Consider the following 461,373-nt stretch of genomic DNA (forward strand, 5'->3'; position numbering starts at 1 on the left):
TAAAAAAGGTGAAGTCAGCAAGCCTGTTCGCACAAAATTCGGATGGCACATCATCAAAATCGATGACATTCGCAAAGAAGGTCAGAAAGATTTAGATCAGGTCAAAGAAGAGATCAGATCTGCTATAGCTGAAGAAAAAGCATCTGATTCTATTACTGATAAGCTTGATCATGCAATCGACCTTATTGCATCTGGAATGAAGTTTGATAAAGTTTCTGATGAAATCGGTATTGCTATCAAGAACAGTGAGAAAGCAACTTTACAAAACCTGACCCGTGCATTCGGCATGACTGAAAGTGCAGCTAAAACAATTATTGATCTACCAGCAGGCAGCGTAAGCAACATGCCTATAGGAATTGACAACGGATATCTTATTGCTGAAAAAGTTAAAGATATCCCTGCTTCAGTCAGCCCACTGAAAGATGTAAAGGAAGACATTAAAAACTTTCTTTCTCAGCAGCAGGCTATGAAGATTGCTCAAGCCAAAGCAACGGTAATTATGGCGCAACTCATTGATGCCAAAACATCTGCAAGCGCACTTAAGAATATCAAAAAAGAGCTTAGAACATCCGAACCTTTTGGTCGCAACGGATTTGTTCCTAACCTTGGTATGAATCCAAAACTGGCCGAAGCAGCATTTGCTGCCAAAAAAGACCAGTGGCTCTCACAGGTTTTTGAACTGCCCGGCGGATTTATTGTTGCTCGTTTAGATGAACGGGTACCTCCTAAAGAAGAAGCATGGGAAGCTCAGAAGGACATGATCATGAATGCACTGCAGCAGCAGCGCGCAAATGAAGTGTTTAACGCTTTCCTCACAGAATTGCGAACTAAAGCAAAAGTCGAAATTGTTCGCCCCGACATCCTGAATCAGTAGACTTTATAAAGTTGAAAAATTAAGGGTCTGTTCTTTAGGGGACAGACCCTTTTTTATTAGTTAAAACGATGCGTTTAAAACAATTCTTTCTCTTGCACTGTCAACATCAAGAGAGTAACAAAATAAAAAAATCTGCGGCCTGCAGGCCATAGCATTAAAATATGAGGATCTTAAAATGCTTAAAACTCCTAAAGGATATAAATTTGCCAGTATCGATGCTGGGTTTAAATATAGTGGCCGTAATGATTTAGCCTTAATCTTGAGTGATGTTCCAGCTGTTGCAGCTGCAGTTTTTACAAAAAACAAATTTCAGGCCGCACCTGTCACTGTAGGTAAAGATATTCTTGCAGATTCAAAGATTGTGCGTGGAGCCATTATTAATGCAGGACTTGCAAATGCCTGTACCGGAGAGGAAGGCATTGCTGACTGTAAAGAAAGCCTTGAACTTGCTGCAAAGCATCTTGGCCTAACACCTCGTGATTTATTGCCATCTTCAACCGGAGTGATAGGACCACGGTTTGATATGGAAAAGTGGAAAGCTGTCGCTCCTAGATTGGCAGAACAGGTAGGCAAAGATGATGCTGTAAATACTGCTAAAGCCATTATGACTACTGATAAATTTCCCAAACTGGCCTGGGGGGAGATCACATGCGAAGGTAAGCAGATAACAATGCTTGGCATGTGCAAAGGAGCAGGCATGATATCTCCGAACATGGCGACAATGCTAGGATTTATTATTTGTGATGCCGATGTAGACGAGAACTGGTGGCAGGAAACTCTGAATAAATGTATCAATAAATCTTTTAACTGCGTGACTGTTGACGGTGACACCAGCACTAATGATACTGTTCAAGCTTTTGCTAATGGGGCTTCCGGAATAAAAGCAGATACAGATGTGAAACGTTCTGCTCTTGAAGCACTCCTATTAGATATCTGCCAGCAGCTTTCATATATGATAGTTCAAGATGCTGAAGGCGGAACTAAAGTCATGACTATAGATGTATCAGGTGCTGCAACAGACCAAGATGCTGAACTTATGGTCCGTGCAGTAGGCAACTCACCACTCGTTAAAACAGCCCTTTTCGGCGAGGATCCCAACTGGGGTAGAATCGTTGCTGCAGCTGGAAGAAGCGGTGCGGAGTTTGATCCTAACAAATTGACTCTTAGCTTTGGTAAGATTGTTGTTTTTGAAAAAGGAAAACCTGTGCAGGGTGATCTGGATGCCTTGCTGGCACCGCTCATGAGAAAACAAGATATAGACATATTCATTACGTTGGGTGACGGTGAAGGACATTCAATTCTTAAGGCATCTGACCTTACACGTGAATATATCAATATTAATGCTGACTACAGATCATAACATTTTAATATAAGACTACAAATTCGCTATGAATATGATGAAGAATCTTAAAAGCCGAGATAAAATGACCAGACTTGCTGACTTTCTTTTCGAAGTTGGCATGCTGCGTAAAACGCCAAGGACCGGTTACCAGTTTTTAGGAACCGGTTCAGAATCTGTAGCAGATCACTCGTATCGTGTCGCTGTGCTGGGTTATGTTCTAGCTGATATGGCTGGAGCTGATATGGCGCGTACTGTTTTCATGTGCCTCTTCCATGATTTACATGAAGCTCGCACTGGTGATTTTAACTACGTAAATAGCATCTATAATCAAAGCGAAAGAAATAAAGCACTGCAGCATACTCTTGACGGAACAGGTCTTGAAAATAAAATATATCCTTATTGGGAAGAACTTGAAGCAAGCGAAAGCATTGAGTCTAAGCTTGCCCATGATGCGGATCAACTCGATTTTATTTTGAACCTTAAAGAAGAGCAGGACATGGGCAACCCATATGCTGCAAAATGGCTTGAATCTGCAATTAAAAGACTTCGCACTGATGAAGGCCAGAAATTAGCCGATAAGATTTCTGAAACAGACCACAAAGACTGGTGGTATTTAGGTCCACCACCAAGCTGGTGGGAAAATAAACATGGACTTGATGACGAAGAATAAATATATAATATAATCTTGAATTAAAAATTAACGATCAAGACCGTTAAACCAAGCAATACCAAGTGTTGTCGCTTTTATTTCTTAACTCATTATGTTAGAGATGCAGCTCAAACTTAAGTAAAGTAATGAGATAGGCACCTCTTGATTTATTAATCCAATAAACACAGATTGTTATGATGAACCAGACTAGAACTGAAAATAAATTTCTGCTCCCTTTTACTCTTCTAGGTAAAATAAGTACGAACATACTTGGAGAAGCAGGGGCCATGTGCATCTTTCTTTTTCAAGGAATCATGCATATTTTCAGTTCATTTGGTATATTCTCCAAAACAGTTAAAGAACTTTACTTCATTGGAGTAAAATCAATAACTGTAATTTCTCTGATCGGCCTATTCACCGGAATGGTGATCGGTCTGCAGACATATTATGCATTAGCTAAATTCGGTTCTGAAGGATTTCTCGGAGCTGCTGTCTCTCTTTCCCTTGTCCGCGAACTTGGCCCAGTACTGACTGCAATAATGCTGACAGGTCGTGCAGGCTCGTCAATGACTGCAGAAATCGGTGTAATGCGTATTTCCGAGCAGATCGATGCACTTGAACTCATGGATATCAACCCTCTGAGTTTTCTGGTCAGCCCTAAAATTCTGGCTTCACTTATTTCATTCCCGATTTTAACTGCACTTTTCGATCTTATAGGTATCATAGGTGGTTATTTGACAGGGGTGGCGCTGCTTGGCGGCAATTCAGGTGTTTATTTTTACCGTGTTCACTCCTCTCTTTCTTGGACTGATATATCTGCGGGATTCAATAAATCTATTGTTTTCGCTGTAATAGTATGCACGGTATGCTGCTTTCAGGGTTACTTTACCCACTTCCGTAAAGACGGCAAAGGTCCAGAGGGAGTCAGCCAGGCAACAACAACGGCCGTTGTCATGTCATGTGTAATGGTCCTTATTTCTGATTACATTTTGACTTCTTTATTTTTTTAGGATTCCCCAATGAACAGATCAGCACCTGATATTAAAATTGAAAACCTGACCATCGGCTATGATACGACCGTAGTGGTAAATGATATCAATGCGACTCTTCCCGGTGGTGGTATTTCTGTTATCCTTGGGCGGTCAGGTTGTGGCAAGTCTACTTTACTAAAAAATATCCTTAAGCTGAACACTCCAATGAGTGGAGCTGTTTATCTGGGTAAACACAATATTTTTGAGCTTAAGCCTAAGGCTTTCAGATGCCTGAAGCAACGCATTGGCGTTCTTTTTCAAGATGGAGCACTACTCGGAGCATTGACGCTTTTTGATAATGTATCCCTTCCACTAAAAGAACATACAAAGCTTAAACAACCTGAAATTTATGAAGTTGTAAAATCTAAGCTCAGCCTTGTCGGGCTTGAAAATTTTATGGACTATTATCCAAATGAACTTTCAGGTGGAATGCGCAAACGTGCCGGCCTTGCGCGGGCAATGGTAATGGATCCTGACATCCTTTTTTGCGATGAACCTACATCAGGTCTTGATCCAATCAACTCAGCAGAACTGGACGGACTACTGCTTGAACTCAAAGAACGATTTGATATGACAATCGTAGTAGTCAGCCATGACCTGGCAAGCATGAAAACCATTGCCGACTATATTGTTGTATTAGGAGAAGGGAAAACACTTTTCCGAGGCCATAAAGATGAACTTATGGCTACAACAGACCCTTATTTAAGACAATTTTTAGATCGTGAAGGAGAAAAACGATTTACTCCAAGAGTAACAACCTCTCCCCTTGATCCTTCGGTAATGAAGATGGACTGCACCAAGTACATTGGTGACTATGGAAATAATTAATTTTAAATGGATTTAGGCATGAAAAAGTATCCCAAGGAAACAGTGGTCGGTTTTTTTGTATTTCTCGGACTGATCGCCATTATTTATATGAGTGTAAAGCTCGGTGACGTGCAGATGTTTTCTGACGATCATTATCATGTTAAAGCCAGTTTTAATGATATTACCGGTTTACGAGTCAAATCACCGGTAGAAATGATGGGGGTTCCCATCGGCTACGTTACAGACATAAATCTTGACCTGAAAAATCAGAAAGCTGTTCTCACTCTTAGCATTGAAAAAAGAATTGAACTCCTAGATGATGCCATAGCATCAGTCAAAACTAGCGGTTTAATTGGTGATAAATATGTAAAAATAACCCCCGGTGGAGTTGGTGACCCCATTGAAGAGGGGGGAATGATTATTGAAACAGAATCAGCCATTGATATTGAAGACTTGATAAGTAAGTATGTTTTTGGCAAGGTTTAATATATTAACTTTAAAATAACCGGTTCCACAAATGAAACGAATTCTATCCATATTTACTATAGTCATAATTCTTTGTGCTACATATGGGGTCTGCTATGCTGACTCTGAAAACTCTCCTATGGTGCGTTTACGCGCAGGCATTCAGGGTGTCATTGAAATTTTGAATAACCCTGAGTACAAAGGACATCCTGAAAAAAATGCTGAAAAGGCTGATAAAGTTCGAGAAACTATTAAAAACTTTTTTAATTTTGAAGAACTTTCCAAACGTGCTGTTGGTCGGCCATGGCTCAAGTTTACTCCTGAAGAGCGGACTCACTTCGTAGACCTTTTCACCCAATTGCTTGAACAAACATACCTAGGCCGTATTGAAGATTATTCAGGAGAAAAGGTCGCATTTGACAAAGAGACCATAGTTAAGGGAAAATACGCACAGGTTGATACACGTCTACTAACAGGCGATAAAGATATTCCCGTTTTCTACCGCTTAAAACTTGTGGATGGAGAGTGGGATGTTTATGATGTCAAAATTGAAGGTATCAGCCTTGTAAGAAATTATAAGACACAATTTGCGGGAATTATTGATACAAGTACTGACGCCGCTTTTGCTGCAAGTAAAAAAGAACTCTTTGCACGACTCGATAGAAAGTGCAAAGAACTCGATAAAACTAATAATGCTACTGCCTCACAGCAAAAGCAATAAATAACGGAAAAGCCCATGACACGGACATATTCTACATCCCTTCTAGCATTCATAGTACTCACTTTTATACTGCTGACATTTCCATCGCAGGTAAGATCAGAAGAAACGACAGAGCCAATTCTTGTTGCACAAGTCGGATCTGGAATCATCGGTGCAGTAAAGAATAACCCCGAAGAATATGCTGGAGACGAATTCAGCGAAGACTTATGGGGCGACTCTGAGCACAATGAGCAAGCTGAATCTTCTGATCCCTGGCAGGGATATAACCGTGCCATGTTTGATTTCAACGACTTTATGTACTTTAATGTCATGAAGCCTGCGACAAAAGGATATATGTGGGCAGTTCCTTTACGCCCTAGAACATGGGCTAATAACTTTTTCCAGAATATGCTTTACCCCGTAAGACTCACAGGTTGTCTGCTACAGGGTAAATTTTTTACAGCGGGTGCTGAAACATCCAAATTTATCGCCAATTCTTTTTTCGGTTTAGGCGGTCTAGGTAATGTTGCAGGTGAAGCACAATCAACAATGCCGCTTTATATTGGTGACGAAGATATGGGGCAGACATTCGGCGTTTGGGGTATTCCCAATGGACCGTATGTAGTTCTGCCACTTCTGGGACCTTCCACTGTTCGTGATGCAGTTGGATTTGGAATTGATACCTTTGCTCTAAACCCTTTCTGGTGGTTCGGCATCCCTTGGTATTATTCACTTTCAGCAGGTGCATACAACCAGATCAACAAACTTTCCTTCCATATCGGAGAATATGAATCGCTTAAGGAAGGTGCTATTGATCCTTACCTTGGTTTAAGAGATGTCTACCTGAATTATCGGGCTAAACAGGTTCGTGATTCTAGAAACAATCCGGACAGGCCTAAACCCCAAATGACAACGAACCCTGATGCAACACCACAAAAAAAATAACCTAAAGTGAAAATTGCAGTTATCTCAGACACACACCTCCGTGAGCCGAATAAAAGGCTTACGGAGGTTTTTAATACCCACCTTGCGGATACAGACCTACTGCTTCATTGTGGTGACTTAGTCTCTTTTTCCGTCTGGCAGTTTTTTTGCCAGCATCCAAACTTTCATGCCGCCTTGGGGAATTGTGATGAATGGCAACTTTCAGATTATTTGCAGGCCCTACAGTCTGTATCTTTTCATGGACTAAAAATCGGCATTGCTCACGGCTGGGGCAGCCGTTCACAGGTATCACTAAACGTGGTTCAATCCTTCGGGACGGGTTATGATCTTGTTTGCTATGGACACACTCATATACGAGACTGGTCTATTGTAAGGGGTGTGCAAATGCTTAACCCCGGCAGCCTGACATCGCCCAGAGATGACCTTCCTCCTTCCGTTGCAATTGTCAGTGTAGACGATGAGGAAAATATGGAATGTACGTTTATTCCTGTTGATTGATCTGTGCAGGTATTATTTTTTTCATTAACTGTCCGTTGCGGGACAATTAAAATTTATATTCTTATCCGATTATTTTTTAAAATATTTTCAATAACCACATTTATATATGAATTCTTTTATTTCAGAGAATTTAAAAACAAAGGCCGTTGTAGAATTTTCTACAACGGCCTTTGTTTTTAAAAATTGTTTATACTATGCAAATGGATCACTAAGCAATCTATATTCACTTATTTTCTCTTCTAATATCCCTTTTCCGACCATTTCAGCAAGGAGAGAGGGTAACCTGTCAGTTTCCCCTTTAGCGAGAACCTTATCCCCTTCAAACTTCAAATAAGAGATAGGTATATATTCTGTTTTACCTCTTTTAAAGAGAGCAACAAGAAAACGGTCTGTCAGTTTCTTACCATCTGCCATTTTAAAATCCTCCTTTGCAAAATACTAATCCAGCATGAAGTTGCGTAAACCAGTGAAAAATATTTGAGCAGCAATTGATGCAACAAGAAGTCCTGTTAATCGACTCATAATTCCGAGCCCTCTTTTACCAAGAAGACGCTTAAGACCTGAAGAGACAAATAACAGAAATCCCAAAGTTAATACAGCAGCAACAAGTGCAGAACAGGCAAAAGCCATATCCTTATATCCATGAACTGCTGACCCCATAACAAGGAGAGCACCTATAGTTCCGGGACCGACAATAATAGGCATAGCAAGCGGTACAACTGCAATATCATCATCTTCCCCTCCAGCTTCAAATTTCTTTGTGCCGCCGCCGACCATGTTCAGTGCGGAAAGAAATAGGACTGCTCCAGCGCCGATGCGGAAAGCATCCAGGGTAATGCCGAAAAGCTCAAAAAGATATCGGCCATAAAGATATATTATCAATGAGATTATAATTACTGCAAACGTGACTTTAACAGCAATTTTCCTACGTTCAGCTGGGCTCATCTCCTGCGTAAGAGAAAGAAAAGCCGATATAGCAAAAAAAGGTGTTAAAATAAAAAACAGCTTTAAATATGTCTGAAAAAAAATTGGTAACATATAAAACTCTACTAAATTTAAAATTAATTTTTAAAAATAGACACTTATTAATTATCTATTTGCAACGAGAACTTACTCACAAAGTTAAAATCCTCAGACAAAGCTTGCCTGAGGATTTTTTAGATCTGATCTATATATTTTCTCCCGGAATATTTCCGAGATATTTTCTACTTACCGCAACACTTCTTATACTTTTTACCACTACCGCACGGACAGCTTTCATTACGCCCGATTTTTGGTTCAGAACGACGTTTCGGTTTTTTCTTAGCTTCAGATTCACCTGAATCTGAGTATTCTAAATCATTCTGCTGCTCTTTGTGCTGAAACTCCTCTTCACGAACTTCAGTTTCAATACGCAAATGGCAAAGAGCACGAATAGTATTTTCCTTTATACGCCCGAGCATGTCCCGAAACATCTCAAAGCCTTCTCTTTTGTACTCATGCTTAGGATCTTTCTGTCCGTATCCGCGCAGACCGATACCCTCGCGGAGGTGATCCATGTTGAGCAAGTGTTCTTTCCAGTTTCTGTCCAAAGATTCAAGTAAAAAATAACGTTGAATCTCATGAAAATGATCTCCAGAACTTTCACTTAAGGTATTCAACAACTTACCGACCCAAGCTTCAAGTTTCTCTCTGGAAGGTAACTCTTCTTTAAATTCTTCATTACGACTGATGCCGAAAAGTTCATCCAAGCCAACTCGAACCATATCTTCTGTTTCTTGATCTAAAGGCCTACCTTTAGCTTCCTCAACAGGGTAGAAACAATCGTCAAAAATTTCTTCAACAAACTCGGCAGTCATATCAGACATATCAGTTGAATACATGACTTCACGGCGCAATGTGTAGATTACTTCGCGCTGCTGATTCATTACGTCATCATAATCAAGAAGCTGCTTACGAATTTCAAAGTTATGACCTTCAACTTTCTTCTGTGAGTTCTCAATGGCTTTTGTAACCATACCGTTTTCGATAGGCTCGCCTTCCTGCATACCCAGCTTATCCATAATTCCGGCAATACGCTCGGAACCGAACAGACGCATCAAGTCATCATCCAGAGCAAGATAAAAGCGTGTTGAACCAGGGTCACCCTGACGACCGGAACGTCCACGAAGCTGATTGTCGATACGGCGTGACTCATGGCGCTCAGTACCAATAATATGCAGCCCCCCAAGGTCTTTGACTCCTTCGCCCAGCACAATATCAGTACCACGGCCAGCCATATTGGTAGCGATGGTTACGTGCTTTTGATGACCTGCTTCAGCTACAATTTCAGCTTCCTGCTCGTGATGCTTAGCGTTAAGTACATTATGGGGAACTTTTCTTTTCTTAAGCAGTTCAGAAATAAGTTCTGATTTTTCAATTGAAACAGTACCTACAAGAACAGGCTGCCCCTGCTTATACTTTTCTTCAATATCCTTAGCGATGGCATTATATTTTTCACTCTGAGTCTTGTATATTGAATCCGGATGGTCAATACGGACCATCTTGCTATTAGTGGGGATAACAATAACTTCAAGATCATAAATCTGAGCAAACTCTACTGACTCAGTATCCGCAGTACCGGTCATACCGGACAATTTGTCATACATACGGAAATAATTCTGAAAAGTGATTGATGCCAGAGTCTGATTTTCAGACTCGACCTTAACGCCTTCTTTTGCTTCAAGAGCCTGATGCAGTCCATCTGAAAAACGTCTTCCCGGCATAAGACGACCGGTGAATTCATCAACGATGACAACCTGACCGTCTTTTACGATGTAATCAACATCACGTGAAAACAAATGATGAGCTTTGATACCCTGCATGATGTGGTGCTGAAAAGAGATGTGCTGAGAATCATATAAGTTATCGATGCCCAGAATCTTTTCACATTTGATAACACCATCATCGGTCATGGTGATAGAACGCCCTTTTTCATCAACTTCAAAATCTTCATCCTTTTTAAGTAAAGGAATCATTGAATTGACGCGTCCATACATTGAAGTAGCTTCATCAGAAGAACCGGAAATAATCAGCGGAGTACGGGCCTCATCAATAAGAATGGAGTCAACTTCATCGACTATGGCAAAATTAAGTTCACGCTGAACAAGCTGCTCTTTGTAGAACTTCATATTATCACGCAGATAATCAAAACCGAACTCATTGTTTGTACCGTAAGTGATGTCACAAGCATAAGCTTCCTGACGCTCTTCATCGGTCTGCCCATGAACAACTACGCCTACGCTGAGTCCTAGAAAATTATATAACTGCCCCATCCATTCAGCATCACGCTTGGCAAGATAGTCGTTAACGGTAATAAGGTGTACCCCTTTACCTGATAGAGCATTCAGGACAGCCGGAAGAGTTGCGACAAGGGTCTTACCTTCCCCGGTCTTCATTTCAGCAATACGACCGCTGTGCAGAACCATACCACCGACCATCTGTACATCGTAGTGACGCATCTTGAGGGAGCGCTTACCAGCTTCACGCACAAGAGCAAAAACTTCAGGCAGAAGGTCATCAAGGGATTTTCCAGCAGCTACTTCTTCTTTGAATTCCATGATCTTTTGAGGAATCTGCTCATCAGTGAGCTTTTCCATTTCAGGCTCATAGGAGCTGATCAAATCAATTTGCGGCTTAAGTTTTTTAATAAACCTGTCATTTCGTGAACCGAAAATTTTGGAAACAATCAAATTAAACATGTAGTAATAATCCTTTGTCATAGGCGGTAATAGCCGCAATTGTATTCATCTAAATAAAACGGATTCTATCTAATAAGTCTTCATTTCAAAATATCAAGCCAATGAGAGGCTAAATATTCATCTTTTGTCAGTGTGGCAAGCTGAATCACACAAGCGGAGCATCCAGTAAGAATATGTGCACCTGAATCAAGCCCGACAGTCAGTCTCTCCAGACAATGTTCGCCCACTTCTTTAGAAAGGTCAGGTGCAGCTAGTTGCATAATGCCGCCAAATCCACAACACAGATCATTTAGAACCGGACGTAGCCTGTCTCCGGCAATTTTTTCAAGAAGCAGTTGATCTGTATCCAACACAGGAGCATGGCAAGGTTTATGGTATACAATCTGTTTGGGACTGTTTTCAAGAAGCAGTACGTCAGCATCAAGCAACAATGAGGAAAGTAGTGTGAGCGATTGCTGCCACTTCTTGTACAGCTCATTATCACCGGAAAAATCGTCAAGAGAATATTCCTTTAACCCTTTAAGACAAGTAGTGCAAAAAATCAGAAGCAACGGAGACCCGGCATCTTTCCAAGCTCGAATATTTATTTTCCGGGATTCATTCTGACGCTCCAAAAGGCCTGCACTACCATAGGAGGAACCACAACAAACAAATTCAGGCTCTTCAGCCCTAAGCAGGCCCATACTGTTCATCAACCGATCAGCCTTTTTAATCCAATCATGGCGGGCATATTTCCCTACACATCCATTAAAAAGGACTACTCTCCTTTCTTCAAATTTTACTTGAGGAAAAATTTCTACCCAAGGCTCCAGCCCTGTAGCAAAAAGAGATTTCATACGTTTTTTAGCTGATCGGAAAGGCTCAGGCAGAACTTTCAAAGAAAACCTTGATAGCGCTGCTGCCATCGGCCATAGAATTCCAGGATTTGCGAGCCACAAATCCCAACAATTTTGCACAAACCCATTTGAACTTGACCGTAAAGCAGAAACAAACTCAGGCCCGGACATATGTTGCGGACAATTCTTGGCACATCGTCCACAGGAAAGGCATAACGACGCAAGTGATTTAAAATCCTTATCACTCAGTCCTTCGGAGGAATCAAGATTTTCCAAAAAGAACTTTGCTCTCGGCGTTAAATCTTCTCTTCCAGTAGCTTTAAAAAGAGGACAAACTTCAAGGCATTTCCCGCACTGAACACAGGCTCTTGGGGTGGCCATTAAACAACCTTCCCGGGATTCATTATATTATACGGATCAAACACTTTCTTAATGCCGGACATAAGCTTTAATTCTGTCTTTCCGAGCTGCATACCTATGAACTTGGCCTTTGTCAGTCCGATACCATGTTCTCCGGATAATGTTCCGCCAAGCTTCAAAGTATACTCAAAAATTTCTTTCTTGGCTTTAAGAGCTGCATCAGCCTGAACGGGAACCGATTTGTCGTGCATAACACTGACATGAATATTCCCATCACCAAGATGCCCGAAACAAAGAATAATCACCCCCAGCTTCCGGCCTATAGCGTGATAGCCTTCAATAGCCTTACCAACAGAACCACGGGGAACAGCAACATCTTCCCCCTGCTTATCCGGAGCAAGATTAAAAGCTGCGGGACTGATGACCCTGCGCAACTCCCAAAGCCGTTCCTGATCTCCTCCTGTTCCTTTCTCCATAAAAGTTACCGGAACATCTTTCAAGGCATCTTCAATTCTATTAATATCATTGGCTACAGCTTCTTTAGATCCGTCAATTTTAAGCAGTAATGCTCCGCATGTCCCTTTAGACCATGGAACATCTGAATGTATCTCAAGAGCATTTAAAGTATTGTGATCCATAAGCTCCATTGCCGTCGGCAGGATACCGCAACCAAACACAGCCTCAGCTCCCTGCAAACAACCTGATAAGTCCTTAAATCCAATCAACACTGAAGCAGAGGTTTCAGGAAGTGGAAGTAGCTTTAAAGTTGCCTGTGTAATCAGCCCCAAAGTTCCTGCGGAACCGACCATCAATCTTGTCAGATCGAGCCCGACAACATTTTTATGAGTCCGTCCCCCTGTATGAATGATTTCCCCTCCGGGAAGCACTGCTTCAAGCCCCAGCACGTAGTCACGGGTAACACCATATTTTACAGCGCGCATCCCCCCCGCACATGTGGATATATTGCCTCCGATAGTCGAGATTTTGATGCTGGCCGGATCAGGTGGATAAAACAAACCTTTATATTCTACAGCCTTCTGCAAATCAGAAGTAACCACTCCCGGTTCAACTACAGCAACAAAGTCTCTGGGATCAATATCCAAAATTCTGTTCATATCAAGTGTAGAAACGACCACACCATGCCTGACAGGCACACAGCCGCCGACTTTATTAGTTGCCCGCGCTCTCGGATAAACCGGAACTTGCTCCAGCTGCGCCCATTTAAGCAATTCCGAAATCTGCTCAACAGTCTTAGGGCGCACTAATGCTAGCGGCTTTGCATGTTTCCGACTCGCATCAACACCGCAGGCCAGCAATGCACCATCATCAAAACTGGACTGTTTTTCAGGAAATAAATCCTTCAGGAATTTTTTATGTAATCTGGATAATTTTTCAGGATATAGCTTCATTTGATCCACTTAGTGCCGAGAGGCTCCGCAGACGGACTTTCTGAGATGTTATTAAGACACTCTTCAAACTTATTATTAATATTCAACCTCTTGCAGGCTATTTTTCATTCCAGACTTTTTCAACGCATTCCAGCAATGATAAAACTATCGGATCTGATTTCTTTTTCTTATTAAATCCAAAATATAATCCCACTTCAATATGCCCACCCGGCCATATATACAAAGAGCTATTCTTTACGCCATCATCAGCTTCATCGTGACGCATTACGGTAAGACCGTTTTCAGACCGCACTAATGCATTGTGCGTATCCTCACTATCGGCAATCATAACCTTTGTTGCTTCAAGTCCTCTTGAAGAAAAAGCCTCTTCCAGCTTTACGTTGAATGAACATTCATCGGGTGTCCAAATCCACGGCAGCTTAGCTAACTCTTCCCAACTGGCATTTTCCATACGATCCTGCCACGATGCGGGTCCGACAACATTTAAAATTGTATTCTCCAGCAGAATTCCATCTACCTCTTCAGGCGCACAATTAGCATAAAAAAAACCACCATCCAGTTTCCGGGCAGCAATATCACTTCTAATAGTCCAAGTCGGTATCTGTACAAGATGCACACTCAAAGCAGAAAATTTTTCTTTGATACACTTAATGAGCTGTGGAGTCTTGAGATATATTGGAGATGTTTGCAGTCCAAGGCGGGCGACACCTGAAATTTCACCCTTGAAGCGTCGAGCCTCGTTCTCAAAAGTATCTACACTCTCTAAAACAACGCAAGCCTTTTCAAGCAGCACCTTACCCTCAGCTGTAGTTTGCATCCCCTTGGGCGTACGCAAAAAAAGGCGAACATCAAACTCTTCTTCAAGTGACTTGATATGCAGACTGATTGTTGACTGGCTGGCATGAAGACGCTTGGCAGCACGGGTCATATTCCCTTCTTCTGCCACGGCCACAAAAGTCTTTATTTGATATAATTCCATATTTTTAAATACCTTCACAGCAAAACTAGCATTTACTAAAGGTGGTATCGAAATTTTCAAAGAAGGGGTTCGATTATTCCCATTGGATTCAAAGCAGGAAAAGGTGCATATTTTTTTCAGTGACTACATGATTTATAAATTTTTTGTCACCAACAGGAGCAGTAAATATGAGTAGTATCAGCGCATTCGTAACAGAAATCTTCACCCCGGAAGACAGCGTAAATGGTCACAAGCATCTCGGTCCTGTAACAGGAACAGTAAAAACAATTTTCTGGATCGGTGCAGCAATGGTTTCAACCATTCTCATTTCCTGTCTCCAGTAAAAAAATAATGACTGTTTAATATGGCAGGTACTGCCTTATTAGCTGTCATAGTCCGCTCCTTGACGGACTAAAGTTATTATACTCTTATCATGCTTTCTCCACCAACCGGCAAGTGGTGGAAAAAAGATTTTACGGCTCGTCTACAGGCTAATAATTAGCCAGTTGGCGAGCCGTATCTTTTGCAATATCACGCCGCTTAAGTTCTTCCTTTCGGCTATGCACATTCTTACCTTTAGCCAGTGCAATCTGTAGCTTAATTTTTCCTCTCGCAAAATAAAGCTTAACTGGAATAACCGTAAGCCCTTTTTGCTCAGATTTGGCTTGCAATTTCATTATTTCATCAACATGGAGCAAAAGTTTACGTGCACGATCCGGATCATGTTGAGAATACCCTGCATGATCATAGGGAGCAATATGAATTCCAACCAGCCATGCTTCCCCATCCTTGAAATTGATATATCCATCATTGAAGCTGATCTGGCCTTTACGCAAAGATTTAACCTCTGTGCCAGTAAGGACCATGCCTGCTTCTATCGATTCAGTGAATTCGTAATTACGTCGAGCCTGCTTATTGACTGCAATAGCAGAAGGACTTTTCTTTTTTTTCTTAGCCATTTTTTAAATTAACCTGCGATATCGTCATTATCAAGAAGTGAAGCGAAAAAGGTCAACTCTTCAGGATATTTTTTATAAATATTTTCTGTTACAAGTCTATTGATTCTGGCCACGGTACGACAGCTGAGAACTTCCTTTAAAAGCTGCTTGCACTCCTGCATATTTAACTGGCGCAAAATTCTTTTAATTCCAGGAATAGCCTGAGGAGTAAGACTTAAGCTATCAACCTGCATTCCCATAAGAATAGGCACACAATATGGATCTGATGCAACTTCACCGCACAAGCTGACTCCGATACCTGCTCGATGACCGGCATCAACAACATATTTGATAGACCGCACAACTGCTGGATGCAGAGGCTGATATAGATAGGAAACATGCGGATTGGTTCGGTCAATTCCAATACTGTACTGAATAAGGTCGTTGGTACCAATACTGAAAAAATCTACTTCCTGCGCCAGAATTTCCGCAATCATAACAGCTGCAGGAAGTTCAATCATAACTCCGATAGGCATATTCTCATCAAAAGGGATACCTTCTTCACGGAGTTCCTGCTGTGCTCTTGTAATTGCAGACTTTGCCTGTAAAACTTCTTTCAGACCGCTGATCATAGGAAACATTATTGACACGTTTCCATGCACACTGGCCCGTAAAATAGCACGAAGCTGGATTCGGAACATATCCTGATGCTTCAGGCAAAAACGCATAGCACGCAATCCAAGGGCAGGATTAGCTTCGTCAAGAGACCCGAAATGAGACATAAATTTATCAGCACCGAGATCAAGGGTACGCAAAATAACTTTGCGCGGTGACATTATTGCTGCAAGCTCTGAATACTTTTCAGCAAGTTCTTCTTCGTCCGGCAAATCAGTACGGTTAAGATAGGCATACTCAGTACGGAACAGCCCAATACCTTCACCCCCATTATCAATAACAGCGGCAACTTCCTCGAACAATTCTATATTTGCATGAACATGAACTCGATATCCATCTTCTGTTTCAGCAGGCAGCTGACACCCTCGCATAATAGTCCGCTGATAATCATCAAACTGATTTTGCAGCGTATAATAATGTTCGAGTTCCTCATCAGAAGGATCTACAATCACTTTTCCGGCAAGACCGTCAATAATAACCAGATCACCGTCTACAACCGTATTTTCCAATTCCTCAGCTCCAACAAGAGCAGGGATATTTAAAGTACGGGCCAGAATGCCGGTGTGCGATGTCTTACCGCCAAGGGTGGTAACGAAAGCCATCAGTTTATTAACTTCAAGCTCAATCGTATCAGCTGGAGTAAGGTCATGAGCCATGAGTACAACGCGGCCTCTAACCGGACGCAGATTTGCCTCACCACCTATAAGCTTAGCCTGCACACGCAGAGCGACCTGCCTGACATCCTGCATACGCTCACGGATATATTTATCTTCAAGAGCCCCGAAAGCCTTTTCAAAATCATTTACAGCCTTATCCAAAGCCCATTCAGCATTAATGTTTAGATCATCCACATATTTGATTGCAGATTTCTGAAACTTAGGGTCCTTCAGCATCATCAAATGGGAATCAATAATCAACTGATGCTCTCTGAGCTCTTCAGGAACTTTTGCCCGAATAGCATCAAGTTCAGTAACAGCGTCAGCAAAGCCCTTGACCAACCGCTTTCTTTCGTCTTCAGCCATATGGCTTGGCACAGTCTGGCGAGGCAGTCTCGAAGAAAGACTACGATTCAAAAAAAAGGCTTTGCCTATGGCGATTCCTGTTGAGACGGAAATTCCGTTGACGACCGCTCTGGCCACTTATTTTTCCTCGCCGAATCTTGTTTTAAAAAGTTCTTCCAGACAATCAAGAGCCGCAACAGCATCTGAACCGTCAGCACGGAGTTCAAGGGTGCTTCCCTGTGCTGCTGCAAGAGTCAGAATATCGAGGATGCTTTTAGCATCCACTTCCTGCTCATCACAAACAACGGTAATTTCGGCCTCAAAACTCTGGGCTTCCTGTGCCAGACGAGCCGCCGGACGTGCATGAAGACCAAGCTGATTGGCTACAACTACTATCCGGGCCGCAATATCTCCAGATTCAGGAGAACCTTTACGCAGCGCACTATTTTCAATCATTTGTCCATAATCCTTTATATCTTAAATTCTTCAAAAGAGAAACTTATACAAATTTAATCAGCAGCAGCCCCAACACCACAACAGTTACTGCTACAATTTCCCTAGCAATTTTTCCGGTAGTGATAACCCATCCGAAAACACCCAAAATTGCAGCACCGCCATACCATTCGAAAGCATTCAGCGGTCTGGGCCAAAGCTGAAACCAGATCAGCAGTACTAAGAGACTATTGGCAAATTTAAGTCGCTCACCCCAGTTAATGAGATTCCAGCGCTTAAGTTCATCAAGAAATCCCAACCCTTTATGTAAACCTGACCAGAAAGTAAAAACTTTAAAAAGCTGCAAAAGCATAAAGGTACTTAAACCGAGTAGCATAGCCTGCGTATGAAGACCAGCCAGCAACAAGTTCACCGTTGCCAGTGCCCAAAAAATAAGTCCGCTACCGGCAAAAACTGAATCGCCAATGGCAGAAAGAGTATAACTTGTTGTATTCTTAAGCTTATCCAGCAATTGAACAGGAAACCGACCATCCCGGATCTGCACTTCTACAGAAAGAAAAATCGCCACCAGAAGCGGAGCCCAGAATGGATGGGAATTGTAATGCTTCACATATCTCTTTCGTGCAACAGCCAGCATAGCTGGGTCAGTATAAATGGCCTCAAGGCCCGGCTGCATGGCATAAGAAAAACCAATATTCTGCAATCCGCGAGTATTGAACCCCGCACCTACAAAATAAGTACGCAGGAAGCACCTGACAAAGGCCAGACCTAAAGACTTCTTCTCTGCTGTTGTTTTTTCCACGCTTTCCTGATCCTGCACGATCATTTAAGTCTTTCGGATACTATAATCTTCCCGAAAGCGTAAATGGACATAATGACCTTTACATTCCCTGATCGGAGCAATTTTAGTAAAATTAATATCAAATAGAAACTCTAACTTTCGCTAAGTCCCTTTTTTCTTTCGCTCACCTTTTCATAGACCGCTTTTGCTGTCCAGCCTTCTACCTTTTCAGCAATTCTTCTTGCGATGACTTTAGTTTTTTCACCTGACATCATTTCTGTATCAATCATTCGCAAAATACATTCTTCAGTTGCAGGTCCATTATTTACAGGGGGGCCCACAACCACTGTTATTTCACCCCGCAACTCTTCAGATATATCTTCCCACTCAGCAAGGTTACCGTAAATGAACTCTTCATAATCCTTTGTAAGTTCCCGGCAAATAGCAAATTCTCTATTCCCAAGAACTTCATAGGCCTGATGCATTGTTTCTCTTAGGCGTGATTTGCGCTCGAAAAAAACAATTGTTGCTCCAGTTTGGCCATAAACATCAAAAAGTTTACGCATCTGCCCTTCTTTTCTCGGCAGAAAGCCCAGAAAAGAGAACGGATAAGGAGGCAATCCACATCCGGACAGCGCTGTTACGGGAGCACTTGGACCGGGAACAGGCACAACCAGCACTCCATGTTCACGACATGCACGCACGACTCTGTAACCCGGATCACTCATAAGAGGAGTTCCAGCATCAGAGACCATTGCTGCATCTTTGCCTTCATCAAAATGGGCCAGCACCAGATCAAGACGTTTTTCTTCGTTATGCTCATGCAGACTGACAAATCTTTTCCCGCTAATACCAAGAGACTGAAAAAGTTTTCCGGTTCTGCGAGTATCTTCTGCAAAAATCAGGTCTGCGGAGGCTAAAACATCTTTGGCTCGCTGACTTATATCACCAAGGTTGCCAAGAGGAGTTGCCACCACCCATAAGGTCGGTGAGGTCGAATGCATTTTCTATATGTTCCGCTCTAAAGCCGTTTCCATCATCATTCACAATTACCAGATCAAACCTGCATGGTCTGTCCCATAAATCCATTGCCGAAAGATAGCGGGTCGCTGCCTTCACAAGTTTTTTCTGTTTAGCAACAGTCACCGCCTGAACCCCGGATTGAACATCGCTCCCAGCCCGGGTCTTCACTTCAACGAAAATTAATTCATCTGCATTTTCGCAGATTATATCCAGCTCCCACTGTTTCCAGCGCCAGTTACGCTGCCGGAGAGAATATCCCCTATTCTTTAGATAGCTGGCGGCGTAGTCTTCACCAGCATTGCCAAAATCTATATGCCTGGGAGACACATGCTTTCCTGTTTTTTTACTTTTTTATCAGGAAGAACGCCTTTGAACGTCACTCTGTGAATCAGACAAGGACCAAGTTCCCTGATAGCACCCAGATGAACCTTTGTCCCGTAACCTTTATGAACAGCGAAGCCATAGCCCGGATATCTTTTATCAAGTTGCACCATCAAGGAATCGCGAAAAGTTTTGGCTAAAATAGATGCTGCCGAGATTGCCGGAACCTTTAAATCACCTTTCACAACTGCTTCCTGCCTATAACCACTTTCTCTATTTAAATACTGGCTAGGAATAGTCTTATTTCCGTCTATCATCAACATCTGAGGCTTAGTCTTCAAATGCAAAACAGATCTGCCCATAGCCCTGAAAGTGGCCTGTAGGATATTTATTCTGTCCACTAACTGAGCACGGCTAACTCCTAAAGCCCAGCAGACAGCCTGCTCTTTGATAGCATCTGCCAACCGATCACGGGTCGCTTCATCTATTTTCTTTGAATCTGTCAGCCCCGGCAAATCATAATCCGCAGGTAAAATAACAGCACCAGCAACCACAGGCCCGGCCAGACATCCACGCCCCGCTTCATCGATGCCTGCCATGACTAAATCATCACAGGTCATTCCGGGCAGCATATTTCCATCCAATTTGGACCTCCGGCATTATGAATTGCTTAAAATTAAATATGTTAATTGTGAAGAGTATGATATCTTCACTTCCCGCAACTTATGTACTGTGATCAGCCACTTTCAAAAACTTCCCACCTAAAAAAAGTAAAAAAACCGTCTGACCCGAGCTATGTAAGTCCGGGAGAGACGGTTTTTAATACTATATTTGCGAACCATTGCCGGACATTTTGTCCAGCAGGGCGCAGCGCGAAGCTCAACGCTTCGGGGGCTACCAAGCCTGTTTGGACTTGATGCGTGCTGCTTTACCTTTAAGGCCACGCAGGTAGTAAATACGGCTACGACGTACTTTACCTTCAGAGACAACCTCTACACGTTCAATGTAGGGTGAATGTACGGAAAAAATACGTTCTACACCGATACCGTCAGACATCTTACGGACGGTGAAAGTGGAATCAGTGGTACCTTTACGGACACGCAGAACAGCACCCTGGAAAACCTGAATACGTTCTTTTTCACCTTCGATAATACGCAGGTGTACCTTTACAGTGTCACCTGCTTTGAAAGCAGGCATATCAAGACGCATGTGTTCGCGTTCGATCTTTGAAATTACGTTCATATCGCTACTCCTTATATAAATTCAATTTGCGGCATCCGAAGGCGGACTCTACCAGGCGTCTCCCAATAGCCTGTCAACCGTGATCGCCACCGCACTTCTTACTGATAAATGGTTGTATCCATCCATGAAGCGGATAGGTCTAATACTTCCCGCTGCCATTTCAAGAATTTCGGGAGCCAACCCGTGACCGGTACCAAAAACCAGCAACACCGGGTTATCGTTAAGTAACTCGCGGACTTTACCAATAGTAGTATCGCCTGCACCCCGTGCACTGGTTGTAACCAGTATCGGTTTTTTACCCGTTCCCGTCTCAATATGCTCCACCGCATCGAGCAGGGAATCTTTCACACTGGCCTTGGATAGAGCGGCGGCTCTGTCCGGGTTGAACTTGCTACCCGGTCCCGAGGTCCAGTGGGAAATAATTCTTTCAGCCAGTTTCTTCTGGTCCTCGATGGGAGTCACCGCGTAAAATCCACCGATTGAGTAAGAGCGGGAAACGCGGGACATATCGTGAATATCGAGGTTTGTCAAAGAAACAGCGGCTTTTTCGCCAAATTTATTTAGCACCGGATAATGCACTAAAGCCATATAAAGATTTTTTCCCAAACGTTTTCGGGGTATTGTGCGCAAATAATGCACATCATCTTTTTTTAGGCCATCAGCTTCCGCTAAAATTTCAGGACGCGATTCCAAGGTCGCATCCAAAGACTCTTTGCGTCGCCATTCTTCAATCCGAGCATGATTTCCAGATGAGAGAACTTCCGGCACATCCCGGCCTCCGTATTGCACAGGACGAGTGTAATGCGGATACTCAAGAAGACCGGCTGAAAAACTTTCCTCTGTACCTGATTCGGCATGCCCCATAAAGCCGGGCAGAAGACGAGCTACAGCTTCAACAAGACACATAGCCCCGGCTTCTCCACCGTTAAGCACAAAATCTCCTACAGAGACGAGCTCAACGGGAAAAATATCTTCAAAGCGTGCATCGATCCCTTCATACCTTCCGCAGACGAGGGTCAATTCCTCTTCTCTGGAAAGCTCCACTGCCATTTTCTGATTCAAAGGTCTACCCTTGGGAGAAAGCATTATCAGCCTTTTACCCTTGGCACATCCACCTTCTTTTGCAGGTTTGATCCCCACAGAATCCAGAGCCCTGGCAATTGGATCAATAAACATGACCATTCCCGGGCCACCGCCGTAAGGCCGATCATCAACGCTTTTATGTTTGTCCGTGGCGAACTCACGTGGATCCACTTTTTCGAAAGAAACAATCTCTTTCTCAATAGCCTTACTCATAAGGCCGTGGGATAACGGAGAGTCAAAGAACTCAGGAAAAAGTGTAACCAGATTAAATTTCACTAATGCACCGGATAGTTATAGAAATAGAATTAAATCCTATTTCTTTTTTTCTTTAAGATAGAGGTCAAGCAAACCTTCCGGCGGATCAATCACAACCTTTTCCGCATCTAAGTCCACAGACAACACAAATTCCTCAACAGCTGGAAAAAGGATTTCCTTTCCATCTGAAGCTGTAATCACCCAAGTCTCTTGACCGGGTGCGAGAATAAAGTTCGAAATGGTTCCAATCACAGTGGAATCATCAAGCTCCACACTCATACCTTCAAGCTCGTGCATGTAAACTTCATCATCCTCAACCTGAGGAAGATCAGCTTCACGAACCATTACTTCCATGCCACGCAGTGCATCTGCCTGATCACGTCCATCAATACCCTTGAAGGTTACGAGTATGCGCCCCTTGTGCCTCCGAGAAGACTGCACAACAAAACGACGGGGTTTCTGCCCTTTCTTAGCCAGATAAAGGCAGGGTACCTCGTCGAAAAGTAAAGGGGAGTCCGCATGGGAATCGATGCAAACTTCCCCCCTGAGACCATGTGATTTGACCACCTCGGCAACTAAGAGCATATCCACAGCAGCCTACCGGTTTGGTCTGGTTCGTTTAAAAGCCTATTCCAGAATTTCCAGAACAGAGCGTTTTCTCACCTTGGTTGAGGCTGCACCAAGAAGGGTTCTCATCGCACGAGCTGTGCGTCCCTGCTTGCCGATAACCTTACCTAAGTCTTCTTTTGCGACTTTAAGCTCGATCACGGAAGTCTGCTCCCCTTCTATCTCGGTGACAACAACTTCATCCGGACTGTCAACAAGCGATTTCGCAATGTATTCTACTAAATCCTTCAACATGCCAACAACCTCCGCTTCTGATTTCGTGTGTGTACCGTGAGTAGTGAAGAAGAATTCGAACCGTAGTGAGAACGAACCCTAAGAATTTGCTTTAAGAAGAGATTTCACAGTATTACTAGGTTCTGCGCCTCTCTCAAGCCACTTCTCTACTTTTTCCTTGTCAATGTTAAGCTCAATAGGCTCAACCATCGGATTGTAATAACCGCAGAAATCCAAAGGACGACCGTCACGTCTGGTTTCGCTGTTAATTGCTACAATACGGTAAAAAGGGCGCTTCTTGGAGCCCATACGGGTCAATCTGAGTTTAATAGCCATTGTCTAATTTCCCCCATATAATCTTAAATTAAGTGGTTCGTTAATAAATTGCAAGCACATGCTCACGAAAAGTTACTTCTTCTTCTTTTTGCGAGCCTGCTTTTTGAGCTTATTCTTCTTGCGGGCCTGAAGGGTTTTCTTGCTTTTAGCCTTAGCGGGCTGAGCCATTGCGCCCATTCCGTCAAGACCTTCCATGCCTTCCATCCCTGGTATACCGGGCATTCCCGGCATTCCAGCACCGCCACCTAGTCCGGGCATTCCGGGCATATTCGGCATCTGAGGCATTTTGCCTTTTCCGCCTTTTCCGCCCATCATTTTTTTCATCATCTTGCTCATCTGATCAAAATTTTTGAGCATCTGATTGACTTCCTGAATATCTACACCAGACCCCTTTGCAACCCTTTGCCTGCGGCTGGGATTGATTATCTTGGGATTCTTGCGTTCTTCCATAGTCATGGACGAGATGATGGCTTCTATCCTGTTCAGTTCCTTGTCCGGGATCTCCATATCGCCAAGCTGCTTGGTCAACTTGCCGAGTCCGGGAATCATTTTCATGATTGATCCCATGGAACCTATCTTCTTCATTCTGCGCATCTGGGTGCGAAAGTCCTCAAGGTCAAATTGAGCCTTGCGAAACTTCTCAGTCAGCTTTTCAGCTTCTCCCTCTTCCATCACAGACTGGGCTTTCTCAATCAGGGACAGTACATCCCCCATACCGAGAATTCTTGATGCTGCCCGATCCGGATAAAAGAGTTCCAATTCGGAGAGTTTTTCACCCATACCGACGAATTTAACTGATTTACCGGTAACTGACTTAATGGAGAGAGCCGCACCGCCTCGGGCATCACCATCCATTTTTGTAAGAACTACACCGGTTACACCAAGTTTATCGTCGAAGGTGGAAGCAACATTGACAGCGTCCTGACCTGTCATTGCGTCAGCCACAAAAAGTATTTCATCGGGAGTGCATTCGCTTTTGATAGATGCAAGTTCATCCATCAAAAGTTCATCAATATGCAGCCGCCCGGCAGTATCGAAAAGCAGAACATCACATCCTGCGTCTTCCGCTTTGCTTATTGCATCACGACAGATATCCACTGGATTCATTCCGGTAGTGGATGGATAAACTGGCATATCCAGCTGTTTTCCCAGCACATTCAGCTGTTCAATAGCAGCAGGACGATAAACGTCAGCAGGAACAAGGTAAGGCTTGAACTTTTTACGGCGCAGATACAAGGCAATCTTCGCAGAAGAAGTTGTTTTACCAGCCCCCTGAAGGCCGACCATCATAATTTTGGAAATCTTACCTTTGGTAAGGTTAAGACCTTCCTGCTCGCCACCGAGCAGTTCCGTAAGCTCGTCATTAACAATTTTAATGACCTGCTGTCCCGGAGAAAGGCTTTTCTGGACCTCCTGACCGAGAGCACGCTCCTTTACCGTCTCTACAAAATCTTTGACGACTTTATAGTTTACGTCTGCTTCGAGAAGAGCAAGGCGCACTTCACGCATGCCGGCCTGAATGTTTTTCTCATCCAGTCGGCCCTGCCCCTTGAAATTCTTAAAGGCTTCGGAAAGTCTATCTGATAGGCTGTCGAACAATTGTCTTACTCCGCCGGTTCTACATTTCAAAGCAAAATGATCTTGAAAACTCCACCCTTTCTCGATCAATAGTAATTGCGTAAAGAAAGGGGTTGTCTGTTAAGGCTTTTAACACTTCAAGTCAAGTGAAGACTAATATCAACTTTTCAGAAAATGACAAACATTTATCTTGCAGCACAAAAAATTATCACCTTATTTCTTGCCTTTCATTGCAATAAACCTCTAGAGTTCAATAATATAAAACACTGTCAGCACGGCCTTTAAGGAGGAATGAAATGCCAAATATAGTAAAAGCTGAAGAATTTCACCTGGTAGACCCTATGGGCAGGGTCAGATCTAAGATATATATTTCCAATGAAGGAAAAGTAGTTGCTGATATATTCGATTCATCAGGACAACTGTCTAACCGTGTGGATTTGCAAAAAACTCAAATTTCAGGTCCTACACATCAGCAAAGTATAAAATCAGATCAAAAAGAAACATTATCGGAATGGCACTCCAGAGTTGCGAACGAAGTGCAACTTTCTCAATCCAAACTTCATGTAGGCTCATACAAAATTTATATTGATTTTGTTGAAAACAATACCAATGCAAACGCCAAGTACCTTAATGAGGTTATTGAAATTTCCGGTGAAATAGTTGATGTTTCGACTAAAGACTATGGAAATCTGCGCATCGGCCTTAAAGGCATTTCCAACTTCACAGCTGAAGTAATCTGTCACTTTACAGAACAACAGACAACGGTAGTGAGTAATCTGAAGCCAGGCTTAAAAGTCCGGGTCAAAGGTAAATGTACAGAATACGTTAATAAACGAGTCAAAATATGGGGCTGTCAGATAATCTAGTGTCAGATTCTGTTCGCAAAAAAATTGTGCCCCGCAATTACTAAGGGAAACAAAATGACTGCAGCTGACACATCCAGAAAATTGATACAGTACACCGCTGAGACATGCGTTGACTGCGGATTATGCGTCGCCCAATGCGCCTTCCTAAAAAGCACAGGCTCTCCCCTGCATATTGCACAGGAAATCCTTACTTCATCCAATACACATAGCAACGCTGCAACATGTGCATATGACTGTTCCATGTGCAAACTTTGCTCCGCGGTATGTCCTGTTGATGCAAGGCCGGCTGAAATGCTCACAGAACTGCGTAACTACGTTCAGTCCTGCAATCTTTTTGATCTCAAAAAATACTCCCCGCTTCTCAGCTATGAGAAATCAGGCCGTAGATTTCCATTCAAGGACAGCATCATACCGAAAGGATGTGATACAGCTTTTTTCCCAGGCTGCACTCTCCCAGCACTTTTCCCAACTGCAACAATAGCTGCATACTCATCTCTCAAATATAAAGATAAAAAATTAGGCCTGATTTTAGACTGCTGTTCAAAGCCGTCAAAAATGCTTGGCCTGAAAGAGTTACACGGCATAGCTATAACTGAACTGTCTGACAGGATCACAAAACACGGGATAAAGAGAATATTAACCGGTTGCCCCAACTGCCACATGACCTTAAAAGAATTCAGCCCAGCATTCGAAGTCATTTCTATTTATGAAGAACTGTACAACCTTAATATTACTACAGTCACCCCTTATATATCCGAAATTACCATTCATGACCCGTGTGTCACCCGCTATGAAGACAATATTCACAATTGTATTAGAAACCTCCTTACTCGTGCTGGCATTAGAATCACCGAGATGAAGCATAGTAAACGCAAAACAGTTTGCTGTGGCGAAGGAGGAGCGCTGTCTTTTCATAATCCAGATTATGCTGACAACTGGTCTGAAAAAAGAATTACTGAAGCGCAAAAAACAAATCTACCCATGGGTACCTACTGCGCAGGGTGTGTAAACTTTCTTTCTCCCAACTACCCAACAACACACATTCTTGACCTCCTTATGGTTAAGCGGAAAGAGATACCTAAACCAGTTCAATTTCCATTTAATTATGCCAATAGACTACTGCTTAGATGCTCAGCACGACTGAAATAATTTTTTTTACTTTCAACTCTTCTAATCCTTTAAGGTTCGATGTAACACACAAGTCAATGAATTCAGACAATACAACCATTACAGCTTCCGAATTTCCTATTGCGCTACTCAGTCTAGGATTGCCACTGATGATTGCAGCCTTCAACCTGAGCGGAACAGTTGCGCCATTTAATTTAGCCGATATTTTAGTAACAGGACTGGCAGTATTTGGACTTCTTGCAGAACCATTTAAAAACAAAAGAAAACAGATTACTCCCGTCTGGTTCAATATAGGAATACCATCCCTGCTTATTGTCTGGATATCATATAGTTTCTTTACAAAACTGACCCATCCACTGACCGAAACAATTCCTTTTCTTATGGAAGCCCGCCCTCTGCTATACTTAATTGTAGCGGCTCTTTGGGTATCCATTTTCACCCCCCCCCAACCAAGACAGATCGCTTTCTGGTCCGGTTGGCTGGCGCTATTTATTTGTGCAGAATTCCTCTATCATCAATTTGGGGAGAACATTTCCATACAGCCACATTTCTTAGGCAATTATACACTGACAGGACCGATACTGCTCATGGGGTTATGCGCAACTCTACACAACACCAGCGAAAACAGATTTACCCGCATTCTTATCCTTGCAGGGATATTTTGCAGCCTTGAAAGGGACATATCTTTTGCAGCAGTGACAGTTATGCTCCTATTTGGGCCTAAAGGAATTTTAAAGAAATTGATTCTTGTGCTGCTGCTACTCGTCTTCAATTATATTTCATTAATTCCGCAAGACATGTCTCTTCTAAGCCGCACAGATCTTCCAAACTATTGGATCTGGTTTTCATCTCTGGGACTTTTAGCAAACAATCCTTCACTTCTGCTAACAGGGTTCCCTCTCTCTGTCCCTTTGCCGCTCAACATTCCGGCATCTCTTTGGAATATTTGGAATGAGCAACATTTTGTATGGAGCGGCTTAGGAATATATCTTTTTCATTTAACTCCGTTTTGGCTCCACATCCTGACAACTTGGGGACTAGGCGGAATTTGTGCAATTGCCGCTACTGCAACAATTTTAATACGACGCTACCCCTCTGACATGCTTGCTTCACTTATCAGTATCGTCATTATTACGGGCTTTTTTTCACCAATCATTTATGCCCCTGCAACAGGTGTTGTTTTTTTCATGGTTATTATCAGTGCCACACAGCCAGAAATTCAGTCTTTTAAATTTGAATAGGATAATTCTAATTCTTATCAAATAGTCTACTGAGATCAAATTGCCCCTAGCTCACCGTCTTATACATATGCATAGTAATCTTTATGCATGCCCGCTTATCGTTTTAAGTTCAGAAGAACAACTTCCCTTAAGCCTCATATACGAATCAATTTAAACCTTTTTATACGTAGTACCGCAACGGTATCCCTTTTTTGAATCGGCTTTTTCCATATTCATGTCGTGTATTTTTTATCATGACATGAATACAAAATCACTTTGATATCTTTTTGTATTACTTAAGTAATACATTTTAAGTACAAATAGAAATCTTTTTAATAATATTAAATACCTATTTTATAGTTTAATCATAATCTTTATGTATAAATATTAATTTCAATTTGTATTACAAATGTATTGACAAAAAATTTTTTTCTGGCAAAACTCTTATCAAATGAAGCACACAGAGCAGGTAAATGAGCAGAAAAGTTAAATCAGTAAGAGTTCCTTCAGAGCTGGGAAGTCTTAATCTTTCAAAGCTAATCAGGGAATTTGAGAACTACCTCAGAGACCTTGAATCTGCTTCATTACTTAATCAGGAAGGAAATCCTGACGCGGCTAAAGCCTTGATCAAAACTCGACAGGTGGATCTAGGAAAAAGAATTGCGAAAATGATATGGGAAGCTAAGACTGAATATGTTAAAATGAAGTAGACATGGTTTTTGTATTACATCTTGAAAATAAATTGTAATACAGACATATTATAGTTGTAAAAAATCAGAGTTAAGAAATGAAGCCCAAGAAAGTCAGTGAAAGTAGAACGCTTATGACCTACAGAGTGCTTCCGCAAGACACAAACCCGGCAGGAAATCTGCACGGAGGGGTCCTGCTCAAGCAACTGGATCTGGTGGCAGCTACCTGCGCAATGCGCCATGCACGTAAGCCTGTTGTTACGGCATCAATTGATCGTATGAATTTTCTTCGTCCAGCATATGTGGGAGAACTCATTAACCTGCATGCCAATGTAAATATGGTTGGCAGGACATCCATGGAAATTGGAGTACGGGTTGAAGCGGAAAATTTACTAACAGGAGAGTTGAGACACACCAACTCAGCATACCTGACCTTTGTGGCCATGGGCGAAAACGGTCGCCCGACAACCGTCCCTCCAATTATTCTGGAAAGCGGTGTGGACCACAGACGTAATCGCGAGGCCTTGGAGCGCAGGGCAGTGCGCAAGGCCGAGCGACAGCGTGAAAGTGCATCCGAACAAGCGGAGCAAGAACAGTTAAGACCTTAAAACACAGCTCGAAAATGCGGACATCGTCCAAAGTCATCCGAACTCCGCATTTTGCATCTGTAAAAGATTGCAAGCTACTCCGAGTCTGGTTTCTCGCCGGGAGCTCCACCCTCCCGGCAAAATTTCGGCAGCCTGCTCCTAAAGCATCCGGCCAAGATTAACCCGGTCTTCGCCGGATACAACGCCTTTTTCAACACCATAAAGGCCGGTAAGCCCCCGTTTTCGATAAATCGAAACGGGGGCTTTCCACTTTTATTGTGTTCTCTAACTTTCAGTAATTCTTAAATACTGCGTATTAGTTGGACAGCTCCCCCGTTCCTACCTCTCAATCAAAACACGCCCACTCGTTGACACATTTTTTAATTATGTATACCTCAGATGCATATACATTTAAAATTAATTCACCAAACACATAACTCTCCAGAATTGAGGATATCATGAACAAATTTTCTTTCTCGGTATTGTTTATTCTAATTTCATTATGCATGTCCTTCCCGGCTTTTGGTGCTTCACGAATTATAATAGATATGGCTGGGAGGACTGTAATTGTACCTGATAAAGTTGAAAGAGTTATCTGTTCAGGTCCAGGATGTTTGCGCTACCTGACCTATTTACAGGGACAAAGTCTGGTTGTAGGAGTTGATTCAATTGAAAAAAAATTGAGCAGGTTTGATGCCCGCCCATACGCCATTGCCAATCCTCAATTCAAAAGTATGCCCCTGATCGGTGAATTCAGAGGGCACGACAACCCCGAACTGATTCTCGGCCTTGAACCCCAACCGCAAGTAATTTTCAAGACATATAAAGAAATGGGATATGACCCGGACGAATTACAGGCCAAGACAGGTATTCCTGTAGTCTGCCTGTCATATGCCAGTCTAGCAGGCAACCGTGATACTATATACAAATCACTGCAATTGATGGGCGCCATAATAGATAAGACTAAACGGGCGCAGGATATAAATAATTTCATGGAAAGACAGATTGCCGATCTGCAAAAGCGAACTTCAGATATCCCTGAAAAAAACCGTAAGACTTGCTATGTGGGTGGTATTGCCAAAAAAGGGCCTCATGGACTGCAATCAACTGAACCAGCGTATCCTCCATTTAAGTTTGTCAGCGCAAAAAATGTTGCCTGCCCGCCCAAAGGAGAGGGAAAACCTTTGCAACATGCAAATGTTGCCAAAGAGCAAATTGTAAGCTGGGACCCGGAGATTCTTTTCATTGATATTTCCACGGCACAGCTTGGTGATAATGCAGGGGCAATACACGAAATCAAGACTGATCCAGCATACAAAAGCCTTAGTGCTGTGAAAAACGCAAAGGTATATTCAGTACTTCCTTACAACTGGTATTCACGGAACTACGGCTCAATTATTGCCGACGCCTACTACATAGGAAAGGTCCTCTACCCTGATCATTTCAAGGATATTAATCCAAAAGAAAAAGCTGACGAAATATATAATTTTATGGTTGGAGCCCCTGTTTTTAATACTCTGGACACAGCTTTCAAAGAACCGGCATTCAGCAATCTGGATTTGAGGTAAGCATGCACTTTGACGACGGCCAAATACCGGCTGAGTATTCAAAACATATCCGCAGAAAACTTATTTTCATCTCTGGAGGTTTGATCCTGACAGCGGCAGTGCTGATAGCTTCTATCGGAATGGGTCCTGTTTCAATCTCAGCTCGACAGGCTTTATATACTCTGCTGGGTCAAACTCTCTCAAAACGGTTTGACCTGATCATATGGGACATCCGGCTGCCACAGGCTCTTACAGCGATTATAGCTGGAGCAGGTTTATCAGTATCCGGTGCGGTCATGCAGGCAATTCTGCGCAACCCTCTAGGATCTCCTTTTACCCTAGGAATTTCTCATGCAGCCGCTTTTGGAGCAGCGGTATCTGTCATGCTTCTTGATTTAGGGAGCATGACCAGTTCCAACGTTGGAGCTGTAACAATTAATTCACCTTATCTGACAACCGCTGTTGCCTTCGGGTTCAGCCTGCTTGCAACCTTTACGATCATTGCCATCTCACGCACACGCAAAACCACCCCTGAAGTTATGGTGCTCACAGGCGTAGCCTTAGGAGCTCTTTTCACTGCAGGTACCATGTTTCTGCAATATTTTGCAGACGATGTTCAACTTGCCGCAATGGTTTTCTGGACTTTCGGAGACGTTGCACGGGCTACATGGACAGAGCTTGGTATCATAAGCGCCTGTACTCTTGCTGCGTACATCTGGTTTACTTTAAATAGCTGGAATTTAAATGCAATCGAAGCTGGAGACGAAACAGCCAAAGGACTCGGAGTCAAAGTACAACAGGTCCGGTTGATAGGTATGCTGCTCGCATCACTTGTAACGGCTGTAATTGTTTCATTCCTTGGTATAATAGGTTTTGTAGGATTGGTTTGTCCGCACATGGTCCGTAGAATTATCGGTGACGACTACAGATTCCTTCTCCCTGCATCATGTATTTTAGGAGGAGTTTTATTGCTTGCTGCTGACACTGCAGCCAGACTGATGCTCGCTCCGAATGTGCTCCCGGTATCAGTACTGACGGCTTTTCTCGGAGCACCGGTTTTCATCTGGCTTATCATCAGGGGGAGTAAATGAATCTCATCGTTAATAATATTAATTTCAACTATAGCGGTACTGCCATACTTGAAGAGATTGATTTTTGTGTGGACAAAAGTGAACTGCTGGTAATTCTCGGCCCGAATGGAGCGGGGAAAACCACTCTTCTCAAATGCATGAACGCTATTCATAAACCCAAGTCAGGAAGTGTGCTTGTCCAGAGCAAGGACGTTTTTAATTTAAATTCAGATGATATCGCCAAGTTGATCAGCTACGTTCCGCAAAGAGTTGAACCAGCGAGACTAACCGTCTTTGATGCTGTTCTAATGGGTCGTAAGCCTCACTTAAAATGGAAGGTTCGCGATCACGACATTTGTATTGTTGACGCAGCGTTGAAACGACTTTCCCTTAGCCATTTATCTTTACGCTATATAGATCGTTTAAGTGGAGGAGAGCTGCAAAAAGTCAGCATTGCAAGAGCACTGGTACAGGAACCTGAAATACTTTTACTTGATGAACCTACGAGTTCTCTTGACCTCAAAAATCAACTTGAAATCCTTCGCACCGTAAGAGCCGTTGTTAAAGGCCATCATGTATCAGCAGTCATGACCATGCATGATATCAATACAGCTCTCAGATATGCAGACAAGTTCCTTTTCTTGAAAGAAGGGACCATATTCGGGTGCGGGGATAAAGAATGTATAACCGCTGAAATGATTGAGGCTGTCTATGGAGTTGAAGTTGAGATTGTAACGCATAAAGGCTGTCCGGTAATTCATCCGGTCGAAGATATGGATCAGGCTGATTTTGATCATGATCACCACAAAAAATCACATGATGTGAGACAAAACCAATAAGGACTAAAAATGGGAACCTCTTTTTCCACTGAACAAATTCAAAATGTAATTAATTTCCACGGACATCAATGCCCCGGCCTTGCCATTGGTATCAGAGTCTCTGATCTATGCCTGAATGAACTTGGACATAATAACGATTCCCCGCTAGTAGCTATCTGCGAGACAGATATGTGCGGAGTTGATGCCATTCAATTTTTTACAGGATGCTCAGTAGGTAAAGGCAATCTTCTATTTAAAGATTATGGTAAAATGGCATTTACCTTTTATCGTCGTAATGATGAAAAAGGATTTAGAGCCTTGCTTAATCCACAATTTATGAAAAAGCAGCGTGATGAGATGTCTAGACTCATGAAACTTGTTGCCAAGAATGAAGCAACCGCAGAAGAAAAGACGAAATGCAACGATATCCGTTCTGAATGCGAAAAAGCATATCTGAATGCAGACCTTGATGAGCTATTTTTTATTACTGAGCCTCAGCTACCTATGCCCCGCCCTGCACAAATTCTTCAATCTCTTGTCTGTGACAACTGCAATGAACTGCATATGGAATCCAGATCAAGAAAATTTATGGGCCAAACATTATGTACCCCCTGCTTTGAAAAAGTAGAGCAAAAAATATAGTTAAATTCAAAACAATTAGTTGTCGGGTGTGGTTTAACTAAACTCACCCGCAACTTCCCTTATTGTATTAAATGTGAAAATTGTCTGACAATCCATAATCAAATTATACACTACTCCCACCTAGTTACTCATGGTTATATTCACACCTTAAGATACTCCAGATTACTGAAAAAGAATGTTGTTTACATCCGGGGCAGATTTCTCCTTATCTATCCTGATATTCACTACTTCAACTCTACGGTTAAGAGCCCGTCCCATTGATGTATTGTTGGGGGCAATGGGACTTTCCTCTCCCATACCCTTCAGGCTGATCCTGGATGGATCAATCTGATAATGTGCACATAAATAGTCTTTAACGGCTTTTGCACGGTTCAGGCTTAGTTTACGGTTATACTTTCTGTTACCGACGGAATCTGTATGACCGATTAGTTTGACATACATATCAGCAGCATCAGCACTTGTTAATGCGGTCCCCAAAGCTTTAGCCACCGGAATAGCCTTTTTGCTGATTCTGGATGAATTCACCTCAAATTCTATTTTCAAAAAAACTCTTCCATTATCATTAGTCAGCATATTCACAATTTCATCTGGATTATTTGCAAATCCATTTTCCTGAGCATCTACAAAAGTAGAGAACAGACAAACTATCACAAGTGCTATCATTACTTTCTTCATGGAAACCTCCTGAAATAGTATTTTCATAGTATTAAGAATAACCCGTCAGATGACTATCTGCAATAATTTCCGAACTTTCTATTTTTCAGGCTATTTCTCAACTGTAAAAAGGATTCCACTGTTTTATATATGAAAGATTCTAAGACTTACCTACTGCCAACATACAAAATAAATGGGAGACGCCAGCTATAATTACCCGGCATCTCCCATTTATATTTCTCTATAATAATCTGAACTTAAGTTCAATTTTATTCAAACAATCTGTCTTAATCACCTATAACAATATGATAAAGATCAGTGATCCAATATCCCTATTAGGCTTTAGCTTCATCCCTGGCACGTATTTCAGCCCGCTTGATTTTTCCGCTGATTGTTTTTGGCAATTCAGCAACATAATCTATAATTCTAGGATACTTGTAAGGCGCAGTAACCTTCTTAACATGATTCTGTAATTCCTTGGTCAGCTCTTCACTGGCTTCGTAACCGGAAGCAAGTACAACGGTAGCTTTTACAGCCTGACCGCGAACGTCACAGGGAACACCCGTCACAGCAGCTTCTACAATGGCATCGTGAGTAATAAGAGCAGATTCAACTTCAAAAGGCCCGATACGGTAACCCGAGCTTTTAATGAGATCATCGGTACGTCCAAGAAACCAGAAATAACCGTCTTCATCCATCCATGCTTTGTCACCGGTCTGGTAGTACCCGTCAACAATCACGCTGGCTGTTTTCTGAGGCTCATCAAGATACCCGGTAAACAGACCTACAGGACGAGGATCAAGCTTAACGCATATCTGCCCTTCTTCACCGGGCGCACAACGATTGCCCTCAGTATCAATAAGAGCAATATCCCAGCCGGGGCAAGGCTTTCCAATTGACCCTGGTTTAGGTTTCATAGTTGGAAAAGTCGCGATCTGAAGCACAGACTCTGTCTGACCGTACCCCTCATAAAGCGGTAATCCTGTTGCATCCTGCCACGCATCAAAAACAGAAGCATTAAGCAGCTCACCTGCTGTGGTGCAGTGCTTTAATGCAGAGAGATCGAACTTAGACAGATCCTCACGGATCATAAAACGGTATACTGTCGGTGGCGCACAAAAAGATGTCACTCCATGATCGGACAGCACTGAAAGCAGTTCAGATGGTTCGAATTTTCCACGGAAATCCCATACAAAAACAACAGCGCCAGCCATCCACTGTCCATAATACTTACCCCAAACAGCCTTTCCCCAACCTGTGTCAGCAAGGGTGAGATGAATATCACCTAGGTTTAAATCATGCCAGTATGCACCTGTTACATAGTGTCCCAAGGGGTAATTATGGGTATGCTCTACCATTTTAGGATGTCCGGTGGTACCGGATGAAAAGAAAATCAGCAGAGCATCATCTCCGCAAGCTGCGTCAGCCGGACGCGGAAATAAGTCTGATGATTCAGCACAAATTGTTTCAAAATCGAGCCAGCCCGTATGAACATCACTTTCACCAGCCTGAACAAGCACTTCAAGGGATGGGCAATTTTCACGGGCTCTTTGAACTCGATCAGCAACGGAATCTTCAGCAATGATTGATTTAATCTTTGCGAAATTCACACGAAATTCAATATCTTTTTCAGTAAGCAAATTAGGCGAAGGCACTGGAACAGCCCCGACCTTATGACAGGCAAGCATCGCCACCCACCAGTCAATACGGCGGTAAAGTATGATCATTACACGATCGCCTTTCCCTATACCTGCTTTCACCAGAGCATTGGCGAGACGGGATGACTTCTTAGAAAAGAAACCGAAATCTTTTTCTCTGCGAGTTCCATCTGGGCCGATATGGATCATTGCCAGTCGGCTTGCATCTTGCGCAGCGATATTATCAACTACGTCAAAAGCAAAGTTAAAATCTGCTGGAACCTCAGTTTTATAATTGGCACAAAAGTCTTCATATGTGCTGAAACTTTCTTTTTGCATTTGCTTTATCCCCGCGGATGGAGGCTTTCCATCCTGAAAATTGCTGTTATTTACGTTTAATTCCTTAGTGTAAAAATCGTGTTTTTACCGCAGGTCGCTGAAATAATGCCAAAAAAGTTTGGAAATATTTATTTATGGCGACCTGCTAAAGAATGACGTCCAGCATACGTGCGGATTTACCATCGAGCCCTCTGAGGGCGTGTGGAGTATTGGAATCAAAGTACAGGGAGTCACCCTCTTCAAGTTCGAGAACACTGTCACTAAGCCGTAATTCAAGGCGCCCTTCAAGTACGTAAATAAATTCCTGCCCCCGGTGGGTAGTGAAATTCATATCGGATACTTCCTTGGTAGGAACTTCGACCATAAAAGGTTCCATGCGCCGACCGACAAAAGTTGAAGCAAGATTCTTGTAATCATAATCTTTGCGGCGATCGACGTTAAGACCTTTGCCGTTACGGACAAGTGCATAGTTTGTCAGGTGTGCTTCATTACCTGAAATCAGAACGGTTAGACTTACTCCGCAAAGATGGGCTACATCCATTAAGTAACTGACTGGAATTTCGACAGTACCGGATTCGTACTTTCCTGCCAGTTCGGAAGTAACCCCTGTTTTCTCCGCCAGTTCTTCGATGCTCATGTCCATTGCATCGCGCAGACCTTGCAGTCTGGGCGCAATTTCCTTGTATGCCTGATTGTTGCTCATACCGCCTCCATGATGCGGTTAGATGTAACGGAAAAACGGGAGCCAGATTAAAGGCTCCCGCCATATAAATTTATGCATCTGGATAAAGTTCAGCAGCCATATCCCGCAATTTAAACTTTTGAATCTTACCGCTTGCAGTCATCGGGTAAGCGTCAATGAAGGTGATAAATTTAGGTATCTTGTAACGGGCAATCTTACCGCGGCAATAGTCGATAACATCTTGCTTATCTATCTCAACATCATCTTTGAGAATGATAAAAGCCCCTACCTGCTCACCAAATTTTTTACTTGGGACACCGGCCACCTGAACATCGAGAATGCCTTCCATGCCATAGAGGAATTCCTCTATTTCACGTGGATAGATATTTTCACCACCACGAATGATCATATCTTTAAGTCGTCCTGTAACAACTACGTAGCCTTCTTCATCCATGGTTCCCAGATCACCGGAATGAAGCCAACCATCAATATCAATAGCTGTGCTCGTTGCTTCAGGGTTGTTGTAGTACCCCTCCATGACGTTATAGCCACGACAGCATATTTCACCCGTTTCACCGTAAGAACATTCTTTTCCTGTTTCCGGATTGAAGATTGCAACTTCAATTTCCGGCATGGCCCGCCCAACAGATTCAGTACGACGTTTAATATCATCTTCCATACGAGTTTGCGTCATAACTGGAGAAGCCTCAGTAAGACCGTAACATATGGTGATATCTTTCATACTCATCTTATCAATTACTTTCTTCATTACATTAACCGGACAGGGAGACCCTGCCATAATTCCGGTACGTAGCGATGAATAATCAAATTTTTCGAAAAGCTTATGATCAAGAATAGCGATAAACATAGTCGGTACGCCATATAGAGCGGTGCACTTTTCCTGATCAATAGATGCCATGACCAGCAAAGGGTCAAAACCTTCAAGAATAACTAACGTTGTTCCATGATTTACTGCAGCCAGCACACCCAGAACACAACCGAAACAGTGAAAAAGCGGCACAGGCAGGCAAAGCCTGTCACCGGGCTGAAACGCCTGATTCTCGCCGATCCAGAAACCGTTGTTACCGATGTTATAGTGGGTCAGCTGTACACCTTTTGGGAATCCAGTAGTACCGGAAGTATACTGCATGTTTACAACATCATACGGATTAAGAGTAGTCTGACGTTCCTCGTATTCCTCATCAGAGACAACGGCCGAAAGGTTGATAACCTCGGCCATGGAATACATTCCACGATGTTTTTCCTGCCCCAGAAAGAATACCCTTTTCAAATCAGGAAATTTCTCGCTTTTAAGATAGCCTCGTTCCTGAGTTCGTAACTCTGGAATCAAATCATAAGTTGTCTGCAGGTAGTCAATTTCCCTGAAGCCATCAATTATAACAAGGTTCTCACACTCAGACTGCTTGAGTAGATATTCAAGTTCGGTGGTACGGTAAAAAGTATTGACAGTAAGTAAAATCGCCCCGATTTTGGCTGTAGCGAATTGCAAAGCTACCCAGTAAGGCACGTTGGTAGCCCAGATTGCCACTTTCTCACCTTTTTTAACGCCAAGAGCCATAAGCCCCATAGCTAGATCATCCACCAGGTTACCAAACTCACGGTAAGTCAGCCGGAAATCTCTATCAACATAGACAATAGCTTCCTGTTCAGGCCACTTCTCAACAGCCTCATCAAGTAAGCCTCCAAGGGTTATTTCCCTGAGATGTGATTTTCCCATAAAATTCCTCTCTTATTCCGGGAAATAAAGAACTGCATATATATCGCACCGTTCACCACCCTCAGCAGCGACGCAATGCGGAACAACAGAATTAAAGTATACACTGTCACCCGGTTCCAGAACGCTCTCTTCTTTTCCGTAAATAACTTTTAATTTACCGGACACGACTATAATAAACTCTTCACCTTCGTGCGAAGTCATTTTGAGTTCACCTTCCTCCGGCTGCATTTCAACAAAGAAAGGTTCCATATGTCTGTCACTTTTACCCTTTGCGAGTGAAAAGTAACTCATGGAAGGAGTCTTTTCCTGATCAGAATGCATAGTGAATTCTTCTTTGCGTTCCCCCAGTTTGACTATAAGAGGATCTTTGCTGACCTGATCATCAAGGAATGTTCCAAGTCTTACGCCAAGTGCTCTTGCAATTTTAAGTAGTGGACCGAGCGAGGGATATTTTTCTTTTTCTTCAACAGCTTCTAGAAAATCCATTCCGAGACCTGTTCTATTGGAGAATTCATCAAGACTTATGCCCTGTTTTTCCCTGAAAGATTTAATACGTTGTCCTACTTTTGCTTGGCTCATTTGTCCCTCTACTGGTCAAAACTGTTTATCACGGATTTAATTACAAAAAACGTTAGAAATGAGTGCTTACAATAATAACGCTTTTTTGTCATCTTACAGTGAGTTATAGAGATTAAATCCAAATTCATTCTTAAGCGCCCGTAAAGATAAATCTTCATCTTAAAAAAATGAAGAACTAAATTATTATAAGAAAAATTCACTGCCGTTAGTCAAGTATGAACATTTCTATTTGCAGTTATAAATTTGCTATTGGCTTTTCATGCAAAATTTATCTATAGTTCACGAATATTAAGTATAAATGTAAGGATAGACAATGGCCGCTGCAGAGCAAGTAACTGACAGAAAGAAAATTCAAGGCGTTTTTTCCAGCCAGAATGTACAGAAGATCGGCACAGGAACAACTGTTAGGCGTACGATCAGTAAGATGTATTGGATGGCAAAGGAAGCTGATGACGGGACTGTGGAAGTACAGGCTTTAAACACAAGCTATATCCCTTCCGGCCCTAAGTCATTTGTTCCTATGGATGAATTTTTGTCCAAGTATTCACCTGAACCGGAATTTTACGTATCTACCGTCTATCCAAAGATGAAGGAGCTCGATACCACTATTGAACGTGGTGAAAAAGCAAGGCAAGCCGGGGCATCCTACAGTGCTGAATTTGAATTCCAAAATGCGCTTGGAGTTGATGAAGAAAATGTTAAAGCCAATTTCGGGCTGGGCCTAACATACATGGAACGCGGTGAATCAAATAAAGCTAATGATATTTTTGAAAGACTGGTTAAACTTGATGCAGCTTTTCAGACCGAACATAAACACCTGTTTAATGAGTTCGGCATAAATCTGCGCAAAACAGGTATGCAGGATCAGGCTCTTGACTATTATGAAAGAGCGCTTGAAATGACTTCAAACGATGAAAACCTGCATTACAACATTGCTAGGGTATATTTTGAAAAAGGTATGCTTGAAAAGTGTTCAGACCATCTGACAAAGGCTCTCTCGCTTAACAAAGAGCATGCTGAGGCAGGAAAATTTTTAGAGTTCGTAAAAAAAGAGCAGCAAGCCAACAAGACATAAATAATATTTCTCTTTTAATTCAAAAGGGCCGTTTCTGTGAAGATACAGAAACGGCCCTTTCTTGACTTTGGACTCAACTTTTTTCAAGCAGAGCGGAATAGAAAAATTCTCTAAGTTCTGATTGCGGTGGTGTAGTCCACTCTTTTACCAGCTTGGCATCAGAATTCTTCCTTAAAAATTTTGCAATCTGCCCTTCATTCTCAGCAGGGTTTAATGTGCAGGTAATATAAGCCATTCGTCCATTTTGACGAACAGTCTTCCAACTGTTCTCCAAAATCCGTGATTGCAGTTGAATCAGAGAAGCTACATCTTCCGGCGAACGCTTAAACTTAGTATCCGGTCTTCTTGACAGCACCCCCAATCCTGAACAGGGAACATCCAGCAATGCTGTACCGACAGACTCCTTCGCCAGCGGAGGATTAATTGCTGAGGCTCTGAAGGATGAAATTTCCGGCACTTGTCTTTTCAAAGCGGAAAGACGTCTGAGATGAGGATCACTAGCAAATATAGGAGCAATTCCTTTAGTGCTTAAAAACCTTGATTTACCACCACGCCCGGCGCAACCATCCCAGACGGGAGTCGGCCAGTTCATAGGTTCAAGAACACTAAGCGCTTCACGCGCAGCATAACTCTGCCGGGTCAGCACATCACTGTTCAAATCTTTGAATGCCTGCGGACGATATCCGGAATAAAATGCGAAAGCCTGCCCATCAGATTCGATAAAATCACCTTCATCCATAAGAGTCATGGCGGCATCCTTAGCTTTTTTATCTTTTGTATCCAAGACAAAACCAGCAGCTGGCGGGCAGATTTGAGCATCAAGATACATTTCAGCCCGCTCACGCCCGTAACTTTTCATCCAAAGCTCAACAATCCACTCAGGACATGAATAGTAAGCTGACAGGTATTCAGTCTCACTGAATGTGTGGCGCTGAAAAAATTCTTCGTCTGCACCATCTTCAGCAAGCCGGGCAACTTTACGCAACACGGCATTAGCTAAACCGCCAAGCTTACCGTTGGATAATTTCTTGGCAGAATCAACACCCCAGTCAACGGAAGCATAAGCAGGCACGTCCATATGCAGAATTTCATATGAAGCCATACCAAGAACCCGCAAAATAGGCTGTGGCAGACCATCAGGTCGCGAAAGAAAACAATTTAAAACTGTCTGCAAGCGGATACGCATACGCAGGTATCCATATAAAATTTCTGTAATAAATCCACGGTCACGCTGATCAAGACCAGCTGATGAAAGGATTTCGTCCAGAACAGCCTGAGCGTCAGCACCTCCATCAAGTGAACGGGTGACACATTCATAAGCAAGCCCTCTGGGACCGGGCAGGATATTTTTTTTCATCAGCTTGATTCCGTATTCTTAAAGACCTGTAATAGGTGTCATACCGACATTCTTATCGGCATCTTCAGGAAGTTTATCTTCCTTGATAAAGCGGCGCAGAGCTTCTTCGACTGCAATAAGTGAAACCTGTGTATCAAGGCACGGACCGTTGGGGCGCTCGTTAAGAACACCATACACAGGCAAAGGATATGTATCCTGAATTCCGCTGGCAAGATCTCGCTCACAGGCAATCGCAATGATAAGTCTCGGACGTTTCTGCACAACCAGTCGGCGGGCAATAGTTCCCCCGGTAGCAACAGCAAAGTGAGCTCCATACTTATCACGCAAGTCCAGAAGACCCTTGATAGTACACAAACCACAACGTTTACAATTGTTCACGTCATAAGTCAGGCGCATATCACAACGGCTGTTTTGTAAACAGTGCGGAGTAAGCATCATAATCTTTTCAGGATCATATTTACCAGCCTCAGATAAGACCAGCTCATTATTCACCTTGATAAAAGAACCGCGAATCTTGCGTTTGGATAATCCGCAAACACGCCCCAGAATTGTCATAAGGGGCAGAAAGAGCTTAACGGTCAAACCTCGCGCTTTATGAGAAAAAGGAAAAGTGCGCTTTAAAACGACATTTGCAAGCAGTCCTGCATAAGCCCAACACACAAGAACTATGAGCAAAAAGACAAGCATTCCCCACAGCCACGATGCCCATGTCCCGAAAGAATCAAGCCCAACATAAGGCACGTACCAAAGCAGAGCCAGAAATAGACACAGCAGAGCACTCGTCCCTGTAATCAGACCTATAAAAAGTCGTTTTTTAGAATCTTTTACACTATTCACTATTATAACCTGAAGGGTTTGTGTTGCCTCCGTGGAGACTATTTTCTATGAACATTTACCCAAATATCCGCACAGAAAGGACTTACCATCCATTTCTTTTTTTCCAGCGGGTTTTACCTTAGAGGCCAGATAAATTTTGTCTGCACAGGCAATACCGAGCATTCCTTCGAACTCTCCCACAATGGTTCCAGAAGCGTAATCTCCGGAAAGTTCATCACCTGGTTTACCGGGGCTTATAACAAGACGGATAGGATCTTTGCCCTCTTCGCCCTGCCAGAAAAAATATGCTCCGGGCCACGGGTGCATACCCCTAATCTGATCGTGTACTTCCTGAGCACTGTTGTCCCAATTAATGAGTCCATCTTCCTTAGTAAGCTTGGCTGCATAGGTTGCAATAGAGTCATCCTGAGGCAGAATGCACAGGTCTTTATTTTTATAACGAAGTAAAGTTTCCATGACCAGCGGTCCACCCATTTCAGCCAGTTCATCGTGAACTTTCCCTGCATAGTCATCCCATGCAATACCAAGAGCCTGCTGTACCAGAATAGGACCGGTATCAAGTCCGGCTTCCATTTTCATAATGGTTATTCCGGTAGCATGATCTCCGTTTGCAACAGCTCGCTGAATAGGTGCAGCTCCACGATATTTGGGCAGCAGAGAGGCGTGCACATTGATAGGCATGACTTTAGGCACGTCAAGTACAGCCTGAGGCAGAATAAGTCCATAAGCAGCAACTACCAGAAAATCAGGCTCAAGAGCTCTAAGTTCTTCAATGTTCGCTTCATCTTTGAAATTAATAGGCTGATACACAGGAATATCATGTTTCAGCGCAACTTCTTTGACTGCTGACTGCCGAACTTTATGCCCGCGACCACAGGGTCGATCAGGCTGGGTATAAGCCGCAATAACATTGCATCCGTCCCATTCCTGCAGATATTCAAGAATAGTGGACGCAAAGTCCGGCGTCCCCATAAAAACTAATTTCCAGCGCTTTTCTGCCATTTTTTGATCTTCTTGTCGTACATTGCACGTTTGAGGCGGCCGACTCTATCTACGATAAGAGTTCCGTCAAGGTGATCGATCTCATGCTGGAGCACAATGGCCAAAAAGTCATCTGCTTCAATCCTGAGATCATTTCCATCAACATCAGTGCCGGTTACAGTCACTTTCTCACTGCGTTTGATAATACAGCGGAAAGTAGGACAAGACAGACAACTCTCTTCAGAATCCACCTTACCTTCACTGGCAATGATCTCCGGATTGATGATAACCTGAAGATCTGTTCGTTCTTTGGGTCCTGAAGGATCAATTACGATCAGGCGCTTCTGCAACCCTACCTGTGGTGCAGCAAGCCCCACACCATCATCTTCGTACATGGTTTCAATCATGTTCTCGATGGTTTCCTTAAGTTCAGGAGTAATTTCCTCTACCCGTGTGCAAACTTCCTTCAAAGAAGTCTCTGGATATTTTACTATTTCAAGCTTCATAAAATTTTTCCTTGAAAGCTAAAAATCGTTTTAATGCTCTATAAACATTAAGACAAATTCCGCCTCCGGCGGCCAAAGAGGTAGTCCTCTCTGGAATCCCTGAGGGATTTTATATTGGATAGTCAGTCAGGATCGCTGACACGATCCTGACTGACATTACTTACTACTATTGTTCTTTCTTTTCACGAAGTCTGATACCCAGATCACGCAACTGTGTGCTGGCAACAGAAGATGGAGCTTCTGTCATCAGGCAGGTAGCCTTCTGAGTTTTAGGAAAGGCAATGACGTCCCTGATAGATTTTGCTCCGCATAAAATCATAATAAGTCTGTCCAGACCGAATGCAATACCACCATGCGGCGGCGCACCGAATTTCAAAGCATCCATAAGGAAACCAAATTTAGCGCGGGCTTCTTCTTCATCAATACCAAGAGCTGCAAACATTTTTTCCTGCATTTCCGGAGTATGGATACGGATAGAACCGCCACCGACTTCATAACCGTTAATTACGAGGTCATATGCGCGGGCGAGAGCTTCGGCTGGTTTTTCAGCCAGCTCTTCAATCTGTCCAACCTGAGGAGAGGTGAAAGGATGATGTCTTGCAACATAGCGCTTTTCATCAGGATTGTACTCAAGCAGTGGAAAGTCGGTAATCCACAGAGGAGCAAATTTAGTTTCGTCAATAAGTTCAAAACGTTCACCAAGTTTAATGCGCAACGCTGCAAGAGCAGCATTGACAATATCAGCAGCCCCGGCCTGGAAGAAAAGAATGTCACCGGGCTGGCAACCTGTCAGTTCTTTCAGCTTAGAACATTCATCTTCACTAAAGAATTTTACAATTGGTGACTGCCAGCTTTCGTCTTCTTTAACTTTAATCCATGCAAGGCCTTTGGAACCGTAAATTTCTACAAACTTGGTATATTCATCAATCTCTTTACGAGAAAGTTCAGCTCCATTAGGGACACGCAGAACTTTAACAAGTTCGGCTTTTCCGAACACTTTAAAATCAGAACCGCGGAATATATCAGATGCTTCCTGAAGCTTGAGTTCAAAACGGACATCAGGTTTGTCACAACCGTAATCACGCATAGCATCTGCATAAGTCATGCGGGGGAATGCAGTAGGCAGTTTAACTTCAATAGTTTCATTAAAAACAGTGCGGACCATTTCTTCAGCCATACCCATGATCTGCTCTTCATCAATAAAACTCATTTCAATATCGATCTGAGTAAATTCAGGCTGACGGTCGGCACGCAGGTCTTCATCACGGAAACATTTAACAATCTGGAAATAACGATCCAGGCCTGAAACCATGAGCATCTGCTTGAAAAGCTGTGGAGACTGAGGGAGAGCATAAAACTCACCGTTGTTCATACGGCTGGGAACCAAAAAGTCACGAGCTCCTTCAGGTGTTGATTTGGTCAGCACAGGAGTTTCAACTTCGAGAAAACCAAGACCGTCAAGATAACGGCGAACTGACTGCGCAGCCTTGTTGCGAAGAATAAAATTCTTAGCAAGTACGGGGCGACGAAGATCCAGAAAACGATATTTAAGGCGCAGCTGCTCAGCTGCGTCTGTACGATCTTCAATAGCAAAAGGAGGAGTTTCAGAGGTGTTAAGGAGCTTCCACTCATCAACAACAATTTCGATCTCTCCGGTAGTCAGGTTGGAGTTCACCATGCCATCAGGACGTTCACGAACCTGACCTTTAATGGCTACCACGTACTCAGAGCGGATAGCATGCGCGCGTTCATGAGCATTAGTGCTGTGCTCAGGACTGAAAACAACCTGAGTTAAACCTTCACGGTCACGCAGATCAATAAAAATCAGACCACCGTGATCACGGCGGAACTGTACCCAACCCATGATCAAAACTTCCTCACCAAGATTCTTAGAAGTAATTTCATTGCAATTGTGGGTTCTTTTCCAGTCCCCTAGAGGTTCAATAACCCTATATTCATCATAATCGCGTTCTTCAATTTGTTCTGACATATTAGGTCTCCCGAATTATTTGAAATATTCATCACGCGGCGTGGTAATCTGCTCGCCGCTTTCGGTCATATCTTTGACTGTGACCGTTGCATTTTCGAATTCATCAGCACCGAAAATAAAACATTTTCCCGCGCCTATTTTATTAGCATGCCTCAACTGAGCCTTCATGCTCTTCGCAGCAAAACCAACTTCACCTTTAAGCCCGCTATTACGGAGCTTTTCAGCGAATATCAAGGCATCTCCGGCAGCCCTTTCGTCTACAAGGGCAACATAAAAATCCATCTCTTCAGTAAAGGTCCCTTCAAGCAGCATAGCAAGGCGCTCCATACCACAGGCAAAACCTATACCGGGAACCTTCTTAGCTCCCCCTAGACTTTCAACCAGCCCGTCATAACGTCCACCACCAGCAACAGCGGTCTGAGAACCAATATCCCCGGAGGTAACTTCAAAAGCAGTTCTCTGGTAATAATCAAGTCCACGTACAAGACGGGGATTCAATGTATATTCAAGTCCGGCTTCATCAATGAGAGCTATGACAACATCAAAGTGATCACGACACTCAGTACAAAGATTGTCAGGTATGGAAGGAGCATCAACAGTCAGTTCCCTGCACTTCTTGTTTTTACAATCAAGAACCCTGAGCGGATTGGTGCTTACACGGCGCTGGCAATCATCGCAGAGCTGTTCCTTATCAATACCATTAAAAAATTCATCAAGAGCTTTACGGAAAAGAGGCCTGCATTCAGGGCAGCCAAGTGAGTTAAGCTCGAAAGAAAGCTTTTCCAGTCCGATTTTGCTAAGAAAAGTGGAGAGCATAAGTAGAACTTCTGCATCAACCTGAGGTTCGCTGGCACCGAAGATTTCTGCATCAATCTGGTGAAACTGGCGCATACGTCCGGCCTGAGGTCTTTCATAGCGAAACATTGGACCGTAAGTGTAGAGCTTTGTAACCTTGCCCGGCTGGTAAATTTTATTTTCTACGTAAGCGCGGACAACTCCTGCTGTAGCTTCAGGACGCATGGTCAGGGAACGTCCTTTGCGGTCAGGGAATGTATACATTTCTTTTTGCACGACATCGGTTTCTTCCCCGATGGAGCGACAGAAAAGTTCTGTTTTTTCCAGAATGGGTATTCTAAGTTCGCCGTAACCATAGGCCGAGAACACTTCTCTGGCAGTTTTTTCCATGAATGCATAACGAGCGCTATCTTCAGGAAATAAATCTGCAACACCTTTTATTTTTTGTATTTTTGACATTTCACTTCTCTTTGCTGATTTCCAGGATTACATTAAATTACAGGTCCGATCCCGGCACGGAGCGTGGAACCAAATTTCGTTAGTCCATTTAGTCATGAATGTCAAAATAGCTAACACCTCACTCAAAGCCTGTTAACATGAAAGTTGCCAATTCTTAAAAGCTGCGGCATTAACAAAAGGCTAAAACAAATTTGATCTTAAAATTTTCTATGCAGCTACTATAAGTTATATATGGAGAGATATAAATGCAGATGATTACGTCTGAAGATTACACAGAATTTATAGGTCCTAATGCTGGGACCTATCTTTTTAATTTTGCTAAATTTCAAACTTTGCGGGATGGTTTTACCGTTACTTGGCACTGGCCTGCTTTTTTCTTTGGATTCTGGTGGTTTCTATACCGCAAAATGTACTTCTGGGCCTTTATCACTTTCCTAGTAGGTTTCTTACCCTTCGGCAACTTTATCGCTCAGTTAGGTTATGGCCTGAGTGCCTACTATTTTTACTACCGAGACTGTACAGGTAAGATTGGAGCAATCAAAGCGACAGCCCCCGTAGGTGGAGCATCCGCCATGCTGCGCGATACAGGAGGAGTACATGGGTGGGTCAAAATTGTAGGTGTAGTCTGCTTTTTCCTGCAACCGGCCTGGATTATGCTCATGTCCATGCTTTTCGGCAGTGCTTTTTTCTTCTCTTTTCATCAGGTTATGCTATAAAGAAATCAGGAATCAAATTTTCATTTGAATTTTGAAGGGGGAGGACGATGAAAACACTACAAAAAACTCAATTTTACAGTTTTTTACTGTTTGCCTTATTTTCTGCTTTATTACTTACTGCAACTGAAAGTGCAGCACAAAGCAAACTTGCTTTGCTTATTGGCAATTCTGCATATAAAAACGGCCCGCTGCGTAATCCTGTAAATGATGTTTCAGCCATGAATACTTCTCTCAAGAAAGCAGGATTTGATATCATCATGATCAAAAATGCAGACCGTAACCAAATGGGGCGGGCAATAGATGAATTTGGCAGCAAACTAAAAAATTATGATGTAGGTCTATTCTATTTTTCAGGACATGGATTACAGGTTAACGGACGGAACTACCTGGTCCCTCTCTTTATGAAAATTCAAGGTCAGGCAGATGTTGAATATGAAGCTATTGATGCCGGAAAAGTTCTGGCTAAAATGGAAGATGCCGGAAACCGCATGAATATAGTCATTCTTGATGCATGCCGTAACAATCCGTTTAAACGCAGTTTCCGCTCTGCCAGAAACGGCCTGGCTCAAATGGATGCTCCCACGGGGTCATTTATAGCCTTTGCAACAGCTCCCGGAGATGTCGCCCTTGATGGGAAAGGCCATAACAGCCCATACGTAGCCAACATGCTGAGAAATATGTTCGTAAAAAACATCACCATTGAGCAGTTTTTCAAACGTGTGCGCCGTGGTGTCATGAAGGATACCAACAAAAAACAAGTCCCATGGGAATCATCTTCTCTGGTAGGCGATTTTTATTTTGGTGGGAAGAGTCCATCAGGTACATCGGCTGCGGCATCTTCTCAGCAGAACAACAATCAACAGCAAGCTGTACCAATACCTGAATCTAAACCGAAGAAGAGTAAAAGTGATCAGGCTATGGAATATCTGCTGAATTAGTAAATGGAGAAAGAAACTATACATTAAAGACCAGAAGCAAAGGATTGGCAGACGGCAATTGCTGGCGAAATTTTTAATGTCCCAACCAATTCAAAATTCAAATTAGTCGTTGAGTCTCTTGTTGACTACTGTTGCTCCTACCTTGACTAGCGAATACTGAGAATTTTCTTCCCTAACCGAAGACACCTTCGTTATGTCTTAAAAAAGCCGGATATCCATAGGATATCCGGCTTTCATTTTTCAAATAAATGGTTTGCAACTAAAGCAAAAATTTATTCAGATTTTTCTTCGTCAGCTGCTTCTTCAGTTTTTGCGGCTGCTTCCTGCTCTGCTTTAAGAGCTTCGGGAGGAGTATCTTTCATGTCTTTTCTATCTACATGATACTTCTCTGCCGGAGGTTTTCCACGATTATCTCTTTTCTTCTTAGGTACTTCCAGAGTCATTTCACATCCTTCAGTACTACGTGCAAAAACGAGAAAACCGGTGTGCCCGACCATACGGTCTTCAGGGCGCAGTCTTTCTGAAACAGGCTTATAACGGCGTATAAGAATTTCAACAACTTCAAGATCTGAGAAAGATGCTTTCTCAAGCCCTGCAAGCAGATCACTGACCTGATTGGTCGTTGGCAGCAAGAATCCGCACATAGCGCCCGGTATTACCGCTTTAGGGATATGATGCAGGTAATCCCATGGATTCGGCACATCGAGAAACAATGCGTCACAGTCTGAAGCCTGAAAACCATCTTCAATATTAAGGTTGAACTGTTCTACACGGTGATCAAGGCCAGCCCATTCAAGATTTTTCTTAACCAGATCATAAAATTCCGGACGTTTCTCGTGAGTATAAACTTTACCGGTATCACCTACGTAATAGGCCAGCGCAGTAGTCAGTCCACCTGAACCTGAACCAGACTCAACAATCCTTGCTCCGGGACCGACACCGAGTTTCAGCAGGAGGTATCCGATTTCTTTAGGATACATAATCTGGGTCTGACGCTTAACGCCTTTGATAAGGTCATGCACAGTGGGTTTCAAAATTTGATAATCACGGCCAAGATGGGTTTTAACTATTTTACCGTAACCCGCAGCAGCAATGTCATCCATGAGGATCTTTCCGTCATGGGTATGTATTTCATCCCCTTCTTTGATAACACGCAGGTAGCGTTTACCTTTGGGGTTGACTAACAGTATTACTTGTCCAGCTTCAAGCATCAGACTTTCCTCCTGATTGAATATTACGCCGGATTACGGATGAAATGGTCTAAAGTCAATGTAAAAAGCGTTTAAAAAAACGAATACAGCTGCAGACTTAAAATGCCTGAACCTCAGCATTATACACTTTATAAATACCTGATAAGAAATAATTTTGCCTTAAATCTCATACAATTCTAATAAATTATATCCTACTAAAGTTGATGATTATAATCCTGAAAACATATTTCGATATTTTTTAACTAGACGGACAGTTAAGAATTATAGCTTGAGTTTTTTGCTCTTTCAGAATAAATGCTTACATTCCTGCGAGTGGTGACTAACTCTCAAATATTATACGGTTTGAGTTCATATCCCTCACGGTTACAACACCTGTTATCCATGAGTTTTTTATACCGTTGTAAGTTTAGTCATTTACTGCTTGTGAATATTTCCTGTTTATATATGTAAACAAAAATTGTTGAGAGATTCTAAAAAAGACTTAATTCCTTTTTGCTGCCACAGTTAAGAACTGCTTTTCAAAATCGCATGTTACATTCAATTGGCACCAGAGTGAAATATCCTGTGCATTTTTGAATTCTTTTAGGTAAACAGGTAATGTAGGTTGAATAATTTCATTTAATTTGAATTTTTGCTTCTTGATGAGGCCGATATGGGTTATAAGTATGTCTTCGGGCCGGTTTTTTCCGGCAGACTTGGCCGTTCATTAGGACTTGATCTTCTTGGTGAAAGAATTTGCTCAATGGACTGCGTATACTGCGAAGTGGGTAAGACCGACAATCTTACCGGTGAACGGAAACCATACGTAACCGCGGCAGAACTTTTGCAGGAACTGACAAAGTGGAAGGGCGAGAAACATCAGAAGCCCGATATCATTACTCTGGGAGGGTTGGGTGAACCCACCCTTAACTCTGAAATGCCCGATATTATTCGGGGTGTTAAGAAACTTTTCCCGTCAATGAACATTGCGGTACTGACAAACGCAACTACAATGACGGACCCTGAAGTTCGCAGAGAACTTTTGGAAGCTGACGTAGTGCTTCCATCAATGGATTCTTTGATTACTTCTGAATTTAGAGCCATAAACAGGCCGTGCAAGGGAACTGACCCTGAAGCTATAGCCAAGGCTCTGATAGAATTCCGTAAGGAGTTCAAAGGTAAGATTTTTCTGGAAGTGCTCCTTTCACGGGGATATAATGATTCAGATGAAAACCTTTCAAAAATGAAAGAGTTCTGTATCGATCTTTCTCCGGACCGCATTGATGTGGTCACACTTTCACGTCCCGGTACTCTGGATAAGGCCGGCCCGGTTGATTCCGGTTCCTTAGGCCGCTGGAAAGAGGTTCTTGATGCCGCGCCCTCCAAAAACAGGGATTGCGAACCAGATACAGACGTGAAATCAGGGAGCAGCACGGATACATCCGCCCTTGTGCAGGCTGGAGACTCCGATGCATTTGACCGGATTCAGGCTTCTCTCATGCGACGGCCGCAAACAGCGCAGCAGCTTTCAAAAGCACTTGAAGTGTCACTTTCTAAAGTGGATGAAGTGCTCAAAGAACTGAGAAACAGCGGCAGACTAAGCGTCAGGCAAACTGGTGATGAAATTTATTACGATTGCAGGCTTGACGTAGATTCATGATTTTAGCACCTGAGTCCGGGGAAATTCAAACTTTTCCTTGGATTAGGATAATGACAGTTAACGACAATAAAAAGAAAAAAGAAAAAATGTTTATCAGCGTACTCCCCGAAGAACAGGTGGAAGTAGCGCTGACTCAGGAAGGTCAGGTTATCGAGTATTACGTTGAAATGCTCCATCAGGCCAAAACCAAAGGTAATATTTACAAAGGATACATCCACAATATTGATGCGGCTCTCCAGGCTGCTTTCATTAATTACGGGGCTGAAAGAAACGGATTCCTGCAGGTGGATGAGGTCCATCCTGAATACTATCAGGGTACCTATAAATTAAAAAAAGGGCACAGATTCCCTTTGCTGCAAAAAGTTCTTAAGCCTGGACAGGAAATCTTTGTTCAGGTGGTAAAAGAGCCTACCGGTAAAAAAGGGGCTTTCCTTTCATCATATCTATCCTTGCCGGGCCGTTATTTTGTTCTGACTCCAGGTCGAGAACAGATTGGTATTTCCCGCAAAATAGAAGATGAGAAAGAGCGCAGCAGGCTTAAAGAAGTCATAGACGAAGTCAATCCCGGTGCAGGCGTCGGAGTTATCGTGCGTACGGCCAGCACAGGACAGAGTAAGTCCGCTCTTAGACGTGATTTCAAATTCCTTACCAGACTCTGGAACGATGTTCGCGAGAAAGGACAGGACGCTAAACCACCATCTCTCGTTTATGAAGAGATGGGGCTGGCATCTCGCGCAGTACGTGATTATTTGTCCTCTGATGTTGCTGAAATATGGGTTGATGATAAGGAGACTGCCGAACAGGTTAAGAAACTTGCTTCGCTATCTTTTCCGCGTCGCAACAATCTGGTCAAACTTCATAGCGATACAGATAAGTCCCTTTGGGAACGCTTTAATCTGGTTAAACAAATTGAACAGATTTATGGACGAGAAGTAAATCTACCCTCCGGCGGGAGATTAGTATTTGACCAGACTGAAGCTTTAACTGCTATTGATATCAACTCCGGTAAAATCGGAGGCGAACGCAATTTTAAAGAAATGGCTCTGAAGACCAATAAAGAAAGTGCTGAAATGATTGCCCGCCAGCTTAAACTGAGAGATCTGGGCGGTCAGGTTGTAATCGACTTTATTGAAATGAAAGATCCTAAGCATTGTCGTGAAGTAGAAAAAACAATGCGCTCGGCACTCAAAAACGATCGGGCCAGAACGGATGTTGGGCGTATCTCACGATTCGGTCTTATGGAGCTTGTACGTCAGCGTTTAGGATCATCAGCCATTGCTGTGTCCACTGAGCCATGTCCAAGCTGTGAAGGGACAGGAATCCGCCGCAATATGGAATGGCAGTCCATGCAGGCCCTTAAAGACATATACAGAATGCTCAGAAAACCAGGATGCCCTTCGCCTTTGCTTTTCGAGGCAGAAGAAGAGCTGGCCTTGTACCTGCTCAATCATAAACGTGATCCAATCATTCAATATGAAAAGATGTTCGATACCAAAATTAATATCGAAGTCATCTGGGCGGATTAAGATTTTATAAATAGCTTAGAGGCAGCTCCTGAAGGTGCTGCCTCTTTTTTTATGGAGAGTAAGCCATGCCTTCCAAACGAATTTTGCTTCACGCTTGTTGTGGACCATGCTCAATTACCACCATTGATATCTTGCATGCGCAAGGTTTTGAAGTCTGCGCTTTTTTTTACAATCCTAATATTCACCCTTTACAAGAATACATTCGTCGGCGGGAAGGATTCCTTGAAGTTGCTAATAAAATGAGCGTTAAAGTTATCGGTAAGCTTGATGAATATGATTCAAAAAGATGGTTTCGCTCTATTGCATATCGTGAAGAAAACCGTTGTTTCCATTGTTATGCAGATCGACTGGAACGTACTTTATCATTGGCGAAAAGAGGTGGTTTTGACTTTTTCACCACTACCCTGCTCTACAGTAAATTTCAGCAGCATATGCGTATAGCAGATTTGGGAAGAGACATGGCAGGGACAAGTAAATGTAAATTTTATTACTATGATTTTCGTGAAGGCTGGAAAGAAGGTATTGAACGATCCAAAAAAATGGAAATATATCGCCAGCAATATTGCGGTTGTCTTTTCAGCGAAAACGAACGCTATGCGAAAGAGTTAAATAATTCTTAGCTTGTTTTAATATTTATATCCCGTTAATATATTACTAAGTTAGAGCTTTATCAAAAATATATACTACCTTTCGACATTGAAATCCGTGACAGGAATGGTGAGCATGGAAAAGCATTTAATGGTCTGCATACGCGCTGATGATGCGTCTTCATATGCAATCAGATTCATAAAAGATTTCTTCAATTCTCCTTGTGATGTCCGAATTACCTTAGTGAACATTGTTCCGCCTAAAGGATCATGGGACAAGAATAATGCTCTTAAGAACGGTAAACTGTTGCTGGAAGAAAAAAGAGACTGGTTTATCAACAACAGTTTCTGTGAAAAGAGCAGTATTGATTTCAAGACCATCCAGTCCAGAGGCAATACTGCCCGTGAGATAGTTCAGGAAGGCCACAAAGGCATGTATGATGCGATAGTATTAGGCCGCCAGACCTCAAGTATGCTGGAAGAATTTTTTGACTACAGCGTGGGCAGCAGAGTTATATGGGAAGAAATTAATTTTCCGCTCTGGTTCTGTAAATGCCCCCATGACATACCGAAGAAAGATATTCTTTTATGTGTTGACGAAGATGAACCTTCGCAACGAATTGCTGACCATGTCGGATTTATTCTCAATGATAACCATAACCACAAAATTACTATGCTTCACGTCCGAGACGCTAAAAGCAAAAAATCAGTTAACATTAAAGACGTTTTTGCTTTAACACGTGAACATTTGATCGGAAACGGTGTCAATCAAGAGCGCATTAAAGAACTTGTAATTGAAAGTAATAACGTTACAAAAGCAATACTGACAGAAGCGGCAAAGGGCGATTACGCTGCTGTTGCTGCTGGCAGAGGGGTTCACGATCGATCTGCGACTGAAAAACTTTTTCCTAAATCTGTTTGTGTCAACTTATTACAAGGACTTAAAGGAACTGCTCTGTGGATCAGCCGCTAATCTCATCTTCTAAGGAATATTGCTAATGGGTCTTGCTCCGGCATTTTTTAATGCACCTCTTCTGCAGGGTGATGGTAAAGAAGCCAGAAACCTTCTACTTTACATTCACGTCCCCTTTTGCCGTAGTAAATGTCATTACTGTGCATTTCATTCTCAGGTATTCAATCAAGTTACTTTTGCCTGGTACCTGAAAACTCTGCTGGCTGAAATTGAACTATGGGGGAAAAGGCTCAAGAGTCCATCTATTGGAACAATTTTCTTCGGAGGAGGCACTCCCAGTCTGATTCCGCCTTTTCAACTTGAAATGATTATGGATGCTTTGCGGAAGAACTTTACTTTTACAAAAGGGATGGAGATTACTCTTGAGGCTAATCCTGATTCCGCTAATGACCTGTCATATTTTCAAGCACTGAATTCAATGGGAATAAACCGACTAAGTCTCGGTTTTCAATCTCTTGATGACCGTAATCTTGTTGAACTTGGACGCCCCCACTCTGCAAGACAGGCTGCCGAAGCATACTTTTTTGCACGAAAGGCCGGATTCAATAATATAAGTATTGATCTAATCTGGGGATTACCAAATCAGAAAGTCAAAGATTGGAACAATGAACTGAGGGCTGTTGTTAAGCTCAAGCCTGAGCATATTTCATGCTACGGCCTTTCAATTGAGCCGGATACTGTTTTTGGTAAGCGTGAACAGGCTATGGACCTAGTACTTCCACCTGATGGAGAACAAGCGCGAATGTTTATATATGGCGCAGAATTTCTTGAGTCCATGGGTTATATTCAGTACGAAATTTCCAATTTTGCACGAATGGGTTTCATTTCACGCCATAATCAGGGCTATTGGGACCGGCTGGACTATCTTGGACTCGGTCCATCTGCAGTTTCAACAATCGGTGCTCGCAGATTTACTAATCCATTATACATGGACGAATATGACGCCGCAGTACGTGGTGGATATGCTGGTGAAGATTATGAAGAACTTACCGATGAAATCAAAGTTCAAGAGCTTGTCATGCTTAGCCTCAGAACATCTAAAGGCTTGAAACTTTCCGATTACAAAGAACTGACTGGAACTGATTTGACCAAAGAAAAAAAATCCATAATCAATGCCCTCTACAAAAACGGACTATGCCGTATGAGTGGAGGCTTTCTACGACTGACCAAAAACGGGATGCTGGTATCTAATTCTATATTGCAATCATTGGCATTTGATTAGCAAATGCTGTTTTCGTAAATATATAATATTAAATTTTGTTGAAATTTTAAAAGGCAGGAATCCTCCTTTAATGAGGATTCCTGCCTTTTATTTTATACTTGCAATGACGGAATTTTGAGATCTTCCGTAAGCATTACATGGACGTTTAGATTCGCATTATACGCTCTTACTTCATGTATTGCAGAAAAGGATTATCCGAAGAAAGGATAACCTTTGTATTTTTTTTGAAACTCTTTTCATAAGCTTCAAGTGACTTTTTAAAAGAGTAAAAGCGCTGATCTTTACCAAAACTATCAGCATAGATTTTGGTAGCTATTCCGTCACCTTCACCGCGCAATATTTCTGCCTTGAGATTCGCATCTGCCAGGGTAATTGCTCTTTCTTTATCTGCTTGAGCAGTGATACGCGCTGCCGCCTCGTTACCCTGAGAACGATATTGTTTGGCCATACGTTCACGCTCTGCCCTCATACGACCGTAAATTGCACGGGCATTTTCAGGAGGCAGATCAGTACGTTTAATCCGCACATCTTTCACTTCAATCCCGTAAGGGGAAAGCAATTCATTTGAAGTTTTAGTCACTTCTTCCATAATAGAAGTTCGGTCACTTGAGATAATTTCAATCAGTGTGTAGCGACCTAGAGCAACACGAAGTTCTGCATAGATAATATCGTCCAGCCGGGCTTGCGCACGAGGAATGGACCGAACGGTGCGGTAAAACTGCAAGGGATCGCTGATGCGCCACTTGGAATAGTTATCCACAACCATATTCTTTTTATCTTTAGTCAGAATTTCAGCCGGACGTGCATCGTATTCCAGAAGCCGTGAATCGAAATAGATTACGTTCTGGACAAACGGAAGCTTAAAATGGAGCCCTGGCCCCATCGGTCCGGATTTAGGTTTACCAAGCTGCAAGACAACTGCTCTTTCAGTCTGCTTTACAATATATGCACTTTGAGCAATCCCCAATACGGCAACTATAATCAGTATTGCCAGGGGAGCGGAACCTTTTTTGAGTAAACTCATATCCTTATCCCCTATTTTTTACCGGTTTGCACGGGAAAAACGCCCCCATCCAAAGACAGAAAAGGCAATGCTTTTTTCGCTGCATCATCTGACAGAATAACCTTTTTAACGTCAGGACTGGAGAAAATGTTTTCCATTGTTTCCAGATAGAGTCGTTTGACAGTAATGTCCTTGGCCTTCTGATACTCTTTGTAGACTGCCATAAAACGTTTAGCTTTACCTTCTGCTTCACGCACTTTCATTTCTTTGTACGCTTCAGCCTTGTTGATAATAACTGCCGCCTGACCTCTGGCCTTAGGCAGGATATCGTTTCGGTAAGCTTCTGCTTCGTTGATATAACGACTCTTGTCCTCACGAGCACTTGCAACGTCTTTAAAAGCGTCTACAACCTCATTCGGTGGATGCACGTTCTGCAGCTGTACTGCCAGTACGTTCACTCCGAGTTCATATCTATCCACAATTTCCTGTAATAACCTTCTGGTCTCAGTCTGAATCTGAAGTTTACCGGTAGTCAGTGCAAGTTCAATCTTGGTCTTACCGATAATCTCACGCATAGCTGCTTCAGCCGCATCCTGAATTGTCTTAGGCTGATTGCTTACCTTGAAGAGGTAATCTACCGGATCTTTAATCTGGTATTGCACGATGAATTGAACATCAACGATGTTCTCGTCACCTGTCAGCATAAGAGATTCTTCAGGCACATTGCGTGACTGCCCCTGAGTGAAGGAGCGCGAAGAGCCATAGGAACGAAAGCCGACTTCCACACGTCTGATCTGTGTGACCTTCGGTCTCATAACCGATTCAATTGGAACCGGAAGATGGTAATGCGGTCCAGGTCCGGTAGTAGTAATATACTTACCGAATCTCGTTACCACACCGACTTCATCGGGCTCAACAATATAGATTCCTGATAGGAACCAGAGCGCAATGATGCCGATTATGATATATTTTCCGCCCGGCAAGCCGGTACCGCGGAGTTTCTTAATGGTGGAGTTAATATCATCCACATTCGGCGGTTTCGGACCACCGCTGTTCCTCTGCCGTTGTTCGGATAATTTGTCCCAGTCCCAGTTCATATTAAATTTATAGGCGAGACGAGCCCACATATCAAGGAAAATCGAAGATATGCTATAATGTTAATAAAAAAATAATTTATTCAATAATAAAAACATACATTGTCCTTAGCTCTATTTTCTGAAATTAGAAATAATTACAGGATAACACTTATATTTATTTTGTTTTTCAATTCGTTAAAGAACCAAGAGAAAGCAAAAACGCCACATGACTGCACCTAACCGGCGTAGATTGAACTCTGTTTATATTCTGACTATTGACGTGGCTTTAAGTTAAAACTTAATTTCTATCCGACTTCACGCTATAAACATTAAAAGAATCTAACGATCAATATAATTAATCTCTTTTTCTTTGATATGTTATTTGATTTTAAAACCGTTCACTGCAATTTTCACTTCAGGAGCTCAACAGAATGATAAAAATGAATAAGGAAATATTCAGAGCATATGATATCAGAGGTGTCGTAGATTATGATTTTGATGAAGAATGGGTAGAAAAGCTAGGTCAAGCATGTGGTACATGGTTTCGAAGTAAAGGACAGAAGAGAGCTGTTGTCGGTCATGATTGCAGGCACAGTTCCCCAGTTTATCAGGCTGCAATCGTAAGAGGTCTTAATGCTTCAGGAATAGATGTTCTCATTTTAAATCTTGTTCCAAGTCCAGTTTTTTACTTTGCTGCTAAAAAATTACATTATGATGCAGGCATTATGATAACAGCCAGCCACAACCCTCCGGAATTCAACGGATTCAAAATCTGGAGCGATGGCACAACAATACATACTGATGACATTCAACAAATTTACAACATAATGAAATCACAAGATTTCGTTAATGGGAAAGGGATGGCATCTTGCCATGATATTGTTCCCTCATACGTCGAAGATCTACTTGAAAATATTAAGATAAAACGTCCTGTAAAAGTCGTGCTGGACGGCGGTAATGGAGCTGGCGGGCATATTGCCCTTGAACTGTTGCGTAAGGCAGGGGCTGAGGTCATACCGCTCTATTGTGATCCAGATGGAGATTTCCCGAACCACCACCCTGACCCTGTAGTTGAAAAATATATGGGAGACCTTTTTAAGGCTGTCGTCGATCATAATGCAGAAGCAGGAATAGGTCTGGATGGCGATGCTGACCGTATCGGAGCTGTAGATGAAAAGGGTAAACTTATTCCAGGTGACCGGCTTATGGCCATTTACTCGCGTGAGCTGCTCAGCCGTAAGCCTGATGAAACCATAATTGCAGATGTCAAATGCAGCCATCTTCTTTTTGAAGATATCAAGAATCATGGAGGCAGACCAATCATGGCTCGCACTGGTCATTCCATAATGAAAGCTAAAATGGCTGAGACCGGAGCAGGACTCGGCGGTGAGATGAGCGGACATATATTTTTTTCAGATCGTTATTACGGATTTGATGATGGTCTTTATTCAGCTCTTCGGCTTATCGAAATCCTTTCACATGAAAATGAGCCATTATCAAAAAGTCTTGAGGACTGGCCTGAAACTTTTTTTACTCCTGAACTTCGTATAGACTATCCGGAAGAAATTAAATTTAAACTTGTCGAAAATGCTGCTAGAGAACTATCCAAAGATAACAAGGTCATAGATATTGACGGAGTTAGGGTCATATATGATGATGGATGGGCTCTTGTTCGGGCATCAAATACTCAAGCGGCATTAACAATGCGCTTTGAAGCAGAATCACCTGAAAGACTTGCTGAGATTAGAAATACTATCGAATCTCTTTTAGATAAGTTAAGCGCAGAACTGACTAAATAACTATTTTTGATGCGCGAATTATTTTATATCATATGGTTACGCAAATATGATTTCATATTGTCTTTTTAATTATTAGCACAAAAGGATTACCTCTATGGCTATATTTTTAAAACCTCACGGAAATTCAGCCAGTGAAAAATTTTTAAGAATCATTGGTATGGTGGTAGTTTTAGGTATTGTAGCCTGGGCGTTCTGGACTAACAACCAGAGTACTCTTGAAAAAATTCAGGCACGCAACTCTCTTTGGGATCAGACAAAGGTACTGAGTAAATCTGAACGTAATTTTGTTCAGGGATTTATCAGAAGTATGCGTAATGAATTTGGTGTTCAAGTTAAAATCCATATTTTAACAGATCATATTGCTCCTAAGCAAGCTGAACCAAAAGAATTATACATCAAACTTTCTCCAGCATTCGAAGAAGTTGATATGCAATTTCCAGGTTTAGTACGTCACGCTTTAGGATCAAAATTTATATCAGAGCTTAAAAAAAACTATTTTACTGAAAATTTCAGTGACGATAAATGGCCAACAGCTTTGATGACAAGTTTATCCATGATTTGGGAAAGACTTGCAAAAGTAGAATCAGACCAAAGCGTGATCCCTGTGTACAGTGAGAGTGACAGTGGAAATGAGGATAAAAACATGACCGATCCAGAATCAGCTGGGTTTAAAGAATAAAGCAGGAATTAATGTCTAACAAAAAAATAACGATCTATACCGACGGCTCTTGTCTCGGAAACCCTGGACGTGGCGGTTATGGAGCCGTTCTTCTATTTGGCGAACATAAAAAAGAACTGTCGCAAGGCTATAAGAGAACAACTAATAATCGTATGGAAATGCGGGCAGTAATAGCTGCTCTCACTGAACTTAAAGAGACTTGTGATGTTACCCTTTATACTGACTCACAATATGTTAAGAATGCATTCACAAAGAAATGGATAGACAACTGGCAGAAAAACGGTTGGAAAACGGCTGCCAAAAAGCCTGTTAAAAACAAGGATCTATGGCTCCAGTTCATCCCATTACTGAAAAAACATACTGTCCAATTCAGATGGGTAAAGGGACATTCTGGAGACCCTATGAATGAACTTTGTGACGATCTTGCCCGCACAGCAGCATCATCCGGCAATCTGATTGAGGATGAAGAAACTTTATAGTAATACTCTCAGCCTATTTTAATTATGACAAAAAAAGTCCCCAGTTTCTTAAGAAACTGGGGACTTTTTTTAATGTTCGTTGAACTTACCTGACTAGTCAGGAGTAGTCAGTTCTCCGAGTTCGCGCTTAACGTCTGTTGCGATCTTGTAGAGCACAGTCAGAGTCAGTGCGCCAAGTGCGTAAACCATCATGGAAACCATAAGCTCTCTACCGGTAGGCCAGTAAACAGTGATTTCATTGAATGGATTCGGTGTGAAACCACCAATCAGCAAACCAAGACCTTTATCAATCCAAGTTGCAATAACAAGGATAGCAAGGCTCCAAGGCAGCAATTTCTGGTTGTAACGCAGTTTTGGAGGAATCAGCAACGCAAGGCTAAGAATAGCAAAGATTGCTGCTGTCCACATCCAGGGGACCAGTTCGTGGTGGCCGTGGCTACCGGCGAAAAGGTATGCCAGCGGATGTATATGTCCAGGCATATTGGAATAGAATGCGGTGAAAACTTCAAGCAGGAAAAAGAAGACGTTCACGCACATTGCGTAAGTAATAATAGTTGTGAGTGTTCCGATTGCACCTTTGCCTGGCTCGTATTTGGTAATCTTGCGAACAAGGAAAACCACGAGCAGCAGGATTGCAGGTCCAGAACAGAACGCAGATGCCAGAAAACGAGCAGCCAGAATAGCAGTAAGCCAGTAATGACGGCCTGGAAGACCAGCATACAGGAATGCTGTAACGGTGTGGATAGAAAATGCCCATACAATGGAGGTATAAGCCAGAGGCTTAATCCATTTAGGAGTTTCCACACGCTGACGTTCACATTCAAGGCATGTCCAACCGATGACAACGTTCAGAATCAGATAACCGTTCAGAACAATCATATCCCAGAAAAGGATAGAGTTTGGAGTCGGATGGAAGATAATGTTCAGCATGCGCTGAGGCTGCCCGATGTCAACGATAATAAAACCGAGACACATGACAACAGCAGCAATAGCCATGAATTCACCCATGATAACCATGCCTTTGAACTTCTTGTAATGATGGAAGTAGTAAGGCAGTACGATCATAACACCGGATGCGGCAAGACCGACAAGATAGGTGAACTGTGCAATATAGAAGCCCCAGGAAACATCACGGCTCAAGCCGGTGATGGTCATCCCTTCCTTGAGCTGTCCGAGGTATACGCAGAAGCCGGAAGCAATAACGAGCAGCAGGAAACCAATCCAGGCCCAGTACTTCGGTCCGCCTTTTAGAGCTTTTTCGAGCATATCAAGCTTCCCCCCTAGATAATGTAGTAAACGCCGGGCTCGGTGCCTGCGGTTGGTTTCCTACGGATGGTGAAGTTCTCCCTGAGAGCCTTTCTGACATTAGAATCAGGGTCCTGCAGGTCCCCGAAAACAATCGAGCCACCGGATTTCTCCGCACATGCAGGCAATTCTCCCACAGCAAGACGCTCTACGCAGAAGTTGCATTTTTCAACAACACCACGCATGCGTGTGGGGAACTTCGTATTGATCTTGTCCATATCCAGGTGAGTTCTGGGGTCCATGAAGTTAAAGCTACGAGAACCGTAAGGACATGCCGCCATACAATAACGGCAACCTATGCAGCGATGGTAGTCCATCGCAACAATTCCGTCAGCACGTTTGAATGTCGCTTTTGTAGGACATACGCGTACACAGGAAGGGAACTCACAATGGTTACAGAGTAAGGGGAATTTGTGTTTTTCCTGATCTTCTGAAGGAAAGTTGTTTTCCTGTTCAGGAAAAACTTCTCCGTAAGAACCGGTCCACATCCACTTGATATTCTGGTCAGATTCAATAGTCGGCACATTATGTATGTGGTGACATGTTTCAGCCAGAGCTTCAATTGCTTCTTCGGTATTAAGTTTGCGCGTATCAATTACCATTGCCCAACGCTTCGCGTGCAGGGAGTTGGAATTGACAACTGCGTGCCCTTCTTTGCTTGTTCCTCCACCGGATGCCATAGCGGCAGTGGCTGGAGCGAGGCAAAGTCCTGCTGCAGAGAGACCTGCAAACTTAAGGAAGTTTCTTCTACTCTGTTTCATTATTTTGCCTCCTTTGGAGGAACGTGGCAATCCCAACAGTAGGGAGTTACGCTGGCGGCATTATGACATTTATCGCAGAATTGTTCCTTGCTGGCATGACATTTCATACAGGTATTCTGAAGACTGATAGTGTATTTGTCGCCTTTGGCACTGATGTAGGTTCTTTTGCCCTCGCGAAGAGCCATATCTCTCCACTCGTTAAGAAGCTTCATGTGATTTCTACGCATGTTTTCAGTAGGCGCAACACATATTTTAGCATCTTTTGGCAATTCCAGTTTAGGCTCTTGAAAGCTTCCACCGATATTGAACCAGAATGGCATGGACACCAGGCCGAGGAATATAACCAGGCCAGTTATGATTTTTCCACCGTAATGCATGAGTTACCCCTCCTTCCCGGGCAGAGGATTCATACGAAGGTCGGTTTCCCTTTCTTTTTCGCCATCAAGAATGAGTGCGTTACCTACCAGTTCATGAACACCGCAGACGTCAACGCCTGGAGCCCAATAATTAGCAAGCGGGAGAAGGGTAGCACGGTCAATTGCACAGATGCAGGAGAGCATGTTTACACCGTTCTCATCCTGTACAGTTTTAAGTGCGTTACCGCGAGGCAGACCACCGCGCATACGAATTTCCATAATTTCATCTGTGTTCAGACCGGAACCGCCAGCACAACAGAATGTTTGCTCACGGATAGTCTGTTCAGGCATTTCGTGGAAGTTCTTAACAACGTTCTTAATCACGTAACGCGGCTCGTCCATAAGACCCATGGCACGAGCTGGGTTACAGGAATCGTGAAATGTTGTGATGATATGATCATTTCTGCTTGGATCAAGTTTCAGCTTATTATGCTTCATAAGATCTGCAGTAAACTCTGTGATGTGAACCATTTTGGTCTGACGGGCATTTTCAAACACAGTACCGGTAATAGGGCTCTTTGGAACTTCAAGGAAATTCGCAGGACCGTTCATGGTATCCATGTATTGGTTAATAACACGCCACATATGACCACACTCACCACCGAGAATCCATTTTACGCCGAGACGCTCAGCCTCTGCGTACATCTTTGCGTTCAGTTTCTTCATCATATCTGCTGATGTGAACAGACCGAAGTTACCGCCTTCAGATGCGTAAGTGGACAGAGTGTAATCAAGACCGATGTGATCAAACAGCATCAGATAACCCATGAAGGTATAAATACCTGGATCCGCAAAAACGTCACCGGAGGGAGTGATGAAGATAACTTCATGGCCCTTCTCGTTGATGGGAACGTTAATACGTTTACCGGTAATTTCCTCAATGTCGTCAACCATAAAATCAACGATATCTTTGAATGCGTGAGGCTGGATACCAAGATGGTTACCAGTACGGTTACAGTTGGAAACCGGCTCAAGAATCCAGTTGATGTTCACACCGCAAAGATGCAGCAGTTCACGTGCCATCATGGTTACTTCCGCTGTATCAATGCCGTATGGGCAGAACAGAGAACAACGACGACACTCGGTGCACTGATAGAAGTAGATAAACCATTCTTTAAGAACATCTTCGGTCATGACTCTGGAACCGGTGAGGGTACTCAGAATCTTACCTGCCATGGTAAAGTCCTTACGGTATACGGAACGCATAAGCTCCGCACGCAGAACAGGCATGTTCTTAGGATCACCGGAACCGATGAAAAAGTGACACTTGTCAGCGCAAGCACCACAACGAACACAGATGTCCATGAATACTTTAAGTGAACGATATTTACCGAGTCTTTCCTTGAAACCTTCGTGGACAATGTCCTGCCAGTTTTCAGGAAGTTTCCAGTCAACGTCAGCGGGATTCCACTCACGAGGATTTGGAAAACCAAGATACTCGAGTTTTTCCGCCTTGGCGGGGTAACACCAATTTCCCGGAGATGTATCTACCGGGGTATCCATCCATCCTGTGGACGGCGGCGTATAATTAATGCTTTTAAAAAGCTCATTAGCTTTTGGGAGGTCAGCCATGTCAACTCCTCATCAAAAGGTATTTTAAGGTCTAAGAAACATTAAGTCTATAAAGACTCTATGACTCTTTTTCCACCGGGAGACCCGCTTCAATCATTGGTTCCCTGAAGTCATCTTCGTAATCCGCATAGCTGTGAGGCTTGATGCTAGGATCATTCCAGGGGTTCTCATGATGCTTAATGCGCGTATCGTTGGGCATATTCCTTGTTGGTGAAAGGAAAACGCCACCAGCATGCATAAGCTTGCTGAATGGGAAGTATACCAGCAGTGTACAGACCAGGAAGAGGTGAACAAAGAAAACCACACTCACGCCTTCTGGAATTACAGGGCTTAAGGTTACCAGACCCATGGTCAGCTTCTTGAGGGCAATAATATCTACATGAGCGAAGTAGCGCATATAGATCCCTGAAAGGGCAATGCCTATGATGAGAAGCAGGGGAAAGTAGTCGGTTACCAAAGAGATGTAACGAAGTTTGGGGTCCCTGAGTCTGCGTCCGAGCAAAAAGCCCAGGCCGACAAGAATCAGAAGATCAGACATGTACAATCTGGGAACACCGATCTGCATAATGCCATCGATCATTTCTACAAACCCGATACAAACAGGTACAGGCTCGAAGAAAAGTCTCATATGCCTGATCACGATGAGCAGGAATGAGTAATGAAAGAGCAATGAAAAGCCCCACAACCATTTGGCTGAGGAGTATGTCACTCTTCCGTCCTTAAGAGCTACGGATGTGTTTCTGAACAAAGAACGGAAACAGCAGATCTCAAGAACCATACGGATAAAAGTTTGACCCGGAGTCACGGGGTTGTCAAAGCGGTCATGCTTGATAAAGTCCAAAGACTTCTGCTGTCCGCCCGTGGTCGGGATACTGAAAGGAACCGGGCTTTTAGCCCAGCCTATAATTCTGGAGGCGAAGCCTACCAGAAATACGGCAATTGCTACATACGGTAGCAACGTACCGAACAGTCCTGTCATATGTGCTGCACCAGCTCCGAAAAGAGCGATAAGCACCAGAGCAAAGACTAAAACGAGTGAGTACAAAGCGTTCATCTACCTTCACCTCGCTTATAACGTTTGGCTTCCAGAGGAAGCCGGCCACTACACCTGTCCGGCCCCTTTGGCCGAAGCGTCCTCGATTTTGTTGACCCGCCGAAGGAGCATATGATGAGATCTTTTAACCTCTTCAATTCTCATTTGCGCAATCAAGTCCCTATTCTTGGTATAGATGTCAAACGCGATAAGCCCCAGATTATCAATCCGGGCCTCAAACGCGAGCAACTCATCAAGTTTACCTTCACTTTTCAGTTCCTCCATGAACTCGTCTCTCAGGAGTTTCTTAAAAAGAAAGACAAAACTTAAAGCTTTAGATGGTGCAAAATCCTGAACTGTTCTTATTTTGATCAATTCATCAAGGGAATTTGCAAGATCGTCGGCACTTTTCCATTCAAGGATTAAATCCACCAATTCTCTGGTAATTTTCTTGATGGTAACACCGACAGGATTTGTAAAACGGTCATGATTGGATCTCCAGACTTCCTGAGTTTCCTTAGGATAAGAACCAAGAACCAGATCATACCATTTTTCTGCCAGCTCTTCTTTTTTTTCCGACAATTTTTGTACAAGACTCATTTTTAATTCCTGTATTAAACAATAGTAAATTTCAGACCATCACAATTATTTTTTGCGAAGATCAGAAATTAAAAAAGGCTCAAATAGAAGCCAATAGGAAAAGTTTGTCACACTGTGACTAACAGGACGATATTCCAGATACCCAGTGGTTCGTCAAGGGTTTTAACCCTTACTGAGATTATCAAAGGTATAAAAATCATTACCACTTAAGGGTTTCAATCATCGATCAAAGAGGATATTCAATGTTTTCATGAAATATTACGATTTTAATTACACATAAAAATCATCAATTGTACATTGAAAAACATCTATGAACTCTCAATAATCCCCGTCCCTGTGATGCTTAAATCACATACATCAAGGAAAGTAAAATGTCAGAACCGTTAATTTTGTATCCTAAAGGATGCCGCAAAGCTATTTTTATCCGAAGATATAAAAGATTTACTGTTGAAGCACGCCTTGACGGCCGGATAATCGGGGTTCACACCAATAATACGGGATCTATGCTCGGTCTTCTCCGAGAAGGACAGGAAATATTCATTTCTCCAGCCCAGAATCCTGATAGAAAACTTAAATGGACATTGGAAGCAGTAATGCCGGATGGTGAGATGATCGGCGTTAACACGGCTGTCCCCAATAAAATTCTTCAACTGGCTTTCGAAACTGGTAATCTCCCGGAACTGAAAGGCTACACTGACCTTAAGCGTGAAGCCAAAACAGGTAAAAGCCGTCTTGATGGTCTATTCACAGACGCAAGTAATAAACTGCCCAACCTGTGGGTTGAATGCAAAAATGTTACTCTCGTCGAAGATGAAGTTGCCTGTTTTCCAGACGCTCAGACCGAGCGTGGGCGTAAACATATTGTTGAATTAATGGATTTGGCTGATGGAGGTGACCGGGTCGCGCTTTTCTTTTTTATCCAGAGGACTGATGGAAAATGTTTCGGTCCGGCTGATGTAGTTGACCCTGAATACGCAGAACTTTTTTACAAGGCTATTGAGAAAAAAGTCGAATGCTGGGCATACGAAGCTGTCATAAACGAACAAGGAATCTCTGTCGGCAAGAAACTACCGCTAACAAACTGTAAGTAATGTTGTCGTAATTTATTTTCCCCCACTCTCTCCGATAAAATATTTTCTTTATGATATTTCACTTTGTAATAAAAAAAATCCCCCTTGAAGAAATTCTTCAAGGGGGATTAAAGATGCAAAGAAAGGCTTAATTATGCAACCGGCGGGGTAAAAACCCGTGCGCCAAGTTCTTTGTCCATGATGAACATACCGTTGCCTTTTCCCTCAATCAATCTCACCTTACTCAGAACGTCATTCACGTTATCTTCCTCTTCTACCTGCTCAGTTACAAACCACTGCAGGAAGATATTGGTCGCGTGATCTCTTTCCTCAATCGCAAGATCAACAAGATGGTTAATCAGAGCAGTTACTTTCTGCTCATGCTCAAGAACAGCTTCAATGCACGCAAGAGGGTTTTCCCACTTAATTTCAGGAGCATCAATAGCTGTAAGCTTTACACATCCGCCACGTTCATTGATGTAATCATAGAACTTCATAGCGTGGAATTGTTCTTCCTGAGCCTGAACTCTCATCCAGTTTGCAAACCCGCTCAGTCCAATGTTGCTGAAATAAGCTGACATGGAGAGATAAAGGTAAGCAGAGTAAAGCTCGGCATTAAGGTGTTCGTTAAGTGCTTTTTCAAGAACTTTGTTGGACATTTTAAGCATTCTCCGTAAATGGGTAATATTTTAATAACCCAGATCTTCATCAGTAATTTTGGTTGCAAAGACCTTATGCATCCAAAACTGGTAAGCGATGACGATTGGTACCATGATCAGTGCAACTGTCAGCATAATCTTAAGAGTCAGCTGACTTGAAGCCGCATTATGAATAGTAATTGAGTATGCCGGATTAATGCTAGAAGGAAGCAAAGCCGGGAACAATCCAATCACACCGAACATGGTAGTTGAGACAATAAGAGCTGAAGAACAAATCCATGCCTTCCACCATTTGCGTTCAGTTATCAGTACACGAACTTTAACTATTGCAAAGACCGGAATCACAAGTATCAGCAATAAAGCCGGGTAGGCCAGATAATTGCCGAGTAACTGTGTATATACACCTGTGAGAGCCAAAAAGGCAACATAAACAGCGACAAGTACCGGCCACAACACAGTCGCAAGATTTCCTGCGCGTTCATTTAGTTCACCGGTTGTGCGTACTGCCAGCCAGAGACAGCCATGCTGAGCAAAAAGCAATACAAAAAGAATACCGCCGCCAAGACCGTAAGGATTCAACAAGGTGAAAATATTGCCTTGGAATACGCCGTTTTCATCAAGAGGAAGCCCCATGAAAATGTTTGCAAAGGCGACACCTAGCAGCAAAGCAGGAAGAAAACTTCCTACTACGGTAGCCTTATCCCAGAATTTGCGAGACCAGTCACTTTCAACAAGGCCTCTGAATTCAAAAGCAACGCCTCTTATGATGAGTGCGATGAGAAGCAACATAAGAGCAGTGTAAAGACCACTGAACATAACTGCATATGCCTTAGGAAATGCAGCAAAAGTTACACCACCGGCTGTGATCAACCAAACTTCATTACCGTCCCAGAAGGGGCCCATTGATTTATAGATTGTCTGTCTGTCTTTCTCACTTTTTGCAAGAAAAGGCATCATTGCTCCAAGCCCCAGATCATATCCATCAAGCATAAAGTAAATGGCCCAGAGCAAGCCCCATAACAAGAACCATATGGATTCTAACATAATAATCTCCTTGTCTTACAGCTTCTTAAGCCTTCTCAGGTTCAGGTCCTTTACGGGCAAATTTTGCCAGCAGGAACAACTCTGCAGCACCCAGCAGGGTGTATAGAGAAGTCAGAGCAATAAATGAAAAGGCCACCTGACTTGTTACGATAGGCGAGACAGCATCGCTTGTCTTCATGATACCATAAACAATCCACGGCTGGCGTCCTACTTCAGCAACAGCCCAGCCTGCCCAGGTCGCAATATAAGGCAATGGAATAGCAAGAAGCATTACCTTCAGGTATAGCTTGTTCTCAGTAAGATTTTTCCTCTTCAGCCAGCCCCAGATGCACAGAAGCGGGAAGAGAGTACCAAGTCCGACCATTAGGCGGAAAGCAAGAAAGGTAATGGTGACTGGAGGACGGTCTTCTTTAGGCCACTCTTTGAGTCCTTTAACAGGAGCATCAAAGCTGTTGAAAGCAAGAAAACTAAGCCCACCGGGGATACCCAGAAATTCAACAGAATTAGTTTCATTTTTCTCGTCAGGCATCTGAAGGAGATACATTGGAGCCCCATTCTCAGCTGTATCCCAGAGAGCTTCCATAGCAGCAAGCTTCTCAGGCTGCTTAACAGCAACAGTCTGAGCGTGAGAATGACCTTGAGCTGCAACAGCAATAGAAAAAATAAAAGCTGTAACAAGTCCCATTTTAAATGACTTAGTGAAAAACTCCACTTCGTTTTTACGCAGCAGATGGTAAGCACTGATGCCCATAACAAAAAAACTGGCAACCATAAAAGCGGCAAAACCGTTATGGAAAAACTGTCCCCATGCAAAGGAATTGGAGATTACGGCAGTAAAATCATCTAACTCAGCTCGACCGTTTCTGATAACATAACCAACGGGATTCTGCATCCATCCATTGGCTAGAATAATCCAGACAGCTGATATATTAGATGAAATTGCTACAATCCAAATAAACATTGCATGAACTTTCGGTGAAAACTTTTTCCAGCCGAAAATCCATGCGGCAAGAAAAGTCGACTCCATAAAAAAGGCCACTGTAGCTTCAATAGCCAAAAGTGATCCAAAAATATCCCCTACATACTCAGAATAACGGGACCAGTTCGTTCCGAACTGAAATTCAAGCGTGATACCTGTAACGATACCAAGAACAAAGTTAATGACGAATAACTTTCCCCAAAATTTGGTCATGCGCAGGTAAATTTCTTTACCTGTGCTTGCGTACATAGTTTCCATTACGGCAACCATTACGGAAAGTCCCAGTGTGAGTGGTACGAAAATGAAGTGGAACATTGTTGCCATGGCGAATTGTAGCCTTGACAGCATCAGAACATCCATCATTCCTCTCCTTGTTCAATATGTTTTCAACAAAATGTTGAATCATCGTTCACAAATTACAATAACAACCACTCTAGGAAACTACGCAACACAGCTGCATAGCTGGGTGATACAATTGCAACCTGTTAACCTCTGGAAATTTTATCCAGAGCCTCCTGTGCCAACCTTCCCACTGATACTGATTGCAGTAAACAGTCTTTGTAAATATCAATAACAGTATCATTATCCTGCAAAGCTTCAAGTGCTTTGACAGATTTTAATGATTTTAAAGCACCAAGCCCCCAACATGCAGTACCTGCAATGACCGGATCAGAGTTTTGCAGAAAGCCTATAAGATCATTCCCTGCTGGAATAACCATTTCAGGTCTGTCCTGCGCAAGTCTTGCTACACCCCATACTGCTCCCCTGAGCAGAGTTGTGAATTCAAGATAGTTCTCTGGTTTTCCCTCTTCTGCGTGGCAATAACTCAAAAGAATTCGTCCATACTCTTCGGCCATGAGATTATTTACAGCTGTAATCTCTCCCATTGCTTCAGGTACGCCCCAGGCACATCCACCTGATTCCTCATTGAGCATCCACATTATCCGGCGCATTACTATTCGTGCTCGCGGAGCATCTTCAGTTGCTAGCTTTGAAACAACTTTACCAAAACATGTAACACCATGCCAGCGAACGATTACAGCAGGAGCACAAAGCGATGAAAAAAGTGGAGCAATGAGAGTTTGCATTGAATGCTGATCCATGAGTTTTGAAAACTCTAAATCCCAATCATCACAAGCTAAAGCAGTCACTACTGCTTTTTTTATTTTCCGTCCTACAGCCATAACACGCCTCCCTTCAGCACAAGTAGTGAATATTAGTTTTGAGGCAAAAGTTATTCATAAAAAGAACTGTTAGCGTTTTTGTAGCAACAAGTCTCTATTATTTAGAATTTAATCTAAATTTTAAATAAATTAAACCTAAAAAAATTGTCTACATACCAGTGGTATATACTGCGAGCCAGCATTCAAGCCAGCCCGCAGGGTTAAATTCTATTTACCGGTTTTTGCTTTCACTGCTTTAGCAATGTCCACACCCATCTGAAAACAATCCTTAAGACTGTCATGACTTGGGCGATTTTTAGCTTTAATACCGGGCTCAATAATTTCCATTTTCATGGTCTCCAGCCATTCCGTGAGGATATTCACACACTCACCACTCCAGCCGAAAGATCCAAAACAAGCACCAATCTTACCCTGAGGACGCAGACCTTTCACATATGTGAGTGCATCAGCCATACCGGGCAGAATACCGTTGTTGTGTGTTGGAGAACCGATCACAACAGCTGCAGAATCAAAAACTTCACTCATAATATCACTATGGTGATTTGCTTTAACAGCCATGACCTTTACGGACACACCTTCAGAAGCAATACCGGAGGCAATAGAGTTAGCCATGCGCTCAGTGGATTTCCACATTGTATCGTAAAAAATTACTGCTTTATTTTTAGGAGTCTGGTTTGCATACTCAGTATACTTCTCCAGAACATAAGCGACATCATCGCCTCTAAAAATAAGACCGTGGTCAGGGCAAACGGTGTCCAAATCAAGGTTAAGACCAGCAAATGTTTCAAGGGTTTTCATAACCTTTGGAGCATAAGGGGTAATGATGTTAGCAAAATACTGCTGTAACTGTTCAGAAACCAACTCTTTGCTAACTTCATCAACAAAACGTTCGCTGGAAGCAATGTTCTGACCGAATGCATCACTGGTAAAGAGCATTTTCTCTTCCGGGATGTAGGTAAACATATTATCCGGCCAATGCAGCATTCTGGTTTCGTAAAAACGCAAAGTGCGTTTACCTATAGAAACTTCTTCACCGGGCTTGATGATATGAATAGGCCAGTCTTCGCAGTCAAAAAAAGTATTAAGAGCTTTGCCCCCCATTGGAGAAACAAAGATTTTTTCAGGCTTGCAGACTTCAACCATACGGGCCAGACAACCTGCATGATCAGGTTCAAGATGGTTGACAACAATGTAATCAATTTCTTCAAGTTTAGTCAGATGGGACAAAGAACAAAGAAACTGGCTTTCAAATGATTTTGAAACAGTATCAACCAGCACCTTTTTCTCATCTTCAATGTAGAAAGCATTGTAGGTTGTGCCTTTAGATGAGTGGGCATAGCCATGAAAGTTACGACAATTCCAGTCGACTACACCAATCCAATGCACACCTTCTTTAATTTCAACAGGTCTCACTTTAACTTCCTAGTATTATTTCAGTTAAGTAAATAAAAGCCGGGAATTTTACCCGGCTTTTATTAAATTTATTCTTACAGCGCTTCCGAGTGATTAATCTTCAGGCTCGAAATCGTCTTTTCCTGCTCCACAGACAGGACATTCCCAATCATCAGGAATATCTTCAAATTTAGTACCGGGATCAATTCCACCATCGGGGTCACCCACAGCTGGGTCATAAACCCATCCACAAAGAGAGCATACATATTTCATTTTGAATCTCCGTAAGTAATTTTAAAATCAGCCAAGAGGTTTAAATGATTTTTTACTAGCTCCGCAGACCGGACATTTCCAGTCCTCAGGAAGATCAGTAAAAGCAACACCTTTAGCTATCTTACCTTTTCGATCACCCTTATCAGGATTGTAGATAAAACCACAATTAGACACCTGACACTGATACATATCTTTAGGTTCAGCCATGGTCAACTCTTAAGAGGAAGCTTTCCACAAGCCATGAAGATTACAGTATTCACGGGCAACTACCGGTCCGTCAAATTTACCGTAGAATTCAGCTTCGGGAGCCATACCAGGAGCAAGCTGTTTAAAATAACGAGTGTCACCACAAGCCAGCTCAATCCACTCGATCCAATGTTTTTCTTCCATAGGGTGGGAGACTTCACCAACTTTAACTTTATATCCACCGTCAATTTTTTCAATGACAGGAACATGCTTTTCTTTAGCAGCATCAACTGTATTTTCAGTCATAAGTTTCATCGGGCTTCCACAGCAAACCAGTTCTCCGGCACCGCCATGAATAACCATAGTAATGTTACCACAAGCATCACATTTATAAACTTCATACAATTCAGCCATGTTACCCTCCGCAGAAAATTAAGTTTTTACCAGTTTTCACAGACCAACTGAAAATGAGCCTCTGGATGTGCACAGGCAGGACACTGTTTTGGAGCTGTATCCCCAGTATGGATATAACTGCAATTCTGACATTGCCATACTACAGGACCATCTTTTTTGAAAACCTTACCATCATCAATATTCTTTGCAAGGGCAAGATAGCGTTTTTCATGAAATTCTTCTGCAACAGCGATGGCTTTAAAAATTGCTGCGACAGTATTAAAACCTTCTTCTTCCGCAATTTTAGCGAACTCAGGATACATATGCTCCCACTCTTCTCTTTCACCACCGGCTGCAGCCTTAAGATTTTCAACAGTGGTTCCTACTACGCCTGCGGGAAAGGAAGCTGAAACTTCAATTTCGCCACCTTCAAGAAGTTTAAACAAACGTTTTGCATGTTCTTTTTCCTGATTTGCAGTTTCTTCAAAAATTTTAGAAATCTGTACAAAGCCTTCTTTTTTGGCTTGAGAAGCAAAGTAAGTGTAACGGTTGCGTGCCTGTGATTCACCAGCAAACGCAGTCAAAATGTTCTTTTCAGTACGTGAACCTTTAAGTCCGGACATTTTCTTTCTCCTTCATAATTTTATAAATAATAGATTAAGAGTTAGTAATAAAACAAATGTAACAAGTATCAAGATTGATGTCAGTTTTTTTATACAAAAATATCCCTTCAGACAGTTATAAACTACCCTACCTGACTAAAATGTTGAATTATATTTTAGTTAGAATCTTTTCTGCACTCTGGACATAAGCCAAAATACTCAACAGAACACCCTTTTACAAGATATCCACGAGATTGAGAAATATCCAGCTTAGGAGTATCTACCTCATGCTTCACATCATCAACCTTCCCACACTCCATGCATCTTATGTGCGGATGTGGTGTAGCCATGCCGTCAAACCGGTTTTTTCCACCGGTTTCAATCTTAAGGATAACTCCATTTGCAGCAAGCAGCTCAAGATTTCTATAAACAGTACCAAGACTGATATTAGAAATCCTTTTCCGAACCAACTCATACAGCTCGTCTGCCGTGGGATGGCAAGTAAGTCCCTTGAGCTCTTCAAGAATGAGTTCCCTTTGCTTTGATCTTCTTTGTCCTATTTTCATAATGACCTCTTGATACACTAGTAGTAATAGTTCTCATTTTAGTCAAGTTGTTTGTCAAGCTGTACATATTTTTTACGCACAACTTAATAAAAATACTTAGCTAATAATTTTAAGTAAAAATACAAACACTATAGCCTTGCGATAGACTGCATTTAAAGCTATCTCAATAATAATTCGCAAATTTGCAATCTCGGAGAAATTTTGCCTAGTCTTAAAGCTCTCATACTGCATCCGGACGCAAGTGTCCGATCTGAAATCCGCAAATATTTAAGTGGATCAAAAATAGTGCGTGTTCTGGGCGAAACTATTTCTGCAGATGAAGCTCTGGAACTCCATAAGGCCGTCGGATATGGAATAATATTCCTCAGCCTTGAATTTAATGAAGGTATCAGTGGAATTGAATTGGCTCAAGCATTAGGTGCAAGCAAGCATAAGCCTGGGCTCATATTTATTGCTGAAGATGAAACTAAAGCGTATCTGGCCTTCGAACTGGGAGCTATTGATTACCTCATTTGGCCCCCAAATAAAGAACGCATTAATAAAAGCATAGAGCGAATTTCACGATTTAAAAGTCATTTCAGAGAAATCCCTGAACCTTCAGACTGGAAAGAACCCGGTTCCGGGGTTGAAACAGGAGAAGAAACGCTGCAACTATCACTTGGCGAAGATGAACAGGATAAATTCCTCTCCGCTCTTAAAAGTGCATGGGATTTTTCACAGACCCGTCAGCCGGAAATTGAAAAACTTCCGGTCAATCAGGATGGGAGAATGATTCTTATACCCTATACTCAGATTATCTTTGTTGAAGCATATGAAGACTATTCATATGTGCATACTGCTAATCAAAAATTCCTTACATCTCATAGATTAAAATATCTTGAAGAGCGTCTCGGCCCGCATCGTTTCTTCAGAGTGCACCGCAAATATTTGGTTAACCTTGAAATGGTAACTGAAATAGCTTCACTTCCAGGCAGTAACTTTATGCTGAGAACAGCAGGACGAACTAGAATTGAATTACCCATCAGCAGGCGAAGAATCGGTAAACTGAAACAAATTCTCGGAATGTAATTATGCCACTTACCGAAGTCCTTGCACCGTTTGTCGAGTATGAAATGCACTGCCTCAAGGAGGTGTGCTCTTATGGAGTTGATAAATCTGTTATAAAAGCATTCTGCTTGCTGGATAAAAAACAAATTTTTATTGAGGTAGCGTTGGTAGAAGTAAAAAATGGAGGGCTCCGTGGATCATAAAGAAACACTGGACAGCCTGTTGCACGAAGAAAGGGTCTTCAGACCTCTGCCGCAGATGATTATCGAAGCTGGCGTTAATCCACAGGATTTACGAGCAGCTCGTGAACTTGCGGATAACGACCTTTGCGCATACTGGGAAGAGGCAGCAGAAAAACTCGACTGGTTTACTAAATGGGAAAAGGTACTAGATGACTCTAATGCTCCTGATTACCGATGGTTTGCAGGAGCTCGATGTAATATTGTCTACAATGCCCTTGACCGCCATATCGAGACTGTAAATAAAAACCGCCTTGCTCTTATCTGGGAAGGCGAGCCCGGAGACTCCCGTCAGTACACCTATTACGAACTATACAGAGCCGTTAACCGGTTTGCCAATGGTTTAAAGAGACTTGGCGTTGGAAAAGGTGACCATGTAGTTCTTTATATGCCTCAGCTCCCTGAAACAGTTATATCAATGTTGGCCTGCGCCCGTATCGGGGCTGTACACTGTCTTGTTTTTTCCGGTTTTTCAGCTCGCCTGCTCCGCGAACGTGTCCGTGAACTTAACCCCAAAGTGGTAGTTACAGTAGATGGCTTTTATCGTAACGGTCAGGTTATCAGACTTAAAGAAGAAGTTGACCGTGCCCTTCTCGATACCCCTCAGGATGTACCCGAATCAGTTGTTGTAGTTCATCGGGCTAATGTTGAAGTGGACATGGATTCTGCACGAGACTGCTGGTATGAAGATCTTGTACGCCATGAACGGTCTCATGCCCCTGCAGAAATTATGGCTGCCGATGACCCGCTATTCATATTGCATACATCGGGTACAACCGGTTCACCCAAAGGTATGATTCACTCTCACGGCGGCTATATGGTAGGGGTTCACCGAACCTTCAAGTGGGTTTTTGATTTACGCCCTACAGATATTTTCTGGTGCTCTGCTGATCCGGGCTGGATCACCGGACACAGTTATCTGGTATACGGTCCCCTTCTAGCCGGGACCACTACCGTTATGTATGAGGGACACTCTCTTTACCCACAGGCAGACCGCATGTGGAACATTATTTCCAAGTACGGAGTCTCAATTTTTTACACTTCCCCGACTCAGATAAGAACATTAATGCGCTTCGGACATAAGTATCCGGAACAACATGATCTTTCTACGCTACGCATTCTTGGTGCGGTGGGAGAACCGTTCAACCCTGAAGCATGGATATGGCTCTACGAAAATATCGGTAAGGGGCAGTGTCCGGTTCTCGACACATGGTGGCAGACTGAAACAGGTATGATTATGATCAGTCCTATGCCTGTATCCGTACTCAAACCAGGATCAGTAACCAGGCCTTTACCCGGTATATATGCTGATGTAGTAGACAGAGAGGGAAATCCCGTACCGGCAGGCAAGGGAGGTTTTCTGGTTATCAAAAAACCTTGGCCTTCCATGTTCAGCGGCGTGCTTGGTGACAATGAAGCAGTTCGCAACCATTACTGGGGTCACATTCCCGGAATGTTCTATGCTGGAGATGTCGCCCGCAAAGACGAAGATGGATATTTCTGGATTCAGGGCCGGGCCGATGATGTTCTCAATATTTCAGGACATAGAATTGGAACGGCAGAAGTTGAAAGTGCATTGACCAGCCACCCTCACGTGGCGGAGGCAGCTGTGATCGGTGTTGCTGATAAGATCAAGGGGCAGGTTGCCAAAGCACATGTAACTTTAAATCACGGTATAACTGAATCTGATGATCTGCATAGGGAACTGAAAGAGCACATCCGCCGTGAGCTTGGTCCTATTGTGATAGTTCGCAGCATTGAATTCTGCGATGAACTACCTAAAACATCCAGCGGCAAGATTAAAAGATCCGCTTTAAAATAAACCGACCTCTGCAAACGTCAAGACTTGTCTTATATTACAGGCTCGGCTAACAGAGTCCCCGCAAGGAGGTCACGTAAGTGTCATCATTATCAATTTCTTTTAAAAATAAGCCCGAAGTATGGGCTGTTTGTATAATACTGTTTACAACTTTCGCACGTATATGGTTCCTGAGTACAGGACAGCTTAATCTTGTGCAGGATGAGGCCCAGTACTGGGACTGGACCCGGCATATGCAGCTTACCTACTACTCCAAAGGTCCGCTGATCGCCTGGATAATCTCTACTTTTACATCTATTTTCGGAAATACCGAATTTGGAGTAAGGTTTGGCTCTGTTGTGGGGTCACTACTCACCCAAAGTGTACTTTTTTGGGGTATATCAAAAATATTGAAGCGCCCCGGAGCAGCTATCTGGACTCTGATCATTTACAATTCCATGCCGGTATTTCTGGCTCTTGGAATTTTGATGACTACAGACAATCCATTTATTTTCAGTTGGACCTGTGCATTATTCGCGCTTTACGCTGCATCTATCCCTCATCCTCCGGGTATTGACCGCGATTCAAATGAATCACGGACTAAACCATTCTTTTTGATTGCTTTTTTTCTGGCACTGGGAATTCTTGCCAAATACACAATGCTTGGTTTTGTTGGCCTATCAATTATGTATGGTCTCCTGCTCATGCGTAAAGAAAAACTTCCCTACGGTTTCTGGCGTAAGCTCTTTTTATCATTAGCAGGGGGGGTACTTGTAGGCTTCCTCCCAACATTGATCTGGAATATTCAAAACGGCTTTGTTGGGTATAAGCATGTTCTATATCTTATTGGAGCTTCCGGAGCCAGAGCCTCTCATATAATCAGGTTTGACCGTTTTCTTCCATATCTTGGTGAACAGATAGGCATGGCAACCCCTTGGTGGCTTGTTTTCATGTTTATCAGCAGCGGTGGCGCTTTAATATTTGCTTTTAATAAAAAAAACTCAAATAAACTGGGCCTCAACAATAAAGAATCAGCCCTGCTTTCAATATTCTTCCTGCCAGTCTGGTTGTTTTTTTTCATATGGAGCTTTCACGCCAAAGTGCTTGGTAACTGGGCCGTAATTTCTTATGTCAGCGGTGTCATAATTGCCGGAATTGCTTTTGAAAAATTTTGGGCCAGACGTGGACACTTCCGCTTATTGTGGATTTTTTTGAGTCTTTTCATTTTCATGGTGCTGCACTTTCAAAATCTTGTTCCTCTACCAGATAATTTGAACCCAACTCATCGTTTGAAGGGCTGGACAGATCTTGGACAGCAGGTCGCTGAACTGGAAAAAAGCCAGTTTAAAAATCCTGATAAAGTATTTGTCATGAGTGAACTCTATGACATGACTGCCGCCTTGGCCTTCTATGTACCGGGGCAGCCTCGCACATATTGCGCATGGATTGACAGACGCATGAACCAATACGATCTTTGGCCTGGCCCTCAGGATAAGATAGGCTGGGACTGCGTATATGTTCTCAAGAAATATAAAGAGGGGCCGGATAAAGAACTTGTTAAAATGTTCAAACGGATCAGTCCGCCTATCCACATCCAGACTACTTTCCGTGGTAAACCAGCACGCAAATTTACTATCTATTTGTGTTATGATTACAACGGATACTGGCCTAAAGATGAAAGATTACGATTTTAACACAGTTAAAACCTAGCTTATCTTAAATAAAGTTTAAACAAAATCCCCTCCTGTTTTTAAAACAGGAGGGGATTTTTTTTTGAAAACCTAAAAATATATTTCGATAAAAAATCTAAAATTATTTTTTACGAACTTGTGGTTCATCGCCAGCTTATTCACTTTCATATATTATTTCCTGTGTAATTCCAGACTATTTGATACCTGTTGGAGTATTGTGGCAGATAAAGGTACATTTTCATGACAATCTTTGACATTTTTTGACAAATAATGTCATAAGGATTACATCGTAGTGTAAATTTGAAAAATCAGGACAAGTCTTTGACTCCCTCGCCTACGCTATACACGGTGCGTGAGATAGCTGACACGCTAAGAATCCATCCACGGACAGCTTACAGGTTGATTCAGGAGGGTAAGATTCGCGGTATTAAAGTTGGCAGCCAGTGGCGTGTTCCGGAAAGTTCTCTGCTGGAATACATTGAAACCGGTTTGCAGGCTCCTTGCAAAAAGAGCAAAGACGATGACAAGAGTTCTGAACAACTGAAACTGCCCATTTGACAAACATCGGTGGACAAATCATGAAAAAAACGGGTGCCCAGAAACGGGTTAATCTGGAAAATGATTTCGGCGGTCAAATTTCCTTTACCGGGAAAATTGAAAATGAATCCCTTAACTACAATGAAAATAGCGGAGAGCTGGTATCTGAAAAAATTTACAGTACCGAGCAGGGGCGTACGGGGTACAGCGTAGTTAACGGAGACGGATTAAAACGTGAAAGACGGGCTTATCTGCTGGAAGATCAAGGTGAAACCTGCATAGTTTCAAATGGATCAATCCTGCTTGGTCTGGATACAGAAAATTTGCTGACCTTTTTTGCCAAAGGCTTAGCTGCTGAGGCAGAGCAATACTCTACAGATGAAATAGAGTATGTAAAAAAGCAGCTTGAGGCTGTAAACGAATAAAGCAGAGCTTCTGTCTGCTTAAAAATTGTTTAATATTTACTAACAGGCAAAAAATCCCCGGTACATATGTACCGGGTTTTTTTTAGTTCTTCTTAAGTTCCTTGATGAACGAGTCTGCCTCATCAATAGACTTCTGCATTTCCTTAATAAGTACCCCAACATCAGATTCGAGGGAATCAAGCTCTGTTTTAAGAGATGAAATAGCCTGAGCATTAAGGTTGTGCTTCAAATAAAGAACCTGATCCTGAAAAACACCTAAGACCGGACCAATCTTCTTCTCAGCCTTACGCATCGCAGCCACAAGCCTCTTAAATTTACTTTTAGTCTTGGAAAGTTTAATTCGACTTTCATTTCTAAGTTTTTTGCTGGTGTACTGAGCAAGTTCAGAATTCCATTCATCAAAAAGATCGTTTCCAACTTCTTCAACTGCATCAATCCGTTTAGTTACATCATCAGCTGCAGCGCGACTTGCTTCAAATTCATCGTTAAGACGTTCATAGATTTCTTGCAGATCTCCACCATGAAAGCCTGTCAGAACACTGAACTTTTCAAGAGCGCTTTTGAACTGCTCACTGGCTTCTTCCTGTGATTCGCGAGCCTTCTCAACATCGCTAACCAAAATATCACGCTTATGGTAGCCGAAGGTCTCCATTGTTTTATAATAAGCTGGCTGACACCCGACCATTCCGACAACCAATAAAAGCATAAATGAACAGGCAAACTTACAATTCAGTTGCATGAATTTCCTCCGAATAACTTGGACATATTAAAATCAGAAATGCCTACATAGAAACTAGCCGTGCAGATGTCAAAACTACCTAAGCTATTTTTATAAAATAAATTTCCAACTCTTTACAGGATATGATGAATGAAAAATTCTACTGAATCCAGAATTCAACATCCTCCGACCACCATGAGGCATCAGGCAAAGTTGACAAATCTTCAATAAAATCAGTTAAATTCGTTGAATCTAGCCAATATTCACCATCTCTGAATTTGAATGATCTGGTTAAATCCATTTCGACCGTACTTTCAACTCCGATAATTTTAAAAACCATTCGCCCTCTCGGTTCCTGAACATCATATGCTCTAACTCCATGAGATACGAATGAAGGGAAGAAGCGGGTGCGCTGAGCTAAAAAGTCATAAGGTTCCATATCAGGGATGGGATAAAGTAGTATAGCTTCACCATGCTCAGCGGCTGGATCATAATTGAATACATATAGTCTGGATGTAATAGGAGGCTTAATAGAAAAGCCCATTTTATCTCCGATTTTATAAACAGGAAGTTCCCCGCGCTTAAAGTTAATTCTTTTTCCGTCCACCAATTTAAATAACTTTACCCGTGAACCACCTGTAGTTTCCATACTCCCCTTACTTCCGATGAGTATGGACTTAATATCATCAGCAACTTTTGCAAAATTAGTTGCGGGCTTGCGGGTGCGGGCAAGTTGGCTGGTTTCATCATCTAAATACTGATTGACTGAGGCTGAAGCCAGAGTACTACCACTCTCAGGATTCACGACCTTTGCTGTGATATGAAGTTTTTCCTTTGACAGAACATAACTACCAAGCACCAGCAAATCAGCTTTCAAACTTTTTCGCATCCACGTATTATAATCAAAGGAAGTGTCTTTATGCTCGCTTAGTTCATTTTGCATGCGTGCAAGATCAAAGCGCTCTACAACTGTCCATGTACGTTTTTTAATTACGGCAAGCCTGGTAGCAATATGCACTGCAATACGTTTATCGAGCATCGAAGGGCCGTTTTCCCCAATCGATTCAAATTCGAGAACAGCAATTCGTTTCCCGTCCAACACCCCGTATTCGCTAAGTATCTTAGCTAATTCTGCGCCAGATTCCTCGAGACTGTCAGGACTGCCGAATAACGATCTTGCATGCACAAGAGAACTAGTAACCACCGTTAATAAAATGCACATAAAAATGGAAAAAAGAATACTTCTTGATCCAACTTGGTCAAACAGCATACTTATTTCCTTTTCTCAAAATAAATTTCTTAGAGATATAATATAATTTCATCATGCCCCTCCCCCAAATTAAACAGATAACTCAACGTAAACTATCTTCTATCTAATTAAAAGGCATGAATATTTTCAGGCAGTTCTACACCTTAAGGAGATCGTCACATAATTCAAGAGCTGCCAGTACCGCCTTATCCATGTCATAATATTTATATTGACCAAGCCTTCCGGTAAAACAAACATTATCAACCTTTGCTGCTTCACGATTATACAGCTCAAGTTTGTCGCGGTCTTCCTGCGTATTAACGGGATAGTACGGCTCTTCCCCATATGTCCATTTCATTGAATATTCACGAGAAACCACCGTTTTACCTCTCAGATTGGACCTTTCAGGATGCAAATGCTGATATTCGTGGACTCTTGTATAAGGAACATCAACATCTGCATAATTCATAACTGAAGTTCCCTGATAGTCCGGTACATCTTTAACTTCGTACTCAAAACGGAGGGATCGCCAACTAAGCTCGCCGTGGCAGTAATTGAAATATTTATCTATCGGCCCAGTATAATATACCTTACAGCTCTGCGGTAATTGATCCTGTATTTTAAAAAAATCATGGTTTAAACGAATATCAATCAGTTCATGATCCAGCATATTTTCAAAAAGAACCTGATAACCGTTCCACGGCAGTCCCTGATAACGACAGGTAAAGTAATCGCATTCATAATTATGCCTAAAAGGCAGCCTTGTAATAATCTCTGCTGGCAGCTCACAAGGATCACATTCCCATTGCTTTAAAGTATATCCTTTTACAAAAGCTTCATAAAGTTCCCGCCCGATCAGGCTGATTGCCTTTTCCTCCAGATTTTGCGGATCAATAATGTTTTCTTTTGCACTCTGCTCTTTAATAAAATTTTCAACCTCATGTGGACGCAGATTAAGTCCGAAAAAAGAATTAATAGTCTGGAGGTTAACGGGCATATGATAAGTTCTGCCCTTATAGGTTGTAATAACTTTATGGCGATAACTATTGAAGTCAGTAAACCTGTTTAGAAAATCCCATACTCTTCGCTCGTCTGTATGAAAAATATGAGTACCGTAAGTATGGACTTCAACACCTGTTTCAGCATTTATGTGACTGTGGCAATTCCCCCCGATATGATCCCGGCATTCAATGACGAGAACGGGCTCGCCAAGGTCCTCGGCAATACGTCTTGCTATGGTACAACCAGTTATACCTGCTCCCACAATCAGATGTTTATAATCCCGTTCGGCCACTCATACCTCCGTGAATAACGAGGAAATTAATTGCATATGCTGCTATTTAATATCTTAGAAAAAATAGACTCAACTTACACCCAGTGCAGCCCAAAGTTTTTCAGCTGCAGTTTTCAAAGAAAATCTAGATACAACTTTTTTGCGAGCTGCTTCACGCATTTTTGCTCTCAAATCGGGATCAGATTTAAGCAATTGCACCCGTTCCAGCCATTGCTGCGGTGATGAAATTAGAAACCCATCTTTACCATCTTCAATAATCTCTTTGTTGAATCCCACTGCTGAAGCAACTGGCACCGCTCCGCAAGCCATATATTGCAACAACTTAAATCCACACTTCCCTCTGGTATACTCATCATCGGTAAGGGGCATAAGCCCTATATCCATTGATTGAAGCTGCTCCACCTCCCGTTCAGAACTCCAGTCTTCGTATGATACCAGATCAGAAGCATTGCCCGTATAAATTTTATTGGAAACCACAAAAGCAGGATCTGCAACAAGCACAGGGTTAAGGCTTTGCAGGACTTCATCTATGAAAAACATATTACTTGAAGTACCCATCCAGCCCACACGAGAACGATCCGGATGAAAAGAACCCGGAATATATTTATCAGTATCAAGCGGAGTGGGAATAATCTTAATATTTGATGAACCTTCCGCACCACGCGCAGCAAGGTATGAATTACCGGCAATAACAGTATCCACCTGACGACACTGCCTTAAAAATCGTTTCGTATCCTTGGCTGATCTTGCATCACGTCTGGCACTTGGTGGAACACTTGGATGAAAAGTCCAAAGGGCATCATCAAAATCATAAACAAGATTGCTGCACCTGCTTTTGAGAAGCATTGGTTCAAGCGGCGAAAAAAGTTTTTTCTGGATAACAATTGCGTCATATCTGCCAAGCCCAGTAAAAAAACTCAATCTTTTAAAAAAAGATTTCGGAATACGCTTTTTACGGATATCCCAGCCCAAAGTTTTTCCAAGCTCAACATATGGAAGAACTCTGAAGCGTACACTGGGCAGATCATCACCGGACTGAGCAAGAAAAAGAATTTTTGGAATTTTTGTCATTATATAATTTAATTACTACAGATTTAATTAATGCCTATTTGTGTTTTTATTACAATACTTTCGATATTTCAGCAAATTTGACGCCTTAAAAATAGGTTTTAATTACAAAGACTTAGTTAGTCTAGAGTCGTATTGTAAATACACATTTACTACTAAATTATCTGTAAGTTCTGCCGATATAAACCATAGAAGATAAATCAAGTTACTGACTCCGGGAGGAGAGATGAGTTTCGAAAAAACAAATAAAAACAGCTCTTGGAAGTCCTGCACTCCATCATCTGAAAACAGTATATTAGAATTTGATGATGAAAATGCTGAACGCCGGCAAAAGCTTAATGAACTTCGTGAACAGATTCGCACTGGAAGCTATCGCCCGTCAATCGGTGAAATAGCCATTAATCTGGTCAGGGGAACCATGCCCTCAAACAGCTTTCAATAATTTTATGCCAGCATGAACAATTATCCCCGATCTCACTATCCGGCCTGAACTCTCTCAACAATTATCTCTGATATATTTTCCATACAACAGACTTTACCTTCGGCGCACATAGATTTAGACTGCCTGGTCTGAAACCGGAGGTATAATGTTAATTGTAATAAATGTGGATGATCTGGGACTGCACCCAGCAGTGCGCAGAGCCGTGGATGAACTTGCCGAAATTGGGGTTGTAACCTCATCGACAATGCTTGCCAACGGTCCTGATTTATCTGAGTCTGTCCTGCTTCAAGATAAGCACGAAGCTCTCGGTATTGGTGCGCACTTAAACCTGCTGCGGGGAAAACCCATATCCAATCCAGACCATATACCCAGCCTTGTGGATGACGACGGACTTCTGTTCGGCAATTATTCGTCCCTGCTGCTACGATACATAACAGGCCGTATCAGACTGACTGAAGTTGAAAAGGAATGGTCAGCACAGATAGAATACCTTCTGGACCACAATGTTAGATTGACCCATTTTGACAGCGAAAAACATATCCATGCATGGCCTGGGCTATACAATTTAGCAGGCAGACTGGCTTGTAAATATGGAATTAAATGGATGCGCAGACCATTTGAACATTCATCGTTTTTACCTTTTAATAAAGATATACTGCGCGTTAATTTTTTAAAGTTCTGCCTTGCAGGATCATTTCCGGAAAAACTACCCCGCACAGCATCCTGTGTATGGGGCATAGGCAACCAGAAAGAAAACTTAACCCCTGAACTTTTTGAAAAATACATTGAAACATACCGACCTGAAATTATCGAAATAGTCTGCCATCCCGGTAATCCTGCGCATGGAGACGGACCGCTCCCTTCCGACTTCGGGCCCATGCGGGTTGAAAAACAATGGAAGGAAGAATATCTTTCCCTGTCAATAAAAAGATGGCTTGAAATTTTTGAAAAAATCGGGGCCACACCTGTCAATTACGGACAAATAGATCCCCGGACCGGAGAAATTAAATAATGCAAGAATATATGGAACATGATCAGGATATAGAGGTCAGTATTGTCACGCCAATGCATAACGAAGAAGGCTGTGTACGCGAATTCCACCGCCGTATCGGTGAAGCACTTCAAAACATGAACACAACGTATGAAATCCTACTTGTTAATGACGGCTCTACTGACTGCACTGAAGATATAATCCGAGAACTTTCTGTAAATGATCCTAACCTCAAAGGGATTATGCTGGCTCGTAACCGTGGTCAGTGCACCGCTATTTATGCTGGAATTCAGGAAAGTAAAGGCCGCTATGTAGTTATCATGGACGGCGACCTGCAACACAAGCCGGAAGAAGTACCTTCTCTTATCGAAGAGATACGCAAGGGCTATGATCTTGTTTCCGGCTGCCGCACTAATCGCGGTGAATCCATGATCAAACGCAAACTTCCCAGCAAAATTGCAAACTATCTAATGCGGGCTACCAGCGGATGTCAGGTCAAGGATATGGGGGGGCTATCTGTACTTAAAGGTAAACTGGCCCGTTCCATGACCCTGCGTGAAGGACAGCATCGCCTTATTCCGGCTCTAGTTTACAGCATGGGAGGATCTGTTTCCGAAGTTCCAATTTCCGCCCCTGCCAGATTTGCAGGTCAAAGCCATTATGGACTGGCCCGCTCTATTGATGTCCTTTTCGATATTATAATGCTGTGGTTCCAGTCCTCATTCAAACAGCGCCCTATCTATCTTTTCGGCCGCATCAGCCTGTTGCTATTCATGATTGCATCGCTGATCATGCTGTGGCTGCTTTATGGAAAAGTATTTTTCGGCATACATATGGGCACCCGTCCTCCTTTCATGGGCTGTATTCTGCTTTATCTCAGCTCGCTTGGATTTATGTCCACAGGATTCATACTCGAATCACTTGCCAATACCTATGACGCTGTCATGGGCAACAAAACATACCAGATAAGGGAAACTGTCACTCAGGGAATTGCCAGGGCAGGGAATTGCCAGGGCAGGTAAAAAATAATTTTTTATTCTATGATTAAACACTTTGGAGAAGAGAAGGTCTAAGCCTATCTGTACTCTCGAATTAGATAAAAAAATGTAGATGCTTACGGTTCAGTAAGCATCTACATTTTTTTATCGGATATAAACAAATTTAATATACTACAGTGAGAACCTTAAAGACCAAGCTTTTTAATTCTGTCTTCAGGTTTAATAATTTCAGTAATCCTGAAACCGAAATTTTCATTAATAACTACGAGTTCACCGCGCGCAACAAGCCTTCCTTCTACATACATATCAAGAGGCTCGCCTGCTAATTTATGCAGTTCAATAACAGTACCCTGACCGAACTGGATAATTTCATTGACCAACAACTTGGTCCTGCCCATCTCAACCTTTACTTCAAGAGGGATGTCCAGAATACGTTTCAGACTTGGTTCAGATGCCATTTAAATACTCCGCATAATTTCTTAATTAACTGTCATCATAACTTAACTGAAAAAGCCCCAAACAACCAGCAAAACCGGAACAGACTTATTTTCAGCTATCATATGAAAATTATTTTACAGGTTCTATACTCGGCCCGCCTTCTTTCTGTGGTTTAAGGGCCAAAATGGAATCTGCACTTTCTGAAAAAAGATCCAGCGGATGATGGCTGATGACTAGAACCTGAAATCCCAGTCTCTGGGCAATAGTGCCTATTAATTCCATAAAACGGGGAACCAGATCTGGACGCAACCAGCAATCCTGCTCATCAAGCACCAGAAAAGGACGATGTGATTCAGGATTAAGTCGTGAAAGAGCAATAAGCCGCAACCCTACGGACAAGATATTACAGACTGATCCGCCCTGTCCGACCATTATATCTTCCTCACCGCCGTTATTGAGAATCTGGAAATCAACCTGAAGCTTTTTATCCCGGATAGAAGCGACAGCTTTTACCTCACGATTCTGCCCGAGAATTTCTCTGATTGCGTGGGTAAGATTGGTTTCAAGCTCATTGAGGAGTTCACCGAATAAGGCAGTGGAAAGCTCTTCCAGCCTAGAAGCTGCCGCAGGAGCAAGTTCCAGAAATTCTTCGATCTTACGAGCTTCTTCCTGCAAAGCAATCCAATCATCTACTCGAGATGAAGCCCTGGCACCTAATCGGTCAGCCCTGCGTTCAAGAGATTCAAGTGATGGTAATTCACCGGACTGCACTTTTACTTTCCACCCTGCTCAAGCTTCTGTAGCCCTTCCATAATGGAAGTGATATGAGCGCGGTAATCTGCGACAAGTTTCGCATTTTCAGTACGCTTTTCTTCAAGAAGCTGGTTCAACTCCTGAGGATCAGAAGTTCCATACTGCTGCATGGCCTGAGCTTCCAGATCAGCAAGCTGACGGCCGATGTTATCCAAATTCTGTTCAGTGCGGACTTTATCTTCACGCAAACGTTCATACTGCCGTTTAAGCTGTGCCAGTTCCTGTTCAAGACCGTTTCCGGGCTGATTCATATTGCCGTTATTCATTCCCTGCCCCATTGCCATCGGTAACCTCCGTATATAATTCCCATATAAGCTTGCTTTCAGGCTCATGGGGATCAATATTTTCTTCCAAAAACTGTTTCAATCCCGCCCCTTCATGAGTGCGTTTCCAAGCCAGCCGTTCCAAACCCTGCAAAAATTTTGATTCTGCTGCTTCAGCATCTTCCAGTTCCAGAGGAAATTCCTGATCAGGAAAAACTTCATAAAAATCACGATGCGGAATTTCCCATAAATCTAAATCCTCACCGTCCGGTGTCCATATTCCGGCCTGCGGCTTACGCTCAAGGCCAAATTGTGAAAAAATAAGCCTGGAAATATTGCCAGGATTAGCCCAGGTGGTCATCCCTTCAATAATCGATTCTCGCGGGCCATGGATATGCCCGTTGATTATCCAGTCTATACCTGACTTTTCTTTTATGGTGTGCTGTAGTTTTTTACAGTCTGGAAATGAAATATTATGATGTGTCACCCAGACAACTTTTGTATATCTGCCGTCTTTCCTATCATAACCTTTAGGTATCTTAGTCCCGTCCGGTGACCCTCCGACCAGAACAAGGCCCTGCGGAGTTTCAAGCTCAAAGGCTGGACCGTCATCACTGATGAGCCGGATTACACCTGCTGCGTCAAGAACAGCCATGGATACATCAGGTGTAAATCGGGCCTGATATTTATCATGATTCCCAACCAGCACAAAAGGCTTATACGGTCTGAACACCCTGATCATATCTACCAACAGACTGTTCCCGTTATCACGGGGCCAATGAAAAAGATCTCCAAGAATAAGCGGGACCATATCAAGCGCAGCAGCCTGTTTAAAACAGGCCTCAAGCTTATTCAATACATCCAAAGCAAAATCGCCCAGACGCTGGCCCGGAGGCGTGGATGCTATATGCGGATCTCCGATAAGAAAAAGCCCTTTGCCCTGCACAATATCAAGACTCATAAGAACTCTCCCCAATCAACTTCTCAGCTTCAAGATCCCCTCCGCATAGGGGGCAACTACCGATCTCAGTCAAACGCTTTTCAATACGCGTTTTTAAATCTCTTCCGGACTGTTCAAGATCATCCATTCTTTTTTGCATATCTTTCTTAGACTGCTTTAGGGACGAAATATTATTAAGAGTTTGAATAAGATGTGAACTGTCAAAAAGCTCAGGAGGACCGGCAAGAGGGCTTAAAAGCTTTGATCTTCCAGCTATGCCTGACCTGTAATTAAGATTGCGGACGATATTGCTGATGATTGTGGAAAGAAATGAAACATCTTCGAGCTCGGGAGGAGAGCACAAATTTTTCAATACATGACTTCGCATATTCTGACTTGCTTCTGCTCTGGTAAGCTGCACTTGCCTTGCACTTTCAGCTTCCAGCCGCTGAACAGGAAACAGCTCCGGCGGTGGCGTAATTCCATCAAGTGAAAGAGAGCGCTTTTTCAAATTATAACCATGAGAGTGCAGTTGTTCTATACGGGAAGTAACAGACTCAAGCGGAAAAATAGGGAAAAGTTCAGGCCCGGCCTGCAAATCAGCCAACCCTTTTCTTCTCTCAATCAAATTTGCCTGAATTTCTTCTAATTCAGACTTATGTTGCATCAGATTTTCAATTACAGGAATCTCATCGGCAATTTTATCGCTTTGTACTTTTAAATCACGGGCCGCATCAAGTTCCAGATTAACCCGTGGCAGATCCTGCAAGCTGTCCAGCTCTTCAGCAATCAAAACCATCTTACTCTGCTGAAATTTTTTCTCTCTTTTGGCTGTTCTAACTCTATTTTTAAGTTCAGTCTGCATTGCCAAAAGATGTGATGCTTCTGATGAAGAAGCAAAGAACTGGGCCGCGACACTTGAAGGTTGATCAAGCAGAAATATAGGGTTTCGCTGATTTCCAATATGCACATCAAGAGAGTTTCCGCCTTCAAGCGGAACTTGATTAAGACGTAACAACTTTAAAACATCTTCAGGTGGCCTGCGACCGAACTTGGCATAAACCTCCGGCTCTTCTGAGCCGGGCATTGTCACTTCATACCAGGCAGTTGCTTTCTTGCGAATCCATGCGACACGAACACCATCATCCATTTCAAGCTCAACACGAGCAACCTTGGCCCCGTGCCTGATAAAGTGTTTTGGTAACGGGTTGGTGGCAATGCAGCGCAGGGCCTCAACAACAGAAGATTTTCCGCTGTTGTTGGGACCGGTAAGAACGGTCATACCTGCCCCTAACTCTATTACAGTATCTGCATGGGCAAGGAAATTTTTTAAAATAATTCTTTTAATCATACATGCCTTCGGAAACCATAAAATGAAAAAATAAATTAATGGAAAAATTAAGGATCATTTAGCAATAAACGAACAGTATTCAACGGCACTAAGTGTTACCGATCCATCATCTGCATATAAAATGACCGGAGGCTCGACGATTAAACCTGGCTTACCGTTCTTCACAGCCTCAATCATAACCACCTTGGAGGGGGTATTTAAACGTCCGTGTACAAACTTAATACGCTTGGGCTCGAGCCTATGACGGGTAAAAGAATTTATCAACTCTGTCAGACGTTCAGCCAGAAAGACAAAACAGACTCGCCCACGATTACGAACCATACGGGCTGCTGCGTTGCTGAATACATCTAAATCAGCTTCAATCTCAAAACGGGCAGCATTCTTAAATACATCAGGGCAGGACCGGCCCCTCCCTTCAATCCTGTATGGGGGGTTGGACACAACAACATCAAAGCTTTCAGCAGGTGCAAAATAAGGTTTACAAACATTACCATTTATAATTTCAATCCGGTCAGCAAAACCTAATGTACCTATATTGTTACGTGCCGCATCAATCATCTCAGGGTTAACTTCCAATCCGGTAACATGGAGATCACTATTCAGGTTATGCAATAATATTCCAAGCGGGATAACTCCGCAGCCAGTCCCAAGATCAAGAACCCTCCCTATAGCAGGTACAGAGGCAAATGAACTAAGAAGTAAGGAGTCCGTAGAAAAACGAAAACCAGTTGCAGGCTGTTCAAGACCGCGGGGAAAATATGCACGCCCTTCTTCACACATAAAAATCTCTTTTTATACAGCAGTGCAAACAATACAGAAATCCCAAAATATAAACCCGATCGCACATAAATTTATCCCTTCCTGCGCCTGAGAGCACTAATCAGCATGCTGGCATCATCAGACCGAAGCAATAACGATCCGGCAGCATAAACTGCTATCCAGACCGGAATCAGTGCAAACCATAAGATATTATATCTGGAGCTGTACCATGCCCCGATACCTACTAAACCACTTAAAAATGCACTTTTTAATACACTCAGCCCCGGTAGAGGTAAGTGTCCGGTCCTGCGGGCCATGACTGCAGCAAGTAACAGACAGTTCAGCATTGATGACAGAGAAACGGCCAGAGCCAACCCTACATGTGCCATATACTGCATAAGCAGATAACCGGCGCCGACATTCACCAGCAAGCACAAGACAGCTATCTTAACCGGAGTTTTAGTATCTTCCTGCGCATAAAAAGCAGATACGAGAGGACGGGACATAGCAATAAAAGGCAACCCCACTCCATAAGCCATCAAAGCCTGAGCAGTTGATGCGACCGCGACAGCGTCAAAAGCGCCCCGCTCAAAGAGTAGTCCTATAAGCGGTTTCGCCAACGAAACAAGTCCGGCCATTGCCGGAAGAGAAATAAAAAGAGTCAGCCCTACTGTCTGTTTCAAGGTCTCAGCAAATTCATGCTCTTTACCATCCACACAAAGAGCAGCTAGACTGGGTAGTGCAGCGGTTCCGACAGCTATCCCGAAAACGCCAAGAGGAAATTGCACCAGCCTGTCAGCATAATAAAGATACGAGACACTGCCGACAGGCAAAAATGAAGCCAGCAAAGTACCGAGTGCAACATTAATCTGGTAAACAGCCGCCCCCAGTACGGTCGGAAGCATGAGTTTCCCCATACTCTTAACACCCGGATCAGCCAGACTACGCTTTCCGCGCCAGCTAAGACCAATCCGTTTAAGATACGGCTGTTGCAGCAGCCATTGCAATACACCGCCGATAAGTACGCCCCAAGCCATAAACAAGGCGACACTGTTTCCAGTGAAATACCCGATAAGGGCAGAACCGATCAACGCTATGTTGAGTGCGCATGGAGCCAGTGCTGGAGCCAGAAAATGCCCCATACTATTCAAAATACCCATACAGAGTGCAACACCGCAAATAAAAATAACATAAGGGAAACAGACTCTTACTAAATCAACAGTAAGAGACATCAACTCCGGATTGCGGTCAAAACCCGGCGCAATAACCAGCACCAGAGGTTTGGCAAAAACAATTGCAAGCAGGGTAAGACAGCCAAGAATTATCAACAGCCAGGTCAAGGTTGACCTAGCCATCTCAAAAGCAGCCTCCTCACCCTGTTCACGTCTGACACGGCTGAAAACAGGGACAAAAGCCATGGTCAGAGATCCTTCACCGAATAACCTTCTAAGCAGATTAGGAATACGGAACGCCACAAAAAATGCATCTGCAGGCAGGCCTGCCCCGAGTGCAAATGCAACAATAAGGTCCCTGACAAAGCCAAGGACCCGAGATAGCAACGTCGCCCCGGCAACAACCGAAGCATTGCGAACAATTTTACTTGATTCAGATGTCATATAAAATAAAATCCATACAGATTAATCTTTCATTTTCTGGCAGTTGCTGCAAAAAGTGGAGCTACGCCCAGCAACGGTTCCACTTTCAAAAATTTTGCCGCAAGCTGGGCATGCTTCACCTTTTTTGCCATAGACCTTAAAAGAATTCTGGAATCCTCCTGCATCACCTCCGGCATCAACATAATCGCGGATAGAGCTGCCGTTTTCGCTGATTGCCTGCTTTAATACAGCCTGCAAGTTATTAAAAAGGTTTTTGAGAGTTTCTTTTGATAGATCAGATGCTTTAGCTTTTGGATGAATACCGGAACGAAATAAAGATTCGTCGGCATATATGTTACCAACCCCGGCAACAATAGACTGATTAAGCAGTAAACCTTTGATCTGAGCTTTGCGTCCTTCAACACACTTAACCAGTTCATCAGCAGAAGTTTCAAGAGGCTCCGGACCAAGGTTGCGATAAAAATTCCAATCCTGAAGTTCTTCATTATTAAGAGCACGAACTTCGCCGAATTTACGGGTATCATGAAATTCTATTGAACCACCGTCAGTGAGACCGAAAACGATACGGGTATGTGTTTCGGGAATTGTTTCACCATCATGAGCTAGAACCCGTCCAGTCATTTTAAGATGAAACGTCACATGCAAATCTTCTCCGAGATCCATTATGAGCAACTTGGCACGGCGATGAACGCTGGTAATCTCCTTTCCTGCAACACGGGAAGAAAATACATGCCATGGCATCTTTACACTGCTGTGATTAAGAATTTTAACGGACTCTATGGTCTTGCCGACAAGAGACTTGGCAAGACCACGGGAAATAACTTCAACTTCTGGCAATTCTGGCATTTTATCTTTCCTGGAATATATAATAATTATTTATCTTTCTTCAATCGTGTGAGCTGTCCCATATCAAGATCAAAAACATGTCCCTGCCTGTCTATGGTAAAAATAAGCGGCTTATTTTCTTTATGAGCCATGGCTCCGGCCATATGCATTGCTGAAAGCCTAGATACGGGAATTCCTTGCGCTTTGGCAATGACATCGCCTGGTCTAATTCCCTTTTTATAGGCTTTTTGATCTCTTTTGACTGCGGTAATAACCGCCTGTCCCTGACGCATCTCAATAGTCATCCCCATTCTGCTTTCATATGATGGTGGACAATAAAAAAATGAATCTGCTGCCTTGGGATAAAATTCATCTCCACGCCACGGCATTATGGACATAATTCTGGCTTTTGGATCAAGAATCCTTAACCGGCGCGCAATACCCCAGCTATGCTCAACATGTCCACCTCCGGCAAGAACAATTACCGGATGCCCTGAACGTTTACGAAGACTGACGGACTTTTCAGCCATAGCCGTATCCCACAGAGACTGTACAAGAAAAAAACGCTTAATTTGTACAGGATCAGTTGCATTGCGATGTGCATGCATTGCAAGCACCTTCTTAAGCCCTTCCTCCTGTTCAGGAGCCGGAGGGATTACGACATCAGGCAGCATGGAGCGCTCAGCAGGAGCTAATCCTTCAAGACCTTTTTTATGTATTTCTCTGGTCAGGCTGAAAGGAAAATTGAGTCCGGCAACTGTAAGCTGACGCTTTGCTGCCAGTTCAAAAATTGGCCGGTACATATTAAAGTCATAGCGCCATCCGTTTTCCCAATCCAGTTCTACAGGTAAATCATCAACACCTATCTGTCCCAGATTAAACCGGTTGAGAACATCCTGCTTCCGGGCTGTTACCATTTCAAGACCGATTGCATACTTAGCCTTGCTGCGAGTCAGCCCTTCAATAATTTTATACTGAACCTTATGGTCACAAACACTGTTATGTCCTTCTCCGATAAGAACATAATCAGCATTACCGGCCTTCAGAATAAGTTTATTAAATGGTAGTTTATCGCCGGTTTGATTGAGAAAGTCTCCCGAACATGGCAAAAACGAAACAGCCATGTCAGGCGGTACAACTTTTTTCACACACCCGGCTCCAGCCATAAGAAAAAAAAGTGCGCAAAGAGCCAAAAAGCTCTTTGCGCATTTATTACTGTATTTTTGAACCATGCAGAAACCAGGTTAATCCCAGATTCTTTTATCTTCAATGGGTCTGATCTGCGGAGGCAGAGAGCCTGGAGTCAGCACCTTAAGCATCGGACGAAGTTTGATTTTCTCACGGAACATGTGCAGCAGCTCTTCTTCACGCTTAAAGTTGGAAACCTCGATATTGAGGATCATTTCATCAATACCACCGGGGTTGGTGACTTCAATCTGCCAGCGTTTGACTTCTTCAAAGTGGGCCATAACCTGCTCCACCTGATGAGGATAAACAAACATACCTTTAATACGAGCAGTAGTGTCTACGCGGCCGACAATGTTGCCGAGGCGTGGAGTAGAACGTCCGCAAGCACATGGTGTGCGGTCGATATAGCTCAGATCACCTGTGGCAAGTCTGATAAGGGGATATGTTTTGTTGAATGCAGTGATGACGATTTCGCCAACTTCGCCGTCCTTAAGAGGAATACCTGTATCAGGATGACAGATTTCAACAAATGCCCGGTTAGTAATATGCAGGCCATTTTTATGATAACATTCGTAACCGATACAGCCGACATCAGCTGTTCCGTAGCCCTGACGCATAATCAGGTCGAATTTCTTTTCCAACGAGGAACGGACTTTTTCAGAGAATTTTTCTCCGGTAACAAAAGCAACCTCAAGGTAAAGATCTTTACGCAGGTTGAGACCGGCTTCTTCAGCTTTCTGTGCAAGATGCATAAGATAGCTTGGAGTACCAACATATCCGGTAACTCTCAGCTTCTGCATAATTTCAAGCTGGCTGTTGGTAGAACCAGGACCAGCAGGAATTACTGCACAGTTCAAGTTGCGAAGCGGTTCTTCAAACATAAGACCGGCTGGAGCCAGATGATAGTTGAAGGTTATCTGAGCTACGTCACCGGAACGAAAACCGGCAGCGTAAAAACCTTCAGTCCATCCCCAGTAATCATCAGCACGATCTTCAGGATCGAAAATCGGTCCGGGAGAGAGAAAAACTCGACGCAATTCGCCAAGGTCTTTAGTAAGCAACCCACCAAGACGCGGTCCCATGGACTGCAAAAAGATAAGCTCTTTCTTTTTTAATATGGGTATATGTTTGAGATCGGAAAGGTCTTTAAATTTATCAACCTGGAACTGAGCTCTATCGAAGCGTTTTTTTACATCTTCTGAATAACGGTAGGCATATGTCAGAAGTTCTTTGAGCTGTAACGCACAGTATTGGCGTCTTTCGCCCTCATCAAGAACTTCACGACGACTGAAAATGCCCTCGGTACGATCTTTACGAGTCATTTATAGGTTTCCTCCAAAATTTATTGCCAAGTTAAAAGCGGACTCTTCTCTTAGCTTAAGTAATATATGAAAACAAAACTTATTTGTCAATAATTTTATATTTTATCCAATTATTTCGAGATAATATAACAACAAACAAGGCATAGTTCAATTTTTCAAACTATAATTACACTCATGAATTCTAATATTAAAAACAAAAAAAACAATCTTTTTCATTTTTTTTGTTGACACACATGACCAGTCCAGCTAAACACAACTTCGTTCACACGGGAGGGGCGTTAACTCAGTCGGTAGAGTATCTGCCTTTTAAGCAGAGAGTCGCTGGTTCGAGCCCAGCACGCCCTACCACCGTAGAACACAAAAATTTACCCTTAAGCAGGGTTAATTTTTACAATTGGCGGTCATCAAGTTTTTAAAAAAAGGATTGACTTGTTCTAACAACTCAGTTATACTTGGTAGATCAGCTTTTAAATATATGGGGCGTTAACTCAGTCGGTAGAGTATCTGCCTTTTAAGCAGAGAGTCGCTGGTTCGAGCCCAGCACGCCCTACCATTTAGAAAGAAAGGCATTCAATCGTAAGATTGAGTGCCTTTTCTTGGTTTAGACGCCTTTAAAAAATAAAATAGCCCCCATTGGGTGGACTAGGTAAGATAGCCCCTTCAGGCTCCAACCTTTCACCTGATGGGGAGAGGCATACCATAAGGTTCCTTATGGGGGCTATTTTATAATATAAAATCCAGTTTAAAAACGATCAAAACCATCCTCATCGTTTTCACACTGAGATCGTCCTGAAGACAGCATTCTCTGCTGCATATTTTCCGTTCTAAAAAAACTCATCGCCTGCTGCAACAACTGCCCTTGACGAGAAAGCTCTTCTGATGTTGATGCCATCTCTTCTGAAGCAGAAGCATTCTGCTGAATAACACTATCAAGCTGCTGAATGGCCTTATTAATTTGCATTACACCAGTATTCTGCTCGTTACTTGCTGCCGCAATCTCCTGAACAAGCTCTGTTGTCCTGCGAATACTTGGTACCAACTCCTCAAGCATTCCTCCGGCCTTTTCTGCTACAGCAACAGAAGAAGAGGATAAATCACTTATTTCAGCAGCGGCCACCCCGCTTCGTTCTGCCAATTTACGAACCTCAGCAGCAACTACAGCGAAACCTTTACCATGTTCGCCTGCACGAGCAGCTTCAATCGCAGCGTTAAGAGCAAGCAGGTTTGTTTGCCGGGCAATATCCTCAATAATCATAATTTTCTCAGCAATACTCTTCATCGCCAGTACTGCTTCACCAACAGCCTGAGCACTCTGCCCAGCCTGTTCCTGAGATTTTTCTGCAACACCTTCGGTCTGTATGGCGTTGTCAGCATTCTGCCTGATATTAGAAGCCATTTCTTCCATTGAAGATGAAACTTCCTCAATAGATGCAGCCTGTTCGGTTGCCCCCTGTGACAAGCTTTCAGCAGATGCGGAAAGCTCTTCACTACCGCTGGCAACACTATCAGAAGCATTATTAACATCTGTCACAACACTACGCAGATTACTGACCATATTCCGCATTCCGTCAGCAAGCCTACCAAGCTCATCTTTACGTCTTAGATCAACGTCTGCGCACAGATTACCACCACTAACCTGCGCCACAAATTCAAGCCCCTTCTTAAGAGGGCCAAGAATACCGCCAGCTATAACCCATGCCATAATTATTCCAGCCAGAACAGCTACAAGACTAACAATGATTATGACTTTTCTGGTACTATCAGCTTCATGTAACATCTCTTCATCTTTCATAATATTATCCGCAACAGTAGTGCGGACTTGTGTAAGAATAGACTGAATTTTTTTCAAAGCTGGTAAAGTGACAGAGGCATATATATCAGATGCAGTTGCAAGTTTTTCTAATTTTTCTTTATGCCAGTTAATCAACCCGTCAATTCTGCTTAGTGTTTCCAATGCATTCTTTTCAACGTGCTCAGAAAAATATTTCTGAGCCCCTGCATGATCTCCATTAGCGAGATATTTATCAAGAACTGCAACGGCTTCATGCAGTTTCATGTGCGGCTCAAAAACTTTCTCTAATAAACCTTTAAATTCAGAATTTTCTCGTGCGATATCCTGAACTTCAGAAGAATAAAGCCACTTGCCAAGTCCGCATTTATGAGGATTGCCCTGCACAGTCAGTTTATTAGTTTGAGGATCCATCAGCTGCTTCAAGACCGCTATCATCCAGTTAAGGTGATCCAATTTCTTTTCACGCAGAAAATTACCAAGCTCAGGATCTACCGGCTCATATTTTTCCGCAATTTCAATTGCTGACTTATGAAGTTTAATATGAGGCTCTTCAATCTGTGCCAGAAGAGGTTTTATTTCAGGAACCAGTTTTTCAGCTTCCTTACGTGCATCACTATAATACCATTTACCAAACCCACATTTATGAGCGTCTGTCTGAACATCGAGCGTATTGACATCCTTATCAGTCAAAAGTGTATTGACTTTATTAACCCAATTCAGGTGATCTACAATTTTTTGTACAAAATCAGCACGAAGTCTATTACCTTCAATCACCTCTTCGGCATTTCCTACAATTTGCCCAATCCCCAAGATAGACCACCCCCCCAACAGCATCAGTAATACCAACACAGAACCAAATCCGATTACAAACTTATTAGCCAATCTTATATCTTTCCAGTTCATCTCGCCCCCTTAAATTCCAAAAATAAATATTTACCACAACTAATAATAGATTATTACCTAATTTTTTATTTTATAAAACAAAAAATAATAATAATTTAACACAACATAATATTATCTGCAATATAATATCACCACACATTAAAATAACCTTCTTGACTAGATCTACTAACAGTTATACTGGTAGGACCAGTAGACATTTGGTTTAAGTGTTAAAAAGAAAAAATATCTGCAAAAAAACAGCTAGAAAGATTATGTTTAAGCCTATTAAAAAAGTACGGGTCTCTGAAACAGCAGCAAAGCAACTTGAAGAGCTGATTCAGAACAAAACCTTTACAGAAGGAGAACCCCTCCCTTCCGAACGACATCTCATGAAAGAGCTGCAGGTCGGGCGTGGTTCTATCCGAGAGGCTTTACGTATACTTGAGATCAAAGGCTTCATTGAAACACAGCCGGGAATCGGAGCTTTTGTAAAAAGCTACGAGGGAGATATTTTCAGCCCGCTTTCTACATGGCTGAAAGATAACAATGAGGCTTTGAGCCATTTTTTTGAAGTGCGAGCACTGCTTGAACCCAGTACAGCCCGCATGGCTGCGGAGCGTATTTCAGCAGAAGATTTTGAAGCTCTTCAACGAAACACTGATGAGTTTGCAGCAAGAATTGAAGAAGATGATCTGCCAAGAGCAATTTTAGTGGACGCAGAATTTCACCGTCTACTGGGAAAGGCAACAGGAAACAAAGTCCTTTCATCTATTATGGAAGCTTTATACAAAACTATGATTGAAGGATGGAAGGCTCCACTTAAAATACCGGGACAACCACGTAAAAGCCTGCGTGAGCATATTGAAATACTGGCTGCGATCAAAGATAAAGACGGCGAAAAGGCAGCAAATCTTATGAACGCCCACCTTCAGGAAGCTCTAGAGGGACTGGGTAATGCCGGTCTTAAGGGAAGTAAGCATGTTGATGACTAAAGAACAGGAACATCTCAAACAAATTTTTGCACAAGCCCTTGAAAGTGTTGATCCATACAAAATCATCACCAACAGGATGTCACTTGTAAATGAAGTTCTGACGGTTGTCATGGATGGTGATAATATTGTTGTCGACCTTAAAGAGTTTGAACGCATTGTTGTCATAGGAGCAGGCAAAGCCACTGCCAAAATGGCACTTGCTGTAGAACATATTTTAGGTGATCGAATTGAATCAGGACTTATCTCTGTCAAATATGGACATACAGAAAATCTTCTGCACATAAAGACTATTGAAGCAGCCCATCCTGTTCCTGATAAAAACGGAGTCAAAGCAGCTAGAAAAATAGAAGAACTGGCATGCTCTGCTACAGACAAAACTCTTGTAATCAACTTGATTTCGGGAGGAGGCTCGGCTCTGCTACCATGCCCCATGCATGCTGAAGTTGACGGCGAAAAGATTGAAGTCACACTTGAAGACAAGCAAAATATGACAAAAGCTCTATTGGCTTGCGGTGCAGATATCAGCGAAATAAATTGTATCCGTAAACATCTTTCCAATCTGAAAGGTGGAAGACTGCTGCGCTGTTTACGGCCGGCTCGCAGTCTGAACCTGATTCTTTCAGATGTTGTTGGCGACAACCTTGATACCATCGCATCAGGCATGACCAGCTTTGACCGCAGCACATATTGTGACGCAGTTTCAATCATAGACCATTACGAAATAAGAAATAAAGTTCCGGCCCATGTTATTAAAGCTCTTGAACTTGGCAATAAAGGCAAGTTGATGGAGACCCTCAAGATTGATGAATTCAAAGAAATCCGGGCAGATAATATTTTGATAGGAACAAACAGAGTTGCACTGCTTGGAGCCCGTAATAAAGCAGAAGAACTCGGATACAATGTCCAAATACTTACTTCCCGTTTGCAAGGTGAAGCTTCTAATGCCGCCGATATGCTATGGGCAATTGCTCAGGATGAAAGAGAATGGGAACTGCTGGAGAAAAAGCCTGCCTGCATTATTGTCGGAGGCGAAACAGTTGTAACGCTCAAAGGCAATGGTAAAGGTGGCCGCAATCAGGAAATGGCTCTTAATTTTTTAATGAGGCTCAGTCAGGATACATTGGATGGAAAAGGCATACACTTACTGGCAGCATCAACTGACGGGAATGATGGTCCAACTGACGCCGCCGGAGGATTTTCGGACGCAGCTGTCTTAAAAAAAACCCGTGAAATGGGACTTTCTATAACTGACTACTTAAAAGACAACGACTCCTACCACTTCCTTCAAAAGGTAGGAGCCTTGCATAAAACAGGCCCCACAAACACTAATGTCTGCGACATCCAATTGCTGATAATTAAATAGTGTCAGTGGGTTTTCGCTGAAAAAGAGACCACTGCAGGTCTTCCACTTCCCCAAGTAGTGGTCTCCTTTTCAACTTTGGAGCAAGTCTTCCACTTATATCTGTTAACTCCCAAGTGCAACCTATTCTATCAATTATAATCAGCGCTCACTTCTTGTAATAAATTGCTATGAAGTTTTCAAATTACTTATTAAAAAAACAGGGATGCAATTCTAAATACTGCATCCCTGTTTTCGTATAATTATATTCGACTTCAGTTACTTAAGCATCAAATATAAACAGTCCATCGTTATTAACTACAATAGACTGCGAAGATTTTTACATAACCAATAAATCCATAAATACTTTTATATACTTCCCTGTGAGGCGATTAAATTTTTATCGCTACCTTTAAAACAGTAGTTTCATAACAACTGCTAAATATCTTTAAAGCATTACGAGCATCATTTTATTGTTCCGGTTCATAGAAACATTCAGGCTTTAACGATTTACTTCTCTGCGTTGAAACGGCTGATGGAATATGCTTCCACGCATGCAATGGATTCAAAGGGACACGATTACGAAAATCTACTCTGCAGCCTGTAAACGCGCCAAAATAAGGAGGATAAATCAAACCGTTAGCCTGCTTCCATGGTGTAACTCTTTTCCAGCTCCACATAGGCCCCGGGAGAACTGATCTTGTCATTACAGGACTGTATCCTGAAGCTTTTTTGACCTGTCTACGCATTTCAGAAGGTGAAAACCAGGTAGCATTACGCAAGGTACTTGGAGAGGCCCATGGCCACATTCTGCCATGTGTAAAAAAATATATGGAATGCCTGTTAAGAAAACCTATCAACACTCCTCCTGCAGAAACTCTTGCTGCTTCACTTAACATTGCCGCTGGGTCTGAGCAAAACTCAAGCACGGTCCAAAGTACTGTAAAATCGAACTCATTATCATCAAAAGGAAGAACTTCGCCGTTACATAAATATAGTGAGGCTTTTTTTTCAAGTCGCTTATGTGCAGCATCAAGCATTACCGGAGAATGATCCACTCCAGTCACATCAAATCCACATCCATAAAGATGCTCGAGAAACAGACCTGTTCCACACCCCACTTCAAGTAACTTCCGTTTTCGGCGCGGCCAACCCGAAATAAGATGATCCATAAGCTTTACTTCCTGCTCCAAAGCAAAGCTTCCAGCAGGAGTCTTAAACCATCCTTCAAATTTCTCAGCATCGAATCCGTCCCAGACCATATCTATCACCTTCAGCGCATTAAGCGCAGCTAAGTTACATCTCCATATGGTACAAAGTAATCAGCCTTAAGCAAACGGTCAAACCTTATTGTCTTACTACACAAAGCAATTTTTCAACGAAGAATTTAGGTTAAAAACCCTCCCATTGCTGAAAAAATTATAGAACTCAAACCTTTTCATATATTCTAACCTGAATTATGAGAAATCAATAAAGTATACAAAATAATACAGCAGACATTGAAATCTTATTTCAATGTCTGCTGTATTTAATCTTTCTGACAATAATTAAGGCCGGTTAGTAAAAGAAATAAAATTTCTTAGCGGATCGTTCTGCTAAATCTGGTCAGCTTTCAATTGCCCGCAAGCAGCCTTAATATCCTGCCCCATAGACCTTCGGATAGTGGCAGTAATCTTTTTATCCCAAAGATATTTTTCAAAAGCCAAAACCTGATCTCTTGAAGGAGCTTTATAAAGCGGCTTATCGCCCGGGTTATAAGCTATAAGATTTACCTTACACTTACGATGGCCAAGAAGTTTTACAAGTTGCTTAGCATGCTCAATCGAATCGTTCACACCACCAAGAAGTAAATATTCATAAGTAACCCGTTCGCGCGGCTTGAGCGGAAATTTATCCATGGCTGCGAGTAGATCATTTATATGTGTCTTAGCTGCTTTGGGCATTATCATTTCACGCAACTCCTGAGTGGGAGCATGTAAAGAAATCGCCGGTAAGGTTAAACCTGATTCACCTAGAATTTCAAGCTGCTTAACAAATCCTACAGAGGAAACTGTAATACGGCGTGGAACAAAACTTAGCCCGTCAGGATTATTAAGAGTCTTAAGTGATTTTATCAGGTTATCCAGATTGAGGAGAGGCTCACCCATACCCATGAAAACCAGATTCTTGAGAGGGTTTAAATTTTGCTCTTCCAAATAGTTACGACCAGCAAGCACCTGACCTAAGATTTCGGACATACTCATGTTCCGTTCAAAACCCATAAGACCGGTATTGCAAAATGTGCATGCCATGGCACAACCGACCTGAGTGGACAGACACTGTGTATACCGCCCTTCCATTGGAATCAGCACTGTTTCTACCAGAGCTCCGTCTGCAAGGCGCAGCAAAAGTTTAATTGTCCCATCTTCACTTGTCTGGACAACATCTACCTGAGGATGATTCAGGACAGCCTTTTTTTTAAGATCTTCACGCAGGTTTTTAGCAAGGTTGGTCATGGAATCAAAATCACCTGCCCCCTTCTGCCAGAGCCATTGCCAGATCTGGTCAGTCCTGAACCGTGGGGCTTTAAGCTCCTGAGTAACAAAACTTTCAAGCTCACTATAATCCAGATTCAATATATCAATCATTTATTTCATTCTCATAGTTTTTATATGCACAAAGTAAATACGGTGACTTACCCATTTAACCGTCAAAACATCCATTTCTTCTACTTCAACCATATTCCTCAGCTCAGGAGGCAGATTCGTAATAAACTGTCTGAATTCGCCATAATCATCCGATGATAATAAAAGAATTGCGCTCTTGAAATCAGTATTTTTAAAGTAATTGTAAGGTGGAAATTTTTCCGCATCGGGATGTTCTTTTTTAAAAAGATCAGCTGCAATCTGCGGCGTTGCCAGAGTCTGAAAAATTTCTCTCACACTAACGCTGGAACCGAGCGAGTACATGCACTTCTCACCACTATCAAGCTTTTTAAGGTAATAAACAACATCTGGAAAAGTCTTTATGAAGCGAGGCCTATGCAGGACTAGAGTATCTCCATCAGTCATTTCCATAATTTTATCTGTTACAGCCTGTCCCATAACCGGAAGAGGCCTGTTTTCTTCAAGCGACTTATATGAAGGTAATGCGTTATAATAAAATGGCATTACGGCAACCATAGCAAGAGCCCCACCAATTATGTGAAGAGCCGGGCGCTCTGCCTGCTTGATACTGACAAAAAGCAACACAAGAAAAAATACTGCCAATGCAATAAAAACCGGCAAAACAAATTCCATATATGAATTTAAAACAATGCCGTCTGCCAGATTGGCTGAAATCGAACCAGACCGAAAAGATCGATAACCAAGCAAAGCTGCCATGGAACAAAGCCAGACAAAACCCATCTCAAAAAAAGTACTGTAAGCTTTATCCCGCTTAGCATTAAGAAGCCAATCACAAACTAAAATTGATAGGAGTGGCAAAACAGGCAGCATATAACGATTTGATTTCAGTTTAAAGAGCAAGGTGAAAACCAGCAGATAAACCAAAAACACACACGACATGAATACATATTTCTCATTAAATTTTTCTTTAACAGAACGCCATACACCATAGACCATACCAAAGACATACCCGCCCCACGGAAAGAATAAAACCGTAAGAGTATCAAAGTAAGGATCAAGTCTGGTCAGTTTATCAATGGCTTTTGTACTGCTTGTCGAAGTATTATGGAAGAACTGTCCTATAAGACCTTGAGAATAATCAAATCCACTGCTTGTCCATGCGGCATAAAGCCACAGAAAAAAAGGTATACAGCCAGAAAGAAACCAAAGAAAAAAAACATTCCGGTCAGCCCAGTTTGGAGCAACCAAACCTCTAACATTAAAAGCTGAAACAAAAGTAGCAGATTCATCTGACTCGTGCTTCCTATTAACGTTGTACCTGATCCCGATTGCAAGAGCATATCCTGCCATTGGCAGAAAAGCGAAAGGTCCTTTTGCTAGAACCCCAAGCGCAGTGAGAACAGCTCCGCCCAATAGAGTTCTGCGGGATTTATCTCCAAGATAATGCAGCAGATAGAAATATGTTGCCCAGGTAACGCAACAGGCAAATACGATGTCCACCTTAATCATCACAGCCATAAACTTAAAAAGAATAGAACTTTGCAAAATCATGCCGGCAAGCAGACCTGTTGCAGGACCAAAAAGTTTTCTACCAGTCAGAGCCGTTCCTAACACTATAAGCATGGAACATATTATCGTAGGCATGCGGAGCAAAAGTAAACTGTTACCGCTGAAATCACCTAGAGAAGCCAGCCAGCCAAATGGATACATAACCCAATAAGCCAGAGGAGGCTTTTCCATTCGCGGTAATCCGTCAAACATGGGGGCAAAAAAGTGCCCGCCCTTCAGCATTTCATACACTGCACGGGCATACTTAGGCTCGTCGATATCATAAAAATAATTAAGCCATGTACCATAAAACGAAACTACTGCGGCAAAAAGGAGCAGCAAGCCAAGCAGTACGGGCCATTTTTTTTTGCAAAATAAATCTATATTGGAATCATTATTTTCAAACATTATACTACGTTCCTGATAAGTTAATTAAAAACCCCTCCCATAAAGCAATCCACTACTATCAAAGTTTTTTCGGCAAGTCGAAAGGTGTAGGGCTGGATTAAATCCCAATGATAGGTTACCCGTATAGGTAGAACATATCTCATATATTAAGAGGCTAATATGCGTTTTCATTTTTCAATAAAACTACTTTTCCTATTCACCATTTGTTTAACACTTCCCAGCATTGCATCAGCCTCTGAAACCATTTTAATAAATGATTTTAAGGACCAATCCGGGCACTCCTCCCCTGAATTTAAATTATATTTAGAAAAAACACTTTGCAAAGAAGGATTGAAGTGCGTGAAAAGTACGGATTCTAATATAGACTACCGCTATTCAATTTCTGGACTGATTGAAAAAAGCAAAACAAACACTTCGTTTTCAGCGCTGCTTACCGATAACTTTCATCTGGAACCGGAAGTATTTATAAAGGGAAAACAGATTGGAGGTAAAACATTTGAACCTGCTGCGAAGCAGCTTGCAAAATCAGTAATCAACCTCCTATCCAATCAAGTCATCATGGCTGTTGAAGTTACTGGCGATAACAGACTGACCCCTAATGCCATTATGGCTTTAGCACAAATAGTACCCGGAGAAATAGCTACACCTGAAAAAATAATTGCCGCAAGGGTTATTCTCGAAAATTGCGGTCTTTTTGATCAGGCTCAACTATACCTTACTCCGAGCCGTGCAGGACGTAAGCTGAAAATTTCTGTCAAAGAGAAAGAAATGATCGTCGCTGCCGGGATGCCTGGCCCGGGAAAAAAACTTCTGGATAATATTCTAGGACCGCCAACAATTGATCTTCCTGAATTCCCCGTAAGATCTGGAAATGATAAAAAAGTATACTTAACAGCAAACAGTACTGGCTATCTGGCATTTGAAGCTGACAAAATACTAGCAGAATTCTCATATCCTACAGAAGAATTAAACCCTGAAAGAATAGAAAATCTTGTCACCGTCGCCGGTGCCATAAGGAATAAAATTTATTCTTATGAAAAGGCTAACCTTGATCTAAGTATCATCTTAATGAAAATGTGTTCTTTTTTGGATTCAGAATCCGTCAGAATCATTACCGAAAAGCTACAAAAAGATATGGAGAATGGAAGTACAGACTCCAATATTCTTGAAGATACACTAAATAGAATTGAATTTATTTCTCAAGCATACAATGCAGCACAGGAAACCCAGTTAATACTTGCCTCCAGACTTATTGCCAAACAAATTCATTCACCTATAACACCATGGGTTCTCTACTCCCTTGGTAACCAAGCCATGATAGCTGAAGAAGTAACAAAAGCAGCTCCTCTTCTATCTGGGTCCATTTCTGTATCCTCACTTCCTGTTGCCCCTGAAATGCTGCTGACAACAGCAAAAGCACAATACAGTAATTTGGACAAAACCTTGGGTGATGCCGCATTTGAATTGCTCAGACCATTACTTGCAAAGCCGGACTTAAATGCAAATATACGTATGCAGATTAAAGAACTTGCTCAGAGTGCAGCGCTATGCAAAACCGCTACATCAATATCAGATACAGACCCTCTCGATTTGCAACTTGTAAAAGGAGATGCACTGATACTGCTCGATAGAGCAGATCTTGCAGAACCTCTTTTCCATAAATTACATAGCTCTCATCCTAGCGATGCCAGACCGCTCACAGGATTTGCACGTCTTGCCTTCCAGCGTACAGGCAACCTGCTTTCAGCCCGTCCATATATTGAAAGAGCTGAGCATATGATGCATAAGGACCGGTTTTTCTACGAAACAGCATTAGCTTATCAAATGGAAAGAATTATTGGCGAAGCTCTTCCGACTATACAGATTGATGGACGCAACTCAGAAGAAGCTTCGGCAACACGTTTTATGCTACCAAAAACACTTGAGTATACCGAAGGATATAAAGAATTTAATAAACCACAGGCAATGCTGCTTGAAGCAGGAATTGAAGTGCTCGATAACTGGCTGGCATATCCTGATTTAGAAGATAGACAAGCACTTGGAGCAATATTTAAAAGGACGTCTTTTCTCAAAGAAAAAATGCCACAAGTTCCCTTAATAATATCTGCGAACTATTATTTTTCTGCATACTCGCCTGACAGGGAAGCTGCAAAAATTGCTTTGTGTCCCCCCTTAGAAGGAACAATTGGACTTCAACCAAGACTACTACAGCTTAATATGCTCATAAGAGAAATGGTTACAGCTCCCTCTCCAGAAATAGCTTCTGCTCTTGAATATGCAGCGAGTTCAACTTTTTCAGACGCACGTAGCAGAAGTAAAGTAGTATCTATGCAAGCTGATGCCTATGCAACACTTGGAATCTTCCACAACTCAGCCAAAGAACTGGAAAAAGCAAACTCTTTGTATGAATTGGCCATAGGATTAAGTAATGCAGGGAGCACTGCTCGACTACTAAATAATCAGGGCTGCATTGCTCTTCTTCTCGGTAAAAAAGTTGATGCGGATGATTTATATGATGAAGCCCTGGATAGTAGACCGGCATATCCAGATGTAGTGAATCTCGGAAAGATAATGTCCTCGTTAACTGGAGAAGATCTAGAAAAAGAACTGGTTAATCTTGCTACAAGGACAAAAATAGATAAAGTTCGGTTAGCAGCAACTTCAAAAAAGACAATAAAAAAATCAGCCAAGAACAGCGCTGAACATATTTCACTCATGAAAACAAATATTACCGGAAAAGAAAATGGCCCTGCCCCCATGATGGACGTTCTTCTAAAAGAACATACACTCATGAAAATAGATTATAACAACTACAATGGCCTGCAATTCATTTTCGAATATGAGAGCAACCCATGGTTGCTTACAGCCCCTACAAACACAATTTTACAGGATTAATCTGATGATTCAACTGTAAAATCTAGTTCTTCTGCCATAAGCTTTAATGGTTCTACCCCACCTGTAAGCTTCATAATTTCTACAAGAGTCTCAGCTCCGAGCTTGGCTTTTTTATCTTCCGGATTAACTTCCCGAATCAACGTTTTAGGGCTTTTACCAAGTTTCCTTGCAAGTTCCTCTACCGGGATAGGTCCGTTGATGACAAGTTCCTGAATAGCTTTTTCAATTTTTTCTGACATCTTGATCAGCCTTTATTTTTTTGATTGCCGAAACAATTTTTGCTCTTGTTAACTTAAAACAAATAAACTCTCAACATAGTATATAGTATGTAATCGCTTAGACAGTTCATTTTCATTGGGAAGCCACCTAGTTCATTTCAATTTTTCTGGCATATTTAAGTAAAAAGTTAAATGTCACCAGATTGTAACAAACTCTTAAAAACAACTTATTGCAAAATATTACATTAATCCTTTATTTTTCAACAACTTACATCATAGCATTCTTATTGTAACAAAACTTGACCTAATGTATTTTACATGCTTGTTACTCCTTTGTTACAAAACTGGAGTGTTTTAAGATCTCGGTCAGCAACAAACAGGGGAAGATTTTTGTCCAGCAAATCATTACATATGAAAATCCTTCTTTGGGGTTGGGCAGTTATGCTCTGTTCCCTGATGCTGACTTTTTGGTTTTACTACGAAACAGTTTCTGATGAGCTCATCAGTTCAAGTAGACAGAACACTACCCGATTAATGAAATATGTAAGCTGGAAAGTAAGTCACAGCCCTGAAATTCCCGGAAGCTCTTTTTTTCAAAAAGAAGTTACAACACTGGGCTCACAACTTGGGATCCGTATTACATATATTAAAAACGGTAAGGTTCTTGCCGACTCCGATGTCAAAGAATCCAGACTTCCAGAACTTGACGATCATTCTAATCGTCCAGAAATAATTGCTGCAGAAGCAAGTGGGACAGGCAAAAACATCCGTTACAGCAAAACATTGCAAACCCGCATGCTTTATGTCGCTCAAACTATGGGTAATGACGGAGAACTAATACGTCTTGCTATGCCCTACTCTGTCATCGGTGAAAGGCTGGAACGGGTTAAAATTCACTTTTCAATCCTAATATTTCTAATTGCAGCGGGAACAGCAATCACTCTTAAATTCATCGGCAACCGCACTACAGCAGCGGTTAAAGAAGTTTCCGATACAGCAAGAGCCATTGGAGAGGGAGACTACGACAAACGCATCAGAGTTATTCCCGGCGGAGAATATCAGATGATGGCTGATTCTATCAACACCATGGCCCATAAAATTCAGGACCACATTCACATCATAGAAGATCAACGAAATCAGCTTGATGCAATGTTTGAAAACATGAAAGAAGGCATCATGGTTCTGAATCCGGAGGGAAAAATAGAGTCGGTTAACAACTCTATGATGGAAATAGCGCCTCAGTCCCAAAGCTACAAAGGCAGAATGCCTCTTGAAGTTCTTACTCGGCACGAAATTCAGGACACCGTTGACAATATCCTTAAGCATAAAAATAAAAAGACTTCTGCCTCGCTAATTCTTGATTTGCAGGACGGACGCTCAATGAATGTTACAGTCTGTCCTTATGAAGATCATAAAAACCGACGCAAACTTATTCTTGTTTTTCACGACATCAGTGAAGTTCGCCGCGTTGAAAAAGTCCTTCGTGACTTTGTTTCTAATGCATCACATCAGTTACGAACTCCACTGACGAGTATCAAAGGCTATTCGGAAACTCTTATTGACAATCCTCCTGAAAATAAAAAAATACTGAAACAGTTCCTTGGAACCATTCTAGATAATGCAAACCATATGTCCAAGGTAATAACAGGCATGTTTGCGCTGGCCCGCAGTGAATACTCAGGCAAGAAATTGCGGACTAAGCCAACTGATCTGCAAAAATGCATTACACTTAGTGTCAGCAACTTAAGCGCACAAGCTGCAAAGAAAAAAATTACAATTACAAAAGGTTCTGTCCCTGAAGTCAGGGTCACCGGTACCAGCGAAGGTTTGACCCAGATATTTGACAATCTAATTGAGAACGGCATCAAATATGCCCCGGAAAACAGCAAGATTATGGTTCAGGCAAAACTTGAAGACGGCTTTGTTGTCACCAGCATCTCTGATGAAGGACCGGGTATTGCCGAAACAGATAAAGAAAGAATTTTTGAAAGATTTTTTAAACTGGATGAAAATGCTGTGGAGAATGGAAGTTCTGGTCTTGGATTGGCCCTTTGCCGCAGCCTTGTACGTAACTTTAACGGCGACATCTGGGTTAAAAGCCCTATTGACGCAGACACTGAGACCGGTTCATCATTCTGTGTGAAGCTACCGGTAACAGACGGCTCTTAAAAGCTGTAAATCATTACCAGGTTCTCAACAAGGGGATTATCTCTTATGGATATTTATGATTTGTTTTTTTACCTGTCCCTGTTTGCAGGGTTCATGATGGCTTTTAACCTCGGCGCGAATGATGTGGCTAACTCTATGGCCTCTGCCGTCGGAGCTAAAGCTATAAGTATCAGGCAAGCAGTGCTAATTGCCGGCACACTTAACTTTGTGGGAGCAGTTTTCCTTGGTTCCCATGTGACAGCAACTGTCAGTAAAGGAATTATCAATCCGGCTGCAATAGCAGATCCGAAGATAATGATGATCGGCATGTTTTCAGCATTGCTGGCTGCTGGATTATGGGTTTTGATATCGACTCTGACCGCCCTGCCGGTTTCCTCTACTCACTCGATTGTAGGAAGTATTCTTGGATTCGGTCTTGTAGCAGGGGGGCCTGACGTCGTTAACTGGTTGAAAATGGTTGGAATCGTTATGTCATGGATTATTTCACCATTCTTTGCTGCGATCATTGCCTTTTTAATCTTCACTCACATTAGAAAAACAATTCTCTTCAAAAAAGATTTCATCCATCAGGCACAGAAATGGGCTCCTATATGGATGGGTCTTACAGTTCTTCTAATAGCGCTTTCCTTCCTCTACAAAACCCCGGTCGGAAAAGGACTTCACCTTTCTTTTCTGGGCTCACTCTGCCTGGCTTTTGCTATCGCAGGTGTTGTTTGGTTTTCAGGAAGACTTGCAGTCAACAAACTTGTTGGCAACACAGAGCAAGGCGCTGAAGCAGTTGAAGAAACATTTCGTAAACTTCAAGTTGGAACATCATGTTATGTTGCCCTTTCGCAGGGTGCCAACGATGTGGCCAATGCTATTGGACCAGTTGCAGCTATTTATCTTATTACTAAAGAGCATGTGCTTCTCGCTAAAGCCGATATCCCAATCGGTCTGCTTGTTATGGGCGGACTCGGTATTGCTATAGGTATTTCATTGCTGGGACACAAAGTTATGGCTACAGTTGGTGAAAAGATTACTGTACTGACTAATACAAGAGGCTTTGCTGTTGACTTCGGAGCTGCTACAACGGTATTAGCCGCCTCAAATATGGGCCTACCGGTATCATCTACACACGCCGCAGTAGGTGCTGTTGTCGGTGTTGGTCTTGCAAGAGGTTTTTCCGCAGTTAACTTTAAAATTCTTGGAAAAATTGTTTTGTACTGGGTATTAACTGTTCCCATTGCAGCATTTACGAGTATTACCATTTTCAGCCTGCTTAAATGGGCTTTCATCTGATAAAACAAGGAGAACATTATGCACTTTCGTCTTCCTTTTCTCGGCCTTATTGCGAACAAAGATCCCATGGAAGGGCTGGTTCAACATTATAACAAGATTGCCGAATGCATTCATATTATCAACGATTCTGTAGAATGCTATGTTGCCGGAAACGACACATGCAGAGAGTTCAAAGAACTCATTGAACAGATCGACAAGGTAGAAAGTCAGGCAGATAAAATCAAAAGGTCTATTCGCAATCATCTACCGCACTCTCTTTTCATGGCTGTGGATAAAACACTTTTTTTCAACTATACACGCAGTCAGGACAACGTCCTCGATAATGCTCAGGAAGCGCTGCACTGGCTTGCTATGCGCAAGGTAGCGATACCGGTCGAATATCAGAAAGATCTTATACTGCTCCTTTCTGAGGTCAACGACACGACAACAAGCCTCGGTCCTGCGCTCAAAGCCACAATAGCACTGAATGACGGCAAATCTATTGACCGTGAAGGCACAAAAAATAAATTCAGAAAAGTACGTAAACACTACGCAAAAGCTGTAGAACTTAGAAAAGAACTGACCAACAGAATCTATAATTCAGATATGGATTTTAAAGATATTTATCAGCTTATGCATTTCGTAGATTGCCTTAATGAGATGGCTCATCAGGCTGAAGGATGCGCTGATATTCTGCGGGCAATGATATCAAGATAATATATAAATTTGAGTTCTGTTTAGTCCTCTTATGTTTGTGAATACATATTTTCACAAACTCATGCTTTACCGCATAATACGCTGGTAGCAGTTGATTAAAATTTCAATTGCTACCAGTTTTTTTTTAATTATCCCACGGCATCGAGTATTGAATAATTCAAAAACAAGAAAGCCCGGAATCGGTCGAATGATTCCGGGCTTTCTGCTGATGTTCATGAGACGAGGGTGTAATGGTAAAGCATTAAGGTGTAGACTGTAATTATTTAATGCTTTTTAGAGGAACTAATTAATCATTAAGCTGTTCGTAAACCTTACCGACAAGTTTTTCGCTGGGAGTAAGCGTCTTTTCACCGGGAGTCCACTTTGCAGGGCATGCCTCGGCTGGATGGTCTTTAAGATAAACATTTGCTTCAATTTTACGAACCAGTTCTTGTGCGTTACGGCCAACATTGTAAAAATTAACTTCAGATGAAACCAGAACGCCATCAGGGTTAATAATAAATGTACCGCGAAGAGCCAGTCCTGTATCGTGATCATATACACCGAAGAAATCTGAGACTTCACCGGTTGGATCTGCAGCCATTTTAAACTTTACGTTCTGGAGCAGTCTTTCGTCAGTCTTCCATGCAAGGTGAACAAATTTGGTATCAGTCGAGACTGAAACAACTTCGCACCCGAGTTTTTCCAGCTCTGCATGTTTATCTGCCAGATCAGCTAGTTCTGTCGGGCAGACGAATGTGAAATCTGCTGGGTAAAAGAATAAGACCAGCCACTTACCGGCTTTTTTAACTTCTTCAAATTTCACTTCGCAAAAACCGCAATCGCATGGATCGTATGCTTCCATAACAAACTCAGGAACGGTTTCCCCGATTGCTGCAATAGAAAGAACCTCTTCATAATCTCCGTGATGACAACTCATTTTTTATCTCCTGTGCTTATATAGTTAAAATCAGTATTATCTTTAACATCTTTTTGCCTTGTGTTGAAAGAAGATTAGATAAATCTTTATTTCATGTCAACGATAATCGTAATCTTTATCGATATTTTTTTATTATCTCAATTTTATTAATAAAATTTGTTAACAATCGATGCTAAGAGTAATTGATTTAAGATGTCGTTTTAGGTATTTTCAAAATTCATAACCAATATGGAGAATAATAAATGACCAAACTACATGGATTTATAGAAATATCACGTGAATATCTGACTGAACTTAATGGTGAGGCTGTAATTTACAAACATGCGAAAACAGGTGGACGACTTCTATCTATAATTAACAATGATGAAAATAAAACTTTCGGAATCAGTTTTCGCACCCCTCCTGAAAACAGTACCGGTTTACCCCATATACTTGAGCACTCCGTATTGTGCGGGTCCAGAAAATACCCTGTTAAAGAACCGTTTGTTGAACTTCTTAAATGCTCATTGCAAACATTCCTCAACGCAATGACTTATCCGGATAAAACCGTATACCCTGTTGCAAGTCCCAATGAGCAGGATTTCCGCAACCTCGTCGGAGTATATCTTGACGCTGTTTTCTTTCCTAACCTTACACCGAATACTCTTATGCAGGAAGGCTGGCATTACGTTCCTGAAGATGATGGAAGTCTCAGCTATAAAGGTGTTGTTTTTAACGAAATGAAAGGGGCATATTCATCACCGGACAGCCTGCTATATGAACACACTCAGCATTCACTGTTTCCAGATACTACGTACGGCCTTGACTCAGGTGGAAATCCGGAAGTAATCCCGGACCTTACTTTTGAAGAATTCATGGAATTCCACAGCAAATACTATCATCCATCAAATGCTTATGCATTCTTTTATGGAGACGATGATCCTGAACATCGTCTTGCAATGCTGGATGAGTATTTCTGCCAGTTTGATAAAATTGATCCGCAATCTGAAATAGCCATGCAACCCCCCTTTGATAAGCCTATAGCGCTTGAAAAAAGATACGCTGCTTCTGATGAAGGTGGTCAAAAGGCTATGGTTACAGTAAACTTCGGAATAGAGCAGGATCGAGATGCGATGTCTGATCTTGAACTTAACGTACTGGAAGAGATACTTATCGGTCTGCCATCCTCTCCGCTACGTAAAGCATTGAATGATTCGGGTATGGGTGAAGATCTTGCAGGTGTAGGACTTGAAAATGAACTCCGCCAGCTATACTTCTCCACGGGTCTCAAAGGCATAGATAAGGAAGATGCACAAAAAGTTGAAGAACTTATCTTTGCAACTTTAAAAGAGCTTGCTGCCCAAGGTGTCGCGCAAGAAGATATTGATGCAGCAGTTAATACCATTGAATTTCATCTGCGTGAAAACAATACCGGATCATACCCCCGTGGTCTTTCTGTTATGATCAGTGCAATGACCTCATGGCTCTATGATGGACACCCTCTTGAGTACATTCGCTATGAAAAACCGCTGGAAGATATCAAAGCTAAAATTGAAAAAGGTGAGAAAATTTTTGAATCCCTGATTGAAAAAATCTTCTTAAATAATAATTATCGTACAAGTGTACTGATGGTCCCAGATAGTGAAGTAGGTCCAGCCAGTGAGGCTCGCGAAAAGGATAAACTGGAAAAAGCTCGTAGCGCAATGGATGATCAGGAATATGCTGCAGCAGTCAGCAAGGCCAGAGAACTTCAGGAAGAACAGGAAGCGCCGGACTCACCTGAAGATTTGGATACAATCCCGCGCCTGCAAATTTCAGATCTCGATAAACATGGAAAAGAAATAGTTTGCGAAGAAAAAGAACAATTACTTTTCCATGATATAGACACCAACGGAATCACATATCTAGACCTCGCATTTGATTTTGCAGGTCTTGAGGATAGATTGATCCCATACCTGCCCATATTTGGACGGGCATTGACCCAGACAGGAACCCAATCTACAGACTTTGTCACCATGACCAGACGCATGGCTGCCAAAACAGGTGGAATATCACCTACCACAATTGTTTCAGCCCATCATGCCTCTGAAGAAACCTGCACCCGCTTTGTACTGCGAGGCAAAGCAACAGCTGAACGGACAACTGATCTGCTGGATATCATCAGTGAACTTCTACTTGAGGCTTCACTTGATAATAAAGATCGTATCCGCCAGATTGTACTCGAAGCCAAAGCACGCAAAGAACAATCACTCATCCCTTCCGGTCATATCATCGCGGCAACACGCATGAAAGCACGCTTCAACGAAGCTGGATTCATCAATGAACTTATGAACGGTATCACAGGACTTGAATTCCTGCGCAACCTTGCAGAGCGTGTTGACAATGATTTTGAATCTGTAGTTGCTGACCTTGAAACAATAAGATCGGTAATACTTAATCAGGCAAACCTGCTTTCTAATGTCACTCTTGATGGAAAATCATTTGGGAATATTGAAACAGCTATCGCTGATATGGTGGGCAACCTTCCTGCTGGAACCCACAGCAAAGCGACACGTAACATGCATTCCTTTTCAAAAGCAGAAGGACTCTGCATCCCGGCTCAGGTCAACTATGTTGCCAAGGGTGCAAATGTCTTTGAGCACGGCTACCAATATTCAGGAGCTGCTCATGTTATCAGTCGTTATCTGCGTACCGGATACCTGTGGGATAAAGTACGCGTGCAAGGCGGAGCCTATGGATCATTTTCAATGTTCGACCGTACTTCCGGCAGCCTGAGCTTTGTTTCATATCGTGACCCGAATCTGAACCGTACTATCCAGACTTATGATGGTGTCGGCGAATACCTGAACAGTATCGAAGTAAACAATGATGAGCTGGAAAAAGCTGTTCTGGGTGGAATAGGCGAAATTGACGACTACATGCTTCCAGATGCCAAAGGTTATACCTCAATGGTACGCTATCTCTGCGGAGAAGATGCTAAATTCAGACAGTCCATCCGTGAGCAGGTACTCAGCTGCAGTGAGCATGATTTCCGTAACTTTGCAGAGGCAGCCAAAACTGTTGCAAAACATGGCGATATTGTAGTCCTCGGCAGTAAAAAAGCTATGCAGGAATCAGGACGAGAATTTGATCTGGTTGATGTTCTGTAATGAGAAACTAGTTAAAATTAAAAACCCCGGGCATACAAATGTCCGGGGTTTTAGCATAAGCTTCCTTACGCAAAGGGATTGGTGTAATTAAAACTACACGTAATCCCCCCTGTTAAATTTAATCTGTTCGGTCACTGCCATGACTTCTAATTCACTGACAATTGAACCCAGTTCGGGATTCTCGCTTGCTACGCCGGGCCAGTCTTTCTTGAGTGAATCAACACCACCTTGAATACCTTCAAGAGTACTGTATGCCTGCTTCAGACCGCCTTCAGAAGCGGTACCTACCTGCTGTGCGTAATTCTCAAAATCTCCGAAAAGTTTTTCAACTTTGCCTACAAATTCACCTTCACTGACCTGCGCACTTTGCACTGGAGCAGTCTGCTGCACCTGCAGCATGGGGTTCATGGCATGAAGACCAGGCACTGGAGGTGCTGCAACAGACTTATTTTTTTCGCCCTGCTGCACTTCCTGATTAAGAAATTCTCCAAATGCCGCCCCGTCAACCTTCTTTGCCTTATTACTTTGCTGCTGTTGCTGCTGTTGTAAGGCTTCAATCTGTTCAGGACTTATCTTCATATTTTACTCCTCAGCCTTTGGTTTCACGGCATATCATGCAATGACCTTGCCAAAGTCTAGACTTTAAAGCAATAGACTGAAATAATTGTCATTATACTAAAAACAAGGTCGGAAAAAAATTCCTTAATTAACCATAAAGAAAAATAAAATAGAATTTTTTTCCACCTGTACAATAAATCATAAGAAAATGCTTGTCCATGCTATCTAGTTTGGGATAATATTTGATATAAGAGTAGTTAAATACGCTTTTTCAATACACAACTTTGAAATAAGGAGGATAATATGGTTGATATAAAAAAGATTTTGTGTGCAGTTGACTTTTCCGAGCACAGCCCTGTTGTTGCTGACTATGCAAGTACACTTGCAAAGAAGATGGGGGCCGAGATCATGTGCCTGTATGTTGCTCCTTCGTTGGACCAGTATGTAGGGTTTCATGTACCACCCAGCTCAATCGAAAACTTTGTAGGTGAAATAGTTACAGGTGCCGACTCATCGATGGAAAGCTTCATTGATGACAATTTCAAAGATGTAAGTGTAAGCGGTAAGGTTGTTACTGGATATGCTGCTGAAGAAATACTCAGCATTGCAAAAAACGAAAACACAGATCTGATTGTAATGGGAACTCATGGCCGTGCAGGTATTGATCGCATTCTATTCGGTTCTGTCGCTGAAAAGGTAGTCAAGGCTGCCAACTGCCCTGTTCTGACCGTGAGACCTACCTAAAAAAGACTCAGGCTTGCCCCCTGGCTTAAAGAGTCCTCCACTTCAATATGAAGTGGAGGACTTACTTTTGCATATTAGTATTTAAGTCAAACCAGTTATAAATCACCTATTCTTATAAGAGCTTTTTGACAAATCCCATATTCCCAACTACTAAATTTGCTGCAACCCCGATAAATTCAGAATGAAACTATTCAAATGCCCCTCGGGGAAATTCACCACCATAAGAGGATCACAGCATGTCCGCCATCAAAGTCCGTCCTGATGTGATGGAAACTAAGCCCTATGTTCCGGGACTTACCATCGAGGAAATAAAAGAAAAATACGGTCTGGATACCGTTATTAAACTTGCCAGCAACGAAAACCCCCTTGGTGCATCTCCAATTGCTCAAAAAGCCATTATTAGCCATGCACCATATATTTTCCGCTATCCTCAGAACGGCAATCCCCGCTTGAATAAAGCAATTGCAAAGCGCATTGGAGTTGATGAAAAATGTATCATCAGCGGTAACGGATCGGACGAGGTTATTGACCTTCTCCTGCGCGTCAAAGCTCAGCCGGGGCAGGATGAAGTGCTGACTTACGAATCATGCTTCAGCATGTACAGACTTATGTCCAGACTATGTGGTATCAGTTTCAGACAGGTCCCCCGCGATGCCGGTCATAAGCAGCCGCTCAAAGCTCTTGCTGCTGCGGTAACAGATAAAACAGCAATTGTTTTTATAACTACACCGGATAATCCTACAGGTCTGGCTGTTCCAGCCCGTGAACTGCGTGAAATCGCATCATTAATTCCTGCACAGACCATTTTGGCAATTGATGAAGCATACATTGATTTTGCTACTCCGGCGAAAGAATATGACATGCTTTCAATGCTGAATGAATTTCCCAATATCGTATTACTGCGCACATTTTCCAAAGCATACGGTCTGGCTGGAATGCGCATAGGTTACGGTATCATGAGCCCAGAACTTGCTGATTATATCAGCCGATCCCGCGCTCCATTCACCGTAAGCATTCTTGCTGAAGAAGCTGCTGTTGCTGTGCTTAGTGACGAAGCATTCTATCAGAAAACACTTGATGTAGTGCAGCGCGGAAGGAAATTATTCACAGACGAGCTTAGAGCAATAGGCTGTGAAGTCCTTGATTCTCAAGCTAATTTCATTATGTTCAAACCAACACGTAATGCAGCTGAAGTCTTTGATGAACTTCTCAAACGAGGAATTATCGTACGCCCTCTAAAAAGTTTCGGTCTTGCCGACTACATCAGAGTTAATATGGGCACTGACTATGAAAATAAAATTTTTCTAAAAACACTTAAGGAGCTGCTTTAATGTCTGCGCCTTTTATTATTACTCTCGACGGTCCAGCAGGTGTGGGCAAATCAACTCTTGCCAGGCGTCTAGCTGATCATTTTGAAATTGCCTACCTTGATACCGGAGCCATGTTCAGAGCTACAGCATGGAAACTTGGCAAAGGAGCATGGGACTGGAAAAATGAAACTATTGAAGCCGCTTTGCAAAATCTTGAATTCACCCTTTCCGGCAGCGGAAGCAATTCGACTTTAAGTCTCAACGGAATCGCACTTACAAATGAAATCCGTACAGAGAATGTCGGCATGTGGGCTTCAAATATGGCCAAAATCACTGCGGTAAGAAATTTTCAGAAAACAGCACAGCGAAATATCGGAACAACTACATCATTGGTTGCTGAAGGCCGGGACATGGGTACAGTCATTTTCACGCAAGCTCCCTGTAAATTCTTTCTTGATGCTGACCTTAAAGAACGTGCCCGCAGACGTTTCAACCAGCTCGAAGAAATGGGAAAACCTGCCGAACTGGATGAACTTATTGAACAGATTAAAGCCAGAGATGATCAGGACCGCAATCGCAAAGTTGCACCGTTAAAACCTGCCGAAGACGCAATAATTGTCGATACAACCAAGCTTGATATCAACGGGGTTTTTGAACGTCTTGTTTCAGAAACAGAAAAAAAGCATTTATAAAAATATTTTTAATACTCAATGTATCTGGCCGCTTGGAAGAATAACCCAGCGGCCATGTTTTTTGTAACCCGATGTTCACTTGACATTAAACCACCTGCAACTACCTACTTAAATCATGAACTATCAAATAGCCAAAGCGGAGCATTCCGTTAAATTGTCTTCTGTTTTAAAAGAAATCTTTCCAGAACCGATGGCACCAATTGCAACGGTTTTCAACGATGAACTGGCTGCTTCTTTCTACAATGCAGACTCAACCAGACTGGCTCACATGCGTCAGGCCTGCCGTACAGCCAAAAGAATAGTCTCACAAATGAACTATGACAAAGAGCTTTCTGACAAGATCATCATTGCAGCACTTTTTCATGACATAGGCTACTCAGAAAAGCTCGCGAAAACAGGTTTTCATCCACTTGATGGGGCAGCATATCTGGCCCACTGCGGTGCTCCTGAAGATGTAATAGAAGCAGTGTTGTGGCATTCCAGCACCCCCCTTGAGATTCAAAATCTACCTGAAATTAAAGTGTACTACGATAAATTCCCTGTGCCGGACTTAGAAAATATTCTTATACGCACGGTATGTTATTGTGACTTCAGGACATCTCCGCTGGGCGAATCATTTTCTTTCGGTCAGCGTATTGTTGAACTTAAAAATAGATTCGGCACTGGAAGTATTGCTCCGGCAATCGCCAAAAAAACTCTCCCAGCCGCAAGAAAGGATCAGGATTATTTGGCCAGAAATATCACCCAGAATCGTAATGCCCCGTTGCCATGGATTTTCTGCGATATTGATGGAACCCTTATTGAGCCGGGCAATATAATTGATGAGATTTCAGCTAATGCTATTGAGAGATTCAGAAGTGCCGGTGGAAAATTTTCTCTGGTTACAGGAAAGCACCTGATCAGCATACCTGAACTGATAGAAATTGTGGGCAGTGAAAATGCTCACGCCGGAGTCAACGGCTCGTTGATTAACCGTAGCGGAGATCTTTCTCTCCACGGAACAACCATCGCACAATGCAAGTCAATTGAAGAAACATTGCTTGAAGCTGGAATCCATTATGCAACCTATGTCACAGACGGAATTTGGACCAGGTCAGACCTTCTTAAAGCTGAGTTAGATGCTTTTACACTTGTGGGTGAGACACTTCCCCAAAAAGGCCTTACACCTGAAAAAAAAGGTGTAATCAAAGTATTAACCTTCTCACACCGCAATAAAATTGAACAATGTAAATTTGTACGTAAGCTTGCAGAGAAGCATGGCCTTAGCTGCGTACGAACAGCAGAAGAATTTCTTGAAATAGGGCCGGCAAAACATGGTAAACACTCTGCTGCAATGCAGATTATGAAAGAAATAGGCTGGCCGGATCTCAATAGCATTGCAATTGGAGACAGCGAAAATGATCTGACTATGTTCGGTCATGCAGGACTGAGTGCCGCTGTGGCCAATGCAGCTCCCGAAGTTCTCCCTGCTGCGGACTTACATATCCCTTCATGTCAGGACCATGGGGTTGCAAAACTGCTGGATGAACTTGTCGAATCATCTAAAGACGGTTACTGGTCTATCCCCCGAAAATGGCTGGTGCAGCATTAAATCTTTTACTTAATTTAGTTATGCATTTGGCATACCTGAAAAAGATTCTTTTATCAAAAAAAAGCCCCGAAATATCAATTTCGGGGCTTTAACTTATTCTTAAAAACAGAATTTAGGAAGTCAATCCGTGAATGGAATCACGTACCCAGAATTGCATATCAAAATTTTTGGTAATATCTTCTTTAATTTTGTTTAGTGCAGCTTTTTCCATATCGTGAATACGAATAAAAACTTGCCGCATATTATCCTGTTCCGGCTCATAAGAGGTCAGAATGGACATGACACGGGCGTTGCTTGCTTTCAGGTATTCCAGAACTTCATTCAGTGAACCGGGATCGTTTGAAAGGGTAAGCCCTATCTGTATGCCACCATCCATGACGCCGGTGATCTGAATGAGCACCTTGAAAACATCAGTATCGGTGATGATACCAACGCATTTGTTATCAGCATCTACAACCGGTATGCCGCCAATATTTTTACTTTCCATCAAAACGGCAGCTTTCTCAACAGTATCTTCAACAGTCACAGTAATGACCTTGCGGGACATTATATCTTTTACCTTAATTTCAGAGAGCAGGTAATACAGCTCATGCATATCAAGTGTAGTAGCTTTTGAAGGTGAGGCTTCTTTAATATCACGATCAGAGATAATACCAACCAGTACGCCTTCATCATCAACAATAGGCAACCGGTGTATATCATTATCCTTCATAAGCTTGGCAGCTTTCATCATGGAACGATCATGAGTAAGAGTAATGACTTTTTCTGTCATCCAGTTCTTGACGAGCATATGGAACCTCCTGAAATTAGGCTGCCTGTGATGGCCTTGCCTTTAGTGTTTATATTAACAGACCTGTTTAAATAATCTAATTTATGTTCGTTTGGTGTTCAAACTCTTTATTTTCCTACTTATAGGATTATATAATCTAATCTCTATGGTCAATCTTCGCGAGAATAAAAATCACTCGGATAACATAATATGGTCAGAATATTATTCTATCTGTTAAAATACTACATTTTTGAAGGTTATAGTTTACGATTTACGTATAAAAAGACCTCTCGCAAGATCTGGGTTTTCAGACCGAAGCACAGCCTGTGTACCGGAATGAACAGTGTCTCGATATTCTCCGTTTGGAGCTTCGAAGCTGTAAGCTCCATGCTCCAAAACAGGACGCTTAAGACCGGGAAGGATTATTTCAACGTTAGAGTCGTCCTCCCAACGTGATTTCACTGAAACCAGCCAGCTATCTATTCCTTTGCGTTCAAGTATTCTGGCAACAACAGGTTTGCGCTCTTCTGCAGATGGGGGCTGTGCAATAACACTCGGCCCTGACCCCTTAAAAAAGGCAGTGGTTAACGGACGTGTAGCGGTATTGGTAAGTTCTGCCATAGCTGTTTCTGGAAGAGACCTGCCCTGCTTGGCGGTATCAATAACTGTGCGATATACATCAGCTACCTGTGCAATATAGGAAGAACTTTTAGTCCGCCCTTCAATTTTAAGAGAAGAAATACCAAGCTTCGTCAGCATACGCACATAATGAACAAGGCAGAGATCTTCAGCGGCAAAAAATTCAGTATGTCCATCATGCTCTACAGCTTCCCATACATCCTGCCCGGGACGAGTCTTTTCTTCTACCCGCATCCCTGTAGCCTTATATTCAAACCGGCATGGATGGGTGCAACGCCCCATGTTGGCAGAACGATCATTAAGCCAAGCACTTAGCATACAGCGTCCCGAAATAGCCATGCACATGGCTCCATGAACAAACATCTCAAGTTCCATATCCGGACATTTGGAAGCAATATCAGCAACATCAGCAGCAGAAAGTTCTCTGGCCAGATTAACTCTTACCGCTCCGAAATTTTTCCAGAACTTCGCTGCTTCACTATTCCCGGTGTTAGCCTGAGTACTGATATGCACTGGAACTTCAGGGAGATATTCAGAAGCAAGCATCAGAACTCCCGGATCGGCAATAATTAATCCGTCCGGAGGACAAGCAGCCAGTTTCTCAAGATCAGCGCGAACCATATCGAGACTCTTTTCTTTAGGATAGGCGTTGATACAAAAGTAAGCCTGAACATTATTGTTCCGAGTGAGTTCAAAAGCAGTAGAAAGCTCTTCCCACTGAAAGCCGGCTCCACCAGAACGAAGATTTAAACCACCGGCGCCAAGATAAACAGCATCAGCACCATATATTACAGCGGTTTCTAGTTTTTCCATGTTCCCGGCAGGACAAAGCAATTCCGGCATTTCGCGCAAAATAGGTCTGGAATATTCGGGATTGTCAGATTTATTTTCAGTAATAGTTTTATTCATAATTATGTTGGGCAAAAAATTAAATTTTGAGTCCCTTGGACTGCCTGAAGGATTTAAGATCGTCAAGCACGCTATGGTGGACAAAAAGTTTTCCCATACCTTTTCCAAGGCTTATATCAGGCTTCACGTAACCGTGAAAATCAGATCCGCCACTTGCGAGCAGATCATATTTTCGAGCCAGTTTCTTGCAAAACCCGACCATCTCAATAGAATGAGAGCTGTAGTACACCTCTATTCCTTCAAGGCCAAGCTGTTTAAGCCTTCCTACCTCACTGTCCAGCACCACTTCATCAGAGCTGATCAGATAAGGGTGGGCCAATATAGGGGTTGCATCGGTTGAACGTAACAGCTCAAAAGCCTGACTAGCTGAGATGTTATCCTTTGGAATATAAGCCTTACCATTTTTTCCCAGATATTTTTTGAAAGCTTCTTCAAAATTATCAACAAGACCCTTGGCAACCATTATTCGAGCCATATGCGGCCTGCCGATCGTTCCGGTTGCCTGCTCCTGAACATCTTCCATAGAAATATCCAGACCAAGTTTCTGCAAATTTGAAATCATGCCCTCATTGCGGGCGATGCGTCTGTTTCGAACTTCTTTAAAGGCTTTCTTCAAAACTTCAGAGTACGGATTAACCCAAAGTCCCACGATATGAAGGACTCCGACATCTGTCGCCACACTGAGTTCGCAACCCGGAATAACCTCAACCCCGCATTTAACTCCGGCTTCCATGGCCGCGGGAAGCCCTGCCATCGTGTCATGGTCAGTAATAGCAATGGCTGCAAGCCCGGATTCTTTCGCGGCTTTAACAAGCTCAACAGGATTAAGAGTTCCATCAGATGCAGTGGAATGTGTATGAAGATCAATTGCGGGCATATCATTCTCCAGAAAAAAGATGTTCTTGTATATATAATCATCTTTCCCAAAGTGGAAACTACGGGGTTGAGGAATTTGTTTTCTATAGTTATAGGATAGTGATCAGTCGATGTGCAAGGAGTACCTTCTATGACTCTCAATAAAGAATTAGTTGAAATTCTGGTCTGCCCTAAATGTAAGGGTGAACTTGATCTTCTAAGTGGTGAAACCGGACTTAAATGCGCTGCGTGTAACGTTATATATCCGGTGAAAGATGAGATTCCCATTATGCTCGTGGATGAGGCAATCCCGGCAGATAAATGGGAAAAAAATTAGACTTTATAATATTATTAAACAAAGCGGATTTTAAACCATAAAGGTTTGCCGCGCACACAAGGAGTTTCCATGTCCCAAGCCAAAGACGGTGACAAAATCCGAGTTCACTACGCCGGTTCACTCGAAGACGGTACAGAATTTGATTCCTCTTATAAAAGGGGAGAACCTCTTGAGATTGTTCTCGGTCAGGGAATGTTGATTAAGGGTTTTGAAAATGCTGTCGTAGGTCTCGCAGTAGGAGAAAAAGTAAAGGCTACAATCAGCCCTGAAGAAGGATACGGTCCTTACCACGAAGAGCACACCTTTGAAGTTGACCGCAACCAGATTCCACCCGAGATCAATCCAGAAGTGGGCATGATGCTTCAGGTTAATACCGACCAGGGTGTTACCAACGTTACTATCAAATCTGTAACCGATGAGCAGGTTGTTCTCGACGGAAACCACCCTCTCGCCGGTCAGACCATGATTTTTGAGATTGAACTGGTTGAAATTCTTTAGTTCATGATTCCAAGAAAGACTCACCTCTTTCTTGAAAAGAAAAATCATCTACTCCCCTGCAAGATTATCTTGCAGGGGAGTTTTTTATTGTAAAACAGAAAATTAACTAAAAAATGACTTAAATTTCATCAAAAGAATATTTACGAATTATTGACAACTCAAATTGAATATATATTTTTTAACAAACAAAATAATGCAGGAGGTTTTATATGGTCATCGATTTTGGTTCTTTCTATAATTTCCCATATGAATTTGATAAAATATTTCATGATGTCTTTAATCCTCATCATTATAGAAGGGGAAAAGCTTCATATCCACCTCTCAACATAGGTGAAGATGAAAACAAAATTTTTATCAGGGCAGAGGTTCCAGGAATTAGCATTGATGATGTTGAAATAACAATTACTGCTAAGGATCTTGTAATAAAAGGTGAACGTAAATTACCTGAAGGACGCTATTTCAGACAGGAAAGGCCTTCAGGAATCTTTCAAAGAATTGTTTCCATCAATACACCAGTAGACGCAAACAACGTAACGGCCTCAATTAAAGATGGGATTTTAACTATCGTTCTACCTAAATCAGAGGCTTCAAGACCTAAAAAAGTCGATATTGCAATTGGATAAGGGAGGTTTAGTATGAGTATTGAATATCAGAATGATGAGACAAAACTTGAAAAATTCAGCCCGTCAACCGACATCGTAGAAAGTGAACATGGTTTTTTCATGTACATGGACTTACCCGGAGTTTGCCGTGAGGCACTTACAATTGATCTCGATGAAAACACTCTGATAATATCCGCAAAATCAGCAACAACACTGGCTGATGATGAAAAATATATTGACCAAGAGTTTTCTGATGGTGAGTACAGTCGCAGATTTACTATTGCAGACGTTGTTGATCGTGAAAATATTAAAGCAAATTTGAAAGACGGAGTTCTGGAACTTTTTCTGCCTAAGAAGCAGGAAGTCAAACCCCGCAAAATTGAAATTACAAGCGGTTAATTTTATTAACGTCGCTTTTAAATCAGGAAAGTCCCTGAATTCAGGGTCTTTCCTGATTTCCAATCATAAAAAACTCAGTGCTACTTAACACCTTTTTCATTTAAGAACTCTCCCAACTTTTTATCAGTTTTCAGGATATGTTCACGCAGCCAGTCTGCAAGATATTTAAAAATTTTGACAGGCTCTACTCCACTGGCGCTGCTATCCAGAATATTATTAGAAGAAGCAGCCTTGATCATAAAATCATTATGCTGAAGCTTGTGCTCATTTGAAAAAGGGTAATCATATTGGAGCATCATTTTTTCTTCAGTTGCAAAGTGGATCATTGCATATCTGCGCATCTCATCCACCAGCTCAATCATAACCTTTTCTTCTTCCATATTTTCAACAGAATCATAAGCCCTGTTAATCATAGCAAGAAGTTGCTTATGCTCATCATCAATACTCCTGACCCCTACAGAATATCCGTCTTTCCATGATAAAATAGGCATAATCACTCCTTAAATTTGATACAGCGTATATATTCCAGTCCACCAATTCAAGAAAATTAAATGAAAGAAATACCGACATGCTGCGATACAATGAACTCTACAGCAACTAGTAATATTTTTAACGGGATTATATTTGCCCGCTAATAGCGTTTCTGGTAAACGGCATTAAACCCAATGAAGGAGGAATATCAGTAATGAAAAATATTAAAATATTTATGGTTGCAGCTCTTTTTTGTGCTGCTTTTTTTGCCGGAACATTTGCTAATGCAGAAAATTCCAAAGTTTTTGTTAAACTTCAGACAAATAAGGGGAACATAGTACTTGAACTTGATAAAGCAAAAGCCCCTATAACCGTTGCCAACTTTTTACAATATGTAAATGAAGGCCATTATGATGGAACAATTTTTCATCGTGTTATTGATGGCTTTATGATTCAAGGTGGTAACTTTGATATAAATATGCAGAAACGCCCCACTCACCCAGAGATTGAAAATGAAGCCCGCAACGGACTATATAACGATAAATATACTATTGCCATGGCCCGCACTGACGATCCTCATTCTGCGTCAGATCAATTCTTTATAAATACTAAGGATAACAACTTCCTTAATTTCAAAGCTCCAAGAGGAGCTGAATGGGGATATGCTGTCTTCGGGAAAGTCATCGGCGGTAAAAAAGTTGTTGATAAAATCGGAAAATCAGTAACTTTCAATAAAGGCGGCTATAGCGACGTACCGGTTAAGCCTATAATCATAATCAAAGCAGAAGAAGTTAAACAATAATCTTTATTTTTAACTCTTTAATTCCAAAAAGATAAAACCCCGTTTCAGAAAATTCCGAAACGGGGTTTATTTTATTCAGACTTAAAGAATGATGCGTTATGCACAGCACTTTTTATATTTTTTGCCACTGCCGCATGGACAGGGGTCATTGCGTCCTACTTTTTTATCTTTTTTAATTGGCATCGGGGGTACAATATCGCCGTCCACGTACAGCCAATTTCCATCTCTTTTTTCAAAGCGACTTGCTTCATGATGGGTGTGGATTGCACCCTGCTGCCTGAATTTGGCGATGAACTCCACATCACCGGTTTCGTCTTCGGGCTGGCCTTTGGAAGTTGAAACAATAGTCAGACCGAGCCATGTGGATGTTTCAGCCCAAGTTTTAACCTGTGCTTCATCATAATCATGCTTGCTTTCAGGAGCTAAGGTATCTCCAAGATATGCAACCTGCTGAACTGCAAACGCAGTGTAGCGGGAACGCATGAGTGCTTCAGCAGTAGGTGCAGGCTCTTTTCCAGTGATGTAAGGCTCACAGCAATTTTCATATGTATTGCCGCTGCCGCAGGGACATTCATTCATGTTTCTAGACTCCAAATAAGTTTTATCGTGCCCTTAACGCTTTAAAAGCTACGGCCTAGTGATTGCCGCAGGACTCGTGATCATCGCATACAACGGCTGAGTCGGAAAGTGTTCCGGCTGCCCACTGTGCAACTGTTTCTTTCAATTCACCACCGCATCCGCGGATAACCTGAATACCGCTGTTCTGCAAGAGATTCACAGCGCCCTGTCCCATGTTACCGGCCAGCATCACGCTGACACCTTTTTCTGCAAGAACTGGAACAATATTGGATTTACATCCGCAACCGGGGGGAGGGGTGAGTTTTTCTTCATCAATAATATTCTTAGATTCATCCAATGTGTAAATAGTGAACGCTTCACAATGTCCGAAGTGTCCGTCAACCTGCCCGTCTCTTGAGGGAAGTGCAATTTTCATTTAATAACTCCTTAAAAAATATAAGAACGATGCAGACCCATTGCACCGGACCTAAGACTAACGTACGCCATATACGCGATTAAAAAACAGAACAATCCAACCGAAAGCTATGATAAGTATCACATCCACATTGTCCATACCCGAAAATGAAATAAGTTTCATCACCAGCCGCAGCTCAGGCCCCGGTGGTCAACATGTAAACAAGACATCATCTAAAGTGACTCTTGTATTTAATATTCAGGATTCACAGAATCTTACTGAATTTCAAAAAAAAAGAATTACAGGTCGCTTGAAAAATAGAATCAATTCCAGAGGCGAGTTACAACTTTCCTGTGAAGAGCACCGCAGCCAGTTCCGAAATAAAGAAACGGTTCTGGAACGGTTCGCAAATGTTCTTGCAGAGGCTCTTAAACCGGTCAGGCAGAGACATAAAACCAGAGTGCCACTTTCATCTAAAAGAAAAAGAGTCAATGGAAAGAAAAAACGATCAGATGTAAAAAAGAATCGATCAAAACCCGAATATTAAAGTTTCATAAAAAAGGTAGATACCGGAGAAAATAACCGGTATCTACCCTCTCTAAAAACATTTCATAAAACAAGTAATCCTGCCCGGATAAACTACTTGGTTTGCAAAAGCCTTTCTCCAGCCTCAACAGAACTGGTCACCCATACATTACCGCCGATTATAGAGCCTTCACCGATAGTAACCCGTCCAAGAATAGTTGCTCCAGAATAGACAATCACATTATCTTCCACAATTGGATGGCGTGCAATGCCCTTGATCAGGTTGCCTGAATCATCCTGCGGAAAGCTTTTCGCCCCAAGAGTTACCCCCTGATACAGGCGGACATTTTTGCCTATAATACAGGTTTCACCAATTACGGTTCCAGTACCATGATCGATGAAAAAATGTTCTCCTATCTGCGCACCGGGGTGAATATCAATTCCAGTTTTGGAGTGAGCCATTTCTCCGATAATACGCGGAATCAGATCAACCTTTAACTTATAAAGCTCGTGAGCTATACGGTGATGTGTAAGAGCGGTGATGCTAGGGTAGCAGAAAATTGTTTCTCCCGGACTTTTGGATGCAGGATCACCAATATACGCGGCTTGAACATCCGTTGCCAGCAGACGACGCATTTCAGGCAGTGAAGCCATAAATTCGGAAGCGACAAGCTTGGCATTATCTTCACAGTCAGTGCAGGTAAGTTCATCTGATTTACAGAAAAAACAATGACCACGCAAAATCTGTTCTACAAGTATACGGTAGGCAACATCAAGATTGCCACCGATATGATAGCGCATAGTCTCCGGACGAATCTCTGAGTTGCCAAAATAACCGGGAAAAAGGACTGCCTGCAAACGTTCAACCAACTCACCAAGAGACTCAAGTGAAGGCATTGGTCTGTCATGTTCAGGCATATGGTATACTGATTGATATGACTCTTTCTCACAAAGGGCTTCCACTACTTCCGCCAACAAAGGACTGCCTATCTTGCTAACCATTATACTTATCCTTAATCCTTGAAAAGTGCAGTACTCAAATAACGCTCCCCTGTATCGGGAACAATAAATACCACCAGCTTATCTTTATTTTCTTCACGTTTTGCAACTTCAATTGCCGCACAGGCTGCTGCTCCGGCAGATATTCCGCACAAAATACCCTCTTCCTGAATAAGTCTGCGCGCCATTGCCAGAGATTCTTCATCCGCAACTTTATAAACTTCATCAATAATCTCTGTTTCAAGGACATCAGGCACAAAACCTGCGCCAATTCCTTGAATACCATGCGGGCCGGCACTTCCACCGGAAAGAACAGGAGACTTTGCAGGTTCAACTGCAATCACCTTTATTTCAGAATTACGTTTCTTCAGCTCCTCACCTACACCGGTAATTGTTCCACCGGTGCCGACACCTGCAATAAAAATGTCTATCTTACCGTCTGTGTCTTCCCATATTTCATTAACGGTGTAGTTACGATGTGCGAGCGGATTATCAGTATTAGCAAACTGCATAGGTAAAAAAACGGAGTGATCATTTTCCGCTATCTCTTTCGCTTTATTAACTGCACCGGTCATACCCTTCGCGGCAGGAGTAAGCACCAATTCAGCCCCAAAACCTTTGAGTAGATCCTTGCGTTCCTGGCTCATTGATTCAGGCATGGTTAAAATGAGTTTATACCCTTTGACCGCACAGACAAAAGCCAACCCGATTCCGGTATTACCGCTTGTAGGTTCTACAATGGTAGCACCGGCCTGAATAGCTCCCCTCTTCTCGGCCTCCTCAATCATAGAAACACCGATACGGTCTTTTACAGAAGAACAAGGATTAAAAAATTCAAGCTTGGCAACGACCTGAGCCTTACAGCCTTCGCTGACCTTATTCAACCTGACCAGTGGGGTCCCCCCCACCAAAGAAATCATAGAATTATGAATTTTCATTTATTTACCTCCGGCAGATCTGTGAAGACCAAAGTATAAGGAAAACAATCCTGAAATGCTTTAGTCAGAAAGGGAATATTCCAGCGAAAGACAATCTACAAAGAATTGGTCTACGCTTTTACCCCCACTTAATAAAGTGAGTCTGAATTGCTAATTCCCAATAAAAAATAAGGACGGGAATTTATTATTAATAATATCCCGTCCATTAAAAGCAACTAGTTGCCGATAATCTTAATTAATAAGATCTAATGGGCGTGACTGTCAGCCCAGTCCAAACCTTCATCACCACGACGAAACGGAGACATCTGACGCAACCTGCTGATGACAGGGGGGAGTTCCTTAAGCACGATGTCTATATCCGCATCAGTGTTGTATACAGATAATGAAAAACGTAATGAGCCGTGGGCATAAGTAAACGGTACTCCCATGGCTCTCAAAACATGTGAAGGTTCAAGGGATCCGGAAGTACAGGCAGATCCGGAACTGGCACAGATACCGAACTGGTCAAGCATGAGCAGCATGGCCTCGCCTTCAATAAACTTGAAAGCAATAGAGAGGGTATTGGGAAGCCTCTGTTCCGTGTCTCCGTTGATAATGGAATCCGGAATAGCGGACATAAGCCCTTTTCCAAGGCGATCACGCAGAGCCCGTACACGGGTGTTCTCCTCCTCAATATGCTTTACAGCAAGCTCCATTGCAGTTCCAAGGCCTACAATACCTGAAAGATTCTCAGTACCTCCCCTGCGACCGCTTTCCTGATGTCCTCCGAGCATAAATGGACGAAAAGGAGTATTGCGGCGCAAAAACATTACACCTACTCCCTTGGGGGCATGAATCTTGTGTCCGGATAGAGCAAGATAATCAACGGGCAGTTTCTTGAGATCAATGGGTATTTTACCTACAGCTTGTACTGCATCGGTATGAAAAAGAACATTATGCTCCTTGGCTATGTCCACCATCTCTTCAATGGGAGAAATTACTCCTGACTCATTATTTGCATACATTACAGACACAAGAGCGGTATCGGGCCTGATCGCTGCCCGGTACTGCTCAAGATCAAAATGTCCCTTGGAATCAACACCGAGGTAAGTAACTGCGTAGCCCTTGCGTTCATAGTGCTTGGCAACATTAAGTACTGCTGGATGTTCTACACGGGTGGTAATAATATGCCTCTTCTCAGGCTGAGATTCGAGAGCTGAGAAAATAGAAGTATTATCACTCTCGGTTCCGCAAGAGGTAAAAATAATTTCATCAGGATCACACCCGAGTCCGGCGGCAACCTTTTCACGGGCCTGAGACAGGTACAATCCTGAACGGCCTCCAAGTCCATGCATAGAAGAAGGATTACCATACTCTTCGCCCAGTAAAGGCAACATAGCTTCTCGCACCTCAGGTGCTACCATAGTTGTGGCATTGTTATCGAGGTAAACAGAATTCATGCTAGGCCTCCCGCACAGTTATAGCTTCTTCAACAGTTTCCTTAAGTCTGCGTTCAACAAACCCCTTAAGAGTATGCCCGCTGGAAGGACAACCGACACACGATCCGCGCAAAGAAACAATAACCTCAGTACCTTCAATGTCGATAAGTTCGATATCCCCGCCGTCCTTGTGGAGAGATGGACGAATTTCTTCTTCAATAGTCTTGGTTACAAGCTGAAACCGCTTGAGATTTGTCAGCTTAGCAGGCTTTTCCTGAACAGAAGCAGGTTCAGCAATCTTTCCAGTGCGAACTTCAGTAATAATCTCCTGAATACGGCCATGACACTCTTCACAACCTCCTCCAGCCTTGGTGAAGTTGGTAACTTCATCAAGAGTAGTCAGATTATTTTCAAGAACGGCACGCTTAATCTGTAGATCAGTTACGCCAAAACACTTACAGACTATTTCCCCCTCAGGCGCAGGGGCAGCATCAAGGCCACGATACTTACGGATAGCATCCTCAAGAGCTTCCTGTCCCATGACGGAACAGTGCATCTTTTCCTTCGGCAAACCACCAAGGGCCTCAGCAATCTCCTTATTAGAAACGTTTTCAGCTTCCTCTATTGTCATGCCTTTGATCATTTCAGTTAGGATGGAACTCGATGCGATCGCGCTTGCACATCCAAAAGTTTGAAACTTCGCATCTTCAATACGTCCATCCTCATCAATCTTGAGGAACAAACGCAAGGCATCCCCGCAGGATAAGGACCCTACTTCGCCCACAGCATCAGCGTTTTCGATAGTTCCTGCATTCTTAGGGTCCAAAAAATGTTCTCTTACCTTATCTGTATATTCCCACATAATATCCTCCGCATCCCCGTGGAGGGGGTGAACTTGATTTTAATTACGGCCCAATATCAAGACCATGTTTATTATTAAAATATACGCACTTCTCATATATTGTGAAGAAAAATTACTTTTTAATATGGTCAGCACTTAATTTTCATACCTTTTTAGTATGATTTATTTTACGCTCAAAGCCATTCTTCTGCAAGAATTATATACCTGCACAGTATTATTTAGGTCCTATAAGCAAATTTTCAAGGGGTATGGCATTAAAAAGATTCTTTTTAATGCCATACCCAACAAAAATCCTGTTCTTCTATACAGCGGCATATGTCTGTGCCTGAAGCTTACCGGTAAGCACATCCTGGCCACCCCGCCCCATGACTTCCATCTCTTCAAGACCTGTAACAACGTGAACTGGAGCAATAAACCCAACAAGATCATCAACAGCACGAACTAACATATTACTTCTTGCAAGCCCCCCGGTAAGGATGATTGCACCAATTGGACTTTTGGATTTATCCCCTTTCATAAGAGCTGGAATGAAAGAGCATATATACTTGCTGATATTGTAGGTAAGTGCATCAAAAACAAATTTAGCTTCCTTATCACCATTCTTTATACGGGATTCAACCTCCCGCAAATCATTTGTCCCAAGCAAAGCGAGCAAACCGCAACCGGAAGTTATGGTCTTACGCATTTCCGCAAATGAATATGTGCCAGCTTCAATCAGATCAAGGACAGGAAGAATAGGCAAGGTACCTGATCTCTCTGGACTGAACGGCCCCTCCCCATCAAGAGCATTTGTAACATCAATGATTTTCCCATTACGATGTGCACCTATGGACATGCCCCCCCCCATGTGAGTGACAATAAATTTACTCTTATCGTAATCTACGCCGAGTTTTTCAGCCACACTCCGAGCAACACCTCGCTGGCTCAAGGCATGAAAAGCAGTGCGTCTTTTGATTTCAGGCAGCCCCGTCACCTTTGCAACAGGGTCCATCTCATCCGTAACAACGGGGTCCATAATCATGGATGGAACGCCCCATTTTCCCGCAAGTTCACTGGCAATGATCGCACCTAGATTGCAGGCATGCGCTCCGTATCTTGAACTGCCAAGATCGGATATCATATCACTGTTTATAGAATACGGACCTCCTGGAATAGGTCTCAGCAAGCCACCACGCCCGACAATCATGTCCGGCAACTTCTGCTTAATCTCACCTTTAATCAGATCCAATACAGCAGCAATGCGGAAATCCTTCTGATCCATTACAGTTGAATATGCATCTATACTTTCCCGCGAATGACTCAGTTCAGCGTCAAAACATATTTTATCATTACTGAAAATTGCAACCTTAGTGGAAGTAGCCCCGGGATTAATTATTAAAATTCTGAAAGCCATTAACTATCTCCATAAAAACTGTTCAAAACTTCCCCGACATTATGTGCTAAAAAGCAAAAAAACTAAAGTCTGCTATACTCTCTGTACCTGCTGCTGAAACTGGCATATAATTTACCGTGTCTGTTTGATGGAAAAGAGCTTAAAACTCTACATTTAAAATCTATTATAATGCTTTCTTTACACGTTGCTATAAACCAAATAACAAACAGTATTGCAAATCGATAAACAACAGAACAGGCGGTTCTTTATGACATTAAAAGTTGTTCCTATAAATACTCTCACAGCTACCCGCAGAAAAATACTTCACGCTGCTTACAAGTGTGCAGCAAAATATGGATTCAACAAACTGAATATAGACGAAATTGCATTGAAAGCAGGCGTTTCACGTAAAATACTTTACAGTTACTTCAACGGGCTTGAAAATATGATGGCAGAACTGGGAGGATCAGGTATTTACTGGCCTACCACAGAAGAGTTGCTTGCAAATGCCCCTTCAGAATTTCCAGATATAGAACCTGAAAAACAGGTCGGGGCTTTTTTTATCGCCCTTCGTCGAACTCTTGAAACAAGACCGGATACTCTGCGTCTGCTGACATGGGAAATGCTGGAACGGGGTCCAGTTTCAGATGAACTGGAGGACGTTAGAGTCAGAACGGCTCTGGAGTTCTTCGAACACATGAACCAGGATGTTCCCGATGATGTAGACCTTGCCGCAGCCGTTGCTCTGCTTGGAGGAGGTATTTCCTATCTTGCCATCCGATCACTTAATACTAAAACATTTGGCGGAGTAAGCTTGCAAGATGAAGTCGGTTGGAACCGTATGGAAAAAGCGATGCATCAAATGCTGCGCGGCCTTCTCTACCATGACGGTGAATAGCTCTAGCGACGCAGCCTGAAAAACATTACCAGAGGCGATGATACAACCATAATCAGCATAGCAGGCTCAGATGGTAAAACCTGCTGCACTCCTATGCATACACCAAGCACAATAAGAAACCATGGCAACCAGCCCTCAACATACACCTGTCCAATGGGTCCAAAAACAAGACAGAGAAGACAACCAACCCAAAGTTCTCCTGGTTTTGTTCTGCGCAACCTTAGTCCAAGCCAGATAGGAAAAACAGTAGCCCCCACCACTAAAATCAAAGCAATGATTTCATTAAAACCCAAATTAGTCACAAGACTCCCCCAAAATACGTTTTTGTTGCCAAATCCAGCAGATCAATATCAACGCAGGTTTTCTACAAATGACAGGATCAAGATTAATATAATATTATCTCCAACTATATACAACATAAAGAAACTCTCCCACGCTTCACATCAAAGAAACAGCATTTGACCCATTGATCAAAGAATATTAAAACATCTGCCAAGCGGGCAACTATAAAACCTAAACTGTGCCAGCGAGGGGACATGAAAGGTAAAAACAAAAAAGACGCAATCTTATATGCTGCGCAAGAGACATTTGGTCGATATGGCTATGCAGGTACCACTGTAAAAATGATCTCTGAACGCGCAGGAGTGGCTTTCGGACTGGTTTCACATTACTTCGGCAGCAAAGAAGAACTGTTTGTCACAGCCGGAGTTGCTCTGGTTGATGATCTTATGGAATACTTGAACGAAGAAATGCGAAGAGCAAAATCGGGAATTGAAGGGATACAACTTTTCATGAAAAGTTATCTCAGCTACACCTTGCAACATCGTAATACCTTCCCAGTTCTGTTACGTTGCTCTCCATTTTCCGATGTGCAAATAGACATGGACCGCACTAAAATATCAATAAAGTTCCAACAACTACTGAATATAATCAGAGAATGTGTAGAACGAGGAATTGAAGACGGTTCTATCAGAGATATATCGATTGATGATACTACTACAATTGTCTATTCAAATATTGTCGGTACAGTCAGAACTCGTTTCCTCTCTCCATATGATTTACCGAACCTATACGAAGAAACAACAGAATTCGTAGTCCGTAGCATTAAATCAAGAGATTAAAAATCTTTTTTATTCAAAACCGTCCGAATCACTCTGAACGGTTTTGAATATAAATAACTGCACTTAACACTTTTTACATCTTCCATCCTGTCTATATGAAAGTAAAAATCAAGCATCTGGTGTTTAAATCTGGAATAACTTTATTGATCCTGCTTACTATGGTCTCAGTACTGTCTGTTTCCCAAAAAGCACAAGCCCATCCACATGTATTTGTTGACTGCTCACTTACCTTTGAATTTGATGCAGATGGATTAAAAGGGATACGCCAGAAATGGTGGTTTGATGAAATGTTTGCAACTATGATTCTTGGTGACTTTGACCAGAATCACGACAATATACTCACCCCGCAGGAAGCGAAAGAATTGGAACAAGGTGCTTTTATCAATCTGAAGAACTTTGACTATTTCACACACATATACGTAGATGGATTGCCTATCAAATCCGTCGATGCCACTGAGTTTAAACCTACAATTGAAGACTCAACCCTTGTTTACAATTTTTTTGTTCCCCTTAAAATTTCCAAAGATAAACGCAAGCATGTCGCAATGGTCGCCATCTATGATGAAAGCTTTTACACTTCTTTTCAGATGGATCCCAAAAATAAACTTGCGAACCAGCCAGCCGGTTATACTACCACCCTCAATCTGGAACCTGTACCTGATATGGCCTACTTTCATAGCCAAATTATCCCGGAAGCAGTTATATTCACCATGCTCCCCCAATAAGAAACATGAGAAACATCACCATCGACATACTGCTGTTAATGACCTTTGCATTGGCTAGCTTAACTTTCGTGGCTAAAGCCCAATGTGCCACCAATCCTTTTTTAACAAAACAAAATCAGGATCATAGCCAAACCCAATCCTCCATAGAAAAATCATCCCGTTTTGCTGTAAAAACTCGGAGCAGCAAAAATTCTGCAGGACTTTATGAAGAAGTTCTGACCAGAATAACGCTAATACAAAAGGAAATCAGAACAAAGCTGACTGGTTTTGCAAAAAATATTAAGATAAATCCCTTTGGAAAATCTCTCTGGCTGTTTATGTCATTTGCCTTTGCCTACGGGATAGTACACGCCGTAGGCCCTGGTCACGGAAAGTCGGTTGTTTGCGCATATTTTATTTCTCGCGGCGGTTCTATGCTGGCTGCCTCACTTATGTCATGGGTAATAACCCTTGTACATGTCGGATCAGCAGCCTTTGCTGTCTCTCTTGCCTATCTTTTTTTCAGCAGTGGCATGTCTGGATTTGAAAGTTTCAACTATCACCTTCAGACTGGCAGTTACGCATTAGTAGCCTTAATTGGAGTATGGCTTGTTATCGGGGCTATGCGCTCTTTCGCTCGTAACGGCACACAGCGGTGTTGTCAGCCTCACCAACAGGATTCTTTTAAAGAAATTATAACTGTTGCTTTTTTTACGGGGATTGTACCCTGCCCCGGAGCTGCAATTATACTTGTCTACACACTGTCAACAGGAATACTCTGGGCTGGACTTATTGCTATGTTTTTTCTTGCCACAGGAATGGCAGTAACCACTTCACTGTTCGCATTTACAGCTGCCAAAACCCGCTGTATTTTGGACAAGACTGCATCCAATAAACTTACACGTCTTTATTCAATTTTTGCTCTTACAGGTGCTCTGGTTATTATGTTTTTCGGGGCCATTATGCTCGCAGCCCATCTTAGCTAAAAACATCTTCTCTCCATAATTAAAACTCTTTTCATGACAGAATGACTCTTTAATGCTATAAAATATATAAGTCTTAATTTTATAACCAGTAGGCTATGACTTATACACTTATTCCTAAAAATAGCATCATTATTTCAATCAGTTGAAATAACTTATGGATATTAATGCCTGGAGAGTTGTGAACAATGATAAATCTTGCTGGCTATGAAGATATAATCTCCATATATGAAAGTTCTGAGATAATTTTATATAGAGCTGTACGTGAATACGATAATTTACCAGTCCTTATAAAATACCCTAAATCGGAATTTCCTTCTCTTCGAACTCTTGCTGGATTAAAAAATGAATTTTCTGTTTCACAAGAAATGGCCAATACAGGAGTAATTAAAGCCATAGCTCTTCACCACACTGACAATTCACTCGCTTTGATACTTGAAGATAAAGGCTACCAACCCCTTAAGCATTTCGTTGATAATGATCTGCCGGACATGCGTCATAAAATTAGAATTGCAATTAACATAATTAAATCATTAAAAAAAATACATTCATCCGATTATATTCACCGAAATATTCGTCCTGACAGCGTTTTGGTTTCACCTGACTTTCAAGAAGTAGCTCTAACAAATCTTCAACACACCAGCATAATCTCCGACGTAAATTCTTTTTCTCCTACAATGCATATTGCAGATCACAATATAGCATATATTTCGCCTGAACAAAGTGGACGGGTCAGCGGTGACCTTGATCGCCGATCTGACTATTATTCCCTTGGAGTAACTCTATACGAAATGTTTACCGGAAGATTGCCGTTCATTGCAGATGATGCTTTGGAACTTATCCACAATCATCTTGCAGTTGAACCGATGCCTCCACACATGCTTAATCCTGATGTTCCACAATATATTTCAAAAGTTATTTTAAAGCTGATGAATAAGAATCCGGGGGACAGATACCAGTCTGGATATGGTATTATTCAAGATCTGAAAACATGTTTAAAACTTTTTAAAAGTAATGATCCACAAGACAGTTTCTCCGTAGGAAAGCAGGATATTTCTGACTCATTTACACTTTCAAGCAGATTGTTTGGAAGAAAAACAGAAAAAGATATCCTCCTTGATTCGTATAAAAAAACATCACTTGGAAACGGTGAAATTGTTATGGTCTGCGGAGAGCCTGGCTGCGGAAAAACATCCCTTGTACGCTCAATTAGTAAACATGTGTTCCAAGATCGTGGTGAATTTATTTCAGGTAAGTTCGATCAGTTCCAACGTAACCGCCCCTACAGCGCAATTATTCAAGCATTTCAAGAATTACTAAAAAAAAGATTAAGCAGCCCAGCACCGGTTATTGATGCTTGGAAAAAACGTATCACTGACGTTCTTAGACAAAACACAGGCCTAATAACAGAAATGATACCTGAAATTGAACAACTCATAGGTAAACAGATTCAGCCTCCTGAGCTGGGATCGGCAAAAGCACGAAACAGGTTTAATCTGACTTTCAAAAATTTTGTAAAAGTTTTTCCAAGCATGGACAAACCTCTTGTTCTGTTCCTTGATGATCTCCAATGGGCTGATCATTCATCAATAGAGCTTATAAAGCGCCTTTTTGAAGACCAAGACTCCCCATATCTCATGCTTATCTGTGCATATCGCACTGGTCAATCCCTTGATGCTGACTTGCGCAGACTGCTTACTGAAATTGAAAAAATGCCTAACAGCAAAACCATAACTCTGGACAAACTAAAGCTTGGACAAGTTCATGGGTTTATAAGCAGAACTTTGCGCACAGAAAGAAAGCGGACTGCTGATCTTGCTGGTCTCGTATATACCAGGACTGGTGGTAACCCTTTATTTGTTCGTGAATACTTACGCAATCTATACCGAAGTGGATTCATAAAATTTAATTATTTAAAATCCATATGGGAGTGGGATTTAAAAAAGATCAAAGAGATATCTGTGGATGGAAATATTGTTGAGCTCATGGCAGATAAGATCATGACACAACCTTTTGAAGTCCAGGAAATCATGAAGACAGCATCATGTATCGGCAGTAAATTTGACCTCCGCCTGCTTATTGAAGTGACAGATATGCCTGAAGAGATTGTCATCCATTTCATAGACATTGCTGTACAGGAAGGGTTGATTGTATCTGAAAATGCTGTTCATTTAACCATATCCGACTCAACTCCACCCAACATACCTCAATATCTGTCTTTTATGCATGACAGGCTACAGCATGCCTCTTATTCCATGTTAACAACAGAAGAGAAAAAAGACCTGCACCTCAAAATAGGGAGGGCAATGCTTGGCATATACAATGATATAGAGATCAAAGATATGATCTTTGAAATTTCAGCACAATACAGTTTCAACATCAAAGCAATCGCCCAAGCTGAAGAGCAGGAATTAGTTTTAAATATTTTTATTCAAACAGCAAAAAAAGCGAAGAACAGTGCTGCATTTGAGATGGCAGGACAATACCTGGAATTAGCTTCACAGCTAATTGGCAAAAACAGCTGGATAAACCATTACCAAAGAACCTTAGACCTATACCTGGACTGGTTTGAATGTGATTTCCATCTTGGAAATACTACGCACTCAGCCGAAATATTTCAAAATATCATTAAACATGCTGCGAATAGAAGTGATATTGTACGAGCTAACACTATAAAAATGCTACTTTATTTTGATCAAGGAAGATATCACGAGTCTGTTAAAATAGGACTCGAGATGCTTAGCATGTATAAAATAAATATACCGACCTCACCAAGTAAATCATCAATATACATAAGCCTGATTAAAACCAGAATTCTACTTGGCAACAAAAAAGCTGAAGAACTGTTAAAGGTTCCAGATATGGACAGTAAAGAGAATCAAGAGATTATGAATCTTTTAATGTACACCATTGCACCAGCGTATATGTTCAATAAAAAACTTGTTTTTTTGATGACTTTAAAAATTATACGCCTCTCTCTTAAATACGGAAATGCTCCATCTTCAGCATTCGGCTATATGTTTTATGCAATGTTCCTGGCTGCAAAATATTTCTCATTTGATAAGTCAAAAGAATTCTCTAAACTTGCTGTGGAACTTAACAAATATTTTAACAACCCCGAACTTGAAACCAAAATTAATTTACTGCGTGGAAGTATGCATGACCATTGGCATGTACCACTAGCCAGGAGCATCAACGTTCTTGAAATGGCTTTTCAAAGCGGGATGCTGTACGGAGACAACTCCTATGCGAGATATTCTGCATATTTTACAGTATACTACAAGTTTCTACAGGGATATTCCATAGCGGAAGTCTATCGTTCAGCAGGTAAATTTTCTAATTTCATTAATAAAAGTAATAATAATCTTAGTTCCGGCAACCTCAGTCTTGCTCTGCAAATGTGTAAAAGCCTTGAAGGAAAAACATTCACTCCCGGGCATCTCGATGATGACAATTTTCAAGAGGTACGGATGCTCGGTATGGCCAGAGAGACTGGTTCTGAGGTAGTTGAAGCGTGGACTAAAATATCAAAAATAATAACTCTTTCATACTTTTCATATCACACAAAGGCGTTAGAATATATTGATCAAATTTATGAGAGTATAGAGCAGACTCTATTCGGAATGTATATCATTCCTGTTTTTCATTTTTTCAGTATTATAAATATGTCTGCCGTATATTCTGACACGCCAGCTCAAATTCAAAAAAAATATTTTAGCCGTATAAAAAAGTCCCTCATGAAACTTGAGAAATGGGAACGTAATTGTCCGGAAAATTTTAAACATTTGTATATTCTTTCAAAAGCTGAGTTTTCACGATTGACCGGAAATTTAAACGGAGCAATTTTTCTTTATGAAGAAGCTATACGCAGCAGCGAAAAGATTGGTTCGCACAGCTATTCCGGACTGGCCTGCGAACTTGCTTCCAAATTCCACTTTTCAATTGGAGGCAAAAGATCCGGGCTAGCGTTGCTTAGTGAAGCCTGTCAGTATTATCGTCAGTGGGGAGCAACTGCAAAAGTTAAAAGACTTATTGATGATCACCGCCTTTTACAAACTGATACTGCAGCACCATTTGCTCTAACTGAACGAAATCAAGCTATTAATTCATCCAAAAGCAACTATTCACTTGATATATCTACTGTAGTAAAAGCCTCTCAGGCTATCTCTGGTGAAATTGTTCTAAACAGGCTTTTAGATAAGCTCATGCGTATCGTTATTGAAAATGCAGGAGCTCAGAAGGCAACACTTCTACTCACCAACAAAAATAGCCTTGAACTTACAGCTCATGCATTTGTTTCCAAGCACGGTGTAACAACACGTGTTAACCCTACGGACAATCGAGATCTATATTGTATAAGTATTGTAAATTATGTTCTTCGCTCAAAAGACAATATAGTCTTGCGGGATGCAGGATCGCAAGGTCCCTTCACTATAGACAGCTACATTATCAGAACCAAACCTAAATCAATTCTGGCTATGCCTGTTGTTAATCAGCAGCTTATGCGCGGAGTCCTTTATCTTGAAAACAACCTCAGCCCCGGAGTTTTTACAGAAGACCGTCTTGAAGTTTTGAACCTTCTTTGCTCACAGGCTGCAATTTCTATTCAGAATGCACGGCTCTATTCCGAGTTAAGAGATTCTGAAACCCAACACAGAACTTTGCTTGAAAGCATCAATGTAGGTGTATTTCGTGCAGGCGCAGATATTGACGGTGAACTGCAAAAAGGAAATCGGGCTCTTGCAGAAATGTTCGGCTACAATAATTGGAATGAATTCAAATCAACGCCCATGCGCTCTCTCTATGTAGACCACAAAATACATCAGGCAATTCTTAACGAATTGGTGGCAGGAAAAGTCATACGTGACATGGAAATAAACATGCGCCAACGCGATGGCACACCAATATGGATTAGCATGACAGCCACCATGCATGAAGACAATAACGAAAGAGAAAACTGCATTGAAGGCGTACTTGAAAATATTACCGAAAAAAGAAAAACCCGTGAGCTGGAGCGGGCAAAAGTTGCAGCAGATGCGGCCAATAAAGCAAAAAGTGATTTTCTGGCAAGTATGAGCCATGAAATTCGTACCCCCATGAACGCAATTCTCGGTATGGCAGAGATGCTTTGGGAATCAAAGCTTAGCAAAGTACAACGGAACTATGTTAAACTTTTTAAGAATGCCGGAGAAAATCTTCTCTTACTTATTAATGACATTCTGGACCTCTCTAAAATTGAAGCAGGTCAAATTGACATTGAGAAAATAGACTTCAAACTGGAAGATCTTTTCGAAGAAATCGGATCAATCTTTGCTTTAAGAGCTCAAAGCAAAAAGATAGCGTTCTGCTGGTATATTGATCCAGATATTCCTCAAATAGTAACCGGAGATCCGACCCGACTCAGACAGGTAATAGTAAACCTTGTCGGGAATGCCCTTAAGTTTACTGATGCAGGAACAATTACTTTCGATGCGCAGCTGACTGACACAGGATTTCTTCGTGTTCTTATCAAAGACTCCGGTGTAGGTATCCCTACCCAAAAAATGAATACTATCTTTGATACATTTTCTCAGGCAGATTCATCAACCACACGTAATTTCGGAGGAACAGGGCTGGGCCTTTCCATCTGTAACAGCATGGTTAAGAGTATGGGGGGAGGAATATACGTAAGCAGTGAAAAAGGAAAAGGGTCAACTTTCGCATTTACTGTCAAAACTGATTTTCCAGTACAACCTAAAATTCAACAAATATTAAAAGGATCAACCATTTTAATGGTAGACCAAAAAACTATTTGTCGTGAATTTCTTTGTCAAAGTCTGACCGATGTAGGTGCAAAAATTTATTCAGCTGAAAATATTACGCAGGCATCAACTTATGCTGCTGAAATATCTCTTGCACAATCAGATAATAAAATTCTCTTAATCGGTAGCCCTTCAGGTGATGATGATTGTTTTGAAATGCTTAAAAAACTTAAAAAAAATTTATGTTCAGACTGGAAAATTATTCTGATAATGGATTCCAGGCCACAGCCTAGAGCAACAACCAGAGCAAAACAGCTTGGAGCATCATTTGTTCACAGGCCCGTGCATCCAATCGCGATTGTTGAGGAAATTAAGTATTCAAGAATAGATTTCAGCAACCTGAAAGGAGCCGACAACGAAGATGACAGTAACGACGCTCATGTTGAAAAAAATATACCAAAAACAAAGGATAAGAAACACGTCCTTCTTGTGGAAGACTCAGAAGACAATAGAATAGTTATTAATCTTTTCCTTAAAAAGACTCCTTATCAACTCTCGTACGCAGAGAATGGCAAAGAAGGTTTGGAGAAATACATTGCCGGAAATTATGACATCATTCTGATGGATATTCAGATGCCTGTCATGGACGGATACGAAGCAACCAAAGCAATCAGGGAATATGAAAAAGAAAACAATAAAATTGAAACCCCTATACTGGCTCTTACAGCAAATGCTTTTCAGGAAGATGCTCAGCGCTGTATTGAATGCGGGTGTACAGCACATATGGCTAAACCCGTAAAAAAGAAAAAGCTACTACATGCTTTAGAAAAAAATCTGCCCCCTATTTCTGATGACGAGCAATCACCAGCGACGGGTTAAAACAGACTTCCATGCTCCTGAAATGTTCTCACTATAACCAGAACCTACAGCCTCTAGAGGCGTCATTGTGCCCAAAAGTCTTATTGCAAATGGTTTCATAAGTCGTAACGGATAATTTTCATCTTCAAGCTGAAAAGAATTATCCCTATTAAGTTCTGTCAACATTTCCGTTGAGCTGCGCCCGACCAGTACTGCTTCAGGAAAAAAACCAGCCTTTGACGTCTGCTCAGCAAGCCCGTCAAATAATGTCTTGCAAATAAATATAAAGTCTTCTTTCCAAAGACTGCGTCCAACGCTGGGTAGAGTTTCATTGCTGACAAAATGTAATTCCTTACTCTCCAAAAAACCGTAACTTTCAACCTTCTTTGCATCTGCAACAATTACATTTCCCAACCCCATTTTTCCCAGCACTGTATTCGTGCGCTCTGCAACAATCTGATTTCTTTCTATTCCAACCAGTGAAACAGCATTAAAACCATTTCGACGCGCCTGCACGCTCATAGCAAGCATCAAAATACCTGTGCCGGAACCAATATCAAGTCCGGTGAAAACCTCTCCCCCCAAATGGGGTCTAGACTCAGCAATCGCTTTAAAAATATGAGCACTTTTAGGTAAATCAGCCAGCATGCATAAAGCAAATCCGTATGAAAGCAACTCTTGACGCAAGGCAAGGCAATTTTCCAAAACATCACTGCCAAGGCGCCTATGAACAAACTGATCAAAAAGCAGTGAAATATCTCGCAAATCAAGCACTGACTCATGAGACCCTGGATAAACATAAGTATGAAAAAATTTAACCAAAATATTCATTAAAATAGGCCCGTCTAAATCCAAATCAGGATTACCGGCCTGCTCAAGATCAGAAATAAGTGAAGTTTTACGGTATAATTCAACAGGAATAACCGACTCAGACATGGGAGGACGTTGCAACAATTTCAGGCTGGCTTTCTGTATCATTTTTCTTATCCTACTCTGCATTTTGGACAAAATGTAAACACATATACTATATAACCTGTTTTACAATCTAATGCCACTGGGCAAAAAAATATCGATAGAATATAAGCAGGCATTCTCAAGAATAAAATTACATTTTCAGGAGACTCCGTTTAAATGAATCCAAATAAAAATGCAAAATTTATTCTTTTATGATGCTCTGCCATTAAACTTGCACTTGACCTTTGCGCCAATCCTGATACGCACTTTCCAGCACTTGCTGTAAACGGACCTCTTTTTTACTACTTAGATTGAGCAATATGCTTCAACGTCTTTTACAGCATCAATTAAACTAAAAATTAATCCCGCTATTACAGGAAATATATCAATGTCTGAAAATATCGATATCAATATCAAGAAAGAAGTTGAACGCAGAAGAACTTTCGGCATCATCAGTCACCCAGATGCAGGTAAAACAACACTTACTGAAAAACTTCTTCTTTATGGCGGAGCTATTCAGATGGCCGGAACAGTTAAATCCCGTAAAGCAAACCGCCATGCAACATCTGACTGGATGGCAATGGAACAGGAGCGCGGAATTTCCGTAACAACTTCTGTTATGAAGTTTAATTACCATAATTATGAAATTAACCTTCTTGATACTCCCGGTCACCAGGACTTCTCCGAAGATACATATCGAGTACTTACCGCAGTAGACTCCGCTCTTATGGTAATTGACTGTGCCAAGGGCGTTGAGACCCAAACCAAAAAGCTCATGGAAGTCTGCCGGATGCGTGATACTCCCATCATCACCTTCATCAATAAGATGGACCGTGAGGGAATCGATCCATTTGATTTGCTGCAAGACATTGAAGACACATTGCAAATAGAATGTGCGCCCTTAAGCTGGCCCATCGGTATGGGGTCTGATTTTAAAGGGACATACAATATTTACAAAGGAGAGCTGCATCTCTTTTCTGCCATTCACGGCGGGGCCATCCAGAAAGGAGAGGTTATTAAAGATCTGAGCAGCTCCAGACTTGACGAACTGCTTGGTGATCAGGCTGAGCAACTCCGTGAAGAATTGGAATTACTTGAAGGAGCAGGCTACCCCTTTGATAAAGAACGGTATCTTGCAGGTAAACAGACTCCGGTCTTTTTCGGTAGTGCCATTAATAACTTTGGTGTGCAGGAAATGCTGGATTCTTTTGTTGAGCTGGCCCCGTATCCACGTCCAAGAGCAACTACAACTCGTGAAGTTTCGCCTTTTGAAAAAGACTTTTCAGCGGTGGCATTTAAGATTCAAGCAAATATGGATCCAGCTCACCGTGACCGCATTGCATTCATGCGCATTTGCTCCGGTAAATTTACCCGCGGAATGAAAGTGCAGCACCATCGCATTGGTAAAGAAGTACAGATTGCCAATGCCACAATATTTATGGCTCAGGACCGTACAGGGGTCGAAGTGGCGTTTCCAGGAGATATTATAGGTGTACACAACCACGGAACCATAAAAATCGGCGACACTTTTACCTCCACCAAAGAAGAATTGAAATTTACAGGCATCCCTAACTTTGCACCGGAGCATTTCCGAAGGGTGATTCTTAAAGATCCGCTTAAAAGCAAGCAGCTCAATAAAGGATTACATCAGCTTGCCGAAGAAGGCGCTGTGCAGCTTTTTAAACCACTTGGTAACAATGACAATATCCTTGGTGCAGTCGGAATGCTGCAGTTTGATGTTATCATCTCACGCCTTAAAGATGAGTACAGTGTCAGTGCATTGTATGAACCGGTTGAATATCATACAGCCCGCTGGCTGCACTCCGATGACATCAGAGAACTTGATGGCATCAAAAAACGCTATCCTCGCTTTGTAGCTCTTGACGGTGATGAAAACTTAACTTTTCTTGCACCAAGTCAATGGCGCTTACAGCAGGCTGAAGAAGAATGGCCAAAAATTGAATTTCGTAAAACAAGGGAACATCAATAATCTATCAAAACACGAATGTGCTTAATTTGTAACATAGGGTTGACGAACCCTTCATAGACTAATATCCAAGAGCAGATCAATTAAAGCTTCTGGTCGGAGCGGCGCTGAGCATGGAGGTCTTAAGTCCTTAAGCATTTATCGCAAAAACTGACCGGGCTATAATTAGTTGTGAATAAACGACAAATTAATATCCTGCCCGCCCGTGATTTTTCAGGCCTATTTTCCTGAAGCATCACGGGCCGGTAGGAACTATCTGTTACTAATTGTAACAGTATATTTTCAACAATTACCGGAACTTTTTCATATTTATGCAATTACCTGAAAAGTATAAAAGAAAATTTACAAAAGCAGAAATAAATGAACTTCCCCTGCGCCAGTACGATGGCCCTATCAAACTAATTGATACTGAAGAGGATGTTCCTGCAGCAATTGGGGAAATAAGCAAGTGCAATCTGCTGGGATTTGATACAGAAACCCGACCTGTTTTTCGTAAGGGTGTCTCATACCCACCATCACTTATCCAACTCGCAACTGAAGATTGCGTATATCTGCTTCACCTTAATCATATTTCCCTGTCAGAAAGAATTAAAGAACTTCTCTCCTCGGCTGATATAATTAAAACAGGCGTAGCTGTGATCAATGATGTAAAGGAACTACGTCAAGTTTCTCAATTTGAAGACAATGGTTTTGTGGACCTCGGTGATCTTGCCAGATCCCTTGAAATGCAAACAAATGGACTTCGCAACCTTGCTGCCAATTTACTTGATTTTCGGATTTCAAAAGGCGTCCAATGCTCAAACTGGGGACGCAAGGAACTTACTCCACAACAAATAATCTATGCTGCAACAGATGCATGGGTAAGTCGTGAAATCTACCTCAAGTTTCATGAGCTGGGTATTTTATAAATATCACTAGACTAAAAGCATTAACAAATAATCCGTTCATCTGGATAAACCGGACAAGGTGAAATATAATGAATACCAGAACTATTTTAAGCACTATCCTTATTCTTATCTTTACAGCCATGCCCGTAATGGCTCAAGAGGACTGCTCCTCCATATTTAAGACAGAACTTGAAAGTGTTCCAGGTATCAAAGCGGTTGTTCAAGATCAAAATGGCTTCTTGACCATATTAAATTCTGATAACAAAACAGATGTCATTAAGGCTGTCTCAGCAATTAAAAACCTGCGTAAATCCAATCAGGTAAAGCAATGCGACTTTTCAGGAGTTGCAGTTGTAATAATGGACAGTAATTTTGAACTTACCAAAAGTGCAACTTCAACCCTTAATAAAACCAAAATCAGCAAGCTGCTCTATAAGTATATTTACGCCCTAAGCCCTGTCGAAGTAGAAGAAAACCTTCATGGCTATGAAAAACTTTCTGAACTTTCTCCACAAAACAGATACTATGCTGAGCGTATTAAGCATTATACAAAACGAATTAATCTGATTAAGAGCAGAAATAATTTTATCACCAAATGCCTTAGCGAAATTCGCAAAAATAAAAATATTGCTGACCTTAAAATAAAAAAAGATTTCTATCTGTTCATAACGGAAACAGAAACACCGCTTGCCAGTGCTGAAAAATTCCTTAACAAAATGGCGAAATCAACACCTAAGCCGGATAAAGACCTCTGCATTATTTCCTACAGTAAAAATCTCGAAAAAAAGGAAACCAGTTGTCCAGCAGAGTACGAGAACGACCTTGCAAATAATGAGGAAGAACTCCTTATGCATCATGTTCAGTCCATTCCAAGCTATAAAATTCAAGAGAACATCAACGGCTATGCTGCGTTGAAAAAGCTGAATCCTAGCTCTACACTATACACTGGAAAGTATGAGGCATATAAAGCTAAACAAAAAATATTTGACAAATTTGTGCACATTAAAACAGCCGCAGGTAACAATATATTTACCAAGACCAATCCCAAAGGCTCAATCCTTTTTGCCACAATAAATAACAACGCTGTTAATGGAAAATCAAAATCTACTAATAAAAGACTGTTTGAGACCTTGGCATCATACTATCAGCGAGCAGGCAGTCCCTATCCAAAGTGTGTACTTAAAAATACTTCCGGTGAGACTCTTGGGATTATCAGCTGTAATAAAAATGGATGTAATTTCAAACAATAAGACCCATCATACTGAACTAACTAATTTATACAATTCACTATAGAATAAGGGCAAAATTGATTAATCAATTTTGCCCTTATTTATTTTTACATTGATACCCTGTTTATAATTCTCAAGTTGTCACAAGAAAATATATAACTCCTACCAAAACCAGACTTACAGCCCGTAAACCCTGATTATATAAAATAAGCTTAAAAGCCATCTTACTTCTGAATATCCCGGCATAATAAGGTAGTTGGTGGCGGATGGCCCGCATAGGGGTTGAAAGAATATTACCTACCATCAAAGCAAGAACAATATCGCGAGGTTCAAGCGTACCGGCTCCAAGTAATGAACCTGCCGCGGCAAGACCTGCCGTAAACTCAGCTACTAGACTAAAAGCAATTACGCCAAATATTTTAGGATTTAACCATGAAAGAAAAGTCAGGTGTTCACTTAGATAAGTCTGAAAAGAAGCAAAAAAACCATAATGTCGCAAAAAGAAAAAAGCTACATATATAGGTATAGTAATATAAATGACTCTAGGTAACCTTCTCTTCAGACGCTTTAATGCTTTAGCCAATATATCGCTAAAAGAAGCGGACTCATTCTCTTTAAGTTTACTTAATACATTGCCACAGCAGGTATCTTCAGGGAGTGAAAACCGTCCCCAGAGAACAATTGCCCCGGTCCTTACGAAAGCAGCAAGTAAAGTAAGGCCAACATAAATAAATGCCACACTGCCTATAAACGGAGCAGCGATAAAAAATACCGTGGGCATATGCAGAAAATAGGTTGGCAGACTGTTAAAAAGGTTTGAAATTACCAGCTCCCGATCAGAGATTTCACCTTTTTCATAAGCCTCAGAAAGCATAGAGTTTGCGGCCACGCCTGAAAAAAAGGCCAAAGCAAAACTCGCCCCGCTTATATCTTTAAGCCTACCGGCCCTGATAAGCGGGGTTGCAACTCTCCCCATAGCCCTAGTCCACCTCAGCCCCTCTACAATATTTCCTACCAAGAGTCCTAGACTGATAAATAAAATTAGCCTGATTAATGGCCAGCCCAGTTCGCTCCAAAGAACTTCAGGAGAAAAAGACAATTAAACCTACTTTGTTTTCCATGTATCTGTTTTGGTAATACTTAAATCAGAATCACGATTTTTAACAACTCCGGCAGCCACTAACTCTTCAAGCGCACTATTAAAATCAACCTCTTCTCCACTCCACTTTTCAATGCAGCTATGGACAGTAATTCCTTCAGTGCTTGCTTTACAATTTTTTTCAGCATCAATTTTGCTTCCAGCCATTCCCTCAATAAGCAAAAAGAGTGACACTGCTTCAACAGACAATCCAAGATCAAAAATAGATTTTGCCATAAGATTCCTCCAGATTTAAAAATATGCTTTCAAGAAAGTATACTTGAACAGTTACAAGTGCCAGTGAAAAAACATACAACTTTCCCCGAAATATTTTTAATCAAATAGGCATAAAACGGGTAAACACTTTGAAAAAAAGTATCTACCCGTCATTCTGAATCTTATTTAATGGACTTTCTTTAGTACGAAGAAACTCTAAAAACTAAGTTCTTTCTTTTAGCATAGTCCTGAACAATTTGAGCTCACTTTCAGCCATATTGCTGAAATTAGCTGGTGCCGGAAATTCACATTTCTCAACCTCGTCAACGTACTTCTTGATTGCAGCAATGCTTTCACCTCGAAGCTGTGCATACTTTTTAACAAACATAGGAACAAAGCGATCAAAAAGCCCCAGAATATCGTGATAAACCAGTACCTGCCCATCTGTATGCAGTCCTGCCCCGATTCCAATCACGGGGATTGACAGGCGTTCAGCTATTTCCTGCGCAACTTCGCTAGGTACAGCTTCAAGAACAATTGAAAAACACCCTGCATTTTCTAACGCAAGAGCTTCATCAACAAGAGCGCAAGCTGATCTTGCATTTTTTCCCTGCGCTTTAAAGCCTCCGAACCGTGCCACATGTTGCGGTGTCAAACCGATATGGCCCTGCACAGGGATACCGGAATCAACTATAGCCCTGACATGCTCCAGAAAAGGAAAACCACCTTCGAGCTTAACTGCCCGTGCTCCTGTTCTACTTAAAAACCTGCCCGCATTCTCAACTGCCATTGAGACCGATGACTGATAAGACATAAAAGGCATATCACCTACGATAAGTGCCCTGCTTACACCACGCGAAACAGCTGCTGTGTGGTGCAGCATATCATCCATAGTTACAGCTAAAGTATCATCATATCCGAGAACAACCATACCGAGTGAATCTCCCACAAGAATCATGTCGACTCCGGCTTCATCAGCAATCTGCCCTGAAGGATAATCATAGGCGGTCACCATAGAAATTTTGCGCTGCCCTTTAAGGGCCAGGATATCTGGTGCTGTTACTTTTTTCATTTTATTTCCTTATAAGTTAAGTCTGCTAAACATGTCAGCTTTTAAGCCGGAGAGTGCATAAGAAGTGCGATATGAGCAGTTGAGATGGGAATCGTCAACCCTAGTGAAAAATTTGTCATTGTACACGGCTTAATCAAAAAAGACTGGTATTAAATATAACACCATGAAGATTACAATTTCACCTATCAATTTATTCAGGATATATCCCTTTACCTTTTAAAAAATCTCAAAAAAAGATAGGATAAAGTATTCATCATATAACCACATACCGGTAAAAATTTAAAAGTAAATATACCCTTATAAAAACACTTACACTCCACAATAATGAAAAGATATCTCCCCCTATACATCAACATACTGAGTATGTTTATTTTCCTTGCAAGTATGATTGTATTTAGTGTTGTTTCATACGGATATATAAGAAACTCAGACATTGCCCTCTTATCTGCAAAACAACTGATACGGCAGACAGGTTCATCAATCGGAGAAAAAACGCAACGTATATTTGATACTGCTTTTATGACAGCCAATACCTATGTTTCGTTCCCCGAAATTGGGGAGAAAGCATCACTTCACTCACACCCGATGAGCAATGTTTTTTTTAAATTTTTACAAGAAAATCCTGATTTTACTTCTGTCTACATGGGTTTCTCTGACGGTGACTTTTTTCTTATCTCATCTCTACGGGGGCGGGAAGCTATGAAAAAACAAAAACATATTCCTGATTATGCGCTCTGGTATACTCAGACAATAGGTCACCTTCCTGACGGGACCAGATATGAACTGACCAAATACCTTGATAAAGGGCTTTGTATTATAGGATCTCAATCCAGTATAAATGTAAAATATGACCCGAGAAATAGATCTTGGTTTAAAAATGCAGAAACTACAGATGTAGCAGTTTTAAGTGATGTATACGTCTTTGCACTCGCGGAAGAGCCGGGACTGACAGTATCAAAGCGCTTTGACAGTGAAGTGTCAGGAGTGCTTGGAGTAGATTTATCCTTGGCAAATATATCAAACTTCATGAAGAAAGAACAAGTCGGCAAGGAATGTGAAATAATAATTTTTGAAAATTCTGGAGAATTATACGGCTATCAAGATCTTGAGAAGCTTACTTCCAGTATATACTGGAATAGTGACAAAACAATAAAAACAGTTACTGTATCAGGCCTTAAAAAGAATGTTCTCAACTCACTGGTAAGAAGTACAAAAGAAAATAATATAAATGATTTTCAAACTCAGCATCTTGTAGTAGACGATGTTTCCTATATATCTCTGATCGACCCCCTTCCTACAGAATACGGTAAAAAGCTGTTTCTTGCCATCGCCGTTCCTGAAAGATTCTTTACTGGCCCTATTGCAATAATAGGAAAACAAACTCTTCTTGTTTCCCTTGGTATATTAATTATATTTCTCCCTATTATCTTTATTGCAGCCAAAAGACTTAGTCTTCCCCTAAAAATATTAACTGAAGAAGTTAAGAAAATTCAAGACTTTAAGCTTGAGACACCGATAATGATCAAATCAAATATAATTGAAATACGAGATCTTTCCAATGCAACAGAAACAATGCGGGAGACCCTCAATGCATTCGGAAGTTATATCCCCAGACCGCTGGTTGAATCTATGATAGTAAACAAAATCACTCCTAAACTTGGGGGAAGAAGGCAACGACTTACCATCATGTTCACCGACATACAGGATTTTACATCCATCTCTGAAAATATGTCTCCGGAAAAACTTATGCGGAGCATCACCAGCTACCTGAAAACAATGGGGCAAGCTGTTTTAAATAACGATGGAACAATTGATAAGTATATAGGTGACTCCATCATGGCCTTCTGGAATGCTCCGGTAGCAAATACTTTACACGCTCAATTGAGCTGCCTGGCAGCATTACAATGCCGTGACCTACTGAAAAAATTTAATTCTGAATGCAAAAACAATAATGAACCTGTGTTATTAACAAGATTTGGGATTCATACAGGGGATGCAATTGTCGGAAATATTGGGTCATCTGACAGAATGGATTATACAGCCATCGGAGCATCCGTAAATATTGCCTCCCGTTTGGAAGGCCTGAATAAATTCTTCGGGACTGAAATTCTGGTAAGTGAAACCACCATGAAAGAAACAGGAGATATCTTCCAATTTCGTTTTGCGGGGAAGGTCGTTCCTAAAGGGACATCTGTAGCGCTCGGAGTATATGAACTACTTGGTACGCGGTGCGATTCTTCAAAAGAGTTTGAACCATACGCAGTTGCTCCTTTAGTGGTAACACAAGTGAATGAATGGGAATTTGCCTTTGCAGCATTACTACGTGGCGAGTTTTATAAATCAGCCTCAGCCCTGTCCTCATACATTGAAAAGTATGGTCCGGATTCACTGGTTAACTACTACCTGACTCTAGCACAAAAATATGTATCCAATCCGCCAGATGAGTCCTGGTTGGGGGAGATAGTTTTCGATGCAAAATAAAAAAAGATTCTTTAGAACATTTTATGCAATACGAATGGTTACAATATGTATTTTACTTACATGCAGTCTTGCCAAGACCTCATATGCCTCAACATCAATCGTTTTCTGGACAACAGAAATTGAACCATCAAGACAGGCTGTTATCAAATATCTGGCCCAGGCTTTCATGATCTTTAATCCAGATATTAGTATCAGCATCAGAGGAGTTGAAGAAAACAATATCGCAAAGGTCTTGAAGCAGGCTATAAAGTCACACGAAAGCCCTGATGTAATCAGCTGTGCATCTGACCTGATCATATCTTTTTGCTATAATGGATGGATGAATTGTCCCGGAACAAAACTTGTTATTAATAATATAGGTAAAAATATTTTTTTTCCCGGAGCTTTAAACAAGCTTCAACTTTCTAACAAAGAGTACTGTGGCATTCCTTTCAATGGCTGGGTGCAAGGAATTTGGTACCGCAGAGACTGGTTTAAAAAAAATGGTTTAGACCCCCCAGATAGCTGGGAAAATATTTTAAAGGCAGCAAAGACACTACATAAGCCGGAAATAGGACAATACGGAATACTAATCGGCACCCGAAGTGATGCATATGCAGAACAAATTTTTACCCACCTTGCACTTTCAGCTGGAGTGAAAGAATTTTCTAAAAATGGAGAAGTGACCTTTGACTCACCGGAAACAGTCAAAACTTTAAAATTTTACAAAGAATTATCAAGTTACTCACCCCCAGGGCCACAATGGTGGAGAGGAAGGGATTATTATCTTCAGGGCAAACTTGCCATGATGTTCTACTCTACTTTCATCATGGATGACCTTGCAATTCCTTCAATCGCAGCCAACTCACTTACGGGAGATAATTTCAATGAATTGACCGGAGCAGAATATGATTACAGTTTACTAAAAAATACAGGGATGATCTCAAGCATAAAAGGGACACGTAAAGCCGGATTCGGAGTTGTTCATGCCTTGGGACTCCTAAAAAGCGGTAATAGAAATAAAGAAGCGGCAGCGGCAAGATTCGTGAATTTCCTTTTCAGAAAGGATGCATACATAACATGGCTGCACATGGTCCCAGGAGGAATGCTGCCTGTATTGAAAGGTATTACAGAAGATGATGCATTTTACAGAGATGCTCAGGGTGTTTTCCATAAATATTCGCGGCAGCGGGCTAAAGCAATAGTTTCCGGTTTTGACTCGCTGAAAAGCTTCAGTTTTACTGATGGAGTGCTTATTCCCAAGGCTGCCCACTCATCAGCAGAATGCATAATAATGAATATGGTCGACGAAGCCTTGAATAAAAATATACCAATTAAGCAAGCCGTATCAAATGCTGCTCTAAAAATGAAAAAGATATCTGCCGCACGGTAACCACTTTGCAATAAGAAAAGCCCGGATGAAGCCGGGCTTAAAAAGATGTATCATAAATAAAAATCTATACGTCCTGCATTACCCAGATCACCCGTCCTACGACATATTTTTCCTGATCTTCAACAGCAATATACTGCTCAGGATGTTTATCGTCTTCAGGGCGCAGAATAAAACGTGAATTTTCAGGATCAAAGAAAACTCTACGAATAACTACACCCTGATGAGGAACATGTACTGCGTAAATATCTCCAGCCATGAGTCTTCTTTGCGTATCATCAATTCCAGCAAAAGCATCTCTCCTGATAGCAGGCTCCATGGAAGAACCTTCAACCTTAAGTACGATCAGAGATGTTCTGTAAAAAGTTTCCGGTATATTCAGTTCAGAAATCTGCTGTGGCTTCCATGTATCAGCACTGACATCTTCTCCGGCCATTGAAGAAACCGGTACAATCCTGCCTCTGGACTGGATTTGACCATACTGCGCGGTTGTCTCGCTTAAAATAGTATCAGCAGCTATTTTTCCTTTATCCGGTTTAAGATAAACAGGCTCAATCCCGTCAGACAACCACTCAGGATTTAGGCCGTGAGTTCTGTAAAGTTTGACATACCATTCAGCGGGAATAGAGCTCCGCCTTTTTGCATCAGAGATGCTGGACTGACGTATATTGAGAATTTCGGCAAGCTGAACTTGAGTCCTGGTGCCGGTAGCCTTTTTAATTCTTTCCAAGCTTTCATCAAACCATTTTGACACGCCCTAACCTCCTGAGAAAATTCTGTGCAAATAAATCAAGATAAAGTAATTATGCTAAAAATTAGCTGAGAGAAAATGCACCCATCATTTCCCGTTGAACAACTCTTGAATAGAAATACCCTGTAGCGCTTTTAGCATGAAATCCTATAGCAGCAAAGGACTTATACAATGCATCTTAATACAGTAGAAAACACCTGTATTGCAACTTATGTAAATTATTTTACCAACAAGGCCTAATCACATAACCATATAATGCATATACACTATATTAAATACATACTACACGTATTATTTATAACAATATTACAAATAGCAATATAGCTTAATAAATATAAAGTTCAAAATTAATAACCTTGCTTCAACACTCAACAGCGAAAAAACGAACATGACTTAAACAGTGCCCTATGTAAGCTTTTCTTACCAACGAAAGCAAGAACACATATAGTATACAAAGATTCCACTCATCTTCGATAACTGCCAATTATAAACTATAAAATTAATGATCACCAAAAGGAAGAATGAAGTAAAAATTGTTGCCTCCATCATGAGGCTCATAACCGACTTCACCACCATGCAACTCTACAACCTGACGGACAAAGAAGAGTCCATGACCTGAGCCATACTCATTGCCCACATTTGCACTTCGAAATCCGGCCTGAAATAGTTTTTCTCGATCACATTCAGGCAGGTGGGTACCGGTAGTAAAGACATTAAGTTTAAGGCCATCCCAACCATTTTTAAAATAATCAGGGATTATATCCCACCCATAAGCTGTAAATTTATCTTCCCTGCCGTCCCCTATTGTCGCTTTCCGAGTATACTTGACCGCATTGGAAAAGAGGTTGGCATAAACCTGAGAAATAAGGCCGATATCAGCAATAATCCGAACTTCTTGATCTGGAACTCCGCCCATACTGACATCAAGCCTTATCCCGCGATCTTCAAAACGTGAACGATAGCGCTCTAATTGAGGCTCAATAATCTGCTTCAAAAGATTACACGGCCGCTTTTCAACTATATATCGTCCTTCCTCAAAATGTTGGCGCCGTAGCAATGTTTCCAGAAAAAGGCTGGTTTGCTCGTAATGGCTGTGTATTTCATTAAACTGAGAAACGAGCCCTAAATACATTAGTTCAAGACTAGAACGAATCTGCTCCGGAGTCATTTTATCTATCTCCAGTTCAAGCAATCGTATATTTTCAATTCTATCCCGCAACCTGTTATAAAATAACTTAAAATACATATTTGGAACTATAACATTATGCCCGACATCTTTAACCAGATTTCGAACAAAACCAAGATGCTCCTGTCCTTTGCGACGCATCAGCTTACTGTGCAGTTGAAACCCTACTCGATTGACATATTTTTCAAAAAATAAAGACTGATGAGGATAAAGATTTTTAATCTCATACAATTCAAAACAACCGATAACCTCTCCGGCGGGTTTGAATGGAAGCTGATCAACCAACTCAATATTACCGCGAATGGGAACAAAAAGATGTCCCGATTTATACGTTTTTTCCAAAGGTATTGAAGTGCATACAGGCCCTTTTGTTTCAGTACGCCCCACAGGAACAAACTCGTCCGGACCTATAGCAAGATAAAGTCTGCATTCATAATCAAATAAAAATTTTGGAACAGCAGTACAGACAGCAAAAAAATCTTCAAGTGTGTCAAATTCTTGAGCTAGATCAAAAAAAATCATTAAAGCTCGCTTCTCTGTAGCTGAAAAGCTGTAATCCTTATAGTCATCCAATTTTTCATGGATACGCCTCTTAATGGACAGCAATCTTTCCGGACTGATATCGGCCGACAGATGTACTCCTTCCCCAAGCATATCAGCAAGTTTATCAGAATATACGTCTGCGCTCTTTTTTATGTTTTCCATGATGTTTCCTTGAATATTCTACAAGAGTTACTGATTACACCATACGGACCGTAGCAAAAAGGAGCAAGCTGAAAGCATATTTTTTCACCCCGGACAATGTTTACTGCGCACTAATTTTATGAGAGAGTCCGCCATCATCTCTACCACGGAAGAAACATGCCCGAAATTATACTTATCCAAATATCCGGCGAGGACAAAGCCGGCCTGACTTCTGCTCTTACAGAAGTACTGGCTGGCTATGGTATTGATATCCTTGATATCGGCCAAAGTGTCATACACAATCAGCTTATCCTGGGTATACTCATACATATCCCACAGGAATCCGAATCAGCACCAGTACTTAAAGATATCATGTTCAAGGGTTATGAACTAGGCGTTAATGTAAAATTTAAACCTATTGAAAGTGATAAATATATGGACTGGGTGAATGCGCAGGGAAAACCCAGACATATTATCACCCTAGTCGCGCGTAAAGCAAGCGGCACAGCAATTTCAAAGGTAGCGAATATAGTAGCTGAGAACGGCCTGAACATTGATATGATACATCGTCTTTCAGGACGAATACCTATGAACGGTGAACTTATCCCCAGACAGGCATGTGTTGAATTTTCAGTACGCGGCACGCCCCAAAATCTGGATCTCATGCGCTCCAGCTTTCTGACTATGGCTACAGAAGAACAGGTAGATATTGCATTACAGGAAGACAATGTATTCCGACGCAATAGACGGCTTGTTGCCTTTGACATGGACTCTACCCTTATACAGGCCGAAGTCATTGATGAACTCGCTAAGGCAGCCGGTTCCGGAGATCTGGTCAGCAGCATCACGGAGTCTGCTATGCGGGGGGAAATAGATTTTCAGGAAAGCTTACGCCAGAGGCTTGCCACTTTAAAAGGACTTGATGAATCTGTTATGGTCGAAATAGCTCAGAATCTTCCTATCACTGAAGGAGCAGAACGACTTATCTCCAACCTTAAGAAATTTGGGTACAAAACAGCTATTATTTCAGGTGGATTCACTTATTTTGGAGAGAAACTGCAAGAACGCCTTGGTGTTGATTATGTGTATGCCAACAGACTTGAAATTAAAGACGGCAAACTTACTGGAGGAGTCATAGGTGATATCGTGGACGGCCCTAAGAAAGCTGAATTACTCCGCAAAATAGCTGAAAAAGAACAGATCAGTCTACAACAGGCTATTGCTGTCGGTGACGGGGCAAATGACCTGCCAATGCTATCTATTGCCGGTCTAGGAATTGCTTTTCATGCCAAGCCCAAAGTCAAAAAAGATGCCCGGCAATCCATATCCCACTTCGGACTGGACTCTATCCTTTATCTCATCGGATTGCGTGACAGAGAAATGGACTAACATCACCTGTAATTATAAAAACCAAAAGGTAGCCACAGACAAAAATGTCAGTGGCTACCTTTTTTATTATCACATTTATTTAAAAAAATAATAATTCGGAAGCAATCTATTTATTGGCAGGAGCTGATTTAGGTGGAAATACGAGCAAGGTAACCCGCCGATTACGTTTTTGATTTTCAGGAATACTCTTACCATTTTCATCTGTATTAGGATACATCGGCGCTGTATCAGCCATCCCGAGAACCTTAATTCTTTTTTTGCTGAAACCATTCTTAAGAAGATAACGGGCAACAGCACTAGCTCTGGCCGAAGATAGTTCCCAGTTAGACGGGAATTGCTTGGAGTGCATAGGGATATTATCTGAATGCCCTTCAACAACAATATCGTAGGGAGACTTTGCCAGCGTGGGAACAATCTGGTTAAGCACCTTGATAGCCGGTGGAGTCAAGTCGGCTTTTCCGCTTTTGAAAAAGAACTCTCCTTTAAGAATAATGGCAACAGAATCAGGGCGCATTTTAATTTTAAGAGCATCTGTCTCTCTCCCCACAAGGCGTGACATCTCAATCTGCATCTCAAAGATATTACGCTGATCTTTGCTGACAGACATTCTTGCAATAGGAGCTCCGTCAGGGGTTCTACCTTTAACCTCAACCCCCATTGCCTCAGCAAGTGATTCAGAAACATCTTTATATTTATTCTGATCAACGTCTGCGATAGTAAGAAGCAATACAAAAAAACAAAGCAAAAGAGTCATCATATCGGCCAGAGTAAGGGCCCAGCCCCCTTCTTCTCCACCCTGTGCAGGCTTTTTCAACTGAAAATTGTCTGCCATAGTCCCTCCAGTTACTTCTTGGCCTTAACAGTGGCCCACTTACGGGGAGGCAGATAGCCTTTAAGCTTATCCATCACAATTGCTGAAGGGGTCTTATCTTTGATGAAAAGAATACCATCGCGAATTACCTGCATAAGCAATGTGATTTCGTCGATACGCTTTTCAACTTTGATGGCAATAGGCATGAACAGCATATTTGAAAAAAGAGCTCCGTAAAGAGTCGTTGTCAGTGCCGTAGCCATAGCCGGTCCGATAGCCGCAATATCAGCCCCCATACCCTGCATCATAGCAATAAGACCTATAAGAGTTCCGATGATACCAAAAGCCGGAGACAGGGTGGACATAGTACGATAAATACCCGCTGCACTGTACTCCTGTTCATGATACTGCTGAATACGGTTATCAAGGATCTCCTTAATTTCCTCTTTGGAATATCCATCCACAAGCATCTGCAACCCTTCACGTAAAAATTCATTTTCAATCTTTTTAAGGTTGCCTTCCAGGTGCTCTTCACCTTTTGCTGCGACCTGTTTGGACAGACCGACAATAACATTGATATAATTTTCAAGCGGAAGTTCATCTGCGCCCATGGCCATCATGAAAACTTTAAGTACACGCATGACTTCACGCAACGGATAACAGATAAAAGTAGAAGCAATCGTTCCACCACCTACGATGGCAATACCGGGTAGATTAATAAATACATCTACTGAATCAGTTGAGGTATATGTTGCCACCATAAGGATAGCTATACCAAAAAAAATACCTATTATAGTTGCTATGTTCACTTAGTTTCTCCCCCTTTAATCTCCCTGACCATTTGAAACAATTCGTTTACAGCATCTTCGGCATCAGATTCATCTACGTGCTCCCTGACTTCATCCTGAACAACTTTGGCTATTTTCTTTGCAAGATTTGATAAAATTTTCTTCCGGGCATCTTCCTCGGCAACACTCATCAACAGACCAAGCTTATGATAACCTAAGCGAGTAAATACTTCCTTTAAGGTAGCGTTGTCCACATATACAATATCTTCAATATCTTCCAATTCAGAAATTTCTTTCTTCTTTTTAGTAACCTTACTAAAATAGTCGGGCTCTTTTTCAGAAGCCCAAGCACTGACCTTGTTCCTATCAAACATAAACATAGTTTCAGGAAAATCTTCCTGTCCTATTTTCTTATAAAGCACCTTTGGGTCACTACCAAGCATATCTGCAATCTCATAGATATCTACTATTTGCAGTTCAGAAACAGAAGAATAGGCTGTCTGTTGCAGTTCTTTGAAGAGGTTTGTAGTTACTTCAACAAAATTTACAGGATCTGCAATCTGAATAAACCGGTCCGGAAATGCTTTTCCGGTACGCAGGTCACTGACTTCAATAATTTTCAAACTCTTAAGTTTATTTATAACAATATCTATTTCAGACTGAGAAACAAGAATAATACCTCGAACAGTCTTACAAAATTTGCTGTACTCCAGACCAAGATCATGATTGCGCTCTTTTCTGGCCAGATCCTTGGGCATACATGTATGAGTCTGATAGGCAAGATCTAAAATCCTACAAATACTAGTAAAATTATTCATATGCCCCTTAGGAGAGATCATCTCTCCCGTACGGGCCAAACGCTTAACCAATAAGCGGGTCATATATTGAATTGTTCTCGGGCATTGATCCAAAAGTTTCAAAATAATCTGGTCAGTCAGTACAACAAGGTCACAATATTCAGCGGCCTCGGCATTGGCAGAACGGTCTCCTTTAGCAATAATCCCCATTTCACCAAAAATTTCCCCCTCACCCAACTTTGCAAGGATTATCTTCTCATTATTCTGGATCTTGAAAATATTCACCGCGCCCTTTTTAATCATATAGGCAACGGAACTCTCTTGTCCTTCTTTGAAAATTTCCTGTCCCCGGTAAAAGGACTTAACATTAGGACTGCTGGCCCCCATTTAAAAACTCCTCAGTACTGCCCTGTTCCGCTAAATGAATATAAAAAATCCGCCATAGTGCTTGCTCGAGCTTCAGACATCACTATTCGACAAATCAACTGGTTACGCTTCTACAAATCTCATATTTCTAAGTCTTAATATATCTTAGTTCATAATAAAGGACAATACTCCATAAAATAACCTTTATAAATAGCGAAATAATTTTAAAAAAAAGAATCACTTCGCCGTATATTCCAATGATTGTATCACCTGAAACAACAGCAGAACAGCTTTTATAATAAAGTAAATGAAAGAACTTATCGACTTGCTTCCAAAAAACTTTAACCTTACTCCATATTAACCTGTTCCGAAGAAATACAAATATTGATATGTTAGTATAACTTCATAAGAACTCCAGCTAATTAAAAGACCCTTTTAACTTTGGAAAATATAATGAGCACTGAATTAAATCTCTTACTTGGGCATTTGGCTGTTGTCGGCGGCTTTTCGCTGGCTGCAATACTGGTCTTATCCATTTTGCGAAAACAAAAAACTTCATCGGCAGCCTTTGCATGGATTATGGCTATCTTCTTCGCCCCGTATATCGGAGTCCCCTTTTATTTAATTTTCGGTGGACGTAAGCTCAAACGAGATGCCCACACCAAAAAAGATATACATCTTGAAGTGCAGGAAACAGTTCCCAGAGAAGAGGCCGATCCCATTGACAGTCTGCTTCGCGAGTATGGCATCCCCGGAGCTACGGTAGGAAATGATGTTCGCTTGTGTCCGACTGGAATTGATATATATAATGAATTGGTCAGCTTAATTGAAAATGCTGAGCATCAAATACTAATTACCACTTTCATATTATCGCGCGATGATGTTGGAAAAGATATTGTCCAACGCCTTGCACGAAAAGTTGCCGCAGGAGTAACAGTACGGTTACTTCTTGATGATATCGGATCAATGTTTACTACGCGTCGTTTTTTAAAAAAACTTATCGACAACGGTGGAAAGGTTGCCTACTTCATGCCCCTGTTCAGAGCTCCTTTTCATGGAAAGACCAACCTGCGCAACCATCGCAAAATAGCTATTGCCGATCAGAAAATAGTACTTGCCGGCGGAACCAATATTGCAAATGAATATATAGGCCCCAAAGAATGTGAAGAGCGCTGGACAGATCTTTCATTTGTACTTCAAGGACCTGCTGTACGCCATTATCTTGAAGTTTTTCAGTCTGACTGGCTTTTTGCAGCCGGTGAGAAAGTAAACATCATCCCACCATGCACGTCTGAAACTCCTGTTAAAGGTGATGGTATCGTGCAGATTGTTCCATCTGGACCGGACGTGCCGCGAGACCCCGTTCATGACGCTCTGCTTACTGCGGCCTATACTGCAGAAAAAAGACTATGGTTTGTCACACCATATTATGTACCCGATGAGGCATTGGCACAGGCTCTCAGGCTGGCAGCTCAGCGCGGTGTTGATGTTCAAGTTGTCATCCCGGCTAAATCTAACCATAAGCTTGCTGACTTAGCCCGCGGAACTCATTTGCGAGAACTGAATGAACGCGGTGGAAAAATTATTAAATACCCGCATATGGTTCACGCCAAAGTAGTTGTCGTTGACGACAGACTTTCCGTTGTAGGTTCAGCAAATATGGATATGCGCAGCCTGTTTCTCAACTATGAAATAGTCATGTTCTCATATTCAAAACCAGAAATAGAGCAAGTTCATAATTGGGTTAAAAATTTGATGATGGAAAGCACGAAAGGAGTTCAACCGGTTGGATTCGTCCGTGATACCGTTGAAGGGATAGCCCGCCTGATGGCCCCACTCTTATAAGCAGGATCAACAAACAATCCGGATTGACCCTACATAACCAGAGCTCTACATATGATAACAGATTAAATGTTTGGCTCAGGCCTGTTTATACAATAATTAGCATGTGGTGCATTTTATTATATGAAAAAAATACTATTGATTATGACATTCACGCTTATTGCGACTTTAGGATTTGCTGCAAGTTGCTTTGCATGGGGCCCCGGCGTTCATATGGCTATAGGAAATGCACTGCTGGCGAATCCCGATGTTCTTCCTGCCGCAGTGGCACGCCTTCTTTTAACCAACTCAGCCATTTTTCTATATGGATGTTTAAGTGCCGATATTTTTATAGGCAAAGGAAGTAAGGCGAAACGTAAACACAGCCATAACTGGAAAACAGGGTTTGCTCTGCTTAATGAAGCAACTGAACCACATCTTGAAGCTTATTCCCTTGGCTATCTGTCACATCTTGCTGCCGATATCATCGCTCATAACTACTATGTACCCAACCTCATGCATCAAGCTCCTGCTGGAGGCAGATTAAGCCATGTTTATATAGAAATGCTGGCTGATGATCAGGCCAATTGGTCTGCGCAGCAGGCTACAAAAATTTTCAGGCAGGCCAATGGAGAGGCGGACCTAAACTTACGTAAACACATGGATGCAAAAAAACTAAGTTTTTTCCTGAAAAAAAGCGTTTTTCATCAAACCATCGGTTTACTGGAATATAAGACTGTCACCCGTTCACTAAACTTTTCAAAAAAAGTCATTCCGGCATATCAGAATGACTATCTGCACTCTGCCCTGGACTATTCGTACCGGGTTGTTGTTGATATGCTGCAAGACCCAAATAACGCTGTCGCACTTAATTTCGACCCTATAGGCAGTAAGAATATCGGCATAGCCACATATGAAAATAGCTGGCGCAACGCACTAAAACGTCCCACTCCTTTTTCACTTAGCTTTAAAATAGATCCGCAGATAATAGAACTGCCACAAAAAAACGGTGTATCCCTTTTATTCAAGACTCCCCAGAAGAGATCATCTTATGCTTCATCCTTGTGAGAGGACAATTAAAATTTTCCCACAACTGATTTAAATAACCTTAAGTCTCGGCTTATTTTTTTGTTTTTTTACAATTCGAAAAAATTATCAGCCCCTAATCAGAATTAAATTCTAAACACAGCTGCAGAACAGAGCTAAAATTGCCATTTTTTTTAACACCTGCGAACTTATTTCTGATAAAAGTCACTTAAACATCAATTATGCATATTCATAGTACCTTTCATATTGTACGACTGTAACTTTTGAAAAATTAATCTTATAAGTACGAATACTGCATTAATACTGCACAAATACAACATAGAAATATATTTTTTTATCTAAAAGTAACAAAGTAGATCCATTAATTTTTAATTTCTAGCTCATGTTAACGCATGCATTAAAATTTACAAAATTGGTAAACTTTTATATCTAAAAATATTTAATTCTTTATTTTCAATTATATACATATTCAATTTATGTTTCAATATTGTAAATGTGTCTACTCACGGACACACTTGAGAAAAATTTCACCAACGTATTGATCATGAAATCAACGGTGTCTGAATTCTGACACATATAACTTATGGACTTTATCACTATATCACAAATGATTGATTTATATAGTATAATTTACAAACAACTGTACTGAACATTATTTGCTATGCATTTCCATTTTTTACATTACTTACTGTTGACTTGCATCTAACTCGGGCATAGTTGGGAATCAAGAACAACGCAAATCAAACCAATTTTTTTGGAGGAATATAATATGTACGCAATCGGAACCATCAAGGCTTGGGCCGCTACCCGCGCAGCACGTAACGACAGCGAAATGCACCACAGCTTCCATGCCGTGCTGACTATTGCAACTCTCGGTCTCTGGCTTCCAGTCTGGACCGTTGCAGCTATCCGCTCAGGTAAGCGCAGTCGTGCAGCAATGAGAAGCTCTCTTGTAGACCTGCGTCACATAGAGCGCCTTGAAATATCCCCTGAATATCGTCGTCAGCTTGCACGTATGTCCTAATTAAGGCTTAAGGCATTGGGATTTTTAACAACTCCCACTGCCATCAAACTATACTTCTTCCAAGCCCTGTGCTCGATAATATCGGGTACAGGGCTTTTCTGTTTCCATGTAGCATTAACATCCTTTGCCATAGTACTTTCATTCTGATATTTTCTCCCAAACAATGGAGCGTACCCATGAAAAAACTATTCATATTCATATTACTGTCTGTCCTGTTATGTGGTTGCCAGCCTAAAATGAATCTTTTCCCTGACGGAACAGATCCACTACTAGAACAAACTCTTCAAGGGGAAGGCCCTGATAAAGTTCTTGTTATCACAGTAGCCGGAACTATTTCAGATGAAGGTAAACGTGGACTTTTCGGAACAGAGCCAAGTATTGTTCAAGAGGTATCTTCCAGACTGAAACTTGCTGAAAAAGATGTGTCTATTAAGGCCCTTGTTATCAAAATAAACTCCCCAGGCGGAACTGTTACAGCAAGCGATATTCTGTATAATGAGATTATGCTTTTCAAAGAAAAGACCGGAGCGAAGGTTGTTGTATCCATGATGGATATCGCTGCTTCAGGAGGTTATTATATAAGCCTGCCTGCAGACACAATAATGGCACACCCGACGACCCTGACAGGATCAATCGGGGTAATTTTCATTCGCCCCAAAATTGACGGATTGATGGATAAAATTGGTATTTCGGTTGAAGTATCCAAGTCCGGTCGCAATAAAGATATGGGCTTTCCTTTTAAACCGGACACAGTTGAACAAAAACAGATCATCGACGAAATCATCAAAAATTATGCAAATCGTTTTCAAGCACTTGTAAAGAAACATCGTTCTATATCTGATAAAAAGCTCCAAAAAATATTTACAGCACAAGTATTTAGTGCTGAAGGAGCAAAAAAAGCCGGGCTTATAGACAATCTGGGTTATCTGACGGACGCAGTTGAAAAAGCATGTGAACTTGCAGGAATACCTAAGAATTCAAAAGTAATCGCCTATAAACGTAAATCCTATCCTAATGACACATTATATAACTCAGCGTCATCAAAGGTTTTTAATCCTGCTCTCATAAATATTGATACAGGTAATCTATTACCACCAAGCGCAGGTTTTCATTATCTCTGGATGCCTGCAGTACATTAATCATAACCTGACAGCTTTGCTTTCCTAAAAAAAAAATGTATGAACTGCACGTTTGCCCATCCGGCAACAAAAATTAACCGGAGGACGATTTGAAAAGAACCTGCCTGCTTTTAAGCCTTACCATGCTTATTTCATTTGCTTTTCTTGCCGGTTGTACTCAGGAAACTCAAAACCGCATAGGCCGTTCTATTCAAAACTGGACCGGCGTCTCCGGAGTTCTTGAAGTCTATTCCGGTGGCAAGCTTGTTAAGCGTTTCATCAAAATAGATAAGCTTTCAACTGCATCAGGTACCAAAGAAAGAATACAGCGTCCTTACAGATTTGGGTACGGCGTCCTTGACGCCAACCAGAATGGCAAAGCAGATCCTAATGAAAAGAAGGTCTACTTTGAATTCAGTGACTACTCAACAAACTATGTCTTTTTTGAAGACCCTGACATAAAAGAATAATTATTTAAGCCGGACCAAATGGTCCGGCATTTTTTTGCCTATGAAAAAATGCATCAAAGCGGCTAGAGCCGTTACAATGACAGATTGTGAAGATCTGATTAAAGATTTTGCCCTGATCCATGACGGGGACCGGATTCTGAAAACAGGAGTTTGGTCTGACCTCAAAAAGGACTTTTCCGGTAAAGTTACAGATATGGGAGATGTAACAATTGTCCCTGGTCTGATTAATTCTCATATTCACCTCGAACTGTCCCATCTCAAAGATAAGACAGTAGAGGGACAAGGATTTACCAGCTGGGTTAAATCACTTCTGTCTAATCCGCTCTATGAGCTGGAAGAGAAAGCGATATGCTGTGCGCTGCAATTTATGCTTGAAAACGGAACTGTTTTCTGCGCAGATATTTCAACCCGTAATTGTGCTCAGATAGCTTCAATTATGGATAATTCTGGAATCGGTTTTTATGCCTTTTGCGAAGCTATTGGCCTGCATACCCCATCTGCAAAATCTAAATTTTTCCCTAATAAAAAATTCCGCAATGGACATACTGCCGGAGCCGGACATTCACTATACTCGACCTCTCCTGAACTTTTGCAGGCAGTAAAAAATGCTGACAATGACGCAGGAATGCCTTTCTCCATTCATCTTGCTGAGAATGTTGAGGAAGACGAAATTATCGCACATGGAACTGGAGAATTTGCCGCTATGCTCAAAAGGGCCGGGATGCTTGCCGACTGCGGTAACAAAGGGCTGACACCGGTAGAATATGCCGACTCAATCACTCTGCTTGATGAAACGACCCTTGCCATCCATTGTGTAAAAATTTCAGAAAAAGACATTCAAATACTTGCTGACCGCAAGGTGAATGTCTGCCTATGTCCACGCTCCAATAAATATATTGGAGAAGGACGGGCACCATGGGAAAAAATTATATCATCAGGTATTAATACCTGTCTGGGGACAGACAGTATTGCTTCAAACTACGATCTTAATATGTGGAACGAGCTGGAGTACCTGCTGAAAAACATTGAAAAGCCCATAAGCGGTCATAAAGCCTTATCACTGGTTACGAGCAATAGTGCCAAGGCACTTAAGATAGATGAATTATACGGATCTCTTGAAGAGGGTAAAAAGGCGGTATTTGCTACCGTTCCCGCCCATCTTGAAGATCTTTTGTTCTAATAACTTTTTTCAGCCTTACTCCATGAAGGCTGCACAAAGAGGTTTTTATGGAATGGCAGCATAAAGATTTGCTGGATATTACACAGCTCAGTAAAATGGAAGTACAGCATGTTTTTGAAACAGCTACATATTTTCAGGAAATTAACTCCCGTCCGGTTAAAAAAGTACCAACATTGAAAGGCCATAGCGTGGTCCTTTTTTTTGCTGAACCGAGCACAAGAACTAAAGTTTCATTTGATATGGCCGGAAAAAGACTTTCCTGCGATACCTTCTCACTTGCAAAAAGCTCAAGCAGTCTGACTAAGGGGGAAACCTTAAAAGACACTGCACTGACTTTACAAGCAATGAATCCGGACGGTATTGTTCTGCGCCACTGGGCCAGCGGAGCAGCCTCTTTTCTTGCTGAACGCCTTGATTGCAGCGTAATCAACGCTGGGGACGGTCGTCATGCCCACCCCACTCAGGCTCTACTTGATGGATTTACCCTTTATCAGGAATGGGGCTCCCTTGAGGGAAAAACGGTCCTCATCCTCGGAGATATTGCTCACAGCCGAGTGGCCAGATCCAACGTGATCATGCTGACCATGATGGGTGCAAATGTACGTTTATGCGGACCACGCACTCTACTGCCTAATTATCTTAAGAACTGGCCTGTAAAAGTATACTCAGATATTAATGAAGCGTCTAAAGGAGTTGATGCCATTATGTGTCTGCGTTTACAGCTTGAACGCCAGCAGGCAGGCCTTCTGCCGGACACCCGTGAATATTCAAAATACTTCGGGCTGGGCTATGGGCAAATAGAACTTGCAGCCCCTGACGTTAAAATAATGCACCCCGGCCCTGTCAATCGCGGGGTTGAAATTTCATCTGAACTAGCTGACAGCCCGGCAAGTCTCATACTTGATCAGGTTGCAAGCGGTGTCGCGACCCGCATGGCCCTGCTTTACCTTTATCTAACCCGTAAGAATAACTAAGGAGGATTCACCATGACAAATCCAGAGCTGGTAATCCGCAAAGCGGTATGGAAAGGTGAAGAAGTCGATCTTCTCGTTTTGAAAGGTAAAATTTTAGATGTGATCCCATCCAGCGATGCTATGTATGAGGGCGCTGAAGTAGTTGCAGCCCGTGGTCTGCTGCTAATGCCTAGCCTGACTGATGTTCATGCTCACCTGCGTGAACCCGGATTTGAATATAAAGAAGATATTGCCTCAGGCCTGAAAGCAGCTGTTCACGGTGGTTTCTCAAACATCATGTGCATGGCTAACACTGATCCAGTCAATGATAACAGCGTGATCACAGATGAAATGATCGCCAAAGCCCGAAAGGCATTCCCTGAAGGCGGCCCAAGGCTGTTCCCAATCGGAGCTTTGACCAAGCATCTTGAAGGGTCTGAACTGGCTCCTATGCATGAACTTGCCGAAGCAGGATGTGTTGCATTTTCCAATGATGGTGTCCCTGTAAAAAACAGTGAAATATTCCGACGTGCAATGGAGTATGCCTCAGATACAGGGAAACCGGTTATTGATCACTGTGAAGACCCCTACCTTGAACCGGCTGCAGGAGTTAATGAAGGTATGACTTCAAGTCTGCTGGGACTTGCCGGACAGCCTGATGTGGCGGAAGCTTCGCAGGTTGCCCGTGATGTATTACTGGCGGAATATCTTGATATGCATATCCATCTGGCCCATATCTCGTGCCGTAAATCAGTTGACCTCATTGCCTGGGCAAAAAAACGCGGAGTAAAGGTAACTGCTGAAACCTGTCCTCATTACCTCCTGCTGACTGAAGAAGCGCTCCAGGGATACGGAACAGACACTAAAGTCAACCCGCCTCTTCGCACTGATGATGATGTAAATGCTTTATTTTCCGGTATCAAAGACGGTACAATTGATATGTTTGCAACTGATCATGCCCCGCATGCTGCTCATGAAAAAGAAGTTGAGTTTATGATTGCCCCCTGTGGAATATCAGGTCTTGATACTGCCCTGCCACTCACATGGTCATTGGTTGCGGACGGTAAAATCAGTTTTGACGATTTTATTAGAATGTGGACAACATCCCCTTGTGAAATATTTGATCTGCCACTGAATAATTTCAAGAAGGGAGACCCAGCTGATTTCTTCCTCTTTGATCCTACTGAAGAATGGACACTCAGCCCTGAAAATATGCATTCTAAAGGAAAAAACACTCCTTTCATGGGACAAACCCTGAAAGGACGTGTCATAAGCCATTTCCTTAGCGGAAAAAAAATAGTATGACCTCTTTAACAGGTAGCGTATAAGACTGTTAAATACGGTAAAGATTAATAAATTTACATAGTTGATCTATATCTGCTTTATTTTAAGCAGACTGTTTATTTTTGATAAGGAGATTTTAATGAGCGAACCTTTCAAGGACGCGGTGGGTATCTGCAAAACCATCATGCGTAACGGCTATGATGCTTACATCATCAATGAAAGACTTCAAAAGTTAACCATTGAGGATAAGGGAAAAGAGATTGAACTGGACATTTCCACCGAGCTTGATTTCAAAGGCTTGTCCAAACTCTTTCCAAACATCCAGCCCTCTGAAAAGAGCGGAGTTGCGGCTGTACTGAATGAAGGTGGCAGCGTCTTCCTTTTTTACACATCCGAAGCCAGCAACTCTTCACACCCTGAGGAATGCATTTCCCGCATGACTCCAAGGCTTCTCAAGGTATTGGAAAAACAACATAAAATACCTTTATCTGCAGCATGTCCATACATTCCAAAAGCTAAAGATAACTATGAAGGATTTGCAGAGCTTTCAAGTGGTGAAGTCTGCCTTCTCGGTATTCCAGACCAGACTCTGAAAAAAGATTATCTCATGGGAATCAGGGCGTTGCGCTTTGCTGCCAACTATAACCTGCCCATCGAAACAAACACGAAAATAGCTATCATCAGATCTTGCAAGCGTATACTTGATTACGTTCCGGTTCGTGAGATTATGGATGAATGGCGAAAAGTTGAAGCTGAAAACATGTATGTTTTCGTTGCCTTACTTTTTGAAACCATGATCCTGCACGGCCTTATCCCTGAAGTAGCGGCACTTTCCCGCCTGACTCAGGTGAAGAACAGTAAGACAGGTGAAACAGAGGATGTATTCCACCACACTCTGGATGTAATGCGTCTATACCCTGAGGAACTTCCCTATGACTGGTTCGGCGTCGTTGCGTGCCTTTTCCATGATGTTGGTAAGTTATATACAGCTGAAGAAGTAGAAGGAAGCTGGCAGTTCCTTCAGCATCATCGCGTCGGAGCCAATGCAACAAGAAAGATTCTGACCCGTCTTAACTTCCCTCAGGAAGATGTAGACCTCATCTGTGATCTTGTCCGCAATCATATGCGTTTCCACTTCATGCTCACTGACAAAGGTATCAGAAAATTCAAAGCAATTGATGAATACCCTCGTCTTATCGAAATGGTCCGCGCTGACATTAAAGCCCGCGATACCACCTACAAGGAATTCAACCACAACCTCAAAATGCTTGAGCGTGCAGATATTCCTGAAGAAGCACTTGATCCGTTCCTTAACGGTAATGAGATCATGCAGCATACCGGTCTAAAACCAGGACCTGTAGTAGGTATTATCCGTGAAACCCTGCTGAAAGCTCAGATTGCAGGTGATGTAAGCACCATGGATGAAGCCATTGAATTCGTTATTGATCAGGCCAAAAAATCCTAATCTACCGAATTAACAATATCAAAAAAATCCCCAGTATGTTTTCATGCCGGGGATTTTTTTTACAACCAATCTAAAATAACAATTTATAATTAAAAATTACTTACCAAAATATTTCCCATAAATATCAGATTACTACATTTCACAAAGACCTTCTTCCATGTCGTTACGAAGATGTCCCTGTCCGGTGGATTCGAGTACTGCACGCCAATAATCAGAGCGAATATTAAGTTTCTTACGTTTGGTCGTCACAAGCTCAAGTGGCAAGTGAACGTATCTGGCCTGAAGCCTACTTACGACCATCCCTGTTTTCCCAGCCATAGCGGCATGAACCGCATGCTGGCCTAAGAATCCACAATAAACACAATCATTTGCATTAGCTGGAACCGAGCGAATAATGTAGCTGGGGTCAATAAATTTTAAGGTAAACTCTTTACCAACATCACGAAAATGATCCTTGATTCTACGAATGATCAAAGTGCAGATATCGCATAGAACAGGGTTACCTGATGCATCTTTTTCACCGGTATATTCACATTGCTCCTGCCCGGCCCCTTCAGCACACACAATCACAGCATGCTGGCGTTCATCAAGTCTTTTCTCCAGTGAACGGAGAAGCCCGAATTCACCGTCAAACTCAAACGGGTGTTCCGGAACGAGAACAAAGTTAACATCTTTTAATGCAAGGGTTGCCTGTGCGGCGATAAAACCGGACTCACGCCCCATAAGCTTGACAAGACCAATGCCGTTGACAACCCCCAGAGACTCTACGTGTGCAGACTGAATTGCCTCGGTAGCCTTATCTACCGCAGTATCGAACCCAAAAGATTTGGTCACAAAATTAATATCATTATCAATAGTTTTTGGCACACCGATAATAGAAATTTTAATTTTACGTTTTGTGATCTCGGTAACAATTCTTTTGGCTGCTCGCATGGTACCGTCACCACCGATCATAAACAAGACTGAGATATTCATCCTCTCTAAAGCATCAACAATCTCTTCTGCATCCTGAGGACCTCTGGAGGAACCAAGAATGGTACCGCCAAACTGGTGTATGTTGGCAACTTTTTCGGCCGTCAATTCAACTACATCATGCCCGTACTTGGGAATAAAACCCTGTAATCCGAACTTAATGCCGAGTACAGACGGGACCTTATAAAGATAGTGTGCTTCAAGGACAATTGAACGGATCACATCATTCAAACCGGGACAAAGCCCCCCGCATGTGACAATTGCACATTTAGTCTTTGAAGGGTCAAAATATGTAAAAGCGCGCGGACCTGCCTTTTCAAATTCCTGATAAACTGAATTACCGACAGATGAATCCATTTCCTCTTCTGCCAGGTTAACAAGTGTCCTTTCCTGATCATCAAGAAAAACACATCTTTTAAGCGGCGAAGGAATTTTGGCTTTTCCAAGTACTGGAATCTCAATCTCGGTAATAATAGCGTCTTTATTTTTTGTAGTCTTTCTCGGCACGTTAAACCTCCTGTGGAAAAATTCTTCCACCAGTCAAAATATAAAAAATCTATCTAATCTTCCCCTCAACGAGTGGAACCCATTGAGCCGGTTTATCAGCCAAAATAGTTTCTCTGATAGGCAGTTCCATGGGATGAGGATTCTTTTTTGCATAATTGCCAGCTAACTCCCACCATAAATAGAACCCCTTCCCTTCTATATACCGGCTATAGAGCATCTGCGATCCTTTTTGGCATACGGGATCATATAAACGAAAAGAACTCCTTCCTACCGTGTAGACACCCTTTTTCGGTGATATCATTTTCCAGTCATCAGTATCAATTTCAATATTTTTTTTGCCATCCAAGGTACTATAGTATCTGGTTTCTCCATCAAGGTCACGAACTCTAAGCAACTTTTCTTTTACAGATTGGGAAACAATAAACATAGGCCGTCCAAGATGTTCAGTGATTTTCCAGCGGTCTACGCCTGTGGAATATACCAAAACACCATTCTGCTCATAGATCCAAGAGGGTTCCTGCTTTAATGCTTCTGTCTTTTTTACTATTGAACGCTTACTTAAATCCCAATATATTTCTTTGCCATCCTCGATAGACAGACATACTACGTACCCTGACATTCTGACAGAAACAAAAGGTCCACCGGGGACTAGATCTGCGGACAATGGTGAATGATTCTTCATACCCCATTTAATTATTTTACCCGAGGCTTCAATAGCTACCAAGACCCCCTGTCCAGGTGTAAAACCAAGATAAAGAGGGGTCCCCTCCATAATAGATATTTCTTTTAACGGTCCGGTAACCGGTCCGCACAACAGTCCATTAAAACTGTCTATGAGCGCCATCCAGTCACCCGTACGGGAAACAGACATCATCTTCACAGGACCGTGTTCAACCGGTATATCACCGGGAATTCTAGTACACTTTTCAAGGTCGTATACGTATAGCTTTTCACCCAGTTTAGAGGTAGCAGCCAGAGTAGGACTACCGGGACCATAACCGACACTCTCTGCACCGCCTCCTCCCGGTAACTTCAATTTGCTGCACTTATATTTGCTCCAGACACGTATACTTCCATCATTAAGAGCTGCTGCAAGTCCCTCCTCGTTTCCTGCATATGATGAAACTCCTCCTGCAATAATAGGCACAGCCTTTTCACGCTTAACTGAAATATACAGTTTGTCTTCAAGTCCTTCTAAAGGGGGATCATAAAGTTTCGCAGCGCTGACATATTCACTGCCCATGAGCTTTGAGACATAATCTTTAAGTGACCTGGTTGTTCCTTTATTTAGCTGTCTAGGAACATCAATATAGAATTCTCCGACTCTTTCACGAGACGCAGCCTTAAGTTCCATGGGTTGTGCTGCAATAACAGCAATAGTAAGTATCATGGCTGAAATATTCAAATATCTTAAAATCATCCTTTTATCCCTTGGATTTATTACTATGTAAGGTTATGCGTTCGACGATGCTTTTATAATAAGTATCTTCCTCGTCAATGGAAATTTTCATACCCCGAGAATTCTTTACCCTTTCAAGAAGAAGATTAACCTTCTGGATTTGTTTATAACGCTCTTTTTCATCTTCCATATGTTCAAGCAAATCAAGGGCAGAATGGATATCTTTTCTGAGTTGCATTTCAGGAGGCAGATATCCAGCATTTTTTAAGGCCTTATATGCCATACGTAAATCAGGAGGAATCATGGAATCATCTTCGTATTCGATAGGTCTTCCAGAGCAGGAAAGATTCTCAAAATCACCTTTGTGCTCTGCTTCTTTAATTTTGGCTTCTGCTATTGCATGTATAAAATACATATCTCATTCTATTTTTGGGATAACTGAGCGTGATCAAGCCCGTCTATCCAGATTATGGTTTTGTTCATGAGTGACTCCACAGCAGAATTTGCGGCGGCAGCAAGACTATTACCGTCAATTGATTTTACAGGAGCAGATGCATCTATCAATTTCCGGGATAACAAAATTTTACCGCTGCTATCCCATAGAGAATACCTCACTGCTACAGTAAACTCATCCTTTGTGCCTTGTTGTAATTCAAAAGAGGTTATCACGCCGGAGAGGACAAGCGACCGTTCAATTCCCGGCCGGTATGGTGTAACAACTTCATAATTATCCAAACAATTTAATGCCGGCCCCGCTATCACATCGAATATTTCTGCCGGAGTTCCTTCCCAGCTCCATCTATAATTTGGATTTAGAACGGAGCCTACAGCAAAAATTACAGTTTCACGATCAAGCGAAGGCAAGCTTGTATACCGCTTGATAATCATCTTCGGTGCATGTGATTTAACTTTTTCACAATTAGAACCGCTTTTAATTCCATCTCCTATACGCAGATAGGATGGCTCAATTGATTTTCCACCAAAACATCCACCTGCAAACACAACAAATATTATTAAAATTAAAATGTTCTTATTCATCTGAAGCCCCTTTAGGCGGGTTGAACACCTGCCACGGACGTTCACGAAGAGATCTTGCCAGTCGATTCATTTCACGCGAAAGCCTGTTTATATTAACAAGGATCATTTCCAACTCTTCCTGATCATATTCCATGTTTCTGCTAAGGTCTTTTGTCAGTACTTCTATACCGTCTACAGCCCGAACGACCTGCCCATCAACATTAAGCAAAGTCTTACTCAGATTTCCTTCAAGAGCTAAGAGAACATCTTCTATCTTTTGCAATGTGTCTGCAACCTCAGCCGTTAACAGTGTGATACTTTTTGAACCGGTATGCATCGCTGACGCCCCGGTTCTGGAAAGATTTTTCCATTCTTTACCAAATGAAACTAACGTTGCATTTGTTTGTGACAAAAGCGCAGGAGCCATTTCAAGACTTTTTTCGATGTTAGACATGTTTTTATCAGAAAAGAGCTTCTCAAAGCCTCTTACAGCCTTTTCGAGTTGTGGAACCAGTTTGGCTATGGATTTCCCCATTTCAGCAGCCACATCATTCATGCTCATAAAAATTGCAGCAGGAATCTGCGCTCCAATCGGTAATTTTTGGCCGGCCTCTCCATTAAGCTGCAATAAAATATAGTTATCACCAACCAGCCCTTTCTGGGTAACTGTGGCCACTGTCCCTTCGTAGAGAGGAAAGTCTTCATCAATATTAATTATTACAGATATTTTACCGGGATTAGACGGTTCAACTTCTATTGACTTAACCTTCCCGATACTCAGTCCTGCGTATTTAACAGGACGTCCTGACGTAAGGTCCTTCACATTATGAAATAAAATTTTATATTGAGAATAGTTTGAAAAAAAATCATGTCCTCCAAGGAAGATAATAAAAAGACCAAGCACAATCATTCCCGCAACAGCGGCCAAAGCGGCTTTGATAATATCTTTTGCAGAACTGCGGGGATTTAGTACCATAAACTTCTCCCAAGCTTAAACTCTACTTCGAAACATTACTGCCCGTTCCATATTATCATCAAGCTTAGTAGGCCTGCGTTCCAGAAAATTGATAATATATGGATCATCAGAATTACGCAGTCCTTCAAGATCACCTTGATAAAGACACATATTTTTATGCAATACTACAACGAAGTCGGCAATATTAAAAAGGCTGTCCAGATCATGAGTAACAACTATAGTTGTTACATTAAAAGTTTCTTTGAGCTTTAAGATCAACTGATCAAGATCAGCGGCTGTTATCGGGTCCAGACCGGAAGAAGGTTCATCACAAAGCAATGTGGTAGGGTCCATAACCATTGCTCGTGCAAGCCCTGCTCTTTTGCGCATGCCTCCTGAGAGCTGGCTCGGAAAATAGTGAATGAAATCTCCAAGTCCCACCATGCGTAACTTCATCATCACAACTTCTTCAATTATTGAATCAGGCAGCTCAGTATGCTCCTGTAATGGAAGAGCAACATTTTCGCCTAAAGTAAGTGACCCCAGCATTGCGCCATCCTGAAACAACACTCCCATACGAGTCCTGATTTTAGTATAAGCCTGCTCATCACTTAAATCTGTAAGATTTGTTTTTCCTAAAAATATTTCTCCAGATACAGGAGTATTAAGCCCAAGTATATGACGCAGAAGAGTTGATTTACCACAACCTGAACCACCTAAAATAACACTTATTTTACCTGCTGGAAGAACTGCACTCAAGTTTTCCATCAAAACTTTACCCGGATAACCGAGGCTTAATTCTTTGAGGATTATGTCCTGAGCAAGTCTTGATGATTTCATGATTGATCACCTGAATATAAAATTAAGAGCTGTAAAAAATAGATCCAATAAAATTATCATAAAAATTGATATTACCACAGAATTCGTTGTTTTACGACCAACATCAGCTGCTCCTTCACGCGCCAGAAATCCTTGCCAACACCCAATAACGGTAATTGCAACAGCAAAACCGACACTTTTAACTAATCCAGCCAATACGTCATGCAGTTGCAAAAACTCTACTGAATTATTGAAATATGTAGTTTCGTTGATACCAAGAGCAACGGCAGAAAATACTCCACCAGAAAAAATTCCAATGAAATCAGACCAGATAGTCAGACAGGGAACCATAATCAGCATAGCAATCAATTTGGGAACAACAAGAAAACGGACGGGTTCGATACCCATAACTTCAAGGGCATCAATTTCTTCTGAAATCTGCATGGTCGCAATTTCAGCAGTAAAGGCGGCACCGGAACGTCCAGTGACAATAATAGCTGTAAGTAAGGGCCCAAGCTCGCGGATAATGGTCACCCCGACGAGATTGGCTACGTAGCTTATAGCTCCTACTTTTTCCAGCTGCTGTGCAGATTGCAGAGCCAGAATGATTCCCGTACAGGCAGAAATAACACTTACAATGGGAATTGAATCTGCCCCGACTTGAGCCAAATCACGGAAAAGACGTTTTCGATAAAAAGATTTTTTTTTACCCGATCTTAGACGCAAGCATGCCATTAATCTTGAGATCATCCATGCGAGCACCTGCAATCCGTTCATATAACCGTACTCCCAGTCTATTTATGAAGCACTATTTCATCCCGAATAAAGATTTAACTTGAGTGAGATTGAGCAACCTATCCACTTGATCAGTTACGGCTATTATTTTTACACTTCTGCCGTCTTTATCAAGTATTTTTCTGAGCTCAATTAAAGAGGCCAGCCCTGAACTATCAAGATATTCCAATTCAGAAAGATCAACCTGAACAAGGCCGGATGTTTTACTTACAAAATTATGCATTTCATCTCTGAGTTCAGGTGTTCCTGTAAAATCAACCTCACCCGTTATCTTGATCAGCACTTCCTCAATAGAGGATTCAAATTTCCAGCCTACCCCCATATGCGCTCCTTACTAAAATTTTAAACCAGTCATGATCGAAAAATCTCAACAACTGTTGTATCATCATTGGGAGGAGTTTCTCCACGCCACCCAGAAACTGCTTTCAGCAATTCTTCACCAAGTGGAGGGTCGCCGGCTCCTTGTAAGGTATTAACAAGCCGCTCTTCTCCAAAAAATTCACCATCAGCTCTTCGTGCTTCATCAACACCATCAGTAACAATGATCATAGACTGACCTTTTTCAAGCACAAACTCAGTAGTTCCAAAATCCCCGTCATCCAGAATTCCAACGGGTAAACCAAAAGGTCTTTCAACTTCTGTAACTACGCCATTATCTACAAGTAAAGGGGCAGGATGTCCTGCAACTGCATACTCACACCTTCCACTTTCAGGGTGGTAGCGAAAAAGAACCATAGTAGCAAAAACTTCACCATTCATGAACTCCCATGCTCCTGCATTTACCGACTTAAGCATATCACCGGGAGTTTTCTCATTTAACGCTTCAGCTCTGATACGGGTCCACAGTGCAGACATGATCAAAGCTGCAGGCAACCCTTTACCAGCTACATCTGCAACATAAATATACCAGCTTCCGTCAGAGTTCGGTATAAAATCATAAAGATCTCCTCCTACAAACTGAGCAGGAACCGAACTCCCCCAGATATAATTACCATTGTCAAGCTCAGGCTGTTTAGGATTAAACTGCTTTTGAATTCGAGAGGCCGCTTCTAGCTGCGTTTCAAACTTCAGCTGATTCAGTCTCTGAACCAAAAGTTCAGATCTAACCAAAGCAACACCTGCAAGATGACCGAAGCTTTCTAATAATTCCTGATCTTCAACAACAAAACACTCTTTATCAATCGAATTTAAAACCTGAACAACACCGAGCAATTTTTCTTTATGAATAATTGGTACACATAGTATACACCTAGTTTTAAAGCCTGTCTTCTCATCTGCAACTTTTGAAAAACGATTATCATTCTGCGCATCAGTAACATTAACTGACTTTTTATTCTCAGCAACCCACCCGGCAATGCCCTGTCCCAGAGGTAGTTCAAATCCGGTCTTGAGCTCCTTCATTTTTTCTTCGCCCAGTACATCATTCATAGCCAAGGCGAAACGCAGTACATTCTTTTCCTCCTCATACAACATGATAGACGAAGCTTCAGCACCAGTTACATCCTGAGCCAACCTCAGTAACTGCGGAAGCAAATCTGTTAGAGAATCAATGCTCGCCAGAACCTCATTCGCCCGAATCAGCTGTTTTAGTCTACCCGCCTGACTGCTCAATTTCCACTCCCGCTCTTGTACCCAATTAACAATATGTTATTTTAACTCATGCCTGAATAGGATAATGTTATTAAATACAAATTAAATACTAGGATGATTCACTCCAGTTATTAACCTCTGGCTTAGGCCAGTCACGAACAGCTTCTGCCAACTCTTCAACAGTTACTGTTGCAGCTCCAACCTGACCGACCACAATCCCCGCAGCATAATTTGCAAGTATAGCTGAAGTAAGTGGATCAAGACCTGATGCCAGTCCTAGTCCAAGCGTTGCGATCACAGTATCACCAGCACCTGTCACATCAAAGACCTTACGGGCAAAAGTAGGGACATGCTTAACCACATTACTGGACTCAAAAAAAGCCATACCATCCCCACCCAGCGTGATAAGCAGATGAGTAGGGCTGAGACGGTCGAATAATCTGCGTCCAGCTTCAAGCACATCCGCCTTATTATTTACAGCCATTGATGCGCCCTCCCCAGCTTCTTTTGAGTTAGGAGTGAGCATTGTGACAGATTTGTAGCGATCATAATTAACCGTCTTGGGATCAACAAGAACATGAGGCTTATGCTGTTTCTTTTCAAGTAGCTCCCAAAAACGGGCAAAAAACTTTTCAGAAAGAGCCCCTTTCCCATAATCAGAAAGAATCACAACTTTAAAATCACAAATTTCTTTTTCAAGAAAAAGAAACAATTCATCCAATAAGGCATCAGAAAAATCAGAGTTTTTCTCACGGTCCACTCTGACCATTTGCTGATTATGAGCCATAACGCGTGTTTTCTTAGTAGTCGGCCTGTCATCAGCATTTTGCAAATAACACTTTATTCCAGATTCAGAGCAAAGACGATTAAAAAGCCGCCCCTCCTCATCTGCCCCCACAAATCCAATGAGATGAGGTTCACCACCAAGCGAAACAATATTACAAGCAACATTCCCTGCTCCGCCAAGGAGGTATTTTTCCTCTGTAACCTGCACAACTGGAACGGGAGCTTCAGGAGAAATCCTATCAACGGAACCTATCACATAATGATCAAGCATGACATCACCAATGATCAAAACTTTCTGCCCCTGAAGACTTGGGAGCACACTCAATATTTTTTTATCCATTTTTTAATTGTTCCTGTTACACCTATTCTATGAACGCAGCTCAAGAATGGCCACAAGCCGTTCAAGCTCTTCTTCAGATGAAAAATTAATTGTCATTTTACCCTTGTTGTGAGATCCGCTAAAAACAATTTTCGTCTCAAGAGCAGATTCAAGCCGCCCTTTAATTCTTTCTAAATTTTCATCTTTAGATTTGGGTTCTTTCTTTTTGGGCTTAGCTTTTACTTCGTCACCAGAGAGTGGCATTTTCGGAAGTTTGCCATTTTCCTTAAAATACGAAGCAGCTCCTTCAGCCTGACGCACAGACAAACCTTCTGACATGATAAGCTGAAACAACTCTTCACGGACTGCGTCATCTGCCACAGCCATTAATGCCCGGCCATGACCTGCAGATATTTTGCTCTCCCCGATAGCCCCCTGAATAGATTCTGAGAGAGTCAGTAAGCGCATTGAATTGGACAGAGCTGAGCGGCTTTTCCCAACCTGTCTTGCTAATTGTTCCTGGCTGAGTCCAAATTTTGAAATCAACTCCTGATATCCAGAAGCTTCTTCTATGGGGTTTAAATCTTCGCGCTGCAGGTTCTCGATTAAGGCAATGGCCATGCTTTCAAGATCTGTCATGTCACGAATTACCGCAGGAATTTCATCCAGCCCTGCAAGCTTTGAAGCTCGAAGGCGGCGTTCACCGGCAACCAGCTCAAAACGATCTTTACGTCCAGCAACCGGCCTGACCAAAACAGGCTGTAAAACACCTTTTGCTCGAATTGATTCCGATAAATCTTTTAAAGCCTCGGCAGAAAATTCTTTACGCGGCTGATTTGGATTAGCCACAATCATGTCAATTTTAATTTGACGGGCATCAATAGCATTTTCATTATGATTTATACCAGAAACACCTGTACTGGATTGTGCGCCGCCAAGAAGGGCATCCAAGCCTCTTCCTAAACCGCCTGTTACACCTGCCATATTTATCTCCTTATATTTAACCTCCGCATGGGGAGGAACATAAATTTCCTTTGACTTGCCAGCAACCGTGATTAATGTATGCCTACACCATTTACAAATATAACGTCGGAGGCAACATGTCTAAAAACGATGATAGTCTTACAGAACTTTTCGACAAAGAAGGAAACCAGATAGGGGTCCTTATCAGTGCTGACTTATGGGCCCAAATAAAACCCCATATTAAGCAGTTCATTCCCTCTGAAGCACCTAAAGAACGTCCTGAACCTATCAAGGACTGGGAAATACTTAAAGAGTATTGGGATTTCCCCTACCCTGTTGATACTGATGTGCACTGTGAGCATTGCGGTACACGTACAGAGAACTGGGAGACAGACACTCCCCGCAAATTTAAACTTGCTTCCTGCAATCTGGGAGGATTGGTCTCTTTTAAATGCCAGCAATGTAATGCACGTATCGTCAAAAAACATTTCAAAAATGAAATTACGGTTGAATGCACCCCTTACATTGATGAAAAAAGCAAAAATATGGAAGCACGCTACTAGACCTGAAATAAATGAATCAATAAGGCCGACTTTGTAAAAAGTCGGCCTTTTCTTTTACTGCTGATCAAGCTCCGCATGTTTCTTCACAACTTCTTGTGCAAGATTCAAGTATGCAAGAGCACCATTTGATTTTGCATCATAAGATATCGCTGGTTTACCAAAACTAGGAGCCTCTGAGAGACGAACATTTCTTGGAATAATCGTCTCAAAAAGTCTATCAGGAAAAGCCTTTCGAACTTCATTTTTAACCTGACGAGCTAAACGGTTGCGGCGATCATACATAGTAAGTACCACGCCAAGGACCGACAAATCAGGATTCAATCTTTTCTTCACAAGCTCAAAGGTCATTAAAAGCTGAGCCATTCCTTCAAGGGCATAGTATTCTGTCTGCAATGGAACTAAAAGTTCTTTCGCTGCGCATAGTGCATTTACAGTTAGAAGCCCCAAAGAAGGAGGACAATCGAATATGATGTAATCATAATCTTCATCGACTTTCTCAATTAAATCTCTCAAATAGTACTCTCGACCGATCTTATCAATCAATTCAATCTCAGCACCTACCAAGTTCTGACTGGCAGGCATAAGAGAAAGAAACGGAATATCTGTTTGGTATATTGCGTCATTGACTCTGTCCGGTTCGAAAAGCACGGAATAAACATTTTCTCTTGAGTCACCTGGATAAAAACCCAGTCCGCTAGAACCGTTACCCTGAGGGTCACAATCCACGAGTAGGACTTTTTTCTCCATCACAGCCAAAGAGGCTGATAAATTGATGGACGTAGTTGTCTTACCTACTCCACCTTTCTGATTGGCTACTACTATTCTTTTTGCCACTTGAAACCACCTTGTTCATGAGATTTCAATTTTTTCATGTTTCACGTGAAACATTTATATTGATTTGACACAAAAACATCTTTGCCAAAGCTAGACTGAAAAAAAGTTTAAATCAAGGACACAGTGCAAGTTTACGGCCCCAATATAAAAATAATCATGCGAAGATCACATAAACAATAACAAATATAAGACTCTAAAATAATTTATAATTATATAATAAATCGAGCTTTGACAGCAAAAAAAAGGGCCGCAAAAAATGCGGCCCTTGAATTGGAAAAGATAAAATTAAACTTTATAATAATCTCTGTACCATTTCACGAATTTCTCAATTCCTTCTTCAACAGTGGTACAAGGCTTAAATCCAATGTCACTCATAAGGTTCTCAACGTTTGCATATGTTGAAGGGACATCTCCAGCCTGAAGAGGCATCATATTCTTTTCAGCTTTCTTTCCGATACAATCTTCAAGGACCTCAATATAACGCATAAGCTCAGTAGGCTGATTATTTCCTATGTTATAAATACGAAATGGAGCAGGACTTGTGCCGGGATCAGGAGCATCACCAGACCAATCTAGATTAGGTGTGGCTGGCTTCTTTAATACTCGGACGACCCCTTCAACAATATCATCAATATATGTGAAATCACGAAGCATTTTACCATGGTTGAACACATTAATCGGCTCATCCGCAAAAATAGCTTTAGTAAAAAGGAATAAAGCCATATCTGGCCTTCCCCATGGACCGTATACAGTAAAAAATCTAAGCCCGGTTGTAGGGATATTAAAAAGATGACTGTATGAATGAGCCATCAATTCGTTAGATTTTTTAGTAGCTGCGTACATACTGATAGGGTGATCGACATTATCATGAACGCTGAATGGCATTGAAGTATTAAGCCCGTAAACGGAACTTGAAGATGCGTACACAAGATGCTCCACACCGTTATGACGACACCCTTCAAGAATATTCATATAGCCGACTACGTTGGAATCCACATAAGCCTGAGGATTTTCCAAAGAATAGCGGACGCCTGCCTGCGCAGCTAAGTTAACAACATGAGTAAACTTCTCTTCTTGAAAAAGTTTCTCCATAGCAGAGCGGTCTGCCATATCCATGTAAGCGAAAGTAAATTTATCATTACCTTCAATTTGCTTAAGACGATTTTTCTTAACATTTACATCATAGTAATCATTAAGGATATCGAGGCCAACTACTTCATGACCTTCAGAAAGAAGACGCTTTGAAAGGTGAAAGCCGATAAATCCGGCTGCCCCTGTTACTAAAACTTTCATTCTTTATTGCTCTCTTGGACGTTTTTTTCTATTACCTCCCCCCCGCCGGCAATCGGTGCCAATGCTTTTATTAAATCAAGGGGAAGCGGAATTATAGTGGAAGATTTACCTTCAGCAGACATCTCACGAAGTGTCTGCAAATATCTTAATTGCAAAGCTTCTGGGTGAGCTGAAATAATTGCTGCGGCTTGTGAAAGTTTTTCTGAAGCTTGGAATTCACCTAAAGCATTAATAACCTTAGCACGACGCTCACGCTCTGCTTCGGCCTGCTTAGCCATAGCCCTCTGCATTTCTTGTGGCAAATCAATATATTTAAGCTCAACAGTGCTAACCTTTATGCCCCATGGATCAGTATGAGTATCAAGAATTTCTTGGATTTCATTGTTTACTTTTTCACGCTGGGAAAGGATCTCGTCAAGCTCGACGCCTCCACATACGCTACGCAAGGTAGTTTGTGCAAGCTGAGAAGTGGCAAACATAAAATCTTCAACTTCTAAAATAGCCTTGATCGGGTCTGTTACACGAAAATATACAACAGCATTAACCTTGATACTAACGTTATCTCTAGTGATAACATCCTGATTAGGTACATCTAAGGTCATAATTCTCAGAGTAACTCTGGTCAGCTTATCAATCACGGGAATCAAGATTATCAGACCGGGACCTTTAGCTTTTATTACCCTTCCAAGCCTGAAAATCACACCTCGCTCATACTCGTTCAAGACTTTCAGAGAAGTGATCACAAAAAATATAGCAAAGAAAAGAATCGGTAATAGATAAGTCATATTGCCTCCATATTTAAAGGTTATGATCATGATATTCAATGACCTTTAAGGTCAGCCCTGTTATCTGAGTAACCCTTACTTTGGAACCACGCTCAAATATAACATTTTCATCTGAAACGGCATTCCATATTTCACCCCGAACACGCACCTTAAGACGGCCATTTTTAAAGCTTAGAACCTCGGCCTCTAATCCAATAAGGGATTCTATTCCAGAATGGAGTCTACCTCGTTGAGATTTTGTAACTAAATATATCAGCAACCCTGCAAGAAAAGAAAATGAAACAACTGTACCTATAATAATTTCAACTGGTATGCCCTGCATCTCAGCTCCTCTAAAAAGTATTAGAGAACCAACAAAAAGGCTGACAATTGCTGAAATACTCAACAGACCATAACTGATTATAAAGATCTCAAGTATAAACAGGACTCCGGACAGGAGAATTAAAAGTAAACCTGCGGCATTAGTAGGCAAAATAGACAAAGCATAAAGTGAAGTCAAAAAACAAAAACCTCCAACAACACCTGGAAAGATTGCTCCAGGATGAGACAATTCAAAAAATAATCCTAAAATACCGCCAATCAGCAGATAGTATGCAACTTGAGGGTCAAGCAGCCATGATAATACAGAATACCTCAATCCGGGTTTATAAGTTTCAACATGCAAATTTTTTTTAGAAAATCTAATCTTTTGTTCGTGAATTAAAACACCTTTTGCTCCTAGCTGCTCAAGAAAATCATCCTGCGATGTTGCCAAAAAATTTATCACATTTAAAGCTGCAGCCTCCTGAGCGTTCAAACTGACTCCATCCTCAACTGCCGAGGCATACCAATCATAATTACGGTCTCTCTTGCGCGCAATCCCCTTGATCAGACTGACCAGATCACTCTTGACCTTCTTGTTCATGGTCTTCGGAAGATCATCACCAGAAGCGGTCACAGGAGAAGCTGCCCCCAAAGTTGTCCCGGGAGACATCGCTGCCACCTGAGATGCCGCCACAAGAAATGCTCCAGCAGATGCAGCATGAGCACCATCAGGACCGACCCAAATGCAAACAGGTATTTCACTATTCATGATCAGTTTAACCATATCGCGCATGGACGAACTAAGTCCACCGGGAGTATCAAGCCTGATCAAAATCAAATCATGATCACCATCACCTGCCTGCTCAACAATATTTTCAAGAAGACTTACCTGAGCAGGGCTAATACTCCCAACAACTTCGGTTGATAATACTCTGAATTTTTCATTGGCAAAAGAGTGCAACGAACTCAATAAAATAGTTATTGAAATAAAAAAGAGAAACCGGAAAATTCGATATGTACAAGTCATGATATTCTCCGCGAAGTAAAATTTTCTATATAATGACACTTCACGGAGAATAAATAAACAATAGATAAATTTATTGATACTAGAAAAGAGGAAGGCGGAGCAAAGAGATACAAAGAAGCTGTTGTTCTTCAGCTGGAAGAGTTTTCAAAAAATCAGGATCTTGCAACATAACAATCTGCACATCATTAACATGGGCTGAAGCAGCATTAGCAGGAGCTTCATTCGCGATAATAGACCGGGTCTGATCACCGAAGCATGCTACAAACTTTACATCATAATCTTTTACCCCTTTCCAAAAAATATCTGCCCTGTTCTCAAAGGTATTGCCATCCCACGTAGTACAGGGCCAAAAAGAAATTGCTCCTTTAGGCAGCCCCATGTACCCGATAAGAGACTGAAATAATTTACGGCGTTCAGCATCAGCCTGACCGGATAAATCCTGCCCAAGTTGAGAATAAGTCCAGAATATTTGAAGCCGCGAAGTAACGCGGGAAGCAATAGTACTCCATGGAGCAGGCCAGGAAGAAGCATCTGGTATACATCTTTCTTGATTCTGTGAAGGTTTACTCCGAGGAGGAATACGAGACGGTTTGGCTGCAGGTGTAGGCTGATGAAAACTACTTTTGGGTTCTACTGAAACAGACGGTTGTCCAGTACGGCCCTGTTGCTGGCTGCTGCCCCCCACATCACGAGTACGAGATGTGGCAGTAGGAAGATTCCTTTTTTGCAAAGAACCTGCGTTTTCTAACTGAGTTATTTCAGGAAGAGCTTCTTTAAAAATAAATTGCAACCCGTTTTGATACCACGGCCTTGCACTTTCAAGGACATTTAATTCTGCAGAAGGAGATCCCATATACGCCACGCTATTTCTGTTTTTGGAAGATTAGGCCATTCTTCATTGCGCCCTGCCCTGTCCAGCACATAGACTGAATTTGTAGAAGACTCAAATCCAGCCCCGGGCAGATTAATGGGGTTGGCAATGATAAGATCCAAATTCTTCTTCTCAAGTTTACTCTTGGCAGATTCGCGGATATTTGAAGTTTCTGCAGCAAAGCCGACTAACTCCTGATCATCACGTTTCATACTCCCAATAGTTTTTAGAATATCAGGATTAGTATCAAATTCTACAGAAAGATTTTCTCGACCGGACTTTTTAAACTTACCTTCACCATGAGGAATAGGCTTAAAATCGGCTACAGCAGCAGTTAAGCACCCGGTTGTACATTCAGGCCAGAGAGCAGTTGCAGCATCAAACATTTCCCGAGCAGTATCAACTTTAATCACGTTCATATCTTCAGGGAACCACCAATTAACAGGGCCTGATATAACGGTAACCTTTGCCCCTCGCAGCCATGCCGCCATGGCAATACTTGCCCCCATAAGTCCAGATGATGGATTTGACCAGAAGCGCACAGCATCCCACTTCTCACGGGTCGGCCCAAGAGTTATAAGTACATGCTTACCGCACATATCATCAGGAGATACAGCCCGTAATCCATGGACATAAATAGACTCAAGGGAAGCAAGACGACCTTTACCGTGATCTCCACATGCAACATCACCACAGTCGGGCCCGATAAATTCCACCCCTCTCTCAGCAAGGACTGCACAATTATGCTTTGTGGCAGGAGCATTCCACATATTGGGGTTCATTGCGGGAGCAACCAGCTTAGGACCGTTAAACGCTAAGGCCTGACACGAAAGCATATCATCAGCAAGCCCGTGGGTCATACGGGCGAGGATTGAGGCTGTTGCCGGACAAATTACCATAGCATCAGCAGCCTGCCCGGGCTCAAGGTGACCAAAAGTGTCATCCACAGTAGGAAACATTTTTTGCCAGACTTTAAAAGCACCAAGGGCCTCAAAACTGAGGCCCTTGATAAATTCCTGCGCTCCGTCGGTCAGGGTTACACTGACTTCTATTCCGGCCTTGCGGTACATACGCAGCAAGTCCAAAGACTTATATGCTGCAATAGATCCACAAACGCCAAGATGGATACGTTTTCCTAAAAAGCAGTCAAAATTTATATGTTCATTCATTATTTAATCGTCTGTTCGAGTACGCCACCCGCCTCAGGGACAGCACCGGATTTCATTTCAACAGCATAAATTTCTACTTCAGTGTTGTAAGAGCCATCAAAAATTCTAATTGTACAGCTCTTGTATGGCTTCTCAAAAGTGAGAGCAGATACAGTAGAAGTAAATGCACTGACCAGCGACCAGTTATCTTTACCCATCTGATTTTTGAAAAAATCAATTACGCTCTGATTCTCTACATGTCCTTTAAGAACAATTTTTCCATATTTGAAAAGCTGTCCATCTGCAACATAAGACTGATCAGGAACCCTGCTTAATTCGTTCGGAACAGCAATATCGTCAAATTCAGTGTACGGAACGAATTCTTCATAACTCTCAGAAGCACTGGAAGATGCAACCACAGGTGTATCAGAACTTGTATTAGTGGTAGTAATACAACCTGTCAAAGCAACGAAAAGAGCGGACACCAAAATAATTTTAATGTAAGTTTTCATATTTAATCCTCCGATTTTAATGCCAATGCATATTAAATTTTAGCCGGCCAATACCGGACGTTAGATATATTCTTTGTCACGGGTAGAATCTATATAGAGGATAATCTCTATATCTTCTAGACTTTTTCTACAGTCATGGTCACAAAAATCAAATGTACTGCCCTAACCATTAAGGCGCTTAATTTTATCTAAGAAATATTTTTCCATATCACGACGGTCCTTGCGCAAACGCATAAGTTCAGCTTCCATCACTTCCAGTTTATTACGCAATCCACTATTTTCTTGGGATAATTCAGATGTAGCAACTTCAAGTTCAATATCTTTCTGTTCAAGAGCATTTGTCCGTTCGTCATATTCTTCGGTAAGCGAGCGGATATCAAGCTGAGGAAGAGCCTTGATTTTTTTCTGACTGCGGGCAAGAAGAACAAAAGCTTTTTTGAGCTTATAAATATCTTCGCGCTGCTCTTCTATGATTGACTTCTGATCAGCAATAACTTCAAGTGACTTGCTCATCTTATCCATCATTTCAGTAAAAGCTCCGCTGAGCTCGGCCTGAATATTCATGGCAGGCTGAGCTGGAACAGCTCTTTCAGAAGGGCTTATTTCGATAGTGCGCGGATATTCAGAACGAAGCTGCTCTTCTATTTCTGTGGTGACCATGCCATCATTATAAAGAGTTACGATTCGCTTAAATATTTCTACGGCTGATTCAGGGTACTTGGTAACCCGACCCATTTTTTTACTGGAAAGAAAATCTTTAAACAGAGACGCATAACGTCTGGCTGTTGGAGCGGGAATCATTGTGATTTTGGATATTTCTGCGACTGATAACCATTTCATAGTTGTAACCCGAATTTCTTGATCAACGTGACAATCAAGCCTTCTGCTTGACCTTGCAATCAAAGCTTAACACTTTAATTGTAAACCTTAAGCTAGTTTGTTGAAAGATTCTTACCAGATTATCACCAATAATGAAAACTGAAAATATGAAGATAAAAAACGAAGACTATTTTTTGCAGAGTTATAACTTTGAGCTACCGGAAAAACAAATTGCTCAATGTCCAGCTGTAATGCGCCATGGATCAAAACTCATGGTGCTAGATCAAAAGACCGGTGAAACGGAGATTAAATCTTTTATAGATATAGTTGATCTGTTACCGGATGGAGCACTGCTGGTGGCAAACAATTCAAAAGTTATCCCGGCACGCATCTTTGGTAAAAAGCCTACCGGAGGACGGGTAGAATTTTTATTGCTTACCCCCCTGCCGCTTATAGAACCATCTGAATCAGAAGGAATAAAAAAAGCTATAGCAAAAGGTTTGTTGCGAGCATCTAAAAGCCCGAAAACAGGTGATACAGTAGTCTTTGAATGCGGTATGAAAATTACCGTTCTAGGCAAAGGTAAGTTCGGCTTATCCGAAGTAGAACTTGAATGGAAAGGTGATCTTAAGACAATTTTCGAAACATGCGGAAATATCCCTCTTCCACCATACATACACCGCGCTGCGGATGAAACAGATAACGAAAGATACCAGACCCTTTACGCATGTGATGAAAAAGCCGGCTCTGTTGCAGCCCCCACGGCTGGACTTCATTTCTCTGAAGAAATCAACAGCAGGCTGAAAGCCAAAGGAATTGAACGTGTCGAAGTCACTTTATATGTCGGATACGGTACATTCAGCCCGGTACGGGCCGAAGATATCCGTGATCACGAAATGCACGCAGAGTACATTGAACTGCCGGAGGAGACAGCTAAAGCCGTCATTAAGGCTAAAAAAGAGGGACGACCAGTAATAGCGGTAGGAACGACCTCGGCACGAACCTTAGAAGGAGCTTTCCAGCAGACAGGTAAGATTTGCGAATTTAAAGGAGAAACGAGTATATTCATCTATCCCGGCTTTGAATTTAAAGTTGTTGATCGTATGATTACAAATTTCCATTTGCCAGAATCATCACTTGTCATTATGATTTCAGCTCTCGCAGGTAGAGAAAATGTGTTAGCTGCCTACAAAAGAGCCGTGGATAATCAATTCAGATTCTTCTCTTACGGTGATTCCATGTATATCAAATAAATTAATAACAACTTATCACCGTCATTATTAATGAAAAATTTGCACCTAAGAGCAAATAATTATACATTGTCTCCCAGTTGCTACATTTTTATCATATGCTATTCACAAAATAAAGACGCACATGGTCCCAGCCCGTTGATATAACGGGCTTTTCTGTCACAGTAACAGGAGTTTAGGATGTCACGAGTAGAATTTTTGGATGAACGGTGTAAGGGCTGCCTGCTCTGTACCACCGTATGTCCAAAGCAAATCATAAGGCAATCCGACCGGTTCAACCAGCATGGATATAAAGTTGCTGAAGTTGCGGCAGAGGATATGGAAAAGTGTACCGGATGTACATCCTGTGCACTGATTTGTCCGGACATTGCTATCCGGGTTTTCAAAACTAAAAAAGCCAAAGGAGCACAGGATGGCTAAGAACGGCGAAAAGCTTTTTATTAAAGGCAACGAAGCCATATCTCGCGGAGCCATTGCAGCCGGTCTCAAGTGCTACTTCGGTTATCCGATCACTCCGCAGAATGATATTCCTGAATATATGTCCGCAGCTCTTCCCGCAGCAGGCGGAGAATTTGTGCAGGCCGAAAGTGAAGTTGCCGCAGCCAATATGCTCATAGGCTCAGCCTCATGCGGTGTAAGGTGTATGACTTCATCCTCTAGCCCCGGTGTTTCTTTGAAACAGGAAGCGATCTCCTATCTGGCAGGAAGCCAGCTGCCGGCAGTTATTGTTAATATGTCTCGAGGTGGACCGGGCCTTGGTGATATCGGCCCCAGTCAGGGCGATTATTTTCAGTCCACGAAAGGCGGCGGTCACGGTGACTATAGAACTCTTGTTCTGGCCCCGGGAACCTGTCAGGAAGCATATGATCTGATCATTGAAGCTTTTGACCTTGCATTCAAATACCGCAACCCGGTCATGATTCTTGGTGATGCCATTATCGGTCAGATGAAAGAACCCGTTATTACTTGGACTCCAGAAGAAAAAGCCCACGATGAAGGCCTTAACTGGCGCATTGAAGGAGCTGAAGGTCGTGATCATCGCATCATCAAATCACTGTTTTTAAGTGAAGGTTCTTTAGCAGAACATAACAAAACACTGCAGGACAAATATGATGATATGGCAAAGCACACCAAGCAGGAACTTTTCGAAACAGAAGATGCTGAACTTATCGTAGTTGCCTACGGTTCCATCGGACGTATTGTTAAGAGCACAATTAGAAAAATGCGTGCTCAGGGTCATAAAGTCGGTCTTTTCCGTCCTATCACCCTTTACCCCTTTCCTTCCCAGGAACTTAAGAGTCTTGCGGAACAGGGTAAAAAATTCCTGACTATTGAACATAACCTCGGTCAGATGGTTGAAGACGTACGTCTTTCCATTCGTACCATTAGAGACAGTGATTTCTTCGGCTTCATGCCCGGAAACCTGCCTACCCCCGACGACTTCGAGGAGCCAATCCTCAAAAGCCTTGGAGGGAAATAGATATGAGCGAACAAGAAATTCTGGCCTTTGACAAGGCTGACGCTATTGTTGATGTTCCAACTCACTACTGCCCAGGCTGCCAGCACGGAGTTGCCCAGAGATTGGCAGGTGAACTGCTCTCTGAAATGGGACTGACTGAAAACACACTTCTGGTGACATCTATCGGTTGTTCTGTGTTTCTTTACAATTACCTAAAAGTTGATAGCGTTGAAGCACCGCATGGCCGTGCTCCAGCAGTTGCAACAGGCGTTAAGAGAGCCCGTGGAGACAAATTTGTTCTCTCCTATCAGGGAGACGGTGACCTTGCTTCCATCGGCATGGCTGAAATTATGCACTGTGCCAACCGTGGTGAGAAAGTTTCCATCATTTTCGTAAACAACACAGTTTACGGAATGACCGGTGGTCAGATGGCTCCCACTACACTCGAAGGACAGAAGACAACAACATCCCCAGCCGGACGTAATCCAGCTAAAGAAGGTCTTCCTATCCGCATGGCTGAAATTATCGGCCAGCTGGGCGGAACTGCATACTCAGCCCGCGTGGCTCTTAACAATGTGAAAAACATTCGTAAGGCCAAAAAGGCTATGAAAAAAGCTTTTGAAGTTCAGCAGGCCGGTCTTGGATTCGGTTTTGTTGAGCTGCTGGCTACCTGCCCGACGAACTGGAGAATGACCCCGATACAGGCGAATGAAAGGATCGAAAATGAGATGATCCCTTACTTCCCTCTGGGTGTATATAAAGACGTAACGGCGGAGGACTAAGATGAGCAAATACCTCGACAGCATCATTGCAGGATTCGGTGGACAGGGCGTCATGCTCATCGGTAATCTGCTGGCATATGCCGGTATGAATGCCGGACTGAATGTAACTTACATTCCGGTTTACGGCCCCGAAATGCGTGGCGGAACCGCCAACTGTACAGTTGTACTCTCTGATGAAGAAATAGGTTCTCCGATCATTCGCAGTCCACATAGCCTTATTATTATGAACAGACCATCTCTGGATAAGTTTCAGCCTATGTTGATAGATAACGGCGTCCAGATCGTTAACTCATCCCTCATTGATAATGAACTGGTTGAAACTGACCGTATCAAATCATATTTAGTACCATGCAATGACATTGCAGATAAACTCGGTAATACACGTATGGCTAACATGGTTGCTCTGGGAGCATTTATCAAAGCTACCGGAATCATGGATCTGAAAGCTGTAATTGATTCTCTGGAAAACGTAATCTCAGCACACTACAGCCACCTGATACCCAAAAATGCTGAAGCTCTGCAGGCTGGAGCTGACGCCATCTAGCCTTATACCTCCAGCTTCAAACTGGAATTGAATAAGACTATTAAGGCCCGTACAGTATCTGTACGGGCTTTTTGATGACTCTTTACTAAAATAATTTTAACAATACTTTCCCCACATACGCAGCAAGACTCATAGACTTATGAAGAACAGTAGATTTAAGTTAAATTAACTTTAATTTTAAGCAATTAATTTTAAAAAAATGACATACACTCTACAATGGACCACAAATCGAATGTAGGAGGCAAATATGAGCGTTTTCATACCTGAGAGGTTATTCGGAATAATTGGACACCCACTTGGACATACCATGAGCCCCCGACTTCACAATTGGGCATTTGAACAATACAAGATTCCAGCCGTATACATGACTTGGCCAACCGCTCCTGAGAAAGTAAAAAATTTCATGCAAAGTTTTCGCAATCTGCCAATATCAGGTGCAAGCGTTACAATTCCTCACAAATTATCTGTAATAAACTACATTGATCAACTAACACCACGTGCGAAAGCAGTAGGAGCAGTAAATACACTATACTGGCGAAATGATCATATCGTAGGAGACAATACAGATACAGCAGGAGTATCCGAGCCTCTTAGACCACACTGTTCTCAAGTAAAAAAAGCTCTCTTGATCGGTGCCGGTGGAGCAGCCCGCGCCGCTATTTACGGACTTAAAAGTTTAAATATAAAGGAAATATTTATTACAAACCGTACTAAATCAAAAGCTGATGATCTCGCTAAAGAATTTAAAATATCAGTAATTGATTGGGATAATCGCGGAGATCAGCACTTTGATCTTATTGTAAACTCTACCGCACTGGGAATGTCCGGAAAATTTGAGAAGATCAACCCAATGATCATGGCTGAGCAGGACTCAAATACTATCATCTATGACTTAGTCTATAACCCTCTTGAAACAGCTTTAATTAAGGAAGCGACAGAAAAGGGATGCACAATAATTCACGGCATTGAAATGTTCCTGCACCAGGGTATTGAACAATTTAAAATCTGGACCGGCAAAAACATAGAGCCGCAAGCAGCCCGTCATTTATTGATGAAGCATTTATAATAAATTATAGATTTAAAAAAACTCGTCTGTTTAATGCTTAAAAAGGGTAGAAAGTGAAAATTAAATTTCACCATCTACCCTTTTTTAATATCTAAAAAACTTTATATTTAAACTTATTTGATCACAGGCAACACAACGAGAACTCTAACCAATAAAAATAGATTTAACATTAACAAACTCACGGATACCGTAAGTAGAGAGTTCACGTCCGTAACCGGAATTTTTAATACCGCCAAAAGGTAAAGGAGGACGGCTGCTGACGCGACCATTGACATAAACAAGACCAGCCTCAATCTGCCGCGCAAGTTTAAGACCTCTTTCCACGTCTTGTGTCCAGACAGACCCACCCAGCCCAAAAGAACTATCATTGGCCATTTGCATTGCCTGCTCATCATTTTCAGCACGAAATATCATAGCTACAGGACCAAAAAATTCTTCCCTGCTGACCTCAGAATCAAAGGGGATGTCACGTATAATTGTAGGAGGATAAAAAGCCCCAGCTCCATCAGGGATAACACCTCCCAATTCGAGCTTACCCCCAGCAGCAACAGCACGATCAACCTGATTTTGCAGGTCACTTCTGAACTCGATGGAAGCCATAGGTCCCATAACAGTCTCGTCATCAAATGGATCAGATGGCTTTACAGACTCCATATTAACTTTAAGCTTCTGAACAAATGACTCGTATACGTCCTTATGAACAATAAAGCGTTTAGCTGCAATGCACGCCTGTCCGGCATTTGAACAGCGTGAAGTAGCCCCTGTCAATGCAGCTTCATCGAGATCCGCATCTGCCAAAACTACAAATGCATCACTCCCCCCAAGCTCCATAACACTTCTTTTGAGTCGCGAGCCTGCTACAGCGGCTACTTTCCGCCCGGCGCTCTCACTGCCTGTAAGACAGACACCTATGACAGAATCATGATTAAGTACACTTTCAACCTGTCCAGTACCTATTAGAAGAGTTCTGAACACATTGTCAGGGAACAAACTTTTCTTAAATACTTCCTCTATAGCCAATGCACACTGAGGGACGTTTGAAGCATGCTTGAGAACCATTGTATTGCCTGCCATGAGTGTTGGAATAGCAATACGCAAAACCTGCCAGACAGGATAATTCCACGGCATTACAGCAAGAACAGTTCCTAAGGGAGCGTAATCGACATAAGCCTGCATTCCATCGACAAAATAGGGTTCACTTGTAAGCATGGACTCACCATGTTCAGCATAGTATTCGCAGACAGTTGCAGACTTTAACACTTCTGCTCTGCCAGAGCTTAAAGGCTTACCCATTTCCGTAGCCATCAGAAATGCAAATTCATCAGCACTGCTGCGCAAGACTTCAGCCATACTTTTTAAACAATCAGATCGATAAGAAAAAGTTGAATTTCTCCAGTCAGTAAAAGCTGAATGCACTGCTGAAACAACTTCAATTGTCCGTACAGGAGTCCACTCATCAAATTCTTTTTCAACCTTTCCAGTTGCAGGGTTGGTACTTTGAATAGCCATTATAAAACCATAACCTTGTTAAATTAATTGTGAGACTTTCAAAACATAGGTCTGTCTTAATAATCATTGTGAAAAAGACTTCTTTGCTAGAAAAAACAGCAAAAGTAAAAAAGAAAAAAGGCGGCTATTTAATAAATAACCGCCTGAAGTGATCAAATTAAGCCACTAAATTTATCTGACGTAAACCTTGAGCTTATCTCCTGGGCGAAGAATGCTCTTGGAATTCAAGCTGTTCCACCTCATTAGAGATGAGACTTTTACTCCGAACCTACGTGCAATCTTCCAAAGATTATCACCACGTCGTACGCTATAATTTACAAGCTCCTGCTTAACATTCTCAGCTTTGGCAATGGACTTTGCAGTCCTGCGGGCTGAGTTGTCAGGAATATACAGCTTTTGGCCTATTTTAAGCTTTGAAGAATAAAGACCATTAGCTCTCTTAAGGGTATTCACACTTACTTTATAACGACTGGCAATATCCCAGAGAGTATCTCCTGAACGAACCCTATAGTTGGCACGATTTTGGGCTGTACGACGAGTTTTACTCTTTCTTGCAGTGTATATCGCAGTTTTAGAGCCTTTCCCCGGAATCATAATAAAGCGACCGGGTCTAATAATATTACTTTTACGATTATTAACAGACTTAAGAACAGCTACCGGAACACCATAGCGGTGTGCTATGCGGTACCATGAATCTCCACTACGAATTTTGTACCGTTTATACCCAGCAAACGGACGCGCCCCTGGAGATTCAAGATAGTCAGCTGCGTCAGCCATAACCCGCTCAGGTAAGTAGGCATTAATAATCCCATCCGGCGGACTTACCTGCCTGCGAAAATGTGGATTCAACTTGTTAAATTCACTCCACTTCATGCCACATGCCTTAGCAAGGGCAAGAAGGTCGGTTCCACCCGGAACTTTAACTGTTTCAACCTTAATACCATTGGCCCAGTTAATATTGTCAAATCCGAGCTCATCAAGGTTTTTAAAGATCTTAGATATAGCGATAAACTTGGGTACGTAGTTTTTGGTCTCAGCCCTAAGTCTATAACGCCTGCTAAGTTTATAATTATTCTTAGTTAAATCGAAAAAATTGTCACAACCAGTCTTTTTCAGTGCGCGACCAATTTTGCCTTCACCGGCATTATACGCAGCAAGAGCAAGATGCCAGTCACCGAACATTTCATGAAGAACGCCCAAATACTTTACAGCAGCCTGAGTAGATTTATATGGATCACGGCGCTCATCAACCCACCAGTCAACCCGTAGTCCGTACTTACGACCTGTATATGGCATGAACTGCCACATTCCTGCAGCACCAACACGAGAATACGCCCATGCATTGTATCCGCTTTCAGCGAAAGGCAGCATGGCAAGATCCTGAGGCATATTGTTTTCAGAAAGAACCTGACGGACATATGGCAGAAAAGGTTCGGAACGTTTAAGCCAGCGATCAAATGTTTTACGGGCCTTATGAGTGAAAAAACCAAAATACTGCTGTACTTCTTTAGTATCATGCTCATCAAGATTGAAATAAATCCCGTTGCTGGATAACAGGGCTTTCTGCTCTTCAGGTGTAAGTGTTTCTGATTCCTGCGGAGCGGCTTCAAGTTCAGGATCGAGTGGCTCTACACCGGAATCAGCAACATCCTGATCTACTTTTTTTTCACTGTTATCAGCAGTCAGTACCGGAGTATCACATATTTCATTCTCAGCAACAGTAGCCCCTTTCGGCGCACAGCCAGCAAAAAATGCAAAAATAACCAAAAGAACAATTAACCGGAGCGAATTCGGCATCTTCGACCCCTTGACGCCATTGGCGACAGTCGTTTTGAATTTATCCATATAAATTTTAGAAAAAGTATAGATTTTAGTTGTTTATTTGTGAAATTTATTCACAACATGTTATAAATAAAGAATTTTAAGTATATTACTTTTAAGGGTACAAACTTAAGTAGAGCTATCCTAAACTAGAACGGTTTGCAATAGTAAACCAAAAGTAATAGGTTGCCGAAAACGGCTTAGCCACAAGGCTTTTACCCGTTTTAAAGATGAGGTCAACCGACACGTTTACTTCTATTGAATTTTAGATTTGTTGTAACAATGCTTATTAATTGCCCAATTCAAAGAAGCGAATTAACCCCATTTTATTTGATGCACTGGAATAAATATTAATTAACATATTTATCCAATTAGCATTTTTTCATATTTTTTAAGTATAAGGTAAAATTAGATGAAAAAAGATAGTAGAGAAGACGACAATACCATCATAGCAGGCCGTAATCCTGTCCAGGAGCTGCTTTTAGAAGCTCCGGAAAAGATTGACATGCTTTACTTGCAGAAAGGGCGTCAGGACAAGAATTTCGAAAGAACAATTCAGCGCTGCAAAAAATTTGGAATAAAATATAAAATTACAGATAAAATCGAACTGAACCGTGTATACGCCGGTAATCATCAGGGTGTCATCGCCAAAGTAGCTGCAATGTCATATACTGAATTTGATGATATGCTGGAAAATTTATCTGAAGCACCACTGCCGCTGCTTATTGTCCTTGATCAGGTCCAAGACCCGGGCAACATCGGTGTACTTGCCCGCTCACTCTATGCGCTCGGCGGGGCAGGAATAGTTACAGCCCGTCACGGTGGAGCTTTCCTCGGTCCTGCTGCAGTAAAATCAAGTGCTGGGGCTTTGACCCGTCTACCTGTAGCAAGAGTTGCGAACATAGCTCAATCACTAGATAAAGCTCTTGATATGGGAATTAATATCTATGGCGCCGGGCTGGCCGAAGATTCATCTTCAGCATACACAGCAGATATTCATCTTCCAGCAATACTTGTACTCGGTAATGAAGAAAAAGGTATTCGTTTCAACGTAGAAAAACGTTGCCAGAAAATGATACATATTCCCTTTCGACGGGATTTCGACTCTTTGAATGTAGCTCAGGCTGGAGCGATGCTTATCGGCGAATTCTCAAGAAGAAACTCGTAATATCCTTCCTAATTATACATGAGAATATCCCTGTAGGAAAAACCTGCAGGGATTTTTTATATTAAGTGAATTTAAATAAATTTATTTAATATAATTAGGCAAATTCAAAAATATATTTCGCGTAAAATCGATCATCTTATCCATAATCCAAGGAAAGGCAAAAAGCAGCGCAATAAACATTGAAACAATTTTCGGCACAAAAGTAAGCGTCATTTCCTGAATCTGAGTAGCGGCCTGAATAACTGAAACAAAAATACCGACCACTAACCCGACTCCCAACATGGGGAGAGCAAGTGTCAAAGCCAGTTCAATAGACTGCTTAGCAAATCCGATTACAAATTCAGGAGTCATAAAAGTGCCTCCAGAGGCTCTCTGCGGAAACAAAAATTTAATAAGCTTCGCGTAAAGTTTAATTATCTAACTCAGGTAAGATAACAGTTCTAAATCAACAATATCAAATAAAATTTATTAAATTATTACTTCACGCCACTTAAAACTAAAACCCGAGATACGAAACAAACTCTTAAATAGATTTCAGCTCCCATAGACGGACTAATCCTCTATTCACCAGTCGCACTAATACTAGGTCACTGAAAAGTGTTGACGATAGACCCTGTCAAAAGTGTCCACCCATCAACCATGATAAAAAGTAATATTTTGAATGGCAGCGACACCATAGCAGGTGGCAGCATCATCATACCCATGGCAAGCAGGATACTTGCGATAACCATATCTAGAATGAGAAAAGGTATGTAAATAAGAAAACCAATGGTAAATCCAGTTTTAAGCTCGCTGATAGTGTAAGCGGCAATAAGGAGCATCGTATTTACATCCTCTTTTGTCTCAGGCCGCTTTTCACCCGTAATAGAATAAAAAATTGAAAGGTCTTTCTCTCGGGTATGCTTAAAAAGGAACTTACGAACAGGAATCTGTGCCTTATCCAAGGCCTCAGAAAAACCTATATCCTCATTGAGGTAAGGCTGAAGTGCTGTGTCATTAATGGCTTTACCTGTAGGCATCATAATGACCACGGTCATGAAAATGGCAAGAGAAGCCAGAATCTGGTTGGGCGGCATCTGCTGCGTGCCCATAGCTTGGCGTAAAAAATGAAAAACAATGATAATTCTGGTAAATGAGGTCATAGTCAGCATAATTGACGGTGCCATACCCAGAACAGTAAGCAGAAAAAGAATTTCAAGCAGTTTAGAGACCTGCTCAGGCTCTGACTGCCCTGCGGCAAGATTCAGAGTGAGGGTCGGTATAGTCTGATCCTGTGCAAAAACAATCGCCGGTAGAACCAGCAAAAGCACTGCACTAAGAGTCAGAAGAGCCGGTATTTTCTTTTTCAAGATATCCGGCAAATTCGCTTTTATTCTTAACATTCCCTTCATCCCTTGCATGAAGCAAAGTTATTCTGTCGTGAGTGATGCCAACTACCATTTCCCGATCACGGTATTTTATCACTGTGATATTCTGACGAGGTCCCAGGGGGAGCCTTTCAACAATTTGCAAATCGCCCTTTCTCGCACCGGGAAAAGAGCCACCAATATTAAATCGGCGCAAAAAATAATAAGCAAGCAACAGCATTGCCAAAATAAAAAAAAGTGCCCCGGACATCTTAAGAACTGACCCCACCCCGGCGTCAGGAACAAGTGGGACAACATCTGTTGCGTTAAGCAAGGTGTTTCACCCTTTCAATAGGACTGATGATATCAGTAAGCCTTATACCGAATTTCTCATTAATTACGACAGCCTCACCACGTGCAACAAGCTTTCCGTTAACATAGATTTCGAGAGGTTCACCAGCAAGCTTAGTTAACTCTACAACAGAGCCTGTACCAAGTTGAAGCAGCTCATTAATAAGCATTTTAGCACGCCCAAGCTCAGCTGAAACATCAAGTGGAATATCAAGAATAAAGTCTAGATCACGTCTGGAACCATCATGGCGAGGATTCTTAGCTTCATTGGTGAGGTCCTTGAAATCGGCATCGCGGGTTTGAGTACGGAGAAATTCCTGCTCTTTTTCTTTGCGGATATCGTCTCCGGTATCTTCAGCAAGTGCAGCAGCCCACTCATCTGCCAGTCCGTCGTCTCCACCGCCTCCGGCTCCTGCCCCCAAAAGATCATCTCCACCGGCATCACCGGACTCTGACAAAGCAGCAGCCCACTCATCTGCAAGGTCATCATCACTGGAACCGGCATCACCGGACTCTGACAAAGCAGCAGCCCATTCATCTGCAAGGTCATCATCTCCACCGGAGCCAAGATCTTCACCTAGAGGATCACTACCGTCAGAGTCATCAGTCAGTGCATCAGCCCACTCCTGTGCAAGTTTGTCCTGATCAAGATCATCTGATATCATTGCAGCTTACCTCCGACTATGTTCATCCCGTTATCCATAAAAATTGATTTTGCAGAGCAAAAAGACATAAAAACGACACTCCAACGGTCTATCTAGCAAAATCCATGCTACTGAATAACCATATCGGTAAAATATACCTGTAAAACTTTTGACCCACCCATAATCTGATTCAGCCGGTCAACAATTTCCTTCTTCAAAAGAATCTTGTTCTCCATACTGGAAAGGTCCTGAAATGTCTTGCTGGAAAGCAGCAGTATCAAAGTATCTTTAACCATAGGTTCTTTTTTCGACAATTCAGCTGAAGCTTCTTCACTGACAACTTCAACATCAATGCCAAGTTTAAGGTATCGACGTCCTAACGGATCTGCAAGGTTGACAACAAACACAGGTAAAGTCACGTTGAAACCGCTACCTGGCAATGGTGCGGCATCAGGGTCAACTGCTTTCGCTTCATCCGCAGCAACTTCAGCTGCATCCTCAGGCGGGGCAGCAAAAAACTTCTGATAGGCAAAAAATCCACCTCCACCAAGTGCACCCAGAAGCACAAGCAGTATAATCCACTTAACTAAGCCACCTTTTTTTTTCGGTTCTTCGCTACTTTCGTCAGCCATGTGTATCAAACCTCTTTAGTTATAATATCCTAGTATCCACCCATATGGGGAGTTGTTTTTATCAGTATCTCAACGCGTCTATTCTGATTGCGTCCCTCTGGACTAATATTACTATATAACGGGAACATCGGACCATAAGCAGATACACTCAACCGCTCGTTAGCAATACCCTGCTTAACAAAATATGTCAGTACCGCCATTGCCCTGTCACCGGAAAGCTGAAAATTTGAAAGACTCATTCCACCTACATTATCAGTGTATCCTGAAACATTCACATCAGCCGTCCCAAGATAATCAAGCACCGGAACAAATTGGTAAAGCAGCATTTTAGCACTATCATCAAGCTCCGACTTTCCTAATGGAAACATTAGCTTATCAGTCAGTACAAGAGCAACTCCCTCCGGCTTTGCCAGAACTTTAAGATTTTCATTAAGAGTAGCCCGATCCATCTCTGGAGGCAGTACATCATCTGGAAAGAGTAAATCTTTAATTCTGTTCTGTCTCTCCAAAACTTCCCATGGTCTTTCAAGAAATTCGCTGACCAGCTTAACCTTAGCTGTAACCCTACCGGAGCCACGTTTATCTAGAAAACCAAGCTCAGCAGGCATTATGGTAACCCTCGTGATAAAACTATGGTCCATGGAAGCCATACTTAGCAAGAGCACAAAAAAAGTCAAAAGCAAGGTCACCAGATCAGAAAATGTGACCAGCCATGCTCCTCCCGGATCTGCTGGTTTTTTTACTTTATCACGCCCCATATCTTTCCATCACTGTTTTTGCTGACCGGCACCGCCGGTCCCTTCAATGGGAAACTCAAAACCGTCAAATTTAAAAGAATCATCTTTACGCTTAGGAGGCTGATACTCTTTAACTTCACGCGCAATATCAGCACTTCTTTTATCAAGCACAAGATCAACTCTGCGATTCATCTTACGCCCTTCAGCATCGTTATTTGTGTAACGTGGCCTGAATTTTCCAAAAGCTTCAAGTTTGAGCATTTCTGGGTTCATCCCACTTCTGACAAGGTAATTATAAACCGCAAGCGAACGACTAAGCGAGATCTTCCATGAGATATCAGGAATCAGGTTCTTGTCTTCAACCCTATAATCCTCTCCAAGTTCATCACGTAAAATAGAAGTGTGTCCGGCTATAAGCACTGGATGCTTGACCCGCTTGAGAATTGGAAGAATTGTATCAAGTATTTTAGCACCCTTAACAGACACGGCAGTACTGTCTGGAGTGAAAAGTACATCAGCCCCAATGGAAAGAATCTGCACAAATCGATTGGACTCAAAGCGCAAATCTTCTTCTGCAAATTCCCAAAGAAGGGGCTTTATCGGTTCAAGATCAGACTGAACCTCCATTGGCCCAACCTCGACAGTACGGCGGGAATCTCCATGAGATAGGACATCATACCCTCTGCTGCCGAAACCAAAGGTTCCTATAATAGAACCAAGAACAACCAGTTTACGCCGCTCATCAACAACAGACATGCTTACAAGCAGAACAAAAAAGGTAAGCATCAAGGTCATAAGATCACTGAAAGTAATCAGCCATAACGGCTGACCTTCCGGTTCTTCTGGCTTTTTCTGTCTACCCATGCACTCCCCCGCTCACCTGCCTGACCGCAGAATTAGTCTGTTATTTTACGTATTTTAGGCGGTAAAAAGCTATTCAACTTCTCTTCGATGATCTTGGGGTTTTCTCCTTTGGAAATAGAAATAATTCCTTCCATAACCATTTCACGCAGCAGGACTTCCTCCTTACTACGTGTTTTCAGTTTTCCGGACATAGGTGTGAAAACGAGGTTGGCGAGAATAGCTCCATATAACGTTGTCAGCAATGCAACGGCCATAGCAGGACCGATTGTACTTGGGTCACTCATTGTCTGAAGCATCTGAACCAGACCGATAACAGTACCGATCATACCCATTGCAGGAGCAAAATCAGCAAAAATTTTTAATATTTCAGCCCCGGTCTCATGCCGGTTCTCAAGGTACTGAATTTCGGTTTCAAGGATCTCCTGGATAACCTGCGGCTCAAGACCATCAACTGTTAGCTGAAGTCCTTTACGAAGAAAATCGTCTTCAATTGATTTCAATGCTGGTTCGAGAGAAAGGATACCTTCGCGACGGGCACGATTGGCAAAATCCATAAACTTATCAATAATATCCTGAGGAGATTCAAGAGTTGAAAAAAATGTCTTTTTAATAACTCCGACTACACCGACAACATGTCCCATCGGGTAGTTAACAAGCGAAGCTCCTATAGTCCCGCCCACAACAATAAGCAGTGAAGGAACAGATATAAAAATACCCAAGGGACTTCCGACAAGAATAGCCGCAAGTACCAGCCCGAATGAAAGAACTATCCCTATGACTGTACCCAGATCCATTCAATCCGCCTGTGGGTAAGTTTATGAATCTAAAAAATCAGATTCAAATTAATTACAAAGCCCAGTCTAAACAAGCGTTCATAAACAGCCTGATTCTACTCAGGCTGTCACACTTTAATTATATCCAGGCCTTTGCCCAAAGATCTTTGTTCCAACTCTGACCATTGTGGAACCTTCCTCAATAGCCACCCGATAGTCTCCAGTCATGCCCATGGATAACTCAGGAAGTTTTATTCCGAAAAGCTTCTCCATCCCCTCAGCAAGCATACGTAATCTTGCAAAATAAGGTCTGGCTCCTTCCGCATCATCGAAAAAAGGAGGCAGAGCCATGAGACCCTTGAGATTTAAATTCTCAAGTTCCATTATCTCTTCAACAAATGCAGGCAGCTGCTCTTCACCTACTCCGCACTTTTGACCTTCACACGCGGTATTAACCTGAATAAATACATTCTGAACAACACCAAGTGACTCAGCTTTTTTATTCAACAACACAGCAAGCTTAGATGAATCTACGCTATGCACTGCACTGAATTTTCCAGCTACATACTTAGCTTTCTTTGACTGCAAACCGCCAATGAAATGCCAATCGATATCAAGGCCAGACAATTCTTCCTGCTTTGCTAGTGCTTCCTGCACATAGGACTCACCAAATGAGCGATGCCCTGCTCGATACAAAATTTCAATATCAGAGGCAGCATGTAGCTTAGATACAGCCAAAAGCTTTACTTCATCAGGTTTACGGCCAGCCCGTGCAGTAGCATTCAGCACTTCATCTTTAACCTCTGCAATATTTTCAATCAGCTCTTTTTCCCTATTACTCATCTTCTTACCACCGCATTTTTCAAACGGCCTATACTAAAATTCGGTTGATTATATAAATTTCTTTAATAAAAAGAAAACAAAAGAACAAGAAACCATCCTAAACAGGTTATTCACCCAGTCCGAGTGACCGCAAAAAACCAACATCTTCGGTCCAGCCTTCACGGACTTTCACCCAGATTTCCAGCATAACCTTCATCTCCAACATCTCTTCAAGTTCTTTACGTGCCTGTGTACCGATTTTCTTTAAATTCTGTCCACCCTTACCAATAATCATGCCCTTATGGTTTTTCTTGGTAGTGTAGATGATAGCCCCGATATTTACGATACCTCTCTCAGGCTCCTCATTCCAGAATTCAATCTCAACAGCTGTAGAATATGGAAGTTCCTGTTGCAAGCTCATAAAAAGTTTTTCACGAACAGTTTCAGCGGCCATAAAACGCATCGGGACAGTTGAAACCTGATCTTCAGGAAACATCGGAGCCCCTTCAGGAAGGCTTTCAACTACTTTTGAAAGCAGAACATCAGCACCTTCCCCTTTAAGGGCAGACACAGGAAAAAACTCAGCTTCAGGCCAGAGCTCCTGAGCTTTCTGCATAACAGGAAGAAGTTTCGCCTTATCTTTAACTTTATCGACCTTATTGACTGCCACAAAAAGTGGACGACCGGAATGATTAACAGGCTTAATTATAGGGGCAAGCTCCTGCTCCATCAGGTGAGGCTTCAAAGAATAGAGAGCTGCATCAAATAAAACAACAATAGCGTTGGAACTCCCAAGAGCTTCCCATGCAGAATCAAGCAGAAATCTGTTCATTTTGCCACGCATGCGATGAATACCCGGTGTATCCAGAAAGACAACCTGCGCATCATCGTTACTCAAAATACCGCTGATGCGGTTACGAGTAGTCTGCGGTTTAGGAGATACAATGGCAACCTTCTGCCCCAGAAAGTAATTCATAAGAGTTGACTTGCCAGCATTAGGCGGACCGATTAACGCCACCCAGCCAAATTTATATTCAGACATTTTTATTAATTCCTTTAAATTTTAACTTCATATTATTAAAACAGATTACATTAGATATATCTGCATGTTACACAACATAAGAAATAAACATGCTATACGCAATATGCTTTGGGCAGTTTAAATAGCAATGGGAACAAATCACACAGCCTTTATATTAGACACATCTATAATCTCAGCTGCTCAAAAATGTGTTCTCCTACCGGCAAGCATTCAAATGCGAAACTACACGAAAAATGGCTATGACGCCAATTGGGATAATCAGCAATGCTTAATGAAAAGCTTAATTAATGGCAAAACCCTTTCCGAGCAACCTCGGAAAGGGTTAATTAATCAATTTGTGATATTAGAAAAAGTCTAACTTACTTCTAGCCACGGCAAATACTTGTTACCTGACAATAAGTTATGCCTCATCATCCTCTCTAGTATAACCACATCCCTTTTCGGGACATGCAATATGAGCCCCTTTAGCCTTAGTGGTCTTTTTGACCAGCACGGGGTGATCACATTTAGGACACGGTCCATCAATAGGAGGGTACCAGACAGCATAATCGCAATCAGGATACTGATCACAAGAGTAAAAAATCTTTCCTCTGCGAGAACTTTTTTCGACCAGCTCACCCTTACATCCTTCACGCGGACATTTAACTCCGGTAGAGAACGGTTTGGCATGCTTACAATCAGGATAATTAGAACAAGCGATAAAACGGCTTCCGGTACGGGCATGCTTAATTATAAGCTCCCCGTCTTTACAGTCAGGACATTTACCAACCTTCATAGCTTCAGGCACTTCAACAACTTTGACTTTGCCATCGTCGTCACGCTCAAAATTCTTGATGTTGCGGCAATCAGGGTATCCGGAGCAACCTAAAAATTCACCCCGGCTTGAGCGTTTGATCGTCATAGGAGAACCGCACTTTTCACAAGTAATACCTGTATCTTCGACAGGTTGTTCTTCTAGAATGACAATCTTACCCTTTTCATCACGAGTAAAATTTACAATACTTTTACAGTCAGGATAATTGGAGCAACCTAAGAATTCTCCTGTACGGCCAAATTTAATGACCATTGGCGAATTACATTTATCACAGGTAATGCCGGTATCTTCCCCACCCTTCTTCATCTCTTTTGATGCTGTCTCCAAAGTGGGATAAAAACCACCTACAAAATCCTTCATGAGCGAGGTCCACTCGATATTGCCTTCAGCAACATCATCAAGCTGCTTTTCCATAGCAGCAGTGAACCCAACATCCATAAGTTCTTTGAAATGCTCACTCAGCTGGTTGCTTACAACAAATCCAAGCTCTGTAGGTATAAATTTCTTTTCTTCAAGAGTAACATAGCTACGATCCTGAATTGTGGAAATAATAGATGCGTAAGTTGAAGGACGGCCGATACCTTTTTCTTCAAGCTCCCGGACAAGGGATGCTTCAGAATAACGGGCTGGAGGCTGAGTAAACTTCTGCTCACTTTCCAGCTTGTTAACCTTAAGCACTTCGCCTTTCTCAAGCTTAGGAAGTTCAATCAGCTTTTCATCACCGGTTTTACCGGTCACACGCATAAAACCGGGAAAAAGTAATCTTTCCCCCTTGGAACGCCAAACGGTATTCTTTGCATTGATAGTAACGACTGTATCCCAAAACCTGGCAGGAGCCATCTGAGAAGCAATAAAACGGCTCCAGATTAGCTTGTAAAGCTTAAACTGATCTGCTGGCAGAAATGCTTTTACGTCTTCAGGCTGAATATTAGCATCAACAGGTCTGATAGCTTCGTGCGCATCCTGAGCGCTACCCTTAGATTTGTATGACATGGGCTTAGCAGGATAAAACTCCTTACCATATTTATCTAAGATGAGTGCTTTTGCAGTGTCGCGGGCTTCATCAGCAATACGAACAGAGTCAGTACGCATATAAGTGATGAGCGCAGTTGTTCCTTTGTCACCAAACTCAACACCTTCATATAAACGCTGAGCAACAGTCATTGTCCGCTTTGCAGAATAACCAAGCCGGCGGTTGGCGTCCTGCTGCAGAGTGGATGTAATATAAGGAGGAAGCGGATTACGTTTGCGCTCTTTTTCAGTAAGGTCGGTTATCTCGAACGGAGCACCTTTTAAGGAGCCTTCCAGGGCTTCAGCTTCATCAGCGGAACCAATCTCAGCCTTATTACCATCAACCTTCCAGAGATCGGCAATAAAAGGTGGTGGATTGCTACCTTCCAAATGAACCTTGAACAGCCAGTACTCCTCAGGAATAAAAGCCCGTCTGGCTTTTTCCCTTTCAACTACAAGCTTAAGTGCTACAGATTGTACACGCCCGGCAGAGATACCTCTTTTAACTTTTTTCCAAAGAATAGGAGAAATTTTGTACCCGACTAAACGGTCCAGTATACGACGGGCCTGTTGAGAATCAAAAAGCTGCTCGTTGAGAGGCTTAGGATGCTTCAGCGCTTCTTTTACGGCACGGGCAGTAATTTCGTTAAACTGAATACGGCTGATATTTTGGTTAACTTCTTTAATAATAGCCGCAACATGCCACCCAATAGCCTCCCCTTCACGGTCGGGGTCAGGTGCCAGATAAACGTGGTCAGCCTTAGCTGCCGCTTTTTTCAGCTTACTTACTACATCCTCTTTACCGGGGATAACTTGATATTGGGGGGTAAAATCACCGTCTTCATCAACTCCTAGCTTGTTTTTTGGCAGGTCACGCACATGACCGACAGACGCAGCCACCTGATAGTTCTTGCCAAGGAACTTGCTAATAGTCTTCACCTTTGCCGGGGACTCAACAACAATCAAATCTTTGCTCATAGTTTGGAGCCTATAACCATCAAGAGGACACTATGCAACTATAAAAAGTGCATACAGGAAGCTTTTCAGCGGGCAAAATCCCTAAGGACAACCAAGTAAGATTATTTTTAAACCACTAAATAATCAGGAAGAAATGCATTTTTTTAATGCTGCTAAATTTTTTTGTAAAATTTTTATTTCACTTTCATCACGAGCGGCCAATTCCAGTTTTTTTGCATTGACCGTCACTTCAGGTAATCCGAAAGTTCGAGCTGACCCAGCTATGGCATGAGCCCCCTTATATAGTTTAACCAGTTCAACATCTGAACCTGATAATTCATATGCTGACAGATATGCCTCAAGCTCAGCAAGTCTGTCACCAAGGGCAGCAGCGTATTTTTTATTCAGCTCAATAAGCTGCTTCTCAAAACTTTTCAAAGTACCCCCACATCAGTCAGTTGCGGACACTTTTCATTACCTATTACTTATAATTCAAAAAAAGATGCCCGCATTTAATTAATGCGGGCATCATACATTTAACTCTTATTTATGCAACTTCTTACAACGTCAGCTTCGTTTGGAGCTATTCATCAGCAGATAACCACTGCCTATTATCACAAGCGATATAGCTAAGAAGTGTATAAACATATCCTTCTGGATAGCACCCCAGATAATATAAAGAGATCCTGCACCGGCGAGCATAGGGCAGATAAATCTGCTGATACTTCCCAGATCGGTGAAGGTTTTCATTACCCAGATATAAATAGATATATAAATCACATAAATAAATGCGATAGGAAGTTCAGATATATCCATGAACTGTCCCCACCAGCCATTAAAATTTCCATACCAGACAACCAGCCACATACAGGAAAGAAAATAACCTATAAGAGCAGAATTAATAGTACTATTTGTTTTGGGGTTAACTTTACTGAAAAACTTGGCCTTAGGACCAAGATTTCTTGAAGCTATGGAATACATTCCGCGAGCTGACCCCATAATCAAACCGTTAAGTGTCCCAAGACAAGAAATAATAACAAAAACAGTAAGAATAGTACCACTCAGCTTACTGAAAATAAGAGAAATAACCATAACAGGTGCAGCGTCACCTTCAGTAAGGACCTGATCGTTCGTAAGCACACCGGAAATCCCCATGTAGTACAACATGTAGATAGCCATAACTACAATGGTACCGACAACAAGAGCCCTCGGCAGGGTTCGTTTTGCATCTTTAAGCTCTGCATTGATAACGGTAGCAATGATCCAGCCTTCATATGCAAAGGCTGTTGACAGAGTAGCAACAGCAAGCCCACCACCGCTGCTCGAAACACTTTGAGCAGCGTGTACAAAATTTTGCATAGTCTGCCCACTAATAAGACCGGCAACTCCCCCAACAACGGCAACAAGACCAAGAGGAATCAGTTTTATCACTGTTGATGTGACCTGCCACTTTCCTGCAAGCACAGGAGAAAAGTAGTTCAACAAAAAGAAACCTGTAAGGTAAAAAAACGAAATCGGCCATACACCCTGTTTAAGTCCCAATAATCCAACAGTATAGTTAGCTGAAACCCATGCCAAAACGGCAACAAGAGTAGGGTAATAAATAAAAGTAAGAAACCAGGCGACTAAATATCCGGCTTTTTCCCCATAAGCTTCTTCAAAATAATCAACCACACCGTTAACTTTCTCAATACGTGTTGCAATATTTGCAAAAACAAATGCTGTTACAACCATAATTAAGCCACCGATAATCCACGCAGTCAGCGCAGTTGTCAGGCTGCCACCAGCAGCATTAAGAACATCATCGGCCTTAAAAAAAACACCGGAACCTATTACAATTCCGACCACCATTGCAGTAGCAGTCCAAAATCCATATTTCTTCTCTAAATTTTCCATCCCTGACTTCACCCCTTTCATACTACTTTCAAAAATTTTCTCCGTATTTCAAAAACATATGCATCATTAAAAAGTTACATACGAAAAAAAACCTCAACACTTAAACGGCGCAATTAGACATACCTAAAAGATTACTGCGGCAGATACATATGAAAATTTGTCACACTGCTCGCATAATAAGGCACAAACAAATCTCTTTGCGCCCATATTTTAATCATGTCCAGATTTTTTTGCCCTTTTTGTCAAAAAATTAAATTGATGTAAAGAAATTGTGCATATGAAAATTTTAAACCTATTTTCATGATCAAAAACATGATTTGCATACAAAATCATAGCTAAAGCCATTTTATTTTTAATAACTATAACTGTATCAAAATAAAGTTTTTAAGCTATTTGGATTTAAAATATTAAAGACTTTGTAACCTTAATTTTTAGCTACCAAACCAATACGGGCTGTTGATGGAATTAAATTCCAACAACAGCCCGTACAAAGCTAATTCGCTGTAATAAAGACAAAATACTATTTACCTAAAATCAAACTGTTGTTGACGATGTTTACGCTTTTCTTTCCATTCCATAAATCCCATAAGCAAATCCCACTCAACCGGAATTATAAAGAGAGTCAGAAAAGTAGCAGTACACAGTCCGGTTACAAAGGTTGAAGCCATTGCACCCCATACCAGTGAATAAGAAGGGAACCCTATAGCCATTGGTAACAATCCAAGTGTCGTAGTCAAAGTTGTAAGTAAAATAGGTCTTAGCCTGATACGTACCCCTTCACGCAAAGCATCTTTACGATTCATGCCCTCCTTATAAAGCCTGTTCATAAAATCAAGCAGAACAAGAGAATCATTAACCACCACACCTGTAACCCCGACAGTAGCAATAAAACTATTCACGGTAAAAATAGTTTGAGAAAAAAATGTTCCCAAAATAACACCGGTAAGAGAAAAGACTACTGCAGACAGTATAATCACCGGCTGAGCGTAAGATTGAAACTGAGTTGCCAGAATCAAATAAATCAACATAATTGCGATTAAAAAAGCATATATTAAAGATGTATATGACTTTCTAGTTGACTCATATTCTCCGGAAAAGTTTATTGTAGCACCTGGAAATTCACTCCGTACAGACTCATAAAACTTCTGAACACGATTTACAGCTGCAGGTGATGAAAGCTTTGATCCAGGCTTAATATTCGCTGTTATAGTTACTGCGCGTTGACTCATAAAACGGTTAAACTGCCCCGGTTCCATGTAAATAGAAACATTACAAATATCACCAAGTCGCACAGGACTTTCGTTGTGTTCAAGCACTGGAATTGAAAGGGCATCTTCAGGGTTATCTAAAAATTCAGGGTCAACTTTAAGCCGCAAATCAACGTCCTCATCAGCAAGTCTGAATTTACCAACAAACCGTCCGTCCAATACAGCCCCTGATAATGACGCAATCTGTTTAGGAGTCAGGCCGTACTCAGCAACCCTGCTATTGATCGGTTTAAACCTGAAAATACGGTTAGGGGTTCCATCATCGGTGGATAAATTGACTAAGTGTGGGCCTAACTCTTTGTTTTCCTGAATAAATTTCATTATCGCAGCAGATAACCCTTGTACGGATAAATGATCCTGACCAAGAATCCGCACGTTGATATCCTTACCAGCAGGTGGACCGTCCTTTTCTGGACGCACTCTGAAAGTCCAGCCGTCTTCGTCATACTTTTTGAGAGCATTGCGTATAAAATCAAGATGCTTACCTGGATCATTTTCAGGTGCATCGGAAAAAATCTGTTTATTTTTTGCTGGCATTTCAACCACAATATTTCCCAGATTGCTTCCGTGTACCGTCTCATAATCTTCATTTAAATAGAATCCGGCAAAAGCCGTAGCAGACTTAGTCATCCCGGGTCCCATTTTTTCCATAAAAACAGAAATCCGTTTAAGCTTATCAGAAGTAACTTCAATAGGTGTTGCAACCGGTCCTTCTAATTCAATATAATATAAAGAGTAGTCATCTGGAAAAAACTTGATTTTAATAAGCGGAATTGTGCCGGAAATGGACACTCCCAAAATAATCATAGCAATAACAAATGCCCCGAATACGGCTGTCAGTGAGATAAACCTGAAACGCATCACTATACAAAGAAGTCTATCTGTCCAGCGCCTGAGAGGTTGCATGAAAACAGGTTCACGAGTGAATTTTTCTCTATTCTGGATTAATTTATCTGCCCCCGGCCAATCAAGAAAATGTGGAGGAAGGATCAGCAGACATTCAATAAGAGAAGCCACTAGAGCAAATGTTACAGCTTTAGGCACCTGTGCAAAAAATTCTCCGGTAGAGCCGCTCATTATCAGCATAGGTAAAAAAGCAGCAACAGTTGTTGCTGTGGCAGAAATAACAGGCAAAAAAACTTCCGACGTACCGTCAATAACGGCCTCTTTAAGATTTTTCCCCTCCTGAACATGACGGAAAATATTCTCAACGACAACAATGGCATCATCCACGATAATCCCACTGACCAAAACAAAAGAAAACAAAGTAATCTGGTTAAGAGAACTTCCGGTCAGTTTCATGATGATCATAGTGACCAGAAATGCAAAAGGTACTCCGATAGTAGTCAACATGGCATTTCTAATGCCCATAAACAGATATATAACTATAAAAACCAGGACAATACCTACAAGAAGATTCATTCCCAAAGTGTTGATCGCATCGTCAATATGAAGACGCTGATCATTAGTCAGGATCAGCTTTACGCCCTCCTGTTCCAGCATATCCTTGAAAGAAGCTGTAATGGCTTCAACATCTTCTGCAATGGTCACGGCATTACCGTCTTCAGATTTAACGATCTTCAAAGTAACTGCGTTCTGACCGTTAATCGAAGTGATCACCTGCGGGTCACGATACGCAACCCGACCATCACTCATAACATCTCCGACAGTTACAAATGAACCATCACCATCCATTCTCACAATGGTATCGGCAATCTCTTCACGGGTTCGAAAACGTTCGTCAACAACAATGACATATTCGCCGCTGTTGGAAACAAAATCCCCCGCAGGAATAGAAACATTAGCATTTTCAAGTGCGCGAGCCACGTCATCAAAAGTCAGCCTAAAACGGATAAGCTTATGCGGATCAAGATTTAGATGAAATTCACGGGTATATTCGCCTTCAACCTCTACTTCATTAACTCCGGTAATTTTACGCAGCTGAACTTTCATTTCATCAGCCATCATTGCCAAAGCCCTGTTTGCACGATCACCAGCTAAGCAAACCCTGATTGCCGGTAACCATTCATTTACATTAATCTCAGTAAAAGTCGGAGGGTCCATTTCACGAGGCAAATCATTCTGGATAGATAAAACTTTAAACCTGAGTTCATCATAACTCTTTGCATAATCAGTATCATCAATAAACTTCACCAGGATACTGGACCGTTCACGAAAAGAGCGTGACCTGATATATTCTACGTTTTCAAGATCATCCAACGCATCTTCAATTTTCTTAGTCACAAGAGCTTCAACGTCAGATGGAGAAGCCCCTGGTAAAAAAGCATTAATAATGACCTTACCCATGTGAACGTTAGGGTAACGTTCAATAGGTAAATCGGTCATACTGAATATACCAACCACCATAAGCAGAATAAAAATAATATTAATAAAAACTGTCTGCTTAAGTGTGAATCGCATCAAACCTTTCATGCCATGCCTCCGACATAATTCCAGAGAACCTATAGGAAGGCCCTCCTAAGGATTAAATCATTTTGAACTGATAGTTCTAATGCTGCACTATCCTGCGACATTAAAGGTCGTTGTCCCGATGCCCTTAAAACAATACAGAATAATAACAGTCTAACTTTTGATATTAATAGGTAAATTTTAAGAATCGTCCCATAACAGCCATGAAAGTCATTAACGATTTCCTCTGCCTCTTTTTTCCGATCCAGCAAAGTTTATTTTGATTAATATGAAATAGAAATATTTCAGAAAAAGACTAATAAAAATACCGTTAAGGATTCAATAAAAATTCTTCTCCAGCTTTTACTGCTCTTGAGGAAACTCTTAATTTACCCTCACTGGCTTCGCCAAGGATAAGAACTTTTACCCTAACTCCATCAGGACGCACAATGAAGTTATCATCATAGGCTTTGACCAAAGATGAGACAGGAACAACTACAGCCCCTCCCGGGTCAGGCATTTCTAAATTCAATTCTGTACGCAGCCCACCCCTGAAATTAAATGTGGCTTTGCTTATTTCAAAATCAACTTCAACTTTACGGGTCTCAGGGTCAAAATCTGGCGAAATTCGTTCCAATTTAGCTGGGACAGTTATTCCAAGGTCTGGTAGAATAAACGTTAGCGATGATTTTATACTCTGCACTTTTTCAAGTTCTTTAATCGTCAGTGCGTAAGGAACTAAAAGAGTTTTAAAATTACCAAGCTCAGCAATTTTCTCACCTTTAGTTACCCATTCTCCCGGTTCTATATAACGCTTGATCACCCGCCATCCAGACGGAGCTCGTAAATTATAGCGCCGTAAATGCTCCCGGTTGACGTTAAGCTTTAACTGGATTGAGCGAAGTAGTGATTCAGCACTTTTCAAATTACGTATATGAAGATCGAGTTCCGACTGAGCTGCTGTATTCTTCTTAACCAGTTTAACATAACGCTCAGCCTCTTTGCTGTAATAGTTGACATCTGACTGCAAACGATCTCTATCTGCAACCAACTGAGCAATTTCAAGCTTGATAAAAGTTGGGTCAAGTTTAGCTAATTTACCATCAGAACCGATTATATCTCCGACATCAGCGTAAACATTTATACACATAGCCGATTCTTCACTGACCAAAGTCATACTGACACGCGGCCTCGTAAACCCTGTAAGAGTGATCAACCTTGATGCAGCTGTGGCTTTAAATGTCTTAGCATTACCAGCTGAGGCAATATCTGTTGAAACACAAATAGCAAAACTTGTAATAAACACAGCCAAGTATATAACTCTATAAAACATCGTTTTAATTTTCATCAATGCCCACACTATTGTATACTGTTACAAATAACATAAATTAAACAGAACTTTAGTAATCACAGTAACTCACTACTCAATTCAGTTATGCTTTCCATAATCAAATGTACTCGCACTGTAAATGCTGACCATACAAAAAACCGATTCAATCATTCTGATTGAATCGGCAAAATAAAAAAAATCTTAGAATTGTAATAGATGGCAGAAGTACTGCTATGACTGCCCATTAACCGATAGCAACTTATCCTGTTTCTGCATCTCAGAAGGAATAATTATTCTTATACAAGTTTCATTAGCAGAATCTGATGTTTTCATGGTCAAATCATAATGCATAGTATCTGCCATTAACTTTGCCGAGTATGTTCCAATTCCAGTGCCTAACCGTTTTCCTTCTGTAACAAACTTTTGAAAAAAATTATCCCTGATCTGTTGCGGAACAACTCCTTTATTACAAATATTAATAGCAGATATGCCTATACTAAAGAATTCAATCCGAACAACTTCACCAGCAGAAGAAGCTTCAATTGCGTTGATAATAAGTCCAGACATTAAAGAATAAACAAGGCGTTCCTCTCCATAAACAAACATTTTTGAGTTTTCATCTGTTTTATTATTATTCAGAAATGTCTCAATACCTACTTTACAGGTTGAAGACTTAGAACAACTCTGTTCTATAACTTGTCTGGCTACGCCCAAAATATCGACCTTTATCGGTGAATACTCATACTCACCTTTCTCCATTTTGAACATATCAAGGGACAGATCAATCATATGAAGCATATTGTGGCCGGAATCTTCAATCACCTTGATTAAATGTCTTTGCTCATCGGTAAGATTATCATCCATCAATAACAACCCCGGCAAACCTATGATTCCATTTAAAGGAGTCTTAAGATCATGTCGCATAATAAGATCAATATCATTTTTAAGACATTCCAAATCCTTCCTGTCGTTAATATCCTCTTTAACAGCCACATAACTGACAATTTCACCTTTATTATATACCGGCGAAATTGAAGCCGACTCCCAATATAAAGAACCATCCTTTTTCTTATTAAGAAGTTCAGAACGCCATGTTTCCCCGCGACTGACTGTTTCCCACATTCCTTTATAAAACTCGTCATCATGCTTACCGGATTTCAAAATACGTGGGTTTTGCCCCAGAGCCTCTTCCCGGCTATATCCAGTTTCCACTGAAAAATAAGGATTCACATATGTGATAGCGCCAGTAATGTCGGTTACGACGACAGAAACCGGAGCATTTTCAATTGCGCGGGTCAAAACCTTGAGTTTTTCTTCACCGCTTTTTCTCGCAGTCACATCAATTGCGATTCCTTCAAAAACAGATTCATTTCTTTCAAAATTAAAAGTCGTATATGAAATAATGGTAAGAAAATGCTCAGTTCCGTCAGAATGTATATATGATAATTCATACTCAGCAGTATCTTTCTTGCCGGAAATAATTTCATCTTTGTTCTTAGCGGCCTTTTCTAAAGAGTCAGAAGTCCATGGAACAAGATCAACACACTTAGATCCTATGAATTTCTCTGCCGCCCCATAACCAAGAAGTTCAACACCTTTACTTAGATTGATAAATTCACCACTAATCGTATGGGAGAAAAAAAAGAACCTGTCACTAAGCCGATCACTGATATGATCAAATCTCTCATTACTTTCACGCAACCCGTTTTCAAACATTTTACGTTTTGTAATATCAAGTACTACTCCATATGCACGGACGGTCTCTCCATACTTATCGTACTCAAATCCACCCTTCACACTTACATACCGTACTTCTCCGCTAGGCCTGATCACTCTGTGATCAAATATATAATTTTCTTTGTTTTCCATTGCACGGGTGTATAGATCCCGGACTTTTCTTCTATCATCAGGATGAACCCGTTTTAAAAAACTTTTCTGAGATGCTATATACTCTTCATCTACTCCAAAAATTTTATAAATCTCACTGGACCACCAAACTATACCGGTACAAATATCTAAATTCCAATTACCAAGACCGGAAATAGACTGAGCTTCGCAAAGCATCGCTCTGGTTGTCTCAATTTCATCATTTTTATTACTTATTTTATACACAGCGATGAAAATAGTCACCGCAATAAAAATCATAAATAAATTAACCAAGATAAATTCAGTACTGAAAAGAAACCATCCTAAAGCAGGAAGAACAAAAAAATCCAGCACCAACACGATTAAGATGGTTAGTACGACATATCTTAAAATTTTAATTGCTGTTTTATTTAACATTATGGATACAAATAATTAAAGGGAGTATGTTGTGACATTTGAATAATGCTTAAACTCAACTATATGCACAGCTAAAACACATCATGCTACAACAATAAAGTAATGCTGCAAGGACTATATTACGGTTTAGTATTGGCACTATTTACCGGGCATTGTAAGTTTAAAGGACAACTGCGCAAAACCAGAAAGCCTAAAACTCCTGCCACGGAAGAAGCCGCCAAAATACTGAACTTGGCATCTGCAATAAAAGGAGAACTGGCATCCCATGCAAGGGTTGCAATAAATATGGACATGGTAAAACCTATTCCGGCCAACAACGATGCTCCGACAAAATGGCCGGGAACAAGAGACTTCGGCATATCTGCCACACCAATCCGGATAGCAATCCAGCTGGCTGAACATATACCAACAGCCTTGCCTACTATAAGACCGAAAAATATCCCCAGACTTACCGGATGAAACACATCAATCCCACCACCATCACTGCTGAAATTGATTCCAGCATTAGCAAGAGCAAAAATAGGCATAATCCCAAAAGCAACAAAGTAATGCAGATTATCTTCAATCCTTTTAAGCGGAGGTGAAGCCATAAGCACATTCTTGTTCATAGAGCCAAGAGCTGAAAGCATTTCCTTATTTGAAAGTGTAACCTTACTTTTTCCTCCTCCAAAATCATAATCGGTAAGATGTTTTTGCATTGAGCCAATAAAATCACCGCAACATATTTTTGTGGTCGCTGGAATAGACATAGCTGCGAGTACACCTGCAACGGTCGCATGAACACCGCTTTTAAGAAATGCAAGCCACATAAGAATTCCAAAAAGAAGATAAGGTGTAGGCGACCTGACACCGGCCCTGTTAAGCAAGAGCATACAAACAAAAAACAAAAGCCCCAGCCCTATTATCCATAAAGAAACACCAGATGAATAGAAAACAGCGATCACAAGAATTGCGCCAATATCGTCGACAATGGCTACAGCTGTTAGAAATATTTTAAGACTTAACGGAACTCTGTCACCTAGCATTGAAAGAACTCCAAGAGAAAAAGCAATATCGGTTGCCATAGGAATTCCCCATCCATGCACAGAAGGAGTTCCTATATTAAAAACGGCATAAACAAGAGCGGGAACAACCATACCTCCAACAGCAGCAAAAATAGGTAATGATGCCTGCCGAAAAGAATTAAGCTCTCCTACAAGAATCTCACGCTTTATCTCTAGCCCGACCAAAAAGAAAAAAACAGCCATCAGACCATCATTAATCCAGAGAATTGCCGGTTTGGAAAGAATAAATTCACCAACTCCAACTGTAAGAGGAGCATTCTTAAAAGCCTCATACAGATACCCCCATGGGGAATTAGCCCAGACTAGAGCAATAATTGTCGTAATGATAAGTACCAAGCCACCGGATGATTCAATATGGACGAACTCATAAAAAGGCTGCATCATTTTATCAATGATGTGTGAATCATCTCTTGTTAAAACTTTTGCCTTACCCATTGTAGCTCCCTGTTTTTGAGTGCAATAATAAGTTATTCTGAATAAAACACATTATTATTTCAATTAAAAATGTATTTGTATTAACTTTTATCTTGGATATACCGAAAATATTCAGATTTCTATTTTTTTAATTATATAATTTTTTAAAAAACATTTTCCCAATATACCTGAAATGAGCAAAATTCCAATGAACACTAAAATACAACCAGCCAAATGGGTCCAATGCAATTCTTCCCCAAGCACCAGTGAAGAGAGACATACCGCTGTAACAGGCATTATCCCGGTAAAAATTCCGGCAATTGAAGCCTGCACATGTATAATCCCGGCAAACCAGAGCAGATAAGCCAGCGCTGTTACGACTAATCCATAATACACAAGAGCCAACCATGACTGTTCCTGAACAATATTAAGATCAGTTGTCATAAATTCATACACTCCTGATGGCAAAAACCAGAAAAAACCTAGTAACGAAATCAGCGTAGTTACTGCGAGTGGCGATAAAGGTTCTTTCACCCATTTACGTAAAACCAGAAAAAGTGACTCTGCTAACACAGCTCCCAAAACAAGTAAGAAACCGTACATATTACCAACCCCAGAACCACCGCTTGCTCCTGTACTTAAAACCATGACCCCGGCAATGGAAAAACAGATTCCAGCTATTGTTAAACCTGAAAGCTTATCCTTAAACAATCCCCAGCCGAGTACCCCCATGAATGCTGGAGTTGTACTGGTAATAATCCCGGCAGAAGCTGGGCTTATATATTTAAGCCCATATAACAGACAGACAGTAAAAAGAAATGAACCACAAAAGGACTGTAGGACTAAAACTCCACAACTTAATCGAGACAGTCTTGGCAATCCGCCTTCCTTAAAAAATAAAATCGGTAGCATCACTAATGATGCCAGCGCAAAGCGCATAGCTGAAGATAAAAATACGGGCAGACTTTCCACCATTATTTTACCAGCCACAACAGAGCTGCCCACAATAAACATAGCTAGAGAAAGATTAATATACTCTTTTAACATTCGATTACTCCTTTTATATTGAGCTCGAAACTAAGCAAAAGAGGTATTAACTGTTTTGGATAAAATTGCGGTATTTGCCGGGAGTTATTCCGAACTGCTTACGAAACTGACGAGTAAAATGACTTTGATCATAAAAACCGCATCTTGATGCGATATCTGCAAGGCGGTCAGAACCGCTGAGCATAGCTTTAGCCCTATTGACTCTGACTTGACTAAGATAGGCATGCGGAGTGATACCGATTTCTTTCTCAAAAACACGGATAAAATGAAAATGGCTGAGGTTACCAAGTGACGAAATTTCTTCAAGGCTCATATCCAAGCTAAAACTGTCCTCCATAAAATCACGGGCAAGTTTTACCGCTCTATGCTCATTACCAATATCAGGCCATGACTCTGTTTCATCTGCATGACGTGAAATCCAGTCTATGAGCAGACTAAGCAGAAGAGATTCTTTTTCAAGAGACGAGGCATGATCCGCATTAATAGTACGATGCACATAAGCAATATCTTGAGCAAGTAAACTATCATCCAGTACCCCATCCCGAAAATTTGGTTGCACTGGCTTAGTTGTAATCTCAGCGGTTAAATTAAAAAGAATTTCAGGAGAAAGATAAAACATACGATATGACCATCCTTCATCTGAAACAGCATGACCATCATGAACTTCACCGGGAACAACCATGTTAATCATACCCTGCGGTGCAACGAGATCAGATCCGCGATACCTGAATTCTATGGCCCCTTTTTCAATAATGCCGACAGCATAATCTTCATGCATATGTTTAGAAAATCTCTGGGTAACATAGCGTGCATGCAGCATTTCTATCACACCATTCATAAACGAAACTTTCCTATAGGATACAGCCTCGTTGCAACTGCTATCATCTGACTTATAAACCGCCATCAAATCAGTCTCCAGCATCTTTAAAAAATCAGAAAAACTTAAAATCCGGAAAATCAATTAATGATTTTCCGGATTTTAAGAAAATACTGAACTTATATCCCAAAAGCATACACCGTATTTATTCTACTGGTTGGCATGCGCTTCTTTAATTCTGGCGGTAAGGTATACTTTGGAGTCGGCATCATCAGCATCAAAGCAATGCCCATCTTCTCCAAGCAGGCCACCAGGAACAAGATCCCCAAGCTCGTCAGGATCGGTAATACAGTCACCGAAAAAACAAACTGAAAGCCAGCGCTCAGTTGGGTCGTCATCAATGACATCGACCATTACATAAAGAGGCCATTTAGACTGGGATGTTTTAACACCACGCATAGAGTAAGTAACGCCGGGCCGAGCATGAAATTCTATTTTAGTATCACTTAGTGATTCCAGAAGATTTTTGAATTCAATGAAAAGATCTTTAACCCCTGCAGTATCAATATCCCACTCGGAAATAAATTTTTCAAGTTCCATTATAAAACTCCTTGTTATTATTTTTACTTCCTAGGCCGGGCAAAAAATAAAATCCCCCACAGCCTACAAATTTAACTGATATCTTAATGGATATGGCATGTTTCTGTCACTAAATTGAAATATTCATACTCCTATGATCAAATATGGGCAATGGGGATTTGACATTAACCTTCGATCCAATGTAGGAGACTGTATTCGTAACGGTAATCAACAAATTATGGATGCAGTTAATGAAATCAGCGCAAGATATTTTTACTGAGTATCTGTCTAAACAGAGACTGAAAATGACTCCTCAAAGAAAAACTATTATTGAAGTTTTTCTTGCTGAGGAAAGTCATATTTCTTCTGAAGAACTGTACAATCTGATCCGAACCGAAGATTCCTCCATCGGGCAGGCAACTGTTTACCGTACCCTGAAACTTCTTGCCGAATCCGGCATTGCCAAAGCTGTAGATTTCAATGACGGTGTTATCCGCTATGAGCATAAGTATGGCCATGAGCATCATGACCATCTTGTTTGCGAGCATTGCGGCAAAACCATCGAAGCTGTCGATCCTGAGATTGAACATTTACAGGAAAAACTCGCAAAAAAGCATGGTTTCGTGCTTACTCATCATGAAATGTATCTCTTCGGCGTCTGCAAGGAGTGCCAGGAAAAAAGCGAATAATACGCAGATATTTCCTTACACACACTTAAAAGCGCCGCCTGAATACAGACGGCGCTTTTTTTGTCTCTAGGAAATCAATATATAGGCAAGTGGCTGGAACAAACTCCAATAGACGAACTTTAAAATGCGGCCAGCAAAATGCGGCCACCCTAAAACAGAGGATTGTATGATCAAGCCTGATTTTAAAAAAATGAACGGTCTAATACCGGCTATCGCACAGGATGCCGAAACAGGCGAAGTCCTGATGATGGCATACATGAATGAAGAAGCGTGGAACAAAACGCTTGAAACAGGCGATGCCCATTACTGGAGCAGGAGCCGCAACACCCTCTGGCACAAGGGCGGCACATCAGGTCATGTACAGAAAATTAAGTCCATCAAAATCGACTGCGATGATGACACACTTGTTCTTCTTATAGACCAGATCGGTGGAGCTGCATGTCATAAAGGCTATAGAAGTTGTTTTTTTCGTGAACTTAAGGACGGCGAAGTAATTGAATGCTCGCCAATGGTTTTTGACCCTAAGGAGGTATATAAATAATGTCTGATACACTCAAAATCGGTCTTCCAAAAGGCTCCCTGCAAGATTCAACAATCAAACTTTTCGCTAAATCCGGCTGGAAAATAAATCTGCACCACAGAAACTATTTTCCTGATGTCAACGACGAAGAACTTAACATCTCCATGTGCCGTGCACAGGAAATGGCAAAGTACGTTGAAGACGGTATTTTAGATGCCGGAATGACAGGAAAAGACTGGATTCTTGAAAACAACTCTGATGTAGTTGAAGTTTCAAACCTGGTATACTCCAAGGTAAGTAACCGTCCTGCACGCTGGATTCTGGCTGTTGCCGGAGATTCTCCCTACATGAAACCTGAAGACCTCGCCGGCAAAAAAGTTGCTACCGAACTTCTAGGAGTTACCAAAAGATACTTTGAAGAAAAAGGTATCGATGTTGAAGTTTTCTACTCCTGGGGTGCAACTGAAGCAAAGGTCGTTGAAGGTCTTTGCGACGCAATTGTTGAAGTTACCGAAACAGGTACAACCATTAAAGCCCACGGCCTGCGCATCATTGATGAGGTAATGCAGACCAACACCATACTGCTTGCCAACAAAGAAGCGTGGGAAAATCCATGGAAGCGCAAAAAGATTGAGAATATCAATCTTCTTCTGCAAGGTGCGCTCAAAGCTGAAAAAATGGTCGGCTTGAAAATGAATATGCCCAAAAATGCCCTGGAAAAAGCAATGAACATGCTGCCCAGCCTTAACTCACCTACCGTATCAGATCTATCTGATGTCAACTGGGTTTCCGTTGAAATCATGGTTGAAGAAATTGCGGTTCGTGAGCTCATCCCGCAATTAATGGATTTGGGAGTAGAAGGCATCATAGAATATCCGCTTAATAAAGTTATTTAAATATTCATTATGGGCAGCATACAGCGGCCCTGTGAAGTACGGAGAGGGGAACATCTTAAAAGGTTTCCCTCTCCGTAAATTTCAATAAGATTCGCCCATGCTCTATCATCATAAATGCCTACCCCTGTTTTCTCTCCAACACACCATTTTGCTTTTTATTAAAGAAAGATTTAATGAAACTAATCTTTAGCAAATAATTAAAAAACGCATCAGAATACTGCCCCTGCCAGTCGCAGCGGCTAACACATGGTACCCATGTTCAAACTACTACTGTTCATAGCAATACTGTTTCTAATCTTCGGATACCGTAAGAGACAAAAGGTCAAAGGAGGAGTCAATATCAACACTCTTCTACTGGCAGTTCTCGTAGTGCTTTTCATCATTTCAATGCTCACCCGCTTCCAAAACTAGCCCAAATATAAATTATTATCGTAAATATATTATGATATATAAATCAATATCAAATCAAATCGTCTCTTATCGATTTAATTTGATAGCAAGTAAGATTTACGGTCAAAAAGAACGCACCACAAAAACAGTGAATACTATTTTAAGCATTTCAACTGACAAATATATATTTCATCGACAATGAATTCTGTAAGCCATAGCCAGATATAAAGAATCATCCAACAATTCAAAATTAAAAAATATTTTGCTGGCCAGGATAAAGCGGCAATATTGTAAAATTTGCAATGTATATCAATACGGATTTTAGTGCTGCTGTTCGCGGTAAAAAGCACCTTGAAACAGCACATTTATCGATAACTATAAATAAGATAATATATTTATTTTAAATAAAAAATAACATTCTTTATATTAAATATTTTAAATAAAAATTATGTTTAAAATTCTGATTGATTTATCATGCCGGAGGTGGGTAACATACATATCTAACATATAGTGACTCCACTCACTATTATATGAACTCTGGTTTAATGACCTCTGTTTTAAGATCGGTTGCTGCTGTAATTACCGCAGCAACCGATTGATCTTTTCATCCTGAATCTCATTTATTCAGGATAAACTAAATTTTCATTAGTCATGTTATCCAGAATCTGATCATAATATTTTCCAGCTTCCCTTTTTGCTGTGGATAAATCCATCAAAGTATGATTACCGCACTCTACAGCACTTGCCCCGGGGATATCTCCTTCAAACTCAGCTGCGAATTCAAAGAATTCTTTTATTAATTCAACAACATCTTTTGATTCGAAATCACCGGCCAGCAACAAATAGAATCCAGTCAGACATCCCATAGGACCGAAATAGATTATTTTATCACCGAATTTTTTGTGATTACGAAGAAAAGTAGCCCCTATATGCTCGAGCGTATGAGCAGCGGCGCAATCAAGAGCTGGCTCGTTATCAGGTTCCTTCATACGCAAGTCAAAAGTAGTGATGGTTTCAGCATGAATTCTATCCTTACGCGAAACATATACTCCACGTAGCAATCTTGTATGATCAATTTTAAAACTTTCAATCTTATTCATTCATAACTCCTTAATAAGTATATTTAGTAAAAGGCTACCAAGAAGATTGGTATAGAATAAAAAACTCAATTACATATTATCAAGCATTGAAAGAACAATGCCTACGGAATTAGCAGCGGCTCTTTCCAGACATTTTTCGTATACAGCAGAACTTCCTTCTTCACGTACTTTATCAGAAATAGAACGTATTAAAATGAAAGGTATATTGAACAGAAACCCTGTCTGGGCAATTGCAGCACCTTCCATTTCAACAGCCATTACGTCAGGAAATTTATCAATAATATGGCTAACCTGCTGTTCGGTATGTACAAAGGAGTCACCGGATAAAATGGCCCCTTGATGGATTTTAATACTGCCGTTAATCCATGCTTTTTCTGCAAGACCAAGCAGCATTTTATCTGCTTCATAAGAGGCTGGCATATGCGGTATCTGACCAAGTTCATAATCAAAAGCAGTTGCATCGGCATCGTAATGGCGGACCTCTGACGAAATTACTATATCGCCTATGCGGATCTCTTCAGGAAAGCCTCCTGCCACACCGGTGTTAATCAGATAGTCCGGCTTAAATTTATCCAAAAGCAGGGTAGTCCCTACAGCAGCATTAACTTTTCCAATTCCGCATAAAAACAAAGCAACCTCTACACCGTTAATAAACCCTGTATAGTAGGTAAACTGTCCAAAATGAGTATCTTCACGCTGCTCAAGCCTATCCACAAGAAGGGCAAGCTCTTCTTTCATAGCCGCAATTATTCCTATCTTCACTTTCTTAATCCTCAGTTCCGGTTTTGACGGAATATCCGTCGAAGTTGTTGCTTTATTATTAATGAATTTGTAGTTAGTAAAATTAATAGTTATACTGTTTTTGATTAGTAAAACTTACTAAAAAGAGAGTTACTCATTGATGTTACCGGATTTAAACAGACTTAAGATATTTTATCATATTTTTAATGAAAAAAGCAGCACTGAAGCAGCAAAGCTTCTGCACATAACTCAGTCCGGGGTTAGTCAGCATTTAAAAAAATTAGAAGAAGAACTGCAAACTGCATTATTTACGAGAGTTAATCGCAGACTGATTCCTACAGCAGCTGGAACAAAGCTGTATGAAGTTGTTAAAACGTTTATGCTTGATCTCGAACATGGTGTGCGACAGCTCAATGAGACATCTGAAAGACCGTCAGGAAAGTTACGTATCGGCACACCTTACGAATTCGGAAAAAAATATATCCCCAAAATATTCGCATCATTCCATAGAATGTACCCGGCTGCTTCGCTGCAACTGGAACTTGGAGATCCCAAAATACTTTTTTCCATGGTTTCTGAAGGCCAGCTGGATTTTGCATACATAGATATTTTACCGATCATGATGGATACCCCCGGAGGGATTTCCGCTTATACAATAGAACCGGTCGCCACAGAAGAATTCGTTCTGGCCTGTTCCCGTAATTTTTATCAGCAACGCGTAGGTAGAGCCAGCTACAAGCCCCTGACGAACCTTGAGTACATAGGGTATAAAACAGACACAGCTCTCTTTAAAAGCTGGTTTAAATTACACTTTGAAACAGAGCCTTCCTCTCTAAACCTAGCTTTCACCGCTGACAGTGCTGAAGCAATCATTGCTGCAATCGAAGAAGGAATAGGCCTTGGAATTACGGTCAGCCATCTTATGCATCAAAAGATAGCATCAGGAACAATTGTAGCTATACGCCCGACACCAAAAAAACTGCAAAACACAATCGCGTGTGTACAGTTTAAAAACAAAGAAATAACAATTACTGAGAAAGTTTTTCAAGAGCATCTAAGAAACGAATTGAATAAAAACTATGCCATGCTTGATCTGACATAACTTCCTAAAATAATTTTAAATAAAATCAAAAAATTATAAGCCGAATTGATTTAAAAATTGTCTTTCAGACTAAAACTTAAAAGGTCCGCTGAAAAAACATTTCTCAGCGGACCTTAGTGATTCTACAAAAACAATCTTAAATTATTTACCGTTCATAGACTCCAGCACTTTATAGAGAGCTTGAGTTCCTAGCTCTTCATAACCAAGAGCCATTGCAGCAATATAAAACTGATTGACCAGCGCCAGACCGGGAAGAGACAACTTCATACGCTTGGCTTCATCAAGAGCAATACCCATATCTTTCACAAAATGTTTTATAAAAAAACCGGGATTAAAATCGCCATCAGCAATACGGCGTCCAAGATTATTTATAGACCATGATCCAGCTGCCCCGGAGCCTATGACATCGATAACTTCATTTAGGTCCATTCCAGCCTTATATGAATAAAGAAGCGACTCCACTACACCTATCATTGTTCCGGCAATAAGAATCTGGTTACACATTTTCGTATGCTGTCCGGCTCCGGATTTACCCATCAGACGGATGTTACTGCCCATTATTTCAAAAAGATCTTTTACTTCATCAAAAACGCTCTGTTCACCACCAACCATGATTGCCAGAGTTGCGTTACGGGCACCGAGATCACCACCTGAAACCGGAGCATCAAGAGCCATGACCCCTTTGGCTGAAGCTTCACTTGATATACGCTCAGCAAGAGCCGGCTCCGAAGTAGTCATGTCTACAATAATCTTACCGGATTTCGCATTGGCAAGAACTCCATCCTCGCCAAGTATTGTCTGCTCGACATCACTTGGGTAACCGACAATTGTAAAAATAATATCTGCATTTTTAGCAACTTCTGCAGGAGAATCACACCAAACGGCTCCTTCCGCTATAAGGTGCCCGGCTTTAGATTTAGTACGATTGTATACAAATGCTTCATTGCCTGCTTTAAGCAGATGCATACACATAGACCCGCCCATAACACCTGTTCCGATCCAACCTATTCTTCTGCCCATTATAAAACCCTCATACGAAGTTTAAAACTTTAGTAACAAAGTTAACATCTTATATCATAACAATATTTACCCAGTAAACACCCTGCCATGACTTCCAACAATAACCTATTGATATAGCGCGTAAAAAGTTGCTCCAACCATCAGTACAACCATAGAAATGTTTACAGAATAAAGTACGGCTTTTGAACTGAGCATTTTCATAAAGGTTTCACCTGCAACACACCACAGACTTTGAAAGAAAGCTGCACAACAGGTAAATGTTGCAGCAAATATGACCACTTCAAAAAACCTTGGAGCTGATGGGTCTACAAATTGGCTGAATGCAGAGATAGCCATTGCATAACATTTAGGATTCAGCGGATGGACCAATAGCCCCTCTGTAAATTTAAATGCTGGTTTTTCAGTTGGAGACAACTCATGCATCCGCAATATTTTCACAGCAAGATATAAAATATATATGACACCAGCTATCCTAAATATTCCAGCCAAAACAGGGGATGATTCAAATAATTCACCAAGCCCCATAAAGACCAGTATATCTGTCAGCATGCCTCCAGTCACAGCTCCGGCTAAAAATGGAATAGACCTTTTAAAACCAACAGATTGCCCCAATGCCATAGATGCTAAATTTGCCGGCCCCGGCGTACCAACCATAACAATTGCAAAAATAAAAAAAGGCCAAAAATTATCCTGCATTAGAACTCCCCTCCCTATAACCTCTCAAGGCTAATTAAATTGTATGCAAAAATATTTACAATTGTATTCATATTCTTGACATTGTATGTAGTCAATGTGATTATTGTATGCATGACAAAATGGAAGCCAGAACTGACCAATGAGAATGTCCCCAAGTATAAAAGTCTAGCTGACGCAATTGAACGTGACATTTTTTCCGGCAAACTCAGGCCCGGTGATAAACTGCCCACACACCGAGACCTTGCTGATGATCTGAAGATCAACGTGAGCACGATAACCAGAGGGTATGCTGAAGCGGAGAAACGAGGACTGATATCCGGTACGGTTGGACGCGGGACATACGTGGCTTCTGACGCGGCAACATACTCTTCGATGGTCTCGTTTGAACCATATGCACCGGGCATGATAGAGCTTGGTCTGGCCAACACTCTTTATGATCTTGATCCAGATATTAATGAAGGGATGAAAAAGCTCTTCAGACGCAAAAACATAAATAATTTTTTACGCTACACAGATCCTAATGGCCTGCCTGAACACAGAGAAGTCGGGGTAGAATGGATCAAACGATACGGATTAAATGTATCTCCTGATGAAGTATTGGTCTGTTCTGGAAGCCAGCACGCACTTACATGCAGCCTCATCTCTCTTTTCCGGCCGGGGGATAAAATTGCTACTGACTGTTTAACCTATCCCGGTATGAAAACTCTGTCGGCAATGTTTGGAATCAAGCTAGTCCCCATCGCTATGGATGAGCATGGAATGATTCCTGAAGCTTTAGATACCGCTTGCCGGAGAGACAGAATAAGCGGTGTATACCTTATCCCCAGCGCCCAAAATCCCACAACTGTGTGCATGCCGATAGCAAGACGTGAAAAAATAGCCATGGTCGTCCGTAATCATAACCTGATCATAATCGAAGATGACGCATATAATTTGACCGTAGAAAATTCTACGCCGCCTGTTGCTGCATTTGCCAAAGAAAATAGTGTACACATTGCCGGAATTTCAAAAATGTTTGTAGCAGGACTGCGTGTGGCATTTATATCGGCGGCAAAAGATAAATGCGAAAAACTGGCTCATGGCATTTTAAATACTGTCTGGATGACTCCGTCATTAAACGCAGAACTAGTCTGCCAATGGATTAAAGACGGCACAGCAGATAAAACAATTAAACTAAAACGGAGAGCGGCCCATAAAAGATACAACGGGGTTAGAGATTTGTTAGAAGATCTTGATGTAAAAGGCAGCTCAACAAGTTTTTTTCTGTGGCTGAGACTCCCAGAGCAGTGGAAAGGATATATGCTTGAAAGTAGGGCTCGCAAAGCCGGTATCAATATTTTCTGCGCAGAAAAATTTGCTGTGGGAGATACAGCTGTGCCGTCCATGGCAAGATTATCTCTGAGCGGAACTAAAAATATAGATGAATTACGATATGGACTTGATCTCCTGCGTAAGATCATACTTAATTAACTGTGAATTAAATAAGCTTCTTTTTTAATATCTTAAAACACAATCTTGCCAAATGAAGGCTAAGCAAGATACTTTATTTTATGGGACACATAATTGGAAAAGACATTTATCGCAAACTAGGTGAAAAAATAGATAACACCACTGTACGTATGCCATGGTCAAAATCACTGTATGAGATGCTTAAAGCCCTCTACACTGAGGCTGAAGCTGATTTAATTGTACGTATGCCATATCGCCCTTCGCCCATCGAGCGTATTTCCAAACTTACGAACATGCCGCCCCGAACTTTAAAGCCCATGCTTGAATCCATGTGTTTTAAAGGACTGATCTGTGACCTGTGGGAGAAAGATCACTACGAATATATGATCAGTCCTTTCATTATTGGTTTTTTTGAATTCAGCATGATGCGTACTCAAGGTGAACTTGATTCCAAAAAGTGGGCTGAACTTTTTCATAATTATATGTTCGGTGATAAAGATTTTTTAAAAGCCAACTTCGGTGACGGACAACAGATATCAGTCATGCGCGCACTTCCCCATGAAGAAACTATCCGCGATGTGGATCATGTTGAAATTCTGGACTATGAAAAAGCATCCGCATTGGTTGAAAACCAGGATTTATTTGCCGTAGGTCTATGCTCATGCAGACATGAAAAAATGCATCAGGGTAAACAAGGTTGCGATGTAACTCTTGAAACATGCACCTCCATGGGTGATGCTGCAAAATTTTTGATCCGTAATAAATTCGCCAGAGAAATATCACGCTCTGAAATGAATGATATTATGGCCCGGTCTAAAGAAATGGGGTTCACCATTACCACTGATAATGTCAAAGAAAATGCCGGTTTTTTATGCCATTGCTGTGGCTGCTGCTGTAATCTTATGAATGGTATCAAATACTCCGGTTATCCGGGCATACTGGTCTCTTCCTCATTTATTGCAGAAATAAATTTTGATGACTGCAATGGCTGTGGCCTATGCGCAAAAGCCTGCCCCATTGATGCCATTTCAATTCATAAAAAGGATAAAAAAGACCCATCTGAAAAGACCGTTCGGTATGCTGTTATTGATAAAGAGATTTGCCTTGGCTGCGGAGTCTGCGCACTTAAATGCAAAACAAGCGCTCTTATAATGGATAAACGCAAACAGCGTGTAATACATCCAGAAGACAGCTTTGAGCGGGTTATTTTACAATCTCTAGAGCGTGGAACCTTACAAAACCTGATTTTTGATAATCCTAACAGCCGCAGCGAAAATTTTATGCGATCACTTCTTGGCGGTTTTTTAAAACTATCCCCTGTAAAAAAGGGACTGATGAGCGATGCACTGCGATCTCGTTTTTTAAATATCCTCAAGTCCGGAACTTCAAAATAGATACACAAGAATTTTTTATGTCTTTTTTGGCATAGATTGCTTTATACTTCATGACGGCCTTGCTATGCTCACATACATAACAGCAAATTGTTATTTATGATGATCTTATCTTAATAGTATTTATCTTATACAATCTTGATTGAGAGGTATTTTTATCTGTATAACTGGACAAAAAAATATTTAGATATTTCTAACAACCAGCATAGTTATTTTACAGATATAATATATGGATAAACAATGAAGGATATACACAGACTTTTGAAGCAACAACTGAAACGTCACCTGAATAAAGATTTTAACAATCTAGAGGGACCGCTTTTAAATTTTGTTAAATCTATTAATGACACTTATATCAATGCTGAAGAATCCAGGTTAACACTTGAAACATCACTTGGACTTAATTCTGAAGAATCAAACAAGATAAAATTAAATCTCACTGGATTACTTGGTAATCTTGAAAAGAAAGTTGTAGAGAGAACTGCAGAGCTTGAATTTTCAAAAGAAGCTCTTAAACGCAGTGAACAAAGACTGAGACTTTTATATGAAGCTGCTCCCGTCGGAATTTTTCAATCATACCCAAATGGCCGCTATCTTTACACCAACAAACGCCTCGCAAAAATGTATGGATATGAAAGTCCTGCTGACTTAATTAAAAATATAAAATCAATACCTCACGAGATATATACTGACCCGCAAGAAAGAGAGTGGGTCCATGCACAGCTTCGTGAAGAAGGACGTCTGGTTGGTTATGAAACCCGCAGAAAAAGGAAAGACGGTTCTATTTTCTGGGCTTCATTGAGCGTACAGGCACAACTTAGTTCATCGTCAAATAAAATCACCCACTATGATGGCGTAGTAATAGATATCTCCACACGTAAAGAAGCAGAAAAAAAACTGCATCTTGCTAAAAAAGCAGCTGAAGATGCCAATCAGGCAAAATCAATGTTCCTTGCGAATATGAGTCATGAGATACGCACACCTTTGAATGGTATCATAGGTCTGGCAGAAATTATGCTTAATACATCTCTTGATGACCAGCAGCAAAAGTTCATGAGACAACTTAAACACTCATCTTATTCACTTCTCAGTGTGCTGAATGATATTCTCGACTTTTCAAAGATAGAGGCTAAAAAACTAGCCATTGATAAAGCACCGGTTCATATCCGTGAACTGATTTCTGAATGCTCACGTCTGGCAAATGTTCAGGCCCAGCAAAAGGGCCTGACGTTACTTTTTAAAATAAATTCATCAGTACCAGAAATAGTTGAAGGTGATAGTGACAGGTTACGGCAGGTTATTCTAAATCTCACATCCAATGCCATCAAGTTTACTGAATCTGGAGAAATTTTAATTGAAGCAAGGTTTGAAAATAATCAAAACGAATTTGGTACACTTAAATGCAGCGTTAAAGATACCGGACCTGGCATTCCAGAAGATAAACGAGAATCTGTTTTCCATGCTTTTGAACAACTTGATGGGTCACTGACCCGTTCTCGCGGTGGAACAGGGCTTGGCTTATCTATCAGCTACCAACTCATTTCGCTTATGGGAGGTAATCTCGAATGTGACAGTGAGCTAGGTAAAGGAAGCACATTTTATTTCTCTGTTCCTGCACGAATAATAAAAGAAAATTACGACTTGGCCCTTGCTATAGAAAGTATGAATCTCTCGGGCATGAGAATGCTTGTGGCAGATTCAAATAACGCCAGCAGATCAATTATACATGAAATTCTTGAAGGATGGGGTGTAAAAGTATCCGAAGCGGGAAATGCACAATTTGCTTACGCAAGAATTGAACTGTCAAAAGAAATAAAAAAGCCTTATCAAGTCATTATCTGTGACATAGAAACGCTCGCCATGAACGATTTTAATCCAGAGATCGTAAAAGATAAATTGGGAGACAGCGCTCTTGTTTTGATGGTTGATGAAGTTAATAAACAAATGGTTCCCTCAAATAAACTGGCATACGTATATAAGCCAGTAAGCCCTTCTGATTTGTATACAGCTATTATGCAGGCACTATCTGATGATAGTGTGATTCAGGAAAGAGCAGAAAATAAAAAAACTATTTTCAAATCACTAAGTCCGAAAAGAATTCTTCTAGTGGAAGATACTCCATTAAATCAGCATGTGGCCAAGCATATGATAGAAACATGGGGACACCAACTAGTTATTGCTGAAAACGGACAAGAAGGATTTGAAGCTTTTATTTCAGATAATTTTGATATTGTACTTATGGACATACAAATGCCTGTCATGGACGGCCTTGAAGCGACAAGACATATCCGTTCATATGAAGAAAAACAGGGATTACCGCATATCCCAATTCTGGCAATGACTGCTCATGCATTAAAAGGAGATGCCGAAAACTGTCTCCAGGCAGGCATGGATGACTACATTTCTAAACCTATCAATTGGAAGTTTCTTTTTTCTAGAATTGAGCAATATGACTCTACGCTTGTTTCTGAAAAATTTTGTATTCTAAAAAATAAAGAGCATGAACCTTTTTCTCATATGGAATCTTTTAATCAAGACCAGAATAAGACAAACTTTGTTCCAACCATTGATAATCTCATGCCTAAATTTAATGATGACATAAATTTTCTATCTGATATGATTAAACTTCTCATAGAAGAAATTCCAAAGAGAATAGATAAAATAGAAAAAGGGATAATTAGCAAAGATAAATCTAAAATTGAAATCAATACCCACTCCCTAAAAAGCATGCTTGGTAATTTTGGAAAGAATGAAGCCTATTTCACAACAATTAAAATTGAAAAAGCAGCTAAAAAAGGTGATCTTGAAACAATAAAAGAACTGCACAATCTCCTTAAACAAAACGTATCAAAATTGATAGATCAACTTAATAACCTTACAATATAAAACATATTTTTATTATCAAAATTGCTCTCATATATGATTCCATCAAAAGTTTATACATTCACCAAGTATAAAACTATGAATCAGCTAAGCTAATAATTTTCGTAATTTTAATATCTATACAGCAATATTCGTAAAATAATAAACATATCATAAAAAAATGTCGAATTCGAAAAAAATGTTCATAATCGAACATGGCTTAGCGTGATTTTTTAGTAAAATGTTTGAAAGTGGTCATTTTTTGCATGCATTATTTTTTTTTCTCTGTTAGATTCCAATTAACATGTTAAGATGTTATGGCTAGACATTCAGGACTCCTTTCAGGTGATGGGTCCCTTCAGTAATCATAAAACAAGGCAGGTATGAGAAATGGGTGCAACCAGACTCTACAAGGCGATTTTTGAAATTACCAGAGCTGTCAACTCCAGCCTGGAGCCGGAAAAAGTTCTTCACAATATTGCAGAAAAAGTAGCAACTGTGATGGAATTGAAAGGGTGTTTCATCAGGCTGCTTGACCGCAAAGGCGAAACGCTGCTGGCTGATGCTTCTTACGGACTCAGTGAACGTTATGAACAGAAAGGTCCAGTTGAGGTTTCAAAAAGTCGTCTGGATCAGGAAGTTCTTGAAGGTAAAATTGTAAATATCTCTGATGTTCGCAGTGATGACCGTTTCCAGTACCCCGAAGAAGCTGCAAAAGAAGGTCTCGTTTCTCTAGTAGTTCTTCCTCTTACCGCACGCGGTAAAAAAGTCATCGGTGTACTTCGTGTATACTCCAGCGAGCTTCGCGAATTTTCCGAAGAAGAACTCGACTTTTTGAAATGTGTAGCAGACCTTTCCGGTCTTGCCCTTGAAAACGCTCGTATGTTTCATGCTCTTAAACGTGCAAGTGAACTTGCTAACGATTACATCTACCGGGTTGACGATTAACCCGCTCCTTTTGTGAGGATATATAAATGAGTAAAGTAAAAGTCGGTATTAATGGTTTTGGTCGTATTGGACGTCAGGTCCTCAAAACTATCTGGGAAAGACATCGTGATACTGTTGATATCGTAGCTATCAATGATCTTTTCGATATTGAAACAAATGCAGCCCTCTGCGCAAGAGATACCAACTACGGAAAATTTCCTCCTGAAATCAGGGTTGAAGGAAACACCATGCATGTTGGATCTGATTTCACTATCAAAAACTTCGCAGAACGTGACCCCAAACGTATCCCCTGGGGTGAATGCGGTGTTGATATTGTTATCGAGTGTACCGGTATTTTCCGTACTGGACCAACAGCATCTCAGCACCTTGAAGGTGGAGCTAAAAAAGTTATCATCTCTGCTCCGGCGAAAGAAGAAGATATTACTGTTGTAATGGGTGTAAACCACACTGATTACGATCCTAAAAAACACAACATTGTTTCTAACGCTTCTTGTACAACCAACTGCCTCGCACCGGTTGTTAAGGTTATGCATGAAAAATTCGGTATTGCAAAAGGTGTGATGACCACAGTTCACTCCTATACCAATGACCAGCGCATTCTTGACCAGCCTCATAAAGACCTGCGCCGTGCCCGTGCAGCTGCGTGTAACATGATCCCGACATCCACCGGCGCAGCTAAAGCTGTTGCTCTGGTTATTCCAGAAATGGCCGGACGTTTCGAAGGTTACTCTGTTCGTGTTCCTACACCCACTGTATCTCTTGTAGACTTCGTAGCAGTACTGGAAAAAGACACAACAACCGAAGAACTCAAAGCGGTACTTAAAGCTGCTTCTGAAGGTGAACTCAAAGGAATCCTCGGCTACTCTGAAGATCCTCTTGTTTCTTCAGACTTTATTGCTGATTCCCGTTCCAGTATCGTAGAAGCTGATTTTACTGTTGTACAGAGCGGTAACCTCGCCAAAGTCTACTCCTGGTATGACAACGAATGGGGCTACTCCTGCCGCCTTGCTGATCTTGTTGATTACATGGCTAAGTGCGGTTTCTAAAAGAATAATAAGGTTTGAGAATACAGAACTTTTAGTCAGGTAGTGGATTGGACCCGGCTTTAAAGTAATTCTTAAGATTTAAAAAGCCGATGGAACTTGACAGTAAGTCAGGTTCCATCGGCTTCTTTTATTTATATCTAAATAAAAAAGACTTCGTTATCTAATCTACTTACCTGTTATTTTATATTTTTTAAGTTTATATTGCAGCAGGCTTTTTGAAATTCCCAGCATATCAGCTGCATCAACTTTTATAAAATGACTGTGCACCAACGCGCGACGCACAAGGGTAGCTTCAATTTTATCAAGGGTATCAGCCAGATTAAGCTTTGTAGGAAGAAGATCTACTGCACTTTTAAACTGTGCCTCTTCATCTTTAATTTCAGATGGTAGATCTTCAGTATTAATTACATTTCCTGAGGTAAGCACAACGCACCGTTCAACAACATTCTGAAGCTGACGTACATTACCCGGCCACTCATACGCAGTCATGTAATCCATAGCTGAAGGTGAAAAACCTTCAAAAACCTTACTGTTGTCAGCAGCGTATTTGACAAGAAAATGATCTACAAGAAAAGGAATATCTTCACGGCGCTCACGCAGCGGAGGCATTTCAATACTTACGACGTTTAACCTGTAATATAGGTCCTCCCTGAAATCCCCTTTTTCAACTGCTTCCTTAAGATTCTTATTTGTTGCTGCAACAATGCGGATATCAACCTTGATAGTATCAATCCCACCAACTCGCTCAATAGTTCTTTCCTGTAAAACACGTAATAGTTTTACCTGCATATCATGTGACAGCTCACCAATCTCATCAAGAAAAAGTGTGCCCTGATCAGCAGCCTCAAAACGCCCTCTTTTACGCGCTACAGCTCCTGTAAACGACCCCTTTTCATGTCCGAAAAGTTCGCTTTCAAGAACCCCTGTATTAAATGCCATGCAGTTAACTGAAACAAATGGTTTATCACAGCGAGGTGAAGCCTGATGAATAGCTTGCGCAACTAATTCCTTACCAGTCCCAGATTCACCGGTTACCAGCACTGTAGAACTTCCAGGAGCAGCCTTGCTGATCATATCAAAGACATGCATCATAGGCTTAGAACGGCCGATTATATTGCTTGGGGAATAACGATCTTTAATCTGCTCACGGAGCTGTCTGTTTTCCTGTTGAGCTTTAGCAAACTGTGCTGCCTTGGTAACTGAGAGCAGAAGTTCTTCATTGGCAAACGGTTTAGTAATATAATCAAAAGCTCCAATTTTCATGGCTTCAACAGCTGATTCTATTGATCCGAATGCAGTCATTATAATGACTGGTATATAAGGAAAATTCTTTTTCACATGCTCAAGTACATCCTGTCCTGTAAGCTTAGGCATTTTCATATCTGTTATGACAAGATCAACTTCCGACTCATCAAGATATGCCAGCCCTGTTTCCGGATCAGAAAGAGCCGTAATAGTATAACCCTCATCTGAAAGCATCGCTTCCAAAATAAGGAGGTAGTTTTGTTCATCATCAAGTATAAGAATATTTGCAGCCATATTTGTATCCAGTAATTAACAATCTTTTTTTGCAGGTAAGAAAACTTTAATAAGCGCTCCACCATCGGAGTTATTTCCAATAATGAACTTTCCGTTATGGCTTTCCACAATATTAGTTACAATGGCAAGTCCCAAACCGGTTCCACTGTCTTTTGTAGTAAAGAAAGGATCCTTTACCTTATCAATAACGGACGGAGAGAAGCCTGGACCTGTATCGGAAAAAACTACGTTGATCCCGCCTTTAGTTTCTTCTAAAGATACAGAAATAGATCCATCTTTTTCTATTGCCTGCACTGCATTACCAATTAAATTGTAAAATGCACGGTAAAGCAAATCCTCGTCACCGCATATTTGATATCCATGGATATAATTACGCTCCAGCTCAATATTGCTCTCTTTGCATTTTGATTCCATAAACATAAATATTTTATCAATTAAATCTGCTGGATCAATTGCAACTAACGAAATCTTACGAGGTCTGGCATAATCAAGAAAATCACTTACAGTCCGACTAAGTCTTTTACACTCTTCATGAATAGCAATTAAGATTTTAGAGTTAACTTGGTCGCTGTCATTCATCCGTTTAATAAGCAATTCTGAACTGGAACGAATAATTCCCAGTGGGTTCCTGATTTCATGGGCTACCCCTGATACCATTCGACCGATGCTGGCCAACTTTTCACTCTGGTTAAGTTCTTTTTCAAACTGTTGGCGCTCTTTCATGCGCTGTGCATTAATTATATCTGCACGCCTGATAATTGCCATGATAGTCGCAAACAAAATCAATGCTGAAAAACTGGAAGTAAACAAAATAAGGCGCTCAAAATTAATTACAGACTGATAATCATCAGTAATATCCTGAGTTATAACCATTACCCCCATGATAACATTTTCATCAATATTTAAACTTTTCTCAGAACGCAGGGGGTAAACTATCTGAAGCAGCATTGTTCCGGGGCGCATATGCAAATCAAAAAGCAGTCCCAAAGTAGATTTTTTACTTATAAACTCATATCTTGGTTCACCACTTTTAAAAACTTTTTTTATAAACTCTCCACCCAAATCATCTTTACCAATAGTATCTGCATCAGTTGAATAAGATATAATCAGTCCCGGGTCATATATCCTTACTTCATTAACTTTAAAGCTGTGCACCGTTGAACGCACAACTTGATCAAGACGATCCATCTGTTCTTTATTTTTCAACCCTATCTTACCGTAACCAATAATAGTCGGTAAAATGAAACGTCTATATATCTGATGGTTAAGATTCTCAGCCTGCAATAAAGCAAACTCTTTCTGTTTTTCCAAAAGAGTCTCGTCAGCATGTTTTGCCAGAAAAACAGAAAGCCCCAGACTACTACCTATAATAACTATTAGTAGAGTCCACGAAAGCAGCTTAACAAGCTGAAATGATTTAATCTGTAAATCTTGCTGATCTTGATTCTTTTGATCCAAGTAAAGCCTCCTGCAGGATTGGGCCGAGTTTATGTTTAGTATTTCAAGCCATTTTATAAAAAGCTTAAAATGCATAATATTTTTGAACTGGTTAATGGATATTCGTGCCTTAAAGAAAAGATGTAGTAAAGAGGTATTAAATACAAATTCTGACAAAGATATTTTTGAAGAAGGAGAAAGTTCAGCTGAACTTTCCCCTTCATATAATCATCCAGTATTCTAAAATCCCTGTTCTTCCCGGTTAGTAGCAAGAAAGTCATCAAGACTTTTTTTCTCGCTATCCAGACCTGAAGCTCCCAGTCTTGCTTTTGCAAGTAATTTACCCATTTCGACAGCCGGCTGATCTATAGGATTAATATCCATGAGCCAACCGGTAAAGATTGTTGCTGCCATAAGCAATCCCATAAGCCTTCCTGCTGTTTCTTCAGAATCATCAGTCATCTTCATTTCGACGAGAGGAACACTATTTGCTGAAAGAGCCATCTTGGTTCCTAACCCTTCAGCATGAATTAATTCACCAAAAGTTTTACCTTTCAAATATGAAAATTTATTCGGAATTTCATTAGGAAATGGACAGCCTATAGGCAATGAAGGACAAGTAAGGAACAAGCATGCTTTGTTGCGTGGTCCATCAAGAAACATCTGGTTAACAGAATGCTGGTCCGTTGCTCCGGTTGCAGGAATCGGCTGACTTCCTTTCCCTTCTTTACCGAGACTTTCAGCCCAGAGCTGAGCAAACCACTGCCCGAAGCAAGCCCATTGTGGAACGTAAGAAAAAAAGATCAGCTCATTATATCCACTATCCATAAGAGCCGCACCCCAGCATGCCAATTTGAATGAAGGATGATTACTGAGAGAATCTGCATTGAGATCTGCTGATGCAAGAGGTGAAAGCACTGCTGAAGCACCTTCAACAAGCAAGCGATAATCAATGCCTAGAAACATTGCAGGTAATAGGCCTACGGCCGAAAGTATGGAATAACGGCCCCCCAGATTATCGGGAACCTCAAGGGTACGTATAGAAAGTTCATCAGCCTGTTCACGCAAAAATCCATTTTTCTTATCAGTTATGAAAAATGTATTTTTGTTCCAACTGTCTCCAAGAACTTCCTTCATTTTCTCACGAACTATTAAATACTGACTGATAGTCTCAATTGTCCCGCCGGATTTAGAGATAACTACAACCAAAGTTTTTTCTAATGGAAGTTTTTCAAGGTAGGAGTCTAGAGTTTTAGAACAAACATTGTCCCCTATCCAAAGCCAGGGACCTTCGTGGCAGGGTTGATCCTGTTGCGGGAAAAAAGCTTTCTGCAATGCCCGGGCACCAAGAGCTGACCCTCCAATACCAAGTAAAAGCATGTGATCGAATTGTTTGACGTAACCTTCCAGACCATCCAGTTCATGAAGCAGTTCTGCCATATAAGGCATGGAGCAGAAAGGGAGCTTACCGTCAGAAACTTCTCCGCAAAATCTTGCGGCAAGACTTCCCGCGGAATCTGATTTTGCTTCTGAATCAATTTTTTCAAACCAACTGTCAGTCCAATCAAGAATATTAGCAGCCATATTCGATCTCCATATATTTATGGTTTTTACATCCCCGCCGGAAAAGAAAATATTTCCGGCAGGGGATATAATTTTTTATCTTATCAAATATGACTATCTTTACGTAATTTTTATTTGTTCATCAACATATTCCCGATTTTTCCAAGTGACGTTTTAAGGACTTCGTCGTCAACGGCATAAGAAAAACGGATACAACGGTCATCTCCGAAGGCAGATCCTGGAACGAGAGCAATTCCAACTTCTTCAAGAATTTTAGTACACATTGATGCTGAATCAGGTGTTTCTTCGGTGTAGAAGTTTTCAAGTACCGGGAAAAGATAAAATGCTCCATCCGGTTTTGGGCAGACAACACCGGGCCATGAAGTAATAATTTCATGAGCAATATCTCTACGTCTGTGGAAAACATCACGCATTTCATCAATAAAATCCCATGAACCATCAAAAGCGGCAATAGCGGCTTTCTGAGCCATGGTATTTACGTTTGATGTCGACTGTCCCTGAATTTTAACCATTGCTTTTACCAGATCAGGATGGGCAAGAGCAGTACCTACACGCCATCCGGTCATACAGAAGCTTTTAGATAAAGCACCTACAATAGCTACGTCTTCAGGATTTTTCTCCCAAAAAGTAGAAAGTGTTGAATACTCTGCCGGAGCGTAAACAAGACGGTCATAAACTTCATCTGAAACAATAAATATTCCCTTACTCTTAGCCCAGTTGGCAATTTCATCAAGATGTGCCTGAGGGTAGTGCCCACCAGTAGGGTTTGACGGAGTATTAATAACAAGGAGCTTTGTTCTTTCAGTACAACATGCTTCAAGATCCTTGATTTGAGCAAGAAATCCTGATTCAGCAGTAGTTGGGACAATAACAGGAACGCCATCTGCCAACTCTACCATTGCAGGATAACTTACCCAGTAAGGAGCAGGGATCAGGACTTCATCACCCTGATCAATAAGAGCCATAAAAAGGTTATACAATGACTGCTTGCCACCGTTACTGATAATTGTATTATCAGCGGTAGCTTTAACTCCGTAAAATCTACCATAATAATCAGCTACGGCCCTACGTAGTTCTGGGAGACCCGGAACAGCTGTATACCGATGAAAACCATCGTCAACAGCCTTTTTCATGGCTTCACATACATGCTGAGGAGTTGGAAAATCAGGTTCACCAACCGCTAAGCTGACAATTTCCTTTCCCTGTGCACGCAACTCCTGAGCTTTGGCGTTCACAGCCAGTGTTGCGGACGGTTTAGCTCTCATAAGTCTTTTAGAAATTTTCATATCTCTTTCCTGCTGCTTGAGTTATATGTTACTCCCTAGGCCATCGACACCACATAAGCATACACAAGTACAAGGTATTTCAATGAGTTATAACTGAATTATGAAGTGATACATAGGATACATGCAAATTCAGGTTTGATAGATTGTTCATAATAAACAGATTTCCATGCGCACTGAAAACCAGAAATAAAACATACTTAAGTGTATGATAAATATTTGATTTTTTAATTGCTGCAAAGAAAAAGACTGTTTTGAAACGATCTATTAGTATTCCGGTATATGCTTTAATTAGGAACCTAAATGAAAACACGGCGAACGTAAATCTTTCTATGGTAGGTATCTCACTTTCCACTGCATTTTTTATATCATTACCTTAAGTATAATTAAAAAATTACTTAAATAAAAAACTGGGCTGATAAACTTTTTTGCAAATGAACCGCTCCCCTGCTACAACCTCAAACGAGGAGATTAATTACATGTACAGATTTCTTATTTTATCAACTCTTCTATTCAGTCTTATCGGTTGCTCAACTGTTATGATAGACGGAGATGTTACATCGGATCAGGGAACTGATCTTGGACCGGTTCATATGGAAACTTTTAAAAATCGCGGGTTGAAAAAATATTCCATCAGAGCTGAATTTCCTGACGAAACTGTTTTTAAAGGCGAAATAAATTTCGGTGAGAAGACAACTACTCTGTTTACTGACAATGGAGTCAGCATGAAGTGCGACTTTGAAATGAATACCCCTGAAGGGTATTTTGAAAATGGCGGAACAGGTGTCTGCACCACATCTGATGGTCAAAAACTCAAAGTAAAATTCTAGACTAGAATAGGTATTTAATGATCCGGCTAAACCGCCTGTCATATAATTTCGGCTCAAACTGGGCGTTAAAAGACATATCTCTGCATATCAGCAAAGGTGAATTTATCTTTCTAACCGGTCATTCAGGAGCAGGAAAGACAACACTTATGCGTCTTTTATACGGGGCATTACCCGTTCAGAGAGGACAAGCTACTGTCGCTGGATATGATCTTCACAGCATTAAAAAAAAGAACATTCCTATGCTCCGCCGCGAACTGGGAGTTGTTTTTCAGGATTTTAAAATTCTGCCGAACCGTTCAGTTTATGAAAATGTATCACTTGCCCTGACTGTACGCAGCATGCCGAAATCAATTATAGATAAAAGAGTCCGGGCCATTATTCGTGCCCTTGGACTTGAAAATAAAAGTTATACCGTATGTAAACGCCTTTCAGGCGGTGAACAGCAGCGCGTAGCCATTGCCAGAGCCATGGTTGTTAACCCAAAACTTATTCTTGCTGACGAACCAACCGGAAACCTTGATTTTGAGCTGTCAATGCATCTTATGGACGTATTTAAACAGTTCAATACCCATGGAACAACAATTATAATGGCTACCCACAGCAGAGAAATACTGCGCTGTGTTCCTGATGCAAAAGTTGTCCACCTTGAAGATGGACAACTTTGTGAACCTCCCGAATATATACTTTCGGAGCTGTGTCGATGTTAGCGCTTTTTTTCAGGCTCATAGGAAGAGGCATACGTGATATGGGCCTGCATCCGTGGGCTAACTTTTTCACCCTGATTGCTGTAACCATGGTCTCATTGCTGGCAGGGCTGTTCATGCTTACATTACATAATGTAAATCAGGAACTCCTCAAATCCAAAGGACAGGTAGAAATACAAATTTTCTGGAAAGCAGGTTCTCCACTTGAGGAAATTAAAAAGCAATGGGCTGATCTTGAAACAACGAAAGGTCTAGTAGATATTCGTAAATTTACCCCTGAATCAGCTTTAAAACATCTTTCAGCAGCACTCAGCGATTCTAATAATTTAGCATGGCTGAGTCAAAATAATAACCCGCTTCCGCCAACAGCTTTACTCTCATTTTCTGTTGAGCAAGGAGTTAAAAATGATAGATGGGCTGCAAATTTATTACATAAGCTAAAAGAACTTCCCTTTGTGGATAAGGTTCATTATAATCCTTTACAAATTGATCTGGCACGTGGTTGGATTAACCTCACCCAATCAATAGTCTGGCCCATAATAGGTTTTCTCGGCCTAGTAGTGGCTCTCGTCGTCGGCAATACCATGCGCCTATCCTTAATGACCCGGCACGATGAAATAGAGATTCTTTACCTTGTGGGTGCTAAGCAATGGTTTATCAGACTTCCCCTTCTTACAGGAGGAGCAATTTTAGGGCTGTTCGGAAGTTCGATAGCTCTAGGTTCACTATATGCTGCGCAACTTATTTTCACAGATATTCTGAATTTTCCACCGCTCTTTATGAAGCTGACTTTTCTGCCTCCGGAACAATGCGCCATACTTATCGGAGCTGTTACGTTGATTGGAATGTTCAGCAGCTTTGTTGCTGTAAAAAAATAGTTTTATTCAAAACAAATTTATATAATTTAACTCAACCCCAACCCAAAAATCATTGGGATTCTTAAACCCTTTTATAAAAGGGTTTAAGCCAGCCGGCAGGCTCGTCCAAGGCTCACCTCTGCCAAATATGTATAGTACTGTACTATCTGTTCCAGACAGTTGAAGCCAGGACAAAAAACCATCCCGGATTACATCCCAAAAAAAAGGACCAATCATGAGAAGTAAAAAAATGACAGGAGGGCTCGAAAAAGCCCCGCATCGTTCTTTGCTTTACGCACTGGGCATGTCCAAAGATGAAGTTAGCCGTCCGCTTATCGGAGTATGTAATTCTGCTAACGAAATTATTCCCGGCCACGTCCATCTTGATATTATCACTAGAGCAGTAAAAGACGGCGTCCGTCTTGCCGGCGGTGTTCCAATGGAATTTCCGGCAATCGGAGTCTGCGACGGTTTAGCAATGAACCATGCAGGGATGCGTTATTCACTGCCTAGCCGTGAAATTATAGCTGACTCGATTGAAATCATGGCTACAGCACATCCTTTTGATGCACTGGTGTTAATCCCAAACTGCGATAAAATCGTACCGGGTATGCTGATGGCAGCTCTTCGCCTGAACATACCTACTATCATTGTCAGTGGCGGAGCTATGCTGGCCGGTCGCAAAGATGGTAAAAAAGTTGACCTTATTACTGTCTTTGAAGGTGTTGGACAGGTTAAATCAGGCAACATGACTGAAGATGAACTTTCTGTTCTTGAGCAAAGTGCCTGCCCCACATGTGGTTCCTGTTCCGGCATGTTCACTGCAAATTCTATGAACTGTCTGTCAGAAACTATAGGTCTGGCGCTTCCTGGTAACGGTACTATTCCAGCTGTTATGGCTGCCCGTACACGTCTTGCAAAAGAAGCCGGAGCACAGATCATGACCTTGCTGGAAAAAGATATCAAGCCACGAGATATTGTAACTGAAAAAAGTCTCAAAAATGCAGTTACCATGGATATGGCTCTTGGTTGTTCCACCAATACGGTACTGCATCTGCCTGCAATTTTCAGCGAAGCAGGTCTTAAATTAGATCTCACTGTATTCGATAAAATAAGTCGCAGCACACCTAACCTATGCAAACTTTCTCCTGCAGGCCCTCATCATATTGAAGATTTGAACAGTGCTGGCGGTATTCAGGGTGTTATGGCTGAGCTGGCTAAAACTGGACGTATTGAGCTGGATTCACTTACCGTCACAGGAAAAACTGTCGGTGAAAATCTAAAATCACTTAATGCAGGGGTAACTAATCATGAAATAGTTCGCCCTGTTGATGATCCATACAGCAATGAAGGCGGTATCGCGGTTCTCTTTGGTAATATTGCTGAAGATGGTTGTGTTGTAAAACAGTCTGCGGTTGCGCCTGAAATGATGAAGAGAACCTGTAACGCCAAAGTCTACAATTCTGAAGAAGATGCTGTTGAAGCAATTCTCGGTAAACAGATAGTTAAAGGCGATGCTGTTGTGATACTTTATGAAGGTCCAAAAGGCGGACCGGGTATGCGTGAAATGCTTACCCCTACTTCTGCCATTGCAGGAATGGGACTTGGCGCAGATGTGGCACTGATAACCGATGGACGTTTCAGCGGCGGGACACGCGGAGCAGCTATAGGCCATGTTTCGCCCGAAGCAGCATCCGGTGGTGCAATCGGCTTAGTTCAGACAGGTGATGTCATAGAAATAGATATTCCTGCAAGAACCATCAATTTAATGATTGATGATGATGAATTCAAACGCCGTAAAGCAGAATTCAAACCAATCGAAAAGGAAATGCCCACAGCTTTCCTTAAACGTTACAGCCAGAATGTAACTTCTGCCTCCACTGGTGCTGTTTATAAAAAATAATTATTGTTTAAAATATATCAGGTGGATTCAGATATGAAGCTTTTAGAATAGCTTTTCAGCTTTTCTACTATCAGCTGATTTTGTACCACATATACCGCGGGTCAATCAGATAAATTCTCTGAATGATCCGCGCTTTTTATTAATCAAAGTTCAGTTTACAAATTTAATTCTCCCCCATAAAATACTAAAAGTTTTTGGAACCCTTAACTCAGAAATTAAGTATCTAAAAACATTATTTTCTAAAAGATTCTAAGCATGTATACTGCATTCACTCTCCGGCAACTACGCCAGAAGATTAAAAGAGGAAAATAAAATGTCAAAAGTATATTTCTGGAATTTACGCACAAGCCGTAAATCTCCGCATGCATTAAAAATGAAAAAATTACTCAAGGAGTCAGGTTTAAACGCTATCGTTGATCCCGGAAATCTTGTTGCGTTGAAAGTCCATTTTGGCGAAAGCGGAAACACAGGTTATTTAAATGCACTGAACTTGCGTCCTATTGTAGAGTTTCTAAAGAAAGCAGGTGCTAAACCTTTTTTCACAGATACCAGTACATTATATGTAGGAGATCGCGGAGAGTCTGTTTCTCATGGTCTGCTTGCGGCAAGACATGGATATGATCCCAATGTAATAGGAGCCCCTGTTTTATTTGCAGATGGTCTAAGAGGCGAATATGAAACCACCATTCCTTATACAGGAAACCATATTTCAGAAGCTCACGTCGGTGGAATGTTTATGGAATCAGATATGCTTGTTACACTAAATCATGTGAAAGGACATGGACTTGCAGGGTACGGTGGGGCAATCAAAAACGTAGGTATGGGCTGTGCCTCTAAAAAAGGTAAAATGCATATACACTTATCCACAGGCCCCAAACTTAAACCTGAACATTGTACGGGATGTGGTGTGTGTATCTCTGAATGCGCTGCCGGAGCACTTGATCTGGATGATGACGGCCATATTCTGATGAACGGAAAATGTACCGGATGCGGACGTTGTTTCCTATCCTGCCGCTACAATGCAATTACGATTGATTGGCAACGTGATGTAAACGAGTTTACTAAACGTCTTATTGAATACAACAAAGCAATTCTACATCGACTGAAACGCCCGGCTATGCATATCAATTTTTTAATGAATATTACTCCTGATTGTGACTGTCATGGATATAGCGATGCACCTATTTGTCCTGATCTAGGCGTAATGATTTCATCTGATCCCGTCGCTATAGATCAGGCTTCACTTGATATGATAAACGCTGCCCCGCCCCTGTATCCAAGTCGCCTTCCTGAAGGACTAGGCCCCGGTGATGATAAATTTAAAGCTCTGACCCCGGAAACACCTGAAAATTTTGGACTCAAATATGCTGAAGAAATAGGTCTTGGATCAAGAAATTATAAATTAGTAACTATTTAAAATAATTAAGGTGAAGGTTTATAAATTGATTAATCCATTTATAAACCTTCACCTTATTAATTCTTAGTACGTTAAAACAATAAACTTAAAAATTATTGCAAAGACAACTCATACTCCATTTAGATGAATGCCCATAAGTAATATTCAACTAAATTAATTAGATAAGATTATCCCGCCTTAATATTTTCATAAGCTCTGCACAGTTTTCTGCTACAAAATCTGGTTTTTCCGCAATTAAATCTTGAATAGACATACGCCCTGTTGCCACTCCAGCTGTAAGTGCTCCAGCCCGTTTTCCCGTTTCAATATCCATAGGATGATCTCCAACCATGAGAGTATCGGCGGCGTCTATATTTATAATTTCTAAAGCCTTTAACAAATGCTCAGGATGAGGTTTAACGTTCTCCACATCTTCACGGGAAAGAAAGCAACTTGAAAGTGTATCAATTTCAGGAACTAATTTACGCACAGCAGATGCTGTATTTCTGGTAATAATTCCGGTATGAATTCCTGCATTTTTAAGACTGCTTAGTATTTCACAAGTAAATGGAAAAAGATTTCCATTACTGGCTGCTTCAAGTTCCATGCTGATAATCAAAAAACGGCAACGGGTATGGAATTCTTTACCAAGATCAGGATCATTTTTGGAAAGACAATCAGCCACAAAATCAACCCATTCCAAAGCTGGAAGATCATTATTTTGAGGTAACGGGTCCAAAAAAGCACTACCAAGCGCTCTGAGCCTTTTTTTCATCTCATTGAAATCGATTGTTAATTCGGCTAATGTTCCATCAAAATCAAATACTATTGCTTTTATCTTTTTCATTTTTAAATATATTTTCTAAGGTCTTGCTTGCCCAAGTGTGTTTCTAAAGTTATTAAAATATAGCTCAATTCAAGCACATACTACGGTTTTAACAGTTTTCAGGAGTCCACGTGTCCGGTAAATATGATGTCATCATTGCAGGAGGAGGTCCAGCAGGCTCAACATCCGCCTGCATACTCGCCCAGAAAGGTTATAAAGTTGCAATTATTGATAAAGCAAAATTCCCCAGAAAGAAGCTATGTGGAGGTCTTATTACCTACAAGACAACTAAGATTCTGGAAAAAATTTTTAACTGTGATGTCGACTGTCTACGTGATCAGGGCATTATAAATTTTGAATCAGCTGAATATTCTATTAATTACCGTGATCACAAAATTCGTGATGCTGCGTCCACAATACCTTTCCGCTTCGTAGACAGGGTAGATTTTGATTACTTTCTTCTTCAAAAAGCTGCAAATGCCGGAGCACACATTTTTACAGAAGAAGAAATTATAGCCTGTAATTATAAGGATGCGGAAATTAAGACAAAGTCAAACCGTATTTACAAAGGAAAATATCTGATTGGAGCTGATGGTGTTAACTCCACAATTCGTAAATTTCTTCCATATGATAAAGAAAAATGGAAGGCTAATATGGCATCAACAATCGAAATAATATTTGATGCCAAAGATTATCCCCGAGAAGTAACAAAACCGGAATTATATATAGGACATCTGCGAGCAGGATATATCTGGGTTTTCCCGGCCAAAGGAAAAGTTGTAACCGGAATCGGTGCTCTTAACCGCTGCACAACAAATTTTAAGAGAACTTACATGGATTTCCTTAAATCTCAAGGAATAGCAAATCCAGAATCTATTCCTATGAAAGGATACCCTCTTCCATATGGTAATTACATGAAAAATCCTTGTTTCGGCAGAACTATTCTAGCTGGAGATGCAGCTGGAATAGTCGAACCTCTTTTTGGGGAAGGTATTTTTTATGCTCTTCAAACTGGAAGATACTTAGCAGAATCAATTGCTCGCGGAATAATGGAAAATAAAAATCCTGAACAATTCTATTTAGAGCGTCTTAATAAATATGTATTCCCGGAACTTCAATACTCCAACAGACTGCGATGGACTCTCTTTTACTCCCAAAGATTACTCAAACATATGTCTTTTAAAATAGCATTTAAATCAATGCCCAAACTTCTGGCTGATATGGTGCACGGAGTAAGATCATATAAATTTTTATTAAAAAAAGAATGGGATTAATATTTTTACTGCAATATTCTAAGATTTAACCTGTGATATAAGCATGCCGCACAACATAAGTCCGCAACCGATGACACCTTGAACGGTGAGCATTTCACCTAGCAATAACCATCCTGCAAGTGCTGCAAAAACAGACTCAAGGCTTAGAATTATTGCCGCATGAGCTGGTTTGGCATCCTGTTGAGCAATAACCTGTAAAGTATAAGCAACTCCAACAGACATTAAACCACCATAAAGAATTGGAATTGCTCCACCCAATATACCGGATGAAGTTACATCTTCAAATATAAATGCACCAATAAAACTAAAAATAGAACACACTGCAAACTGACCGCTGGCAAATTTAACAGGATCAACCTTGGTAGATAAAAGAGAAATAACAATAACGTGACCAGCCCAGAAAAAAGCACTGCATAGAACCAAAAAATCACCGAATTCTATATGAAAGCCTTCATTTACAGAAAGCAGATACATACCAATTATAGCCAAGAAAGCCCCAATCCAAGTAGCTAATCCTGTTTTTTGTTTAAAAAACAATCCAAAAACAGGAACAAAAACAACATAAAGACCGGTAATGAATCCCGCATTTCCAGCTGTTGTATAAACCAGCCCCCACTGCTGAAGTGTAGAGCCAAGAAATAAAGCCATCCCAGCAATAACACATCCTTTTATAAAACTTATCTTGTTAATCTCCTGATAAGTTCCATCTTTCTTTTTTTCCTTATCCAGGCGGTAAATAAGTGGAAGTAATGCAGCTGCCCCCAATGCGAAGCGAACAGCATTAAAAGTAAGCGGACCGACATAATCCATCCCAACTCTCTGAGCTACAAATGCAGCTCCCCAGATAATCGCTGTAATAAGTAAAAGAATATCCGCTTTAAAACTCTTGCTATTCATAAATAACAGACTCCTGCTGACCATCAGTAGATAAAATAAATTTTTATAAATTTAAACAGAGGTGGAATTTATTAATTTTCGTGTGTCTTTTTTCATTTACAAAAAAATTATGATAAACAGGAAAGTCATTTCAAAATATAATTTTTTTAGCAACAACTCATTTATTAACTTAAAAATATTTGATCAAAAAAATCCGCTGAAAGACAGTCTTTCAGCGGATTTTTATCATGTTATATTGTCATAAAAATTATTCTGATTCTATTTTTTCCACAGGCTCAGATAACAGGAAATCACCTTTTTCAATCCATGACTTCAGCTTGTCTGCAATTTCTAAAGACATCACATGACTGGTCATTGGTACTGTCGGAATATCTTTACCATTCAGGTTGATAGATCCTGACTTAAGTTCTTCCATAGTGACATGAGCAAGAATCTGGCCGACTCCATTAGGATAGTCATAACCATAATCCTTTACAGGAACTTGAATATCAGCATCACTTACACCTGTATACCAAGCCATTTCCTCATTGAGAATCGGTATCGGTATACCTACACCAACTGAAGAAGTACAACCGTAACCAGTCATACTAATACCCCGGAAATAACGTGGGTCCATTCCTTCAAGATCTCCCTTAAGCATGAGAGTTCCTGCAGGAGTTAATGGAATACCGCGCTCATTACGCTGTGGATTTTTAACATGCTGAGTTCCAGCTCCAATAACATAACCCTGAGTACCACAGAGAAAAATACGTGTTCCCATACCTATGGTCTTCAAATAAGGGTCATTAAAAAGTGGCGATAACTGCCCCGCTGTAGCAAAGTTGGCATTGCGCTGGTTAGGTTTAAGCGGTCCCATATAGGTATAGATGGTCCGACTGGTCATATTTACTGCGCAATTATAGTTCTGATAACAATTGCGTGGATTCATCATAACTGCGTTAGGCAGATCTTTTAGCGAAATATCTTTCTCTATTTCACGACGCGGATAGCAGTCTGTACCGTAAGCCTTTGCTTTAAGACGAACAGTCTTTCCGGCAATAAGATCCTCAATTACATGTCCACCACCATAAACAAAACGTCCTGGATGAACTTTGTTAAGAGGATCATCCTCAGCAGGCTCTGTAACGCCTAGATATGAGTCTACAGCTGCAAGACCAGCATAACATGGAACATTGTTCAGCCAGACCTGTGAAGTCTTCATAAGAGGCGGAACCTGCCCTATATTAAACATCATCCCCGAAGAACACATCGGGGAAAAAGTCCCGGTAGTAACAACATCTATTTCTTTAGCTGCTTCAACTTTACCTTTGGTACGGACGATATCGACCATTTCCTCAGCGTTGACTACTACAGCCTTACCTTTCTTAATCCGCTCGTTGATTTCTTTAATTGTCTTGTTGACTTCAAAGGTTTTGGCCATTGAAAAGACTCCATTTGGTGTATTGTTAAGATTACTGCTCAAACAGTTTTCCACAGCCCGTTCGAAAAGGATTGGAAACTAAAAATTTATACTGTTTCTGATGGCCTGTACAGGTGAACGAAGATTGTGGCTTAAATGGGCTCTGAATGCAATTTTATTTTTTTTCCGACACAAAGAGTATTCTCAAAAGTAAAAACGATTTGAGAGTGAATCTATCTTGGCTAAAGCTATATTTTAATGTATAAGAACCATTGGTCGTGGGGGTAATATTTATTATCATTTTTTTATATTTTTTATACTTTAATTTCAAACACTTAAAACACCCCTTTTAAAAAAACAATTCACGTGAAAGAAGCACTTAGAAATCATCTTTTAAATTCATGTTCAGATGCAGAGTTGATACGCTGGTTTGATCCCATCAACATCGACATTTCTGATGAAAACGGAGAAGTAATTGTCACTTTTCCGCATCCTTTTTTTGGACAGTGGTTCAAATCAAGTATTCAGGACCGCTTTGAAGAACAGCTTGGCCTTTTCCTTGGGAACGGTTTTTATGTTTCATATTCGAACAACGGTTCATCAGGAACAGTCTTAAAAGAAAAAGTAACCAGTTCCAAAAAAATAGATTTTCCTTTTGGGCATAATTTTACATTTGAAAATTTTCTCATCAGCAAAAAAAACTATTTTCCACTGGCTTCAGCTAAAGAAGTAACCAGATCAGATAATGTTACCTTCAACCCTTTTGTTATTTGTGGCAAAAGCGGTTCAGGTAAGTCTCATCTTCTTAAAGCCATCGCCAATGAGATAAGCAAAAAAATTAATCGTGACAAAATATTTTTAGGTAATGTTGACGACGTTCAAAACATGTATTCCGTTCGATTTGGGGGGGATACGATACGCGCCAGAAATCATTTCTTTGACTACGAATATTTATTTTTGGACGATCTTAAACAATTACAGAAGTATGAACATCTGCAACAGGAATTAATATCCATTTTCAACAATTTCTATGAAAATGGAAAGCAAATGGTTTTCAGTTGCAGTGACAAACTGGCATCATACGATTTTCTGGATAAAAACCTGAAATCACGTTTGGAATGGGGACTTATTGTCACTTTGAAACTCCCTGATCTTGAGATCAGAGCAAGTTATGTTCAAAAACAATGTAAACTGAAAAAACTTCCACTTAGCAAAGATCAAATACTAACTCTTTCGCAAAGATTTCAAGATTTTAGATATCTACAGGGTATCATAATTAAACTTTCTGCCTTCCGTGAGCTTGTGCGTAAAAACATGGATGACAAAGATTTTGAACATATTTTAAGCAATACAGAAGAGAAAGCAGATGAATCACTTACACCCGAGTATGTGATTGAGTCTGTTGCAACCCATTTCAACCTTAAACCGTCCGACCTTACAGGTAGTAAACGGCATAAGATGATTGCCCACGCACGGCAGATCTCCATGTATCTTTGCCGAGAACTTTTAGGAATATCCTACCCTGCACTTGGAAGGGCTTTTGGAGGAAAAGACCACTCAACTGTTCTTTATTCAGTTAAAAAAATACAAGAATTACAGAGTGATGATAGGGTTTTGAAAAGGGTGTTGATAGATTTGAAGAATAAGTGTCTCTTACGTGTCTAAAAGTAGACAAGCGCAAAAAGCTGCGCAAAGTGTCACTAATTAACAACATGTTTTGACCATAATTTATACATAAATTTAAGTATGTTATCACACTAAGAAACATACGAACCGACCATATTAATAATACAAGGAGAATATATATGTATTTAAAGGTGAATAGGGATGAAGTGATCGAAGGGTTGCAGAAGTCTGCCAGCATTATTCCCGCCAAAACAGGTGCTGCATATCTGCGTACTATTTGGCTGAAAAGTGAAGGCGGAAATCTGCGCATCATGTCCACTGATTCCAATTTGGAATTCTGCGGGACATATCCAGCTGAAATTTTGGAAGAGGGTCTTGCAGGAGTTCAGGGACGCGCCTTTTATGATCTGGTACGTAAACTTCCTTCAGGTGAACTTGCTATTAAGAGTGATTCTGATGGATCTTCGATTCTTGTGGAACAGGGATCAAGAAAATACAAACTTCCTGTAAATGACCCTACATGGTTTCAGAAATTTTCTGATTTTCCATCTGAAGGAGCTGTATTCTGGTCTGGAGATTTTCTTCTTGAGATGATTGAAAGAGTTGCCTTTTGCATTAGTGATGAGGACAGTATGGAAGCTATTGCTTGTATGAACATTGTCCCAGCTGCTGATGAGGGGGGTAAGTTTGTGGAAGCATGCGGTTTAAACGGTCATCAGTTCGCACGCCTTAAGTTTATTAACGATGATATCCATGCAATTCTTCCAGAAGAAGGCATTCTCATACAGAAAAAATATCTGGCTGAACTTAAAAAATGGCTGACTGATGATGAAATTGAAATGAGTCTCAGCGAAAAAAGGCTTTTCTTTAAGACCGCAGATGGTAAGGAAAATTTCAGCCTGCCATTGAGTTACTATCAGTATCCCAATTATAAAAATTTTCTTTCAAAACTTAATGACGATGACGTTTCCCGTATGAAAGTAGCAAAATCAGAGCTTTCCAGTGCTCTGGACCGTATTTCTATTTTTAATACAGATTCAAACCGTTGTGCTTCATTCATGTTTAATCCCGGTGAGCTGGTTCTTTTCTCACAAGGGCAGGAAGTAGGTACTGCTACTGAATCAATGGAAATTGATTTTTCAGGTGAAATGGAACGTATCGCATTCCCTACTAAGAACCTTATTGAGATCCTCGGACATTTTCAGTCCGGAAACATCAGTTTTACCCTGACCGGATCAGAAGCACCTTGCGGTGTGACTGGTGATGAAGATAATGAATATCTTGTAATTGTCATGCCTATGAAGGTTCAGGAAGAGACTTACTATAGTGAGGAAGACGTTTAATGGCTCAGAATAATGATCAATATAATGCGGATTCGATTACGGTCCTTGAAGGCCTTGCCGCAGTTAGAAAAAGACCTGCCATGTATATCGGTTCAACTGATACCAGAGGTCTTCATCATCTTGTTTACGAAGTAGTTGATAACTCCATTGATGAAGCAATGGGCGGTTATTGTACCAAGGTAAAAATCAATCTGCACATGGACAACAGTATTACCGTATCTGACAACGGACGCGGTATCCCTGTTGATATTCATCCTAAAGAAAAAAAACCGGCACTTGAAATTGTTATGACTGTACTGCATGCCGGTGGTAAATTTGATAACGATGCTTATAAAGTGTCCGGTGGTCTTCACGGTGTCGGCGTTTCCTGCGTAAACGCTCTCTCTGAGTCTCTTGAGGCTACAGTTCGACGCGAGGGTAAGACTTATCGCCAAAGTTACGTTAGAGGGGTTCCTCAGGGGCCTCTGGAGTGTATTGGTGACGCAGTTACTACCGGTACTACAATCCGTTTTCGTCCTGATGAAGAAATTTTTGAGACAAATCAGTTTGAATTCAACATTCTTAAAAAACGTTTTCGGGAGCTGGCTTACCTGAATAAAGGTCTTGAACTTGAATTTCTTGATGAAAGAACAAATGAAAAAGTCAGCTTCAAAGCTGAAGGCGGTATCATCTCCTTTGTTGAAGATTTGAACAAAGGACAAAGTACAGTAAGTGAAGTTATTTACGCAGAGTCTGAAACCGAAAACGTAATTACTGAACTTGCTATTCAATACAATACTTCATTCAAGGAAAACACTAATACATTTGCCAATAATATCCGTACCATTGAAGGCGGAACACATTTGGCTGGTTTTAAAGCTGCACTAACCAGAGCGATCAATACTTATATTCAGAATTCAGATCTTCCTAAAAAGCTTAAGCATAAGCTGTCAGGTGATGATGTTCGTGAGGGATTGACCGCTGTTATCAGTGTCAAACTACCTGATCCGCAGTTTGAAGGACAGACTAAGACCAAACTTGGTAACTCTGAGATGGTCGGTATTGTATCCGGAATGGTTTATGACAAGCTTTCTTCATATTTTCAGGAGAATCCAAAAGACGCAAAATGCATCATCGAAAAAGTTGTTGATGCTGCCAGAGCAAGAGAAGCTGCCCGTAAAGCACGTGATCTTGTCCGCCGTAAGGGTGCTCTTTCAGACCATTCACTTCCTGGGAAATTGGCAGACTGCCAGTCAAAAGATCCTTCTGAAAGTGAACTGTTCATTGTTGAGGGTGATTCAGCGGGGGGGTCTGCTAAACAGGGACGTAACCCAAAACATCAGGCTATTCTTCCTCTGCGTGGTAAAATCCTGAATGTTGAAAAAACACGTTTTGACAAGATGCTCGGCAACAAAGAAATCCGTGCGCTTATCACTGCTATGGGGATTGGAATAGGTCAGGAGGAAGGTGAAAAGGATTTCGATAAGCTCAGATATCATAAAGTTGTTATTATGACTGATGCTGATGTTGACGGATCACACATTCGTACCCTGCTACTTACTTTCTTTTTTAGACAGTATGAAGAACTTATTCAGCGCGGACATCTCTATATTGCACAGCCTCCTCTTTATCGTATTGCCAAAGGTAAATATGAAAAGTTTATAAAAGATGATTCTGAGTTGTATTCCCTTCTTATTGAAAGGGTTGCAAAAGATGTCACTATTAACAGTGCCAATGGTAAAGAATACCATCTTGAGACTCTGGTTGAACTTCTGGATGATATACGTTTTATTAAATCAAAGCTTCTTGAAGCTATGAACATGGGAATTGCTGATTCTCTTTTTGCTTCGCTTATAGGCCTTGATGAAAAACTGACTCCTGAAAGTTTTATAGGTAATGATCCTGAATGGTTTTCAGCTAAAATGGCAGATGTAAATTTTAAAGTTGTTATTGAGCGGGAAGATGATGAAGGCGAAGAGCGTGTTTTCGTTATTTTTGAAAATGAAAACGGACACCGCACAAGACTTGGTGTTGAATTTTTTAATTCTAAGCTGTTTAAATATACTTATGACCGCAACCGTAAAATTGTGAATGAGTGTAGCGGAATTGAATTCAATATCGTTCGTGGCGAGAACATAACACCTGTTAAAGGTATTTTTAACCTCCTCGACGGTGTGATGGAGGAAGCCTATAAAGGCATTAATCTTCAGCGGTATAAAGGTCTTGGTGAAATGAACCCTGAGCAACTCTGGGAAACAACCATGGATCCTGAAAAACGAACCATGCTGCAGGTTACCATCGAAGACGCCACAGCAGCTAATGATATTTTTGTAGATCTTATGGGGGATAATGTTGAGCCCCGTAGGGAATTCATCGAAAAGAATGCATTAGCTGTACAGGAACTTGATATTTAGTCAGGCTTATCAAATGTGTCCTTATGCCTTCGACCGCGGTGCCGTAGGCTTAAAGCGTATCCGTTTTTAAATGGAGAGAAATAGTGTCTCAGATAACGATCGAAGAAGAACTTAAAAAATCATACTTAGAGTATTCTCTGAGTGTAATTATCGGCCGCGCAATTCCTGATGTAAGGGACGGCTTAAAACCGGTTCACAGGCGTATTATGTTCGCCATGCATGAACTTGGTAACAGTTACAACCGGGCTTATAAAAAATCAGCCCGTGTTGTCGGTGATGTAATCGGTAAATATCACCCTCATGGTGACTCTGCTGTTTATGATGCTTTGGTACGTATGGCGCAGGAATTTTCCATGCGTGATCCTCTTGTTGACGGTCAGGGTAACTTTGGTTCCATTGACGGCGATGCAGCGGCAGCAATGCGTTATACTGAAGCCAGAATGTCTAAGCTCAGTTCTGAGTTTTTAGCTGATCTTGAAAAGAATACTGTAGACTTTAGAGATAACTACGATAACTCTTTGCAGGAACCATCTGTTCTGCCTACTAAGGTTCCAAACCTTCTGCTTAACGGTACTTCCGGTATTGCAGTTGGTATGGCTACCAATATTCCCCCTCATAACCTTGGTGAACTTATTAACGGTACTGTTCATCTGCTGGATAACCCTGATTGTGATGTTGAAGATCTTATGGTCCACATCAAAGGACCGGACTTTCCTACAGGAGCTCTTTGCTTCGGGGGGAAAGGGCTTCGGGAAGCATATAAAACAGGTCGCGGTTCCATTAAGATTCGCGGTGTTGTGAATGTTGAAGAAAAAAGCAACGGTCGTCAGTCAATAGTAATCACTGAAATACCTTATGCACTGAATAAGTCGAGCATGGTAGAAAAAATTGCTCTGCTTGTAGGGGAAGGAAAAATTGAAGGCGTATCAGATCTTCGTGATGAATCAGACCGTAAAGGTATCCGCGTTGTAATTGATCTTAAAAGAGGTGCAATTGCAGATATCATAATTAATTCTCTTTATAAGTTTACTCAGCTTGAAACCAGTTTTGGTATAAATATGATGGCAGTGTCTGGAAACAGGCCCATGCTTATGAATATTAAACAGGTTTTAAGTGCGTTCCTTGAACATCGCAGGGAAGTTATAATAAGACGTACCAGATACGACCTTGATAAATGTGAAAAACGTGCTCATATCCTTGAAGGTTTGCGTATTGCTCTTGATAATATCGATGAAGTTGTAAAAATCATCCGCGCATCCAGTAATGGTGATGAAGCCCGTACTGGACTCATGGATAGGTTTGAACTTTCTAAAGTTCAGGCTCAGGCTATTCTTGATATGAGACTTCAGCGTCTTACTAACCTTGAGCAGGAAAAACTTCTTGAAGAATACGCTGAAATTTTGAAGAAAATTGAATACTTCAAATCTATTCTTGAAAATGAAGATGTACTAAAATCTGTTATTCATGATGAACTTATTGATATCAAAGAAGGATATGCCACTCCACGTAGAACTGTTCTTATGGATCAGAATCCTGATGATATTGATATTGAAGATCTTATTCCTGATGATGATGCTGTAATTACTCTTTCCAGACGTGGTTATATCAAGCGTACCCCGCTTTCTAATTACCATAAGCAAAAGCGTGGTGGAAAAGGTATCGCCGGTGTTCAGACAAAAGACGGCGATTTTATCCATACTTTCCTGACAACATCAAATCATCAGAATCTTGTCCTGTTTACCTCCAAAGGTAAGATGTTCAAGATTAAGGTCCATCAAGTTCCTGAAGCAAGCCGTATAGCCAGAGGTGCACATATTGCAAATCTTCTTCCTCTTGAAAAAGATGAAGCAATTGCTACAGCATTAACTATGCGTGAATTTGAAGAAGATCGCTTTTTCCTCTTCGTGACACGTAACGGTATGGTTAAACGTTCAAGTATTGCTCTTTACCGTAATTGCCGTCAGTCCGGTATTCGCGCAGTAGCTCTTAAAGATGAGGACCAGCTTATTACGGTTCAGGAAGTATTTAGCAACTCAGAAGCTGTCCTTGTAACCAAGAACGGTACTTCTATTCGCTTCAGCTGTCAGGATGCACGTTCCATGGGGCGTGTGGCCAGCGGAGTAAAAGGAATAGCACTTAGACCTGGAGATAAGGTTGTTTCCGGAGTTGTTACCGGCGATGAAGACCGGGTACAGTTACTCACAATTTCTGAGGGGGGTTACGGTAAACGCACAGATATTGAACAGCACCGCCTGCAAACTCGCGGTGGGAAGGGTATAATCAGTATGCGTGTCACCGCTAAGACTGGAAAGGTCTTAGGATCCATTATGGTTACACCTGAAGATGAAGTCGTTCTGCTTACCTCTGCCAACAAGATTATTCGTCTTGGAGTTAAAGATGTATCTCTTGTCGGACGTGCGACGCAGGGTGTAAGACTTGTGCGTATGGACGATGACGACAATGTCGTTGGTTTTGATCTCGTTCAGGAAGCAAATGAAGATTTTGATTCTGAATTAGAAGGTGAAGAAACTGCATCATGAAAAGATGTTTAATAATAATTTTCGTATCCCTGTTCCTTATGGTTCAGGGATGCGAAAAACCCGCTGATAGAAATGATAAAGTCATTGAAAATGCCAGAACCAATTTTATCAGCGGGTTTTATGTTGATTCTGAAAAAGGTTTTGAGCGATATTTACAAGATAATCCACAGGGGGAGTTTCGTCTTGAAGCATGGAATTATTTAGTAAAAATTGCCTATGAAGTGCGGCATGACAGTGAGCGCGGATCTTCGATATTGGAAGCTATGTATCTTGAGTTCGGACATAATTCTGAACTAGCGGCAAGTCTTAAGAGACAACTTGCTGAAATGTATATTCTTAACGGGCATTATAAAACAGCAGTGGAAGCCCTTGAAAAAAGCTTGGAATTTCCTGATCAGCCACAGGAGCAGCTTGATTCTACAAGAGAAATGCTTGCTGAAACATTTCGTAAATTAAGAAATTACGATCTGGCAATATATACGTACAATGATATTGCAGAAAGCACTAAGAATTCCAGAACAAGGGCTAAAGCTCTTTTTGAGATGGCTCATACACTTACTCTTATTCAGGCATGGGAACGAGCTGAATCTGAGCTTGGTAAACTTATTAAGATGGATGAAGTTCCAAAGGATATCCATTCTGAAGCAGTTTTTATGCTTGCTGATATTTATGAACACAACCATGAATATCAGAATGCTGCAGAATTGCTTGAGAAAATAGTAGATACTTATCCTAATCCCTATGCTGTGAGATTTAAACTGGATTATTTAAAGAATAAGAAAGATTGATTGCTTTTGAGAAGAAGAATTAATTATCAACATTACTCTTCAAAATCATATACCGTATAGCTGCTCATTAGTTCCAGCATAATATATGGGGTTATATTGTTTCGTATGCATGTAACAGCATCTATAATCATTTTAAGCTTAATTTCGATCTCATTTAATTGAGCTTTTTTACGTTCTATAATTATTTTCTGGGCATAAATTTTATTCATTTGACATTGGATTATCGATAAGCATTTTTTAAAAAAATGATCTTCTACTTTGTTTATAAATTTATTCATCTCATCTATACCAGATTCATCGAATATTAATTTAAGTTTGTAGAGGCTCATAGCAATATCTTCTGGAGGAAGATTATCTTTTATTGCTGGAAGGATTAGTAAAGGCCCATATTTTTTTAATTGATCAGCTATTTCTTCATCATTTTGGAAGTTACTGGAAAGGTCTGCTATGAATGTTTTATTATTATCATTTTTTAATAAAGCCAAAAAAAATGATTCGATTATATTCAGGCGGGTTTTATAGCTTTTGAAAAAGTGTTCACGCAGTTCATCTGCTCGGTCATGAAAATCTTTTTTACCTATATCATCAATTGAATGAGCAAATATTTTTGAGCTGAATTCATCTTCCAGTCGCTCTAGAATGATGTTTTCAACTTGAATTCTTTTTCCAAAAATTGAGCGTATACTATTGGCTGCAAGATTCCACCATGATATCAAGTCATGCAAGTCATTGTAATAGAAATTAAATCTAGGGATATTATCGGATAAGGTGTTTAATTCATTAGAATAATTTAAAATTGAATCATCAAGAACTATTTGTGGAATTTGAATTATTCCTGTGTCTTTAAGTTGTTGAACACGGTCCAATAGTAATTCGCATGTTTTTTCAAAACTTGAAAATGAACTGCTTAGTTCTCCCGAATCATATAGTTTTACTGTTTCAGAAATCTTAGCTGATCTAACATTATTTAAATTAGATAGGATTGTTTGACGGGAAGGGCTAGAAAGTAAAAAAACAATCTTTGCTACAGCAATATTTTTAATATCATTACTGAATATTTCCTGCAGGCAGTAATCAGGCAGAAGACTCAATGATTCAAGTTTATATTGATCATTAAGTATTGAAATATTAGACACTTAACAGCTCCATAGAATTTACAGTGCCAAGTCTTAGAAATTATTTAAGAAATGGAGTTTTGAGATGTATTTTTGTCTTACATCTCAAAACTCCATAATAATCTATAATACAGGTAGATATGTAGCTAATTCGTACTCAGTAATTTGAGTTCTGTATCTATCCCACTCTTTAATTTTATTTTGGTATAAATTTTCATGAATATGATCGCCAAGGCATTCTTTGATCAATTCACTGTTTCTCATGGCTGTAGCTGCTTCATAAAGGTTTCCTGGAAGGGCTGTTATGCCGTTTTCCGCAAGAGTATTAGCATCCATAGCAAAGACATTTTTTTCAATAGGAGCAGGAAGTTTGTATCCTTCATCGATACCTTTGAGACCTGCTTGAAGCATTACTGCAAAGCAGAGATATGGATTTGCGGCAGGATCAGGACAGCGCAGCTCCATTCTTGTAGCGTTTTCTTTGCCCGGCTTATACATAGGAACACGTACGAGTGTTGAACGGTTTTTTCTGGCCCAAGAGACATAAACAGGAGCTTCATAACCTGGAACAAGGCGTTTATATGAATTAACCCATTGGTTAGTCACACATGTCATTTCAGGAGCATGCTTCAGTATACCGGCAATATAGCTTTTACCTTCCTGACTGAGATGATATTCATCATTGGCATCAAAGAACACATTGCGTCCATTCTTGAATAAAGACTGGTGAACATGCATACCTGAACCGTTTTCACCGAACATAGGTTTTGGCATAAAGGTCGCGTAGATACCATGTTTACGTGCAACTTCTTTGACAATGACACGGTATGTCATGGCTGTGTCAGCCATTTTCATACCTTCAGCGTAGCGTAGATCTATTTCATGTTGACTCGGCGCAACTTCGTGATGACTGTATTCTACATCATATCCCATCTGCTCCAGAGAAAAAATAATATCACGGCGAACATCATTTCCAAGATCAAGTGGTGGAGCGTCAAAATAACCGCCGCGATCGATAATTTTAGTACCCTTTTCATCTTGAAATAGAAAAAATTCTAATTCAGGACCAACATAGTAAGTGTACCCACGCTCTGCAGCTGTATCGAGAGTTTTCTTAAGTACCCAACGACTGTCGCCTTCATAAGGAGTTCCGTCAGGGTTTTGAATATCACAGAACATACGCGCAACCGGTCTGTCTGATGGACGCCATGAGCATAGCTGAAAAGTTGTCGGATCTGGGATTGCTATCATGTCAGATTCTTCAATTCTGGTGAACCCCAGAATAGAAGACCCGTCAAATCCCATCCCTTCTTCAAAAGAAGTTTCAAGTTCTTTAGGTGTAATCTGAAAGCTCTTAAGGGTTCCAAGAATATCTACGAACCAGAATTGAACAAAGCTGATGTTATAATCACGTACAGCTTTCAGAACATCATCCGCGTTTTTGCAATTAAAGATTGGCGCAGTCACAGTGGTTTCCTCCTTAAACAGAGAAGTTGTTATTGTTGTGGCTGTTAATTTATTAACAGCAAGAAAAATATGTTATTTAATGTATTTATTTCAGTAGATAATTAGTTTTTTAGCTCATTTTTAAGGTTATATTGTGGATAACTAAATTGATACTAGCTGTATTGATTATGTTTAGGCAAACCAAATCAGCAATATTTTTTAGTACCGAATTATTCATTGTCTATAAGGTCGCGCACCTCACGGAAGAAACTCAAAATAAAAGGCTGATCTTGGGATTGTGAGTTAATATCAAGCCTTTTAAAAAAAGAAACAATATTCCCTTTAGGTGTCTTTGTTCTTTGGAAATACAGCTCATGGAGGGGGCCATCAGGTGTTTTGTAAGACATAATCCAGTCACTTCCATCCCTGTGCCAAACTTTGGATACTTGATGCTCATTTTTATCTGTAACAAGGTATACCAGCTCGCTAAGCGTAAATGGGTGACCGGGCTTTCCTGGCATTCCTAGGAAATCACCACTTTCAGAGTGAATAACCACTGGTAGTTCAAGGAAATCTTTTTCCGGCTCTTGAACAGTATTATCTGATTCAAAGGCATATGATTCTTCTTGTCCATTATCCTTTTTAATTGTGACGACTTTTTTGGCAGTCACTCTTTCCGGATGAGACATTGAATTTGAATTATTGAAAATAGCATTGATTGCATTAAGAATATCTTCATTTAATTCTTTATTTTCAGACTGGGCTTCTACTAATTTTTTTAGTGATTTTTCAATTCCTCTAAGTCTTTGTTCTGAATTTGCCTGGGCTGTGACTAATGCAGCAAGCCCGTGCATTAACTGAGTAGTTGTTTTAGCCAACTTATCGAATTTTTCAGAGCTAACGGTGGAGTCAGTTTTGGTTTCCGATAACTGATGATTATCTTTAACTGATTCAAATTCAATTAAAAGTTTATCTCTAATTTGCTTAACGGATAGGTTGTTATTAAAGAGATCTCTGATACGCAAGCAAAGTTTATCTGTGCCTTTACGGAATCTAAGTGGTTTTCCATGACCTGATATGAAAAAAAATTCAGGGAATTTTTTGCGGTAACTTTTAATTGTGGTTACGGACACATCCGTTATTAATGAAAGATCTTTATGGGTAAATGTGTTTGTATCCATGAATGTCGTTCCTAAAAATTTATAAAATTATTACTCAGGTATAAAACTTTAAAAAGCAGCAGAGATTTATTAAGTAATAATATAGTTATCGTCATCTTTATCTAATTATAAAAAAAAGATATTTAAAATATTGGTTATCGATAACTTTGATAGTCATACGGGTCAATAAAAATATTGTAATGATAATTTTTGGCTAAGACTTATATAATATATTTATTAAGCCTTAGCCAAAAAAATTTCTACATATGTATATGTTTAATATGAGTTACTGACCTGTAGATGCTTTAATCTTATTTTCAAACTGAGTGCGGTCTTTACCAACGTAAAAGATGAAAGTGCAGAGCATAACAATCATACATCCGATGAGAGCTGATTTCGCTGCTCCGGATAAAGCAATAAGACAGAACCCGCAGGCAAGCAGTGAAGATAAAATCTGTAACCATGCCTTTTTGGCGTGAAAACCATAACGTCGAAGTAGATTAAGTGCTGAATAAAAGTATGGCGGTAAAGTAAGCAGTACGGCAATAGAGGCAATATTTCCAAATAAAGATTGAGTATTTCCTCCTTTGGACATGACCATAAGTACTACCAATAAAATGCTCATCATGATGGATGAAAGAACAAGCCCCATGACAGGTGTGCCGTGATGGTTTTTACGGCCGAAAATTTCAGGAAGAGTTCCGTCACTAGCTGCTCTGCTCCCGGCTTGTGAAACGAGCATCATCCATGATCCCAGTGAAGCAAGACAGGCAAACGCAGTTACAGCAGATACTATTTTAGGAATATACGCTGCAAATGGAAGTTTGGCGCAGATATGCCCCATTGCAAGTGAAAAAGGAGCACCTGAAGCAGCCATCTCTTTTGCCGGAAACATACCTGAAATTGCAGTGCATGAAAGAATATAAACAATGCCGGCCAGAGCTGTTCCAACCATTGTGGATATAGGGATAGTTTTTTTGGGGTTTTTTACAACAGCAGTATTAACAGCAGCACTCTCAACCCCTATAAAACTCCAGATACAAAGAATTATTGCTGCCAGTACAGCTGAATCTGGAGTATGTCCCTGTCCCAACCAATTATTATTAAACTGAGTTATATCAAAAAAGGCCCAGCCAACCGTACCGGTAATGGCAACAGGAATAAGTAATAAGACTACTCCAACTGATACAAGTCTCCCGATCCAGTCTGCTCCAAGAATATTTATTCCTGTGAATAACCAGATGATCGCAATAGATGTAACTCCTGATGCTACAGGATTCTGAAGAGCTGGAAAAAAAACAGAAAGATAATCTACTCCGGTAATAGCAATTGCCAGATTACCAATCCAGTTGGCATGATAGTATAGAAGACCTGACTGATATCCTAGGATGGGTGAAACTTCGCCTGCATATGCAATAGGACCTCCTTCCTGCGGGTCTTCCATACCTAGCCTTGAATAGACGTAAGCTAAGGCAAGTGCCCCTAATAAAGCTACAGCCCATCCAATAAGAGCAATACTGCCTATGGACGCAAGATTGGCAGGAAGTAAAGCAATGCCTGACCCCATCATGTTTCCGGCGACAACTGCAGTACAAGCAACTACACCCATTTTCTTATGCTCAGCAGCCATGAAGATTCTCCTGTTCAGTTTATAAGTATTATTGGACGCTTTTCCTGGAGGCTTTCTTGTAGAAGTATAGTGGTACTATAGTAAACGTTATTACTCCCGTAAGCAGGAAACCAATATAGCTCAGGATTGAAACTATACCATTATTTTGCACGGCTTGTGGCGGGATAAATCCAAAAATAAATACAAATACACAAGTAATAATGGCGATACCGGAGACTAACCATATACCTGCTTTTCCGCCTGGTATGGTATAGCCACGTTTAACTTCAGAATGTGAGTAGCGCAGTTTGATAGCTGCAGCGAACATTAGCAGATACATAATCAGGTAAAGTTGAACAGCCAGCGCACTCATGAGCATGAAAGCACTGGACACATTAGGCATGAATAGAATCACGCATGAAACTACAGCTGAAAGACCACTTTGAATAATCAGGATATTTGTTGGAATTCCGTATTTATTAGATTTTTGCCACCACTCAGGTAGATATCCTTCCTTAGCTACTTCACGTATACCTTTAGATGGACCTACCATCCATGTGATGACCATTGTTAAGGCTCCGTATGCCATTAGGAAGCATATTATGGGAGTCATGAAAGGAAGATGATGGATTTGAAATAATTTATCGAAAGCCTGACAAACTCCGGCGCTTAAGCTTACATCGTCAGCAGGGACTACCATAGCAATTGCTAATGATCCTAGTGTAGATAAAGATATAATAATTACGCAGGCCGCAAAAATAGCTCTGGGATAATTTATAGCAGGCTTGCGTACGTCATTCACATGCACAGCTGACATTTCCATACCTGTAAATGATATAAGCATGGCAGCAAGCAGCATAAGTTGTTCTAGACTATTAATTTCAGGCATCAGCGCAGCTGTTGAAAAATTAATTTCAAGCGGCTTACCAGAAAGGATATGTACTATCCCAAGGATAATAATCAGCAAACCTGGGATGATTGTTCCGGTTATTGCTCCTGAAGAACTGAAAAAAGCTGATAATTTCATATCCCTGAAGTTCAGGAAGGTCGCAACCCATAAGGAAAGCTGAATAACTGCAACAATAAAAATTTTATTTTCTGCCAGAGCTGGATTAAAAATATAAGCAATAGCAGAAGCTCCAAAAGACAGTACTGCCGGAAACCACGGCAGATTTTCAACCCATTGCATGAAGATAGCTACAAATCCCCATTTAGGTCCGAAAGCTTCTTTTACCCATAAATAGACTCCACCTTCAGCATCCCATCCGGAAGCAAGCTCAGCAGAAACAAGAGCTGATGGGATGAAAAAACAAACTGATCCAAGAGTAAGGTAAAAAAATAGTGACCAGCCATATTCAGCAAGACCAGGCAAAACACGCAAAGATAAGATTGCCGCCACATTAATCATCATCAGTGTAAAAACTGATAATTTATGTTTATCATGTTTTATTTGTTTACTTGCCATGAATGGTCCTTTTGCCCAGTAGAATAATTATTTTATTATTCTACCGGGCTCACAATAACTGTTTAGTGATCATTCAATGGGCATTTCAGAGACCATTGAATGGCTACAATGATTTTATTTTAAACACATTGTTTTAAAATACTTTTTACCGTTGCGTTTGATTCGCTCTACGCCATGAATATCACTTTCGTATCCAGGGTAGATATTTTCAAAATCCTGCCTTGCTTTGAGATAATCGAAAATAGGTTGTGCCTTTTTATTAAGAATTTCACCTCCCATAATTACTGGTATACCAGGGGGATAAGGTACGATCATAACTGCAGGTATGCGGTTCTCCATATCTTTCAATTCCACATATTCAACATTTTTGCGCACAACAGCATGATATGCTTCAGAAGGTTTAATTTTTTGATCAGGTATGACTTGAAATGCAGCCTGCATTTTATCTAGTAATTTGTGATTCTTGTAATAGTTGTGGATATCATTGCAATGATCTTTGATCCCAACGCCATCGTAAGTTTTAGGGTAATCATGTACCAAATCTGGCTGGACAATATTTAAAGGGGCATTCGCGTCATACAGCTCTTTAAATTTTAGAAGACCTGCAAGCAGTGAACCCTGTTTTGCTGAAGTTGTGCCCATTGAGTTAAGCATCAGGAATGAATAATAATCTGTTTTTTCACATACAATACCATGATTTATAAGATAGTTTGTCACGATGGATGCAGGAATACCTTCATCATCCATTGTTCCATCTTCTTGCAGTCCCGGAGTGGTAAATGTCAGCTTGATAGGATCAAGCATAGCGTATTCATCTTCAATATCATTAAATCCGTGCCAGTTATTTTCAGAGCTGAATACCCATGGATGCTGATTGCTGCATAGGTAAGATGTCGGAACATCTTCAAAATCTTTTATTTCTCCATTGTGGTCAACCTTTTTAGGTTGCCACATTTCAAAAAACCAGCTGCCTGACTCATTCATTTCTCTTGCAATCGTGGAAACTTTTTTCCGTAGTTTTATTGCTTCTATGATGGTTTCGTCCATAAGGATTTCACCGCTGTCATCCATCATTTTTGTGGCAACATCCAAAGAAGCTATCATGCTATACTGTGGTGAAGTTGAGCCGTGCATCATGTATGATTCATTTAGTTCGTCACGGTCTATTTTCACATGGCTTCCATTACGCACATGCAGCATTGAAGCCTGTGAAAATGCAGTCAGTAGCTTGTGGGTTGAATGAGAACAGAAAATTGGCGGATGATTCTCATTGAGGTCATCATCAGCCATGCCGAAATGATCTTTGTAAATTGGATGAAAACGTGCATATGCATACCACGCTTCATCAAAATGTAGATTATCGACGCTTTTCTGAAGCTGTTTTTTTATATTGATAACGTTGTAGCAAACGCCATCGTAAGTTGAGTTTGTTAAAGCCGACATACGAACGCTTTGCTTTTTTAGTTCCTCGGGTATCAGTTTACTGTCTTTTACTTTTGATTTTATGGATTCTTCAGAGAATTCAGATAATCGGCAGGGCCCAATTATTCCTCGTTTATTACGTCTTGGTACCATATAAATAGGGTAGGCATCAGTAATTACCATAGCATAGTTGAGAGATTTATGACAATTGCGGTCTACGAAGGCTATATCATCACGCACCAGCTGACTTCGCCAGATAATCTGGTTAACGTTAGAAGTTCCATTGAGAACATAGAAGGTATGGTCTGCTCCGAAAACGCGGGCTGAGTTTTTTTCTGCACCACCGACAACTCCGCTGTGATCCAGAAGCGAGCCTAATTCCGGTACTGAGATGGACAGGTCGGAGCGGAAAACATTTTCACCATAAAATTTATGCATAGCAACTCCGGCAGGACTTTTTAGAAAGCCCTCTCCCCCCATATGTCCCGGGGTGTGCCATGCATATTTATATGCTTCAGAGTATTTGACCATCTCTCCAAAAAAGACGGGATATACAGAGCGTATATATTCGACAAGATGAGTTTCGATTCTTCCTGCAACAAATTCAACTGTATCCGCTGTTTTCCATAGGAATTCATTAATTTGGCTTAAAACAGAGGTAGGAATATTTTCCATGGCCAGACGGTCGGTCAGTAAAAAGACGGGAATATTTTTATTGCGTTTACGGATGGAGTTAAGAAATTTTTCGGGGTCCAGCTTATCTTGAACTTGTTCACTTTGAATATCCCAATCAATTACCACCGCTCCAAAATCAGCACGGGACATAAATATTTCAATTGCATCTTCGTAGCTGTATGAGGGCTGTACAGAGCATTCCTGTTCACCAAGAAGTTCTTCTTCTAATTTGCGCAACCTGAAACCATCGTCAGTAGGTGCTTCAAATTGACCCGAAACTATAAGAACAGGCCATGTGTGTTTGGTAATCTTCATTTTTTGATACTCCCTTAAAGTTACACAAATTATTTAGGCAACCATATCTCCAAATTAAATTTAAAAGCTATAATAATTTTGAATACATTAAATCGCATTACATGGCTACAAACGTAATTTAGTATTCATCACTTTTTAGGTAATATTTCAGTAATATAGTATTGTACTGTTTAGTACTTATTTTTATTAATAATATTTTATATAGTCAGAATTTTTTCGTCGTTTTTAAGTAACTTAGTAAGCCTTTCTCCCCAGTGGATTACTTCAATATTTTGTGATTCTAAGTCAGCAGTTACGCCATACATATCTGAGCATGCTCTGCATGCAGCCATTATTACACCTGCATCATTTGCTTTATGAATAAGCTCTTTAACTACTTCATTTGTTGCAGCCAGCTTTGCCGTTGGTCCCCAAATAACAATGGTCGATTCTTCCCACCATCCCTTCAGAAGGGCATTGATTCCGTACATGAAAACCATTTTTTCAGCCGTTTCCACATCAGCATTAGTCCAGATAATATATAGATGTTTTTTTTCAGTCATTTTAAATTCCTGTTTCTGTCGTTAATTAGTGTAACAATGAAGGCCCTTATGAATTATTCATAAGGGCCTTCATTGTTACACATTTGAGTTAGGATTAAAACTTTTCAAAATCATTATCATCTGCTGACATATCTAAAGCAAGACCTCCTCCGAAGCTAGAGCTATCTGTTTTTGTGTTATCAGGTTTATTCGCTTTATTTCGGGTTTCTGCAGAATATTTTTTACTAGCCGGAAGAGCTTTATGTGTATGGCTAGATAATCTATTTGATTGCATTTGAGAGCTATATCCACCTACTTTAAAAAAAGACATAGTGTTTTCCAGCTGCAGGCTTTGAGCTGATAGTTCTTCACTTGTTGAAGCCATTTCTTCAGAAGCAGAAGCATTTTGTTGAATAACTGAATCAAGCTGGGTAATTGCTTTACTAATTTGTTCAGCCCCGGAGTTCTGTTCAGTACTTGCAGATGATATTTCTTGAACAAGTTCAGCTGTTTTTTGAATATTTGGAACAAGCTGTTCAAGCATCTCACCGGCTTTTTCTGCTACATTGACTGTATTGGCAGATAGTTCACTGATTTCTCCAGCTGCATTTCCGCTTCGCTCAGCAAGCTTACGAACTTCTGCAGCAACAACAGCAAAACCTTTGCCATGTTCTCCTGCACGGGCAGCTTCAATTGCGGCATTAAGAGCTAATAAGTTTGTTTGGCGAGCAATTTCTTCGATTATAGAGATTTTCTCAGCAATATTTTTCATAGCTGATACTGCTTCATTAACAGCCGAACCGCTTTCAGCTGCCTCAGAAGCTGATTTAATTGCTATTTCTTCAGTGGTATGGGCATTCAATGTATTTTGTTGAATATTGCCAGCCATCTCTTCGATGGATGCGGAAACTTCTTCAATAGACGCTGCCTGTTCAGTTGCACCTTGTGAAAGACCTTGTGCTGATGCTGAGAGTTCTGTGCTTCCTGCAGCCACATTAGCTGAACCCTCACGTACATCTGAAACAACATTTGTCAGTTGCTGGGCCATATTTCTCATATGTCCATATACACCTACAGCAGGCTCATTGAAATGTATGTCGAGGTCACCATTTGATATTCTCTGAGCTACAGCTGCAATTTCAGCAGGGTCGCTGCCAAGCTGTCTATTAACTGTCCTAATAATAAAAGCGGCAGTAATTATGCCAATAGCTGTGGCAATAAGACTGATAATAATGGCAAGCATGATTGCCCGGTTGTTTGCTGCTTGTAATTTCGGTCCAAGAGCTTCTTGATCAGCCATTATAGACAGCTTAACTTGCTCAACGTTTTTAGCAACTTCAGGGCCTATTTTATCAAGATCTTGAGTAATAATTTCATTGCGTTTAAATATTACTTTAACCAGTCCTTTAAATGCTGAAAAGTATTGTTCTTTATAGTTAATCAGTTCTTTTAACAATTTACGTCTTTCAGGATTTTGTAAACTTTGATCAAGTATTTTAAATTCTCTATCCAGTTCTGCCATTTCCTTACTTACTCGATCAACAGAATCTTGATCATTTTCACTGATAAATTTAGATGCATATAGACGTGAAAGCAGAAGATTTTTAAGGGTCAATCCACTTCTGAAGGCTGACTCCATATCATTGTCGCGTTCTGCGGTTTTTAAAATTTGACTGAGATTGCGCTCCATTTGGGGGCCAGCAATATTTAGAACATCATTTACGTAGTGGTCGCGTTCAGCCCATAGTTCTTTGATCTGGCCAAAATAATCTCCGTATGAACTAATAAGTTCATTAGTTAAGGAAATTAATTTAGCTCGTTCAGGATTATTAATGGATTGTGTAGCCTCATCTAAGAAACCACGCATTTTTTTGTAATATTCTTCATACTGAGCAAGATCTTTAGGATCTCCTGTTCTAATATAATCTTTTACACTCATTCTCACCATAAGCATATTGGCTTGTAATTTACCACTAAGATTGGTGTCTATTGCAAGCTTTCTATATCGATTAAAACCTGCACTTGATTCTTCAAGTGCCCAATAAGAAATTGCAGCTAGAATTAGAATTAGGCAGATTACAGAGCTGAACCCTATCATTAACTTGGACGAAAGTTTCATAATAACCCCCTCAAAATAGATGATCCTTAAAAACAATAATAAAGATTAAGATCTTGAAATAGATTATTGATTGTATACAAAAAATAATATTGTTGGAAACAAAATAATATTTTTTATGGTGGTAGTTATCTGATGTGTAATGTGTGGGTGGGGATGTTCTAAAATAACAAAAAAACCCTCATGATTTCTCATGAGGGTTATTTTTACCATGTGGTGCCGAGGGACAGAATTGAACTGCCGACACGGGGATTTTCAGTCCCCTGCTCTACCGACTGAGCTACCTCGGCGCCGGAAGAGAATTTGTACGCATAACAGTTTTGTATGTCAACAAAAAATAAATATTTTTTTGAAAATATTTTGATATAGATAATTTTTTATTTTCAATAAAAAAGTCCTCATGATCCGGTCATGAGGACTATTTTGACAAGTGGTGCCGAGGGACAGAATTGAACTGCCGACACGGGGATTTTCAGTCCCCTGCTCTACCGACTGAGCTACCTCGGCGCCGCTGAGGAGAGATTACTAACGGAACATACTCCTGTTGGCAAGTACTTTTTTGTGTTTTTTTTGAATAAGGTGTTTTTTAATAGACTTATATTTATTATATTAACCTTGACGAAAGTTACTGACGTGATATTTTATATCTATCCTTAACATTATAATTTCTGCATAGCAGAAGATTTGAGGAGGCAGTTATGAGTGTTAGTAATACGCAGGTAAGAGATAAGATAATCAATCTTTATCCAGAAATTAGAAAATATGATTTAGATATTGTAACTGAATTCAGTGATGAGAAAAATGCATGGATTATTACGCTTGTAAAGGATGGAGAAACTCTTTTCACTCATATTGAAACTGAAGATGTAGAGAAGTGTATTGAAGGTCATAAGTGTGTATATTTTACTAATCAGCTTATGGGATTTATTGATGCTTACTGCACTGACTCAGATCTTTGCGACGTTTAATATTTATTTCAAGCATGGTTTTTAGAGATAAACATTAAGACCCCTGCCATAGTTTACCATGGCAGGGGTCTTAATTAATTAAACTTTCAGTTAACTATTTTATAGCTTCAGCCTGTTCAATATTACCGATGCCCTTTCCTTCATATTCTTTTCCTTTAAGATTTGCAGAGAGTAATTTAGTGAGAACTCCTTTAGGGCCGAGTTCTAAGAAATTGCGTACACCTGCATTATACTGATTATTTATAATCTCTATCCAGCGCACAGAAGAGGTCATTTGTGAAGACATTATTTTCTTGATTTTCTCGTAATTGGATTCCGGAGCTGCTGTTACGTTAAAATATACGGGAAAAGCAGGCGTATTCCATGTTAATTTAGATAGATATGAAGAAAATTCATTAGCTGCTTCCTGAATTAGCGGGCTATGAAATGCACCGCTTACGGGAAGTGGAATTGCGCGGCCTTTTTTTTCCTTAATCATTGATCCAGCCACATCGATAGCTGCTTTCTCTCCGCTGATGACATATTGTGCAGGTGAATTGTAGTTTGCTATGCGAAGCTCTTTTGCACTTTCTTTAGCACCAAATTCTACAGCTTCTTCCACGTCAGATTGCCCAAGTTTAAGAATTGCAGCCATACCGTGATCTTCGTTTGCAACCTGTGACATTAGTTTACCGCGCAGGGCAACCGCTTTAATAGTGTCTTCAGTAGAAAGAATTCCAGATGCAGACAGAGACGCAAATTCTCCAAGACTGTGACCTGCCGTGGCTACAGGATTAATGCTGTCTTTGAGGTAGAGCCATATAGATAAGTTGACCACAGTCAGGGCGGGCTGTAAGGCATCTGTCTTTGCCATGGCTGAAGCATCGCCGTCCCAGTATATTTCGCGAAGTGCAAGGCCTGATTCTTTTTCAGCAAATTTCCACATATCCATTGCCGTAGTCCATTTTTCAGCAAGATCGCGGCCCATACCTGGTTCCTGTGAGCCCTGACCTGGGAAAAGTATTGATAAATCAGACATTTAATTTCTCCTTAAATTTACTGTTCAGGCCATTTTGCTACCTGAATATATGATGCAGTGTTTTGTATTATTTCATTAACGCTTATTTTTGTGCTCGAAGCAGTGTATAGAAAACAAATTTATCTATGTTATTCAAGTTCAATATTTATATTCATATGTGAATTTAAATGTATGCTGTTTAAAATTATGATGGCGGTTGTTGTATAAAAAACATATAAAACTAAGACTTAACACGGTATTTTATATTTTTGATATGATGAATAATTTTTTCGGAGGATATAATGCATATAGAACTTGAACGCACAGGAACAGTGCAAGCCTTTGAAAAAACACTTAAGAGCATAACAAATCGGCCAAGTGTGAATGGTGTTCTGGTGCTTGCATGTGATGCAAATTGTTTTATGTCTGATGAAGTTGATATTATTCTCAAGTCATGCCCTGTGCCGCTTGCTGGAGGGATTTTTCCCGGGCTCTTGTGTTCACAGGAGAAAATTGAAAAAGGAACTATCGTTATTGGTTTGAGTACAGCCCCATCAATAATAACAGTCAAAGGGATGAGTAATCCAGAAGTTGATTTTGATAAATTGCTTTATCAAGAATTTGATAATCTGGAGATTACAGACACTATCCTTGTATTTACTGATGGATTTGCCAGTCGTATTTCTGCTTTAATCAATGCAATGTTTATTAATCTTGGAATCGAGACAAATATTATAGGCGGTGGGTCCGGGTCACTTAGTCTTGAGAAGAAGCCTGCTATTTTAAGTAATGAAGGGATGCTTATGGATGTATCACTTCTTATTTTAATCAATACCAAAAGCATAATAAATGTAAGCCATGGATGGACTCCAGTAAAAGGGCCTTTTAAAGTTACTGAGTCTGAGGGAAATGTGATTAAGTCTTTGGACTGGATGCCAGCTTTCAATATTTATAGAGAAGTTATTAGAGATCACTCCGGGCAATATATATCAAAAGAAAATTTTGAACGTGTATCAATGTCATATCCATTTGGGATTTCGATGATGTTTTGTGATCATATTGTCCGTGATCCTGTTAAAATGACTGATGATGGAAGTCTTGTATGTGTTGGAGGAGTTGAGGAAGGGGCATTTGTTGATATACTCCATGGAAATTCCGAATCTTTAATTGAGGCTTCAAGAACTATTGCTACGAATCATGACATTTTAAATTTGGGCGAAAAATCAGTTGCGTTAATTGTAGATTGTATTTCAAGAGCAATTTTTATGGCTGATAGTTTTGAAGAAGAGCTTAAGGCTATTAATTTACCGGATATTCCATTGATTGGTATGCTCTCATTTGGTGAAATTGCTACTCAAACTCAAGAATCTCTTGAATTTCATAATAAAACAACTGTGCTTTCTGTATTGGAGGAATTATGAGTATTCGAATTCAAGAACAGGTTCTTTATGAAATAGCCATGGCCATGGGGACAAGTCTGGATCTGGATAAAATGTTAAGCACAGCTCTTTCAACATATTTGCGACGATTACTTTGTATGGGGGCAACTGTTTTTCTGGAAAAAGATGGAGGTGAAAGACGTGGGTATGAAAAAGTTTTTTTTATTCCACGAAAAAAAAGAAATAATATTGATGCAGATATTTTTTTTGAAAGAATTAACGGAAGTCTGAATGGAAGCGACTATGTGGACTTAATGAATGATCTTCCTATTCATACCGTGCGTTCGGGTAATCATTTCTATCTGATGGAACTTCCTGAGGTCGGGTTTTTAATGGTGACAAAAGGAAAGACTCCATTAAGTCAGTCAATGCTTAAATCATTACATAAATTGAATGTAAAACTTGCAGAATCAATTATTTCATGTCTGATTTACAAACGGAACAAGACTTTAAATATTAAATTGCAAAATCAGATTAAAGGAAGAATGAAAGCAGAATCTATACTTTTGGCAGAAAGAGAAAAATACAGAGCTATTTATGAAGGGTCACCTCTAGGGATAGTATATTATGATCACGAGGGGACTATCATTGATTGTAATATTAAATTTGCTGAAATAATGGGGACTACCTGTAAAAAACTTATAGGTTTCAAATCTGCTACAATAAGCAGTGATAAAGTCCGCAAGGTAATTGAAAAAGCATTGAAAGGTTATCCGGTAATATATGAAGATTATTATACTTCTGTAATAGGCGAGCGAACCGTCTATTTACGCGCAAGTTTTAATCCCGTTGTATATGGGAGCAAAACTCAGGTTGTAGCGACAGTTGAAGAGTTAGACAGCCTTAAATCCTAGCCAGCCAGAACATCTTCTACTTTTACTTCAAGCTCTTCTTTATCTATTGGCTTAACACAGTACTCGTTGGCACCATGTTTCAGTGATTCTCTGGCTGTCTCAAGAGTTGGGTATCCTGTGAGCATGATCACTTTAATTTCCGGAGAAACTTTTTTCATCTCTTCAAGTACTTCTACGCCAGTCATTTTTTTAAGTTTAATATCAAGAATAGAAAGATCTACACTGTTTTTAGCTACAAAATTAAGCGCATCTTGTTCATCTGAAAAGACAGAAACTTTATGTCCTTTGCGTTCCAGAATTCGCTTTAAAAGTATGCCTGCATCTACCACATCGTCGAGAACGAGAATATGTGCCATATCCAAACTCCGTAATCATTTGTTGATAAAACATAATACTAACAAAGGGGATAAGTCGAGGGCTGTCTTAAGCTTTGGTGGAATGAATTAAATTTTGTTTTAAAATGTCACTTTATTTTTGTTTTTGAAGAATAAAATTTTTATTGTTAAAACAGTATGCTGTGTAAATTATGTGTTGATGTATAGCTGTATGGTGTATGTTTTTAAGTGTAAGAATGTTCTTTTTTTTATTCGCAATGCATAAATGTATTTTAAGTACTGTATGAAATTTTTAATATAAATTGTTACAAAATATTGCTGCATAAAAAAATATAAATACTGTTTGTTTAATACCATAATTCCATTCTTATCGATTAAAAACGTTGATTTTATTTGATAGACAATGATCTAAATGTATTCTATGAGAATGCTCGATCGTGCGTTTTACGCATTTTTACATATATTTTTTGGCTGATTTCGCAAAATGGTTGAGAATTCAGCTAGGTTTTCTTTAAAGGAGTTTAAACAACATGCAGAAGAGAGAAACATGGGGTTCCCGCTCAGGATTTATTCTTGCCGCAGTGGGCTCTGCAATCGGGCTTGGTAATATTTGGCGTTTTCCATATATGGTTTATGAAAACGGCGGCGGTGCTTTTCTTATTCCTTACTTTGTAGCAATGCTTGCTGCGGGTATTCCCTTTATGATTCTTGAATTCGGCCTAGGACAGAAATTTAAAGGCTCAGCTCCTAAAATTTTTGCTTCAATTTCCAAGAAAATGGAATGGCTCGGTTGGTGGCAGGTGGTTGTTTCATTTATAATCACAACATACTATGTGGTTGTAATTGCTTGGGCCATGAATTACGTGTTCCTGGCATTTTCTCAAGGCTGGGGAGCTGACCCGAAAGCTTTTTTCTTTGGTCAATTCCTTGGACTTACTGATTCTCCCATGAATATGGGCGGAATACAGCCTTCTATTTTTGCTGCAACAGCAGCAGCTTGGGCCTTTACCTTTTTTGCCCTGTTCACAGGGGTTAAAGCTGGTATTGAGAGAGTTAATAAAATTTTCATGCCGATACTGTTCCTGCTCGTTTTTATCTTCATTGGAAGAGGGCTGATGCTTCCCGGTGCACTTGATGGACTGAACTGGCTTTTCAAACCAGACTTTACAGCTATTCTGAATGGTAAAGTATGGGCTGATGCTTTTGGCCAGATCTTTTACAGTCTTTCTATAGGGTTCGGTATTATGCTTGCTTACTCAAGTTACTTGCCGAAAGAATCTGATATTAACAATAACGCCTGTATGACAGTATTTATCAACTGTGGCTTTAGTATTATCTCCGGTATTATGATTTTCAGCGTGCTTGGATACATGGCCCATCAGCAGGGTGTACCTATTAAAGATGTTGCAGGTGCAGGTGTTGGCCTTGCATTTGTAACTTTGCCGACAGCAATTAACTTGATGCCGGCACCAGTCTTTTTTGGTGTTCTTTTCTTTCTTGCACTTGTTGTTGCTGGTCTTTCTTCAATGATTTCTATCAATGAAGTTGTTACTTCCGCTATTGTCGATAAACTTGGTTTATCCCGCAAAAAAGCTGTTTCTATCTGCTGTATTTTAGGCTTTCTGGTAAGTATCGCATTTACTACTGGTGGCGGATTGCTTTTGCTCGACATCGTTGACCACTTTGTTAATAATTTTGGTATATTGATCGGTGGTTTTATTGAGATAGTATTCATTGCATGGTTTTGTAAGCTTACTGATTTGCGTACCCATGTTAATAGAACTTCTGAAATTAAGGTTGGTTATCTTTGGATGAACAGCTTGCGTTTCGTTGTTCCAGCAATGTTGGCATTCATGGTTGTTACTAATTTTATTGGTGATATCTCAAAGAATTATGGCGGATATTCCACAAATTCGATTATTGCTTTCGGATGGGGCCTTATTCTTGCCTGCTTTGTTTTTGCAATTATTTTTGCCAGTAAGTCTGGAAATTTTGGAGTAGTAGCTTCTAACAACAGTTTTCTTAAAAGGAGATAGAACATGACTACCAGCGCAATAATAATGATGGTATTTGGTCTTGGAATTACCTGGGGCGGAGCTGCTCTCTGCTTCCGTATTGCATTTAATAGTAAGTAATTCGGCCTAATCTGTAGTTAATTAAAAAGGACTGTTCCATACGGAGCAGTCCTTTTTTGTGCATGCTAAATTACAGTATTATACTTTAGTAGCTGGGATGGTCGGGAGTTCTTCTGATTAGGTGACTTGTTATAAAATAAAAACGGGCTGTGTGCTTAAACACACAGCCCGTTTAATAGTTTTGTATGGAGAGAAACTTAAGCGTTAGTCGCTGTTTGTGGCTCTGATGTTTCAGTTGTTACGGCTGATTTACCGGAGGTTGCAGCAATATCTGCTGCTGCTGTGAAAAGAACGTCTGTGGAGCTGTTCAGGGCTGTTTCAGCAGAGTCCTGAATTACGCCGACGATAAAACCTGCAGCAACAACCTGCATGGATATTTCGTTTGGTACACCGAAGAGGCTGCATGCAAGAGGAATAAGCAGCAGTGAACCACCGGCAACACCTGACGCCCCGCAGGCAGACACAGAGGCAATAAGGCTGAGTAAAAGAGCTGTTGCAATATCAACATGGATGCCAAGAGTATGAACTGCTGCCAGAGTCATAACGGTAATAGTGATCGCAGCTCCGCCCATGTTAACTGTTGCACCGAGGGGAATGGATACAGAGTATGTGTCCTCATGAAGTTTCAGCTTTTTACACAGATCCATGTTTACAGGAATATTTGCTGCTGAGCTGCGGGTGAAAAATGCAGTGATACCGCTATATTTTAAGCAAGTGAATACGAGCGGGTAGGGATTTTGTTTAGTTTTAAACCAGACAATGGCAGGGTTCACGATGAGCGCGATAGTGGCCATGGATGTAAGCAGTACCATAATCAGATGGCTGTATCCGGCTAGAGCTTCAAATCCTGTGCTGGCGATTGTCTGTGATACAAGTCCGAAGATACCTAATGGAGCAAAGCGGATTACGAGCTTAACAATGCTGGAGACACCTTCTGAAATATCGTTCAAAGCTGTCTTAGTGGTTTCGCCTGCATGCTGAAAACAGAAACCGAGAGCAATAGCCCATGCAAGAATACCAATGAAGTTGCCAGAAGCAAGTGCGTTAACCGGGTTGTCAACGACCTTAAAGAGTAATGTGTTTAACACTTCACCTATTCCGCTTGGTGGAGTGGCGCTGGTAGTCGTTGCAACAAGAGTAAGTGTAGTGGGTAGCAGAAAGCTCATTGTTACTGCTACTAGTGCAGACATGAATGTGCCGATTAGGTAAAGGGAGATGATTGAACGCATATTGGTGTGCGTTCCTTTTTTCTGATTTGCAATGGAAGCTGCTACAATAACAAAAACAAGGATTGGGGCTACTGCTTTGAGGGCCTTAACAAATAGGCTACCAAATATACTTACAGAACCTGCTGTATCAGGCGATAAGGTGGCCAGGGCAACACCTGCTATGATACCAATAATGATTTGTACCACCAGACTTCCTGATGCAATGCGTTTAAAAATATTTGACGGCTGACTCATAAACTACTCCTTTCCTTTTTTGCTGAGTTAAAATTAATTTTATCCTGACGAGTTTTTTCTAGATGTAGCTTAACATTTTTGTCAAGATTTTTATTTAAAATAGCTCATATGCAAATTTTTTGCCCTGTTTATTACGCATTAAGTAAAAAAATATAAAGCAAAACACATGTATAGACCTCTACAGACTTGCGATTTGTTTTCTTTGATTGAGATTTATTGGTGTAAATACTTACAAACTCTTTAAGTAAGAAATGAGCTTTATATTACGATAAAAGTAAAAAAAAGAAATAAAACTATGCAAATATTATTTTTTAACTATAAAAATTTCTTAAAATGCATAATATATTGTATTACAACTTGATGTTGTCACTTGTACGATGATACTGCTACTTAGGTACAACCTTAAAAGAGGATGCTTAAGATGTCTGAATCTCCCAAAAAATATATTTATTACTCAATATCTGCCTCAATTATAACCATGATTCTTAAAACCTGGGCATGGTATATGACTGATTCAGTTGGCCTGCTCTCAGATGCTTTAGAGACACTGGTAAACCTGTCAGCTGGTCTGTTTGCTCTGGCTTCACTTACACTTGCCCTTAAGCCTGCCGATGAGTCACATACTTACGGTCATGGAAAGGCTGAATATTTTTCCAGCGGGGCTGAGGGGATGCTTATTCTTATCGCTGCCGTAGGTATTGTTTATGCTTCCATTGAGAGGTTTATCAGTCCCTCGGTTCCACATAATCTTGGATTAGGATTATGTGTTGCATTGCTTTCTTCAGCTGTAAACTTTATAACTGCGAAGTTGATGCTGGCTGGAGCACGGCAGCATGACTCCATAATCCTTGAGGCTGATGCAAAACACCTTATGACTGATGTATGGACGTCCATAGGGCTTGTTGCGGGATTGGGTATAATGCTTTTTACTCCTCCTTCATGGGCGATAGTTGACCCTGTGATTGCATTGATTATGGCTGGTAATATTGTTTTTACCGGATTTTCACTTATTAAAAAGTCTTATTCAGGACTGATGGATAATGCTCTTCCGCAAGAAGAATTGTTTATAATTGATAGTGCTATCCGCCAGTGTGGAGGAAAGGATTCAATTTATCATGGTTTGCGTACCCGTAAAGCAGGTTCAAATAGATTTATAGACTTCCATCTTCTTCTCCCCGGTGAGTCTTCAATCGCAAGTTCTCATGCATTATGTTCTGACATTGAGTCCTGCATTAAAGATGATTTGAGTAATTGTCATGTAACTATTCATGTGGAACCTAAAGAGGATGCTTCCTCCTACGATTGTGAAGAAACAGGCGGTCTATGCGGGTCTATGATCAGATTGAATGAAGATCTGGATGGGAAATAAACGGGATGAGCATTTGAGAAAAATACAACAGACACATCGTGAAATAGATCTTGAACATATTTTTATACTGCCGGAAGGCGATGGACCTTTTCCGGCAGTTCTTTTGGTTCATGAATATACCGGATTAAATCAGATTATTATTGACCATGCTAAGCGTCTTACAGATTATGGATATGCAGTTCTTGCTGTTGATTTCTATGGTCTTAATAATCGGCCTTGCAATATAGAAGAAGCTCGTACCATTCACCGCATATATAGAAATAACCGGCTGTTAATGCGGGAGAGATCTAAAGTGTGTTTTGACATAATCATTAAGCAACCGGAAATTATCCCCAGTATGATTTTCGCATTTGGTTTATCCTTTGGTGGTGGGGCCGTTTTAGAACTTGCGAGAAGTGGAGTTGATTTGAAAGGTGCCATAAGTGTCTATGGTTATTTGGATACATCTCATCCGGTTGGTGTTGGTGATATAAAATGTCCATTGCTGGCATTTCATGTTGAAGATGATCCAGTTGTACCTTCGGAGCATGCAACAGCATTTGAAGTAGAAATGGATTCTGCAGGAGTTGAGTGGGAAATGGTAAAAATTAAAAATTCCTGTCATGGTTTTGCTAATCCACAAGACGGTTCATACGATCAGCTACAGGCAGAAAAAATGTGGGATATGGTACAGAGAAAACTCATTTCGTGGAGTATTAATAAAAAATAGGAAAGCTTAATTTAAGCTTTCCTATAAATAATTTTAGCTCTGCTTGAGTATTTCAGCAAACTAAAGTTCAGTAGAAATTAAAAATTGGATTGCGAGTAGTCTCTATTACCAAGTATTCTTATGAACCCGCTCTTCTTTGTATCTATCTTTTTTCTTAGATTCCTGATCTGGCCAGCCAATTACTAAAAATCCAAGTGGAATCACGTTTTCCGGCAGATTGAAATTCTTTTTAAACCCAGCCACTCTTTCTTCTATTGGGTGAACTCCGGTCCATACCGCGCCAAGTCCTTTAGCATGGATAGCGAGAAGCATATTTTGTATGGCTGCTGAGCAGTCCTGTACCCAGTATCCGGGATATTTTTCAAGACTGGTATCGCCGCATACAAGTATACCCATAGGTGCGCTTTTGACCATTGTTGTATACTGGCTGTACTCGGGGATTGCGTCCAGTTTTTCGCGATCATCTATTACTATGAACTGCCACGACTGCTGGTTACCTGCACTCGGAGCCATCATCGCCGCACCGAGAAGTTCTTTAACCAGCTCATCTGAAACAGGCTGTTTGTCTTTGAACTTTCTGATACTTCTGCGTGTGTAAATTGCTTCAAATACATCCATTTTTAGATCTCCGTACTTAAAAGTTGTATGTTCACTAAGACAATCTCAATATTTTTTTAGCATACGTATTCAGTAAGTTTATCATACATTAATATGATTTATAGGTTCATGTTTAGTTTAATATTGAGCTTACCTGCTTCTTAAGGATTAATTTTATCTCTTAAATTATATAATTCTACTTGATTTTCAATAGAATTATTATATTCTAAAAATAATCACACCCCTTATTTGGTCTGAAACAGCTTTTGGTAATTTGCAGTCCAACCCCTTTGGCGGTACCGAATCTCTCCCTCGCATTTTTTTCGGTACCGCCCCTTTTTTTGAGAAAATTTCTTTCAGATCTTCACTTGGTTTTACCTCTTGACGAATTTTGATTCCGGTATGACTCTGTTTGTCTGAATCAATCAGCAGTATGATAAGCAGGGATGACAATTGGAAAAAATAGATAAGGTACAGGAATATATAAACTCTCTCCTTTCTTCTCCCGTCATGGGCGATCAAGTGGCGTATCACCGTATAATGGATGGCAGCGAAGCGTCCTATGCAGAGCCTCGCAATAAATTTTCTCCATCAGTTAATTCAGTGCTGGGATTTAGGGGTATAGGAAATCTTTATTCCCATCAGGCAGAAGCTGTTGACTATGCCAGAGCAGGAAGAAATGTTGTGGTGGCCACACCAACAGCCAGCGGTAAAACGCTTACTTATAACCTTCCTGTACTGGAACAATGTATGCGTGACCGGGACAGTCATGCATTGTATCTTTTTCCGCTCAAGGCTTTGGCTCAGGATCAATTTAAAACTTTTAACGAAATGGCTTCTTTTATTCCAGACAGCATTCGACCTGAAGCAGCTATTTATGACGGAGATACAACTCCGTATAAGCGTAAAAAGATAAGGGATAATCCTCCCGCAGTCATTCTTACCAATCCTGAGATGCTGCACTTGTCCATGCTGCCTTACCATGAAAAGTGGGCTCCTTTCCTTGCTGGGCTTACTCATATTGTTGTTGATGAGGTCCATACTTATAGGGGAGTGATGGGGTCACATATGGCAATGGTTTTTCGTCGTCTGCTGCGAATCTGCAAATTTTATGGAGCAGATCCTTCATTTATTTTTTGTTCTGCAACTGTCGGCAATCCTTCTGCACTATGTCACGATCTTACTGGACTTGATGTCAGTGAAATAACCGAAAGTGGCGCTGCGTCCGGCAGGCGCAATTTTATTTTTTTTAATCCTCAGATTTCTCCCTATAGTGCGGCAATTCAGCTTTTGAAAGCCGGACTTGCACGCGGTCTGCGCACTATTGTCTATACTCAGTCACGCAAAATGACTGAACTTATATCTATGTGGGTCAATGAAAAGGCTGGAAAATACAAAGACCGTATCAGTGCCTACCGTGCAGGGTTCCTGCCTGAAGAACGGCGTGATATTGAACAGAAGATGTCTTCAGGGGAGCTTTTAGCAGTTATTTCCACCAGTGCTCTTGAGCTGGGTATCGACATCGGCGGGCTAGATTTGTGTATTTTGGTTGGTTATCCCGGTTCGGTTATGGCTACTTTGCAGCGTGGAGGACGTGTTGGGAGAAGTCAGCGTGAATCAGCTGTAATCCTTATTGCACAGGAAGATGCTCTTGATCAGTATTTTATGCGCCACCCGGAAGATTTTTTTTCACGTCCACCTGAGAATGCAGTGCTCAATCCGTACAATCCAGTTATTATGGAGCGCCATCTAGTTTGCGCTGCAGCAGAACTTACCATGCGTGAGGATGACTATCTGCTTAAAGATGAGTCTGTTAAAAAGAGGGTATTGGAGCTTGAGCATAAAGGTGTACTGCTGCGTAATAAGCGAGGAGACGAGATATATACTTCGCGCAAGCGACCGCATCACGAAGTCTCTTTGCGCGGGGCCGGTTCTACCTTACATATTGAAGATATTGCCACTTCCGCTGTTATAGGTACCATTGATGAGGTCAGAGCCTATTCTGAAGCCCATGAAGGTGCAGTTTATATTCACCGAGGTGAAACCTACTCAATTAAGGAACTTGATTTAGGCTCCAGAAAGGTACGCGCATCTAAAGAGCGTGTTGGTTATTACACTCGTGCACGTAAAAATAAATCTACCGAAATTTTAGAAATATATTCTCAGAAAAAAGTATTCGGGATTGTTATGCGGTTCGGCCGTCTTAAAGTAACCGAGCAGATTACCGGATATGAAAAAAGGGCCGTAAAGGGAGGAAAGCTGCTGGGAATAGTTTCGCTTGATCTGCCTCCTGTTGTATTCGAAACTCAGGGACTGTGGATGGAAATTTCAACTGACATTAAACGCAGAGCGGAGGAAGAGTTTATACATTTTATGGGTGGTATCCATGCTGTGGAACATGCAGCTATAGGTATTCTCCCATTACTGGTTCTTACTGATAGAAATGATCTTGGCGGTATATCTACGCCTATGCATGAGCAGGTGGATGGTCCTGCAGTATTTATATATGATGGTATTCCCGGAGGTGCCGGCCTGACTATGCAGGCTTTTGATCAAGCTGAAGAACTGCTTGAAAGGACCTTGCAGATTATTTTAGATTGTGAATGTGAACTCGGTTGCCCTACCTGTGTGCATTCGCCCAAGTGTGGCTCCGGCAATCGGCCAATTGATAAGGCTGCGGCTATTTATGTTCTGGAAAATATGGTTAACGGAAAACCACCTGAAAAAATTGAGGTGTTAGCTATGGATTTGGTTCCTTTTGGTGAAGAAGTAAAAAAAGAAGCGAATATATCTGCTCCTAAATCATTTGGCGTGCTTGATGTTGAAACCCGTCGCTCTGCTCAAGAGGTCGGGGGCTGGAATAAGGCAGAACGTATGGGTATTTCCATTGCTGTGCTTTATGATTCTGAGCAGGATAAATTTTTTGAATATGAAGAAGATCAGATTCCGGAAATGATAGAACATCTGCAAAATCTGGATCTGATTATAGGGTTTAATATTGAAAGATTTGACTATAAAGTTCTATCGGGAATACATGCTTTCAACTACAAATCGCTGCCCACTCTTGACCTTCTTATCAAAGTTCATGAGCGTCTTGGATATCGCTTGAAACTTGATAATATTGCACAGGCAACAGTTGATGCAGCCAAAAGTGCTGACGGATTACAGGCCCTGGAGTGGTGGAAGGAAGGGCGTTTGGACCTTATTACTGAGTATTGTAAGCAGGATGTAGCTGTAACCAGAGATGTTTATTTGTTTGGTAGAGATAACGGCTATGTCCTGTTCACTAATAAGGATAAGAAAAAAGTACGTCTGCCTGTTGCTTGGTAGATTTTCTCAGAATCTGGTCATTGGGTTATTGAAAGAGCTTGGCACTTTTTAAGATTGCGTTAAATTAAATTTTCCGGTCCCCCGGACCTGAGTTAGGTTACTCAGGTCCGGGGGACCGGTTATTTTTTGTTCTCATTATGGATATTTTTTAAATTAATCCAATATCTAAGAGGAGAAAAAATGAAAATTTCAGCAGGTGAGAGTGGCAGGTTTTTGAACGATGTTGATACAGATGGACTTGTTATAAAAAGAAAAAGTAAAATGGTCAGTCCTGAGCTCGAGAGCCTTGAAAAGCGTAGAGGTGTTACAAAGGAAATTGTTCAGCGTGCTTATGATCGTGAAGATGAAGAGCGGGATCTGTTTGTTCTGGATGCTTATAACCGTTTTGAATCTGGGATACAGGAGTTGTTGAATACTATTATGCAGCGTGAGGCAGAGGCGGCTCAGTCATCTGTTTTTGAGGTTAAAGATTATTTTATGACAGAAGGAGGTCGAATACGGGATGAACTGCCTGATGATGCGTGCAGAGAGCTGTTTATGGATATACTTGCTTCAAGACAGAAAACAGCCATTAAGGCCGTAGCTCAGCATCAGAGTCAGGAATATCAGAGTTGGAAAGAGCGAACCGCAGCAGAGATTGTCGGCTCCGTATTGAAGTCTGTAAATATAAGCCCTGATGCCGCAACTCTGATGCATGGTGAGAGATTACTTGAGGGGGCTGTTTTACGTCTTTATAGAGGAAGCAGTAAAGAGTTGCTTGCTATGCGTTTGGCAAGTGCGAAACAGGCCATGTACTGCGGGGCACTGGAAACAATCGGCTCTCGTGATCCTATTACTGCTTTGATTGTGGCTGATGGATGGCGGGAACAGCTGGGCAGTCATAACTATGAAATACTTAAAGAAAAATTTGAACCGCAGGCCCGTAATCAATCAATTAAAATGGAATTTCATTCTTTACGTAACCTCGAAGGCGAAGAACTGCAGGTAGAACTTAATGATATTGTGGATCAGAACATGCGTGATGAGCTCGCAGATATGATTACAGCCGACCGTTTGAGTCGTCAGCAGATGGAAGAAAAAGCTGATAAAGACAGAATCAATTTAATTTTCAGGGAACTGTTTCAAAGATATATGAAAGGAATTCTCACCGTTGAAGATATTATCGACTCCGGACTTTCGGAGCCACACCGGTCAATGTGGAGGTCAATATTTTCAAATACAGCAAGTGGTAATGAGGATACTGTTTTATTAAACATTGTTAAATCTGTTGTGAGAGCTGAGGTTACTAACGAGTATCAAGTTTATGCTGCCTTGACTCAAGGATTGGGAAAGGCTGACGCTTCGTTGCTGGCAACATTGTTTAATTTTAAAGATCATCCTGAGTCCAAACTCATTATTAACGGGTTGCAAGAGATTTCTGAGTCAGTGATAGTAGATGGTGGGAATGATAGTGACCATGCAGCAGCTGTTCGTGATTTTTTACATCGTGTTGTTTCTAAGGTGGGTAACGGAGAGTTTTTCAGTATTACTTCTCTGCGAAATGAGGTTATCAAAGACTACTTTGGTGGTAAAATAAGTTAAGTATATGAAGCTGGTTTTAGATTCAGGATATTGTTTTTTCATTGGTGCTTTTTTGCGTAGAGAGGTTATAATGACTGATTATATAAAAACAATAGGATAGTTTATGCGCCGTTTTTTCTATTTCCTGTTTGGCATTATGTTACTTGCTCAAGGGTGTGTTCATGATGCAGCCCTTGATAGAGCTGACAATCTTGCTTCCCTGCCTGCAAGGCATGTCTCCGTAGGTGACGTGGATCTTTCGTATCGTACTTTCGGTCAGGGGGAACCGTTGCTGATGATTATGGGATTTGCCGGGACAATGGATTTATGGGACGTGTCTTTAATAAAAGAACTCGCAAGAAAATATACTGTGATAATTTATGATAATCGTGGTGTTGGCGGATCATCGTATGGTACGAAAGGCATAACCATTAAAAGAATGGCAGAGGATGGTGCCGGAATTGTTGATGCTTTAGGGTATGAAAAAGTGCATGTACTGGGGTGGTCCATGGGCGGTTTGATTGCACAGGAACTGGCTTTGAATCATCCTGAAATAGTAGATAAGCTTATTTTAATGGGAACATCTTGCGACGCCGTTTCTGTTGCCGAAACAACCCGTAATTTAATGGGTATGGATACAAAAGAACTGCTTAGTCACTTCTTTTCAAAGCCTTGGCTTGTGAAGCACCCTGATGCCATTTCCAGACTGCCACGTCCTGCTGCGGCTGTTAACATGGAGACGATAAAGGCGCAGGCTGATGCGATGATGAACTGGGCTGGTACCTGTGATCGCCTGAGTATATTGCAAAGGGATACATTGATTGTTTCAGGTACAGAAGATGACATTTTACCCGGAAAGCTTAGTTTGGAGATGGTTCGAAAAATAAACGGTTCTTGGCTGGTCCGGTTCAAGAATGCAAAGCATTGGCTGATGTATCAGGACCCGCAAAGTCTCGCCCGTACCATATCTACTTTTTTAGGCGTGAATGAAGATATGTTGCTCAACTAGAGACAATAATAAAATATGGCCGTAATTCTGATTCAGAATTACGGCCTTTAATTGTTTTAAATAAAGTTTTTACCAAATGTTCTTAGGTTTTTCTGTCGACTCGGAATAGAGTCTGGTAAAATCATCAAAGGCTGTTAGTGCAGCGGCTGCGCCTTGTCCGGTTGCGGTAATAATCTGGCGGACCCCTCCGGTAACATCACCAGCTGCGTATACTCTTTCAACATTGGTCCGCTGGGCGGGGTCAACTTTTATAAATCCGTCCGGGCGTAGTTCAACACCGAGCTTTTTCGCTAGATCGGTGTTGGCTGTATGCCCGATGGCGACAAAGACAACATCTGTATCTTTCACAATTTCATTGCCGTCTTTATTTTTTATTCGTGCAGATTCAACCTGATCTTCACCTATTATTTCAGTTACTTCACTGTTCCAAATTACTTCAATTCCCGCATTCTTTACGGAGTCCTGCAAAACCTGCTCAGCTCGGAAATTGTCACGGCGATGAACAATTGTAACTTCAGCGTTAAGGTGTTTAAGGTGCAGAGCATCGGTTAGTGCAGTGTTTCCGCCGCCAACGATAATGGCCTTGCCACCTTTAAAAAAATTCCCGTCACATGTGGCGCAATAGCTTACTCCGTGTCCGTAGAATTTATCTTCACCGGGAACTCTCAACATGCGAACGTTAACACCGGTTGCAAGCATCACCCCTTTTGCATGATATATTTTTTCATCGGTAGTAATTTCTATTCTTGGACCATATTTAATATCACGTACTTCAGCAAATTGGTGTATTTCAGTATATTCGCGCGCATGAGTTGCTAGGATTTCTACCAGCTCAAATCCTTGTATATTTGTAAATCCGGGATAATTTTCAACTTTTGGAGTTAGAGCTACCTGGCCGCCAATACCTTGTTTTTCCAAAATTATACAGCTCAGACCACTTCTTTTAGCGTAAATTCCAGCACTCATACCGGCTGGTCCGCCACCTATGATAACGAGATCTATTTCTTCAGAGGGTGTTTCTTCTGTTTTTTTCTTTTGTTTTTTTTGCTCATCAAGGATTTTTTCGAGAGATTTCATATACAGAAGTTGGGACATAAATTTTTCTTCGGGTTCAAGTCCTTTAAATGTTGCGGCATCGTTTATGTCAGTATGAGGGACAGACCCTACATTGTATTCTCTGGCCATATTTTCGTTATCGAGTGTGGAAATGCACCATGATGAGATTTTATCAGGTCTTGCAATTGCAGCTTTAAATGCATTTATCGCCTGTCCTGGGCAGTATGGACATGTAGGGCTTGAGAAAATTTTAATACGCCTTTCTTCAGTCAGTGCAGATAAGAGTTCTTTGGTTGTTTCAGAAATTACTTCCAGCCCCATGGAAGCCAGATGCAATGCTTCTACAATGGCACGTCCTTCTTCTCCGGCTGGAGCACCAAGGAAGCGAATATCATATTTATCAGGTGAGATAAGTACAGTTGGTGAGGCAATAATATTGCGTTTTTTACCCATCTCGCTGCTCATTTCATATTCACGAAGCTCAATTTTATCAGTAAGGACATCAATTGCCCGGCAAAGATTAATTGTGAATTCATTGTATTCATCATGCGGGCCTTTTTCTGTGTACACTTCAATGATTACGTTATTTTTAAAAGAGGCGAAAATTTTTTCAAGGTATTCACGGCTTTCATCGGGGATGAAATTACGATATTTTTCTTCAGCACTAAGTGAGCTCATTTTTATCTCCTAGCATTTCTTCTTATTTCTTTTCTAGTAATTTTCTCAAGGAATACCCGCTTTAAAAAACGGGTTTAGAATGGCAAAAATTATAAAACCGTAGTCTTATATAAAAACAGAAATATTAAAAATTAAGTTACTGCTTAAATATGACTTATTTTTTACTTTGGGGAAAGAGGGAAGATAAAAAAGTTGTCTTTCCCTTCTATTCGGAGTCAGTCTTATCAGGAATAGTTACTAAAAAAAAGAGAATTCTCATTATAAAAGTATGTTACTAAGCATACGAAAGAAGTTACCATTGTCAAATTGAACCATGTCCGGTGTTATACCAATCATTTTATATAATGGTTTTAGACTTCCTTTGTGTCCCCAGAATTCTCCAGAATATTTGTTTGGTATCGTTAATTTCATGGGTTTAGCACCCAGCAGAGACATTTTTGAGCATAAATGGATATAGAGAGCTTTTGATCTGGCTGTCTGGCCAAGTGCAGGGTGAGAAGGACCGGCAATAATATTTTCTTGCATACCGGATTCAGGAGCAACCCCTAAACGGATGACATGAATTTTTTGTGCCCACAATCTGATTAAAGCCATAGCCAGTTCATCTTCAGTATATTCAAGAGGCCATGGTTTATATTTTCCAGCTTTGTAAAGTTTTTCCAGTGCTGTCCCTCTAACTGTCAGGCAGGGATAAATTCTGACTGCACTTGGTTTCAGTTCTAGTGTTCTACTAATGTCTTGCTGAAAATCACCTGCCTCAGAACCTGGGAGTCCGGGAAGAAGCTGAATGGTTAATGAAAGACCTGTATAATGGACTTTTTCACATGCTGTGACAGCTGTTTCTGGGCTATAATTACGGGCTGAACGTTTTAATGTTTGTGCAGAAAAACTTTGAATTCCCAGTTCAACCATATCAAGGCCAATGTTTTTAAGTTCTAGCAGTTGCGTGGTGTTTATATAGTCTGGTCTCGTGGAAAACCTTACTTTCGTAATAAATCCGTTTTCTTTAAACTTAGCTGCAAGTCTTATAAATCGCATCTGCCAGTCATATGGAAGAGCTGTGAATGTGCCTCCAAAAAAGGCAAGTTCCATAGGTTCACGTTCTTTTTCAGCAAAAAAAGAAGGTATTTGAATCTTAATATCTTGATATATCTCGCTTAATGTCTTAGCCCCTGTACCAGTTTGTCTGTTTTGAGAGCAATAAACACAGCGTGATGGACATCCCATAAAGGGCATAAATACTGGCCAGATGCGAGTTTTAGGTCGCTCCGGTTCAGGGTGTTTGAAAATAAAATTACTCATTTCTGGCTCAGAATTTGTACAAAAATTATGTGAATCATATCTTTATTTAATAAATTAGCTTGATTAAAAAAAAATGGTCGGGTAAATATTAAGTAAAACAGTATCCTTGAAAGATCTTATGGGCATTATGTCTATTTTATATAACATGCAACTTTAGAATACCAATTATACTTTGTTATGAACAATCAGGACTGTATTTTTTGTAAAATTGTATCAGGCGAGATTCCTTGCTTTAAAATTTATGAAACAGATCAGATACTTAGTTTCTTAGATATCGGACCTGTAAATAAAGGGCATGCCTTAATTATTCCTAAGGAACACTATAAAAATATTTGGGACCTTCCATCTGATTTAGGTAAGGAAATCATTTCAGCTGCTCAGATTGCAGGAGATTCCATTGTTAAGGCTACCGGTGCTGACGGGCTTAATCTTATAATGAATAATAATGAGGCTGCAGGACAACTTGTCTTCCATGCTCATTTGCATCTCATTCCCCGTTTTAACGAAGATGGACTCAAGCATTGGGACCAGAGCGAATATAAAAATATGGATGAAGCAATGGCTCTTGCTCAAAAGATTGAAAAGATGATAAAGGGAATAAATTAATTATTTATTCTTTACGATAACGCCTTACCTGATTCGCCGCTTTCGAGACAAACTCGTTAGTGGATAACTTTAAACCCGCCGCCCCTGACCCCAGGGCCGGGGACAACGGAGGAAAGGAAATGGCTAACGACACACTCACTAAAGCCAGCGTTGTTGATTACATCTACGAGAAGACTGACCGGAACAGAGCTGAAATCAAAGAGCTGGTTGAATCCATTCTGGATATCATGAAGCAGGCAGTGAAAAGAGACCATGCTATGCTGGTCAGCGGTTTTGGAAAGTTTGAAGCGTACGATAAAAATTCTCGTAAGGGACGTAATCCTCAAACTAATGAAGCCATAACTTTGCCTGCACGCAAAGTTGTTGTTTTCAGACTTTCTCGTAAGTTCAGATCTGAGCTGAATGGCTAGAAATATTTTTTAGCTTGATTTGCAGCAAATATGATCTGATTGTTGATTAATCTTCTTTTGCAGTTGAATAAGGGTCCTGGACAGCTGTTCTGGACCCTATACCTGTTGTTAAAGAGGCTTGCTTTAAAATTCTTAGTATAGATTTAATAGAAATTAAAAATGGCTCTAAAGCTTAAGCTTTGGAGCCATTTTTTTAAGGAAGCAAATCAGTTTACTCGGTAACAATAAATATTTCGCCGAATTCGGTGCTGAGTTCTGTTTGTGCAACTTCAGCTGCAGGAAGATTGAAAAAGTATCCGGCCTGAACTCTAAAATATTTCTGTCCGTTCACTTCAATCTCTACCAAACGTGATTCTTTATAGCCTTGATTGCGCAGTGATTCAAGGACCGAAGTTGCTCGGTCACGCTCAGTGAAAGAACCTACTTGAACGAAGTAGTGTTCTTGTGCCGTGGCTGTTTCGGTTATCATAATTTGTTCTGCTTCTGGATCAGCCTGAACTGTTTCTGCAATGACAGCTTCTTCGGCTGGAGCAGCTGTATTAGATGTAATGGCACTTGCTGCAACTGGTTCAACGTTTACATCGTCAATGGCGCGAAGTTCAACGGGGGTAAGTCCTTTATTAACAATTCCGAGTTTTGCTGCGGCAGAGTAAGAAAGATCTATAATTCTTTGGTCAGTATCAGCAAAAGGACCGCGGTCATTGACACGTACAATTACTTTTTTTCCGTTATCACGGTCAGTAACTTCGAGCATGGTTCCCATGGGAAGGGTGCGGTGGGCTGCAGTCATAGCGTACATATTATAGGTTTCGCCGTTTGCAGTGGTTTTGCCGTGAAAATCATCCCCATACCATGAAGCCAGTCCTTGAGCTTTGTAACCTTTTGATGTCAGGTGAGGTACGTAGGTCTCCCCATTCACTGAATATGGATCAGTTTTGAGAACGGGTTTAACCGTGTTGGGAGAATCTTGTCTCTGAACTTTGTGCTGCTTCAATGGCGGGGTAGAATAAATTCTTTTTTTTGCACACCCTGCTGAAAAAATGAGCAGGATAGCAGAAACCATAACTAAAAATTTTGACATAATAACCTCCAGCATACCAGAATGATATAGTACCATTTAAAGACAAATGATCATCCTTCCATAGTTGGTGCAGGCATTAAAGTCCAGTTGAGAGAGTTATAACATGCATGTTTTATAAATTTTAATTTCAATAACTGCGTCTTTATCTATTACTTCGTGAGAGAGCCAGGGCCAGAGCCGTTGTCAGTTTAACCAATTCATTGTTACTGCGGCGAACTGTTGAAGCCAATCTTTTCCCGATAGTCATTAGAAGTTTACATCCAATGGCTGGATGTCTTTCTATAAGTTCAAAAAATTTAAGCCTATCGGTGACCAGAAATTCGGAGTCTTCAACAACCAGTACTGTTGCAGAGCGTTGATCACGGTCAATAAGAGCAATCTCTCCAAAGACCGGATAGCTGCTGTTGTCAAGATTTGCCAGAACCTTACATGGATTTTTCATTTCAGTGAGAGGAATATTCATGCCTTCAATTAACATATGTTTACTGATACGAACTTTTCCATTTATGAGGATGAACATTTCATCACCTTCATCACCTTCAGTTATCAGGTTTGTGTCTGACGTAACGGAGATGTTGGCAAAAATGGATCTAACTTCGACAAGTTCTTCAGCAGTCAGGTCTTGAAACAGAGGTATGGATTTCCAGTAATCATTCATGCTCAGAGCCTCCACCGGAGCTTATGGTCAGCAGCGCATCATACTGTGCCATAGGTTCATTATCTGATGGGTTCATCTTTACTTCTGGGCCTTGTACACCAAGAGAGGTGTCCTGTCCTGAATTCTTAAAAAGCTCCATGATGAATTGATCCAGCGCTGATCCCTCATCCATTACATCTTGCAGTGATAAATCTTTACCCAGTTTACAGGCAGCAACTGGAAGTGTTCCGTCAGATTTACGAATTTCAGATGTGAGTTCTCCCCAGTTTTTATTTTTATCATCAGAAGTGCAGGGCCTAAATTGAAGACTTCCTGAATTTCCAATTCCAAGCAGATTTCTAAAAAATGACCACATTGAAGGGCTTATACCCATCATGCCCATCATACGGCTGGCTATTTCTCCGCGTACAATAATTTCATTTGCTCCAGCCCGTAGCAGATGTTCTTTATTTTCCTGTTTAGCTATTTCAGCATATACTGGAACCTTAGGAGCAAGAGTCCGTAAAGCCAGCACAGCATAAATAGCCTGTTGATCTGACTCCTTAGCATCAAGTCCTCCTTGGCAAAGTACATAGACTATTCGCGCCATTTCAGGGTTAGATCGCGAAATGATATTAGCCTGACTTATGTCCCCGCTTACAAAATGTAGTTTATCCCCGATTTCAAGACGGAATGAAATTTCATCTCGTTGTTGCTGGTCCAGGTTGCTTACTATGACAAGATTAAAATTTTTCTGCGAGCTTTGATCTCGTAGAGATTCAATGAGTCCGAAGGCATAGTCATTCCAGCCCAATAGAATTACATGATCGCTGATTTTCACTGTTAAAAGCCCCTTACGTTTTTTGGCTTTCTGTTCAACCAGCATGGAAGCCATGTTACCTGTTAAAGATGTTACCAGACCAATACCTGATATCATAACAAGCCCGCCAAGGATTCGACCTGGAATGGTTGCTGGTACCATATCTCCGTAACCAACTGTGGTCAGTGTTACAATTGACCACCAAAAGGCATTAGAAATTTGAGCATTCTCATTACCTTTAAGTTCCAGCCAGTAGAAACCCATTGTGCTGAGCAATAGTAGTAATGCTGTGGCAATGACCAGCTTGCCTAAACCGGATTTGAGCCATTCTGTATATTTCATAAGAAGATGCCTCCGACACACTTTCTGGAATTCTAAAACTTTTATAGCAGGTGTAATGTCAAAGCTGATTGAGTTTGGAATTAGAAAGTATGCAAGCTGGAAGTAGCAATGAGCACAATATTTGGTATGCTCACTTGGTTCGTCAATGAAAGTTAAACTATAGCCTCTAGTAACAGCATGTTTCAAGAGAAATAAAAAAAGGAAAGCCCGCCTTCTCCAAATGAGAGGGCGGGCTTTAGAAACAAAATGAATTTGTATTTCTACAAATAGCCGAGAGCTGCTTTCATTTCACCGGGAACAACAGCATCTTGTTTAGGCTCAAGAGTCTTCCAAGAAGCACCGGCTTTCTTGCGGGATTCTTTTACTTCTTCAAGGCTGTAACCTGTGCGGGGAACTTCAAGAGTCTGTCCTGCGTAAATGAGATCAGGGTTTTTGATGATATCCCTGTTGGCTTTATAAATAAGAGGCCACATGAAAGGATCGTTGTATACCTGCTGATATTCAGCAATCCACCACAGACATTCACCTTTTGTAACTACGTGTGAAGTGGGCAGTTTTTTATATTCACTTTCATAAATTTCCATAGGAGTCGGAGGAACAACTTCGACGACAGGTTCTTCTTCAACGACAACAACTTTGGTTTCTTCAACGACAACAACGTCATCCTGAGGAATCTGTTTTTTAGCACATCCCCACGCGAACATCAGGCTGAAGGCAATTGCAAGCCAGATAAGTTTCTTCATTTTTAAAGGCCTCCTCACATTATTAAAATTTAGTTTGGATACACATTTTCTACAGGTTATATTCTAACTGTTTTTGTCCAGTTATCAACAATTTCTTTTTCTTGCAACACTTTGGGACTTTTAGGGTTTAATTTATATGCATGCTGAGTTGCTTCAACTGCTTTTTTCATCCATCCGCCAAGGCGCAGGCTTCTTGATGCATGTACATAAAGCATTTCCGGCTCATCTCCGTAGATAGTGTCAATAAGATTTTGATATTCTTCACGAAAAACTTCACGAATAAGCATATTCTGCGAAAAAAGTAATCTTCCAAGTAAAGAGTTATCACTATGATTACAGAGATATATTGGGAACAGTTTCCTGCATCTGGATATGATAAATCTGATGCGGCTTATTTCACGTTCCATACTTTCTTCTGTCTGTTCAACTACCTGCACGAAGTCTTGGCCTATCAGTGATTCAGGAAGGGTCATATCCTGTCCACGCAGGTTTGAAAATAATGGTGCATAGTTGAGATTTTGGTATGAGTCTTCACGCAATTTAAATGCTTCGTGAAAAATGTAGCCCATACCCCAGTCGAGAAATCTTCCCGATATATGGTTTTCCTCTTCGTGGCGGAAAAGTAGATGGGCAGTATCTTTTAACCGCCAGAGCAGCCCCTTGTGCATATTGCTGCCGATAAGATCGTTGAGAACTTCGAAGCTGACACTACATTCTCGGTCAAACGTTTCGAACTGCTCTTCAAGGGCACTTCCGGCAAGGCAGAAGTCTCTGAATGTGTCCCGGATAAACTCCGGTCTTTTTTCCTTTATCCATGATTTGGACATCGGTTCTTCCTACTTAAAATTTACTTTTTACATTCTGCAGAGCTGGCAAGTTTGGCCATTTCTGCAAGTCTGTCATCTACTTTACGATAAATTGTACCTGCGGGAAATTTTCCGTTTTTACCTTTGCTTCCAGCTTTTACTCCGGTCAGAATCTGCATTGCTTCTTCGATGGTTTTGATGGGATATATATGAAATTTACCCTGTTCTACAGCATCTACGACATCGCTTCTAAGCATGAGGTTTACCACATTGTCGGCTGGTATGAGAACACCTTGTTTGCCATTAAATCCACGGCGCCGGCATACTTCAAAATAACCTTCAATCTTACGGTTAACCCCGCCTACGGCCATGATTGTTCCAGACTGGCTTACAGCACCTGTAAAAGCGTAGTCAAATTTAATAGGTACGCCGGAAATGGCGGAAAGTAGAGCTGCAAGCTCTGCACCTGATGCAGAGTCTCCTTCAATACCGGCATAGCTTTGTTCAAAACAGAGGCTTCCAGTTAGTACTATCGGTTTATCCTGTGCAAATAGTCCTACAAGATAACTTTTAATAATCATCATGCCTTTGGTATGGATAGGTCCCCCCATGCGCGCTTCTCGTTCAAGGTCAAGAATGCCGCCATGACCGACCCCTACGGTGCATGAAATCTGGTGCGGAAGACCGAATTCATAGTTCCCGAACAGGGTTACGGAAAGACCGTTTGCTCTACCTACTCCTTCGCCGGAAGTTTCAACTTTGATTACTTCACGGTCATACTCAGTCATGAATTCATCTTCATAAAGATTAGAGCGGAAATCGCGCATGGATATGGCTTCTTCAAGAGAAGCAAGGTCTACAATTGATTTACCGTCAAGCCTTGCAAGAGCTGAAGCTTCAACCATGACTTCTTTTACTAGCGGAATACGCAGCGAAAGCCTTTTCTGGTCTTCGGAGAGTCTGCTGGAGTAATCTACTATTCTGGCAAGTGAAGTTCGTTCAAATGGGAGCAATTCAGATTCTTTAATAATTTTACCAAGTACCTGAATGAAGCATTTAACGTTTGCAATATTACGCTCCGCAGCTAACTGCATATGAGCTTTTAACTTGAAATATTTTCCGAATCTTTCGTCATTATAAAGTAACAGCTCGTATGTCTCTTCAGAGCCTATAAGAATTACAGTAAGGTCAAGGGGTATTGGTTGCGGTTCAATCGTTTTAGTCCTTACTTGATCACTGTCACCGGGATCTTCAATTTTAGCCTGTCCGGTACGCAGAGCTCGGAGTAAGCCTTCCCATGAAGACGGGGTTGTAAGTATATCGTCAGCGTATACAATGAGAAAACCATGATTTGCTTTGTGAATCGATCCTGCACGAATAAGGGTAAAATCAGTATAAAGCGCACCCATTTCAGATTCACGTTCAATAGAGCCGAGCAGGTTGAATGCTGTAGGGTGATCAGCCATGACTACAGGGGCTCCCTGAGTTTCGCTATTATCAACCAGCAGGTTTACCTCGAAGCGTGCGAAGAGTTCTTCCATTGGTGAAGATTCAGGAAGTTGTAGCCCTGGAATCAGAGACGGATTCTGCGAATCTTTAGCCATGAAGAGGTCAATATTATCAAGTAACTCATTTTGAAGATCATCAAGGTATGATTTAATAATTTCAAATTGAGAAAAATCTTTATGCAGAGGGGTTAAAATATCTTTGAGAAGTTCTTCCGCTGAATCCTGATGAAGTTTACGTTCATCCTTACGGAATCCTTCTTCAGTTTTACTGATGCGTCTTAAAATTGTTGTCACTTCAGCAAGCAGGTCATCAGCCGAGTTGCGTAATGTTTTGCGCAGCTCAGGGTCAAGACGTTCAAATTCATCGTCGTTAAGAATGCGTCCTTCAATGAGCGGAATCAGGGTCAGTCCGCCATGGTCATCAATTTCCAGATTGAATCCGCGTTCTTTAGCAAGTTCTTCCATATCAGAGAATAAGTCTTCACGCTCATCCTGAAAATTTCTGGAAATTTCTTCCAAAGCTTTTATATGCGGTTCGCGGTCAAACCAGGCTGGCAGTTGTTCTTTAATCTGAGAAACAGCTTCAGACATTGCATTTTTAAACGCTTTACCACTGCCCGCAGGAATACATACAGAAATAGGGCGGTCCTGATAATCGAAATTGTAAAGGTAAAGCTGATCCGGAGGTGTGGGTTGTGTGGCTGCCCTAAGCTGAAAATATTCACGGGCGAAATAGCTCCGCCCAAGATTTGGTTCACCTGAAAGGTATAAATTGTGGCAAGTTCCCTTGATAGCCAAAGCCATGCGGAAAGCCTGCATAGCTCTCGGCTGGAAGAGGTCATAATCACCAACTGATTCTGGAATATCAAGACTAGATTCGAATTGAATTTTTTCAGGGTCTTGTTTTGAACTTAACTTGCTTATGGATAATTCTTTTGCTGTCATATTTATTGAAAATTTCCTGTCTTTTAAACTACTGGGGTTAGGCTTTTCCTAGCTTTTACTTGGTTAATGTTAAATTGTCACTTGCCGTGAAGCTCTTTTCGTAGAATTTCTGTTATGTGATAATAATTTAGTCGTAGTTATGACTATTAATTTAAACCATTCATGGAGATTACTGATTGTGAAATTTTTTACAAATGAATATTTGTAATTATTACATGTAATTATAGTAAAATTTACTTGCAAAAAGGGCTGAATAAGCGTTCAAAAACAAAATAGCTGTTGCACATAACTGGGTTCAAGGCTATGAATTTTGAGTGTTTTTTGTTGCGGGGTGCAGTTGTCGGCTGGTCTTTGATAAAAAATCAGTTAAACTAGAGGCTACGGATAAAGAATCCGTTGACTCTTAATTGATGATTGTGCTAGACGGAATTCACTTGTGAAGGTTTGCGCAAAGTCGTCTTTGCGTACCGGGGCCATCTCATATAACATTAGGACAAGTAGCAACATGCTCTCCTTTAAAGGGAATAAAGAGGTTTTCGATCTTCTCGGTAATGCCGCGACGATGGGAACCCATCTCGTTGCCGCTACCTTTGTAGGGTTTGGTGCCGGATGGTATCTTGATAAGTGGTTGGGTACGAAGCCTTGGCTTCTTTTTATTTTCTTGTTTTTAGGAATAGCTGCCGGTTTTAAGAATGTTTATGATGAAATGCAGCGAATTCTGAAAAAGGATCAGGGGAAAGGTTCTCATTACAGTGAAAATAAATCAGAAGATTGAATCATTCCTCCACAGGCGTGGCTTCACTCATCCGGACGTATGCAGCTTGGTGCGGAATCAATTATATCTTGCTGCCGGAACATGTTTTTTTGCTGCTGTAGCTTTCGGGTTTGCCCCTTGGGCACTGGCTCTGGCAGCCGGAACAGTTTTGATTACGTTCAATTTCTGGTCGCTGGCTAAATTCGGCCAGCATCTGGCTTATATGCGCAAGGGCGCAGTGGTGTCTTTGCTTATTCGCTTCTACGGTAGGCTTATTTTATCGGGGCTGGCCTTATACGGACTTATAGTCTTTGGAGAGTGTTCAATTTATGCTCTTCTGGCAGGTCTTAGTACGGTAGTAGTGAATGCGATATTTTGGGGCGTAGCCGGGTTACGGCAAAAAGTGAAGGAGGCATAAGGATCATGGCTGGAGGTTTACCACATCCATTATTGATCATGTCTGAACTTAACCATGCTTTGGGAACTCATATTCCCAACCACGTGTGGTACACATGGTTCGGCATGAGCGTTCTGTTTGTTTTAGGTTTTATAGTTTCCAGGAAACTCAGCCTGGTTCCGGGAGGGGTGCAGAACCTCGCCGAGATTATAATCGGGGGCTTGGAAGATTTTGTCGTCACCAATATCGGCGAGCGTGGACGCGAAGTTTTCCCTTTCATGTGTACTCTTTTTGTGTACATTTTGATTCTCAACCTGATGGGTCTTGTTCCCGGATTTGACGCTCCTACTGCGAACGTCAATACCAATGCGGCTATGGCCGTTTGTACTTTTCTCTACTACAACTATGTCGGCATCAAACTTCACGGCGCCGGCTACATCAAGCATTTTATGGGTCCCATTCCGGCACTCGCACCCTTGATGTTCATCATTGAAGTCGTTTCTCACATATCGCGTCCGCTTTCGCTTACTCTGCGTCTGTTCGGTAACATCCGTGGTGAGGAAATCGTTCTTGTTCTTCTGTTCCTGCTTGCTCCTGTTGTTTCCACCTTGCCCATGTACTTTTTGTTCATGCTGGCAAAGGTCATTCAGGCTTTCATTTTCTTCATGTTGACCATGATTTATTTGAAAGGTTCTCTGGAAGAAGCTCACTAGGAATTTGTCAGGTAGACTAAATTTGGGGAAATGGTCTTGCGACCAATTAAATAAACTTACTTTTTGGAGGATTTTACAATGCGTAAAGCTCTGCTTATCGTTCTGAACACAATGGCTCTGGTTCTCGCTGCTGGTGCAGCATTCGCTTCCGGCGTAGCTCCTGAAGTTGCTTCTGCAACTGCTACTGCAACTGCTATCGGTATGGCTATTGCTGCTGCTGGTTGTGGTATCGGTCAGGGTCTTGGTCTGAAAGCAGCTTGTGAAGGTACAGCACGTAACCCCGAAGCTGGTGGTAAAATCACTGTTACTCTGATTCTTGGTCTGGCATTCGTAGAATCACTCGCCATTTACGCTCTTGTTGTTAACCTCATCCTTCTTTTCGCTAACCCACTCATCGGTTAGTTTTAAGGATTTGGAAATATTTAAAGGAGGCCTTTTGGCCTCCTTTTTTTTAACAAATTATTGTTAATTTTTTCACATACTTTAGATCTGTATTGGGGTTTTACAGAGAATAAGTATAATGCCCTGCATAAATTAATTATTTAGGCATGGTGGGGTAGCCGAAAGTAAGGGTTTTAGTGTATATACTTTTCAGATGGAAGGTGGCGGAGAAAGGCGGTATTTGACTATAGTTGATAAAGCCATATTCTTAGGAGTGGTTTTGAAACCTATATTCTTGCAGCCTATACTACCAACCTATACTTTTTACACCGGCAATGGTGTTAACGACAGGAAACCAAAGTGAAAACCCAGAATATTCCAAAGGCGACAATTAAAAGGCTCGCCGTTTATATACAAGTACTGACCGGACTTAAACGAGATGGTGTAGAAGTTATTTCTTCAGAAAAACTTGCGCGTGCGTGCTCGGTTAATCCCTCTCAGATTCGAAAGGATCTAGCTTATTTCGGTGAATTCGGTGTGCGCGGAGTAGGCTACTACGTGCATGAATTAATATCCTCAATCAAACAGTCACTTGGCGTTGATCGGGTTTGGGGATGTGCTCTTGTTGGCGTTGGCAATCTTGGACGCGCATTGTTGCGCCATAAAGAATTTGCTTTGCGCGGATTTTCCATACGAGCTGCATTTGACTGCGATCCGTATAAAATAGGTGAAATTGTTTCAGGACTTGAAGTTGTTTGTACCAGACAGCTAAAAGGGCGTGTGGACGAACTTGGTCTTGAGATTGGTATAATTACTACTCCACCTGAAAGAGCTCAGCGTGCAGCTAATTATTTAGTTGATGGTGGTATTAAGGGAATCGTTAATTTTGCTCAGGCAAGAATTGATGTTCCTAAAGAAGTCCCTGTTGAATATGTGGACTTTACACATCACTTTTATTCTGTGGCTTTTAATATAAGCTCCGCGGGATAAATTTAAATTTTACAAATTCAAAAGGGCCGCAATGATTGTATTGCGGCCCTTTTTTTATTTTGTATGCAGCAACAACAGCATTAGTTGAGTATGAACTTTTTTTTGATATTGTGTTTTTTAAGTAAAGCATAAAGGCGTGAAACTGAGAGCCCTGAGGTTTGCGCTGCTGTAGTCATATTTGCTTTGCAATGCATAATAAGGCTTTCTAGGTAGAGTTTTTCAGCCTGTTCGAGGGCTTGCTCACGATACTCTTTAAGAGGCGGGAATTTATCCGTTTCAGGTGCCTCATACGGTGGAATTATAACATCTGAAGCTGCTATTCCCAATTTAATATTTTTAGTTTTGTTGCCTTTAATTATGGTTAAAGTCTTACGGGTTTCCGCATGGGGTAATAATGATGCCTGTGCAGCGGCAATACGGAGTCTGACCGGTAGGTGAATCGGTAAAAATTCACCTGCTTCACTGTTTGCAGTAAAGACCTGTTCAAGTACATTAAAGAGCTCTCGAACGTTACCTGGCCATGAGTATGTCTGCAGCGCATCCAGAAATTCATCCGATACAGCAATTGGACTGGCACCAAAATCAACTGCCAGTTTATTTAAGTAGTAACGAGACAACATACGGATATCCGAGGCTCGTTGACGTAAAGGTGGCAATTCAATTACAAACGCTTGTAATCTATAAAGTAAATCCTGTCTAAATCTTCCAGCCTGTACTAATGCTTCAAGGTCTCTGTTAGTTGCAGCGACCAGCCTGAAATCACTTTCCAGTTCTTCATGCCCGCCCACAGGCCGGAATGTTCGCTCTTGTAAAACGCGGAGAAAAGATTTTTGCAGGTGGAGCGGCAGTTCTCCAACTTCATCAAGGAAAAGAGTGCCGCCGTCAGCTTTGGCAATCAGCCCTTTGTGCGACTTTTCAGCGCTGGTAAATGCTCCTTTTTCATGACCGAAAAGAATCGACTCTACGAGATTCTCAGGTATGGTTGCGCAGTCGACTATTATGAAAGGATTGTTACGTCTGCTGCTGTTGTCATGCACAGCTTTTGCAAAAAGTTCTTTTCCTGTACCTGTATCACCAAGTATCAGCACGCCAACATGCGTTTCAGCAGCCCTAGCAGCCTGATTAAGGCAGCGCATTATAGGTATTGAGCGACCGACAATATTATGATGTCCAAGCTTTGGGTGTGATGCCTGTTTTTCAAGACGGTATTGCAGAACTCTGCGCATTTGTAGCATATATTCTTCTGCGCTTGCCGGTTTAGAAATATAATCCCATGCCCCTGAATTAATAGCTAATTCGGCCCCTTTTGTGTCACTCTTAGCTGTAATTATGACCACTTCAGGAGTGTTATTCAGTTGTTGCAGCTCCGAAAGTGCATCCAGCCCATTACCATCCGGAAGAACAACATCGAGAAATACGACATCATAACGTTCTTCACGGGCAAGAGCCATACCCTCTTTAAGGGTTAGTGCATTTTCGCCACTATGATTAAGGTTTCTGGCAATTTTGACCAGCAGTTCGCCGATATAAGGATCATCATCTATGATTAGAACTTTTGCCATTTGGGATTCCGTATATTCAGATATTCAATAAAATATTGAGAACTGTTAATAAATAAGTATTTGAACATACGTTTTGTTATGTGGCAATAACTTTTGACTTATCTCTGATAAGAAAAGGAATCCCTATCAATGAAAAAATAGTAATCCATATTCTTTGCATAAGAAAAATGGAAGCGCCGGCATAAACTACATGGTTTGAGATTGCTGAAAGCAATGTTTCGAATGCTGCTTCATTAACTCCCAGTCCTGCTGCAGGGGCAGGAATCAGTCCTGCAAGATAAGCTAGAGGGCTTGAAAAGAAGAGTTCATTAAATGATGGTATTGCAGGTAAATTTTGAGATTGTGAAAAAAAGTAAAGTGATACAATAAGTAGTATATGTTGAACAGCTGTTAAGATCGCAGTTAGAATAATCGTTTTTGGTTTATTTCTGTATAATAGCAGTGCCGATGTGAACTCTCCTATTTTACTTCCAATTTTGGTTTTACTAAGAAAATTCTTATAAATAATACCATCTTGCAATAATTCAGGTGCAACTATAGGGGCTAAGAGGGAACCAAAAATTGCAATTAAAATAGCAGCCCAGACTTCGTTTTTTATAGAATTACTGGAGCTAAACAAGCATATGAGTATGACCAATACTGAGAATGTTGAGCCAACTGTAATTGCAGTTTTTTTATTGCGTGTTAGAGATAGGTATCCGAGGAAAGATGACATCCACAGGCCATAGATTATCGCTAGCAGAGGTGGGACAAGGACTTGTAATTGTGGTGATGATAAAACAGTCTCCCAGTTAAAAAGGATACCAATCCCAGCTAAAACAAAAAGACCCATGAGGCCTATAATACGATCAATTATAATGGCGGCTCCTACTTTGGGTTTTTCTCCGGTCTCTCTTACTGTATAAAAAAAACGGGCAATGTCCCCACTGGCAGCGCCGAGCACGCACTGAATAAAGAAGTACATTACAAAATTTATTTTAAGACTGTTGTATGTACTAATCCTTATCTCTGTTCCTTTTAGTAGTTCCTTATACCTAAATGCACCGACATTCATACCTAGAAAAATAAGTAAAATTCCACCCAAGAAAGAACCAAGATGATCTTTTGAAACAGTTAGATAATCAAAACGTATGCTTCCTGATCTGATCAGCCAGATAATTAAGCATGCTGCAAGTGTTATTTTAAGAAAATTAGCGAGTTGTGCTGAAAAAAAACTTCTTTTTGGTTCTGGATAGCTCAAGTGGTGCTCCGGTTAGGTTGATTCGCTTCATTTACAAATATTACTCTGTATATGCAATAGAACTTTCCTATATTGATTTAACATATGTGAGTCTTCAAATCATTTTTAAAATCTGATTGACAAGTGTAAAAAATAATGTTGTCTCTGCAACTGTTGATTAGACAACGGATATACTTTTAGGAAGAAATTATGAATTCGTTCCCGTTTGGTTATTTAAATGCACAGGTTGTAAGGCTTAATAAAGCTATTCTAGCAGAAAAGCTGGAGGCAATAGGAATTACTTATTGTCAGATCGGATTTTTGATGGAGTCATTATTAAATCCAGGAAGGACACAAGATGAGTTATCTTTGATATTGAGCATTGATAAAGGCGCTACAGCTAGAACAATCGCCAAGCTCGAAAAATTGAAATTTCTTTACAGAGAAGAAAATCCTGATAATAGAAGGCAAAAATTAGTATATCCTACTGATAAAGCTAAAGAAATACATGAAGATCTCACTGCTGTACTTATGAACGCGAATGAGGAAATGCTGTCCGGCTTAGATTGTGATGAGAAGGACTTGGTAATGAAGTGTATGGTCAAAATTATTGATACATGCAGAGAAAAACTTGGAATGCCAAATCTGTGGGATATTATTTAAATATATTTTAGGCTGTATAGTCGATATGAAGAGGTTATAATGAATGATGCTAAGAAGAGAGCTGTAGTCTTTGCCGTAGCAATAACTCAGTTTACAATGCCGTTTATGTTTTCTGCTGTTGGGATTTCTTTGCCTGTTATTGGTAAGGAATTTGGCGCAAGCGGTCTGGATTTAAGTCTTGTTGAATCAATATATGTTGGTAGTGTGGCAGCACTTCTTCTTCCATTTGGAAGACTGGCGGATATGTTCGGAAGACAGCCTATGTTTCGTCTGGGAGTATTGCTGTACACGATCTTTACATTTCTTACCGGTTTTGCCCATTCTATTGAAACTGTAATCATACTACGTATGGCTCAAGGTATTTCCGGTGGAATGTGTATAGCTACAAATATGGCGTTGCTTACTGATTCCGTCCCGAAAGAAGAACGCGGAAGAGCAATGGGGCTTGCTGTTGCTGCTGTTTATGTAGGTTTGTCGGCAGGCCCGTATATAGGTGGTCTGGTCGCTACTCATCTAGGATGGCGCTGGTTATTCTATCTGGGCATGATTCCGCTTGGTATTTCTTATATTGTTGCTCATCGCAATCTGAAAGAAAAGTTTCAATCGTCTGTGGAGAAATTTGATTATGCCGGAAGCGTTTTGGTTGCTCTTTCTGTTGCAGCCCTTGTTTTTGGAGGAACAAGCCTGAATGCAGGGTGGCTTGGACCTGTTTTACTTGTTTCAGGTATTGCCTGTTTCGCGTTGTTTATTTACACGCAGGATAGGTTTAAGAATCCGTTGATTGAATTAACTCTTTTTAAAGAACGTAAGGATTTTTCCGATGCTGCTCTGGTACAGTATATCAACTATGCCGGAACATTCGGTATCGTCTTTCTCTTTAGTCTCTACCTGCAAAGTGTAAAAGGGCTTACTCCTCATGAAGCCGGGCTCATACTTGTGATCCAGCCTATAGTTCAGGCCGTTTTATCACCTCCCTGCGGAAGACTCGCAGATAAATTTTCTCCGCGCATTATTGCCTTGCTTGGTATGCTTGCCTGCACGACAGGAACAATTATGGGTGCGCTGGTTACTGCTCAGACCTCTATACCGTATCTTTACACAATGTTTGTCATTCTTGGTGTTGGTTTTGCGCTATTTTCATCTCCTAATATGATGATTCTTATGGGTAGTGTTCCTCCATCTCGTTTTGGTTTTGCTTCTGCTGTCAGTGGCGGTTTACGTACTGTCGGTATGGTAACCAGTATGGTCATTATCTCTATTTTTCTTTCAACCGTAATGGGGGATGCTCCGGTCTCTCCTGAATCAGCTTCTTCATACCTATCCGTAATGCATTTCTCATTAATTACTCTTTCCTGCCTGTGTATACTGGCAGTAATGGTTTCTGCGAGAGCTGTTGTACGGAAGTCAGCAGTTGCCAAAGAAGACCTTTGTGTGCAATCTGCCGGAAGTAACGAGGAGATGTAAATGGCAGAGATAAATATCAGTGGATCAGAAATAATCGGTGCAGCAAGTAAGGCCGGGCGTAAATTAACAGATGATCCACGTCTTGATGCTGGTTTCAAGTCGGCAACGGATCAGTCCAGAATTTTAGCCTACTATGTAACTTTGCTGGTTAAGTGGAATAAATCCATGAATCTGGTAGGTCCTGCCTCATGGAAAGAAATATTTCATTCTCTGATTATTGATAGTCTGCATCTGGCTGATTTTTTAAATTCTCTAAATCTCCCCAAAGATTCTGTAGCTCTTGATTTAGGTGCGGGGGCCGGGTTACCCGGAATTCCCTTGCGCACTGTCTGGCAGCAAGGTGATTATCATCTAGTCGACTCCCGTCAGAAGCGTTCAGTTTTTATGCGTACAGCTCTGCGTATGATGAGTCTGCCGCGTACCTATGTTTTTCAAGGACGCGCAGAAAAAATTCCGCAGGAAATACTCCCTGCGGATTTAATTCTGAGCAAAGCATTTATGCCTTGGAAAGAACTTTTACCTTTTGTTAAGCCGATGCTTGCACCGGGCGGCAGAGTAGTAATTCTTTCTAATGATCCAGCCCCGCAAGATTCAGATATTATTGGGTTGAATTTTAAGCTGGAATCTGTTTTGCAATATAAAGCAGGAGATAAAACTCATTATTTCTGGTCGCTATTACCTGATAGCTGATCGAGTAGTCCGCCTTTGAAAATAAGTTTGGTAGCATGCTCGTCGGCTATTTCTGCGACGTCCATCAATCTTTCGAGAAAATCAAGAATTTCAAAACGTTTTTCCTCGGTGCCATTGTCAAATTCAAATTTCATGTCACCAGAAGTCATGTAATGTTCAAGTTTTTCTAAATATTCATTATTTATCATTAAAAAATCCTCATTTATTTTCACGGTTCTAACAGATCAAACATGATGATATGGTGAACCACGTAGAATTGAACCTGCACGGTAAAGTTGTTCCAGCAGCATGGTTCTGGCCAATTCGTGAGGAAGGGTCATTTTGCTCAGGGAAAGTTTGACTCGAGCGACATTCTTTACTTCTTCCGATAACCCAAATGGTCCACCAATGACAAAACATGGTGTCAGGTTTGGGTCCTCAGTCCATTGGCTTAATTTTTTTGAAAGTTCTACTGAAGTCATTTCTGCACCTTTTTCATCCATGCAGATTAGCATATCAGATGGTTTAATCTTAGTGATGATTGACTTCCCTTCACGCAGAACTTTTTCTTCTGGCGGAAGTTTACCCGGTGCATCTTTAAGAATAGTTTCTTCCAGCTTGTAGAACCGTCCTAATTTTTTTGTGTAATGGGCACATGCCTCATTGAAAAATGGTTCCTTTAGTTTTCCAACCCATACGAATCTTATTTTACTCATTAAATTAAATTTGTTTTAAGGTTGCATCTAACGTTTGATTAGACAGGTTTATTTGTACATAACCACCTCCGGAAGCCATTCCGGGGTTAAAAATGCGTGATTTACCTATGCTGTCTTCACCACGTGATTCGTGGATATGTCCGCTGATAACGATGTCTGGTTGATGTGTTTCAATAAAAGTCCTGACGGACTTGCTACCAACATGCATTCCATTTGATAGCATATCTAAGGAAGTGTTGTATGGAGAGTCGTGTACAGCAAGGATCAGCTTGTCATACTTACCTGCTCTGGAGTATGTTTCTGCAAGCATTTCGGCCATTTCTTCTTCAGTTATTTCGCTTGGAGTTCCGAAGGGAGTGGGGATAGAACACCCTACACCCATAATTTTGATTCCATCGGCTAGCTCACGGACTTCAAGATGCAGATTGGCTCCTTTTGATTTAAGAAAATCAGTAACATTGCTGCGATCCATATTTCCGGCCTGAGCAAGAATGTTGGGATTTAAATGATATATGGAATCCCAGACTTTCTCTACCGCACCTTGCGGTGAATGGTTGGTCAGGTCACCTGTAACAATGACACCAGCGGCTTTATCAATATCCGGTATCAAATTTGGCAGGTTAAGACTCTGGTGAATATCTCCAAAAGCGATCCAATAAGTATCTTTTTTAGACATAGTCTCTCCGGTAGAATAATTTTTAGTATGAACAGGGCATAAGTGATCTTTGTATTGGTGTTTTGCTATCATTTTTGGCTTCAAAAACCAATGCATAAGCTCTGGTTTTATCGGGACGGATACTCACATAGTTTCCTTATTGCTTCATTCTTCTATTGATTTTTAACAGGAAGACATGGTCTTATTAAGTGGTTTTTAAAAAAGTGAAATTGGGAGATCGGTTTGGATAAAGATGTCATCAGGAAGAGGCTGCTTAAAACGCGTTCCAGAATGTGTGCTTCGGATGTTGAAGTTAAGAGTGGCAGGATTGTTGAATCAATACTCAGTCTTAAGCAGTGGATAAATGCGCAGGAAGTTTTGCTTTACTGGCCTATAAAAAATGAGGTTGATGTGCGACCGCTCCTTGAAGCTGCCTGGGACAGTGGTAAGAAATTGTTTATGCCGTGTTGTAGGACTGACGAGCCGGGGTTAATGGATTTTGGCGTGGTCCGTGCCGAGCATGATCTGTTGGGAGGATCATTTGGTATAAAAGAGCCCTGCAGGTCACGGTGTGAATTTCCTGATGCAGTTTCACCTGATATTGTTATCGTTCCGGGCGTAGGGTATGATTCTCATGGTTACCGTATTGGATTTGGCGGCGGTTATTATGACCGTTTTCTGGCACGGCCGCAGAAGGACTTTTTTTTATCTGTGGGTGTATGCTATTCTTTTCAACTTGTAGAAGGATTTCCTGTCGAACCATGGGATCAGGCTGTTAGTCTGGTTTGTACCGAAAAGGAGTTGATATGGCAGAATTAACTTATATACCATTTGTTTTTCCCGGACTTGAAAAAATCTCAGTTGTTTTTACTACAAGAAACGGTGGTAAGTGTGAGGCTCCTTTTGATGAAGGAAATATTTCTTTTGATGTAGGCGACGATCCTTATAATGTACGTGAAAATAGAACTGCTTTGGCTGCAACACTAGGCATAACTCAGTGGCATGAATGCAAACAGGTTCATGGTGATGTTATCCATTTTGAACCGGAATGTGGTTCCGCCGGAGATCCGGCTATACTCGAAGGAGACGGTTTTGCTACATCAGCTAAGGGGCATGGTCTTGTCGTTAAAACTGCTGACTGTCAGCCTATTTTAATTGCTCATAAGGATGGTAATTTTGTAGCTGGGTTGCATAATGGCTGGCGTGGCAATGCGATGAATTTTCCAGGTAAAGGTGTTAAGCGTTTATGTGAGCATTACAGTTGTAATCCTTCAGATCTGCTTGCTGTTCGAGGTCCAAGCTTAAGTCCTGCGGTCTCTGAATTTAAGAATTTTTCTACTGATTTTGAACCGGGGTTCGAAGCTTATTTTGATGAGAAATCCAGAATGGTTGATCTTTGGCAGCTCACAAGGGATCAACTGCAGGAAGCAGGTCTTAATCCACGAAATATTTACAGTATTGATATGTGTACTTATTCCATGTCGGATACTTTTTTTTCATATAGACGAGATCACATTACCGGAAGGCAGTGTTCGTTGATCTGGATTAAATAGAATACGAGTGAACGTGTCTTTTGAATTTTTTGTAAGTTCTAAATTTTACCAATTGTTTAGAGTAAAACGTAAAAAAGCCCCGGATGACATGGTCATACGGGGCTTGATAATTTAATTCAAAATGTGCTTATGCACTTTGTGCTTTCTCGATAAGCTTAAAAACTCTTTCTGCCAGCTGATTAATTTCTGCTTTTGAAATCTGGTCATCAGCCCCGACAGACTCTCCTTTATGGAAAAGGGTATCAGTAATGATAGAGGAGCAGAGTAATACAGGAAGATGTCTTAATTCGTGATCATCTTTTATGCGCTTGGTCAAATTATGCCCATCCATAACTGGCATTTCAATGTCAGTAACTACAATATCAAGATAATCATTAATGGTTTTGCCTTCAGCTTCTGCTTTGGCTTTCCATTCAACTATTTTATCCCAAGCAGCTTTACCATTATGAGTTCTGGTAACTCTAAAACCAGCATCTTCCAACATTTGACCGATCATGCGACGTATCATGGTGGAGTCATCCGCAATGAGTGCCTTGAGATGACGTTTTTCAATTTTATCGACTAATGATGCTTCTGGTACATCTGTAAGATCCATACCAGGGTTAAGGTCGGCAACAATTTTTTCAAGGTCAAGCAAGAACACAATGCGACCTTCAAGCTTGACTACTCCGGTGATGGAGTTTGCTGTCAGGGAAGAAACCTGCCTGCTTGGTGCTTCTACTTGCTCCCAGCTTATCCTGTGAATGCGTGTTACACCTGAAACAAGAAATGCTGTGGAAATTTTATTGAATTCAGTAACGATTACTTTAGGAGCTTCGTCTTCAATTCTACTTTTACCAACTCTACGACTAAGATCAATAAGTGGAATAATTTCTGATCTCAGGTCAAATGCACCGAGAACTGCATCATTTGCAGCATCAGGCATATCGGTAAGCTCGGGCAGCCTGATGATCTCAACAACTTTAGCTACGTTTATTCCGTAGAAGCTGCGTCTTGTTGCTCCATCGTGAACGTTATCAATTTCATCAATATAAAATTCAACTATTTCAAGCTCATTAGTGCCTGATTCGAGCAGAATATTTGTTTGAGACATTCTCATCCTCCCCTGAAAAATAGCGGGTCATGCCAGTTTGATTATATGAACAACAAATCTCAGCTTAATATTAGACTGAAATGCTTGTTTATGAAAGATGTTTTTAAACTTTATAACAGAGTTTGTCTCTGTATTTCCAATGTAAATATAAAAAAAGTCAACTTGATTCAGTAGATTTATCACAAAAAAATAAAAAAATAACATAAAAAGTTAAAATTAAGCCAGATTGTCATAAACCTTAATATAATCTTTGATCATTCTTGAGCAATTATATTTCTTTTTACCACTGTGAAAAGCATATGTTCCTATTTCCCGTGCCAGTCGTGTGTTTTTGAGCAGTGCCACAACACTATCGGCAAAATTTGTTTTTTCATAAGGGGGCACAAGGATGCCTGTGGAATTATGTATGATCTGTTCAGGAACACCTCCTACAGCATAGCTGACTGTAGTCAGACCTCTGGACATGGCTTCAAGTATGACTAAAGGATGATTGTCTGCAAGAGTTGGGTATACAAAAATATCAGCAGCCAGCATGAACTCGCTTAGTGTTTCCCGGTCAACGTAAGGCAATGAAATAAAATCACCTTCCCGTATATTTTTATTGCCTCCAATAGCAAAAGCTATCGCCCCAGGTACTTGTTTCTTAATTATATTCCAGTATTGAGTCCATTGGGGACCGGATTTATATCCGGCATCCTGTCCTCCATGGGCAATAAATAAGATAATTTTTGATGCTTGGTGGAGTCCAAATTTTTTGCGAACCTTTTTTTTATCTTCCAAAACTTCAGGCCACGGTATGCCGTTAGGAATTATTTTTACTTCTAGCCTTTCGTCTGACTTGCTTGCAAGTTTGGCAAGCCACCTAGACGGTGAGACAATCAATGCCCCGGAATTTAAAAGTGCGGAAATGTTTTTTTGGCACACTGCTTCAGAGTCCGGGAAATTTCTTGGGCAGGGATTAATGCAATTTCGGTTAAAATGCTCGCAATCAAGGGGATACGAGCATCCTCCGGTGATCATCTGGGTATCGTGAAGAGTTATAACGACTTGGGTCTCTTTATGAAGAGTAGTAAGGAATTTTGCAGGATCTGCCGATGAATGCAAATGAACAATGGCGTTCGCAGGTATGCTTCCGGCAGCTTCATCTGGACTGATCAGCTTATCACTGGTTTTTTCTGAAGCCTCATATGAGTGTATGCATTGGTATCCAGTCTGTTCAAGACCTTCACATAGGAGAGCAGCAACTCTTGTTGCTCCTCCACTTTTGGCTAAAGCTGTGTGGTGAACTATTGTCCTGTTTCGCATAAAATTTCCAGAATATCATGTTTGAGGCACCAGAGTATATGGAATTTGGCTTTCTGGTTGGACAGCTCAGGTTCAAGTGATTTAATTTTTTCAACTAGCAGGGCAACAGTTATCGTCTTGCGGGCAAAGAAGGATATTTTACGGATAATATCCTGCTTTAAAATCCTTTCCAGCCCGCTGTAGACCAAAGGAAACTCTTTACCATGATATATTGCTCTGCCGGTTATGCCTGTAACTACTTTCATCTCATTACTAATGGATGAGGTGGTGTAGTGGGCAAATGTTTCTCCGAATCTTACCTGTACTGGATGCTTTATATCGCAAAGCCCTTCTTCATTTACAGGAGTGCTATTTAACTCATCCCAGAGCCTTAGGTACTGCTCGATTACTTTTTTCCATGTAAAATTTGTCTGAATATGACGAGCCCCGGTGCTGCCCATTGTTTTGCGCAGTTCCGGATTATTTATAAGCTCTTCCAGAGCATCAGCCAATTTAGGTGTGAGCACTGCTGTCTGCTGAGCTAAAAGCAGGTGGTACTGATTATCGAAACAAAAAGGAGCCATAACATCTACTTCAGGGCTTTCATCAGTACCTATTGTATCAATTAGAAATCCTGTTTTTCCGTTAATTACCAAATCTCGGTACCCGTCGTAGTGAGATGCTATAACAGGCAGCCCCATAGCTCCAGCTTCAAGAATTGTCAGACCAAAGGTCTCTTGTGGATTGTCGGAAATGGAAACAAAAATATCAGCTGCGCGAAACAAGTCTGTTTTTATATTATCCTGTGGACGGCTTACAATAGAAAGCTTCAGCCCCATATTCTTAGCCAGTTGCGAGAGAGTTTCAGGGAAGTCATCTCCTTCGTCGGTCCATCCGGATAGGATAAGCCTTACTTTATTACGATCCATTCCTCTTGCAAAAAGTCTTTGCAGAGCCCTTAAAAGGGGCAGGATATCCATTTTGGAGTAGTGGGCAATACGGCCGAAAACAAGAATATTAACTATTCCTTCTCCGTTCATTTCCAGATTATTTAAAGCCTGCTCTTTTTGCTGTACACTGGGAGGTGAGAAATATTCCGTATTAATTCCTAAAGGAATTTTTCTTATTTGCGGGGTGGGAAATTTAATTTCATCAAGTTCAAACCCCTCACGCAGATGCTGGAAATATTTTTCAACAACGGTTGTCCCCATAGTCGATGTTGCGATAATACAGTCGCGCTTAGTAGATCCTTTCCACATATAATTAAGAAAAAACGACGCGTAGTTACTGTAACTTAAAGAATGAGTAGTTCCGGTAATAGGAAAAATATGTTTGGAAAACTGATTTCTAATCCGGGCCAGATGTGGGGGAAACAGAATACAGTCTGACTGATGAAAGCAGAAATATTTTTGCTTACTTATCGCTTCCGGCAGGTCACGCCTGTCCATGACTTTCACTCTGCCACTCTTGAACAGTGCTGAAAAATTTATTTCAATAAATTTTGTAAAGGTCTGGCAACTTGCATTTCCGGGGAGAAAAAAATGATATTCATCAAATGGATCTGCTTTGAACAGGCCATTTATAAAGCCTTCGTTAGCGACTTTTCTCCCCAATATGGGGCCAGCCTCGTAGAAGGGGTCCAAAGTTCCCCATATTCTTTGAGTTTTCATACATTATTTCAAGCCATATTTGGACCAGTCTTGTCAAAGGATTTATTTTCCTCAATCCCTCTAGGGAGCGCCATATTTCCGGCACAGTTTTCCTTTCGAAGGTGAATAATATCTTTTGTTAAGTTTTAAATTAAAAGCACTGAAAATTATAACACGCAGATATTTTGCTTATATCACACTGTTATATCGGTGATTTTGAATTTATACATTTTCTATAGAGAAGAAAACATACTCTGCATAATATATTTGACCATGTTGATGGTCTTTTTTTTGCAAGCTTCAATTCAGAAAACTATTTCTGACAGCTTAACTAAGGCAAAGAAGGAGACCTGAAATGAAAAGAGGGAGCAGACCCGAACTGCTTTGGGGGTTCGGTCTTAATAATAATGAAGCGGGAAAGATTGAGGATTCTCTCGGTCCCGGCTTCTTTTTGAGAAATTTCTCAGAAAGATCTCTTCCCAGCGAAAAGGAACTCAGTAATCAGGAGAAGCCTGCTGCTACTTGGATTCCTCAACGTGTATGGGATGAACTTCCTGAAGCCCGCCGTGAGGCATATCGTAATCTTGAATCTACACAGCGCATCCTTATTCAGGATGAAAAAAAGAATAATGTTGACCTTGAAAGTGTTCTTGAAGATGGCTTTCTTGCAGTCATAAGTTCTCCGCTGACCAGCACAAAAGTGCAGGATGCCCTTTTCAGGGCGAAGGAAATTTCCGGTCTTTATGGTGATCTTTACCGTATGACCGAAGAGATTATTATGGAGCGTGAACTTCTCAGCCGTAAGACTGAGCATCTCATGTTTCTTAATACCCTGCTTTCAAACGCTACTGAGCGACTTGAAGTTGCGGATATACTCGGGCAGGCAGCAGAAGATTTAAAGCTGCTTTTACCTGTACTTTCCGTTCAAGGAGCATTCTGGAATGTACTTGAGACAGGACGGCATGTAGAAACTGAAATTTATCTCAATCCGGGACTTCTTGGTGAAGTACAGTCCGAATGGACTGAATTGATGATTGAAAATATCGTTGCTCTAAGCGGCATGGATGTTCTGGGCTACAATATTTCTGAAACCGTAAATGTCAGTGACCGGCAGATGGTATACAGTCCAAATGCAGGAAGAGTTTTGGCTCTTCCTCTGGTTAGCAGAGGCGATAAGTTTGGTTGTCTGGTTATGCTTTGCGATAAGAATATCCGGCTGGCCAAGGATCAGGTTTCAACGCTCAATGCGGCCGTGAACCATTTGTCTCTTGCGCTTAACAACGCACTTATGTTCACCAAGATAAAGACCCGTGCTGACCGTGACGGTCTGACCAGAGTATTCAACCGCCGTAGTTTTGATGAAAGACTGGTTGAAGAGTTTAAGCGTCATCAGCGTCTTAATACTGATTTATCTTTACTTATGATCGACCTTGATCATTTTAAAAATATTAATGATACATACGGTCATCTGGCCGGTGACATGGTTCTTGAACGTGTTGCAAGGCTTTTTGAATCAACATTTCGTTCAACAGATTTTATTGCCCGCTACGGAGGGGAAGAGTTTGTTATTTTGCTTCCGCATACTAAGGAAGCTGATGCTGAAATGTTAGCAGAACGCGTTAGAGTTAAGATTGAAAAAACAAACATGCCATATCAGGATAAGAATATTAAGGTAACGGCAAGTATTGGGGTTTCATCTGTCAGACCCGGAAGTCTTGAAAAAGATGTAGAAATTCTGCGTAAGGCAGACGATGCTCTCTATAATGCTAAGGAGCAAGGTAGAAATAGAGTGATGGTTTCGCCAATGCGACCACAGCTTAAAATTATGTAAGAGCTCTCCATCAGCCTAATAGCTGTCAGGTTGATTAAAAAAGCCCCGCAACTGGTATACCAAACTAAGTTGCGGGGCTTTTACCATTTATAAAGCCAGACTATTACTCAACTGATTTTTTACTCTTCAGCAATGGTTTTTTAATACCGAACTTTCGTAGAATATTTCTCATACTGTCAGTTGATGCGGCTGTTCCGGTATGACGTATGAACACACGATACCAGATACGTGTTCCACTTTTTCCCGGTTCAACATAAGAATTAAGACCACGTTCAATAAGCTTGGAGTTGAAGTCCTGTGCTTTACCGTTAGAACCGAAGGAAGCAACCTGATATATGTAGTTGTAAACAGGTGCTGCCGGTTCTTCAGGGTTATCTATTTCAACAGAGAATGTCGGCTCAATTGGTTTTGTTGCCTTGGCCTGTTCTGCTTCTTTTTTAGCAGGAGCAGGAGATTTTTTTATCTCAGGCTTGGCAGCGACTTCTTTTTTCTTTGGCTCTGGTTTTAATGCCGATTCAGGTTTTTTCTTTATAGCATCAATATATTGAAGTTCTTCAGGTTTCAAAACTCCACCTTTCACTTCACCAGAGCTGTTAGCAGAACTTGATGGCATCATCATTTCCAGTTTAGGCATATCCTTTTCGGGCTGATACCCTCGTCCCAGCAGAATACCCAGTACAAAGAAAGCACAAAGAGCTGCAACACTTCCTGCACACAGTCCTATAATTTCAGGTACTGTGAAGGTAAAAGTATATTTCTTTTCCTGGGTTGAATCTGTTGTTCTTTTTTTTCCCTTAGGGGCTGCCATCATGTTCTCCAGTTATTAATTACATACTCTCGGGAGCGGAAACGCCGAGCAGGTTCAAGCCGTTGGAAAGAGTTCTGGCAACAGCTTGAAGAAGCAGAAGCCTTGCAGCAATGATTTCTTTCTCCGCAGAAAGAATGTGATGCATGGAGTAGAATCTATGCAATGCACTGGCGAGATCACGCAGATAGTAACTTACAACGTGCGGACTCATGTGTTTTCCTGCATTTTCAGCAACATCAGAAAACTGGTCCATGAGTTTCATAAGATTAAGCTCTTCCACGTTGGTCAGATTTTCTAAAAGTGAAGACTGTCCTGCTGGAATTTCAATACCCTGATCTGCGGCTTTGCGAATTACAGAGCAAATTCGCGCATGGGCGTATTGCACGTAGTAGACCGGGTTTTCCATTGTCTTCTGTTTAACAAGATCAAGGTCAAAATCAAGATGGCTGTCACTCTTACGGGATAGAAACATGAAACGTGCGGCATCGCGGCCAACTTCATTCACTACATCTTCGAGTGTTTCAAATTTACCTGCGCGTGTGGACATAGCAATCTGTTCACCGCCGCGCAGCAGGTTGACAAGCTGCACCAGAATAACACCAAGCTGTCCTTTTTTACCAAGGGCTTCAACTGCAGCCTGCATACGGGGAACATAGCCATGATGGTCAGCGCCCCAGATATCGACAACCATATCAAAACCACGTTTGTACTTATTGTCATGATAAGCGATGTCAGAGGCAAAATAGGTCAGATCTCCATTGGATTTGCGCAATACTCTGTCTTTGTCATCTCCCAGATCGATTGACTTGAACCAGAGTGCTCCATCTTTTTCGTAAGCCATACCGCGTTCTTTCAGATCGGCAAATGTTTCTTCAACCTTTCCTGCGGAAACAAGACTTTTTTCGGAAAACCATACATCATGGCGAACATCAAAAGCTGCGAGGTCTTTTTTAATTCCTTCAAGAATTTCATCTTTTCCGTATTCACGGCAGATAGCAATGGATTCGTTCTCATCCATATTCAGGATATCAGGATTGCGTTCAAGAACTTCAGCAGCGAGATCCTTAATATAATCACCTTTATAGAAATCTTCAGGGTCGGTAACATCACGTCCCTGAGACTGCTGTAATCTTACCCAGATGGAGTTGCCGAGAATTAACATCTGACGTCCTGCGTCATTTACATAGTACTCAGCTTCAACATCGTATCCGGTAAACTCAAGTGTACGCACAAGGCAGTCGCCTAGAGCAGCTCCACGTCCGTGACCGATATGCAGTGGTCCTGTAGGGTTGGCGGAAACATATTCAACCTGAATTTTGGTTCCCTTGCCGATATCACTACGACCGAAGTCTGCACCTTTTTCAAGAACTTCGAGGATCATGTCCTGCCAGAATGAATTAGAAAAAGTGAAGTTTAGAAAGCCTGGACCGGCGATATCAACCTGCTGAACATACTTATCGTTATCAAGTTCTTTTTTGATCTCCTCGGCGATAGCACGAGGATTCATTTTTGCTTGTTTGGATAGCATCATGGCGATATTCGCTGACATGTCGCCGAAATTTTTATCTTTAGGTGGCTCTATAACAGCCTTTTCAGGCCACTGCCAGCCCTTGCTTTCAAGAATGGAACCGAGAACTTTTTCAAGGTGTAGTTTAGCTTTCATTGTGGATTAAAAACTCCTTAATAAATTATGATAAAACAGTTATGAACTGCTGCGCTAAGAGCAGAGTACTGTTTAATACTATGTAAGCATGCCTCGCTTATCATTTTTCGGTGCAGCTTCCAAGTACTCAATATGGAGCTAAGATAGTGAATTTACATATTGGGCCGTCTTATTTAATCTGGAAAATTTGAAACTTCACTGCTATTTCCTTTCATACAGCAAAATATAAATGTTAACAAAGGAGAATATTAATTGGATGCTGTTATAAGTCGTTTTCAAACGTGGAGTTACTCAATAGCTTGGAATATTTGCTTATTAAGCATGGGGTCATTTCTTACCGCACTTGCAATCAAGGCGGTAATTATTCCAAATGCCTTTTTACCCAGTGGGATTTCAGGTCTTGCTCTTCTTGGATATTATATTTTTCCAGTTCTGTCTTCAGGGGTATGGATTTTTCTGCTAAATATTCCTGTTTTTTTACTGGGATGGTTTTTTATCAGTAGAAGGTTTTTCTGGTACAGTCTGTATGGCATGGTCACACTTAGCGGTTTCATTGAACTTGTTCCGTGGACTATTTCTTTTCATGATAAGTGGCTGGCCGTACTGGCCGGAGGAGTCGTTCTGGGCCTTGGTTCCGGTGTTTCTTTGCGTTCGCTTGGCTCAACCGGAGGGCTGGGGATTCTACAGATTCTTGCCCGTGAAAAACTAGGCATTAAAGTCGGTCAGTTCTCGATGGGCTTTAATGTTGTTGTTCTAGGTGTAGGAACAGTCTGGCTTAATTTAAATGATGTACTTTATTCATTAGCGATGATTTACGTTTCTGCGGCTGCGATTGATGCTGTACAGCGTCTTTTTAACCAGCGTAAGTTGGTTTTAATTATTACAGCCTTTCCAGATGATGTCTCAGGAGCTATTATGACTAAGCTTGGACGGGGAACTACATTGATTGATGCCAAGGGTGGGTATACCGGCAAGGAAAGGACAGTTATTATGACGGTTGTAGATTCATTTAGAATTAAACGGCTTGAAGCCACTATTTTTACCATTGACCCTGCTGCTTTTGTAATAATTGAAGAAACCTTCAGTGTTCTTGGAAAAGGATTTAGTGTACCAAGGTAGTCATATGAGCAGAACAATCGGGCTTTTAACTGATTTCGGGCTGGATGATCCGTACGTTGGACAGATGAAGGGTGTACTGGCCATTCATGCGCCTGAATCATATGTAATTGATGTCAGTCATGGTGTGTCTCCTTTTTGTATAGCACAGGGGGCTTTTTTTCTGGCAGCAGCTATGAATCATTTTCCTGAAAATACAATTTTTATTACGGTTGTCGATCCTGGGGTTGGCAGTGGTAGAAAGATAATCGGTGCTGAATTTAATGAGCGCATTGTAATTGCACCGGATAATGGAATTCTTGAGCTTGCAGAATCACAATTTACCGGAACCATGATTGTCACGGATTTAAGTGAAACTGCCGGTAAAATGAGTAGTTCATCAACGTTTCACGGGCGGGATCTTTTTGCTCCTCTGGCCGCTGAGATAGCAAGCGGAACTTCCCTTGAAAACCTCGGCCCTAAATTTCCTTTGCGTAATCTTGTACGTAAAGGCATTCAAAAACCTGTCTGGAAGAATGATGAAGTTAAAGTAATCGTGCTGCATAAGGATCGTTTTGGAAATCTGATACTTAATATTCCTGATAAACAAATTATGCCGGAACGAATGTGTATTTCTAGAGAAAAGTGTAATGTCTGCTGTGTCAAGAGAGTATCCTGCTACACAGAGCTTGAAGACATGAGTATAGGACTTCTTGCCGGAAGTCAGGGATTCTATGAACTGGCACTTAAACGAGGATCTGCATCTGAAATGCTGGGAGTAGAGCCGGAAGATACACTTATCTTGAAATGGAGCGGGCAGTGCGAAAAGGGATAATAAGAGATTTTTTAATTACACTTGGTTTTATGACCAGACTAGGTCCTGTTATTGATATTGAAGCAAAGGATTTAGCGAGGACTGTTAAGTGGATGCCACTTAGTGGTCTTGTGCTGGGGAGTGTAATCGTATGCCCTTTTTATTTAGGTCTTTTTGCCGATAAATTCTGGATTCAGGCATGGCTTAGTGTTGGCGCTTCAGTTTACTTGACTCGCGGTCTGCATTTTGACGGAATTGCTGATATCGCAGATGGAGCAGGGCCGTATCCCGATGCCGTGCGTTTCTGGGAGATTATTAAGGACAGTCGTTCCGGTGTATTCGGGATTCTGGCTTCTGTTATTGTTCTTCTTGGACAGGTGGTTTGTTTTTATTATATTTTTGAAGCACATGCCTATGCCGCAGCCATATGGATTTTTATAGTGGGCCGGATGGGCTGTTCGGCTATGTGCCGTATTGGAAGACCATTTTCAAGGCCTGGACAGGGCGTCCTTTTCATGGACGGAGCTGATTGGCCTTCGCTTGCAGTTGCCTTTATCTCGACGATACTGACAGGCTTTTTGGCAGTTAATATTCAAACACAGATCACAGCCTATGTTTTAGGTGGGGGAAGTCTTTTATTTCTTTTTCGACTGGCTAAAAAAGTAAATGGGGCTAATGGTGATTTTCTAGGAGGCGCAGTGGTGCTGGCAGAGATCTCCGGGTTGCTCGCTTTTGCTGCTCTTAATTAATATTTTAGAGATGTTAAGTTGCTATTTTCCTGAACATACAGTTAAAGTCATTTTGAAATCAAAAAAAATTATTCTCAATTTTTAGGAATTCATATGAACAATCTGCCTTCATTAAAAGAATTCGGAATACAGCTGGATCTTTTGAAAAAGCTTCTTAAAGACTGTAAAGATGACCATGCTTCAAACATTGCTCAGTCGATTTTTGAAAGTTATGTTTTTGCCAGAGATGAAGTTCTACGTACCGAAGATAAGTTGATTACTACACGTAATACTCTGGATGAATTAAGTGAGCGATATGACAAGGTGGAGCTGAAGCTTAAAGAGACCTTATCTGCTTACAGTTCTGACTTTCAATTTTTCAGTAAGCTATGTAGGGCCTTTGACAGTATAAACACACTGCGTTCAATATCTGAACTTTCGGATATACTCGTTGATATCTCTAAGGGACTCGGAATCAACAAGCTTACCGTGGTACTGGAGCGTGATCTTTGTTCAGGTATTGATTGCAGCGAAATTCCGACTTTTTATATGCAAGGATGCATGCGTTATATTGATGCGACATTGAGTCCCGGACCTAATCGAGTTTTTATAGGTCCCATAAATAAAATGATGCGCCCTGACATTTTTTTTGGTGATCCTGAAATGTCACCGGATAGTGACGGTTCATGTTTTGCCTTCGGGCTTATGAATAAATATAAGCCAGGAGAACTTATCGGACTACTGTCTATTTATGATCCTTCTGAAAATCGTTACCACCCTGAAATGGCGACAGATTTTTTAGAGCACTTCTGTAATTCCATGGCCTCCACACTTATTGATGTCATCAATCATCAACAGGCTGACATTTTACGCCATGATGTGGAGAGCATTACCCGTCATGATCTGAAAACACCGCTTAACGCTGTTATTAACCTGCCCTATGTTCTTCTGGACGATGAAACTGATCCATCTCGAATTGAAATGATAGAAGCTATTCAGGATTCAGGCTATAAACTGCTTGGTTTAATTAACAGATCTTATGATATTTACCGCATGGAGTCAGGAACATACTCGCTAAATCCTGAAGGAGTAGATTTAATACCGCTGATTGATCATATCAAAAGAGATTTAAGCCTGCTGGCTGAATCCAAGGATGTGGTTCTTAAGGTCTTTATTGATGAGCGTGAATCAATGAAAAATGACCAGTTTATTGTCAGAGGGGAAGAATTGTTGCTTTTTTCCATGCTTGCTAACCTTATTAAAAACGCATTAGAGGCAACTCCTGACATCCAGCCAGTTTCAATTTATCTTGCAAATTTTGAAAAAAGTACAATCTCTATTCACAACTCCGGTGCGGTTCCTGAAATAGTCAGGAAGTCCTTTTTTGATAAGTACTCAACCGAAGGGAAAGCAGATGGAACAGGTCTTGGAACATATTCTGCCAGACTCATTGTTCGCGCCCATGATGGAGAAATCAGTATGGAATCTTCTGCTTCCAAAGGAACAACTGTTACAGTCAAACTTCCCTTAAGCAAAGAGCAGTAAGACTGTGTTTGCTTAAGGTTGCCCGGATCATCTATTTATGGGCAGTTTAAAAGCAAATGTTGTTCCCTTTCCTAAAGTGGAATCAATAGTGAAACTGCCATGATGGTTTTCCGTAATAATAAAGTAAGAAACCGAAAGTCCCAGTCCTGTTCCCTGGCCTTTAGGCTTTGTTGTAAAAAATGGTTCGAAAACTCTTTTGCGTATTGATTCTTCCATTCCAGGTCCATTATCTGTAACTTCAATTACAATGTAGTCCTTTTGCTGATAAATTCTAATAGTTATGCAGGCTTTCTTTTCTGGAAAATTCATTTTTTCCATTGCTTGAGCAGCATTTCCAAGCAGATTTAATATTACCTGCTCAATTTCTGTCGGTGAACAGATTACAAAAGGTAAATTTTTTTCATAATCTCTAATAATTTCTATCTGTTTGAAATCATATTTTTTATTTAAATCATAGTCTTGAGCGGCAAGAGATATTGCATCGTCCACAATTTTATCTAGTTTACTTGATGTTCGATGAACTTCCGGTTTGCGACTGAAGTTGAGCATGTTGGTAATAATATCAGCAGCCCTTGAGGCAGCTTCTCTAATGCCTGTCAGCATTTTAAAAATGTCACGAGCCTGAATATATTCACGGATTGTTTCGATGGTTACACCAAGCTTTTCTGCTTCAATAATATTTTTTTGCATATCAGCAGACAGACGGCGTTCAATATTTTGAGTTCCCTGTAATATCCCACCTAGCGGATTATTGATTTCATGAGCCATTCCTGCTGCAAGCCCCCCTACTGACATCATTTTTTCAGTCTGGATCATCATTTCTTCAATGCGCACTCTCTCTGTGACATCGTCCAGACGAATGACAACTCCATCATGACCGTTACTAATCAGCGGATAAATAGTTATATTCTCGTAATAAGTTTCTCCATCTTTTACACGCGGTATACGTATTTTATGAACAGTTTTACCTGACATAATACTGCCTTGGGCCCTTTCAACTTCTATTGATATTTTCGGTAGAACTTCTGAAAGAAGAAGCCCTTTTACCTCTTCAAAGCTGCGCTCGGTGAATTTTTCAGCCTCCTTATTCCACTGATTGATGGCGCCATTGCGATCAATTCCCACCAGCACAGATGGCATGGAGTCCAGAATATTTTTCTGGTGATTACGAAGTCTTAACAGTTCTTGTTCTTTTCTGACATTTTCACGTATTTTTTCTTCAAGTTGATAGTTGGTTGCAGATAATGCGTTATTTCCATTTCTTAATGCTTGTAATAATTCCTCTTTATCCTCAAGACCTATTTTAATGGATATAAGCATCTCACTAATCACAGTTCCTAGATCTTTGATTTCAGCAGGACCTCCGATAGGAATTTCAGCAGCAGAAACACCGCCTTCCCTGATGGCTCTAGCAGCGGCAGTAAGTTTGAGCAGAGGGTGGACAATTTTACTGGAAAGTAGAGTGGCAAATGCCAAAGCAACTGCTAGAAAGGCGATTGAAAAACGCACTATCTTATCGCGAATTAATTGGCCCGGCTGTTGAAGCTCATCCTTATAAACAGTTGAGCAGACATACCAGTCAAGTGGTTCAAAATATCTTATATAAGCTCTTTTTTCGTAAATAAATTCGCCAATATGATTCGGGGGTTTATCCCAAGGATATTCAAATATCCCTGTTCCTTTTGCTGCTTTTGATAGTTCGGCAACAATAGATTTACCACTCGAAGGATTTATAAGTTTTGATGCATCAGCCCCTTGGTATGAAGGGTGTATCAGAATTTCATTTTTACCTGAGAACAGGAACAGGTAGCCGCTTTTAGCTATTTTAATTTGTGCAAAGGTTATTCGAAGTTCTTCAAGAATAGCATCGAATCTTTTAGCAACAGCCCTATCCAGATCATCAATGTATATACCTGAGCCAATGATCCAGTTCCATTTTTTGAAAAGGGTCACATAGGATAGTTTGGGCTGCTCCTTACTGAGCCCGTCAGCAAGCGGTTTAGGCCATAGGTATTCAACATACCCATTTCCATATTTCGCACAGACTTCCCGAAAGGCGGCAAAAAGATTTTGGTGGGTATCTTTAGTTTGATTGAATTTGGGATCATCAAGAATGGTTCCATCCAGTTCGGGTATGGTCGGATGCATAATCATACGTGGGATAGGCTTCAGGTTATCATTTACCCATACATATCCGACTCCATTGGCAAACCGTATGGCCTTAAGTTGTTGAAGGCTGATTTTTTTAGCTTCATCCTCTGATAAAGATCCGTTAAGATATCTTTCATAATTCATTCTGATAATGTTTTCAGCAACATCAACAATATTTTTAAGTTCTTCTTTACGCCATTCCATGGCTGCATTTTTATAAAAAATGAGACTCTGGTATTCTGTAGCTACATTAAGAAGTGTGGAGTCAACTAATTCGTGGGCATGTGTAAACTCACTCTCATAAATAGCGTTGGAAACTTCATTTTGAGCGAAAAAAGTCAGCCCTGCTGTTGTTATAACTACCAACCCGGCTGCAAAAAGAAGAATTATTGCCCGCATTGATTTATACATCCGACTCCTGCGCTGTTTAAAACAGTTAAGAATAAATGAAAACAGGCAAAGGATTTATTTAAAAGAATAGCACACTATAATGGCATGGTAAAATTAATTACTAAATTAAGAGTAGTTTTTGTCTGAAATATTGGTGAAATGATCACAGGGTTGGCATTCCGGAATAAAAAGCTTGTTTTGGACCATTCAGCATCAAAAAGGATTCTACTTTGACGCAAATAACTGCGCAGTCAGGACCTGAAAATAGTGAAGCTGTCTCTGGATTTTTTTGGGTAATATATTTTAAAATCTTTTTTTCATCTTCAGGTTGTGACTCAGTAAAAGTTCCGCTGACGGTGAGAGCTTTAATTTCATTACGCTTATGCTTAAGTTTTCCATCTCGATCATCAATTAATAGACTTACTTGATTACATTGCTGTAGGTTCATCCATTTTTGACTTTTTTTGCTGCTGAGCATGTATATTTCACGCCCATCATGGGAACAGCAATAAGCCATAAGCGAAGTATGCGGTCCTTCTTTACCTTGTGTTGCCAGAACCAGTATATTGTTGTCGCACAGCATTTCCACACATGCTTTTACACTATTCTCTCTGCTTTCTAAGTCTTCATTATTAATCATAAAGATCCTCTTTTCCTTCAATCAGATCAGTAATTACGGACGCATCTGAAAGGGTTGAAGTATCACCGAAATGATCATCTCCCGTGGCAATCTGACGCAAAATGCGGCGCATGATTTTACCTGAGCGGGTTTTAGGCAAACCTTCAGAGAATTGAATTGTATCTGGCACGGCAATAGGACCGATTTCTTTACCAACCCATTCCCGTAAGCGGTTACGCATATCATCGTCCTCATCTATGCCGGGACGTAACGTCACATACGCGTATATGGACTGACCTTTAATTTCATGGGGGATACCGACTACAGCAGCTTCAGTTACTTCAGGATGGGCAATAAGCGCAGATTCAATCTCGGAAGTACCCAGACGATGACCGGAAACATTAATAACATCATCAAGTCTGCCCATGATCCAAAAGAAGCCGTCTTCATCAATTCTCGCACCATCTCCGGTTTCGTATTTTCCGGGGAAGCGTTCAAAATATGTTTTATTGTATCTGGCCTGATCATTGTGAATAGAATTTAGCATTCCGGGCCAAGGGTTATTGATAACAAGATGTCCGCCTTCATTAATATCAGCAGGGCTTCCGTCGCTGCGTACTACTGAAGCTTCAATTCCAGGAAGCGGTTTTACTGTAGAACCCGGTTTGAGTTTATCCACATAGGGTAACGGTGAAATTAATATCCCGCCTGTTTCGGTCTGCCACCATGTATCAAGTAGAGGAAGTTGATTTTTCCCAACATGTTTGTGGAACCATATCCATACTTCTGGATTAATGGTTTCACCTACACTTCCAAGAATTCGTAAGGATGGAAGATCATATTTATCTGTCCATTGTGACCCTTCACGCATCAAGGTCCTGATTACAGTTGGGGCGGTATAAAAAATACTGACACCATATTTGGTCACAATATCCCAGTAGCGGTCAGGTCGCGGATATGTCGGTACACCTTCAAACATCAAGGTTGTAGCCCCTGACTCCAGTGGACCGTAGACAACATAACTGTGACCGGTAATCCAGCCCAGATCTGCTGTACACCAATGAACATCATCATCTTTAATATCAAACACCCACTGCATTGTGTGCGCAGTGATGGTCATGTAGCCCCCGACAGTATGGACTATCCCTTTTGGTTTTCCTGTGCTGCCGGATGTATGCAATATAAAAAGAGGATCATCAGATTTTAAAAAAACAGGTTTGCAAAAATCTTCGATATCCAGAGCAGCAATTTCATCATGCCACCACGTGTCACGTCCTTCAATAAACTCAATATCAATACCTGCGCGTTTAACAATAATTACCTGCTCAACAGAAGGACATTCAAATAGTGCTTCATCAACATTACGTTTCAGTGGAATAATCTTGCCACCGCGCAGTACTCCGTCAGCAGTAATGAGTATTTTTGCATTGCAATCAAGGATACGGTTTTTCAGGCTTACTGCCGAGAAACCAGCAAAAACAACTGAATGGACGGCTCCTATACGGGCGCAAGCCAACATAGCAATCACCAGCTCAGGAACCGAGGGTAGATACAAAGCAATTCTGTCGCCCTTACTGATACCCATTTTTTTCAAAACATTAGCAAACCTGCATACTTCACGATGCAGCATGTGGTAGGTGTACACACTTACATCTTCTTCCGGTTCCCCCTGCCATATGAGAGCGGCTTTATTACGTCTTCCCTGTTCTAAATGACGATCAAGGCAGTTGTACGAAGCATTGATACGTCCACCCCCAAACCATTTGTATTCATTTTTTTCTGAGTCGGATTCCAGAATAGAGCTGAAGTCTCTCTGCCAGTGTAAAAGTTCCCGGGCTCTCTCTGCCCAGAAAGCTTCAGGTTCATTGGCAGCCCTGCGATAAATTTCATCGTACTCTTTTATATCCACACAAGCCTGCTCCTGCATATCGGCAGGAGGATCATAGGTTCTCTGTTCAGTCATAAGATTTTCAATTGCTTTGTCAGTCATAAAGAATAGCTCCGACTCATCATTTCTTTGAAGATTGTTTATACTTCTGCTAATCATATACTCTGTTTCCGTTAGGTTGAACAGAGGACTTTATTAATGTTTGGGGATATCCTTTCCTTAAAATGATTGTTATTCAGTTTTACTTGATATGAGGACTGATCAGCAGGTATGTAAAGAATATCAGTGAATAAAGTTTGAACTTTAAATAGAGGGCTTCATGAGCGTTATTAATCTGGAATATCTTTTTCAGCCGAGATCTATTGCCGTTATCGGTGCAACTAACGACCCCGCAAATGCCGGCAATATCCTCATGCGAAACCTTATGGGCGGAGGCTTTCTCGGTCCTGTAATGCCGGTAAGTACTGATGCTGAAGCTATTTCAGGTGTACTTACATATAAAGAAGTTGAGGATCTGCCAAAAGTTCCTGATCTGGCAATAATATGCCGTCCTCTCCCGGAGTGTCCCGAACTGCTATGCAAACTCAGAGAGATTGGGGTTAAGGCTACTGCTTTAATCGGCTCGGGGTTCAGTTCCATGCCTGAAGCAGAGCAGCATCGTCTTCGCGGTGAACTTTTGAGAGCGGCCAAGTCGCCTCAGATGCGCATTCTCGGTCCCAAAAGCCTTGGTTTTATTGTACCTGCACTAAATCTTAATGCCAGTATTGCTCCGCTCCCTGCAAAAGCCGGAAAAATAGCTTTTGTTTCACAGTCTGATAGCTTTATTCCTACTGTTCTGGATTGGGCGGCGATTAATGATATAGGTTTTTCTCATGTTATTTCACTTGGAAGCCGCATAGATCTTACTTTCGGGGATGTATTGGATTATCTGGGTTCTGACGCTCAGACCCGTTCAATTCTGCTTTATATAGAGTCTATTAATGATGCCCGTGGCTTTATGTCTGCTGCCAGGGCTGCATCGCGCCATAAACCTGTTCTTGCAATCCGGCCTGGACAATCTTTACAACATGTTACCCATGAACTTGCCAGAATTGACAACACTATGATTGCACGGGCCGATGAAGTGTATGATGTAGCTTTCCGGCGTGCGGGAATGTTGCGGGTGCAGACTATTGATGGACTTTTTGATGCGGCTCAGACTCTTGCGAGCCTTCGCCAGCCTATGCGGGGAAACCGTCTTGCAATCATTGCAAACGGGACCAGTGCAGGGCTTACTGCAGCTGACGGCCTTATTAGACGTGGTGGCAAACTCGCAGACCTTTCTGAGGAAACGGCTGAAAAACTGAATATTATTTTTGAAGAGCAGTGGAGTAAATCCAATCCGGTTACTATTAAATATGATACTACAGGCCAGAAATACCTGGATGCACTTAAAGTTCTTATTAAAGATAAAGGTGTAGATGCGGTTTTAATTGTGCATGTTCCATTTGCCGGAATTTCAAGTGTTGAAGTTGCGGAAGTTGTTGCTAGCGGGCTTAAAAGAGTGAGGCGTATGGTACTTACGGCCTGGCTTGGGTCAGGAATGTCCCGCAAATCCAGAAGAGTTTTTTCCCATGCCGGTATTCCTACTTACGAAAGTGCAGATCAGGCTGTACGTGCTTTTATGTATATGGCCGAATATCAACGCAATCAGGAACTTCTTACTGAAACTCCAGACTCACTGCCTACAGATTTTTTTCCCGATACTACCACTGCCCGCGATATTGTACATAATGCTATTACTGAAGGACGTGAACTGCTCAATGAACCAGAGTCCCGTAGGGTTTTAGCCGCTTACGGATTGCCTGTTGTTGAAACAAAAGTTGCGCTTTCCGCCCGTGAAGCGGTAATCGCCGCGGATGAAATTGGTTGTCCTGTTGCTCTCAAGATACGTTCCCCGCAGATAAGTCAGCCTTATGATGTTGGTGGAGTGGTTCTGGATCTTGAAAGTACTGAAAAAGTATGGGAATCGGCAGTTACCATGCTCACCCGCGTCAACCGCCAGCGTCCGGATGCTTATATTGAAGGCTTTACTGTTCAGAAAATGGGACGGCGCCTTGGTGCTCATGAGCTTTTCATTTCCGCTTCTGCCGATAAAACCTTCGGGCCTATTATCCACTTCGGCCATGGCGGTATGACTCGCGAAGTAGTGCGTGATCAAGCTGTTGCAATGGTCCCCCTTAATATGAGTCTTGCACGTGAACTTATCGGCAGAACACGTATTTCGAGACTTCTTTCAGGGACTCCTACCCAGCATCCGGCAGATATTGACGATCTATGCCTGACTTTGATTCAGGTCTCACAGTTATTTATTGATATTCCTCAGATATCCTATCTTGATATTAATCCTTTGTATGGTGATGAAACCGGGGTTCTGGCCCTTGGGGCTAAAATTATGGTTGCCGAGTGCGGCGAAGACTGCCCGCAGCTTGCAATCCGCCCGTATCCGCGGGAATTGGAGGAATGTGTCGTTCTTAAAGATGGTAAACAGGTAACTCTACGTCCTATCCGTCCTGAAGATGAACCTGCACATTATGAGTTTCTTGATCAGGTATCTGATGAAGATATGCGTATGCGTTTTTTTGGCGTTGTACGTCGCGATTTTGATCACAAAGACATGTCTCGTTTCACACAAATAAACTATGACCGCGAAATGGCTTTCATTGCCACAGCTATGGGCGCTAATGGAAAGCCGGAAACACTCGGTGTGGTTAGAACTTCAACTAAGCCTGACAATTCTGAGGCTGAATTTGCCATCGTAGTGAGATCTGATCTTAAGGGGAGCGGACTTGGCAGTATGCTTTTTCATAAAATTATTAGGTACACTAAGGAACGCAGAACCCACTGGCTGGTTGGGCAGACGATGTTTGAAAATAAGGCGATGCAAGGTCTTTCACGAAAATTTGGATTTGAAATTAATGAAAATTACGATGAAGATCTTGTAGAAATGAGACTTGATTGTTCTAAAGAAGAATAGGGCCATTTTTTTTATAATTTTAAATATAAAGAATAAAAGACTTAGTTACAGATACTTAGGTCTTTTTTATAAGAGAATTGATTTTAAATATTTATTCTTTTTGCATTTCCTGATGACTATTTTCTTAATAGCCTTTCATTACAATTTGCGCTAGGAGCATAGCCCTAATAGATTTTAGCTCGCGTTTGAATCTGCATTTTATATCATTACTTTTCTTTATTTTTAAATAACTAAGTTTCGCGTTAGAGCGAATTTATTAAAGTTTTATTTTAGTTCCCTAGGTCCTGCGGAGGCGTCATGAATGAATTACTATGGATAGGCTTTGCCTTAATGGATTTAACCCTTGTTTTGATTGTATACAGATTCTTCGGCAAGACTGGATTATTTGGATTGATCGTTTTTAATCTTATTTTATGCAATATTCAGGTGTTGAAGACGATTCAGCTTTTTGGAATGACTACAACTCTGGGTAATATTTTGTATGCCAGTGTTTTTCTTTCGACTGATATGTTAAGTGAATTTCATGGTAAAGAAGAGGCTAAAAAGGCTGTCTATCTGGGATTTATGATACTTTTGATGGCTGTTGTTTACATGCAGCTGGCCCTTAAATTCGTCCCTGCGGCAGATGATTTTGTTCAGCCTCATCTTGAGGTGATATTTGGATTTTTACCCAGAATAGCACTGGGAAGTATTTGTGCATATCTTGTCTCACAATTGCACGATGTTTATGTTTTTCACCTTCTTAAGGATAAGTTTGGCGAAAGACGTTTATGGCTTAGAAATAATGTCTCTACATTTCTAAGTCAGTTACTTGATTCTTCTGTTTTTTGTTTTATTGCTTTGTGGGGACTTTTCCCATTTGATGTATGGCTGGAAATTCTTTTCACAACTTATCTGTTCAAGGTTATCGTAGCTATTATGGATACTCCGTTCCTATATATGGCTAGGCGCATTCATACTAAGGTTTATGGAGCATAATAACGTAAACTTGACTATTCATTCAGTTGGATGAATAATAATTTTTTATCACATTATATTTTGCAGGGGCAGCTAATGAGTAAAATGTTCGGTAGATCTATTCCTTTTTATAAAATGCAAGGCTGCGGTAATGATTTTGTTATAATCGATAATCGTGAGCTTGGTGTGTCCGTGGCAAAAATGCCGGAATGGGCTGAAAAAATTTGTCAGCGTGCTTTTGGCGTTTATGCAGATGGATTATTATTTATTGAAAATGCACCGCAAGGTTCAGGTCTTGATTTTGTCTGGCAGTTTTACAATTCAGATGGATCTAGAGCTGAAATGTGTGGCAATGCATCACGCTGTGTAGGCAGGCTTGCTCATGCCCTGGACATTGCAGGGGAACAGCATACATTTGGCTCTGATGCTGGGCCGATTAAAGTTCAGGTTTTTCCACTTCTTGATGAAGTTAAAGTTCAACTGACTTCTCCTGAGGGAGTTGCTTTGAATCAGACTATTGAAGTTGATGGCGAAAAATATCAGTATCATTTTGCTAACACAGGTGTTCCACATGTCGTAGTGCAAGTTGCCGATGTGGGAGACGTTGATGTCAAAAAGCTTGGCAGAGCCTTAAGATCTCATGAAGCTTTTGCCCCTGCCGGAACTAATGTTAATTTTGTCCAGATAGATGATAATGACAGCCTTATTGTTCGTACTTACGAACGCGGGGTTGAAGATGAGACTTATGCCTGCGGAACGGGAGTAAGTGCTGTTCAGGTTACTTTGAACCGTCTTGGACTTACTGATGCAGCTGTCCGCATCAAAACGTCCGGTGGTGAAATTCTTAAAGTTATTATCGAAGATGGTAATGTCTTTCTGCAAGGAGGGGCTGAATTGACCTTTTCCGGCGAATTATATCTTGATGCACTAGGTGTTGATTTATAAATCAAATAGTTTTTTCTATGTAACAGCCTTATTTTAAAATAAGGCTGTTTTTTTGTTTCACAAAATCCATACCTTAACAGGATAGTTAGAATATAGGTTAATTCTATGCTTGCAAGGCCTATCGATTGCTTGTATAGGCTTCATTACGCCCTCAACGTGATTTATGAGATAATCAAAATTACTGATTTTCAGTAAAAATTACTGATTTTCAGTAAAAACAAGCTGGTTGATGAATAGTTAAATTGTTTAACTATATGTTTTTATACGATAAAAAACTTAATTGTTATTTCACATTGAATTGGCATGAATATCGCTATAATTATGTGTAAGTAATAGTCACAAAATAATTAATCAAGGGAGAAACACCATGGCGAATAACGAACTTACTAAGCTTTTACAGGATGTTGTACTCAAAAATGATAAGCCTGCACGCGATGTTGCAAGCGAAATCAATAAGCCGTATCCGACTCTTCTTCGTGAAATCAACCCTGAAGATAAAGGTGCAAAAGTTGGTATCGAAGAGCTTATTCCCATTATGAGATCTACCGGTAGTATCCGTCCTTTGACCAGACTTGCCAATATCATGGGTTACGTACTTGTTCCTATGGATATCAATCCCGAAGATCCTGATGAAGCAAACTATATGGCTCTTGATCTTATGGATGGATTTGGAAGATACTCCAAGGCTCTGAAAAGCGCTTTGCAGGCAGATCCTTCTGATGATCTGGTCAACTCTGTTGAGCAGGAAGGTTTTGAAGCGATCACTGCGATTCTGACTATGGTTCACTATCTGCGTAAAAGATCTGAAGAAGAGAAGGCTAAAAACGCCCCCCGTCTTGCTCAGATCAGCTAGCAAACTTTAGTTTGATCTTTCTCTCCGACTGGCGGAGTTAAGCATAAAAAAATCCCGGTAGGTCAACTGCCGGGATTTTTTTATGCTTAATTATATTTTAAATCTATTTCATTTAAAAAGCCTATGCTCTTGAACTACTGTAAGAGTATAGAATTTTTATTAGGTACACCGAAAGATTTAAGCATGCTTCAGGGGAGAGGCTATAAATATGTAATTCTATCAAATAATTAATATATACTTTTAGCAGTCATGTACATCTTTATTGATATAAAAACAAAGATCAAAAAGGTTATTAACCATTTTTTCTACAAGCTCTGCCTGCTCAGGGCATACTTCGTTAGTATTTACTGTTTTATTGATTATTTTTGCAAATAATATGGAGACTAGTTCATCATCCTTATTGGTCCAGTACTTAGTAGCAGAGACTGCTTTATTATCAAATCCGTGATAATACATACACTCCTCCATGAGTGGGGAACATTCTTCAAGGCAGAGATTAATCAAAGACCTCATGTATAAACTATCGGCAGCAATTCTTTTCACTTTATGCTAATTGTATTTTTTTTTAACTAAGCAACTTTGAGACTACGTGGTCATTGATTTAATCATATAAAATAAATACAACTACGCTATAGGACATTATGGTTCCTTTATGTTTTTCCTAGTGTTTAAAACTGTAAAACTACCGCCTTCTTTTCTTTTGGATGGCTGGTTCAGGAAGTACTGATGCGATTCTCACTCAGACAGAAAATTATAACCATTGCCTGTGGGGCTGCAATTATACCCATTTTGGTTATGTTTATTATAACTACTATTCTTGAAGGTCGCCTTGAGCTCTGCATGAAAGACGAGGTTCGTTCTTTGATCGTATCTCATACTTCACAGATTACCAGTGATCTTTATGAAGAGTGCAGGACTTCGGCACAATTGTTAGTAGATGAAACGGAACGAGCTACCATGGCCTTAGAGTCTCTTATGGACGACAGCGGGACAGTGAAGGTTTTAAACACCGTTTCAACATGGCCTGTTAATAATCATCGGACAGAGGGAATGACTGAGATTATCATTCCGGTCATGACTTTTGGTGAACATAGACTGACTTATAAAAAACGCAAAAAAAATTCATTACCTTTTCTTACAGAAGCATTTCACATTTCAGGAGCTTATTGCACGATATTTCAACGTGTTAATACAGAAGGTGACATGCTGGTAGTCGACACGACATCTCCGGATGAAAAAGGCCATCGCAGGTTGGGTGACATCTTTTATTCACTGGATAAAAGCGGTCAGATTTCCACTATTATTAAAGATGTTTTATCCGGCAGGACAGTAAAAAAATACGAAAACGAGGACCATGGGACCCGTTTTGTGATTTATATTCCCATGCGTGATCAAAATGATAATATAGTCGGTATGTTCGCAATTCACATGGAAGACAATATTGTTGAGGTCTTGCGTAAATCCATGCTCAATACCACCGTCGGTAAAAGTGGGCATGTATGGGTTGTCGGCACCAGAGGTGAAAATAAAGGTAAATATATAGTCTCCAATTCTGCTGAAAATGATGGAGAATATGTAGACTCTGTGGGTGGTAAAAAAGGATTTATTTATGAACTCATCGACCAGGCTATCCAGAATGGTGATGGCAAAATATCCAGTAAAATATATTTGTGGAAAACTAAGTCGGATAAAACCGGACGGACTAAACTTTCAGTCTTTACATATTTCAAAGAATGGGGCTGGCTCATTGGAGCAGGCGTTTATCTTGATGAGTATCAGGGCATTACGGATCGCCTAACCGGGGTTTTGGATTATCTGGTTGAATGGTTAATTGTATCCGGGATTATTTTATTACTGATTACTCTTGCAATATCATTTTATGTAAGTGGTCTTATAGCTAATCCTGTCAGCCATATGGTTGATCTTGTAAAAATTGTCGCCGATGGAGATTTGTTCAGTGCGAAGAAATCACTGGTTAGTGTTGAGGCGAATTGTCCTAATGCACGCAGAGCTATACGGGGTATTAATGACAGGGAATCGTTAGATGAAACAGGTCAACTCTATCTTGCAGTTCGAGATATGGTTGAAACCTTAAATTCTCTTGTATCGCAGGTACAGCGTTCAGGAATTCAAGTAACAACTTCTTCTACTGAAATTGCTGCATCCGCCCGTCAACTTGAGGTTACATTTAATACCCAGGCTGCTGCAACGAATCAAATAAGTGCCACGAGTACGGAGATATCCGCTAATTCCGGTGAGCTTGCCGGAACAATGCATAAGGTAAACAATTCAGCTTCACAGATGGCAACACTTGCCCATGACGGACAGGATGGCCTTAAAACAATGATCCGCATCATGGATGATTTAAGTCTGGCGACTTCCTCAATCACAGATAAACTTGCTGAGATCAATAAAAGAGCTAACTCTATTGAAGGGATTGTCGCAACAATTACAAAAGTCGCAGATCGTACAAACCTGCTCTCTCTCAATGCTGCCATAGAAGCTGAGAAAGCCGGAAAGTTCGGTCAGGGGTTTTCCGTTGTAGCTGCTGAAATAAGAAGGCTTGCAGATCAGACATCTGTAGCTGCCCTTGAAATTGAAAACATGATCGCGAATATGCGTTTTTCAGTCGACTCAGGGGTTACAGAAATGAATAAGTTTGCCGAAGATGTACGTTTTGGAGCAAGTAAAGCAACAAAACTGGGCAAAAAGCTTGAAGGAATCATGACCGGTGTTCGCGAACTCAATCCAAGAATTGAAATGGTTAACGATGGTATGACAGCACAGGCCGAAGGCGCTGAACAAATTAGTGAAGCAATGTATCAACTCTCTGAGACGGCGTCGGATACTTCTGATGCTCTTGGAGAGTTTAACCGCGCAGCGGCTCAGTTAAATGAGGCTGTACAGGGACTGCGCAGCGAAGTTTCCAACTTTAAGGTGAGTGAATAACCATGCTGGTACTCACTTTTAGAATCGGCGAGTATGTGTACGGCCTTGAGGCTGCTATGGTGGTGGAGGTAGTGCCTCCGGCAATTTATAAAGAACTGCCCCGTTCTCCACAGTATGTTAAAGGCATTTTTGACTATCGCGGTACAGTTACTCCGGTAGTAGATCTGTCCATGCTGGCAACAGACACTCCTTGCAAACCGCTGATGTCTACACGAATTATTATAGTTGACCTTGCCGATCTTGATATGAGTGCAAAGCGCGGCGAAAAATTCTTAGGATTGCTTGCTGAAAATATTACTGAGACGTTGAAAGTTGATGATCGAGATTTTGAGACATCAGGTTTGGAAATTCCCGATGCCCCCTGGCTTGGTCGAGTTGCTAGAATCGGTGAATGCATGCTGCAGTTAATAAAACCTCAGAAACTTCTTACAGAAGAACTTCATATGGTACTTTTTCCCGTAGAACAGCAGGAATAGAGTATGAATCTTGAACCATTTTATAAAATTCTCAACAAGACCATCGGCCTTTCACCTGAGTCTATGGGAAGGACAGGTATTAAACATGCTCTTACACTCAGAATGCGTGAAACAGATTGTAACGAAAATGAGTATTTGAGCCTGCTTCGTTCAAGCGATGATGAGCGGACAGAGTTGGTTGAAGAGATTGTGGTGCCTGAAACATGGTTTTTTAGAGATACTAAACCATTTGAATTATTATTTGAAAAGGCTGCTCACCATATATATTCAGAATTCAGAGTTTTAAGTGCCCCCTGTTCCACTGGAGAAGAAGCTTATTCCATTGCTATGACACTTATGGGGGCGGGTTTGGATACCGCAAAGTTCAAGGTTCACGGAGTAGATATCAGCCAGCGAGCCTTGCAAAAAGCCAGATCTGGAATATTTACCGAGAATTCATTTCGCTCCGAGATTCCTGTTTATGCTGCAAGTTACTTCCAGAAATGCAATACAGGGAGACAACTTTCTGAAAAGGTAAGAAAATCAGTAGATTTTTATGCTGGTAATCTTATTGATGGGTGCCTTCCCTCTGGACAGTATGATGTTATTTTTTGTCGCAATTTACTTATTTATCTTGATGACCAAGCCAAGAACTGCCTTATTAAGCTTTTTTGTGAGAGGCTGAAGAACGACGGAATCCTTTTTGTAGGACATGCAGAAATGTTATCAATGTTTGATGACTGGTTTACTCCAGTCAGAAAGCAGGGTGTTTTTGCCTTTAAGAAAGGGCCTCGCAAATTGGCAGCACTACTTAAAGAACAGGATTGTTCAAAAGTTTCCTGCAATATTAAACCTGATGGAAAGATTGAAAAATTTTCTTTTCTTAAATCTACATCTGAGTCAGTTCTTGTAAAAAGTGAATCTGCTCATAAAGTTGTGGCCGACATTAAAGAAACTGCAATTGTCTTTGCCAACCAAGTTGATGCAGAAGATGTCAGGAAACCCTCTGTCGCAGAAGTTAAGCTGCTTGCTGATAAAGGGCGCATAGATGAGGCTCTTGTGATGTGCAATGACTTGCTTGCTGAGAGTGGCCCGGATTCTCAATTGCTGCATCTTAGTGGATTACTGCATGAAGCAAAGGGCCAAACTTCAATGGCTGAGAAATGTTACGGAAAAGCTTTGTATCTTGAACCAAATCTTGTGGAATCGTTAGTACATCTTTCTTTGCTTCTGGAGAACAGAGGCGAGACTCGTAAGGCCGAACTGCTTAGAAACAGGGTCCGGCGGGCCGAAAATAATTAATGGGACCAGATAATGCAAGAATCCTGCTGGAATAAAATAGGTTATGTAGGGGACAGAAGCTGTCCGGAATTAGCTGTCTGGAACCATTGCTATAATTGTCCACAATATGCGCGTGTGGGGTTATCTCTTTTAAACAGAGAGCCTCCTGAAGGTTACTTGGCTGAAAATACAGAGTCAATTGCAGCTGTAAAAGATGATGATACAGCTGAAAAAAGCGGGGCTGTGGTTTTTCGTATTTCTAAAGAATGGCTGGCGCTTTCTTCTCATGTTTTTGTTTCCGTTCTAGAACAGAGTATCGTTCGCCCTGTACCGCATCGCAGCAGTAAATTTTTTCGTGGTTTAACTAATATCCAGGGACAGATTGTACCGGTTATTTCAATGCGGGAACTGCTTGGGCTTGATAAAGAATACCTTACGGCAGAAGAAAAAGGATTCCGTGTTTTCAGCAGATTTATTTGTGTAGATCGAGGTTTAGGACGTTGGGTTTTTGCTGTTGATGAGGTCTTAGGAGTACATCATTATTTTTCAGACGGGCTGCTTGATGCGCCAGCAACTGTATCAAAAGCTCCGGCGGCTTACACTAAAGGATTATTTGAAATGAAAGATAAAAGAATCTCTTTGCTGGAAGAAGAACTCTTATTTGAAGCATTTAATCGCATTATTAAATAGGGTGGCAATGATGAGTAAGACAGGGAGAAATTAACGTGACGCGCGATATGGCTGATCTGTCCATGTTGGAACTTTTTCGTATGGAGGCCGGAAACCATACTTTGGAGCTTGAATCAGGACTGCCAGGTCTTGATAAAGAGCTGTCTTTGGAAAAGTTACAGCCACTCATCCACGCATCCAACGCCCTGAAAGGCTCCGGGCGAATTGTTGGCCTTGATGATGTTGTGTGTCTGGCCGGAGCGATGGAAGCGGTTTTTGAAAGATGCCGTAAAGATAAAACTCCAGTTTCTACCGATCAGGTTGAGGCAATGATAAGTGCCGCTGAATTTATAAGCACTCTGGCAAAAGTTGAAGCTGAACATATGGATGGATGGCTTGAAGAAAATAGTGTCCATTTTAATGATCTGCTTGGCCGTATTGAGTACACCGTAACTGATGCTGAAAAGACTGAAAATGAAACCAAACAAGTCGAAAGCGAAGTTATTGTTCCAGAGAGTGTTGATTGCAAGGCGGAACCGCTCCAAGTGGAAAAAGTTATTTTATCGGTCGATTCCTCAATGCTTGATCTTTTTAGAATGGAAGCTGAGAGCCACTCCAAGACTCTTGAAGCCGGGCTTGCTGAATTAAATAACGACCAGTCTCAAAAGAAAATTGAAGTACTCATGGGTGCAGTTCATTCTTTAAAAGAGACTGCATGTATTGTGAATCTTGACGATGTAGTTTCGCTCACCAATGCTATGGGAAATCTACTTGAGTCTTGTAGTAAAGGATCGCAGACTTTTCATGAACAAGAGATTGATATCCTTCATACAGCAACGAAGTTACTGGCAGAAATTTCCTGTGTAGATACGGATAATCTTGGTAACTGGCTGGCGGAAAATCATTGGGACATGAGTGCTGTTACTACTGATCTTAAAAAGGCTTTGGTCGTATCAGAGCAACCTTTGTCTGTTTTACTTCCTCAAAAGTCAGATATCATCGCTCCCAAAGAAGAAGCCATATCTAATATGCAGCCTAAAGAAGAGGTTCAGCTTGCTGACCTGTCCATGCTTGATCTTTTTCGTATGGAGGCTGAAAGCCATTCATTGTCCCTTACTGCCGGTTTGCTTGATCTTGAAAAGGATCAGTCTGCAGACAAAGTTGAGCCGCTTATGCGTGCAGCCCATTCGATGAAAGGTGCAGCACGCATTGTAGGCCTTACTGACGCAGTTGCTCTTGCCCATGCTATGGAGGATCTGCTTGTTGCCTGCCAGAATGGGGATGTTGTTCTAAGTTCTACCCAGATTGATATTCTTCTTTCTGCAACTGATATCTATAAAGATGTATCTTTGCTTGATACAAGCGAAATTCAAGATTTTTTAACTGCAAAGAAGCCGCTTATGGATCAGATGGAAATGGCATTGCGCGGTGATAAGCAGGCTGTGAGAGATGTTTGTAGTCAGGTCTGCCCGATTGAAACATACACTGCTTCAATGGATGTAGATGAATCTGATCTCTCTGTGACTTCCATACCTGAAGCAGGTATGCGGACAGCTCAAGCTGCTCCAGTGCAGAAAGAATTTGAATCTCCCAAACATGCTGCGGCAAAAAAGGACTCTGTGGTTCGTGTTTCGGCCGGAAATTTGAATCGACTTATGGCTCTTGCCGGGGAAAGTCTGGTTGAATCCGGAAGACTGAGTGATTTAGCCTCATCTCTTTTACGCATAAAAGGCAGTCACCGTGATCTTATGAAAGCTATTGAAGAAAGTTGCGATCGTGTTGCGGATGGCGAGACTCCTGCTTCAGTTCTGGTTAACCTTAAGGATGTACTTGCTGAATGCCAGGCTTTGGTTGCTCAGCATATTGATGAATTTGATCTCTACCACAGGCGTTCAGATAATGTTTCCGGCAGGCTTTATCATGAAGTTATTGCCAGCCGTATGCGTCCCTTTTCTGATGGTGGGCGAGGTTTTCCACGTCTGGTGCGCGATCTTGCCCGCTCACTTGGTAAGGAAGTTGATTTTGTCATTGAAGGGAACGCGACATCTGTTGACCGTGACATTCTTGAAAAGCTTGAGGCTCCTCTTAACCATCTTATTAGAAATGCTGTAGATCACGGCATTGAAATACCGGATGAACGTGTAGCATGTGGTAAAACCCCTGTAGGGATTATCAAAGTTATTGCCGGACATCGGGCTGGAATGCTTTTTATTGAAATACGTGATGACGGAAAAGGACTTGATCCGGAACGCATTCGAGCGAAAGTAGTTGAGAAAGGGCTTGCTCCAGCTAGAATGGCTGCAGAGATGAGTCGGGCTGAGTTAATGGAATTCTTATTTTTACCCGGATTTTCCACTGCCGGTAAAGTTACTGAAATTTCAGGGCGCGGGGTAGGCCTTGATGTAGTTCATGCAATGGTGCAGGAGGTCGGTGGAACTGTGCGGGCTGAATCTGAACCAGGGCAGGGAATGTCCTTTTCTCTACAATTACCGCTTACTTTATCGGTCATTCGTACTTTGCTGTTAGAAATTTCAGGACAGCCTTATGCTATTCCTTTAAGCCGTATCAGTCGGATTGCATCTATTTTTCCTGATCAATTACAGCTTGTTGAGGATCGTCAGTATGTTTCTCTTGACGGTTCAAATGTGGGACTTGTTCCTGCTTCTCAGGTTCTGGGAACAACGGTGTCTTCATCTGAGACAGAAACGCTGAAGATTGTTGTTATCAGTGACCGTATGAATAAATATGGGCTGGTCATAGATGATTTTCTTGGTGAACAGGATCTTGTGGTTCTACCACTTGACGATCGGCTTGGAAAAGTACCTGATGTAAACTCGGTTGCTCTTATGCCTGACGGTTCGCCAGTATTGATTCTTGATGCTGAAGATCTTGTACGTTCCATTGATAATCTTCTTTCCGGAGGAAGGTTGGGGAAAGTTGGAATTGAATCCTCCCATATAGCTGAAGTTCAGAAAATTTTAGTGGTAGATGACTCACTTACAGTGCGTGAAGTTGAGCGTAAACTGCTCGCTAATCACGGATATAAAGTTGATACTGCAGTTGATGGACAGGACGGTTTTAACGCAGTTCTTACTGAAAATTATGATCTTGTTATCACAGATGTTGATATGCCCCGTATGAATGGATTGGAGTTGACCCGTAAACTAAAAGATGACCCTGATCTTAAACTCATTCCGGTGATGATGGTTTCTTACAAAGACCGCAAAGAAGATAAGTTGCGTGGTCTTGAAGCCGGAGCAGACTACTACCTTACAAAAAGCAGTTTTCATGATGAAACTCTTCTTTCGGCGGTGGAAGACCTTATAGGCGGACCAGGAAAATGAAAATTGGTATTGTAAATGAGGCGGCCGTTGCAGTTGAAATACTTAAAAAGGTCGTCCTTTCAGCAGAATATGATGTTATATGGATTGCTCATAATGGTGAACAGGCTGTAGATAAGTGCCGAAAAGAGACTCCTGATCTAGTGCTTATGGATCTTGTCATGCCTGTAATGGACGGAATTGAGGCTACCAGATTGATTATGAGTGATTGTCCTTGTCCGGTCCTGATTGTGACTGCCAGTATTGAAGACAATTCCTCCAAAATATTTGAAGCGATGGGTGCAGGAGCTCTTGACGTGGTTCCCACTCCTGAAATCGGCCCTGATGGGAATCTTAAAGGAGCCGAAGGACTGATTGCAAAGATTTCTGTGATCAAGAAATTGAGTGGCAACGGAAAGGAATCCAGTAATAGAAAAAAAATTGAATCATGTCCTGATAAAGTTCCTCCGGTGCTGGCCATTGGCAGTTCAACTGGCGGGCCGTCAGCACTAGCTCTGTTGCTTGGATCTTTACCGGAAAATTTTCCTGCGGCTATTGTTATTGTACAGCATGTAGATGGGCAATTTTCAGATAATCTTGCTCAGTGGCTTGATCGTCAGACTAAAATAGAGGTGTCGATTGCATGTAACGGTGAGTCAGTAAAGCCCGGAAGAGCCTATCTTGCTCCTGGAGACAAGCATATGCTTATGGGGCCTTGCGGAACTATTCAAATTACTTCTGACCCGGGTGAAAGTCTTTATGTCCCCTCGGTTGATTTGCTTTTTGAAAGTCTGTGCTGCGCTGATTTACCACAAAACTCTGTAGCTGTTCTACTTACAGGAATGGGAGCTGACGGAGCCAGAGGATTGCTTGGGCTTAAAAAATCCGCTTGGTTGACCATCGCACAAGATGAAGAGTCAAGTGTTGTCTGGGGGATGCCCGGAGCAGCTGTAAAAATGGACGCTGCCTGTGAAATTTGCTCTTTAGACGAAATGTCGAGACATATTCTTCGGCATTTTAAAAAAGATTTCAGGAGATAATATCATGATCGATGCAACTTCAAGTGAAGAACTCCTTACCCAGCACAAAATAAGTGTTCTACTAATTGATGATCAGCCGATGGTAGGCGAGGCTATACGCCGGATGCTTGAGGGAGAGGAAGATATTGATTTCCATTTCGTAAGCGATCCTACTCTGGCTATTCCAACTGCAGAAAAATTACAGCCAACAGTTATTTTGCAGGATCTTGTTATGCCTGACATCGATGGAATGACTATGGTCAAATTCATGCGAGTAAACTCCAGATTGAAAGATATCCCGCTCATTGTACTTTCAACTAAAGAAGAAGCAACGACAAAAGCCAAGGCGTTTGAGCTCGGGGCTAACGATTATCTGGTTAAGCTTCCTGATCGCATTGAGTTGCTGGCCCGTATCCGTTATCACTCTAAAGGTTATATCAACCTTCTTCAAAGGAATGAAGCTTATAAACAGCTTTTGGAGAGCAGGGACGAAATGCGTAAAGAACTTGCTGTTGCAGCTGACTATGTCACTTCGCTGCTGCCTTCCCCCGTAACAGAAGGTGATATTCAAGCAGATTGGAGGTTTATCCCTTCTGCATCTCTCGGTGGAGATTCATTTGGTTATCACTGGCTTGATGATGATCATTTTGCCATGTATCTTCTTGATGTCTGTGATCACGGGGTCGGGTCGGCGTTGCTGTCTGTTTCGGCTATGAATGTTCTTCGCTCTCAAACTCTGCCTGATACTGATTTTTTAAAGCCTGAAATGGTTCTTAAATCTTTAAATGATTCTTTTCAGATGGATCAGCAGAATAATCTCTATTTTACTATGTGGTACGGAGTTTATTGTAAATCTGAGCGTACCCTTACTTTTTCAAGTGGGGGCCATCCTCCGGCGCTTCTTATAAGCGGTGGCTCCGTTATGCCATTACGTACTCAAGGTATGATTGTGGGGGGGATGCCGGATATGACCTACACAAGTGACTCTGTTAGGGTAGAACGGGGAGCACGTTTTTTTCTTTATAGTGACGGTGTTTACGAACTTAAAAAAGTATCAGACGGGAAGATGTGGGAATTCGAAGAGTATTCTGCATTTATGTCCGGAACTTCCGGTAAGCTGGGAAATCCTATTGATCAGCTGATTGACTATACCAGAGAGTTGCAGGGCAGTGAGCTTTATGAAGATGATTTTTCCATGGTCGAATTTGTTTTTGCATAACGAGGCAAGGTAATGAGTATCCGTAAGCAGTTCATAGTAGGGTGTGTTGTTTTCTGCATAGCCCTTACCGTGGCCATAATGTGGTTGATTTCCAATTATACCAGAGAAACTCTTATGGATGAGTATCGCGGTAAGGCAGAACTCATGCTTCAGACTATGATGGCAGTGCGCAAGCATACTGGAGTCGTTATCAGACCTCATGCTACGGTGTTTTTGCCTCCGGACAAATTTGTCACTGAATTGCAGTCTACATCTTTCACCGCTAACGGAGTTTTTGGTCGTATTCCCGATCAGTTTAAGCATGGGCTAACTTTTAAGACTGCTTCCACAAAACCTCGTAATCCAGATAATCTGGCAACTGATGATGAGGGCCTCATAATTGAAGAGTTGGAACTTTTGGCAAAATCCGGAAAAAGACCTTTTATAGGCGAAGTACGAAATTTAAATGGAATTGATTATTTTATTGCTGCTGAGGGAGAATCAAACAAACAAGAGTGCATGGTCTGCCACGGAGAGCCTAAAGATGCTCCTTTGTCTATGAAGGAAAGATATCCCGTTGATACTGATACTGGATACCACCGTATTCAAGGTCGTATTGAGTGTGCACAAATTGCTGCAATCCCTCTGGCTGCTATGACTGCTTCAGCTAATCAGGCTTTGGGATCAGTTGTTTTTATTGGATGTATTTTTATTGCTGCAACTCTTGCTTTTCTGATTTTCGGTTTGAATCTTATTTTTAAACCGGTATCAAAAATTACCGATATTGCGAAAAATATTGAGGATGGAGACCTGGAAAGTGCGAGTGCTTCATTACGCAAGATGCGAAATAGAGCTGAAGACCATTTTTTTGCTAAAAAATTTATAATGCCCGGAAACGAAATCGGTAACCTTGTTTTATCTTTTGAGGGTATGATTACCGGCCTTTCACGGATTATAGGTGAAGTCCGTGACACAGGAGATAGTGTTTCCGCTGTTGGAAATAAAATTAATTCTACAGCAAAACAGATAGATTCTGCTGTAACAAGACAGGCAGCCTCAACAAATGAGGTTACAGCGACCAGTAAATTAATCAGCAAAACGTCTAAGAACCTTGTACAGGTAATGGGAGATGTTGCATCCAGCGCCAGCGAATCGGCTCACATGGCTGAAGCTTTACAATCAAATATTGAAAACAGAGAGCAATCTTTAATTAAGCTGGTTGATTCTACGGATAGTGTTTCTTCACGTCTTGGTGCAATCAATGAAAGAGCAATCAATATTAATAATATCGTGACAACTATCGCGCGTATTGCTGATCAGACTAATCTACTGTCTTTGAACGCAGCAATTGAAGCTGAAAAAGCAGGGCAGTTTGGGCAGGGGTTCTCTGTTGTGGCCCGTGAGATACGTCGATTGGCAGATCAGACAGTTATTGCCGCCGAAGATATTGAGCTTATGGTTCGCGACATGCAGTCAGCGGTCAGTTCAGGGGTTGTTGAAATGGAAAAATTCAACCAAGAAGTGCGTTCCAGTGTGGATGAAGTTGAAAAAATGAGTACTGACCTTGGTCAGATTATTGAGCAGGTCCGAATACTTAAACCCCGTTTTACCGATGTTTCCCGTTCCATGAGTGATCAGGCTGATAGTGCTGAACAGATTAGTGAAGCTATGTCCGATTTAAGTGAAAACGCTGTCGAGACAACAGAATCTATTGATGAATTTAAGAGAACAGTAGCCAGCCTCAATTATACTGTGCATAGCCTTACCGGAGCAGTGGATGGGTTTAAAGTTGTTGGCGATACCGAATCGGACTCTGCACAAGGGTCTAAAATAGATGTAAATAAGGATTCCGAATCACCTAAGCAAAACAATTAACACAGTTGTAACCGTTTTGCCTTAATCTACTCAATTGTTACAGGTATGGTCCCGCTCAAAAGGAGAATATAAAGTGTCAGTAGATAAAATACTGGTCGTTGAAGACCATAGCGATACAATTGAATTATTAAAATACAATTTTACTTCATCAGGCTACGAAGTTGTAACAGCCATGGACGGGCATAAAGCCCTTGAGCAGGCTAGAAATGAACATCCTGATCTTATTCTGCTGGATCTTATGCTTCCAGGAATTGACGGCCTTGAAGTCTGTCGCAGATTAAAACAGGAAGTTGCTACACAGCATATCCCGGTTATCATGCTTACAGCCAAGGGGGAAGAAGTTGACCGTGTTGTCGGACTTGAACTTGGTGTTGATGATTATATTGTAAAGCCTTTCAGTCCCCGTGAATTAGTACTGCGGGTTAAAGCTGTACTGCGCCGCAGTTCTGAAGTTGAGCCTAAACGCCCCGGTAAGTGGAATCATGAAGGTCTTACCGTTGACTTTGAGGCTCATACTGTTGAATGCGATGGAGAGCTGGTTACGCTCACAGCTACTGAATTCAAGCTTTTTTCTGAACTGCTTCAACATGAGGGCAAAGTCCGCACTCGTGACCACCTGCTTGATACCGTTTGGGATACTCATTTTGAAGGTTATTCCAGAACAGTAGATACGCACATTCGCAGATTACGCCAGAAGCTAGGTCGTTACGCTGATTACATTGAAACAGTAAGAGGTGTTGGCTATCGTTTTAAGCACGTTTAATTTGTCCCTGATTAATGGCCCCTTCCAGTGATATCTATTCAGGTAATTTAAACAAAGTCTTCTGATGAGTTTAAAAGGTTCATTTTCTAATCGAAAATTCAGTTTAACAGCTGTGTTTTTTCGGTTAGAGGTCTTTACGTGCGTCTGTAAACCAATGAACATCTGATCGTAACCTAACGGGCATGATTTTACTTAAGAGAATGTTATTCTCCTGCAATCCTTTTTCAATTTTTGTAAGCAGTAACAATGAGTAATGTAAGTTTTTCAATCAAAAGTAAGCTGTTTATAGCTGTATGCTTGACTGCAGCCATATGCGTCAGCCTTCCGCTAGGATTTGCCTATTATTTGTTAGAGGCAGACCTTGTTGCTGACACATACCATGCTGCCAGCGAAAGGCTTGAACTGGCAAAACGTTTCTACTTGAAAGTAGAAAGTGACGATATTGAAGCTAAGGTTGCAGCTGTTTCCAATATGCTTGGAAAAGAAGTGGCTTTTGTTTCACCAGATGGGCAGACAGTCGTTTCCACTTCATGGTCAGATGACGGTTGGAACATCAGTCGTTCAGAAATGACAGCAGTGCAGGAGAACGGAATATTTTTTCAGGTTTTAAAAGATCCAGTTGATAACTCGGAAAATCTTTATTCTGCAATCAAAGTAAATATTCATAGTGGTGTTGATGATGGTTATTTAGTCACAGAGCAATCATTGTCAGTACTAAATGCGCGAATGGGAACGGTCAGTAATGTCTTTTTCTGGGTTTTACCCATAGTTGCGCTTGTATGTTATATGGTTATCAAATTCGTCACCCTGCAACTCACCATTTCTGTAGAATCAATGGTACGTACCGCTGAAGCTGTTGGACAGGGAAATTACAAGCGCCGCATCAGAACATACCCTGACAAAGAGTTCATCCCACTGGCGAATGCAATCAACTGGATGGCAGAACGGATTGATGAACATGTCGGAATTATTACCGGACAGAAGAATAAGATTCAGGCTGTATTAAATGGAATGTGGGACGGAGTTATGGTCATGGATTGCAGTTGTCGTATCCAGAGCGTTAACCGTGCATTAATTGAGATATTACCAGATGTTGAAAATGGACTGAACCGTAATCCCCTAGAAGTTATTCCAAGTAAAGAACTTCAGGATGGTTGTAATGATGTTCTTGCAGATGAAGGTCCGGAAGCTACTACTGTTCAGGCTACGTTACCTAACGGGCGTGTTTATGACATAAATATTGTTCGCTCGCCTAATACGGTTGAACCTGGGCAGGGGCCGGGTGCTATTGCTGTGTTCCATGATATAAGCGAAATTAAACGCCTTGAAGCCGTGCGAAAGGATTTTGTTGCCAACGTTTCACATGAACTCAGAACTCCGCTTACTTCAATTAAAGGATATGCTGAGACATTGCTTTCCGATCCACCTCCACCGGAATCAATTCAGAAGAATTTTCTTAGAACTATTGAAAAAAATGCGAATCATATGTGTAAAATAGTTGATGATTTACTAAATCTTTCACGGCTTGAAGGAGGAATAGGTCAGGGAAACTTCATAAGCATGGATCCAGTAAATGCATTAAATGATGCATGGCAGGCATGTGCAGGACTTGCAGAAAAGCGAAATATAGACCTCATAACTGGGGTTGAAAAAGGAAAGTTCACGGTTAATGCTGACCCGGATCAACTGCTTCAGCTATTTAGAAATTTATTTGAAAATGCGATTAAATACGGCCCCGCAGATAAGCCTGTTGTAGTAAAGCAGTGCATCGAAGCAGATAAGCTTAAATTTATAATTCAGGATGAAGGGTTGGGTATCCCGGCTGTTGATCAGCCGCGTATTTTTGAAAGGTTCTATTCTGTAGAAAAATTTCGTCGTAATGAGTTTGGTTCAACAGGTCTTGGGCTGGCTATTTCACGCCATATTGTCTCTAATCATGGCGGAGAAATAACAGTGCAAAGTCCTCCTCAAGGACGCAGTCAGGGAACGGCGTTCATACTTACACTGCCTTTTAAGCGGATATAGGACGATTTTATAGTTATAAGATTGATTCATTCGTAGCTGATATTCAATTTATTTTTCATACCTAAAGTCTGTTTTGCAGCATAGATAAAAGGCAATATGAAAAAAATACCATGCCCGATTATTCATTTTTTATGAAATAATTTTCTAAATGAATGACAGGACATGGTAGTTTGGAGCAGAGCCATGTTATGGATATTCCTGACACCCTCCCGATTGGTGTCTGTAAATATTATCGGACGATATTTTGTTTACTTTACATCTTTGCCAGAACTCTTCTTTGTTGCTTTACTTGCATAAATGCACTTTCAGTATATATGGTAAACCAGAAAGTTGAATAAATTCTCAGCTGATGGAGATCTTAATTGATAAAAGTGCTTTTGTTTCTTATCCTTGCGGTTCTTTTTGGAATGCTTTCTTCAATCTGCTTAGCAGAAAATAGTACTGTGGAATCAGCGCAGAAGTTGGGTGCCGATCAATCTCTAGTGCTTCTTAAGGAAGGAAATCTGCGTTTTATGAAAGGATCAAGTGTGTATCCTAATCAAACTTCCCATCAGCGCAAAGTTCTTGCCTTACAGGGGCAGAATCCTTTTGCAACAATAGTAAGTGCATCAGATTCGCGTGTTGATCCTGTTCTTATTTTTGATCGCGGACTAGGTGATATTTTTACTGTGCGTCTGGCTGGTAATGTTGTCGGCAGCGATACTCTTGCTTCCGTAGAATACTCAATGCTGGCATTAGAAACTCCTTTGCTCGTTGTAATGGGGCATACTAGAAGTACTCTTATTCAGGCTGCTGTAGAAGGTGTTAAGATGAATGGACACCTGATGCAGTTGCTGGGTAAGTTGGAGCCTGCAATTAAAATGACTAAGGTTCTTTACCCGTCTCTTAAGGGTACTGAACTGATAAACAAGGTTGCTGAAATAAATGTAAGGCAGGTTATGAGAGATATTCTTGGACATTGCCCTGCAATTCTAGGAAAAGTCAGGTCTGGCAAGGCCCGTATCATGGGAGCCATCTATGATACGGATACAGGTGCTGTGCGCTGGCTTGGACCTTAATTTACTTTTAAGTTTTGTTATATTTTCTGGCATTAAGAGATAATTTTTCACAATAAGATCTACTCAACCTGAATTTCATATGCTTTAAGCTTGCGGTATAGTGAGCTGCGTTCAAGCCCTACTGCTTCAGCTAGTTTTGATACGTTACCTTTGTATTCGCGCAGCTTGGATTCGAGAAATTGTGCTTCGAAATCAGCTCTGGCTTTTTTGAAATCAACTTCTCCTTCCGGTAGAGGGAGTGGCAGCTGCTCTGATGATTTTAGATTCACTCGAGGTGAACTTGCAATTTCCGGCGGTAATCTGTCGAAGTCTACTTCTTTACCCCCGAACATAATTAACATCCGTTCAACGAAATTTTTAAGCTCGCGCACATTTCCTGGCCAAGAATAATTAGTAATAACTTCAAGCGCCTTATCGGTGAAAGTGAGAGGTTTAAACCCGTGTTTTTTGTTCAGTCTAGCAATAAATTCATTGATGAGGAGTGAGATATCTTCTGAACGATCACGCAGAGCAGGTACTTCAAGGGGGAATACTTTTAAACGGTAATACAGGTCTTCACGAAAATTACCATCTCTAATTTCCTGAAAAAGATCTTTGTTGGTTGCGGCTATAACTCTAACATCTACATTAATAGTTTTACGCCCGCCAACCCTTTCAAAACGCTGTTCCTGTAAAATGCGTAGAATTTTGGCCTGTGTCTTGAGACTCATATCTCCTATTTCATCAAGAAATAAAGTTCCGTTATCCGCCAGTTCAAACTTACCTTCCTGAGCTTTCTCTGCACCTGTAAAGGCTCCTTTTTCATGTCCAAACAGCTCTGATTCAATCAGCTCTTCAGGAATAGCGGCGCAGTTAACAGCAACAAGCGGTTGACCAGAGCGCAAACTTTGAGAGTGAATGGAGCGGGCAACTATTTCCTTACCTGTTCCGTTCTCTCCAGTGATTAGAACCCACGCATCCGTTGGTGCTACCTGTCCTATCACTTCACGCATGGATTCGATTAGTCTTGAATTGCCAGTGAGCTTTGCTGGCTGCTCGGTTTCAATGCGAGTTCGCAGGGCTTTATTTTCTGTTTGTAGTCTGGAAAATTCAACGGCCTTTTCGGCAGTGATCACAACTTTTTCAAGAGATAATGGTTTCTCAATAAAGTCGAAAGCTCCTTTTTTGATTGCAGATACGGCGGTCTCAATATTTCCGTGTCCAGAAATCATTACAACAGGCAGCCAGTCCCATTCTTTTTTTATACGCTCTAGAACCGTAAGCCCGTCCATTCCAGGAAGCCAGATATCCAGAAAAACTAAATCAGGTCTATCATCGGCAAGATGATCAAGAGCGAGTTCACCTGTTTCAGCTTCACTTACATCAAATCCCTCATCTTCGAGAATACCTCTAAGAGAATATCTGATACCGTCTTCATCATCTACAATAAGAATTGATTTATGCATATGTATTATCCGTTAGCTCTAGAATGAAAAGTTATCATTTTCAATTACTTGTGTGCATGCATCTACAACCATTGCGTCATAAACAGTTCCTCTCCCTCGAATGATTTCATCCATTGCCAGCTGAAGGCCAAGGGCTGCTCTGTATGGACGGTGAGAGCTCATTGCTTCCACTACATCAGCAACCGCAATTATTTTTGCTTCCATTAGTATTCGGTCGGCAGAAAGTCCTTTTGGATATCCTGATCCGTCCATGCGCTCATGGTGCTGTAAAACTATTTTTGCAACAGGCCATGGAAATGAAATTCCCTTGAGGATTTCATATCCGGCTTCGGAATGTGTTTTCATTAATCCCATTTCGAGGTCGGTCAGTCTTGTCGGTTTGGACAGGATTTCAGCTGGAATAGATATTTTCCCTATATCATGAAGGATACCGGCTATGCGGATGCAATGAATTTCTTTTTCAGTGAGATTCATTTTTTTGGCAATGGCACAGGCCAACTGGGCAACTCTCTGTTGATGACCTGAAGTATACGGGTCACGTTTTTCAGACATGGCTGTAAGTGAGACAACTGTTTCATCAAAAGTTCTATGCAGTTGTTTAAGGCTGTTTTTCAGTGCTGTTTCACTTTTCTTAAGTTGGGATATATCTCGTAGAACAACAACTGTTCCCATAACATTGTCCCGGTCTTCAATATTTGAAATATTAACTGAAACAGGAATAATTTTATTGGGGGTTTTAAGTACTGCATCGTTAATTATGATGCTTGTTTTGTTGTGAGTAAATAAATTAATAGGCTTAAAGGATGAAGGATCAACAATACTTATCTTATCCAAAAAATCGTTGCCGTATACATCTTCAGTTGTACTGCCCATCATATGGCTTGCGGCCCTGTTGATTGATTTTATTTTTCCATGTTGGTCAGTAGTTATTACAGCATCGCCTATGCTGTTAAATGTGGTTTTAAGCCAGCGTCTGTTCTCATTTAGAACAGACTCTGCTTTATGCTTATAAAGAGCCATCTCAATTGTTAGATTAAGCTCCCGATCTTCAAAAGGCTTAATAATATATCCAAACGGTTCAGTTATTTTTGCCCGTTTTAAGGTTTCAGTGTCTGCGTATGCCGTAAGATAAATAACTGGAATGGAGTATTGTTCTCTGATTTTAAATGCTGTTTCTATGCCATCAATCTCTCCTTCCAGCATGATATCCATAAGAATCAAGTCCGGAAGATACTTACTGGCAAGTTCAATTGCCAGCTTACCTGATGCTGCAACGCCAACAACATTGTATCCAAGGGCAAGAAGTCTGCCTTTAACATCAAGAGCTACAATAGCCTCATCTTCAACTATTAGTATTCTAGATGATTCCAGTGATGAATTAGGCTCTTTTGTTTTTGCAGTCATATTGTTTTTCCGAGAATGCTTGGCTGTTGAAGAATTTGTTTCAGATAGATATTATACATAAAATAAAAATAATAAGTCTATATAAAACATGATTACAGACAGCAGGCAAGCTGAGCTGTAAATTATGTAGGAAGCTCTATTACAAAAATAGTCCCGTGGGGGTCTGCCGGTTTAACTCTGATGAATCCTCGGTGGTCTGTAATTATCGATTTTACAATTGTCAGCCCAAGGCCTGTTCCGCTTTTTTTGCTGGAAAAATATGGTTCAAACATTCTGGATCGTTCGGCAGATGAAAGTCCCGGGCCGTTGTCCTGAAGTTCGATGCGTAGCCAGTTTAGCGTGGAGTCGTGCATGGCTGTGATGGTTACAGTCGGAGATTCACATCCTCCGAGAGCTTCTGCGGCATTTGTAAGAAGATTGATAAGGGTGCGGCGCATGGCTTCACGATCAAGTTCCAGTTGGGGAAGTTCTGAAATAAATTTTAATTCCCAATTGATGTTACTGTGACTGTTTCTGTACATGCTGATCACCTCTTCAAGTAAAGGAGAGATATTGTCCGGCTTAAGTCTTACTTCAGGCATTTTTGCATAGGCGGAGAATTCCTGAACCATCTGTTGCATATGCTCCACTTGAGAAATGATTAAGTCAGTACTTTCTCTAAAAACCTGATCATCTATTTCAGGACCGAATTTGCGTTGCATACGCTGGGCTGAAAGTTTGATCGGGGTCAGGGGATTTTTGATCTCATGTGCGATACGTCTGGCCACTTCGCGCCATGCAGCAATGCGCTGCATTTTTTCAAGTTCAGTAATATCTTCAAAAACAGCAACAATACCGGTTCTTGAATTACCTGATTTTAATGCAACAACGTTGACCAAAAATTTTCTATGCCGCCCATCAACGGTCAATGAAAGCTGCCTTTGCCACTGGGAGTATGGGCTGGTTGCCATGTGAGAACGTGCTTCAGAAATGAGTGATGCAAGGTCTCCTTCAGGCAGCAGGTGTAACGGATCTTTTCCATGAACAAAGCGGGCATTAATGCCAAGCATCTCTTCAATAGCCGAGTTGACTGTGCTTATTTTACCTTTCTCATCAAGTGAAATAACTCCGGCGGTAATATTGTTGAGTACCGCTTCCATATATCGGCCTCTTCGTTCAAGTTCCTGATTCTGTTGTGCCAGTCTTTCATTAGCCGTTTTAAGGCTTTTCTGACTGTCTTCAAGATCTTCAGCCATACTGTTGAATGATTGAACCATAAAACCAAGTTCATCGTCAGAATTGTCTTCCAGACGGACAGTCAGGTCACCTCTGGCAATACGCTGTGAACCAGCTGCCAGAGCCTGGATTGGGGCTGAAAGTTCTTTAGAGAGGCGGAATCCAAACCATATTGAGCCTAAAATAATAAGAAGAGTGGTCACTCCCAAGGTGAGATATAAACTCATCTTGAGCGGGTATTTAAGTGTCTTAAGCTGCTTATACTCATCAAGACCCTGAACAACTCTGTCAAGCTTGTAGAGCAGTCCCTGACCGATATTTTCGCCTAGGATCAGGAAACCTGTTTTCGCCTCATCAACAGGCAGAACTCCTATAACCATATCATTTCCGGGCATCGGATGGATAGTGGACCAGAAATGTGGATGTTCTTTCATATCATCCCAATCAACTTTGGCACTGGTTTCAGCCCATGCCTTTTCCCATGATCCTTGAGAATACCAGTTTAGTTTTTTACCGTTCTGCTTGATGACACCAAGCAGCCCTAGGTCATATTCTCCAAGTTTGTTTCCAAGAAATTTGTTCATGGTTTTTCCGCCCCATGCATAGCGTTTTTCCTTAATTGTACTAAGAATATTATTACCACGCCGTTCAAGTCCTTCCTGAGCTGAAGCATAAAAAGCACGACCAAGTTCAAGGGATTGGACCATTGATTCTTCGACCTGATTTTTAAACCAGTAATCTACGGAAACCTGCACGAATTGCATGGCCATAAAAAACATGAGTAATGTAGGCACTAGTGAAAGTGACATGAAAGAGAGAACCATTCTGGTTCTGAGTTTTGACCCAAGTACACGTCTTCTTCGTTCAAGGAGAAGCTTTACTCCGTTGCGGACAACAATAAATAAAACAATGAGCAGAAGGATAAAATTAAGATTGAATAGTCCAACGAATAGGTATGAATTAACTCCGATATACTTGAGTTGGACGAAGCCCAGTGCAACAAATATTACGAGACATGAAAAGGCAATATAATATTCATGCTGCCTTTTTTTACGTTCTTTTGTGTTGGGGACACTTATTTTAATAGGATCTTCGGTCATTGGCTCTGCCTTTAAAATCAGTATGTGAAATCAAGCTGGTATGTTGCAGAAGGAATGACGTCCCATGACCAGAAAAAGAGAGTGCTCTTGAGCCATTGCGGAATATCAGTCTGGTCTATGCGTACTTTAAGCCGTAGTTTATACTTTTCTCCTCTTTGCAGAGTCGCCCACGGACCAAGATCCAGAATCATTGTTTTCCATTCATCACGCAGAAGGATGGTCAGGCTTTTATTTTTAAATATTTTGTCCACGCCGGGTTTTTCAAGTGCAAATTTATTGGACAGAGAATCAAAAAAAAGCTTGTTAGAATATGATTTGCTAGCAATTTCTGAATCCGGCCACAGGCTTTTGTTTTTGAGAAGCTTAGCTTCGCAATCAAGTTTTAACCGAATACCGCTTAGCAGGGCTTCTTCGACCTCAGTATCAGCCTTAAGTTCAATGCCAAAGCGGGCCATGATACTTCCGGCCTGATTGTCCAGTACAAGATTTTTAAGTTTTAGTGTGCTGGCAGATGCGGTCTGGGTAGAAATACCGAAAAAAACAAGTAGGCAGAGCAGTACTGACTGAAAATAAAATCGGGTCATGCTGGACCATGGTTTACTACTGGGTACGGATTGTTCTGCCGACATTTTGATTCCTTGTATGGGGACTTATTTCAGAAGGAAGAGTATCAGTCGCTTATTAATAATTCAACATTATGATTTAAGGGAACTTGGGCAGGGAGTGAGGGTGTCTTTTCATAAAATTATAATGTAATAAGTTGATATCTCGATTATCATGTTGAGCAGGGGGAGTTAAATGTTTAAAAATATACACAGCAAATGGAATTTGTTAAATAAATGGAGTAAAATCAGCGTTGTCATTGGGATTTTACTTGTTTTTTATACATTAATAGGTTTTTTCCTGATTCCGTTTACAGCCAGAAAGATAGCGTTATCCAAATTGCCTGAACTTTTGAACCGTCCGGTCAGTATTAATAGTCTTGATTTCAATCCTTACACTTTGCATATTGAAATTGACGGTTTTAAGATAGGTAAGCGTGAAGGGGATGGTAATCTCTTTTCGTTTAAAAGCTTTGATCTTAATTTTGATTCTTTTTCATTGTTCAGACTTTCGGCTATTTTTGACCAGATTAAGATTGTTGACCCGCAGGTAGATATTTCTATTTTCAGGGGCGGAAGCAGTATATCTGATTTGATTCCTATAGATTCTGCAAATGATGAGCCTGTAGTGCAGGAAAAAGAATCTAAGAAAATTTTTCCGTTTATTCTACACAATCTTGTGATTACTAACGGAACATGCAAAGTCTATGATAAAGTGCGTGACCTGCATCATGTGATTTCCGACCTTAATCTGTCTGTCCCGTTTACTTCTTCTCTCCTTAGAGACAACGAAAAACAAGTTCAGCCTTCTTTGAATATGGTTATAAACGGTACTCCATTTGTACTTAACGGTCACTCATTGCCATTTAAATCATCTTTGAAGACCGAGTTTCTTTTTTCGCTGAAAGATGCACCTATTGGTGAGTACTGGCCCTATCTTCCTATTTATGAGACCACTTCGCTTAAAAGCGGATTTTTAAATACAAATTTGAGTCTTGCATTTGAACGCAGTGAGATTTTGTTACCTCATGTTGTCATTAGTGGGAATGCAAATATAAAGGATTTCGATCTAACAGCTAAAGACGGTCCTAGCTTGCTTAAATTCAAAGAGTTGGATGTTAATCTCGATGAGATTGGTATTTTACGTAGAATTATTAAAATAGGTTCTATAAAGCTGACTGATCCGTATTTAAAAGTAGGTTTAAAGAAAGACGGCAGTCCTGATCTTCTTGATTATCTGTCCCCCTCAATAGAGGCAGGTGAAAAGTCAAAAGAAAATGAACAAGATACAGGCCCTGCTTTGGCCGCATTGGTCCGCGAATTTAAACTTGAAAATGGTCAGGTGGATTTTACTGATAATGCGTTCAGTCATGGTTTCCATAAATTAATTGGTCCAATAACAGTTAATGTGGGAAATATAAGTACTGATGAAAATTCCATGGGTAATTATGCTTTTTCTATAGGTTCCAATGCAACTGAAACCATCAGCAGTAATGGGCATATAGGAATTATGCCGTTGTCCGTGAATGGGAGTATGGCCGTAACCGACCTCGATATTCCTGATTATCATATTTATCTTGATGATCCACTCCCTCTTGATATTGCTTCAGGTAAAATAACAGTAGGCAGCGATTTTGTATTTGCGGCAAAAACAGACACTGTTCGTCTCAATAATATCCATGTTGATGTAAATAATATTGAACTGCAGCCTAAAGGCGGAGGCAAATCTCTTATTGATCTGGACGGGTTTGCAATGACTAACGGGACTGTTGACGTTAAAGATAAATCAATTTTTATTGATTCTATCAACCTCAATAAGGCTCTGATCAAGCTCATGCGTAATAGTAAGGGAATTGATATTCTCCAGCAAATAGAAAAGCATCAGAAGAAAATGGCTTCAAAGCAAAGTAAAGATGAGGTTGAAATAAAGGAAGAGAAAGTTGAAGAGAGTGTAAAAGAAGCAGCTTCCGAACTTCAAGAAAAACAATGGCAGGTTGTTCTTAACAGGTTTAAGCTGACTGATTCTGCTGTAGAATTAACTGACAAAGCTGCCACCAAGACAACCAAGACAGTTGTCAGTGATATTAAAATAGGTGTGAATGGACTGACTTATCCTGAGCAAAAACAAATGGAACTTTCTCTTGGGGCAAAAATAAACGGCCGTGGGTTTCTGGATATTAAAGGGCAGGCCGGAGCGCAGAGTTTGAGCGGGGCAGGGAGCATCAGTCTTCGCAAATTCAGGCTGCGTGATTTTAATGGTTACCTGCCACCGGAAATGCAGCTTAATATTGCTCGTGGGCATATTGATGTGAATGGTAACTGGAATTTTTCAGCAGCTAATGATCCCGTGGCCTCATACACCGGTAAGGTCCAACTTAAGGATCTTCTGGTTCGCGATTCAAAGGGAAACAGTAAATTCTTGCATTTGAACGAATTTTCTGCGCAAGGCATTAATCTGGTGTCTGCTCCGTTTATGGTCAAAGTTGAGTCTGTGGGGGTTGTTGAGCCTGAAGTTCACCTTGCAAGGGAAGCTGACGGTACATTTAATATTGCCCGCATGCTAACAGGTAAAAAAGCTGTACCTGTAAATGCTACTCTAGTTCAACAGCAGGCTGAAAAAGCTGCATCTAAAGCCAAGATTGATACCTCTGCATCTAAGAAGACTGTGGCAGCAGAAGCAGAGGGTTCAAAACCAGTCGATAAGTCAGCCAATAATATTTATGTCAGCAAAATGTTCATGAGTAACGGTACAGTTCTTTTTAAAGATCATACTGTTTCTCCTGCCTTTGAACTGGATATTACTAAAATGTATTCTGCTGTACGTGGCTTGGAGCTGCCCCGTGGTGACCGGACTGACCTTTCATTTAATGCAACTTTCGACGGGCAGGCTCCGCTTGTGGTAGAAGGCTTTTTGCAACCCACAGATGATGGTGCAAATACCGATTTGACTCTCTCTCTTGCCAATTTGGATATGACCCAGCTTTCCCCCTATACCAAGAAGTTCATTGCCTATCCGGTAAGTACAGGTATGCTCAGTTCTGATGTTGCGGTTAAGTTACGTAGTAAATATCTTGCCGTTGAAAATGTTTTTGACATTTACCAGTTTGAAGTCGGTGACAAAGTAGACAATCCGGATGCTCCCAATATTCCTATTGGGCTGGGACTGGCTTTACTTAGAGACAGCAGTGGGAATATACGCCTTGATATTCCGGTTGAAGGAGATCTTTCTGATCCCCAGTTCAAGCTTGGGCGTGTAATTGGGATGGCGATTGTAAACTTGCTTGTAAAGGCTGTGACCTCACCATTTGCACTTATAGGATCACTTGTCGGCGGTGGTGAAGATATGGATGTATTGATCTTTGATTCAGGAGTAGCTGGACCGAAAGAGAGTGAGCTTTCCAAAATTGAGTCTGTTGCAAAAGCAATGAAGGATCGGCCCGGGCTTAAACTTCAGATCAGCGGTTTTACTTCGCCAGACGATATTCCCACAATGGAGAAGGCTGAGTTCAACCGCCAGATTGCCATGCCTAAGTTTCTTGAACTTGAGGGAGATGAAAATGCACCCGCTTCGGTTAAGGATGTAGTACTAAGTTCAGAAGAGTATCCTGAGTATCTTGAAATTGCATACAAAGAGGCTCCATTTGATAAGCCTAAGAATTTTCTTGGATTTGTGGAAACTCTGCCCATACCTGATATGGAGAAGGCGTTGCGTGACCATATCAAGATTACAGATACTCAGCTTTCCGAATTAGCTCGTATGCGGGAAGAGTCTGTGCGTAAGTTGCTTACAGGCAAGTTCGGTGTGGAGCCTGAGCGAGTATTTCTCAAGAGGCTTAGTGCTACTGGAAAGGGTAGTGGACCCAGGGTTGAGCTTGGGTTGCAGTAGATAGAAGTCTTCAGGTGCAGAAGCCATAAATATATCTGTACACAGTGATTTTGTTTGTGGTGTTTAGATTACAATCTAACTTTGAGAGGTTAACATGAGCTGGATTAAAAAATTGGTTTATGTGCTTTGTCTGGTTGCATTTTTGTCTGTTTCTGCTGGCTGTGAGGATCAGGGAACTGGAGAAAAGTTAGGAAAAAAGTTTGATGAAGCCGTAGATCAGGCCAAAGATAAGATGGATGGTATGAGTGATAAAGCTAAAGAAACTTATGAAGATATGAAGGATAAGGCGAAAGAGGTTATGGACAAATAATGAACTCATTCACTTCTATTAATAGTCTGTATATTAGGGAAGGCCGTCAATTGTGACGGCCTTCTTTGTTATTAAACTTCTGCTGTATATGGCGGAGCAGGGTCATATTGAAGTATTTTTCTAACCATTCGCGAGTGATCGGGGGCATGGATTTGTCCTATCAGCCATAACGCCATGTCCATACCGGCTGAGACTCCTTGTGAAGTGATAATTTTACCATCTCGCACATACCGCATCTCCGGCATTTCCTTGATTTCAGCATCTTTAATTAAAGCATCCATAAGTAACCAGTGTGTTGTTGCTTTGCGTCCTTTAAGCAGACCTGCCTTTTGCAGAATAAGTGTTCCTGTACATACCGCAGTCATGTAGTCTACTTTGTCGTACTGTGCTTTGACCCAGTCAATGGTCTGTTCGCTTCCAAGAGCATATTCATCTACTTCGGCTGTGCCTGGCAAAAGCAAAACATCAAGATCTGGCGCAGTGTCAAAACTGTAATCCGGGATTATATTCAACCCACCTATACCCCGCACAGGATTTGTGGACTGACTTATGGTGACAACTCTTCCTTCGCCAATTATATTATTGGAGGCCGCGAAAACTTGCTGTGGTGCTACGAAGTCTAGTTCAGCAACCTGTTCATAGATTAATATTCCGTATGTGAGATTATTTTTCATGGAGTTCTCCTTTTATAAAATGAGCCCTGTATTGGGCCGGGCTTATGCCGAGCCTTCGCTGGAATGCCCTGCGTAACCGTTCTTCACGGCCAAAGCCGGATTCCTGAGCCACAATATCAAATGATTTCATGCCGGACTCGATCATTTCGCGCGCTCGATCTATCCGTAACTGTTCAACAAATCGGCCGGGTTTTTCACCTGTTTCCGCCGGAAAAATTCGTGCAAAAGTTCGTGGACTCATATTTGCCTGTTCAGCTAATCGTTCTACAGTAAGATTTTCAGACAGGTTTTCTTCCATCCAGACTATAAGTTCGCTAAATAGTGAACATGTCTGTGCCTGTATGGCTAAAGGTGAACTGAACTGACTTTGATGTCCGGGGCGTCTTCGATACAGCAGTAATATACGGGCAATTTCAATCGCCAGTTGTGGGCCGTAATCTTCTTCAACAATTGTCAGAGCCAGATCTATGCCTGCAGTTACTCCGCCGCTTGTGGATATATTGCCGTCTTGTACGTAGAGGGCATCTGGATTTACTTTTATAGAAGGGTACAATTTTGCTAACCGGCCCGTAAGCATCCAGTGAGTGGTGGCCTGCTTTCCATCAAGAAATCCGCATGCAGCAAGAATAAATGCACCGCTGCATACGGAGACGATACTCTCAGCTTGTTCAGCCGCTGCTTGCACTGCGTGTATTATTGCGGGGTCGGTTGATATGGATTCAGTCTTTGGGCCACCCGGTATTAGAAGAATGTCAGGATTAGTTGTCTCTATGTTTTCATCCGCATAAAGCGTAAGGCCGGATGAAGTTCTAACAGGACCTGCAACCATAGATGCAAAGCAGGGATTGTAGCCTTCGTCCTTTCGGTTGTTCCTGCTAAGCAGTTCTGTTGCTGTTGAGAATACTTCTAAAGGTCCGGTAATATCTAATGCGACAACATCAGGGTAGAGAAAAAAAACAATGTGTTTCTTCATGGGGTAAACTTAAAAGATAATAACTTTGGCAGCAATGACAAAAAATATGCATTTTCTGCCAAAGTTAGTTATGATGATATCTTTATGAGTTATTTAAATAGTCTTTTATGCATATGATAATAGGTGGTTGCAGGATATATCCTATTAAATTGACATAAAAAAAGGGTCCTCCGGAGCAATGTTCCGGAGGACCCTTTTTTTAATTATATTGATAGCGAGAGACTAGAACTGTTTTTTCATGATCTCAGCGAAGTTTGCGGCAGTGAATCCGTATCTTTCAGCAAGCTGGGCTGCAGGTGCGGATGCGCCAAAATGGTTGATACCGAGGACTTCACCATCGAGTCCAACATATTTGTACCAGATTTCCGGGCGGCCAGCTTCAGCTGCAACACGTGTTCTCACTTTAGGATCGAGAACAGAATCTTTATAATCCTGATCCTGCTCTTCGAAAAGTTCCATGGAAGGCATGGAAACTACACGGATCTTTTTATCTTTGATCATGGAAGCAGCCTCTATGGCCATTGATACTTCTGAGCCTGCTGCGATGGCGATCATATCAGGAGTGCCTTCGCAGTCCTTGATGATATAGCCTCCGCGTTTTACTCCTTCCTCAAGCTGCGGGAATTCATCTTTGTTGAGTACAGGAAGTCCCTGACGGGTGAGCATAAGGGATGAAGGACGCTTGTCCTGTGTCATAGCGATCTCAAGACATGCAGCGGTTTCACGCGCATCGGCAGGTCTTAAAATAAGCATGTTCGGGATGAGGCGCAGTGAGGCTACATGCTCAATAGGCTGATGGGTAGGACCGTCTTCACCCACATAGAAAGAGTCATGAGTGTAAATGTAAATTACAGGCAGATGCTGCAAAGCAGACATGCGCATACCGTTTCTGCAGTAGTCAGAGAAAGTCAGGAAAGTTGCACCGAATGGGATAACGCCGCCGTGCAGGGCCATGCCGTTAAGGATAACGGACATTGGAAATTCACGAACTCCAAAAGCAAGGTTACGTGCGGTGTATCCATCAGTTGCAAAGTCACCAACCTTTTTACGGAAGTTCGCAGTCTGGTTAGATGGATCGAGGTCCGCAGAGCCTCCAACTAGGGTCGGCAGGGAGTCTGTGATTGCATCAAGACATGCTCCCCATGCTTTTCTGGTTGCTATGGACTGACCAGCTTCAAATTCTGGCAGAGACAGTTTAATTTCGCTGCGCGGAGTATTGGACTGTGCCCAGAAGGCTGCAATTTCTTTATCAGCTGCGAGAACTGCATCACTTTTTTCCTGCCATTTTGCAGCAAGAGCTTTAAGGTCTGGGAATCTGGACTGAAAATGTTCAACAACGTCTTCGGGAACGTAGAAAGTTTCTTTTTCAGGAAGACCGAAACCTTTTTTGGTAGCTTCTATTTCTTCAACGGAAAGAGGCGAACCGTGTGTAGAATGGCTTCCTTCGCAGGTTGCTGCACCTTTAGCCATCACAGTTTTACCTATGATTATAGTCGGGCGTTTTGTTTCAGCCTGACCTGCTTTAATTGCTTCGCGAATCGCATCATGATCATGACCGTCAATTTCCAGTACATGCCAGCACATACCTTCAAAAACTTTTTTGAAGTCAGTGCAGTCACATTTGCTTGTAGGTCCAGCGAGCTGGATGTCATTACTGTCATAGAATACAACGAGTTTTCCAAGGCCCCAGAGTCCGGCGAGAGAAGCTGCGCCGAGGGAGACTGGTTCCTGAAAATCACCGTCAGAGGAAAGAACATAGGTGTAGTGGTCGACAACATCATTATTGGTATTGGCATTGAGGAACGCCTCAGCTGTTGCCATACCAACACCTACGCAGAAACCCTGTCCAAGAGGACCGCTGGTTGCTTCGACACCGGGAGTCATATCATGTTCAGGGTGGCCTGGAGTGATGGAATCAAGCTGACGGAACTGCTTGAGGTCTTCAATGGAAAGAAATCCGCAAAGATGCAGGATGGAGTAGAGCAATGGAGATTCGTGGCCTGCAGCCATTACGAAACGGTCCCGGTCAGACCACTCTGGATTGCTGGGATCAAATTTCAAAAAATCTTTATAAAGAACATATGCGAAATCCGCTGAAGACATAGACCCACCGGGATGTCCGGAGTTTGCCTTGCGGATGGAATCCATTATTAACCCTTTGACAACGTTGACAGCTTTCTGGTCCAACTGGTTGTTACTCATTTTGAGTTCCCCTTAAAAAAAGATATTATGTGCAGCATTTAAACTTGCGGGTAAATCCCACAGGCTTCCTGGTAAATGCTGTCTTATGTTTATATAAAAAAATCCCGCCTGCACTTCTGCCGACGGGATTATGTACTACAACTGATCAAATAGATTTATTCTGCGCAGGTGGCGATCACCTTCAAACTCTGAAGTCATGAATGCACGGATAATTTCTTCTGCCAGACCTTGGCCTATAACCCTTTCACCTAAACATAGAATGTTTGCATTATTGTGCGCACGGGCCATTTTAGCCATGTACTCATTAGTACACATTGCAGCACGTACACCTTTATGCTTGTTGGCGGCCATGGACATGCCTAGTCCGGTTCCGCAGATTAGGATTCCGAGTTTTTCATCAGAAACCTGTTCCGCCACCTTTGCGGCATAAACGGGATAGTCGCAGCTTACAGCGGCTTCAGGACCAGCGTCTTCAACTTCGTAGCCCATGTCTTTGAGCAGTTTAATGGCGAATTCCTTGAGGGCAAAACCCCCGTGGTCCGAACCGATTATGACTTTACCGGCCATCTCCTAGTCTCCTGCGCAGGATGCCCAAACGTGAACAGGCACAGCAATAAACCTGCTCTTTGGAAATTCTTTCCATTGAGCCTTTGTTCTAAAGCTGTGCTCCGAGTGTCTGTTAAACACCCTGTACTTTTAGGTTTTGTTAATGGTCTAACCTGAATTAAGTGGTGGTGGGGGGAGGATTCGAACCTCCGAAGGCGTTGCCGACAGATTTACAGTCTGTTCCCTTTGGCCACTCGGGAACCCCACCACTATATTTAAATACTCAGATTAGAGATCCATTTTACGTTCATTGTCGCGATGTTTTACATCACGCTTTGCCGCTTGCTCTTTTTTAAGCTTGCTGATCTCATCTTTAAAAAAATCGATCTGCTTTTTGCATAACTCAATATCACCCTTTGCGTCACCGCAACTGAGCTTTCCGAGAAGTGCGTATTCTCTTTCGAGACGTTTATCAAGCTGACAAATCTCAAAGTTTCCCAACAAACGACTGAAGACTCCTCTCATCTCTTGTAGCCATACGTCAAGACCTATTTTAAAAATATCAACAATTCCCTTGTCTTCTTTTGGTTGAGTCATGCCTTGTTCGCTCATTTATAACCTCCAAACAGGTGCCAGTTATTATTTTAAATTAATTTTAGAATAGTTGTTTTTATCTAGTTTAATCTTCTCTGTGCCATCAGGAAGTTCCATTTTAAGGGCTTCATCCGGCCATTTTTCAGCAAAGAAGGTTCTGGACTTGATACGTAACACAGCTTTTTCACCAGTTCCGGTATATACAATGATTTTGTCCGGTAACATTTTACCGGAATCATTGAGTTCATAAGCGGAAAGTTCCATTTTCCAGGGATTCTCATTGGGCCCGGTGATTTCCGTTGCTACTCCCTGCTCATTAAGAATTATGGAGCTTATCTGGCTGTTGTCGAATGAGTATCTGAATTTTGTTTCAGCAACAGGTGTTACTGTATTGTACACGTTTGGAATCAGGGATTGATAGCAACCGCTAACGAGTCCCGCAAGGTCTTTAAGGGAAAAGGGGAATGGCAATCCAAGAAGTTGTACAGCTCTAAGTGGAGAAGAGTGTGAATAAGACGTCCGTTCATCCGGATAGAAGGCAGTAAGCCCTGCATTCTCTTCGCGGATGTGAGCCACATATGCACCGATTCCAGCACGCACATCTAGGCGTAATGGCAACTCATAGTCTCCCCATAAAGTTATTGTCGTTCGATGTCCTTTACCTTCTGATGAATAATAAAGACTGGCTGTAGCTTTTATGCCGGTTGAGTTGCAACTGCTGTATGTTTTTTTAAACTGTGCATATTGGCTTTCAGGTTTATTCAGCTTGACTGTGTGTGTTGCACAGCCGCTGACTGCTAACATGAATGCCACTACAATCATTAAAGCAAAACGGGAAATCATAAATTTTCCAGCTTTTTGAGAATATCTTTTTTATTTGAAGGTTTAAAACTTAATGCTTTTTTGTAACCTTTCTCTGCTTCTTTTTTGTTACCCAGTGCCAGCGCAATATCACCGTAATGTTCCCATAATTCTGGTTGCTTGGGTCTTAATGATATTGCCTTATTAATAAGTTCCCATGCGTCATCATAGTTTCCCATGCGATAATTCACCCATGCTAAAGAATCTATTATGTATCCGTTGTCCGGCTCAAGGCGATTGGCTCTTGATACAAGCACAAGGGCTCGATCTAGTTGTTCATTTTTTTCGGCAAGCAGGTAGCCCACAAAGTTTAAAGCATCGGAGTGATCAGGATGTTTTGAAATGATTTGTTCCATATACTTAATAGTTTTATCCAGATTTCCTCTTTTCTCTTCGGTTAATCCAAGCTGGAAAAGAATTTTTGGATTATCGGGAGAGTTTGTGTTGCCGCGCAAAAGGGCTTTTTCCGCTAAATCATTTTGACCTGTTTCGGAATACAGAGCTGCTTCTAAAAGATAGAAATCAGCATCTTCCGGGAATCTTTTCTGACCTTCACTAATGATTTTAAGAGCCTCATCATTGCGCTTCATGTCCATGAGCAGATGGGACTTAAATTGTAGGCATCGGTCATAATGATCACTTTTAGAAGTTATTTTATTCAAAAAATCCAAAGCTTTTTTCGGGTTACTCTCCCCTTCGTATGCTATGGATGCTTTGAAGAAATAGTAGGCATCAGGAATAGGCTTTTGCTGGGTAAAAATATCAAGGATGGTTGAAGCCTGACCAAAAAATTTTCCGTTAAGAAAAACTTGCGCAGCTTCCAGAAGAAAAGCATTGTTACGCGGTCCTTCCAGAACCAGCTTTAAGGCTTGTTCCGGGTTATTCAGTTTAAGAGAAAGCTCAATCAGTCTGATCCTGATGTGGTTTGACACATCTGGAAATTCCAGCATTTTGCTATAAATTTTCTCAGCTTCAGAGTAATCCTTTTCAATCTCATAAAGGTAGGCAAGCTCCCCCCATGCTTCAATAAAATTAGGATCAGCCTTTACAGCTTTGCGAAGACTCTTGATTGCTTGCTTAGTTAGCCCCAAAGCTGCACTTGATTTGCCGTGTAAGTAATGAATCTGCTGAGTTCGTTTGTTTTGCGGAATGACTTTAAGAATATCAAGTGCCTGAGCAAATTTCTTTTGTTCCAGGTAGATACGTGCAAGATGTGTAGTAACAAGAAGGTCATCAGGTTTTTTATGCAGATATTCTTTGAGAACCGCTTCTGCATCTTTGCTACGGTTGTCCACGAGGTATGTGTTGGCAAGATTTATAGTCAGGTCCCTGTTAAAAGGGTATTTTTCTAGAGCTTCTTTGAGAGCCGCTCTTGCTTCATCAATCTGTTGTGAAGTCCAGTACAGGGCAAATTTATCGAGATAAAGCTGCACAGTAGGCTCTACAGCAATGATTCTATCCAGCACCACCAAAGCTTCTTTCTGTATTTTGGCAGCTTCATTTATGGCTATCGGCGTACGCAAGCCTTGGCTCATTATCTGGCCCAACCTGGAACGGTAGTCCATGTAAACGAGATAGTCGTATGTCAACTGTGCTTCAGGGTTAAGCTGAAGCGCAGCTGTCTGCATTGTCTTCTGTGCACAGCCCTGCATCATTAAAATGGCCAGCAGGGCAAATATTACAACAGATTTGGTAGTATATTTTGAATTGCCGGACAGATAGGTCATATGATCCTTTCAGGTTGATCGTCAGGTCTGTATTTAGGGTCTTCTGATAGTTCAATTAGTTTTTCGTAAATTGCGGAACCTATATTTATGCCTTGAGCAATCATTTCCGGTCCGTATTTCCGGCCTGTTTCGGTCCTGAAGGTTGAGTCTATTGACTTGATGATTTCTAAACCTTTGGGGAATTTCTCAATAATTTCTTTGATAGTCCAATCTTCGTAATCGCAAATCTCCCACAAAGTGGTCGAGAAGTTATCAGGTCCCCAGCGGAATTTGTCAGCATCGTATAGAGCACTGCTTAAAAGCTCCAGTTCTGGGTCATTTTCGATCGGTTGTTCAGTCTTGAACGCCTCGTGGCGGGCAATTGCCTCAGCAATGAGTTCCTTGCTGCGTTCTGAGAGAGGGTAATTATTAAGGATTACCTTTGAGGTTTCTGCTCCTCTTTTTGCGTGATCCTCATCCAGTCTGCAACTGTCATGCAGCAGGCCGCAGAATTGGGCCAGAAGAACAAGCTCGCGCACCCTGTCCTGATCCATATCTTCGCCTTCTTTTAAAATGATGGCCCCGGCTTCAATCGCAACTTTTTTGGAATGATATATTCCGTGGGCATATTCATCATAAAGAAAAGGCAGAACGTCTTCTTGCAACCTGATGACCAGCGGGTGGTCAAAAAACATATCTCTAGCAAATTCAAGCTGAGTTTCAAGGTCGCGATAAAAAACAGGAACTGGTTGTGCAGAGGCCATAGCCTTAGCTTCTTTTTTTAATTCAATAAGCAGTTTATTCATTGTCAAATATCCAGTCTGGAGAAAAATCTTTTACTGTTTCAGCCAGATGCTCTTTTAACTTACTTAAAAGTCTTGCTTCAATCTGGCGGACTCTTTCTCTGGTGACACCGAACTCCTCACCTATATCCCGGAGTGTTCTCGGGGAATCTGAGAGAAGACGGTCATTTAAAATTACCTGTTCCTTTTCATTAAGATCAGGAACAATTGTTTTTAACTGTTTAAGCAGTAATGTGGAAATCTCTTTGTTGGCAAGAGTTTCTTCAACACCCGGACCAAGGTCAGGCAGAAAATCCATGCGGGTGGCTTCTGAATCTTCGCCGAATTTGAGGTTTAAAGAGAGATCATTCTTAGCCAGACGCTGGTCCATCTCCGTGATTTCTTCTTCACTTACATTTAAGTTTTCTGAAAGGACAGAGGTAGTTGGGTCAAACCCAAGAAGTTGTAATCTTTGACGTTCTTTGTTTAAGTTATAAAAAAGCTTACGCTGTGTCTGGGTCGTTCCAATTTTGACCATACGCCAGTTATCCATAATATATTTGAGGATATAGGCTTTTATCCAGAATGCAGCATAGTATGAAAATTTTATGCCTTTATCAGGATCAAACTTGTTCACGGCCTTCATAAGACCTACGTTTCCTTCCTGAATAAGGTCCAAAACATTCTGCATCCAGCGGCGCTGAAAATCCATAGCAATTTTAACAACCAGACGCAGGTGTGAAGAAACAAGACGGAATGCAGCTTCCTGATCCCCATTTTCCTGCACTCGTTTCGCCAGTTGAAACTCTTCGTCAGGCTCAAGTAGCGGGAAACGGCTTATTTCTTGTAGATAAAGGTGTAAAGGATCTTTAGTAGCAATTTCTCCTTTTGCTCTGGGCGTGGGGAGAAAGTCCGGTTTTGGAGTTACCTTTATTTCTTCGTTTTCAACGAGTTCCAATTCTACTGGGTCTTCATTTAATGTCATTGCCTGGGTGGTTTTCCTGTTCGCCTTAAATTTATTGAATATTTTTTAAAAACATTGAGAGCATATTAGTAACGTATAAGGATATAGTTTTTATTTGTCCTTTTCAATGTTTTTAAGTAGAAGCGTTTTTAACGCATTATCCCTTCTCTTTCAAACTTTTCAAGCTCGGCTTTGTATCATTTTTCAAAATAATATATCATGACCGAACAGGGCTGAGATATTTTTAGGCAATAAATATAATAAAATAATATTTTTTTGCTTAATGGGGTTGGGAAATATTTATTAAAAAACAATCATCTTTTTGGCTTAAATTAATCACAACTATTTGGGAGTAGCAGTCATGCCTGATTTTCGCAAAGCCCTCGGCGATGGACGAGTATACTTTTTCGACGGCGGATACGGAACTTTTTTGCAAAGCAGAGGGTTGCCTGCGGGTATGTCTCCTGAAGTTTTCGGACTGGAAAGACCTGATGTAATAAAGTCTGTGCATCAGGATTACGTGGATGCCGGGGCAAATGTTCTGACTACGAATACTTTTGGCGGAAGTCGGCCAAAGCTTGGCGCTGATGTTGATGTCATCGCTTTGAACCGTGAAATGGCGTTGCTTGCAAGATCTATAGCCGGAGACACTGTTTTTGTCGGCGGGAGCGTTGGTCCTACTGGACATTTTGTGCAGCCTCTTGGCGAAATGACTTTCAAAGAGATGGTTGAAATTTATAAAGAGCAGATTCAGGGATTGGTTGAAGGTGGAGTTGATCTCATCCTTGGCGAAACTCACTTTGACCTTGCTGAAGCCCGGGCAGTTGTTATTGCAGCTAGAGAAGTATGCGATCTACCCGTGGCGATCTCAATGACTTTTGAATCTCCGTCGGCATGTCTGACCGGTACTTCTCCACTTACTTTTGTCGATGCCATGCAGAATATGGGTGTTGAGCTTATGGGGACTAACTGCAGTGCCGGACCGGAGCAGATTTTTGAAGTCCTTAAAAATATGCAACCTCGTCTATCTTCTCCACTGCTGGTTGAAGCAAACGCGGGATTGCCGGAACTTGATGAGAACCGTAACACTGTTTTTCGTCTTAAGCCGGAGCCTTTCGCTGAACAGTCCGTACGTTTTCTCGAAGTTGGTGCTAAGTTTATCGGTGGTTGCTGCGGAACGGGACCGGACCACATTCGAGCCCTCAGAGCCGCTGTAGGCGATGCCAGATGGAAACGTCCTGTCCCTCAGGATGATTGCCAAATGGTACTTACTTCCCGTGGAGAGTCCGTTGCAATCGGATTTGAACAGCGTGGGGTAATAATCGGTGAACGCATCAACCCTACTGGTAAAAAAGTTCTTATTGCGGAGTTGCAGAAGGGACAGTTTACCGAGGCTATGAAGTTTGCTGAAGAGCAGGTTACGGCCGGTGCACCAGTTCTGGATGTGAATGTCGGTGCTCCGATGGTGGATGAGGTTCAGACACTTCCTGCTCTAACTAAAGAAATTTTTGCGCAGTATTCTGCCCCGCTGAGTATAGATTCAACCAACCCGGATGCTGTGGAAGCGGCTTTATGGGAATATCCAGGTACTCCTCTGGTAAATTCCATCAGCGGTGAACCAGGACGTATGGAGCGTCTTGGTCCTTTGTGTAAAAAGTTCGGGGCCCCTTTTATTTTACTGCCTATTATCGGGAGCAAGCTTCCTTTTACCTGTGAAGAGAGAATTGAAGTTGTATCCAACCTTCTTAAACAGGCTGATGAAATAGGAATTCCACGCCGACTGATCATGGTCGATGCTCTGGCTCTGACCGTTTCATCAAAACCTACTGCCGCCCGTCATTGCCTTGATTTTATCCGTCATTGCAAGGAGGAATGGAATCTTCCTACTGTTTTGGGACTTTCCAATGTTTCTTTCGGGCTTCCTGCCCGTGAGCTGCTTAATTCCAGTTTCCTGACTCTCTGTCAGGGGCAGGGGATGTGTGCATTTATCGCTAATCCGAATTCTTCTAGATTGCGTGAAGCTCTTTATTCTGCGGAAGTACTTTTGGCTCGTGACCCACAGGCTGAGCAGTTCATTGAGAAATTTTCTGACTGGACTCCTTCCGGTGATAATAGTGGAGGTTCAGGCGTAGGGGGAAGCAAGGCTCCGGATAAGTCCGGCGCGGACAATCTTTTTGATGCTGTTGTCAAGGGTGACCGTGGTAATATCGTAGCTCTTGTTGAACGAGACCTTGAGGCCGGTCGCAAGCCTTTTGAACTGGTTAACGGAGATCTTATTCCTGCTATTATGGAAGTGGGAGAGAAATACGAGAGCAAAGAATATTTTCTGCCGCAGCTATTACAATCGGCTGAGACATTGCAGAAGGCTTTTGAAAAGCTGAAGCCATTACTCGAAGAAGAGGGCGGAGATCAGGAGAAAGATACGATTATTATGGCAACCGTTGAAGGTGATATTCATGATATCGGTAAAAATATAGTCTGTCTCATGCTGCGCAATCATGGTTTTAATGTAATTGATCTTGGTAAAGACGTACCTGCTGAAAATATTGTTAAGGCTGTACAGGAACATCAGGCTAAAATTGTCGGTCTTTCCGCTCTTATGACTACTACAATGGTCCGAATGGAGGATACAATCAATCTTCTTAAAGAACGTGGATTAAATACCAAAGTGATGATTGGCGGAGCAGTTATTACCGGCGGGTTTTGCGATTCCATCGGGGCTGATGGCTGGTCAACTGATGCTGTCGCAGCTGTAAAGGTTGCAAAACAATTATTGCAGTAGTTTGAAATTAAATAAATTAAGTACCGCTGCAAAGATTATCTTTGTGGCGGTTCTGTTTTTTATGTTCCAAGTCGGTTAAGAGTTCTTATTGGACAGACATAGCCTGTTATATGATTTTGAATTCTTTCAAGGAATCTGCTAGTGCAATGGTTAAATAATTCAGATTAAATAATTATATTGGGGTTGAAATGAAATTTCTCAATAAAATAAGTCTAATAATATTTGTAATGATTGTTCTTTCTGTTGGCTGTAATCAGGTTGAAACAGCGCAGGGAGTTGAAGGTATTAATGCTCAGGGTGTTCAGGACTTGATCAATAAGAATAAAGGTAAAGTCGTATTAGTTAATTTCTGGGCAACATGGTGTCCTCCCTGTCGTGCCGAGATTCCTGATCTTATCGAATTACGTAAAAAATTCTCTGATGATGAGTTGGTGATGATCGGTGTTTCTGTTGACGCTGACCGGACTGCTGTCGATAACTTCATGGGCAAGGGTGCTAAGTTTAATTATCCTATTTATTTTGCAGATGATGATGTGGGGAATTATTTCAGAATTCAGAGTATTCCCCGCACCATTATGTATGATCCCAAAGGAAAACGTGTTTTTGATAAAGAAGGCAGTTATCCGGGAGCCATGTTTGAAAATTATACTAGAAAATTGTTGAAGGACCGGTAAAAGTAAATGGTTCAGATTAGAAAAGCGATGATGAGAGATGCTAAAGATATTCATCTCATCATAAAAGACAGGACTAAGGATGCAATGGTTTTGCCGCGTCCTTTAAATTCAATATACAGCCATTTACGCGATTTTTTTGTTGCTGAAGATGATTCTGGCCAAATTATAGGTTGCTGTGCACTTGCCATCAGTTGGGATTTTCTGGCAGAAGTTCGTTCTTTGGTCGTTGTGCCGGAAGCGCGTGGTTCCAATATTGGAGCTGCAATGGTTCATGCCTGTATTCAGGAAGCACGAGACCTTGGTGTTAAAGATGTATTTGTACTTACAAATATTGAGAAGTTTTTTGCAAAGCTGGGTTTTACTGAGACAGATAAGAATATTTTGCCTCAAAAAATATGGGCCGATTGCATCAATTGCCCTATGTTCCCAGACTGTGATGAAATTCCAATGGTTATTAAACTTTAAAATTCAATAAGGAAAACTAAAATGGGCCATAGCCTCAAAGAAGTTTTTTCTAAAGAAATAATTGCGGAAAGAATTAAAGAACTTGGTAAGCAGATTTCAGAAACATATGGTCAGGAGCCGTTGATCTGTGTTTGTGTTCTAAAAGGAGCCTATTTGTTTTTTGCAGATATCACTCGTGCATTGAGCTCTGACCCTGAGATAGATTTTGTGCGTCTTTCCAGTTATGGAAATGGTACCAGCAGAACTGGAAATATGAACTTCTCTAAAGATCTTGAAGTTTCCATTGCTGATAAGCACGTGCTGATTATAGAAGATATTGTTGATACAGGACATTCTGTTGAATTTCTCAAGCATGTATTTGAAAAGCGTAATCCTCTGAGTGTAAAAACCTGTGCTCTTATTGATAAAAGAGAACGTCGGGAGATTGATCTGGAAGTCGAATTTCCAGGTTTTGTGGTTGAGAGTGGCTTTCTTGTAGGATACGGAATGGACTATGCTGAGAAATACAGGTATTTAAGTGCAGTATATGACCTTGAAAATGTCTAGTCTTGTTGCTTTTATGGAAATTATTTCAAATATTACATTTGTTTAAACCTATTGAATAGCAGGTAGAGCGGTCCATGATTATTACGTGTTCCAACTGTGAGACCAAGTTCAATTTACCGGAAAGTAAAATTCCGGCTGGCGGAGCAAAGGTTAAATGTTCCAAATGCGGAAATATTTTTAAGGTAACTCCTCCGGCTCAAGAGCCCGAAGACGAAGTTGCGTCTTTGCTTGAAGAGCAGGTTCAGGAGGAACAGGCTCCACCTGCGCCTAAGCCGCAGCCTAAACCTAAACCAAAGCCGGCACCAAAACCTGCACCAAAACCAGAGCCAGAGCCAGAACCAGAACCGGAACCTGAAGCTCCAGTAGAAGAAGATTTGTCATTTGACGATGATCTTTTCAGTGAAGCTGAAAGTGAACTTGGTGATGATCTTGATGATGATCTTTTCGGTGAGATGGATGCAGACAGTGACTCTGTCGGCGGTGGTGAATCTGATGACTTAGAAGATGATTTATTCGGTTCAGCCGATAATTCAGATGATGCTGAGATTGGTGCAGACCTGTTTGACGATGATGATTCTATGGGAGATTCAACCGTAGGTGAGGCTGCCGGAGAAGATGATTTCGATATAGACGATGAATTGTTCGGAGATGACGAAGAGTCTGAAGTTCCTGATGTTGAGGAAGAAGATCCCTTTGACGACGACGCCTTGTTTGGTGAAGACGATGAAGATAGTGAAGACTTTTCGGAAGATGAACTTTTTGGTGATGATGCAGAGATTGAAGAAGATGATGTAGATGCTGAGGATGATGATTTCGGCGATGACGAAGACTTTGAAGATGAAGATTTTCAAGAAGATGACGGACTGTCACTAGATGATGGCGAGATTGTCGGCTTTGATCTTGATGATGATCTCGATGCCTTGCCTGGTAAAAAGAAGGGTAAGAAAAAAGGAAAGGGAATGATCATCATTTTGATCATCCTGTTACTTTTTGCCAGTGGTGCAGGAGCTGCATGGTATCTCAAAATATGGGAAAAACTTCCTTTCAGTGTTCCGTTTGTGACTTCTGATGATGCTGGGAACAGTGATCAAAATGAACCTCCATCTAAGCGTTTCAGTAAGTTTTCTTTTAAGGATTTGCGTCAGTTTTACGTAAATAATGATAAAGCCGGTCAGCTCTTTATTATTGAAGGTAAAGTGGTTAATAACTTTGCTAAGCCTAAAGAACTTATAGAAGTTGAAGCTCAGCTTTTTGATGACAAAGGTACAGTTCTGGATTCTCGACGACTGCTTTGCGGGAACACTCTTTCTTTGTTTCAGCTTGAGGTGCAGTCCAAAGAAGAAATTGAGGCAGGACTTGCTTCAAAAGTAGGAGTTCTTTCAAATAACACATTGCTTAAGCCCGGCATGGATACACCGTTTATGGTTGTATTTTTTAAGCCTTCGCCAGCAGTTAAAGAGTATGTAATCAACGTTGTTGACGCGAAAGAGCCACCTAAGAAATAACCATTTGTAATAAGTATTCTCATGACTCTCTCCATAAAGAATTTAAGAAGTTGAGTTTGTTGCATAATTATTACAATTTGTTTTATAAAAATTAATTACGGGAGACCTGACTATCTGTGTCAGTGTCTCCCTGTTTTATATTTAATGCCGTGTAATAAAATTGGGGGGAGTAAGAGCTTCCCCGCTGTTTTGGGTCCTGAATGGTTGCCGGAGGCAAACAAGATGAAAACGAAAGATGTATATATTTGCTCTAATTGCGGTGCCCAGACGATTAAGTGGCAGGGACAGTGTCCACGATGCAGTGAGTGGAACACTCTTCAGGAGAAGGTGGTTGTCCGTCGTAAAGGAGGTGTGAGTCATGCCTTAACAGCTAATCTGGCTGTTTCGCTGGCGGATATTTCAGTAGAGCATACCGAGGCTCGTTCAACTGGGTTTAAACCTCTTGATACCGTTTTGGGCAAAGGTTTTGTTCCAGGCGGAGCAGTGCTGCTTGGTGGCGAACCTGGTATAGGCAAATCCACATTATTACTACAGCTTGCTGCGGCGCAGGCGCAGATGGGTAATAAATCTGTATACTTCTCAGGTGAGGAATCTTTGGCTCAGATCAGAGGACGTGCCGAGAGGTTGGGATTGCTTGAATCAGGACTGCTCGCTGTAGCATCGACCAATGCTGAAGAGGTCTTGTCACTGTTGGAGGGCCCTGAAAAACCTGATCTGATGATTATTGACTCCGTTCAGACACTAACCTCTCCCAGAGCTGACGGTATACCCGGCAGCGTAAGTCAGGTACGAGCTGTTTCCTCAGAATTAGTTGAGGCAGCGAAAAAGACCAGCACCACTTTGGTGATTGTGGGACATGTGACCAAAGACGGACAGATTGCCGGGCCGAAGCTTTTAGAACATATGGTTGATACTGTTTTGTATCTTGAAGGTGACCGCAAGCACATGATGCGTATTATGCGGGTTCTTAAAAACAGATTTGGCCCAAGTGATGAGCTGGTAGTTTTTTCCATGCGTGAGTCCGGTATGGAGATTGTTGAAGATCCATCTACTCTTTTTCTTGGTGATCGTGATGATTCCTGTTCCGGGGCTGCTGTTGTAATGGCTATGGATGGGCACAAACCTTTTGCTGTTGAAGTTCAGGCTTTAGCCAGCCGTACGGTTCTTTCGATTCCGCGTCGCACTGCTTTGGGTTTTGATACCAATCGGTTGAACCTTATTCTAGCTGTGTTGGAAAAACGGCTCAATTTAAACTTGGGTCAGCTTGATATTTATGCAAAGATCGGCGGTGGACTAGCAATGCGTGACCCGGGACTTGATCTTGGAGTCGTGGCATCAGTGTTGTCATCTTTTTATGATCTTCCATTGCAGGCAGGATCAGTTTTCTGGGGTGAAGTTGATCTTAACGGACGTATCAGACCTGCATCTGGTGGGGAAACCCGTATGAAACAAGCGCAACGTTTAGGATATGGGCCGATTTTTCACTCTGAAAGTTGCCGTACTTTGGATGAACTACAATCCAAATTGTTTGGCCCTAATGAATAAATTTTAGGTAATATATATGAAAAAAGTCTTTTTAGTCGCCGGAGCTCGTCCTAATTTAATGAAAGTGGCTCCTATTTTTCGCGCCGCCAGAACTCTTGAATCAATTGAGTGTGAAATGGTCTACACTGGTCAGCATTACGACCGTCAGATGTCACAGGTCTTTTTTGAAGATCTTGATATTGCCAAGCCTAAATTTAATATGGGCAAGTCTACTGGAACACATGCTGAGCAGACAGGTGCGATTATGATCGCATTTGAAAGAATGTGTATGGAAGAAAAACCTGATCTTGTGGTTGTCGTTGGTGATGTTAACTCTACGCTGGCCTGCTCGATTACAGCCCGCAAACTGCATATTCCTGTTGCCCATGTTGAAGCTGGCCTTCGCAGCGGTGATATGGATATGCCGGAAGAGATTAACCGTATGGTTACGGATTCTGTTAGCAATTTATTTTTTACTACTGAAAATCACGGGCACGAAAATTTGCTCCGCGAGGGCAAAAGTGCGGACAGTATTTTTCATGTAGGTAACGTGATGATCGATAATCTTTTCCATAACGTCGATCGCCTTGGACCTGAAGTTATTGAGAATTATGAATGCCGTGAATTGAAAGAAAAAATCGGCAGGTATGGATTCATGACATTGCACCGGCCTTCCAATGTGGACTGTAAAGAAGTGCTTGAAGGAATTGTTGCTGCGCTCAATAAAATTTCTGAAGATTTACCGCTTTTATTTCCAATACATCCGCGTACTGAAAAAATGATGCAGCAGTTCGGGATTTCATTTTTAGAGAATGTGCATACCTTTCCACCTCTTTCTTTTAGAGAATCCTTATACTTATGGAAAGACGCACAGGTTGTTATCACTGATAGCGGCGGATTACAGGAAGAGACTACTGCGCTTGGAGTACCTTGCGTTACTGTTAGAGAGAATACAGAGCGGCCAGTAACTATTGAGCAGGGAACTAATGCTCTTGCAGGGATATCCGGTGAAAATATATTACGGGAAGTTGCAGTTGCATTGAAAAAGACCGGGAATCCTGCTCCTGAAATTGAAGGATGGGATGGTCATGCTTCAGAACGCATCTGGCAAGTGCTAATTGAATATTTAAGTTGTAATTAATATAAGAAGTATTTTCATATTAATGTTCTTTAGCTATATTAATTAGCTTATGTTTTTTCTGATTTGAATAAGGGGATGTTTTATGTTTGGCGGTACTGGAAAGTATTTTTTTTCTATCCTTTTGATTTTTCTATCTGCCTTGCCGGCATATGGGTCAAATATCTTTCCTCTTGAGCCGCCAGATACTTCCAGCCCTAAAGCAACTCTTAGAAGTTTCATTCATTATACAGATGAGCTTTACGCAGAGGCAACTGCTGATAATGCGAAAGACAATATAGTTCTTTTAAAAGAATATTTGCAAAGGGCTGAGCGCTGTTTCAATCTTAGTCTGGTCCCGCCGACTTTACGGGACAGTGTCAGTATTGAATCTGTCTTGCGCCTGCGGGAAATCCTGGATCGCATTGAGCTGCCGGATATGAACGATGTTCCTGATAAACATGATGTAAAGAAACAGGGCGTGCTGCTCTGGCGTATTCCACATACTGAGATTAAAATAGGCAAGGTTGTAGACGGGCCAAGAATAGGCTCTTTTTTATTCACCCCTGAGACTGTAGAGAGGTTGGAAGGCTTTTATTATGAAGTCAAAGACTTGCCCTATCGCAGTGACAAGAGTGAGGGGTATAGAGGATTTTATGAGCAATACATCTATTCATCCGGTTGGATGATTCCAGATGGCTTCTTGAAGAGTCTTCCTGAGTGGATGCGTAAAGCATATTACGGGCAGGCTGTATGGCAATGGATTGGATTGGATCTGATTATTCTTGTCTGTGCGTTTAGTCTCTGGCTTGTCTGGCTCTGGCACAGGACTCGTAGCTCCAGAAGTAGAAAGGCTAAGTGGCAGTTGGACAGGCTTATATTTCCTTTCTATGGAATGCTCCTTTGCGTTGTAATTAAGTATTTTGCAGTTGGCCAGATAATGATCACAGGGGATATTCTTGCCTATCTGACTATTTTTCTTGGTTTTTGGTTCTCAGTATCTGCCGGAGTGCTGATTATTATTGCCGGAAATGTTGTCATGCATGGCATTATTTCTTCAACTAAAATTAACGAAGAGGCCCTTGATGCAGATGTAATTAAACTTCTATGCCGTTTGGGAAGTTTCGGCCTGGTCTTTGTTCTTTTTTATAAGGTTGGCGGATATTTCGGAATTCCGGTTACAGCGATATTTGCATCTGCAGGTATTGCTGGTGTTGCTGTTGCACTGGCAGCCCGGGAAACACTGGCTAATTTTTTTGGAGGGGTATCTATTTTTATGGATCGTCCTTTCAGAGCAGGTGATTATATTGTTTTGGACAGTGGGGAAAGAGGGGAAGTCAAAGCTGTGGGGATGCGCAGTACACGTCTTCTCACTCGTGATGATATCATGATAACTATTCCCAACTCAGTAATTACCAATTCAAAAATTGTGAACCAGAGCATGCCGCTCCCATCATTTAGAATAAGGATCAAATTAGGCGTTGCATATGGTACCGATCTTGATCAGCTGGAATCTATTTTGCTGGAACTGGCAAATGAAAACTCACTTGTTATCTCCAATCCTGAACCAAGAGTGAGGTTTAGAAATTTTGGTGATTCAGCTCTCGAGTTTGAATTACTCTGCTGGGCTTCACGACCTCATGATCGGGGGAAATTAATTCATGAGCTTAACAAAGCAATTTATAGCAGATTGAATGTAGAAGGGATTAGTATACCTTTTCCACAACGTGAAATACATATTCATAAGACAGAAGATTAGAGAGCGTGAGCACTATGGAACGGAATATAAAGAAATTTCGAGGGGAAGTTTCACGTCGGGATAGAGAAAATTTCTGCAAACACAGATCGGCTGTATTTTGGTTCACAGGGCTGTCTGGGTCTGGGAAATCAACAATTGCTCATGGAGTAGAGAAGAATCTTTTTGATTTAGGTCTAAGGGCATATGTTTTTGATGGGGACAATGTCCGTCATGGTCTATGTAGTGATTTAAGTTTTTCTCATGCTGCGCGTACTGAAAATATCAGACGGATAGCTGAAGTTTCAAAGCTTTTTGTTGAAAACAGCACTATTTGTATGTGTGCATTTATATCTCCTCTTTTGACTGATCGTGAAATGGCAAGAGATATTGTGGGAGATGAAGATTTCTATGAAATTTTTGTAACCTGTCCTTTAGAGGTATGTGAGGACAGGGATGTTAAGGGCTATTACAAGCTTGCACGCGAAGGTAAAATTAAAAATTATACAGGGATTTCTGCGCCGTATGAAGCTCCTGAAAATCCTGATTTAAGTATCGATACAGACGTTGAAACCCTGGAAGAGTCTGTAGCGAAAGTTATGGAATTTATTCTAGAGAAAGTGAAGTTTTAGTTTTAAAGGTATAATCCCATCCTATAAATTATAGGATGGGATACTTTTTTATTTTTTCTTTATAGTAAAATTCCGTGGTTCAACGATTATTGTTGATGTCTGCGACGGGATTTTATTTTTATTATTCGTTCCTGCCGAGAGGATGACCGGTGACCCCTGTTCCATATTTGAAAGCGGAATATTATATAAACCATTACCCGGTATAGTGCGCCAACCATTTAATTGTGTGATTGGCGAAAATCCATTTTTAACCATATAACTGCTATCTATGGCTGCATTCTGGATTCTCATAATACTGTTCTTTCCGACTCCGGTAAATGAGACTTGTAGTATTCCGACCCCTTTTGTTATACTAATATTTTGCATACTCGTAGCAGCTGTCAAAGGTTGTTTCGGTTGTGGCAACGGGGAGGTTGTGTATAAGATTTTGTGCAACTGATCTTTACTGTTTAATTTTAGTTTCAGGCTATTTCTTTGGAGTCCGGTGTCTTTTGCAAATGATGGGAAAATAATTTCGCAGCTACCTTTTCCTGTGACGTTCACACCGTACGCTGGAAAGCTGTACTCGTTAGAGTTTATTCTTATTTTTAAAACAGGATCTAATTCAGCTGTTTTTAGATTTTGCGCTCCTGCGATTTGCACTGTTGTTTTACTCCTGTCATCAAAAGCATAGAAAGCAAGGTTTGCTTCAGGAAGTCGCATCTCTTTGTCTTGCTTTTGTGGAGGTTCCGGTACTTCGAAAAAAGTATAAGAATACTGACCACCAACCCATAGATCTACCAGATCTACCCATATTTGTTCTCTAAGCCCTTCAGACGTTTTAATGCAAAAAGGATTTTTTTTATCAGTTGCGTTATCAAGTGATTCGCATAATTTTTTAAAATGATCGCTAAATTTTGACCAACGGTTAGTTTGAACATCAATCGCCATGGTTACGAAATCAATTGCCAGGTTAGGATGTTTATTTATTCTGTAGGGTGACTCTATCCCATACTTTTTGAATGTCTTTCTTGCTCCCTTAACTATATCCGCTTGATCTTTACCTTCAAGTGGAACACCTGTTTCGTTGTGTACCACTGTTGTACGCGTTACAGCTACCAAATTGTTATTTTCGGGCGGGGTCCCTGGTACCATGAGTAGCAGATTAACATAATGCGTTCTGGGGACCATTACCCGTACTTTTGTTTCGCCATATTCTGAGGCTGTTTGCATTGCACCAAAACGAACTCTGATTGAATTATCTGAAATCCGACCAACTGTCATCAGGCTGTTGTAATCAGTTCCTGATAGTTTAAGCATATCTTGCAGAGTTTTATCAAATCCAGTTTCAACACCGACGCTGTTGAAAGTTGCTTGCAATGCCATTGCCATTTGCAAAATGTCATTATTGTTTCTGCTGAATGAAGCTTTTTCTAAATCTTCTGAAACAAGTAATGGAACGACAAATGGAGTTTTGTCAGAGTTTTTAGGACTACTTATTGTATTCTCTGTTATTCCTGAGAATCTATCTGGAAAAAAGGAAATGGTTGAATATGCATCATAGCGTGCATCATCTGCCATAGGTGTCAATGAAACTTGCATTCGTACAAGGTAAGGAGTGTAGCCTTTACGGTTGGAGGCATATTTTACATATTTATTTAACAGCCTTACTTCCTGGTAAAGTGCAGTTGCTGCTGAGTGTCGCATGCGGGCATTGATTTGATTTGGATTTGCAATAAACGGTGAATTGGATTGGTCTGTGATTTGTTGGTTTTGGCTTACTGATAAAGAATTCAAATCTGGCTGTTCGAATGTTTCAGTTCTGGTTGAACTTTTATTTTCTTGTTCACCAGTCTTTTTTGTCGTTGTTTCTTCGAAAGAAGTTAGTTTTTGGGTTAAAGCTAGTTTAAGATATGCATTTAGCGAATTCAGTATTTTGCGTTCTTCACTAAGCGTTGTAGGTATGGCTTCAAGTAAAGCTTTATCTGCATCCATAGGGAAGGAAGGTTGCATCTCATCTTGTATTTCATCCCAGGGAATAATCGAAATGACGCTTGCATCCACGGAGGCTACCTCCGATTGTTTCGAGCTGGTGAACCCTTTATCTCTAAAGGGTGATCTTTTACCACAGCTTAATGCTATTAATAGGCTTAACGACAGTACTAAGACAGCAAATCTTTTGAGCATTACTACCTCCATCTTTGCTTTAAAATAACATGTGACGAAGAATATGCAAGATGTGCTTATAAATAAAATAGGGTGAGAAAGTGATCCAAAAAAAGCCCGCTTTTGCAGTCTTTTAAGACACATATGTTTTTTAATAATTCATTACTAAACCAGACCAGCTTAGGCCTATTCCAAAACCGAAAAGCATTATTTTATCACCACGCTTTAACTTTCCGCTTTCTTCTGCCCGTTTTATAGCTATAGGGATAGAGGATGAAGTGGTGTTCCCAACCTCGTATAAATCAATAATTAATTTATTCTCAGGGATTTTCAACTTCTTGCCTATTGCTTCAAGAACTTTGCGGCTTGCCTGGTGAAATATGAATAAATCAATGTCAGCCATATCAACGTCAGCATCAGTTGCAAGCTGCGCGATTTGCTGTGGAATAGTTTTGACAGTAAATTGGAATACGCTGTATCCATCCATCTGAAAATCAGGAGCTGCAATTGATGTTTCGCTGTCTCTACCAGTCATTACTCCGATAGCTGAGTTGTTACAGATTATCGATTTACACCGACTACCATCTGTACCGAATTTAAAGATAGGATTCTGGGCAGGCTTATCCAAAATTGTTGCTGCGCTGCCATCAGAAAAAATAATATACGCGGCCTTATTGTCAGGGGCGATAATTTTAGAATAGTTATCGACAGTAACAAAAAGTACTCTTTGCGCAATTCCTGCAGCCATATATCCGTAAGCTATTGAAAGTCCGTAGCTGTATCCGCTGCAGCCGAGACTTATGTCAAAACATTTAGTTGAGGCAGGAAGTCCTAGTTCATGCTGTAGGCAGGCCGAAACATGTGGCAGGAGCTGATCAGGTGTCTGAGTACAGACTATGAGCGTGTCAGGTAGACTATCTTCAGAAATATTTTCAAGAACTTTTGACGCTGCTTTATATGCGATTTGAAGGGTCGTTTCATCGTTGCTTGCACGGTGAAGGTAACGTATTCCTGTTTTAGGCAAAGAGTTTTGTACATGCCAATGTGGTTTTGACTTGTCCAGTTCAAAGCAGTCTACAGTTTTTTCTGGAAGATAATATTCAATTTTATGTATAAAATTAGTCATGGCTTTTACAAATGTATCACTGTGTTTGTCATTGCTTTGTATATATAATTTATGGGGAGTATGTTGCGGGCAGTTGAATGGAATGGAATAGGCAATTACATTCAGTAGTGAATTTATCCCCTTGCATTGCTAGGTCGGGTCCTAATAGCCATAATTGCTCATCCATGCAAGCTTATAAAAGTAAAAGAATATACCTTCCTCTGTGTATAATAAATGTCCGAAGCAGAGTTTCCGCTTCGGACATTGTAATACTTTACGAAGAGTCTATTAGTTTTCATTAATTATTTTTAGAGCTTGAGGTAGGAATATCGGGAAGGTATCATGTAGTCCGGCCATAAGCTTTCCGGCATTGTCTCCCGTGTTGAGCATATCTTTTTCCTGTTTTGAAATGTAGTTCTGTGCAAAAAGAAGTTTATTATTTTTGCTGACCATACCGTCGAACTGGATTTTATATTCCATTTCAAGTTGTCCGGGTCTGTTAATAAAAACCTTATTTGCAATTCCGGTTATTATGAACATATCTCCGGCTTCGTCCATTGTTTCATAATATTCTACGTTGAGCCCCTGAGACTTGAGCTGGCTATATACAGCCTTTCCAATCCATGTGCCAACATCAATGGATGGTAGGTATCTGAATATTTGACTTTTACCTATTTGATTGATTGGGCTAGATTCAGTAAATTTTACTACAGCAATCTGGGTTGTACAGTCTGGAAGATTGATTTTTATTGGATTGTAATCGAGTTTAAGAATAGTGTCTTTCAGTTTGATATCCTCAGCCATAGCGGATGTTCCCATAATAAAAAGCAAAGTAAGGACAAGGATCGCGCAGGTTGTTCTTTTCATACTTTCTCCAGATGGTTTATATGGTAGTACGTTGAAGAATATATCACATCCTAATCTAAATGATCTGAGCTCTTATTGTCAAAGTTCTTTTAACAGATAGATATGGCAACAGACATACGGTAATGGGGATTATCATGAACTCCTCTTGGGTTGACCGTGCTCTTATGCTGGTTTACTTGCTTTATCTATTTCAAATTCTCCATCGGTGTATAACACCAAACAAGGTTATAAATTTTAATGATGCATACTAAAACAACGAAATTTTATTTAGAAAATATTTCTGAAATTTATATTATAGCCGCATTATTTCTGTTTACGATTCTGATCAGAATAGTTTCTTTGGAATATATAGAGATTGGCGGAGATTCAATAAATGTCTGGAATAATGTAGTCTCTTTGGTCAAAACTGGAAATTTGGTAGAGTGGACGCACCAGACAATGCGTTGGGGCATAACGATGCCACTGTACCTGATTCTTAAGTTATTTGGCACTGAAACTCCAAACTATTACATTTTGCCCGTTGTATACTCGGTTATATCAACTGTGCTTGTTTATTATGTGGCAAAGCATATTGGGGGTAGAGTTTTTGCTGTTTTCACCGCCGTGCTGCTTGTTTTGTATCCTCCGATGACAACCATGGGAAGTCAGCTCTGGCCCGGCCTTTATGAAATGACATATTTGCTTGGATGTGTACTGGCTGTGCTGACATGGCGTGATAAGAATAGCTGGTATTTGCTGGCTATTGCAGGTGTGCTCGCCGGATGTGCCTGGGGATCAAGGCTCACCTGCATTTACTATGCTCTTGGAATACTATCCTTACTTGTTTTTGATAAAAAAAAGTTTCAGCCGGTATTAATTTTTTCTACTTTCTTTTTACTTGTTGTCGGAATGGAGTGGTTTTATTTTTATTGTGATACAGGAAATACTCTTGGTCGATTTGGGGTAATGACTCAGACCCATGTTACTCGGGGTGAATTATTGGTCAGTTTTTCTGAGTACCTGTTGAACTGTTTGAAACTTGTTAAATTCAGAGGGCTTCTTCCGGTTGTTATTGTCAGTTTATTTATTGCTGTGTGGCTGCTGAGAAAAGGTAGGAGTCTCGAGAAATGTATATCTATACTGTTCCTTGGTGGGCTCTTCTTTAATGTATATATGATTTCAAGTTTGTCCCCTCTAAAATTAGCAGCTCCTGTAGGGAGTCGTTACTTTACTGCCGCTGTACCATATATGATAATGGTTTTATTATTTGGTATTAACCGGTTGCATAAAAAATCACCACACAAAGCTGATGTATTTAAATGGGGGCTCGTGATAGCTTTCGCAGCTTTTACCATCAAGGCTATACCGGCACAAAATACTATTTTTCGTCTGCAGAAAGATGTAAAGAATGCAAAGCTCATTGCAGCTGAAGATCTGCCTGTGGTAATGCGTTTTAGCGCATGGTCCCCTAATGCTATAGAAAAGGCCGCGATGTCTGTTTTTGGATATAAAAAGGAAGGTCGGCTGAAAATTAATGAAACTGATAAAATGATTAAGAATGCTCGGAGAATACGGGTTATGGCATTTGGCTTGCCAGCTGATGAAGAATATCGGCCCCGGTCAATTGATGGCTATTACTATTTTTATAGAGGAAATATGAGTACTCTCTCTGCTTCTACTCAGGTAGGTCTTTCCGATTATAATCGTAAGGAACATAAGTTATTAATCGTACCAGTGGAATCTTTGCCAAAAGAAATTACGCGAGGAAATAATTAAGATGAAAATTGCTGTTTTAATCCCTTGTCTTAATGAAGAAGAGGCAATTACGAGTGTTGTTAACGATTTTTCGAAGCAACTTCCCAGTGCAGAGATATATGTATACGATAACGGCTCAACTGATCGAACTATAGATGTTGCCAGATCCGCGGGGGCTATTGTCTCAACGGAGTCACGCAAAGGAAAAGGAAATGTAGTCAGCCGGATGTTTGCAGATATTGATGCTGATATTTACGTGTTGGTTGATGGAGATGACACATATGATGCTACTGTTGCTCCTGCGATGGTAGATAAATTGCTGGATGAAAATCTGGATATGGTTGTGGGAATACGTGATCATAAAGATGAAGATGAGGCTTATAGATCCGGACACCAGGCTGGTAATGCCCTTTTTAATAAGTTTTTGGGTGTTGTTTTTGAGAAAACATTTACAGATATTTTCTCTGGGTACCGGATTTTTTCAAAACGGTTTGTAAAAACATTTCCCTGCCTTAGTCGTGGATTTGAAATTGAAATGGAAATGAGCATCCATTCTATTGCAGCACGACTTCCTGTTGCCGAGATGGTGACAACTTATGGCAAAAGACCTGAAGGAAGCCACAGCAAGCTTAATACATACAGAGACGGCTTTCGTATTTTGATGACGATGATTAACTTACTCAGGCACATTTCCCCATTTAAATTTTACGCAGGTATTGCCGCTCTTCTTGCACTCATTTCTTTTGGACTTGGCCTTCCAGTAATAGCGGATTGGTTACAGACCGGGTTAGTTCCTAAATTGCCCACTGCTGTTCTTGCTGCTTCAATCGGGATTATATCATGTCTTTTTTTTGCTATAGGAATTATTTTGAATAGTGTTAGCAGGGGATATACGGAAATGCGTAGGCTGGAGTATCTAAACTTTGCTTCAGCTGCCGTTTGCTGTTCTGATAAATGCGAAAAAGATAATAAATTTTAAACATGGAAGTGGGCAACAGTAGGTTTTTAAGATTTTGCTGTATCGGCGGGATAGGTTTTTTTATTGATGCAGGAATTACCTATATTTTAGTTTGGTCAGGAGCTTCATCTCTTGTGGCCAGAATACCTGCTATTTTGGTTGCATTAACAGTTTGTTACCATTTTCACCATGGCTTTACTTTTCGTAAAGGGGGAAAAGCCCCGTGGAGCGGTTGGTATAAGTTTGCAATTTCAAACAGTATAGGCAGTCTGATCAACTATGGAGCTTATGTCTTAATAGTTACAGGGTGGCCTTCAATCTCATTAGTAATTCCTTTGATCGTGGGGTCAGCTGCCGCAATGGCAGCCAATTACGTGATGTCTGTTTGTTATGTATTTCGATGATCGGTTATCAAGGAAAAACATTATTTTCGCCCAAATCATGTTCTGGACTTTCAAAGACGGGTATGCTTAATTGCCCAACATCAGGATAGCCTGCAGTCAGCGGAGAGCCTTTTGACTAGACATAGTGAGCTTTAAAAAGTGAAAGATATATCTACCATTAACCCGAAAAGAATTCTGGTATGTCAACTCCGGCAGATCGGAGATGTTGTTTTGTCCACTCCCTCGGTGGCTCTGCTCCACAGAAAGTTTCCTGATGCTGAGATTCATGTCCTGACTGAAGATAAATGTGCACAGGTTTTTGATAACAATCCGGCAGTTACTCACGTTTGGAAAATAGTTAAAGAAAACTTACGTAACCCATTAAAAGCTTTGTTGTTTTACCGCAAAGTAGGACGAAGTGGATATGATCTGGTAGTTGATTTTCAGCAGTTGCCACGTTGTCGGTGGGTTATATTTTTTTGTAATGCTCCGGTTAAGCTTACTTTTAGACCTCCTTGGTACAATAGGTTCTGGTATACGAACTGGCCGGAGAGCATTCCGGGCGGATATGCCGGGATGTATAAAGCCGGTGTTCTTAAGCCATTGGGAATTGAATGGCACGGCGATGCGCCACAAATCTTTGTGAGTGAACCGGAAAAAGAAGAGGCGCAAACTTGTCTGGAAGGGTTGGGTATTAAGGGTGATGAGCCTTTAATAACCGTTGATCCTTCACATAGAAGACATACTCGCAGATGGCCAGCTGAATACTACGGAGAACTGATTAAGCTGATTTCAGCTGAAAGACCTGAGTATAAATTTTTTCTGCTTTATGGCCCTGGCGAAAAGGATGTCGTGCTTAGAGTCAGTAAAGTCGCCGGGATAGGCGATAAGTGTGTGATGCTGGAAAAACCAGGTTCTTTAAGGCTTATGGCAGCACTTATAGAGCGGGCTGTACTGCATCTTGGTAATTGTTCTGCGCCTAGACATTTTGCTGTCGGGGTAGGTACTCCTTCGATCTGTATTCCTGGATCATCCAGCAGTGCCTGGACTTTTCCCTCCGATGAGCATGAAGAGGTTGTTCCTGACCTTGATTGCCAGCCATGTGGAAGCGAAAGCTGCACGCGAGGTGATCTTGCGTGTCTGAAAAGTTTAATGCCTAAAGATGTTTTGAACAAAGCTTTAGCTAAGCTTTAGATTCTTCAGGAAATTTAAGACATTTTAAATACAACATGTGTGTACGCCAATAGTGATAGTAAATGCGGGAAATAAAAGAATATGATTTATGATTACATCGTAAATCGAATCTTGAAAGGGATTTGGTATCAGTTAAAATGGGGTGTTTTAAGTTTTACCGATCCTATTTTTTATCTTTTTTTATCATTTGGTTTTGTCGGGCTGTATGTTCCAAGTCCGGATATTACCCTTTCTTTGTGGTGGCTTTTTATTAAAGCTGCTTCAGAAGAATTCTTTTTCAGATTTTTACTTCAGGAAGGGTTGGACAGATTTTTTCAATATAAGTGGCGTATAGGTCCGCTCAGTCTAGCTAATTTCTTGGCATCACTTATTTTTGCCTGTATGCATCTAATCCACCAACCTGTAAGCTGGGCGATGTTGACTTTTGTTCCGTCGTTGGCTTTCGGATATATTTGGCAAAGATATAGAAGCGTTATTCCAGGGACGCTTATTCATTTTGCTTACAATGCGTTTTTATTTTATCAGTTTATGTAGCAATTTTCTTGTATAGCGCTGCTTGACGGATTTATATAAGTATAGGATGGTTCGTCTGTTTATAAGTGCTTGAATCGTAAGGAACTGGAAAGTTTCTTTTATTTGGTCTGGTAATAAATTAAAAAAATGAATCAATCATTTCCGGATTTTCCGGTGGAGCCTATGAAGCTGCACATACGTATATTATATAAAATTTTAGTTTCTTTAATGTTGGTGATGACACTTCTTTCTTCATGGTCTTTTGCACAGCCTGAAGGTGAAGGTTCTATTCATGCCAATCTGGAGAGTATTTCTCTTGTTGAGTTCATCAAATTTGTAGGCCGCTATACAGGTAGAAATATTGTATTCAACGCGGGAGCCCTGCCGGGAACTAATATCAGTGTTTATGCTGGACAGTCACTTTCTGAACCTGAGTTGATAGCAGTTTTTCAAGAGGTTTTGTCCGGATCTGGTTTCTTTTCTGTTACACGCGATGGAGTTACCTATATACTTCCTCAAAGAGAAGCTCAGAAAATTGCTCCAAATGTGCAGACCAGCCCTTCCTCTGGTGATGGAGATGAGATGATCACCTCAATCTTTCAGCTCAATGAAAAGGCTGACTCTGCTAAAGTTGCTGCTCTTTTGGCGCCATTTGCTTCTAAAATAGGTCAGGTTAGACCCGTGCCTATGGCAAGCGCAGTCCTGGTCAGAGATTTGCAGTCAAACGTTACCAAAATGAAAAAGCTGCTTAAGATTATATTAAAAGCTGCTGCAGGTAATGAAACAGCTGTGTTGGAATTAGTTAAAAGTAATTCTAAAGTCGTTGCCTCGAAGTTAAACTCTTTTTATAAAAAGCTTTCTTCAAATGGGAAGGTTGGTGTCCCCCCTGTTATTGAAGCTGTTGAGTGGGCCAATAGTTTGCTTGTTTCCGGGACTGACGATCAAATTCAAGCGATCAGAACTTTGATTTCAGAACTTGATAAATCAGATGAATCATATTCAAAACTTAAAGTTTATCGTTTGCATAATATCGAAGCTACTGTTGCTGGTGAAGTACTAAAGAGTTTACTGAATGGTGGAAGTTTAAGCTCAAAGTCCGGTTCCTCCAAAACAGACTCAGCTGCCACCACTGCCTCGAAATCTTCTTCTCTTGGTGAAAACTCAGGAGATTCTCAAGTCTCAGCAGATGAGAGTACTAATTCGCTTATTGTGATGGCTGAAGCCAGTAAACTTGCCCAGATAGATAAGTTCGTGGAGCAATTGGATCAGGCTCAGGATCAGGTATACATTGAAGCTCTCGTTCTTGAAACTACACTCAACAACGCTAAGGAATTTGGTGTTGAGTGGCAGGGTGGTATCGATATGGGAGGAAGCGTAGCTACTCTTGGGTATACTAAGACTGATGGCAACTTAAATGCCTATGCGTCGAACCCTTCGACTGTCCCCGGGGGGTACTCTATGGGAGTTCTCGGTGATACCATTTCTTATGCAGGTAAGTCGTTCCCCACTTTAGGTGCCTTAGTCAATTTTACAAAGTCTGCCACTGATTTTAATTTAATATCAGCTCCGCAGATCATGACTCTTGATAACTCCGAGGCAGAAATTTTTGTCGGTGAAAACAGGCCGTATAAGACTGGGGAAAGCTCTACAAGCGGGGATTCTGTTGTTTCAACATACTCCTACAAGGATGTAGGTATTAAATTAAAAATTACGCCGCGAATTAATCCAGAAGATGGATTGGTAAAACTTGATGTATATCAGACTTATAACACTGTTTCAGGCACTTCAGGTACACTTGAATTGCCTGTTACCAAAGACAGGACAACTCAGACTTCAGTACTCCTTGCTGATGGGTCTACAATGGTTATTGGTGGTTTGATTCAGTCTGATCAAAGTAAGTCAACCAGCGGTGTACCATATCTTTCAGATCTCCCTCTTTTGGGCTGGTTGTTTAAAAGTACAAGCAGAAGTGGAAGTAAAAATACCTTAATGGTTTTTCTTTCAGCCCGTATTATCCGGACGAATGAACAACTTGAAGCTTTAAGTAAAGCTAAGATGGATAAGTACAGAAAAGAGCGTGAACGCTTTGATAACTATATGGATAACGAGTTCAATACCTATAAAAATGATGAAGAAAAGTCTGAAGATCCCGTATCTTCGAGCCTGTCGAACGGATAGCAGGTAGCACATTGAGTAACATTTATGATTTGAACAAAGTGCCACAAGACGTTGTGAGCTTGTTTTTAACCTTTCCGCAGCGAAATGAATTTATTCCTGTTGAGGCGGATGAGCGGACTGTTAAAGTTCTCCTGCAAAATGAAAGTTCATTGCCAATGGCAGATTTTCTGGCTTGGAAGCTGGGAAAGACTGTTCTTACTGAGATTGTAGAAGAAGAAGAGTTTTTTCCTCTGCTTGAGCAGGCCTTGACTGTCTGGGAAGAAGAGAATTCTGTTGAGTCTGACGGGGATGATGATGTTGCTGAAGATGGTCAGGATCTTTTAGGTTGGTCTCATGATGATGCTCCCATTGTTCGTTTAGTTAATAAAACTTTGCATCAGGCTATTTCTACCGGTGCCAGTGATATCCATTTTGAGGGGCAGGGTACTGGATTTGTTGTCCGATATAGACAGGATGGCGTACTTAAGGCTGTGAAGCGTTTAGATCGAGGTCTTCAGGCAACTGTTATTGCCCGTATTAAAGTTATGGGTGAGATGGATGTTGCGGAAAGCAGGAAGCCTCAGGATGGTCGTATTTTTCTTAAGCTTGGGCAGAAAGAAGTCGATGTTCGTGTCTCCACGATTCCTACCATGAGCGGTGAAAAGGCCGTTCTCCGTATTTTGGACCGTTCAAAAAATATTCTTAACCTTGAACAACTGGGCCTTAAAGGTCGTGACCTTGAGCTTTTCAGAAAAGTTCTTGCCCAGCCTCATGGTATTGTACTTGTTACCGGTCCTACTGGTTCCGGTAAAACAACAAGCCTATACGCAGGTCTGAGTGAACTGCCGCGTGAGGACAAGAATATAGTAACAGTAGAAGATCCTGTAGAATATCAGCTTTCAGGAATTAATCAGGTACAGGTTAATAAAGCTGCCGGAATGACTTTTGCGGAAACTATTCGATCCTTTTTGCGTCAGGACCCGGATATTATTCTGGTTGGTGAAATTCGAGATCAAGAAACAGCAAGTACGGCTGTTCAGGCCTCTCTTACAGGGCATTTAGTCCTATCCACTCTGCATACAAATGATGCAGCAACAGCCGTTACCAGAATGCTTGATATGGGGATAGAACCATTTCTACTTGCATCGTCTTTGTCTTTGGTCTTAGGGCAGAGGCTCGTTCGAGTCAGCTGCAAGCATTGTAAAAAAGAAGTCGAGATTTCTGACAATACATATAAACTTTTTGATGATACTGAAGGCTTGCCACATACCCAGATGGCCGGTGTCGGTTGTGAACATTGCAATTTTACCGGTTTTAGCGGTAGATGCGGTATCTATGAATTGATCCCTGTAACAGAAGATATGCGGGGATTGATCATGGAAGTTGCTTCTTCTGATAAAATCAAAGCATATGCTAAAAAGATGGGGCGTGAAACCATGGTTGATCATGGTATTCGTCTTGTTAACAGCGGCGTTACAACGCTTGAAGAAGTTGTGCGTGTTACTAAATTATAGTTTTCTCGCAAAAGTTAATCATTTTTAAAATCAGCAAATATTAGCATATTGGAGTATTTCATCATGAGGCAGGAATTTCAAAAACCCGCATGGATGAATAATTGGAAAGTTTTTTTACTATTCTCAGTAATATCTTTTTCAATAGCATTTGGGGTGAGGTGCTTTGATCTTCCGAAATGGGATAATCCTAACTTCATGGTTAATGGTGAGTACATCATGGGTACTCATGATGCTTATTTTTGGCTTGCAGGGGCAAAGGGACTTGGAAGTGCTGCGGCGAATCCCATGTCGGTTATACTTCGTACTTTAGGTGGGATTCTGAATGTTCCGTTAGGGAATATTGCTTTTTGGCTACCTGCTTTCTTTGCGGGGCTTACTGCTGTTGCAGCTTTTGGATGGGGGATGCTTTTAGGAGGAAGATGGGTTGGTCTTGTCTCCGCTGTGTATTCAAGTCTGTTGCCCGCTTATTATTTCCGAACCAGATTGACTTACTATGATACAGACGTCGTAACGTTATTATTCCCTCTTTTGATTTCTTTATTATTGGCAGTATGGATAATCCCTTTTGTTTCAAAATCATGGAAATTTGTTGCGGGTGAAACTGAAAACAGTCCAACCATATATGATTATTCTTTACCAATTTTAGCGGGATTAGTCGCTTACTGGGGGTGTTTCTGGCATCAGGATATTAAAGCATTTTCTTTTACAGCCAATTTAACAGCAGTCTTTTTAGCATTAGTTCTTGCCCGCGGTAGGTCGAGAACAAACGCTTTCAGGGGAATATTTATTTATCTTCTAGTTGCTTATTTTGGAGTTTTGGGCGGACTATTTTCCATAGGTCTTATATATTTGTTTTTAAGCAGTAAATTTTTAAAATTAAAGAAATATGAGTCTGTAACAGCATATCTTGTTATTTTTGTACTTCTTCTTGTTGTAAGCGGAGCAGGAACGCAGTTATATAGTTTCATCGGGGAGAAGGCTTTCTCATACATGAAGCCTGTTTCAGAAAGCCTAGAAGTAAGCAATACTCCATCTTACCCCGGAATCGCTCAAAGTGTTATTGAAGCGCAAAATATTTCGGTTGATCGTTTTCTTCTCGATGTTGCAGGAAATTCTATAGTGGGCTGGATCGGTGCTTTTTCCCTAATTATTTGCTTGTGTATTCGGCCTACATTTTTGTTTTTAATACCTTTAGTCTTTGCAACATTGGCTGCACTGAAGCTCGGTGGAAGATTTGCTATGTTTGGAGGAGCTCCATTTGGAGCTGGCCTTGGTGTTGCAATAACTTACCTTCTGGAAAAATTTGTACATGAAAAAAAAATTAAACAAATGATTCCTGCATTAGTCAGTTTAACACTCATAGTGTATTTTGTGTCGATTAACCTTACTTTATATAAAACAGCGCCGGTGACTCCCATCATAACTCAGCAGCATGCTACTGCATTGATAGAATCCGGTAAAATAATGAAAAAAGGCAGTACTGTATGGACTTGGTGGGATTGGGGGTACGCAACGCGGTATTTCACGGGGCAGACTCCATTTGCAGACGGTGGGAATCATGCCGGTGAAGTTTTATATCCTCTGGCTTTTGCGTTTACGACGCCGTCACTTATGCAATCAAGTCAGTTTGTCCAATACTCGGCTTTTCATAAGAATTCCCCCGCAAATTATTGGAAAGACATGTCTGCAAAAAAAGTTAATGATATTTTGAAGTCACTTGGAACAAAGGTAACTTCTTTTAACGTAGACACAGATCAGTATTTTGTTGTTACATGGAAAGATGTAATGCTTTCGCGTTGGATTATGTATTACGGGGCATGGAATTTACAGACCTCATTAAGTAGTCACCCTACTTTATACACTCTAAGGAGAAAATTTTCAGTTAATTTTGATTCAGGTGTTCTCGCTATTGATGGGTCTGCTCCAATTTCGCTGCAGAGTTCTGATTTTATTGGGACTGCAGGGCGTGATATCCGCATGTACGAAAACGCAGGAATGCATTTAGTCTATAATAAAGATTTATCTCAGGGCATTCTCGTTGATGATGTTATCTATTCTAGCACCCTATTACAGCTGCTTATAGGAAATCCAAAATCTCCTGACATATTAAATAATTATAGTCTTATTTTTGAAGGGGCTCCCTACGTGAGGGTATATAAAGTCGTAAAGCATTAGTTTTTTGTTTCAAACACTTGCTTCTATGGAGAAATCCGTATAAAGTCACAAATGATTTTTAGTGAGATGTCGTTTTTATCTTTTTTAACTTTTAAACATGGAGATCTTTTTAATATGAAAAAGATTACAGTTTTATTTACAGCCTCATGCTGCTGGCTGCCTCCAGCGCATGGGCGATCAATGCTCAATTTCCTAAAGCATTGAATGGTACTTACACCTTGAATATTAATAACGAGCCTGATTTGACTGTTGCTGCTACTGCCAAAAGCAGAACCTTTACAGGTTTTACAGCTAACGGTACTCTTGGTGATGCAGAATTGATGTCTTTCAACTCTACTTTTATTCCTTTTAACTCTACTAACGCTAATTCCAAAATTTTCAGCATGCAGGTAAAAACTGCTGCAGCTGGAACTGCTGGAAACTCAACCATTTCAACTCGTTTTGGTTTTTTCAACTCAACCGCTGATGCGACTGGAACCGCTGTAATTGACCAGAATAATGGTACTGGTGCCGATGGTATTGGTAACGCAACTCTGTTCCGTGCAAATCAGGCTGTTTCTTCAGTAGCAACTGAAGAAGGTGCACAGATTAACGGTATTATCACTATGTTGGGTACCAACTCTTCACTGGCTAATGCTGCTGGTGATGATACTCAGAACGGTGGTAACACTTTGGAGCCTGTAAGATTTATTGCATCTGCTGGTACTAAAGTAATGGCTGGTATTTCCAACTCTACTCTTAGTGCAGTTTCCATTGCAAATGGTATCTCAGGCGGTGATAATCCTATTGGTACAACTTTCATGATGAGCTATGAAAATGGTACTGTTGTAGATGCTATTTTTGATGGTTCTACTTGGAGCTACTACTGCGTAGGTTATGACTACGGTACAGAACTCGAAACTTTCTACGGTTTCGGTCAGGTTAAACTGAACTCTGTTCCAGGTTCTACCTTGACTAACAATGCTCAGGCAAGAATCGTATACTACAACGATGATACTTCTCTTGAAAACGATCACACAGCTAAAGATTACATGTACAATGCAACTGCAATCGCGGCACCTGAAGGTACCTTGAAGATCGTTGGCGATGGCGCTGGCGGCCAGTACAACCTCTTTGATTACGCTGTTATTAACAAAGAGCGCAACCTGATTACCGGTGTAGTTACTAGTCTTGTAGACTCTGCTTCTAACACTAACAGACCAGCTCGTGCTTACGCAGTAATGGTTAAGAATGCTAAATCTATTGATGCAGCAGACCTTACTAATCGTGCATACAAAATGGTTTACTCCGGTTGGGGCTCAAATCATGGTTCCAACAACGCAACTCAGGGTATTATGGCCGCCTCATTTGATGAGAACCTGAATGTTCGTGGTGGACTTGTTTACAACTCTCCTGATGGTCGTGACCTTGCCGGCCCAGCTACATTTAACGAAGTTTCTGTCTCTTTGGACGGATACGCAGCAAGTGTAGCTGAAACTAATGATTTCAAATCATTGACTCAGTCTAACATGACTTTGACTGCTTCCAACACTGCAAAGCTTACAGGTAATTTCTACGGTAAGTTCTCTGCTGCTAAAGATTACGCAGTAGGTATCTATCAGCCTGCTGATGGTAATGAAGAGGTGAGCGGTTTTGGTATTGCTTTCCTCGTACCTGATACTGCTGTTGTTGCTCCAACTGCTGCAGCTGGTAAGGACTACCAGAGCAACGGTACTATCGTTACTGATACTACTAATTATACCCAGCGGTTTGTAAATAATAGCACTGATTACTCTGGTGATGACATCAGAGCTAGATGGACATCTATTCCTTCCAGCTTTGTTCCTGTAACTCCTGCTGTTGGTTTTAACTCAACTATAAGTGGCGTAAGTGAATTTGGTTTCAGTAAAAGCGATGGATCATTCTACCAGACTTTCCAGATCGAAATTACCGGTCTTGGTGGTAACGTGAAAGCTCTTTCTCTTTACAAACTGATGGGTGATAGCACTTCATCTACTAAGCTCGCATACGCTAGCTCAATAGCTGATGGTATCCGCAAAGATGGTTACTGGTGGATTTCTGATAATGCTAACGGTGGTTACAGAGCTCTTGATTCCGATCTTGAGCCCACTGAAAACTACTATGTTAACTATGTTTTGAAAGATAACGGACTCTACGATGCAATGGCTGGTGACGGTGCAGGTCAGTACCTTGACCCAGTTGTTCTTGGTTACGAAATTGAAGACTCTTCCAGTTCTTCTGGTTGTGTATTCAACCCAGCAGCAGGTTTCGGTCTTGAATGGCTGCTCCTGATGCTTGCTCCTCTCGTAGCTGTTGTTCGCAGCCGCTTCAAGAAATAGCATCGAACCTCGTCGTTAACGACTCTTACTAAAATTCTGGGCCACTCTTTGAGTGGCCCTTTTTTTTATTAAAGCAATGTTAAAGAGTTTTATTGCAACTTGTGCTGAAGTTTTAAGAAATTAATAGAGCAATTATCGCAGTAGTTAAAACGATAATACAACTCTGTAGTTGACAGTTCGTTCAGATTAACTTAACGATATGCACATAGAAAACAGGTCTAATTAAGAATTCAAACATGGGATATGTTGAGATTACGAATAAATGTCCTGCATTGTTTTATCTGGTATTAAATTGATGAAAATTATATCGATAGTTAATTTAAAAATCTTAGAGGTAAGCTAGATGATGGAAATTAAAGGTAGGCGAGTTGCTTTAGTTGGTGGTGCCGGGTTTATAGGCCATAACCTTGCTCTTGAGTTGAAGAAGCTTGGTGCTGAGGTTTGTGTTATTGACGGTCTTCAAGTGAATAACCTGCTTGCGTTTTCTTCCACAGAAGAAAGTATTGCTAACAGAAATCTTTATCTGTCCATTTTGAATGAAAGACAAGATTTGCTGAGAAAAGCCGGTATTCCTGTATATATACAAGATGCTCGTGACTACCATGGCTTATCGCATTTGATGTCTTCAGTTAAACCACAGACAGTAGTGCATTTGGCTGCTGTTTCTCATGCCAACAAGTCAAATAAAACTCCACACAGCACATTTGATCATAGTTTTCGAACTCTTGAAAATATGCTTGATATCTCCAGAAGTGAAGGCAGTGGCGTTGAACATTTCGTCTATTTTTCATCAAGCATGATTTATGGCAATTTCGAAGGTGGTTTTGTTACAGAAAAAACTCCTTGTGATCCTATAGGTATTTATGGTGCACTTAAGTTCGGTGGTGAAAAACTTGTAGTTGCATATAATCAGGTTTTTGATATGCCCTATACAATTATTCGCCCATCAGCACTCTATGGTGAACGTTGCGTTAGTCGCAGAGTCGGTCAAATCTTTATTGAGAATGCTCTCAAGGGTGTTGATATTACTCTTGCAGGAGATGGTTCAGATAAATTAGATTTTACCTATATTAAAGATATGGTTAACGGGATGGTTAAAGTGATCAGTAATGAAAATTCTTTCAACCAGACTTTCAACCTGACATATGGAGATTCAAGAACTCTTAATCAGATGGCGGAAATTATAAAGGGTGAATTTCCTGATGTAACAATCAAATATGTACCTAAAGACAGACTGATGCCTGACCGTGGAACTCTCTCAGTAGATAAAGCTAAAGAGCTAGTTGGATATGATCCTGAGTGGCCTCTTGAAAAAGGTTTTGTCGAATATATTAAATGGTACAAGAGCCTTCCTAGTAATTTGACTAAAGATGGCGTGATGCCTGTCACATACGGCTAAAAAGAAAGTTATAAAGTCTTTCCTCTTCAATATAATTTTGAAGAGGAGAGATTTTAATTATAAAATCAGGATAATAGGATCATAATCAAGTTAAAGGTTTTCTATTATGTTCAAGTTTTTTGCGCTCGTAACGAACAAAAAATATTGGATTCTACATAGTCTTATTATCAAAATTGTTTTGAGAATATGCGGAATTCAAGTCGGATCAAATTTTTATATTGAAGGTGTTCCAAGCCTAAAAATCCGCGGTAAAGCTTCAAATGTGATTATCGGTGATAATGTAAACATTCTTGGTGATATTGATCTTAGAAATCGAGAAAATGGAAAAATTATTTTTTGTAATAATGTTACAATTGAAGGATATTGCCGATTTGTCTCAGCGCGTGAAGGTACAATTAAGGTTGGTGAAGGGTCAATTGTAACGGCATATGCTTTAATTAATGGTGGAGAAGACTTAATTATAGGCAGGCAGTGTATCATTGGTCCTAGGGCAAGCATTAACGCTAATGAACATGTTTTTCGGCGCAATACTCCTGTCCGTAGTTCAGGCTTTGACCATGAACCCATTTATATAGAAGATGATTGCTGGCTGGCAGCTAATGTAACAGTCATGAAAGGTGTGACTCTTTCAAAAGGTTCAATTGTCGGCGCAGGTGCTGTTGTCACCAAAAGTACTGAGCCTTATTCTATTAATGTAGGCATCCCAGCTAAGAAAGTTTCTGAAAGGAAGTAAATAAATGAAATATTGTTCAAAATGTTTAATGCCGGATACTAAGCCGTATAGTGTTTTTGATGCAAATGGGGTTTGCAGCGCATGCAAAGTTCATGAAGAAGAGAAGCGGGCGGTTGATGGTATTGACTGGGATAGCCGTAAAAAAGAACTTGATGATCTTGTTACAACTATAAAAGCTAAAAAAGCTCCTTTTTTTGATGTATTGGTACCCGTCAGCGGCGGTAAGGATAGTATGACGCAGGTACACCGTATGCTTGAATATGATTTAAGAATTCTAGCTGTCAATGTCGACTACGGCATTAAGACTGAAATAGGTATTGAGAATCTTAATTGTATACCTGAGAATATGGGGGCATCATTACAAATTTTCCGTCCGGAACTCAAACTGCATAAAGAACTTATTCGCATAGGTTACGAAGATTTTGGTGATCCTGATCTACTGAGCCATACAATGCTTCACGGACATCCATTGCGCGTTGCTTTAGCCTACAACATCCCACTCGTTTTTCTTGGTGAAAACTCTGCTTTTGAGTATGGCGGTGATGATGATATTTCCGGCTTAACGCGGATGACTAGAGATTGGTTTTCTAAGTATGCAGCTAACAGTGGGCATGATGCTTCTTTTGTTTCAAAAAAATATAATATTCCCATGAATAAGCTGGTAAATTATGATTTTCCTGATGAAATAGAACAGTCTGATATCATAACAGCATTCTCAAGTTATTATTTTTACTGGGATTCTGAGACTCATTTGGAGATTGCCAAGCAGTACGGCTTTAAAGAACTGGATGAGCCTAGGGAAGGAACTTACCGCACTTACGTCGGTATTGACGAAAAAATTAATAGAATCCATCAGTATTTTAAAGTGTTGAAGTTCGGATATGGAAGGGCAACAGATCATGTTTGTGAAGATATCCGTAACGGATCGATGAGTCGTGAAAAGGCTAAAGAATTGGTGCGAAAGTATGATCTTGAACCTTTATCAGACGAATATATCGATGATTTTTGTAGGTTTATCAATATTACGCGTGAAAGATTTTTTGAAGTAGTTGAACAGTATCGTAATACAGATATATGGAAAAAAGATGATTCTAATAATTGGTTCATTCCAGGTCATTTAGAAGATTAGATCAATATCAGTAGTGTCCTGAAAAGTATTAAATAGCTTAAGTAAACGAGAAGACTGGGAAATTATATGTGTGGAATTGCAGGTTTTTTTGCCACTAGTACAGACTCCAGCATCAGTCAGGATGAAATTAGAAAAATGACTTATGCAATCAGACACCGCGGACCTGATGATTCAGGGTGCTTGCTGATTGATAAGAAAACCGGTGAAACCATTCTTTTTCATGATGATGAAGTCGGGCCGGGACCCGGGTACGGGCAAGTTGCATTTGGCCACAGACGACTGAGTATTCTTGATTTGTCTGTGCGCGGTCAACAACCCATGGGGCATCATGAAACAGGTGTTTGGCTCACATTTAATGGTGAAGTCTATAACTATGTTGAGCTATCGAAGGAACTTGAGAGTCTTGGACATCATTTTGAAACTACAACTGATACTGAAGTTGTAGTAAAAGCTTACGTTGAGTGGGGCGAGGATTGCTTTCGTCGCTTTAACGGGATGTGGGCTTTAGCTCTGTATGACCCTCGCAGTGATAAACTGATCCTTTCCCGAGATCGCTTTGGTAAGAAGCCACTTTACTATTACAATTCTGGTAAGCACATTCTTTTTTCTTCTGAAATTAAGTCATTACTGACCCACTCAGGAACACCAAAAGAAGTTAACGAAAGCAAACTTGTCGATTACGCCGGAAGGCATTATCGCTATGTTGATGATAATTCGGAATCATTTTTCAAAAATATTAATCAGGTTCCTAAAGGGCATATACTCACTGTGACAGGACAGGGGCGGAGCGAGCTGAAAAAGTATTGGGATATAAACTATGAGCCTGACTTTTCAGCTAAGCATTCTGAGCAAGACATAGTTGCCATGTTTAGGAATCTTCTTGAAGATGCTGTACGTATTCGTCTGCGCAGTGACGTTCCTGTAGGGTGTATGTTAAGCGGCGGAATGGACTCGACCTCCATTACATGTATGGCAGCTGAACATTCAACAAATATGCATACTTTTTCAGGGGTCACAGGTAGCGGGTGCTATGATGAGTCTGAGTATATTAATCTTGTAGCTGAAAAAGCTAACAGTAAGCATAAATATATTTATCCTGATCCGGGTGAAATGTTCAGTACCCTTAAAGAAATGATGAGCTTTCACGATGAACCAATCTGTACTGTTACCTGGTACTGCACTTATGTAATTATTCGTGAAATTGCAAAAGAAGGAATACCAGTTATACTTACAGGTCATGGCGGTGATGAGTTGCTTGCCGGATATTGGGACCACTATCATTATAATTTTGATGATATCCGATCTGAAGGAAAAGATGATTCGTATGAAATGAAAGCATGGCTAGACAATCATAACCGTGATCCCAATGAATGTGTTCGTGAGAAAAAATTTATTGAGTCTCTAAAGGCTAATCGAAGAATTGCCCTTGATAAATTCTCTCAATATACCAGTTGCTTGTCCAAAAAAATTACTGGTGATGTTGAAAAGAAAATTGAGTGTCCAGAGTTTGGCGGAGAGCTTACTAAAAGACTTTATTTAGAGATGTTTAACGAGACTATTCCGGCCAGCCTAAGAGCTGAAGATAGAAATATGATGGCTTTTTCAATTGAAAATAGAGTCCCGTTTCTTGATTATCGCTTAGCCGATCTGTGTTTTAACTTGGGCAATGAATACAAAATAAGAAATGGTCTTGGAAAGTGGCTTTTACGTGAGGCTATGAAAGGTATTTTACCGGAGAAGGTTAGAACTCGTAAAGATAAAGCCGGTTTTATTGCTCCTTTTGATAATTGGATTCGCAATGAGAATCGTGAGCAGATGGAAGAGCTAATAAATGCCAGCTCATATGTGAATGAAGATATATATGATCATAAAAGTTTAAGATCTCTCTACGATAGACATCTGTCAGGGGAAGATCATTACATGTTCTTTTGGCAGTATATTAACTTAAATATTTGGTATGATGAGTTTTGGAAATAGCAGCTTTGTATAGTTTGAGTCTTTGAACCTGAAACAAATTTATTTATGTAATATAGAGTAGATGTTTCACTTCTAACTACACACGGCAAATTAAGATATATAAATACTTTTTAGGAGAAATTATGAGCAACAAAAGTGTAAATAAGCAAGGCGAAGAACGTTATGAAAATGTTTTCGGGGATACTTTTGCTATGTATACTCGGAAAGAGATGGAAGAGTTCATAGAGCCTTTTAGAGTTCGTTTTGATAGAAATGGATTAGATGCTAGAAAAATATTTGCAGGGAAGAAGTGTTTTGACGCAGGTTGTGGGAATGGCAGAGGGTCATTATTCATGCTGATGAACGGTGCGGCACATGTTACCTCCTATGATTTCAGTAAAAAGAATATTCAAAGTACTAGAAATTTTTTAAAAGAATTTGGATATTCCGATTTTGACACAATGCAGGGTAGCCTTGAAAATATTCCGTTTGATGATCAGGAGTTCGATTTTGTATGGTGTAATGGTGTTATTATGCACACAGAGCACCCAAATGAATGTTTGAAAGAGATTTCCCGTATTTTGAAAACAGGTGGTAATTCTTGGCTATATATTTATGGTTCGGGCGGAGTATACTGGAATATAATTTATCATTTTCGTAAGCTACTCGAAGATATATCGATTGAGCAATGTATCGCAGCACTAAAGTTAATGAGATATGAAACTAGGTATATAGCTGAATTTATAGATGATTGGTATGCTACATTCTTGCGTACGTATACAGACAAGGATTTGAGCGCAAGATTAAAGGCTTTAGGATTTGAAGATCCCGAGTTGCTTAAATACGGAATGGACTATGATACAAGTCATCGTAGAAATACATATCTTACTAATATTGAGAAGGATTATGTCGGCGAAGGTGATTTGCGATACTTGCTGTCTAAAAAAGAGCACTCAGTCTCTGAAGGAAGTCCTCTTCGTGAGTCTGAGTATGGTTCAGATTTTAAATATCCGGACACTGTGACCAATGTAATCTCACCATGCTTTGAAAAAATTCAATCTCTTGAGCTAAGTGCCCTTGCAAGAGTTGCACTTGCTGCACATATTCAGAGGGAGCTAAGACTCTTGCTTGATGCACAAAAGAATTTTGAAATTAAAGAAGTTTTGACTTTGATAGAGTCTTTAATTGTACAGGCCGATATTATCAAAGATCTTTAATTCATATTAGGTAACTATTTTTTTAATTAATTTATAGTTAAGTTTTAAATTGAGTACATATTAAAAAAGGGCAACCGTGATGTTAAAATCATTCCGTTTAGACGGCTGCTCTTTTTTTTCTAGCTGTAAATACATTAAGGAATTGTATGAATTTTAAAATTAAAAGTGAGCCAAGACTTTTTTCCCCCGTTGATGGTCTGAAAATTAAGGATTATGGGGAAATAATCTTCTCAAATGATGAACAGATCACATTAAAATCAGAAGAAGGTAAAAGTCATGATGTTACTCGTAAGGAGTGGGGCTGGTATCTTTCAAATTCAGTAAATGCCAGCCTGAAAAAGCAAGGTTATAAGACAGCTGTAGTCATGAGTCTAATCGCTGGTGAGCCAAGGATTTTTGTAAATGTTGTTGAAAAAGATAAGTTAGATATATTTTATAAATATTTGGAAGAGAATGAGACAAAGATTATTTGTTGGCTCGATGAATGGGCTAACACTGCTTAATATAAGCGCTTTGAATCGTGCTGAGCTGTCATGTGTCATACTTATGTAGAAATATAGTCAAGCTATAGTTCGATTCATTATATAAAATTCGAGAATTTTTTTAGAGAGTTATGAGCAATAAACCGACAATTCTTTTTTTAAGTCGTATGAGGCTTGATTCATTTTATATTGATATAATAAATGGTCTCAAAGACTTTGCTAATATTCTTGTGTTGCGTGAAGAATGTAGTACAGAAAAATTTTATCATATGGATGGAGTGGTAGTCGAAGATGACTATAGTAAGAAAGAGTTGTTTGAACTTGTTGATTCTCTAGACGATTCTAAATTGTCTGAACTCCCTGAAATAGAAAAAAAACTCGGTTTAAATAGTCATGCTGTAAATATCAACTATATGCTTTATGAGGTCTTCACCAGCCGCTACTCAAGTTCATTAAGCAATAGGCATAACAACGCAAATGTCGAACGTCTCTTTTATATTAGGTACAAGCAGCTTGATAATCTAATTGAAAAATACCATATCGATTACTGCTTTTTTGAAGTTGTTGATCTAGTTTCCTGTTTTATAATTGAGGCGATGACTAGGAAGGGGTTAGTTAAACAGTTTTTTGTTCAAGCGCTGGCTTCGGCAGGAGCTGAATTACGTGCAAGGCTTACTTCAGGACTAAATGCAAGAAGCCCTTGGCTGGAACATGTTTACAGGGAGCAGGACATTTCGCTTCAATCCTATGATTGGGCTCAAAGCAAGATTGCGGAAGCGACTATGCGTGATATGGCCAGTTCATATGATAAGGTTCTAAGAAGTAATTGCCATATAATTCCGCGCTATAATATCAAACAACTTTGCAGCAAATTTGAAAGTTTTTTTGATCCGGCAGCTATACGTTCAGCCTTGATAAAGATAAAAAATAGATACTTAAGTACAAAATATTTTTCTGATGAAATTGGTGATAAAAAAAATATTTCTGTTTTTCTTCAGGTTGTTCCAGAAGCAGGACTTATGTCTGAGCTGCCCGAATATGCTCATCAGGAAATTTTGATTGAGCAAATGGCTATATATGCTAAATATGGTTATAATATTTTAGTGAAAGAGCATCCTGTAGGGTTTGGGAACAATCCAGCTAGTATGTATAAGGAATTGAGCCTGCACCCTAATGTAACAATTCTCCCTCCGACGTATCCTACCCGTGAGATACTACTTCAAAGTAAAGCCGTAGTTGTCGCGACAGGGACAACTGTCGGACTCGAAGCCTTGATGCTTGGAGTGCCTCTGGTCACCGTTGGTAAACCTTACTTTGATATATGCAAGAATGTTTTTAACATTGAACGGCCCAAAGATATTTGGGATATTATAGATGATATTGAATTTGACAAAGAAGATCAGCTTCGTTTCTTTGCTGCTCTCTATGAAGCTACGTATGCTTATCCCCAGTATGTTTCAGATAGACATTTTGAAGAAGGCAAGGATGCTGCTCCAGTAATAAGTGAGGCTTTACGAAAAGAAATAAGCTTATATGAAAGTGGAGTGTTGCCTTGTCCTGCAAATATATAATACGTCCGTACCGTAATAAATACTTTGCATATATTGCCAGAAATTTAGTCCACAGGCTTTGTGCCCGATCTTTTTTTGAAGGCTTTATGGGAAAGCAAGTTAACCCTTTTGGTGAAGCTGCTTATGGCTTAACATTCGACTTTGATTTTGAAAAAGATATTGATGCTTTTCCAGTACTTCTGGATTTACTTAAAAAATATGAAATACAGGCTGGGCTGGCTGTAATCGGAAAATTTGTTGAAAAGTATCCTGATATTCATATGAGAGCCATTGATGAAGGGCACGAGCTGATCAACCATTCTTATACCCATCCAGACAATCCTCATTGGGCTCCGGACAGGTTTTTTAATAAGCTGTCTTATGGTGAACAGAAGGTCGAGATAGAAAAGGCCCATGAAGCTTGCTGGAAAACTTTAAAGTATGAATGTGTTGGTTTCAGAACCCCGCATTATGGCAATCTACATACGGAGAGTGTTTATCAAATCTTATCAGGACTTGGGTACAAATATAGCAGTTCTACGGCAGCGTGCGGTTATAAAGGGTACGCTGCTCCATCAATGCATTCACATGGAATAATGGAGATTCCCACAGGATGCAGCGTAAATTTTCCTTTAGCTATTTTTGATTCTTGGAACATGCTCAGAAAGGAAAAGCCATTTTTAGGTGATGATGACCTTTTTGTGGAAGAATTCTGTAAAACGATACAATTAGTTAAAAAATATAATTTATTTTTGACCCACTATTTTGATCCATATGATGTTGTTGAAAATAATAAGATGGAAAGAATGCTTAAGTGTTTACACGGGTTAAAAACTGTTTTGTATAAAGATGTTGTATAATTCTGTTACAATTATTTTAAAAAATATTTTGGAAACCAAATGTCAATAAAGTTCGAATATAAACATACTCCGTATATCGATTGGGATTCTTGGAATAAAGCACATGAAGATATGGTCCCATTTACTCAATCTAAGAATTTTGCAGAAATGTGTTCATGTAATGACGGTGGTCAGCCCTTTTTTTTAAGAATTTTTTTTAAAGGCAAACTTCTTGGGCAAGCATTATTAATTAAAAAATATTTTTTTGATCGCCTTAAAGGAAAAAAGAAAATACCTTTTCCATATTTCGAATGTCTCCAAGGTCCTATCTTTTCACAAGAAGTAAGTGCTGAAATAATTTTTAAGACTTATCAATTTTTATCTAAAATTGCCTTAAAAAATTGGGCGACACATATTCGAATTATCCCCAATTATTATTCAGATAGATTTTCGACCAATGCTTTTAGTAAGGCTGGCTACACGATTCAGGACTGGGCTACCTATGTGCTGAATATGAATAAAGATCATGAAAATCTTTTTAGTTTGATTCCAAGAAAGACAAGAAACAAAATTCGTAAAGCTGAAAAAAATGATGTTATAGTTAAAAAAGTATGTTCTTGGGACGAATTTAAAGATGAGTATATTCCAACCATGGTCAGAATTAAAGGTTTTCCCGAGTATGCTCCATATTGGGATTTTCGGTCCGAGTGGGCAAATAATCGCCATTACTATTTAGCACGCAAAGATTCAGACTATATTGCATGTTTAGGTGTTCAGGTTTTTAACAATGTTGCTTACGTATTTGGCTATGGGATCTCTGACGATGCAGTTATAAAAGGAATTCCTGCTCAAGATTTACTCCATTGGCACGGAATACGTGGTGCACATGAATTTGGAGCTGATTTCATAGATTTTACAGGCGTTAATCCAAATCCTGTTTTGCCAAAGGAAAAGGGGATCTTTTCATTTAAAAAGAAATGGGGAGGAGATATGGTGTGCTACCCAATTGCAACTAAAAATTTTATTCCAGCTAAAAAGACGTTAACTATCCTTTTTAATTTTTTATATAATAAACTAAAATAGTTACCGTTCTTTCAATGTAGCACAAACAACAGCTCTTAGTCTAACATCAACAATTTGTTAAAGAGGTGGAAATGACCAGAATTCCATTAATAAGACCTTATATTTCTTATAGTGATGTAGAATCTGATTTTAAAGATATTTTTGAATCAGGCTGGTTTACTAAAGGTAAATTTGTTTCTGAATTTAAGCATCAGATAGCAGAATACACTTCTTCCAAGTATGCTTGTACTACAACCTCAGCAACAACGGCTCTGTATGCCTGTTTAAGAGTTTTAAACATCGGGGTAGGGGATGAAGTTATAGTCTCTGATTTATCTTTCCCGGCTACAGCTAATGTTGTTGAAGAAGTTGGCGCTGTTCCTATTTTTGCGGATGTATCATTAGATACATTTAATATGCTTCCAGAGGAGTTGGAAACAAAAATTAATTCTAAAACAAAAGCTGTAATTTTTGTTGATGCATTCGGGAACCTTTCCGGAATTGATAAGATTAAGTCAATATGTAGATCACACTCTATTCCGCTGATTGAAGATGCCGCCTGTGCGATTGGCAGCTCCCTAGATGATATTAAAAGTGGAAATATTTCTGATTTAACATGCTTTAGTTTTCACCCCCGCAAACTTCTGACGTGCGGAGAAGGTGGAGCAATTACGACCAATAACACGGAATACGCCCAGAGAATTGAAGTTCTTCTTAATCATGGGGCTCAAGTAATAGATGGGAAATTTGATTTTATTGAAGCAGGTTACAACTTCAGAATGACTGAAATGCAAGCCGCGATGGGAATCTCCCAGCTTAAAAGACTGGATGCTATAGTTGAATCACGTAACACAACAAAGCAGGAGTACTCTAAACTGTTAGAACCGCTAGAGTTTACTCCACAAAGGTCAGATATAAACACAATACATAATGTTCAATCTTTAGTTTACAGAGTTCCAGAAGGTGTATCTAGAGATAAACTGATTCATAAGTTAGCAGAGCATAATATTGAGACAACTCTCGGCACGTACTGTCTTAGCGGATTAACATATTATGCTAAGAAATATGGAAATATTAATCCAAATGCTCAAAAACTCCAAAATACGACAATTACTTTACCGTGCTTCGAAGGAGTCGATGTTGATAGGGTGATAAAAACGATTACCAAAATATTATAGATATAGGTAAAAATGCAAATTTCAAATGCTCTCTTTATAGGATCAAAACAGCTAGGCTTAAATATTTTTAAGTGTTTGCAGGTTAGCAGCCCTAATATTAAATGGTCAGTTATCCATCCAGATGACTCAATGGATAAAAGAAACAGCCTTAAAGATTTTAAGGCCTATGCGGAAATCAATGAAATACCCTTTATAATTACAAAAACAAATAGGGAATTCGAAAACTCTTTTTTATCGATAACTCCGCAGATTGTATTTGTATGTGGATGGTATCAAATATTTCGAAAAGATATGTTGGACTTAGCTCCGTTTGGATTTTGGGGTATTCATAACTCTTTACTTCCCAAATATCGAGGGGGCTCACCTTTAGTTTGGTCTATAATCCAAGGTGACAATGAAATTGGAGCATCTATTTTTGAAATAGCAGAAGGTATGGATGAAGGCAAAATACTCCATCAGGTCTCAATCCCTTTTTGTGAGGATGACTGCATTGCTGATGCCCTTAATAAAATTGAGACAAAGCTAATCAAAGAACTTCCTGAAAAATGGATTTCTTTAATAAAGGGTACGGCGGTCTTTTCTTTTCAGAATCATGAAAAAGCAACATACTGCGCTCAACGTATCGCTGAAGATGGAATGATTAACTGGAACCAGCAAGCTGAAACTATACATAATTTTATAAGAGCGCAGTCAAAACCTTATCCTGGTGCTTTTTCTTATTTAAATGGTAAAAAAATAACCATTTGGAGAAGCAGGGTTGTGTCTCACAGAGCATTGGGAACTCCCGGTCAAGTATATAGGAGACTAGATAGTTCTGTTTGGGTATCCTGTAAGAATGGCTCCATCTTAGAAATTATTGAAACGGATTTGTGTGGAAAAAAAATTCTACCGAATGAAGCTTTTACATCTATAAACAATAGACTTTTTACCGCACATTATAATTTATTTAATGAGTAATGTATGAAATACGATATAGGACTAGTAGGCTCTCTTTGCAGTTGTGATATTGTTACTGCCGTAAAACTTCAGAATGCTGGGTTGAAAACGGTTGTATTAAGTAAAGGTCGTGTCAGTCGTTCTGCCAACATCCAAAGTATACCTGCTTCAATCCAAAAAAATTTAGATAAAATTGATATTATAAATTTTAATCCTGGTGTGGATTTTTATAAAAAAGCTAAATGCTGCCGTTTAATATTAAGTTTTTCGGGCTCGATACTTGGTGGACTGCGTGAATGTTATCCATTAAAATTTTTGCCCGATTTTCCCCCTATAGTAAATATTGCAACAGGATCGGATGTAACAGAATTTATTAATGAGCAAAGTTTTGCTGCCAGAATTTATAGAAACCTTTTAAAAACTTCTCCTATGAACTGGATGGTTGAATATCCTTTGGCATTAAAATTTATACAAAAATATGATATTCCAAATACTTACTTTATGCCTTTTCCTGGAATTGCCCATGACTATTTTACCCCTCTTCCAACGACGAAGAAAGTGAGAATTTTAAATCCATCCAGAATTGATTGGAAACTAAATGATCCAGGAGAATGGCGCGCTTCTTCTAATGGTAACGATCGATTTATTAGAGCTTTCGCAAGGGCTCTCGATGCGGGACTTGATGCTGAGGCGACACTCATTTTCAGGGGACCGGATAAAGTTGAAGCAAAGAAACTTGTTTCCAGCCTTGGAATTGATGATGCCATAATTTGGAAAGATGAACTCTCAAGAGATCAACTACTAAATGAAATAAGAGAGCATCACGTTGTTGCGGATCAATTTGATCTCGGTGGTTTTGGAGGAATAACGATTGAATCAATGTCTATAGGACGTCCTGTACTTATTTATCTTAATCAAGTCTCTTCCAGCATTATGTTCAGAGGGGATGGACCGCCTGTTCTTAATTGCCATTCTGAAGATGAAATTTTCAGCCAGCTGATGCTATTAAAAGATAGAAGTACTATAAATGACATATCTATCCAGTCTCAATCATGGATAATGAAATATTATTCAGGGACTGAATCTTTAGCTGAGTTTATTTACCACTATTATAGGCTGACCGGGCATTGTGTTCAGGACTACGGTTGGAACCATTATTCTACCAAATAATTCCATATCTTTTATAATAGAAAAACATGTATAATAAAATAGCAATAACCTTCGATATAGACTGGGCTCCTGATTGGTGCATAATGCAATGCATAGATATCTGTATAAAATATAATATGCCTGCAACCTTTTTTGCGACTCATAAAACAGATATCTTACTTGATATTCAGACAAATCCACTTTTTGAGCTTGGTATTCATCCTAATTTTCTGCATGGGTCGACTCACGGAGATAGCCCTATTAAAATTATGGAGCATTGTTTAGATATAGTTCCGAAAGCGAAATCTATGCGGACACATGCCCTTGTTCAGTCCACCCATTTATTTTTGGATATTGCAAAGAAATTACCACAGATAGAAACCGATGTTTCACTTTTTATGTATGCTCATAAAGGGCTTGTGCCTACATGGCTTCATCTCGGTGAGAGTCGCAAAATAGCCAGAATTCCATATTTTTGGGAAGACGATTTATATTCATGGAGCCCCGCTCCCGATTGGAATTATTTAAATATGGATGGCGGTGGTCTAAAAATTTATAATTTTCATCCTGTATTGGTATCACTCAATACTAATACTTTAGATGGGTATTGCGCTTTGAAGGAGTCCCTTAACGGGACCAGTTTACGCGAGTGTTCACGAGAAGATTTTTCACAATTTGTAAATCCATGTTTAGGAACTAAGACATTTTTAAAAAATATTTGTGAGAAATCTTCACTAGAAACATGTGTACAAATTTCTCAAATAACGGCTGAATTTAATGAAAATAGCAATAATTGGAAGAACTAGAACGCTTTTAGATACAGCGCGCCTGCTTCATAAAGAAGGGGTTGAAATACCTCTGATATGGACCTATCGCGATGAATCCCATTACGGGGCATCCATATCTGATTTTGAAAATTTAGCGAAAGAGCTAAAAGCAGATTTTTATACTGAATTCAATATATGTTCTCCCAAAAACATTGAGAGAATAAGAAGATATGGCTGCGAACTAGCTATCTCAATAAATTGGATCAGCATTATTAATAAGGATTTAATTGATGTATTCCCTAATGGTATACTCAATGCTCATATGGGTGATTTACCGAGATACAAAGGTAATGCTGTTCCCAATTGGGCGATATTAAATCAAGAGGATCAAGTTGGACTTTGTATCCACCAGATGACGCCTGAGCTAGATTCAGGTCCGATTGTAAAAAAAGATTTTTTCAAACTGACTGACAATACATATATTAGCGAAGTCTATGACTGGTTTCATAAAATGTCTCCAAGATTATTTCTCGACAGTGTAAAAGCTTTCAAGATAGGTAATGCTAATAATTATAAGCAATCCTCTGCCACACGGCAGCTAAGATGCTTCCCTAGAAGACCTGAGGACAGTCGGATTGATTGGAATCAATCAGTGGATGCAATTCATAGGCTCATCAGAGCTTCTTCGAAACCTTTTTCGGGAGCCTTTAGTTTTTTAGAAGGTCAGCAAAAAATAACTATATGGAAAGCGACGCCTTATAAATATAATGGAGATTTTTCTGCAGTTCCCGGTCAGGTGTGCTTTTCTATAAATAATAATCCTGTAATAGCATGTAAAGGTGGAATGTTAATGCTTCAGGATGTTTCCGTCGATGGAACAGAGGATCATGTTACAAGCTCCTCTCTTATTTTAAAAAGTTTACGCAATAGGCTAATTTAAATGAAAAAAAATAAATATTTCCAGCATGAAACGGCTGATGTAGACGTAACTGCTGAGATAGGCGATGGCACATATATTTGGCAAAACGTACAAGTCCGTAAAGATGCCCAAATTGGATCTGAATGCATTGTTGGTAAAGGCGCATTTGTTGATTTTGGCGCAGTTGTCGGTAATCGCGTAAAAATTCAAAACTATGCGAATATCTTCAGAGGCGTAACGATTGAAGACGGCGTAATGGTTGGTCCATCAGTATGCTTTACAAATGATATGTTTCCAAGAGCTGTGAATGTAGAGGGCGAACTCTTAGATTACCGTGATTGGGAATGTTTTGAAACTAGAGTTAAAACAGGTGCAGGTCTTGGAGCAGGATCAATTATTGTATGTAATAATACTATAGGAAAATGGGCAATTGTCGGATCTGGAAGTGTTGTAACAAGAGATGTACCAGATTACGCTCTTGTTTATGGCAATCCTGCACGTGTCAGAGGTTTTGTCTGTCCGTGCGGAACTAAACTTCCTGAGAGAAGTAATCTTTTTATCAAAGAGAAGGTTACCTGCCCTGAATGTAATATGGAGATAACTCTTCCAGCCTGCCCGGATATTAAATAAAAAAAGGATATAAAAAATGAAAGTTGCAGTTATTGGCACAGGTGCTATGGGACAGCATCATGTGCGTCTTTATTCCGATATACAGAGTTGTGAATTGGTCGGAGTTGTTGACCAGAATGTTAAACAGACTTCAAGACTGGTATCTCTTTACGGTGGTCGAGCCTATACAGATTATCGTACTATGATTGAAACAGAGAAACCAGATGCAGTAACTATTGCACTGCCTACTGTTTTGCATAAACAGGTAACTATGGATTGTCTTAATGCCGGTATAGACGTACTGGTTGAAAAGCCTATTGCCAAAACAGTTGAAGAAGCAAAAGAAATGATTGTCGAAGCCAAGAGACTTAACAGGGTTTTGCAGGTTGGTCACATTGAAAGATTTAACCCGGCTATTACCCAGCTTAAAGAAAGACTTGCCGACGGACAGCTTGGAAAAATCTTCACAATTCATTCCCGCAGACAATCCCCGTATCCTTTCAGAATTACTGACGTAGGAGTTGCCAGTGATCTCGCAACTCACGAATTGGATATGATGAGATATATTTCTGAATCCGAAGTCGAAACAATGTCTGCTGAAGTTTCTAAAGTAATGGGTACTGATCACGAAGATGTTGTTTTCGGACTGCTTCGTTTTAAAAATGAAATTCTCGGCATTCTTGATGTAAACTGGGTTACTCCGACTAAAATTCGTGAAGTTGCTATAACTGGCGAAAACGGCATGTTTACTGTCGACTATCTGAATCAGCAGTTACTGTTCAATTCTAACTATGCTGCTGAACAAAATGAAAATAAGAGTGAATGGTTTACAACCAAATTTGGCGTGTCTGAGGGGGATGCAACGTCTTTTAGAGTTGATAAAAAAGAACCTCTTCGTGTTGAGATAGAATCTTTTCTTAGCTGCTGTGAAACCAAAGCAAAACCGCTTGTAACAGGTGAAGACGGGTTAGAGTCTCTTTCTCTTGCTCTTGAAATCATCGCGTGCGGTAGCAGCAGTAAATGCACAAGGTCATAATTTATGCGCTCTGAAATCAAAGGAAGCTCAATTTTGGTAACAGGTGGTGCCGGTTTTATCGGTAGCCATCTTGTTGACCGCTTACTTGATATGCAAGCTAAAGAGGTTGTCATAATCGACAACCTCTTTCTTGGTTCTGAAGAAAATTTAGAGTCCGCAATTTGTAGAGGTGCTGTGCTCTATAAGGATGATGCCGAGTTCGCAACATCGCTTGAGTATATTTTTGAACGGCATGACATTGATATTGTTTTCAACTGCGCGACCAAGGCCCTTAATTATTCGTTTATGAATCCAGCTAATTCTTTTGAAACGAATACAAAAGTTGCCATTAATCTTCTTGAGCTGCAAAGAAAAAACTCTTTTAAAACACTCTGTCATTTTTCTACATCTGAAGTGTACGGTACAGCTGTATACGAACCCATGGATGAAGCACACCCTAAGAATCCGACCACTCTCTATGCAGCAGGAAAAGCTGCTGCAGACTTAGCTGTTGAGACATATGTCAGGATGTATGATTTAGATGCATTTATTGTCAGACCGTTCAATAATTACGGTCCCAGACAGAACTATAAAGGGCCGATGGCAGGTGTTATACCTATAACTGCTTATCGTATTTTGAATGGAATTCCGCTTGAAATACATGGTTCAGGTAGGCAGAGCCGCGATTTTATTTACGTACATGATACTGTAGATGCAATAATTAATGTTTTTCCACTGCTTGGGGCCGGAGAGTCTGTCAATATTTCAACTCACCATCAGGTTGCTATTGGCGATCTCATTAAGCTTGTTGCAGATAAGATGGATTATACTGGTGAAATCCTGCAAAAGCCTGCCCGCAATTCAGATGTCCTTTGCCATAATGCAAGCAATGAAAAATTGTGCGGAATGATTGATTATAATCTTACTTCTTTTGAGGAAGGCTTAGAGAAAACTTTGCAGTGGTATGTAAATAGAATTGTGAAAATAGGATATAGTTGTGTACCACGCTGACTAATATAAAATAAGTTATTGCATGAGTAATTATTAAATTGGAAACGTGGTGATAACTAATACGTTGTTTAAAATAGCAATTGTATTTTACCTAAAAACGATCTAACAAAGTGGCTTATAGTTAAAGTGGCTTTGGTTCGTATAACTAACTGCTTATGAGGTATGCACTTGAAAAAAGGTAAACCTACTCTCGCAATTATCATTCCCTGTTATAATGAAGAAGAGACGCTACCATTAGCTTTTGAAAAGTTAAATAAATTATTAGAAAATTTAGTAACACAGCAAATTATTTCGCAGAAAAGTTTTCTTTTTTTTGTTGATGATGGGAGCAAAGATAAAACTTGGGAAATGATTCATTCTGCAAATTTTGTTAATCATTCTATCCGTGGATTAAAACTTTCTACAAATGCAGGCCATCAAAACGCTTTGCTTGCAGGAATGAGTAGTGTTTGCGAAGAAATTGATTGTATTATTTCTATCGATGCAGATCTACAAGATGATATATACGCTATACCTAAGATGCTGGAGTTCTTTAGGGAAGGAAATGATATTGTTTATGGCGTAAGATCTGATCGTAAGACCGATTCTTTTTTTAAACGAAAAACAGCTGAGTGGTTTTATAGTTTGGCAGGAAAAATTGGAATCGAAATAAAGCCGAACCATGCCGATTTTCGTTTGATGAGCAGGAGAGCTTAAGCCGCTTTAAGTGAGTTTCAAGAGTCAAATGTTTTTTTGCGGGCTATTTGTCCTCAGCTCGGTTTTAAAAGCGCAGATGTATATTATTGTCGCAAAAAGAGATACTATGGTGAAACTAAGTATCCTTTTTTTAAAATGATTAGCTTTGCCTGGAATGGAATATCTTCTTTTAGTGTTGTACCGTTACGATTATCTGGTGTGTTGGGAGCTATGGCTCTTATCGTCACAGCAATTCTTACAATTTCTACTTTGGGTGAGTATGTAGCTGGGAATACAATTCCTGGATGGACATCACTTATGATTGTGATTTTGTTTTTTAGTTCAGTCCAACTGATTTGTATTGCAGTACTTGGTGAGTATCTTGGTAAAATATTTACAGAAACAAAAAGAAGACCTCGATATATTATTGAAGAAAAAATATAGGTGATCAATGCACATTTATGATGAAATTTTTTTTGACTATATTGAGTCTGGATCTTTAGCGTCAGCAGACGAAATTATACCAATCCTGATAGATACTCTATCTCCAAGATCTATTTTAGATGTCGGTTGTGGGCGGGGCGCTTGGTGTTCAAAATGGATTGAACACGGTATTCAGGATACATATGGAGTAGACGGTGAATACGTTAGCAAAGACAAACTTAAATTTTTAAATGAACATTTTATAACTAAAAATTTAGCATCTAGTTTTAATTTAGGGCGTAAGTATGATCTTGTAGTATCACTTGAAGTTGCTGAGCATATTCCTGAAGTTGATTCAGATATGTTTATCCATAATTTAGTTCAACATGGAAAAGTTATTCTGTTTTCAGCAGCAACCCCAGCAATCGATCATCTTCTTTTTGCCGTACAGATTTGGGCTGTTTAAGCCACGCATAAAATCCACTCCGATGAACATCCATCATGTGGCACAAATTGCGGACTGCGAATTTGTCTTGATGATCCCGGATAAACGCATACCTCATAGGGATTCTTTGGCGAAGTATGCTGTGGCCTTTTTTAGAATGTCTCGTTCTTCGGTTACGCGTTTCAATTCTGCGCGAAGACGTTTTATTTCACCGTGTTGATCATCGAGATGAGCTGCATGGACTTCTCCAGAGCCGTACTTCTTGCGCCAAGCATACAGACTATGAGTACTGACCCCCAATCGTTTAGAGACATCCTGAACAGGATAGCCGTGTTCAGTTATTTGTTTTACCGCTTCGATTTTAAATTCATCTGTATAACGAATGTCACCCATTGCATCCTCCTGAGGTTACATTTTCATAACTCAGGAGTGTCTACAAAACTAGGGGCGATTCATAGTGAAGGTATTTTATTCTTAGAGCAGGACTCTTTTAGTTTAAGTAAATCACTTAGGGATCAAGTAGAATTGCTCTCATTTCTAGATGTCTTAGAGCATGTTGAAAACCCTAAAGAGTTTATAAATAAGCACATTAAATATTTTCCAAATGCGAAATGGATTATTGTTACTTTACCTGCAAGACAAGAAATCTATTCTAATTATGACTTATTTTTTAATCACTACAAAAGATACTCTCTTGAAGATTGTAATCTACTTTTTAATGAGAAAAAAATGTTAACATGCCAATATTTCTTTCATCTTTTGTATTTTCCTGCTCTTTTGTTAAAGTTGATGGGAATGAAGAGGAAAACAAGGATAAGTCCACCGCCTAAATTAAATTTTATGTTGAAATACGTACATACACTATTGGCTAAATATTTTATCGTTGAATCACGAATTATTCCCAAAAAATTTTTTGGATCTTCTATCCTATGTGTCATTGAACTTTGAACTTTTTTCTTACTTTCCTAAAAACTAATGGTGTTACATAGAGGCTAAGACATTCTCAATTTTTGCATCGGAGTGATGCCCAAATCCTCATATTGAGCCGTTCGTTGTTATGTCCAGAGCCATTTGGTCGCGTAATCCTGTGAAGTCTTCCAGTACGCGAGTTACCCTTCCTGCGGAAAACTCGTATCGACTCCTATCGTTAAACATTCTCGACTGAAATCATCAAGCACATTGAAAGTCTTGAGCCGTGCGCCTTCCCCCATTGTAGCCACGTACTACAAGTGGAAGTCCAAGTACGGTGGCATGGAAGCTTCCGATATTCGCCGCCTGAAGGATCTTGAAGAAGAGAATCGTAAACTCAAGAACATGTTTGCCAACTTGAGCCTTGAAAACAAAGCTCTTAAGGATGTCATAGCAAAAAAGCCTAAAGCCAGCTGAGAAGCGTGAGCTTGTTGACTACCTTCGTAACGAATTTTGTCTCAGTATTCGACAAGCATGCTGTGCGTTGCGTTTAAGCCGCTCAGTATATTGCTACGAGCCGAAGCCGCGGATGATTCGTTAATTATTGAAAGGCTTCTTAAGCTGGCTGACCGGTATCCCCGTTACGGGTTCAGAAAATTATTTTTCCTGCTACGCAAGCAAGGACATCGCTGGAACCATAAAAAGGTTTATCGAGTTTACTGCATGCTTAAAATGAATTTCCGGCGAAAGGGTAAGAAACGCTTACCATCCCGGAGTCCTCAAACATTGGCAGTTCCGCCGAATGTCAATGTATTCGGGGTTCGGGTTACAGTTTATTTAACAAAATTAAAACTAAATGTTAAATTTAAAAAGAGTTCTGTGCTAGTTCACAATAAACCAATATGGGGTAGATTCCATGAACACTTCAGTTCCTTTTTCCCTGTATGCACCAATAATGTAGCAAGTCTCTCCTGTTGACTCAAAGGTAATATTTAATTTCGGAACATTGGTAGATATTCTTCTGGCCTGTTTTTTAGTTACATTTACAACTAGCCACGTATATTCTAAATCTCTTATTTTAGAGAAAGGTGTAAATTCGAAAATATATTTACCCTGATCTAGGCTTGTTGGATTAATTGACATTTTAGGTTCATTAAGCTTTATGACAACAAGATCGCCATCAGCAGCTACTGATCCTTCTGCTGGATATATAGGCATACTTAAAGCTTTTGTCGAAGCTCTTATGAATTCGTCAGTTGTTGATATATGGTTTATTTTATAACCTAATAAGGACATTATCATTGAAAATTTATGACTTTGGTTAGGTCTACTCAGGCCAACAAAATTACCAGAATATCCAGAATTTAATTCATCAAACGGGGAATTCGTTTCTAATTTTAAAACTTTATTGGGTAATGTGCCAATAAGTGCAATTTTAGAACTTGCTGAGAAATTGCTTGTTTTTTCTACCCTAGAAAAGATGCGGTTTACTGTTGAAAATGTCGCGCGAGTGATAAGAGCAGCTTTATAATATTGAGTATTATCCCTATTGCAAAACATAATAATGAAAATCATAATTACTATTGAGGATATATTTTTTGTCCAATTTGAAAATTCAGAGACAATGGTAAATGAAAGGATAATAACTATAACTATTCCAAAGGTTTGTAGGATGTTGACTTCGGCAAGAGGGGCAACGAAAATTGTAACAAAAGCCATAATAAGCGTTAAAATTATAAGTAAATAACGGATGACAATATTTATAATTTTTTTTCTAGTAAAGTTTTTGAATTCAGATCTAAATGTAATTAGGAGGATACTTAGGCAAAGTATCGTAAGGAGAAAAACGTAAAAGCAATTTGGCATTCGGATAAAATTATTATCAAAAAAGCGCCAGTATGTAGTATATAGTTTTTTTATTGTAGAAAAAGATAGACTCACACGACCCATTTTATCTGCACCTTGATTCGCAGCAAGTCCAGTATGATAATACAAAGTGGAAATTTTTACTGCAACAATGTATAATGTCGCCGATACTATCCCAAACAGTATAAATCTCGATGTTTTCTTTAATAAATAAGTGATTTCTTTTTTCTTAGTCAGATCATTACGAAGTGCGTATATGATAAGAATAGAAGAACATAGAGTCGCTGCTACAGATAAATAGGCTTGGTATGATCCAAGTGAAAGCATCAGAAGCACTGAACCAATGAAAAAATTATACCACCCTTCTTTATTTGCATAATATACAGATAAGGTTGATAAGAAGGCAGCAACGCCATAGACTAAAATAGAAAAAGTATAAGTAATACCGACAGAAAATGCAGGGTATGAAATAAATAAACCAGCTATTAGCGATTTTGTAATTGTAGATTTAGTTGAAACTAAATTAGCAATAAGAACACCAGAAGACGCAACAAGCAAAATAAAAAGTAAAACCTGAAAAAATTGAAATGGCTGGCATTCGATGCTTCCATAAATTATATCTGAAAAAAAACGTCCTGAAAGAAAAAAACCTATAAATCCACTTAACGAGCTATCTTCATTTACAAAAAGATTAACCAACGCTGATCCGTGAGCACAAAACCCTATAAAAATTGCAAATAAGAATGCGATTCTATCACTTTTCGTAATATTTTGAAAACTATTGGTAATGAAGTCACCAAGATCAAAATCTCTAATTTTTAAAAGAAAATCTGTTTTCATAGTTTAACTCGTTTTGATGTATTAATATAAAAATAAAATGGTTAGCGGATCTATAAATTAAAATTAAAATTTTGAAAAGATATTAATGTTCATGCTTACTCCTCCAAAAACATCTTACAACTCAAAAAAGAGAACAGAAATTTACTGTAGCTGTTGGATAAAGTTTCTTCCTGAAGTAGTCTTTCAATTTTCTCCTTTTTGATTACGTCGAAGATTGGGCTGTCATCGAGCAATTGTTCGCGTACAGCCTTATTTTTAACATCTAGTAGTTCAAGGATTGAAGCGTTAAAGCCAACTTTACGCCTGCATTCGATAATGGAATCGGGGACTATGCCTTTCATAGCATCGCGCAGTACTTTTTTATTATATCCGTCACGGATTAGATGTCTGGTAGGAATTGTATTGCAGAAGTCTACCAGATTGCGGTCTAAAAACGGTGACCGGTTTTCAATTGAACGGTACATGGCGTTCATGTCATCTTCATGCAGGATCACAGGAATAGCTTCATAACAAAGTTCATTAAGCATTCTGCTTCGCATTGTATCTGCACAGTATTTTTGCTCACTGAATTCTTCTGAAAAATCATCTTTTAAAAATTGGGCAAAAACATCGTTGTTAAGATAGATGTGAGTCCGTTCGTTTTCATTATTCACGAAAACTAGAGGGTCCTGAAGAACCGGGTTGCGCACAATTGGCTTTATGTGCCGTTCCCAGTTTTTAAGAGTTTCTTCATAAAGCCCATGCTTCGCATTTTCTATATACATCTGAGCTATATGCAGGCTGTAATGGTCATAGTATCCGGAAAATATTTCATCGGCGGCAGTTCCGCTTATTGAAACCTTGTATCCATTACCTGCGATCGCCTTCATTAAGAGGCCATGTACATAGTACGAGATCGTATAAATAGGAGCATCGTGGTACCTGACCAGATTGCGCATGCCTTCCAGGAATCCATCAGTACATAAGGGGATGGCTGTATGTTTAACGCCCAGAGTTTTTTTAACTTCATTAACAAGCTCTTCTTCGGCGTAGCGAGCATCTTTACTTACAATTGTGAAGCCGTGAACATCATAATTAAGTTCTTTTTTTGCGATGCTGATCAAAGAATTAGAGTCAACTCCTCCGCTCATACAAAAAGCAAGTGGCACGTCAGCACGCAAGCGCAGTTTAACTGAGTTTATTAACTTCTCACGAGTAGTGGATACTGCTTCCTCGTACGTCATAGTCTCATTTGGGGTGAATTGTGGTTTCCAGTAGCTTTTAATGTTTTTTTGACCTGCTGTGTCAATTCTCATAAAAGAGGCCGGAGAAAGCTCTGTAATGTCTTCGTAGAAGCACTTGCCACTTTTATATAGAGATTTATAGCCATTAACCAAAAAACGTTGGATATGAGTGATATCAGCTTTAAATTCTCGTCCGGAAAGGGCCGTGATGAATTTTACTTCTGAGGCAAAGAAGATACCTTGTCCATTGTCATAAATATAAAGAGGCTTTTCCCCAAATCGATCACGACAAAGGATTAACTCACCACTGCGTTCATTATACTTAGCGAATGCCCACATGCCTTCGCAGGCATCGATGCTTTCCATGCCATTAATGCTGAGTTGAGCCAGCAAAATTTCTGTATCGCTTTCTGTTTTTGGATTGAATCCATTTTGTTCTAGGGATTTAGAAAGTTCTTTGTAGTTATAAAGCTCTCCGTTGAAAGTCAGTATATCCTGTCCAATTTTAAACGGCTGGGCAGAGCGCATATCAAGATCAATAATAGAAAGGCGTGAGTGCAGCAGGCAGACATGACGGTCTTTGCCAAAGGAATGACTATAAGTTCCTGTCCCGTCCGGGCCGCGCCGGTCCATAACTGAAAGGCAATGGTCCATGCGTCGTTTAGAAATAATTTCTCTGCCGATATAACCTGCGATCCCACACATTAGATAACATCCTCGGTTTTGAACAATTCGCCGTCAATAAGATTACGAGTAGCTTTTCGTCCAATAATCATTGCTGATTTGTCCGGGGTGATACCAGTACCAGGGCGTACCCAACGAATATTGTCAGATTCAACTATAGAGCCTTCGGCAATATTTCCACGGGCAGCAGCGGAACGTCTGATAAGGACGCGGTTACCTGATTCACAGTTGGCGACAGTAATATCACCGGAACCGAGCAGTGCTTCTGCTGAACGTATTTTTTCAACCATGAGTTTGAATTCATTTGGATCAGCGGAAAGCTGGTGGTCTCTGAATTCAGAATAGTTTTTATCAACAGTAAAATGTTTTTCAATGATTCTGGCCCCAAGGCCGATGCTCAATACAGCAGCATCAATGCCGAGAGTATGATCTGAATATCCGGCGACATACCCTGTTTTTGCAAGTGTGGATACAGCTTTTAAGTTGGCTTCATTTACAGGAGTAGGATAGCTGGATACACAGTGCAGCAAAGCGAGTCCGGGAGATTTAATGCCGGCTTTTTCCCAGCAGGATTCTATATATTTGCAGGAATTCAACACTTCTTCTTCACTTGCCGCGCCTGTAGACATTATGATCGGTTTTCCTGTTGCAGCAATTTCTTTTAATAACGGGTAGAAGGTCACATCGCAGGAAGCCACTTTAAAGGCCGGAACAAACTTGTTTAATTCTCTAACTGTTATTTCATCAAAAGGAGAGGACATGAACAGTGCTCCTTCCTTTTTAGCTAAAGCGGAAAGTTCAGCAAACTGCTCGTAGGAAAATTGGAATTTTTCAAGCATAGCCAGTCTTTCTAGTTGATCAGAAGAGACCAGTTCACATGGAACGATGGTCTGAAATTTAACTGCATCAGCGCCAGCAGCGACAGCCTTGATGACCATGTTTTTGGCCAGCTCAAAGTCCCCTTCATGATTATTGCCGATTTCAGCAATGATGAAGATTTTTTTGTCAGTATCAAAATTTGAAATTTTCATGCGTAAGTCTCCTAGGATCGGTCCGCGTGACGGTGAACTATATATTTTGTTTCAAAGGGCATAAAATCTGCTGCACTATAGCAACGCATAGATGCAATATTCGCAATTTGTGTCCCAACATTGAGGGTATGTCCAAGATATTCATTTTCAAAGTAGCTGAGCAGCGATTGCCCTATGCCCTGTTTCTGAAAGGCTTTTGAAACGCAGACCAGATCTATGATTGCTTTTTTGTTGTCACTGTCATGGATAATGCTCAGAAAACCGGCTACCTTGCCATTTTTTTCGGCAATAAGCATGTCGTCACCACGCTTGTTCCTGAAATAATTTGCAATCCATTCCCGCTTGATCTCGTTAGCAATGGAGTTTGGAATCAGCGGGTCTAAATGAAATCTCGTGTATAGAAAATTTTTTTGAGCAATTGCACAGACTTCATCTTCATCAGCAGGGAGAGCATGTCTCAGAATCAGCTCATTCGGAATAGAGTCTATTTTTTTTACGGCCTTTTTTTCAAATGAAATTCTGGTATCTACCAGATTAAAGCCGTGTTTTTCAAGAAAATGTAATTCCTCAACATCGTCTGTTGCTGTAAGTCCGTATATAAAACCATACTCGTTGAGTTGCTGCAGGATTGTTTTAGAATCCATAAGTTCTGCAACAGAAGTAAGTTTATAGCATTCAACGCCGAGTTTTTCTGAAATCCATTTGTCGTGCTTCAACATGGTGTACCTCTATCTTTATTGTTTATGCTAAAAAGCTGCGCCTGCAAAAAAACAGGCGCAGCTTATGATTAGTTCTATCTAATAATTTAGAATACTTCTTTGAGGCCTTTTTTAACGACTTCAACAATATATTCCATATCTTCAATATCAAGATGAGGAGCAACCGGCAGTGCTATTGAACCATAGCTGATTGCGCTTGCAACAGGGAATTCGTCACCTGTTACAGGGTATTTTTCTTTGTAATATGTGAAGTATGGTACAGGGCTTGGATAGTAAACACTTGTGCCTACACCCTGATCATTTATGAATTTAACCAACTTAGAGCGGTCCTGACGGATATCTTCGTTCAGAATCATGCTGAAGCAGTAATAGCTGTTGGTAAAGTCTTCACCTGCTTTTTCAAAAAGAGTGATTCCTTCAACTCCTTCAAGTCCTGCATACAGAGCTTCGAAGTTGGCTTTTCTTTTTTCTAGAAAACCGTCAATGCGTTTCATCTGCTCTATACCGATGGCAGCCTGCAATTCATTCATCCGGTAGTTGAATCCGAGATCGGTAACATCGTAGATACCCGGTTCTTTGCGCTCAGTTACATTACGGTCTACACCGAATGCTTTTTTATGGACCAGGCGTTTGGCGAGGTCTTCATGTTTAGTAATGACAACGCCGCCTTCAGCCGTTGTGATATGCTTGACCGGGTAGAATGAGTACGCTCCGGCATCGCCCCAAAGACCTACATGGCGGCCTTTATAGCGTCCGCCAATGGCAAGAGCACAATCTTCAATTACTTTCAGACCGTGTTTTTCTGCAATGGCACAGACTTTATCCATAGCTACGGGCAGACCGAGAAAGTGGACGACACTGATAGCTTTTGTACGCGAGGTAATGCGTTCTTCAATTTTATCAATGTCGATGTTTCCGCTTTTAATTTCAGCATCAACAAATACAGGTTTAGCACCGCAAAGTTCAACAGCGTGGGCTGTTGCAACGTGAGTCTGTGCAGGAACAATAACTTCATCGCCAGCTTTAAGACCCATATCAAAATAGCAAAGGTGCAGACCTGCTGTGCATGAAGATACAGATACGGCAGCATTAGCGCCTGTGTAAGATGCAAAGTCAGCTTCAAATTCTTTTGCAATAGGGCCATGAACCAGCATGGTTCCCTGCAAAACTTTTTGAACGGCATTGCGTTCTTCATCACCTATAATTGGGCGCCCGAAAAGAATTTTTCTCATGACTAATCCTTATAAATATTTAACGGTTTCAGCTTTACCGGATTGCAATGAGCGTTCAACGGCAAAACAAACAGACATCGTATCAAAAACATCATCGCCGCTAATAAGCGACATTTCTTTATCATTTAAAATCGAGTCCACATATGTGGAAATTACTTTCCAGCGTTCTTCACGGGCTGGATAACCATTTACAGCTTTGCGTAATGGAGCATCGTGCTCGCGTGACTCAGTCCATACGCTGCCAAGCGGGGAATGGCTGAATGTGGACTCTGTCCCGAAAATTTCAACTTTGTGATAATGGGGATGGGCACATCCTCCATTAGCAGTAATTTTGGCAGTAAGTCCGTTTTTGAATTTGAGCAGGATTACAGCAAAGTCGTCAAAAGGAAATTTAACATCCTGTCCACCTATATTATTGCCGTATGCAAAGACTTCTACAGGTTTTTCTCCATAAATCCACATCAAAATATCAATCATGTGTACTGCTGCACCATATACGATGGAGAAAAAGTCCATTTTGCTGCGCCATCCGCCATTCATCTTATGCAGGCGGCCCCATAGATAGTCCCCTTCCATGTGGAAGATCCGTCCCATTTTCCCATTTTGCACTGCCTCTTTTACACTTATAAATAACGGTGCTGTGCGCAGGCAGAGGTTTGAGCTTAAAAAATTACCGCTTTCATCCAGTTTTTTCCTGATATCCATTGCCTCATTTTCAAAAAGACACATGGGCTTTTCAGCAAACACATGCATATTACGGTCAAAAGCCTTCATTATCTGAGGGTAGTGGGTATCGTCAAAACCTGCAATAACCGCAATATCCAGATTTTCATCAAGCAGTTTATCCGCATCAGTGTATAGTCGTGCTTCGGGGACAGTTTCGGAAACTTTATTAAGTTTATCGGTGTTGAAGTCACAGATTGAAACAACTTCACAATGCTCATTTGCTGCAAAGTTTTTTACGTGGGCTTCGCCTACACCAAGGCCTATTACACCAACTTTAAGCATTGATTATCCTTTACCCAGAAGGGCCATTTTTTCTTGCCAGCCATATTCAAAATGTGGCTTATTCATCATGTGAACCATTTTTTCAAAGGAAAGAAAGTCCTTTGCTGTATCTACTGAGAGCTGGATTTCACCGTAATTAGGATTTGATTCCATACTGTATGATTTGAGTGAATCGATATTGCGGTATAGTTTGACTGTCACATGTTCCTGCTCATGTTCATCCATTCCGCATTCTGTCATTTTTTTGTACGCATTTGCTGAGACAACTTCTACAGACTGTCCCTTCGGGTAGCTTCTTTTGATTACGTTAGAGACAATATCGTAATCTCCGGATTTAAATATTTCAACAGCTTCATCCACCAGGCGATAATCAATCAGGGGGCTGTCACCGCAGATTCTTACAAAAGCAGTCAGTGAAAATTTGTCAATTGTTTCAAGAAAACGTCCTGAGACATTTTCAAGTGACCCTCTGTAAACCGGATAGCCGCTTTGTGCTGCATATTCGGCTAAGGGCGCATCTGATTCGAGGGTAGATGTAGAGAGAATCAGTTCATCAACTTGAGAGCATTTTTCAAGACTGGACATGACATACCAGATTAATGGTTTGCCATCGGCTTTTTTCATCATTTTACCAGGGAGTCTGCTGGAGCTCATTCTTGCCTGAACGATTATACCGATTCGCATTCAGCTGTCTCCTGTTCTTTTTTTTCGAGATCCTTAAGAGAATTTTCTTCAATATTTGCCATATCTATCTGGCTGAGACCTTTGTTCTCAATACGGTATACCTTGTCACATCTTTGAATGGTAGAGAGACGGTGAGCAATTATGATAAGTGTTTTGCCCTGACTTACTTCAAAAATCTGATCCATTATTTTGGATTCAGTATTTTTGTCCAGAGCAGAAGTCGCTTCATCAAGAATATACACATCTGGGTTTCCGTATATGGCTCGAGCGATTCCTATGCGTTGCTTTTGCCCACCAGAAAGCTGCATGCCGTTCTCGCCAACCATGGTATCAAGGCCTTTCTGAGTATCCAGAAAACTCATGATTTCTGCTTTTTCAAGGGATTCTTGTGCTTTTTCCTGATCATAGTGACGGCCAAAAACAACATTTTTTTCTGCTGTAGAATCAAATAGATAAATTGATTGTGGAATATATCCTATCCGGCTGCGCCATGAGAGTAGATTTTCTTCGCTGAGGTGTTTGTCGTCAATGAAAATATCACCTGAATATGATGTATACATACCGATAATAATATCTGCGAGGGTACTTTTCCCAGCGCCGCTTTCACCTATAAGAGCAATCTTTTCACCTTTTTTAATATTCAGGGAAATGTTTTCGAGTACAGGTTCGTCAGTGTATCCGAAAGTAAGGTTTTTTATATTAATATCGTTTTTAAAATTGAGAGGTTCACTGCCGAGGTCCTGAGTATCTATATTGTAATCTTCATATAAGAGATCAAGTGTTTTTGTATAGTATACCATGTTGTTGTAACTACTCAAAATTCTGTTAACAGACGGAAGTAATCGATACATAGCCAGCGCAAATAAAGAGATTAACGGGATAATGGAGGTGATATTCTCTCCGTCTACAATGGCATAAATTAAGGCTGCGATTAGCATTGAAAAACCGACACTTTCCAGTGAAAGGCGTGGTACAGTATTGTAGGTACTGTTCAGAACCAAAGCGTTTATATAACCCTGTCCTGATTTGTTCAGTGCTTCTACTGCAGTTTTTTCTCCTGCAAGAAGTTTAATAAATTTAAGATTTCCTAGTGTCTCGCTGATTGTTCGATAGTAAATCTCTTGATAGTGATTGCGTTTAAGACCTTCTTTCTTAATAAGAGAAGAGACTATCTTTACCAAAAAAAGGACCATGACTCCCAGAAAAGCTGTAATAACAAGAGTTACCTTGTAGTTAACAACGAGCAGAGCTATATAAAGAAAAGATGATACAAAAACTTCAGATAGCAGCAGTAATAAAGAGTAGAAGAAACTGGCTGCATAACTTGTTTCTGAAATAAGTTTTTTGGAAAGATCAGAACTGTTTCTGGTTGTCATGTCCTGATATTTGATATGAACATAGTTGCTGAATAAACGTGTGGCCAGTGATAGAAAGATTTCCTGAGAAAACTTTTGTATGAGGTAAATAAAGCTAAGGTTGAATATTCCCCGTGCAATATAAAAGCCGATGAGTAAAAAACCAAAGGTTAGTACAAATGATTTGATATCAGTAAAGCTGAGTAGGTTGTATGCAAAATGGTAATATTCGTTTGTAGTTACCAATGAGAAATCATTGGCAACTGAAATGAAAGGAAGAATTGCAGATATTCCTACTGTTTCTATCCCGGAGATCAGAATAGAGAGAAAGACCAGTCCCAACATTTTTCTTTTCTGGGCTTTGGTAATCAGTGCTTTGATCTTCGTGATCATGATGGCTTATTTGTCCTTTAGCTTTTGTATATTCTAATCTTCAATTTCATAAGTATTTACATACCAATCGACTGTCTTTTTAAGGCCTTCTTCAAGTGGCACTTCAGGTTCGTATTTCAGTACTGATTTTGATTTGCTGATATCGGAAAGGCGATCTTTTACAGCGTCCCAATTTCTTCTTTCTTTGAATACTATTTCCGATGAAGATCCGGTAAATTCAATAATCATTTTTGCCAGATCAACAATTTGAGTCGGCTTACCTGTTCCGCCGTTGAAAATGTCTCCGTCAACAACATCTGAAAGAGCCGCGAGGGTCAGTATCTGGGCGGTATTGCCTACAAATGTAAAATCACGGGTTTCAGTACCGTCTCCGGTAATAAAAAGGGGCTCACCTTTTATGGCCCGTACAATAAAATTAGGGATTACGTTACGGTACGCCCCATGTGGCTCATAGGGTCCATAAGTGTTGAAAACTCTGATCGATACAGATGGTATTGCATACATCGATGCGTAATATTTTACATACAGTTCAGCAGTATACTTGTTGATCGCATATGGAGTTTCATATGGATAAATAAAATCATCCTCACTCATGAGTTCGGCATTTCCGTAAACACATGATGAAGAAGTATAGACAAATTTTTTAAGTTCAGTATTTTCTTTGCAGATTTCAAGTAGATTCATGGTCCCGATGATATTGGCCTGAACATCATTAAAGGGGTGCTCTACTGAGTTCTGGTTAGCAAAATGTGCAGCCAGATGGAATACGTAGTCCGGCTTGAACTGCTCCATTTCTTTGCGGTAAGAATCAATCTCGCCTATATCGGCTTTAACGAAAATTATACGTCCATCATCGGGGAGATAATTTTTGTATCCAGAGGAAAGGTTATCAATAACCATGATTTTGCCGGCACCGGCTTTAAGCATTCTTTCGATAAAATTAAGTCCGATGGCACCGGCACCGCCGGTTACAAGAATTTTGGCATTATTCATTTATGAGTGCCTCGCAAATATTTTCGTAGCTGTTATTCATGTCGTATAATTTTCTTCCATCTTCTAAAAGAATGGTCGAATCTACTTTATCCAATCGTCTAAGCAATGCTTTTATTGACGAAACATCGGCACTGTTTGCAATAAGCATGTCTTTTTGAATGCTGCGTATTATATCCGTTGTAGTTGATGAAAGCGGAGTCAGTGCAGCGATTGGTTTTCCTGCTCCGATATAATCAGCGAGCTTTGAGGGAAAGAAAGGTGAGTCCTTCAAAGGAGCGTCAATAACCATAAGAATATCTGCTTCTGAGAGGACTTTAATGGAATCGAGGTATGGTATCGGTTCAATAATCCTGATCAGACCCGGACATTTTTCTTCAGCCAGTTTCCTTTCTTCCTCTTTCATTCGTCCATAGAAATGGAATTCAAGATTTTCAGGCTGAACTTTCTCAACAGCATCTATCAATGGTGCTATTGAGCGCAGCCCATAAATATTGCCTGTGTGGGCAATAATCTTTTTGGCAGGCTCATTTTTTCTATGAGTATAGAGTGCAGAGTCAAATACATGGGGCAGAACTTTAACCTTATCCTTATCTGCATTAAGTCCGGTAGCAAATAGAGTTCGTGTTTTTTCTGATGTAACAGTGATAACATCACATTTTGTGATAACTGAGCGCTCATAGATTTTATTGATCTTTTTTTGAACTACAGTTCTATAGGAAATATACGGGTTAAGAGTCCATGGATCAGAAAAGTGGGCAGTCCAGTGAATATCAGGGTTTACAGCTTTTACCGCCAATCCTGCCAGATGGTTAACCAAAGGAGTGGAGTGGGTGTATATATTTTTTATATTAAATTCAGATATAATATTAAGGGCCTTTTTGGCTGCTGGAAATTTCCACCAGAATTTGCGGTCGGTAATTTCAAGCCCTCCACAGATATAGTGCAGCATTTTTTCCGCAGGCAGTCTATCCACTCTTTGAACGGTCAGGTTTTCATGATCTTTGGATAGTGATGAATCTACAAATTCAAAATCAGGACTCTCGCATGCAGTAAGAACGTGCACGCGGTGCCCGTTAGCAGCCAGTGCAAGGGCTCTACGCTGAACTTGAATTGACTCAGGGGAGAGGATTGGAGGGAAGTCATATGCTATAAAAAGAATTGATTTTTTCATATATTTATCAACTCTTTGTGAATGTTGGAAAAAATAGATTCAGCATATTCAGGTTCCCAATTTTTAACTGCATAATCAGTAGCTTTCAGCCCGTACTCTTTGCGGTTGGATTCGCTTAGAAAAAAATTAATTCCTGCTTGATATCCAGCAACTGAATCATCTACTAATTTTACTATATCATTTTCAAATTCAGGGACTTGGCTTCCTTTACGTGAATTGAAAAGGATGGGCAATCCGCATAGTGAAGCCTCGAGCACTGTCTTGGGTATTTCACTGTATTGAGAATGACCTGCGAAAAGATCATAGGCATGCATTGTCCTGCATATCTCGTCATTAGGCATTGCTTGAATAAACTTAACTTTACTTTGTATGCCGAGCTCTTTTACCAGTTCTTTAATCGCAGGAATCTTAGTCCCTGTTCCGATTACAGTCAGCTCGGCTTTCTGGTCAGCTAATGCCATTATAATATTTTCAGGATTTTTAGCAGGGATAACTCTTCCTACATATAAAATTTTTAAGGGTCCGGCGCATGAATAGTCTTTTTTCCGAACAATATTTTGTGGGTTAATAACGTTATACGCCACAACAGGAGTACTTGCTCCTTTGCTGAGAGCATATTTCTTAATAGACCCATAAACACAGCTTACTTTATCTGCATTCTTTAAAGAATATTTCTCAATACTCTTTGAGAGTGCGTAGAAAATTTGGGTTTTGAAATCTACTGCTGCATTAGCTCTGGTTTCATCCGGCTGGGTGTGCAGTGAGATATAAAGAGGTATGCCCAGTTTCTCCTTAATTCTTGCTCCAGCATAAGCGTTAAGGAAGTTTCCGTAGCACCGGACCATTTGTGGTTTGATTTCGTTTGCAAGTATTACAGCTTTTCCAGCCCATCTACGCAGCAAGAACGGGCGCCACAGAGTTGTACCCAAAAGCCGCAGACCTGTGGGAAGATTGTGGATCGTCAATTTTGCATCGCCTACTGTTCTCTGTAGTTCTTTCAGATCTGGCTGGTCATCATTGGTCATCATGATGTGAACATCATCGAAGACCCCGCCTGGGTTATAGTAGCGGTCAATAAGTTCGCCTTTCTCAATAATTTGAGAAAGGCGATCTGTTATGATGACTAAGAGAGTTTTAGGCATTTCTGATAATGTCTGCGATATATTTCTGCTGGTCCTTTTCAAGGTAAGGATGCATGGGAATTGCAAAGATACGGCTTGCAGCATTTTCACTTACTGGGCAGTCACCAGCGGTGTATCCCAAATCTTTAAAAGCTGTCTGCAGGTGCAGAGGAATTGGGTAGTAGATCGGAGAAGCAATTTTTTTGGCAGCAAGAGCATCCTGGATACGTTTACGATGCTCGCCGTCTTTTGCAAGAGAGCAATACTGTGCCCATACGGAACGGTATCCTTCAGGAGCAGAAGGAGCGGTCAGACCATCAATATCTGCAAGGAGTTCAGCGTAGGTAGCAGCAACTTTGTCACGCAGTTCTACTTCTTCAGGGAATATTTCAAATTTAGCTAATAATGCTGCAGCCTGAAGGCTGTCGAGGCGTCCAGTGATACCAAGGCGGACATTGTCATATCTGTCAGGGCCCTGTCCATGCACACGGTGAGAGCGAAGGCGCTCAATCAGTTTTTCATCATCGGTAAAGCACATACCGCCATCGCCGTAACATCCGAGAGGTTTTGCGGGGAAGAAGGATGTGCAGGCAATTTTACCGAGCGAACCTGCCTTCTTGCCTTTGTATTCTCCGCCGAAGCTCTGTGCAGCATCTTCAATAAGGAAGAGATCATGTTTGTCTGCAACAGCTTTGATCGCATCAAAGTCAGCGGGGAGTCCGAAGATATCAACTGAGATAATACCCTTAGGAGTAAGTCCGTCTACTTTCGGTAGCGGGCAGCCGTTCTCTGCGCCTTTCATTGCTTCAATGGTTTTATCAAGCTTTTCAGGATCAATGTTGAACGTTACCGGATCAATATCGACGAATACAGGAGTCGCACCGAGGAGGGCAATTGTTTCAGCAGTAGCAAAAAAGGTGAATGGTGTTGTGAAAACGGCATCGCCCGGTTTAATGTCAAGTGACATAAGTGCCAGAGTCAATGCATCTGTTCCGGATGCACAACCAAGAGCATACTTGGTGCCGCAATAGTCTGCCAGTTTTTCTTCAAGAGCCGGTATTTCAGGTCCCATGATGTATGCTCCATGTTCGAGCACTGCATCCATGTTTTTGCGAACCTGTTCTTCTACTCGGGAAAACTGTGTTTTTAGGTCAATAAAAGGGATATTCATGAGATTATTTCTCCATTTTAAAACTAGATTAGACAACCTTCCAGTTAGGTCGTCTTAAATATATATTACTTGTCTTTTTAAACTCGTCAGTGTTGAGAATCATAAATCTTATTTTGCGCTTTATGGCTTCTTCTGCCTTAGAACAAAGCTCACCGATTCGTTCCGCATTAGTTTCATCTCCGATGATAAGGACATCAATGATTCCTGAGTCTATTCCCTTTGCATAATCATCAAGGATATATACAGAGTCTACATCTCCGATGGTTGAGAGAATGTACTCAAGAATTTGGTCGATACCTATGTATTTTCGTACAATGGAACTTATTTCAGGGAAAAAGGGATGGGTTGAATTGGCGTTGTAATAGATGTAGCGGCCTTCCTTTTTTTTGTTAAGGTAGCCTGCCTCACTAAGCCCGTCCAATTCTTCTTTCATAGCGTTTGGTGAAACATCGAATTCGGCTGCAAGTTCCCGTAAATAGGATGAAACATCCGGGTTGAGGAAGAGTTTCAGCAGCAGCTTAATACGAGTTTTTGATGTGAATAGTTCCTTTAGCATGATGAGAGTTTGTTAGGTTATTCTGAACAAACTGTCAATGTGCATCATGCTGATTAGAAAAATTAAATAGCTGCCTATCCTTCTTCATCAAATTCAGGAACAGTTTCGTGAAGCAGTTCGCGGACCTTCTTTGCATCAAATTTATCAGCGGCTGCAGTCATTCTGGAGAGCTTTTCTTTCAGCTTAAAAGAGTATTCTTGGTAGTTCTCCTCAAAAGCTTTGAGAACCATTATTTTGTCATGCTCTGTTCGGACGATATTTTCGCCTTCAGTGATGAGTTCTTCGTATAGTTTTTCACCTTCTCTAAGTCCGGTGAAAACAATCTCAATATCTTTGTCCGGTTCCTTTCCGGAAAGGCGGATAAGGTCACGGGCCATGTCGGCAATTTTAACTGGCAGTCCCATTTCAAGAATAAAAATTTCACCACCATCAGCCATAACTCCGGCCTGTAAAATAAGCTGTGCTGCCTCGGAAATGGACATAAAATAGCGGGTTACATTGGGGTGGGTGACGGTTACCGGGCCACCTTTTTCAATCTGTCTGCGGAAGAGCGGTACAACAGAACCTGATGAGCCGACAACATTACCGAAGCGAACAGCCATAAAAGTCGTTTTAGAATTATGAAACAGGCGCATAAGTAGTTCTGTAATTCTTTTTGATGCACCCATTATATTGGTTGGACGTACTGCTTTATCGGTGGAGACTATGACGAAGCGGTTAACACCATGCTTATCTGCTGCGGTCATAACATTTTTTGTACCGCATATATTATTATGTACGGCCTGCCATGGATTACGTTCCATCATTGGAACATGTTTGTAGGCAGCAGCATGAAAAACTGTATGTGGTTTGAATTTTTGGAATGTGCTGTCCAGAAGTTCAAAGTCCTGTACTGATCCCAGAACAGTGACATAGTTATGAAATTTAATTTCATGGTGGAGTTCCATCTGGATAGCGTAAAGGTTGGCTTCACTGGAATCCACAAGGATAAGCTTTGCCGGATTGAAGCGCACCACCTGCCGTACCAGTTCAGAACCGATAGAACCTCCGCACCCGGTTACCAGAACGGTTTTATCAGACAGAGACTTGCTGATACGTGATGTATCAAGCTGAATGGGAGAGCGACCCAGCAAGTCTTGATAACTTACATCCCTTAAAGCTTTAATGCCTACTTTACCGTTAATTATTTCTTCCATTGCGGGCAATATCTTATAGGGCAGTCCTGTTTCTTTGCAGGATTCTATAATTATACGCATTTGTTCACCGGAAGCTTCAGCTATAGCAATAAGAATTTCGTTAACGCATTTGTTTTCAAGCAATTCATGTAAGTCAGACAGCTGCCCCAGTACGGGGACTCCGTGAATTGTCCTTCCGCGTTTAGCTTTATCATTGTCCAGAAATCCAACAGGTTTGTATTTAAGCTGTCCGCTGCTTATTATTTCACGGACGACTTTTTCACCGGCTCTTCCTGCCCCTATAATTAAGACATTATTTCCGTCTGCAGGACATGCTTCCGGTGAAAATTGTATGGCATTCCCATCCCGGTAAGCAAAAAAAGAACGGATGATAACTCTGATACCGCTGCAAAGAAATACGGTCAGCATCCAGTCGATTATAAATATTCCGCGTGAAAAACCACCGAAACCGAATTTGTACAGGACAACAGTGACCAATATTATTGACTGTAGAAAAGTTGCTTCAAGAATATGCCATAGATCACGCAGGCTGGTGTAGCGCCACATCCCCCGATACAGTCCAAGGCCTAGAAAAACGGAAAATTTAATAATTACAGTGTATTTGAGCAGCTCAAAGCACTGGGTTCTGGCATATGCCGGCAGTGCGAAGTCGAAGCGAAACAGGTAGGCTCCGTAAAAAGCAGCTACGAAGATTATCAGGTCTAAAATGACCATCAAATAGAAATTTGCATTGCGAAGATTGTGGATCATGTTTTATTTACCACAGCCTTTTATAATTTTAACAGTTCTGTCCATATCATCCTGAGTCATAGCTGTTCCAGATGGCAGACATAAACCTCGTTTAAAAAGATCCTCACTGACCTGACCGCCAAAGATTTTATTTTTGCTGAACACCGGCTGCATGTGCATGGGCTTCCATACCGGACGGGATTCAATATTTTCATTTTCAAGCGCAATACGGACCTGATCTGGCGTTGCACCGAATTCTTTTTCATCGATGAGAATGACTGTAAGCCATCGGTTGCATCGGCCATATTCTGCTTCAGGCATAAAAGATATTCCAGTGCATCCTGAAAGAGCTTCTTTATAGAGATCAAAAATTTCACGTTTACGGTTCACTCTGTCCTGTAAAACTTCGAGCTGACCACGTCCTACAGCTGCCACAAGGTTGGACATGCGATAGTTAAAGCCTATTTCTTTGTGTTCATAGTACGGTAGCGGTTCTTTAGCCTGCTGGGAAAGCCAGCGGGCACGGGAAATGATTTCTTCGTCATCAGAGGCAAGCAATCCTCCGCCGGAAGTGGTGATAATTTTATTACCGTTAAATGAATAAGCTGCCATGAGTGCACCTTTACCTGCGTGGCGCCCTTTATAGGTGGCACCGACAGATTCTGCTGCGTCTACAACAATAGGAATTCCATGTGGTTCAAGGATCTCCAGGATACGGTCATAGTCTGCGCATTGCCCATAAAGATCAGTAGGAACAACAGCTTTAGGCTTACGTCCTAGTGCAATATAATATTCTACGGCTTCGGCAAGCAGATCCGGATCCATATTCCATGATTTGTAATCTGAATCAATGAAAGCGGCTTCTGCCCCTAAAAAGGTGGCCGAGCTGACACTGCCGATAAAAGTGAGCGATGAAGCAAGAACAATATCGTTCGGGCCTATACCAAGAATATGCTGCGCAATATGAAGAGCTGCTGTGCCGCTGGACAGAGCCGCGCAATGTTTGAGTCCGCTCAGCTTTGAAAAGTCCTGTTCAAAACCATTGACCATAGGGCCCAGGGGAGCGATGAAGTTGCTTTCAAAAGCCTGCTGAACATACTCCTGCTCAGCTCCACCCATATGAGGCGGTGAAAGATATACACGTTTATTATTTGCAGACACGGGCCGTACTTCCTTTAATTATGAAATTCATGGTCAACAACGGGTCTGATATTATATTTTGAACTTTAAGTACAGTTTTGTGAAATGTAAGTAGAAGTGCCCGTAATGATTATTTAAATATTGCTGGTTTTATTTGTTAATAAGTTCTTTTGCAGGTGTCCCGACCCACGTGGTATCATCAGGAATATTTTTTATGGCAGTTGAGCCGGCCCCGAGTGTGGATCTAGAGCCCATGTTTATACGGGGTAAAACGGTTGCTCCAATACCCACCATGGATTCTTCCCCTACCACGACTTCGCCGCCAAGTGTAGAGCCTGGAGCAATGTGGGAATGCGGTCCGATCGAGTTATGATGTTCAATAGTTGAATTGGTGTTGATTATGGTATTGTCCTTAATTTCTGCACCGGTATTGATTACAGCTCCAGCCATGATCATGCATCCGTCTCCAATTTTAACATTTGGAGATATTACTGTTGAAGGGTGAATAACAGTAAACATTTTTTCACCATCTTCAGTCAGTTGCTTGAAAATTTTTTTACGAAGTTCAGCATTTCCTAATGCCAAAACAATTCCATCATGGGGGATTTCTCGATAACTGGTAAATCCTCCGGTAACGGGAATACCGAGAATTTTTGTCCCGGCAGGAACTCCGTCATCAAGAAATGCAGCCGGATCAGCTCCGTCCATTAACAGAAGGGCATCAGCAACAACCTGACCATGACCTCCTGCTCCAAAAATAAGAATTTTTTTCATTATCGGTCCCTGTTTACCTTATTGCCCATAAATTCCTGAGCGGTAGCCTGTCCGGGCTGACTGATGCCTTCACGTTTAAACACTCTGGCTACAGTCATAAAAATAATTTTTATGTCCAAAAATAAGTGTTGGTTATCCACATACCAGACATCAAGTTTAAACTTATCATCCCATGAAAGCGCATTACGTCCGTTAACTTGTGCCCATCCGGTAATTCCGGGTAGAACATCATGACGGCGCATCTGCTCCGGTGTATAGCGGTCAAGGTATTGCATAAGCAAGGGTCTTGGGCCGACAAGTGACATATCCCCGAATATTACATTAACCAGTTCGGGCAGTTCATCAAGGGACGTTGATCTTAAAATTCTGCCAAAGCGGCTTAAGCGTTCAGAGTCGGGCAAAAGATTTCCATGTTCATCTCTGGCATCGGACATGGTTTTGAATTTAATTATATTAAACGGCTTGCCACGCAGGCCCGGCCTTCTTTGAATAAAGAATATACCACCGCCCATTCTTTTGTGAATGGCAATAGCTACACCGATAAGAATCGGTGAAAAAATAATCAGGGCAGTGATTGCCACAACAAGATCAAAGCATCTTTTAACGGTCATTTATAATCCCATAGTATTCATGATGGTCGTATTGACTTTGGTAACATCGTATTTTTTGACTGCATAGCTGAGAGAAGCTTCTCCCATGCTTTCAGCAAGATCCGGTTGCAGAATGAATTTCTCCATTGCTTCCTCTAACAGAGGGATATCTTTAACAGGAACCAGATAGCCGTTGAGACCGTTGAGAACTGTTTCACGGCAGCCTGCAGTATCAGTTGTAACAATTGCCCGTCCGGTAGACATCGCTTCAAGAACTGAGCGGGGAGTTCCCTCGCGGTATGATGGCAGTACATATACTGTGCAATTTTTCAGTTCATTTCGCACATCGTTTACTGGACCGATACACTCAATTCCGCCTGACTGCCACAGTCTGATCTGTTCTTCGCTGATTGAATCGGGACCATGGTCATGAGGACCGACCAGCCTGAATCGTGCATCAGGATATTTTATTTTCAAATTCAGCGAGGCTTGAGCAAATTCATGGATTCCTTTTTCCTTTAGGAGTCTGGAAATGCACAGAAAAACAGGTGTTTCCGTATTAACAGAAGCTTTGGCAAAGTGTTTCATATCAACGCCTGAGCCGTTAGTAATAACCGTGTTTTTTTTATTGCTGATTATGGATTGCTCAACAAAAAGGTTTCGGTCATCAGGATTTTGAAACATCACAGCTTTATTGAAATAGAGTCCCGCCCGGTACATGCTCTTTACCAGTTTAAAAAGAAGTCCCCGTTTACCGGAAGTCTGCCCAAAAGCATAACCAAGACCTGTGATCATAGAGTAAATACTTTTAACACCTGCAATTTTAGCCGCAATTGAGCCGTAGATAACAGGTTTAATCGTATATGAAAGAACCGTGTCAGGTTTAATTTCTTGTAAAATTTTAATCAGAGCAAAAAGCGAACTCAGGTCTTTGAGCGGGTTCATGCCTGTGCGCTGAATAGGAGCTTCGACGAATTTTACTCCCATGCGAGCCAGTTCCTCTGCTACTGTTGAGGAATCAAGAGGTGCAAGACCATACACTTCATGCCCTGCTTCTACCATCGCCCTAAGCATAGAACCTCGAAAATTGATCAAGGAGGGGCCGTAGCCGCCGATGACAGCTATTCTCATTATTTGATTCCCCAATGATCCAGCCATGACTGAAAAACGAGTATATTCCAGATACGGTACTGGTTGTCTTTTGTGCCGAGCCTGTGTTCGTTCCATGCCAGTCGCACTTCACCTACGTTGAAGTAGCCGTCACGTTCCAGTCTGTCTGGAGAGATAAGATCTTCAGCCCATTCACTTAATGGGCCGCGAAGCCAACTGTCGATAGGGATACCGAAGCCCATTTTGGGGCGTTCGATGAGTTCTCTAGGAACATATTTATATAAAATTTGGCGCAGGGCGTACTTGCCTTGACCATTTTGAATACGCAAATGCATAGGCAGACGCTGCGAAAATTCCACCACCTCGTGGTCAAGAAAAGGGGCTCTGGTTTCCAGACTGGTTGCCATTGCAGCCCGATCCACTTTGGTGAGTATATCGTCCGGCAGGTAAGTCGCTGCATCCATGTATTGCATCCACGCAGTCAGATTGTCCTGATTTGGCTGCATGGAGGAGTTTTGGAAAGGTCCTTCAAACTCATTGGCGGAGTTTACGACCTGATCAGGGTTAAACCAGTTTGAGGTTAAAAATTTGTAATAATCACTTTCAGAGCGTGCAGCCATAACATCCGAAAGTTTATGAAGTTTTTGTCCCGGCAGGCGCATTTGGAGAGCTGACGGCAGTATGGGGCCGTACATCTTGAAAACTTTGTTCCAGCTTGCCGGAGAGATAGATGAGATGGCTTTTGCTCCTAAATCACGTAGCGGAGCAGGAATCAGTTTTAATCTGTTCCAGAGCGAACAGCCTTTGAAATGGCGGTTATAGCCTGCAAAAAGCTCATCCCCACCGTCACCGGACAAGGCAACAGTTACATGTTCACGGGTCATACATGAGACAAGGTGGGTCGGTATCTGTGATGCATCGGAGAAAGGTTGATCCCATATGTGAGGAATCTTGGGAATGACTTCAAGAGCATCTTTTGGAGATACATATAATTCGGTGTGTTCTGTCCCTATATGTTTTGCTACGGCTTTTGCCTCCGCAGCCTCGTTGTAGGCCTTATCATTAAAGCCTATGGTGAATGTTTTTACCGGAGCAAGGGCGCATTGCTGCATTAATGAAACGATAAGTGACGAATCTATTCCGCCAGATAAAAAGGCCCCTAAAGGGACGTCGGATATCATTTCTCTCTCGATTACGTTGAGCAGTAAATCTTCAAGAGTTTCAATTATCGTATTGTCAGGAGCAGTAAATATTTTGTTTTCAGCTTCACGGGCACAATCAAGAAGAGACCAGTACGTCTGGGGTTCAGACGTGGTTCCATCAATATCTATACATATCCATGTCCCCGGCATGAGACATTGTACTTCTTTAAAAATAGTGCGCGGGGCTGGTACATAGTGATAACGAAGGTATGAAGCAAGCGAATGACGGTCTATTTCTTTTTCAAAAGCTGCATGGACCATCAGAGCTTTCAGCTCCGAGCCGAAGAGAAAGGTGTTGTTCTGGGTTGAATAATATAGAGGCTTTTCACCCATGCGGTCACGGACCAGAAATAAACGTTTGCTATGCCTATCCCATATGGCGATGGCGAACATACCGCTGAAAGATTTTACAGCTTTTTCAAAGCCCCACTGTTCAACGGCTTCAAGCATAACTTCGGTGTCTGAATGCCCTCGCCAGCCGTTGAACCCTTCAGCCTGTTCCAACTCTTCTCGCAGATCACGGTAATTATATATTTCACCGTTGAAGATTGTAACAAAGCGCCCGGAGCGGCTGTGCATAGGCTGCACACCTTCTTTCGTAAGATCAATGATAGCAAGCCTGCGGTGATCAAGAGCTATTCCTGAGTCTGGGTCAGACCATTGGGCACAGCCGTCAGGTCCTCTTGAGTTCTGGGCATCACCCATTTTGCGGGCAATTCTTTCCAGCTGCTCGGAACTGGTGCTGCGTGAAAAATCAATAAGCCCGGCAATTCCGCACATGATGGTTACCCTCTCGGATTATCTGCGAATTTAAGTCGGCCTTTACCCAGCAGATCATGGAGATGAATCATGCCGGAAACAGTCCCGTCCTCTGCTATTACAGGGAGTACTGTTATTTCTTTTTCTTCCATAATATCCAGAGCCTGTGCAGCAGACATATCAGATGTGATACGAAGTGGATTTTGGGCCATGGTTTTGGAAGCAGGCTGGTTTAGGTCAAACTTATCAGAACAGACCATTCTACGCACATCTCCATCAGTTATGACTCCGCTCAGTTTTCCGTCAGCGGCAGTAAGGGCCACTAGACCCAGTCGACCTGTATCTAAGATCGTCAGGGCTTCATGAAGAGTGCAGTTTTGCGGAGCTGCGGGAATATTATCTGTGTGCATTAGCTCACTGATACACAGGTTCAGCCTGCGCCCGAGTGATCCTCCTGGATGAAATTTTTTGAAATCTTTGCTGTCAAAGGCTTTGTGGTCCATCAGGCAGACAGCAAGAGCGTCACCGATAGCAAGTGCTGCAGTTGTACTGGCCGTGGGAGCCAGACCGTGCGAGCACGCTTCACATGGGACTTTTGTTTTGATTACCACGTCTGAAAGTCGCCCCATTGTGGATTTTATTTCAGATGTAATGGATACAATGCTGGTACCAAACGAGCGAATGGCTGGTAGAATTGAATTTAACTCATCTGTTTCGCCGCTGTTTGAAATGGCAATAACAATATCTTCGGTCCGGACCATGCCGAGGTCCCCGTGCGCCCCTTCAACAGGGTGCAGGAAGAATGAGGGGGTACCGGTAGAGGACATAGTTGCTGCAATTTTACGACCCACTAAACCCGATTTACCGAGTCCGGTGATGATAACTCTGCCTTTGCAGGCAGCTAGCATTTCGACTGCTCTCGCAAAGTTGAGATCGAGACCTTTACGAATTGAGGCCAGTCCTTTTTCTTCTATTTTAAGGACTTCCTGCCCTCTTTTTATAAAATCAGAAAGCTGTTTTTCTGTCATTTGATACCTATTTTACGAGAGTGGTCAGGTCGAAGATCGGGCCCATGATAGCGACAACAATAAAAGCGATGAGCATGCCTATAAAAAGCAGCAGCATCGGTTCTGCAAGGGCAACAACCCTTTTCATAAAATTGTCTACGTCCCTTTCGAAAATTGTGCCCATACGTTGTAGAAATTTTCCTAGTTCACCGGATTTTTGTCCGGCTGTAAGGGTCAATATGTATATATCAGGGTATATTTTCTGCTCCGCAAGAACAGTGCTCAGAGAGCGCCCGGTAGCGACTTCTTCACGCGCCTGTGCCATTTTCTTTTTGAAAAAAGTGGAAGTAACAGCATTGGCTGAGCTTTCCATACCCTGCACAAGAGGGATTCCTGCATCGATCTGGAAACCTAGAATCCCTGAAAAACGAGCCAGAGTACTTTTTTGTACCAACGGGAGTTTCCAGAGCAGGCTGTCAACTTTTTCTCTAAATTGCGGGACGGATTTATATGCACTTACAAGCCCGATAATAATGGCAACAGGGATAATTAGAGCCATGGGGCCAAGTCCCTCAAGTGTATTTCCTAAAGCAACAACAATTTTAGTAGATGTAGGCAGTTCGCCTTTCGCTGCTTTGAAAATGCCGGTGATTTTCGGTAAAACTTCGGAGAGCAGAAAGTAGACTGCACCCATCCCGATAAGCAGAATTACCACCGGATAAACCATGGCGGTCATGAGTCTGCCACTGACCTCTGCGCGTTCTTCTTCATATTTTGCAATATTTTCAAGAACATCACCAAGTTTACCAACGGACTCTGCAACCTGAACCATACCCACGTAAACTTGTGGAAATATTTTCGGGTATTTGGCTAGACAGGATGAAAAACTTTCACCGGACTGAACTGCATCACGAATTTCCATCCATGTATGACTGGATTTTCCTCCGGTCATACGTGCCATCATGTCAAGCGATTGAGCAAGAGCTGTCCCGCTTTGTATTAGGATTCCAAGGTAGTAGAATGATTCTCCCAGTCTGATTTTACCACCCATGGACATTGAAGAGGCAAATGACTTGGTTGAGCTTTTTTCTTTTTGACCTGACTTTACCTGTTCAAGGCGTAGTGGCATCAGACCTTTGCTTTGCAAAGTGGCAAAAGCTTTGGACTGTGAAGAAGCTTCCACAAATCCCTTTTTCTTTTTTCCTTCCTTGGTAACGGCTCTATATTGATATGTAGGCATTGTTGGTTATTTCCCTACTTGAGTTCAACAACAAGAGACAGGATCTGTCCTTTGCGTTCCACATCAATATTGATAGCTGATGCTCCGCCAAGTGAACCATATACCTGAAGCAGCTTGGTTGGGCCTGTAATCATTTCGCCATTCACCCTCATAAGGACATCACCATTTTCAAGGCCAAGTTTTTTGAGCAGTGAATTACGTTTAATGTTTGTAATTCTGAATCCCTGAGTTTTTCCGTTGCTTCTATTCGGTTTGAAGAGGGCCTGACTGAGGAAGGCATTAGGATCATCAAGTACTTCCTTAGCCTGTGCACGTTCAACTGTAATTTTGTTGGTTTTACCGCGTATCAGTTTAAGACTCTTAACCTGATCCCACATAGCTACTTTTTTTTCTTCCCGGCCATATTTCCAAAGAACGTACTGCGGTTTGATTTCTTCTAAAGTCCAGCCTTCGTACTCTTCACCTTCACGTAATATAGTGGTTTCACCTTTGATTCTGAAGACAGCAAAATCTGTTTCACCGGTAAGAATTCCGACCAGTGGCCATGTGCTGGGAGTAACTGTGGCTTTTTTCTGAATTTCTGACGGGTTATCCAACCCGAGAATATTGTGATCCAAGACGAGTTTAGAATCCTTGGAAATTTTATCAGATGTATCTGAAGAGAATGATTCTCCTAAAATTGGCGCTGTTGGTTTTGGAAGTGGTACAAAAGACGCAACAAGATAAGCCACTGCCAGCCCTAATGCGAGCGGCCATAGCCATGCCGGGAATTTAGTGAGTTTCAACTCCATATCAGTATTTTATCCTAAAAAATTACCTACTTCTACATTGCCTGTAGACGGTACTTTATGTGTTTTTGAGAAAGATTGTGTTTTAAACACTATTCTTCAATTTCAGCGTAGGAATGGTAGTTGTTTTTAATCCACTTGTCCATCCCCTTGGTGTCGTGGTAAATATCTAGTCTTAAAAGTCTTTTTCTAACAGTCTTGGCAGAACTATAATAAAAAAGCCGTACTTTTCTTGAAAGACGGGCGCTGAAAACATTTTGAGTTCCTTTAACTTTATGGATGTTCATACCGGGGGTACCTGTGTCCTGAACATCGAAACGAATCAGGGTTTCGATAACTTTCTTAAACAGTTTGAACTGTGTAGAGTATACCTTTTCAAGGTCGGCAATGAAGCTTGGCATTGCTTCACTTCTAGTCAGCAGTGATTCCAGGATTTCAGTGACTCTTTCAAATCCTTTGCCTTCATCTCTTCCTGTTTTCGATTCTTCTGCAAGCCTGCGCTGCTCGTCCTGAAGTTGCTCAACCTCTTCCTCCAGAAGATGATGGTAGTCCTTGATCTCTTTCATTTCCTCCATCAAGACGTTAATCTGCTCTGCACTTTTCTTGCTTTTTCCAAGATAGAAATGCAGCATGCGCAAAAGATGATCTTCGGTCACTGGCTTTGGAATGAAATAGGTGAATACATCCGACTGAGCCTCATCTGTGGCCTCTGCATCCATTCCTGTAAGGAGAATTACAGGGATGTATGGATACTCTTCACGAATGAATGGAAGGATATCAACTCCGCTTAAGCCGGAACCTTCAAAGTGAACATCAAGGATTATGACATCAGGCTCTTCTTCTGATTCTTTCAAGAAGGCCAGAAAAGATACCGGATCATAAAATGATTCGTGTTTTTCCAGAATACCGCCATCACGGAGTATTGATACTGTGTATTCATGCAGACGTGGATCATCATCTGCCAGTACGAAGAAGTATTGTTCTTGATTCATAATTTTTCTCCTGATGAAATGGCTCCGGCCGGGCCGAATGTTCCCAGCGGAATGAGGATACATACTTCGAGTCCTGTTGAACCTAGAGTATCTGTATTGCTGGCTGAAATATCGAAGCCCATATTATCTCCAAAAAATTTTACAAAAACAGTTCCCTGTCCCATTTCTTTTCCTTGCCGTTTCGCAGAAGGCACGGCTCTCTTAAATAGGTGAGGAAGGCTGTCTGCTGCAACTCCTCCTCCTGTGTCAATAACCTTTAATCTTGCGTAACGATCATATGTATCTGCAGTAATAGATATGCGGGGCTTGAACTTATTAAATTCTTCTGGGGTTTGTCTGAGCAGTTGGATTTGGTGCAATTCCATTGCTGTCTGGCTGTTTCTTATCAGGTTTTGCAGAATTTCCCACGTTTTGTATCTATCAATAAAAATTTCTTCTTTTCTGTTATTCCACTCTGAAAAATCAAATTTTGTCTCAAGTCTCTTATGAAAGCGTTTTTTATCATTTTCAAGTTTACCAGTAAGCAGTGCAGCAAGTTCGTCAAGTTCAATCAGTTGCGGTTTGAATGACAGTCTGTTTTCAAGTCCCCTTAAATGTTCTATAATACTTTCTTCGAATGGTGTGACAATCTGATTGTAGAGTTCTCTTTCTTTTACTTTAGGGAGGTCATTAATGATGGTATGTATCTGGGATTTCCATGAATTCTGCAGGACCATCAGTTCATCTTTAACCATATTGGCTTTAACGATCATATCATCAGTAAGTTTTTCTGTTGCTACCATTAGTTCAAGCTGTCTGCGTCGTTGCCGCTCATCCCGGATAGATTTTTCTCTATTTGTTTTTTCTCTGTCTGCAGGAGATTTTCGTTTGGTCATGATGAACATGAAAACGATTGCTACTACATATAATGTCATAAATGAGCGACTGAGAAATAATTTAGAAGAGAAATTTCCAGTCATGTAAAGTAGCCTGGAGAAAATAAAAGCAAAGAAAATATTGAAAAAACCTACATAAGTCATGGTTTCGCGTCCACCGATGCGCCATGAGAAATACAGACTGGAAACGACCAGAACAATGCAGAAAATATATTGGCGGACTACATTATCCACAGCAAGATCAAACAGAACATAAGCAAGTACATAAAAAACGGCTAAAACAGGAAGTCTCAAGCTTCCATCTCGCAGCAAACTCATTATTTTTAAAAAAAATTTATTGTTTTCAGGTGCTGTTCTTTTCTCTTCGTTATTTTCTTTAATTTTATTTGTCATATATTTTCCATAGGAATGATTATTGGCTTCGGTTTCTTTTGCCGTAATCCTCCCTGATGAGCAAGGGGGAGTTTGTTCCTTTGCTTGACTTTTAACGCTACTGATTTAACAAAACCTTAATTCATTTTTAAAATAATGTGTTTTGTGAAGTTCAAAGCTTATCTCTGTGAATACATTTTAATAGGGTTTATGTAACTATGAAGTTTAAATATCTAGCCTTTATCCTCATTGTCCTGCAGAGCATCATTGCCGGCTGTGGCGGAGGTATAAATGTTTCTCCTGATTCAGATGAGCCGTCTCTAAGATCTGAAGAGGGGTTGGACATATCTCAGCTGGCAGGGAAGCGTCCGGCCACGCTTGCGGAGCTTGTAAAATTTTCTGCATCTCAACAGTACTCTTCTTTGGACAGCATATACAATCGACCTCCTGAAGGGATGAGCGGGAATTACTATGTGCAGCTTGCTGAAAGCAACGAAGTTGTAAATCTGGCTGATAAGGTCTCAACTTATGTTCAAAAGGATAATGTGCTTGCTGTCGGGGGGCAGAGCGGCCTTGTTGAGATATACTCAGGAGAAGCCTGCGGAGCAGTTCAGGCAATGCAAAGCCCCGTTAATAATATTTCATGGTTCAAACCGTCTTCTCTTATGGCTGTTTCATCCGGTAATAACCGGGGGGTTGAAATATTTAATTTGACCGAATGTTCCCGGATGCGTGTGGCCACCGTAAACAGTACCGTTGACATCTTCGCCATATCTCCGAAAGGAAGCTGGCTTGCCATTGCTGACGAGGCCCGTAGACTATGGGTTGGGCCTGCTAATGGTAAATTTACACAGGTCTATAGGTTTTTACATAAGCCGCTCAGTCTTTCCTTTTCAGATAAAGAGGGAATATTGATGGCTGTAGATGTTACAGGGCATCTCAACATGTGGAGCCCTCTTAAACGGACAAGAATATTTGAATATAAAATTAAAGGCGGACCTTTCAAAAGTGTGAGTGCCGACGGTCCATATCTTAATATAATAACGGAAAAAGGAGAAAAATTCAGGTGGGACGTTGCTCAAAAAGCTAAAACGGCTTTTCATGAAGAGGAGAGTGGTTTTTCTCTTAGAGATGGAGTCCTGTCGTACCGTTCTCCCCGCAAGAGGTTGACGCGCAGAGTCTTTTTTGAGCCTGTGTCATTTGACGTTCAGATTTCAGAATCAGGAGATGTCTTCAAGGTTGGTGACATTGATGGTGAGTTTAGATACTATTCTGCCGTTACAGGAGATCTGCTTGAAGGTGTTCAGGATTTCGCAGATTGGAAAAAGGTTGAACTGGGACGGGAATTTAATTTTTCACAGCGTGGAAGAGAATTTGTTCTTGCAGATCCGATAGCACAGCGTGAATTTCAAAGGTTGTATTGCCGATATATACCAAGTAAGGGATTCTTTCTCTGGTGGAAAAAAGTCGCTCGTCCTGACGATTACTTTAAGTCACGGGGAATGCTTCCACGTCGTGATGGCATTTCCGTACGGGCTCCATTGAAATGGGAGCCGCTGGATAATGAAAAGACTGATATAAGGGATTAAGAAGATGGAAAAGTTTAATATTGCAGAGGGAAATATGCAGGAAAGAAGAAAACGTATTGTTGAATGTCAAAAAGGTCAGCGTGGTTTCAGTCTTATTGAGCTTATGATTGTTATAGTTATCCTCGGTCTCCTTGCTTCAATGCTGGTTCCTAAAATCATGGACCGTCCTAACGAAGCCCGTGTGACCAAAGCAAAAATGGACATGAAGGCTCTTGATTCAGCGCTCAAGCTTTATAAACTTGATACGGGCAGATATCCAACCACCGAGCAGGGCCTTCAGGCTTTGATCACCAAGCCTGAGTCTCGTCCCGTCCCCCGTAACTACCGTAAAGGCGGTTACCTTGATTCAACAACAGCACCGGTTGACCCTTGGGGATATGAATATATTTATAGAAGTCCGGGCGAAGACGACCGTCCTTATGAGCTGATTTCACTTGGTGCTGACGGCATGGAAGGCGGCGAAGATTACGATGCCGATATCAAAAGCTGGGAATAGTGTTTCAGCGGAAATATATGTCTAAACAGACGGCTCTATCACGCTCCGGCGGATTGACTTTTATTGAGCTTCTCATAGTTCTTGTAATTGTGGGCATAGGCTGGTTTACGCTTATGCCCAATCTTGATCTTGCCGGTAATAAAGAAGAGAATCATATTAACCTTGTGAATGCTTTGATATACGAAGCCAGAGCTGAGGCTGTAGAGACTGATTCAAGACAGTATGTTTTTATTAATTTTGAGGACGGATTTATTCAGTGGGGTGAGGAAAAAGTCTCCTTACCAAGCAGTGTGTCCAGCGGACATTTTAATGAAGAACCAATGTCCGGCGATGGTATGGATTTTACCATTTATCCAGAGGGATTCAGTGATGAGGTTCGTCTGGTTTTGTCAGATGGTTTGACCCTTATGCTTGACCCATTGTCTGTTAAGTTCGGGGAGATATGACTTGTCAGACAAGAACGGATTTTCGCTTATAGAAATAATTATTGCTTTGACAATAGCCGCAACCCTTTCAATAAGTTTTCTTGGTGTTCAAAGGCAGAGTGCTCTTATGGCTCAGGTCTCAAAAGATTCATGGACAGTTCTTAATTTGTCACAAGATATTCTGGCTCATAAATATCCAAATAAAATCAGTGTGATTTCTTCTGGCTGGATTCCATGGCCGGGTCCTCCGCAGGGAGATTTCAGAGTGGGTCTTAATACTATTTCAGCTTCCGGGGTCGGGTTTTATACGCTTGAAACTAAAAGTGGAGACTATACCCTGGGATGGAATATATACCGTGTTTCTCATAACAATGATGGCCGCCGATGATTACTTTTTCTCATTACTCTGAGGCTGCCTGTGATCAGCAGCAGGGATTTTCACTTATTGAAGTTTTGATAGGCCTGGTTCTTTCCGGTCTGCTTATGAGCATGGTGGCGATGGTTCTTGGGCAGTCAATTACCAATAATGAAGTGATCCGTTCAAGCGCCGGTTTATCATCGCGGATGTTTACTTTGCGCCGTATTTTGCATCGTGATTTTCAGAACATTATTTTAGGCTCAAGTGTAAGTGTTGAAGATAATGGTTTTGGAATTAAGACAACCAATAATTTTTTAATTGATGGCGGGATAAAAGTCGATGCTGATTGGGATTTTTCAGGGAATATGATTCGTCGGCATGAGGAAAATAAGAGTTTAGAATATAATAATTCTTTTCAGTTGCTCCGTGGTCTTAAATCATGGCGAATTGAAGTTCTGGATGGTGACAAAGGCATCTGGATTTCAGGTGTCCAGTTTTCAAGTCGGTCAGTTACCTCCACTTCCGATCTCAAAGCTATTCGTTTGAATTTAGTTTTTGAAGACGGGCACAGTCTTTCTTTAGTCGAAAGGATTCCTTATGTCGTTGAGTAGTGTGCCTGAAAAATCAAGAGGAGTTGTTCTCATAATTGTACTGGTCCTGTTTATGGCTTTATCAGGATTAACTTTAATGACAATTGACGTCAGTTCTAAAGGGGCTGTGGAAGCGGCAAAGGTCCGTAGTGAGTATGAGGCCCATTTTCTGGCTGAAGAAGCACTGTTTCTCATTTATAAACAGTTACAGGATGACAAAACACCTTTTTCTGACACTGCAAAGGATCACTGGGCTAGGAAATGGGAGGGAGATGGTGTCTGGTTTGAAATAACTCCCTGTAATGCTAAAGTTAACTTGAATGATGTTGCCAATATACAGGATACAAAAAAGATATTGGATATCATGGGCAGAATTTTACCTGCCGGTACTGACGTTGAAAGGCTTGTTGGGAGTCTCGGTGTCTGGACCGGAAAAAAGGTTAGTTCCACGTTAAAAAAAATTGATAGTCTTTTTTATGCTACTCAGTACCCGTCCTATTCTCCAACTGGACGTGTGTTTGTAACTCCTGAAGAAGTTACTCTTGTTAATGGCTGGCGTGATTTTGATCGTGAGTGGATTGATGAAAATTTTACCGTATGGGGATCCGAAGGAAAAATAAATATCAATTTTGCTTCTCCGGAAACTCTGCTGGCATATTTCCCGAAGTTGAGTCGCAGCATTAAAAATATAATTCATTGGCGGAATACAAGGGGATTTACTGATCTCAGCCAGGTTATATCTGTGGCAGGTATCCAGGCTGATTCAGAATTGTATAAAAATATGCTTAATTATCTGTCTGTTAAGTCAGATATATTTGAAGCAAGAGTAGTAGCTTCCGTTTCCGGTTGCAGGGTTGTGAAAAGATACATTATTTCGAGGCCCAGTACTTTTGAGACGGAGTTACCAAATCTTATTTTTCAAAATGATGTTTCAGTGACGTTTGATTCGGATCAGTAATTTTGTATGTTTCCCGATATCAAACCGTCAGGTTGTATAAATAGACAAACTTCCTCCATGCAGGTATAGGACAAAGCCATAAATGGCTGCAAAAAAAATAGTATATATACTCACCTTTAAGGGGAATGATCATCAGTGGATGATGTTTGACGGCAATAACCTGTCTGAATCACAGGGGCCTGCTGAAAAGAACAGACATCCGGTTGTTGCATTGTTACCTGATCCTCTTTTCTTTTTCTTCAAACCCCAAGGGGTTATAAAGTCCAGACATGCCAAGTCAGCTACAATGATGCAGATGAACTATTCGTTCCCCACGCAGGATGACGATTTTAGAGTTCTTCGCCCTTCAGGGGGGGCTGTTCTTGGCTACGCTTCACGAGAATTGCTGGAACATTTCCTGGATAGGCACAGGGATCTTCTTGCAAAGGCAACTGTTTTAACAACAGAGTTCGCCGTATGCTGGCGTGCCGCCGTTGCTGAGGACCTTTCAGTCTGGTCATGGAAGGGGCAGGGCGGTATGCGTATTCTTGCCTCCGGGGATGCTCTTACTTATTTTCGTGGAACAGAAGATGAGTTCAAAAGTCGTTTTGATCGTCTGGGACTGGATGGAAATGCTGAAAATATAGATCTTGAATCGGCCTGTAGGGTTTTAGTTGAAAAGAAAATTCGCTGGGCACGTATCAATCTTACAACAGGTAAAAAAACTGCAACTGATAAAAGTGTTCTCATTGACTATAAACCTTTTGCGGTTGCGGCTGTACTGGTTACGATCATTGGTTTATTGTTTATCAGCGGGCAGTATAGACGTTGGCAATTCAGTCAGGATCAGGCTCATGAGTGGCGTGAAAAGCTTAAAGAAGTTTATGTCACTGCGCTTGGCCCAAATCCAGGTTCAGATCCTTATGGTAAAATTTTGTATAAACTGGATCAGCTTAAAAGTGGCGGTAATCAAGGCAGTGGTGTTGATGTGCTTGGACTGCTTGCCGTGCTGAGTGAGAGTGCTCCGGTTGGAATTGAAATTGAGGGTATCAATCTTGGAGCTGATTCCGGTAATATTCGGGCCAAAGTCGCCAGTTATGAAGAAATCGATAGTATGATGGAAAAGCTTGCTGCTAGTACAACATTTAATTTTGTGCTTGAGCAGGCTAATAATATTGAGGGCGGGGTCAGTATCAGTTTGCGTGCTGAGTATAATCGCTAAGTAGTTTAATTGCTGAATTTTATATAGGTAATTTAATGGAACTGGAAAGATTTTGTATCTGGCAGGATTGGCCTGTTGAAAAGCAGAAGCTGTTTTTTGCTGCACTTGTTGCAGCATGGGCCTTGCTCCTTTTTATGGTCTGGTCCGGTTTTAGCGAATCACAGTCTAAAGCGATTCGTATTATGATGTCCAGTAAGCAGAATTACAGTAAGGTTGTTCCGTTAGTGGAACAGCTTAAAGCCGGAGAGTCTTCACGGGGAGCTCTTATTGACCGTGAACCCATGGCGGCGGCTCAGCAGGTTATACGTGATCTTGGTCTAGATACTAGACTTACTTCACTTCGTCCGCTGCAGGCAGGGGCTAATTCCTCAGCAGGGGTTCAGGTTATTCTTGAATCTCTTAATCTGCCTGAAGTTGTTCTCCTGCTCCGTGATTTCAATGTACGTGGTGCTCTGAAGATTACTAATTTTAATATAAATCATAGGCTGGACACGCCGGAATTGGCTGATGTGCAGATTATTCTTACCAGATAGGTCCGCCGGATGAAATTTATCCCTAATATCTCTTTCAAGTTTTCAATTAAAAAAGCCATAGGGCGTTTTTTAATATTTCTGGCAGGTCTGATAATCGGAGCATTTTTGTTCATGCCGTGGGAAGTTGTATGGTCTCAGGCATTCAAATTCGCTGACGCTAAGATCTCTAAAGCGACAATCCAGTGGGGTGATTTTATCAGCGCTGGACCTCTTTCTTTCGAAGTAACCAATGTTTATGTTACAACCGCAAAAGGTCTTGTAATTACTATTCCGCAATTAGGTGTTGATCTCGGTTTTTCGCCGCTGCTTGAAGTTCGGGTCAAAACAGGGCCGACTCTTTCTGCTAAGGTATTTCAAACAAAGTCTTTAACTTTAAATGGTGGTGTTGATCTTGCCAAATTGGTCAGACTTGATGGTTTGGGTGGAAAGGTGCGAATTACTTCTGACGTAGGATTTCCTAAGTGGGGGGCTCCACCTCGTACTGGAAGTATTGTTCTTAATTCTGATCAGGTAGAGATTCCCGGTGGACTAATTGCTGAGGCTGTCAAAATAAATGCTGTTTTGTCCGGCAATCAGTTTCAACTTAATTCATTCAGCTGCGGTCAGCCTATTCCAGTTGATGCAAAAGGATCTGCCACACTTAATTGGAAACAACTGCCGTCGTCTTCTTACAATATCAGCGGTAGGGTTACTTTCGGCTCTACTGAACGGCAATTTTCCAAGTCAGGAAATTTGTCAAAGTATCTTAATTTCTAAGCAGTCTTTTCTCGGATAGTTCCGGTTGTGTGGCTGCTTTTTTTGCAGCAGGATGTAGGTCAGAGTCTGCTATTTTTGTTTTTCAGCCTTCAACCAAATTGAGAAAATGATTTCTAATACCATTCTTTCTTTTGCCAAGTCTATTCTGTGTGATGTTCTTAACCCTGGGTGCATTGCGATTGATGCAACTACGGGGAATGGGTACGATACGGTTTTTCTTTCACGGCTGGCTGGTGGTGAAGGTAAGGTTTTCGGTTTTGATATACAGGAAGATGCCATTGAGCAGACTGAAGAACGGCTTAATGAAGAATGTCTGCCGGAGAACTGGACTCTTTTTTGTTCCGGACATGAAAATATGCAGGAGTTAATTCCTGAAGAGTATCATGGCAGAATTAATATAGTTATGTTTAATCTAGGTTTTTTGCCAGGTAGTGACAAAACGGTAATCACTCAGGCTGAGACCACGCTGAAAGCGGTTCGCTCTGCCTTAGCCCTGCTTTGCAGGGGAGGTGTTGTCAGTATTGCTATCTATGCAGGGCATCCCGGTGGCAGTGAGGAGGATGTGGCTGTTCGTGAATTTTGTGCAGAATTGGACTACCATGCGTTCCGGGTTATTCAAAGTGAGATGACTAACAAGCCAGGCTATCCAATCCGAATGCTTTTTGTGACGAAATTATAGACTTTTTTAGTCAAAATGCAAAAAATCCCGTTCAACAGGCTAGTTGAACGGGATTTTTTGCATTGAGTATGTAATCTTAAAAGAAATCTTTAACCACTTCCACAACTCGTCTGGCATCATCTTCATCCATATGTGGACCGATGGGCAGAGAGAGAACCTCACGGTGTATTGCTTCACTTATGGGCAAAGAGATACCTGCCATATTTTTGTATGCTCCTTGCTTGTGAGGAGCTTTAGGGTAATGTATGGATGTCTCAATTTTGTGGTCGGCCAGATGCTTGATAAGTCCGTCACGGTCCTTGCAACGTACAACAAATAAATGCCAGACAGATTGAGTCTGCTCGATTACAACGGGAAGCACCAGTGGAGTGTCGGCAAGTCCATCAAGATATATTCTGGCAATAGTTTTGCGGGTCCAGTTCCAGTTATCAAGTTTGTCTAGCTTAACACGTA

General features: G+C 41.1%; 414 protein-coding genes, 5 tRNA genes and 4 pseudogenes (2 of these 423 cut by a window edge). 201 read left to right on the forward strand and 222 right to left on the reverse strand.

Features of this window, described 5'->3' with window-relative positions; all coding sequences use genetic code 11:
- From H589_RS0101695 to H589_RS18975, 9 genes are all read left to right on the forward strand, one after another.
- Window positions 1-874: the end of a peptidylprolyl isomerase gene (locus H589_RS0101695; RefSeq protein ID WP_245577017.1), read on the forward strand. The gene continues 1,070 nt to the left of window position 1, outside the view; only the last 874 of its 1,944 coding nucleotides appear in the window; its start codon lies off the left edge, out of view; the stop codon is at window positions 872-874.
- Window positions 875-1,049: 175 nt separating this feature from the next.
- The gene (gene argJ, locus H589_RS0101700) at window positions 1,050-2,234 is read left to right on the forward strand and encodes a bifunctional glutamate N-acetyltransferase/amino-acid acetyltransferase ArgJ (RefSeq protein ID WP_027720416.1); all 1,185 of its coding nucleotides are present in this window, start codon (window positions 1,050-1,052) and stop codon (window positions 2,232-2,234) included.
- Window positions 2,235-2,268: 34 nt separating this feature from the next.
- Window positions 2,269-2,886: an HD domain-containing protein gene (locus tag H589_RS0101705; protein WP_084146848.1), complete on the forward strand. Its 618-nt coding sequence runs from the start codon at window positions 2,269-2,271 to the stop codon at window positions 2,884-2,886.
- Between the two features lie 173 nt (window positions 2,887-3,059).
- Complete coding sequence (locus tag H589_RS0101710) at window positions 3,060-3,875, forward strand: MlaE family ABC transporter permease (protein WP_027720418.1); 816 nt, start codon at window positions 3,060-3,062, stop codon at window positions 3,873-3,875.
- Window positions 3,876-3,884: 9 nt separating this feature from the next.
- Window positions 3,885-4,724 (forward strand): ABC transporter ATP-binding protein, encoded by an 840-nt coding sequence (locus H589_RS0101715; RefSeq protein ID WP_027720419.1) that lies wholly within the window; start codon window positions 3,885-3,887, stop codon window positions 4,722-4,724.
- Between the two features lie 18 nt (window positions 4,725-4,742).
- On the forward strand, window positions 4,743-5,189 hold the full coding sequence (gene mlaD / locus H589_RS0101720; protein ID WP_027720420.1) for an outer membrane lipid asymmetry maintenance protein MlaD: 447 nt from the start codon (window positions 4,743-4,745) through the stop codon (window positions 5,187-5,189).
- Between the two features lie 31 nt (window positions 5,190-5,220).
- Complete coding sequence (locus tag H589_RS0101725; RefSeq protein WP_027720421.1) at window positions 5,221-5,889, forward strand: Tgt2/MlaC family protein; 669 nt, start codon at window positions 5,221-5,223, stop codon at window positions 5,887-5,889.
- A 15-nt stretch (window positions 5,890-5,904) separates the two neighbouring features.
- A complete protein-coding gene (locus H589_RS0101730; protein WP_027720422.1) occupies window positions 5,905-6,813 on the forward strand; it encodes an MlaA family lipoprotein in 909 nt (302 codons plus the stop codon).
- A 6-nt stretch (window positions 6,814-6,819) separates the two neighbouring features.
- Window positions 6,820-7,311 (forward strand): YfcE family phosphodiesterase, encoded by a 492-nt coding sequence (locus H589_RS18975; protein ID WP_035074681.1) that lies wholly within the window; start codon window positions 6,820-6,822, stop codon window positions 7,309-7,311.
- Between the two features lie 192 nt (window positions 7,312-7,503).
- On the opposite strand, the gene H589_RS0101740 is transcribed toward H589_RS18975, so the two are convergent.
- The 6 genes from H589_RS0101740 to H589_RS0101765 form a co-directional block, all read right to left on the reverse strand.
- On the reverse strand, window positions 7,504-7,725 hold the full coding sequence (locus tag H589_RS0101740; RefSeq protein WP_027720423.1) for a hypothetical protein: 222 nt from the start codon (window positions 7,723-7,725) through the stop codon (window positions 7,504-7,506).
- Between the two features lie 24 nt (window positions 7,726-7,749).
- Entirely contained in the window at window positions 7,750-8,349 is a 600-nt protein-coding gene (locus tag H589_RS0101745; protein WP_027720424.1) for a MarC family protein, read from the reverse strand.
- A gap of 167 nt (window positions 8,350-8,516) precedes the next feature.
- Complete coding sequence (gene secA / locus H589_RS0101750; protein WP_027720425.1) at window positions 8,517-11,030, reverse strand: preprotein translocase subunit SecA; 2,514 nt, start codon at window positions 11,028-11,030, stop codon at window positions 8,517-8,519.
- Between the two features lie 80 nt (window positions 11,031-11,110).
- Window positions 11,111-12,247, reverse strand: coding sequence for a (Fe-S)-binding protein (locus H589_RS0101755; protein ID WP_027720426.1), 1,137 nt, complete (start codon window positions 12,245-12,247; stop codon window positions 11,111-11,113).
- Entirely contained in the window at window positions 12,247-13,635 is a 1,389-nt protein-coding gene (locus H589_RS0101760; RefSeq protein ID WP_027720427.1) for an FAD-binding oxidoreductase, read from the reverse strand. Before H589_RS0101760 ends, H589_RS0101755 begins: the two co-directional genes overlap by 1 nt.
- 97 nt (window positions 13,636-13,732) lie before the next feature.
- Window positions 13,733-14,614 carry a LysR family transcriptional regulator gene (locus H589_RS0101765; protein ID WP_027720428.1) on the reverse strand — a complete coding sequence of 294 codons (882 nt, stop codon included), beginning with the start codon at window positions 14,612-14,614 and terminating at the stop codon, window positions 13,733-13,735.
- Between the two features lie 167 nt (window positions 14,615-14,781).
- Between H589_RS0101765 and H589_RS20870 the strand changes: the two genes are divergently transcribed.
- Complete coding sequence (locus H589_RS20870) at window positions 14,782-14,937, forward strand: hypothetical protein (RefSeq protein ID WP_169433097.1); 156 nt, start codon at window positions 14,782-14,784, stop codon at window positions 14,935-14,937.
- 147 nt (window positions 14,938-15,084) lie between these two features.
- Here the strand turns inward: H589_RS20870 and smpB are convergent, their stop codons facing one another.
- From smpB to ffh, 13 genes are all read right to left on the reverse strand, one after another.
- Window positions 15,085-15,552 carry an SsrA-binding protein SmpB gene (gene smpB / locus H589_RS0101775; RefSeq protein WP_027720429.1) on the reverse strand — a complete coding sequence of 156 codons (468 nt, stop codon included), beginning with the start codon at window positions 15,550-15,552 and terminating at the stop codon, window positions 15,085-15,087.
- 8 nt (window positions 15,553-15,560) lie between these two features.
- On the reverse strand, window positions 15,561-17,345 hold the full coding sequence (gene ptsP, locus H589_RS0101780) for a phosphoenolpyruvate--protein phosphotransferase (protein ID WP_027720430.1): 1,785 nt from the start codon (window positions 17,343-17,345) through the stop codon (window positions 15,561-15,563).
- Window positions 17,346-17,663, reverse strand: coding sequence for an HPr family phosphocarrier protein (locus tag H589_RS0101785; RefSeq protein WP_027720431.1), 318 nt, complete (start codon window positions 17,661-17,663; stop codon window positions 17,346-17,348).
- A 43-nt stretch (window positions 17,664-17,706) separates the two neighbouring features.
- Window positions 17,707-18,462, reverse strand: coding sequence for a PTS system mannose/fructose/sorbose family transporter subunit IID (locus H589_RS0101790; RefSeq protein ID WP_084146850.1), 756 nt, complete (start codon window positions 18,460-18,462; stop codon window positions 17,707-17,709).
- A gap of 131 nt (window positions 18,463-18,593) precedes the next feature.
- Window positions 18,594-19,445 carry a 16S rRNA (cytidine(1402)-2'-O)-methyltransferase gene (gene rsmI, locus H589_RS0101795; RefSeq protein WP_027720433.1) on the reverse strand — a complete coding sequence of 284 codons (852 nt, stop codon included), beginning with the start codon at window positions 19,443-19,445 and terminating at the stop codon, window positions 18,594-18,596.
- Window positions 19,387-19,791: a YraN family protein gene (locus tag H589_RS0101800; protein WP_027720434.1), complete on the reverse strand. Its 405-nt coding sequence runs from the start codon at window positions 19,789-19,791 to the stop codon at window positions 19,387-19,389. The genes rsmI and H589_RS0101800 overlap by 59 nt, the downstream gene beginning before the upstream one ends.
- Window positions 19,773-20,429, reverse strand: coding sequence for a ribonuclease HII (locus H589_RS0101805; protein ID WP_027720435.1), 657 nt, complete (start codon window positions 20,427-20,429; stop codon window positions 19,773-19,775). The genes H589_RS0101800 and H589_RS0101805 overlap by 19 nt, the downstream gene beginning before the upstream one ends.
- A gap of 250 nt (window positions 20,430-20,679) precedes the next feature.
- Complete coding sequence (gene rplS, locus H589_RS0101810; protein WP_027720436.1) at window positions 20,680-21,027, reverse strand: 50S ribosomal protein L19; 348 nt, start codon at window positions 21,025-21,027, stop codon at window positions 20,680-20,682.
- Window positions 21,028-21,075: 48 nt separating this feature from the next.
- Complete coding sequence (trmD, locus tag H589_RS0101815) at window positions 21,076-22,386, reverse strand: tRNA (guanosine(37)-N1)-methyltransferase TrmD (RefSeq protein ID WP_027720437.1); 1,311 nt, start codon at window positions 22,384-22,386, stop codon at window positions 21,076-21,078.
- Window positions 22,387-22,422: 36 nt separating this feature from the next.
- Window positions 22,423-22,950: a ribosome maturation factor RimM gene (rimM, locus tag H589_RS0101820; RefSeq protein WP_035074892.1), complete on the reverse strand. Its 528-nt coding sequence runs from the start codon at window positions 22,948-22,950 to the stop codon at window positions 22,423-22,425.
- 42 nt (window positions 22,951-22,992) lie between these two features.
- A complete protein-coding gene (locus H589_RS0101825) occupies window positions 22,993-23,226 on the reverse strand; it encodes a KH domain-containing protein (protein WP_027720439.1) in 234 nt (77 codons plus the stop codon).
- A gap of 78 nt (window positions 23,227-23,304) precedes the next feature.
- Complete coding sequence (rpsP, locus tag H589_RS0101830; RefSeq protein ID WP_027720440.1) at window positions 23,305-23,541, reverse strand: 30S ribosomal protein S16; 237 nt, start codon at window positions 23,539-23,541, stop codon at window positions 23,305-23,307.
- Window positions 23,542-23,613: 72 nt separating this feature from the next.
- On the reverse strand, window positions 23,614-25,140 hold the full coding sequence (gene ffh, locus H589_RS0101835; protein ID WP_027720441.1) for a signal recognition particle protein: 1,527 nt from the start codon (window positions 25,138-25,140) through the stop codon (window positions 23,614-23,616).
- Window positions 25,141-25,415: 275 nt separating this feature from the next.
- Between ffh and H589_RS0101840 the strand changes: the two genes are divergently transcribed.
- From H589_RS0101840 to H589_RS0101880, 9 genes are all read left to right on the forward strand, one after another.
- The gene (locus H589_RS0101840; RefSeq protein WP_027720442.1) at window positions 25,416-25,985 is read left to right on the forward strand and encodes an OB-fold protein; all 570 of its coding nucleotides are present in this window, start codon (window positions 25,416-25,418) and stop codon (window positions 25,983-25,985) included.
- A gap of 54 nt (window positions 25,986-26,039) precedes the next feature.
- On the forward strand, window positions 26,040-27,134 hold the full coding sequence (locus H589_RS0101845) for a (Fe-S)-binding protein (RefSeq protein ID WP_027720443.1): 1,095 nt from the start codon (window positions 26,040-26,042) through the stop codon (window positions 27,132-27,134).
- Between the two features lie 56 nt (window positions 27,135-27,190).
- Window positions 27,191-28,354 carry a hypothetical protein gene (locus H589_RS0101850; RefSeq protein ID WP_027720444.1) on the forward strand — a complete coding sequence of 388 codons (1,164 nt, stop codon included), beginning with the start codon at window positions 27,191-27,193 and terminating at the stop codon, window positions 28,352-28,354.
- Window positions 28,355-28,806: 452 nt separating this feature from the next.
- On the forward strand, window positions 28,807-29,043 hold the full coding sequence (locus H589_RS0101855) for a hypothetical protein (RefSeq protein ID WP_027720445.1): 237 nt from the start codon (window positions 28,807-28,809) through the stop codon (window positions 29,041-29,043).
- A gap of 77 nt (window positions 29,044-29,120) precedes the next feature.
- Window positions 29,121-29,630 (forward strand): acyl-CoA thioesterase, encoded by a 510-nt coding sequence (locus H589_RS0101860; protein WP_027720446.1) that lies wholly within the window; start codon window positions 29,121-29,123, stop codon window positions 29,628-29,630.
- A gap of 437 nt (window positions 29,631-30,067) precedes the next feature.
- Window positions 30,068-31,177: an iron ABC transporter substrate-binding protein gene (locus H589_RS0101865; protein WP_027720447.1), complete on the forward strand. Its 1,110-nt coding sequence runs from the start codon at window positions 30,068-30,070 to the stop codon at window positions 31,175-31,177.
- Window positions 31,178-31,179: 2 nt separating this feature from the next.
- On the forward strand, window positions 31,180-32,247 hold the full coding sequence (locus H589_RS0101870) for a FecCD family ABC transporter permease (protein WP_027720448.1): 1,068 nt from the start codon (window positions 31,180-31,182) through the stop codon (window positions 32,245-32,247).
- Complete coding sequence (locus H589_RS0101875) at window positions 32,244-33,065, forward strand: ABC transporter ATP-binding protein (protein WP_027720449.1); 822 nt, start codon at window positions 32,244-32,246, stop codon at window positions 33,063-33,065. Before H589_RS0101870 ends, H589_RS0101875 begins: the two co-directional genes overlap by 4 nt.
- Before the next feature lie 9 nt (window positions 33,066-33,074).
- Window positions 33,075-33,686 carry an FmdE family protein gene (locus H589_RS0101880; RefSeq protein WP_027720450.1) on the forward strand — a complete coding sequence of 204 codons (612 nt, stop codon included), beginning with the start codon at window positions 33,075-33,077 and terminating at the stop codon, window positions 33,684-33,686.
- Window positions 33,687-33,848: 162 nt separating this feature from the next.
- On the opposite strand, the gene H589_RS0101885 is transcribed toward H589_RS0101880, so the two are convergent.
- The 5 genes from H589_RS0101885 to H589_RS0101905 form a co-directional block, all read right to left on the reverse strand.
- Window positions 33,849-34,361, reverse strand: coding sequence for an OmpA family protein (locus H589_RS0101885; RefSeq protein WP_027720451.1), 513 nt, complete (start codon window positions 34,359-34,361; stop codon window positions 33,849-33,851).
- A 314-nt stretch (window positions 34,362-34,675) separates the two neighbouring features.
- Window positions 34,676-36,316, reverse strand: a complete 1,641-nt coding sequence (locus tag H589_RS0101890; protein WP_027720452.1) for an AMP-binding protein — start codon at window positions 36,314-36,316, stop codon at window positions 34,676-34,678.
- Window positions 36,317-36,461: 145 nt separating this feature from the next.
- Window positions 36,462-37,019, reverse strand: a complete 558-nt coding sequence (locus H589_RS0101895) for a helix-turn-helix domain-containing protein (protein ID WP_027720453.1) — start codon at window positions 37,017-37,019, stop codon at window positions 36,462-36,464.
- Between the two features lie 70 nt (window positions 37,020-37,089).
- Window positions 37,090-38,736, reverse strand: a complete 1,647-nt coding sequence (locus H589_RS0101900) for an AMP-binding protein (RefSeq protein ID WP_027720454.1) — start codon at window positions 38,734-38,736, stop codon at window positions 37,090-37,092.
- 12 nt (window positions 38,737-38,748) lie between these two features.
- A complete protein-coding gene (locus H589_RS0101905; protein WP_027720455.1) occupies window positions 38,749-39,315 on the reverse strand; it encodes a helix-turn-helix domain-containing protein in 567 nt (188 codons plus the stop codon).
- A gap of 313 nt (window positions 39,316-39,628) precedes the next feature.
- On the opposite strand from H589_RS0101905, the gene H589_RS0101910 reads away from it, so the two are divergent.
- A complete protein-coding gene (locus H589_RS0101910; protein WP_027720456.1) occupies window positions 39,629-40,390 on the forward strand; it encodes a tetratricopeptide repeat protein in 762 nt (253 codons plus the stop codon).
- 73 nt (window positions 40,391-40,463) lie between these two features.
- On the opposite strand, the gene H589_RS0101915 is transcribed toward H589_RS0101910, so the two are convergent.
- From H589_RS0101915 to hisS, 6 genes are all read right to left on the reverse strand, one after another.
- Complete coding sequence (locus H589_RS0101915; RefSeq protein ID WP_027720457.1) at window positions 40,464-41,747, reverse strand: transcription antitermination factor NusB; 1,284 nt, start codon at window positions 41,745-41,747, stop codon at window positions 40,464-40,466.
- A gap of 18 nt (window positions 41,748-41,765) precedes the next feature.
- Entirely contained in the window at window positions 41,766-42,584 is an 819-nt protein-coding gene (locus H589_RS0101920) for a DUF116 domain-containing protein (protein ID WP_027720458.1), read from the reverse strand.
- A 45-nt stretch (window positions 42,585-42,629) separates the two neighbouring features.
- Complete coding sequence (gene fmt / locus H589_RS0101925; protein ID WP_027720459.1) at window positions 42,630-43,586, reverse strand: methionyl-tRNA formyltransferase; 957 nt, start codon at window positions 43,584-43,586, stop codon at window positions 42,630-42,632.
- Entirely contained in the window at window positions 43,562-44,071 is a 510-nt protein-coding gene (gene def, locus H589_RS0101930; protein WP_027720460.1) for a peptide deformylase, read from the reverse strand. The genes fmt and def overlap by 25 nt, the downstream gene beginning before the upstream one ends.
- A gap of 166 nt (window positions 44,072-44,237) precedes the next feature.
- Window positions 44,238-46,061, reverse strand: a complete 1,824-nt coding sequence (gene aspS / locus H589_RS0101935; protein ID WP_027720461.1) for an aspartate--tRNA ligase — start codon at window positions 46,059-46,061, stop codon at window positions 44,238-44,240.
- Between the two features lie 15 nt (window positions 46,062-46,076).
- Window positions 46,077-47,315: a histidine--tRNA ligase gene (gene hisS / locus H589_RS0101940; RefSeq protein WP_027720462.1), complete on the reverse strand. Its 1,239-nt coding sequence runs from the start codon at window positions 47,313-47,315 to the stop codon at window positions 46,077-46,079.
- Between the two features lie 245 nt (window positions 47,316-47,560).
- Between hisS and H589_RS0101945 the strand changes: the two genes are divergently transcribed.
- The 3 genes and pseudogenes from H589_RS0101945 to H589_RS21200 form a co-directional block, all read left to right on the forward strand.
- Window positions 47,561-48,031, forward strand: coding sequence for a DUF2628 domain-containing protein (locus H589_RS0101945; protein ID WP_027720463.1), 471 nt, complete (start codon window positions 47,561-47,563; stop codon window positions 48,029-48,031).
- A gap of 47 nt (window positions 48,032-48,078) precedes the next feature.
- Window positions 48,079-48,969, forward strand: coding sequence for a caspase family protein (locus H589_RS0101950; protein ID WP_027720464.1), 891 nt, complete (start codon window positions 48,079-48,081; stop codon window positions 48,967-48,969).
- A 42-nt stretch (window positions 48,970-49,011) separates the two neighbouring features.
- Window positions 49,012-49,119: pseudogene (locus H589_RS21200) on the forward strand (pyrimidine/purine nucleoside phosphorylase); the annotation flags it as partial.
- A 122-nt stretch (window positions 49,120-49,241) separates the two neighbouring features.
- Here the strand turns inward: H589_RS21200 and H589_RS0101955 are convergent.
- Complete coding sequence (locus tag H589_RS0101955) at window positions 49,242-50,180, reverse strand: tRNA (adenine-N1)-methyltransferase (RefSeq protein ID WP_027720465.1); 939 nt, start codon at window positions 50,178-50,180, stop codon at window positions 49,242-49,244.
- 652 nt (window positions 50,181-50,832) lie between these two features.
- Here H589_RS0101955 and H589_RS0101960 point away from each other — a divergent pair.
- The 5 genes from H589_RS0101960 (at window position 50,833) to hemW (ending at window position 56,127) form a co-directional block, all read left to right on the forward strand.
- Window positions 50,833-51,819, forward strand: coding sequence for a radical SAM protein (locus H589_RS0101960; protein ID WP_027720466.1), 987 nt, complete (start codon window positions 50,833-50,835; stop codon window positions 51,817-51,819).
- 50 nt (window positions 51,820-51,869) lie between these two features.
- Window positions 51,870-53,345, forward strand: coding sequence for an Rne/Rng family ribonuclease (locus H589_RS0101965; RefSeq protein ID WP_027720467.1), 1,476 nt, complete (start codon window positions 51,870-51,872; stop codon window positions 53,343-53,345).
- A 65-nt stretch (window positions 53,346-53,410) separates the two neighbouring features.
- Window positions 53,411-53,965, forward strand: coding sequence for an epoxyqueuosine reductase QueH (locus H589_RS0101970; RefSeq protein WP_027720468.1), 555 nt, complete (start codon window positions 53,411-53,413; stop codon window positions 53,963-53,965).
- Between the two features lie 103 nt (window positions 53,966-54,068).
- On the forward strand, window positions 54,069-54,905 hold the full coding sequence (locus H589_RS0101975) for a universal stress protein (RefSeq protein WP_027720469.1): 837 nt from the start codon (window positions 54,069-54,071) through the stop codon (window positions 54,903-54,905).
- A 25-nt stretch (window positions 54,906-54,930) separates the two neighbouring features.
- Complete coding sequence (hemW, locus tag H589_RS0101980; protein ID WP_027720470.1) at window positions 54,931-56,127, forward strand: radical SAM family heme chaperone HemW; 1,197 nt, start codon at window positions 54,931-54,933, stop codon at window positions 56,125-56,127.
- 166 nt (window positions 56,128-56,293) lie between these two features.
- On the opposite strand, the gene hflC is transcribed toward hemW, so the two are convergent.
- Together hflC and hflK are read right to left on the reverse strand one after the other, a co-directional pair.
- The gene (gene hflC / locus H589_RS0101985; RefSeq protein ID WP_027720471.1) at window positions 56,294-57,151 is read right to left on the reverse strand and encodes a protease modulator HflC; all 858 of its coding nucleotides are present in this window, start codon (window positions 57,149-57,151) and stop codon (window positions 56,294-56,296) included.
- An 11-nt stretch (window positions 57,152-57,162) separates the two neighbouring features.
- Entirely contained in the window at window positions 57,163-58,227 is a 1,065-nt protein-coding gene (gene hflK, locus H589_RS0101990) for an FtsH protease activity modulator HflK (RefSeq protein ID WP_156891636.1), read from the reverse strand.
- Window positions 58,228-58,637: 410 nt separating this feature from the next.
- Here hflK and H589_RS0101995 point away from each other — a divergent pair, with 410 nt between their 5' ends.
- The 3 genes from H589_RS0101995 to rnhA all read left to right on the forward strand — a co-directional run bounded on the left by H589_RS0101995 (window position 58,638) and on the right by rnhA (window position 61,163).
- Window positions 58,638-60,005 (forward strand): phosphomannomutase/phosphoglucomutase, encoded by a 1,368-nt coding sequence (locus H589_RS0101995; protein ID WP_027720473.1) that lies wholly within the window; start codon window positions 58,638-58,640, stop codon window positions 60,003-60,005.
- Window positions 60,006-60,099: 94 nt separating this feature from the next.
- Entirely contained in the window at window positions 60,100-60,684 is a 585-nt protein-coding gene (locus H589_RS0102000; RefSeq protein WP_027720474.1) for a hypothetical protein, read from the forward strand.
- An 11-nt stretch (window positions 60,685-60,695) separates the two neighbouring features.
- A complete protein-coding gene (gene rnhA / locus H589_RS0102005) occupies window positions 60,696-61,163 on the forward strand; it encodes a ribonuclease HI (protein ID WP_027720475.1) in 468 nt (155 codons plus the stop codon).
- Between the two features lie 93 nt (window positions 61,164-61,256).
- Here rnhA and dsrP read toward each other — a convergent pair whose 3' ends face one another.
- Genes dsrP through H589_RS0102035 form a run of 6 tightly spaced genes read right to left on the reverse strand, consistent with a single transcriptional unit; the run spans window position 61,257 to window position 66,850 of the window.
- Window positions 61,257-62,429, reverse strand: coding sequence for a sulfate reduction electron transfer complex DsrMKJOP subunit DsrP (gene dsrP, locus H589_RS0102010; protein ID WP_027720476.1), 1,173 nt, complete (start codon window positions 62,427-62,429; stop codon window positions 61,257-61,259).
- 14 nt (window positions 62,430-62,443) lie between these two features.
- A complete protein-coding gene (gene dsrO, locus H589_RS0102015) occupies window positions 62,444-63,229 on the reverse strand; it encodes a sulfate reduction electron transfer complex DsrMKJOP subunit DsrO (RefSeq protein WP_027720477.1) in 786 nt (261 codons plus the stop codon).
- Entirely contained in the window at window positions 63,229-63,606 is a 378-nt protein-coding gene (gene dsrJ, locus H589_RS0102020; RefSeq protein ID WP_027720478.1) for a sulfate reduction electron transfer complex DsrMKJOP subunit DsrJ, read from the reverse strand. The genes dsrO and dsrJ overlap by 1 nt, the downstream gene beginning before the upstream one ends.
- 3 nt (window positions 63,607-63,609) lie before the next feature.
- A complete protein-coding gene (gene dsrK / locus H589_RS0102025; RefSeq protein WP_027720479.1) occupies window positions 63,610-65,217 on the reverse strand; it encodes a sulfate reduction electron transfer complex DsrMKJOP subunit DsrK in 1,608 nt (535 codons plus the stop codon).
- A gap of 58 nt (window positions 65,218-65,275) precedes the next feature.
- Window positions 65,276-66,271 (reverse strand): sulfate reduction electron transfer complex DsrMKJOP subunit DsrM, encoded by a 996-nt coding sequence (gene dsrM, locus H589_RS0102030; RefSeq protein ID WP_027720480.1) that lies wholly within the window; start codon window positions 66,269-66,271, stop codon window positions 65,276-65,278.
- 48 nt (window positions 66,272-66,319) lie between these two features.
- On the reverse strand, window positions 66,320-66,850 hold the full coding sequence (locus H589_RS0102035) for an RsbRD N-terminal domain-containing protein (RefSeq protein ID WP_027720481.1): 531 nt from the start codon (window positions 66,848-66,850) through the stop codon (window positions 66,320-66,322).
- A 371-nt stretch (window positions 66,851-67,221) separates the two neighbouring features.
- On the opposite strand from H589_RS0102035, the gene sfsA reads away from it, so the two are divergent.
- Window positions 67,222-67,941: a DNA/RNA nuclease SfsA gene (gene sfsA / locus H589_RS0102040; RefSeq protein ID WP_027720482.1), complete on the forward strand. Its 720-nt coding sequence runs from the start codon at window positions 67,222-67,224 to the stop codon at window positions 67,939-67,941.
- Between the two features lie 131 nt (window positions 67,942-68,072).
- Here sfsA and H589_RS0102045 read toward each other — a convergent pair whose 3' ends face one another.
- From H589_RS0102045 to H589_RS0102090, 10 genes are all read right to left on the reverse strand, one after another.
- Entirely contained in the window at window positions 68,073-68,579 is a 507-nt protein-coding gene (locus tag H589_RS0102045; RefSeq protein WP_027720483.1) for a ferritin, read from the reverse strand.
- Window positions 68,580-68,609: 30 nt separating this feature from the next.
- A complete protein-coding gene (gene cydB, locus H589_RS0102050; protein ID WP_027720484.1) occupies window positions 68,610-69,623 on the reverse strand; it encodes a cytochrome d ubiquinol oxidase subunit II in 1,014 nt (337 codons plus the stop codon).
- A gap of 25 nt (window positions 69,624-69,648) precedes the next feature.
- The gene (locus H589_RS0102055; RefSeq protein ID WP_027720485.1) at window positions 69,649-70,962 is read right to left on the reverse strand and encodes a cytochrome ubiquinol oxidase subunit I; all 1,314 of its coding nucleotides are present in this window, start codon (window positions 70,960-70,962) and stop codon (window positions 69,649-69,651) included.
- Between the two features lie 125 nt (window positions 70,963-71,087).
- Window positions 71,088-71,786 (reverse strand): DVU0298 family protein, encoded by a 699-nt coding sequence (locus tag H589_RS0102060; protein WP_027720486.1) that lies wholly within the window; start codon window positions 71,784-71,786, stop codon window positions 71,088-71,090.
- A 207-nt stretch (window positions 71,787-71,993) separates the two neighbouring features.
- Window positions 71,994-73,199 (reverse strand): FprA family A-type flavoprotein, encoded by a 1,206-nt coding sequence (locus H589_RS0102065; protein ID WP_027720487.1) that lies wholly within the window; start codon window positions 73,197-73,199, stop codon window positions 71,994-71,996.
- Window positions 73,200-73,292: 93 nt separating this feature from the next.
- Window positions 73,293-73,451 (reverse strand): rubredoxin, encoded by a 159-nt coding sequence (gene rd, locus H589_RS21035; RefSeq protein ID WP_027720488.1) that lies wholly within the window; start codon window positions 73,449-73,451, stop codon window positions 73,293-73,295.
- Window positions 73,452-73,478: 27 nt separating this feature from the next.
- Entirely contained in the window at window positions 73,479-73,658 is a 180-nt protein-coding gene (locus tag H589_RS21040; protein ID WP_027720489.1) for a rubredoxin, read from the reverse strand.
- Between the two features lie 9 nt (window positions 73,659-73,667).
- The gene (locus H589_RS0102080; protein WP_027720490.1) at window positions 73,668-74,051 is read right to left on the reverse strand and encodes a desulfoferrodoxin; all 384 of its coding nucleotides are present in this window, start codon (window positions 74,049-74,051) and stop codon (window positions 73,668-73,670) included.
- A gap of 26 nt (window positions 74,052-74,077) precedes the next feature.
- Entirely contained in the window at window positions 74,078-74,653 is a 576-nt protein-coding gene (gene rbr, locus H589_RS0102085; RefSeq protein ID WP_027720491.1) for a rubrerythrin, read from the reverse strand.
- A gap of 155 nt (window positions 74,654-74,808) precedes the next feature.
- Window positions 74,809-75,198 carry a Fur family transcriptional regulator gene (locus H589_RS0102090; protein ID WP_027720492.1) on the reverse strand — a complete coding sequence of 130 codons (390 nt, stop codon included), beginning with the start codon at window positions 75,196-75,198 and terminating at the stop codon, window positions 74,809-74,811.
- A 201-nt stretch (window positions 75,199-75,399) separates the two neighbouring features.
- Between H589_RS0102090 and H589_RS0102095 the strand changes: the two genes are divergently transcribed.
- The 6 genes from H589_RS0102095 to H589_RS0102120 all read left to right on the forward strand — a co-directional run bounded on the left by H589_RS0102095 (window position 75,400) and on the right by H589_RS0102120 (window position 80,935).
- Window positions 75,400-76,266, forward strand: a complete 867-nt coding sequence (locus tag H589_RS0102095) for a LytR/AlgR family response regulator transcription factor (protein WP_027720493.1) — start codon at window positions 75,400-75,402, stop codon at window positions 76,264-76,266.
- 2 nt (window positions 76,267-76,268) lie between these two features.
- Entirely contained in the window at window positions 76,269-76,448 is a 180-nt protein-coding gene (locus tag H589_RS0102100) for a hypothetical protein (RefSeq protein ID WP_027720494.1), read from the forward strand.
- Window positions 76,426-78,306 (forward strand): acetate--CoA ligase, encoded by a 1,881-nt coding sequence (acs, locus tag H589_RS0102105; RefSeq protein WP_027720495.1) that lies wholly within the window; start codon window positions 76,426-76,428, stop codon window positions 78,304-78,306. Before H589_RS0102100 ends, acs (H589_RS0102105) begins: the two co-directional genes overlap by 23 nt.
- 77 nt (window positions 78,307-78,383) lie before the next feature.
- The gene (locus H589_RS0102110; protein ID WP_027720496.1) at window positions 78,384-79,976 is read left to right on the forward strand and encodes an ArnT family glycosyltransferase; all 1,593 of its coding nucleotides are present in this window, start codon (window positions 78,384-78,386) and stop codon (window positions 79,974-79,976) included.
- Between the two features lie 297 nt (window positions 79,977-80,273).
- The gene (locus tag H589_RS0102115; RefSeq protein ID WP_245577018.1) at window positions 80,274-80,531 is read left to right on the forward strand and encodes a helix-turn-helix domain-containing protein; all 258 of its coding nucleotides are present in this window, start codon (window positions 80,274-80,276) and stop codon (window positions 80,529-80,531) included.
- A 20-nt stretch (window positions 80,532-80,551) separates the two neighbouring features.
- A complete protein-coding gene (locus H589_RS0102120; protein WP_027720498.1) occupies window positions 80,552-80,935 on the forward strand; it encodes a hypothetical protein in 384 nt (127 codons plus the stop codon).
- An 82-nt stretch (window positions 80,936-81,017) separates the two neighbouring features.
- Here H589_RS0102120 and H589_RS0102125 read toward each other — a convergent pair whose 3' ends face one another.
- From H589_RS0102125 to H589_RS0102140, 4 genes are all read right to left on the reverse strand, one after another.
- Window positions 81,018-81,674, reverse strand: coding sequence for a DUF2959 domain-containing protein (locus H589_RS0102125; RefSeq protein ID WP_027720499.1), 657 nt, complete (start codon window positions 81,672-81,674; stop codon window positions 81,018-81,020).
- A gap of 139 nt (window positions 81,675-81,813) precedes the next feature.
- Window positions 81,814-82,923 carry a hypothetical protein gene (locus H589_RS0102130; RefSeq protein ID WP_027720500.1) on the reverse strand — a complete coding sequence of 370 codons (1,110 nt, stop codon included), beginning with the start codon at window positions 82,921-82,923 and terminating at the stop codon, window positions 81,814-81,816.
- Window positions 82,924-83,059: 136 nt separating this feature from the next.
- Window positions 83,060-84,196, reverse strand: coding sequence for a UDP-galactopyranose mutase (gene glf, locus H589_RS0102135; RefSeq protein ID WP_051249584.1), 1,137 nt, complete (start codon window positions 84,194-84,196; stop codon window positions 83,060-83,062).
- Between the two features lie 69 nt (window positions 84,197-84,265).
- Window positions 84,266-85,267, reverse strand: a complete 1,002-nt coding sequence (locus H589_RS0102140) for a glycosyltransferase family 4 protein (RefSeq protein ID WP_027720502.1) — start codon at window positions 85,265-85,267, stop codon at window positions 84,266-84,268.
- Between the two features lie 223 nt (window positions 85,268-85,490).
- Here H589_RS0102140 and H589_RS0102145 point away from each other — a divergent pair, with 223 nt between their 5' ends.
- The 3 genes from H589_RS0102145 (at window position 85,491) to H589_RS0102155 (ending at window position 87,719) form a co-directional block, all read left to right on the forward strand.
- Entirely contained in the window at window positions 85,491-85,706 is a 216-nt protein-coding gene (locus H589_RS0102145) for a flagellar biosynthesis anti-sigma factor FlgM (protein ID WP_027720503.1), read from the forward strand.
- Window positions 85,707-85,851: 145 nt separating this feature from the next.
- The gene (locus H589_RS0102150; RefSeq protein ID WP_027720504.1) at window positions 85,852-86,718 is read left to right on the forward strand and encodes a ChbG/HpnK family deacetylase; all 867 of its coding nucleotides are present in this window, start codon (window positions 85,852-85,854) and stop codon (window positions 86,716-86,718) included.
- Complete coding sequence (locus tag H589_RS0102155) at window positions 86,718-87,719, forward strand: glycosyltransferase family 2 protein (protein WP_027720505.1); 1,002 nt, start codon at window positions 86,718-86,720, stop codon at window positions 87,717-87,719. The genes H589_RS0102150 and H589_RS0102155 overlap by 1 nt, the downstream gene beginning before the upstream one ends.
- 161 nt (window positions 87,720-87,880) lie before the next feature.
- On the opposite strand, the pseudogene fliN (H589_RS18980) reads toward H589_RS0102155, so the two are convergent.
- From fliN (H589_RS18980) to H589_RS0102205, 10 genes and pseudogenes are all read right to left on the reverse strand, one after another.
- Window positions 87,881-88,126 (reverse strand): annotated as a pseudogene (gene fliN / locus H589_RS18980) (flagellar motor switch protein FliN); the annotation flags it as partial.
- A 136-nt stretch (window positions 88,127-88,262) separates the two neighbouring features.
- Window positions 88,263-88,904, reverse strand: a complete 642-nt coding sequence (locus H589_RS0102165; RefSeq protein WP_027720506.1) for a hypothetical protein — start codon at window positions 88,902-88,904, stop codon at window positions 88,263-88,265.
- Between the two features lie 2 nt (window positions 88,905-88,906).
- Window positions 88,907-89,230, reverse strand: coding sequence for an ADP-ribosyltransferase (locus H589_RS0102170; RefSeq protein WP_156891617.1), 324 nt, complete (start codon window positions 89,228-89,230; stop codon window positions 88,907-88,909).
- Entirely contained in the window at window positions 89,205-90,170 is a 966-nt protein-coding gene (locus H589_RS0102175) for a metallophosphoesterase (protein ID WP_027720508.1), read from the reverse strand. Before H589_RS0102175 ends, H589_RS0102170 begins: the two co-directional genes overlap by 26 nt.
- Window positions 90,160-91,500 carry an AAA family ATPase gene (locus H589_RS0102180; RefSeq protein ID WP_027720509.1) on the reverse strand — a complete coding sequence of 447 codons (1,341 nt, stop codon included), beginning with the start codon at window positions 91,498-91,500 and terminating at the stop codon, window positions 90,160-90,162. The genes H589_RS0102175 and H589_RS0102180 overlap by 11 nt, the downstream gene beginning before the upstream one ends.
- Window positions 91,501-91,554: 54 nt before the next feature.
- Window positions 91,555-92,280 carry a tRNA1(Val) (adenine(37)-N6)-methyltransferase gene (locus tag H589_RS0102185; protein WP_027720510.1) on the reverse strand — a complete coding sequence of 242 codons (726 nt, stop codon included), beginning with the start codon at window positions 92,278-92,280 and terminating at the stop codon, window positions 91,555-91,557.
- 71 nt (window positions 92,281-92,351) lie between these two features.
- Window positions 92,352-93,875 carry a murein biosynthesis integral membrane protein MurJ gene (murJ, locus tag H589_RS0102190; RefSeq protein ID WP_027720511.1) on the reverse strand — a complete coding sequence of 508 codons (1,524 nt, stop codon included), beginning with the start codon at window positions 93,873-93,875 and terminating at the stop codon, window positions 92,352-92,354.
- A 21-nt stretch (window positions 93,876-93,896) separates the two neighbouring features.
- Window positions 93,897-94,721 carry a bifunctional DNA-formamidopyrimidine glycosylase/DNA-(apurinic or apyrimidinic site) lyase gene (gene mutM, locus H589_RS0102195; protein ID WP_027720512.1) on the reverse strand — a complete coding sequence of 275 codons (825 nt, stop codon included), beginning with the start codon at window positions 94,719-94,721 and terminating at the stop codon, window positions 93,897-93,899.
- A gap of 26 nt (window positions 94,722-94,747) precedes the next feature.
- Window positions 94,748-95,848, reverse strand: coding sequence for a ChaN family lipoprotein (locus tag H589_RS0102200; RefSeq protein WP_245577019.1), 1,101 nt, complete (start codon window positions 95,846-95,848; stop codon window positions 94,748-94,750).
- A 96-nt stretch (window positions 95,849-95,944) separates the two neighbouring features.
- Window positions 95,945-97,210, reverse strand: coding sequence for a phenylacetate--CoA ligase family protein (locus H589_RS0102205; RefSeq protein ID WP_027720514.1), 1,266 nt, complete (start codon window positions 97,208-97,210; stop codon window positions 95,945-95,947).
- Between the two features lie 272 nt (window positions 97,211-97,482).
- Between H589_RS0102205 and H589_RS0102210 the strand changes: the two genes are divergently transcribed.
- Both H589_RS0102210 and H589_RS0102215 read left to right on the forward strand, forming a co-directional pair.
- A tRNA-Lys gene (locus H589_RS0102210) sits at window positions 97,483-97,558 on the forward strand.
- A 129-nt stretch (window positions 97,559-97,687) separates the two neighbouring features.
- Window positions 97,688-97,763 (forward strand) — tRNA-Lys (locus H589_RS0102215).
- 189 nt (window positions 97,764-97,952) lie between these two features.
- Here the strand turns inward: H589_RS0102215 and H589_RS0102220 are convergent.
- On the reverse strand, window positions 97,953-99,905 hold the full coding sequence (locus tag H589_RS0102220) for a methyl-accepting chemotaxis protein (protein WP_027720515.1): 1,953 nt from the start codon (window positions 99,903-99,905) through the stop codon (window positions 97,953-97,955).
- 251 nt (window positions 99,906-100,156) lie between these two features.
- On the opposite strand from H589_RS0102220, the gene H589_RS0102225 reads away from it, so the two are divergent.
- On the forward strand, window positions 100,157-100,876 hold the full coding sequence (locus H589_RS0102225; RefSeq protein ID WP_027720516.1) for a FadR/GntR family transcriptional regulator: 720 nt from the start codon (window positions 100,157-100,159) through the stop codon (window positions 100,874-100,876).
- Window positions 100,863-102,239, forward strand: coding sequence for a glycerate kinase type-2 family protein (locus H589_RS0102230; RefSeq protein WP_245577021.1), 1,377 nt, complete (start codon window positions 100,863-100,865; stop codon window positions 102,237-102,239). Before H589_RS0102225 ends, H589_RS0102230 begins: the two co-directional genes overlap by 14 nt.
- 446 nt (window positions 102,240-102,685) lie before the next feature.
- On the opposite strand, the gene H589_RS0102235 is transcribed toward H589_RS0102230, so the two are convergent.
- The 3 genes from H589_RS0102235 to H589_RS0102245 all read right to left on the reverse strand — a co-directional run bounded on the left by H589_RS0102235 (window position 102,686) and on the right by H589_RS0102245 (window position 106,777).
- On the reverse strand, window positions 102,686-103,477 hold the full coding sequence (locus tag H589_RS0102235; protein ID WP_027720518.1) for a class I SAM-dependent methyltransferase: 792 nt from the start codon (window positions 103,475-103,477) through the stop codon (window positions 102,686-102,688).
- A 333-nt stretch (window positions 103,478-103,810) separates the two neighbouring features.
- Window positions 103,811-104,842: a dual-specificity RNA methyltransferase RlmN gene (gene rlmN / locus H589_RS0102240; protein WP_027720519.1), complete on the reverse strand. Its 1,032-nt coding sequence runs from the start codon at window positions 104,840-104,842 to the stop codon at window positions 103,811-103,813.
- Window positions 104,843-106,777: an ArnT family glycosyltransferase gene (locus H589_RS0102245; protein ID WP_027720520.1), complete on the reverse strand. Its 1,935-nt coding sequence runs from the start codon at window positions 106,775-106,777 to the stop codon at window positions 104,843-104,845.
- A gap of 339 nt (window positions 106,778-107,116) precedes the next feature.
- Here H589_RS0102245 and H589_RS0102250 point away from each other — a divergent pair, with 339 nt between their 5' ends.
- Window positions 107,117-109,672, forward strand: a complete 2,556-nt coding sequence (locus H589_RS0102250) for a cyclic nucleotide-binding protein (protein ID WP_245577022.1) — start codon at window positions 107,117-107,119, stop codon at window positions 109,670-109,672.
- Here H589_RS0102250 and H589_RS0102255 read toward each other — a convergent pair.
- The gene (locus H589_RS0102255) at window positions 109,669-109,911 is read right to left on the reverse strand and encodes a phage regulatory CII family protein (RefSeq protein WP_027720522.1); all 243 of its coding nucleotides are present in this window, start codon (window positions 109,909-109,911) and stop codon (window positions 109,669-109,671) included. The genes H589_RS0102250 and H589_RS0102255 overlap by 4 nt on opposite strands.
- Before the next feature lie 369 nt (window positions 109,912-110,280).
- Here H589_RS0102255 and H589_RS18985 point away from each other — a divergent pair, with 369 nt between their 5' ends.
- The 3 genes from H589_RS18985 to H589_RS0102270 are packed head-to-tail and all read left to right on the forward strand — an operon-like array spanning window position 110,281 to window position 114,036.
- Entirely contained in the window at window positions 110,281-112,059 is a 1,779-nt protein-coding gene (locus H589_RS18985; RefSeq protein ID WP_245577024.1) for a HAMP domain-containing sensor histidine kinase, read from the forward strand.
- Between the two features lie 45 nt (window positions 112,060-112,104).
- The gene (locus H589_RS0102265) at window positions 112,105-113,340 is read left to right on the forward strand and encodes an inorganic phosphate transporter (protein WP_027720523.1); all 1,236 of its coding nucleotides are present in this window, start codon (window positions 112,105-112,107) and stop codon (window positions 113,338-113,340) included.
- A gap of 18 nt (window positions 113,341-113,358) precedes the next feature.
- Window positions 113,359-114,036, forward strand: coding sequence for a DUF47 domain-containing protein (locus tag H589_RS0102270; RefSeq protein ID WP_027720524.1), 678 nt, complete (start codon window positions 113,359-113,361; stop codon window positions 114,034-114,036).
- Between the two features lie 286 nt (window positions 114,037-114,322).
- Here the strand turns inward: H589_RS0102270 and H589_RS0102275 are convergent, their stop codons facing one another.
- Complete coding sequence (locus H589_RS0102275) at window positions 114,323-114,955, reverse strand: peroxiredoxin (RefSeq protein WP_027720525.1); 633 nt, start codon at window positions 114,953-114,955, stop codon at window positions 114,323-114,325.
- A 242-nt stretch (window positions 114,956-115,197) separates the two neighbouring features.
- Between H589_RS0102275 and H589_RS0102280 the strand changes: the two genes are divergently transcribed.
- Window positions 115,198-118,083, forward strand: a complete 2,886-nt coding sequence (locus tag H589_RS0102280; protein ID WP_027720526.1) for an insulinase family protein — start codon at window positions 115,198-115,200, stop codon at window positions 118,081-118,083.
- A gap of 93 nt (window positions 118,084-118,176) precedes the next feature.
- Here the strand turns inward: H589_RS0102280 and H589_RS0102285 are convergent, their stop codons facing one another.
- A complete protein-coding gene (locus H589_RS0102285) occupies window positions 118,177-118,662 on the reverse strand; it encodes a hypothetical protein (protein WP_027720527.1) in 486 nt (161 codons plus the stop codon).
- A 282-nt stretch (window positions 118,663-118,944) separates the two neighbouring features.
- On the opposite strand from H589_RS0102285, the gene H589_RS0102290 reads away from it, so the two are divergent.
- The 4 genes from H589_RS0102290 (at window position 118,945) to H589_RS0102305 (ending at window position 122,978) form a co-directional block, all read left to right on the forward strand.
- Window positions 118,945-119,385 carry a universal stress protein gene (locus H589_RS0102290; RefSeq protein WP_027720528.1) on the forward strand — a complete coding sequence of 147 codons (441 nt, stop codon included), beginning with the start codon at window positions 118,945-118,947 and terminating at the stop codon, window positions 119,383-119,385.
- A 236-nt stretch (window positions 119,386-119,621) separates the two neighbouring features.
- A complete protein-coding gene (gene hisC / locus H589_RS0102295) occupies window positions 119,622-120,716 on the forward strand; it encodes a histidinol-phosphate transaminase (RefSeq protein ID WP_027720529.1) in 1,095 nt (364 codons plus the stop codon).
- Window positions 120,716-121,387 (forward strand): (d)CMP kinase, encoded by a 672-nt coding sequence (cmk, locus tag H589_RS0102300; protein ID WP_027720530.1) that lies wholly within the window; start codon window positions 120,716-120,718, stop codon window positions 121,385-121,387. The genes hisC and cmk overlap by 1 nt, the downstream gene beginning before the upstream one ends.
- A gap of 154 nt (window positions 121,388-121,541) precedes the next feature.
- Complete coding sequence (locus tag H589_RS0102305) at window positions 121,542-122,978, forward strand: HAD-IIB family hydrolase (RefSeq protein ID WP_245577025.1); 1,437 nt, start codon at window positions 121,542-121,544, stop codon at window positions 122,976-122,978.
- Between the two features lie 112 nt (window positions 122,979-123,090).
- On the opposite strand, the gene H589_RS0102310 is transcribed toward H589_RS0102305, so the two are convergent.
- The 3 genes from H589_RS0102310 to H589_RS0102320 form a co-directional block, all read right to left on the reverse strand.
- On the reverse strand, window positions 123,091-123,768 hold the full coding sequence (locus tag H589_RS0102310; RefSeq protein WP_027720532.1) for a CBS and ACT domain-containing protein: 678 nt from the start codon (window positions 123,766-123,768) through the stop codon (window positions 123,091-123,093).
- Between the two features lie 243 nt (window positions 123,769-124,011).
- Complete coding sequence (locus H589_RS0102315; protein WP_051249586.1) at window positions 124,012-125,295, reverse strand: peptidase U32 family protein; 1,284 nt, start codon at window positions 125,293-125,295, stop codon at window positions 124,012-124,014.
- Window positions 125,296-125,314: 19 nt separating this feature from the next.
- Window positions 125,315-126,172: a PHP domain-containing protein gene (locus tag H589_RS0102320; protein ID WP_027720534.1), complete on the reverse strand. Its 858-nt coding sequence runs from the start codon at window positions 126,170-126,172 to the stop codon at window positions 125,315-125,317.
- A 129-nt stretch (window positions 126,173-126,301) separates the two neighbouring features.
- Between H589_RS0102320 and H589_RS0102325 the strand changes: the two genes are divergently transcribed.
- From H589_RS0102325 to H589_RS0102340, 4 genes are all read left to right on the forward strand, one after another.
- Complete coding sequence (locus H589_RS0102325) at window positions 126,302-126,487, forward strand: Trm112 family protein (protein WP_027720535.1); 186 nt, start codon at window positions 126,302-126,304, stop codon at window positions 126,485-126,487.
- Between the two features lie 69 nt (window positions 126,488-126,556).
- A complete protein-coding gene (locus H589_RS0102330) occupies window positions 126,557-126,985 on the forward strand; it encodes an FKBP-type peptidyl-prolyl cis-trans isomerase (RefSeq protein WP_027720536.1) in 429 nt (142 codons plus the stop codon).
- A gap of 209 nt (window positions 126,986-127,194) precedes the next feature.
- The gene (locus H589_RS0102335) at window positions 127,195-127,608 is read left to right on the forward strand and encodes an Hsp20/alpha crystallin family protein (protein ID WP_027720537.1); all 414 of its coding nucleotides are present in this window, start codon (window positions 127,195-127,197) and stop codon (window positions 127,606-127,608) included.
- Between the two features lie 12 nt (window positions 127,609-127,620).
- Window positions 127,621-127,986, forward strand: coding sequence for an Hsp20/alpha crystallin family protein (locus tag H589_RS0102340; RefSeq protein ID WP_027720538.1), 366 nt, complete (start codon window positions 127,621-127,623; stop codon window positions 127,984-127,986).
- Between the two features lie 80 nt (window positions 127,987-128,066).
- Here the strand turns inward: H589_RS0102340 and H589_RS0102345 are convergent, their stop codons facing one another.
- On the reverse strand, window positions 128,067-128,477 hold the full coding sequence (locus H589_RS0102345) for a bacteriohemerythrin (RefSeq protein ID WP_027720539.1): 411 nt from the start codon (window positions 128,475-128,477) through the stop codon (window positions 128,067-128,069).
- A 194-nt stretch (window positions 128,478-128,671) separates the two neighbouring features.
- On the opposite strand from H589_RS0102345, the gene H589_RS0102350 reads away from it, so the two are divergent.
- Window positions 128,672-129,259, forward strand: a complete 588-nt coding sequence (locus H589_RS0102350) for a peptidylprolyl isomerase (RefSeq protein ID WP_027720540.1) — start codon at window positions 128,672-128,674, stop codon at window positions 129,257-129,259.
- Between the two features lie 96 nt (window positions 129,260-129,355).
- Here the strand turns inward: H589_RS0102350 and H589_RS0102355 are convergent, their stop codons facing one another.
- Window positions 129,356-129,838, reverse strand: a complete 483-nt coding sequence (locus H589_RS0102355) for a YchJ family protein (RefSeq protein ID WP_027720541.1) — start codon at window positions 129,836-129,838, stop codon at window positions 129,356-129,358.
- Between the two features lie 55 nt (window positions 129,839-129,893).
- The gene (locus H589_RS0102360) at window positions 129,894-130,253 is read right to left on the reverse strand and encodes a NifB/NifX family molybdenum-iron cluster-binding protein (protein WP_027720542.1); all 360 of its coding nucleotides are present in this window, start codon (window positions 130,251-130,253) and stop codon (window positions 129,894-129,896) included.
- 109 nt (window positions 130,254-130,362) lie between these two features.
- On the opposite strand from H589_RS0102360, the gene arfB reads away from it, so the two are divergent.
- The gene (gene arfB, locus H589_RS0102365; protein ID WP_027720543.1) at window positions 130,363-130,779 is read left to right on the forward strand and encodes an alternative ribosome rescue aminoacyl-tRNA hydrolase ArfB; all 417 of its coding nucleotides are present in this window, start codon (window positions 130,363-130,365) and stop codon (window positions 130,777-130,779) included.
- 92 nt (window positions 130,780-130,871) lie between these two features.
- Here arfB and epsC read toward each other — a convergent pair whose 3' ends face one another.
- From epsC to buk, 5 genes are all read right to left on the reverse strand, one after another.
- Window positions 130,872-131,759 carry a serine O-acetyltransferase EpsC gene (gene epsC / locus H589_RS0102370; RefSeq protein ID WP_027720544.1) on the reverse strand — a complete coding sequence of 296 codons (888 nt, stop codon included), beginning with the start codon at window positions 131,757-131,759 and terminating at the stop codon, window positions 130,872-130,874.
- An 11-nt stretch (window positions 131,760-131,770) separates the two neighbouring features.
- Entirely contained in the window at window positions 131,771-132,694 is a 924-nt protein-coding gene (gene cysK / locus H589_RS0102375) for a cysteine synthase A (RefSeq protein WP_027720545.1), read from the reverse strand.
- A 245-nt stretch (window positions 132,695-132,939) separates the two neighbouring features.
- On the reverse strand, window positions 132,940-134,133 hold the full coding sequence (gene nifS / locus H589_RS0102380) for a cysteine desulfurase NifS (RefSeq protein ID WP_027720546.1): 1,194 nt from the start codon (window positions 134,131-134,133) through the stop codon (window positions 132,940-132,942).
- A 1-nt stretch (window position 134,134) separates the two neighbouring features.
- The gene (nifU, locus tag H589_RS0102385) at window positions 134,135-134,974 is read right to left on the reverse strand and encodes a Fe-S cluster assembly protein NifU (protein ID WP_027720547.1); all 840 of its coding nucleotides are present in this window, start codon (window positions 134,972-134,974) and stop codon (window positions 134,135-134,137) included.
- A 301-nt stretch (window positions 134,975-135,275) separates the two neighbouring features.
- The gene (gene buk, locus H589_RS0102390) at window positions 135,276-136,367 is read right to left on the reverse strand and encodes a butyrate kinase (RefSeq protein WP_027720548.1); all 1,092 of its coding nucleotides are present in this window, start codon (window positions 136,365-136,367) and stop codon (window positions 135,276-135,278) included.
- Between the two features lie 247 nt (window positions 136,368-136,614).
- Between buk and H589_RS0102395 the strand changes: the two genes are divergently transcribed.
- Complete coding sequence (locus tag H589_RS0102395; RefSeq protein ID WP_027720549.1) at window positions 136,615-137,244, forward strand: TetR/AcrR family transcriptional regulator; 630 nt, start codon at window positions 136,615-136,617, stop codon at window positions 137,242-137,244.
- Window positions 137,245-137,246: 2 nt separating this feature from the next.
- On the opposite strand, the gene H589_RS0102400 is transcribed toward H589_RS0102395, so the two are convergent.
- On the reverse strand, window positions 137,247-137,546 hold the full coding sequence (locus H589_RS0102400) for a hypothetical protein (protein WP_027720550.1): 300 nt from the start codon (window positions 137,544-137,546) through the stop codon (window positions 137,247-137,249).
- Window positions 137,547-137,780: 234 nt separating this feature from the next.
- Here H589_RS0102400 and H589_RS0102405 point away from each other — a divergent pair, with 234 nt between their 5' ends.
- The 4 genes from H589_RS0102405 (at window position 137,781) to H589_RS18990 (ending at window position 146,672) form a co-directional block, all read left to right on the forward strand.
- Window positions 137,781-138,365 (forward strand): TetR/AcrR family transcriptional regulator, encoded by a 585-nt coding sequence (locus H589_RS0102405; RefSeq protein ID WP_027720551.1) that lies wholly within the window; start codon window positions 137,781-137,783, stop codon window positions 138,363-138,365.
- A 95-nt stretch (window positions 138,366-138,460) separates the two neighbouring features.
- Window positions 138,461-139,090 (forward strand): DUF1007 family protein, encoded by a 630-nt coding sequence (locus H589_RS0102410; RefSeq protein WP_027720552.1) that lies wholly within the window; start codon window positions 138,461-138,463, stop codon window positions 139,088-139,090.
- Window positions 139,091-139,158: 68 nt separating this feature from the next.
- A complete protein-coding gene (locus H589_RS0102415; protein WP_245577026.1) occupies window positions 139,159-140,055 on the forward strand; it encodes a nickel/cobalt transporter in 897 nt (298 codons plus the stop codon).
- Window positions 140,056-140,240: 185 nt separating this feature from the next.
- Complete coding sequence (locus H589_RS18990) at window positions 140,241-146,672, forward strand: ATP-binding hybrid sensor histidine kinase/response regulator (RefSeq protein WP_051249588.1); 6,432 nt, start codon at window positions 140,241-140,243, stop codon at window positions 146,670-146,672.
- On the opposite strand, the gene H589_RS0102425 is transcribed toward H589_RS18990, so the two are convergent.
- Window positions 146,655-147,629: an SAM-dependent methyltransferase gene (locus tag H589_RS0102425; protein ID WP_027720554.1), complete on the reverse strand. Its 975-nt coding sequence runs from the start codon at window positions 147,627-147,629 to the stop codon at window positions 146,655-146,657. The genes H589_RS18990 and H589_RS0102425 overlap by 18 nt on opposite strands.
- A 364-nt stretch (window positions 147,630-147,993) precedes the next feature.
- Here H589_RS0102425 and H589_RS0102430 point away from each other — a divergent pair, with 364 nt between their 5' ends.
- The 3 genes from H589_RS0102430 (at window position 147,994) to H589_RS0102440 (ending at window position 151,729) form a co-directional block, all read left to right on the forward strand.
- Window positions 147,994-149,595 carry a peptide chain release factor 3 gene (locus tag H589_RS0102430; RefSeq protein ID WP_027720555.1) on the forward strand — a complete coding sequence of 534 codons (1,602 nt, stop codon included), beginning with the start codon at window positions 147,994-147,996 and terminating at the stop codon, window positions 149,593-149,595.
- A gap of 308 nt (window positions 149,596-149,903) precedes the next feature.
- Complete coding sequence (locus H589_RS0102435) at window positions 149,904-150,500, forward strand: 3'-5' exonuclease (protein WP_027720556.1); 597 nt, start codon at window positions 149,904-149,906, stop codon at window positions 150,498-150,500.
- Between the two features lie 68 nt (window positions 150,501-150,568).
- Window positions 150,569-151,729, forward strand: a complete 1,161-nt coding sequence (locus tag H589_RS0102440) for a hypothetical protein (protein WP_027720557.1) — start codon at window positions 150,569-150,571, stop codon at window positions 151,727-151,729.
- Window positions 151,730-151,841: 112 nt separating this feature from the next.
- Here the strand turns inward: H589_RS0102440 and H589_RS0102445 are convergent, their stop codons facing one another.
- The 3 genes from H589_RS0102445 to panB form a co-directional block, all read right to left on the reverse strand.
- Complete coding sequence (locus tag H589_RS0102445) at window positions 151,842-152,807, reverse strand: membrane protein (protein ID WP_027720558.1); 966 nt, start codon at window positions 152,805-152,807, stop codon at window positions 151,842-151,844.
- Window positions 152,808-152,813: 6 nt separating this feature from the next.
- Window positions 152,814-153,083 (reverse strand): hypothetical protein, encoded by a 270-nt coding sequence (locus tag H589_RS0102450; protein ID WP_027720559.1) that lies wholly within the window; start codon window positions 153,081-153,083, stop codon window positions 152,814-152,816.
- Window positions 153,084-153,285: 202 nt separating this feature from the next.
- A complete protein-coding gene (gene panB, locus H589_RS0102455; RefSeq protein ID WP_027720560.1) occupies window positions 153,286-154,134 on the reverse strand; it encodes a 3-methyl-2-oxobutanoate hydroxymethyltransferase in 849 nt (282 codons plus the stop codon).
- A 363-nt stretch (window positions 154,135-154,497) separates the two neighbouring features.
- Here panB and H589_RS0102460 point away from each other — a divergent pair, with 363 nt between their 5' ends.
- Together H589_RS0102460 and H589_RS0102465 are read left to right on the forward strand one after the other, a co-directional pair.
- Complete coding sequence (locus tag H589_RS0102460) at window positions 154,498-156,615, forward strand: adenylate/guanylate cyclase domain-containing protein (protein WP_027720561.1); 2,118 nt, start codon at window positions 154,498-154,500, stop codon at window positions 156,613-156,615.
- Window positions 156,605-157,987 carry an ABC transporter substrate-binding protein gene (locus tag H589_RS0102465; protein ID WP_051249590.1) on the forward strand — a complete coding sequence of 461 codons (1,383 nt, stop codon included), beginning with the start codon at window positions 156,605-156,607 and terminating at the stop codon, window positions 157,985-157,987. The genes H589_RS0102460 and H589_RS0102465 overlap by 11 nt, the downstream gene beginning before the upstream one ends.
- Before the next feature lie 64 nt (window positions 157,988-158,051).
- On the opposite strand, the gene H589_RS0102470 is transcribed toward H589_RS0102465, so the two are convergent.
- Window positions 158,052-158,738 (reverse strand): LexA family transcriptional regulator, encoded by a 687-nt coding sequence (locus H589_RS0102470; RefSeq protein WP_027720563.1) that lies wholly within the window; start codon window positions 158,736-158,738, stop codon window positions 158,052-158,054.
- A 496-nt stretch (window positions 158,739-159,234) separates the two neighbouring features.
- Window positions 159,235-160,626 (reverse strand): sensor histidine kinase, encoded by a 1,392-nt coding sequence (locus tag H589_RS0102475; RefSeq protein ID WP_027720564.1) that lies wholly within the window; start codon window positions 160,624-160,626, stop codon window positions 159,235-159,237.
- A gap of 156 nt (window positions 160,627-160,782) precedes the next feature.
- Between H589_RS0102475 and serB the strand changes: the two genes are divergently transcribed.
- Window positions 160,783-161,994 (forward strand): phosphoserine phosphatase SerB, encoded by a 1,212-nt coding sequence (serB, locus tag H589_RS0102480; RefSeq protein WP_027720565.1) that lies wholly within the window; start codon window positions 160,783-160,785, stop codon window positions 161,992-161,994.
- Between the two features lie 106 nt (window positions 161,995-162,100).
- Here the strand turns inward: serB and H589_RS0102485 are convergent, their stop codons facing one another.
- The 3 genes from H589_RS0102485 to H589_RS0102495 are packed head-to-tail and all read right to left on the reverse strand — an operon-like array spanning window position 162,101 to window position 164,777.
- Entirely contained in the window at window positions 162,101-162,826 is a 726-nt protein-coding gene (locus tag H589_RS0102485; protein WP_027720566.1) for an OmpA/MotB family protein, read from the reverse strand.
- Window positions 162,827-162,837: 11 nt separating this feature from the next.
- Window positions 162,838-163,614, reverse strand: coding sequence for a motility protein A (locus H589_RS0102490; protein WP_027720567.1), 777 nt, complete (start codon window positions 163,612-163,614; stop codon window positions 162,838-162,840).
- A complete protein-coding gene (locus H589_RS0102495) occupies window positions 163,611-164,777 on the reverse strand; it encodes a cyclic nucleotide-binding domain-containing protein (protein ID WP_027720568.1) in 1,167 nt (388 codons plus the stop codon). The genes H589_RS0102490 and H589_RS0102495 overlap by 4 nt, the downstream gene beginning before the upstream one ends.
- 432 nt (window positions 164,778-165,209) lie before the next feature.
- Here H589_RS0102495 and H589_RS0102500 point away from each other — a divergent pair, with 432 nt between their 5' ends.
- The 9 genes from H589_RS0102500 to H589_RS0102545 all read left to right on the forward strand — a co-directional run bounded on the left by H589_RS0102500 (window position 165,210) and on the right by H589_RS0102545 (window position 175,118).
- A complete protein-coding gene (locus tag H589_RS0102500; protein WP_035074693.1) occupies window positions 165,210-166,601 on the forward strand; it encodes a phospholipase D-like domain-containing protein in 1,392 nt (463 codons plus the stop codon).
- Between the two features lie 120 nt (window positions 166,602-166,721).
- Entirely contained in the window at window positions 166,722-167,645 is a 924-nt protein-coding gene (locus H589_RS0102505) for a zinc dependent phospholipase C family protein (RefSeq protein ID WP_027720570.1), read from the forward strand.
- A 748-nt stretch (window positions 167,646-168,393) separates the two neighbouring features.
- Window positions 168,394-168,648 carry a hypothetical protein gene (locus H589_RS0102510; protein ID WP_027720571.1) on the forward strand — a complete coding sequence of 85 codons (255 nt, stop codon included), beginning with the start codon at window positions 168,394-168,396 and terminating at the stop codon, window positions 168,646-168,648.
- Between the two features lie 176 nt (window positions 168,649-168,824).
- Window positions 168,825-169,787 carry a signal peptide peptidase SppA gene (sppA, locus tag H589_RS0102520; RefSeq protein ID WP_027720572.1) on the forward strand — a complete coding sequence of 321 codons (963 nt, stop codon included), beginning with the start codon at window positions 168,825-168,827 and terminating at the stop codon, window positions 169,785-169,787.
- Window positions 169,788-169,876: 89 nt separating this feature from the next.
- On the forward strand, window positions 169,877-170,236 hold the full coding sequence (locus tag H589_RS0102525) for a hypothetical protein (RefSeq protein WP_027720573.1): 360 nt from the start codon (window positions 169,877-169,879) through the stop codon (window positions 170,234-170,236).
- Between the two features lie 76 nt (window positions 170,237-170,312).
- The gene (locus H589_RS0102530) at window positions 170,313-171,416 is read left to right on the forward strand and encodes an amidohydrolase family protein (protein ID WP_245577027.1); all 1,104 of its coding nucleotides are present in this window, start codon (window positions 170,313-170,315) and stop codon (window positions 171,414-171,416) included.
- Window positions 171,417-171,463: 47 nt separating this feature from the next.
- Window positions 171,464-172,390, forward strand: a complete 927-nt coding sequence (locus tag H589_RS0102535; RefSeq protein WP_027720575.1) for an aspartate carbamoyltransferase catalytic subunit — start codon at window positions 171,464-171,466, stop codon at window positions 172,388-172,390.
- A 12-nt stretch (window positions 172,391-172,402) separates the two neighbouring features.
- Window positions 172,403-173,674: a dihydroorotase gene (locus tag H589_RS0102540; protein ID WP_027720576.1), complete on the forward strand. Its 1,272-nt coding sequence runs from the start codon at window positions 172,403-172,405 to the stop codon at window positions 173,672-173,674.
- Window positions 173,675-173,792: 118 nt separating this feature from the next.
- A complete protein-coding gene (locus H589_RS0102545; protein ID WP_027720577.1) occupies window positions 173,793-175,118 on the forward strand; it encodes an HD domain-containing protein in 1,326 nt (441 codons plus the stop codon).
- A gap of 132 nt (window positions 175,119-175,250) precedes the next feature.
- Here the strand turns inward: H589_RS0102545 and H589_RS0102550 are convergent, their stop codons facing one another.
- The 11 genes from H589_RS0102550 to H589_RS0102600 all read right to left on the reverse strand — a co-directional run bounded on the left by H589_RS0102550 (window position 175,251) and on the right by H589_RS0102600 (window position 185,261).
- Entirely contained in the window at window positions 175,251-176,597 is a 1,347-nt protein-coding gene (locus tag H589_RS0102550; protein WP_051249592.1) for an ATP-dependent 6-phosphofructokinase, read from the reverse strand.
- Between the two features lie 49 nt (window positions 176,598-176,646).
- Complete coding sequence (locus H589_RS0102555) at window positions 176,647-178,017, reverse strand: WD40 repeat domain-containing protein (protein ID WP_027720579.1); 1,371 nt, start codon at window positions 178,015-178,017, stop codon at window positions 176,647-176,649.
- A gap of 4 nt (window positions 178,018-178,021) precedes the next feature.
- Window positions 178,022-178,411 (reverse strand): DnaJ family domain-containing protein, encoded by a 390-nt coding sequence (locus H589_RS0102560; RefSeq protein ID WP_027720580.1) that lies wholly within the window; start codon window positions 178,409-178,411, stop codon window positions 178,022-178,024.
- Window positions 178,412-178,419: 8 nt separating this feature from the next.
- Complete coding sequence (locus H589_RS0102565; RefSeq protein WP_027720581.1) at window positions 178,420-179,034, reverse strand: hypothetical protein; 615 nt, start codon at window positions 179,032-179,034, stop codon at window positions 178,420-178,422.
- On the reverse strand, window positions 179,027-179,989 hold the full coding sequence (locus H589_RS0102570; protein ID WP_027720582.1) for an MlaD family protein: 963 nt from the start codon (window positions 179,987-179,989) through the stop codon (window positions 179,027-179,029). The genes H589_RS0102565 and H589_RS0102570 overlap by 8 nt, the downstream gene beginning before the upstream one ends.
- A gap of 15 nt (window positions 179,990-180,004) precedes the next feature.
- On the reverse strand, window positions 180,005-180,808 hold the full coding sequence (locus tag H589_RS0102575; protein ID WP_027720583.1) for an ABC transporter ATP-binding protein: 804 nt from the start codon (window positions 180,806-180,808) through the stop codon (window positions 180,005-180,007).
- Between the two features lie 6 nt (window positions 180,809-180,814).
- Window positions 180,815-181,564 carry an MlaE family ABC transporter permease gene (locus H589_RS0102580; protein WP_027720584.1) on the reverse strand — a complete coding sequence of 250 codons (750 nt, stop codon included), beginning with the start codon at window positions 181,562-181,564 and terminating at the stop codon, window positions 180,815-180,817.
- A 31-nt stretch (window positions 181,565-181,595) separates the two neighbouring features.
- A complete protein-coding gene (locus H589_RS0102585) occupies window positions 181,596-181,904 on the reverse strand; it encodes an STAS domain-containing protein (RefSeq protein WP_027720585.1) in 309 nt (102 codons plus the stop codon).
- A 29-nt stretch (window positions 181,905-181,933) separates the two neighbouring features.
- Window positions 181,934-183,193: a GAF domain-containing SpoIIE family protein phosphatase gene (locus H589_RS0102590; RefSeq protein ID WP_027720586.1), complete on the reverse strand. Its 1,260-nt coding sequence runs from the start codon at window positions 183,191-183,193 to the stop codon at window positions 181,934-181,936.
- 88 nt (window positions 183,194-183,281) lie between these two features.
- Entirely contained in the window at window positions 183,282-184,298 is a 1,017-nt protein-coding gene (rfaE1, locus tag H589_RS0102595) for a D-glycero-beta-D-manno-heptose-7-phosphate kinase (RefSeq protein WP_027720587.1), read from the reverse strand.
- A gap of 27 nt (window positions 184,299-184,325) precedes the next feature.
- Window positions 184,326-185,261, reverse strand: a complete 936-nt coding sequence (locus tag H589_RS0102600) for a ParB/RepB/Spo0J family partition protein (protein WP_027720588.1) — start codon at window positions 185,259-185,261, stop codon at window positions 184,326-184,328.
- 116 nt (window positions 185,262-185,377) lie between these two features.
- Here H589_RS0102600 and H589_RS0102605 point away from each other — a divergent pair, with 116 nt between their 5' ends.
- Entirely contained in the window at window positions 185,378-185,803 is a 426-nt protein-coding gene (locus H589_RS0102605) for a hypothetical protein (protein ID WP_027720589.1), read from the forward strand.
- Between the two features lie 54 nt (window positions 185,804-185,857).
- On the opposite strand, the gene H589_RS0102610 is transcribed toward H589_RS0102605, so the two are convergent.
- From H589_RS0102610 to H589_RS0102645, 8 genes are all read right to left on the reverse strand, one after another.
- Window positions 185,858-186,637: a ParA family protein gene (locus H589_RS0102610; protein WP_027720590.1), complete on the reverse strand. Its 780-nt coding sequence runs from the start codon at window positions 186,635-186,637 to the stop codon at window positions 185,858-185,860.
- Between the two features lie 285 nt (window positions 186,638-186,922).
- Window positions 186,923-187,930, reverse strand: coding sequence for an NAD-dependent epimerase (locus H589_RS0102615; protein ID WP_027720591.1), 1,008 nt, complete (start codon window positions 187,928-187,930; stop codon window positions 186,923-186,925).
- Window positions 187,927-188,715 (reverse strand): slipin family protein, encoded by a 789-nt coding sequence (locus H589_RS0102620; RefSeq protein WP_027720592.1) that lies wholly within the window; start codon window positions 188,713-188,715, stop codon window positions 187,927-187,929. Before H589_RS0102620 ends, H589_RS0102615 begins: the two co-directional genes overlap by 4 nt.
- A 13-nt stretch (window positions 188,716-188,728) precedes the next feature.
- Window positions 188,729-190,045 (reverse strand): NfeD family protein, encoded by a 1,317-nt coding sequence (locus H589_RS18995; protein ID WP_035074696.1) that lies wholly within the window; start codon window positions 190,043-190,045, stop codon window positions 188,729-188,731.
- Between the two features lie 79 nt (window positions 190,046-190,124).
- Window positions 190,125-190,898 carry a hypothetical protein gene (locus H589_RS0102630; RefSeq protein WP_027720593.1) on the reverse strand — a complete coding sequence of 258 codons (774 nt, stop codon included), beginning with the start codon at window positions 190,896-190,898 and terminating at the stop codon, window positions 190,125-190,127.
- Complete coding sequence (gene coaBC / locus H589_RS0102635) at window positions 190,874-192,085, reverse strand: bifunctional phosphopantothenoylcysteine decarboxylase/phosphopantothenate--cysteine ligase CoaBC (protein ID WP_027720594.1); 1,212 nt, start codon at window positions 192,083-192,085, stop codon at window positions 190,874-190,876. The genes H589_RS0102630 and coaBC overlap by 25 nt, the downstream gene beginning before the upstream one ends.
- Complete coding sequence (locus H589_RS0102640; RefSeq protein WP_027720595.1) at window positions 192,085-192,576, reverse strand: hypothetical protein; 492 nt, start codon at window positions 192,574-192,576, stop codon at window positions 192,085-192,087. The genes coaBC and H589_RS0102640 overlap by 1 nt, the downstream gene beginning before the upstream one ends.
- Before the next feature lie 162 nt (window positions 192,577-192,738).
- Window positions 192,739-193,416 (reverse strand): hypothetical protein, encoded by a 678-nt coding sequence (locus tag H589_RS0102645; protein WP_027720596.1) that lies wholly within the window; start codon window positions 193,414-193,416, stop codon window positions 192,739-192,741.
- A 146-nt stretch (window positions 193,417-193,562) separates the two neighbouring features.
- Between H589_RS0102645 and queA the strand changes: the two genes are divergently transcribed.
- The 6 genes from queA (at window position 193,563) to aroE (ending at window position 198,496) form a co-directional block, all read left to right on the forward strand.
- The gene (gene queA, locus H589_RS0102650; protein ID WP_027720597.1) at window positions 193,563-194,648 is read left to right on the forward strand and encodes a tRNA preQ1(34) S-adenosylmethionine ribosyltransferase-isomerase QueA; all 1,086 of its coding nucleotides are present in this window, start codon (window positions 193,563-193,565) and stop codon (window positions 194,646-194,648) included.
- A gap of 177 nt (window positions 194,649-194,825) precedes the next feature.
- Window positions 194,826-195,065: a 4Fe-4S dicluster domain-containing protein gene (locus H589_RS0102655; protein WP_027720598.1), complete on the forward strand. Its 240-nt coding sequence runs from the start codon at window positions 194,826-194,828 to the stop codon at window positions 195,063-195,065.
- Window positions 195,058-196,125, forward strand: a complete 1,068-nt coding sequence (locus H589_RS0102660; RefSeq protein WP_027720599.1) for a 3-methyl-2-oxobutanoate dehydrogenase subunit VorB — start codon at window positions 195,058-195,060, stop codon at window positions 196,123-196,125. Before H589_RS0102655 ends, H589_RS0102660 begins: the two co-directional genes overlap by 8 nt.
- A 2-nt stretch (window positions 196,126-196,127) precedes the next feature.
- Complete coding sequence (locus H589_RS0102665; protein ID WP_027720600.1) at window positions 196,128-196,886, forward strand: thiamine pyrophosphate-dependent enzyme; 759 nt, start codon at window positions 196,128-196,130, stop codon at window positions 196,884-196,886.
- A gap of 1 nt (window position 196,887) precedes the next feature.
- Window positions 196,888-197,430 (forward strand): 2-oxoacid:ferredoxin oxidoreductase subunit gamma family protein, encoded by a 543-nt coding sequence (locus tag H589_RS0102670; RefSeq protein WP_027720601.1) that lies wholly within the window; start codon window positions 196,888-196,890, stop codon window positions 197,428-197,430.
- Between the two features lie 247 nt (window positions 197,431-197,677).
- Window positions 197,678-198,496 (forward strand): shikimate dehydrogenase, encoded by an 819-nt coding sequence (gene aroE / locus H589_RS0102675; RefSeq protein ID WP_027720602.1) that lies wholly within the window; start codon window positions 197,678-197,680, stop codon window positions 198,494-198,496.
- A 144-nt stretch (window positions 198,497-198,640) separates the two neighbouring features.
- On the opposite strand, the gene H589_RS0102680 is transcribed toward aroE, so the two are convergent.
- Window positions 198,641-200,005, reverse strand: coding sequence for an NAD-dependent succinate-semialdehyde dehydrogenase (locus tag H589_RS0102680; protein ID WP_027720603.1), 1,365 nt, complete (start codon window positions 200,003-200,005; stop codon window positions 198,641-198,643).
- 171 nt (window positions 200,006-200,176) lie between these two features.
- On the reverse strand, window positions 200,177-201,802 hold the full coding sequence (locus H589_RS0102685; RefSeq protein WP_027720604.1) for a LysM peptidoglycan-binding domain-containing protein: 1,626 nt from the start codon (window positions 201,800-201,802) through the stop codon (window positions 200,177-200,179).
- A 436-nt stretch (window positions 201,803-202,238) separates the two neighbouring features.
- Here H589_RS0102685 and rlmB point away from each other — a divergent pair, with 436 nt between their 5' ends.
- Window positions 202,239-202,994 carry a 23S rRNA (guanosine(2251)-2'-O)-methyltransferase RlmB gene (gene rlmB, locus H589_RS0102690; RefSeq protein WP_027720605.1) on the forward strand — a complete coding sequence of 252 codons (756 nt, stop codon included), beginning with the start codon at window positions 202,239-202,241 and terminating at the stop codon, window positions 202,992-202,994.
- A gap of 81 nt (window positions 202,995-203,075) precedes the next feature.
- Here rlmB and fliQ read toward each other — a convergent pair whose 3' ends face one another.
- The 20 genes from fliQ to H589_RS0102790 all read right to left on the reverse strand — a co-directional run bounded on the left by fliQ (window position 203,076) and on the right by H589_RS0102790 (window position 226,115).
- Window positions 203,076-203,345, reverse strand: coding sequence for a flagellar biosynthesis protein FliQ (gene fliQ / locus H589_RS0102695; RefSeq protein ID WP_027720606.1), 270 nt, complete (start codon window positions 203,343-203,345; stop codon window positions 203,076-203,078).
- A gap of 236 nt (window positions 203,346-203,581) precedes the next feature.
- On the reverse strand, window positions 203,582-204,376 hold the full coding sequence (gene fliP, locus H589_RS0102700; RefSeq protein ID WP_035074700.1) for a flagellar type III secretion system pore protein FliP: 795 nt from the start codon (window positions 204,374-204,376) through the stop codon (window positions 203,582-203,584).
- Entirely contained in the window at window positions 204,309-204,674 is a 366-nt protein-coding gene (fliO, locus tag H589_RS0102705) for a flagellar biosynthetic protein FliO (protein WP_027720608.1), read from the reverse strand. The genes fliP and fliO overlap by 68 nt, the downstream gene beginning before the upstream one ends.
- A complete protein-coding gene (gene fliN / locus H589_RS0102710) occupies window positions 204,667-205,356 on the reverse strand; it encodes a flagellar motor switch protein FliN (RefSeq protein WP_027720609.1) in 690 nt (229 codons plus the stop codon). Before fliN (H589_RS0102710) ends, fliO begins: the two co-directional genes overlap by 8 nt.
- A 107-nt stretch (window positions 205,357-205,463) precedes the next feature.
- The gene (locus H589_RS0102715; protein ID WP_027720610.1) at window positions 205,464-205,967 is read right to left on the reverse strand and encodes a flagellar basal body-associated FliL family protein; all 504 of its coding nucleotides are present in this window, start codon (window positions 205,965-205,967) and stop codon (window positions 205,464-205,466) included.
- 29 nt (window positions 205,968-205,996) lie between these two features.
- A complete protein-coding gene (locus H589_RS0102720; protein WP_027720611.1) occupies window positions 205,997-206,725 on the reverse strand; it encodes an OmpA family protein in 729 nt (242 codons plus the stop codon).
- A 9-nt stretch (window positions 206,726-206,734) separates the two neighbouring features.
- Complete coding sequence (locus H589_RS0102725) at window positions 206,735-207,568, reverse strand: OmpA/MotB family protein (protein WP_027720612.1); 834 nt, start codon at window positions 207,566-207,568, stop codon at window positions 206,735-206,737.
- Between the two features lie 32 nt (window positions 207,569-207,600).
- Window positions 207,601-208,362, reverse strand: a complete 762-nt coding sequence (locus H589_RS0102730; RefSeq protein WP_027720613.1) for a motility protein A — start codon at window positions 208,360-208,362, stop codon at window positions 207,601-207,603.
- Between the two features lie 114 nt (window positions 208,363-208,476).
- Entirely contained in the window at window positions 208,477-209,184 is a 708-nt protein-coding gene (locus H589_RS0102735; RefSeq protein ID WP_027720614.1) for a YggS family pyridoxal phosphate-dependent enzyme, read from the reverse strand.
- Window positions 209,185-209,290: 106 nt separating this feature from the next.
- On the reverse strand, window positions 209,291-210,211 hold the full coding sequence (gene era, locus H589_RS0102740) for a GTPase Era (protein ID WP_211225329.1): 921 nt from the start codon (window positions 210,209-210,211) through the stop codon (window positions 209,291-209,293).
- A 394-nt stretch (window positions 210,212-210,605) separates the two neighbouring features.
- Window positions 210,606-213,008 carry a type I DNA topoisomerase gene (gene topA / locus H589_RS0102745; RefSeq protein WP_027720616.1) on the reverse strand — a complete coding sequence of 801 codons (2,403 nt, stop codon included), beginning with the start codon at window positions 213,006-213,008 and terminating at the stop codon, window positions 210,606-210,608.
- Window positions 213,009-213,131: 123 nt separating this feature from the next.
- The gene (locus H589_RS0102750) at window positions 213,132-213,425 is read right to left on the reverse strand and encodes an Hpt domain-containing protein (protein WP_027720617.1); all 294 of its coding nucleotides are present in this window, start codon (window positions 213,423-213,425) and stop codon (window positions 213,132-213,134) included.
- Between the two features lie 129 nt (window positions 213,426-213,554).
- Window positions 213,555-214,883, reverse strand: coding sequence for an APC family permease (locus H589_RS0102755; protein WP_027720618.1), 1,329 nt, complete (start codon window positions 214,881-214,883; stop codon window positions 213,555-213,557).
- 524 nt (window positions 214,884-215,407) lie between these two features.
- Complete coding sequence (locus tag H589_RS0102760; RefSeq protein ID WP_027720619.1) at window positions 215,408-218,584, reverse strand: efflux RND transporter permease subunit; 3,177 nt, start codon at window positions 218,582-218,584, stop codon at window positions 215,408-215,410.
- Between the two features lie 307 nt (window positions 218,585-218,891).
- A complete protein-coding gene (locus H589_RS0102765; RefSeq protein ID WP_245577035.1) occupies window positions 218,892-219,866 on the reverse strand; it encodes an efflux RND transporter periplasmic adaptor subunit in 975 nt (324 codons plus the stop codon).
- A gap of 255 nt (window positions 219,867-220,121) precedes the next feature.
- Window positions 220,122-222,035, reverse strand: coding sequence for a PAS domain S-box protein (locus H589_RS20245; RefSeq protein ID WP_245577028.1), 1,914 nt, complete (start codon window positions 222,033-222,035; stop codon window positions 220,122-220,124).
- 257 nt (window positions 222,036-222,292) lie between these two features.
- Complete coding sequence (gene nhaA, locus H589_RS0102775) at window positions 222,293-223,672, reverse strand: Na+/H+ antiporter NhaA (protein ID WP_027720621.1); 1,380 nt, start codon at window positions 223,670-223,672, stop codon at window positions 222,293-222,295.
- A gap of 111 nt (window positions 223,673-223,783) precedes the next feature.
- Window positions 223,784-224,698 (reverse strand): DMT family transporter, encoded by a 915-nt coding sequence (locus H589_RS19005; protein ID WP_051249595.1) that lies wholly within the window; start codon window positions 224,696-224,698, stop codon window positions 223,784-223,786.
- Between the two features lie 46 nt (window positions 224,699-224,744).
- Window positions 224,745-225,602 carry an AraC family transcriptional regulator gene (locus H589_RS0102785; RefSeq protein ID WP_027720622.1) on the reverse strand — a complete coding sequence of 286 codons (858 nt, stop codon included), beginning with the start codon at window positions 225,600-225,602 and terminating at the stop codon, window positions 224,745-224,747.
- 123 nt (window positions 225,603-225,725) lie between these two features.
- Window positions 225,726-226,115: a hypothetical protein gene (locus H589_RS0102790; RefSeq protein WP_027720623.1), complete on the reverse strand. Its 390-nt coding sequence runs from the start codon at window positions 226,113-226,115 to the stop codon at window positions 225,726-225,728.
- A 230-nt stretch (window positions 226,116-226,345) separates the two neighbouring features.
- Here H589_RS0102790 and H589_RS0102795 point away from each other — a divergent pair, with 230 nt between their 5' ends.
- The 3 genes from H589_RS0102795 (at window position 226,346) to hisG (ending at window position 228,199) form a co-directional block, all read left to right on the forward strand.
- Window positions 226,346-226,783 carry a Fur family transcriptional regulator gene (locus tag H589_RS0102795; RefSeq protein ID WP_027720624.1) on the forward strand — a complete coding sequence of 146 codons (438 nt, stop codon included), beginning with the start codon at window positions 226,346-226,348 and terminating at the stop codon, window positions 226,781-226,783.
- 166 nt (window positions 226,784-226,949) lie between these two features.
- Window positions 226,950-227,324 (forward strand): phosphoribosyl-AMP cyclohydrolase, encoded by a 375-nt coding sequence (gene hisI, locus H589_RS0102800; RefSeq protein WP_027720625.1) that lies wholly within the window; start codon window positions 226,950-226,952, stop codon window positions 227,322-227,324.
- A complete protein-coding gene (gene hisG / locus H589_RS0102805; RefSeq protein WP_027720626.1) occupies window positions 227,324-228,199 on the forward strand; it encodes an ATP phosphoribosyltransferase in 876 nt (291 codons plus the stop codon). The genes hisI and hisG overlap by 1 nt, the downstream gene beginning before the upstream one ends.
- Window positions 228,200-229,209: 1,010 nt before the next feature.
- Here hisG and H589_RS0102815 read toward each other — a convergent pair.
- On the reverse strand, window positions 229,210-229,689 hold the full coding sequence (locus tag H589_RS0102815) for an S-ribosylhomocysteine lyase (RefSeq protein WP_027720627.1): 480 nt from the start codon (window positions 229,687-229,689) through the stop codon (window positions 229,210-229,212).
- Window positions 229,690-229,758: 69 nt separating this feature from the next.
- Entirely contained in the window at window positions 229,759-230,451 is a 693-nt protein-coding gene (locus H589_RS0102820; protein WP_027720628.1) for a 5'-methylthioadenosine/adenosylhomocysteine nucleosidase, read from the reverse strand.
- 139 nt (window positions 230,452-230,590) lie between these two features.
- Between H589_RS0102820 and H589_RS0102825 the strand changes: the two genes are divergently transcribed.
- Window positions 230,591-231,532: a LysR family transcriptional regulator gene (locus H589_RS0102825; RefSeq protein WP_027720629.1), complete on the forward strand. Its 942-nt coding sequence runs from the start codon at window positions 230,591-230,593 to the stop codon at window positions 231,530-231,532.
- A 141-nt stretch (window positions 231,533-231,673) separates the two neighbouring features.
- On the opposite strand, the gene H589_RS0102830 is transcribed toward H589_RS0102825, so the two are convergent.
- Window positions 231,674-232,552 (reverse strand): NAD(P)-dependent oxidoreductase, encoded by an 879-nt coding sequence (locus H589_RS0102830; RefSeq protein ID WP_027720630.1) that lies wholly within the window; start codon window positions 232,550-232,552, stop codon window positions 231,674-231,676.
- Window positions 232,553-232,657: 105 nt separating this feature from the next.
- Window positions 232,658-233,248 (reverse strand): LysE family translocator, encoded by a 591-nt coding sequence (locus H589_RS0102835; protein ID WP_027720631.1) that lies wholly within the window; start codon window positions 233,246-233,248, stop codon window positions 232,658-232,660.
- 111 nt (window positions 233,249-233,359) lie between these two features.
- Between H589_RS0102835 and H589_RS0102840 the strand changes: the two genes are divergently transcribed.
- The 5 genes from H589_RS0102840 to gap all read left to right on the forward strand — a co-directional run bounded on the left by H589_RS0102840 (window position 233,360) and on the right by gap (window position 240,944).
- On the forward strand, window positions 233,360-234,718 hold the full coding sequence (locus tag H589_RS0102840; protein WP_027720632.1) for an aminotransferase-like domain-containing protein: 1,359 nt from the start codon (window positions 233,360-233,362) through the stop codon (window positions 234,716-234,718).
- A gap of 80 nt (window positions 234,719-234,798) precedes the next feature.
- Complete coding sequence (locus H589_RS0102845; protein WP_027720633.1) at window positions 234,799-236,091, forward strand: 4Fe-4S binding protein; 1,293 nt, start codon at window positions 234,799-234,801, stop codon at window positions 236,089-236,091.
- Between the two features lie 237 nt (window positions 236,092-236,328).
- Window positions 236,329-238,974, forward strand: a complete 2,646-nt coding sequence (locus tag H589_RS0102850; protein WP_027720634.1) for a response regulator — start codon at window positions 236,329-236,331, stop codon at window positions 238,972-238,974.
- 366 nt (window positions 238,975-239,340) lie between these two features.
- Window positions 239,341-239,898: a GAF domain-containing protein gene (locus H589_RS0102855; protein WP_027720635.1), complete on the forward strand. Its 558-nt coding sequence runs from the start codon at window positions 239,341-239,343 to the stop codon at window positions 239,896-239,898.
- A 26-nt stretch (window positions 239,899-239,924) separates the two neighbouring features.
- Window positions 239,925-240,944 carry a type I glyceraldehyde-3-phosphate dehydrogenase gene (gap, locus tag H589_RS0102860; RefSeq protein WP_027720636.1) on the forward strand — a complete coding sequence of 340 codons (1,020 nt, stop codon included), beginning with the start codon at window positions 239,925-239,927 and terminating at the stop codon, window positions 240,942-240,944.
- A 165-nt stretch (window positions 240,945-241,109) separates the two neighbouring features.
- Here the strand turns inward: gap and H589_RS0102865 are convergent, their stop codons facing one another.
- The 4 genes from H589_RS0102865 to H589_RS0102885 all read right to left on the reverse strand — a co-directional run bounded on the left by H589_RS0102865 (window position 241,110) and on the right by H589_RS0102885 (window position 246,790).
- Window positions 241,110-242,483 (reverse strand): sigma-54-dependent transcriptional regulator, encoded by a 1,374-nt coding sequence (locus H589_RS0102865; protein ID WP_027720637.1) that lies wholly within the window; start codon window positions 242,481-242,483, stop codon window positions 241,110-241,112.
- A gap of 15 nt (window positions 242,484-242,498) precedes the next feature.
- The gene (locus H589_RS0102870) at window positions 242,499-243,941 is read right to left on the reverse strand and encodes a sensor histidine kinase (protein WP_051249596.1); all 1,443 of its coding nucleotides are present in this window, start codon (window positions 243,939-243,941) and stop codon (window positions 242,499-242,501) included.
- 219 nt (window positions 243,942-244,160) lie between these two features.
- Window positions 244,161-245,504: a hypothetical protein gene (locus H589_RS0102880; protein ID WP_027720640.1), complete on the reverse strand. Its 1,344-nt coding sequence runs from the start codon at window positions 245,502-245,504 to the stop codon at window positions 244,161-244,163.
- A 110-nt stretch (window positions 245,505-245,614) separates the two neighbouring features.
- On the reverse strand, window positions 245,615-246,790 hold the full coding sequence (locus tag H589_RS0102885; protein ID WP_027720641.1) for a pyridoxal phosphate-dependent aminotransferase: 1,176 nt from the start codon (window positions 246,788-246,790) through the stop codon (window positions 245,615-245,617).
- Between the two features lie 476 nt (window positions 246,791-247,266).
- On the opposite strand from H589_RS0102885, the gene H589_RS0102890 reads away from it, so the two are divergent.
- The 5 genes from H589_RS0102890 to H589_RS0102915 all read left to right on the forward strand — a co-directional run bounded on the left by H589_RS0102890 (window position 247,267) and on the right by H589_RS0102915 (window position 252,498).
- Entirely contained in the window at window positions 247,267-247,617 is a 351-nt protein-coding gene (locus H589_RS0102890) for a hypothetical protein (RefSeq protein ID WP_035074708.1), read from the forward strand.
- 17 nt (window positions 247,618-247,634) lie between these two features.
- Window positions 247,635-248,324: a cell division ATP-binding protein FtsE gene (ftsE, locus tag H589_RS19010; RefSeq protein ID WP_035074711.1), complete on the forward strand. Its 690-nt coding sequence runs from the start codon at window positions 247,635-247,637 to the stop codon at window positions 248,322-248,324.
- The gene (locus H589_RS0102900) at window positions 248,318-249,199 is read left to right on the forward strand and encodes a cell division protein FtsX (RefSeq protein WP_027720643.1); all 882 of its coding nucleotides are present in this window, start codon (window positions 248,318-248,320) and stop codon (window positions 249,197-249,199) included. Before ftsE ends, H589_RS0102900 begins: the two co-directional genes overlap by 7 nt.
- Window positions 249,200-249,413: 214 nt before the next feature.
- On the forward strand, window positions 249,414-251,081 hold the full coding sequence (gene ilvD, locus H589_RS0102910) for a dihydroxy-acid dehydratase (protein ID WP_027720645.1): 1,668 nt from the start codon (window positions 249,414-249,416) through the stop codon (window positions 251,079-251,081).
- A gap of 313 nt (window positions 251,082-251,394) precedes the next feature.
- Window positions 251,395-252,498: a DUF362 domain-containing protein gene (locus tag H589_RS0102915; protein WP_027720646.1), complete on the forward strand. Its 1,104-nt coding sequence runs from the start codon at window positions 251,395-251,397 to the stop codon at window positions 252,496-252,498.
- Window positions 252,499-252,655: 157 nt separating this feature from the next.
- On the opposite strand, the gene H589_RS0102920 is transcribed toward H589_RS0102915, so the two are convergent.
- Window positions 252,656-253,324 carry an HAD family hydrolase gene (locus H589_RS0102920; RefSeq protein ID WP_027720647.1) on the reverse strand — a complete coding sequence of 223 codons (669 nt, stop codon included), beginning with the start codon at window positions 253,322-253,324 and terminating at the stop codon, window positions 252,656-252,658.
- Between the two features lie 110 nt (window positions 253,325-253,434).
- On the opposite strand from H589_RS0102920, the gene H589_RS0102925 reads away from it, so the two are divergent.
- Window positions 253,435-254,577, forward strand: coding sequence for a geranylgeranyl reductase family protein (locus tag H589_RS0102925; RefSeq protein WP_027720648.1), 1,143 nt, complete (start codon window positions 253,435-253,437; stop codon window positions 254,575-254,577).
- A gap of 18 nt (window positions 254,578-254,595) precedes the next feature.
- Here the strand turns inward: H589_RS0102925 and H589_RS0102930 are convergent, their stop codons facing one another.
- Window positions 254,596-255,474, reverse strand: a complete 879-nt coding sequence (locus H589_RS0102930) for a DMT family transporter (RefSeq protein WP_027720649.1) — start codon at window positions 255,472-255,474, stop codon at window positions 254,596-254,598.
- 247 nt (window positions 255,475-255,721) lie between these two features.
- Window positions 255,722-256,894 (reverse strand): homocysteine biosynthesis protein, encoded by a 1,173-nt coding sequence (locus H589_RS0102935; protein ID WP_027720650.1) that lies wholly within the window; start codon window positions 256,892-256,894, stop codon window positions 255,722-255,724.
- Window positions 256,895-257,239: 345 nt separating this feature from the next.
- On the opposite strand from H589_RS0102935, the gene H589_RS0102940 reads away from it, so the two are divergent.
- The 5 genes from H589_RS0102940 (at window position 257,240) to H589_RS0102960 (ending at window position 265,563) form a co-directional block, all read left to right on the forward strand.
- Entirely contained in the window at window positions 257,240-258,538 is a 1,299-nt protein-coding gene (locus H589_RS0102940) for a DnaA ATPase domain-containing protein (protein WP_027720651.1), read from the forward strand.
- A 140-nt stretch (window positions 258,539-258,678) separates the two neighbouring features.
- Window positions 258,679-259,842 (forward strand): DNA polymerase III subunit beta, encoded by a 1,164-nt coding sequence (gene dnaN, locus H589_RS0102945; protein ID WP_027720652.1) that lies wholly within the window; start codon window positions 258,679-258,681, stop codon window positions 259,840-259,842.
- A complete protein-coding gene (gyrB, locus tag H589_RS0102950; RefSeq protein ID WP_027720653.1) occupies window positions 259,842-262,235 on the forward strand; it encodes a DNA topoisomerase (ATP-hydrolyzing) subunit B in 2,394 nt (797 codons plus the stop codon). The genes dnaN and gyrB overlap by 1 nt, the downstream gene beginning before the upstream one ends.
- An 83-nt stretch (window positions 262,236-262,318) precedes the next feature.
- Window positions 262,319-264,775: a DNA gyrase subunit A gene (gene gyrA, locus H589_RS0102955; RefSeq protein WP_035074715.1), complete on the forward strand. Its 2,457-nt coding sequence runs from the start codon at window positions 262,319-262,321 to the stop codon at window positions 264,773-264,775.
- Entirely contained in the window at window positions 264,772-265,563 is a 792-nt protein-coding gene (locus H589_RS0102960) for a tetratricopeptide repeat protein (RefSeq protein ID WP_027720655.1), read from the forward strand. The genes gyrA and H589_RS0102960 overlap by 4 nt, the downstream gene beginning before the upstream one ends.
- Window positions 265,564-265,595: 32 nt before the next feature.
- Here the strand turns inward: H589_RS0102960 and H589_RS0102965 are convergent, their stop codons facing one another.
- The 10 genes from H589_RS0102965 to H589_RS0103010 form a co-directional block, all read right to left on the reverse strand.
- Window positions 265,596-266,699 (reverse strand): hypothetical protein, encoded by a 1,104-nt coding sequence (locus tag H589_RS0102965; protein ID WP_027720656.1) that lies wholly within the window; start codon window positions 266,697-266,699, stop codon window positions 265,596-265,598.
- Between the two features lie 102 nt (window positions 266,700-266,801).
- Window positions 266,802-268,145, reverse strand: a complete 1,344-nt coding sequence (locus tag H589_RS0102970) for a glutamine synthetase family protein (RefSeq protein WP_027720657.1) — start codon at window positions 268,143-268,145, stop codon at window positions 266,802-266,804.
- Window positions 268,146-268,354: 209 nt separating this feature from the next.
- Window positions 268,355-269,305: a hypothetical protein gene (locus H589_RS0102975; RefSeq protein ID WP_027720658.1), complete on the reverse strand. Its 951-nt coding sequence runs from the start codon at window positions 269,303-269,305 to the stop codon at window positions 268,355-268,357.
- A 265-nt stretch (window positions 269,306-269,570) separates the two neighbouring features.
- The gene (gene cadB, locus H589_RS0102980; protein ID WP_035074718.1) at window positions 269,571-270,914 is read right to left on the reverse strand and encodes a cadaverine/lysine antiporter; all 1,344 of its coding nucleotides are present in this window, start codon (window positions 270,912-270,914) and stop codon (window positions 269,571-269,573) included.
- A gap of 28 nt (window positions 270,915-270,942) precedes the next feature.
- On the reverse strand, window positions 270,943-272,358 hold the full coding sequence (locus H589_RS0102985; protein WP_035074721.1) for an amino acid permease: 1,416 nt from the start codon (window positions 272,356-272,358) through the stop codon (window positions 270,943-270,945).
- A 114-nt stretch (window positions 272,359-272,472) separates the two neighbouring features.
- Complete coding sequence (locus H589_RS0102990; RefSeq protein ID WP_027720661.1) at window positions 272,473-274,770, reverse strand: Orn/Lys/Arg family decarboxylase; 2,298 nt, start codon at window positions 274,768-274,770, stop codon at window positions 272,473-272,475.
- 197 nt (window positions 274,771-274,967) lie between these two features.
- Complete coding sequence (locus H589_RS0102995; RefSeq protein WP_027720662.1) at window positions 274,968-275,312, reverse strand: hypothetical protein; 345 nt, start codon at window positions 275,310-275,312, stop codon at window positions 274,968-274,970.
- A gap of 94 nt (window positions 275,313-275,406) precedes the next feature.
- A complete protein-coding gene (locus H589_RS0103000) occupies window positions 275,407-277,410 on the reverse strand; it encodes a HAMP domain-containing methyl-accepting chemotaxis protein (protein WP_035074724.1) in 2,004 nt (667 codons plus the stop codon).
- A 211-nt stretch (window positions 277,411-277,621) separates the two neighbouring features.
- Window positions 277,622-277,697, reverse strand: a tRNA-Phe gene (locus H589_RS0103005).
- Window positions 277,698-277,838: 141 nt separating this feature from the next.
- A tRNA-Phe gene (locus tag H589_RS0103010) sits at window positions 277,839-277,914 on the reverse strand.
- Between the two features lie 191 nt (window positions 277,915-278,105).
- Between H589_RS0103010 and H589_RS0103015 the strand changes: the two genes are divergently transcribed.
- Window positions 278,106-278,375, forward strand: coding sequence for a hypothetical protein (locus H589_RS0103015; protein WP_027720664.1), 270 nt, complete (start codon window positions 278,106-278,108; stop codon window positions 278,373-278,375).
- 94 nt (window positions 278,376-278,469) lie between these two features.
- On the opposite strand, the gene H589_RS0103020 is transcribed toward H589_RS0103015, so the two are convergent.
- Window positions 278,470-279,393 (reverse strand): ACP S-malonyltransferase, encoded by a 924-nt coding sequence (locus H589_RS0103020; RefSeq protein WP_027720665.1) that lies wholly within the window; start codon window positions 279,391-279,393, stop codon window positions 278,470-278,472.
- A gap of 281 nt (window positions 279,394-279,674) precedes the next feature.
- Between H589_RS0103020 and H589_RS0103025 the strand changes: the two genes are divergently transcribed.
- Both H589_RS0103025 and H589_RS0103030 read left to right on the forward strand, forming a co-directional pair.
- Complete coding sequence (locus tag H589_RS0103025; RefSeq protein WP_035074728.1) at window positions 279,675-280,793, forward strand: FIST signal transduction protein; 1,119 nt, start codon at window positions 279,675-279,677, stop codon at window positions 280,791-280,793.
- Entirely contained in the window at window positions 280,790-281,665 is an 876-nt protein-coding gene (locus H589_RS0103030; RefSeq protein ID WP_027720667.1) for a PAS domain S-box protein, read from the forward strand. Before H589_RS0103025 ends, H589_RS0103030 begins: the two co-directional genes overlap by 4 nt.
- Here the strand turns inward: H589_RS0103030 and H589_RS0103035 are convergent.
- Complete coding sequence (locus H589_RS0103035; protein ID WP_027720668.1) at window positions 281,662-282,021, reverse strand: response regulator; 360 nt, start codon at window positions 282,019-282,021, stop codon at window positions 281,662-281,664. The two genes, H589_RS0103030 and H589_RS0103035, sit on opposite strands and share 4 nt — an antisense overlap.
- 509 nt (window positions 282,022-282,530) lie before the next feature.
- Between H589_RS0103035 and H589_RS0103040 the strand changes: the two genes are divergently transcribed.
- Both H589_RS0103040 and H589_RS20745 read left to right on the forward strand, forming a co-directional pair.
- Entirely contained in the window at window positions 282,531-284,036 is a 1,506-nt protein-coding gene (locus H589_RS0103040) for a sodium-dependent transporter (protein WP_027720669.1), read from the forward strand.
- A gap of 3 nt (window positions 284,037-284,039) precedes the next feature.
- Window positions 284,040-284,135: a MetS family NSS transporter small subunit gene (locus H589_RS20745; RefSeq protein ID WP_156891623.1), complete on the forward strand. Its 96-nt coding sequence runs from the start codon at window positions 284,040-284,042 to the stop codon at window positions 284,133-284,135.
- A 197-nt stretch (window positions 284,136-284,332) separates the two neighbouring features.
- On the opposite strand, the gene sstT is transcribed toward H589_RS20745, so the two are convergent.
- Window positions 284,333-285,598 carry a serine/threonine transporter SstT gene (gene sstT / locus H589_RS0103050; protein ID WP_027720670.1) on the reverse strand — a complete coding sequence of 422 codons (1,266 nt, stop codon included), beginning with the start codon at window positions 285,596-285,598 and terminating at the stop codon, window positions 284,333-284,335.
- A 421-nt stretch (window positions 285,599-286,019) separates the two neighbouring features.
- On the opposite strand from sstT, the gene H589_RS19015 reads away from it, so the two are divergent.
- Both H589_RS19015 and H589_RS0103060 read left to right on the forward strand, forming a co-directional pair.
- Window positions 286,020-286,967, forward strand: coding sequence for a cation diffusion facilitator family transporter (locus H589_RS19015; RefSeq protein ID WP_035074731.1), 948 nt, complete (start codon window positions 286,020-286,022; stop codon window positions 286,965-286,967).
- Window positions 286,968-286,980: 13 nt separating this feature from the next.
- Window positions 286,981-287,676, forward strand: coding sequence for a dienelactone hydrolase family protein (locus H589_RS0103060; protein WP_027720671.1), 696 nt, complete (start codon window positions 286,981-286,983; stop codon window positions 287,674-287,676).
- Between the two features lie 105 nt (window positions 287,677-287,781).
- On the opposite strand, the gene H589_RS0103065 is transcribed toward H589_RS0103060, so the two are convergent.
- Window positions 287,782-288,294, reverse strand: a complete 513-nt coding sequence (locus tag H589_RS0103065) for a nitroreductase family protein (protein WP_027720672.1) — start codon at window positions 288,292-288,294, stop codon at window positions 287,782-287,784.
- 489 nt (window positions 288,295-288,783) lie between these two features.
- On the opposite strand from H589_RS0103065, the gene H589_RS0103070 reads away from it, so the two are divergent.
- From H589_RS0103070 to H589_RS0103080, 3 genes are all read left to right on the forward strand, one after another.
- Entirely contained in the window at window positions 288,784-291,603 is a 2,820-nt protein-coding gene (locus H589_RS0103070; protein WP_051249598.1) for a DEAD/DEAH box helicase, read from the forward strand.
- A gap of 180 nt (window positions 291,604-291,783) precedes the next feature.
- Entirely contained in the window at window positions 291,784-293,184 is a 1,401-nt protein-coding gene (locus H589_RS19020) for a hypothetical protein (protein ID WP_035074939.1), read from the forward strand.
- Window positions 293,185-293,287: 103 nt separating this feature from the next.
- Window positions 293,288-294,172 (forward strand): alpha/beta fold hydrolase, encoded by an 885-nt coding sequence (locus H589_RS0103080; RefSeq protein ID WP_027720674.1) that lies wholly within the window; start codon window positions 293,288-293,290, stop codon window positions 294,170-294,172.
- A gap of 69 nt (window positions 294,173-294,241) precedes the next feature.
- Here the strand turns inward: H589_RS0103080 and H589_RS0103085 are convergent, their stop codons facing one another.
- The gene (locus H589_RS0103085) at window positions 294,242-295,906 is read right to left on the reverse strand and encodes an FAD-dependent oxidoreductase (RefSeq protein ID WP_027720675.1); all 1,665 of its coding nucleotides are present in this window, start codon (window positions 295,904-295,906) and stop codon (window positions 294,242-294,244) included.
- A 258-nt stretch (window positions 295,907-296,164) separates the two neighbouring features.
- Entirely contained in the window at window positions 296,165-297,208 is a 1,044-nt protein-coding gene (locus H589_RS0103090; RefSeq protein ID WP_027720676.1) for a radical SAM protein, read from the reverse strand.
- A gap of 177 nt (window positions 297,209-297,385) precedes the next feature.
- Here H589_RS0103090 and H589_RS0103095 point away from each other — a divergent pair, with 177 nt between their 5' ends.
- Together H589_RS0103095 and H589_RS0103100 are read left to right on the forward strand one after the other, a co-directional pair.
- Complete coding sequence (locus H589_RS0103095; RefSeq protein ID WP_027720677.1) at window positions 297,386-297,814, forward strand: HIT family protein; 429 nt, start codon at window positions 297,386-297,388, stop codon at window positions 297,812-297,814.
- Window positions 297,815-297,933: 119 nt separating this feature from the next.
- Window positions 297,934-298,224 carry an integration host factor subunit alpha gene (locus H589_RS0103100; RefSeq protein ID WP_027720678.1) on the forward strand — a complete coding sequence of 97 codons (291 nt, stop codon included), beginning with the start codon at window positions 297,934-297,936 and terminating at the stop codon, window positions 298,222-298,224.
- 211 nt (window positions 298,225-298,435) lie between these two features.
- On the opposite strand, the gene H589_RS0103105 is transcribed toward H589_RS0103100, so the two are convergent.
- The 6 genes from H589_RS0103105 to H589_RS0103130 form a co-directional block, all read right to left on the reverse strand.
- Window positions 298,436-299,305, reverse strand: coding sequence for a septal ring lytic transglycosylase RlpA family protein (locus H589_RS0103105; protein ID WP_027720679.1), 870 nt, complete (start codon window positions 299,303-299,305; stop codon window positions 298,436-298,438).
- Window positions 299,306-299,447: 142 nt separating this feature from the next.
- Window positions 299,448-299,963, reverse strand: coding sequence for a Crp/Fnr family transcriptional regulator (locus H589_RS0103110; protein WP_027720680.1), 516 nt, complete (start codon window positions 299,961-299,963; stop codon window positions 299,448-299,450).
- Entirely contained in the window at window positions 299,956-301,290 is a 1,335-nt protein-coding gene (locus H589_RS19025; RefSeq protein WP_084146833.1) for an ion channel, read from the reverse strand. The genes H589_RS0103110 and H589_RS19025 overlap by 8 nt, the downstream gene beginning before the upstream one ends.
- Before the next feature lie 74 nt (window positions 301,291-301,364).
- Complete coding sequence (locus H589_RS0103120) at window positions 301,365-301,847, reverse strand: LysM peptidoglycan-binding domain-containing protein (RefSeq protein WP_027720681.1); 483 nt, start codon at window positions 301,845-301,847, stop codon at window positions 301,365-301,367.
- A gap of 56 nt (window positions 301,848-301,903) precedes the next feature.
- Window positions 301,904-302,674, reverse strand: coding sequence for a hypothetical protein (locus H589_RS0103125; protein WP_027720682.1), 771 nt, complete (start codon window positions 302,672-302,674; stop codon window positions 301,904-301,906).
- A gap of 20 nt (window positions 302,675-302,694) precedes the next feature.
- Window positions 302,695-305,106, reverse strand: coding sequence for a Lon protease family protein (locus H589_RS0103130; RefSeq protein WP_027720683.1), 2,412 nt, complete (start codon window positions 305,104-305,106; stop codon window positions 302,695-302,697).
- A gap of 505 nt (window positions 305,107-305,611) precedes the next feature.
- Between H589_RS0103130 and H589_RS0103140 the strand changes: the two genes are divergently transcribed.
- The 5 genes from H589_RS0103140 to H589_RS0103160 all read left to right on the forward strand — a co-directional run bounded on the left by H589_RS0103140 (window position 305,612) and on the right by H589_RS0103160 (window position 308,341).
- A complete protein-coding gene (locus tag H589_RS0103140; protein WP_027720684.1) occupies window positions 305,612-305,881 on the forward strand; it encodes an AtpZ/AtpI family protein in 270 nt (89 codons plus the stop codon).
- Window positions 305,882-305,930: 49 nt separating this feature from the next.
- On the forward strand, window positions 305,931-306,278 hold the full coding sequence (locus H589_RS0103145) for an ATP synthase subunit I (protein ID WP_245577030.1): 348 nt from the start codon (window positions 305,931-305,933) through the stop codon (window positions 306,276-306,278).
- A gap of 5 nt (window positions 306,279-306,283) precedes the next feature.
- Window positions 306,284-306,970: a F0F1 ATP synthase subunit A gene (gene atpB, locus H589_RS0103150; protein ID WP_027720686.1), complete on the forward strand. Its 687-nt coding sequence runs from the start codon at window positions 306,284-306,286 to the stop codon at window positions 306,968-306,970.
- Between the two features lie 78 nt (window positions 306,971-307,048).
- Complete coding sequence (gene atpE, locus H589_RS0103155) at window positions 307,049-307,372, forward strand: ATP synthase F0 subunit C (RefSeq protein WP_027720687.1); 324 nt, start codon at window positions 307,049-307,051, stop codon at window positions 307,370-307,372.
- 339 nt (window positions 307,373-307,711) lie between these two features.
- Complete coding sequence (locus H589_RS0103160; protein WP_027720688.1) at window positions 307,712-308,341, forward strand: redox-sensing transcriptional repressor Rex; 630 nt, start codon at window positions 307,712-307,714, stop codon at window positions 308,339-308,341.
- Window positions 308,342-308,421: 80 nt separating this feature from the next.
- Here H589_RS0103160 and H589_RS0103165 read toward each other — a convergent pair whose 3' ends face one another.
- Together H589_RS0103165 and H589_RS0103170 are read right to left on the reverse strand one after the other, a co-directional pair.
- Entirely contained in the window at window positions 308,422-309,903 is a 1,482-nt protein-coding gene (locus tag H589_RS0103165) for a sigma-54-dependent transcriptional regulator (protein ID WP_027720689.1), read from the reverse strand.
- 76 nt (window positions 309,904-309,979) lie between these two features.
- Window positions 309,980-311,143, reverse strand: a complete 1,164-nt coding sequence (locus H589_RS0103170; RefSeq protein WP_027720690.1) for a lysylphosphatidylglycerol synthase transmembrane domain-containing protein — start codon at window positions 311,141-311,143, stop codon at window positions 309,980-309,982.
- Window positions 311,144-311,332: 189 nt separating this feature from the next.
- Between H589_RS0103170 and H589_RS0103175 the strand changes: the two genes are divergently transcribed.
- Genes H589_RS0103175 through rsmG form a run of 3 tightly spaced genes read left to right on the forward strand, consistent with a single transcriptional unit; the run spans window position 311,333 to window position 313,939 of the window.
- The gene (locus H589_RS0103175) at window positions 311,333-311,785 is read left to right on the forward strand and encodes a MarR family winged helix-turn-helix transcriptional regulator (RefSeq protein ID WP_035074739.1); all 453 of its coding nucleotides are present in this window, start codon (window positions 311,333-311,335) and stop codon (window positions 311,783-311,785) included.
- A gap of 39 nt (window positions 311,786-311,824) precedes the next feature.
- Window positions 311,825-313,249, forward strand: a complete 1,425-nt coding sequence (locus H589_RS0103180; protein ID WP_027720692.1) for an MFS transporter — start codon at window positions 311,825-311,827, stop codon at window positions 313,247-313,249.
- A gap of 30 nt (window positions 313,250-313,279) precedes the next feature.
- The gene (gene rsmG / locus H589_RS0103185; protein WP_027720693.1) at window positions 313,280-313,939 is read left to right on the forward strand and encodes a 16S rRNA (guanine(527)-N(7))-methyltransferase RsmG; all 660 of its coding nucleotides are present in this window, start codon (window positions 313,280-313,282) and stop codon (window positions 313,937-313,939) included.
- On the opposite strand, the gene H589_RS0103190 is transcribed toward rsmG, so the two are convergent.
- The 3 genes from H589_RS0103190 to H589_RS0103200 are packed head-to-tail and all read right to left on the reverse strand — an operon-like array spanning window position 313,909 to window position 315,310.
- Window positions 313,909-314,127, reverse strand: coding sequence for a hypothetical protein (locus H589_RS0103190; RefSeq protein WP_027720694.1), 219 nt, complete (start codon window positions 314,125-314,127; stop codon window positions 313,909-313,911). The genes rsmG and H589_RS0103190 overlap by 31 nt on opposite strands.
- Before the next feature lie 36 nt (window positions 314,128-314,163).
- Window positions 314,164-314,634 (reverse strand): 23S rRNA (pseudouridine(1915)-N(3))-methyltransferase RlmH, encoded by a 471-nt coding sequence (locus H589_RS0103195; RefSeq protein ID WP_027720695.1) that lies wholly within the window; start codon window positions 314,632-314,634, stop codon window positions 314,164-314,166.
- Window positions 314,635-314,638: 4 nt separating this feature from the next.
- Window positions 314,639-315,310: a metallophosphoesterase gene (locus H589_RS0103200; protein ID WP_027720696.1), complete on the reverse strand. Its 672-nt coding sequence runs from the start codon at window positions 315,308-315,310 to the stop codon at window positions 314,639-314,641.
- Between the two features lie 222 nt (window positions 315,311-315,532).
- Here H589_RS0103200 and H589_RS0103205 point away from each other — a divergent pair, with 222 nt between their 5' ends.
- Both H589_RS0103205 and H589_RS0103210 read left to right on the forward strand, forming a co-directional pair.
- Window positions 315,533-316,108 (forward strand): 5-formyltetrahydrofolate cyclo-ligase, encoded by a 576-nt coding sequence (locus tag H589_RS0103205; protein WP_027720697.1) that lies wholly within the window; start codon window positions 315,533-315,535, stop codon window positions 316,106-316,108.
- Entirely contained in the window at window positions 316,096-316,842 is a 747-nt protein-coding gene (locus H589_RS0103210) for a purine nucleoside phosphorylase YfiH/LACC1 family protein (RefSeq protein ID WP_027720698.1), read from the forward strand. The genes H589_RS0103205 and H589_RS0103210 overlap by 13 nt, the downstream gene beginning before the upstream one ends.
- 127 nt (window positions 316,843-316,969) lie before the next feature.
- Here H589_RS0103210 and H589_RS0103215 read toward each other — a convergent pair whose 3' ends face one another.
- From H589_RS0103215 to H589_RS0103225, 3 genes are all read right to left on the reverse strand, one after another.
- Window positions 316,970-317,935, reverse strand: a complete 966-nt coding sequence (locus H589_RS0103215) for a chemotaxis protein (RefSeq protein WP_027720699.1) — start codon at window positions 317,933-317,935, stop codon at window positions 316,970-316,972.
- A gap of 216 nt (window positions 317,936-318,151) precedes the next feature.
- Window positions 318,152-319,240: a glycosyltransferase gene (locus H589_RS0103220; protein WP_027720700.1), complete on the reverse strand. Its 1,089-nt coding sequence runs from the start codon at window positions 319,238-319,240 to the stop codon at window positions 318,152-318,154.
- Complete coding sequence (locus H589_RS0103225) at window positions 319,222-320,889, reverse strand: glycosyltransferase family 4 protein (protein WP_027720701.1); 1,668 nt, start codon at window positions 320,887-320,889, stop codon at window positions 319,222-319,224. Before H589_RS0103225 ends, H589_RS0103220 begins: the two co-directional genes overlap by 19 nt.
- Before the next feature lie 334 nt (window positions 320,890-321,223).
- Between H589_RS0103225 and H589_RS0103230 the strand changes: the two genes are divergently transcribed.
- Window positions 321,224-322,699: a sensor domain-containing diguanylate cyclase gene (locus tag H589_RS0103230; RefSeq protein WP_027720702.1), complete on the forward strand. Its 1,476-nt coding sequence runs from the start codon at window positions 321,224-321,226 to the stop codon at window positions 322,697-322,699.
- Between the two features lie 103 nt (window positions 322,700-322,802).
- Here the strand turns inward: H589_RS0103230 and H589_RS0103235 are convergent, their stop codons facing one another.
- Both H589_RS0103235 and argS read right to left on the reverse strand, forming a co-directional pair.
- Window positions 322,803-323,507 carry an SPOR domain-containing protein gene (locus H589_RS0103235; protein WP_027720703.1) on the reverse strand — a complete coding sequence of 235 codons (705 nt, stop codon included), beginning with the start codon at window positions 323,505-323,507 and terminating at the stop codon, window positions 322,803-322,805.
- A gap of 19 nt (window positions 323,508-323,526) precedes the next feature.
- Window positions 323,527-325,170: an arginine--tRNA ligase gene (argS, locus tag H589_RS0103240; RefSeq protein WP_027720704.1), complete on the reverse strand. Its 1,644-nt coding sequence runs from the start codon at window positions 325,168-325,170 to the stop codon at window positions 323,527-323,529.
- A 252-nt stretch (window positions 325,171-325,422) separates the two neighbouring features.
- Here argS and H589_RS0103245 point away from each other — a divergent pair, with 252 nt between their 5' ends.
- The 4 genes from H589_RS0103245 (at window position 325,423) to H589_RS0103260 (ending at window position 329,352) form a co-directional block, all read left to right on the forward strand.
- A complete protein-coding gene (locus H589_RS0103245; protein ID WP_051249601.1) occupies window positions 325,423-326,289 on the forward strand; it encodes a YitT family protein in 867 nt (288 codons plus the stop codon).
- 4 nt (window positions 326,290-326,293) lie between these two features.
- The gene (locus tag H589_RS0103250) at window positions 326,294-327,100 is read left to right on the forward strand and encodes an SAM hydrolase/SAM-dependent halogenase family protein (RefSeq protein WP_027720706.1); all 807 of its coding nucleotides are present in this window, start codon (window positions 326,294-326,296) and stop codon (window positions 327,098-327,100) included.
- Window positions 327,085-327,828 carry an adenosylcobinamide-GDP ribazoletransferase gene (locus H589_RS0103255; RefSeq protein WP_245577031.1) on the forward strand — a complete coding sequence of 248 codons (744 nt, stop codon included), beginning with the start codon at window positions 327,085-327,087 and terminating at the stop codon, window positions 327,826-327,828. The genes H589_RS0103250 and H589_RS0103255 overlap by 16 nt, the downstream gene beginning before the upstream one ends.
- 93 nt (window positions 327,829-327,921) lie before the next feature.
- On the forward strand, window positions 327,922-329,352 hold the full coding sequence (locus tag H589_RS0103260) for a sensor histidine kinase (RefSeq protein WP_027720708.1): 1,431 nt from the start codon (window positions 327,922-327,924) through the stop codon (window positions 329,350-329,352).
- Between the two features lie 27 nt (window positions 329,353-329,379).
- On the opposite strand, the gene H589_RS0103265 is transcribed toward H589_RS0103260, so the two are convergent.
- From H589_RS0103265 to acs (H589_RS0103275), 3 genes are all read right to left on the reverse strand, one after another.
- Window positions 329,380-331,914, reverse strand: a complete 2,535-nt coding sequence (locus H589_RS0103265; RefSeq protein WP_027720709.1) for a cache domain-containing protein — start codon at window positions 331,912-331,914, stop codon at window positions 329,380-329,382.
- A 142-nt stretch (window positions 331,915-332,056) separates the two neighbouring features.
- Window positions 332,057-332,533: a pyridoxamine 5'-phosphate oxidase family protein gene (locus tag H589_RS0103270; protein WP_027720710.1), complete on the reverse strand. Its 477-nt coding sequence runs from the start codon at window positions 332,531-332,533 to the stop codon at window positions 332,057-332,059.
- On the reverse strand, window positions 332,526-334,502 hold the full coding sequence (gene acs / locus H589_RS0103275) for an acetate--CoA ligase (protein WP_027720711.1): 1,977 nt from the start codon (window positions 334,500-334,502) through the stop codon (window positions 332,526-332,528). The genes H589_RS0103270 and acs (H589_RS0103275) overlap by 8 nt, the downstream gene beginning before the upstream one ends.
- 217 nt (window positions 334,503-334,719) lie before the next feature.
- Between acs (H589_RS0103275) and H589_RS0103280 the strand changes: the two genes are divergently transcribed.
- The 4 genes from H589_RS0103280 to H589_RS0103295 all read left to right on the forward strand — a co-directional run bounded on the left by H589_RS0103280 (window position 334,720) and on the right by H589_RS0103295 (window position 340,171).
- Window positions 334,720-337,416: a bifunctional acetate--CoA ligase family protein/GNAT family N-acetyltransferase gene (locus H589_RS0103280; RefSeq protein ID WP_027720712.1), complete on the forward strand. Its 2,697-nt coding sequence runs from the start codon at window positions 334,720-334,722 to the stop codon at window positions 337,414-337,416.
- Window positions 337,417-337,713: 297 nt separating this feature from the next.
- On the forward strand, window positions 337,714-338,394 hold the full coding sequence (locus H589_RS0103285; RefSeq protein WP_027720713.1) for a queuosine precursor transporter: 681 nt from the start codon (window positions 337,714-337,716) through the stop codon (window positions 338,392-338,394).
- Between the two features lie 75 nt (window positions 338,395-338,469).
- Entirely contained in the window at window positions 338,470-339,318 is an 849-nt protein-coding gene (gene dapF, locus H589_RS0103290) for a diaminopimelate epimerase (protein WP_027720714.1), read from the forward strand.
- Window positions 339,319-339,685: 367 nt separating this feature from the next.
- Complete coding sequence (locus tag H589_RS0103295; RefSeq protein ID WP_027720715.1) at window positions 339,686-340,171, forward strand: phage regulatory CII family protein; 486 nt, start codon at window positions 339,686-339,688, stop codon at window positions 340,169-340,171.
- Window positions 340,172-340,411: 240 nt separating this feature from the next.
- On the opposite strand, the gene H589_RS0103300 is transcribed toward H589_RS0103295, so the two are convergent.
- Complete coding sequence (locus H589_RS0103300) at window positions 340,412-340,627, reverse strand: hypothetical protein (RefSeq protein ID WP_027720716.1); 216 nt, start codon at window positions 340,625-340,627, stop codon at window positions 340,412-340,414.
- Between the two features lie 270 nt (window positions 340,628-340,897).
- Here H589_RS0103300 and H589_RS0103305 point away from each other — a divergent pair, with 270 nt between their 5' ends.
- The 11 genes from H589_RS0103305 to H589_RS0103355 all read left to right on the forward strand — a co-directional run bounded on the left by H589_RS0103305 (window position 340,898) and on the right by H589_RS0103355 (window position 356,783).
- The gene (locus tag H589_RS0103305; protein WP_027720717.1) at window positions 340,898-343,120 is read left to right on the forward strand and encodes a methyl-accepting chemotaxis protein; all 2,223 of its coding nucleotides are present in this window, start codon (window positions 340,898-340,900) and stop codon (window positions 343,118-343,120) included.
- 2 nt (window positions 343,121-343,122) lie between these two features.
- Complete coding sequence (locus H589_RS0103310; RefSeq protein ID WP_027720718.1) at window positions 343,123-343,596, forward strand: chemotaxis protein CheW; 474 nt, start codon at window positions 343,123-343,125, stop codon at window positions 343,594-343,596.
- Between the two features lie 3 nt (window positions 343,597-343,599).
- Window positions 343,600-344,877 (forward strand): CheR family methyltransferase, encoded by a 1,278-nt coding sequence (locus H589_RS0103315; protein ID WP_027720719.1) that lies wholly within the window; start codon window positions 343,600-343,602, stop codon window positions 344,875-344,877.
- 12 nt (window positions 344,878-344,889) lie between these two features.
- Window positions 344,890-345,546 (forward strand): chemotaxis protein CheW, encoded by a 657-nt coding sequence (locus tag H589_RS0103320; RefSeq protein ID WP_027720720.1) that lies wholly within the window; start codon window positions 344,890-344,892, stop codon window positions 345,544-345,546.
- Window positions 345,547-345,581: 35 nt separating this feature from the next.
- Window positions 345,582-348,869 (forward strand): Hpt domain-containing protein, encoded by a 3,288-nt coding sequence (locus H589_RS0103325; protein WP_084146837.1) that lies wholly within the window; start codon window positions 345,582-345,584, stop codon window positions 348,867-348,869.
- Window positions 348,866-349,885: a chemotaxis-specific protein-glutamate methyltransferase CheB gene (gene cheB / locus H589_RS0103330; protein WP_027720722.1), complete on the forward strand. Its 1,020-nt coding sequence runs from the start codon at window positions 348,866-348,868 to the stop codon at window positions 349,883-349,885. The genes H589_RS0103325 and cheB overlap by 4 nt, the downstream gene beginning before the upstream one ends.
- Window positions 349,886-349,889: 4 nt before the next feature.
- Complete coding sequence (locus H589_RS0103335; protein ID WP_027720723.1) at window positions 349,890-351,083, forward strand: SpoIIE family protein phosphatase; 1,194 nt, start codon at window positions 349,890-349,892, stop codon at window positions 351,081-351,083.
- A 12-nt stretch (window positions 351,084-351,095) separates the two neighbouring features.
- The gene (locus H589_RS19030) at window positions 351,096-352,937 is read left to right on the forward strand and encodes a methyl-accepting chemotaxis protein (RefSeq protein ID WP_084146839.1); all 1,842 of its coding nucleotides are present in this window, start codon (window positions 351,096-351,098) and stop codon (window positions 352,935-352,937) included.
- 73 nt (window positions 352,938-353,010) lie between these two features.
- A complete protein-coding gene (locus tag H589_RS0103345) occupies window positions 353,011-353,700 on the forward strand; it encodes a response regulator (protein ID WP_027720724.1) in 690 nt (229 codons plus the stop codon).
- Window positions 353,701-353,946: 246 nt separating this feature from the next.
- The gene (locus H589_RS0103350; RefSeq protein WP_027720725.1) at window positions 353,947-355,725 is read left to right on the forward strand and encodes an ATP-binding protein; all 1,779 of its coding nucleotides are present in this window, start codon (window positions 353,947-353,949) and stop codon (window positions 355,723-355,725) included.
- A gap of 371 nt (window positions 355,726-356,096) precedes the next feature.
- Entirely contained in the window at window positions 356,097-356,783 is a 687-nt protein-coding gene (locus tag H589_RS0103355) for a carbonic anhydrase (protein WP_245577036.1), read from the forward strand.
- 59 nt (window positions 356,784-356,842) lie between these two features.
- On the opposite strand, the gene H589_RS0103360 is transcribed toward H589_RS0103355, so the two are convergent.
- The 4 genes from H589_RS0103360 to H589_RS0103375 form a co-directional block, all read right to left on the reverse strand.
- Window positions 356,843-358,228, reverse strand: coding sequence for a sigma-54-dependent transcriptional regulator (locus H589_RS0103360; RefSeq protein ID WP_027720727.1), 1,386 nt, complete (start codon window positions 358,226-358,228; stop codon window positions 356,843-356,845).
- A gap of 18 nt (window positions 358,229-358,246) precedes the next feature.
- Complete coding sequence (locus H589_RS0103365) at window positions 358,247-359,632, reverse strand: HD domain-containing phosphohydrolase (RefSeq protein WP_035074747.1); 1,386 nt, start codon at window positions 359,630-359,632, stop codon at window positions 358,247-358,249.
- A gap of 122 nt (window positions 359,633-359,754) precedes the next feature.
- Window positions 359,755-361,947: a sensor histidine kinase gene (locus H589_RS0103370; protein WP_027720729.1), complete on the reverse strand. Its 2,193-nt coding sequence runs from the start codon at window positions 361,945-361,947 to the stop codon at window positions 359,755-359,757.
- A 17-nt stretch (window positions 361,948-361,964) separates the two neighbouring features.
- Window positions 361,965-362,576, reverse strand: a complete 612-nt coding sequence (locus H589_RS0103375; RefSeq protein WP_027720730.1) for a DUF4390 domain-containing protein — start codon at window positions 362,574-362,576, stop codon at window positions 361,965-361,967.
- Between the two features lie 169 nt (window positions 362,577-362,745).
- On the opposite strand from H589_RS0103375, the gene H589_RS0103380 reads away from it, so the two are divergent.
- Window positions 362,746-366,435, forward strand: a complete 3,690-nt coding sequence (locus tag H589_RS0103380) for a DUF748 domain-containing protein (protein WP_027720731.1) — start codon at window positions 362,746-362,748, stop codon at window positions 366,433-366,435.
- 94 nt (window positions 366,436-366,529) lie between these two features.
- Window positions 366,530-366,745 (forward strand): YtxH domain-containing protein, encoded by a 216-nt coding sequence (locus H589_RS0103385; RefSeq protein ID WP_027720732.1) that lies wholly within the window; start codon window positions 366,530-366,532, stop codon window positions 366,743-366,745.
- Between the two features lie 71 nt (window positions 366,746-366,816).
- On the opposite strand, the gene H589_RS0103390 is transcribed toward H589_RS0103385, so the two are convergent.
- The 10 genes from H589_RS0103390 to H589_RS0103435 form a co-directional block, all read right to left on the reverse strand.
- The gene (locus H589_RS0103390) at window positions 366,817-367,419 is read right to left on the reverse strand and encodes a DJ-1/PfpI family protein (RefSeq protein WP_027720733.1); all 603 of its coding nucleotides are present in this window, start codon (window positions 367,417-367,419) and stop codon (window positions 366,817-366,819) included.
- Window positions 367,409-368,392, reverse strand: coding sequence for a GlxA family transcriptional regulator (locus H589_RS0103395; RefSeq protein ID WP_027720734.1), 984 nt, complete (start codon window positions 368,390-368,392; stop codon window positions 367,409-367,411). The genes H589_RS0103390 and H589_RS0103395 overlap by 11 nt, the downstream gene beginning before the upstream one ends.
- Window positions 368,393-368,614: 222 nt before the next feature.
- On the reverse strand, window positions 368,615-370,594 hold the full coding sequence (gene tkt, locus H589_RS0103400; RefSeq protein WP_027720735.1) for a transketolase: 1,980 nt from the start codon (window positions 370,592-370,594) through the stop codon (window positions 368,615-368,617).
- Between the two features lie 135 nt (window positions 370,595-370,729).
- A complete protein-coding gene (gene rpiB / locus H589_RS0103405; protein ID WP_027720736.1) occupies window positions 370,730-371,161 on the reverse strand; it encodes a ribose 5-phosphate isomerase B in 432 nt (143 codons plus the stop codon).
- Between the two features lie 162 nt (window positions 371,162-371,323).
- Window positions 371,324-371,408 (reverse strand) — tRNA-Tyr (locus H589_RS0103410).
- 20 nt (window positions 371,409-371,428) lie between these two features.
- The gene (locus H589_RS0103415; protein ID WP_027720737.1) at window positions 371,429-371,752 is read right to left on the reverse strand and encodes a hypothetical protein; all 324 of its coding nucleotides are present in this window, start codon (window positions 371,750-371,752) and stop codon (window positions 371,429-371,431) included.
- Window positions 371,753-371,779: 27 nt separating this feature from the next.
- Window positions 371,780-372,577, reverse strand: coding sequence for a hypothetical protein (locus tag H589_RS0103420; RefSeq protein WP_027720738.1), 798 nt, complete (start codon window positions 372,575-372,577; stop codon window positions 371,780-371,782).
- On the reverse strand, window positions 372,574-374,322 hold the full coding sequence (locus H589_RS0103425; RefSeq protein ID WP_027720739.1) for a tetratricopeptide repeat protein: 1,749 nt from the start codon (window positions 374,320-374,322) through the stop codon (window positions 372,574-372,576). Before H589_RS0103425 ends, H589_RS0103420 begins: the two co-directional genes overlap by 4 nt.
- Window positions 374,319-375,107 (reverse strand): HD domain-containing protein, encoded by a 789-nt coding sequence (locus H589_RS0103430; RefSeq protein ID WP_027720740.1) that lies wholly within the window; start codon window positions 375,105-375,107, stop codon window positions 374,319-374,321. Before H589_RS0103430 ends, H589_RS0103425 begins: the two co-directional genes overlap by 4 nt.
- Window positions 375,100-376,068 (reverse strand): sigma-70 family RNA polymerase sigma factor, encoded by a 969-nt coding sequence (locus H589_RS0103435; protein ID WP_027720741.1) that lies wholly within the window; start codon window positions 376,066-376,068, stop codon window positions 375,100-375,102. The genes H589_RS0103430 and H589_RS0103435 overlap by 8 nt, the downstream gene beginning before the upstream one ends.
- Window positions 376,069-376,408: 340 nt before the next feature.
- Between H589_RS0103435 and H589_RS0103440 the strand changes: the two genes are divergently transcribed.
- From H589_RS0103440 to cysC, 9 genes are all read left to right on the forward strand, one after another.
- Window positions 376,409-378,829, forward strand: a complete 2,421-nt coding sequence (locus tag H589_RS0103440) for a homocysteine S-methyltransferase family protein (protein WP_027720742.1) — start codon at window positions 376,409-376,411, stop codon at window positions 378,827-378,829.
- 188 nt (window positions 378,830-379,017) lie between these two features.
- Entirely contained in the window at window positions 379,018-379,503 is a 486-nt protein-coding gene (locus tag H589_RS0103445; RefSeq protein ID WP_027720743.1) for a TlpA family protein disulfide reductase, read from the forward strand.
- Window positions 379,504-379,509: 6 nt separating this feature from the next.
- Window positions 379,510-379,968, forward strand: coding sequence for an N-acetyltransferase (locus H589_RS0103450; RefSeq protein ID WP_027720744.1), 459 nt, complete (start codon window positions 379,510-379,512; stop codon window positions 379,966-379,968).
- Window positions 379,969-379,989: 21 nt separating this feature from the next.
- The gene (gene hpt / locus H589_RS0103455; RefSeq protein ID WP_027720745.1) at window positions 379,990-380,514 is read left to right on the forward strand and encodes a hypoxanthine phosphoribosyltransferase; all 525 of its coding nucleotides are present in this window, start codon (window positions 379,990-379,992) and stop codon (window positions 380,512-380,514) included.
- 74 nt (window positions 380,515-380,588) lie between these two features.
- On the forward strand, window positions 380,589-382,019 hold the full coding sequence (locus tag H589_RS0103460; RefSeq protein ID WP_027720746.1) for a DUF3426 domain-containing protein: 1,431 nt from the start codon (window positions 380,589-380,591) through the stop codon (window positions 382,017-382,019).
- Window positions 382,020-382,241: 222 nt separating this feature from the next.
- Window positions 382,242-383,564, forward strand: a complete 1,323-nt coding sequence (radA, locus tag H589_RS0103465; RefSeq protein ID WP_027720747.1) for a DNA repair protein RadA — start codon at window positions 382,242-382,244, stop codon at window positions 383,562-383,564.
- A gap of 16 nt (window positions 383,565-383,580) precedes the next feature.
- Window positions 383,581-384,684 carry a non-hydrolyzing UDP-N-acetylglucosamine 2-epimerase gene (gene wecB / locus H589_RS0103470; RefSeq protein ID WP_027720748.1) on the forward strand — a complete coding sequence of 368 codons (1,104 nt, stop codon included), beginning with the start codon at window positions 383,581-383,583 and terminating at the stop codon, window positions 384,682-384,684.
- 82 nt (window positions 384,685-384,766) lie between these two features.
- Window positions 384,767-386,419 carry a mechanosensitive ion channel family protein gene (locus tag H589_RS20255; RefSeq protein WP_051249602.1) on the forward strand — a complete coding sequence of 551 codons (1,653 nt, stop codon included), beginning with the start codon at window positions 384,767-384,769 and terminating at the stop codon, window positions 386,417-386,419.
- A 14-nt stretch (window positions 386,420-386,433) separates the two neighbouring features.
- Window positions 386,434-387,027 carry an adenylyl-sulfate kinase gene (cysC, locus tag H589_RS0103480; RefSeq protein WP_027720749.1) on the forward strand — a complete coding sequence of 198 codons (594 nt, stop codon included), beginning with the start codon at window positions 386,434-386,436 and terminating at the stop codon, window positions 387,025-387,027.
- A 48-nt stretch (window positions 387,028-387,075) separates the two neighbouring features.
- On the opposite strand, the gene H589_RS0103485 is transcribed toward cysC, so the two are convergent.
- From H589_RS0103485 to H589_RS0103495, 3 genes are all read right to left on the reverse strand, one after another.
- Window positions 387,076-389,070 (reverse strand): hypothetical protein, encoded by a 1,995-nt coding sequence (locus tag H589_RS0103485; protein ID WP_027720750.1) that lies wholly within the window; start codon window positions 389,068-389,070, stop codon window positions 387,076-387,078.
- Window positions 389,071-389,323: 253 nt separating this feature from the next.
- The gene (locus H589_RS0103490) at window positions 389,324-390,298 is read right to left on the reverse strand and encodes a 3-oxoacyl-ACP synthase III family protein (protein WP_027720751.1); all 975 of its coding nucleotides are present in this window, start codon (window positions 390,296-390,298) and stop codon (window positions 389,324-389,326) included.
- A gap of 267 nt (window positions 390,299-390,565) precedes the next feature.
- Window positions 390,566-391,144 carry a hypothetical protein gene (locus tag H589_RS0103495; RefSeq protein WP_027720752.1) on the reverse strand — a complete coding sequence of 193 codons (579 nt, stop codon included), beginning with the start codon at window positions 391,142-391,144 and terminating at the stop codon, window positions 390,566-390,568.
- 237 nt (window positions 391,145-391,381) lie between these two features.
- On the opposite strand from H589_RS0103495, the gene H589_RS0103500 reads away from it, so the two are divergent.
- The 29 genes from H589_RS0103500 to H589_RS19070 all read left to right on the forward strand — a co-directional run bounded on the left by H589_RS0103500 (window position 391,382) and on the right by H589_RS19070 (window position 423,626).
- Window positions 391,382-392,899, forward strand: a complete 1,518-nt coding sequence (locus H589_RS0103500; RefSeq protein ID WP_027720753.1) for a glycosyltransferase family 39 protein — start codon at window positions 391,382-391,384, stop codon at window positions 392,897-392,899.
- 1 nt (window position 392,900) lies between these two features.
- Entirely contained in the window at window positions 392,901-393,857 is a 957-nt protein-coding gene (locus tag H589_RS19040; RefSeq protein WP_035074755.1) for a glycosyltransferase family 2 protein, read from the forward strand.
- Between the two features lie 2 nt (window positions 393,858-393,859).
- Window positions 393,860-394,240 (forward strand): GtrA family protein, encoded by a 381-nt coding sequence (locus tag H589_RS0103510; protein ID WP_027720754.1) that lies wholly within the window; start codon window positions 393,860-393,862, stop codon window positions 394,238-394,240.
- A gap of 138 nt (window positions 394,241-394,378) precedes the next feature.
- Complete coding sequence (locus H589_RS0103515; RefSeq protein ID WP_027720755.1) at window positions 394,379-395,413, forward strand: glycosyltransferase family 9 protein; 1,035 nt, start codon at window positions 394,379-394,381, stop codon at window positions 395,411-395,413.
- An 81-nt stretch (window positions 395,414-395,494) separates the two neighbouring features.
- Window positions 395,495-395,947: a JDVT-CTERM system glutamic-type intramembrane protease MrtJ gene (gene mrtJ / locus H589_RS19045; RefSeq protein WP_035074758.1), complete on the forward strand. Its 453-nt coding sequence runs from the start codon at window positions 395,495-395,497 to the stop codon at window positions 395,945-395,947.
- A gap of 162 nt (window positions 395,948-396,109) precedes the next feature.
- Window positions 396,110-398,104 carry a type II secretion system secretin GspD gene (gene gspD / locus H589_RS0103525; protein ID WP_027720756.1) on the forward strand — a complete coding sequence of 665 codons (1,995 nt, stop codon included), beginning with the start codon at window positions 396,110-396,112 and terminating at the stop codon, window positions 398,102-398,104.
- Window positions 398,105-398,115: 11 nt separating this feature from the next.
- On the forward strand, window positions 398,116-399,597 hold the full coding sequence (locus H589_RS0103530) for a GspE/PulE family protein (protein WP_027720757.1): 1,482 nt from the start codon (window positions 398,116-398,118) through the stop codon (window positions 399,595-399,597).
- Window positions 399,598-399,660: 63 nt separating this feature from the next.
- Complete coding sequence (locus tag H589_RS0103535) at window positions 399,661-401,772, forward strand: STT3 domain-containing protein (RefSeq protein ID WP_027720758.1); 2,112 nt, start codon at window positions 399,661-399,663, stop codon at window positions 401,770-401,772.
- A gap of 146 nt (window positions 401,773-401,918) precedes the next feature.
- Window positions 401,919-404,111, forward strand: coding sequence for an autotransporter outer membrane beta-barrel domain-containing protein (locus tag H589_RS0103540; RefSeq protein WP_027720759.1), 2,193 nt, complete (start codon window positions 401,919-401,921; stop codon window positions 404,109-404,111).
- A gap of 343 nt (window positions 404,112-404,454) precedes the next feature.
- On the forward strand, window positions 404,455-405,510 hold the full coding sequence (locus tag H589_RS19050) for an NAD-dependent epimerase/dehydratase family protein (protein ID WP_051249603.1): 1,056 nt from the start codon (window positions 404,455-404,457) through the stop codon (window positions 405,508-405,510).
- A gap of 106 nt (window positions 405,511-405,616) precedes the next feature.
- A complete protein-coding gene (locus H589_RS20260) occupies window positions 405,617-406,243 on the forward strand; it encodes an acyltransferase (RefSeq protein ID WP_051249604.1) in 627 nt (208 codons plus the stop codon).
- A 4-nt stretch (window positions 406,244-406,247) separates the two neighbouring features.
- Entirely contained in the window at window positions 406,248-407,372 is a 1,125-nt protein-coding gene (locus H589_RS0103555; RefSeq protein WP_027720760.1) for an N-acetyl sugar amidotransferase, read from the forward strand.
- A 66-nt stretch (window positions 407,373-407,438) separates the two neighbouring features.
- The gene (gene asnB / locus H589_RS0103560; RefSeq protein ID WP_027720761.1) at window positions 407,439-409,349 is read left to right on the forward strand and encodes an asparagine synthase (glutamine-hydrolyzing); all 1,911 of its coding nucleotides are present in this window, start codon (window positions 407,439-407,441) and stop codon (window positions 409,347-409,349) included.
- A 122-nt stretch (window positions 409,350-409,471) separates the two neighbouring features.
- Window positions 409,472-410,545, forward strand: coding sequence for a class I SAM-dependent methyltransferase (locus H589_RS0103565; RefSeq protein ID WP_027720762.1), 1,074 nt, complete (start codon window positions 409,472-409,474; stop codon window positions 410,543-410,545).
- A 146-nt stretch (window positions 410,546-410,691) separates the two neighbouring features.
- Window positions 410,692-411,048: a hypothetical protein gene (locus H589_RS0103570; RefSeq protein WP_027720763.1), complete on the forward strand. Its 357-nt coding sequence runs from the start codon at window positions 410,692-410,694 to the stop codon at window positions 411,046-411,048.
- 110 nt (window positions 411,049-411,158) lie between these two features.
- On the forward strand, window positions 411,159-412,598 hold the full coding sequence (locus H589_RS0103575) for a capsular polysaccharide export protein, LipB/KpsS family (RefSeq protein ID WP_027720764.1): 1,440 nt from the start codon (window positions 411,159-411,161) through the stop codon (window positions 412,596-412,598).
- Between the two features lie 86 nt (window positions 412,599-412,684).
- Window positions 412,685-413,437 carry a polysaccharide deacetylase family protein gene (locus H589_RS0103580; protein WP_245577032.1) on the forward strand — a complete coding sequence of 251 codons (753 nt, stop codon included), beginning with the start codon at window positions 412,685-412,687 and terminating at the stop codon, window positions 413,435-413,437.
- A gap of 39 nt (window positions 413,438-413,476) precedes the next feature.
- The gene (locus tag H589_RS0103585; protein ID WP_027720766.1) at window positions 413,477-414,499 is read left to right on the forward strand and encodes a hypothetical protein; all 1,023 of its coding nucleotides are present in this window, start codon (window positions 413,477-413,479) and stop codon (window positions 414,497-414,499) included.
- A 71-nt stretch (window positions 414,500-414,570) separates the two neighbouring features.
- Window positions 414,571-415,656, forward strand: coding sequence for a DegT/DnrJ/EryC1/StrS family aminotransferase (locus H589_RS0103590; RefSeq protein ID WP_027720767.1), 1,086 nt, complete (start codon window positions 414,571-414,573; stop codon window positions 415,654-415,656).
- Between the two features lie 12 nt (window positions 415,657-415,668).
- On the forward strand, window positions 415,669-416,613 hold the full coding sequence (locus tag H589_RS0103595) for a methionyl-tRNA formyltransferase (RefSeq protein WP_027720768.1): 945 nt from the start codon (window positions 415,669-415,671) through the stop codon (window positions 416,611-416,613).
- 3 nt (window positions 416,614-416,616) lie between these two features.
- The gene (locus H589_RS0103600; RefSeq protein ID WP_027720769.1) at window positions 416,617-417,762 is read left to right on the forward strand and encodes a glycosyltransferase family protein; all 1,146 of its coding nucleotides are present in this window, start codon (window positions 416,617-416,619) and stop codon (window positions 417,760-417,762) included.
- 26 nt (window positions 417,763-417,788) lie between these two features.
- Window positions 417,789-418,547: a polysaccharide deacetylase WbmS family protein gene (locus tag H589_RS0103605; protein ID WP_027720770.1), complete on the forward strand. Its 759-nt coding sequence runs from the start codon at window positions 417,789-417,791 to the stop codon at window positions 418,545-418,547.
- Window positions 418,519-419,448 (forward strand): methionyl-tRNA formyltransferase, encoded by a 930-nt coding sequence (locus H589_RS0103610; RefSeq protein ID WP_027720771.1) that lies wholly within the window; start codon window positions 418,519-418,521, stop codon window positions 419,446-419,448. Before H589_RS0103605 ends, H589_RS0103610 begins: the two co-directional genes overlap by 29 nt.
- Window positions 419,449-420,057 carry an acyltransferase gene (locus H589_RS19060; protein ID WP_035074765.1) on the forward strand — a complete coding sequence of 203 codons (609 nt, stop codon included), beginning with the start codon at window positions 419,449-419,451 and terminating at the stop codon, window positions 420,055-420,057.
- A 16-nt stretch (window positions 420,058-420,073) separates the two neighbouring features.
- Window positions 420,074-421,072, forward strand: a complete 999-nt coding sequence (locus H589_RS0103620; RefSeq protein ID WP_027720772.1) for a Gfo/Idh/MocA family protein — start codon at window positions 420,074-420,076, stop codon at window positions 421,070-421,072.
- Between the two features lie 3 nt (window positions 421,073-421,075).
- The gene (locus H589_RS0103625) at window positions 421,076-422,062 is read left to right on the forward strand and encodes an NAD-dependent epimerase/dehydratase family protein (protein ID WP_027720773.1); all 987 of its coding nucleotides are present in this window, start codon (window positions 421,076-421,078) and stop codon (window positions 422,060-422,062) included.
- Between the two features lie 168 nt (window positions 422,063-422,230).
- Window positions 422,231-422,758 carry a glycosyltransferase family 2 protein gene (locus H589_RS20985; protein WP_211225326.1) on the forward strand — a complete coding sequence of 176 codons (528 nt, stop codon included), beginning with the start codon at window positions 422,231-422,233 and terminating at the stop codon, window positions 422,756-422,758.
- Window positions 422,759-422,794: 36 nt separating this feature from the next.
- Complete coding sequence (locus H589_RS20990) at window positions 422,795-423,181, forward strand: hypothetical protein (RefSeq protein ID WP_211225327.1); 387 nt, start codon at window positions 422,795-422,797, stop codon at window positions 423,179-423,181.
- 7 nt (window positions 423,182-423,188) lie between these two features.
- Window positions 423,189-423,626, forward strand: a complete 438-nt coding sequence (locus H589_RS19070; RefSeq protein ID WP_051249605.1) for a class I SAM-dependent methyltransferase — start codon at window positions 423,189-423,191, stop codon at window positions 423,624-423,626.
- Here the strand turns inward: H589_RS19070 and H589_RS0103640 are convergent.
- Window positions 423,571-423,998: pseudogene (locus H589_RS0103640) on the reverse strand (transposase); the annotation flags it as partial. The gene H589_RS19070 and the pseudogene H589_RS0103640 sit on opposite strands and share 56 nt — an antisense overlap.
- Before the next feature lie 768 nt (window positions 423,999-424,766).
- On the opposite strand from H589_RS0103640, the pseudogene H589_RS20615 reads away from it, so the two are divergent.
- Window positions 424,767-425,327: pseudogene (locus H589_RS20615) on the forward strand (transposase); the annotation flags it as partial.
- 69 nt (window positions 425,328-425,396) lie between these two features.
- Here the strand turns inward: H589_RS20615 and H589_RS0103655 are convergent.
- From H589_RS0103655 to H589_RS19090, 24 genes are all read right to left on the reverse strand, one after another.
- Entirely contained in the window at window positions 425,397-427,220 is a 1,824-nt protein-coding gene (locus H589_RS0103655; protein WP_027720776.1) for a glucosyltransferase domain-containing protein, read from the reverse strand.
- A gap of 95 nt (window positions 427,221-427,315) precedes the next feature.
- Window positions 427,316-429,148 carry an asparagine synthase (glutamine-hydrolyzing) gene (gene asnB / locus H589_RS0103660; RefSeq protein WP_027720777.1) on the reverse strand — a complete coding sequence of 611 codons (1,833 nt, stop codon included), beginning with the start codon at window positions 429,146-429,148 and terminating at the stop codon, window positions 427,316-427,318.
- A complete protein-coding gene (locus H589_RS0103665; RefSeq protein WP_035074769.1) occupies window positions 429,148-430,158 on the reverse strand; it encodes an N-acetylneuraminate synthase family protein in 1,011 nt (336 codons plus the stop codon). The genes asnB (H589_RS0103660) and H589_RS0103665 overlap by 1 nt, the downstream gene beginning before the upstream one ends.
- 11 nt (window positions 430,159-430,169) lie before the next feature.
- A complete protein-coding gene (locus tag H589_RS0103670; RefSeq protein WP_027720779.1) occupies window positions 430,170-430,877 on the reverse strand; it encodes a GNAT family N-acetyltransferase in 708 nt (235 codons plus the stop codon).
- An 86-nt stretch (window positions 430,878-430,963) separates the two neighbouring features.
- Complete coding sequence (locus tag H589_RS0103675; protein WP_027720780.1) at window positions 430,964-432,109, reverse strand: DegT/DnrJ/EryC1/StrS family aminotransferase; 1,146 nt, start codon at window positions 432,107-432,109, stop codon at window positions 430,964-430,966.
- Window positions 432,110-432,118: 9 nt separating this feature from the next.
- Complete coding sequence (locus H589_RS0103680) at window positions 432,119-433,117, reverse strand: Gfo/Idh/MocA family protein (protein ID WP_027720781.1); 999 nt, start codon at window positions 433,115-433,117, stop codon at window positions 432,119-432,121.
- 3 nt (window positions 433,118-433,120) lie between these two features.
- The gene (locus H589_RS19080; protein WP_051249608.1) at window positions 433,121-433,801 is read right to left on the reverse strand and encodes a cytidylyltransferase domain-containing protein; all 681 of its coding nucleotides are present in this window, start codon (window positions 433,799-433,801) and stop codon (window positions 433,121-433,123) included.
- Window positions 433,786-435,549: an ABC transporter ATP-binding protein/permease gene (locus H589_RS19085; protein WP_051249609.1), complete on the reverse strand. Its 1,764-nt coding sequence runs from the start codon at window positions 435,547-435,549 to the stop codon at window positions 433,786-433,788. Before H589_RS19085 ends, H589_RS19080 begins: the two co-directional genes overlap by 16 nt.
- Before the next feature lie 33 nt (window positions 435,550-435,582).
- A complete protein-coding gene (locus tag H589_RS0103695) occupies window positions 435,583-436,542 on the reverse strand; it encodes an NAD-dependent epimerase/dehydratase family protein (protein WP_027720782.1) in 960 nt (319 codons plus the stop codon).
- The gene (locus tag H589_RS0103700) at window positions 436,535-437,713 is read right to left on the reverse strand and encodes a glycosyltransferase (protein ID WP_027720783.1); all 1,179 of its coding nucleotides are present in this window, start codon (window positions 437,711-437,713) and stop codon (window positions 436,535-436,537) included. Before H589_RS0103700 ends, H589_RS0103695 begins: the two co-directional genes overlap by 8 nt.
- Window positions 437,710-438,855 carry a glycosyltransferase gene (locus H589_RS0103705; protein ID WP_027720784.1) on the reverse strand — a complete coding sequence of 382 codons (1,146 nt, stop codon included), beginning with the start codon at window positions 438,853-438,855 and terminating at the stop codon, window positions 437,710-437,712. The genes H589_RS0103700 and H589_RS0103705 overlap by 4 nt, the downstream gene beginning before the upstream one ends.
- Window positions 438,848-440,005, reverse strand: a complete 1,158-nt coding sequence (locus H589_RS0103710) for a DegT/DnrJ/EryC1/StrS family aminotransferase (protein WP_027720785.1) — start codon at window positions 440,003-440,005, stop codon at window positions 438,848-438,850. Before H589_RS0103710 ends, H589_RS0103705 begins: the two co-directional genes overlap by 8 nt.
- Before the next feature lie 28 nt (window positions 440,006-440,033).
- Window positions 440,034-440,561: a winged helix-turn-helix domain-containing protein gene (locus H589_RS0103715; protein ID WP_027720786.1), complete on the reverse strand. Its 528-nt coding sequence runs from the start codon at window positions 440,559-440,561 to the stop codon at window positions 440,034-440,036.
- Between the two features lie 74 nt (window positions 440,562-440,635).
- A complete protein-coding gene (locus H589_RS0103720; protein WP_027720787.1) occupies window positions 440,636-442,507 on the reverse strand; it encodes a polysaccharide biosynthesis protein in 1,872 nt (623 codons plus the stop codon).
- A 3-nt stretch (window positions 442,508-442,510) separates the two neighbouring features.
- Complete coding sequence (locus H589_RS0103725) at window positions 442,511-443,647, reverse strand: DegT/DnrJ/EryC1/StrS family aminotransferase (protein ID WP_027720788.1); 1,137 nt, start codon at window positions 443,645-443,647, stop codon at window positions 442,511-442,513.
- A gap of 129 nt (window positions 443,648-443,776) precedes the next feature.
- Window positions 443,777-444,400, reverse strand: a complete 624-nt coding sequence (locus H589_RS0103730; protein WP_051249610.1) for an acetyltransferase — start codon at window positions 444,398-444,400, stop codon at window positions 443,777-443,779.
- On the reverse strand, window positions 444,400-445,011 hold the full coding sequence (locus H589_RS0103735) for a sugar transferase (RefSeq protein ID WP_027720790.1): 612 nt from the start codon (window positions 445,009-445,011) through the stop codon (window positions 444,400-444,402). Before H589_RS0103735 ends, H589_RS0103730 begins: the two co-directional genes overlap by 1 nt.
- The gene (locus tag H589_RS0103740; protein WP_027720791.1) at window positions 445,012-446,121 is read right to left on the reverse strand and encodes a glycosyltransferase family 4 protein; all 1,110 of its coding nucleotides are present in this window, start codon (window positions 446,119-446,121) and stop codon (window positions 445,012-445,014) included. It lies immediately after the preceding gene.
- On the reverse strand, window positions 446,121-448,082 hold the full coding sequence (gene asnB, locus H589_RS0103745) for an asparagine synthase (glutamine-hydrolyzing) (protein ID WP_027720792.1): 1,962 nt from the start codon (window positions 448,080-448,082) through the stop codon (window positions 446,121-446,123). Before asnB (H589_RS0103745) ends, H589_RS0103740 begins: the two co-directional genes overlap by 1 nt.
- Window positions 448,083-448,087: 5 nt before the next feature.
- The gene (locus tag H589_RS0103750; RefSeq protein ID WP_027720793.1) at window positions 448,088-449,089 is read right to left on the reverse strand and encodes a KpsF/GutQ family sugar-phosphate isomerase; all 1,002 of its coding nucleotides are present in this window, start codon (window positions 449,087-449,089) and stop codon (window positions 448,088-448,090) included.
- Between the two features lie 7 nt (window positions 449,090-449,096).
- A complete protein-coding gene (locus H589_RS0103755; protein ID WP_027720794.1) occupies window positions 449,097-450,308 on the reverse strand; it encodes a type II secretion system F family protein in 1,212 nt (403 codons plus the stop codon).
- Window positions 450,309-450,322: 14 nt separating this feature from the next.
- The gene (locus H589_RS0103760; protein WP_027720795.1) at window positions 450,323-451,099 is read right to left on the reverse strand and encodes a type II secretory pathway component PulC-like protein; all 777 of its coding nucleotides are present in this window, start codon (window positions 451,097-451,099) and stop codon (window positions 450,323-450,325) included.
- Window positions 451,100-451,188: 89 nt separating this feature from the next.
- On the reverse strand, window positions 451,189-452,088 hold the full coding sequence (locus H589_RS0103765; RefSeq protein WP_035074776.1) for a response regulator: 900 nt from the start codon (window positions 452,086-452,088) through the stop codon (window positions 451,189-451,191).
- Window positions 452,085-453,356 carry an ATP-binding protein gene (locus H589_RS19090; protein WP_245577033.1) on the reverse strand — a complete coding sequence of 424 codons (1,272 nt, stop codon included), beginning with the start codon at window positions 453,354-453,356 and terminating at the stop codon, window positions 452,085-452,087. Before H589_RS19090 ends, H589_RS0103765 begins: the two co-directional genes overlap by 4 nt.
- Before the next feature lie 197 nt (window positions 453,357-453,553).
- Between H589_RS19090 and H589_RS0103775 the strand changes: the two genes are divergently transcribed.
- The 10 genes from H589_RS0103775 (at window position 453,554) to mnmM (ending at window position 460,920) form a co-directional block, all read left to right on the forward strand.
- Window positions 453,554-454,924 carry a WD40 repeat domain-containing protein gene (locus H589_RS0103775; protein ID WP_027720797.1) on the forward strand — a complete coding sequence of 457 codons (1,371 nt, stop codon included), beginning with the start codon at window positions 453,554-453,556 and terminating at the stop codon, window positions 454,922-454,924.
- A gap of 34 nt (window positions 454,925-454,958) precedes the next feature.
- Window positions 454,959-455,420 carry a type II secretion system major pseudopilin GspG gene (gene gspG / locus H589_RS0103780; protein WP_035074984.1) on the forward strand — a complete coding sequence of 154 codons (462 nt, stop codon included), beginning with the start codon at window positions 454,959-454,961 and terminating at the stop codon, window positions 455,418-455,420.
- A gap of 17 nt (window positions 455,421-455,437) precedes the next feature.
- Entirely contained in the window at window positions 455,438-455,866 is a 429-nt protein-coding gene (locus tag H589_RS0103785; RefSeq protein ID WP_027720799.1) for a pilus assembly FimT family protein, read from the forward strand.
- 1 nt (window position 455,867) lies between these two features.
- Window positions 455,868-456,233 (forward strand): type IV pilus modification PilV family protein, encoded by a 366-nt coding sequence (locus H589_RS0103790; RefSeq protein ID WP_027720800.1) that lies wholly within the window; start codon window positions 455,868-455,870, stop codon window positions 456,231-456,233.
- Window positions 456,230-456,814 carry a prepilin-type N-terminal cleavage/methylation domain-containing protein gene (locus tag H589_RS0103795; protein ID WP_051249611.1) on the forward strand — a complete coding sequence of 195 codons (585 nt, stop codon included), beginning with the start codon at window positions 456,230-456,232 and terminating at the stop codon, window positions 456,812-456,814. Before H589_RS0103790 ends, H589_RS0103795 begins: the two co-directional genes overlap by 4 nt.
- Window positions 456,801-457,751, forward strand: coding sequence for a type II secretion system minor pseudopilin (locus H589_RS0103800; RefSeq protein WP_035074780.1), 951 nt, complete (start codon window positions 456,801-456,803; stop codon window positions 457,749-457,751). Before H589_RS0103795 ends, H589_RS0103800 begins: the two co-directional genes overlap by 14 nt.
- A gap of 82 nt (window positions 457,752-457,833) precedes the next feature.
- A complete protein-coding gene (locus H589_RS0103805) occupies window positions 457,834-458,952 on the forward strand; it encodes a hypothetical protein (protein WP_027720803.1) in 1,119 nt (372 codons plus the stop codon).
- Between the two features lie 35 nt (window positions 458,953-458,987).
- Window positions 458,988-459,485 carry a type II secretion system protein M gene (locus tag H589_RS0103810; protein ID WP_027720804.1) on the forward strand — a complete coding sequence of 166 codons (498 nt, stop codon included), beginning with the start codon at window positions 458,988-458,990 and terminating at the stop codon, window positions 459,483-459,485.
- 9 nt (window positions 459,486-459,494) lie between these two features.
- Window positions 459,495-460,241 (forward strand): AsmA family protein, encoded by a 747-nt coding sequence (locus tag H589_RS0103815; protein WP_027720805.1) that lies wholly within the window; start codon window positions 459,495-459,497, stop codon window positions 460,239-460,241.
- Between the two features lie 106 nt (window positions 460,242-460,347).
- A complete protein-coding gene (mnmM, locus tag H589_RS0103820) occupies window positions 460,348-460,920 on the forward strand; it encodes a tRNA 5-(aminomethyl)-2-thiouridylate-methyltransferase MnmM (protein ID WP_027720806.1) in 573 nt (190 codons plus the stop codon).
- A 76-nt stretch (window positions 460,921-460,996) separates the two neighbouring features.
- Here the strand turns inward: mnmM and H589_RS0103825 are convergent, their stop codons facing one another.
- Window positions 460,997-461,373 carry the end of a DegT/DnrJ/EryC1/StrS family aminotransferase gene (locus H589_RS0103825; protein WP_027720807.1) on the reverse strand. It continues 718 nt past the right edge of the window, so 377 of the gene's 1,095 nt are visible here — the last part of the coding sequence; the start codon falls outside the window, past its right edge; it ends in the stop codon at window positions 460,997-460,999.

It is taken from the genome of Maridesulfovibrio zosterae DSM 11974, assembly GCF_000425265.1.
Lineage (GTDB): Bacteria > Desulfobacterota > Desulfovibrionia > Desulfovibrionales > Desulfovibrionaceae > Maridesulfovibrio > Maridesulfovibrio zosterae.

Excerpts from the sequence above, each read along its gene's own strand:
- rnhA (WP_027720475.1), top strand. The coding sequence starts at position 60,696 with ATGTCTAACAAAAAAATAACGATCTATACCGACGGCTCTTGTCTCGGA.
- H589_RS0102900 (WP_027720643.1), top strand. The coding sequence starts at position 248,318 with ATGTTAGCGCTTTTTTTCAGGCTCATAGGAAGAGGCATACGTGATATG.
- H589_RS0101895 (WP_027720453.1), bottom strand. The coding sequence starts at position 37,019 with ATGAGCAACAATCAGGCATACAAGGAAATTGCGCCCAGACTGCAAGGT.
- cmk (WP_027720530.1), top strand. The coding sequence starts at position 120,716 with ATGTCTGCGCCTTTTATTATTACTCTCGACGGTCCAGCAGGTGTGGGC.
- rimM (WP_035074892.1), bottom strand. The coding sequence starts at position 22,950 with ATGCTCTTAGTTGCCGAGGTGGTCAAATCACATGGTCTCAGGGGGGAA.
- H589_RS0102585 (WP_027720585.1), bottom strand. The coding sequence starts at position 181,904 with ATGGGGGTAGGCTGGAAATTTGAATCCTCTATTGAGGAAGTGCTGATC.
- H589_RS0102340 (WP_027720538.1), top strand. The coding sequence starts at position 127,621 with ATGAGTATTGAATATCAGAATGATGAGACAAAACTTGAAAAATTCAGC.
- H589_RS0103535 (WP_027720758.1), top strand. The coding sequence starts at position 399,661 with ATGAGGCAGGAATTTCAAAAACCCGCATGGATGAATAATTGGAAAGTT.
- H589_RS0103500 (WP_027720753.1), top strand. The coding sequence starts at position 391,382 with ATGATGCATACTAAAACAACGAAATTTTATTTAGAAAATATTTCTGAA.
- H589_RS0101715 (WP_027720419.1), top strand. The coding sequence starts at position 3,885 with ATGAACAGATCAGCACCTGATATTAAAATTGAAAACCTGACCATCGGC.
- H589_RS0103080 (WP_027720674.1), top strand. The coding sequence starts at position 293,288 with ATGCGCCGTTTTTTCTATTTCCTGTTTGGCATTATGTTACTTGCTCAA.
- H589_RS0102500 (WP_035074693.1), top strand. The coding sequence starts at position 165,210 with ATGAGCACTGAATTAAATCTCTTACTTGGGCATTTGGCTGTTGTCGGC.
- H589_RS0101890 (WP_027720452.1), bottom strand. The coding sequence starts at position 36,316 with ATGCAAAAAGAAAGTTTCAGCACATATGAAGACTTTTGTGCCAATTAT.
- H589_RS0102355 (WP_027720541.1), bottom strand. The coding sequence starts at position 129,838 with ATGAATGAATGTCCCTGCGGCAGCGGCAATACATATGAAAATTGCTGT.
- sstT (WP_027720670.1), bottom strand. The coding sequence starts at position 285,598 with ATGAGTCAGCCGTCAAATATTTTTAAACGCATTGCATCAGGAAGTCTG.
- H589_RS0102575 (WP_027720583.1), bottom strand. The coding sequence starts at position 180,808 with ATGAAATCATCAAGACTTGCTCAGGACATAATCCTCAAAGAATTAAGC.
- H589_RS0102140 (WP_027720502.1), bottom strand. The coding sequence starts at position 85,267 with ATGACAAAAATTCCAAAAATTCTTTTTCTTGCTCAGTCCGGTGATGAT.
- H589_RS0103215 (WP_027720699.1), bottom strand. The coding sequence starts at position 317,935 with ATGTCTCAAACAAATATTCTGCTCGAATCAGGCACTAATGAGCTTGAA.
- H589_RS0102655 (WP_027720598.1), top strand. The coding sequence starts at position 194,826 with ATGTCACGAGTAGAATTTTTGGATGAACGGTGTAAGGGCTGCCTGCTC.
- H589_RS0103040 (WP_027720669.1), top strand. The coding sequence starts at position 282,531 with ATGCAGAAGAGAGAAACATGGGGTTCCCGCTCAGGATTTATTCTTGCC.
- H589_RS0102560 (WP_027720580.1), bottom strand. The coding sequence starts at position 178,411 with ATGTATTTTATACATGCAATAGCAGAAGCCAAAATTAAAGAAGCAGAG.
- H589_RS0103025 (WP_035074728.1), top strand. The coding sequence starts at position 279,675 with ATGCATATAGAACTTGAACGCACAGGAACAGTGCAAGCCTTTGAAAAA.
- coaBC (WP_027720594.1), bottom strand. The coding sequence starts at position 192,085 with ATGAATGAACATATAAATTTTGACTGCTTTTTAGGAAAACGTATCCAT.
- H589_RS0102545 (WP_027720577.1), top strand. The coding sequence starts at position 173,793 with ATGAGCGAACCTTTCAAGGACGCGGTGGGTATCTGCAAAACCATCATG.
- H589_RS0103315 (WP_027720719.1), top strand. The coding sequence starts at position 343,600 with ATGAATCTTGAACCATTTTATAAAATTCTCAACAAGACCATCGGCCTT.
- H589_RS0101860 (WP_027720446.1), top strand. The coding sequence starts at position 29,121 with ATGAAGCCCAAGAAAGTCAGTGAAAGTAGAACGCTTATGACCTACAGA.
- H589_RS0101850 (WP_027720444.1), top strand. The coding sequence starts at position 27,191 with ATGAATTCAGACAATACAACCATTACAGCTTCCGAATTTCCTATTGCG.
- H589_RS0102125 (WP_027720499.1), bottom strand. The coding sequence starts at position 81,674 with ATGCAACTGAATTGTAAGTTTGCCTGTTCATTTATGCTTTTATTGGTT.
- H589_RS0102485 (WP_027720566.1), bottom strand. The coding sequence starts at position 162,826 with ATGGCAGACAATTTTCAGTTGAAAAAGCCTGCACAGGGTGGAGAAGAA.
- H589_RS0102285 (WP_027720527.1), bottom strand. The coding sequence starts at position 118,662 with ATGAAGATAAGTCCTGAACAGATTGAAGCCTTACAACAGCAGCAACAG.
- queA (WP_027720597.1), top strand. The coding sequence starts at position 193,563 with ATGAAGATAAAAAACGAAGACTATTTTTTGCAGAGTTATAACTTTGAG.
- H589_RS19090 (WP_245577033.1), bottom strand. The coding sequence starts at position 453,356 with ATGACAAATAAAATTAAAGAAAATAACGAAGAGAAAAGAACAGCACCT.
- H589_RS0102180 (WP_027720509.1), bottom strand. The coding sequence starts at position 91,500 with ATGATTAAAAGAATTATTTTAAAAAATTTCCTTGCCCATGCAGATACT.
- H589_RS0102840 (WP_027720632.1), top strand. The coding sequence starts at position 233,360 with ATGACAAAATGGAAGCCAGAACTGACCAATGAGAATGTCCCCAAGTAT.
- rpsP (WP_027720440.1), bottom strand. The coding sequence starts at position 23,541 with ATGGCTATTAAACTCAGATTGACCCGTATGGGCTCCAAGAAGCGCCCT.
- H589_RS0103585 (WP_027720766.1), top strand. The coding sequence starts at position 413,477 with ATGTCAATAAAGTTCGAATATAAACATACTCCGTATATCGATTGGGAT.
- H589_RS0102430 (WP_027720555.1), top strand. The coding sequence starts at position 147,994 with ATGTCTGAAAATATCGATATCAATATCAAGAAAGAAGTTGAACGCAGA.
- H589_RS0102845 (WP_027720633.1), top strand. The coding sequence starts at position 234,799 with ATGGGACACATAATTGGAAAAGACATTTATCGCAAACTAGGTGAAAAA.
- gspG (WP_035074984.1), top strand. The coding sequence starts at position 454,959 with ATGCAGGAAAGAAGAAAACGTATTGTTGAATGTCAAAAAGGTCAGCGT.
- nifU (WP_027720547.1), bottom strand. The coding sequence starts at position 134,974 with ATGTGGGAATATACAGATAAGGTAAGAGAACATTTTTTGGACCCTAAG.
- rsmI (WP_027720433.1), bottom strand. The coding sequence starts at position 19,445 with ATGCATTCGACCTCACCGACCTTATGGGTGGTGGCAACTCCTCTTGGC.
- H589_RS0102495 (WP_027720568.1), bottom strand. The coding sequence starts at position 164,777 with ATGGGGGCCAGCAGTCCTAATGTTAAGTCCTTTTACCGGGGACAGGAA.
- H589_RS0103280 (WP_027720712.1), top strand. The coding sequence starts at position 334,720 with ATGAGCGTTATTAATCTGGAATATCTTTTTCAGCCGAGATCTATTGCC.
- def (WP_027720460.1), bottom strand. The coding sequence starts at position 44,071 with ATGAAGCTTGAAATAGTAAAATATCCAGAGACTTCTTTGAAGGAAGTT.
- H589_RS0103700 (WP_027720783.1), bottom strand. The coding sequence starts at position 437,713 with ATGAAAAAATCAATTCTTTTTATAGCATATGACTTCCCTCCAATCCTC.
- H589_RS0102035 (WP_027720481.1), bottom strand. The coding sequence starts at position 66,850 with ATGAGTCTTGTACAAAAATTGTCGGAAAAAAAAGAAGAGCTGGCAGAA.
- H589_RS0103490 (WP_027720751.1), bottom strand. The coding sequence starts at position 390,298 with ATGACTAATTTTATACATAAAATTGAATATTATCTTCCAGAAAAAACT.
- acs (WP_027720711.1), bottom strand. The coding sequence starts at position 334,502 with ATGACTGACAAAGCAATTGAAAATCTTATGACTGAACAGAGAACCTAT.
- H589_RS0103250 (WP_027720706.1), top strand. The coding sequence starts at position 326,294 with ATGAGCAGAACAATCGGGCTTTTAACTGATTTCGGGCTGGATGATCCG.
- argJ (WP_027720416.1), top strand. The coding sequence starts at position 1,050 with ATGCTTAAAACTCCTAAAGGATATAAATTTGCCAGTATCGATGCTGGG.
- H589_RS0102580 (WP_027720584.1), bottom strand. The coding sequence starts at position 181,564 with ATGAACGGATTGCAGGTGCTCGCATGGATGATCTCAAGATTAATGGCA.
- H589_RS0102510 (WP_027720571.1), top strand. The coding sequence starts at position 168,394 with ATGTACGCAATCGGAACCATCAAGGCTTGGGCCGCTACCCGCGCAGCA.
- H589_RS0102600 (WP_027720588.1), bottom strand. The coding sequence starts at position 185,261 with ATGGCAGGTGTAACAGGCGGTTTAGGAAGAGGCTTGGATGCCCTTCTT.
- H589_RS19080 (WP_051249608.1), bottom strand. The coding sequence starts at position 433,801 with ATGCGAATCGGTATAATCGTTCAGGCAAGAATGAGCTCCAGCAGACTC.
- H589_RS0102890 (WP_035074708.1), top strand. The coding sequence starts at position 247,267 with ATGTACAGATTTCTTATTTTATCAACTCTTCTATTCAGTCTTATCGGT.
- H589_RS0102985 (WP_035074721.1), bottom strand. The coding sequence starts at position 272,358 with ATGGCAAGTAAACAAATAAAACATGATAAACATAAATTATCAGTTTTT.
- hemW (WP_027720470.1), top strand. The coding sequence starts at position 54,931 with ATGGGTCTTGCTCCGGCATTTTTTAATGCACCTCTTCTGCAGGGTGAT.
- H589_RS0102685 (WP_027720604.1), bottom strand. The coding sequence starts at position 201,802 with ATGCCGAATTCGCTCCGGTTAATTGTTCTTTTGGTTATTTTTGCATTT.
- acs (WP_027720495.1), top strand. The coding sequence starts at position 76,426 with ATGGAGGGCTCCGTGGATCATAAAGAAACACTGGACAGCCTGTTGCAC.
- H589_RS0101785 (WP_027720431.1), bottom strand. The coding sequence starts at position 17,663 with ATGATTGAAAATAGTGCGCTGCGTAAAGGTTCTCCTGAATCTGGAGAT.
- wecB (WP_027720748.1), top strand. The coding sequence starts at position 383,581 with ATGAAAAAAGTCTTTTTAGTCGCCGGAGCTCGTCCTAATTTAATGAAA.
- H589_RS20870 (WP_169433097.1), top strand. The coding sequence starts at position 14,782 with ATGAGTAGTATCAGCGCATTCGTAACAGAAATCTTCACCCCGGAAGAC.
- H589_RS0101745 (WP_027720424.1), bottom strand. The coding sequence starts at position 8,349 with ATGTTACCAATTTTTTTTCAGACATATTTAAAGCTGTTTTTTATTTTA.
- rlmB (WP_027720605.1), top strand. The coding sequence starts at position 202,239 with ATGAAAAAAGATAGTAGAGAAGACGACAATACCATCATAGCAGGCCGT.
- H589_RS0103765 (WP_035074776.1), bottom strand. The coding sequence starts at position 452,088 with ATGAATCAAGAACAATACTTCTTCGTACTGGCAGATGATGATCCACGT.
- H589_RS0102715 (WP_027720610.1), bottom strand. The coding sequence starts at position 205,967 with ATGGCTGACGAAAGTAGCGAAGAACCGAAAAAAAAAGGTGGCTTAGTT.
- H589_RS0102720 (WP_027720611.1), bottom strand. The coding sequence starts at position 206,725 with ATGGGGCGTGATAAAGTAAAAAAACCAGCAGATCCGGGAGGAGCATGG.
- H589_RS0103370 (WP_027720729.1), bottom strand. The coding sequence starts at position 361,947 with ATGACCGAAGATCCTATTAAAATAAGTGTCCCCAACACAAAAGAACGT.
- H589_RS0103360 (WP_027720727.1), bottom strand. The coding sequence starts at position 358,228 with ATGCATAAATCAATTCTTATTGTAGATGATGAAGACGGTATCAGATAT.
- dsrO (WP_027720477.1), bottom strand. The coding sequence starts at position 63,229 with ATGAAACAGAGTAGAAGAAACTTCCTTAAGTTTGCAGGTCTCTCTGCA.
- H589_RS0102885 (WP_027720641.1), bottom strand. The coding sequence starts at position 246,790 with ATGAAAATTTCTAAAAGACTTATGAGAGCTAAACCGTCCGCAACACTG.
- H589_RS0103430 (WP_027720740.1), bottom strand. The coding sequence starts at position 375,107 with ATGAATAAACTGCTTATTGAATTAAAAAAAGAAGCTAAGGCTATGGCC.
- hisC (WP_027720529.1), top strand. The coding sequence starts at position 119,622 with ATGTCCGCCATCAAAGTCCGTCCTGATGTGATGGAAACTAAGCCCTAT.
- H589_RS0102990 (WP_027720661.1), bottom strand. The coding sequence starts at position 274,770 with ATGAAGATTACCAAACACACATGGCCTGTTCTTATAGTTTCGGGTCAA.
- H589_RS0102130 (WP_027720500.1), bottom strand. The coding sequence starts at position 82,923 with ATGCTGTTTGACCAAGTTGGATCAAGAAGTATTCTTTTTTCCATTTTT.
- H589_RS0102185 (WP_027720510.1), bottom strand. The coding sequence starts at position 92,280 with ATGTGTGAAGAAGGGCGTGCATATTTTCCCCGCGGTCTTGAACAGCCT.
- H589_RS0103305 (WP_027720717.1), top strand. The coding sequence starts at position 340,898 with ATGCGATTCTCACTCAGACAGAAAATTATAACCATTGCCTGTGGGGCT.
- asnB (WP_027720792.1), bottom strand. The coding sequence starts at position 448,082 with ATGTGCGGAATTGCCGGGCTTATTGATTTTTCACGCAGCACCAGTTCC.
- H589_RS0103670 (WP_027720779.1), bottom strand. The coding sequence starts at position 430,877 with ATGTTGAAGCACGACAAATGGATTTCAGAAAAACTCGGCGTTGAATGC.
- H589_RS0102175 (WP_027720508.1), bottom strand. The coding sequence starts at position 90,170 with ATGAGTCTTGATATTGTGCAGGGCAAAGGGCTTTTTCTTATCGGAGAT.
- H589_RS0102835 (WP_027720631.1), bottom strand. The coding sequence starts at position 233,248 with ATGCAGGATAATTTTTGGCCTTTTTTTATTTTTGCAATTGTTATGGTT.
- H589_RS0103095 (WP_027720677.1), top strand. The coding sequence starts at position 297,386 with ATGAACAATCAGGACTGTATTTTTTGTAAAATTGTATCAGGCGAGATT.
- H589_RS0102290 (WP_027720528.1), top strand. The coding sequence starts at position 118,945 with ATGGTTGATATAAAAAAGATTTTGTGTGCAGTTGACTTTTCCGAGCAC.
- cydB (WP_027720484.1), bottom strand. The coding sequence starts at position 69,623 with ATGTTAGAATCCATATGGTTCTTGTTATGGGGCTTGCTCTGGGCCATT.
- dsrJ (WP_027720478.1), bottom strand. The coding sequence starts at position 63,606 with ATGCATTACGGTGGAAAAATCATAACTGGCCTGGTTATATTCCTCGGC.
- radA (WP_027720747.1), top strand. The coding sequence starts at position 382,242 with ATGAAAACGAAAGATGTATATATTTGCTCTAATTGCGGTGCCCAGACG.
- H589_RS0102540 (WP_027720576.1), top strand. The coding sequence starts at position 172,403 with ATGACAAATCCAGAGCTGGTAATCCGCAAAGCGGTATGGAAAGGTGAA.
- H589_RS0102080 (WP_027720490.1), bottom strand. The coding sequence starts at position 74,051 with ATGGCTGAATTGTATGAAGTTTATAAATGTGATGCTTGTGGTAACATT.
- H589_RS0102225 (WP_027720516.1), top strand. The coding sequence starts at position 100,157 with ATGTTTAAGCCTATTAAAAAAGTACGGGTCTCTGAAACAGCAGCAAAG.
- H589_RS0103720 (WP_027720787.1), bottom strand. The coding sequence starts at position 442,507 with ATGATCCACAATCTTCGCAATGCAAATTTCTATTTGATGGTCATTTTA.
- H589_RS0103130 (WP_027720683.1), bottom strand. The coding sequence starts at position 305,106 with ATGACAGCAAAAGAATTATCCATAAGCAAGTTAAGTTCAAAACAAGAC.
- H589_RS0101950 (WP_027720464.1), top strand. The coding sequence starts at position 48,079 with ATGAAAACACTACAAAAAACTCAATTTTACAGTTTTTTACTGTTTGCC.
- H589_RS0101910 (WP_027720456.1), top strand. The coding sequence starts at position 39,629 with ATGGCCGCTGCAGAGCAAGTAACTGACAGAAAGAAAATTCAAGGCGTT.
- ftsE (WP_035074711.1), top strand. The coding sequence starts at position 247,635 with ATGATCCGGCTAAACCGCCTGTCATATAATTTCGGCTCAAACTGGGCG.
- fliQ (WP_027720606.1), bottom strand. The coding sequence starts at position 203,345 with ATGACTCCTGAATTTGTAATCGGATTTGCTAAGCAGTCTATTGAACTG.
- H589_RS19060 (WP_035074765.1), top strand. The coding sequence starts at position 419,449 with ATGAAAAAAAATAAATATTTCCAGCATGAAACGGCTGATGTAGACGTA.
- H589_RS0103035 (WP_027720668.1), bottom strand. The coding sequence starts at position 282,021 with ATGGCACATATTCTCGTTCTCGACGATGTGGTAGATGCAGGCATACTT.
- H589_RS0101900 (WP_027720454.1), bottom strand. The coding sequence starts at position 38,736 with ATGGGAAAATCACATCTCAGGGAAATAACCCTTGGAGGCTTACTTGAT.
- H589_RS0101760 (WP_027720427.1), bottom strand. The coding sequence starts at position 13,635 with ATGAAGCTATATCCTGAAAAATTATCCAGATTACATAAAAAATTCCTG.
- H589_RS0103785 (WP_027720799.1), top strand. The coding sequence starts at position 455,438 with ATGTCTAAACAGACGGCTCTATCACGCTCCGGCGGATTGACTTTTATT.
- H589_RS0103610 (WP_027720771.1), top strand. The coding sequence starts at position 418,519 with ATGAAAATAGCAATAATTGGAAGAACTAGAACGCTTTTAGATACAGCG.
- H589_RS0103375 (WP_027720730.1), bottom strand. The coding sequence starts at position 362,576 with ATGTCGGCAGAACAATCCGTACCCAGTAGTAAACCATGGTCCAGCATG.
- H589_RS0102170 (WP_156891617.1), bottom strand. The coding sequence starts at position 89,230 with ATGGCAATGGGGCAGGGAATGAATAACGGCAATATGAATCAGCCCGGA.
- H589_RS0103000 (WP_035074724.1), bottom strand. The coding sequence starts at position 277,410 with ATGAAACTTTCGTCCAAGTTAATGATAGGGTTCAGCTCTGTAATCTGC.
- mnmM (WP_027720806.1), top strand. The coding sequence starts at position 460,348 with ATGATTTCTAATACCATTCTTTCTTTTGCCAAGTCTATTCTGTGTGAT.
- H589_RS0102570 (WP_027720582.1), bottom strand. The coding sequence starts at position 179,989 with ATGGTACTAAATCCCCGCAGTTCTGCAAAAGATATTATCAAAGCCGCT.
- H589_RS0102270 (WP_027720524.1), top strand. The coding sequence starts at position 113,359 with ATGCACTTTCGTCTTCCTTTTCTCGGCCTTATTGCGAACAAAGATCCC.
- H589_RS0102000 (WP_027720474.1), top strand. The coding sequence starts at position 60,100 with ATGGCTATATTTTTAAAACCTCACGGAAATTCAGCCAGTGAAAAATTT.
- H589_RS0102620 (WP_027720592.1), bottom strand. The coding sequence starts at position 188,715 with ATGACTTATCTATTACCGATTCTTTTCTTTGCTATATTTTTTGTGATC.
- H589_RS0103265 (WP_027720709.1), bottom strand. The coding sequence starts at position 331,914 with ATGTATAAATCAATGCGGGCAATAATTCTTCTTTTTGCAGCCGGGTTG.
- H589_RS0103570 (WP_027720763.1), top strand. The coding sequence starts at position 410,692 with ATGAATTTTAAAATTAAAAGTGAGCCAAGACTTTTTTCCCCCGTTGAT.
- H589_RS0103655 (WP_027720776.1), bottom strand. The coding sequence starts at position 427,220 with ATGAAAACAGATTTTCTTTTAAAAATTAGAGATTTTGATCTTGGTGAC.
- H589_RS0103565 (WP_027720762.1), top strand. The coding sequence starts at position 409,472 with ATGAGCAACAAAAGTGTAAATAAGCAAGGCGAAGAACGTTATGAAAAT.
- H589_RS0103335 (WP_027720723.1), top strand. The coding sequence starts at position 349,890 with ATGATCGATGCAACTTCAAGTGAAGAACTCCTTACCCAGCACAAAATA.
- H589_RS0103260 (WP_027720708.1), top strand. The coding sequence starts at position 327,922 with ATGAACAATCTGCCTTCATTAAAAGAATTCGGAATACAGCTGGATCTT.
- H589_RS0103710 (WP_027720785.1), bottom strand. The coding sequence starts at position 440,005 with ATGAATATCCCTTTTATTGACCTAAAAACACAGTTTTCCCGAGTAGAA.
- rlmN (WP_027720519.1), bottom strand. The coding sequence starts at position 104,842 with ATGATTGATATATTGAATCTGGATTATAGTGAGCTTGAAAGTTTTGTT.
- H589_RS0101710 (WP_027720418.1), top strand. The coding sequence starts at position 3,060 with ATGATGAACCAGACTAGAACTGAAAATAAATTTCTGCTCCCTTTTACT.
- H589_RS0103365 (WP_035074747.1), bottom strand. The coding sequence starts at position 359,632 with ATGACTGCAAAAACAAAAGAGCCTAATTCATCACTGGAATCATCTAGA.
- H589_RS0103120 (WP_027720681.1), bottom strand. The coding sequence starts at position 301,847 with ATGAAGAAACTTATCTGGCTTGCAATTGCCTTCAGCCTGATGTTCGCG.
- H589_RS0103385 (WP_027720732.1), top strand. The coding sequence starts at position 366,530 with ATGAGCTGGATTAAAAAATTGGTTTATGTGCTTTGTCTGGTTGCATTT.
- H589_RS0103015 (WP_027720664.1), top strand. The coding sequence starts at position 278,106 with ATGAGTGTTAGTAATACGCAGGTAAGAGATAAGATAATCAATCTTTAT.
- H589_RS20260 (WP_051249604.1), top strand. The coding sequence starts at position 405,617 with ATGTTCAAGTTTTTTGCGCTCGTAACGAACAAAAAATATTGGATTCTA.
- H589_RS0102395 (WP_027720549.1), top strand. The coding sequence starts at position 136,615 with ATGACATTAAAAGTTGTTCCTATAAATACTCTCACAGCTACCCGCAGA.
- H589_RS0101880 (WP_027720450.1), top strand. The coding sequence starts at position 33,075 with ATGGGAACCTCTTTTTCCACTGAACAAATTCAAAATGTAATTAATTTC.
- H589_RS0101875 (WP_027720449.1), top strand. The coding sequence starts at position 32,244 with ATGAATCTCATCGTTAATAATATTAATTTCAACTATAGCGGTACTGCC.
- H589_RS0102785 (WP_027720622.1), bottom strand. The coding sequence starts at position 225,602 with ATGGCGGTTTATAAGTCAGATGATAGCAGTTGCAACGAGGCTGTATCC.
- arfB (WP_027720543.1), top strand. The coding sequence starts at position 130,363 with ATGATAAGTATCACATCCACATTGTCCATACCCGAAAATGAAATAAGT.
- H589_RS0102275 (WP_027720525.1), bottom strand. The coding sequence starts at position 114,955 with ATGAGTTGTCATCACGGAGATTATGAAGAGGTTCTTTCTATTGCAGCA.
- H589_RS19005 (WP_051249595.1), bottom strand. The coding sequence starts at position 224,698 with ATGTTAAAAGAGTATATTAATCTTTCTCTAGCTATGTTTATTGTGGGC.
- H589_RS0102360 (WP_027720542.1), bottom strand. The coding sequence starts at position 130,253 with ATGAAAATTGCACTTCCCTCAAGAGACGGGCAGGTTGACGGACACTTC.
- argS (WP_027720704.1), bottom strand. The coding sequence starts at position 325,170 with ATGAAAGCTAAACTACACCTTGAAAAAGTTCTCGGTTCCATTCTTGAA.
- H589_RS0103555 (WP_027720760.1), top strand. The coding sequence starts at position 406,248 with ATGAAATATTGTTCAAAATGTTTAATGCCGGATACTAAGCCGTATAGT.
- H589_RS0102865 (WP_027720637.1), bottom strand. The coding sequence starts at position 242,483 with ATGGCTGCAAATATTCTTATACTTGATGATGAACAAAACTACCTCCTT.
- H589_RS0103105 (WP_027720679.1), bottom strand. The coding sequence starts at position 299,305 with ATGTCAAAATTTTTAGTTATGGTTTCTGCTATCCTGCTCATTTTTTCA.
- H589_RS0103510 (WP_027720754.1), top strand. The coding sequence starts at position 393,860 with ATGGAAGTGGGCAACAGTAGGTTTTTAAGATTTTGCTGTATCGGCGGG.
- H589_RS0102915 (WP_027720646.1), top strand. The coding sequence starts at position 251,395 with ATGTCAAAAGTATATTTCTGGAATTTACGCACAAGCCGTAAATCTCCG.
- H589_RS0103230 (WP_027720702.1), top strand. The coding sequence starts at position 321,224 with ATGAAAAGAGGGAGCAGACCCGAACTGCTTTGGGGGTTCGGTCTTAAT.
- H589_RS0101870 (WP_027720448.1), top strand. The coding sequence starts at position 31,180 with ATGCACTTTGACGACGGCCAAATACCGGCTGAGTATTCAAAACATATC.
- H589_RS0102450 (WP_027720559.1), bottom strand. The coding sequence starts at position 153,083 with ATGGCAAAATCTATTTTTGATCTTGGATTGTCTGTTGAAGCAGTGTCA.
- H589_RS0102665 (WP_027720600.1), top strand. The coding sequence starts at position 196,128 with ATGAGCGAACAAGAAATTCTGGCCTTTGACAAGGCTGACGCTATTGTT.
- H589_RS0103415 (WP_027720737.1), bottom strand. The coding sequence starts at position 371,752 with ATGAGCGAACAAGGCATGACTCAACCAAAAGAAGACAAGGGAATTGTT.
- H589_RS19030 (WP_084146839.1), top strand. The coding sequence starts at position 351,096 with ATGAGTATCCGTAAGCAGTTCATAGTAGGGTGTGTTGTTTTCTGCATA.
- H589_RS0101915 (WP_027720457.1), bottom strand. The coding sequence starts at position 41,747 with ATGAAAAAAAATATCCTGCCCGGTCCCAGAGGGCTTGCTTATGAATGT.
- H589_RS0103175 (WP_035074739.1), top strand. The coding sequence starts at position 311,333 with ATGAATTCGTTCCCGTTTGGTTATTTAAATGCACAGGTTGTAAGGCTT.
- secA (WP_027720425.1), bottom strand. The coding sequence starts at position 11,030 with ATGTTTAATTTGATTGTTTCCAAAATTTTCGGTTCACGAAATGACAGG.
- H589_RS18990 (WP_051249588.1), top strand. The coding sequence starts at position 140,241 with ATGATAAATCTTGCTGGCTATGAAGATATAATCTCCATATATGAAAGT.
- H589_RS0102055 (WP_027720485.1), bottom strand. The coding sequence starts at position 70,962 with ATGGATGTTCTGATGCTGTCAAGGCTACAATTCGCCATGGCAACAATG.
- H589_RS0102825 (WP_027720629.1), top strand. The coding sequence starts at position 230,591 with ATGTTACCGGATTTAAACAGACTTAAGATATTTTATCATATTTTTAAT.
- H589_RS0102350 (WP_027720540.1), top strand. The coding sequence starts at position 128,672 with ATGAAAAATATTAAAATATTTATGGTTGCAGCTCTTTTTTGTGCTGCT.
- H589_RS0103595 (WP_027720768.1), top strand. The coding sequence starts at position 415,669 with ATGCAAATTTCAAATGCTCTCTTTATAGGATCAAAACAGCTAGGCTTA.
- H589_RS0103310 (WP_027720718.1), top strand. The coding sequence starts at position 343,123 with ATGCTGGTACTCACTTTTAGAATCGGCGAGTATGTGTACGGCCTTGAG.
- H589_RS0103270 (WP_027720710.1), bottom strand. The coding sequence starts at position 332,533 with ATGATTAATAATGAAGACTTAGAAAGCAGAGAGAATAGTGTAAAAGCA.
- H589_RS0101840 (WP_027720442.1), top strand. The coding sequence starts at position 25,416 with ATGCCAAATATAGTAAAAGCTGAAGAATTTCACCTGGTAGACCCTATG.
- hflC (WP_027720471.1), bottom strand. The coding sequence starts at position 57,151 with ATGAGTTTACTCAAAAAAGGTTCCGCTCCCCTGGCAATACTGATTATA.
- atpB (WP_027720686.1), top strand. The coding sequence starts at position 306,284 with ATGGCTGGAGGTTTACCACATCCATTATTGATCATGTCTGAACTTAAC.
- ilvD (WP_027720645.1), top strand. The coding sequence starts at position 249,414 with ATGAGAAGTAAAAAAATGACAGGAGGGCTCGAAAAAGCCCCGCATCGT.
- H589_RS0103220 (WP_027720700.1), bottom strand. The coding sequence starts at position 319,240 with ATGCGAAACAGGACAATAGTTCACCACACAGCTTTAGCCAAAAGTGGA.
- epsC (WP_027720544.1), bottom strand. The coding sequence starts at position 131,759 with ATGGTTAGCAAGATAGGCAGTCCTTTGTTGGCGGAAGTAGTGGAAGCC.
- H589_RS0103085 (WP_027720675.1), bottom strand. The coding sequence starts at position 295,906 with ATGAGCTCACTTAGTGCTGAAGAAAAATATCGTAATTTCATCCCCGAT.
- H589_RS0102735 (WP_027720614.1), bottom strand. The coding sequence starts at position 209,184 with ATGAGTAATAGGGAAAAAGAGCTGATTGAAAATATTGCAGAGGTTAAA.
- H589_RS0103090 (WP_027720676.1), bottom strand. The coding sequence starts at position 297,208 with ATGAGTAATTTTATTTTCAAACACCCTGAACCGGAGCGACCTAAAACT.
- H589_RS21040 (WP_027720489.1), bottom strand. The coding sequence starts at position 73,658 with ATGGCTGAACCTAAAGATATGTATCAGTGTCAGGTGTCTAATTGTGGT.
- H589_RS0102615 (WP_027720591.1), bottom strand. The coding sequence starts at position 187,930 with ATGAAAGTTTTAGTAACAGGGGCAGCCGGATTTATCGGCTTTCACCTT.
- H589_RS0103705 (WP_027720784.1), bottom strand. The coding sequence starts at position 438,855 with ATGCCTAAAACTCTCTTAGTCATCATAACAGATCGCCTTTCTCAAATT.
- H589_RS0102815 (WP_027720627.1), bottom strand. The coding sequence starts at position 229,689 with ATGAATAAGATTGAAAGTTTTAAAATTGATCATACAAGATTGCTACGT.
- H589_RS0101975 (WP_027720469.1), top strand. The coding sequence starts at position 54,069 with ATGGAAAAGCATTTAATGGTCTGCATACGCGCTGATGATGCGTCTTCA.
- H589_RS0103140 (WP_027720684.1), top strand. The coding sequence starts at position 305,612 with ATGCTCTCCTTTAAAGGGAATAAAGAGGTTTTCGATCTTCTCGGTAAT.
- H589_RS0103740 (WP_027720791.1), bottom strand. The coding sequence starts at position 446,121 with ATGAGAATAGCTGTCATCGGCGGCTACGGCCCCTCCTTGATCAATTTT.
- H589_RS0103180 (WP_027720692.1), top strand. The coding sequence starts at position 311,825 with ATGAATGATGCTAAGAAGAGAGCTGTAGTCTTTGCCGTAGCAATAACT.
- H589_RS0102975 (WP_027720658.1), bottom strand. The coding sequence starts at position 269,305 with ATGGATACAAACACATTTACCCATAAAGATCTTTCATTAATAACGGAT.
- H589_RS0102230 (WP_245577021.1), top strand. The coding sequence starts at position 100,863 with ATGTTGATGACTAAAGAACAGGAACATCTCAAACAAATTTTTGCACAA.
- cadB (WP_035074718.1), bottom strand. The coding sequence starts at position 270,914 with ATGGCTGCTGAGCATAAGAAAATGGGTGTAGTTGCTTGTACTGCAGTT.
- gap (WP_027720636.1), top strand. The coding sequence starts at position 239,925 with ATGAGTAAAGTAAAAGTCGGTATTAATGGTTTTGGTCGTATTGGACGT.
- H589_RS0102930 (WP_027720649.1), bottom strand. The coding sequence starts at position 255,474 with ATGAATAGCAAGAGTTTTAAAGCGGATATTCTTTTACTTATTACAGCG.
- smpB (WP_027720429.1), bottom strand. The coding sequence starts at position 15,552 with ATGGCTAAGAAAAAAAAGAAAAGTCCTTCTGCTATTGCAGTCAATAAG.
- H589_RS0103440 (WP_027720742.1), top strand. The coding sequence starts at position 376,409 with ATGCCTGATTTTCGCAAAGCCCTCGGCGATGGACGAGTATACTTTTTC.
- H589_RS0102795 (WP_027720624.1), top strand. The coding sequence starts at position 226,346 with ATGAAATCAGCGCAAGATATTTTTACTGAGTATCTGTCTAAACAGAGA.
- H589_RS0103735 (WP_027720790.1), bottom strand. The coding sequence starts at position 445,011 with ATGACCGTTAAAAGATGCTTTGATCTTGTTGTGGCAATCACTGCCCTG.
- H589_RS0103680 (WP_027720781.1), bottom strand. The coding sequence starts at position 433,117 with ATGCTTAAAGTTGGTGTAATAGGCCTTGGTGTAGGCGAAGCCCACGTA.
- H589_RS0103235 (WP_027720703.1), bottom strand. The coding sequence starts at position 323,507 with ATGGCAGCCCCTAAGGGAAAAAAAAGAACAACAGATTCAACCCAGGAA.
- fmt (WP_027720459.1), bottom strand. The coding sequence starts at position 43,586 with ATGGCAGAAAAGCGCTGGAAATTAGTTTTTATGGGGACGCCGGACTTT.
- aspS (WP_027720461.1), bottom strand. The coding sequence starts at position 46,061 with ATGTCAGAACAAATTGAAGAACGCGATTATGATGAATATAGGGTTATT.
- H589_RS0101960 (WP_027720466.1), top strand. The coding sequence starts at position 50,833 with ATGGGTTATAAGTATGTCTTCGGGCCGGTTTTTTCCGGCAGACTTGGC.
- H589_RS0103300 (WP_027720716.1), bottom strand. The coding sequence starts at position 340,627 with ATGTATTATCACGGATTTGATAATAAAGCAGTCTCTGCTACTAAGTAC.
- H589_RS0103715 (WP_027720786.1), bottom strand. The coding sequence starts at position 440,561 with ATGCTAAAGGAACTATTCACATCAAAAACTCGTATTAAGCTGCTGCTG.
- H589_RS0101905 (WP_027720455.1), bottom strand. The coding sequence starts at position 39,315 with ATGAGCCAAGCAAAAGTAGGACAACGTATTAAATCTTTCAGGGAAAAA.
- H589_RS0102535 (WP_027720575.1), top strand. The coding sequence starts at position 171,464 with ATGGAATGGCAGCATAAAGATTTGCTGGATATTACACAGCTCAGTAAA.
- H589_RS0103450 (WP_027720744.1), top strand. The coding sequence starts at position 379,510 with ATGGTTCAGATTAGAAAAGCGATGATGAGAGATGCTAAAGATATTCAT.
- H589_RS0101995 (WP_027720473.1), top strand. The coding sequence starts at position 58,638 with ATGATAAAAATGAATAAGGAAATATTCAGAGCATATGATATCAGAGGT.
- rplS (WP_027720436.1), bottom strand. The coding sequence starts at position 21,027 with ATGAACGTAATTTCAAAGATCGAACGCGAACACATGCGTCTTGATATG.
- H589_RS0102460 (WP_027720561.1), top strand. The coding sequence starts at position 154,498 with ATGTTTATTTTCCTTGCAAGTATGATTGTATTTAGTGTTGTTTCATAC.
- H589_RS0101885 (WP_027720451.1), bottom strand. The coding sequence starts at position 34,361 with ATGAAGAAAGTAATGATAGCACTTGTGATAGTTTGTCTGTTCTCTACT.
- H589_RS0102120 (WP_027720498.1), top strand. The coding sequence starts at position 80,552 with ATGAAAAAAACGGGTGCCCAGAAACGGGTTAATCTGGAAAATGATTTC.
- H589_RS19040 (WP_035074755.1), top strand. The coding sequence starts at position 392,901 with ATGAAAATTGCTGTTTTAATCCCTTGTCTTAATGAAGAAGAGGCAATT.
- H589_RS0103795 (WP_051249611.1), top strand. The coding sequence starts at position 456,230 with ATGATTACTTTTTCTCATTACTCTGAGGCTGCCTGTGATCAGCAGCAG.
- H589_RS0103380 (WP_027720731.1), top strand. The coding sequence starts at position 362,746 with ATGTTTAAAAATATACACAGCAAATGGAATTTGTTAAATAAATGGAGT.
- H589_RS0102725 (WP_027720612.1), bottom strand. The coding sequence starts at position 207,568 with ATGGGTAGACAGAAAAAGCCAGAAGAACCGGAAGGTCAGCCGTTATGG.
- gyrB (WP_027720653.1), top strand. The coding sequence starts at position 259,842 with ATGGCTCAGAATAATGATCAATATAATGCGGATTCGATTACGGTCCTT.
- H589_RS0103225 (WP_027720701.1), bottom strand. The coding sequence starts at position 320,889 with ATGAAAACTCAAAGAATATGGGGAACTTTGGACCCCTTCTACGAGGCT.
- H589_RS0103110 (WP_027720680.1), bottom strand. The coding sequence starts at position 299,963 with ATGAATGATTACTGGAAATCCATACCTCTGTTTCAAGACCTGACTGCT.
- rbr (WP_027720491.1), bottom strand. The coding sequence starts at position 74,653 with ATGTCCGGACTTAAAGGTTCACGTACTGAAAAGAACATTTTGACTGCG.
- H589_RS0103425 (WP_027720739.1), bottom strand. The coding sequence starts at position 374,322 with ATGACCTATCTGTCCGGCAATTCAAAATATACTACCAAATCTGTTGTA.
- H589_RS0103435 (WP_027720741.1), bottom strand. The coding sequence starts at position 376,068 with ATGACATTAAATGAAGACCCAGTAGAATTGGAACTCGTTGAAAACGAA.
- H589_RS0103210 (WP_027720698.1), top strand. The coding sequence starts at position 316,096 with ATGGCAGAATTAACTTATATACCATTTGTTTTTCCCGGACTTGAAAAA.
- H589_RS0101970 (WP_027720468.1), top strand. The coding sequence starts at position 53,411 with ATGCCTTCCAAACGAATTTTGCTTCACGCTTGTTGTGGACCATGCTCA.
- H589_RS0103390 (WP_027720733.1), bottom strand. The coding sequence starts at position 367,419 with ATGAAAAATAATCTCACATACGGAATATTAATCTATGAACAGGTTGCT.
- H589_RS0102880 (WP_027720640.1), bottom strand. The coding sequence starts at position 245,504 with ATGGCTGCTAATATTCTTGATTGGACTGACAGTTGGTTTGAAAAAATT.
- H589_RS0102220 (WP_027720515.1), bottom strand. The coding sequence starts at position 99,905 with ATGAACTGGAAAGATATAAGATTGGCTAATAAGTTTGTAATCGGATTT.
- mutM (WP_027720512.1), bottom strand. The coding sequence starts at position 94,721 with ATGCCAGAATTGCCAGAAGTTGAAGTTATTTCCCGTGGTCTTGCCAAG.
- nifS (WP_027720546.1), bottom strand. The coding sequence starts at position 134,133 with ATGAATTCTGTTTACCTCGATAACAATGCCACAACTATGGTAGCACCT.
- H589_RS0102315 (WP_051249586.1), bottom strand. The coding sequence starts at position 125,295 with ATGAATAAAACTATTACTGAAAATAAATCTGACAATCCCGAATATTCC.
- H589_RS20245 (WP_245577028.1), bottom strand. The coding sequence starts at position 222,035 with ATGATTTTTATTGCGGTGACTATTTTCATCGCTGTGTATAAAATAAGT.
- H589_RS0102850 (WP_027720634.1), top strand. The coding sequence starts at position 236,329 with ATGAAGGATATACACAGACTTTTGAAGCAACAACTGAAACGTCACCTG.
- H589_RS0103590 (WP_027720767.1), top strand. The coding sequence starts at position 414,571 with ATGACCAGAATTCCATTAATAAGACCTTATATTTCTTATAGTGATGTA.
- H589_RS0101845 (WP_027720443.1), top strand. The coding sequence starts at position 26,040 with ATGACTGCAGCTGACACATCCAGAAAATTGATACAGTACACCGCTGAG.
- H589_RS0101730 (WP_027720422.1), top strand. The coding sequence starts at position 5,905 with ATGACACGGACATATTCTACATCCCTTCTAGCATTCATAGTACTCACT.
- H589_RS0102335 (WP_027720537.1), top strand. The coding sequence starts at position 127,195 with ATGGTCATCGATTTTGGTTCTTTCTATAATTTCCCATATGAATTTGAT.
- H589_RS19070 (WP_051249605.1), top strand. The coding sequence starts at position 423,189 with ATGCACATTTATGATGAAATTTTTTTTGACTATATTGAGTCTGGATCT.
- H589_RS0103620 (WP_027720772.1), top strand. The coding sequence starts at position 420,074 with ATGAAAGTTGCAGTTATTGGCACAGGTGCTATGGGACAGCATCATGTG.
- H589_RS0101725 (WP_027720421.1), top strand. The coding sequence starts at position 5,221 with ATGAAACGAATTCTATCCATATTTACTATAGTCATAATTCTTTGTGCT.
- H589_RS0102320 (WP_027720534.1), bottom strand. The coding sequence starts at position 126,172 with ATGCCCGCAATTGATCTTCATACACATTCCACTGCATCTGATGGAACT.
- H589_RS0101955 (WP_027720465.1), bottom strand. The coding sequence starts at position 50,180 with ATGCTTGAAGCTGGACAAGTAATACTGTTAGTCAACCCCAAAGGTAAA.
- H589_RS0102280 (WP_027720526.1), top strand. The coding sequence starts at position 115,198 with ATGACCAAACTACATGGATTTATAGAAATATCACGTGAATATCTGACT.
- H589_RS0103020 (WP_027720665.1), bottom strand. The coding sequence starts at position 279,393 with ATGTCTGATTTATCAATACTTTTCCCAGGTCAGGGCTCACAGGAACCA.
- H589_RS0102760 (WP_027720619.1), bottom strand. The coding sequence starts at position 218,584 with ATGAAAGGTTTGATGCGATTCACACTTAAGCAGACAGTTTTTATTAAT.
- H589_RS0103625 (WP_027720773.1), top strand. The coding sequence starts at position 421,076 with ATGCGCTCTGAAATCAAAGGAAGCTCAATTTTGGTAACAGGTGGTGCC.
- H589_RS0103775 (WP_027720797.1), top strand. The coding sequence starts at position 453,554 with ATGAAGTTTAAATATCTAGCCTTTATCCTCATTGTCCTGCAGAGCATC.
- H589_RS0103805 (WP_027720803.1), top strand. The coding sequence starts at position 457,834 with ATGGCTGCAAAAAAAATAGTATATATACTCACCTTTAAGGGGAATGAT.
- H589_RS0102150 (WP_027720504.1), top strand. The coding sequence starts at position 85,852 with ATGTTAATTGTAATAAATGTGGATGATCTGGGACTGCACCCAGCAGTG.
- H589_RS0102530 (WP_245577027.1), top strand. The coding sequence starts at position 170,313 with ATGACAGATTGTGAAGATCTGATTAAAGATTTTGCCCTGATCCATGAC.
- asnB (WP_027720777.1), bottom strand. The coding sequence starts at position 429,148 with ATGTGTGGGATCGCAGGTTATATCGGCAGAGAAATTATTTCTAAACGA.
- tkt (WP_027720735.1), bottom strand. The coding sequence starts at position 370,594 with ATGAGTAACAACCAGTTGGACCAGAAAGCTGTCAACGTTGTCAAAGGG.
- rd (WP_027720488.1), bottom strand. The coding sequence starts at position 73,451 with ATGAAATATGTATGCTCTCTTTGTGGATGGGTTTATGACCCAGCTGTG.
- H589_RS0102475 (WP_027720564.1), bottom strand. The coding sequence starts at position 160,626 with ATGGAAAACATAAAAAAGAGCGCAGACGTATATTCTGATAAACTTGCT.
- H589_RS0103165 (WP_027720689.1), bottom strand. The coding sequence starts at position 309,903 with ATGGCAAAAGTTCTAATCATAGATGATGATCCTTATATCGGCGAACTG.
- sppA (WP_027720572.1), top strand. The coding sequence starts at position 168,825 with ATGAAAAAACTATTCATATTCATATTACTGTCTGTCCTGTTATGTGGT.
- H589_RS0103575 (WP_027720764.1), top strand. The coding sequence starts at position 411,159 with ATGAGCAATAAACCGACAATTCTTTTTTTAAGTCGTATGAGGCTTGAT.
- H589_RS0102330 (WP_027720536.1), top strand. The coding sequence starts at position 126,557 with ATGTCCCAAGCCAAAGACGGTGACAAAATCCGAGTTCACTACGCCGGT.
- H589_RS0103285 (WP_027720713.1), top strand. The coding sequence starts at position 337,714 with ATGAATGAATTACTATGGATAGGCTTTGCCTTAATGGATTTAACCCTT.
- H589_RS0103800 (WP_035074780.1), top strand. The coding sequence starts at position 456,801 with ATGTCGTTGAGTAGTGTGCCTGAAAAATCAAGAGGAGTTGTTCTCATA.
- H589_RS0102960 (WP_027720655.1), top strand. The coding sequence starts at position 264,772 with ATGAAAAGATGTTTAATAATAATTTTCGTATCCCTGTTCCTTATGGTT.
- gspD (WP_027720756.1), top strand. The coding sequence starts at position 396,110 with ATGAAGCTGCACATACGTATATTATATAAAATTTTAGTTTCTTTAATG.
- H589_RS0102630 (WP_027720593.1), bottom strand. The coding sequence starts at position 190,898 with ATGGGATCTCCTTCTGCAGAATTAAATGTCCTTGAAAGTGCAAGGCCG.
- H589_RS0102830 (WP_027720630.1), bottom strand. The coding sequence starts at position 232,552 with ATGGGCAGAAGAATAGGTTGGATCGGAACAGGTGTTATGGGCGGGTCT.
- H589_RS0101855 (WP_027720445.1), top strand. The coding sequence starts at position 28,807 with ATGAGCAGAAAAGTTAAATCAGTAAGAGTTCCTTCAGAGCTGGGAAGT.
- dnaN (WP_027720652.1), top strand. The coding sequence starts at position 258,679 with ATGTATTTAAAGGTGAATAGGGATGAAGTGATCGAAGGGTTGCAGAAG.
- H589_RS18995 (WP_035074696.1), bottom strand. The coding sequence starts at position 190,045 with ATGACTTGTACATATCGAATTTTCCGGTTTCTCTTTTTTATTTCAATA.
- H589_RS0102345 (WP_027720539.1), bottom strand. The coding sequence starts at position 128,477 with ATGCCTATTTTATCATGGAAAGACGGATATTCTGTAGGGGTCAGGAGT.
- mrtJ (WP_035074758.1), top strand. The coding sequence starts at position 395,495 with ATGATTTATGATTACATCGTAAATCGAATCTTGAAAGGGATTTGGTAT.
- H589_RS0102310 (WP_027720532.1), bottom strand. The coding sequence starts at position 123,768 with ATGCTCGTCAAGAACTGGATGACAGAAAAAGTCATTACTCTTACTCAT.
- H589_RS0102855 (WP_027720635.1), top strand. The coding sequence starts at position 239,341 with ATGGGTGCAACCAGACTCTACAAGGCGATTTTTGAAATTACCAGAGCT.
- H589_RS19020 (WP_035074939.1), top strand. The coding sequence starts at position 291,784 with ATGAAAATTTCAGCAGGTGAGAGTGGCAGGTTTTTGAACGATGTTGAT.
- H589_RS0102680 (WP_027720603.1), bottom strand. The coding sequence starts at position 200,005 with ATGGCTATTCAAAGTACCAACCCTGCAACTGGAAAGGTTGAAAAAGAA.
- nhaA (WP_027720621.1), bottom strand. The coding sequence starts at position 223,672 with ATGGGTAAGGCAAAAGTTTTAACAAGAGATGATTCACACATCATTGAT.
- H589_RS0101825 (WP_027720439.1), bottom strand. The coding sequence starts at position 23,226 with ATGTTGAAGGATTTAGTAGAATACATTGCGAAATCGCTTGTTGACAGT.
- hisS (WP_027720462.1), bottom strand. The coding sequence starts at position 47,315 with ATGTCAAAAATACAAAAAATAAAAGGTGTTGCAGATTTATTTCCTGAA.
- dsrK (WP_027720479.1), bottom strand. The coding sequence starts at position 65,217 with ATGGCTGACCTCCCAAAAGCTAATGAGCTTTTTAAAAGCATTAATTAT.
- fliN (WP_027720609.1), bottom strand. The coding sequence starts at position 205,356 with ATGATATCAGATGATCTTGATCAGGACAAACTTGCACAGGAGTGGGCT.
- dsrP (WP_027720476.1), bottom strand. The coding sequence starts at position 62,429 with ATGCTCGAAAAAGCTCTAAAAGGCGGACCGAAGTACTGGGCCTGGATT.
- H589_RS0102730 (WP_027720613.1), bottom strand. The coding sequence starts at position 208,362 with ATGGATCTGGGTACAGTCATAGGGATAGTTCTTTCATTCGGGCTGGTA.
- H589_RS0103815 (WP_027720805.1), top strand. The coding sequence starts at position 459,495 with ATGAAATTTATCCCTAATATCTCTTTCAAGTTTTCAATTAAAAAAGCC.
- H589_RS0102145 (WP_027720503.1), top strand. The coding sequence starts at position 85,491 with ATGAGTTTCGAAAAAACAAATAAAAACAGCTCTTGGAAGTCCTGCACT.
- H589_RS0103350 (WP_027720725.1), top strand. The coding sequence starts at position 353,947 with ATGAGTAATGTAAGTTTTTCAATCAAAAGTAAGCTGTTTATAGCTGTA.
- aroE (WP_027720602.1), top strand. The coding sequence starts at position 197,678 with ATGAGCGTTTTCATACCTGAGAGGTTATTCGGAATAATTGGACACCCA.
- H589_RS0102935 (WP_027720650.1), bottom strand. The coding sequence starts at position 256,894 with ATGGCCAAAACCTTTGAAGTCAACAAGACAATTAAAGAAATCAACGAG.
- H589_RS0102045 (WP_027720483.1), bottom strand. The coding sequence starts at position 68,579 with ATGTCCAACAAAGTTCTTGAAAAAGCACTTAACGAACACCTTAATGCC.
- H589_RS0103190 (WP_027720694.1), bottom strand. The coding sequence starts at position 314,127 with ATGATAAATAATGAATATTTAGAAAAACTTGAACATTACATGACTTCT.
- panB (WP_027720560.1), bottom strand. The coding sequence starts at position 154,134 with ATGAAAAAAGTAACAGCACCAGATATCCTGGCCCTTAAAGGGCAGCGC.
- H589_RS20255 (WP_051249602.1), top strand. The coding sequence starts at position 384,767 with ATGTTTGGCGGTACTGGAAAGTATTTTTTTTCTATCCTTTTGATTTTT.
- H589_RS0102405 (WP_027720551.1), top strand. The coding sequence starts at position 137,781 with ATGAAAGGTAAAAACAAAAAAGACGCAATCTTATATGCTGCGCAAGAG.
- H589_RS0102465 (WP_051249590.1), top strand. The coding sequence starts at position 156,605 with ATGCAAAATAAAAAAAGATTCTTTAGAACATTTTATGCAATACGAATG.
- H589_RS0103675 (WP_027720780.1), bottom strand. The coding sequence starts at position 432,109 with ATGAGAAAAATTCTTTTCGGGCGCCCAATTATAGGTGATGAAGAACGC.
- hisI (WP_027720625.1), top strand. The coding sequence starts at position 226,950 with ATGATCAAGCCTGATTTTAAAAAAATGAACGGTCTAATACCGGCTATC.
- H589_RS0103760 (WP_027720795.1), bottom strand. The coding sequence starts at position 451,099 with ATGGAGTTGAAACTCACTAAATTCCCGGCATGGCTATGGCCGCTCGCA.
- H589_RS0103100 (WP_027720678.1), top strand. The coding sequence starts at position 297,934 with ATGGCTAACGACACACTCACTAAAGCCAGCGTTGTTGATTACATCTAC.
- H589_RS0101755 (WP_027720426.1), bottom strand. The coding sequence starts at position 12,247 with ATGGCCACCCCAAGAGCCTGTGTTCAGTGCGGGAAATGCCTTGAAGTT.
- H589_RS19015 (WP_035074731.1), top strand. The coding sequence starts at position 286,020 with ATGTCTGAATCTCCCAAAAAATATATTTATTACTCAATATCTGCCTCA.
- H589_RS0103320 (WP_027720720.1), top strand. The coding sequence starts at position 344,890 with ATGCAAGAATCCTGCTGGAATAAAATAGGTTATGTAGGGGACAGAAGC.
- H589_RS0102265 (WP_027720523.1), top strand. The coding sequence starts at position 112,105 with ATGGATATTTATGATTTGTTTTTTTACCTGTCCCTGTTTGCAGGGTTC.
- H589_RS20745 (WP_156891623.1), top strand. The coding sequence starts at position 284,040 with ATGACTACCAGCGCAATAATAATGATGGTATTTGGTCTTGGAATTACC.
- sfsA (WP_027720482.1), top strand. The coding sequence starts at position 67,222 with ATGTCAGAACCGTTAATTTTGTATCCTAAAGGATGCCGCAAAGCTATT.
- H589_RS0102435 (WP_027720556.1), top strand. The coding sequence starts at position 149,904 with ATGCAATTACCTGAAAAGTATAAAAGAAAATTTACAAAAGCAGAAATA.
- hisG (WP_027720626.1), top strand. The coding sequence starts at position 227,324 with ATGTCTGATACACTCAAAATCGGTCTTCCAAAAGGCTCCCTGCAAGAT.
- H589_RS0102555 (WP_027720579.1), bottom strand. The coding sequence starts at position 178,017 with ATGATTTTAAGATATTTGAATATTTCAGCCATGATACTTACTATTGCT.
- H589_RS0103030 (WP_027720667.1), top strand. The coding sequence starts at position 280,790 with ATGAGTATTCGAATTCAAGAACAGGTTCTTTATGAAATAGCCATGGCC.
- H589_RS0102640 (WP_027720595.1), bottom strand. The coding sequence starts at position 192,576 with ATGAAAACTTACATTAAAATTATTTTGGTGTCCGCTCTTTTCGTTGCT.
- hflK (WP_156891636.1), bottom strand. The coding sequence starts at position 58,227 with ATGAACTGGGACTGGGACAAATTATCCGAACAACGGCAGAGGAACAGC.
- H589_RS0101945 (WP_027720463.1), top strand. The coding sequence starts at position 47,561 with ATGCAGATGATTACGTCTGAAGATTACACAGAATTTATAGGTCCTAAT.
- H589_RS0102245 (WP_027720520.1), bottom strand. The coding sequence starts at position 106,777 with ATGTTTGAAAATAATGATTCCAATATAGATTTATTTTGCAAAAAAAAA.
- H589_RS0102995 (WP_027720662.1), bottom strand. The coding sequence starts at position 275,312 with ATGACTGAAAAAAAACATCTATATATTATCTGGACTAATGCTGATGTG.
- atpE (WP_027720687.1), top strand. The coding sequence starts at position 307,049 with ATGCGTAAAGCTCTGCTTATCGTTCTGAACACAATGGCTCTGGTTCTC.
- cysK (WP_027720545.1), bottom strand. The coding sequence starts at position 132,694 with ATGAAAATTCATAATTCTATGATTTCTTTGGTGGGGGGGACCCCACTG.
- H589_RS19085 (WP_051249609.1), bottom strand. The coding sequence starts at position 435,549 with ATGATCACGAAGATCAAAGCACTGATTACCAAAGCCCAGAAAAGAAAA.
- H589_RS0102755 (WP_027720618.1), bottom strand. The coding sequence starts at position 214,883 with ATGGAAAATTTAGAGAAGAAATATGGATTTTGGACTGCTACTGCAATG.
- H589_RS0103420 (WP_027720738.1), bottom strand. The coding sequence starts at position 372,577 with ATGATTTCCCGTTTTGCTTTAATGATTGTAGTGGCATTCATGTTAGCA.
- H589_RS0103600 (WP_027720769.1), top strand. The coding sequence starts at position 416,617 with ATGAAATACGATATAGGACTAGTAGGCTCTCTTTGCAGTTGTGATATT.
- H589_RS0102645 (WP_027720596.1), bottom strand. The coding sequence starts at position 193,416 with ATGAAATGGTTATCAGTCGCAGAAATATCCAAAATCACAATGATTCCC.
- H589_RS0101705 (WP_084146848.1), top strand. The coding sequence starts at position 2,269 with ATGATGAAGAATCTTAAAAGCCGAGATAAAATGACCAGACTTGCTGAC.
- H589_RS19050 (WP_051249603.1), top strand. The coding sequence starts at position 404,455 with ATGATGGAAATTAAAGGTAGGCGAGTTGCTTTAGTTGGTGGTGCCGGG.
- rpiB (WP_027720736.1), bottom strand. The coding sequence starts at position 371,161 with ATGGCCGGTAAAGTCATAATCGGTTCGGACCACGGGGGTTTTGCCCTC.
- mlaD (WP_027720420.1), top strand. The coding sequence starts at position 4,743 with ATGAAAAAGTATCCCAAGGAAACAGTGGTCGGTTTTTTTGTATTTCTC.
- H589_RS0103580 (WP_245577032.1), top strand. The coding sequence starts at position 412,685 with ATGGGAAAGCAAGTTAACCCTTTTGGTGAAGCTGCTTATGGCTTAACA.
- topA (WP_027720616.1), bottom strand. The coding sequence starts at position 213,008 with ATGAGCAAAGATTTGATTGTTGTTGAGTCCCCGGCAAAGGTGAAGACT.
- H589_RS0102325 (WP_027720535.1), top strand. The coding sequence starts at position 126,302 with ATGACTCTCAATAAAGAATTAGTTGAAATTCTGGTCTGCCCTAAATGT.
- H589_RS0103730 (WP_051249610.1), bottom strand. The coding sequence starts at position 444,400 with ATGAAAAAAATTCTTATTTTTGGAGCAGGAGGTCATGGTCAGGTTGTT.
- H589_RS0103395 (WP_027720734.1), bottom strand. The coding sequence starts at position 368,392 with ATGAAGAAACACATTGTTTTTTTTCTCTACCCTGATGTTGTCGCATTA.
- H589_RS0102255 (WP_027720522.1), bottom strand. The coding sequence starts at position 109,911 with ATGTCAGAAAAAATTGAAAAAGCTATTCAGGAACTTGTCATCAACGGA.
- H589_RS0103605 (WP_027720770.1), top strand. The coding sequence starts at position 417,789 with ATGTATAATAAAATAGCAATAACCTTCGATATAGACTGGGCTCCTGAT.
- fliP (WP_035074700.1), bottom strand. The coding sequence starts at position 204,376 with ATGTTAAGAATAAAAGCGAATTTGCCGGATATCTTGAAAAAGAAAATA.
- H589_RS0102565 (WP_027720581.1), bottom strand. The coding sequence starts at position 179,034 with ATGAATAAGAACATTTTAATTTTAATAATATTTGTTGTGTTTGCAGGT.
- H589_RS0102670 (WP_027720601.1), top strand. The coding sequence starts at position 196,888 with ATGAGCAAATACCTCGACAGCATCATTGCAGGATTCGGTGGACAGGGC.
- buk (WP_027720548.1), bottom strand. The coding sequence starts at position 136,367 with ATGGCTTTCAGAATTTTAATAATTAATCCCGGGGCTACTTCCACTAAG.
- H589_RS0103750 (WP_027720793.1), bottom strand. The coding sequence starts at position 449,089 with ATGACAGAAAAACAGCTTTCTGATTTTATAAAAAGAGGGCAGGAAGTC.
- dsrM (WP_027720480.1), bottom strand. The coding sequence starts at position 66,271 with ATGAACGCTTTGTACTCACTCGTTTTAGTCTTTGCTCTGGTGCTTATC.
- H589_RS0103200 (WP_027720696.1), bottom strand. The coding sequence starts at position 315,310 with ATGTCTAAAAAAGATACTTATTGGATCGCTTTTGGAGATATTCACCAG.
- H589_RS0103070 (WP_051249598.1), top strand. The coding sequence starts at position 288,784 with ATGGGCGATCAAGTGGCGTATCACCGTATAATGGATGGCAGCGAAGCG.
- H589_RS0103125 (WP_027720682.1), bottom strand. The coding sequence starts at position 302,674 with ATGTCCAAATCATGGATAAAGGAAAAAAGACCGGAGTTTATCCGGGAC.
- H589_RS0102440 (WP_027720557.1), top strand. The coding sequence starts at position 150,569 with ATGAATACCAGAACTATTTTAAGCACTATCCTTATTCTTATCTTTACA.
- H589_RS0101865 (WP_027720447.1), top strand. The coding sequence starts at position 30,068 with ATGAACAAATTTTCTTTCTCGGTATTGTTTATTCTAATTTCATTATGC.
- H589_RS0103295 (WP_027720715.1), top strand. The coding sequence starts at position 339,686 with ATGGCGAATAACGAACTTACTAAGCTTTTACAGGATGTTGTACTCAAA.
- H589_RS0103755 (WP_027720794.1), bottom strand. The coding sequence starts at position 450,308 with ATGCCTACATATCAATATAGAGCCGTTACCAAGGAAGGAAAAAAGAAA.
- murJ (WP_027720511.1), bottom strand. The coding sequence starts at position 93,875 with ATGACATCTGAATCAAGTAAAATTGTTCGCAATGCTTCGGTTGTTGCC.
- H589_RS0102790 (WP_027720623.1), bottom strand. The coding sequence starts at position 226,115 with ATGGAACTTGAAAAATTTATTTCCGAGTGGGATATTGATACTGCAGGG.
- cysC (WP_027720749.1), top strand. The coding sequence starts at position 386,434 with ATGGAACGGAATATAAAGAAATTTCGAGGGGAAGTTTCACGTCGGGAT.
- H589_RS0103065 (WP_027720672.1), bottom strand. The coding sequence starts at position 288,294 with ATGGATGTATTTGAAGCAATTTACACACGCAGAAGTATCAGAAAGTTC.
- H589_RS0102060 (WP_027720486.1), bottom strand. The coding sequence starts at position 71,786 with ATGGCTGTAGGACGGAAAATAAAAAAAGCAGTAGTGACTGCTTTAGCT.
- H589_RS0102100 (WP_027720494.1), top strand. The coding sequence starts at position 76,269 with ATGCCACTTACCGAAGTCCTTGCACCGTTTGTCGAGTATGAAATGCAC.
- H589_RS0103195 (WP_027720695.1), bottom strand. The coding sequence starts at position 314,634 with ATGAGTAAAATAAGATTCGTATGGGTTGGAAAACTAAAGGAACCATTT.
- H589_RS0102410 (WP_027720552.1), top strand. The coding sequence starts at position 138,461 with ATGAAAGTAAAAATCAAGCATCTGGTGTTTAAATCTGGAATAACTTTA.
- H589_RS0102425 (WP_027720554.1), bottom strand. The coding sequence starts at position 147,629 with ATGATACAGAAAGCCAGCCTGAAATTGTTGCAACGTCCTCCCATGTCT.
- H589_RS0103460 (WP_027720746.1), top strand. The coding sequence starts at position 380,589 with ATGATTATTACGTGTTCCAACTGTGAGACCAAGTTCAATTTACCGGAA.
- H589_RS0103540 (WP_027720759.1), top strand. The coding sequence starts at position 401,919 with ATGCTGCTGGCTGCCTCCAGCGCATGGGCGATCAATGCTCAATTTCCT.
- asnB (WP_027720761.1), top strand. The coding sequence starts at position 407,439 with ATGTGTGGAATTGCAGGTTTTTTTGCCACTAGTACAGACTCCAGCATC.
- H589_RS0103695 (WP_027720782.1), bottom strand. The coding sequence starts at position 436,542 with ATGAATAATGCCAAAATTCTTGTAACCGGCGGTGCCGGTGCCATCGGA.
- H589_RS0102920 (WP_027720647.1), bottom strand. The coding sequence starts at position 253,324 with ATGAAAAAGATAAAAGCAATAGTATTTGATTTTGATGGAACATTAGCC.
- H589_RS0102090 (WP_027720492.1), bottom strand. The coding sequence starts at position 75,198 with ATGAAAATAGGACAAAGAAGATCAAAGCAAAGGGAACTCATTCTTGAA.
- hpt (WP_027720745.1), top strand. The coding sequence starts at position 379,990 with ATGGGCCATAGCCTCAAAGAAGTTTTTTCTAAAGAAATAATTGCGGAA.
- H589_RS0102660 (WP_027720599.1), top strand. The coding sequence starts at position 195,058 with ATGGCTAAGAACGGCGAAAAGCTTTTTATTAAAGGCAACGAAGCCATA.
- H589_RS0101965 (WP_027720467.1), top strand. The coding sequence starts at position 51,870 with ATGACAGTTAACGACAATAAAAAGAAAAAAGAAAAAATGTTTATCAGC.
- H589_RS0102155 (WP_027720505.1), top strand. The coding sequence starts at position 86,718 with ATGCAAGAATATATGGAACATGATCAGGATATAGAGGTCAGTATTGTC.
- serB (WP_027720565.1), top strand. The coding sequence starts at position 160,783 with ATGCCCGAAATTATACTTATCCAAATATCCGGCGAGGACAAAGCCGGC.
- H589_RS0102235 (WP_027720518.1), bottom strand. The coding sequence starts at position 103,477 with ATGGTCTGGGACGGATTCGATGCTGAGAAATTTGAAGGATGGTTTAAG.
- cheB (WP_027720722.1), top strand. The coding sequence starts at position 348,866 with ATGAAAATTGGTATTGTAAATGAGGCGGCCGTTGCAGTTGAAATACTT.
- H589_RS0102205 (WP_027720514.1), bottom strand. The coding sequence starts at position 97,210 with ATGACTCGTAAAGATCGTACCGAGGGCATTTTCAGTCGTCGTGAAGTT.
- H589_RS0101740 (WP_027720423.1), bottom strand. The coding sequence starts at position 7,725 with ATGGCAGATGGTAAGAAACTGACAGACCGTTTTCTTGTTGCTCTCTTT.
- H589_RS0102605 (WP_027720589.1), top strand. The coding sequence starts at position 185,378 with ATGTCTAAAAACGATGATAGTCTTACAGAACTTTTCGACAAAGAAGGA.
- H589_RS0103665 (WP_035074769.1), bottom strand. The coding sequence starts at position 430,158 with ATGAAAATTTCAAATTTTGATACTGACAAAAAAATCTTCATCATTGCT.
- rfaE1 (WP_027720587.1), bottom strand. The coding sequence starts at position 184,298 with ATGGATAAAAAAATATTGAGTGTGCTCCCAAGTCTTCAGGGGCAGAAA.
- dapF (WP_027720714.1), top strand. The coding sequence starts at position 338,470 with ATGAGTAAAATGTTCGGTAGATCTATTCCTTTTTATAAAATGCAAGGC.
- H589_RS0101765 (WP_027720428.1), bottom strand. The coding sequence starts at position 14,614 with ATGGAATTATATCAAATAAAGACTTTTGTGGCCGTGGCAGAAGAAGGG.
- H589_RS0103445 (WP_027720743.1), top strand. The coding sequence starts at position 379,018 with ATGAAATTTCTCAATAAAATAAGTCTAATAATATTTGTAATGATTGTT.
- H589_RS0103495 (WP_027720752.1), bottom strand. The coding sequence starts at position 391,144 with ATGAAAAGAACAACCTGCGCGATCCTTGTCCTTACTTTGCTTTTTATT.
- H589_RS0102505 (WP_027720570.1), top strand. The coding sequence starts at position 166,722 with ATGAAAAAAATACTATTGATTATGACATTCACGCTTATTGCGACTTTA.
- H589_RS0103810 (WP_027720804.1), top strand. The coding sequence starts at position 458,988 with ATGGAACTGGAAAGATTTTGTATCTGGCAGGATTGGCCTGTTGAAAAG.